Origin of the sequence: Antarctobacter sediminis (assembly GCF_019218285.1) — a bacterium.
Taxonomy (GTDB): domain Bacteria; phylum Pseudomonadota; class Alphaproteobacteria; order Rhodobacterales; family Rhodobacteraceae; genus Antarctobacter; species Antarctobacter sediminis.
The window spans coordinates 1,006,790-1,462,036 of record NZ_JAHUZG010000002.1; the positions used below are offsets into that span (position 1 = coordinate 1,006,790).

Genomic DNA, 455,247 nt, shown 5'->3' on the forward strand with positions numbered 1-455,247 from the left:
TCAAAACGGTCTTAACCCTGACCTGATAGCAGCCCAAGGCAAGGCGCGCATTGGCGCGATGAAAGAGGCACGCATTTGGGCGCATGGCAGGCATATCGGCTGAGGGTACAGCGCAAGCGCTGGCGCATTCGTGCCTTCCGCAAACGGCGTGAATTGCGCCCTGTCGCCAATCGGACGGACCTGATCCGCCCCTCCGACATCCTGCTGTTCTCGACCCAGCGCAACGAAGGTATCCGCCTGCCTTATTTCCTGCGCTACTACCGCGACATGGGTGTCAGCCATTTCTTCTTTGTCGACAACGATTCCACGGATGGATCGGCTGATTACCTTGCCAGTCAACCGGATGTGTCGGTCTGGACCACCCGCGCCAGCTACAAGCGCGCCCGCTTTGGCATGGACTGGATCAACTGGCTTTTGATGAAACACGCCCACGGTCATTGGGCGTTGACCGTCGATCCGGATGAATTCTTTCTCTACCCGTTTTGCGATACGCGCCCTCTGCGCGCATTGACCGACTGGCTGGACGCCTCTTCGATCAAATCTTTCTCGGCCATGCTTTTGGACATGTATCCCAAGGGCCGGATTGACCAGCATCCCTACAGCACAGGTCAGGACCCGATGGAAATCGCCAACTGGTTCGACGCGGGCAATTACTCGATCCAGAAAAACCCGCGCTTTGGCAATCTCTGGATTCAGGGCGGGCCGCGTGCGCGGATGTTCTTTGCCGACAAACCCGCACTGGCGCCTGCGCTGAACAAGATCCCGCTCGTGAAATGGGACCGGCGCTATGCCTATGTCTCGTCCACCCACAACCTGCTGCCCCGCGGGCTGAATCAGGTCTATGACGAATGGGGCGGCGAAAAGGCCAGCGGCATCCTGCTCCACACCAAATTCCTGTCCACCTTCGGCCAGAAGGCCGAAGAAGAGCTGACGCGCGGCCAGCATTACGGCGCCAGCCGCGAATATATCGCCTATGCCGAAGGGGTGAAGGACAACCCCGATCTATGGTGCAAATGGTCCGAGAAATATATCAACTGGCGCCAGCTTGAGATCCTCGGCCTCATGTCGAAAGGCAACTGGGCATGAGCGTCGGCGTCGTCATGCTGGTCCACACCGCCTTTGACCGCGCCGAACAGGTGGCGCGCCACTGGGCGCAGGGCGGTTGTCCCGTGGTGATCCACGTGGATGCCAAGGTGAGCAAGCCCAGCTTCGACAGGTTTCGCAAGGCGCTGACCGATCTGCCAGATGTGCGGTTCTGCCAGCGGCACCGCTGCGAATGGGGGACATGGGGCCTAGTCGCGGCAAGCCAGGACGCTGCGCAGCTGATACTGGACGACTTTCCGCAGGTGCGGCACGTCTATCTTTCGTCCGGTTCCTGCCTGCCCCTGCGGCCCGTCGCCGACCTCCGCGCCTACCTTGCCGACCGCCCGCGCACCGATTTCATCGAAAGCGCGACAACCGCGGATGTGCCCTGGACCGTCGGCGGACTGGACCATGAACGCTTTACCTTGCAGTTCCCGTTTTCGTGGCGCAAGCAAAGGTATCTCTTCGACAAATTTGTCGATCTGCAACGGGCCGCAGGCTATGCTCGCACGATCCCCGAGGGGCTGGTGCCGCACATGGGCAGCCAATGGTGGTGCCTGACCCGCCAGACACTCAGCGCGATCCTGCAAGACCCTCAGCGCCCCCGCTACGATCGCTATTTCCGCCGCGTCTGGATCCCGGACGAAAGCTATTTCCAGACGCTGGCGCGGCTCTATTCCACCCAGATCGAAAGCCGGTCTCTGACGCTGTCGAAGTTCGACTTTCAGGGCAAGCCGCATATCTTCTACGACGATCATCTTCAGCTGTTGCGCCGGTCCGATTGCTTTGTCGCGCGCAAGATCTGGCCCCATGCGGACCGGTTGTATCAGGCTTTCCTGACCCACCCCAACAGCGCCGAACAACGGCAAGAACCCAACCCTGGCAAGATCGACCGGATCTTTGCCCGTGCTGTGGACCGCCGGACGCGCGGCCGGGCGGGGCTATACATGCAAAGCCGCTTTCCCAACCGGGGCTGGGAAAACGGCGTCACGGCAGGGAAGTACTCGGTCTTCCAAGGGTTTACCGAGCTGTTTCAGAACTTCGAGGGCTGGCTGTCCAAGGCCACTGGCGCGCAGGTCCACGGTCATCTCTTTGCCCCTGAACGGGCCGAATTCGCAGGCAAGGACCGGGTGATTGCAGGGGCGCTGTCGGACAACGCCAAACTGCGCGATGCCAACCCAAAGGCCTTTCTGACAAACCTTTTGTGGAACACCCGCGGCGAACGGCAGTGTTTCCAATACGGACCGCGCGACAATGCCAAGGTGCTGTGGCACATGGCGCGCGACCCCAACGCCCAGATCAGTGTCATCGCTGGCGCATGGGCCGTGCCCCTGTTCCAGTCGAACGCAGATTTCGCCGAGATACGGGCCGAGGCCGCGCGCCTGCAAAAGATCGAGTCCAAGATGCTGGACGAACTGCGCGAGCCTGACACCAAGGCCCGCATCCGTACATGGACCATGGCCGATTTCATCGAGGCCCCTATGGAGCCGCTACAGGTTCTGATCGACGAGATCGGGCAAAAGAACAATCGCCGCTTGGCCGAAGCGCCCCGCCTGGTGGATCTGACCGGTTTTGGCCAGTTCCTTCAGAACCTGAAAAATCAGGGAATGCACCCCTACCTGATGGGCGATTTTCCCGTCGATACGACGCCGCGCAACCGTCCGGGCAAAGCCCGCAAACCCTATCTCGTCAGGAAATGACTTTAGATGACCCAGCGCTTTGACTGTTTCGTGATCTTTGCCGAAATGCGCACCGGGTCCAATTTCCTTGAGGCGAACCTGAATGCCTTTGACGGGGTGACCTGCCACGGCGAGGCTTTCAACCCGCATTTCATAGGCTACCCGAACGCCGAGGACATCCTCGACATCACCGCCCCTGAACGGGATCAAAACCCACAGAGTCTGCTTGACCGCATCCGCACCGGATCAGACGGGCTGGGCGGCTTTCGCTATTTCCACGACCACGATCCACGTATCTGCGACACCCTGCTGACCGATCCCAAGGTGGCCAAGATCGTGCTGACCCGCAATCCGGCGGACAGTTACATCAGCAAGAAGATCGCGCAGGCCACCGGCCAGTGGAAGCTGACCAATGTCAAGAAACGCAAGGACGCGCAGGCGCAGTTCGACGCCGATGAATTCGAAGCTCATCTGGCCGAGTTGCAGGCTTTCCAGATCAGGATTCTGAACAGCCTGCAAACCACCGGCCAAACGGCTTTTTACATCGCTTACGAGGATTTGCAGGACGTCGCCGTGATGAACGGATTGGCGCAATGGCTGGGTGTGAACGCCCGGCTGGACAGCCTCAACACCGCGTTGAAACGGCAAAACCCTCAACCCGCCGCCGAGAAGGTCGAAAACTATGCCGAGATGGCCGACAGCCTTGCACGGCTCGACCGGTTCAATCTTGCCCGGACGCCGAATTTCGAACCGCGTCGCGGGCCGGTGGTGCCGACCTATGTCGCCGCGGCGCAGACGCCGCTGCTGTACATGCCGATCCGATCTGGGCCCGAACGGGCGGTCAAGGACTGGCTGGCGGCGCTGGACGGGGTCGGATGGGGCAAACTGGAAGACAAGTTCACTCAGGCCAGCCTGCGCGCATGGAAACGCGAACGCCCCGGCCACCGCAGCTTTACCGTGCTCCGGCATCCGGTGGCGCGGGCGCATGACGCCTTTTGCAACAAGATCCTGACCACGGAGAAAGGCAGCTTTCAGGGAATCCGCAAGGTGCTGCGCCGGGCGCATAACCTGCCCATCCCCGAAGGCGAACCCGGGGCCGACTACGACGTAAACGCCCACCGCGAGGCGTTTACCGCTTGGCTGGAATGGGTGCGCGCCAATCTCAACGGCCAGACGGCCCTGCGCGTGGACGGCCATTGGGCCACGCAGGCCCAGTGCCTGCAAGGCATGGCCGAATTCACGCTGCCCGACATGATCGTGCGCGAGGACGAGATGGCCGCCTACCTGCCCGCCCTCGCCTTGCAGGTGGGACACGCCGATCCCCCCGACCCAAAGCCGGTGCCGACACGCGCGCCCTTTGCGCTGGCCCAGATCTATGACGATCAGATCGAGTCCCTCGGCCGCGAGGCCTATCAACGGGATTACGTGATGTTCGGCTTCGACAATTGGGCCTGAGCGACGGTGCCGCAAGGGACGGTGGGTGGGGCGACGTTCCGGAGGCACTCCGGGACGAGCGTCACCCCCGTCCCTTACCGCTCGACAAATCCGGGGCCGTCAAAGACCCGTGCAGGATCGCCGCGCTGCACCTGATGATGCAACCAATGCGCCTGTCCGTCACGCATGGCCTGCGCCTCGGCCCGGTCCGCGTCCACCAGCGCCTGCAACCGCTCTAGCGCAAGGCGCCGGTTCTGATGCTGAGACCGCTGGTCGCGCACCACCACGGAATACCCCTGCCAATTTGCGCGGATCGCGCCGGATGTCTTGTTCTGATGCTGCCCGCCGGGGCCACCGGCACGGATCGCCTGCATTTCTACCGTTTCCGGGTCGATGAAAACGGCGCGCGGCGCTTCGGGGAGATGAAACACCTCCACAAACCAGTTCTTGCGCTTGTGACGTGGCCGCAATTGGCTGGGACAGCGCCAAAGCAGCACTCCCTGCCAACGGGCCGCCAGCACTTCGGCACCTTGCCCCTGCAAGACGGCCACCGCGGACACCGGCCCGGCCCGGCCGGCGCGTTCCACCACATCAAGTTCGACACCAGCACCCTCGGCCTCGGCGCGCAGTCGGGTCAACACCTGCGCCACCGCCTGTTGGCATTCGCCGGGGCCATTGCCGCTGGAGATCAAAAGAACAACCATCATCCGCGCCCCCCGCTTGTCTTGTAGGTCAACAAGGGGGCCAGCGAGACCAGTTCGCTGGCCAGTCCGAAGCCTGTCAGATCCGCCAGCACTGCGGCGGCATCCTTGTAGGCGCTGCCCGCTTCCTCGATCAGCAGATCGCGATCCTCGCAGATCACACGCCCGCCAAAGCGTGTCTGTCGCATGGCCTCCAGTTCGGATTTGACCCGGCGGATGCGCCCGTGCATGGCCGCGCGGTCATACCGCCGCCCGGCCCCGTGCGAGACAGACCCCAGCGCTCCGGCGGAGCCATCTGGCACCGTCAACAGATAGCTGAGGCTTTCGCGCGACCCTGCCAGCGGGGCCAACCCCGCATCCGGTGCTGCCGCCCCCTTGCGGTGCAGCCAACCATCAGGGCGGATTTCAAGGTGGTTGTGAGGAGCGTCACAAATCATCTGCACGTCACAACGCAGCGCCTCGGCGGCTCGGCGGGCGATCTCTGCCCGGTTGATCCGGGCCCAGTCCTGTGCCGCCCCGTGCAGAGCCAGATACTCTTGTCCTGCGGCGCTACCCGTTGCGAACCCCTGCTTCCAGCTTGCTTCGATTCCGGTGAACACACCGGCACCGTGCCCGCGCGAACCGGTATGCACCAGCAGGCACAAGTCACCCTTGGACAGGCCCAATGACGCGGCCCGCGTTTCATCGGCCACGTCGTGAACCTCCTGCACTTCGCAGAAGTGATTGCCGCCTCCCAGCGTGCCCAGCCCGGACGGGCCAAGCCGTTCGGCTGCCGTGCCTCCCAAAGCCCGCGCAGCCATGTCGCTGCTTTCTTCGAGGATGCCCATCCGGCGGGCGGCCTTGTCGAGCTTCAGTTTGCGGCGCGGCAGGTTCAACCGGAACAGCGCCATGCCACAGCCAATGTCCGGCCCGATCAGTTGCGGATAGATGCGATCGGCGAGGAAGGCGGCCCCAACCGGCCCATAGCGGCCAGGATGCAGGTCCGGAAACCCCGCGACGGCCGACATGCCCGGCCAGCGAGCCACTTCGTTCAGTTGATCGACAGCGCGGCCTTCGATCCATGCGCCGTCAGAATAGAATTCGGAGACACGCAGAAGTGCCCCGGTCTGGGAATTGCCCATTGGTCCGTCTTTCTCAAAAACATGAGAGGCAGCCCGCAAAGGGGCCGCAGAACGGATCGCTCAATTCGAAAGGTGATGCGCCCTGAGGCGCGCAGCCATCAACGGGTCGAACGATCCGGGAAGAAAGCGGTGATGAAACGGTTTGTCATATGCGTCCCTCCTTTGGTTCGGGTTGATGAATGAACAGTGGATACCCCGTCGGCACGGTCGCGCCAACGGGGGTTTTCCAGACCATGCGCCGGGGTGACGAAAAAGCCTCAGGCGGCTTTCTCTGCCTCGGCCTCTGTCAGGATAGTGTAAAGGGTGGCCGGAACCGGGTTGGCCCGCAGCTTGGCACAAAGCGCCGGGTCGCGCAGGCTGCGCGAAACCAGCGCCAAGGCCTTGAGATGTTCGACCCCGGCTTCTTCGGGGGCGAACAGAGCAAATACCACATCCACCGGCTGACGATCGACCGAGTCGAAATCGACCGGCTTTTCCAGCAGGATGAAGGCACCGACCACCTGATCCAGGCCCGGAACCCGCGCATGGGGCAAGGCGACACCGTGGCCGACACCGGTCGGGCCAAGGGCTTCGCGCTCCATCAACGCTTCGAGAATGCGCGGCGCGTCCAGATCATAGGCGCTTTCGGCAAGGTCCGAGAGGTCGTGCATCAGTCGTTTCTTGCTGGAAGTCGCGGACACGACTTTCACAGCATTCGGCGAGATGAGTTCGACAAATTTCATGAGCCTTGCCTGTATTTGGGGCGCAAACGCGGCGCGGGTCCGGGCGGTCGACGTTCAGCGGATCTTATGGATCAATCCAGCCGATGTTGCCGTCTTCCCTGCGATACACGACGTTGACGCCATCCTTCTTTTCGTTGCGAAACACCAGAACCGGCGCTCCCGCCAGTTCCATCTGCATCACGGCCTCCCCTACCGACAGCGACGGGATCTTGGTCTCCATCTCCGCGACGATGATCGGCTGTAGCGTTTCGGGTTCTTCTCCCCCCGATTCCGCCTCGGTTGCGAGGATATACGAGGCTGCCCCGAAATGTTCAACTGGTTCGGTCCGGTCCTTGTGGTGGTCCTTCAGGCGGCGCTTGTACCGGCGCAACTGTTTGTCCATTTTTTCCGAGCAGGCCTCGAACGCGGCGTAGATTTCGGTCGCATGTCCCTTGGCGGCAGCGTTCAACCCGCTCGACAGGTGAACGATGGCTTCGCAGACATATTCATGGGCCGCTTTTGAAAAAATCACCGTCGCGTCAGTCGGACGCTGGCCGTACTTTTCCAGTACGCTGCCCAGCTCGGACGTCACGTGAACCTGGAGCGCGTCGCCGATATCAATGTGTTTTCCGGTGATCTGATAGCGCATGATTTGTCCTTTTCTTATGCACCCGCAACATGGCACGGGGGACGCACCCCCGTCACGACGTCACAAGGTTCAGGGAAGGCGCCGGACCGCAGGATGTGCGCGGGTGGCCTCGGAAGTGAGGAGCCCGCAAACACGCCATGCTGCGATCAATAGCACCATGTCCTCATTTGACGAACAAATCGCGGGCGGTGTCAATGGAAACCGGAAGGGCAAGCCAAGACAGATCGCAACAATGTGTCTCTGATCAGCGTCACCCCGGCGCGCCGGGTTTCAGCCAAAGCGAAAGTTGTCGCCCAGATACACACGCCGCACGTTTTCGTTCTGCACGACTTCCTGCGGTGTGCCGGACATCAGAACCTTGCCATCGTGCAGGATATAGGCGCGGTCCACGATCTCCAGCGTTTCGCGGACATTGTGATCGGTGATCAGCACACCGATGCCGCGCGTCTTGAGATCCGCCACCAGATGGCGAATGTCACCGACGCTGATCGGGTCCACCCCTGCAAAGGGTTCATCCAGCAACAGGTACTTGGGGTTCGCCGCCAGACAGCGAGCGATTTCCACGCGACGGCGCTCTCCCCCGGACAAGGCCAGAGCCGGCGCGCGCCGCAGGTGTTCGATGGAAAACTCGCCCAGCAGCTCTTCGAGCCGTTCGCGCCGGCGCATGGCGCTTTTCTCGGCGATGTCCAGAACCGCGCCGATATTGTCCTCGACGCTCATGCCGCGAAAGATCGACATCTCTTGCGGCAAATACCCGATCCCCAGCCGGGCACGCCGGTACATCGGCAAAAAGGTGGCATCCGTGCCATCGATCAGAACCTGCCCGCCTTCGGGGTTCACCAGGCCGGCAATGGCGTAGAATGACGTGGTCTTGCCCGACCCGTTCGGCCCCAGCAATGCCGCGACCTCTCCCCGGTCGACGCGCAATGAAACGTCCCGGATCACCACGCGCTTGCGATAGCTTTTGCGGAGGTGTTCGACACGCAGCCCGCTGTCGCCCTCTGTCACGCTCAGTTGTGGTTTGGCCATCACGGTTGGTCCTGCGCGTCCGGATCCTGTTGCAGGACGGTGCGCACGCGGCCTGACATCTGTGCCGTGCCGTCGCGCAGGTTGACGACCATGCGTTCAGCCGTCAGCGCACTGGGTCCCTGAGTCAACAGGACATTGCCGGTCATGATGACCTGCCCGGCTTCGATGTTGTAATCCGCGCGCTGCGCTTCGGCGGCTTCGGACCCGCTGACAAGTGTCACCCCGCGCGAGGCCTCCATTCGTTGAATACGTCCGCCCGCGCTGGAGTAGACGACCAGAACGCGCGGCGCCGCAAGCCGCATCTGGCCCTGTACGATCACCACATTCCCGGAATAAAGCGCCGTCCCGTCCGCCTGGTTCACCTGCAAAGAGTCCGCCGTAACCTCGACCGGGGCGCGGGTGTCCTGCTGCAATCCACCAAAGGCCACCTGTGCGCCTTGCGCGGATACCCCCATCGGCAAGAGGACAATCATGACAGCGGCAAGAAGGAAACGGATCATTCGGCAGCACTTTCTTCTTTTGGCGGTTGATATACCAGTTTCACCCCGCCGGAAAACACCATTTGCACCGCATCCCCCTCTCCGCTGCGCGAAATACGCAGGTGACCGGCCTCGAAGCGGCCAACCGGTCCTTCGCCGGTAACAGGCCCAAGGCTTTCGGCGTCGATCACGTCCAACCGCGAGGTCAGCCCTTCTGTCTGCAAGATATAGCCCTGAGAGCTTTCGATGCGAACACCGCCCATCATCCGCGCCTCTCCCGAGAGATCGCGCAACATGGCCTCGCCAGCGTCCAGCTTGATCTCGCTGCCATCCGCCAGCCGCATCCGGGCATCCAGATCGTCGGCAAGCAGTTCGCCGTCCCCTTCGGGACGCACGGTACGCGCGGTCATGGTCAGCACATCACCTTTTGGCGTGGTCCCCGCGAAATACGGTGCACCCACCTCTTCGCGTGCCGTTCCCTTTTGCAGCGCTTCGACAAAAGGCACGTCCTGCAAGGGTTCAGTCGCGCGTGACAGGATAAAGAGCGTGGACAACATGCCCAGCGCCACCAAGGGAAGCAGGATCTTCAGCCAGGCGATGACACGTGAATAAAGTCCGCCCCCGCGACGCATTGCTTACATCCCGTCAGGCATGGGCGAAAATATCGGTTTCCGGCCAACCTTCGAGGTCGAGGATCGACCGGGTCGGCAGGAAATCGAAACAGGACTGGGCAATTACCATGCGGCCTTCTCGCTCCAGCATGGCGTTCAACGCCTCGCGCAGGCGATGCAGGTACAGTACGTCCGAGGCGGCATAGTCCAGCTGCGCGTCGGTCAGATCCTCCGCGCCCCAGTCGCTGGATTGCTGCTGCTTGGAAATATCGACGCTCAGCAACTCCTGCGTCAGCGCCTTGAGCCCGTGGCGATCCGTGTAGGTCCGGACAAGGCGGCTGGCGATCTTGGTACAATAGACCGGCGCGGCAAGGGCACCAAAGGCATGATACATGGCTGCGATGTCAAAGCGGCCAAAGTGAAAAAGCTTGAGCACATCCGGGTCGGTCAGCAGGCGCGCAAGGTTCGGTGCCTGTGTCTGCCCCTTGGCCACCTGAACCAGATGGGCGTTGCCGTCGCCGCCAGACAATTGCACCACGCACAAACGGTCGCGATGAGGGTTCAGCCCCATGGTCTCGCAGTCGATGGCGACAACGGGGCCAAGATCCAGATCGTCGGGCAAATCGCCCTTGTACAGGTGGTTGGTCACGATGCGCCCTTTCGTCTGAACCGGTCTGCGGCAGGACATATCCGCGCCTCCGCCCGCTTTCAACACTGGCCCGGCGCGACGGCTCTCCCGGCGATTGCGGTCATGCGCCATATTTCGCGCATTTAGGGCGAAACCTTGTCGCGTTTCGGACCGAATCCGTCGAATCATGGGGCGAGAATCGGCCCGATTCGGGCAGGATCATGGCGGGCTGCTCGCGTTTTTCGAAGACTTGTAACAATCCGTGAGCGCCCCCGCTCTCTCTTAGATTGTTGCGCCGCAGGCGTCTGCGCAAAGGCGCTCCGCGCCTCTCAATCCGATACAACGGTCTTTCGGTTATAGGGATGGCACATCGCTACTGTTTCCGAAACTCAAGCACAAGTAATCACTCAGTTACCAATTCCCGCCAGAATTTGCGCTCAAGCAAAGACTGGTTTCGCCGTTTTCCAAAAACTGTCCACGAAACGGAAACAAAAATGGACGCGGCGGCCAAGAAACTGTTTCAGCTTTCCGAAATCTGACCATCCTTGCAAAGACAAGGATAAAACGATGGATTTTCCTTGCTTCCGCTGGGCACACACAGGCGCGGAGGTCGGCGATTTGGTTAATTTTCACTTGTTTTCAACTAGATCTAAGTCAAGCATTTTCAACTTTTGGTTGTCTCCTTTCGTACAGATTGACGGAATGATGACAGCCGGTCATAAGAAATCGTCGAATGATTGTGTCAAACTATTGTCACAATTTAGCCAAAACGGCACTTGGGGGTTGGTGCTTCCATTAGGGGAGTATCCTGGTAGGTCTGCTGCGCATTTTGCGCAACGCCATTCGAAAACATAGCGAGGGCTTTCGGGCCCGTCCGTTTCCGGGGGGAACACGCAATTCGCGTGATCTGCGGAGCTATGTCCAAAAAGGCGCTCACGGCGATTTATCAGTTCGGACTCTCGTCAACGCATGACTGGTAGGAGGTCATCTTGACACTGCAACTGCGCCAGCCGCTGCCAACGGCAAGGATTGAAAAGCTGATCGACGAGGCGCTGCGCGCCGAATCCGGTCTGACCCTTTATCGCGATGTCTTCAAACGTACGCTGGACGTGCTCATCGTCCTGATGGCCGCGATACCAACACTGATGATCATCGGCATTTTTGCGCTTCTCGTGGCGCGGGACGGGCATTCGCCCTTCTATTTCCAGAAACGGCTGGGCCGCAACGGCCGCAGTTTCTACATCTGGAAGCTGCGCAGCATGGTGCCCGACGCCGATCAGCGGCTGGAGGATTACCTTGCACAGGATCCCGCCGCCCGTGAGGAATGGGACCGGACGCAAAAACTGCGCCATGACCCACGCATCACCCGTGTCGGCCTTCTGATCCGCAAAAGCTCGATCGACGAGCTGCCGCAACTGTTCAACGTGCTGCGTGGGGACATGTCGCTGGTTGGCCCGCGCCCGATGATGCCCTGTCAGCAGGACATCTATCCCGGCACGGCCTATTATGCGCTGCGCCCGGGCATCACCGGCTACTGGCAGGTCTCGGTTCGCAACGAAAGCTCTTTTGCCCAGCGCGCCGGGTTCGACACGGCCTATCTGGCACAGCTGTCGCTGGTCAACGATCTGCGCGTGCTGGTCAAGACCGTGCGCGTGGTCCTTCGCGGTACAGGCTGCTGAGCCTCTAAAATTCGACGGCGGCCTGCATGCACTGCCGGCCATCGGGGCCGCGCACCCACATGTCCGTTTCCTTCACGCAAAGCGTCGCAGGTTCATCGTGCATCAGCGGCGCCGTAGCGCGAAAACTGAAACTGCGGACCGGCGCCTGCTCTTCGGCAAACAACAGCAGCCCCTGCGCCAGAAGCGGTCCATGCACCACCAACCCGCCATAGCCCTCGACCTCGCGCGCATAGTCGATGTCGTAATGTATGCGATGCCCGTTGAACGTCAGCGCTGAATAGCGAAATAGCAGCGTCGAGGAAAAACCCATCTCGCGCTGTCGCGCCGCGTCGTCTCGCGCCACAGGCGCTTGCGGGCGCGGTGCGGACGGGTCTGGATCCTCACGATACACAAGGTCTTGCCGCTCGGTCACGCAAAGCTGCCCGCCCTGCCAGATTTCATGCGCAAGCGTGACAAAGCCCAACGCCCCGCTACGCCCCTGCTTGATCGTCACATCCGCGACGCGAGATTGCTTCTCGGCCATCTGCCCGGCCCTGAGCGGCGCGTGGAACTGCAAGGCCCCCCCGGCCCACATGCGGCGCGGCAGGTTCAGATCAGGGATCAAGCCGGTGCCCACGCGCGGGTGCCCGTCGCGGCCCAGAACCCCCGGCGGTTGCGCATCCCAGAAATAGATCTGGTGAAAGAAGGGCGGCAACGGTCGCCCCGCATCGATCGTCACCGGCAGATCCAGCGCCGCTTGCAACGCCTTGGCGCGGTCCGGGTCCATCACATCGGTTTGACGGCGCACCGCCTCCGAGCCATTCTGCATCGGCCTGCCTCCTTCATCTGTGCCGAGGTTATTCCAGCCATGCCGCCTGCCGTCCAGTCGCTCGATCACCTTGTGCTGACCGTCGCCGATCTGGACGTGACGCGACGGTTCTACGAGACCGCCCTGGGAATGCAGGCCGAACGGTTTACCCCCGCAGATGGCAGCACCCGCTGGGCGCTGACCTTCGGGCAACAAAAGATCAACCTGCATCAGGCCGGACAGGAATTCGATCCCAAGGCGCTGGTGCCGACGGGCGGCTCTGCCGACTTGTGCTTCCTCAGCGAAACAGCTCTGGACCGCTGGCAAACACATCTTGCCGATCAGGGCATCGACGTCATCGAAGGGCCTGTTCGACGTACCGGCGCAACCGGACCGATCCTCTCGCTGTACCTGCGCGATCCGGACGGAAACCTCATCGAGATCTCGAACCGGATCTGAGATCAGCCGCGCATCCGCGCAACTTCGCGCTGCAATTCCTGCATCTGCTCGGACAAGAGCCGTTCCGTGCGTTCGTTGGTCAGGCGTCCACTGTCATCGAACTGCTGCCGGCTTTGGGCCAGCATGACCTCCGGTCCGGTCAACAAACGCGGCCGGAAAGGCGACAGGCACAAGCGCGCCATGTTCTGCGCACGCTCCCCCCCGGCGCGGCCCGCCGCCGCCGACAGCAAGGCGACCGGCTTGTCCCGCCACGGGCTGCCCTCCGTGCGGGAAATCCAGTCCAGCGCGTTCTTGAGCACACCAGAGATGCCCTTGTTGTATTCCGGCGTCACGACCAGAACGGCATCCGCCTCTGCGATTGCATCGGCTGCGGCCTGTACCTTGGCCGGGATACCGCTTTCGTTCTGAATGTCCTCGTCGAACAAGGGAAAGCGCAAATCCAGTTCGGCAAAGCTGTTGCCGTCGAACAGCCGGGCAGCTTCGAACATCAGCTTGCGGTTGCTGCTGTCCGCGCGCAGCGCGCCGCACAGGCCGACTAGGGTCATATCTGGCATCGGGGTCTCCTGTCTTTGCGACAAGACCTACATGCAAAAAGCGCCGCGACAAGACGCGGCGCTTTGGCTTTTTCCCGTACTGGGGCACAGCCCCTGTGCAGCGCTTAGCCCGTGGGCAGGATCACGATTTCGACCCGGCGGTTCTGAGCCTTGCCTTCGGCTGTCAGGTTCGAAGCAATCGGCTGATCCTCGCCCCGGCCAATAACCGACACCCGCGCCGAGGACACGCCTTCGGACAGCAGGACATTCGCAACCGAGCGGGCGCGACGCTGCGACAGGTCGAGGTTATAGGCGGCGTCGCCATCGCTGTCGGTATGGCCGATCACCTGAGCGGTGGTGTTCGGGTAAGCCAGAAGCGACTGGCCCACGTCACGCAGGTCAGACACCAGCGTCGGGCGCAGGTCCGCGCTGTCCTTTGCGAACAGGATGTCCTGCGGCATGGTCACGATCAGGCGGTCACCGGTGTTGCGGATGGTCGCGCTGTCACCCAGTTGCTGACGCAGTTCGGCTTCTTGCTTGTCCAGCTGGTTGCCAATGGCTGCGCCGACGCCGGCACCGACCAGCGCACCGGCCACGGTGGCGCGGTTGCGCTCGCCCTTGTCGTTGCCACCCAGCAGACGGCCAGCCACGGCACCGCCGATGGCGCCAACCAGCGCGCCTTGCTTGGCTTTCTGGTTCGGGTCGTTTTCGTTGACCAGCGGACCGGTGGTGCAGGCGCTGAGGCCGAGGACGGCCACGGCGGAAATGAGAATCGCGGATTTCGCCCGGATCATGTTGAGCCTCTTTATAAGGTTTGCCCCGTTGGAATGGGGTCTTTCACTGTCGATATGCAATAACATCCGGCAAAACCCCAGCCTTGTCACCGGGAAAATCGGCAAGGCTCCGCCCATGACTTTAGGTCAGAACACGGGCCGATGCAGAAAGCTGTTCAATCTCAGTCGCCTGCCCGTCAGGCCTCCAGCCGGGCGGCCTCCCATGCGAGGATGGCGCGCTTGACCGGAAGGCCCCAGTGATAGCCCCCCAAGCCACCGGATTTCCGCAGCGCCCGGTGACAGGGGATCAGGTAGCTGATCGGGTTGCGGCCCACCGCCGTGCCCACCGCCCGCACCGCCTTGGGGTGGTCGATGCACTCGGCGATTTCGGAATAGGTGGTCACATGGCCCGAGGGGATCTGCAACAGCGCCTCCCAGACCTTGATCTGAAACGGCGCGCCGATCAGGAATAGCGGCACCGGCCCCTCGGCCTTGACGCCATAGGCACTCAGAACCCATGGGCGCAGACGCATCGGATCCTCGACGAAATCCGCCTTGGGCCAGCGCGAAACCATGTCCTCCATCGCGTCGGCCTCGGTTGTTTCCGCAGAAAAGGCAATACCGCAAAGCCCTTTGTCGGTGCCCATGACCAGCGAGGGGCCAAAGGGGCTTTCGAACCAGCCCCAATAAATCGTCAACCCGGCCCCGCCCTTGGCATAGTCGCCGGGGCTCATCGCCTCCCATCGCAGGAACAGGTCATGCAACCGCCCGCCACCCGACAACCCCGTGGCATGAGCGGTCTCCAACGTTGTAAAGCGATTGGCCAACAACGCCTTGGCGTGGCCCAGCGTCAGGTATTGCTGGTACCGCTTGGGCGATACTCCCGCCCACTGACTGAAAAGGCGCTGAAAATGCGCCGCGCTCATACCCATTTCGCGGGCGATCTCTTCCAGCGTTGCCTGCGGGCCCAACCTGTCTACTGCCTGAATGGCACGGCCCATGACCTGATAGTGATAGCTTTGATCGTCGTCCTTGGGCATCGGGCATCTCCTTTGCCGGCACTTTAGCCGGGGAAGATGCCCGCGCGCATTCCGAAAGATGCGCTTTCCCAAGGCTCAGTCGTAGGCCCCTGCCGAATAGGTCAGTTCATAGCTGTGGCTGTACAGTTCAAAGATGATGCCAAAGGGGTCTTCGACATAGACCATCCGATAGGGTTTTTCGCCGGGGAAGTATTCCCGCACAGGCATCCGCTGCTTGCCGCCCGCCGCGACAATGCGCGCCAACAGGCCTTCGACGTCAGGGTCCTGAACGGCAAAGTGAAAGGTGCCGTGACGGCGATAGTCAAAATTGTCCTCCGGGGCGGTGTTGCCCTTGAACTCGAACAACTCGATGCCGGTGCCGTCAGCGGTGGACAGATGCGCAATGCGCAGGCTGTCCCAGCCGGGACCAAAGACATCGGTACACATCTGGCCAATGGCACTGTCGTCTTCGGTCACGTCCGAGGGCTGCATCAGCACGTAAAAACCCATAACCTCAGAGTAAAATTTTACGGCGGCCTCGAGGTCGGGGACCGAAAGGCCGATGTGGGAAAAGCTGCGCGGGGTTGTCATTGCGGGTCTCCTTTATGATCCGATTAGACCCTCAGGTAGACATTGCCCCCCTTGACGTGAAATTATCGTTTTGGATGATTTTGATAACACTTTGGCATGATGCTGAACGCGACCTGGCTGGAAACCTTCACCACCCTGTGTGAGATCGGCCATTTCACACGCGCCGCCGAACGGTTGAACATGACTCAACCGGGCGTATCGCAACAATTGCGCAAGCTGGAGGCGCAGGTCGGCCAGCCCCTTATCGCGCAGGATGGCAAGCGATTCACGCTGACACCGGCGGGCGAGGCGGTCTTTGCTCTGGGGCGCTCGCGCCGCGCAGAAGAACAAAGGCTGCGCGAAAACATTGCCCGGGACGATCCCGATGCCGGTCTTGTTCGCGTTGCCTGTTCCGGCAGTTTTGCCTTGCTGCTGTACCCAAGGGTGCTGGATCGCCTGACCGAGGCGCCCGCGCTTTCGGTGCAGGTTGAGGCCGCGCCACAGCGCAGCGTCGAACAAGGTGTATTGGATGGCAGGTTCGACCTTGGCGTCCTTGGGCGTGATCCGGACCATCCGCGCCTGAACGCCACGAGGATCGGTACCGAGGAATTGTGCCTCGTGCTGCCGCTGGGCGCCAAGGGGACCAATGTCACTTTTGACGACCTCCAATCGCGCGGACTGGTGGCACACCCGGATGTCGATGCCTATGCAAACGACCTTCTTGCCCTGAATTTTCCCGACCAATTCGTCGGGGCGGACCGGCTACGCACCCGGACCCGCATCAATCAGATCGGCCAGATCCCCGAACCGGTGGCGCGCGGCATCGGCTATACGCTTTTGCCGCGCAGCGGGATCGAAGGCTTTGCCCAGAACGACAGCCTCTGGATCGCGCCTTTGCCGGAACGCCGACACCACGCGCTTTGGCTGGTATCCCGGCGCGCGCCGCCAAGCGCCCGGGTGCGCCGGATCGCCAATTTGTGCCGCGAAGTGGCCGAACGGCTCCGCTGAGCCCTGCCGCCCCGGATTACAGGTCCGCGAGAAACCGGCTGACGACCATCTCTTGCTGTTTCAATCCGTCCGGGTCGGCGGCTGTCTTGAAGCGGGTCAATTCCTCGGCCCAGTCCGAAGTGCGCAGCCGCAGCGGCGGCTTCGACGAGGCGATCACACCCATGACAACCTCGGCCACCTGATCAGCGGTCTGATAGGCATCCGCACCCATCCGGCTTTGCGCCCCCGAGATATAGGTTTGCAGGATCGGAAGATATTCGTCGTCCAGCATGCCACCGGTTTCCTCGACCTGCCTGAGCACGGTGGCCGAGAACTCGGACTGGATGCCACCCGGTTCGACCGCGCTGAAATGGATGCCGAAGGCCGGCGTCAGATAGGCGGCCATCGCTTCGGTCAGTCCCTCGACCGCGAATTTCGCCGCACAGTAGATCTCGTTAAAGGGCTGTCCGACCAGACCACCGACCGAAGTGATGTTGACGATATGCCCGGCCCGCGCCTTGCGCATATGCGGGATCACCGCCTTGATGGTGCGCACGACACCCATGTAATTGATGTCCGTCACACGGGCGATGTCCTGCTCCGGGGCCTGCTCGACCGTGCGGACAAACCCCTGACCGGCATTGTTCACCAATACGTCGATCCGGCCATGGACCGCGATGATCTGCGACACTGCCGCGTCGATGCTTGCCGCGTCCTGCACGTCCAGCGGCAGCACGTTCAGTGAAACGCCCGCCTGTTCCGCGGCCTTGTCCAGCAATCCGCGTTTGTCGAGATTGCGCATGGTGGCGTAGACCGTATTCCCGGCTTGCGCCGCCTGCACGGCAATCGAAATGCCCAGCCCGGTAGAGGTGCCGGTCACGAGGATGATCTTGCTCATTTTATGTCCTTTGCGATGTCAGGCCGCGATCGACAGCCAGACCCGCTCAAAGGTCTGTTCGATGCTGTCTCGCGGTATGGGTTGGCCTCGCATCACTGCGCCGCGCGCCATCTGCATGGCAGGCGCGGTCAGCAACAGCGAAAGCAGCTTGGTATCCAGCGGCGCAAGCGTGCCATCCAGCACCCCGCGCCGCAAAAGCCCCGCGATATCCTCGGCATAGGCGTCAGCCTTGGCCTGTTGATCCTCTGTCAGCAGGCGCGCTGCGCTGCCGAGGTCAAGAAACAGGAATTCGCGCGGGTGGTCGGCGATCCAGTCGAACATGTCGAACCACATCGTTCGGATCAGGTCGCGTGTCGGCCCGGTGTCGCGCCCTCGGGTCACGGTCGCGTGGAACTCTTCTTTCAGTTCCATGTAGACCTGTTGCAGCATGTCCGTCTTGTTTTCAAAGTGGACATAGATCGTCCCGGCAGACACCTGCGCGCGTTTCACCACATCCGCGACGGACAAGGCGGCAAAGCCTTTTTCGACAGCCTCGAACACCACGGCATTGCGCAGTTTGCGGCGGGTCTGGTCCTTGGTCAGGCGGGGCATTTGGCGGGTCCTTTCGGTGCGATGACCGCCAAATATGATAATGAACATTCATTATCAATACTGCCCGGCGAAGATTTGCCTCACGCTTCGGTGAGCGTGCGACTTGCGACACCGGGGCGTTGCGGGCATAGGGGAAGGTATGGCCAAGCAGCTTGATTATCACACGATCCGGGACATCTTTACCCGCTTCCAACAGTCCGAACCCGAACCCAAGGGTGAGCTGAACCACGTCAATGCCTATACGCTGGTGGTGGCCGTCGCGCTGTCTGCACAAGCCACCGACGCAGGCGTGAACAAGGCCACCGAAAAACTGTTCCAGATCGCGGACACGCCGGAAAAGATGCTCGCCCTCGGCGAAGAGGGCGTGACCGAACACATCAAGACCATCGGCCTCTATCGCAACAAGGCCAAGAACGTCATCAAGATGGCGCGCATCCTTGTGGACGACTACGGCGGCGAAGTGCCCAACTCCCGCGCCGCGCTGGAAAGCCTGCCGGGCGTTGGCCGCAAGACCGCGAACGTGGTGCTGAACATGTGGTGGCAGTACCCGGCGCAGGCGGTGGACACGCATATCTTCCGCGTTGGCAACCGCACCGGCATCTGCCCGGGCAAGGACGTGGTCGCCGTGGAACGCGCGATCGAGGACAACATTCCCGTCGATTTCCAACAGCATGCGCATCACTGGCTGATCCTGCACGGGCGCTACATCTGTGTCGCGCGCAAGCCCAAGTGCAAGGCCTGCCTCATCAATGACCTCTGCCCCTTCGAGGAAAAGACATCATGAAAAAGTACCAGGTTGTCGGCATCGGCAACGCCATCGTCGACGTTCTGACCCGCGCCGAGGACACCTTCCTTGACCACATGGGCATCCAGAAGGGCATCATGCAGTTGGTCGAGCGTGAGCGCGCCGAAACGCTGTACGGCGCGATGAAGGACCGGATCGAGGCACCGGGCGGCTCGGTCGCCAACACCTTGGCCGGGATCGGCAACCTTGGCCTGCGCACCGCCTTTATCGGGCGCGTGCATGACGATGCGCTTGGCCGCTTTTACGCGGACGCCATGGCCAAGGACGGCACCGATTTCGTCAACCCGCCGGTCGCGGGCGGCGAATTGCCGACCTCGCGCAGCATGATCTTTGTTTCGCCCGACGGCGAGCGGTCGATGAACACCTACCTCGGAATCTCGGCCGAACTTGGCCCCGATGACGTTTCCGAAGACGTGGCCGGAGAGGCGGAGTACCTGTTCCTCGAAGGCTACCTGTTCGACAAGGACAAGGGCAAAGAAGCCTTTCTCAAGGCGGCGCGCGCCTGCAAGGCGGCAGGCGGCAAACCCGGCATCGCCATTTCCGATCCCTTCTGCGTCGAACGGCACCGCGCCGACTTCCTCAAGCTGATCGAGGAAGACATGGATTTCGTCATCGGCAACGAGGCCGAGATCCGCTCGCTCTATCAGAACGACGACCTCGAGGCCGATCTGCGCGCCGTGGGCGCGATCTGCCCGCTGGTGGTCTGCACCCGGTCCGGCGATGGCGTATCCGTCCTGCATGAAGGTGAACGCATCGACGTCGGCGTGGAAAAGATCGTGCCCGTGGATGCCACCGGCGCAGGCGACCAGTTCGCCGCCGGGTTCCTTTATGGCCTTGCAACCGGCGCCGACATGGAAAAAGCCGCCCGCATGGGCAGCGCCGCGGCGCGTGAGGTCATCAGCCACATGGGGCCGCGCCCCGAGGCGAACCTTCAGCACCTGTTCCGCGAACAGGGCCTGATTTAGGACGCCGACCAGCGTCAACCCTATCGTTTCATGGCGTTTTCACGCGGTTTTCACGCAGGCGGCCTTTCCGCCGCCTGCAACAGCCGTCTAGCGTGACACCCGGGACATCCTGTCCGGGGCATTTCGATGACGCGACACATCCTCCTGCGGGACAAGGCGGGCAACTGGCGACGGCCTGAAGTGCCCCTGACCGCCCGCGTCGCGCCACAAGACCCGCAAGGTGGAGCCGCTCCCGACATTTTCGTCGCCGATCTGACCCCCGATGACCTGCGCGACGCGGCCAATGATCCTGCCCTGCTGACCATTCAACCGGCCATGCCGACGCGGCTTTTATCGCCTCAGCCGATGGATGACCTGCGCGCCGCCGATGCGGTGCCCGGATGGGGGCTTCACGCGATCGGGGCGGATTGGACCCCGTTCGATGGCAGCGGCGTCCGGATCGCCCTGCTGGACACCGGCATCGACGCGACACACCCAGCCTTTGCCGGTGTCACCATCACCGCCCGCGACTTTGCCGGAACCGGCGTGGCCGATGCCAATGGCCACGGCACCCATGTGGCGGGCAATTTGTTGGGCCGTGACCTAGGCGGCACCCGGATTGGTGTCGCGCGGGGCGTGACCGATCTTTTGGTGGCCAAGGCGGTGGGCGACGATGGCGCTGGCCGATCCGAAGATCTGCTGCGGGCGATCCTCTGGGCCTTGCAGGAAAAGGCCGATGTCGTGGGCTTTTCGCTGAGTTTCGACACACCCGCGCAGGTCGATGCACTGACCGCCGAAGGGTATCCGCAGGCCTTGGCCACCTCGGCGGCGGTTCACGCCTATCGCGGCAACCTGCGGATCTGCGAAATCCTTGTTCAGATGATCGGATGCGGCGAAGTCCCCCTGATCCTGGGTGCCGTGGGCAATGACAGCCTGCGCACCATCGGACCAGAATTCGAAACCGGTCCTGCCGCCCCCACCTGCGCCGAGGGCATCCTGGCCATCGGCGCTTGCACGCAGGGCGAAACCGGCCTGGCCGCTGCGCCCTTTTCAAACACCGGTGCCGCTCTTGTGGCCCCGGGAACCGGGATCATATCGGCCGGGTTGAGCGGCGGCCTGCGCACATTGAACGGCACTTCGATGGCCATGGCCCATACCGCGGGGATCGCGGCGCTATGGGCGCAGAAACGCCGCGAGGATGGCAAGCAGATCACAGCCCGCTCACTGGCGGCAACGCTGATCCGAACCGCCAGCCGCGCGCCCTTGTCGCAAGAAGCCTCGCCACGCGACTGCGGGGCCGGTCTGGTTCAGGCCCCGCGCGGCGCGTTGGATTGATCCGGCGCTAGTGCGCCTCGGCCCAGTTCGCGCCTTGCCCTGCGTCCACCACCAGCGGCAGATCCAGATGCACCACGGGCGCGGCGGCGCCTTCCATGACCTCTTTGGCCACACCGATCAGGTCATCCACTGCGCCGGTTTCGACCTCGAACAGCAGTTCGTCGTGCACCTGCAACAGCATCTTGGCGGGCAGACCGGCGATGGCCTCGGGCATCCGCACCATGGCGCGCCGGATGATATCCGCCGCCGTCCCCTGAATCGGCGCGTTGATCGCCGCGCGCTTGGCAAAACCGGCGCGCGGCCCCTTGGCGGCGATCTCGGGCGTGTGGATCTGCCGGCCGAACAGGGTTTCGACACGCTTGTGTTCCTTGGCGAACTCCACCGTCGCATCCATGTACTTCCGAATGCCGGGGAAGCGTTCGAAATAGCGGTCGATAAAGCCCTGCGCCTCGGCCCGCGGGATGCGCAGGTTGCGCGCCAGACCAAAGCCGGAAATCCCGTAGATCACGCCAAAGTTGATCGCCTTCGCCTGTCGCCGGATATCCGGCGTCATCTCGTCCAGCGGCACGTTGAACATTTCCGACGCGGTCATGGCGTGGATGTCCTGCCCCTCGCGGAACGCCTGTTTCAGCGCATCGATATCCGCCATCTGGGCAAGGATGCGCAGTTCGATCTGGCTATAGTCAAGGCTGACCAGCACCTTGCCTTCAGGCGCGACAAAGGCGGTGCGGATGCGCCGCCCCTCTTCGCTGCGCACCGGGATGTTTTGCAGGTTGGGATCGTTCGACGCCAACCGCCCCGTGTTCGCCCCGGCAATCGAATAGGACGTGTGCACGCGCCCGGTGTCCGGGTTGATGTGCTCCTGCAAGGCGTCGGTATAGGTCGATTTCAGCTTGGACAGTTGCCGCCAGTCCAGCACGCGCCCCGGCAGGTCGTGTTCGGTGGCCAGATCTTCGAGAATGTCCGCCCCGGTGGCATAGGCACCGGTCTTGCCTTTCTTGCCGCCCTCAAGCCCCATCTTGTCAAAGAGGATTTCGCCCAGTTGCTTGGGGCTGCCGACGTTGAACTTTTCACCGGCCAGCGTGTGAATCTCTTCTTCCAGCTGCGCCATCTTTTGCGCAAAGGCGTTGGACATCTGGGACAGCACGTCGCGATCCACCCTGATGCCGGTCATCTCCATTTCCGCCAAGACGGGCACCATGGGCCGTTCCAACCCCTCGTAAACCCGCGTCACCTTGGCGACATGCAGCTGAGGTTTGAAGATCCGCGCCAGCCGCAGCGTCACATCCGCATCCTCGGCGGCATAGCGCGTGGCCTTGTCGATGGGCACGCGGTCAAAGGTGATCTGGCTTTTTCCGGTGCCGATGATTTCCTTGATCGGGATCGGCGTGTGCGAAAGATAGCGTTCCGCCAGCGCGTCCATGCCGTGGTTATGCAAGCCCGCATTCATCGCGTAGGACATCAGCATCGTGTCGTCGATCGGCGCGATTGCGATGCCGTAACGTGCCATGACCTTGGCGTCGTATTTCATGTTCTGGCCGATCTTCATCACCGCGGGATCTTCCAGCAGCGGCTTCAGCGCATCCAGCGCCTCTTGCATCGGGATCTGCCCCTCGGCCAGTTCGTCCGACCCGAACAGCCCCTCGCCGCCCTCGGCGCGATGGGTCAGCGGGATGTAGCAGGCTTGGCCCGGATCGACGCAAAGCGAGATGCCCACAAGGTCACAGGTCATCTCGTTCAGACCGGTGGTCTCGGTGTCAAAGGCCACGGTGCCGACCTCGTTCGCCCGGTCGATCCATTTTTGCAGCGCCGCCATATCGGCCACCGTTTCATAGCGGTCCGGGTCGATGGCGGGCCAATCCGGGTCCTCGTCTCTGGGATTGGCAGCCTCTGGCGTTGTGTCCGGGATCACCGGCGCCTCGACGCCCAGACCATCGGCGATGCGCTTGGTCAGGGTGCGGAACTCCATCTCCTTGAGGAAGCCCAAAAGCACCTCCGGCTCCGGGTCACGCACTTCGAGATCGTCCAGCGTAAACGGCAGATCCATGCCGCAATCCAGCTGCACCAGCTTTTTCGACAGTTCGATCTGGTCACGCTTTTCGATCAGGGTCTGGCGGCGCTTGGGCTGCTTGATCTCCTCGGCGCGGTCCAGCAGGTCCTCGAGACTGCCGAACTCATTGATCAGCAGGGCCGCCGTCTTGATCCCGATGCCCGGCGCACCGGGCACGTTGTCGACGGAATCGCCCGCCAGCGCCTGCACATCCACCACGCGTTCCGGCCCGACGCCGAATTTTTCCAGCACGCCGTCACGGTCGATGCGCTTGTTCTTCATCGGGTCCAGCATTTCCACGCCATCCCCGACCAGCTGCATCAGGTCCTTGTCCGACGACAGGATCGTGACCCTCCCCCCGGCCTCGCGCGCCTGACAAGCCAGTGTCGCCATGATGTCGTCGGCCTCGAATCCCTCGATCTCTTTGCAGGCGATGTTAAAGGCTTCGGTCGCGGCGCGGGTCAGCGGAATCTGCGGGCGCAGATCCTCGGGCATGGCCTCGCGGTTGGCCTTGTACAAATCATACAGGTCGTTGCGGAACGTGTGGCTGCCCTTGTCAAAGATGACGGCCACATGGGTCGGCGCATCCGACCCGGTGTTCCCCTCCACATAGCGGTGCAGCATATTGCAGAAACCGCTGACCGCCCCGATGGGCAGCCCGTCGGACTTGCGCGTCAGCGGCGGCAGGGCGTGGAAGGCGCGAAAGATATAGGCCGATCCGTCGATCAGGTGCAGGTGGCACCCCTTGCCAAAAGTGCTGGCCATGCCCGGCCTCCCCGTGTTGTCCGCGTTGGCCTCCAGATGTGCCACGAACGGCGGCGGGGTGCCAGACGGGGAATGACAGCGGGTCGCGGGGAATCAGGGCGACGGGATCACGGCATCGGCACCGCAGCGGCAACCATGAAGACCGCGACAAAGAACACGATCGAGGCCGCAACGACGATGCCGTGCCAAATCGTATTGTGGAACCGCAGGCGCGAAGCCATCAGGAAAGGCGTTCCCAGCGAATACAGAACGCCCCCAACCACCATCAGAACGCAGACCGATAGAGGCAGGGCTGCCAGCAAGTCCCAGCCGCCGATCACCACCGCCCAGCCGGTGCACAGGCACATGGCCACCGCCAACCCGGACGGCAGGCGGCGTTTGAACAAGGTCAGCGCCGCCGCACCAAAGGCCGCGCCCCAAACGGCAGTCAACAACCCGCCGCCCGCGCCGGAAAGCAGGGCAAAGGGCGTGTAGGTCCCCGCGATCTTGAGGTGAATGGCCGACATGTCGATCCGCCGGAACAAGGCCGTCAGGTCAGGGTGGCGGACGTGGTTGTACAGCAGCGATGCAGTCAGCATCATCACCAGCGTTCCGCCATAAATCGACACGGCGGCAACTTCGGCCGCGGTGCCGCGCCAGACCGCCGTCAGCGTGATCAGCACCGGAACCGCCGCCAGCGCCATGACCAGCGCGGCAAGATGCACGAACATGTCACTGGCCAGTTCGGCCCGGCTGTACACCCTCGCTGCGCCTTGAGCGGGCGCCGGGCTGGCTTTGCGGATCTGGGTCATGGGATCAGGCTATCTGTCTTGCTCCTTGATTCAAACAGCCTATCGCGAAGGGGTAAGCAAGACGTGACCAGGATGGAAAAGGCGCGCCCCGCGACAGGGGTGCCCTTAAAGCCGGGCTTGATTCGCCCCTGTAATGCCTTGCCCCCAAGCTGTCCACGCGTGGACAGCTTTCAGTGCGCGGGCTTGATGAACGTCCCGTTGCGCAGGTCTTTCATGGCCTGCATCAATTCGGCCTGGGTATTCATCACGATCGGTCCGTGCCATGCCACCGGTTCCTGGATCGGCCGCCCCGCCACCAGAAGAAAGCGGATGCCCTCGGGTCCGGCGGTCACCTTGACCTCATCCCCGTTGCCGAATTTCACCAGCGTCCGGTTGCCCGACATGTCACGGATATTGACCTCTTGCCCGGCGAATTCCTTTTCAACCCGAACGCCCATCGGGTTCGAGGCGTCGGCGAATTTGCCAGCCCCCGCGAAAACATAGGCAAAAGCGTTGGACCGCGTGTCCACGGGCAGCGATTTCGTCACCCCCGGCGGCACCGAAACGTCAAGATACAGCGGATCGGCGGCGATCCCGTCGACCGGTCCGCTTTTGCCCCAGAACGTGCCGGTGATGATCTTTACCCGTGTGCCGTCATCATCGGTGATAACGGGAATATCGCCGCCCTGGATGTCCTGATAGCGTGGCGCCGTCATCTTCAGCGAGGATGGCAGGTTCGCCCACAACTGAAAACCGTGCATCTGCCCCGACGCATTCCCGCGCGGCATTTCCTGATGCAGGATACCGGACCCTGCCGTCATCCACTGGACCGCTCCGGCGCCCAGCGTGCCCTCGTTTCCAAGGCTGTCTCCGTGCGTCACCTCGCCTTCCAGCACATAGGTGATGGTTTCAATCCCGCGGTGCGGGTGCCAGGGAAAGCCGCGCTCGTACTTGGCGGGCTCATCATTGCGGAAATCGTCCATCATCAGGAAGGGATCGGTTTCCGAGGGATCCCCGAAACCAAAGACACGATGCAGGTGAACCCCTGCCCCTTCCATCGTGGGCTGGGCCACGGACTGGCCCTTTACAGGTCGAAACGTCATGGCAAACTCCTGTTCAAGTTTGCCTCAAGATAGCCCTGTCGCCCGACTTGCCAAAGCGCCGCCGGCGCACAGCATCGGTGCGCGCGGCCACAGGGCGGCCCTGCACCGTTGCCCGACAGGCTCAGACCTTGCCTTCGAAATCCTTGTGGACGTATTTCGCGTCGCAGTAGGGGCATTCGACAAAGCCGGTCTCGTGCGGGATCTGCAACCAGACACGCGGATGCCCAAGCGCACCTTCACCGCCATCGCAGGCGATGCGGTAGCTCTCGACAATCTTGGTCTCGGGCGCTTGGGTCGTCATCTGGTTCCCTTTCGAGATGCTCTGGCCTATCTGCCTTATGACCAAAGCCGTGAAAGGGAGCAAGCCATTGGACATCGGTCAGAATGACGCCGCGATCCGGATCGAGGGCCTGAAAAAGACCTATGCCGGGGGCAAACAGGCCCTCAACGGCGTAGACCTGACGGTTCCGGCCGGCTCTGTCTTTGGCCTGCTCGGGCCAAACGGCGCGGGAAAATCGACGATGATCAACATCCTCGCAGGGTTGGTGATCAAGACCGAAGGCAAGGTCAGCATCTGGGGCTGGGATCAGGATCGCAACCCGCGGCAAAGCCGCGCCGCCATCGGCGTGATGCCGCAAGAGCTGAACCTTGACCCCTTCTTTACCCCGCGCGGCGCGCTGGAGGTGCAGGCCGGGCTGTATGGCGTGCCAAAATCGCAGCGCCGCTCGGATGAGATCCTCGAGATGGTGGGGCTGAGCGACAAAGCGGATGCCTATGCCCGCACGCTGTCGGGCGGCATGCGGCGGCGGCTGCTGCTGGCCAAGGCACTGGTCCACTCTCCGCAGGTGCTGGTGCTGGACGAACCCACGGCGGGCGTGGACATCGAGTTGCGCCAGATGCTCTGGACGAATGTCCGCAAGCTGAACCGCGAACGTGGAATGACCATCATCCTGACCACGCATTATCTCGAAGAAGCCGAAGAGATGTGTGACGAGATCGCCATCATCAATCACGGCGAACTGGTGGCGCAGGACAGCACGGTCAATCTGCTGGGCCGTCTTGATGCACGGACCATGGTGATCCACCCCGAAACCGCGCCGCAATTCCTGCCCGAAGCCCCCGGCATTCAAGCCGAATCGCGCAGCGACGGCAGCCTTGCGCTGACCTACCGCTCAAAGGAAACCCGGGCGGAGGATGTGCTGGCCGCAGTGCAATCCGCGGGCATCCGCATCCGCGAACTGCGCACCGAGGAACCCGATCTCGAAGACGTGTTCCTTGCGCTGACCCGTGGATCGGCGGCCTGACGCGCAGGTGCCGGGCGGCCTGTCATGTCACGCCGCCGCAGACCCGAACCCGACGGCCACAGGCCGGCGGGTGAGACACCCTGCGCGCCGTCAGGCGCTCATCCAGATTAGGCTTTTGCCAGCATCCGGCCTAGATCGCGTCCGGCAAGGATATGTACATGCAGGTGCGGCACCTCCTGCACGCCATCGCGCCCCGCATTTGAAATCAGCCGGAAACCGCCCTCTTCCAGCCCCTCCATACGGCACACCTCGCCGATGACCCGGTTGAAATCGACGATCTCCGCATCCGAGGCTTCCTGCGCGAAATGATCGTAGCAGACATAAGGCCCCTTGGGGATCACCAGCACATGCACCGGCGCTTGCGGATAGATGTCGCGAAAGGCCAGTGTGTGCTCGGTTTCAAGAACCGTCTTGTTCGGGATCTCGCCCTTGAGGATCTTCGCAAAGATATTTTCGGGGTTGTAGGTATAGGCCATGCCGCACCTCCTCGGAGTGGAAATTTCCCCCATCCCGACCCGGGGCGGAGTTTGCCCTTGGCATAGCCGCTGCGGCGGCGAACGCCACCGCTTTCTGGGCGCGGATCACACTCAGTCGGAAAAGAGATGGTCCAGCGCCACGATTTCCTGCGCGACAGCGGGCGCCACGGCCAGAAACTCTGCCATGGCCTGCGCATGTGCCTCGCGTGGATCGCTTTCGCGCAGGTGCTGGTGGTTTTCGAACTTGGCGTCGCGGATCCGGTCGCTTTCGTGCAGCAGGTCATTGCGCACCGTGGGCAGCAGTCGCGCCAGTGTTTCCGCCGGCGTGCGCTCTCCGGCCAGACCGGATCGCATGGCATGTCCGACGAGGTAGTCGTCGGAAAACAGGCATTCGACCTCCAGCATACGGGTCTTGGCCCTGTCGCGGGCAAAATCCTCCAGCAGGTCAAGGCTTGCCGGATCCATGCAGATCACCAGCCGATCCGTTTCGAAATAGTCGTACAACATGCGCATCAGGGCACGGCGATGGCGGTGCCGCTTGACCATTGTCGACTGGATGCCGCCAAGATCGGGCAACGGGCAGGCGTCCTCGTTGAACAGGTATTCGATACAGGGAATGTTGGTCATCTGGCGGATACGATCGGTCAGCCGCTTGGCGACGTGCCATTTCTTGCAGATCACGATCAGCAGTTCGCGTTCCCGGCCAAGGCTGCTTTCGGTTTCCCAGAATCGTGGCGCGAAACGCCGCCCCGTCCGCCCCCTTTCCGTCAGGAACTTGAACAGCGACCGCCCCTCGTTCGAGATCCGGAACGTGGCCTTTTCGGCGGCATACAAGACGCCCAGCCTCCGGCGCAATTCGGTCGCCTCGGGGCTGATCTTGCGTGCGAAGAGGTAATCCTGACTGAGCAGCAGGTCATAGTGATCGTTGTGGAAATTTACCGGCATGCCGTAGTCGGTGAACAACAGAAAGGTCAGAGTGCGGCTTTCGATTTCGCGTTCGGGCACAAGATGGCGCACCAGCGTTTGAAAGAATGTCTCGTCCGGGATCCAAGTTGATGCGAAAAACCGCATGACATCGCGCCGCTTCTTCACGAAATCGAGAATCCACTCGATGGTGCGGCGACGCAGGCACCACCATTGGCTGCCGATCATCACTTCGATGTCGTCAGGAATCCTGCGAGTCAGGCCCAGCCGCTTTTGCGCCTCGAACATCGTGTAGAACAGGCGCTTTTGCGTTCGTTCGTTAAAGTAATGGCGGTAGATCAGCCGCTCTTCCTTCCATCCTGTCTTGATCCAGTCGGATTGGAAGTAGTCGAAACTCTCGATGTAGTCGCATTCGCGCCGATCAAGGAAGTCATGGGCGTATTCCGCTGATTTGATCGCCATGCAATCGCCCGAGACCATGTAGAAATGCGTCGCGCGCGGGAAGGCGTCCACCGCCGCCTCGACCGCATTCAGCGTGGCGCGCACAAGGCTCCATTCCCCCCAACCGCATTTGATGCGACGGGCAAAGGTGACATTGGGATTGTCCTTCAGCGCGTGCCTGATCCGGCCAAATGCCTCGACCCCGGCACGGGCATCGAAGTGAATCGAGATGTAATCGCCCACAGCGGTCAGGCTCTGCGCCTGTTTGATGATGGCGTCAGGATCCTTGTGACACAGCAGGATGAAGGCAATTTTCGCCATTCAGAGAACCAATCGCCCCAATTTCGCCCGATTGTTTATGTTGATAGTGATGAATTTCAGTTGAATAAACCTGCTTCGGCGGGAATTTTTCCCCCTGCCGGGCGCGGCGGACGACAAGAGAGAGGCAAGGCAGATGGGGTTTCCGGGCACATGGATGACCGAGAGCGAAAGCGTCGTGTACCGCGTGGTGCCAAAATGCGCCTGCTCGACCATTGGCCAGATCCTCTATTACTCGGACCACGGACAGTTCTTCGACGGCGACATCCACGACTCGAAACAAGGGCTGCACAAATGGGCGCAGGACGCCAGCCAGCCCATCATCAGCGCCAACGTCAAGACGCGTTCATCCTATGCCTTTACCTGTGTGCGCAACCCTTACGGGCGCATCCTGTCCAGCTTCTTTGACAAGATCTGCGGCATCCAGCGCAACGGCAAGCGGTATCGCGGCAATCTTGTTCCGCTTTTGATCCAGAAATACGGGATCGAGGTCGGCGACCCGGAAACCGGCTTTGAGTTCGACCAGATCCGCAGTTTCCGCCGCTTTCTGTTGTTTGCCCGCGACACGATCCGCTGGCGCCGTCCGATGGAGCCCGACATTCACTGGTCGGCCATGTCGGGGCATGTCTCGACCTTCATCGTCAACGGCGGTCGCTATAACCAGATCTTCTGGACCGAGAGGTTCAACGACGGCATGCAACAGGTTCTGGATCATATCCACACCCCGCATCCGATCGACCTGAATGCGATCCCCCGGTTCAATGAATCCGAGGGCCATGGCCCGAAACGCGCCCATCCGGTCGAAGATTATTTCGACGACCTTTCCATGCATCTTGTGAAAGAGATCTACTGGCGCGATTTCGAGCTGTTCAAATACGATTTCGACAATCCGGGCAACAAGATGCCTATTGGCGAAATCGACCTCGACGAAGTCCACGCCAAGCTGGGCGACTGACCGCCCGGCCCGGCGCGGGGGTGTTCAGGCTTCCAGCGCCTTGATCATGTCGATACGCATGCCATGGCGGCCGCCTTCAAACTCGGCCTCGAGGAAGGCATCGACAATCTCCAGCGCCAGTCCCTCGCCCACCACGCGCGCACCGATGGACAGGATCTGCGCGTCGTTGTGCGCACGGATCATGCGGGCCGAAAACGGATCGGAGCACACGCCACAGCGGATGCCGGGCACCTTGTTGGCCGCCATCATGATGCCTTGGCCGGTGCCGCACAGGATGATGCCAAGGCTGCAATCGCCCGAGGCCACCTTGCGCGCCGCCGCAGCGCCATGTTCGGGGTAATGCGTGCTTTCCGGCGTGACCGGCCCGATATCCACTGCTTCCCAGCCTTTGGATTCGATGTGTTTCGCGATGGCTTGCCGCAGGTCGATGGCGGCGTGGTCGCTGGAAAGTACGATGCGCTTGGACTCGGTCATTGTGGCTTGGATCCGTTCAGCAGGGGATATGCGGGGTTCGCGGCGGCCTCTAACATGCCTCCGCGCCGCTGTCCTGCCGAAAGAATCGGCATCCCCCTGCTGTCAGGGCAACTCGTCCGACGGGATGATCGGAAAGAACTGCCCCCCCGACCAAACACCGAACCATCCGCCATGATGCGCACCAAGGTCGACAAGCCGGTAAAAACTCTTGCGGTCGATCAGCGCCTCAAGGTTCGCGCGGACCAGCACATAGGGTGAGGGCTCGCCGCTTTCGGGATCGCGAACGACGCGGATCGGATGATCCGGACCGGCCGGCGCAAAATCGCCCACGTGGGTTTCAAAAGTCAGCACCTGCGACTCACCTTGGCCCTCGACCTCGAAATCCACCGCTACGAAAGGCGCGTCCTCGACGATGATGCCGACTTTTTCCACCGGAGTGACCAGAAAATAATCATCGCCGTCCTTGCGCAGAATCGAGGAAAACAACCGCACCAGCTCGAACCGGCCGATTGGGGTGCCAAGGTAGAACCACGTCCCGTCACGGGCGATGCGCATGTCAAGGTCGCCACAAAAGGGCGGATTCCACTTGTGGACAGGCGGCAGCCCCCTGCCCTTTCCGGCTGCGCGGGCCGAGGCGGCAAGGCCATCGGCCGAGGGGGTCACGAGATTTTGTCCGCTCATAGTTTTTGCCATTCCCTTCTCAGTCGATACATACTTACCCAAAGAGATAGCATGAAGTGGAGATATGACATGTCCGATCACGCAGACGCGGCCGAAGATCTGGTCGCCGAGATCGAGGCGCTGGAAGACAAGCTGGCCGAGGCCAAGAAGTCGATCACCGCGCGCTTCATCGGACAGGAGCGGGTCGTCGACCTGACGTTGTCCTCTCTTCTTTGTGGCGGTCACGCTCTGCTGATCGGTCTGCCCGGTCTGGGCAAGACCCGGCTGGTGGAAACCCTGTCCACCGTCATGGGGCTGAACGGCAACCGGGTGCAGTTCACCCCGGACCTGATGCCCGCCGACATCCTTGGGTCAGAAGTGTTGGAAACCGGCGCCAATGGCGAACGGACCTTCAAATTTATCGAAGGCCCGATCTTCTGTCAGCTTCTGATGGCCGATGAGATCAACCGCGCCTCCCCCCGGACCCAGTCGGCGCTGTTGCAGGCGATGCAGGAAAAGCAGGTGACCGTCGCCGGCCAGACCCGCACGCTTGAGGCGCCGTTCCACGTGCTTGCCACGCAGAACCCGATCGAACAGGAAGGCACCTATCCGCTGCCCGAAGCGCAGTTGGACCGTTTCCTTGTGCAAATCGACGTGGCCTACCCGGATCGCGGCACCGAAAAGGACATCCTGCTGGCCACCACAGGCACCGAAGAAGCGCAGTCGCATCAGGTCTTCACCGGCGAGGAGCTGATCGCCGCGCAGACCCTGCTGCGCCGGATGCCCGTGGGCGACGCAGTGGTCGAGATGATCCTTGATCTGGTGCGTGCCTTCCGCCCGTCGGACCCCTCCTCGCCCGAGCGGGTCAAGGACATCGTCGCATGGGGCCCCGGCCCGCGAGCCGCGCAGGCGCTGATGATGACCGTGCGTGCCCGTGCCCTGCTGCAAGGCCGTCTGGCGCCTTCGCCCGAGGATGTGCTGGACATGGCCAAACCGGTTCTTGTTCACCGCATGGCGCTGACCTTCTCGGCGCGGGCGCGCGGTGAGGACCTTGGCGCGCTCATCGACGAGGTCGCCGAAGGTCTGCGCCGCACCGAGGCCGCGGCGTGACGGCCACAGTCGCCCACCTGCGCACCCGCGCGCAGGAAGAGGCCGGGCGCTTCCCGGCCCTTCTGGCCCGCGCCGAACATCTGGCCGGCACCGTCCTTCTGGGCGAACACGGGCGGCGGCGCTCGGGCCTGGGTGACGATTTCTGGCAGTACCGGCCGCTTCAGGCCGGGGACAGCTACCGCGCCATCGACTGGCGCCGTTCGGCGCGCGGGGACGAACAATTCGTCCGCGAACGCGAGTGGCAGATCGCGCAAAGCGTGCAGATCTGGGTCGATCCCGGCGCGTCCATGCGCTTTGCCAGCCACAAGAACCTGCCGACCAAGGCCGACCGCGCGCGTCTTGTGGCGCTTGCGGCCTCGATCCTGCTGATCCGGGGCGGAGAGCGTGTGGGCCTGACCGGCTGGCGCCTCCCGCCGCGTCGGGGCGACCTGCAAACCCTGCGGCTGGCCGAGATGTTTTCCGAAGACGGCGAGGACGATTACGCCGAACCCGAGGCACGCGGCATGCTGCCCAATGCCAAGGCGCTGTTCGCGTCGGATTTCCTTGGGGACATCGAACCCGTCGAGGCGGCCCTGACCAAAGCCGCCGACAGGGGCGTGCGTGGCGTGCTGTTGCAGGTGCTGGACCCGACCGAAGAGGCCTTTCCCTTTGATGGGCGCACCATCTTTGAAAGCGTGAACCAGACCCTGCGGCATGAAACACTCAAGGCGGGTGACCTGCGCGAAACCTATTTGCAGCGGCTGGCCGAGCGCAAGGCGCGGCTGGACGCAATCTGCCGCCTGACGGGCTGGCAACACCTGACACATCACACGGACCAGACCGCGCAATCCGCCCTCTTGTGGGTTTATCGCGCGCTGGACGGGAGCCACGGATGACCCTTTTCGGCCTGATCGGTTTCACAACGCCCTGGTTGTTTCTGGGCCTTCTGGCCCTGCCCATCCTCTGGATCATCCTGCGGGCGGTGCCACCCGCCCCGATCCGGCGCATGTTTCCGGGCGTGGTGCTGCTGTTGGGTCTCAAAGACGAGGAACAGGTCACAGACCGCACGCCGTGGTGGCTGTTGCTGTTGCGGATGTTGGCGGTGGCCGCCGTAATCGTCGGGCTGGCCGGTCCGGTTCTGAACCCGGAAACCGACGCCGAAGCCAAAGGCGACGGTCCGTTGCTGGTCGTGATGGACGCCAGCTGGGCCTCGGCAGCCGACTGGCGCGGCCGGATGATCGCGCTGGATGGCCTGCTGGCAGAGGCCGGGCGCGACTCGCGCCCCGTGGCCATCATGCGCCTGACCGATCCGCAGCAGGTCCAGTTCCTCAGCGCCGATGTCCTGCGCACACGCCTGTCCGGCGTTCTGCCCGAACCGTGGCAACCGGGGCCCGAGAATATTACGCGCGCGATCGAGCTGCTGCCCGTAGACGGGTTCGATACCTACTGGATGTCGGACGCATTGGCCCGGGAGGGCCGCGACGACCTGCTGACCGCGCTTGAGGCCAAGGGCCGCGTGACAGTGTTCGAAGCGCCGCGAACGTTGTTCGCGCTGGAACCGCCGCAGATCTCCGAAGGCAACCTGCTGATCACCGCCCGCCGCCTGCGCGAAGGCCCCGCAACAGAGGTTACGCTTGCCGGACATGGCAAGGACCCGGCCGGAAATCCCGCCGTGCTGCTCCGTAGCCCGCTGACCTTTGAGGCCGGTGCACTGGCCTCGGTGACGGAAATTGCCTTGCCAGCGGAGTTGCGTGCCCGGATCGAACGGTTCGAGATCGAAGGCGCCCGCAGCGCCGGGGCCGTGACCCTGCCCGACGACAGCCTGCGCCGCCGCGAAGTCGCCCTGATCGCGGGCAGCACCGACCGTGAGGGGCTCGAACTGCTGTCGCCATTGCATTATCTTGAAAAGGCATTGGTCCCCAGTGCGGATCTGCTGGAGGGCGCGCTGCTGGACATTCTGCCGGCCAACCCCGACGTCATCATCCTTGCCGATGTCGCCACCCTGTCCCCCGCGGAAGAAGAGGCCCTGCTGGACTGGCTGGAAAAAGGCGGGATGCTGTTGCGCTTTGCCGGGCCGAAACTGGCCGCGTCAGACATCAGCCGCGACAGCGAAGACCCGTTGATGCCGGTGCGCCTGCGCGCCGGCGGTCGCACCGTCGGCGGCGCCATGAGTTGGGGCCAGCCCAAGGCGCTGGCCCCCTTCCCGGAGGAAAGCCCGTTCTTCGGGCTGGCGATCCCCGGCGATGTCACCGTCAACAGCCAGGTCATGGCGCAACCGGACCCGACGCTGGCGTCGCGTGTGATTGCACAACTGTCCGACGGCACACCGCTGGTCACACGCAAGGGCGTGGGGCAGGGCCAGATCGTCTTGTTCCACGTGACCGCAAATGCGGAATGGTCGACCCTGCCGCTGTCCGGCCTCTTCGTGCAGATGCTGGAACGGCTGGCGGTTTCTTCCGCCGCCGTTCAACCCGAAATCGAGGACATGGAAGGCACTGTCTGGCAACCTGTGCGCGTGCTGGATGCCTTTGGCCGCCCGCGCGAGGCCAGCACACTGCCCGGCGTCGATGGGCCCGCTTTGATCGAGGCACCGCTTGGGCCGGAACTGCGCCCCGGCGTCTATCAAGGCGAAGACCGCAGCCTTGCCCGGAACGTCGTGACCACGGACATGCCGCTGGAGCCGATGGTCTGGCCCGAGCGGATTGAGGTCGAAGGCCTTGTCCAGCCACAGGAAAAACCCCTGGCCGGTTGGCTATTGGCGGCGGCCATCGCGCTGTTACTGGCCGATGTGATCGCCTCGCTCTGGCTGTCGGGCCGGTTGCGCGGGGCAGTGTCGGCCAGCGTTTTCCTGGCCGCGATGTCGCTGTTGCCGCAGGACGCCTACGCGCAAAGCGCCGACGACCGCGCCGCCATCGCCGCCACTTCGGAAGTTGTGCTGGCCTATGTCATCACCGGCGACACCACGGTCGATGACCTGTCACTTGCGGGCCTGCGCGGTCTCGCGGATACGCTGTATTTCCGCACCTCCGTTGAACCCAGCACGCCTGTCGGGGTGGATCTGGAGACCGACGAACTGGCCTTTTACCCGATGCTCTACTGGCCGATCACCACGTCGCAGCCCGTACCGTCCAGCGCGGCCTATGCCAAGCTGAACACCTATCTGCGGACCGGTGGCATGATCGTCTTTGACACCCGCGATGCCGACATTGCGGGTTTCGGCACCGCCACGCCGCAGGGACGCAGGTTGCAACAGCTGGCCGCGCCGCTGGACATTCCCCCACTGGAACCCCTGCCCGAAGATCACGTGCTGACACGCACCTTTTACCTGTTGCAGGATTTCCCCGGACGATATGCGGGCCGCGATGTCTGGGTCGAGGCCGCGCCGCCGGATGCGGAATTGATCGAAGGCATGCCCTTTCGCGACCTCAACGACAATGTCACGCCCGTCGTCATCGGCGGCAATGACTGGGCCGCCGCATGGGCGATGGACGAACGGGGCAATCCTTTGGTGCCCATCGGCGGCGGCTTTACCGGCGAACGCCAGCGCGAGATTGCCTATCGCTTTGGCGTGAACCTCGTGATGCACGTGCTGACCGGCAACTACAAATCCGACCAGGTTCATGTTCCTGCCCTGCTGGACCGCCTGGGCCAATAAGCGAGACCCGATATGAACGGACAAATCGTATTCGACCCGCTGCTGCCCTGGGCCATAATCGCCGTCATGGCGGCGCTTGCCCTGCTGGGCACCGGGCTGGCCCTGTGGCGTGGCCTGTCGGGCTGGGCGCTGCGGTTTCTGGCCGCTGTGGTACTGGTCGGCGCATTGGCTCAACCCTCCTATCAGATCGAGGACCGCGCGCCGCTTTCTGACATCGTGCTGATGCTGGTCGACGAAACCGCCTCGCAAAAGCTGGGCGATCGCGTCGGCGTGACCGACAACGCCGCCGACACCCTGCAAACGCGGCTGGACGCGCGCCCGAACACCGAAGTTCGCCGCATCACCGTGGGCGACGGCGAAGGCGACGCAGGCACATTGCTGATGACCGCTCTGTCCAATGCGCTGGCCGAAGAACCGCGCGGCCGTATAGCCGGCATCCTGCTTTTGTCGGATGGCCGCTTGCACGATCTGGAACGCGCGCCCGATCTGCCCGCTCCGATGCACCTGTTGATGACCGGACGGGAAGAGGACTGGGACCGCCGCCTGATCGTGCGAAACGCACCCGCCTTTGCCATCCTCGGCGAAGAGGTCGAACTGACCCTGCGGATCGAGGACAGCGGCGCGGCGCCCGGCGACGCCCGGACTGACATCCTGATTTCCGTCGACGGCGCAGAGCCTGATCGCTTTTCAGTCCCGATCGGAGAGGACCTGAACCTGCCGATCACCCTGCCACATGGTGGTCTGAACGTGATCGAATTCACCGTACCCGAAGCGGACGGAGAACTCACCGACCGCAACAACACCGCGCTGATCCAGATCAACGGCGTTCGGGACCGCCTGCGCGTGCTTTTGGTTTCGGGTGAGCCGCACGCCGGTGGGCGGACATGGCGGAACCTGCTGAAATCGGATTCCTCTGTGGATCTTGTTCACTTCACTATCCTGCGTCCGCCGGAGAAGCAGGATGGCGTCCCGGTGAACGAACTTTCGCTGATCGCCTTCCCCACGCGTGAGCTTTTTCTGGACAAGATCAACGACTTCGACCTGATCATCTTTGACCGCTACAAACGGCGCGGCATCCTGCCGGCGATTTATCTCGACAACGTGCGCAACTATGTCGAACAGGGCGGCGCGGTTTTGGTGGCAGCGGGGCCGGACTTTGCTTCGGCGGATTCGATCTATCGCTCGCCGCTGGCCGATGTCCTGCCCGCCGAACCCACCGCGCGTGTCGTGGAAGAAGGCTATCGCCCCGAGGTCACCTATCTGGGTCAGCGCCATCCCGTGACCTCGGGCCTGACGGGATCCGAGGAATGGGGCCGCTGGCTGCGCCAGATCGAGGTGGAACCGATCAAGGGTGATGTGGTCATGTCGGGCGTCGACGAACGCCCGCTGCTGGTGCTGGACCGGGTCGGCGAGGGACGCGTGGCGCTGCTGGCCTCGGATCACGCATGGTTGTGGAGCCGCGGCTACGAAGGCGGCGGGCCGCAACTGGAACTGCTGCGGCGGCTTGCGCATTGGATGATGAAGGAACCCGAACTGGAGGAAGAGGCGCTTTGGGCCGAACCGGCGGGCCAGTCCATGCGGATCATTCGGCGGACCCTGAATGAATTTGTCGGCGATGTGATCGTGACCACCCCGGACGGCGAAGACGTGCGGGTGCCGCTGACCGAGGTCAGCCCGGGGCGCTATGAGGCGCTGTATGACGGGCCGGAAATCGGGCTGTACCAGCTGGAGGAAAACGCGCTTTCGGCTGTTGTGGGGCTGGGCCCCGCCGCGCCGCGTGAGTTCATCCAGACCATCGCAAGCGGCGCGGCCCTTGCCCCGGTCATCGCCGAAACACGCGGCGGCATCCTGCGACTGGAAGAGGGCCTGCCCTCGGTTCGGGACGTGCGTCCGGGCCGCCCGGCCTCTGGCCGGGGCTGGGTCGGGCTGACCCCGCGCGAGGCCTATGAAACGCTGGATGTCCGGCAGACGCCGCTGGCCCCGGAATGGCTGGTGCTGCTGCTGGCTGCCGGGTTGATCGTCGGGGCCTGGCTGCGCGAAGGGCGCAGCTGATCCCGCAGTGGGGAGTTAGGGCAAATCAAAGGCGGTCACATCTTCCGACCAACCGTCCACCGAACACTTGGCGCGAATATGTACGCGCGTGACCCCGGACGGGATGCGGATGCCGGATTGTGAGCGGGTAAAGGGCTGTTCGTTCACATGCGGATGCAACAGTTCGCGCGTGCCAAGAACAGTGCCATCCGGCAATTCTACCCGCCAGCCATCGGCATAGTGATCCCAACCGCTATCGGGGTGGCGGAGGGTGACGGAAAACCGCCAACTGTCCCCGGCGGCTTGGGCGGTGACGTTTTCAACAACCGGCGGCTCGGCAACAGCAGGCGCGGCAAGGAACGCAAGAAGGGCAAGGTATCGCATGGCGTAACCCTATCACCTGCGGCAGCGATTGCGAGATCACGAAGGGCGGAGCGAGGACCGGCCTATTTGTCAGACGGATCCAACAGAACCGCGCGGGAATGCGAGGCAAATTCGCGCCGAAGGATCACCGCCATGGTAATTAGCGTCGCCCCCATCAGCGCCCATGCCCCCAATAGCCAAGCCGCCGCGCCGATCCCGAAATAGACAGAGCGCAACCCGCGATTATAGCTGCGCGCCCCGGCGATATTGATTTCTCCCGCCTTGCGCGCGCGCGAATAGGCCGCCGGATCTTCGGGTTCATTCGGAACCGCTGCCATCAGAACCGAGGTATATCCGAACAACCGGTGCGACCAGACGAACTTGAGAAAGGCATTGGCCGCAAAGAACATCATCAGCACCAGCTTGATCTCGAAGATCGCCAAAGGATCGACCGCCGTGCCAAGGTCCAGCGCAACACCGCGCAGCCGGTCGGCATTGCCGATCAGGGCAAAACCGCCACCTATGGCGATCATGCTGGCCGAAGCGAAAAAGGCAGTCCCCTGCCGGAGGCTGCTGACGATCTGGGAATCGAAGATACGCGGGTTACGGGTGACAAAGACCTTCATCCACTCGCGCCGGTATTCCGCCATCAGAACAGAAGTCGAAGGGCGGCTTTTCGGCGGGTTTTCCACCAGTCGCGTCGTGCCGGCCCAGGCCAGCATCAGCAAGACAAGCGCGACGGCGTCCAACGCCGTGAACTCGGCGATGAGCGCCCGCCAATCCATCAGAACGGCTGGGCGACCACGACCCAAAGGATCGCGATGGCACCAAAGACGCTGATCTCGTTGAAGATACGCAGGTAAAGATCGCTTTCGGTAAAGACGCCCCGCTGCGCCCGGCGCACCAGCCGTCCGGTCCAGAGATAATGCCCCGCCAAAAGCGCCACCAGGGCGATCTTGAGATGCGTCCACGCCGGAAAACCCCAATCCCAGGCCAGCCAAAGCCCGGTTGCGATGGCGATGACACCAAGTCCGAAGGAAAACCGGTACAGCCGAAAGGTCAGATCGCCCAGCGGACCGTTTTCACCCAATCTGTCAAACTCACGCTTCCAGTAGATGATGGCGCGCGGCACCGCAAAGATGGAGGTCATCCACCCCATGACGCAAAGAATATGAATGATCTTGACCCATGTCATGCCCGCACCTGACCCGTTCACCGGGGAAATGGCAAGATGCCGCGCCGCCGCGCGGGCATTAACGGTGGCGCATCTGGCGTTTTGGTTATATATTCTTACCAATCTCACCCAAGCAGGGTTTGCCAAGGAGGACCGCCATGCAGATGCCCGAGCCAAATCCAGCCATTCTGGCCCGCAAGGCAATGATCGTTTCGCGGCTGCGTGCGGTCCTGCCCAAGGATGCCGTGATCGAGGATGAGGCCGAAACACGGGCCTATGAATGCGACGCGCTGACGGCCTATCGCTGTCCGCCGCTGGCGGCGGTTCTGCCTGCATCGACCGAAGAGGTCGCAGCAGTGCTGAAGGTCTGCCACGAGGAAGGCGTGCCGGTGGTGCCGCGCGGATCAGGCACTTCGCTGGCGGGCGGCGCGCTGCCCACGGCGGATTCGGTGATCCTTGGCGTGGCGCGGATGAACGAGGTGCTGGACGTCAATTATGACGACAGGTTCATCCGGGTTCAGACCGGCCGCACCAACCTGAGCGTCACCGGCGCGGTGGAAGAAGAGGATTTCTTTTACGCGCCCGACCCGTCGTCGCAGCTGGCCTGCGCCATCGCGGGCAATATCGCCATGAACTCGGGCGGGGCGCACTGCCTGAAATACGGCGTGACCACCAACAACCTGCTGGGCGTGACCATGGTGCAGATGGACGGCACCGTGGTCGAAATCGGCGGCGCGCATCTGGATTCCGGCGGGCTGGACCTGCTGGGACTGATCTGCGGCTCTGAAGGGCAGCTGGGCGTGGTGACAGAGGCAACGCTGCGCATCCTGCGCAAGCCCGAAGGCGCGCGGCCCGTGCTGATGGGGTTCGATTCGAACGAGGTGGCCGGCGCCTGCGTCAGTGACATCATCAAGGCCGGCGTGCTTCCGGTGGCGATCGAGTTCATGGACCGCCCCTGCATCCGCGCCACCGAGGATTTCGCCAAGGCGGGCTATCCGGATTGCGAGGCGCTGCTGATCGTCGAGGTGGAAGGCAGCCCCGCCGAGATCGACGAACAATTGTCCCTGATCCTGAACATCGCGCGGCGGCACAACCCGGTGGAGCTGCGCGAGGCAAAGGACGCCGACGAGGCCGGGCGGATCTGGCTGGGCCGCAAATCCGCTTTTGGCGCCATGGGCAGCATCAACGATTACATGTGCCTCGACGGGACGATCCCGGTCAGCGAATTGCCCTATGTGCTGAAACGCATCGGCGAGATGTCCAAAGAGTTCGGGCTGGAGGTTGCCAATGTGTTTCACGCAGGCGACGGCAACATGCATCCGCTGATCCTGTTCAATGCCAATGAACCAGGCCAGCTGGAGACCTGCGAGGCCTTCGGCGCGGAAATCCTGAAGCTTTGCGTCGAGGTGGGCGGCTGCCTGACCGGCGAACACGGCGTCGGCATCGAGAAACGCGATCTTATGGTGGATCAATATGACCCTGTCGATCTGGAGGTGCAGATGCAGGTCAAGGATGTGTTTGACCCGGTATGGTTGCTGAACCCGGCAAAGGTATTTCCGCTGGCCGCCTCGGAGGGGCGAAGGGCTGTGAAGCTGGCGGCGGAATAGGGGGCTCTGCCCCCACGCGCTGCGCGCGTTCCCCCGGAGTATTTGTACCAAGAAGAAACACAGGACGGTGAAATGAGACCGCAGACAGAGGCAGAATTGGCCGGAATCCTACGGGATGGTTCGGAGGCGTTTCACATCCGGGGCGGTGGCTCGCGCGCGGTGGGTGTGACCGGCGCGGCGCAGGTGTTGGAAACCGGCGGGATGTCGGGCATCTCGCTGTACGAGCCGGGCGCCTTGACCCTTGTTGCGCGGGCGGGGACGCCGTTGACGGAGATCGAGACGGCGCTGGCGGCGGAAGGGCAGCGACTGGCCTTTGAGCCGATGGATCATCGCGGGTTGTTGGGGACCACGGGGGAGCCGACCATTGGTGGCGTCGTGGCGGCCAATGTCAGCGGCCCGCGCCGTGTGCAGGCGGGCGCTTGCCGGGACTTCCTTTTGGGGGTGCGGTTCGTCGACGGGTCGGGGCAGGTGGTCAAGAACGGCGGACGGGTGATGAAGAATGTCACCGGTTATGATCTGGTCAAGCTTATGTGCGGCAGTTGGGGGACCCTGGGTGTGTTGACGGAGGTCAGCCTGAAGGTGCTGCCGATCCCCGAGGCCAGCGCAAGCGTTCTGATTGGCGGATTGAACGAGGCAGAAGCTATTGAGGTCATGAGCCGGGCACTGACCTCGCCCTACGAGGTGTCGGGCGCGGCCCATGCGCCGGAGGGACCGGACGGAGTTCCATCGACGTTGCTGCGGCTGGAAGGTTTCGCCGGGTCGGTCGCCTATCGGGCCGAACGCCTGCAAGAGATGTTCGGGTCGCTGACGCTGCGGGTCGAAACGGAGGCGGACCGGGTTGCGGCGCTATGGCGGTGGGTTCGGGACGTTGAAATGATGCAGGGCACCGGCGGCGATGTCTGGAAATTCTCGGTCCGGCCCGGCACGGCGCCGGCGCTGGTCGCGCAATTGCGTGCCGCCCATCCGGTCCGCCATGTTCTGTACGATTGGGGCGGCGGGTTGATCTGGGTCGAATGTGATCCCGGTACCGACCTGCGCCCGCCGAATTTACAAGGCCACGCCACGTTGATCCGCGGCTCGGAAGCGACGCGCCTGAGCCTGCCGGTGTTTCAACCCGAACCCCCCGCCATTGCCGCCCTGACACAGGGCATCCGCGCGCGGTTCGATCCACGAGGGATGCTGAACCCCGGGATCATGGCCTGATGGACAGTCCCGCGCTGATCGGCTTTGCCCTTGCCTTTGTGGCGGGCCCGCTGCTGGCGGCGGGTCTTTTGCGGCTGCCGCTGGAGGCGCGGGGAATCTGGAGACTGGCGGGATTGATCTTCCTGTGCCTCGGCGCGGCCCTTTTGCTGTGGGCGCAGCATGCGCTTGGCACGCTCTTCGCGCTTTGGCTGGGGTGGATCCTTGCGGTGGTGGCCATGGCGCAGGCGCTGCGTCGCCGCCAGACCAGTGCGACCGCCCGAAGATGGACAACACGCGGCGCGCTGGTGAGCTGCGCCCTCCCCTGGTTCGGCCTTGCCATGGCCCAAATGATGGACTGACATGCAGACGACTTTCACCAAAGACCAGCTTGAAGATCCCGGCACCGCGCGGGCAAACCAGATCCTGCGAACCTGTGTACATTGCGGGTTCTGCACAGCGACATGCCCCACCTACCAGGTGCTGGGCGACGAGTTGGACAGCCCGCGCGGGCGCATCTATCTGATCAAGGACATGCTGGAGAACGAGCGTGTGCCCGACGCGCGCACCGTCAAGCACATCGACCGCTGCCTGTCCTGTCTGGCCTGCATGACGACCTGCCCGTCCGGTGTGCATTATATGCATCTGGTCGACCACGCGCGCGAATACATCGAAAAGCACTATGACCGGCCGTGGCACGACAAGGCGCTGCGTTGGATGTTGGCGCGGATCCTTCCCTATCCCGGGCGGTTCCGGGTTGCGCTTTTGGGCGCAAAAATCGCCAAGCCCTTTGCCGGACTGATTCCCGATGCACGGTTGCGCGCCATGCTGGCCATGGCCCCCAAGAGGATCCCGCCGGTCAGCCGCAACGACGATCCGCAGAGCTTTGCCCCCAAGACCGAGAAACGGATGCGCGTGGCGCTGATGACCGGCTGTGCGCAGAAGGCGCTGAACACTGACATCAACGATGCCACCATCCGCCTGCTGACCCGGCTGGGTTGCGAGGTCGTGGTGGCCAAGGGCGCGGGCTGTTGTGGGGCGCTGACCCATCACATGGGCAAGACCGGCGAAAGCCATGCCACGGCGGCGAAGAACGTGCGCGCCTGGACGGCGGAGATGAAAACCGAAGGGCTGGATGCCATTGTCATCAACACCTCGGGCTGCGGCACGACGGTCAAGGACTACGGTCATATGTTTGCGCAAAGCGATCTGGCCGAGGATGCGGGTCGCGTGGCGGGCATCGCCATGGACATCAGCGAACTTCTGACCAGGCTGGACATCCCTGAAGGCGCGGCCAAGGGGCTGCGTGTGGCTTATCACGCGGCCTGTTCCTTGCAGCACGGGCAGAAGGTCAAGACCGCGCCCAAGGACCTGTTGAAACGCGCCGGTTTCGAGGTGGTCGAACCCGCCGACAGTCACCTGTGCTGCGGCAGCGCGGGCACTTATAACCTGATGCAGCCCGAGATTTCCGGAAAGCTGAAGGCGCGCAAGGTCCGCACACTGGAAGCCAGGAAGCCCGACGTGATCGCCGCCGGAAACATCGGGTGCATGATGCAGATCGGCGGAGGCACCGATTTGCCCGTTGTCCACACCGTCGAGCTGTTGGATTGGGCCACAGGCGGGCCGAAACCCAGATCGTTGACGTGATGGGAACAGACTGTAAATGAGGCGGCTTCGCCTCATTTTTGCCAAACTACCGTGTAAATTTATACTCAAAAGTATAGGACGGTTCGGTGCGGCTTTTTCTGGCTCTCTCTCTCGTGCTTCTGGGCTCCGCCGCCGGTGCTCAGAGCCTTTTCAGGATGGATTCGGCCGAGGATGGCCGAGGATGGGAGGCGGTCGGACGGCTTGAAATCGCCGGAACCGCCTTTTGCACCGGGGCGCTCATCACGCCGCGACTTGTCCTGACGGCGGCCCATTGTCTTTTTGACCCGGAAACAGGGGACCGCGTGCCCGTCGAAGACATGCAGTTCCTTGCCGGGTGGCGCAATGGGCGTGCCGCCGCCTATCGCCTTGTGCGCAAGGCCGTTGCGCATCCCGAATTCGCTTATGGCGCGCTGGCAAGCTCGCAGCGGGTACGCCATGACCTTGCCCTGATCGAGCTTCAGCACCCGATCCGCAACACCACGATCACCCCTTTCGCCGTCGGGCATGGACCGGACACCGGCGACAAGGTCGGCGTGGTGTCCTATGCGCGTGACCGTTCCGAGGCGCCCTCTTTGCAGGAAACCTGCGGGGTGCTGGCGCGGCAAGAGGGGATGCTGGTCCTGTCGTGCAGCGTGGATTTCGGTGCCTCCGGTTCGCCGGTCTTTCGGCTGACGGGCGGCGCGCCGCAGATCGTGTCGGTCGTGTCGTCCAAGGCCGAGGCCAATGGAAAACCCGTGGCGCTTGCCAGCGGGTTGGGCGCGCCACTGGCCGCGCTTCAGGACGCTCTGGATGCCGACCGCGATCCGGGTGCGGGCGTGGACCGGCTGGCCGCCGGAATGCGCCGCGAAACAGGGGCCCGTTTCATCCGCCCTTGAGGGGCTTGAAACCCCGCTGAACCCTACCCAACTATTTCGCATCGGGACGCCTGTGACAGGGTCCCGTGTCCCAAAGGCGCCTGTCCCATGAGGGAAGGCGCGCCACAGACAGGTATCGCTCAACGGAGGATTCCATGCGACATTTCGATTTTGCCCCGCTCTACCGTGCCACCGTCGGTTTTGACCAGATCGCCGACTTGATGGACCGCGTTCTTGCCAATGACACCGCGCAGCCGGGCTATCCGCCGTACAACATCGAAAAAACCGCCGATGATGCCTATCGCATCTCGATCGCAGTTGCCGGCTTTGCCGAAGACGAACTGTCCGTCGAGGTCAAAGAGCAGGCGCTGGTGGTGTCGGCCCGCAAGGCCGAAGCCGGTGAAAACGGCAAGACCTATCTGCATCGCGGAATTGCCACCCGTGCCTTCGAGCGCCGGTTCCATCTTGCAGATCATGTGCGCGTTCAGGGTGCATCGCATGAAAACGGCATGCTGCACATCGACCTGCAACGCGAGATCCCCGAAGCGCTGAAACCGCGCCGGATTGAAATCGCGCGGCCTGCAACCCAGATGGTAGAGAAGGACGTGGTTGACGCGGAAACCGTCAACTGATCCCAAGACCCTCGTGTGACTTTGGCCCCGGATGACACATCCGGGGCCTTTCCGTATCCGGCGCACCGGCCCCGTTGCCATTGACTTTCGCGCAGGTATCGCCAAGCAGGATCACATGGACTGGCGCTCTGTCACATTTGACTGGAACCGCGCGCGGGCCTTCCTTGTCACCGCCGAGGAAGGATCGCTGTCGGCGGCTGCGCGCGCGTTGGGTATGACCCAGCCCACGCTGGGACGGCAGGTGACCGCGCTGGAAGAAGAGCTGGGCGTCGTCCTGTTCGAACGGGTCGGGCGCGGGTTGGTCCTGACACAGGCCGGCACACAGTTGATGAGCCATGTGCGCGCCATGGGCGAGGCCGCAGCAGGCGTTTCACTGGCGGCTTCGGGGCAGGCGCAGGCTGCCTCGGGCCATGTGGCCGTGACCGCCTCGGAGATCTATTCCAGCTGGTTGATGCCCAGCATCGCCAAACGCCTGCGCGAGGTCGCCCCCGGCATCACGCTGGAAGTGGTTGCGTCGAACGAAATTCGTGACCTGCGCCGCCGCGAAGCCGATATCGCCATCCGCAATGCCCGCCCCGAGGAACCGGATCTGATCGCCAAGATGGTCGGCGATGACGAAGGCACCTTCTACGCCACCGACGACTACCTGAAACGGCTGGGCCCCGTCTCTGTGCCCGAAGATCTGGCGCGGGCGGATTTCGTGGGGTTTGGCGAAAACGAAAGCTTTGTCGAGGCGCTGCAACGGCGCGGCATCCCCGTAACGCCGGCGCATTTCCCGGTTCTGGCCTCCTCGCACGCGGTACATTGGGAAATGACACGTGGCGGGTTGGGTGTGGGCACCGTGCCCTGCGGGCTGGGGGACAGCACGCCCGGGATGCGCCGAGTCCTGCCCGAAGTCACCTTTAACTTTCCCGTCTGGCTGGTGGCGCACCGCGAATTGCGGACCAGCCCCCGCGTGCGCATCGTCTGGGAACTGCTGGCGGAAATGCTGCCGACGTTGCTGTCCACCGCAAGGTAGCGCGCCCTTACAACCACCGAAGCCGGCCGTCTTGGAACGGCATGCGCCCCACGGTTTCCCGCGGGGCGCATGGTATTCTTGGATTCGTCGGATCAGGCGATCAGAGCTTGAACATCCAGAAGAAAGTTTCGCCCGAGCTGTCGTCCACGCCGTCATTGTCGGTCGAAACCCAGACGGTGCCGTCTTCGAAGATGGCCAGACCTTCGACCTTGTCGACGACATAGCCGCCAAAGGCTTGCAGGTCGGGGATCAGGTCGCGGACTTCTTCTTTGGACACCACGGGCAGATCACCGCCCAGCGCCGCCGGAACCATCTCTGCCGCGGGGATGCGGTAGATCTTTTTGGTCACCACATTGGCGCCGATCTGGTTGTCACGTTCGATGACATAGACAAAATCGCCATGCGCCACGATCTCGGACAGGCCAACCCAGCCTTTGGCCGGCTCGGCCTTGGGGTAAAGGACCGCGCCCCATTCCTTGGTTTCCAGGTTGTAGGAGACCAGCTTGACGTGGTTCTTGGGGTCGTCTTTCCACTCGCGCTGAACGGCCATCCAAAGGGTGTCGCCGACCTTGGTGATACCTTCAAAGCCAAAGCGCTTTTCGACGGCGGTCAGTTCTGCGGGGATCATGATCTCGGCCGAGTTGGTCTTGATCAGGCCATCGGCGGTGACGTGATAGATCGCGTGCGGGATGCCGCGTTCGGTCCGGCCCTCGGAGGCGACGAAGAAGCCGCCGTTGCCATCCAGCGTGATGCCTTCGAGATCCAGCTTTTGCGCCGGGTCGCCGTTGGCACGGTGGATGACGATCGCATCGACGATGCGCGCCGGGGTCTGCGTGGTGTCGATCTTGAAGATCGTCGGCTGGAAACCGTAGAAGCTGTCGTTCACAGCCCAGACGATGCCATCCTTGTCGGCCACCATGCCCGAGATCGCGCCCCAGCCGATCAGGCGGTCGGCACCTTCGGAGGTCAGCGTCGGATACTGGGCCGGCTGGTCCATGTATTCGAAGATCATGACATGCGCGCGCACGCCGCCGTCTTCGATCAGGTCAACCTCGTTGGCCGAGATCAGCAGGTTGCGTTCGGGGATGGCGACGTAGCCCTCTGGCCCGATGCCCGAGGGCAGGATCTGTTTCAGGACCGGGGCGGCCGGATCGGTGACGTCATAGACACCCACGGCAGAGCCGCGTTCCGAACCGACAAAGACCATCGGCGTGCCGTCGAAGATGGCGGTTTCGATGGATTCAGGCTCGACACCCTTGGCGTCGGACCGCTTGTCCGGGTAGTGGCCGATCTGGATCAGCGCGTGTTCAAAGGAGGCACCGCTTTCGTAGACCACTTCGCCGGTCTTCGAGAAGATGGTCCAGCCGCGCGAACCGCCGTCCATGTCGCCTTCGTTGGCGATGGCGAAATGCGTGTCGTCGATCCATTTGACGGCGTCGGGCTCACGCTTGCGGGCGGGCTGCGATTTGTCGAAATCCAGCGAGCCGCGCTCGTCCAGCGTGTCGATCATGTCCAGATCGACCGCGCCGGCGGAAAAATGGCTGATGATGGAACCATCGGCGCCAACCACCACGAGGTAGTTGTTTTCCTGAAGCGTAACGATGGTCTCGCCCAGCGCGTTGATGTCCACGAACTCGGGCTCGGGGTCTTCGGGCGCGATGTCGGCAAGGCCGGTCAGTTCAACGGTCTTGAGGTCATCACAGGCCAGCGCGCCGTCCTTGATTTCACCGATGACAAGGAAACCGGCAGGCAACTGGCCCACGCGACCGTCGCCAAGGTCTTCGTCACGCTCGTTCTCGATGGCGATCGAGATGCGGGTGCCGTCCTTGGACACGGCCACCGAATCCGGCTGACCGCCGAGGTCGCAGGTGGCGGTGATATTGCCCGACATCACGTCGATGATGGCAAGATGACCCGAGGGATCGGTGTAGCTGGCCGAGGTGTTCACGCCGACAAAGGCGGTGGACCCCACGATGCCGACGGCGGTCGGCTCACCGTCCAACGCCACGTTGCCCAGCGGCTGTGGGCTGTGCGGGTCGGTGATGTCGATGCGGCCGATCACGCCCAGCGGGCTGTCGGTATAAACCAGCGTCATGCCGTCCGCGGTGGCGGCGATGATCTCGGCCGAGGTCTCGCGCGCGCGGTCTTCGCCGTCGGCCATGTTCAGATAGGTGCCGAAAGAGGCGATGCGATTGAAATTCATGTCTGCCGTGGCGGCGGAGGCAGCAAGGGCCAGTGCGCTCGTCAGGCAAAGGGTGCGGAAATGCATGGAGTCCCCCTGTTGATAGGTACTCGGGGGGATAGGGGGCGAGAGGTAACAGAGGCGTGACGGTTCTTTGACAAAGCCATGAAACCGATTTCCCGTGCGAACCCGCCTTTTGTTTGCCGCGAAGTGTTTTCGGGGGTCTTCGACGGAATCGACCGTTTGATACGTTTAAGCCGTCCATGAGGTGGGAACGCGGACGCGTTCACATTTCCGCCGTTTGAGAAGGAAAGACGACAATGAAAACTGCTCTAGTGACCGGCTTCAGCATTGCGATTGCCGCAACGACAGCGGCATGGGCCGAGCCCGTCGAAATCTATCTTGTCGACAAGCTGGACAACAAACAGAACGGCTATTGCCTGGATATCGCCAAGGGCCGCGAACGCGATGCGAATCCCGATGATGGTTTGCAGGGGCACACCTGCTACAGTCCAGGCGGTGCTTTGGGCTATGATCAAACCTTTGAAAGTGATCGGTTCGTGGAGGGCAAACTGTATATGCCCACCTTTGATGTCTGTGTGGTGGCGCCTGCGATGACTGCTGGCAGTGCGCTGGAACTGACCACCTGCGGTGAAGCCGAAGAGCAGAGCTTTGTGTTTTCCGGAGAGGGCACGATCACGCCTCGGTCAGCACCGGAAATGTGTTTCACCGTCGCCGAGGCCACACGCTCGGGTCGCAGCGATGCCAACCAGATCAAGGTTCTGTCGCTGGAACCCTGCGACGAGGCCCTTGCAGCCTATCAGACTTGGGGGATCCGTACCGCCGAATGAGGACCGCAAGGCAGGCCGGTCGAACACGGCCCGCCGACCGGTATGGGCCGGCGGGTTTTGTTCGGTCAACGCAGGCTCAGCGATCCAGGCTATCAGCCAGCCGCATCAAGGTGATCGCCTCCTGCCGATAGCCGAACGGGTCATCGCCGCGTGCGCCTTGCGCCAGCGCGATGGCATCACCGATGCTCCAGTCTCCGATCAGGTCGGACCCCCGCAGGATCTGGCCAAAGCCGGCGATGGCCAGCGCCCAGTTCGCTTCGGGCAGTGGGGCGGCATCGGCCATGATCGGCGTTTCGATCAGGCGGCTGGCATCCTCACCCGGCGTCTTGTAGCGCAACCGCAGGAACCCAAGCTCGCCACTGTCATCAGCGGCGGGGGCCGCGTCATCCGCCGCATAACGCAGCGGATCGGTCATGCGGGCAGGTGATCCGACCGGCGTGATCGCATAGATCGCCGTCACCTGATGACCCGCGCCGATCTCTCCGGCGTCCACCTTGTCATTGTTGAAATCCTCGCGCTTCAGCGCGCGGGTTTCATAGCCGATCAGCCGGTATTCGGCGACCAGAGCGGGGTTCCATTCGACCTGAATCTTGACGTCATTGGCGATGGGCACCAGCGCGCCGGTCAGCTGGTCCACCAGCACCTTCTGCGCCTCGGCCAGCGTGTCGATGTACGAGGCGATGCCGTTCCCGTTCTGCGCCAGCGCCTGCATGGTCGCATCGTCCAGATTGCCACGGCCAAAGCCCAGTACCGACAGGTAAGTGCCGTCGTCCTTCTTCTTCGAAATGAAGTCCTTGAGGTCGTCGGGATCGCTGATGCCGACGTTGAAATCGCCATCAGTGGCAAGGATCACCCGGCTGACCGCGCCCTCGGCCCCGTCCGCCGCCATCTTGGCCGCCGTGGCATAGGCCTGCTGCAAACCCGCCTGCCCGGCCGTGCTGCCGCCCGCGTGAAGCCTGTCCAGGGCCGCAAGAATGGTGTCACGGTCACTGGCCTTGGTCGGTTCCAGTGCGAGACCCGCACTGCCCGCGTAGGTCACGATGGCAATCGTGTCCTCCTCTCCCAACTGGCCCAGCATGAGGCGAAAGCTTTGCTTGAGCAGCGGCAGCTTGGTCGGATTGTTCATCGACCCCGAAGTGTCGATCAGAAAGACGAGGTTCATCGGGGGACGGGTGTCCGGCATCATGCCTTGCAACCCGATATGCACGATCTGGGTGCCTTCGACCCAGGGGCTGTCACTCACCCCGAGATGGGTGGCAAAAGGCGCATCCGCTTCGGGCGCGGGATAGTCATAGGTGAAATAGTTCACCATCTCCTCGATCCGCACCGAATCCTTCGGCGGAAGTTGCCCGCGCGACAATGCATTGCGGATGAAGGACCACGACGCCGTGTCCACGTCGATCGAGAAGGTCGAGACCGGAGTTTCCGCCGTGACCTTGATCGGGTTCTCATCGGCCTCGGGGAAGGCCTCGGTGTTCGGCTCTGGTGCGATGATGGGATCGGGTGCGGGCAACGGGGCCGGACGCGTCGCCGGTGCCTTGCCCGCAAAGTCGAAGATACCGGTTTCAAGGGTGACGCCCGGATCCGCGGCAGGTGCGGACGGCGCGCGCAACATCCGGTCGGCGGGCGCCGAGGGGGCTGCCTGCTTGCGCCGAGTTGCGACAACCGGGGCATCGGGCGTCAGGGCCTCGCCGGGAATGAAGATCTCATCAGCCTCTTCGACAACGGGCGCCGGATCCGCCGCCGGTTCAACATCGGGAGTGGCGACCGTCTGACCGGTCGGGATCAAGGCGACCTCTGGCGGCTTGTTGTCCCGCAAGACCGGGACAAGAGCCACCATGGCAACGGCAGCAAGGGCGGTGGTCGCGGTCAGAACGCCGCGGTTGGACAAATTGGCAAACATATGTCGGACTCCTCTGAAAATGCCCCCCTTCCGGGTGGGTTCAGAGGTCTGACGCGCCAGGTCTTCGGATTCTTGGGCGCGGTCGAAATTTTTCATCGCAAGGGCGATGGCCCGGGCACGCTTGTCAGGGTCGGGGCCGGGCAGGCCCGCGTCGAATGCGCGTTTCAGATCGTCCAGATCGTCGCTCATGCCTCGGCCTCCTGCATCGCTTTCAGTTTCTTCTTGGCCTCCGAGATCCGCCAACTGACGGTGCCTTCGGACACCTCGAGAATTTGCGCCGCTTCGGCATGGGTGACCCCATCCAGAACCAGCGCAAGGGTTTCGCGCAGATCGACACTCAGGCCCGTCATTGCCTGCATCAACCAATCCACGCGCTCTGCCGTCTCGGCCATTTCGGCCTGACGTGCCAGCTCCCAGTCACCCCAGCCATCGGCGGCCCGTGCGTGGGAAGCAGCGCGCCGGAACCTGTCCCGGGCGGCGTTCACCGTGATGCGATACAACCATGTCGTCAGCTTGGCCTCACCGCGAAAACTGCGCAGTTTGGCGGGCAATGCAGCGCACAGGTCCTGCGCAAGGTCTTCGGCCTCGGTCCGGCTGCCGGTGAGTTTCACCGCATAGCCATAGACCCGGTCATAGACCCGCCCGACCAGCAGGGCAAAGGCCTGCCGATCACCATCTGCCGCCGCTTGGGCGAGGGATTCGTCGCTGACTTTCATGCGCATCACATGAGTGAGACGCAGCCCGATCGGCAATCCTTGGATACCTTACCCATTTTTTTCGCCCCGCACCCACGCCGCGAAACAGCAGGCCGGAAACAGGGGTCAATCCGCAAGAAGCCGAGAGATCATCGTGCTGTCCGGGTCCGCCAGACCGTCGATCACGTCGAAATGGTGTTTGCCATCATCCACGACCAGATCGCAGGTCCAGACCTCGGACAGCTTGCGTGCCTGATCCAGAAAGGCCGGGCGTTCGGCGCCACCAACCCAGGCCGTGACCGGACAGCCCGGGGGCGGTGTGAAAATCGGGCTTTCGGCGCGGGCCTCGGCCTCGTCGATACGCAGATCTGCGTTCATCGAGGTCTGCATCAGCGGGCGCAGATCGGACAGAGGAGAGATCGGCATGACATGTGCCAGCCGTCCTACAAGATCCGGCCCCATGACCGCCCCCATCCGGGCGACAAGATGTCCGCCGGCAGAATGGCCGGTCAGCCGGATCGGGCCGGCCACTTCGGCCGCGGCCACAGCGATGGCCTGCGCCACCTGCCGCGTGATGTCCGAAATCCGGACCCGGGGGCACAGATCATAGGATGGCATGGCCACCGCCCAGCCCCGTGCCCGCGCACCCTCGGCCAGATGAGACCAACTGGACCGGTCGAACCGCAGCCAGTACCCGCCGTGAACAAAGACGACCAATCCCTTTGGCGCAGCATCCGGCAGGAACAAGTCCAGAGCCAGCCGCGTTCCATGCCCGTACATCAACCCAAGGCGTGCCCGCCCAGCGACCGATAGCCTTTGACGATAGGCCTCGGCCTCTGCGGTCCAGCGCGGCGGAAAAGAGGCGGCATCGGGAATATGGGCGGCATTGGCGTATGCGTCGTCGAGGTCCATCATTTTCTCCGTTTTGGCCCTATACTTCCCCCGCGTCGGATGCTCTGCCTTGGGCCAGAGTTGAACAGGAGGATATATCGAATGCGCGCTGATGCCACCGATCTCAAGGACCTTTTGAACGATCCCTCCCTGCTGGAGCCGCGTGCCTACGTCAACGGCACATGGATTGCGGGAGATGCCACTTTCGACGTCACCAACCCCGCGCGCGGCGACGTGATCGCTCAGGTCACTGATCTTGACCGCGCTCAGGTGGCCGGAGCCATCGACGCCGCCCATGCCGCGCAGAAGGAATGGGCCAGCCGCACCGGCAAAGAACGTGCGGCGATCCTGCGCAAATGGTTCGACCTGATGATGGAAAACCAGTCCGACCTTGGCACCATCATGACCGCCGAACAGGGCAAGCCGCTGGCCGAGGCAAAAGGCGAAATCGCCTATGGGGCGTCGTTCGTCGAATTCTTTGGCGAAGAAGCCAAGCGCATCTATGGCGAAACCATTCCCGGACATCAGCGCGACAAGCGGATCACCGTTATCAAACAGCCGATTGGCGTGGCCGCCTCGATCACACCGTGGAACTTTCCCAATGCGATGATCACGCGCAAGGCGGCACCCGCGCTGGCCGCAGGCTGTGCCTTTGTCGGACGCCCCGCTGCCGAAACGCCGCTGTCGGCCACCGCGCTGGCGGTTCTGGCCGAACGCGCCGGTATCCCGGCGGGCGTGTTCAACATCGTGACCTCTTCGCGGTCGTCGGACGTGGGCAAGGAGTTCTGCGAGAACCCCAAGGTGCGCAAGCTGACCTTTACCGGCTCGACCGAAGTGGGACGCATCCTGCTGCGCCAAGCCGCTGACCAGGTGCTGAAATGCTCGATGGAACTGGGCGGCAACGCGCCGTTCATCGTTTTTGACGATGCCGATCTGGATGCCGCCGTCGAAGGCGCCATCGCGTGCAAGTTCCGCAACAACGGCCAGACCTGCGTCTGCGCCAACCGGATCTACGTGCAGGAAGGTGTCTACGATGCCTTCGCCGAAAAGCTTTCCGCCGCGGTTGCCAAGCTGAAGGTCGGCGACGGTCTCGAAGAAGGCACCGACCTTGGGCCGCTGATCAATCAGGACGCGGTGGACAAGGTGAAAGAGCATATCGCCGATGTCACCAGCCATGGCGGCACCCTGCTGAGCGGCGGCGAAGTGCAGGACGGAACCTTTATCACGCCCGCAATCCTGACCGGGGTCACGCAGGACATGAAGGTGGCCCAAGAGGAAACCTTTGGCCCCATGGCACCGCTGTTCAAATTCTCGGACGTGGACGAGGTGATCGAGATGGCCAACGATACGATCTTTGGTCTGGCCTCCTATTTCTACGCCAAGGATCTCAGCCGCGTTTACAAGGTGGCCGAGGCGCTGGAATACGGTATCGTAGGCGTGAATACCGGCATCATCTCGACCGAGGTCGCCCCCTTTGGCGGCGTCAAACAGTCGGGTCTGGGCCGGGAAGGCAGCCACCACGGGATCGAGGATTATCTCGAACTCAAGTACATCTGCATGAGCGTATGAGAACAGAAAACCTGATCGCGCCGGGCAGCACTCCCTCAGTCGGGGAGCTTGCGGACTGGCGCGACAAGGCGCACCAGGGCGGCGGTTCGCCCTGGCTGCGGCCTGCGCAGGCCGATGCGCTGGCGCGATACGCGCTGAAATTCGGCGAGGGCGTCCAGATGATGGAGGCCGTGGCACCGCGCTTTCGCGAACCTCCGCGCGACATCTCGTGGGAGATTCTGGGGATCGACGACGAGGGCGAAAACTGGTCCGATCACCGCGACCCGCAAAAGGCCTATGCGCTCTTCCGCAGCAAGCTGTCACTGGCCGAGGCCGACGGCGCGGTACTGCATTACAAGCTGTGGCTCAGCCCCGCGGGCTGAACCGTTTCAGTCCAGCGCCCCGACCCGCCGCAAATGGGCCGTGATGATCGCGGCGCAGGCCTCGGGATGGGTCGATACCAGAAAATGATCGGCCCCTTCGACCACGTCCAGCCGGCTTTCCGGGATCGCATTGACCAGTTCCGCGCTGACATCGACGATGGCCGGGCTGGCGTGCTCTCCGCGACAGATGGTGCAGGGCATAGGCAAGGTTTGGAAATCCGCGAAACACGGTGTGAAATCCCGCGCCGTGCGCCAGTCCAGAAGGTTCGTCCCCGCCCCTTGCGCGCAAAAGGCACGGACCGGATCGGGCATCCCGGCAAAAACGCCAGGTCTGCTCCAGTAGTCGATGATCAGGCCCGGTGCCTCGGGATCGCCCGCTGCCACGGCGGCGGAAAAGCGGTTCACCAATTGGGTCAGGCCATCGCGCCAGGGGAAGTCTTCGCCGTCGCGTCGGCCAAAGACCACGTTGCCTTCGAAACTGACGACGCTCAGGATCGGCAGGTCCCCCGCCAGCGCAGCGGCCAAGGCGATCTGCCCGCCAAAGGAATGCCCCACAAGGTGAAAGGGCTGGCCGATCTCTGCGGCGATCTCACCGACAAAACCTGTCAGTTCTGCCATGCGGCACGCCTCGGGCCTGCGTCGTTCAGCGGTTGATCCATATCCGGGAAGGCTGACCGACAGACATCGCACCCCGGTCAACCTGTCAAAGATCCCGGCCCACACGCGCGAGGTGCTGTAGGATCCCGGCAGGAACAGCACCGGCGGCCCTTCGCCGCGCATTTCGAGTTCGAAGGTCATCAGCGCCTCCCTTTTGCGCATTCAACCACGGCTGGCGCGATTTTTCCACGAATCCGGCAATCGGCTCCTGCACCTTGCCGCTTTCAGGCTTGCGCGGGGGGCGGCGGCTGCGCAATTTGGCGGCGGGCAGGCGATGGCGTCGCCGCTACTTTGCCCCTTAACCCGTCCTGAACGCCGGGACCTTGCTTTGCCAGCGCGGTAGACAAGGTTTCGCCGCGCCGATGGAGGGTCACTTGGAACGTCCACAGCATTACCGTTTTCATCAGGGACAGCGCGTGCTGCCCTTTGCAGCCGAAGAATACGAGGCACGCCTGAAAGGCCTGCGTGACAGCATGGCCCAGTCGGGGGTCGAGGCCTGTGTTTTCACCTCGATGCACAACATCGCCTATTACTCGGGCTTTTTGTACTGCGCCTTCGGGCGGCCATATGGCTTGGTGGTGACGCCAAACGAAAGCGTGACGATCAGTGCCGGGATCGACGCGGGTCAGCCATGGCGCCGCTGTCACGGTGACAACATCACCTATACCGACTGGGAGCGGAACAACTATTGGCGGGCCATTGCTTCGGTGATCGGCACCGGCAAGGCGCTGGGCTACGAAGCCGACCACATGACGCTGTCGCAAAAGACGTTGATGGATGCCTTTCTGACCCCGGCCAGCACCAGTGACATTGCCCCCGCCACCATGCGCCAGCGGATGCACAAATCCTCCGCCGAAATCGACCTGATCCGCCACGGCGCACAGGTGGCTGACGTGGGCGGCTACGCGATCCGCGACGCGGTCCGGCCCGGTGTGCGCGAGATTGACGTGGCCATGGCGGGCCGCGATGCGATGGAACTGGAAATCGCCAAACGCTTTCCCGAGGCCGAGTATCGCGACACATGGGTCTGGTTCCAGTCCGGCATCAACACCGACGGCGCCCACAACCCCGTCACGGGCCGCCAATTGGAACGCGGCGATATCCTGTCACTGAACACCTTTCCAATGATCTCGGGATATTACACGGCCTTGGAACGCACGCTGTTCGTACAAGAGGTTGATGACGCCAGCCGCAAGATCTGGGAGGCCAATGTCGCCGCCCATGAATACGGCATGAGCCTGTTGAAACCCGGCGCGCGCTGTGCCGAGGTCACGCAAAGGATCAATGAGTTCTTCGCCGAGCGCGACCTGCTGCAATACCGGACCTTTGGTTATGGCCACAGCTTTGGCGTCTTGTCGCATTACTACGGGCGCGAGGCCGGCCTGGAACTGCGTGAAGACATCGACACGGTGCTGGAACCCGGCATGGTCATCAGCATGGAACCAATGCTGACCATCCCCGACGGTCAGCCCGGCGCGGGCGGCTATCGCGAACACGACATCCTTGTCATCACCGAGGACGGCAATGAGAACATAACCGGCTATCCCTACGGGCCAGAGTTCAACGTGGTCGGCTAGGCGCGGTCAAATGGCCCCGTCCCGGGCTTGACCCGGGACCTCATCCTTGCAGGGGCGCACAAAAGGCAGGCAGGCGCACAGCCCGCCTGCGCGATCCGGGGATCACAGACCGAACTGAGACATCTCGGTAAAGTCGATCTGCTCCAGCAGGGGGCGGGTCTTGTCCGGCTCGCCCTCGGTCTGGATCAGGATCCGGTTGGCGATCAGCGCCATCATCTGCTTGTCCTGAATGGCGAATTTCTGGCGCTGGATGCGCTCGGTCTTCATACCCATCATCGCCGCGTTGGCGATCATACCCGACATGCTCATCACCATCGGGTTGTCCGCCATCAAGGTGATCTTGATCCGTTCCCCCTCGGGCGAGGTATAGGTGGCTTCGGCACCCACGCCGCCGCCCATCATGGCCAGACCAGCGTTCATTTCCGAGTTCACCTCGCGCGTCCAGCCATCCGGCGCATCGGGAAGAAAACTGCCAAGGCTTGCGGTCTTCATCTCCAACAGTTTGGCGCGCGCCATGTCCAGTTCGTCCAGCGCATATTGGATGTCGCCATCCTCATAGGCTTTCAGCGCCGATTCCATCAGGTCGCTGACATCATCGGCTTGCGCCGGAACAGCCGCCGCGGTCAGCAGCAGCACGGCAAAAATGCGGGTCATTGAAAATCTCCCTGTCAATTTCTGCCGCCACCCTGTCAGACGGGCCCTGTTCGCGGCAAGTGCCGGATTTCCCCACCGTTGAACGGGCCCGCGAGAATCCCCATCATACCACCATGATCGTCGAGCTTTTCCTGCCCGCCATAGGTCTGATGCTGATCACCGCGCTGGTCACGCGCGGGGTCGAACGCCTCATGCCCGAGAGCCTGCCGGGGCTGGCCCTGACGGCTGTTGTCTCGGCGCTCCTTGTCTGGGGGATCGCCTCGGGCGGGTTTGCCCTTTTGTACGTGATGCGAGACGCCCGCGTGTTGGCCTTGATGGAACAGACACCCGCAACCTCGACCAGCCATTTTCTTTCGCTCGGCGCCAGCGCCGCGCTGATCTGGGCACCGGTCCTTTTGTTGACCGTGACCACCGCACCCCGGCGGTGGAAGACGGCGGTCTGGTGACAGTTCGGCGCTTTTCGCCCTGCTCCCGGCGCATTCGCCGTTGATTTTTGGCTCCACCCGTATCACCTCAGTTTCAGGAGGACGGGCATGTTCGCACTGGCACGGTTCCTGATCATGGCGGCGGTTGTGCTTACGGTGGTCTACGGGTCGCTGTGGTTCTACCTGCGTGCCCGGCGGCGTGCTTTGCTGGAAATCGACTGGGCCGCCAGCCCCTCCGAACCCCGTTCGCAAGAGGATTATGTCCGCGACGAACTGGCCGAATTTGACCGGCGCCGCCATCGGACCCTTGTGCTTGCGGTCTATGCCATGCCTCTTTGCCTTGTGACCCTCATCGTGTATCTGACGAATTTCCACTGAAAGGCGCCGTCGGCATGAAATACGTGAAATGGACCCTGATCGTTCTGTTCTGGCTGATCGTGGCGGGTTTTCTGCACTACACGCTGCCGCAGCATGACGTGGCGCGGATTACCGACACCTACGAAAAACCGGTCAACCCCGGCGAGAATCGCTGGTTCTGGGCCCAGCCGGATGCCGGCAGCAATCCGGCCGCCGCAGACAGCCGCTTTGTCTTTTTCATTCAGACGCGCCGCGCGGACAACAGCGTCATGGTCTACCGGAACGAGGACACGGCATGGGGCTGGCCACCCTATTTCAAGTTCGACACCGCCAATCTTCAGGCCGAGGCGGCAGATCTGAAATCCACCTCGGACACACCCAAATGGGTCGTGGTCAAGCATTACGGCTGGCGGAACGAATTCATCTCGATCTTTCCCAACGCGGTTTCCGTTCGCCCCGTGGACGGGCCTGATGTGACCATCATCCCATGGCTCAACATCATCATTCTTGTGACGCTGGCCGCAGCGGTCTGGGCAATCCGGGTGCGGTGGCTGCGGTTCTGGCACAACCGGATCGACCCGCTGCTGGGCACCGCCGGCGACAAGCTGGACGAGGGTGGCGACAGGGTCAAAGGACTGTTCGGACGGTCACGCTAGGTTTGGACGCTCAGCGTTTGCCATAATAGAGGCCGACCACATGTTCGGCCTCGGCAAAGAAAAGCCAGCGTGACACCAGCACACCCGCCACGTGGAACAGCACCGCGAAAAGCGCAAGCCAATGCCCAAAGGGCAGGATCAGCAACAGGACCGGCAGCACCGCCATCAGTCCAAGCGCGATCAACCGCAGTTTCCGGGCATGTTTGCGCCCGACGACAAAGACCATTTCGCGCAGCAGATAGTTGGACCCGGTGTGCGGCGGTTCAAAGGCGCGGGTCTTGCCGATCGCGCCCAGCCCGGTGGCGGTCTCGATCGTCGAGCCAGAGTCCGCTAGGCGGCGGTCGCCGGTCAGCCACCAAACCGCCTGCGCAAGGGCGGCAAACACGATCAGGACCAGCCCGACGCTCACCCGCCCCGAGAGTAAAGCACCTCCGCCCAGCGCATAGAGCAGGAACAGACCCGGCGTAGACCAATGGTGCCAGCGCGGTACGGTCCTGAGCTGGGTATAGATCATCGAGGTGGCAAAGACCGTCAGCAGGCACAATACGGCCCCCAGCCAGCCCAGCACCGCGATTTGCACGCCAAAGAACACCAAAAGCGCCGCGTAGATCCCCATCACGCTTAGCCCCGCCACCGCGGCCCAAGCCTCGCGCGAGAGCCAGCTTGAGCGCCATTGCGTAAAGGCCTTGAGCGCGCGTTCCGGGCGGCCAAGGTGAAAAGTCGACGCCATCAGCCCGCCAACCGCCAGCAGGTAGCCGATCAGGAAAAAGGCAAAGGCGGTCCAGCCGGTGGGCGCGGTCGGATCGATGCCGAGCCAGAACAACAGGCCAAGGCCAAGGCCCGAAAACGTGGTGAATGCGATGATGGACGGCGCGGGATGCATCAGAGTTTCTCCAGCGTCTTGTCGATCCAGGCGAGGAAACCGCGCGGTTCTTCGGCCACGGGCGCAAGGAAGGGGGCAAGCACATCGACCTCTCCCTGCCAGCTGTCCTTGGGCCGGGGCGGCAGGTATTTGTTCACGGGCTGCGTGCCCTGTTCCGGCATCAGGTCCATGCCGCCACGTTCGGCGACCAACTGGCTGACCTCGCTTTCCGGGTCCGAGAGATCGCCGAAATGGCGCGCCCCGGCAGGACAGGTGCGCACACAGGCGGGCACGCGGTCTTCCTCGGGGAGGTTTTCGTTATAGATGCGGTCCACGCAGAGGGTGCATTTCTTCATCACGCCCGCGGCGAGATCCAGTTCCCGCGCGCCATAGGGACAGGCCCATGCGCAGAGGCCGCAACCGATGCAATCGCTTTCGTTGACCAGAACGATGCCGTCCTCGGTGCGTTTGTAGCTGGCCCCGGTGGGACAAACGGTAACGCAGGGAGCATCGGTACAGTGCAGGCAGGATTTCGGAAAATGGATCAGCTGCGCCGGGGCATCCTGAGGCTGGACTTCGTAGCTGTGGACACGGTTGAGGAAGGTGCCCGAAGGGTCGGCGCCATATGGCTCCTGATCCGACAGGGGCGCGCCGTAATTCTCGGTATTCCAGCCCTTGCAGGAGATCACGCAGGCATGACAGCCCACACAGGTGTCGAGGTCGATCACCAGCCCGAGCTTGCGGTCGGTGCGTTCCGGAAGGGTGGTCATCACTTGCCCCCGTGATCCAGCGGCGCCGCTGACGCGGCACAGGTTTCTTGGGCGGGGGCGCTGCCCCCGGTCGCCAGTGGCGACTCCCCCGGGATATTTTCGGACAGAAGAAACATCAGCTTTCGGTCTTCCATGCGAGACTGTCCGGGCCTTGGCCAACGGGCGAGGTGATGGCATCGAAGGATGGTTGGCTTTCGGCGGGTGGCTCCGCCTTTTCGATGCGCACGCGCAGGTCGAACCAGGCCGCCTGTCCGGTGACCGGGTCCGAGTTGGACCAGCGCAGACCGTCGCCCTTGGGTGGCAGCAATTCGTGGATCAGGTGGTTGAGCAGGAAACCCTTGGTCGCCTCGGGCGCATCGGGTTTGAGCGCCCATGCGCCCTTGCGCTTGCCGATGGCGTTCCATGTCCAGATCGTGTGCGGGTTCAGCGCGGCCATTTCCGCCACCGGGACGGTGATTTCGCCATGTGGCGAGGTGATGCGTGCCCAGTCGCCATCGGCCAAGTTGTTTTCACGCATCAGGCGCGTGGGCAGATACATCGGGTTGCGCCCGTGCAACTGCCGCAGCCAAGCGTTCTGGGTGCCCCAGCTGTGGTACATGGCCATCGGCCGCTGCGTCAGCGCATGAACCGGGTAGCTGTCCGGATCACCGGCATCAGGAGCGTACCAGAGCGGCAGTGGATCCAGTTTTTCGCGGAGTTGGGCGCGCAGGTGGTCGGGCGGCTGCTGCGGTCCGTGACCTTCGGCGGCGCGCTGGAACTTGCGCAGCGGTTCGACGTAGAGCTGGAACAGGTAGGGGGCCGGTTTGTCGATCAGACCGGTTTCCACCGCCCAGTCCTGATAGGCGCTGTTCCAGGGTTTGAAATATTGCGCCTCATCCGGGATGTGCAGGGCGCAGAAGCCGCCATTGGCAATGTAGCTGTCGATCTGCGCGGCATTCGGCCCGCCGCGCCCGTGGGTCAGGCCTTTGTCGGACATGCGCCAGCCCGCCAGCGGACCGATGCCCGGCTTGCGCTGGTGATTGATGATATAATCCGCGTAGTCGGCGTATTTGGGCGCGCCGTCCTTGTCCACCATGCCGGGCAGGCCCAGCCGCGCGCCAAGATCCAGCAGCACCGACTGAAAGCCGCGCACATCGCGGTCAGGCTTGACCACAGGCCAGCGGATGGCGTCAGCGGCGGCTTCGGGCTCGGAAATCGGGCGGTCGAGCAGCGAGATGCAGTCGTGCCGCTCAAGATAGGTGGTGTCCGGCAGGATCAGGTCGGCATATGCGACCATTTCCGACGAATAGGCATCGGAATAGATGATGCGCGGGATGGTGTAATCGCCGTTCTCATCGGTATCGGTCAGCATCTCCATGACGCTGCGCGTGTTCATCGAAGAGTTCCACGCCATGTTCGCCATGTAGAGGAACAAGGTGTCGATCTTGTAGGGATCACCCGCATGGGCGTTCGAGATCACCATGTGCATCAGCCCGTGGGCTGACATGGGATTTTCCCAGGTAAAGGCCTTGTCGATCCTCAGCGGGTTGCCCTGATCGTCAAGCGCAAGGTCCTCTGGCCCCATGGGATAGCCAAGGTGCGGGCCGTTCAGCGGTTGCCCGGGGGAGGCCTTGGCGTGGGGACGGGGGTGGATTTCGGCCGGTTTGGGATAGGGCGGTTTGAAACGCATACCGCCGGGGGTTTCCACCGCGCCCAGCAGGATCTGAAGGATGTGCAGCGCGCGGCAGGTCTGAAACCCGTTGGCATGGGCCGAGATGCCACGCATGGCGTGGATGGCCACCGGGCGGCCAATCATCCTGTCGTGACGCTTGCCCCGGAAATCCGTCCAGGGACGGTCGATCTCGATCGCCTCGTCGAAAGCTGTGCGCGCCAGTTCGGCTGCCAGGGCACGGATGCGCCCCGCGGTCAGGCCGCAGCGCTCGGCGACCGCCTCGGGTGCGTATTCGTCGGACATATAGCGTTCGGCCAGCCCGTGCATCACACTGGCATGGGTCGCGCCCGCCTGACGGATATGCCCGGTCAGGTCGGGCAGAATACCGGGGGTGTCGAAGGCCGCGAGCCTGCCCGTCTTGCGATCAATGACCTGCGGCTTGCCATCCGCATCGCGCAGGAACAGGCCGAAATCCGGCGATTTGGGATCGCCGTTCAGCAGCACTGGCGCATTGGTGAACCGCGCGAGGTAGTCAAGATCGATCTTGCCGGCTTTCAACAGGCAATGGATCAGGGACAGGATCAGCAACCCATCGGTGCCGGGTGTGATCCCGACCCAGTCGTCCGCCACCGCGTTATAGCCAGAGCGGATCGGGTTGACGCCGATCACCTTGGCGCCGCGCGCCTTGAGCTTGCCCAGACCGATCTTGATCGGGTTGCTGTCATGGTCCTCGGCCACGCCGAACAGCAGGAACAGCTTGGCGTTGTCCCAATCGGGCGAGCCGAACTCCCAAAAGGCCCCGCCCATGGTGTAGATCCCCGCCGTGGCCATATTGACCGAGCAGAACCCGCCATGAGCGGCGAAATTGGGCGTGCCATATTGCTGCGCCCACCAGCCGGTAAAGCTTTGCGACTGGTCGCGCCCGGTGAAGAAGGCCAGCTTTTCCGGCGCGCTCTCACGCAGGGGTTTCAGCCATCCAACGGCGGTTTCCAGCGCCTCGTCCCAGCTGATTTCCTCGAACTGGCCGGATCCGCGCGGGCCAACCCGGCGCAGCGGCGCACGCAGGCGCGAGGGGGCGTTGTGCTGCATGATGCCCGCGCTGCCCTTGGCGCAAAGCACGCCCTTGTTCACGGGATGATCGCGGTTGCCTTCGATATAGGCAACCTTGCCGCCCTTCATGTGCACGTTGATGCCGCAGCGGCAGGCGCACATGTAGCAGGTGGTCTTGCGGATCTCGTCCGAGACCTTGGGCGATGTTTCAACCCGTGGCTGTGCCATGTCCCCTCCCCATGCTGTCCAGAGCGCCCCGCTCCAGATCATGCATCATTCGTATATCAATTCTGCCGAACCGCAAGTACGGCCTGATCTGTTTCGGAAATTCCGAAAATGGCACGTCAATTTCCTGAATCCCCGCCGAAATCAGAAGGACATCACGCACCCGTTCGAAGGGTTGAAATCCCGCCTGCGGTTCCGGCACTCTGTTCCCCGGATCGGCAGGGAGGGTGCCCGACATGAGCGTCTTGGAGCGCGCCTTTGACAGGGCCCGGGCAACGCGGGCCCGCGTCGTCTTTCCAGAGATGGAAGATCCTCGCGTGGCCGGTGCCTGCGCACGGCTAAAGGCCGAAGGGCTGGCAGAGCCTGTGGGACTGGCACCGCCATCAGACGCCATGGTCTGTGCTTTGGTAGATGGTCGCGGCATGAAAGAAGGTGTCGCCAGGCGGATGCTGGACCGGCCGCTATACCGCGCCGCGGCCATGGTGGCCGCCGGAGAGGCCGAAGCCATGGTGGCCGGGGCCGATGCGCCCACGCGGCGGGTGATCGAGGCGGCCGCTATCGGAATCGGATTGGCGGACGGGGTGGCCCTGCCCTCCTCCTGTTTCGTGATGGTTCTGCCCAATGGCCAAGAGCTGATCTTTGCCGATTGCGCCGTGAACGTGGCACCGGAGGCCGAGGGGCTGGCAGCGATCGCGCGTGCCTCGGCACGTACGGCGCGGGCCCTGCTGGGAGAGTCGCGGGTAGCTTTCCTGTCCTTCTCGACCGGCAGCAGCGGCGCAGGCGACAGCGTCGACCGGGTGCGCAAAGCGGCAGAACTGACCGGGTTTGCCGGACCGCTGCAAGCAGATGCCGCCTTGAACCCGGTCATCGCCGCCAAAAAGGGGCTGGGACAGGGCGATGCAAATGTGCTGATCTTTCCCGATCTCGATAGCGGCAATATCGGGTACAAGCTGGTGCAGGAACTGGCCGGGGCGCAGGCGCTGGGGCCGATCCTGCAAGGCTTTCGCAAACCGGTCTGCGACCTGTCCCGAGGCGCGACCGAAGACGACATCGTTGCGGCGACCGCCGTCACGCTGGCGCTGACCTGAGCCGTCATCCCAGCACCTGCAAGGCGGCTTTGGCAATTACGCGCTCTTCCTGCGCCGGGATCACCCAGACCGAAACCCCGGAACCGTCTTGATGCAGTCGGGGGGCATTGCGGGCATTTCTTTCGGCGTCAAAGGACGCTCCGGCCCAGCGCAACCCGTCCAGGATCGCCGCCCGGACCTGGGCCGCGTTTTCACCGATGCCACCGGTGAATACGATGGCGTCCACCCCTTCCATCGCGGCGAGCAGGCTGCCGGCGTGGCGACGGGCCCAATAGGTAAAATGGGCTATCGCAAACCGGCTGGCCGGATCGTCGCTAGCCTCCAGTCTGCGCATGTCAGAGGTGCCGCCCGACAACCCGGCCAGGCCGGATTGATGGTTCAGCAGGTGGCGCGCCCCGTCGATACCACGCTCTTCGGCAAGACGCAGAACGGCGTTGGGGTCGATCGCGCCGCAACGGGTTCCCATGGTCAGCCCGTCGGTGGGGGAATAGCCCATGGTGGTCGCCACGCTCTGCCCTTTGTGGATCGCACAGGCCGAGGCCCCGTTACCAAGGTGAAAGGCCAGAACCCTTTCGGGCAATTTACCGTTCAACTCGGCCAACCGCGTCACCAGCCCCGCGTAGCTGAGCCCATGAAAGCCATAGCGCCGGATGCCCGCCTCGACGCAATCGGCAGGCAAGGCATAACGATGCGCAACCTCCGGATTCGTGGCGTGGAACCCGGTATCGAAACAGGCAACCTGTGGCAGCTCCGGGGCAAATGTCCCGACCGCCCGCATTGCGGCAAGGTGGTGCGGATTGTGCAGCGGTGCCAAAGGTACACAGCGCGCAATCTCTGCCTCGATCTCGGGGGTGATCCGCGCGGGTGCAGTCAAGCTTGGCCCGCCATGCACCACCCGGTGCCCGACAACGCGCAGCGATGAAACCGCCACACCCTGCACCTTGAGCGCCTGAAACAGGACGGCAAGCCCCGCCCGATGATCCGGCGCGGCGACCTCTTGCCGCGACGGCCCCATGCGCAGTTCAGCCCGCGAACCAAGCCCTTCGACACCCCCGCGCAAAACCTCGCGCAGTGCGGTGTCGAAAAGAACGGATTTGATCGAGGAAGACCCGACGTTCAGGACGAGCACCTCGCCAGCCGTCGGGTCCGCCATGGATTATTCCGCCGCTTTGGCGGGGGTCTGGGGACGCATGTCCGAGGCGTCGATCCCCGCCACGACAACCGGTTTCTTCATCGCATCGCGACGGAAGGGCTCGCCCAGTTCCTGGTTGATCAGCGCCTCGATCAGCGTGGTCACGCCATTTTCCATCTGGTCCTTCACCGCCTGTTTCAGCGCCTCGGTCAGCTCGTCCATGGTGCGTGCGACCACGCCTTTCAGACCGCAGGCATTGGCGATCCCGGCATAGCTCACATCATCGTCCAGTTCTGTCCCGACAAAGTTGTCGTCATACCACAGGGTCGAGTTCCGCTTTTCCGCCCCCCACTGGTAATTGCGAAAGACGATCTGCGTCACCGGCGGCCATTCCTCTCGGCCAATGGCAGTCAGCTCGTTCACCGCGATGCCAAAGGCCCCGTCCCCGGCAAACCCCACCACCGGCACATCCGGGCAGCCGATCTTGGCCCCGATGATCGAGGGCAGACCATAGCCGCAGGGCCCGAACAGACCCGGCGCAAGATATTTGCGGCCCTCGTCAAAGGACGGATAGGCATTGCCGATGGCACAGTTGTTGCCAATGTCCGAGCTGATGATCGCCTCACGCGGCAGGGCGCTCTGGATCGCGCGCCAGGCCATGCGCGGGCTCATCCACTCGGGCTTGGCATCGCGGGCGCGCTGGTTCCAGCTGGTGCCGGGGTCGTCATCCTCGTGGTCCATGCTGGACAACTGCTGTGCCCAGCGGCTCTTGGCTTCGGCGATCTTTGCCTTGCGGTCTGCGCGCCCTTCGTCACCCGCCGTATCCGACAGTTGTGCCAGAATACCCGAGGCCACCTTGGCCGCATCTCCGACGACCCCGACGCTGATCTTCTTGGTCAGCCCGATGCGATCGGGGTTGATGTCCACCTGGATCACCTTGGCCCCGGTCGGCCAGTATTCCATCCCGTAGCCCGGCAGGGTCGAGAAGGGATTCAGGCGCGTGCCCAGCGCCAGCACAACGTCCGCCTCTTTGATCAGCTCCATCGCCGCCTTGGACCCGTTGTAGCCCAAAGGCCCCGCAAACAGCGGATGCCCACCCGGGAAGGCGTCATTGTGCTGGTAGCCCACGCAAACCGGTGCATCCAACCGCTCGGCCAGCGCCATGCTGGCGGCAATCCCGCCCTCGGACAGGACCGTGCCCGCACCGTTCAGGATCACCGGGTTCTTCGCGCCAGACAAAAGCGCCGCCGCCTGAGCAACCGAGCTTTCGCCACCCGAAGACCGTTCAAACTCGATCGGCTCGGGGATCTCGATGTCGATGACCTGGGTCCAGTAATCACGCGGCACGTTGATCTGCGCGGGGGCGCTGGCGCGCTTGGCCTGCGCAATCACGCGGGTCAGCACCTCTGCGATGCGAGACGGGTCGCGGACCTCTTCCTGGTAGGCAACCATGTCCTCGAACAGCTTCATCTGCTCGACTTCCTGGAAACCGCCCTGCCCGATGGTCTTGTTCGCGGCCTGCGGCGTCACCAACAACAGCGGTGTGTGGTTCCAATAGGCCGTCTTTACCGGGGTGACAAAATTGGTGATGCCCGGACCATTCTGGGCGATCATCATGCTCATCTTGCCAGAGGCGCGGGTATACCCGTCCGCCATGAACCCGCCGGACCCTTCGTGCGCGCAATCCCAGAACATGATGCCCGCCTTCGGGAACAGGTCGGAAATCGGCATGAAAGCCGACCCGATGATCCCGAAAGCATGTTCGATCCCATGACGCTGAAGCACTTTCACAAAGGCTTCTTCGGTGGTCATCTTCATTGGCCGCGCTCCCCAAGCAAAGGCGCCGGCAAGGACCGCCGGCGATTGAAGGGCAATCTATCGGCGCGATTTCACAGCGGATAGGGCCAGTTGAAAACGCCGATTAAGACCAGATTCGCCAAGCCCAACGGTCAATACGCCGCCCAAAGCCCGATACCGCCAACAGCCACAAGGCTGCTGGCCCAAAGCACATCCAGATTGAACCATCCGCGGGTCAGGAACTTCAGCCCCACCCAGTGATAGATCGCCAGCGCCAGACCGCCACCCGCAAGGGCCATAGCCGCCGTATGAGCCATGGCCACTCCCAGCGCCGTGCCCGCGTGCTCTGCCATCAAGACACCCACCGCCTGATGCCCCGCCCCCTCGGCATCCAGATCACAAAGCCCAAGGTAGATGGGCACCAACATCAACCCGGCCCCATGCGCCAGCGCCGCAAGGAACGACCACAACGCCAGCCGCGACGGCGGCACCCGGGCCAGCATCCTCGGATGACGCCGGTTGACCAGCAGGTAAATCCCCATGCCAATCACCAAAAGACCCGCCCCCATGCGGATCTCCCGCTCCCAGTCCACCAACACGGCCATCGCGGTAAAAGGCAAAAGGATCGCGGCCATGGCCAGAAAGTGGCCCGCCGACAAGAGACCCAGCGCCCGCCACAAGGCCACGCGGCGCCGCTCCATCAAAGCCGCCGATACCGCAAGCGGCCAGCCCATCCCCGGGTTCACCCCGTGATAGACCCCCGCCAGCAGAACCGCCCCCCAAAGCGCCCAAAGCGACTCGCCGCTCACGCGCGCGCCCCTCTACAGGTCACGACTCCCCCTGTGCTTCTTCTTGGCAAAAATACTCACCCGCCAACGGCGGCCCCGCAAGGCCGCCGCCCGACCGGGTTTCAGACGTTGGGATAACAGAAACTGTCGGTCGAACAGTCGCCCCCTTCCAGCCGGATCTGGTGGCTGCGATAGCCCGCCGGAAAATCAACGCAGAAATCCTTGTCCAAGGTCAGCCCGCCGTTCTCTCCCACAAGTGCCATGACCATGGCCGCGCCCCGGTCCCCCGGATAGAACTGGTCGTCCCATGTGGAATACAGCGAGTTGGTCCAGTAGACCCGTTTGCCGTCCCGGCTGATCTCGACCATCTGCGGACCATAGCCGAAATCCTTTCCCGAAGGATGCGGCGTCTTCTTCACGATGCCGCCGATCTGCACCTTGCCGGCCAGCGTCGGGTTCATCGGGTCGCTGACGTCGTACTGATGCATCTCGCCCTGCCCCCAGCAGGCGACATAAAGGAACCGGTCATCAAGGCTCAGGTCGATGTCCGTCACCAGCGCGGGCACCGCGCCAAAGCCTTTCAACAGGTCCGGCAGATCGTCCGCATCCGCCGGTTGCGGGTCGATGGTGATGGTCTTCTTGGCTTCGAATGTGCCGTCATCCTTCTGCCACCAGGTAAAGATCGCCCCCTGCAGGTTGGTCGTGTCCACAACCACGCCGACAAAGCCATGCTTTTTCGCCGGGTCATGGGCAGGCCGGACTTCCAGCGCCATCTGGTGGTTTTCGCCCAGGTCGATGGTCTGCACGTTGCGGCGTTCGCGCAGGTTCCAGAAATGGATCGAATGGCCATATTTGTTGGACAGCAGATCCTCGGGCACGATGCCGTTTTCGAACTGCGGCGGCAGCGCCCATTCGCTGCTTACCATGTAGTCGCGCGGCAGGTTCCACCAGAAATCGTAATGCTTGTCCTGTTTGCCCCGGTCCATTTCATAGCGGCCGAGGATCTCGAAGCTCTCGCAATCGAGGATGAAAATCCCCGGAGGACCATTGGTGCCATCCGCGCCACCACCGCCAAGGGTCGAGACATAGATGCCTTCGGGTCCGCAATGGATCGTGTGCGGACGCGAATAGCCGGTCTTGGCAAAGACCTCTTCGGGTTCGATGATCTTGTGGATCTTGGCCTTCAGCGGTTCCTTGACGTCGATGACATAGATCCGCGACGACCGGATCCCCGGAATGATGAGATAGCGGCGTTCAAGGAAAGCATGGCCGGTCAGAGGCGACAACGCCGAAGAACAGGCGTTCCAGCCGAAATGGTGAAACTCGTCGCCTTTGTAGGGCATGATGACCGTGTGCAGAATCTGGCCATAGGTGTCGGACGACGGGTTCACATCGACCACTGCCAGCCCGTCAGGCTGCGAAAAATCCGGACTGAGCATAAGGGTAAAGGCAAGCGTTTCGACCGGTGCATCCATCGCCATTCTCGGCGTCGGATAAAATGTCGGATCGGGCCGGAAGGTTTCATTCATGGCGTTTCTCCTCCTGTCAAAATAGAAAGCGCTGCCCTTTGAAGGCGGTCGTTAATTTGGCAAACGAGATAAAAACTTGGGCCAAGTAGGCCTCAGCCCCAACCATGGGTCAATGATTCCCTGCGACGCTGCGTCGCAGCAGGCAAGATCAGCGACTGTCGGTTTCGCAGCGCTTGCGGGCAACGGCCTCGTGCAGCAGGTCCGCGCAACGTCGCCCCCAGGCGTCCCAGTTCAGATGGCTCTCGAACTCTTGCCGGGCCGACAGGCTTAACCGCAGATATGCCTCGGGATCGGCAATATAGCCCCGGATGATCGCCGCGAAATCTCCGGCCCCGGCACCTGCGGGCAACGCGTGGCCCGTAACACCATTGCGCACCGGGACGCCGCCGACCGCGAGGCACAGCGCCGGCAGGCCGTGCGCGGCTGCTTCGCAAAAGGCGAAACCGTAGGATTCGAACGACGGCATGACCAAGAAATGCGCTTGGGACAGGGCGGCATCGAACAACGCCAGCTCCTCGGGCACCGCTTTGTTCAATTGCGGATGCACGGTGACAAACTCATTGAGATGGAACTCTGGCGGGACGCAGCCGATCACCGTCAGTTGCGCATCCACGCCCGCATCGCGCAGCGCCATCATCGTGTCAAAGGCCACCGGCCCGCCCTTGGCAAACCAGTTGCGCCCGATCACCAACAGGCGCAGCGGACCATCGGGGCAAAGCGCGCGCGGAGGCGGCGCTGGCGGCGTCGCAATATTGGCCCCCCAAGGCACCAGATGACTGATGCCCGGATCGATGCCGTACCGGTCCTCTACCGCGTCTTTCAGCCATTGCGACGGCCAGAGCAGCAGGTCCGCCTGTTGCAGCGCGGCGCGTTCCTGCCGCTCCACCCAGCCGTCCAACAAATGGCCCAGCGCAAAAACCCGCTTGTGCGCCTGTCCCACTTCGGAGAGGCGATAAACCGTCTGCGTGGCGTCCGAGGTAAAGGCCGTGACCACCCCCTTTGGCGGACGCACCCCGGCCAATGCATGCAAGGCATAGGCCCCGAACAGAACGTCAAACTCTTGGCGTTTCAGCTCGGCCTCGATCCCGCGCGCGATCACCCGGCGCAGGGCGTAATGCGCCCGCCAGCGCGCACGCAGGTTCACCGCCTCGGGCATGGCATGGATCAACCGCCGCAGCGGTTCGGCCAGCGCCCAGGATTGCGGCAGGATCGTCACCTCTCCGGCGTGCGCCCTCAGGGCGTCGAAGATCCGAGCGTTCCCCCCGGAATAAAGGTTTCTGTCCAAAGGGGACATGTCACAGAGATAGGCGATGCGCAGCGGGGATCGGGCCATGATGTGCCAGTCTTGCCTGTCCGTCCTAGGGGTCCGTCCCCCATGCTATCAGAACCCGGCGATTTTGCGGCACCCCTGCGGATTTCCCGCAACAGCGCGCCGCACCCGGCCGAATTGTGGCCATTTCCACGCTTTTGGCCCAATGCAGCCGCGACTTTGCCCCAGCGCGTTGCTAGTCAGATGCGAACCCGGCGCATCTCCGCGCCCAAACCGCAAAGCGACCATGCCCAACCAGATCGCCTTCCTTGCACTGGCGGCAAGCCCGATCTTCGTGGCCGTGATGATGTCGCGGCTGCCGTTGGATCGTGCGATCATCTGGTCGCTGATGCTGTGCTATCTCTTCCTGCCGGAACCGCCCGCGGTCTTCGATTTCCCGATGATGCCGCCCTTGGACAAGCACAACATCCCCGCACTCATGGCCTTTGCCGTCACGCTCTGGCGAAGCGAGACCAACGGCCCGTTGCTGCCACGATCCGTGATGGCCAGAGTGTTGTTGCTGACCTTTATCTTTTCTCCGGTCATGACCGTGCTGACCAATGGCGAGCCGGTGTTTTTCGGCCTTGTCGGACTGCCCGCGCTGGGGCTCAAGGATGCGGCCGCGCTGGTGCTGGAGCAGTTCCTGATGGTGCTGCCCTTCCTGCTGGCCCGCCAGCATCTGGCCCATGGCGGCGCGCAACGCGAACTGATGCGCGCACTGATGATCGGCGGGCTGATCTATACCCCGCTGATGTTGATGGAAATTCGCCTGTCCCCACAGCTGAACAGCTGGGTCTACGGCTACTTCCAGCACTATTTCGCCCAGACGATCCGGTTTGGCGGCTATCGCCCCATCGTCTTTCTTTACCACGGGATCTGGGTTGCCTTCTTCCTGATGACCTCCGTTGTATCGGCCTGGGCGCTGTGGCGCTGGCACAAGGGATCCGGCCGGCTCAAGATGCTGGCAATCGCAATGTATCTCACGCTGATCCTGATCATGGCGAAATCCCTTGGCGCGCTGATCTTCATGGCAATGCTTGTCCCGCTGGTTGTCCTGCTGACACCCCGGACACAGGTCCGCATTGCGCTGGTGATCGGTGCCATCGCGCTTGCCTACCCGATCCTCAAGGGCGCAGATCTCGTTCCGCAGGAACAGATGCTGGCACAGGCCGAAAAGATCGACCCGGACCGCGCCGGATCTCTCCGTTTTCGGTTCCAGAACGAAGATACCCTGCTGGAGCGCGCCTACATCAAACCCGTCTTTGGCTGGGGCAGCTGGGGCCGCAACCACATCCTCGACCCGTTCAGCGGTGCGATCCTGACGGTGACGGACGGATTTTGGATCGTGTCCATCGGCACCTACGGCTGGGTGGGTTTCCTTGCCCAGTTCGGGCTTCTTCTTTGGCCGCTTGTCCTGATCTGGCGATCCATGACTGGCCATGGGTCCGATGTGATTTCTCCCTTTGTCGGACCGCTTAGCCTGATGTTGGCGATCAACGTGGCCGACATGATCCCCAACGCCACGCTTACCCCACTGTCATGGCTGATGGCGGGCGCGCTGACCGGCTATGCCGAACGGCTGCACAGGGCGGCACCTTCGGTCCGGCACGTGTCGGCCCGCAGCCGCCTGCGACGCCGAACCGTGATGTAGAAAGGGCCTTTCATGACCTCCAGACCCCGCGTCCTGATCGTTGCCGATGAATGCAACCCGGAATGGCCCTCGCTGCCCATCGTCGGCTACAAATACGCACAGGAAATCGGCAAGCTGGCCGATGTGACCGTCGCCACCCATGTGCGCAACCGCGAAAACATCGAAAAGGCGCGGCCCTCAGTCCCTGTCACCTATATCGACAATGAATGGATCGCCTCGCCCTTGTACCGGCTGGCCCGGTTGATCCGCGGCGGCGAAGAGGTCGGCTGGTCGACCTCGATGATGTTCAACTACCTGCCTTATCTGGCCTTCGAACAGGGCGTCTGGCGGCACTTTCGCAAGGATCTGAAGGCGGGGCGCTACGACATCGTGCACCGCATCACGCCTATGTCGCCCACCCTGCCCAGCTGGCTGGCGCACAAGGTGCCACAGCCCTTCGTCATCGGCCCGCTGAACGGCAATCTCGACTGGCCGCGCGCCTTTGCCGCCGAACAGGCGCGCGAAAAGGAAGGCCTGCGCAAGTTGCGCAACCTCTACAAATACCTGCCCTATGCCCGCAGCACCTATGACAAGGCCGCCGCCGTGCTCTGCGCCTTTTCGCACACCCGCGCCGATCTGCCCCGGGTCGAAGACGCCCGCATCGTCTCCTTTCCGGAAATCGGTTTTGACCCGGCCATCTTCCATGCCCAAGGCGCGTTACCGTCAGGCAGCCGTGGCGAAGGACGGCTGAACTTTCTCTACGCAGGCCGCCTTGTGCCCTACAAACTGCCGGAACTGCCGATCCGCGCCTTTGCCGGCTCTGAAGCCCTGCGCCGCCACCACCTGCATGTCGTCGGTGACGGCCCCGAACGCCCCCGGATGGAGGCGCTGATCGCCGAACACGGGTTGCAGGACAACATCACGATGCACGGCCGCAAGACCCAGTGCGAGGTGGCCGGAATGATGCGTGCCTGCGACGCCTTCGTCTTCCCCTCGATCCGCGAACTCGGCGCCGGAGTGGTGATCGAGGCGATGGCCTGCGGCACGATGGTTCTGGTCGCCAACTACGGCGCGCCCGGCGATCTCGCCGCCGAAGGACGCGGCGCGCGGGTCGAAATGGCAGGCTTCGACCGCATGGTCGAAGGTTTCCGGCTGGAAATGGAGGCTTGCGCCGAAGCCCCCCACATCATGGCCGAAACCGCCGAACGCGCCAGAACCTATGCCGAGGACTTCTTTCCCTGGGCGATGAAGGGCGAAAAGACGCTCGAAATCTACCGCGCGCTCCTTGCCGGCAACCCGCTGACGGGGCTGGGCTATTGACCGGCTTCACCACCCGGCGCCTGACGGTTCACCCCTGGAACGCCGCCCTGTCAAACCCCATGGCCCGGTCCGCCCTGCAGGACCGTCTGGCCACCATGCTCACCCCGGCGGTCCTGAAACACCTGCCGCCGGATTTCGCGCCGGACGCAGGCCCGGATGCCATATCCCGCTGGATCGACCAACGTGCCGAACGGGCGCAGGTCTCGCTGATCGAAGCCGATCACCAGCTGATCGGCCTCCTGTTCCTCTTCCGCCCCGATCCTTCCGGGCCAAGACACCTCGGCTACCTGTTCGACCAATCCGCCTGGGGCAAAGGCTATGCCACCGAACTGCTGCACGGCCTGATCGACCACCTCCGTACCCAGCCACCACAAGTGATCGAGGCCGGCGTCGCCATGGAAAACCCCGCCTCTGCCCGTGTGCTGCTCAAGGCCGGCTTCACCGAACAAACGCCTGACAACGACATCCGCCGTTTCCGCCTGGATTTTCCCTAGGGTTTCTTCTTGGCGAAAATACTCCGGGGGTGAGGCCGCAGGCCGAGGGGGCAGCGCCCCCTACCGCTGCGCGATCACCCGTGCGGGGATTCCCGCCACCGTCGCGCCTGCGGGCACATCCCGTGTCACAACCGCATTCGCGCCGATCACCGCGTGATCGCCCACCACCAGCGGCCCGATCAGCTTGGCTCCCGCGCCAATATCCACATGCCCACCCAGCACCACCGGCCCGGCCAGCGTCACCTGGTGAAAGATCATGCAATTCACGCCGATCTGCGCCTCGGGGTGGATGATGATCCCCGTCGGATGGGTCAGCCGCAGCCCGCCCCCGATCCGCGTGGTCAGGTGCAATTCGCTCTGGCACATCAGCGACCAGAACCAGTGGTTGATCACCCAGTAACGCGCCAACATCCCGCCAAGGGCACCGCGTTCCCGCCAATGCTGGTAACGGCGCACCGCGCGGATCATCTTCTTGCCTGGCTCCCAGAACCGCTCGATCCGCTCACGCGTCCAGTCCGGCACCTCGGCCGAGATCTCGCTTTCCGTCATGCGCCCCGCCCATTTCCCGCGATCCGCCATATTCCTGCCCCGAAATGCGGTATCCTAAGGGTTATGGCAACACTCTGGGACCAGAGTGCACAGAACCGGAGAATCCGGAAGGAAAATGATGACGCTCCCGCCCATCGGTCGAGGACAGCCAAAGCCATGACTGCGCCCGCGCATATGCCGCTCCCTTACCGGGGCGATATCGACGGGTTGCGCGCCGTCGCCGTTCTGGCGGTGGTGCTTTATCATTTTGGCCTGCCGCTTTCCGGTGGATTTGTCGGCGTGGACATCTTCTTTGTCATCTCCGGCTTCCTGATCGGCGGTATCCTCTGGCGCGAATACGATGCCACGGGCCGCATCCGCCTAGGCAATTTCTATATCCGCCGCTTTCGCCGCCTCGCGCCCGCCTTCTTCACCATGCTGCTCGTGACCACGGCGCTGGGCTGGGTCATTCTGCTGCCGTTCGAGTTCCGCGAATACGGCAAGGCGGTCATCGCCTCCACGGTCTACCTGTCGAACGTCCTGTTCTTCAGACAGGCCGGCTATTTCGACACCGCCTCCGAGGACAAGCCGCTCCTGCACACATGGTCGCTCGCGGTCGAGGAACAGTTCTACATCTTCCTGCCGCTGGCGCTGATCCTTCTGGCGCGCTGGCGCTGGGGGCTGATCGGGACATTGGTGGCCTGCTGGGCGCTTTCTCTGGCGGCCTGCATCCTGATCACCCCCCTGTCGCATACGGCGGCATTCTACCTTTTCCCTTTCCGCGCGTGGGAGCTTTTGTCCGGCGTTCTACTGGCAATCTGGGGGCACGAAACCCGCAGCCAGTGGCGCGGCCACCCGGCGTTGTCGTCGGTCGGGCTGGTCATGGTGGCGGCCTCGATCTGGTTCATTCCCGCCGGCCCCCTGTTTCCGGGCGTTCTGGCGATTCCGCCCGTGCTGGGCACGGTGCTTCTGTTGTCCTCGGGCACCGGGGCCAATACGGTGAACCGTCTGCTGACCCACCCGTGGATGCGGATGATCGGGTTGATTTCCTATTCGCTTTACCTGTGGCACTGGCCGGTCTTCACGCTCGCCTCCACCTTGAGAGGACAGATGGCGCTGGTGGAATCCATGCTCTGGATGGCGCTCTCTTTCGGTCTGGCCTGGCTCTCGTGGCGCTTTGTCGAACAACCGGTGCGGCACGCCCGCGCGCTCTCCGGGCGCATTGTCCTTGCCGGGATGGCGCTCGCCTCCGGGGCCGCGCTGGCGCTGGGTGCCATCCTGTTTCGCACCGACGGGCTGCCGGCCCGCTTCCCGTCCGAGGCACAGGTCCATATCGCCGCCTCCGGCGACTTCCTTCAGGACTGGAGCAGGTGCCGCATCGCCGACAGCGGCCCTCTGGACGGGCTGGAGATCTGCCCGATCGGTCCCGAGGGGGCGCCGCGCCTGCTGGTCTGGGGCGATAGCCATGTCCGCGCCATGAAAGAGGGGTTGGATGTTGCCGCACACGAGGCCGGCGTTCCCGGCATCATCCTGTGGCGCGCTGGCTGCCCGCCGCTCTTTGGTCTGCGCAAGGTCGAAAGCGCCGCAACCCCGGCGCAGGACACCGCCTGCCGTCAGGCGAACAAGCAAATCCGTCAGGCGCTGCCCGCGCTGGACAGCCTCGACTCGATTCTGCTGATCGGACGCTGGAGCTATTACGCCACGGGCACCGGGCTGGGGGCCAATGCCCATGACAGCATCGCGCTGCATCCCGCTGACGGACCTGTGTCAACTGCCCTCCTGCAACCGCAACTGCTGGCACAGGCGGCGCGCGACACGGTGGCCGAGCTCTCACCGCTGGTGGGGCGGGTCAATGTCCTGCGCCAACCGCCGGAAATCCCTTTGTATGACAGCCGCGCTGCCGCCCGCGAGGCTGCGCATCGCGGGCTGCCGCTGGCCGCGCCGGCCGAAACGCAAAGCACGGTCCCCGCCGAGGCCATCGTCCTGCGCGCCACCCTTTCGGATGCGCCGTGGGTTCCGCTGGCCGAGGGCGGGCGGATCGCCTTTCTGGACACATGGCCATATTTCTGCGCCGACGGAATCTGTTCGGCGGTACAGGACGGGCGCGGCCAGTACTTCGACAACAACCACCTGACCAACAGCGCCGCCATCCGTATCCGCGATGTGCTGCGCCCGGTCTTTGCCCCGCTGAGCGCCGAGGTTTCAATGCAGGGGGCCTCGGACGGATGAGCCTTCTGGCCGACACGCACTGGGATGCCATCGTCATCGGCGCGGGCATGGGCGGTGGCACGCTGGGCCGCGCGCTGGCCGAAGCCGGACAAAAAGTGCTGTTTCTTGAAAAGGGTCCGCAGGGCCTGCGCAGCGAACGCAACGGCCTGACCGAAGCCTTTGTCCCCGAGGCGCGCGCTGCGCGGGGTCTTTGGCCCGATCCCCTGCATGTGTCGCTTGACGGTGTGGAAACGCAATTCTTTGCGCCTTTGGGGACAGGACCGGGCGGCAGTTCGGTCTTTTACGCGGCCACGCTGGAACGGCCTGAACGGCACGATCTGGACGATATGCCTGACCGGCCCCACCCGACAGGCGGGTGGCCCGTCGGTTATGACCAGATGGTCCCTTGGTACGACCGCGCGGCGCAGCAATTCATGGTCCACGGCACGCCCGATCCGCTGTCGGATGCGCCGCCGCTGCCGCTGCGCGCGCCCCCGCCGCTGCATGCTGCGGAACAGGCCCTGACCGACAGCCTGCGCGCCGCCGGATTGCACCCCTACCGCACCCACACCGGCATCGCGCATGTCGATGGGTGTGAGACCTGCCTTGGCCGCAAATGCCCAAAGCCCTGCAAGATGGACGGCCGTTCCGCCGGTGTGGAACCGGCGCTGGCCACGGGGAACGCACACCTTCTGGCCGGGGTAAACGTCACGCGGCTGATCGCCGAGGACCGCCGCATCGTCGCCGTCGAGGCGCGTCTCGACGGCGCGCTGAAACGCCTGACCGCCGACCGATTCATTCTTGCCGCCGGTGCCTTGCATTCGCCGCGCCTGCTGCTGGCCTCCACCTGCGAGGCACATCCGAACGGCTTGGCGAACAGCTCGGGGATGGTCGGCTGCAACCTGATGCTGCACGTGGACGAACGCTTTGCGCTTTGGCCGCGGCGCGGCACGCCGGACAGCGGCGCGACAAAGGCGATTTCCTTCCGTGATTTCTATCACCGCGAGGATATGCGCCTTGGCTCGGTGCAGGCCATGGGCATCCGTGCCTCCTATGGCGAGATGGTGCATTTCCTGAACCGCATGTTCGACCTGCGCGGCCAGCCCCGATTGCGCGCCCTGTCCCGCCCGATGGCGGCGGTGGCGCATTCTCTTTTGGGTCAGGCGCATCTTTTCGTCGGGCTGATGGAGGATTTTCCCTATGCCCAAAACCGTGTGCAGTACGACCCGGCGCAGCCCCAAAGGCTGGCCGTGACCTACACCCTGTCCGACGAGTTGCGGCAAAGACGCCGTGCCTTTCGCAAGGCACTGCGCCGCGGGCTGCGGGGGCATCGCCACCTTTTCCTGTCCATGACGCCGGAATTGAACTGGGGCCACCCCTGCGGCACGCTGCGCTTCGGGCATGACCCCGCGCAGTCCGTCACCGATGCAAGCGGACGGGCGCATGATGTTGACAACCTCTGGATCGCAGATGCCAGTTTCATGCCGACCTCAATGGGGGTGAATCCCAGCCTGACCATTGCCGCCCACGCCCTTCGCGTGGCTGAACAGATCAAGGGGGACCACAGATGACAAAGATCACCCCGGCAGACGGTTTCGCCGTGGTCACGGGGGCGGGATCGGGCCTTGGCCGTGCGCTGGCGGTACAACTCTGCGCCGCTGGATTTTCCGTTGTGGGCACCGGTCGGCGGGCCGAAGCCCTGCAGGAAACCGCCGCGCTTTGTGACGGCCCCTTCGACGCCGTACCGCTGGACGTCGCCGATTTCGAGGCGGTCCGGCAGGGGTTTGCCGCGAGTGTGGCGCGCCACGGGCCGATGGCCTTGCTGATCAACAACGCCGCCGTCTACCCCAAACGGGATCTGTTCGAGGAAACGCCCGAACTGTTCTGGCACAGCATGGCGATCAATCTGGGCGGGGTCTACGCCTGTTCATGGGCGGCCCTGCAGGACATGGCGCCGCGTGGATCGGGGCGCATTCTGAACGTGTCCAGCTATGCGGACATGGCCCCCCTGCCGGCCTCTGCCGCCTACTCGGTATCCAAGGGCGCGCAGCGCGTGCTGACCCGTGCGCTGATTGCCGACCTGTTCGACCGTTTCCCCGGCATCGTGATCTCGGACTGGCTGCCCGGGGCGCTGGCCACCGGCATGGGCATCCCCGATGGCCTGCCGCCCGAAATTGCGGCGCGTTGGGGGGTCAAGCTGGCCCTGATGCGGGATCCGTCGCTGAATGGCACGATATTCGAACGCGATATCGAATTGCTGCCCCCCCGCGGATTGAAGACCAAGCTCAAGGACGCCGTTCTGATGCGCAGGCCGCGCCCCCGCAACCTGTCCTAGCGGTCGGAGAAGCGCAGCAGGATCGCCCGCGCCACCAGCCCCGGCAGCGCCAGCGCGCATTTCGCGTAGCGCCCGGCCAACCGGCGCGGGTTCAGCATCATCCGCCACAGCCATTCCATCGCGATGCTGCGCACCCATTTCGGTGCGCGTTGCTGCGCCCCGGCAAAGAAATCCAGCCCCGCCCCGATCGAGGCAAAGCCAACTTCGGGCGCGACGCGTCGTCCAGTCGCGGCAAAGCTTTCCTGCTTGGGGGCCCCCAAGGCGATAAAGCACAGCCGCGCGCCCGATTCGGCAATCTGGTTCAGCATCTCTTCGGCTTGCGGACCGGCCGGGTCGAACCCCATCGGCGGCGCGATCTTGCAGACGACCTCAAGGTCACGCACCTCGCGTTCAAGGTATTCCGCCGCGGCGTCCAACACTGGTTCGGACGAACCGAACAGCGCCACGGTCACGCCTTGCGCCGCGGCGATCTGTACCAGCGGCAGGATCGCCTCGGACCCCGGGATCAAGGATACCGGACGCCCGGCCAGACGCGACAACCAGACGATCGGATAGCCGTCGGCCACCACGAAATCCTGCGCCAGATAGGTGGTGCGAAACGCGTCAGAGGCCCGCAGCTTGACGATGTGATCAAGGTTGATCGTCGCCAAGGCGAAACCGGCGCGGCGGGCAAACCGTTCGCGCACCCGCGCCTCCAGCACGGCCCAAGTCGGCACATTCACGGTGATCCTGTCGTCACCAATCCGGAATTCCATAGCGGCACCCTGATCCTCCGCGCGCAGCCTTAGCGCGAATTGGGTTAATCTACAGTGCCCTTTCCAACACATATTCCACTTTTTCGGAACCACTGGTGCCGCGCTGCCGCAATTCCCGGGCAGCGGTCGAATTGTGGCCATGTTTTCCTGATGTAAGCTGACCTAAGTTATTCAGGCCCAAGGGTGGCATAGTGAGTTCAGGCAGGACACAGGCGGGCGCCGGAACGGGCGCGGGCGCGGCGGGACAGGTTGTCTTGCTGGGCTGTGGCTTTGTGGCGGATCTGTACATGCAATCCTTGCAGGTCATGCCCGGCATTCAGGTTGCCGGTGTCTGGGACATTGACACGGCGCGCCTGCAAACCTTTTGCGCCCATTGGAATCTGCCCGCACGCGCATCTTTTGACGACCTGCTGACCAGCGCGCCCGATGCCCTTGTCCTGAACCTCACCAATCCCGACGCGCATTTCGAAACCACGCAGGCCTGCCTTCAGGCTGGCCGCCACGTCTATTCCGAAAAGCCGCTGGCCATGACGATGGATCAGGCCCGCGCCCTGCACAGCCTGGCAAAGGACCGGCGCTTGCTCCTCGCCTCGGCCCCCTGTTCGGCATTGGGTGAGGCGGCGCAAACCCTTGGTCAGGCCCTGCGCAACCAGACCGCCGGCACCCCGCGCGCCATCTATGCCGAGCTTGACGACGGTTTTGTCCCGCAGGCGGCCTATCGCAAATGGCAGTCGCAGTCGGGCGCGCCCTGGCCATTCGAGGATGAGTTCCGCGTTGGCTGCACGCTCGAACACGCGGGGTATTACCTCACATGGTTGATGTCGTGGTTCGGATCGGTGCGCACCGTGGTTGCGGCTTCGGCGGAGACGATCCCCGACAAGGAGGGCCGCGGCCCCTTTGCTCCGGACCTGTCGGTGGCGACGCTTTTCTTTGAAAACGGGCCGGTCACGCGGTTGACCTGTTCCATCGCCGCGCCGCACAACCACGGCATCCGCATTGTCGGTGACAAGGGTGTGCTGTCCTGCGATGCCGCGTGGGACAACGCCGCCAAGGTCAAATTCGCCCGCCGCATGACCCTGCGCCGCCGCCTGATGGAACACCCGTTCCCGCGCACCCTGCGCATCCCGCAGCCCACCCACCCCAAGGTGAAACGCTGGGGCGCTGCGGCGATGAACTTCATGCTTGGTCCGGCCGAAGTGCTGGACTCTCTGCGCGAAAACCGCCCCTGCCGCATGTCGAACGATTTTGCCCTGCACCTGACCGAAGTCACGCTGGCGATCCAGAATGCCGGTGAGGACACTGGCGCCCAGCGCATGACCACCACCTGCCAACCGATGGAGCCGATGCCATGGGCGATGTGATCCGCGACGACTCGCGCCCCGCCATCGTCATCACCGGGGCCAACGGCTTTCTTGGCCGCGCCTGCGTGGCCGAGGCCCGCAGAATCGGCCTCGACGTCATCGCGCTCTACCGCAGCAGCGCGCCAGAGGATTGGGCCAGCGACAGCGGCATCACCCCCGTGCAACTGGACCTGACCGCCCCGAACGCGGCGCAACGCCTGATCGACGCGATGCCCGAGGATTGCGCGATCATCCATGCCGCCGCGCATCTGGGTGACGATCCCGCCCGCGTGGCCCGCGACACGCTCAATGCCACGCGCACCATCCATACCGTCTGGAAAGCGACCGAGTCGCGCCTTGTGCTGATCTCGTCCCTTGCGGTCTATGACACCGAAACCCTTGCCCCCGGCGCCTTGCTGGACGAGGCAACGCCGCTGATCCCGCGCCCCGCCCGCCCCGAAGATGCGCGCGACGCCTATGCCGGGTCCAAACGCCTGCAAGAGGCGATGTTCCTCGAAGAGGACGATCTTGAAGACGGCTGGATCCTGCGGCCCGGCGCGCTTTGGGGTCCGGGGCGGACATGGCACGCCTTGCAAGGCTTCTGGGCATCCCGGCTCCTTGTCACCATCGGGTCGCAGGGCGAACTGCCGCTGGCCCATGTGGACCTATGCGCGCACATCGCCATTAGTGCCGCGCTGACCTGGACCCCCGGTGCGGGCATCCTCAATGTGTTTGACGATGATCGGCCAACCCGCGCCCGTTTCCTGCGTGCGCATCGCCGCTGTCACGGCTGGCCACGCCTGAACCTGACCGTGCCCTATGGGTTGTGGCTGGGGCTCGCGGGTCTGCTGAAACCCGTTTCCGGCAAGCTCCCCGGCCTTTTGCGTCCGGAAATCCTGCGCGCAAGGCTGATGCCGCTGCGGTATCCGAACGCCACCATGCGCAGCGCCTTTCCCGGCGAAGACCGCGACACCTTTGAGGGGTTGATGGCCCGCACGGTGGAGGGCAGCCCGTGACCCTGCCCCGGCTTGCCTATCTGACCGGGGAATATCCCCGCGCCTCGGATACCTTCATCCAGCGCGAGGTCGCCGCCCTGCGCGCCTTGGGCCATGTGGTCGAGACCTGTTCGATCCGCACCACCGGGGCGGAACATCTGGTCGGTCCCGAACAGCGCGAGGAACACGCCCGCACCTTCAAAGTCTTGGACGCCTGCAAGTCCCCCGCCCGGTTGATCGCCGCCCATCTGCGCTGGATGCGGCGACCGGGCCGCTACCTGAACACGCTGAAACTGGCGTGGCAAACCGCACCAAAGGGACTCAAGGGCCGGCTCTACAACCTGATCTACTTTCTTGAGGCCGGAGTGCTGGCGGCGCATCTGGCCGACAAACACGTTGAACATCTGCACAACCACATTGCCAAGGCCTCTTGCACGGTGGCCATGCTGGCCTCGGATCTTTCGGGCATCCCCTACAGTTTCACGATCCACGGGCCAGACATCTTTTTCGAACCGCACCACTGGCGGATCGACGAAAAGGCCGCCCGGGCGCGATTCGTCGCCTGTATTTCGGACTTTTGCCGCTCACAGCTAATGTGTTTCGCGGATCAGGGCCATTGGGACCGGTTCCATATCGTGCATTGCGGCGTCGATCCCGCCCGGTATGGCGCGGCGCCACATGGCGACAGCGACAAGCTGCACCTTGTCTTTGTCGGACGGCTGGCCGGGGTCAAAGGCGTTCCCATCCTGCTGGACGCGCTGCGCAACCTTGCGGCGGACATCCCCGGAATGCACGCGACCATCATCGGCGATGGCCCGGACCGCGCCGCGATCGAGGCGCAAGCTCAGGGCTTGCCTGTTGCCTTCACCGGCTATCGCTCGCAATCCGAGGTGGCGGAAACCCTCGCCACCGCCGACCTGTTTGTCCTGCCCAGCTTTGCCGAGGGCGTCCCCGTTGTCCTGATGGAGGCGATGGCCTCGCAGGTTCCGGTCATCACCACGCGCATCGCCGGGGTGCCGGAACTGGTGGAACATGGCGCGTCCGGCCTTCTGGTTGCGCCCGGCGATACCGAAGGGTTGGCAAAGGCCATCCGCGCTTTGGCGGACGATCCGCGACAGCGGGCCGAAATGGGCACCACCGGTCGCCGCAAGGTCGAGGCGGAATTTGCCATCGCGCAAGAGGCCGCCTGGCTCTCGACGCTGTTTCAGGGCTATGGCGCAGGCCAGCCCCCCCGGGGGAAACGCCCATGACCCCGGTGGATGTTGTCCTGATCGGACGGAACGAAGGCGCGCGGCTGGTGGCGGCGCTGGCCTCGGTGCGGGGGCAGGCCCGGCGGATTGTCTATGTCGACTCCGGCTCCACCGACAACAGCATCGCCGAGGCGCAAAAGGCTGGCGCGCAGGTGGTGGAACTGGACATGTCCCTGCCCTTCACCGCCGCCCGCGCCCGAAACGCGGGGTTTGACGCGCTGGACGATCCGCAGATCGTCATGTTCATCGACGGCGATTGCGCCCTTGCCCCCGGTTTTCTGGATGCCGCCCGCGCCCATCTTGAGGCTGCCCCCCAGCTTGGCCTTGTCACCGGCTGGCGGTCGGAAATCCATCCTCAGGCCTCGGTCTATAACGCCATCTGCGACTGGGAATGGCACCGTCCCGCCGGGCCGATCGACGCCTGTGGCGGCGACATGATGGTCCGGGCAAAGGCGTGGCGCGGCATCGGGGGCATGAACCCGCAAGTGATTGCCGCCGAGGACGATGAATTCTGCACGCGGCTGCGCAAGGCCGGTTGGCGGCTGGAGCGTCTGCCGCTGGACATGACACGCCATGACGCCGCCATGCTGACCTTTGGCCAATGGTGGCGCCGCGCCATCCGAACCGGCCATGGATTTGCGCAGGTAGGCCACATCCACCGCGAGTATTTCCGGACCGAACGCCGCCGTGTCCTGATCTTTGCGCTGGCCTTGCCGATGCTGTTCCTTTTGGGGCTGTTCCTCAGCCCTTGGCTTTGCCTGCTCGTTCTCGCGCTATTCGGCGTCAGCCACCTGCGGTCGATTCGCGGCCTGCGCGCCGACGGGCTGTCCGCCCCGCTGGCGCATCGGCTTGCCGCGCTGCTGACGCTGTCGAAATTTCCAAACCTGATCGGCATGGTGCGGTTTCACGCCCGGCGGCTTTCTGGCGCCGACATGCGGATTATTGAATACAAATGAGGTCTTAGCCCATGACCACCCCCATCCGCATCGGATTGATCGGCGCCGGATACATCGCCGACTGGCATGCCGAGGCCCTCCGGGCCACGCCCGGCGTGCAGATCACCGCCGTCTGCGACCTGTCCGAATCCGCCGCCCGCGCCTTGGCCGATCCGCTTGGCGCGAGGGTGTTCACAACTGTCGACGAGCTGATCGATTCGAAGGCCTGCGACGCTGTCCATATCTTGACGCCGCCAAATATACATAAGGATATTGCGACTCAGTGCCTCACAGGCGGACTCCACGTGCTTGTGGAAAAACCTGTGGCTGAATCCGCGGATGAGACCGATTCGATCCACAGGGTGGCGGTGGAAAGCGGGCGACGTTTCCATGCCGGGCACAACTTTTTGGGGCTGCCGTCTTATGAGCGGATGAAGGCAGCGTTGCAGGCCGGTGACTATGGCCGCATCTCCTCGGCCGAAATCACATGGGCCCTGCCGTTGGCCCCGCTGCGCTCTGGTCCGTTCAACCTTTGGCTCTTGCGGCAGCCCAGGAACCTTCTGCTGGAGCTGGGTCCGCATCTCGTGGCCTTTGCCCATGACCTCTTTGGCGAGGTCGAAATCCTGCATGCCCACGCAGGCCATCCCGTCATGCTGCCGGGCGACGACCCGCGCCCGCAAAGCTTTCGCATCCTCGCCCGCGCCGGTCATGTCGATCTCGTGTTCACGATGGCCATGGTCGAAACCGTCGATGACCGCTCGGTGACGCTGCGCGGCTCCTCCGCCCGGGCGCGGCTGGACTTTGCGCAGGACGTGCTGACCGTCGAACGGGAAAACGCGGCCGATCTGGTGACAAACCCGCTGAAGAAACAGCTCGAACTCTCTCGCCAGCACCGGCGCGAGGGGCTGGCCAACGCCTGGACGCAGTTGCGCTCGCTCAACACGCGCAATCCCTATGGGCTGTCCTTCCGGGGCATGAATGCCGCCATCTACGGCGCGCTCGCCTCGAACGCCCCGCAGGACCCGCGCTTTTCCGGCGAAAGCGCGGTCAGGGTCATGCGCACCATCGACGCCATGATCGAGAAACTCCCGTCCCGGACGCTGCAAACCGCCGCCCCCGCCGTGCAGACCCGTCCACCGAAACCCACCGCGATGGTGATCGGCGGCACCGGCTTTATCGGTCGCGCCCTGACCCGCCGCCTTGTCGCCGAAGGGCGCGATGTGCGTGTCCTGTCACGCGGGCGGTCTGGCCCTTTCCCGGACCTGCCCGACACTGTCGAAACGGTTTCGGCCTCGTTGCATGACCTGGACGCGCTGACCGAGGCGATGCAGGGCATCGAGGTGGTCTTTAACCTCGCCAAGTCGCTGGACGGCACATGGGCCGATTGCCTGAAAAACGACGTGGGCGTCGCCCTGCGCGTGGCCATGGCCAGCGAACAGGCGGGCGTCAAACGGCTGGTCTACACCGGCACCATCGCCAGCTACGACATGTCCGACCCCAATGTGCAGATCACCGAAGACACCGGCTTTGCCGAGGACATGACCGACCGCAACCTCTATGCCCGATCCAAGGCCGAATGCGAACGCAAGCTGCTGGAACTGCACCGCGAAAGGGGCCTGCCGCTGGTCATCGCGCGCCCCGGCATCGTCGTCGGCCACGGGGGTCCGCTGCAACATTGGGGCATCGGGCGCTGGCATGGCGCGGGGGCGGTGCGCATCTGGGGCCACGGGCGCAACATCTTGCCCTTCGTCCTGATCGACGACGTGGCCGACGGGCTGGTGCGGATGATCAACGCGCCGGTCGAGGGTCAAAGCTTCAACCTTGTCGGCGAACCGATGTTTTCGGCCCGCGGCTATTTCAACGCGATCCACGAGACTCTGGGGGCCAGGATCCGCGTCGTGCCGGGCAATCTGAACGCCTTTTATGCCTCGGACGCGGTGAAATACCTGCTCAAGAAATACGCCCTGCGGCGTCACGGGGTCATTCGCCCTTCGCTGGCGGACTGGAAAAGCCGCGCACATTTTTCGCCCTTCGTGAACAGCCTCCCGAAGAAGGTGCTGGGCTGGCAACCAGAGGCGGACAAGACGCGTTTTGTTGAAAAGGCGATCACGCGGGCCAATCTATTTGGCTTCTGATGCTGCGGGCACAGGTCAACAATACTTGGGATTCGTCCTTATTCTGGCCAGAATTGGCTGTTTAAACCAAGATCGAGTGACTTCCCCAAGGGAAAGCCACCAGATCAAAGCATAGACCATGCGGCATGGGGCCGATGGGAAAGGGGCAAACCTGTGGGACCGGACAGGCAGGCACTGAACATTCAGTTACTGGCCAATCAGGTCACGGAGCAGGGGGCATGAACATGATGGACAGCCCGAAATTCCGCCGCAAACACCGCACGGCCACCGGGCCGCGCACCGTGTCCGATTCCACGCCCCCGGTCCCCCCGATGGACGATCTCGCACGTGAGGCCGCGCGCCGCCGTGAATTGGCCGCAGAACAAGCCCGTGCCGAAGCACAGGCCGCCGAAGCCGCCACGCGCGAAAAGGCGCGGCGGAAAGCCGAGCTTGAGGAAATGGCGCGGGCCGAGGCGCTGCGCCGGGTCAAGGCTGCCCGCGCCCAACGCGAAGCCGAAGCACGGCAAGCGGAGGATGCCGCCCGCAAAGCCGCAGACGAGGCGCGCCGCGAGGAAGAGCGCCTGCTGGCCGAGGAACGCGCCGCAGAGGCGTTGCGCCGGGAACAAGAAGATCTGGCGCGCGCCGAAGAAGCAGAGCGCCGCCGCGCCGCAGAGGCCGAGGCCGCTCGCCGCGCCGAAGAAGAACGCGTGGCCGAGGATTTGCGCAAAGCCGAAGAAAAACGCGTTGCGGAACGCGAAGCAGCCGAAGCCGCGCGCCGTGAAGAAGAACGTCGCCGCGCCGAACAAGCCGAAGCAGAGCGCCGCGCCGAGGAAGAGCGCGTAGCCGAGGATCGCCGCCGCGCGGAACAGGAGGAGGCCGACCGCCGCCTTGCCGCCCGGCAAGCCGCCGAAGCCCGCGCCGCCGAAGCGCTCAAGGCGGCCACGCCGCCCTTGTCCCTGACCGATATGGTCCCCGTCACCGGGCGGCCGATCCAGCCTGTGCCGGAAACACCGGCGGAGCCGGAACCTGACGCACCCCACATGGCCCGGGTCGAGTCCACATGGGCCGCCCTGCCGGAACTCACGGTCGACAAGACCCACCTGAATCGCAATCGGATCATCACCGCCAGCCGCGAAGACCCGGCCCACGCTGCTTTTGACGTATTGCGGACACGGCTTTTACAGGCCCTGCACGAAAACGGCTGGCGACGGGTGGCGATCACCTCTCCGGGGAAGGAATGCGGCAAGACCTTTACCGCCGCCAACCTTGCGGTCAGCCTGTCACGGCAGGAAAACTGCCGGACGTTGCTGTTGGATCTGGATATGCGCCGGCCAAGCCTGCACCGGGTCTTGGGGATCGAAAAACCAGGGTCGCTGGGCGACATGCTGCGGGGACTGACAGCACCCGAGGCGCATCTGCGCCGCATGGGCCGCAACCCTGTCAACGCGGGGCGCAACATTGCCTTTGGTCTCAACGACCGGCCCGAACCCTATGCATCGGAATTGTTGCAGGACCCACGCACCGAGGAATGTTTTCAGGCCATCGAAGACCGGCTTGCCCCGGACGTGATCCTGATCGACCTGCCGCCGGCACTGTCCTACGACGACGTGATCGCGGCGCGTCCGCTATATGATGGTGTCTTGCTGGTACTGGGCGGCGGTTTGACCACCGAACGCGAAGTGACCGAGGTCGAGCGTCGCCTTGGCGGCGACATGCCCATCCTCGGCATGATCCTGAACAAGGCCGAAGGTACCGAACTGGACCGCTATACCTATTGAACCCTTAGCCGCGGATTGTCCGGGGCAAGAAGCGGCCAAGCAGCTCAGCCATTGCCGGTGACCGGTCCCAAAGAAGCCTCAGCCCCAAACCGAACACGGCAAAGATCGCCAACAGCTTGGCCATGAACCTTAGCCCGCCGCTGCGCCGGTCCTGCCGGGTGCTGACCACCGGGATGGCGACAACCGGCTGCACCCCCAAGACACGCTCCATCTGGGCGGCGCTGCGGATGGCGGGGTTCAGGGTTTCGATGGCAAAGGCAAGGGCCAGCGCCACCATCACGCTGACCATCCCGCCCATCATCGCCAGTTTCTTGCGGCTGCGCGAGATAGAGTATTCGGGCACCAGCGCCGTTTCCAGCGCCTCGAAACGATCAGTTGCCTTGCGATCCTCCAGCAACTGGCCAAGTTCGGCCTCGGCCTTGCGGCGGGTCGTGACCTCGTATTGCTCGCGCAGCTTGGTCATCTCGCGATCCAGCCGGTTGAACTCGCGCTCGACATCAGGCGCGCCTTCGATCAGCACGTTGAGTTGCGCGATACGGGCGGCGATCAGGGCCTTTTGCTCTTGCAGGGCGGCCACCTGGCGGTCGCGCACTTCGACCCGGGTCCGGTCTGTTGCAGTTTGCAGAGTCAGGATCTGCTGATCAAGGTCCAGATCCGTGTCTCGCAGACTTGCCAGTTGCGAACGCAGGTCGGCCACTCCGCTGGGCAATTGTTCCGCATTGGCGCGCTTGAACTCAGCGATCTGCGCCTCCAGCGCTTCGATCTCGGCGCCGACGCGCGCCTCTTCGGCCGCAAAGAATTCCAGCGTATCACGGGCCCGGCGGACGCTGCGCGTGCGCGACTGGTCGATCACCGTCTGCATCAGGTCATTGGCGACATCCGCTGCCTTTTGCGGATCGTCAGATTGCACCGTGATCATGAGACCCGACGGCGCGTTGGCCCCGGCCCCAAAACCCTGGGTCTGCGCAACGAGTTGCTGAATGCGAATAGAATCCCGCATCCTGCCGACCCGTTCATTCATCGTCATCGCCGGAACGTCCGAGAACAGATCATGCTTTTCCATGATCTTCACTAGGTTGTCGCGCGCCATCAGGCGTTGTTCGATCAAACGAACCCGGCGTGCCGCATCGCTGGTGGCCGCCGCCGCCCCGGCCAGTTGGTCCGGGACCTGCGCGTCTTCGATCTGCACAACCGCGGTGGCTTCGTAGATCTTGGTCTGCCCCATCGCATAATACAGCGAGGCAAGGCAGCCCAGAAAGGTCACCACGAGGATCAACAGGGCACGGCGTCTGAGCGCGGCGAAAACCTCGCCGATCGACTGGAACTGGGTCATGTCACAACTCCCGCAAAACCGCCCCCGGTGCGGAGACAGCGCATTACAAAGCACGCCATCTTCCCGCCCAATTTAGCAAATCTGCCTAAATTTCGCCACGACTTGGCTTGGTAAATGCCGGAAACAATGCGTGTCCGATGTGGGAACCAGCGCCATATTTCCGCCGCATTTTCAGAAAGATACATAGGATCACCGTGCAAAAGTGGCAAAATGTAGGCAAAACTCAGGAAGCGGGCGCTGGCACGGCGCAGAGAGACAGGATCAACCCGCCGCCAGTCGCCTGTTGCAGCGGCAATTCGGCCCGCGATTCGGGCGGAAATGCGGCAACCTCAGGGTGAGAGGTAAAACGGGCGCATCCGCGCTCCATGTCCACGCGCAGGCCGTGGAAACCAAAGACGAGGCGCGCGCGCGGGTAATGCGCCTTGTAGGCGGCCTCCTTGGCCGAGAAGATCCGCCCAGCATGGCCGCCCCGTTGGGCCTCCGGCAAACCCGCCAGTTCTTCGGGCAGGCAGATTTCAGAGATCAGGTCCGGGTCCAGCGGTGCGTCGCTTTCAAGGTCGACCCCCAAGGCAGCGAAGGCCGTTGCCCGCGCCACGACCGCAAGACACAGCCCACCGGCGTGACTGATGCTGCCGACAAGCCCAGCGGGCCAGACCGGAGCCCGGTCCGGCGCCATCGGCACAGGCGCAGGCGGCAAGCCAAGCCGCGCCATCGCCTGTCGCGCCGCGCGGCGTCCGGCGGCAAATTCGGCACGGCGGGCAGGCTGCGCGTTGGTCATGGCCGCGGTTTCGTCAGGAAACAACCCATGGTCCCCTGCTTCGGCCATGCCCCAGGCCATAGCCTGCGGCGTCCCGATCCGGTGGATCAGGCTTTCGAGGTCTGCAAGACCCATGCCCTCATGCCCTGCGACGTGCACGCATTTCGCGACGACGCGCCATGGCATCGCTGCGCGACTGCGCCCGCGTTACCGTCGGTTCCGATGCCGCTGGTGCGACTGGCTGCGCAGGGGACGCGACCGGGCCATCGATCAGCCCGGCGACACGCTCCGCCAGATCGCCAAGCACCGGGAAGCGGAAGATATCAGTGATCGACAGCTTTGCCGCGCCCAGTTCCTCGCGAATGGCACGGTGGGCCTGCACCGCCAGCAGGGAATGCCCGCCCAGATCAAAGAAACTGTCCCGTGCGGTGGCCGTCACGCCCAGCGTGCGCTGCCAGATCGCGGCAATTGCCAGTTCGACAGCCTGCGCATCGCCGCCACCCTTCGGAACAGAGATCGCAACCGGCGCGGGGGCCACCGCACGCCCCTGCGCCGCCGGCGCGGGCAGCGCCTTGCGGTCCACCTTTTTGTTCGGCGTCAGGGGAAAGCTGTCCAGACGCATAAATCGCGCCGGAACCATAATCGCGGGCAGATCGCGCGACATGGCGGCCTTGAGCGCGGCCTCTTCCTTGGCGCCGCCGGTGTAATAGCCCACCAGGCGCAGATCCCCCGGCACATCCTCACGCGCCATGACCACGGCCTGTGTCACATCCGGCAGCGCCTCAAGGCAGGCCTCGATCTCGCCAAGTTCGATCCGGTGGCCCCGCAGTTTCACCTGATGATCGACGCGGCCGACAAAATCGATCCGGCCGTCGGCGCGTCTGCGCACAAGGTCTCCGGTGCCATACATCCGGCCCCCGTGGAACGGGTTGGGCACAAAACGCTCTGCCGTCAGGTCCGGCCGGTTCCAGTATCCGCGCGTGACCCCCTCACCGCCGATCCACAATTCACCCTCCTGACCGATACCCACCGGAGCGCGGCTTTCATCCAGCACATAAAGCTGCTGGTTCGCCAGAGGCAGCCCGACATTGACCACCGCCTCGCCGGGTTCAGCCCGGGTGCAGGACGACCAGATCGTTGTCTCTGTCGGGCCATACATGTTGGTCACGCTGGCCTGCGTGATCTCGGCAAATTCCGCGACCAGCGCGCCGGGCAAGGGCTCTCCGCCCAAGTATACATGTTGCACACCCTGCAAGGCAAAGCGGGCCTCGTCGTTCATCGCGATCATCCGCGCCATCGAAGGCGTGCATTGCAGATGGGTCACGCCGTGGCGCACGATCTGCGCGGCGATCGAGAAATCATCCGCCTCCAGTTCAGGCGCGCCACCGGTCTGCGCGACCACCTGCGCCAAGGGTTTCAACCCGTCCAACACGGTCTGACGGTCGATGCCATAGTCGATCAGGCAGGCGATTTCGGTGACGCCGATGGCCTGCACCTCTTCGACCCGCTTCAACGCGTCCTCGACCGTTCCGAACAGGCCGCTGTCGTTGAAATAACGTTCAAAGGCAAAGTCGAGGATCGCGTCCAGCTCCTCTGCCTCCAGCCCGTCCAGTTGCAGATCAAAGGCGTTGGACACACCTTCGGGCCGCTTGAACGCCGGGAAAGCCCAAGCGTATTGCTTGATCAGCGCGGCAGCCGAACGCAGGTAGGCCTTCATCGGTTCACGCGCGATTTCGCGGGCATGGTCGCGCGTGTCGCTGAGAAAGCTGTGCAGCATCAGCGTAACTGTGAAATCCTTGGGATCGTGACCCGCCTCACGCAGCGCGGCGTGGTACAGTTTGATCTTCTCGCCCACTTCCTCGACCGACTGGCCCAGCAGATGGGTCAGAACGTTGCAACCCGCGCGACCGGCCTCTTGCCATGTCTTTGGATTGCCCGCCGTGGTCACCCAAGCCTGCAACTCTTTCGACACCGGGCGTGGTTGCGTCACGACCTCATGGATCGAGCCATCCTTGCGCGGGAAGCCCACCGCCTCTCCGCGCCAGAGCTTCCGCACGATTTCAAGGTCGCGCATCATGGCGGGTTTGTTTTCAGGCGGGGTATTTTCCGGGCGCAGCACGAAATCATCCGGCTGCCATCCGCTGGCAATTGCCATGCCTGCGCGGCCGTTGGTCAGGTTGTCGATCACCGCCCATTCCTCGGCGATGCGGGCCGGGTGATGCAGCGGCGCGACAACCGAACCGGCGCGCACGCCGATGTTCCGGGTCACACCGGCAACCGCGGCCCCGGTCACCGATGGGTTCGGATAGGGGCCGCCAAAGGCATGGAAATGCCGCTCGGGCGTCCAGACGGCCACAAAGCCGTTTTCATCCGCGAATTTCGCACCTTCCAGAAGCAGGCCGTATTTATCGCGCCCCACCCCATCGTCATTGCCCCAGTAGTACAGCGAAAATTCCATCCCGCCGCCGCGCGGCATCGGCCCCTTGGAGATCAGCCCGCGATCTTCGTCCCCCGTCAGCACCACCGTCAGCCCGCGCGCCGTTGTCCAGAACAGCTCTAGCACCGAGATGTCAAAGGACAGCGACGTCACCGCCAGCCATGTGCCACCATCGTGGGGGATATGGGAATCCATCCCTGTATAAAAATTGCATACATTGCGATGCTCGATCATCACGCCCTTGGGTTTGCCGGTCGAACCGCTGGTGTAAATCAGATAGGCAAGGTCCGCGGGCCCGCTGGTTTCGGGCAGGTTGCCTTCGGGCTGCGTGGACAGGCGCGGTTCGGCATCAAGCACAAGAAGTTGCGCATCATGACGGGGCAGCATCGGTTCGACCGACGCCTGCGTGACGATCACCCGCGCGCCGCTGTCTTCGACGAAATGTTGCAGGCGGTCGGCGGGATAGTTCGGGTCCATCGGGAGATAGGCGCCCCCCGCCTTGAGGATCGCCAAGGCCCCGACCATCAGGTCGACAGACCGGCGACAGCACAGGCCCACGACCTGCCCCGCGCCAACGCCCATGCCTTGCAGCATATGCGCGGCACGGTTGGCGCGGGCATTCAGGTCGGCATAGCTAAGGCTTTGGTCCTCGAAGATCAGCGCCACGGCATCCGGTGACCTGGCCACCTGCGCCTCAAAGGCGCGATGCATGGTCAAGGTGCGGTCATGGTCGGTGTCGGTGGCGTTCCAGCGGTTCAGAACCATGTCCCGCTCTGCTTCGGGCAGGCCGGTGCCAGTAAATTCCAACCGCGCGGCCAAAAGCTCGGCCATGGCGGGCGCAATCCGTCCCCTGTCGTAGGACAGGCGCGGCTGGTCCCCAAGGATCACGGTCAAAGCGGTGCCGGGCACATGGCCCGCGCCGTCGACCGCAACGCCGATCTGCGGCATCTCGGGCCAGCTGAGTTCGGGCGCGCGGGCGGGCAGATCCGTGGCCCATGGCCGGGGCCGGTCGGTCGATCCGGCGCGCAGGGGCGACCAGGGGGCGACCAGACCGCTGCCTGCGGCGGCTTCCAAGGCGGCATCCGCCCAGGCCAGATCAACGGGGTCTTGCCCTGTCACCTGTTGCGCCCAACGCGCCACCTGCGCCATGGCTTTGCCCGGCACCAGTGACAGCGCACGGGTTTCCAGCGCGGTTTCACCCTCACCCAAGCCGCTGATCTCGGCCGGGTGCAACGCGGCCAGAACCCCGCGCAACGCGGTGTCCGAACGCGCGACCTGCGCCATGTCCGGGACCGCAGGCATGGACAACACGTCGCCGACCGACGCGATTTCATTGGCCGGAACCGACGCACCGCAAATCCGGGTCAACCCGCCAAGCACCAGCGCATGAGAGCCGCAGGCCACGGTCAACCGGTCCGTGCCAGCCTCCAGCACGGTGCCGGGTGCCGCGTGCGATTCGGTCAGGCGGGCTTCGCCCACCAGCCAGATGGCCCCGCGCGCCGCGATCTTGGGCAGGCACAACGGGTTCCAGTAGGGGCCGAAATCCAGCGCCCGCACCAGCCGCTCAAGCTCGACCGCGGGACGCGTGAAATCCAGCAGGCCGAAACCCTCGGGCCGCTTGGCCCGCGCGTGATAGCTCCGCCCGGACAGGTCCTGCGTCTGGCGGATCAACACACCGCTTTCCAGCTGGTCCAGCAGCGCAGGGAAGGATCCCATCGCCGCCTCATAGGCTTTGGTGTTCAGGGTCAGCGCCGTATCCTGCGCGCCGATGTCGAACCCGGCCTGCACAAGGATGTCACCTTCATCCACGCCGCCCTCGACCAGATGCCATGTCACGCCGTGGCGTGCCTCGCCTTCGATCAAGGCCCAGACCGGCGCGTTCAACCCCGCATGGCGCGGCAGCGGGCCATCATGGAAATTCACCGTTCCCCTGGTCGGCAGGGCCAGCACCGCATCCGGGATGATCGTCAGGTTGGCGATGGACAGGAGCCAGTCGAACCCGCCGGGCAAACAGGTGGCCAGATCGCCGCCCGGCACCTGCACGGACAGGCCGCGCCCTTCGGCCCAGCGGCGCACATCGGTGTTTTTGGTGACGACGCAGGTGATCTTGTTGCCGCGCGCCAAGGCCATCTCGGCACATTGCACCAGAAGGGATTCATTGCCCCAAACCACGCAGGAAAAAGCCATGTCCGTCACTCCGCTTGTGCTTCAGCCGCGACGCGCACCCCGGTCCGCGTCGCATCGCGCTTTCCCGGCAGGGGCCGGAACAACGCCTTGAAATCATGGAAAACCAAATCGCGCAGGAAATGCGGCGGATCGGCAGGTGTCTTGCCCTGCACCAGCACCCGCACCCGCCAAAAAGCCCCGCCCAGCGCGTGCATCACCGTCGCCAGCGCCGCGTATCCGCGCCCGTGGTTCTTGGAAAAAAAATGCCAGCGGCTGTCCAGCCAGAAGCCGGGGATGCGCTGCCATTTCTTCATGCCCGTGGACACCGACCCGATATGCGCCACCTCGCTGTCGCGCACGTAATGGGTTTCATGACCCGCCCGCGCCGCGCGCAGGCAAAGGTCCGTTTCCTCGAAATACAGAAAGAATGTCTCGTCAAAGAGGCCGATCCGATCCAGCACGCTTTGCCGCATCATGATCGACGCCCCGGCCAGCCAGTCGACCGGCCGGGTCTCTTCTGGCAGTCCGATGGGCACGGATTTGCCACGCAACAACCGTGAGACCGGGCCGAACCGCATCGCCCCTTCCAGTTCAGACCAGATCGAGGGGAACCGAAAGGCGGTCACATGCGGTACGCCGTCCTCGCCATGGATATAGCTGCCCGCGAAACCCGCTTCTGGGTGTGTTTCCAGATGGTCGTGGAGGCGCCGGATCGCGTCCGGCGCGGGAAAGGCATCCGAGTTCAGCAAATAGACGTAGTCGGGCGCGCGGCCATCGCTCATCCCGGCGCGAATGCCCACGTTGTTGCCAGCGCCGAATCCACCGTTCACACCGGACTGGATCACCCTGACCGGTGCGGCCCGCGCCCAATCCTCGGTGCGCAATGCCTCGGTGATGCGCCCGAACGATCCGTCGCCGCTGTCATTGTCGACCACGACCAGTTCGGCCTCCAGCCCCTGCATGGCGACAAGGGCCGCGCGGACCGAGCGCAGTGTCATGTCGGCGGTCTTGTAATTCAGCGATACGACGAGAACCCGTGCCATGCCCGTCACTCCGCCGCGTGGCCGGGAAAGGCCACCACTTCGCCGTGGCCCTCTGAATCCGCCTCGGCGCCCTCGATGGCTTCCCGCATCAACGCGGCCAGCACGCGGACGTTGGGCTCCAGCACCATGCTGTCATGATCGCCGGGCACCTCATGGACCTCGACCCCCGGAACCATCAGGCCCCAGTCGTTGTCATGGGTCACATAGGTCCGTTCCGAATTCACCAGTGCCCCTCCCGAAACCGTCCACTTGCCGGTCAGCGGAGGCCGGTACAGCACAACGCGCCCATCCCATGGCCGCACCTTGTAGGCCGCGATGGCGCGGTAAAAGGCGGCTTCGATCTCGGCATTGTGGAAGGCATGGTCGGCCCCGGTTTCCACAGTCTGGCGGCGCTTGGCGAACTCCCACGCGATACGGTTCCTTGCCCACAGCAGCGGGTACAGCGGTCCTTTCTCACGCGCCTTGTGCCACTGGATGATCGCGCGATCACGCCGCGACAGGGGCCGGCGCTGCGGCAAGGGCGTGTCCAGCATCACGACAAGCGAAACCTCCTCACCCATCATTTCCAACTGATGCGCGATCTCATAGGCGGTGATGCCCCCGCCCGAGAAACCGCCCACCATGTAGGGCCCCTGCGGCTGCACCTGCCGCATCTCTGCGATGTAGTCGCGCGCGGCCTCTTCGATGCTGTCGTGCGGCGCTTCGCCCCCGTACAGTCCACGCGCCTGCAACCCGTAGAACGGCCGGTCCGCGCCCAGCAGATGCGCCAGATGCCGCAGGTTCAGCACGTTTCCGAACATGCCCGCAATCAGGAAGAAGGGACGCCGCGCGCCGCCGTCGCCGTCATGCATGGGCACCAGATGGGTAAAACGGCGCACCGGGGCCTTGGGCGCATCCGAGGGGTCCGCGCCCCCTTCGACCGGACCGATCTGCGCCTCGATCAGCGCCGCGCATGTGCGGATCGTCGGCGCTTCGAACAGGACGGAAATCGGGAAATCCACCTTGAAGGCCTTTTTGACCATGGCGAACAGGCGCACCGCGATCAGCGAATGCCCCCCAAGGTCAAAGAAACTGTCTTCGGCACCCACGTTGGACACCCCCAACAGATCCTGCCAGAATCCCGCCAGCCGTTCCTCGACCGGACCTTCGGGCGCGACGTAATCGCTTTGGAGTTGCGGGCGTTCAAAGCTTTGCGTGGCGCTGTTCTCGGCGACCGAGGCCGCAGTCTGCCGCACCAGCGCATCCAGATCCATCGACGAAACAACCACCTGACGCGCGCCAAGGGCCAGCGCCCGGTGAAAGGCCTCGGCCCCTTCGGCGGGCAGGATGCCCTGACTGAGGTTGTGGGCCAGACGTTCCTCGGCCGGGGACAGCGGTTGAGCCGTATCGCCGCCCTCTGTCTCCAGTTCCGCAGCGCGCAACGGCGGGGCCGATTTCAGCACGTCGGCACTGTCCAGACGCCGGATGGTAAAGCCAAAGATCTCGACCAGAACCTGCCCCGCGGGATCACACAGGGTCACGTCAAAGCTGGCCGTTTCGCCATCCGCCCGGTTGCGCGCCGCGTTGCGCACCCAAGACACCACCTGGCCGGACAGAGGCGCATGAACGCGCACCGACGCATAGCGCACCGGCACCCAAAGATGCGTTGGCTGATAGCCTTCGATCAGCTCCATCGCCCAACCTGTGGCAATATCCATCAGCCCCGGATGCAGCGGCATCCCGGGGGCCGATGCATCGGCAGGCAGGGACAGATCGGCGATACCTTCGTCGCGTCCCAGCGCCCGCGAGTCCAGAACCTTCCAGCTGGCACCGAAATCAAGGTGTACTTCCTGCGCGGCCTTCAGCTTGGCCCCGGCGCCCTCGACCCGCGCAGGACAACGGGCACGGATCGCATCCAGATCCAAGGCAGGCGGTTGCGCCAAGGGCATCAGGGACAGCGCGCCCTGCGCGGTCAGCGCAAACCCCTGCCGCCCGTTCAAGGTGGCATCGGCAAGGACATCGAACCCATAGCCTTCGTCTGTGCGCGACAGGCGCAGGCGCAGATCCCGCGCGCCGCCATCAGCCACGCGCAAGGGCCGCAGGAACGACAGATCCCGGATCTCGAACCCGCCGGCTTCGCCATGCGCCGCCAAGGCCTGTGCCGCCAGTGACAGATAGCCGGTGCCCGGCAACAGCGCATCGCCCGCCTTGGTCCGGTGCTGGTCGATGAACCAGTCGGTCGAGGCGTATTGCGCGCGGAACACCCGGTTGCCGTGATCGTCGAAGGTCGCCTCGGTCAGCATCTCTTGCGCCACCGGCGACACCGGAGGTTTGGGCAAATCGCCGGATCGCGCGGCCACGGCCTCGGCCGCCATGCCGACCTGATTCCAGATGCCCCAGTTGATCGCCACGATCCGGGTCTTGCCCGACCGCGCCTTTGCAAAGGCGTTGAGGAACTCATTTGCGGCCACATAGTCCACCTGCCCGGCAGGCGCGGTAACGGTGGAGGAGGACGAAAACAGCGCCATCCAGTCCAGCACCCCGTCCGGAAAGACCTGCCCCAGAACCTCGGTCCCGTGGATCTTGGGGGTAAAGACATCTTCGACGCTGGCGGGCGTCTTGGTCAGCAAAGGCGCATCGTCGATCACGCCCGCGCCATGAATGACCCCGGTGATCGCCCCAAATCGGTCTTCGACAGCGCGCCGCGCCGCGTTCATCTGGCCAAGGTTACAGACATCGGCGGCCACAACCATAACGTCGGCCCCGGCGTCTTCCAGCGCCTGCACCGCATGGATGCGGCGCGCAACAGAATCCTGCGGTGCATGGCGGCGCAGATAATCCTCCCACGCGGCCCGCTCTGGCAACGGTTTGCGCGCCAGCAGCGCCAGCTTTGCACCGCGCGCGGCCAGATCCTGCGCCAGTGTCAGACCGATCCCGCCAAACCCGCCCGTGATCAGCACCACACCGCCGCCGGGCACCTCCGGCACCTCTGGCAGGGCCACGGGCCTCATCGCGCATTCAAAGCGACGTCCGCCGCGCAGCGCGGCAATGCGGTCGCCGGGTTCGGCCTGCAATTCCTCGACAAGCCGCGCGGCCAGCGTCGCCATCTCGGCCTCTTGCGCCGCCTCGGCCTTGCCACGCGCCCACCACGAAGCTTCCACGGCACCGGGCAAGACCACGTCCAGCGTCGAAACCGTCATGCCGGGCAATTCGCGCGGGATCACCCGCGCAGGCCCCGCGATCGTCGCCTTTTCCGGATAAGGCAGCGCCTCGTCTCGCAGCTGCGCGGCCCCGTTGGTGACAACCGTCACATGCAGGGGACGCGGCAGTCCCTCTGCCTCGACGGCCTGCGCAAGGAACATGAGCGCATAGAAACCCTGTTCCTGCACACGGTGGAAAAAGCTGGACCCGGGGCGGTGGCCTTCACCTTCGGTCAACAGCCAGAAATGCCCGATCCGCGTCGGCACGACGCCCCGCGCCGACAGGTCCTGCAACAGCAGATCGTAGCCTTCGCGGCCCCGCTCCGGCGCAAGGACATAGCCCTCGCCCACTCGGGCAAAGGCATCACCGGGGCGCACCTCGATCACCGTGTCACCGGCCGCCCGCAAACGCTCCGCCGCGCGCGCCGCAACGCCCGCCTCGTCCATGAACATCAGCCAGCACTGGCGCGGCGCCTCTTCCAATCCGTCCAGAACATCGTATTCCACCGGGGCCGAACGCGGCCGCCAGACCGGCTGCCAGCCCCAGTCCTCCACCGCGTCGTTGCGCATCAGATAGGCTGGCGCGCTGTCGGATACCGCGGCACCGGGGGCAATGAAATAGGGGCTGCGCTGAAAGGCATAGGTCGGCAGGACCACCCGGCTCCGCCGCGCCTCACCCCAGATCTGGCCCCAGTCGATCGCGACGCCCAGCGCCGCCAGACGCCCCAGAACCTCGAACATGTGCTTGTCGTCGGCAATCGCCTCTTCCGGGTGACGCAGCGATGACAGGACCTGGTTGCCACTGACCAAAGGATGCTGCCGTGCCAGCGAGGTCAGCGCCTTGCCCGGCCCGACCTCCAGCAGAACACGGTTGTCCGCCGCCACGGCCCCCACGCAATCCGCAAACAGCACCGTCCCGCGCAGATGCGCCACCCAATACTCCGGGTCCACGGCCTGTTCCGCCGTCATCAGGGTGCCAGTCCGGTTCGAGGTCAACGGCAACCGGGGCGCGTGCAACGGGATCGACCGAAGATAGTCACCGAATTGCGCAAGGATCGGCTCCAGCATCCGGCTGTGCGCGGCAATGTCGATACCGATCCGGGTACATTGCACCTCGCGCCGTTCCAACTCGGCCTGCAAGGCTTCCAGCGCCGCCTGCGGCCCCGAGGCCACCGACAGATCCGGCCCGTTCACCGCCCCAAGGTCCAACTCTTCACCCAGCAAGGGCAACAGATCCTCGGCGGGCAGACCAACCGACAACATCCCGCCCGCCGGCACCGTATCGAACAGCCGCCCGCGCAGATGCACCAACCCGATGCAGTCCTCAAAGCGCATCACACCCGCCAGGCAAGCCGCGGTATTTTCCCCCATCGAATGCCCGGTCAGCGCGGCCGGCATCACCCCCCAGCTCATCCACAACTGGGCCAGCGCATATTCGGTGATCATGATCAGCGGCAATTGCAGCGACGGCGTCAAAAGCGCCGCGTCCGCCGCGGCCTCCTCCCCGCGCCCGGGCAGCCAAAGCGCGCGCACGCCCTGCTTCTTCTTGGCCGAAATACTCTCAGCCACATCGCCGCCGGAAATCCGGTCAAGGTGATCCAGCCCCCGGTCCATCCATTCGGCAAAGACCGGTTCGGTCTCGTACAGGTCCCGCGCCATGCCGGCATATTGCGCGCCGCCACCGGGAAACATGAACACCACCTCGGGACGGTCCAGCGCCTCGTGATCGAAAACCCGGCGCGCCTCGGCGCCTTCCAGCAGGCGCGCGGCTTCTTCATGGCTGTCCGCCACCACGACGCGGCGCTTCTCGAACGCGCGGCGGCCCTCTTTCAGGGTCCAGGCCACATCGGCCAGATCCTGTTCCGGATGAATCCGCAGATGCGCTGCCAACCGCGCCGCGTTCTGGTCCAGTGCCGCCTTGTTGCGGCCCGAAACGGTCAGGATCTGGAAAGGCCAGTCACTGGCTTCGCTGGCGGCGCGCTCCGGCGCTTCTTCCAGCACCACATGCGCATTGGTCCCGCCAACGCCCAGCGAGTTCACCCCGGCGCGGCGCGGATGGTCCTTGCGCGGCCAATCGGCCAACCGGTCATTCACCCGAAAGGGCGAGCCTGCGAAATCAATCGCCGGATTGGGCGCCTCATAGCCCAGCGAAGGCGGCATCTGACGGTTGTGCAACGCCAGAGAGGCCTTGATCAACGAGGCGACCCCGGCCGCCGTATCAAGGTGTCCGATGTTCGTTTTGACGCTGCCGATGCGGCAATGATCGACCGCGTCGGATGTCTCGCGAAAGGCCTGCGTCAGGGCGGCAACCTCGATCGGGTCGCCAAGGTAGGTGCCCGTACCGTGGCATTCAACGTAATCCACCGTGTCCGAAGTCACGCCCGCAATCGCCTGCGCCTCGGCCACGGCAATGGCCTGCCCTTCGACCGAAGGCGCAAGATAGCCCGCCTTTTGCGCACCGTCGTTGTTGACCGCCGATCCCTTGATGACCGCCCAGATGTGATCCCCGTCAGCCACTGCATCCGCAAGCCGCCGCAGCACAACAACCCCCGCGCCCGAGCCGAACACGGTGCCTTCGGCGCGGTGATCGAACGCATGGCAGGCCCCATCGGGCGACAGGATCTCGTTTTCCTTGTAAAGATAGCCCCGCCCCTGCGGCAGTTCGATGGTCACACCGCCCGCGATGGCCATGTCGCATTCGCCGTTCAGCAGCGCCTGCGCCGCATAATGGGTCGCCACCAGCGACGTTGAACAGGCGGTTTGCAGGTTGATCGACGGCCCTTGCAGATCCAGCACGTGGCTGAGCCGGGTCGTCATGAAATCCTTGTCGTTGCCGGTATGGCGCAGCAGGAACATGCCGGTGCTGTCCACCAGGTCCGGGTTGGAACAGACGTTGAAATAGAAATAGCTGCCCATGCCGCAACCGGCAAAGACACCCACCTGCCCGTCGAAAGTCTCGGGGACATGGCCGGCCGTCTCCAGCGCCTCCCATGCGGTTTCAAGGAACTGGCGGTGCTGCGGATCCATGATCGCCGCTTCCTTTGGGGAAAACCCAAAGAACTCGGCATCGAAATGTTCGAAATCCTCCAGCGGCGCGGCAAAGGGCACATAGTCGCGATGCCGCATCAGACCGGGGTCTTCGCCAGCTTCGCGCAGGTCTTCTTCGGACAAACGGCGGATCGAGGACACGCCATCGCGCAGGTTGCGCCAATAGGCAGCGATATCCTCTGCGCCCGGCAAATGCGCCGCCATACCCACGATGGCAATATCGTTTTCGCCTATGCGGTCCGCGTCATCCGTCATACCTGACCTCAAATGCATGCGCGCCGCCACCCGTGGTCACAATTGACCGGGAAATGCGGCGATTTTTAGGATAACTCGCCCCATTTGCCCCAAATTGGGAGCGGACGAGAGGATAATACGAAAGGAATCCGAACAAAGCGCCTATCCTTTCGGGACTGTTGCCAGGCCGGAAATCATGGCGACCCGCTTGGCCAAAGTTGCAGAATCGAAGACCAGTTCAGCCAAAGCGCGAGCATCGCCAGCGCCAGTCCAACCGCCGCCATCACCACGTCATGCAGCCCGTCCCAGGCCCCCATGCGTCGCGCCAGCCAGACCACCACCGGATAGGCCAGCGTAAAGGCAGCCGCCTGCCCGACCAGCGCGCCGAACAGGCCCGCGTGGTACAGACCGACAGAGATACAGCCCACCATCAGCACGGCCCGCGCCAGCGCCAGATAGAAATAGCGCCGGGAATCCCCGGCCGCCAAAGCCGCCTGATCATAGGTCATCACGATCAGCATGGGGATCTGCGCGCAGGCCAGCACCACGGCCACCGCCCCCGCGTCGGCATAGCGCGGATCATACAGTGTTTCGACCAGCCAGACGCCCAGCAGCGCAAAGGCCCCCACAAACCCGATCAGGAACAACGACACCGCAAAACGCATCTTGCGCAGCTTGAGGAAATTGGCCCGGCTCTGTTTCGGCGGGGTCTCACGGTAGACCGGGATCAGGATCTTGTGGGTGACAAGATTGCCCAGCATCAACGGGAAAGACGCCCAGAAAAACCCGATGTTATAAACGCCGAATGCGTCCAGCGGAATGAATTTGCCGATCAGCATCTTGTCGGCCTGCGTGAAAAAGAACCCGCAGACCGTGGCAAGGAACACCCATTTCCCAAAAGAGATCAGCTCACGCGCGGCAGGTTTTTCCCACCGCAGCCGGTTCGCGGGACCGGGCAGAAACCGCCAGTTCACCGCCACCTCGACCAATGCGCCGATCACGCCTGAAACCACCAGCGCCCAGACGGATCCCCACCACCACGCCAGCGCCACGGCCACCACCACGCCCGCGAGGTGATTGAACATGTCGATCACCGTGACCCGGCCCAGCATCAGGTGCCGGTTGGCCGTTATCATACGCGTTGGCCTGAACCCGGTGATCAGCAATGTCAGCGCCGATACGGGCAAGACCCATGTCAGCATCGGCTGGTCGTAGATCCACGCCATCGGCCAGGCCAGCGCGCAAGCCACCAGCCACAGGCCGAACCCCCGGATCACCTGGATCGTCCAGGCAGTATCAAGAAAATCCTGATCGTCGCCGCGTCTGGATTGAAGGATCGCGGGCGTCACGCCCACGTCCGAAAACTGTCCCAGCCCCATCAGAAAGACCATGACCAGCGCCATCAGGCCAAAGGCTTCGGGGAACAACAGGCGCGTCAGGATCAGGTTCGACCCCAATCGCACCATTTGCGCGAACCCGAAGCTGCCCAGCGTCAAAAGCGACGAGCGCATGGCCCGCGCGGTCACGGAACTGCTGTCGAGGGCGGCACTGGCGGTCATCGTCCGCGGCTCCAGTCCTGCTGGGCACGCGGGGTCAGTTTGACCGCCAGCGCCACGCCGGAATAAATCCCGAACCCAACCGGATCCCGCAGCGCCAGACCCAGTTTTTCCGGCAAGGGAAACCGCGGTTTGTCGTCGTTTTCGGTCAATGCAGGATAACGGGCCGCGATTTCGTCGACCCCCGCGTTCTGTCGCCGCCGTACCTTTACGAGGTTGTGCCAGCCTTCGGCTATGGGCCAGCGATAGGGGGCCGTGACGCCGACCCTTTCACCGGGTCGAAAATGCAAGCGCACGTAGATGTCGTCAGAAATGATCTGCGGAAAGGCCCCCCAGCGGGCACGCCCCGCCGCATTCACCGCGAAAAGCCCACATCCCGGCACCACGTCCCGCATGAAGGGCACGCGCCGCCAGATCCGGGCATAGGCTCGGCTGACCGCGCCATCGGCCGCGATTTCGACCTGCCCGCTGGCATAGCGCGGAGCCGCCACGTCCAGCACCCGCACCAATTGCGCCAGAAGATCCGGCGCCACGGTTACGTCCGCGTCCAGATAAACCCGGATCGCCCCGCTGGCAGCGGCGTCGCCCGCATTCAGGGCCCCGGGTTTACTGCCTTCGGCCCGTTCAATGACCTTCAGCCGCCATCCCTTGTCTGCCATCCTGTCCGCACGAGCGCGGGCGCGGTCTGCCGTCTCATCGCGGCAACCGTTGGCGACGACGATAACCTCGACCGCGTGGTCCACGGCGACCTCGGAGGCAAGCAATGCGTCGAGGCAGTCGCCGATCAGCGCCGCCTCATTGCTTGCCGGAAGGATGACCGAGACTGTCACGCCCCGGCCCTGTGTCGCTCTGTCCATGTCCCGCACTCTCACCCGTACCAATGGGGCCACACCTTGAAAAAATACATCATCCCCCGCGCTGGAAACTCCTGCAGAACTGTGGCCAAAGCATGAAATAGCTTAGGTTTGATCACGACGAACGCCCCCCGCGGCGCTGCTGCCATCCATAGGACCATCAGGTGACGCAAGGCTTGCGTATCGGGTACATCGTCCCGCAATTCCCGGGACAGACGCATATTTTCTTCTGGCGCGAGATCCGCGCGCTGGAGGCGATGGGTCATGAGGTCCACGTCTTCTCCACGCGCAAACCGCCGCGCCGGCTGATCTCGCACGACTGGTCAGAGAAGGCGATCGCCCGCACCACCTACCTTGGCCATGTCGATCCCCTGCCCGCCGCCACCGCCTTGGCGCGGCTGTCGGCGCAGGGCCTGCCCCTGTGGATGATGCGCGAAGGCCCGGGATTTGCCAAGGACGCCCTGATCACGATGGGCGCCGGCGAAAGGCTGCGGCGCGTGGCGGCACAACGCGGTCTGGATCACATCCACGCCCATTCCTGCGGGCGGTCGGCCCTGATCGCCTGTTTTGCCCACCTGCTGGGCGGGCCGACCTATTCGCTGACCCTGCACGGGCCGCTGTCGGATTACGGGCCGGGCCAACGGGTGAAATGGCGGCACGCCAGCTTTGCCACCATCATCACCCACAAGATCCTGTCCGAAATCGAGGACGAGCTGAAAGGCTATCTGCCGGATCGTCGCCTGATCCGGCCCATGGGGGTGGATACGGACAAGCTTCGGCGCAGCACCCCCTACCTGCCGCCGGAACATGGCCGCCCGATCCGCATCTTTGCCTGCGGACGCCTGAACGTCGTCAAAGGACATCAGGACCTGATGGCCGCCACCCGGCAATTGCTGGATCAGGGCGTCGACGTGCGCGTCGAGATCGCCGGAGAGGATGACGACGGCGGCACCGGTTTCCGACTGGAACTGGAAGAGACCCTGAAAAAGCTGCGCCTTCAGGATCACGTCAAGCTTTTGGGCGCCATCGACGCCGGTGCAGTCAAGGACAAGCTGGAAGAGTCGCATCTGTTCGTGCTGGCCTCTTGGCATGAACCGCTGGGCGTCGCCTATATGGAGGCGATGTCGATGGGCGTCCCGACCATCGGGACCGACGCGGGCGGTGTGCCCGAACTGATCACCGACGGATCGACCGGTTATCTTGTCGAACCCAAGAACCCCGGCCAACTGGCCCGGACGATCCGCAGTCTCGTTGGCGATCCCGACGCCCTGCTGCGCCTTTCCGAAGCCGGGCGCGCGCATATCGTCGAAAATTTCCGCGCCGCTTTGGGCGCCGAGGTGCTGGTGGACGAAATCCGGCGCCTCGACGGGTCTGCTGCATCGCCCGACGCCTGACCCTGTCGGGGCCGTGCCGCGTTTGACAGGGATCAACGCAGCCAAACACCGAAAGACCCAGCCTTTGTCGCGCAGTACGATCCCGGGCCGGCAAGGCACAGGACTATTCGGAGTGACAAGATGAAACGACCCGCCCTGTTGATTGCCGCCCTGTCCGTTTTGGGTCTTGCCGGTTGCGAACCCCCGGACAACGGCACCTATCCCGTCAGCCACGAAAGCTGCGCCCCCGACGACCCGGTCAAGGGTCTTGATCCCGTCGATTGTGCACCGCGCTTTTGACGCCGATGCCCGGCCGCGTCCGCGCGGGCCGGGATCTTACAGCTCCCCGGCCGGGATCTCGATGTCGGGCGCGGTGTCGAAGATCACGTATTCCATGCCCGTCATCAGCACGTGACCACCCTGATAGCGCGCCACGATCCGGCCATCCTCCCGCGCAAACTCATAGCCGTCACGATGCCCCGGCAAGATCACGCGATCCTGCCCCGGTCCACCGGACAGCACGTCCGCCCCGCCCAGAGACACCAGCACATCATCGCCCGTGCCGCCGACAAGGTAATCCTCTTCCGGCGTGCCCTCGATCCGGCCATCACCGGCCAGAACCCGCCGCCCGTTGGCAAAGGCCGTGTCGTCCCGTCGTTCCCAACCGTTCGGCCCCGAGGCGTTGTAGGCCATCAACATGTCCCAGCGGGGGTTCTGATCCTCAAGGAACCGCAACGCGCCCCAGCTGCCCCACATGGTCGCCGGGGCAACATCGACGAAGGCGTTGAACAGAACGCCACCCGAATCCACCCAGCCCGCCAGCAGCAATTCATACAAGCGGGCCATTTCGGGTGTATAGCTGAAGGTATTGAAGAAATCGGTCAGCCGTTCGTCGTTGACCCGCGCACCATGTCCCACCAGATGCGTGCCGCCTTCGTACATGATCAAGCGCAGACCATGCCGACGCGCCACCCCCGCATGATAGGGAAAGATTTCATCCACCAGCTGCCGGAGCGAGCCTTTTTCCAAGGCTTCGGCCACTGGCGCGATTGCCCCGTCGAATTGATGCGCCTTGACGAATTCCCGCAGCGCAACCCGTTTCAACCCGGCATCCTCACCCGCCTTTTGCGCCAGTTTCGCCGATGCATCCAGCCATCCATCCATGCGCTGCGCCATCTCGGCACCGCCCATTTCATAGCCGAAATAGCCGGTGACGGCGTAGGCATCGAAACTTTCGACCGGCATGTGGCCCAGCTTTAGATAGGCCAGCGGGGCTGTCAGGATATTCCGTTCCAGTTCGGGCCAACCCGTATGCGTGGCCACAACGCGAACCAGCCGGGCGCTGTCCTCGCCAAAGACATCCGTCCAGATCTTCATGACCTGTGCGGATCGCAGGCCGTAGAACTGCGCCCAACCTTGCTCGGTCTCGCCCCACAACGCCGCGGCCTCGGTCCGGGCCCACGCAGCCTGCGGGAAACCCGGATTCCAGACCTCGTTGGAAAACTCGACATAAGCCTTCAACCGGGGATCCAGATCGCGCTCGACGATTTCGGCAAAGCGGCGGACGTAGGCATCATCGACCAGATGCGGCATGTTGAACCACGGATCCGCGCCCAGCACATTGGCCAGACGAACCATGACCTCGACCGGGACACCCCATTCCGACCAGCTTGCCGTCTGCATCGTCGGGCGTGCGTCCCATCCCGTGACCGGAGAGCCGTTGGTGATCATCCAGTCCATGAACCGGACAACGCGGATGTCTTCTATCCGGGACAGGAAGGTCGGGTTGAACAGCGCGCCCGCCGCAAACAGCGCCTCGTGGTCGCTGCGCAGGATACGGATGTTGCGGATCGGGTTGTCCGGGTCAATCCGGGTGATCGAAAGGGTTACCAACCCTTCGCCCGGTTCATAGGAAAAGGTCACGCGTCCCGGCTCGCGCCGCACCCGCCGCGCCCGACCGACAAACCTGAAATCAGCCTCGCCATCGTATAGCATCACATAATCGCCGCGCAGGGACTCGGCGTCTTTGGGCTGATTGGTGAGGATCACGGTTTCCAGCGCATCGACACCGTCGGGGATCCGCAGGGGCCAGTCATTTTCATCCAGATGACCGCCAGCGCGCAACTCTTCGGTGCGGACGGCGCCCCATTGATCGCCGATATTGCCGACCCAGCCGCGCGAGGATTTCATCAGGTCGATAAAGGGATGTTGCGTCGACCAGTCAGAAATCCCGTTCAACCCCAACGCCAGCGCCGGTGGCCCGTCGGGCCGCACACCGCGCGGCGGCAAGGCGATGGGCTGTCGTTCAGGCAGTTCCGCAGGTTTCGCGGCCTCTGGTTCAGGGTCTGCCACCTCGGTCCGGGCTGGCCCCTTTTGAGGTACGGATTGCCAGATCACCTCGGCCAGCCTGTCATAATTGCTGACCACATCAGGGTGCAGGGTTGCCGGAGGCGCAAAAGACTCTGGCGGCGGGGCGTCATAGATCCAGGCATAGGTCACCATCGCGGCCAGCATGTACAGCGTCGGCGTGCCATGCGGCGAGCTGTCGGTATACAACGCCTCGGCGGGCAGACCTTCCAGCACCCCGCCGGGCCCAAACACCTCGGCCAAGACCGAGGCGACAGGGATCAGGTCCACCTTTGTATCGGGACGGGTGACGGACAGCACGTTCAGCAAGTCGCGATACCATTGGTGATATTCGCCCGCGTTAAACGCGTGATACCGTTCCAGTTGTGCCGCACTGGGCGGAAAGCTGGGGGCGATGGCCCCCATGTCGGCCCAACCCTCGTAGACGAACAGGCGGGCCTCGGGGCTGTTGACCTCGACCCAGTCGAACAGCCGCTGCACCACACCCAGCGGGCTTTCTGCCTCGGGGTTGTCGCCTTCGTAGGGCACGTCAGGCAACTGGTACTGGATGAAATTGGCAGGCGTCACGATCACCGCGTCAAAACGCCCGTCGCGAAACGGCCCCTGACCGGGCGACCACGCCCCCTGCACACCGGAAAAGGACCAGTTGGCCGTCGGCGGCAGACCATCTGCGAAATTCCTCAGGAACCCCCACTGACCGTCAAGCGCAAGGCTGCGCCCGTCGGCCTTGGCCATCTCGTTCAGCCAATGCGGGACATTGGTCAGCCGCGACTCCTCGCTGAGGTGATTCACCAGCGAGTTGCCAAAGACATAGACGCGCGCCGACTGTTGATCGGCCACGACGCCCGTTCCGCCAAATGCCCCCGCCAAAGCCAGCGTGACACCGCCCAGCCATTTGCGCATGGTTTCCTGCCCTGTTTTTCTTGCCTGCACCGATTATGCCCGAAGCCGCGCCAAGGGCAAAGCAGGCGAAGCCGGACAGGCGGGGATTTGACGTCGATTCATGGGTTTTCATTTGGAAATTGCGACGTATAGTGCAGCCCATGACCATGTTCCGCCATAACGCCCTTTCGAACCGCCTTTCGGCGGCTTTCGCGTTTGGCACCGGTCTACTGCTAACTCGCCTCTGAGCGTGGCCCCCTCGGCGCGCGTGCTCAGAGGAGATGTGTGACGCGCCGGACCCATCACGCACCCGAGTTTGGACACCCCGATGACAGCTTTCCATGGTCCATTGATGGCCGCAGTCCCGCCCGCTTTCGCGGCCTGTCGTCCCCTGTCCACGGATCACCCCCATTCCGGAGACGCCGCCGCGTCCCGCCCGCATAGCTGAGGAAAGACCATGAGCACCGAGACAAACGCACCCGCAGAGGCGAACAAAGACAAGGTTGTCATCTTCGACACCACCCTTCGCGACGGCGAGCAATCGCCCGGCGCCACCATGACCCATGATGAAAAGCTGGAAATTGCCGAGCTTTTGGACGACATGGGCGTCGACATCATCGAAGCAGGCTTCCCCATCGCCTCCGAGGGGGATTTCCGCGCCGTGACCGAGATTGCCCAACGGTCCAAGAATTCGGTCATCTGCGGGTTGGCCCGTGCACAGCTTCCCGACATCGACCGCTGTTTCGAGGCCGTGAAACATGCCGCCCAACCGCGCATTCACACCTTTATCGGCACATCTCCGCTGCACCGCGCGATCCCGAACCTGACCCAGGACGAAATGGCCGAGCGTATCGAACAGACGGTCAGTCACGCGCGCAATCTTTGCGACAACGTGCAATGGTCGCCGATGGATGCCACGCGGACCGAATGGGATTACCTTTGCCGCGTCGTGGAAATCGCCATCAAGGCGGGCGCCACCACGATCAACATCCCCGATACCGTGGGCTATACCGCGCCGGTAGAAAGCGCCGACCTTATCCGCCGCCTGATCGAAACCGTGCCGGGCGCGGATGACGTGGTCTTTGCCACGCATTGCCACAACGACCTTGGCATGGCGACGGCCAACGCCCTTGCCGCCGTCGCAGGTGGCGCGCGTCAGATCGAATGCACCATCAACGGTCTTGGCGAACGGGCGGGCAACACCGCTTTGGAAGAGGTGGTCATGGCGCTGAAGGTACGGGGCGATATCATGCCCTATTACACCGGCATCGACACCAAGAAGATCATGCATATCTCGCGCCGTGTCTCGACCGTGTCGGGCTTTCCGGTGCAGTTCAACAAGGCCATCGTCGGCAAGAACGCCTTTGCGCATGAATCCGGCATCCATCAGGACGGCATGTTGAAAAACGCCGAAACCTTCGAGATCATGCGCCCCGAGGACGTGGGCATTGCGGGCACCTCGCTTCCGCTTGGCAAACATTCGGGCCGCGCAGCGCTGCGCGCCAAACTCAAGGATCTTGGGGTCGAGGTCGGGGACAACCAGCTCAAGGACATCTTTGTTCGCTTCAAGGATCTGGCCGACCGCAAGAAAGAGGTCTTTGACGACGATATTCTTGCGCTTGTCTCCGCCACCAGCGGCGAGGCCGATCACCTCCAGCTTGTGAACCTCAAGGTGGTCTGCGGCACCGGCGGCCCTGCCGAGGCGCAGTTGGAAATGGAAATCGACGGCGAAGACCGCAGCGCCACTTGCCAAGGGGACGGTCCGGTCGACGCCAGCTTTAAGGCGGTCCGCGAACTGCACCCGAACAAGGCGCGCTTGCAGTTGTATCAGGTGCATGCCGTGACCGAAGGCACCGATGCGCAGGCCACGGTTTCCGTGCGTCTGGAAGAGGACGGCGTGATTGCCACCGGCCAATCGGCAGACACCGATACCGTGGTGGCCTCGGTGCGGGCCTATATCCAAGCGCTCAACCGGCTGATCGTACGCCGCAGCCGCGTTGGCCCCGGAGCCGACTCGCGCGAGATTTCCTACAAGGAATTCTAAGGAACATGCGCCGCCGGTCCCGTACCGGCGGCGTTTGCAAATCTCAGGCGCGGTGGAAACTTTCCAGCGTGCCGCCACCAACGAGGTGATCCAGCAGCATCCGGCGAGTGACCGCATCCGCCCGCTGCACTGCGCGCAGTTCAGCCGGTGTCAGGTCGCGGCGTACAAACCCGCGGTTTTCCATACAGCGGTCCATGGCGTTGATTTCACCGTTGTAGCGCAGGTTTGGCGCGTTGGACGCCACCACGATCGGACCGACGACCAGACCACCCCAAAGCACGCTGCCGACATAGTGACCGGCCAGCGAAGACTGGCCTGCCTTTTGCGCCTGCAACGAACAGGCGTCAAAGGCCGCGCGCGCGCCTTCCAGGTTGGCACCAGCCTGAAATGGCACCGATGGGCCACGGACATCCGCGGCGCATCCGGTCAGAACGGCAGTGAAGAAAAGCGCGGCGACCGCGCGCATCGAGACAAGACTATTCATGTCTCCAGCGTTTAGGCCTGCGGCCAGATCCGCACAAGCGCCATGTTTCTCAGATGCTTACCCGGTCCGGGTGGCTTTGGGCAAACCACGCCTGCCCATATTGGCGGCGCCCCGAAAAATCCGGAGCGCCTCTCTTCGTTATTCGCCCAGCGCAATGCCTTCGCGGCGTGGGTCAGCCCCGCCCAACAGACCGTCCGGTCCGATGGAAATCGCATGCAGACCCGAGTTCAGGTCCCGCACATTGGTTTCGAACCCAAGATCGCCCAGCATCCCCGCGTAATCCGCCATGGGGGTTCCGGCCTCCAGATCGAAGGTGCCAAACCGGTTCACGCCATGCGGCATTGCCACGGCTTGTTGCACGTCCATACCCCAATCCACATGCGCGATGATCGCCTGCGCCACGTAACCGATGATCCGCGATCCGCCGGGCGACCCGATCACCAGCACCGGTTCGCCATCCTTCAGCACGATGGTCGGCGCCATCGAAGAACGCGGACGCTTGCCCGGCGCAATGGCGTTTGCAATCGGCACGCCATCGGAATGCGACCGGAAGGAGAAGTCCGTCAGTTCGTTGTTCAGCATGAAGCCATTGGTCATCAACCGCGAACCAAAGCCATTCTCGATCGTGGTCGTCATCGACAAGGCATTGCCATACTGGTCAACGATCGAGATATGCGAGGTCGAGGGCAGTTCGAGGCTTTCATCATCTGCCCAGAGCATCGCATGATCCCATGCCGGCATCCCGGGGCTGACCTCTGGCAGGGCATCATCGCCCTCCAGCAATTTGGCCCGCTCGGAAAGGTAGGCCGGATCGACCAGCCCCTTGGTCGGCATCGGCACGAAATCGCTGTCCGCCATGTACCGGCCACGGTCCGCAAACGCGAGACGCGAGGCGTCACCGATCTTGCGCCAGGTCTGCGGGTCATCCATGGCTCCGGGATCGGATGCATCCAGCATGCCAAGGATCTGGCCAACGGTCAGCGCGCCGGAGGACGGCGGCCCCATGCCACAGACGTCGTGGCCCCGGAACGGTGCGCAGACCGCCGGGCGCTCTTTGACCGAATAGGCGGCAAGGTCGGCAAGGCTCAGAACGCCGGGGTTGGCTTCGAACCCTTGCACCGTGTCGACGATGTCCTGTGCGATCTCGCCCTGATAGATCGCCGATGCGCCTTCGGCTGCCATGCGCCGCATGACATTGGCATAGGCCGGATTGCGCAGGACCGAGCCTTCGGCGATCGGTTCGCCGCCGGGGAAGAAATAATCGGTGGTTTCCGCGTGACGTCCCAAACGGTCCGCATCCGAGGCAACCAGCCCCGCAAGCCGCGGCGACACTTCAAAGCCGTCTTCGGCCAATGCGGCGGCCGCGTCAAAAAGGCTGGCCCACTCGGACTTGCCCCAGCGTTCATGCGCGGCCTGCATCAGTGCGGGGGTGCCGGGCACACCGACTGACCGACCGCCGACAACCGCGTCAAAGAATTTCAGCGGTTCGCCGTTGTCGTCCTGAAACAGACGCGGCGTGGCGGCAAAAGGCGCGGTTTCCCGGCCATCCAGCGTTGTGATCTCTCCGGTTTCGCCATCCAGCCAGACAAGGAATGCCCCGCCACCAATACCCGAGCTTTGCGGTTCGACCAGACCAAGCACGGTTTGCACCGCGACCATGGCATCCGCTGCCGTGCCGCCCGCGCGCAGCACCGCGGCCCCGGCGCTGACCGCATGGGGGTTGGCCGCCGCAACCATCCAGTTCTGTGCCGCGACAGGCTGGCCCGCCGCCTTGGCGTCAAGCGCTGCGGCCACCTCGTCCGACAAGGTGGCAAAGCCGCCGGTACCCGCATGGGCCGCTTCGGGCGCCACCGTGTCCGTCGATTGTTGTGCTGATACCGCGCCTGCTGTCATCAACAGCAGCGCGGCCAGATTCGTGATCTTCATGACGATCACCTCCCAGTTGCGTCTCCTGATACGCAGTCAATCAGGAGACTGTGGGAAGCGATAGCCTTGATCTTTAAAAAGGCGAAGTTACGCCTTTTTCACGAACTTGGTCAGGATGACGATTCGCTGACCTTCGACCCGGCCCGAGATATGTTCGGCGTTGTCCGGTTCCAGCGAGATCCGGCGCACGGCAGTGCCCTGTTTGGCCGTGAAACCCGCCCCCTTGACCGGCAGCGCCTTGATCAGCGTGACCGTATCGCCGTCCGACAGGATCGCGCCGTTGCAATCGCGATGAATGACCGCTTCGCTTGGCGCGTCCTCGGCCTTGGCCCAATCCAGCACATCCGGTTCCAGATAGGCCATGTCCAGAACGTCACGTGCCCATGCCGTATTCAACCGGTTCAACAAACGCCACGCGATGACCTGTTCCGCGGGTTCGGTGCTCCAGATCGCTTCGTTCAGGCATTGCCAGTGCGGGCCGTCCTCGGGTGCGGCCTCCAGCCCGGCCCGGCAGGTGGCGCAAAGCGCGACACTCAGATCCTTGGGAGCAACGGTGACGGGCGCGGTGTCTTCGGCCTTGCACAGGGCACAATGGGTCATGGCAGGATCTTTTTCGGTTTCGTTCTACGCCTCTCCTGCGCCTTTGCGGTACGGCTGTCCATGCGGCGCAAGGTATCCCAAAGCAGCAAAAAGGGCGCCACTCCGACGGCGCCCCGCGCAAGAATCGAGATCCGCAGGCCGCGCCGGGCCTGCCCACGCTTATAGCATCGCGGGTACAACCTGATCCGGCGGGCGGTGCCCGTCGTCGAAGGTCTTGATATTGATGATCACCTTTTCGCCCATCTCGACGCGGCCTTCCTCGGTCGCCGATCCCATGTGCGGCAGCATCACGACATTGGGCATGTTCCGCAGATCCGGGTTCCCGGCAAGCCCGTGTTCGTAGACGTCCAGACCCGCGCCCGCCAGTTGCCCCGCTTTCAGCATACGGGTCAGGGCGTTTTCGTCGATCACCTCCCCGCGCGAGGTGTTCACGATCACGGCGCTGGGTTTCATCAGTTGCAACCGCCGCGCGTTGAGCAGGTGGTAGGTGCTGGGCGTGGACGGGCAGTTGACGCTGATCATGTCCATACGCGCAACCATCTGGTCAAGGCTTTCCCAATAGGTTGCCTCCAGCGCCTCTTCGATCTCGGGGCGCAGGCGGTGGCGATTGTGGTAATGCACCTGCATCCCAAAGGCCGCCGCCCGGCGAGCCACGGCCTGACCGATCCGGCCCATGCCAAGGATGCCCAGACGCTTGCCCCCCATCCGGTGGCCCAGAAACGCCGTGGGCGCCCAGCCGTCCCAGTTGCCCTCTTGCATGACCTTCAGGCCTTCCTGAATGCGACGCGTCACACCCAGCATCAGCGCCATGACCATATCGGCGGTATCCTCTGTCACCACGCCGGGCGTGTTCGACACAAGGATCCCCCGCGACCGGGCCGTGGACACGTCGATATGATCGAAACCGGCGCCGAAATTGGCGATCAGTTTCAACCGATCCCCTGCCTGCCCGATCAGACCGGCGTCGATACGATCCGTGACCGTCGGCACCAGCACATCGGCGGATTGCACCGCATCGACCAGTTCGCCACGGGTCATGGGCGTATCATCCGTTCGCAGCTTTGCGTCGAACAGTTCGGTGAGCCGTGTCTCGACCACTTCGGGCAAGCGTCGCGTCACGACAACACTCAGACGTTTTGATGGCATTCAGCCTCTCCCCAAACTTCCCCTGCGGGTCCCTCGGGCGGTAGACTGCGACAGGAAAGGACGGGGCACAAGAACCCCGCCGGAAAAACTGAGCAGGACTTGAAAACCATGTTCAAACAAGCGATCGCCGCGGCGGTGGCGCTGGCCATGCTGGCCGGGTCCGGGTGGGCCGGACAGGATCGGGGGCCGGTCACGAATCTGCCTTTGCCGCGTTTTGTTTCGTTAAAGGCCTCCGAGGGCAACGTGCGGCGCGGGCCGTCGCTGACACATCGGATCGACTGGGTCTACAAGCGGCGCGGCATGCCGCTGGAGATCACGGCGGAACACGGCCACTGGCGCCGTGTCCGCGACCGCGACGGCGCGGGCGGCTGGGTGCATTATTCGCTGCTGTCTGGTGCGCGGACGGTCATCGTGGAACGCGACATGTTAAGCCTTTTCCGCCGTCCCGACCCGGAAAGCGCCGTGGTGGCACGTCTGGAACTGGGCGTTATCGCGCGATTGGGCGATTGCGGCCCCGAATGGTGCCGTCTGACCGCCTCGGGCTATCGCGGCTGGGTCGACAAGCGGGCGCTCTGGGGCGTCGGGCTGGACGAAATCCGCGAGTAACACCGACCGCGCCCGGAAAGGCTGTCCACGTGTGGACAGCTTAGGAATGCGTGAAATCAACGTGTTACAGCGGCGGTTGATCGTTTTCCGGGTGACCAACCGGAAAACAGCACCCACCGCCGCTGCCACGGATCACTGCTGAAAGCACAGCGTTTCCTGATCACGCTGGTCAAAGATGCAGGTGGCCTGCGCGTGCCGTCCTTCGGGGCTGAGCGAGGAGGCCTGCACGCCCTCCCAGTCCATGAGCACATCCCATTTCTGCTGAAAGGCGTCGATCTCTGGCCCGCCGGAAAACCGATAGGCGCCGTCTTCGAGGACCATGCGACAGGGGCTCTCGGACACCAGTTTGGCAAAAAGACCAAACTCGCGGCACAGACCCTCGGCGGAATTCGGGGCAATAGGCCATGCGGGCGACAGACGTGTGCCCGGACCCCGAAGGCTGGCCAGGGGGGTGTCGGCAGGCAGCGCCGCGATCCAGGGCAGCCAGGTCGGCCGGAGATTGCGGCTTTGCAGCCCCTGGACGACGGATTGCGGCCCTTCATGGGTCACACCCGCGACCAAGAAAATCGACTTGTCCCACTGGCCGCGATTGGTGTTGGACCAGTCCCACTGGTGAACGTGACAATTGATCGAATACTCGTTGATCGCAGGCATCCAGTACATTTGCCGGGTTGGATTGTGGGGCACGGTAAAGGCATGGCGTTCGACCCGGAAACCCGGGTCACCGACCGAGGGCGGATGGGTCACGCTGCCGCCCATCGGGCCGACGATCTGCCGGTCCGCCGTCCAGGCATGGAGATTGGCACAGGTGTCGGACAAAGCCTGATCGGTCAGGCGCAGGTCCGGCGCGGGAGCATCCACGCCAATATCCCACATGCCAGCCATTCCGGTGGTGGTGACAAAGAACATGTCGTCCGGCGGCGTGGCAATCATCCGCACAAGCAGGCTGCGGCTCATGCCGAGGTATTGTTCCGCTTCGAGAATGCCAGAGATCGAGGCCAGTGCCACGGCAAAAGCCGCGCCAAGCTGCTGCGCGGGCACCTCGCCGCTGTCGGGAACCGCAAGACTGGGCGCATGAAAGCCAAGCCGCGCCTGCGGGTGGATCGACCGGTCGCGCCCGGTGATCTGGGTGTTGATGTCGGACCCGGCCATGAAGGCCACCGCGCAGGCGCTGAGACAGCTTGCGCCCTCCGCCACATAGGTGCCGATGCCGTTTTCATTCAGCACGCGCGCAATTTTCAGCGCCTCGGCGAAACTGCCACCGGGGCTGTCCAGCGAGAGGACGAGATCGGCGTAGTCATCATTGCTGGCCAGACCGCTGCGCAGGTAAATCTGGCGGATCTTTTCGGCATCGCCCTCGGCGATCGGGCCGGTCAGGTGGATCACCAACTGGGCGTTGGGACCATCAAGCTGGCGTTTCATCTGGGTTTCGATCCCGGCCCCGAAGGCCGGAAACGTCAAGGCAAAGAGACAGACAAAGACCCGCAAGACGGACGACATGGCAAACCCCCGGACACAAGGACGCGGCGCAGCGGGCACCGCCTATGGCAAGGTGTAGCAGGCTACCCGTGGTGCTCAAACAGCTTTGCGACAGGGGGTTTTGGCCCGCGCCAAGTTGAAGCGACGACCGACCTTGCGGGGCTGCCCCCCCGGCTCATGCACCTTTGGTCTCGCCACCTGATTATGGCTCGGCTCAGGCCGCCTCGTGCCGCAGGATAGCCGCCTCTGAGGCCGACAGGTTGCGCCGTGCATAGGCGCCGTATCCCTGCGGGTTGCCCGCAACACCGGGGAGCGTCCGCAACAACCGTGTGCGATCTTCGGCATCCAACGAGGACATGGCGGTATTTGCCGGGTGAAAACTCTCGGTTTCGACGCCATCGGCGAACAACACTTCGTGCCGGGGCAACAAGAGGTGGACATAAGTCACCTCTTTCACGTCCAGATCCTGAACGATGCTTTGGCCATCGATTAGATCACGCGCCGCAACCAGCACCTCGGGCGTGTTGAACAGCGCCCGCGCTGCCGCCCCGCGCACCACCATGCGGTGATCCGGCGAGACAAGCACATCGCGGTTGGGTTGCCCCAATCCCAGCGCCCCGGCCCGCAACCGGATCGGGCGTAGTGCGGGCATGGCGAAAAGCCGGGCGCCCGACATGCGGCGACTGCCGATCCAGCAGATCGGTTGTGCCCCGCTGTCCTTGGTCTGGACAAGATCGCCTTCGCGCAGAAGACCCACCGGCACCGCGCCGCCCGGCGTCAGGATCCGCGTCTGCGGGGTAAAACAGATCACGCCGCCCGGATCTTGCGGCGCTTGCGGTAAATCAGCGCTGTGACGGTGGTGCACCACCCAGAGGTCGACCCCGGAGGGAGGCAATTCATCAAGGAACATCAACAAGGGCGGCACGCCCCGGCCCACGGCGATCAGGGTCACGGTATAGCCCTTGCGGCCATCAGTGACCACAAAACTGGACTCGCGCTGCGTGGATTCGGCCAGGGCCTCTTGCGGTTTGCCGGGCCGCTCTTGCGCCAGTGCCGCCCCCACGAGGCGGCGCACCATGCGCGCCGCGCGCGGCCGAATGTCCAGTGTATCTGCCGTCATCTCGCCCAACGGAAGCACCGACGCAGGTCCATCCACCCGCACCGGATCACCCGACCAGGACCACGCGGCCCCGACCTGCAATGCCGGCAGGGGCGCATCCTGCACCCCGTCGATTTCCGTCTGTGCCCAGGAGATGACGAACGTGCCGCGAAAGCCCGTCCCCATGCCCGTCTGCCTCATCGTTTTTTTGGAATCCTAGCGCAGGGAACGGGTTACGCAAAGTGGCAGATCCCGGGTGACGCGACTGACCGAGATGGAGACAAGGGAAACTGTGGCGCGGGGAGCACAGTGCCTGCCCCCCCCGGATCACGCGCCGCGGGTACGGGCAGTGGGTACGGGCAGTGGGTACGGGCAGTGGGGGCTTTGCCCCCGTCGGCAGAGCCGACTCCCCCAGAGTATTTTTGCCAAGAAGAAGCAGGGCGCCCGCCTTGGTGGGACCGGTTGGGCATAGGCCGTCAGATGTCAGGTGTCAGGTGTCAGGCGGCGCATGAAAAACGCCGCCCCGGGGAGATCCGGGCGGCGTTTCTTGATGTTGGTCCAAGCGGTTCAGGCGCGTTCGGGGAAACCCGCGCGGCCGATGCTTTCGTATCCGGTGAACCCCGCAGCCTTGGCATCGGCGGGTGCATAGATGTTGCGCAGATCCGCCAGTTTCGCCTGCGCCATGGATCCCGCGAGGCGCGACAGGTCAAGCGCGCGGAATTCGTTCCACTCGGTGAGGATGACCAGCAGGTCGGCCCCCTCGGCCGCCGCGTAAGGATCGTCATGCCATGTCACGCCCGGCAGCAGGTGTTCGCCTTCGCGCCGACCCTGGGGATCGACCACGCGGACCTTGGCGCCGCCGCCGACCAGCGCCGGAACGATCGTCAGCGAGGGGGCATCGCGCATGTCGTCGGTATTGGGTTTGAAGGTCACACCCAGCACGGCCACCGTCTTGCCGTTGAAACCGCCGTCGCAAAGATCGCTGAGCTTGTCGAGCATCCGGCGCTTGACGTCCTCGTTGATCTTGATGACCGTTTCGACGATCGAGATCGGGCTGGCGTGTTCCTGCCCGATGCGGGCCAGTGCCTTTGTGTCCTTCGGGAAGCAGGAGCCGCCATATCCCGGGCCCGCGTGCAGGAACTTGTTGCCGATACGTCCGTCCATCCCCATGCCCTTGGACACGGATTTGACATCTGCGCCGACCTTTTCACACAGTGCCGCGATCTCGTTGATGAAGGTGATCTTGGTCGCGAGAAAGGCATTGGCAGCGTATTTGATCATCTCGGCCGATTCGAGATCGGTTGTGACGATGGGAAAATCGCGCAGGTAGAGCGGCCGGTAGATTTCAGCCATAACCTGTGCGGCGCGGTCGTTCTCGACGCCCACAACCACGCGGTCGGGTTTCATGAAATCGTCGATGGCCGCGCCTTCGCGCAAGAATTCCGGGTTGGAGGCCACGTCGAAATCAAGCGCGGGATTGGCGACGGCGACCGCCTCCTTGACCTTGCGGTTGGTACCCACGGGCACCGTCGATTTTGTTACGACAACAACGTAGTCCTTGGCGGCACGGGCGATTTCCTCGGCGGCGGCCATCACGTAGGTCAGATCGGCGTGGCCGTCCCCCCGGCGCGTCGGCGTACCCACCGCGATAAAGACCGCATCGGCCCCGTCGATGGCACTGTTCAGATCAAGCGTAAAGCTCAGCCGTCCTGCTTCGACGTTCTTGTGCATCAGCACGTCGAGGCCGGGTTCGTAAATCGGCACCTGCCCCTGTTCCAGCATCTCGATCTTGCGCGGATCCTTGTCCACGCAAACAACTTCATGTCCAAAATCCGAAAAGCAAACTCCGGATACGAGGCCGACATAGCCCGTTCCGATCATGGCAATCTTCATGGTGGCGATCCCTTGCCTTGTCTCTATGGCGCCGTCATGGAGGGCAGCGGGGGGAAATGTCAACGCAAGGCGTCCCCGGAGCGGCAAACTGTTGCGCGATTGGACAAGACCGGTGATTGCCGCTAATGCACGCGGCAGAATGAGAGCCGAGCATACCCGATGACGCAAAGCCCGACAGAGGTCGCCCGTACCGTCCTTGCCACCGAAAGCGCGGCCCTTGCGCGCCTCGGCGACGAGCTTCCACAGGATTTCGATGCGGTCGTTGCGCGACTGTTGCAAGTGCAGGGGCGCGTGATCGTCTCGGGCATGGGCAAGTCCGGTCATGTGGCAAACAAGATCGCCGCGACTTTTGCCTCGACCGGGACGCCGGCGCAGGCGGTCCATCCGGGCGAGGCCAGCCACGGGGACCTTGGCATGATCACCCCCAATGACGCGGTGATCCTGATTTCAAACTCGGGCGAGACGCGGGAACTGGCCGACATGATCGCCCATTGCGCACGGTTCAACGTGCCGCTGGTGGCCATGACCAAGGGGGCCGAAAGCACATTGGCGCGGGCTGCCGATTTCCTGCTGCTGATGCCGGACGCGCCCGAGGCCTGCGCCATCGGCATGGCGCCCACGACCTCGACCACCATGGCCATGGCACTGGGCGACGCGCTGGCGGTGGCGATGATGCAATCGCGCGGGTTCGACCGGGCAAACTTTGCCGCCTTTCACCCGGGCGGGACGCTGGGCGCGCAGTTGCTGCATGTTTCGGCGGTGATGCACCGGGGCGAGGAACTGCCGCTGGTGCAGAATGACACGCCGATGTCCGAATGCCTGCTGGTCATGAGCCAGAAAGGCTTTGGCGTGGCGGCGCTGGTCGAGGGGGAAACCCTGACCGGGATCATCACCGACGGCGACCTGCGCCGCAACATGGAGGGGCTGATGGACCGCACCGCCGGAGAGGTCGCGACGCGCGGCCCCCTGGTCACCGCCCCCGACACCCTGCTGATCGAGGCTCTGGGCATCATGAACACCACCAAACGCACGGTACTTCTGGTCACTGAAGGCGACCGGCTGGTCGGCCTGCTGCACATCCACGACGCGCTGCGGGCAGGTGTGGCATGAGCGCGGTCATCTTCATCCCCGCCCGCTATGCCTCGACCCGCTACCCGGGCAAGCCTCTGGTCGCGCTCAAGGGGGCAAGTGGCGAGGCAAAGACGCTGATCCAGCGCAGCTGGGAGGCGGCAAAATCGGTCAAAGGCGCCGATGCGGTCTATGTGCTGACCGACGACGACCGGATCGCCAAGGCCGCGCGCGGATTCGGCGCCGATGTGCTGATGACCTCGGAAAAGGCCCGTAACGGCACGGAACGCTGTGCCGAAGGGGTGGCGCAACTGCCCGAGACGCCGGATTGCGTGGTGAACCTGCAAGGCGACGCCCCGCTGACGCCGGCATGGTTCGTCGAGGCGCTGATCGACCGCATGGCGGATCCCAAGGTGCAGATGGCCACGCCGATCCTGCGCTGCGATGCCCAGACACTGGCCAATTTCGTGACCGACCGTCAGAACGGCCGGGTCGGCGGCACCACGGCGGTGGCCCGGGCCGACGGCACCGCACTTTACTTCTCGAAAGAAGTGCTGCCCTTCGTCGGTTCGCTGGAGACCCCGCCCGAGGTCTGGCACCACGTCGGGGTCTATGCCTATCGGCCCGCCGCACTGACGGCCTACATGTCCTGGAACGAAGGCCCGCTGGAAAAGGCCGAGGGGCTGGAACAACTGCGCTTTCTCGAAAACGGCGTGCCGGTCACCTGCGTTCCCGTGGACGGCAAGGGCCGGGTGTTCTGGGAGCTCAACAACCCTGTCGACGTAGCGCGCATCGAAAGTGTGCTGGCAAAGGAAGGCATCGCATGACGGACGTATCCATAGGCAAGCTGACGGTGTCGAACAGCGCGCCCTTTACCCTGATCGCCGGACCCTGCCAGCTGGAATCGCTGGACCATGCGCGAATGCTGGCAGAGCGCATCGCCAAGGCGGCGGATGCGGCTGGCATCAACTGGATCTTCAAGGGCAGCTATGACAAGGCCAACCGGTCGTCGCTGCAAGGCAAACGCGGCATCGGCATGGAGGAGGGCCTGCGCGTCCTGTCGACCATCCGGTCCGAATTCGACGTACCGGTCCTGACCGATGTGCACGGGCCGGATCAATGCGCCACCGTCGCCTCGGCGGTCGATGTGCTGCAAATCCCGGCCTTCCTGTCACGCCAAACCGACCTGCTGCTGGCGGCGGGCGAAACTGGCGCCGCGATCAACGTCAAGAAAGGCCAGTTCCTTGCACCCTGGGACATGGCCAATGTCGCGGACAAGATTGCCTCGACCGGAAATGAGAAAATCATGCTTTGCGAGCGCGGCGCCTCGTTCGGTTACAACATGCTGGTTTCGGACATGCGGTCGCTGCCGATCATGGCGGAAACCGGCTATCCGGTCGTCTTCGATGCGACGCATTCGGTGCAACTGCCCGGAGGCCAAGGCACATCCTCGGGCGGTCAACGCCAGTTCGTCGAACCGTTGGCCCGCGCTGCCGTGGCCGTCGGCTGCGCCGCTGTCTTCATCGAAACCCATGACGACCCGGACAACGCTCCCAGCGACGGGCCGAACATGGTGCCGATCGACGATCTGCCCCGCCTGCTAAAAGGCCTCGCGGCGGTCGATGCGCTGACCAAAACCGCCTGATGCAGGCATCTGCCGTCAGATTTTTTGAGTATTTGGACCAAGAAGAAACCAGGTTTGGGCTTCTTCTTGGTGAAAAATACTCAATCCAAGGCCGCCACGCGCGCGGCGCTCAGTTGGAAAGCGTTTCCCGCAGCTTTCCAAGATATGTTTCGACCAACGCCGTGGCGGTTTCGCGGCTGTTGGCCTCGGCGTAGCAGCGGAATTCGGGTGCATTGCCTGACGGGCGCAGGTGGACCACGTCCCCCGTGCCAAAGGTCACCCGCAGCCCGTCTGTCTCGTCCAGTGCGGTTTCCAACCCGGTTGCCGCAAAGAAATCCGCGCGCGCGGCGGCATCGCCGGAAAGGCGCGCGATGAAGGCCTTGGAGGTCTCCGTTTCGATCCCCTGGATGCGATCGGCAGCGGTAAAGCGGGGCGGCAGCGCGTCGATGAGTTGCGAGAGCGGTTGACCCGCGCTGCGGGCGGCGCCGAGCGGGGCCAGCATGGGCAGCAGGCAATCGCGCGTCATCAGCGGGGCCAGTTGGCTCTTGGATATTTCGGCGTCAAAGCCCAGCAGAAAGCCGCCATTGGCCTCATACCCCACGACGCGCGTCTTCGGGTCGCTGGCCAGCGCCTCTTCCATCGCGGCAATCACGAAGGGGGAACCGATTTTCGTGCGAGCGATGTGGTCGAAGTCAAACGCTTCCTTGGCGTCGATCATCGTGTTCGAGGACACCGGTGTGCAGATGGATTTTGCGCCCAGCGCGCGGGCTGTCACGGCCCCCAGCACGTCGCCGGGGATGACACGTTGTGCGTCGTCCACCAGCATCGGGCGGTCGGCATCGCCGTCGGTGGAGACCAGGACGTCCAGCCCATGTTCCGCGAACCATCCGGCAAAGAGTTCCTTGGTGTCGGGGTCCAGTGCCTCGGTGTCGACGGGGATGAACACATCCGACCGGGCGATGGGGATGGCAGTGCCGCCCAGCGCGTCGACCACCTCGACCATGATGTCACGCGCGACCGAACTGTGCTGGTAGACGCCGACGCGCAGCCCGTCGAGCGCCTTGGGTCCAAAAGCATCGGTGTACCGCGCGACATAGGCGGCCCGGGCGTCGGCCCGGGTCAGGGTGCCTTGTGGCCCGTCTGCCGGGGCCTTGCCCAATGCGCCGTTGATCAATGCCTCGTCGGATTTGGCGATCTCGCCGGTGGGAACGTAGAATTTCAGCCCGTTGCGGTCGGCAGGGATGTGACTGCCCGTCACCATGACAGCCGCGACACCCGCGTTCAGAGAGGACAGCGCCAGAGCCGGGGTCGGCACCACGCCGCAATCCACCGCATCGATACCATTGGCCCGCACAGCGGCGATCACCCATTCGGCGATCTGTGGCGAGGAGGGGCGCAAATCGCGGCCCACATGCACCGCCCCGCCGTGCGGGCAAGCATGCAGAAAGGCGATGACGTAATCGCGCACCAGCGCTTCGGTCAGTTCCACCACAAGGCCGCGCAGGCCGCTTGTACCGAATTTCGGGGCCATGGTCCTGTCCCTATCGTTGAAATGCATTTTCTCACGCCCAAGGGGCATGCGGTCCTTTTCCCGGCTCTGTACGCGGAAGGCAAGAGCGGGTTCCGCGGCGTGGCAAGCCAGCCTATCCTGTGCCCATGAAACACCTGCTGGTTCTGTTTTGCCTCTTTGCCCTGCCTTTGCAGGCCGCGCCTTATGCCGACCATCAGGCGCGTCGGCCCGAGCTTTTCGATCCGGAAACGGGCTATCGCATCGGGCGGCAAAGGGCACCGACGCCCGATGACATTCCGGCCCCTGCGGTGCTGGTTTCGCCTGAGGAAGCACGCGACCTGCTGAACGACGGCGCGGTGGCGCTGGATGTCTTCGCGGCGCAGCAATCGCGGTTCGACGAGTTGGACGGCACCTGGCTGGTTTCGAAACAGCGGTTGAGCCTGCCGGGCGCGGTCTGGTTGCCAGAGGTGGGCCGTGGGCAGCTTGGCGATGTGATGACAGACTATCTGGCCAGCAACCTTGAACGGATGACGCAGGGCGACAAGGCGCGCGCCCTACTGGTCTATTGCGTGGCCGATTGCTGGATGAGCTGGAACGCCGCGCAACGGATCGCGGCGCTGGGATACAGCCGCGTCTACTGGTTCCGGCTGGGAACCGACGGCTGGCTGGACATTGGCGAGGATCTGGTCCCGGTAGAACCTGTCCCGGTGAACGTCGATTGACGGGCCGGGAATGGCCCGTCAGTTTCCGCGCGGCAGCTCCTGCACCTCGATGCCGGGAAAAAGATGCGCGATCGAGCGTTGATATTCCTGCGGTTGCGCGCCCATCGCGGCGAACCTGTCCGGCAACGGCGTTTCGATCAGCTCGATCATGTCCAACCCGGCGCGGGCGCCCTCTCGCAGGGTCTTGTCCAGCCATGTCAGGTAGTCACGGGTCTGGGTGATGGCGGCCCCCGTGGGATCGGCCGGGCCGTGGCCCGGGATCACCAGCGCAGGGCGTTCCGCCTGAAGCGCATCCAGCGCGCCCTGCCAGCGCGGCAGGTCTGCGCTTGGCGTGGTGGGCGCGCGGTTGTGAAACACGAGGTCTCCGGCGATCAGCGTCCCGGTCCGACGGTCCAGCAGCGCCAGATCGGCCACGGTGTGCCCACCCAGCGGCAGGGCAAGGAAATCGCGCCCGTCCAGCCGTACGTCGCCCCCGGGCAGCACGTCGGTCGGCGGCACCACCTCGGTGCCGCGCATCCAGTCACCCAGAAGGCGGTACATGTTGTCGGCAAAACCTTCGCCTTCGGCCAGCGCGGCCTGCCGGGTTTCGCCCAGCGCGTGGATCGGCGTTCCGGCAAAGACCTGATTGCCAAAGAAATGGTCCGGGTGGTGATGCGTGTTCACCACCGCCGAGATGCCGCGGATGTCGAGACTGCGCGCCAGCGTCACCAGCGCCTCGCCATAGCGGCGGGACGATCCGGTGTCGATCAGGATCAACCCGCTGTCCCCCTTGATGAAAACCACGTTCACGATGGCGCCGCCGTTTTCCATCGTGAAGTATTCGGTCGATCCTTCGACCATCCAGATACCGTCCGTGACCGGCTTGGCGGTCAGGTCATAGCTCAGCCGCGCCTGGGCAAAGGCGCGCGGGGCCAGCGGCAGGCTTGCCAGCAGGCCAAGGGCAGTACGTCTGGTCAGCATCAGTTCAGTTCACCTTCGCTCAGCAGGCCGCGGATCTTGTTGCCGTTGTTGTCGCGCCCGACCACCTTGACCGAAGCCGGCAGCGCGCCTTCGGCAAAGTAGAAGGTAAAGGCCGGATCCTCGTTCACCGGTTCGCGCAATTCCAGCCGCGCCAGTGCAGTGCCATCCTCGGCCTGAAGGGCAAGATCCTCGATGATGAAAACGGGAATGCCGTCGGCCAGACCGGTGTCCATCGGGTGATCGACCACCAGCCGCGCGCGGCCCGCCGCCGCCCAAAGCCGTCCGTGCACCTCGCCCAGCTTTTCCTCCCAGTCATCCGAAGCATAGGCATGGGCCGGCGCAGTACAGCCGCCACCGGCGGCGTCGATATAGGCCGAACCGACAAACCATTGACCGGATTTCGTTTCCACGCTGGCCCGGATGGCGGTGGCCTGATCGATCTTGAACCGCAGCGCCAGCTTGGCCTGCGCCTGTTGGGGGTAGTAGGTCAGAATATGCGGGATCGGGCCGTAGTCGGCGCTGACGACGATGCGCTTGACCTCGGGAATGGCGGTCGCGTCCACCAGCAGGGGCACGTTCAAGCTATCCTCGGCAGAGACAGGTCCCCGCACCACGACGCGGTCATCGAACCGGATGTCGGCGGGATCACCCAGAAGTCCCTTCTGGTGATAATCCCACATGCCGGACTCCATCGGATCCTGCAAAGGGGTCTGCGGATCGTCGAGGGCAAGCGCGGCAGTGCCTGCAACGGCAAGAATCGCGGCAAACGCGGTACGGAAAAACATGGCGGACCCTCCCTGTCGTGCCATTCACCCGGCAGGCTAGCACGCGCCCCTCCGTGCATCACCTCGCCTATGGTCGTAGATTCGGGGCGGTTTCGATCACATCCGCGTCAGGCCGCCGCCCTTTGCAAACGCCGCCAACGAGCGGATTGGGCCTCGGATGTCTGGACCACGAGGTATTCGATCAGCAGCATGACGGCGACGAAACTAAGGCTGTAGGCCAGCACCGTGGCCGTATCGAACAGCTGGAAATACAAGTGGATCTGGAACCCGACACCGTTGCCCCGACCAAGGAATTCCACCACCAGCACGATCTTCCAGATCACGGCCAGCCCGTTGCGCACCGCCGTCGACAGGAACGGTGCCAATTGTGGCAACAAGACATGGCGGAACCGCATCCAGCGCGACAGGCCAAAGACCTGCGCCATCTCGCCCACCTGCCGGTCGCGGGCGCGCACGCCTTCGCGCACGGTAACGACGACCATGGCGGTCTTGTTGACGGAAACCGCGACGATGGCGGCTACTTCGTTCAGACCGATCCAGAGATAGGCCAGAACGATGACCACCAGCGCGGGAAGGTTCAGAAAGACCACCACCCATGGATCGACCCACGTGTTCAACCTGGGATACAGCCCCAGCAGCACCCCGAGAACCGAGCCGATTCCCATGGCAAAGACAAAGGCCGCGATCACGCGGCTGAGCGTCATGCCCGTGTGAAGCCACAACTCGCCCGACGCGGCCTCGGCCGCGATCACGGTCCAGACCTGTTGCGGGGTCGGCAGGATGTCGGGGTCGGCCATGGACAGGGCCCCCAGCCACCAGACCGCGACAAGACCGGCCAGTGACACCACGATCACCAGCGGGTTGCGCGCATGTTCCGGTCTGGCGGGAATGCCCATGTCTCCTCCTGCCCACATGGGACCGCGCGGACCCCCTGTTGGCAAATGGGACCAAGGTCGTAGTTGGGAGGATCAAAGAGGCCCCCTACGGTCCTGCCATGCGGTTTTTCCTGTCTCTCCTGCTTGGTTTTCTTTTGCTGGCCGGTCCTCTGCGGGCCGAACCGCTGACGCGAGAGGCGCTGGCCGACCAGATCATTCCGCCCTTCCTGCTGGGTGAGCCGGTCAATGACAAAGGCGTCTGGACGCTGGAAAACGCAGGCGGGATCACGGCGGGCTATGTTTTTGAAACGGAACCGCTTGCGCCGCTTCCCGGGTTTTCCGGCGCGCCGATCAACGCGCTGGTCATGCTGGACCTCGAGGGGCGGTTTCTGGATGTAAAACTGATCGCGCATAACGAGCCGATCTTTGTCTCGGGCCTTGGACAAGCGGCCTTTGAGCAGTTTTTCACCCAGTACAGGGGCCATGCGATTTCCGCGCCGATGGTGGTGGGCACCCCCTATGGCGAAAGCGGGGGCACCAGCGCGCTGGTCTATCTTGACGGCGTGACCAAGGCGACGGCCAGCGTGCGGATCGCGCATGAGTCGATCCTTGCCGCGACCTTGCAGGTGGCCCGCGAAAAGATGCAGGGCGTGTCGACCCAGCCGCCTGCCTACCCCGATCCGAAGGTCGACGAGGCGCTGACATGGGCCGATCTTGTGGCGCAAGGGTTGGCCACCCGGCACCTTGTCACCAATGCCCAGATCGACGCGGCCTTTGCCGGAACCCTGTGGGAAGACGACGACCCGGACGCCAAAGCCGATCCGGAGGGTGCCTTTCTTGACCTGTGGATTGTCGACCTTGGCCCGCCTTCGATCGCGCGGGCGGTGCTGGACGCGGCCTCTTTTGCCGAGTTGCAGGAGTTCCTGACGATCTCGACCTTTGACGAGCCGATCCTGCTGATCGAGGCCGGGCGGCACGGGCTGGTGACAGAGGAGTTTGTCCGCAATACCTCACCCGACCTTATCAGCGCCGAGCAGTTTGGCCTGCCGGTGGCGCTGCGCGACAGTGACCTGCTGTTTTCGCTGAACGATTCGATGCCCGACCGGCTCAAGGACGGGACCGCGATGATCCTGCGTACTGACCGGCGGCTGGGCTTCGATCCGACCGAGGACTGGACCCTGCATATCGAGGCCGTGCGCGAACATGGCTCTTTCATGCCGCAGGTGGGCAGCGTGACGCTGTCTTCGACGCAGGCCACCGATGCCCGGTTCTTTGCCCGCGACGAAGTGCCGAAACCGCTGCCGCCGTGGCGCGGGGCGCTGCGGGAACGCCGGATTGACCTGATCGTGCTGGGCGCGGGGCTGGCGCTGTTGCTGCCGGTCCTGATGTGGCGGCAAAGCCAGTTGGCTGCGCTGCGCTGGTTCACGCCGGTGCGTCTGGGTCTGCTGGCGCTGATGACCGGCTTTGTCGGCTGGTGGGGCCAGGGGCAGCTGTCCATCGTGACCGTGATCGGCGTGGTCCGGGCCGCATGGGAAGGCGGCAGCTATGCTTTCCTGCTGTACGATCCGTTTTCGTTGCTGGTCTGGGCCGCGGCGATTGTCGGATTTGTCGTCTGGGGGCGGGCGCTTTTCTGCGGCTGGCTGTGCCCTTTCGGCGCGATGCAAGAGTTTGCGCATCACATCGGGCGTGCCTTGCGTCTGCCTCAGATCGAGGTTCCGGCCCGGTGGGACGCGCGGCTGAAAGGTGTGAAATACGTGGTGCTGGCCGGGTTGATCGGGCTGATCTTTGTCGCGCCCGGGGTGCTAGACACGGCGGCCGAGGTGGAACCGTTCAAGACGGCCGTGACCACCTTTTTCGTCCGCGAATGGTACTATGTCGCTTATGCTGCGGGGCTGTTGCTGTTGTCGGCGGTGCTGTTCAAGGGCTTTTGCCGCTACATCTGCCCATTGGGCGCGCTGATGGCGTTGGGCGGTGTGCTGCGCGGGCGTGACTGGATCGCGCGGCGGGCGGAATGCGGCAGCCCGTGCCAGCTGTGTTCGGTGCGCTGCAAGTATCAGGCGATCCCCCGAACGGGCAAGATCGACTATGCCGAATGCTTTGGCTGTCTGGACTGCGTGAAGATCCACGACGACCCGGCGCAATGTGTGCCGCTGGTCCTGAAGGCACGCGAGCGGAGGAAGGCGGCATGAAACGGCGCAGATTCCTGACTTTGGCCGCAGCCTTTGCCGGCGCGCCCCTGACCGGGCAGGCCGCAAGCTGGACCGGGCGGGCCTTGGGGGCTGATGCAGCGATTACGCTTTTTGGGCCGGCGGAGCGGACCGAGCGCCTGCTGGCCGCCCTGCCGGGGATGTTGTCCGGCATCGAAGGCCAGTTCAGCCTTTATGATCCGGACTCCACCCTCGCCCGGCTGAACCGCGCCGGTCAGTGGCCTTGCGGCCCGTATTTCCGGACCCTGCTCGAAGCCTGTGACAAGGCCTGGCGGTTGACGGACGGGTTGTTCGATCCGACGGTTCAACCCTTGTGGCAAGCACTTGCCCGCGGCAAAGACCCGGCCCCCGCCCGCCGCCTGATCGGCTGGGAACAGGTGCAGGTCCCGGCTGTGGGGCCGGTGACGCTTGGCCCGGGTCAGCAAATGACCCTGAACGGAATTGCGCAGGGGTTTGCGACCGAGACTATCGCCGCAGCCCTGCAAAAGCGCGGCTTTGAAAAGGCGCTGATCCATATCGGCGAGCATCAGGCATTGGGCGGAGCCTTCGATCTGCGGATGGAGGACCCGGAGTTCGGGATGTTCTCGGCGCTGGAGCTGTCAAACAGGGCCGTGGCCACCTCCAGCCCCGGCGCGCTGCGGCTTGGCGGCACCGGGCACATCCTGTCTCCGGACGGGCGCGCGCCGCTTTGGTCCACGGTCAGCATCGAGGCCGATGGCGCGACCATGGCGGATGCCCTGTCAACGGCGGCGGTGTTCATGGACCTGCCCCGATTGCGGCGATTGAAACAGGAGGCGAGGCTGCACCGGATCACCGTGTTGGACGACCAAGGGAATCTGCGCAGCCTGTGACGGGGGCGCTGCCCCCATCTCCCTGCGGTCGATTCCCCCGGAGTATTTCAACCAAGAAGAAGCCCGGGCGTCGGGACACAAAAAAACCCCCGGGCGCTGTGACCGGGGGTTTTCCTTTGTAGGTGGGCCGCACCTTAGCTGGCGGCGGCAACCGCGCGTTTGGTCATCACGCCGACAAGATGGGCGCGATAGGCGCCGGTGCCGTGCAGATCCGAGATCATGCCATCGGCTGGCACCGAAAGACCGGCCACGGCATCGGGCGAGAAGTTCGCCGAGAGTGCCTCTTCGGCCTCGGTCCAGCGGAACACGCCGTCTTCGGACGCGCCGGTGACGGCAACGCGCACGCCATCGGCCCCCTTGGACACGAAAACAGCCGTCAGCGCAAAGCGCGAGGCGGGCTGTTCGAACTTGGCGTAGCCGGCGACCTCGGGGACCGGGAAGCGGACCGAGGTGATGATCTCACCCTCTTCCAGGGCGGTGGTGAACATGCCCTGGAAATAGTCATCCGCCGCGATTTCGCGGGTGTTGGTGACGATGGTCGCGCCGGAGCCAAGCGCCGCCGCCGGGTAGCAGGCGGACGGGTCGTTGTTGGCGAGGCTGCCGCCGATGGTGCCGCGGTTGCGGACCGCCGGATCGCCGATGCCACCGGCCAGTTTGGCGAGACCCGGATAATGCGCCGCCGCCTCTGCGGCGACGGTTGCATGGGTGGTGCCGCCGCCGATGCTGAGCGAGCCATCGTCATTGACGCAGACGCCCTTGATCTCGTCGATGGCCGAGAGGCTGACCAGCACCGAGGGGCTGGCCAGACGCTGTTTCAGCGTCGGGATCAGGGTTTGACCGCCGCCCAGCGCCTGGGCGTCTTCCTGGCCAAGTGCCGCGGCTGCATCCGCCACGCTGGTCGGCCGAACCATATCGAAAGAATACATTTCTTATCCTCCTGTTGAGATCCCTCGGCCCGCTGTCGCAGGGGCCGGGGGCGGGGATTATCCGTTCATCGCAGCCCAGACGCGCGCGGGCGACACGGGCATGTCGATGTGGTCGACCTTGTGGCCACCGGACTGGAGCGCGTCGATCACCGCGTTGACCACTGTCGGCGGCGAACCGATGGCACCGGCCTCGCCACAGCCTTTGACACCCAGCGGGTTGTGCGTGCAAGGCGTCTGACAGGAATGGTCGACGGTGTAGTTCGCCATATGCGGCAGGTCATCGGCGCGCGGCATCGCGTAATCCATGTAGGACGCGCTGAGCAGCTGGCCGGTTTCCGGGTCATAGGCGCAGTTTTCCAGCAGTGCCTGGCCGATACCCTGGGCGATCCCGCCATGCACCTGGCCTTCGACGATCATCGGGTTGATGACATTGCCGAAGTCGTCGGCCGAGACGAACTTTTCGATGGTGACCTTGCCGGTTTCCGGGTCCACTTCGACCTCGCAGGCATAGGCGCCTGCCGGGTAGGTGAAGTTCGACGGATCGTAGAAGGCCGTTTCCTCAAGACCCGGTTCGATGTCGTCGAGCGGGTAGTTGTGCGGCACATAGGCGGCAAGCGTCACATCCCCCCAGGCCACGGATTTATCCGTGCCCGCGACCGAGAACTGACCGTCCTTCAGCTCGATATCGGCCTCGGAGGCCTCGAGCAGGTGAGAGGCGATCTTCTTGGCCTTGTTGATGATCTTCTCGGTTGCGCGAACCATGGCCGAACCGCAGACCGCGATGGACCGCGAGCCGTAGGTGCCCATGCCGAAGGGGATCTTGGAACTGTCACCATGGACGATGTCGATCATCGATTCGTCGATACCCAGCATCTCGGCCACGACCTGCGGGAACACGGTTTCGTGGCCCTGGCCGTGGCTGTGTGCGCCGACCATGACGCTGATGGAACCGGTGGCATTCACGCGGACCGTGGCGGCATCATACAGACCCGCACGCGCGCCAAGCTGACCCACAAGGTTCGACGGCGCGATGCCGCAGGCCTCGATGAAGCAGTTCACGCCAAATCCGCGCAGCTTGCCATTGGCCTCGGAGGCCGCGCGGCGGGCCGCGAAACCGGGCAGGTCCATCAGCTCTTCCATCTTGGCCATGGTGGCCTCGTAATCCCCGGTGTCATAGGCCACCGCGACGGGGGTCTCGTAGGGGAATTGGGTGATGAAGTTCTGACGGCGCAGCGCGATCGGGTCGACACCCAGTTCGCGGGCGGCCTTGTCGATCACACGCTCCAGCTGGAACGTCGCCTCGGGGCGACCAGCGCCGCGATAGGCATCCACCGGAACCGTGGTGGTGAAGACCGCCTTGACGTTCACTTGCACGGCGGGCGTCTTGTAGTTGCCGGCCATCAGGGTGCCGTGCAGCCATGTGGGCACGGACGAGGCGAAGGTCGACAGGTAGGCGCCCATGTTCGCCATCGTGTCAGTGCGGACGGCGGTAAAGTTGTTGTCCGCATCCAGCGCCAGTTCGATCTTGGTGACGTGGTCACGACCGTGGCAATCCGACATGAAGGCCTCGGACCGGGTCGAGGTCCACTTGACCGGGCGGTTGCAGGCCTTGGCGGCAAAGGTGCAGAAAGCTTCTTCGGCGTAGTGGAAGATCTTGGTGCCGAAACCGCCGCCCACGTCCGGGGCCACCACGCGCAGCTTGTGCTCCGGAATGCCAAGGACAAAGGCGCCCATCAAAAGCCGGATCACATGCGGGTTCTGCGAGGTGGTGTAGAGCGTCGATTCATCGTTGGCGCGGGCATAGTCGCCCACCGCCACGCGCGGCTCCATCGGGTTGGCCACCAATCGCTGGTTGACGAGGTTCAGCGTGGTCACATGCGCCGCTTCGGCAAAGGCCTTGTCGGTGGTTTCCGTGTCGGTGCCGAACTGCCAGTCATAGCAGAGGTTGTCGGACAGATCGTCGTGCACCTTGGTGGCGCCATCGGCGAGAGCTGCGGCCATGTCGACCACGGCGGGAAGTTCCTCGATCTCGACCTCGATGGCCTCGGCGGCGGTGCGCGCCTCTTCGAGGCTGTCGGCAACAACCGCGGCGATCGGATCACCGACGTGGCGAACCTTGCCCTGGGCCAGAACCGGGTGTGCCGGTTCCTTCATCGGGTCACCGTTTTTGTCGGTCACCTGCCAGCCGCAGGGGAGCCCGCCCACGCCTTCGAAATCGGCGCCGGTGAAGATGCGCACGACGCCCGGCATGGCCGCGGCCGCCGAGGTGTCGATGCTGACGATCTTGCCATGCGCCATGTCCGAGCGCAGGAAGTGCACATAGGCCTGACCGTGGATATTGATGTCGTCGGTATAATTCCCGGCACCAGTCAGAAAGCGGACGTCCTCGCGCCGCTTCGGGCTTGCGCCAATGCCATGATCCTTCGGCATGGTCTTTCCTCCCTTTGGGGTCGGTGCGCATGAATGCGCACCCTACACATCTGTCGCCGGATGCGCCGTCATGGCGCATCGCGGTTCACCTCACTCGGCCGCGATGGCCGAAACGTCCTGACCGCTGGCTGCCATGATCGCCTTGACGATGTTGTGGTAGCCCGTGCAGCGGCAGATGTTGCCTTCGAGATGGTCACGCACCTCTGCCTCGGTCGGCTTGGGGTTATCCTTGAGCAGCGCGGCCGCCGCCATCACCATGCCCGGTGTGCAGAACCCGCACTGAAGCCCGTGATGGTCTTGAAACGCCTGCTGGATGGTGTTGAGCGAGCCGTCCGCGTTTGCCTGTGCCTCGATGGTCGACACCTCGGCACCGTCCGCTTCGCCTGCGAACATGGTGCAGGCTTTGACCAGCTTGCCGTTGACGTGGATGTTGCAGGCACCGCACTGCGAGGTATCGCAGCCGACATGCGTGCCGGTGAGCCGCAGCTCCTCACGCAGGAAATCGGTCATGAGGGTATTGCCCTTGACCGACTTGGTGACGGCTTTGCCGTTCACCGTCATGGTCACTTCTGCCATTGTTATCCTCCCTGGATAGAAGTCTGTCTGGGTACGGCGGAAGGCAGAACGCCAACCGCGGAAACGTGGAAAATCAACCTTTGACCAGCCGCTTGAGCCAGCCCTTCTTGGCACCGTCTTCGCCACCCTCGTCTTCGCCCTCTTCGGAGGGGCCTTCGACGGCGGTCTGGAAATTCTCGAAGAACTGGTCGGCCATCTTCTTGGCAAAACCGTCGATGATCCGGCTGCCAAGCTGCGCCAGCTTGCCGCCAACCTTTGCCTCGACTTCGTAGGTCAGCGTGGTGCCGCCCTCGGCGTTTTCGGCCAGATCGACCTTGGCCCCGCCCTTGGCAAAACCGGCCGCCCCGCCCTTGCCCTCACCCGACAGGGTGACTGAATTCGGCGGATCCATTTCGGACAGCGTGACCTGCCCCTTGAAGGTCGCCTTTACCGGGCCGACCTTTTGCACCACGGTCGCCTCGAACCCTTCTTCGGCGGACCCTGACATCTCGGTGCAGCCCGGCACACAGGCCTTCAGCACTTCGGGGTCAAGGATCGCCTGGAAAACGACGTCGCGCGGTGCCGCGATCTCGCGGCTGTCACTCATCTGCATGTCTCAACCCTTTCGGTCCGTTGGGCGCAGGGCGCCCCTGTTCCTAGCCCGGATCACTCAACGCTCAGGAGGCGTGAAACTCAACCCGTAGCTTTCGAAAATCTCCGCGATCCGGCCATCGGCCAGCGCGGCATAGATTGCATCGTCCACCGCGTAGCCCAGCGGACGATAGCGAAAATTCACACCCAACCCGATGGTCCAGTTTCCAACCGAAAACCCGGGCAAAGGCGGCTGATGCACCTCCAGCGCCTCTGTCAGCCCGTATTCAAGCTGTGCCTTCGGTCCCATCGCGGCCTTGACCTCGCCCGCCGCCAGCGCCTCCATCGCCTGCGCCATGGTCGGAAAGCGGCGGATGTTGGCGTTCAATTGCCCACCTGCCAGGGAGGTCAGGTAGAAATCGGCAATCGAGTCATTTTCCACCGCAACGGTGTCGAAGCGGAAGTAGGCCGGCACGGGTTTGTCTTCGGGGTAGGCCTCCTTGTCATAGGCAATGGCGATGCCTTCGGTCTGGTACTGACCGGTAAAGACCACCTGTTCGACCCGGCAGGTAAAGGCACTGTCGTAAGGCACGCGCAACATCACGTTGGACACCGCGCCGCCCACGATTGGGCCTTTCCACAGCGTATTGCGCAGATCCGCGTCAAGGTTCTCGCCGGCGGCCACGAACTTGAACCGCGGCTTGACCCCGATCGACTGGGCGATCAGCTTGCCGATCTCGATATCGACACCGCGCGGCTTGCCAGCCTCTTCGAAGGAATAGGGCGGGTAATCGTCGTAGACGGCAAATTCGATCCAGCCGCGTTCGATGATCGCATCCAGATCATGCCCGACGATGTCGCGGCTGGCATTCTGCGGCTTGGGCTGTGGCACCCAGTCCTCGCAGCGCGCCTCCGCCATTGCCGACAACCCGGCCGCAAGGCCAAGCGCCAACATAAAGGGGCGAAGCAGGCGCGCCGCGATCATGGTCAGTGCGCCGCCGACAGGCCGATGGTCAACGCCTCGGCCGCCCTGCGGTACCCGTCCGCCGAACCGTCGATCAGGGCCGATGCGCGGTAGGCTGCGCTGTCCGCAACCGGCGCGCCGCTGAGCGTTTCGATCCCTGCGGCAATCTCGTCCAGCTTGGCCTTCATGCCATCGGCATCCGCCCCCGCCGGATCCGCCGCCCATGCAGCCAGCTCATCACGCAGGCCTTTCAGCTCCGGCGTCAGTTCGGCCATCTGCTCATCGTCCGGGCGTGCCTCGATATAGGTCCGGATCGCCCAGGCGGCTTTCTGGCCCAGCAACTCGCCAAAGGCGGGCATCTTGGTGATACCGTTCTGGGTATAGCCAGAGATAAACCGCTCCATGTACCATTCGTCGCCGTATTCCTCGGCTTCGAGAAAGCGCAGATCCGGCGCCAACCCGCCCGAGATCACCTCAAGGCCATGACACCGGGCGCAGTTCTGATTGTACCCCGACGCGCCGATTTCCACGGCGGCCTTCCAGACGTCGTCGCCTGCATCGCGATAGGGATTTTCGGTCAGCCATTCATCGCCAACGTCGGGCAGCGCATCGGTGTTCACGGGCTGGGGCGCGACGTCCCCATGCGACAGCGCCGCCGATGCGGCCATCACGAATGCGACGGTCAGTGCAGTGGTCTTGCGGGCCATGTGCGTCCTCCTCCTGGTCCGGTTGACATGTTCTTAGAAAGGCAACCGTCCCCCGGGCTATTGGACCTAAGTCCCAAAGCGCACGGAACCGCGACCAAGGTCTTATTCCGACGCCCGCGTGTCAGGATACTCTGCAGCGATCGGGAGGAATTCGACAGATGTTCTTACGCGCGGCCATGGCCCTTTGCCTGACCGCCTCTGCCGCCATGGCAGAGGTTTCGGTAACGATTCACTACCTCCGGCAAGACGTCGAACGCCCGCCGGTTCTGTCGAACCTCGACCCGATTCCCCGGGACCTCGGGCTGTCCGGCGCGGAACTGGGTCTCAAGGACAATAACACCACGGGGCGCTTTCTCGGCCAAGCCTACGATATGCAGGTGACGGACGTGCCCGTCGGCGGCGATCTTGCCGCCGCCGCACGCGCGGCTCTGGAAACCTCGCAACTGATCGTGCTGAACGCCCCTGCCGAGGCCGCGCTGACCCTCGCCGACCTGCCCGAGGCAAAGGACGCGCTGATCTTCAACACCTCGGCCCCCGACGACCGGCTGCGCGGCACGGACTGCCGCGCCAACCTGCTGCACACGCTGCCCAGCAATGCCATGCGAACCGACGCGCTGGCGCAATTCATGGTCAAGCGCCGCTGGGATGACCTTGCCCTGATCGAAGGCACCCACCCAGATGACATGGCCTTTGCCCAGGCACTGCGCGGCAGCCTGACAAAATTCGGCCTGCGCCTGCGGTCGGAAAAGATCTGGACCTTTGATGCCGACATGCGCCGGACAGCTGCCCAGGAGGTGCCGCTCTTCACGCAGAACCTCAAGGATCACGATCTCTTGCTGATCGCGGACGAGATCCATGATTTCGGCCGCTACATTGCCTATAACACCTGGGATCCCCGCCCCGTCGCCGGGTCCGAGGGGCTGGTCCCGGTCGCCTGGTCGCAGGTTGTCGAACAATGGGGCGCGGCACAACTGCAATCCCGCTTCACCAAGCTTGCCGGCCGCCCGATGCAATCGGGGGACTACGCCGCCTGGGCCGCTGTGCGTGTGATCGGCGAAGCTGTCACCCGCACCGGGTCCGATGACACCGCCACCCTGCGCGCCTTCATCCTCGGACCGGAATTCGAACTGGCCGGTTTCAAGGGCCGCCCGCTGTCCTTCCGTGACTGGAACGGCCAGTTGCGCCAACCCATCCCGCTGGTCACTCCGCGGGCCGTCGTGGCACAGGCCCCGCTCGAAGGCTTCCTGCACAAGACCAGCGAGCTCGACACCCTCGGTGCCGACCGCCCCGAATCCGATTGCAGCGCATTCGGAAACTAAAGGATCAACCTGATGTTTCTTCTTGGAAAAAATACTCAAAAAACCACGCTCGCCGCCTGCGCCGCCCTTGCCTTGGGCGCACCGGTTCAGGCCGAGGAAATCTGGGTCTCCAACGAAAAGGACGACACGATCAGCGTGATCGACCTCGACAAGATGGAGGTCATCCGCACCATACCCACCGGCGAACGCCCGCGCGGGATCACCTTTTCCCACGATCACAGCGTCCTGTATATCTGCGCCTCGGACAGCGACACCGTGCAGGTCATGGACCCGGTGACCGGGGAAATCCTGCACGACCTGCCATCGGGCGAAGATCCCGAACAATTCGTGCTGCACCCGGACAACCGTCATCTCTACATCGCAAATGAGGATGACGCGATCACCACGGTGGTCGATGTTGTCACCCGCACCGTGGTGGCCCAGATTGACGTCGGCATCGAACCCGAAGGCATGGCTGTCTCACCTGATGGCCGCTATGTCATCACCACGTCCGAGACGACGAACATGGCGCATTGGATCGACACCACGACCCATGAACTTGTCGCCAATACGCTGGTGGATTCGCGCCCGCGTCATGCCGAGTTTACCTCGGACGGCGCAACGCTCTGGGTGTCGGCCGAGATCGGCGGCACGGTGTCCGTCTTTGACGTGGAGACCAAGAAGGAGACCGCCAAGATCGGTTTCGAGATCAAAGGCGTACACCCGGACCGCGTGCAGCCCGTGGGCTTTGAATTCAGCGCCGATGAAAAGACCGCCTTCGTGGCGCTCGGCCCCTCGAACCATGTGGCCGTGGTCAATACCCAGACCTTCGAGGTCGAGAAATACATCCTTGTCGGGCGGCGTGTCTGGCACATGGCGTTCAACAGCGACAAGTCGCTTCTCTTCACCACAAACGGCGTTTCCGGCGACGTGACCGTGATCGACGTGGCCAAGCGTGAGGCGATCAAGACCATCAAGGTGGGCCGCTTCCCCTGGGGCGCCGCGCTGCGCCCGTAACGAGTATTCCCCATGCAAAGGAGACCCAACATGAAATTCCTGCGCCTTCTCGCGGCCAGCGCCGCCCTTGCCGCCCTGCCCTTCGCCGTGCTTGCCGATGATGATGACGACGATGGGCCGCAATTCGGCATGGCGGGCATTCTCTCGGCCAAGAACAAGGAAGACCTGCCGCCGATCATCCTCAGCGCCGGCGTGCCGATTTCCGAAGCCCCCTGGGAGCTTAAATCCGGCACCTACTACGAATTCGAGATCGAGGCCGACGGCAGTCAGGAACTGGCGCTGGTAGGGCCAGAGTTCTTCCGAGCCATCTGGATCGACGAGATCGTCATCGAAGGGCTGGAAATCCGGCCTCTGGGGCTCGATTCGGTGGAATTTGACGAGGCCGGCACGATGGAAATCGGCTTTCTCGCCATCAAGCCGGGCAGCTATTACATGAAGATCCCCGGCTCGACGGGCGAAACCCAGCGAATCGAGATTACCATCAAGTGAGCCTTGCCGTCCGGGATCTGCGCTTTGCCTATGGGGCCAAGACGGCCTTGGACGGGGTCACGTTCGACATCCCCAAGGGCGCGTTCTGCGCTCTATTGGGGCCAAACGGGGCGGGCAAGAGCACGCTCTTTGCCCTGCTCACCCGCCTGTTCACCACGCGCGACGGCCAGATCGACATCGCCGGTCACGAATTGCGCAAAGCCCCGCGCAAGGCGCTGGCGCAGATCGGCGTGGTGTTCCAGCAACCTTCGCTGGACCTTGACCTGACCGTGCATCGCAACCTCAAGTATTTCGCCGCCCTGCACGGGATCGCGGGCCGCGCGGCCGAGGCACGAATCGGGGCCGCGCTGTCCCGGCTGGGCATGGCCGAACGCGCAGGCGAAACCGTGCGGGCGCTGAACGGCGGCCACCGCCGCCGGACCGAGATCGCCCGCGCGCTGATCCATCGCCCCTCGGTCCTGTTGCTGGACGAACCCACCGTGGGGCTGGACGCCGCCAGCCGCGCGGCCATCACCGAACATGTGCATCGTCTGGCCGCCGAGGACGGGCTGACCGTTCTGTGGGCCACCCATCTGACCGATGAAATCTGGGCGGAGGATCAACTGGTGATCCTGCACCGGGGCCAGATCCTTGCCAACGGCCCCTGCCATCAGGTGACGGGCGACCGGCCCCTGATCGAAACCTTTCTGGACATGACGGGGGCCAAGGCATGAACCCTTGGCTGACCGCCCTGAACGCTATCGTCGCGCGCGAGGCGCTGCGGTTCATCCAGCAACGCGGGCGGTTCATCGCGGCGCTGGTGCGGCCGCTGGTCTGGCTCTTGGTCTTTGCCGCCGGGTTCCGCGCCGCGCTGGGTCTGTCGATCACGCCGCCTTATCAGACCTACATCCAGTACGAGACTTATATCGTGCCCGGTCTTTGCGGCATGATCATGCTGTTCAACGGGATGCAAAGTTCCCTCTCGCTGGTCTACGATCAGGAAATGGGGTCGATGCGCCTGTTGATGACCGCGCCCCTGCCACGCTGGTGGCTTTTGTTCTGCCGGCTGCTGGCGGCCACGGCGATTTCGATCCTTCAGGTCTATGCTTTCCTTGTCATCGCCGATCTATACGGCGTGCGCTGGCCGCCTCTGGGATATCTGACGGTGCTGCCCGCGCTGGTGATCGCGGGGCTGATGCTGGGCGCGCTGGGGCTGGCCTTGTCCAGCTTTGTCAAACAGTTGGAAAATTTCGCCGGAGTGATGAACTTTGTCATCTTCCCGATGTTCTTCCTGTCCTCGGCGCTGTACCCCTTATGGAAAATGGCCGAAAGCAGCGAGCTGTTGCACGCGATCTGCGCCGCCAATCCCTTTACCCACGCGGTCGAAACCATCCGCTTTGCGCTCTACGCAGAGGTCAGCCTTGTTTCCGCCGGCTGGACCTTGCTGGCGGCGGCCGTTTTTCTTGGCCTTGCTTTCTGGGGCTACGACCCGGCGCGCGGGATGATGAAGCGGCGGCGGTGAAATCCATGGCGCTTCATGATAGACAGCCCCCAAAGGAGATCCGCATGAGACTCATATCAGCCGCCATCCTGACCGTGGTTTCGGCCCCCCTGCTTGCCGAAGAAGAACTGGGCACGCTCAACCCGCCGGAAATGGGCATGGACCGGGTGATCCAGAACATCCAGCGCGGTCAGACCGATATGACCACCTGCGCCGCCGGGTATCATTTCACCAAGAAAGGCGATCACGCCGACGCGCGCGACATCTTTGAGCTATGCGCGACCAAGGGCGGCTATACCGCCGCGATGGCCTGGATGGGCCATATGGAAAACAATGGTCTGGGCGGCGATTACGATCCCGACGCCGCCGCCGAATGGGACCGCCGCGCCGCCGAGGCAGGTGATCCCGTGGGACAGTTCAACTATGGTCTGGCGCTGATCCGGGGGCATGGCGTCGCCAGAAACGAGGCGCTGGGGCGTGCCTATGTCGATCGCGCCGCCAAGGCCGGTCTGGACATCGCGCAACGGATGCAGGGCGCGGATTATGACCCGAACGAGGTCACGCCCGACGCGGATGAATGGAAATACGCGCCGCTGTTCTGACGCCCGTCAGAGATCCTTCAGCACCGCCGGAACACCTTTCAGCGTGACGATCCGCGAGCCAAGCCGCTGTGCTTCGGCCATGACATGCGTCACCAGCACGGTCGCCACGTTGCGATCCCCCCGCAGCCGTTCGAACAGGGCCATCATCTCGTCCACCAAAGCCGGATCGAGCGAGACAAAGGGTTCGTCCATCAACAGCACATCCGGCGCCACCGCAAAGGCGCGGGCCAAGGACAGGCGGCGCTGCTGGCCCAGCGACAACTGGCCGGGAAACCGCGCGCCCAGACCGCCCAGACCGACCTCATCCAGCGCCCAGTCCGCCGCATCGCGCGAGATTCCGGTGGTCAGGCACAGGTTCTGGCGCAGGTCACGCCAAGGCAACAGCGTGGGTTCCTGAAAAACCATCGACCGGCGGCCCGGCACGGTCAGCGTGCCGTCAAAGCCGGTCTCCAGCCCCGCCAGCACGCGCAGCAGGGAAGTTTTGCCAATGCCCGAGGGGCCGGTGATGACCAGTGTTTCGCCCGCATGCAGGTCCAGCGCGACTTCGCCCAGCACCGGCTTGCCGTCAAAGGCCAGTCCATCCAGCCGCAAGGAAAGGACCGGCGCAGAGCCGTGCTCTGCACCGGTCATCCCGGAAGGCCTCCGGTCGGGTCAGCTGCCGGGCTGAACAAACAGACCCTCGGGGAGAGCGGTGGCCTTGCCAAGGAGTTCCTCGCCGCCGAAATCCGCCATCAGGCGCAACATGCGGTCGGCGGCCTCTTCGTCCACGGGACCGGGCGCGGGGATGCCGGCGCGAAACCCGGCCTTGAGCGCCGCGAATTGTGCATCGGTTTTGGCATTCATGCGCGGCCTCAGACGATCCCATTCGGCGTCATCGGCGGCCAGCAGATCCTTCGCCGCGCGCGAAGCCGCGGCCAGTCCGTGGACCAGCTCGGGATTGTCGCGCAGGGTCTCTCCTCGCATGACATAGCCCAAGAGCGGTGTTTCCGGGTCAAGGCCCAGCGCCTGCGCGGCATCGCTGACGTCGATCAGCTTGCGCATGCCTCCGGCCTCCATCTTGGCCATGAAGTGCCAGAAATTGATCGCCCCGTCCAGATCGCCCGACAGGCCGGTCTTGAAGATCAGCGGCGGCGCGCCAAAAACCTGTTCCGTTTCATCCGCAAGGTCGAACCCGTCCTGTTGCAGCGTGTAGGCGCGCAGGATCAGCCAGCTTTTGTCCAGAGGACCACCGGCGATGCCAATCTTGCCGCCTTTCAGGTCCGCAAGGCTTTGCGCGGGACTGTCGCCCGGCACCATGACGCCGCCCACGGCCTTGGAATAGGGGATAAAGACATAGTCCTTGCCCGCCGCGCGCTGACGCGCCACCCAAAGCCAGTCGGATACGATCACATCGGCCTGCCCGCCCTGAAAGGCGACCTGCGCGGCCGATCCGCCCGCGACACCCTGCACCTGTAGATCAAACCCGTTTGCGGTATCGAAGCCATTGTGCTGGATGCTGTCGAGTTCCCAGTTCACCGTGCCGAATTTCAGCACGGCGGCGCGCAGCACGGGCGTGTCCGCCATCGCGCTGACGGCCGTCAGGCCCAGCGCCAGCGCGGCGCCGGTCAGTCTGGTGAAAATGGTCATGAGCTCCTCCCTCAGTGTCCATGATCTTTATCAATTCGCGCCCTCGCCGGAATACGACCAAAGCAGCGGGTGGCTTTTGTCCGCCAAAGGCAGAGGATGCCCGCGGGACCAGGGAATCGCGCGCCTTTCTGGAGACCACAGATGAAGACCGCCTATTTCCTCGCCGCCGCCCTGATTGCCGGACCGGCCTGTGCGGATACGTTCGACGATATCAAGATCACCGCGGGCAAGGCGCTGTTCGACAGCGAATGCCGTCGCTGTCACGCGGTCGATGCCGACCACGCCTCTTACGGGCCGCCACTGGAAAACGTGATCGGCCGCGCGGCGGGCAGCTATGAAGGCTATGACTATTCCATCGCTCTCGAAGCCTCTGGCATCGTCTGGACCCCGGCGGCCCTGCGCGCATGGATGGAAGACAACGACGGTTTCATGCCCGGCACCAAGATGCGCCACGTCGGCATCGAGGACCGCACCGTGCAGGATTTCATCCTCGCCTACCTTGGCAGCATCACAACGCAGGACAACAGCGCGATTTCGGATTGATCCGCCGACCGGCTCCGGCAGGCAAAGGGCGGCCCGCACAGGCCGCCCTTTTTCGCGCAAGGATGCGCCAAGCGGGTTTGGACGATTCCGCGCGCGATTCATGGTTCCGGGTCCTTGTCAACCGCCGCGCAGTCTTACGACCATTGTGTAATACCTTGCTGCCCGGCTTCTCTGAATACTGGTCTCGGCGCCCGGGAGGGGCGCGTGAATCCACGTCGCCTGGGCGATGAAGGGAGGGAACCTCATGAACCGATTCATTCTGGCAGCCGCTGCCAGCATTCTGCTGGCGGGCACCGCCGCCAAAGCAGACGTGACCGAAGCCGACCTGGCCGATGACCAGACCATCACGACGCAGGTCGTGACCAACGGCATGGGCCGTCACTTGCAGCGGTACAGCCCGCTGGAAACCCTGAACAAGGACAACGTGAAATTCCTGCAAGCCGCTTGGGCCTTCAGCTTTGGCGGTGAAAAGCAGCGCGGACAAGAAGCGCAGCCGATCATCTATGACGGCGTGATGTATGTCACCGGCTCGTATTCGCGCCTTTATGCCATCGACGTGCTGACCGGCGAAGAACTGTGGCAGTACGACGCCCGCCTGCCCGAAGGCATCCTGCCCTGCTGTGACGTCATCAACCGTGGCGCCGCGATCTATGGCGACATGATCATCTTTGGCACGCTGGACGCGCGCATCGTGGCGCTGAACAAGGATACCGGCAAGGTGGTCTGGCGTGACAAGATCGCCGACTACAAGGCGGGCTATTCCTATACCGCCGCGCCGCTGATCGTGGACGGCAAGGTGATCACCGGCAACTCGGGCGGTGAATTCGGCATCGTGGGCACCGTTCAGGCGCGCGACGTGATGACCGGCGATCTGGTCTGGGAACGCCCCGTGATCGAAGGCCACATGGGTATGCTGAACGGCGAACCCTCGACCATGACCGGCACGCTGAACGCGACATGGCCGGGCGACATGTGGAAGACCGGCGGCGGCGCCACCTGGCTGGGCGGCTCTTATGACGCGCGCACCGACACGCTGATCTTTGGCGCAGGCAACCCCGCCCCCTGGAACAGCTGGCTGCGTGACGCGGGTCAGGACAACACCGGCAAGGGCGACAACCTCTACGCCGCCAGCCGTATCGGCATCGACCCGGCCACCGGCGAGATCAAGTGGCACTTCCAGACCACCCCGCGCGAAGGCTGGGACTATGACGGCGTGAACGAAGTGGTCGCCTACAACGACCGCGACGGCAACATGCGCCTCGCCACCGCCGACCGGAACGGCTTTTTCTACGTTCTGGACGCCGAGGACGGATCCTTCGTGCGTGGCGTGCCTTTCGTCAAGGACATCACCTGGGCATCGGGTCTGGACGAGAACGGCCGCCCGATCTTCAACGAGGACAACCGCCCCGGCGATCCCACCGCGGCCGCCGACGGCAAGAAGGGTGAAGTGATCTTTGCCTCGCCCTCCTTCCTGGGTGGCAAGAACTGGATGCCGATGGCCTTCAGCCAGAAGACCGGCAATTTCTACGTGCCCTCCAACGAATGGGGCATGGACATCTGGAACGAGCCGATCACCTACAAGAAGGGCGCCGCCTATCTTGGCGCGGGCTTTACCATCAAGCCCAACTACGAAGACCACATCGGCTCGCTCAAGGCGATCGACCCGGACACCGGCGAGCTTGTCTGGGAATACAAGAACGACGCACCGCTTTGGGGCGGCGTCATGACCACCGCAGGCGGCCTTGTCTTTACCGGCACCCCGGAGGGCAAGTTCATCGCGCTGGATGACGAAACCGGCGACGTCCTGTGGTCCTTTCAGACGGGTTCCGGCATCGTGGGCCAGCCCGTCACCTGGGAAATGGATGGCGAGCAGTATGTCTCGATCGTTTCCGGCTGGGGCGGCGCGGTTCCGCTCTGGGGTGGCGAGGTTGCCAAGAAGGTGAACTACCTCAACCAAGGTGGCACCGTCTGGACCTTCAAGCTGCCCAAGGAACTGGCCAGCATGCAGTGATCTTCATCACCTGAAAAGACTCCGAGGGGCGCCCGCCGTGGCGCCCCTTTTTCTTTGCGCCGGGCCACCCGGGGCAAAGAGTGCCGGAACCGGAGGTATTCCCCACTTCACTCTGACCCGGCAATTCGTAACCTGCCCGCACTCACCTCCTCAGCTTTTTTCGCCACTCAGGACGTCCCGGAGTTTTTGTCATGTCATTTCAAAATCAGGTTACAGGCCTTTTGTTCGGGGCCATCGCCGGTCTGATCGGCGGCTACCTCGGCTATCAGGTCGTCGACGGGCCATTCCTGGGGGCCACCGGCTCGGACGCTACGACAAGGACTCCGGTCTCGCCTCTGCATGTGCTGGCGGTTTCGGCGCCTTTCGTTGTCGTCATGATCGTTCTGGGGATCACACGGCTGGGCTATGATCTGATCTGGGCTCTGGCGGTCACACTGCTGACACCGGTGATCTATTTCGGAGCAATCCACCTTGCCGTCGAGATTTACGAGGTGACGTCCAAGATTCAGGAAAGCGATGGCAACAACGGCCTGATCTTTTCCATGAGTGTGACCGGTGCGGTGGCGGCGGGGCTATTGGCGCTGCTTTCCAATCTTGTCGCGGCCCGCTTTGATGACTTGCTGCCCGGTATCGTTTTTCCGGCGCTTCTGTGCGGGGCCTTCAGCGGCCTTGGCATGTTGGGCAACACGGTGCCCGTGCTGTCCGCGATGATCCCCGATTTCAACCTAATGACCGTGGGTTGGCAGGCCTGTTTCGTCTGGATGCTTGCGGCCCATGGCCCGGATCGCCGCCGCGTGACGGCCAAGTCTCTAAGACCTTAGCACAGGTGCCGTGGCTCTGGCGCTTTGCTACGATCAGGCGGTATACCAAGAGACGCGCGTTCATAGGGGAGGAGAACGTTGCCCGATACGGAGACCCAACGGCATTTCACCTCTGCGCTGATCGTCGACGATCATCCGCTGTTCTGTGACGCGCTGGCCATGACGCTCAAGACCGTCGCCGGAATCGAGGAAATCGAGACCGCAAGCCTGCTTGAGGATGCGCTGGACGCGCTGGGCGAAGGTGCCGAACCCGATGTCATCGTTCTGGATCTGAACCTGCCCGACGTGAACGGGCTGGACGGGCTGATCCGCCTGAAAACCGCCGCCGGGGGCATCCCCGTGGTTGTCGTTTCCTCCATGGCGGACAACCGCATGGTCAGTTCGGTGATGCGCGCCGGTGCGCGGGGTTTTGTCCCCAAACACAGCCAGCGCGGCGTCTTTCGACAAGCCTTTGACGCGCTGGCCCGCAACGAGGTCTTCCTGCCCGAAGGCTTTGTCGATGTGGGCGATGCGGAACAACCTACCGATGCGGGCGAAGACGCGGTGGCGCGGCTTTCGACGCTGACGAACCAGCAGGCGCGCATCCTGCAACTGATCTGCGAAGGCAAGCTGAACAAGCAGATCGCCTATGACCTGTCGATCGCCGAAACCACGGTCAAGGCGCATGTCACCGCCATCATGCGCAAATTGGGCGTGCAAAGCCGGACCCAGGCCGTGCTGATCGCCGGAGAGGCCAGTTTTTCCAGCCTCTTGCCAAAACAGGCGGACACTCCGTAATCTGTCGCGAATAACGACAGAACACATGGGGAGGAGACCCGATGGACGGAGGACCCTCTCCGTCCGCGGGGGGCGTCGGATCCGATGCCGTTCTGCGGACTGCCTGCGTCGACAGCGACGCACCCGATCTGGTAGATCAACTTGTTCAGGCGCTGGGTGACGGTCCCTTTGCGCTGGTGCTGATCTTTTGCGGCCCGGCCACGTTGTTTCAGGACCTTGTGACCGGCGTGCAATCCCGGCTTGGTCCGGCTCCGGTCATGGCTTGCACGACTGCCGGCGAAATTGCCCCCGGCGCCGGTTACGTCGAAGACAAGGTGGTGGCCATGGCGCTGCCGCAACGGTGCTTTGAGGCGCAGGTCCTGCTGTTCAAGGATCTTGAGAACCTTCCCAGCAACGAACTGACCCAACAGACCATCCGCGCCCGCGCCGCTTTGTCGGAACGCGCCCCCGAAATGACGCAGGAATTTGCCTTTCTCATGGTGGACGGGCTTTCGATGCAGGAGGATCGTCTGGCTTCGGCCCTGACCGCCGGTTTGGGACCGACGCAACTGTTCGGAGGCTCGGCAGGTGATGGCGTGCGGTTCGAACACACTTTCGTCGCGTTGAACGGTGTCTGCCACGAACAGGCCGCCGTGCTCGCCGTGGTGCGCAGCGCCTGCCGGTTGCGGGTCTTCAGCGTCAATCACTTCAAACCCACGGACCTGCGCATGGTGGTGACGCGGGCCGATCCCTCGCGCCGGCTGGTGCATGAGATCAACGCCGAACCGGCGGCGCGCGAACTGGGCCGCCTGTTGGGCAAGGATCCGCACCAGATCGACACCTTCACCTTTGCCGACAGCCCCATGGTCGTCCGCCTGGGCGGGAGCCACCACGTCCGCGCAATCAAACGGGTGACCGAAGACGGCGGGTTAGAGTTCTTTTCGGCTATCGACGAAGGCCTTGTTCTGACACTGGCCGAGGCGGAACATATCGTCGATCACCTTGACGAACAGCTCAGCGCACTGGCCCGCGACCGCGCCCCCGAGGCGATCCTTGCCTGCGACTGTGTCCTGCGCCGCATCGAGGCCGAGAAACGCCAGCTCAAGCGCCCATTGGACGAGGTTCTGGCCCGTCACAACGTCACCGGATTTTCCACCTACGGCGAACAGGTCAACGGCATGCATGTCAATCAGACCATGACGGGAGTCGCCATCTACGCGCCGGAGTTTCCATGCAGGGAGACATGACCCATTTCCTTGTCGACCCCTCTGATCCGGTCGAACGCCAGAAGGAAAAACTGCTGAAAATCAGCGAGGCGCTGATGCGTCGGGTCGAACAGGCCACGGATCAATCCGGCGCCGCCTATGCGCAATTCGAACGCGCCGCCATGCTGGAAGATCAGGTCAGGCAGCGAACCCGCGATCTGGAATACACGCTGGACCTTCTGAACCAGTCGAACGCAGCGCTGGCCCGCGCCAAGCACGAGGCCGAAGACGCCCGAAAAAACCTCGCCAACGCAATCGAGGCAGTGCAAGAGGGGTTTGCCCTTTTCGACAGCACCGATCGACTGGTGATGTGGAACAGCCGTTTCAGCCTTGCATTGCATGACGTTCAGCCCCGCCTTGCCGAAGGGCTGCCCTTTGCCGATTACGTCAATGCCGTCAGCCAAAGCCGGTTCCTGCAACTGCCCGAAACCGTCAGCCCGGCGCAATGGGCCGAACAACGGCTCAAGCGCCACAAGGACCGGCACGCCATCTTCAACGTCCGGCTGATCTGGGACCGCTGGTTGCAGGTGAGCGAATACCGCACCCCGGACGGTGGCACCGTGGTCCTGCAAACCGACGTGACCGACATCATGCGGCTGGAACGACAGGAACGCGGCAAGCTGCTGGACAGCCAGGCCCGGATGCTGCGCGCGACGCTGGATCACCTGAACCAAGGCGTCTGCATCTTTGACCCCGAGGCGCGGTTGGTCGGCTGGAACGACAAGATCAGCGAACTGCTGCAACTTCCAGTGTCGACGCTGCGACTTGGGGCCAATTTCGACCGGTTGATCGAACAGCTGGAGACCCGGTTCGATGCCGACGTCGTGACCGCCGAAGAATTGCGCAACTGGGCGCATCAGGAACGGGGCCGCGCCCCGATGCGGTTCGAGATCCGCGCCCAATCGGACATCACGCTGGACGTCTTTGCACAGGAAATGCCCGACCGCGGGTTCGTAATCTCATTCACCGATGTTTCGGTCGAACGTCAGGCGGCCCGCGCTTTGGCAGAGGCAAACGAACTTCTGGAACGGCGGGTGATGGAACGCACGCTGGAACTTGAGGATGCGCTGGTCACGGCAGAGCGCGCCAATGCCTCGAAATCGCGCTTCGTGGCGGCGGCAAGTCACGATCTGCTGCAACCTTTGTCCGCGGCCAAACTGTATATTTCCGGCATCGCCGAAAGCGAGGAGGACACGGAAACCGTCCAATCCGCGACCAAGGCGCTTAGTGCGATGGACAGCGTCGAAAAGATCATCGACGCACTGCTGGACATCTCCAAGCTTGATTCCGGCGCGGCCAGCCTAGACATCACCGCCGTGTCGGTCAGCCAGTTGTTGCATCGGTTGCAGGATGAATTCGCCCCGCTTGCCGCGCTGAAGGGTCTGGATCTGCGCGTCGTCCCGGCTTCGGGCAGCGTTGCCAGCGACCCGGGGTTCCTGCGGCGGATCCTGCAAAACCTGATCGCGAACGCCGTCCGCTATACCCGGACCGGCAAGGTCCTTGTGGGGGCAAGGCGACAGGGCAACAGCATCCGGTTCGAGGTCTGGGACACCGGCCCCGGCATTGCCGAATCCGATCAGGAACGGATTTTCCGCGAATTCGAACGTCTGGACAGCAAGAGCAGCGTGAACGAAGGGCTGGGCCTTGGGCTGGCCATCGTGGAACGCGCCTGCGCCCAATTGCGCCATCCCCTTGGGGTCACTTCAGAACTGGGTCGCGGCACGCGGTTCTTCTTTAGCGCGCAGCGGGTCAGCGGTCCGAACGAAATGCCGGTGCCCAAGAAATCGCCCGTTGCACGGCAACGCCTGCGGGACAGTGGCCTGATCGTCCTTCTGGTCGAAAACGACGATGACCTGCGCCGCGCCCTTGGCCTGTTGATCGAACGCTGGGGCGGCAGCGTTCTGGACGCAGGCAGCGGCGAAGAGGCCCGCGCCCTGCTGCATGACATCGGCATCCTGCCTGACGCGCTTTTGTCAGATTACCACTTGGGCGAGGGCATGGACGGGCTGGCCCTGGTGCGGCAGTTGCGGGCCCGCGACGGAACGCTGCCCGCCCGGATCATGTCAGCCGACCGATCGACCGAATTGCGCCAGCTTTGTGACGCGGCGCAGGCGGGCCTGCTGACAAAACCGATCAACACAGAAGAACTGGAGGCCTTTTTGTATTCGGCCACCATGCGCGGGACGCTGACCGCGCCCTAGCACGAGGGTCGAGTTACCGGACCGCGACCGTCAGGCCGTCCAGCATTTCGATCCCGGCTCTGCGAACCATCAACTGGCCGTCCGCGCCGGGAATACGCGCAACGGTCATGCGCGGCCCGGTTTGCAGTATCTCCACCGGGACCTCCCGCAGGGTCATGGTGTCATCGTCGACGACAAAAACGCTGTCTGCGTTGCTCAGGGCACCGGTCGGGATTTCAAAGGTATCCTCTGCGGCGGGCATCATTGCCTCGACCTCGACCGCTTCGTTCAGGAAAAGATCCGGCGCACAACTTTCTTCGACGTCGATGGTCGCCTTGACGAACTGGTTTTCAAGGTCCGCCTCCGTATCAAAGCGGGTAATGGTCCCGCCGCAGGACTGGTTGTTCACCCGCGTGATGCGCACGCCCGATCCTTGGGTGATCCCCGTCGGCCCGCTTTCCGAAAGGCGCCGGATCAGGATGAAGACATCCACAGACTTTTCGCTGGGCGCATAGATCTGCGCGGCACGGCCCCCGGCCTGGACGCAATCACCGACATTGGTTTCGAACCCCACGAGGATACCGTCGATGGGGGCAGTCAAAACCAGTTGTTCATGATTCAGCTGCGCCGTCTGAAGATCCAGCTTGCCGATCTCATGTGCGATCTCGGCCCGGCGCTTGGCCGCGCGGGCAGTTGCGATGGCCTCTTGCGCGCGGTCCGCCGCGAATTGCGCCTCCATAAAGCGGCGCTCGACACCCTCCATCGTGGTTTCGTTGATCAGACCACGGCCCAACATGGTGCTGTTGCGTTCGAATTCCGCAGTGGTCAGGTCCAGTTCCTGCTGGCGGCGCTTGTCGTCGGCGACGGCGGACTGGATGTCCAGTTCTCGCTCTTCGATCTGCGCCGCCAGTTCTGCAACGCGCGACTCGGCTGTGCGCAACGCCAAAAGGGACCGGCGGTCATCAAGACGGACCAGCACCTGCCCGGCGCTGGCAACCCGCGCGCGTTTTGCCTGTTCCGAAACCTCAACGACACATCCGCCCGCCTCGTAGGACAGGCCAACCATGTCACGCGCCTGAACGGTGCCAAAAAAGGTGTCCGTGGTCACGGTCTTGCGGGCCTCCAGCCGCAACGTTTCCACGGCAAGCGGCGCGGCATCCTGTGCGGACACCGCGATTGGCGCCAACATGGCCAAGCAAACAGCCCCTGCAATCCTGCGCCACGCACGCGGACGATGGATGTAATGTGTCATCCGAAACCTCTTTTCCCTGTTGAACACCGCGCGCCTGTTCTTGCTGCGGGCTGCGGCGTGACCTGCATTCACCCTAGCGCACCCGCGGCGATTGTCGCGGTTTCACGGACGAATACCAGCACCTTGTCACGGCATCGTGTCAGTCGAGGCGCAGCGACGGTGCGCAACAGATACTTTACCGGCGGGGCATCCCGGCCCATCCTGATCCAATCGCCCCGCCCGGAAACAGGAGAAGCCCGGCCATGACCCCGCACTACGTGCCCGAAACGGTCTTTCACACTCGCGTCCGCAATGAGGCCCTTGGTGGCGACAACCCGTATGAATGGAAATCCGTCAGCAGCACCGATCTGTTCGGCGCGCAACGGGTTGTTCTGTTCGCCTTGCCGGGCGCCTTTACCCCGGCCTGTTCCGAAACCCATCTGCCTGGATACGAACGCCTGCATGATGAGTTCATCGCAGCCGGAATGGACCGGGTGATCTGCCTGTCAGTGAACGATGCCTTCGTCATGCGCCAATGGGCCAAGTCTCTGGGAATTTCCAAGGTCGAGATGCTGCCGGACGGCAACGGGGCCTTTTCACGGCAGATGGGAATGCTGGTCGATCGCTCTGCCCAGGGAATGGGCCTGCGCAGCTGGCGGTATTCCATGTTGGTCGAAGACCGCGAAATCACCGCGCTGTTTTCCGAACCCGGCAAGCAGGACAACCCGCCGGGTGTGCCCGTCAAACTCTCTGGCGCGGAAACGATGTTGCAACGTGTTCGGCTGAACAAGAGCCACAACATCTAGTCAAAGGGGCAAAAACGTTGCGAAAATGCCCTTCTTTCGTTGCCGTTTGGCTACAGTGACGCCGCCGCGCACCCCTAGAACGTTGCGAAGATTGGCAGAAATCCGACCAAAGGTTAAAAATTCGTTTAGCGTCTTTCAGAGCGGGAAAACCGCCACGGCGCAGGCAGGCAAACCAAGAGCAGAGAACAATCATGCCCCATACGGTCAGGATAACCGATCCGGACGACCTGTATAAATGGTCGTCGCGGACAACCCAATTTGATTCCAACAACAATCGCAGCAAGGTCCATGTCGAATTCGACAACGGGCTTGTCAGCACGAACCGGTACACCAACGGTTCGATCTTTCTTCAGACGCTTGAAGACAGCGGCGATATCAAGCGGTGGGACACGATCACCAAGACCTTCAACAGCGACGGTGACGTGGTCCGGCGCACCATCAACTACGACGATGGCAAAATCGTCGATATCCACATGTCCAACGGTCAGGTCGTATCGAGAACGGTCACAAAACCGGACGGCGCGCAAAAGTGGGCAAAGATCACCCTGTTCCACGACGACACCGGCGAAGCGGTGCAACGGATCGTCGAGTACAAGGAAGGCCACGTCAAGATCGAGACACTTGAGAATGGCAATGTGGTTTCAAAGGTTCTTACGGACCCCGGCAATGCCAAAAACTGGGAAACGATCTCTTTCGAATTTGACGAAGAAGGCAATCCGGTCACGCGGACACAGTTGATGGACGACGGCGAAGAGCGGGTCTTCAACATCGTGGATGGCGACAACGGCGATAACACGCTGATCGGAACCGACGCCAATGACCTGATGCGTGGCCGCGACGGTGATGACATCCTGATTGGCGGCTTGGGCCGTGACCAGATGCGCGGCAATGACGGCAACGACATCTACGTGTTCAACGATGTCAACGACTCTCCGGTGGCGCTTCCGGACCGGATCGTGGATTTCACCCAAGGCGAAGACCTGATCGACCTGTCCGGCATGGTGGCCGGCGATCTGACCTTTGTTGGCACCGATGAATTCACAGATGCCAATCAGGTTCGCGTTGTCGAAAACGCGAACGGTACAACCACGGTTCAGATCAACACCGATGCCGATCTGGCGCCGGACGCGGGGATCGTGCTGAGCGCCACCAGCGGTTTGACGCAGGACGATTTCATCCTCTGAACCCTCTCTGGCCGGTTGCCTGAATGAAATGCCGGACCTGCCCATGCAGGCCCGGCCTTTTGCGTCTGACCTGACGGTCTGGCCTACCGACTGGCCTGCGCGAACAGCGTTTCCAGAAAAGCGGCCGAAGCGGCCTTCTGGCGGTCGCTTCCCCAAATCGCACCCAGCGTGGGGTCCGCGATACTGGCGTAATTGATCGCGCCGATCCATTGGGTGACCGCCGCCATGCGAACATCCAGCCCGCTGTCAGACCAGCCCGGAACCTCTGCCAATAGCGCCACGCTGGCATCAAGGAAATCGCGCAAATACCAGCGATGGCTGTCATCGACGCGGTCGATATTGTCCAGCAGTTCGCGGGCGATCAGCCGGGCGTCCATCGGGTGGCTTCGCATGTGATCGTGAAGCGTGGTCAGGTAGTACCGCAGGCGCGTCTGTCCGTCTCCGTTATGGGAACGGACGTCGGCAACAATGGCATCGAAATGGCCAGCCATCTTGGCAAGGACCGCACCGTAAAGCGCCTCTTTCGTCTTGAAGTGATACAGCACCGATTGCTTGGTCAGGTTCAGATCGCTGGCCACGTCGGCCAGTGACACGCCATGGAACCCCCGTTCGGCGAACAACCGAAAGGCCGCGTCGATGAATTTCTGTTTCGGCGAAGACGTGACGTTCATTGCCCTCATTCTAGGCGCAAGCTTGACGACTTACCAGTCGTCAAGTTACCACTTACCAATCGGTAAGTTTCCAGCGAGGAGGACGCCATGGCGGTACGGATCGAGGAAAACGGAGATGTCTGGACAATCATCCATGACCGCCCCGAGGCACGAAATGCCGTGGACAAGGACCATGCCATCGCTTTGGTCGACGCCTTCCGAAAATTCGAGGATGGCCCCGCCAGTGTCGCGGTCTTTTGGGGCAAGGGAGGCAATTTCTGCGCCGGCTGGGATCTGAAACTGGCGGCCAGTTTGCAGGATCCGGAAAAGCGCGAGGCCTATTTCGACTGGCTTGCCTTTCCCATCGGCCACGCCCGATCCGAGATCGGCCCTTTGGGTCCGTCGCGACTGGAACTGTCGAAACCGGTGATCGGTGCCATTGACGGCGCTGCCGTGGCCGGAGGCATGGAGCTTGCACTGTGGTGCGATATCCGGGTCATGGCGGAATCTGCCTATATGGGCGTCTTTTGCCGCCGCTGGGGGATCACCCTGATGGACGGCGGCTCGGTACGCCTTCCACGCCTTGTCGGGCAGGGCCGCGCGCTGGAAATCGCCATGACCGGACGCAAGGTCGACGCCGCCGAATGCGAACGCATAGGTCTGTGCGAAAAAGTGGTGCCCGAAGGCGAAAGTCGCGCCGCGGCCGAGGCACTGGCCCATGACATCGCGCGGTTCCCGCAAGAGGCCGTGCGCGCCGACCGCCGCTCGATCATCGAAACCCGGGGCATGGCCGTTCGCGACGCGCTCAAGGTCGAATGGGCCAACGGGCTTGAAGCGATCCGCCGCGAAGGAACTGCCGGTGCCGCGCGCTTTCGTGACGGGGCAGGCCGCCACGGCGATTTCGACAACATCTGAGGAGGATCACGCATGGATCGCAGCTTGGAAATCGCTCTGCTGCAAGAGCTTCACGGCCTCAAGGACAGCGGGCAGTTCTTTCTTGACGATGAGGTTCACCCCTCACCCGTGCAACGCTACGCCTGCGCCGACCGTTTCGATGCGGAAAACACGGCCATCTTTCAGAAACTGCCGCAGATCGCTGCGCATTCCAGCGAACTGGCCGAACCGGGCAGCTATCTGACGATGACCTTGGCGGGCAAGCCTGTGCTGCTGACCCGGGACCGCGACGGCGAGGTAAATGCCTTTCTCAACGTCTGCCGTCACCGGGGTGCGCGGCTGGTTGGCGAGGCGTCAGGCTGCAAACATGCCTTTTCCTGCCCCTATCACGCCTGGACATGGTCCAATAAGGGCGAATTGCGGGGAATCCCGCATGAAAAGCCGGGCTTTCCGGGGATCGACCGGGCCTCTTACGGGCTGCGTCGTCTGCCTGCGCATGAGGCGATGGGCTTTGTCTGGGTCGTGGCCGATCCCGAGGCGACGCCGGATTTCGACATGTTTCTTGCCCCGCTGACCAAGGAATTCGATTGGTGCGGAACAGCCGATATGGCCATTGCCCATTCCGATACCATGGTCAGGCAGGCGAATTGGAAACTGCTGATGGAAGGCGGGATCGAGGCCTATCATTTCAAGGTCGCGCACCGGGACACCATAGGCCCGCATTTTCTTGATAACCTGTCCAGCTACCAGATGCTGGGGGATCACATGCGGTCCGTCCTGCCACGCTCGTCGCTGCCCCAGATCGCCGATGTTCCGCAGGAGCAGTGGTCAATCCGGGACCATGCCAACCTGTTGTACACCGTCTTTCCCACGTCGCAGTTCCTGTTGATGCAGGATCACCTTGCTTGGTTGTGTTTTCGTCCGTTGGCCTGTGACCGGACAGAGCTGCGAATGGTCACGCTGGCCCCGAAATCCGAGATCACGCCGGAAAACGCCGCCCATTGGGCGCGCAACCACAAGATCACCGAAGTGACGCTGGACGAGGATTTCGTCATCAACGAAGCGGTGCAATCCGGGCTGAACAGCGGCACCAACGAAGCCCTGACATTTGGGCGTTACGAAGGGGCCTTGCACAAGTTCAACACGGTGGTCGAGGCGCGGCTTTAACGCCGCCCCTCCGGACCGCCCTCGTCAGGCGCCTGTCTCTTGCGAAGCGCGCGGCATCAGGTGCTTGCGCGCCTCGTCGTCCCATTTGCCCTGAGGCTTGCCGAACTCTTTGCCCACATCATAGCCGCGGCGCAGACCGGGGCGGGTTTTCATCAGGTCATACCAGCGGCGGACATTGGCAAACTGCCCAAGGTCAATTTCCTGCTTTTTGTAGGTCACGACCCAAGGCCATGTTGCAAAATCCGCGATGGAACAGTCGCCACAAATATAGTCCCGCCCTTCCAGCCGCCGGTCCAGCACACCATAAAGGCGCAAAACTTCGGTAGTGTAGCGTTCCAGCCCATAGGGGTTTGGCTCGGGCGCGTAGAATTTGAAATGCCCGGCCTGTCCAAACATCGGCCCTACCCCGGCGGCCTGCCATGCCAGCCATTCCAGAACCTCTGTCCGGCCGCGCAGATTGGCGGGCAGGAACTGACCTGTCTTTTCGGCGAGGTAGATCAGGATCGCAGCGCCTTCAAAAACCGAAATCGGTGCGCCCCCGTCGGCGGGCGCGTGATCGACGATCGCAGGCATTCGGTTGTTCGGGCTGATCTTCAGATAATCCGGGCTGAACTGGTCGCCCCGCAGGATGTTGACGGGCACCACGCGATAATCGAGTCCCATTTCTTCGAGCGCGATAGAGATCTTCCACCCGTTGGGTGTGGGCCAGAAATAGGCATCGATCATGGTTGCAACTTCCCTGTTGACTGATTTTGTAGCGAACGCTAACAAATAACCAACATGCTGGCAAGGCAAGAGCGACACCATGGCCCGACCACAAAAACTCAAACCCGACGAGGTGCTGGACCGCGCCAGCGAAATATTCTGGAAACAGGGCGCGGATGCTGTTTCGACCCGCGATCTGGAGGCCGCGCTGGGCTTGCGGGCACCGGCAATCTATCGACGGTTCGAAAACAAGGGCGCGCTGCTGGCCGCCAGCATTGATCACTATGTCGGCAAGGTCGTAGAGCCGCGCGTTGCCCGCCTACTGGACGCGGCAGAGGATCCGCTGGCCGCGCTGCGCCGCTTTTTCGATGCCATGCTGGAACCGCATGGGTCGGAACCGGAACTGCGTGGGTGCTTGTTGACCAATACCGCAGGGCTGAAAGACGCAGAGCCGGCGCGTGAAGCGCTGGACCGGGGTTTTGGCGTCATACAGGCCGGCTTTGCCCGTCAGATCACACGCGCCAAAGACATGGGTCGTCTTGCGCCCGAAACCGATGCCGATGCGCTGGCGCGGGCGCTGTTCATTTCGTTGCAGGGGCTGCTGGTGCTGGCGCGCGGCGGCGCAACTGACCTGCACGCCGGTGTGGATGCGACCTTTGAGTTGTTGCCCATCGTCAAATCCGGCTGAGAAACGCCGAAAAACGCCACGAATACAGCAAGACCATGCCGGGCCAATAAACCGCCGGGCAGAAAGGGAGTGAGACCATCATGTTGCCCGAAACCCTGAAGGACCGGCTGTCGATCCCGGTGATCGCCGCACCGATGTTCCTTGCCTCTGGCCCAGAGCTGGTAATCGAATGCTGCAAAGCCGGTGTCGCAGCCGGATTCCCGGCGTTGAACCAGCGCTCGACCGAGGGGTTCGAGACATGGGTCAAGGAGATCAAGACAGCACTGGACGACTATGCCGCCAAGACCGGCAAACCCGCCGCGCCTTTTGGCGTCAACCTTGTGGTCCACCCATCCAACCCAAGGCTGCAAGCCGACCTTGAGGTCTGCGTCAGGCATCGCGTGCCGCTGGTGATGTCGATCCTCGGCGCAGATCCGCAGCTGGTCGATGCGGTACACGGCTATGGCGGGCTGGTTTTTCACGACGTCGTCAACGCCAAACACGCCAGAAAGGCGGTCGAGGCAGGCGTCGACGGGCTGACCGTTGTTGCGGCAGGTGCCGGGGGCCATGCAGGCACGCTGAACCCTTTTGCGCTGATCAATGAAATCAGGCAGTTCTACGACGGCACCGTGATACTGGGTGGCGGCATCTCGTCCGGGTCGGACGTGGCTGCGGCGCAGATGATGGGTGCCGATCTGGCCTATGTCGGCACCCGGTTCCTTGGCACGCAAGAATGCATGATCTCGGACGGCTACAAACAGATGCTGCTGGAATCCAACGCCACAGACATCGTTTACACGCCGGTGATTTCCGGCGTACCGGCCAGCTTTCTCAAAGGCAGCCTGAAGGCCGCGGGGATCGACCCCAGGACCGCCGAAACCCCCAAGATGGACCTTGGCCTGGAACTGGCCGGAGCACAGGAGGGCGGCGAGAAAAAGCCATGGAAAGACATCTGGTCGGCCGGTCAGGGCGTCGGCAGCATCACTGACCTGCCACAAGCTGCGGACCTGATTGCCCGCATGAAAGACGAATATACCAAGGCCAACGCCGCGCAGACCACCCGCGCCGCACAATGGTCATGACCACAGGAGGGATATCATGAAGCTGTATTTTGCCCCGAACACCCGCGCCGTACGCACCGCGTGGCTGATATACGAACTGGGTTTGGAGTTTGAACTGCACCGGTTCGAAAAACTGGGCGATCCGGCCATGCGTGCGCCCGAGTTTCTTGAAATCAGCCCGAACGGCCGCATCCCCGTGCTGGAAGACGGCGATGTGCGGATCTTTGAATCCCCCGCCATCGCGCAATACCTCGTCGCCCGCCACGGGCAGGGCAAACTGGTGCCCGATGTCGCCTCACCGGACTTCCCGGTTTACCTGCAATGGCTGCACTATGGCGAAGGTATGATCATGGGTCCGATGAACAATTACGTCGTCGAGACCATCCTGCTCAAGCCCGAGCGCCGTTCCGAGGAACACGCCAAACGCGCGCTGAAACTGATGACGCGCATGGTGCAGACGGTGGATGCCCATATGGCCGACCGCGACTATCTTGCCGGTGCGTTCACCGTCGCGGACACGATTACCGGCCATGCCTGCATCATGTGCGAACGCTTTGGGGTCGATTTTTCGGAAATGCCGAACCTCAAGGCCTATGTCGACCGGCTGCAAGAGCGACCGGCGGCAAAAAAGGCCTTCGCCTTGTAACGGCAGCGGGGTGGCGGAAGGAGGATCCGCCCCCCGCCCGGACTGACATTCACATCGGGAGGAGGATGCCATGATCAATGCGCTTGGTCAGGTGCTGCCGCGTGCGGCAAAGCAATACGGAACAAAAACGGCGCTGATCACCGAACGCCGCAGCCTGACGTTCATAGAAATGGAGCATCTGTCCAACCGCATGGCCAACGCCCTGACCGCGTTGGGTGTTGAACGCGGCGACCGGGTGACACTCTACGGGCCGAATGCCTGGGAATGGATTGTCGCCTATTACGCTATCCTCAAGGCCGGCGGCGTGGTGAACCCGGTAAACTCGATGCTGACCGCCGAAGAGCTAACTTATGTCATCAACGATGCCGGCTCGAAGGTGTTGATCGCCTCGGATGACAAGCCCTTCGTGATGGAAATCGACTGCCCCTCGGTCGAACATCGGATCCTCTGGGGCGAAGATGCCCCCTTGGGCGCGCTGTATTTCGACGAACTTCTGGACAGCGGCACGCATGCATTCCGCCCGCTTGATGTGGCGGGCGACGATCTGGGCTGTATCTGTTACACATCAGGCACGACGGGGCGGCCAAAGGGCGCGCTGCAATCCCAGCGCAGCCTGCTGCTGAACCCCGCCTACACCGCGATGTTGCAGGGCAGGAACCGCAATGACGTCTTCGTCAACCCGCTGCCCTGCCCGCACGTCTATGCCTCGGTCCTGTTCAACGCGAATTTCCTCTGCGGCTCGACGCTGGTGCTGCTTGAACGTTTCTCCGAACATGGAATGCTGAATGCGATTCAGGAATATCGCGGTACGGTGATGGATATCGTGCCGACCGGCTACTACTACCTTCTCGCCCACCCCGATCTTGAGAAATACGACCTGTCGTCTCTGAACCGCTGCACCGTCGGTGGCCAGACCCTGCCCGCCGCCAAATCGCTGGAATTCACCGAAAGGACCGGCGTGCCCGTGCTGGAGATGTGGGGCATGACCGAACTGACCGGCGGCGGTGCGGCCAACCCCGCGCTGGGAATCAACAAGCCCGGCACCATCGGCCCGGTCTATCCCGGCATGTCGGCCCGCGTGGTCGACGCCGAAGACCCCGATCGCGACCTGCCCGACGGTGAGGCCGGAGAGCTGATGCTCCGCGGCCCGCTGGTCATGCAGGGCTATTACAACAACCCCGAGGCCACTGCCGAAACCATCCGCCCGGATGGCTGGATGCACACCGGTGACATCGTCACCCGTGACGCCGACGGCTATCTGACAATCGTGGATCGCAAAAAGGATATGATCCTTACCGCAGGGTTCAACATCTACCCCGTCGAACTGGAGCGAACGCTGTGCAAACACCCCGCCGTGGCCATGGCCGCAGTCGGCGGCGTTCCGGACGAAACCAAGGGCGAAATCGCCAAAGCCTACGTAGTGGTGCGGCCCGGAGCCAAGGTCAGCGCCCACGATCTGGCCAATGAGTGCCGCAAACACCTTGCCGCCTACAAGACACCGCGCGCCATCCAGTTCGTCGACGAGGTTCCGATCACGCCCACGGGCAAGGTCATGCGCCGCCTGTTGAAAGACATCGACGACGGCACCCGCAGCCTTGACGGCTGTTCCTGACGGGCCGCCCCCGGGGCCACGCTGCATCAGGACGGGGCGAAAGGGCTTTGGGGACTGGCCTGTCCGGGCCGCCATGGGTATGCCTTTGGCCAAAGGCCGGACCTGCGCCCAGGCCCGGCTAACGCATCGCCCGGGGGTGAAAGATGAAGATCACGCGTATCGTTGCTTTGGCCCTTGGGCTGGTCACACTTGCGCTGGCCTCCTGTACCACCGTCAGCGCGTCCTTTGACCAGACCGACATCGACGCCCTGTCTGCGCGGATCCGCGCGCTGGGCCCCGAGGTTGATCCGGGCGAAGCGCAACGTGCGGCGCGCATCGCCTTTCAATACTCGGTTCAGCTCAAGCAGGAATACGAGGTCACCGACCCGCCACTGATCCACAACGCCAAGGTTCACAACGGCGAACGTCAGCGCGGCCTCTGCAACCACTGGGCCGAGGATCTGCACCGGCGTCTGAGCCAAGAGAACTTTCGCACCCTCAGCATCCAGCGCGCGATTTCTCCGCGGACACCGTTCCGGATCATCCACCATTCTGCCGTGGTCACCAAACGTGGTGACACGATCTATGACGGGGTGATCCTTGACCCTTGGCGCAATGGCGGCAAGCTGCATTGGGAAGGCACCCGCGCCGACGACAAGTACAACTGGCGTCCGCGCCAAGAGGTGCTGAAAGAGATGATCGCGGCGCGCAAGTTGCGCGATGCCCGCGAAAACTAGGCCTCTGGCCCAGAATTGTTACTGCCCCGAACCGCGCTGCAAATTGCTAAGCAGCACCCGCGCCCGCCGGGCGTAGGTCCCGTTCGGATACTGGCCCAGATAGTTGCGCAAACCCTGCTCTCCCCGCGCCATGCGCCATGTGGCGGCTTCTCCGGCGGGCACCGTCGCACGAACAGCGACCGGGCGCGCAGGGGCCGGACGGGCGGGCAGCTTTGCGGCCGCTTCGGACAGTTGCGCCACTTGCGCCGCATCCAGAAAACCTGTCGGTTGAGCCCCGACCTGCTTTTGCCACGCGGCAAGTGCAGCCCGCGTGCCGGGTCCAAAGATCCCGTCGATACCGCGCGTATCGAACCCCAGTGCCACCAGTTGCCGTTGAACGGTTTTACGCGCGCCCAGATTCAGCGCCAGATCGGATTCCGCCGCCTTCAGGGCCGCTACGGCGATGCCCTTGGTCGCCTCAGCCACATGAGCGCCTTCGGGATAGCTATCGAGATAGGCCAGCATCGCCTCTGCCGTTGCCGCCTTCGCCGCCGCCCGCCATGCTGCATTGTCCGCCGTCAGCGCCCGGTCGCGCGCTGCGGCCTGTTCGGCTTGGGTGGGCGGGCGCACCTCGGTGTGATCCAGCACGGTCAGACCTTCGGTCACGTAACCTGCCAGCGACAGGCCATGCGCTGATGCCGTGCGTCGCAACCGCTGACCGGGCTGCGCCATTTCACGCGCGGCAAACCGGGCGATCGATTCTGACGGACCACGGATCACGGTCACACCTTCGGGGATATCGATCCCGTCCAGCGCTGCTGCCCCCTCGTCCGCGCCCAGCACGAGGAACGCGCGACGCGGGCTTTGCGCCAGAACCGCCAGCACATCGCCGAGTGCCAATCCCTCTTGCATCGCAGCAGCGCGCCCTGCGGGCCGCAAGACCGGGCCGCTGCCGCCCACCGCGAACCGGCCCGACAGAACGACAACAAGCGGGGCTTCACCTTCGGCAATCGTATCGGCAAAGCTTGCCAGAGCCTGTTGCATCGGCAGATGCCCGCCATTGGCCAGCGACACCACCTCTTGCCCACGCAAGGACAGCGCCTTGGCGACCTGCCCGACCTCCTCCGGGCCAAAAGCGCCTTGCAACGCGCCATATCGGGCGTTGCCAATCACAAGCGCGTCCCCGGTCACGAAATCAGCCCAAGCCGACATCCCCGACAAACCCGTCAACAGCACCAGTCCCGCCTTGAACATCACCCGTTCCCCTTCGCACCCTGACCGAGTCGCACATGCCGCAACATGCCCTTGGGTCAAAGCCTAGCGAAGCGAAACCGATCCGTCGACGCCAAGTCGGTTTTCGCATCGGTCCAGCGGTCAGCGCGTGAAGAGGGAGAAAGGCGAAGAGTGGTGCCGGTGAAGGGACTCGAACCCCCGACCCCATCATTACGAATGACGTGCTCTACCAGCTGAGCTACACCGGCACTCTTCTTGTCACGACCCGCTGTCCGTCAGGGATACAGCGGATGTGGTGCGCGGCCTATTAGCAAACGGGCCGCGCAAGGGGAAGGGCTATTTTGCGCCTTCCTTCTCGGGGTCTTTGGCGGCCTCTGGTTCGATCACTTCGGCATCTTCCGGTTCGGGCCTCGCGGGTTTGGCCTCGGTCGGGGCGGTCGTCGCAGGGGCCTCGGGATCAAGGTCGACAACATCCGCCGCCTCGCTTGCGGGCTCGTCGGATTTGTCCTCCAGCGCGCCAACAATCAGCGGCAGCATGTCGGCACCGGCGGGCAGGACAACCTCGGATTGCGGCGGAGTGGTCCAGCTAAGGGTGTCAAAGGCCGAGCAGTTGGAACAGATCGGCGTCCATTCCGCGTGGATCGTATTGCACTTTTCACAGACCCACTGCGGCCCGCGCGGCGCGGTCAGCGCCTTGGCAAGATAGCCGCGCACAACCGCGTCCTTCGCGCCTTCGCCCTTTTCGATTGCGGCCATGATCGCCAGAACACGTGCATCCGGGTTCTTGTCCAGCAGGTCACCCAGCGCGCGGCGCGCCTCGGGGAAGTTTTCAGCCGCGAGGTTCAGCTCGGCTTTGAGCAAGCGCGTTTCGCGATGCTCGGGCTGGATGCGCGTCAGCTGGACAAAGCGCTGGATGCGCTGGTCCGGGGTTTCATTCGGCTCGATTTCGGCAAAGGCGGCGGCAAGGTCCGGATGCGGATGCGATTCCCATGCCTTCTTGAGCACTTTGATCGCGTTACGCTTGCGCCCTTGGGCGATATAGGCGCGGGCCGCAAGGGCAGCGGCGGGCACCAGATCGGGCGAGGCGCGATTGGCCTCGATTGCGGTTTCGGCGGCCTTGCCGCTGGCTTCGGCATCGTCGATCTCGGTCGCGGCCGACAGTGCCAACACCGCGTCGCGGCGTTTGTAGACGTCACGCGGCAGGGCGCCGTGCTTGAGCTTGGCTGCCAGTGTCTTGCGCGCACCGGCCCAATCATGCTTTTCCGCCTGAAGTTGCAGCAGCGTATCCTGAACCTCGGCGTGCTTGGGCTTGATCGCAAAGGCGCGTTCGGCCAGTTGCAGCGCCGTGTCGGTGTCACCGGTGGCCAGCTTTTGCTTCATGATCCCGCGGATGCCGACGAAACGGGTCGAGTCATTCTTCAGCAGGCGCTTGTAGACCTCTTCGGCCTTGCGACGGTCGCCCACCATCTCAGCGGCCTGTGCGGTGATCAGGTCGGTCAGCTCGGGCTTGTGCAGGTATTTCTCGGCCTTTGTTGCCTTGGCAATGGCCAGACGGCCCTCACCGGACGACAGCGCCATCAGCCCTTCGGACAGGGCCTGATATCCCTTGCGTTCGCGGTTGCGGTCAAAGTAGCGGCTGAGCGCGGTATCATCGCCGTTGATGAATTTCAGCGTCGCGATCAGCAGGGTGAACAGCTTGAAGAACAGCCAGACACCAAAAACCACGACAATCGCCGCCATGACCGATTGCAGCGGTCCCAGCGTATATTCCATCCCGGCAACGGTGATCTGCACCCCGCCCTGGCTTTCCAGCAGATAGCCTGCGCCAAGGGTCAGCGCCGCGACCAGCGCGACGAACACAACGATCTTGATAAGTGACCAAAGCATGATGCCGACCCTTATTCCTGGTTCAGTTGCTGGGCGAGATCGGCCGCCGCGGCAAGCGCATCGCGCCGCAACGTGGCCAGAGCCACCCAGTCGGACAGTTTGTCCCGTGCCACGTCGGGCAGGGTTTCGATTTCCGCAAGCGTGGTGTTCAGATCCCCGCCACGCAGCGCAGCCTCGGCTCGCGACAGGACGGCATCGGGATCATCCCCCGCGCGCGGAGTGACCGAACGCGCGCCCAGTTGGGTGCGGAAGAAACCGCCGACCCCACCGGCCTCGGTTCCATCTGCCCCGGCGGCGCGAGCCGCGGACAACGCATCGCGTGCAGCATCGGGGAAGGTCGAGATCAGTGTCGACACAGTCGGCAAACCCTCGTCCGCGCCTCCGCTCAGCGCGGCGGGAACGGCCACGCCGTTGGCGTTCAGCACGGCCAGCGGTTCGGCATAGGGGCGGCCATCGCGGGCCCGCACCGTCAGGTCCGCCAACGCGGCACGGCTGGCCGCCAGCTTGGCGCGGGTTTCGGCGCTGACTTCTGCCTCGCGGGCGCGGGCGGCCATCGCCTCGACCTCTTTGCGGGCGGCGGCCATCGTGCCCTGCTGCGCGGCGATCTGCGCCTTCAAAGCGTCAAGCTCACGTTCATAGGCGGCAATCGCCTCGGGCGAGACAGCATCGGCCAGCGGTTGTTTTTCAAGCGCGGTCAGACGGGTGTCCAGCGCGCCCAGCTGCTGGCCAACGCGGGTCAGATTGTCATCGACAGCGGTCATCTTGGTCCGCAGATCCGCCAATCCGGTCTCAAGGGCGGTCACGGAGGTGCCCAGCGGCGCGATGTCGATGCCGCCCAGCGCCTTGTCCGTATCGGCAGCACGCTTGGCAAGATTTTCGATCTGCTCGACCTGCGACCGCAGCGCGGCCCGGGTTTCGGTGACAAAGGGATCTTCTTCGGCGGCACCCGACCCCATGAAGGGCAGATCCGGGTAGGACCCGGCAACAAAGCCGATCCCCGCCGCCACGACACCGCCCAGCAGCATCGGGACAAAGCCACCCTTGCGTTCCACCACGGTTTCGCGAACCGTTTGGGGTTCTGGGGCCGGAGCGGCCATTTCCGCGGCCAGCGTGTCGTCCGCAGGCTCTGTCAGGTCCGGCGCCACCCGGTCATCCGCCGCGCCCGAGGCAAGATCCCCACCGTCATGCGGAACAGAGTCTTCGGCCTTGTCAAAGACCTGATCGGCATCCGGGTCCGTATCCGAAGGATCGCCGGTTTCGGCGGCAGGCTCAACGTCCTCTGCCGCTGCCACCTTGTCCGCCTCTGCCGCGGTGATCGTTTCCTGACCTGCTTCTGCGGCAAGGCTGTCTTCGGCTGCATCGGCACCGGAGGTCAGCGTATCCACCTCGGGCAGGCTGTCATCGGTCCCAACCTTGTCGGCGGGGGTATCCTTCTTTGACTTGGCCACGTGATCTTTTCCCCTCGAAAACACTTCGGCCCGAACACGCGGACCGTATCAATAGTCTCCTGCCAGCGCCCGTTTCAGCAGGTCCGAGACAACCTCCTTCATTGCCTCCGACTCGGGCCGCCGTGCCACTTTCAATTCCTGTTTATGCAGCGGTCCAAGCGCGTTGGCCACAGCTTCACTCATGGCCGCGACAAGAAGAGGCGCTTCTGCGTATTCCTTGGCCAGCAACTCGCCCGTCCGGGGAGAGAAGACCGGGAGCACCACGGGGGTGTCCCCGGCAAGGGCATCGCGCGCTTCATCCGTCAGCACCTGTTCCGGTTGATCGTAGATCACCGCGTTGAAACAGGGGATGCCCGCATCGCCAAGCCGCCCGGCCACCTCGCCCGTCACATGATGCCCGTGCAGGTGCATCAAGGGTCCGGGTGGATTTTCCCGGGCAATGAACGCAACAAGATCATCCGCCGACCCGCCAGCGCTGTGCGCCCGCATCCCTGATGCCTCTGCCGCACGGGCCGTGGCCGCGCCAACCGCATAGGCGGGCAGATCCGATGATCCGCCAAGACTCCGCCATGCCATGACCCCATTGGCCGAAGTAAAGATCAGGCCCCGCATGGCCGAAACATCGGGCAGTGGCCCCGTCGGTTCAACGGCAAATGCTGGCGAAATCACGCAGCGAAATCGCAGCCCTTTCTGGCGCAATTCCTCGGCAAACCTCTCGGAGGCCGGGCGTGGCCGGGTCATCAACAGGACAGGAAGGGCATCAGGCATGGAGCCTCCGGGATTGTGGGGCGCCTCTGTGGGTGGTACCTGCAGACGCCATGATACGCAACGGGAACGCCGGATGACATCTCCCCTGATCCTTGGCTTGGAAAGCAGTTGTGACGACAGCGCCGCCGCGCTGCTGCGCGGGCGCGAAGTGCTGTCCTCTGTCGTGCGCGGACAGGCCGACCTGCACGCGGACTTTGGTGGCGTCGTGCCGGAAATCGCGGCCCGCGCCCATGCCGAACGGCTGGACCTCTGCGTCGAAGACGCCTTGGCCAAGGCAGGCGTGACGCTGGATCAGGTGGATGCAGTGGCCGTCACGGCGGGGCCGGGGCTGATCGGCGGCGTGCTGTCGGGGGTCATGCTGGCCAAGGGGTTGGCCTCGGGGCTGGGCAAGCCGCTGGTCGGTGTGAACCACCTTGTCGGGCATGCGCTGACCCCGCGCCTGACCGACGGGTTGCGCTATCCTTACCTGATGCTGCTGGTGTCGGGCGGGCATTGCCAGTTCCTGATCGCCCGCAGCGCAGAGGATTTCACACGCCTTGGCGGCACCATCGACGACGCACCGGGAGAGGCTTTTGACAAGACCGCGCGACTGTTGGGCTTGCCACAGCCCGGCGGCCCCTCGGTCGAGGCCGAGGCACGCAAGGGCGATGAAAAGCGGTTCCGCTTTCCCCGCCCTCTTCTGGATCGCCCGGGATGCGATCTTAGCTTTTCGGGGCTCAAGACCGCATTGATGCGCCAGCGCGACCAGTTGATCGCCGATCAGGGCGGTTTGCACGCACAGGACGTGGCGGATCTATGCGCCGGATTTCAGGCGGCCGTGCGGGATGTTCTGACGGAAAAGGCACGCCGCGCGATCGCCAAGTACAAGGACGAGGCACCGGAAGAACCGGCGCTGGCGGTGGCGGGCGGGGTCGCGGCCAATCAGGTGTTGCGTGGTGCGCTGGAAAGCCTCTGCACGGACACCGGGCTGCGGTTTACGGCCCCACCGCTGCGCCTGTGCACCGACAATGCCGCGATGATTGCCTATGCCGGTGGCGAGTTGCTGGGCTTGGGCGTGACCCATGACATGGGTCTTTCCGCACGCCCCCGCTGGCCGCTGGACCGCGCGGCGGCACCGCTGATCGGATCCGGCAAGAAAGGGGCCAAGGCATGAGCGTTTCGGTCCTTGGCGCCGGAGCCTTTGGCACCGCGCTTGCGGTGGCGCTGGGGCGCAAGGGACCGGTGACGCTTTGGGCGAGGGATTCCAGCGTGCTGCGCGAAACGGGGCAAAGCCCCCGGCTTCCGGGTGTCGACCTGCCACCGTCCGTGACGATCACCGACGACCTCGAACAGGCCACCCGCGCACGGACGCTGTTGCTGGCCGTACCGATGCAACAACTGTCGCACCTGCTGGACCGCATCGACGACCCCTTGCGAGGCAAGGCGCTGGTTGCCTGTTGCAAGGGCATCGACCTGACAGAAGGGATCGGCCCGTCCGCATTGATTGCCGGACGCAAACCCGGGGCCACGCCCGCCGTGCTGACCGGTCCCAGTTTTGCTGCCGACATTGCCAAGGGCCTGCCCACGGCGCTGACGCTGGCCTGTGGTGATGAAACGCGCGGCCATCGCCTGCAAGAAACGCTGTCTACGCCGGTGCTGCGGTTGTATCGCAGCAATGACATGCCCGGAGCCGAACTGGGCGGCGCGCTGAAGAATGTGATCGCCATCGCCTGCGGGGCCTGTATCGGTGCCGGACTGGGGGACAGCGCCCGCGCTGCGCTGATGACCCGCGGCTTTGCCGAGATGGTGCGACTGGCGGTGGCGCTGGGCGCGCGGGCCGAAACGCTGACCGGTCTTTCGGGGCTGGGCGACCTTACGCTGACCTGCACCTCGGACATGTCGCGCAACTATCGGTTCGGCCTGTCTCTGGGTCGGGGTATGGCCTTTGACCCGGAGGTGACCGTCGAAGGCGCCGCCACGGCCCGTGCCGCCGCGCGGATCGCCCACGACCGGGCCCTGCCCTTGCCGGTCTGCACCGCCGTGGCGGACCTGACACAGGGCCAACTGACCGTTCCGCAGGCCATGGATGCCCTGCTTTCTCGACCACTCAAGGATGAATGACATGTTGATTGCCCTGATTGCCCACGACAAACCCGGCGCGCTCCAGATCCGCAAGGACACACGCCCCGCCCATGTCGACTATCTGAAGTCCACCGGGGTCGTGTCGCAGGCCGGTCCGCTGCTGGACGACGAAGGCCAGATGATCGGATCGCTGGTGATCCTCGACGTCGCCGACAAGGCCGCCGCCGAGGATTGGGCCGCAAACGATCCCTACGCCAAGGCGGGCCTGTTCCAGAGCGTCACCCTGACCGCGTGGAACAAGGTGATCTGATGCGCTATTGGCTTTTCAAGTCCGAGCCGTCGACCTGGTCCTGGGAGGATCAGGTTGCCAAGGGCGACTCGGGCGAGGAATGGGACGGCGTGCGCAACTATCAGGCGCGCAATTTCATGCGCGAGATGGCCAAAGGCGACCGGGGGTTCTTTTATCACTCGCAAAAGGAAAAAGCCGTGGTGGGCACCGTCGAGGTGATCGCCGAGGCCCATCCCGACAGCACAACCGACGACGACCGTTGGGAATGCGTGGACATCAAGGCATTGGAAAAGGCACGCAATCCGGTGACGCTGGACCAGATCAAGGAAGATCCGCGCCTGTCCGAGATGATCCTTGTCAGGAATTCGCGCCTGTCGGTGCAGCCCGTAACCCCGGAGGAATGGCAGGTGATCTGCGGTCTTGCAGGGCTGAATGCCTGAGCTTTGACCCAATGGGGCGGATCAAGTGACTCGGGGATTCTGGCAATCTGGGGTATATCGACCGGGACGGCCAAAGGGCTGTTGCCGACTGACGTTTATCCGCCGGGCCCCGAGCACTGCGGACCAAGCCGGAGAGCTTATTCATGATGGAACTTGTGAATATCGTCCTTGCCGCCGTCCTTGCCTTTGCGGCGGGCGCGGTCTGGTACATGAGCCTGGCCGAACCCTGGAAACAAGCTTCGGGCGTGGCGCTGGATGCCGACGGCAATCCCGAAGGCGGCGGTATGAAGCCGGGCGTCATGGTGTTGACCTTTGTCATGCAAGTCGTCGTCGCGGGCATGATGCGCCATGTCTTTGCTGCCAGCGGGATCGAAACGCTTGGCGGGGGCCTGCTATCCGGCCTTGGGATCGGGTTGTTCCTGATTTCGCCGTGGATCGCGCTGAACAACGCCAATTCGCTGCGTCCGTTCAAGCTCACGCTGATCGACGGTGGCTATGCGACATTGGCCTGCGGCCTGATGGGACTGGTGCTGACGCTGTTCTGATGACCGCCCCGGGGCGCGCGCGTTCATGGCGCACCCCAACTTGCCGGTATTGAAACGGGGGATTCCAGACGTCCGGAACCCCCCGCTCACCCACGTGCTCCCTACGCACCACACGTGTAATGAATTCCTTGGGTCCGGCCTTTCTGGCCAGTCATGAAGACGTTACGCCGCCACGGTCCGCCAAGCAAATCGGGAATAGGCGCAATTTCAGTCAATTGCCGGACGCCCGGCGTCGGAAACGAAAAAGCCCCCGGCGTGGACCGGGGGCTGTACCTGCGATTCCGACGCGATCAGCCGTAGACGGCTTCTTTGCCGAAATGCTTGGTCAGCATGTAGTAGACGACCGCACGGTACTTGTTGCGCTCGGACTTGCCATAGGTCTCGATCACCGAGTTGATGGCCTCCATCAGCTCGGGGCCATCCGACAGACCCAGCTTCTTGACGAGGAAGTTGTCCTTGACCGTTTCCAGCTCACTTTCCTGCGAAGACGCGACCGTCGAGGCGTCGGCATTGTAGATGGCCGGGCCGCAGCCGATGGTGACCTTGGTCAGCAGGTCCATGTCCGGCTCCATGCCGCACTTGGTCTTTAGGTCCTCGGCGTATTTGGCGATCAGTTCGTCGCGCTTTCCCATGTTCACTCCCTCTTTTCGTGTGCGGCGGCGGACCGGCGCAATTTGTGTCGATGTCCGGCCATCTGGCGGCCGTGCGATGCCATCGTGGCCGCAGGACGCCATGATTGGCAAGGGAAATGCGGACACCTTGTTCCCCGTTGCCGGGAATCGACAGCCCTCACGTCGCCAGTGGAAAAGAATCATCCCCTCTGAATGGCGAGCCTGTCGGGTAACCAAAAAGGGAGATGGACATGCTGACGGAAGATCAGAAAGCCGCCTACGCGCGCGACGGGTTTGTCGGCGGACTGACCGCCTTTGACCGGGACGAGGCCGCAGCATGGCGCGCCCGGGTGGAAAGCCTTGAACGAAACAACGCCGACGGGGCGGGTGGCCACGACCTTGCCCAGTTCTTTCGGGTGAATGGTCAGCTGGTCATCCCCATGCTGGCAGAAATCGCCCGCACGCCACGGGTGCTGGACATGGTCAGCGATGTGCTAGGCCCCGACCTGTTGGTCTGGAGTGTCGAACTGTTCATCAAGGAGCCGGGTACCAGTTCGGTCGTCAGCTGGCATCAGGACCTGACCTATTGGGGAATGGGCGAAACCGACGAAGAGGTCACCGCGTGGATTGCCCTGTCCGATGTTTCGATTCAGGCAGGCTGCATGCGTTTTATTCCGGGCAGTCACGCTGGTCATATCGTCGACCATCGTGACACCTTTGGTGAGGACAACCTGTTGTCCCGGGGACAGGAAATCGACGGGGTGGACGAAGACGCGGCGGTTCACTCTCCGTTGGCACCGGGACAGATGTCCTTTCATCACGGGCGTTGCTTTCACGCGTCGGGGCCGAACCGTTCAGCGGACCGGCGCATCGGTGTGGCGATCCGCTATGTGACACCCGAGGTAAAACAATCCGTCGAGGGACGCGATTATGCCATGCTGGTTAGGGGCCGCGATTCCTCGCGCGGATGGATCAATGTGGCCGGGCCAACCCGGCTGTTCGACCCGCAGGACCTTGCGCTATACGACGAAGTGCGCAGTCATCAGGCAAAGACGCTGGCCGCTGGCGCCATGGGCAAGGTCGGCATGTACGCGACACAGGAGGGCACCGCATGAGTGAGACCCGCACCGTCAGCTTCACCGAGATGAAGCACGGCACCAAGGAAGACTATGAACTGCTGGAAAAGCTGGAAAAGCCTTACCTTGCGCTGACCCCTGACCGCGTTCTGGACGAATTGCGCCGTCAGGGCGAAGTCTCGTTGGAAGGATACCGCATCACCCGGCTGACCCACGGCCTGCAATCGGCCACCCGCGCGGAACGCGACGGCGCGGACATCGACTGGATCGTTGGCGCGCTGTTGCATGACGTGGGCGACGGGCTTGCGCCGCAGAACCATGACCGGTTCTCGGCCGAGGTCATACGGCCATTCGTGCGTTGGGACGTGGCGTGGGTTGTGGAACATCACGGCATTTTCCAAAGCTTCTACTATGGGCATCATTATGGCTGGGACCGCAATGCGCGCGACCGGTTCAAGGAACACCCCTGCTATGACAGCTGTGCCCGGTTCTGCGAACGCTGGGACCAGTCGAGCTTTGATCCCGAATATGACAGCCTGCCCCTTGCGCATTTCGAACCGATGGTGCGTGAGGTTTTTGCCCGCAAAGCCTATGATCCCGATGTGCTGCGCGAAGGCTATGTCTCGCCCCTGACATCGGCGGGCTGATGGCGCGTCTTTCTTTGCTCGCACATTATTAACCCGGACGGGGCTAGGGTCACCGCGCAACCTCAACCGGCGCGGTGGCCATGATCCGTACCTTCTTCGCGATCCTCCTGACCGTGCTTGCCCTGGCAACCTGCCTGTGGCAGGGCAACAGGCTTGCGATCAAGACCTCAGAACATGAACTGTTGCTGCGGGCGGAAAACTGGGCGCGGCTTTGGGTGCGGCATGTGGCCAATGACAGCTCGGCGCTGAATGCCCTGCTAGGCCAGCGCGCGCTCAGCGAGTCGGAATGGGCCTTTGTCCGGCGCGAAATGCGGGATGACAATGTCTTTCGGTTCAAGGTCTTCGACCGTCAAGGCACGCTGGTCTTCGACACTGCCACGGCTGAGGACGGGCGCGCGGCGCTGCCATCGTCCCATGCGCCCAACGTCATAGGCGGGCGACTGGCCGAGGTTCTGGCGACGCGCAAACCCGCGACCGAGGTATTCACAGATACCGGCGGCGGCGACCGGCCTGAACATTTTGCCGAAACCTATTATCCGATAATGGACGGCGACACCCTTCTGGGCGTGCTGGAGGTCTATACCGATGTCACGCAGGCTGCTCATGAAATTCAGCCGCTGTTCGGCAATCTGGTGCTATCTGTCGGCCTGATCGTGATTTCGGGCATGTTGGTCCCGGTCGGATTCCTTGTGGTTTTCTGGCTACAACTGCGACAGTCCAACCGCGTTCTTTTAACCGCCCGCCAAAGGGCCGAAGACGCCGAACGCACCAAGGCGGAATTCCTTGCAAACATGAGCCATGAGATCCGGACCCCGATGAACGGGGTCATCGCCATGGCCGAATTGCTGGAACAGGGCAATCTGGATGATGAACAACGCAGTCTGAGTCGGACGATCACGCAATCCTCTGTGGCGCTGTTGTCGATCATCAACGACATCCTCGATTTTTCCAAGGTCGAGGCGGGCAAGATGCGGCTGCACAAAGAAAGCTGTGACCTGATCGCGCTGATTCAGGATGCCGCAGCGCTTTTTGCGCCCTCGGCCACGGCGAAATCGGTCGATGTGATCGTTGAATACACCGTGCCGCCCCCCTTTCACGTGGTCACCGATCCGGCCCGCTTGCGCCAATGCCTGCTCAACGTCATCGGCAACGCGGTCAAGTTCACGATGAAAGGCCATGTTCATATCTGGATCGGCCTGACCGACCATGGCGACCTGTCGATCAAGATCTCGGACACTGGGGTCGGCATTCCTGAAAACATGCTGGACCACATTTTCGAAGAATTTGCCCAGATCGAAGACGGCCGCACGCGGCAGTTCGAGGGGACGGGGCTTGGGCTGGCAATCACGCTGCGCCTGACCCGGTTGCTGAACGGCACGCTGACCGCGCGGTCCCGGCAAGGCATCGGTTCGGTTTTCGAATTCCGCTTCCCGACCGAGGTCTCGGAATCGCCGGAGGAAGATCAGGCGTTCTGGACCGATGTGCGCAGCCGCTTGTCCGGTCGCCGGATCCTTGTGGTCGAAGGGCTGGACGTCAGCCGCAGGGCGTTGCGCGGCACCTTGGAACATCTGGACGCCAAACCGATCTTCGCGCGCGATCTTGACGGTGCCCGCCGGCTTGTCATCGCTCTGCAACAGCAAAGAACGCCGCCCGATATCTGCCTTTTGGGCGATGCGCTGACCGGTCCGACCCTGCAACAGCTGCAACAATCCGCGACGGATCTGCCCCTGATCCTGATGGTCAGCCCCGGTCAGGATATTGCCGGAGAGCGGTTAAAGGCCCTGGGGATCACAAGCACGCTTCGCAAACCTCTGGACCCGCGTGTGCTGGCGACCACGCTCTGTTCCGCGCTGGGCGCGCACCCCGGCAAGCCAACCGTTGAACCCGATGTACCCGCCCAACCGGACGGGCAGCCCCACGCAGGCCGTACGATCCTCGTGGCCGAGGACAATGCCACCAACCGACTGGTGCTGGAAAAGCTGCTGGGGCGGTCGGGACTAAGGCTGGAAATGGCTGGCAACGGGCGAGAAGCCGTCGCGCTTTTTCAGAGTGTGCAGCCCGATCTGGTCCTGATGGATGTGTCGATGCCTGTCATGAACGGTCTCGACGCCACGCAAGAGATCCGCAGGATCGAGGCACAGGCCGGAGCGGTCAGTTGCCCCATCATTGCCCTGACAGCCAATGCGCTGCCCGAAGACGAACAAGCCTGCCTTGCGGCAGGCATGTCCGATTTCCTGTCCAAGCCGGTCCGCCGCGCAGATTTGCTACACATGCTGGACCGCTGGTTGCCAACCGATGACGGCGCGGTGGTGGCCAAGACGGGATGACCCGTCCCGGCCAATCCCCGATCAATAGCGATAGTGCTCGGGCTTGAAGGGGCCTTCGGGTTGCACCCCGATATAGCTGGCTTGCTCGGTCGACAGGTTGCTCAGCTTGACACCGATACGATCAAGGTGCAGGCGCGCGACCTTTTCATCCAGATGCTTGGGCAGGATGTAGACCTTGTTTTCGTAGTTGTCGCCGTTCTTGTACAGTTCGATCTGCGCCAGAACCTGGTTGGTGAAGGACGCCGACATCACAAAGGACGGGTGGCCGGTGGCATTGCCGAGGTTCAGCAGACGCCCTTCGGACAGCAGGATGATACGATTGCCGTTCGGCATTTCGATCATGTCCACCTGTTCCTTGATGTTGGTCCACTTGTGGTTCTTCAGCGCGGCAACCTGGATCTCGTTGTCGAAATGGCCAATGTTGCCGACGATCGCCATGTCCTTCATCTCGCGCATGTGTTCAATGCGGATGACGTCCTTGTTGCCGGTGGTGGTGACAAAGATGTCGGCCATGCCGACCACCTCTTCCAGCGTGGTCACCTGGAAACCATCCATTGCCGCCTGCAACGCGCAGATCGGGTCGATTTCGGTGACGATTACGCGGGCGCCCGCGCCTTTCAGCGACGCGGCCGAGCCTTTGCCCACATCGCCGTAGCCGCAGACCACGGCGACCTTGCCGGCCATCATCGTGTCGGTCGCGCGGCGGATGCCGTCAACCAGCGATTCCTTGCAGCCGTATTTGTTGTCGAACTTCGATTTGGTGACCGAGTCGTTGACGTTGATCGCAGGGAAGGGCAGCTGACCGTCGCGCACCAGCTGATACAGGCGGTTCACACCGGTGGTGGTTTCCTCGGACACGCCCATGATCTGGTCGCGGGTCTTGGTGAACCAGCCCGGGCTTGCTTCCATCCGCTTTTTGATCTGCGCCTTGATGACCTCTTCTTCTTCGGAGGTGGGCACGGCGATGATGTCCTCGCCCGCTTCAGCGCGCGCGCCCAGCAGGACGTACAGCGTTGCGTCGCCGCCATCGTCAAGGATCATGTTGGGGCCATCCTCGAACAGGAACGACTTGTCGAGGTAATCCCAGTGCTCGGCCAGTGTTTGACCCTTGATCGCAAAGACCGGCACGCCAGCCTTGGCGATGGCCGCCGCGGCGTGATCCTGCGTCGAAAAGATGTTGCAGGACGCCCAGCGCACATCGGCACCCAGCGCCACCAGCGTTTCGATCAGGACGGCGGTCTGGATCGTCATGTGCAGCGAACCGACGATGCGTGCGCCTTTCAGCGGCTTTTCCTCGCCATATTCAGCGCGCAGCGCCATCAGGCCCGGCATTTCCGTTTCGGCGATATCCAGTTCCTTGCGGCCAAAATCGGCCAGCGCAATATCCTTGACGATGTAGTCCTGGGTCATTTCGAATCCTTCAAATACGATGATGCGCCCGGCCCAATCCCGGGGTGGTGGATTGACGTGCAAGTACCACCCACAGCCCGTGCGCACAATGCCATTGACCGCCGCAGCAACCGGCCGCCGACAGGGCTTGTCCTGCGATTTACAAGCGCCGCGTTGCGCCGTAGTCAGGCGCCGGCTGGACGGCGCGGGGAACGACATGGCGAAACAACAGGCACGAGCGTGGCAACGGATGTTATCGGGGCGCAGGCTGGACCTGCTGGATCCCACCCCGGTCGACATCGAGATCGAGGACATCGCGCATGGCCTTGCCTTTGTCGCCCGTTGGAACGGCCAGACGCGGGGCGACTATGCCTATTCGGTGGCTGAACATTCGTTGCTGGTCGAGGTGATCTTTGGCCGCCTGTGCCCGAACGCGCGCCCGGCGGAACGGCTGACTGCGCTACTGCATGACGCGCCTGAATACGTGATCGGCGACATGATCTCGCCCGTGAAGGCCGCGGTCGGGCCGGGGTATGAGGAATTGGACAAACGTCTGTCCGCCGCGATCCACATCCGGTTTGGATTGCAGGCCGCCACGCCGCCCCGGTTGAAAAAGCAGATCAAGAAGGCCGACAGCATCAGCGCATGGATGGAGGCGACACAGATCGCCGGGTTCAGCCGGGCCGAGGCCAACAAGTTTTTCGGCACACCGGATCATGACATGATCGCAGATCTTCAGATCCGGTTGCGCCCACCGGTCGAGGTGCGCGCCGAATTCACTGCCCGCTTGGGCGAATTGTTGCAGGAGATGCCGCGATGAAACTCGCCGTCCGCCCGGCTGGCCCGCTGGATGCCCGCCCGATGGCTGAACTGTTGAACGAGATCATCGCCGCGGGCGGAACGACGGCGCTGACTTCGCCCCTTGGCACCGAAGATCTGCGGACCTGGATGACCCAGACCCCGGAGCGGGCCGCATGGCACCTGGCGGAAACCGAGGACGGGACGGTTGTGGGTTTCCAATGGATCGAACCGGCGGATTACCTGCCGGACGAGGCCGCGGAAATTGCCACTTTTGCCCGGCTGGGCAGCGCCGGACTGGGCATTGGCTCTGCTCTTTTCCGGGAAACCGAAAAGGCGGCGCGCAAACTGGGCTATGCTTGGATCAATGCCAATATCCGCGCCGACAACAGCGGCGGGCTGGCCTATTACCAAAGCCGGGGTTTCGAGGATTACGCCACCAAGTCAGGTGTGCCGCTGGGCGACGGCCAGACGGTGGACAAAGTGCTGAAGCGCTACGATCTGAGGTAGCGATCAGTTGCGGACATCCAGGCCCGGCGGATCGGGGTAGTCGATCATCAGTTCGGTGCCGCTGGCCATGATGCAACTGCGCGACCGGGCATCGGTGATCAAAACGGTAAAACGGCCGCTGTCTTCGGCGGCCCAAAGTTCCAGCATCGTCGTACTGGTCGTCAGGCCGATCAGGATCTGGCGTTCGCCAAATCTTTGATCCAGTCGGCCAACCACGGTCGCGCGGTCGGCGCAAAACAGCGGTGATTGCGCCATGGCGACGGGCGGAGCCAATGCGGCGGCCCCCAGAACAAGCGAAGCGGTAAACAGACGTTTGAACATGGTCTCTCCTTTCGCCAGAGAGACCACCACCGGCGCTCTCGCCAGCAATTCACGTTGTGTACACGTAATATGGGGAGAGCGCAGGCACCGGAAAAGCGTACAGATATGCACGTTTCCGTGTTGCTGCCGTCAGCGCGGCGAGCGTTTCGCCAAGATCCGTTGCAACGTGCGGCGATGCATGTTCAGCCGCCGCGCCGTTTCCGACACATTGCGATCGCAAAGCTCGTAGACCCGCTGAATATGTTCCCAACGGACACGATCCGCGCTCATCGGGTTTTCCGGCGGCGGCGGCAGATCATCGCCCTTGGCCAACAGCGCATTGGTGATGTCCGTCGCATCCGCCGGTTTCGAAAGATAGTCCGTGGCACCGATCTTGACCGCCGCGACCGCGGTGGCAATCGCGCCGTACCCGGTCAGCACAACCACACGGCTGTCGGGGCGCTTGTCCCGCAGGACCTCGACCACATCCAGCCCATTGCCATCCTCCAGCCGCAGATCGACGACTGCGTAGGCCGGTGGGCGGGCTGTCGCAATCGCGGTGCCCGCAGCAACGGACCCCGCCATCTCGACCTCGAAGCCGCGCTTTTCCATTGCCTTGGCAAGGCGCCTCAGGAACGGCTCGTCGTCGTCAACAAGAAGCAACGAACGGTCGTCCCCGAGTTCTTCGATGCTGCGTTCTGCCAAGAGCCTTCCTCCCACAGCCGATGCGTGAGCAAGAGTATTAGCGGGCTAACCAGCGGTGGTCAAACGCATCTCGCCACGTCAAGAGGCATCGATAAAGCAGGCGGTTCGGTCGGCCATCTGCTCGGGCGTGACCTCGCGGCGGAAGAAGTCGACAAAGCCGACCTCGGGCAGGACGAGATAGGTAAAGGTCGAGTGATCGACGAGGTAATACTCGGGGTCGCCATCCTTTTGCTTGTTGTAATACGTCCGGTAGGCTTGGCTGGCCGCCTTGACCTGCTCGGGCGTTCCGGTCAGGCCGATCATCTTGTCATGGATCAGCTCGGCGAATTCGCCAACAACCTCCGGCGTGTCACGCTCGGGGTCGACGGAGATAAAGACCGGGTTCACGTCATAGCCGCGCTCAGTCAGCACGTCGATCGCCTCGGCGTTGCGGGCGGTGTCAAAGGGGCAGACATCCGGGCAGAAGGTATAGCCGAAATAGACGAGGCTCGGCTTTGTAATCACATCCTTGTCGGTGACCTCTTCCCCGGACTTGTTCAACAGGGTGAAAGGCCCGCCGATCTGGTCGGCCCCGCCGGCAATCCGGGTTGCGCGACATTGTTCATAGGGATCCCCCGACGCGGATTGCTGGGTATAGATCCAAACCCCAGCACTCAGGGCAACAAGACCACCAAAGGCGGCGATTGCGGCAAGACGCTGCATGACTTTCCTACTCCGGACTGTTTTACCTTAGCTATCCGCTGGGAGGCGGGGTACAAGAGGGACGAAAGGGCGCAGATGGCGCGGGAGGATCTGGGACTGATCGGCGAAGAACAGCGCAGCAACTGGATCCGTCTGCGGACCATGATCCTTTTGCGATGGTTTGCCGTGATCGGACAGCTGGCGGCGATCACGATTGCGCAACGACTCTATAACCTGCAACTGGAACTGGGCCTGTGTTACCTCGCCGTCGGCGTGTCGATTGTCGGCAACCTGATCGCAATTTCCGTCTTTCCGGAAAACAAGCGGTTGAGCGAGACCGAGAACTTCATGATGGTCATGTTCGACCTTCTCCAGCTCTGTTTCCTGCTTTACCTGACGGGCGGTCTGCACAACCCGTTTTCGCTGTTGGTGCTGGCCCCCGTGACCGTATCCGCCGCGGTGCTCAGCCTGAGGTCCACGTTCATCCTTGGGTTCACGGCCTTCGCGCTGGTTTCAGGCATGGTTTATTACCACCTGCCCCTGCGGACCGAAGAGGGCTTCATCCTCCGCATCCCGGATATTTTCGTCTACGGGCAATGGGCGGCAATCTGCATCGCGCTGGTTTTCATCTCGGTCTACTCGCGCCGCATCACGCGTGAGATGAATTCGATGTCCGACGCACTGGCCGCAACGCAGATGGCTTTGGCCCGGGCGCAAAAACTGAACGACCTTGGCGGCGTGGTCGCCGCCGCAGCACATGAGCTTGGGACCCCTCTGGCAACGATCAAGCTGACCTCGTCGGAATTGGCCGAGGAACTGGACGATCACCCGGATCTCAAGGACGACGCGCTGCTGATCCGCGAACAGGCCGACCGCTGCCGCGACATCCTGCGCAGCATGGGCCGCGCCGGGAAAGATGACCTGCACATGCGGCACGCTCCTCTGGTCGAGGTCATCCGCGAGGCTGCCGAGCCGCATCAGGATCGCGGCAAGGAAATCCTGATCGAAGACGGCCCCGGCCCGGGCGGCGAATACACCCAACCCCAGATCCTGCGCCGCCCCGAGGTCATTCACGGTCTGCGCAACCTCGTGCAGAACGCGGTGGATTTCGCCCGCACTCAGGTCTGGATCGAAGCCATGTGGACGGATGATGTCATCTCGATTCGGATCATGGATGACGGGCGCGGCTTTCCCCAACATCTGATCGGACGCATTGGCGATCCCTTCGTACGCCGCCGTCGCAGCGAAACCGAAAAGCGCGAGCGACCGGAATACGAAGGCATGGGCCTGGGCTTGTTCATTGCCAAGACGCTGCTGGAACGCACCGGCGCCGAGTTGAGTTTTGCAAATGGATCAGACCCTTACGCCGCCGGAACCGACCCGGCCGAACGGCGTGGCGCAATTGTCGAAGTGGTCTGGCCACGCGGCAAGATCGTAGCTGACGCCGCAAAACCCGGCACCGCACTGGGCGAAAACCGCCTGATCGAGATTTAGGCACGGCTCCACGCGAAGTTCATTTGGTTAACGCCAAATTAACTAAATGAAATACAACTATAGGGAAAGTACTGGGACAGGCTGCAAAGAGGCTGGGCATTGGAGGATCTGTTAATTCTGGCAATCGGGGCCGGCGCAGCTTCGGCACTGGTGGCGGCTGTCCTGATGTTCTTCACGCTTCGACCGCGCCACCGCGACCGACTTCAATCCGGAACACCCGAAACTGTCCTCTTGTTCCGAAACGGCGAGGTTGTCGATTACACCCCAGATGCAAAAGAGTTGTTCGACCGGACGATCCTGACCGGCATGGGATGGGAAGAGGTCCGGGAATCGCTGATTGCCGGTTTCCCCGATCTGCCCGAAGAGCCGCCCAGCCGCGCCTCAACATGGACGTCTCCCCTCGTCGAAAACGCGCAACTCCTTTTGGAACCCTCGGCCAACCGATTGCATCTGCGCCTGCGCTGTACGCCGGATGGCGCGGCGAGCCTGTTCCGGGCCAAATGCCACAACGACGAATACCGGCGTCTTGCGGAACTGTCCCGCAACGCGCCCGACGCGCTTTGGCAGACAGATAACGACGGCAACCTCCTGTGGTGCAACGAAGCCTACCAGGAGCTCTGTTCGGAAAACGGGCGCAGCAGCGAAGGGCAATGCCTCATCAACATGGACCTGCCAGCCAAGCGGGTGGAACGGACAACCCGGATCAGCGTCAAGTCCGAAGGGCAGGTGCAGCGCTGGTTCGAAGTGGTTTCGCGCCCGGTCGAAGAGGGCTGGGTCCATTACGCCACCAGCATCGACAGTCTCGTCAACGCCGAGATGGCCCAGCGCAACTTTGTGCAGACCCTGACCAAGACCTTTGCCCATCTGCCTATCGGATTGGCCGTCTTTGACCGGGATCGTCAGTTGGTACTGTTCAACCCCGCGCTGGTCGATCTGACCCATTTGCCGGTGGATTTCCTGTCGGCCAAGCCCAACCTCTTGTCCTTCTTCGATCACATGCGCGAAAATCGCATGATGCCCGAACCCAAGAACTATGCCTCTTGGCGGGACAAACTCTATGACGTGGTTAGCGCCGCGCGTGAGGACCGCTACTGCGAAACCTGGAATCTGCCGTCGGGCCTGACCTACAAGATCACCGGCCGCCCGCACCCGGACGGGGCCGTTGCCTTCCTGATCGAAGACATCAGCGCCGAGATCTCGTTGACCCGGCGCTTTCGGTCCGAGCTGGAGCTTACGCAATCCGTGCTGGACGGTTTCGATGACGCGGTTGCTGTCTTCTCGCGTCTTGGCGTCCTGACTTTTTCCAATGCGGCCTACCGGGCACAATGGAAATGCGATCCCGACAGCGCCTTTGCCGAAATCACAATCGTGGACGCCACGAAAGATTGGCAGAATGAATGCAAGCCCAGCCCGATCTGGGCCGATCTGCGCGAATTTGTCCTGACGCTACGAGAGCGACAGCGCTGGCAGGCGGAGCTGACCCGGGACTCTGGTGAGCGTCTGTTGTGCATGGTTCAACCAGTAGCCGCGGGGGCGACGCTTGTCCGCTTTACGCCGATACAGGACGCCAGCCTCCCCGATCTGGCCGAGGAAGAGCCCCCCGCCGTCACCCGCTCACAAGCCATCGGCTGAACGCGCTTGCAGCCCGGCGCGGCGCAAGTATCCTCCGCGCCATGACGACCCGCCACGCCAGCCTTACCCTGCCCTCCCCCGATGCCACCTGCGCCCTTGCCCAACGTATCGGGGCCGCGCTTGGCCCCGGCGACGTGCTCTTGCTGTCAGGCGAAATCGGCGCAGGCAAAACACATTTTGCGCGCTGCCTGATCCAATCCCTGCTGGACACGCCCGAAGATGTGCCTTCGCCAACCTTCACGCTGGTACAGACCTATGACACCACCGCCGGGGAACTGTGGCACGCGGACCTGTACCGCCTGACCGGCCCGGATGAGAGCATCGAACTGGGCCTGACCGAGGCTTTCGACAGCGCAATCTGTCTTGTGGAATGGCCGGACAGGCTCGAGGATCTGACCCCGTCCGACGCGCTGCACCTGCATTTCACCGCCGGGGCGGACGACGACAGCCGCAGTCTGACACTCGACTGGCAGGCCCCGCGTTGGGATGACCTAGCCACCGGATGTGCGGGATGAGCGCCTTTCTGGAACGCGCTGGCTGGGCCAATGCCCGTCACGAACCGTTGGCCGGAGATGCATCGGCCCGGCGGTACAGCCGTCTGACCCAAGCGGGGCAATCGGCCATCCTGATGATGGACCCCGAAGGTGACGTGACCTTGTTCGCCCGGCTGGCCCGCTATCTGGGCAGCATCGGACTCAGCGCGCCGCAGATCCTTGCCGAAGACCCCGATCAGGGCTTGTTGCTGATCGAAGATCTTGGCGATGGGCTGATCGCCCGGTTGGCACAGGATCCGGCGGCGGAACGCGACTTGTATCTTTTGGCGGTCGATGCGCTGGTCGAACTGCATCGCCACGCCCCGCCCGAGCGTCTGCCGGTCGCAACACCGGACCGTCTTGCGCAGATGATCGACCTTGCCTTTGTCCATTACACCCAGGCGCCCAAGGCCCGGGAACAGGCCGTTGCCGCCTTTTTGCCGGTGCTGCGGGAACATGCCTCGGCGACCGAGGTCATGGTGCTGCGGGACTACCATGCGGAAAACGTCCTTTTTCTGCCGGATCGGCTTGGCGCGGCCCGCGCTGGCCTGCTGGATTTTCAGGATGCCCTGCTGGGCCACCGCGCCTATGATCTTGTCTCTCTGATCGAAGACGCCCGTCGTGATGTCTCGCCTCATGTCGCAGAGGCCTGTATCGACCGTTACCTTGGCGCCACCGGCCTGCCCGACCCCGGGTTCCGCGCCGCGCTGGCGGTTCTTGGCGCGCAAAGGAACCTGCGCATTCTGGGTGTCTTTGCCCGGCTGGCCGCAACGCGGGGCAAACCGCATTACATCGACCTGATCCCGCGGGTTTGGGGCCATCTGCAATCCGATCTTGCGCACCCGGCGCTGGCCGAAGTCCGGCCAATTCTTGACGCGGCCTTGCCCGCGCCATCCCCCTCTCATCTAGAAAGGCTGAAAAGCGCATGCCCGACGCCGTAATGCTGTTTGCCGCCGGTTTCGGCACCCGGATGGGAGCATTGACAGCGACCCGGCCCAAACCACTGATCGAGGTCGCCGGAAAGCCCTTGCTGGATCACGCGCTGGACCTGACGGCGGGCCTTCGGACCCGCGTGGTCAATGCGCATTACCTTGCGGACCAGATCGCGCAGCATCTTGCAGGCTCCGACGTTCAGGTTTCGACGGAACAGCCCGATATTCTGGACACGGGCGGCGGGCTGCGGCATGCTCTGCCCTTGCTGGGAACGCATTCTGTGTACACCTTGAATACAGACGCAATTTGGAATGGTCCCAACGGGTTGGATCTGCTTTCCAGGGCATGGGACCCGGACAGGATGGATGCGCTATTGCTGTGTGTCCCGCTGGATCGCGCCATCGGCCGCAAGGGTTCAGGCGATTTCAGCCTTGCACCGGACGGTCAACTGACGCGGAACGGCGATCTGGTCTACACCGGCGCGCAAATCATCAAGACCGAGGGGCTGAACGCGATCCCAGACAAGGTGTTTTCGCTGAACCGCCTGTGGAACGAACAGGCCGCCGCCGGGCGGTTGTTCGGGCTGACCTATCCCGGCCAATGGTGCGATGTTGGCCACCCCGAGGGCATCTCCCTCGCCGAAAGGATGTTGAATGTTTAAGACCCCCGGCCCGCGTATGTTCGGCCTGCCCTGCGGCGCGGATTTTGCAACCGAACTTGTGACCGGGCTGCGCGCGCGCCTTGGCGATGCGCCGCCAGAGGCACTGGCCCGGGTCGAGATCTTTGTCAACTCGGACCGCATGGCCCGCCGCCTGCGCGAGGTCTTTGACGCCGGGCCCGCCAGCCTCTTGCCGCGCATCCGGCTGGTCACCGATCTGGCCGATCCGCTGACCAAGGCCGCGCTGCCCACCCCGGTGCCGCCACTGCGCCGACGGCTGGAATTGACCGGGCTGGTGTCCAAACTGCTGGACAGCGCCCCGGATCTGGCCCCGCGCGCGGCCCTTTTCGACCTTGCCGACAGCCTTGCCACCCTGATGGAAGAGATGCAGGGCGAAGGCGTGCCGCCAGAGGTGATCGAAAACCTTGATGTGTCGGACCAATCCGGCCACTGGCAGCGCGCGCTGACCTTTCTGCGCATCGTGCAGCAATATTTCGAGTCCGACAGCGCCCCCGATCCGCAGGCCTATGCCCGCCGCGCGCTGCAACTGCGGCTGGCCGCGTGGGAGATTGCGCCGCCCAGCCATCCGATCCTCGTGGCTGGGTCGACCGGCTCTCGCGGCACCACCGCTGCTTTCATGGAGGCCGTGGCCCGCCTGCCGCAGGGGGCGGTGATCCTGCCCGGTTTCGACGCCGATACGCCCGATCATGTCTGGCACAGCCTCGACAACGCGCTGACCGGCGAAGACCATCCGCAGTTCCGCTTTGCCCGCATGATGCAGGGGCTGGAACTGTCGCCCGGAGATGTCCGCAACTGGACCGAAACACCGCCGCCCAGCGCCGCGCGCAACCGCGTCCTCTCGCTGGCCCTGCGTCCGGCGCCGGTGACGCACCAATGGCTGTCCGAAGGGCCGTCGTTGCCCATGTTGCCGGATGCCATGTCCGACGTGACCCTTCTGGAAGCGCCCAGCCAGCGGGACGAGGCGCTGGCGATCGCACTGCGCCTGCGGCAGGCCGTCAAGGACGGACAGCGGGCCGCCGTCATCACGCCCGACCGGATGCTGACCCGCCGCGTGACCTCGGCGCTGGACCGCTGGAATATCCTGCCCGACGACAGCGGCGGGACACCCGCGCAACTGACCCCGCCGGGGCGGCTTTTGCGGCATGTGTCCGAGTTGTTCGTCAAACCGCTGTCAGCCGAGATGCTGCTGACCCTGCTCAAGCATCCGCTGTCCCATACCGGTGCGGATCGCGGGCCGCATCTGCTGAACACACGCGAACTGGAACTGTACATCCGCAAGACCGGGATGCCCTATCCCCAACCCGAACCGCTGGCGCAATGGGGGCAGACCCGCGCGCAGGGCGATTGGGCCGCATGGGTCGGCGCCCGGTTCTGCGGACAAGAGATCGCCGTCAAACGCCCGCTGGCCGAGTGGGTCGATCATCTTTTGCACCTGACGGAATCCATCTGCGCCGGGCCGGGGATCGACGGCTCGGGCGACCTGTGGAGAGAGGCCGCGGGCCGTAAATTGCGCGGTGTGATGCAGGGCCTTGCACGCGAGGCCCACCACGGCGCTGAAATGAGCGCCCGCGACTTTGCCGACTTGCTGAGCGCGCTTTTGTCCCGCGAAGAGGTCCGCGACCGCGACGCCCCGCACCCCGATATCCTGATCTGGGGCACGCTGGAGGCCCGCGTCATGGATGCGGACCTTGTGATCCTTGCAGGCCTGAACGAAGGCGCGTGGCCGGAACTGCCCGGCGCCGATCCATGGTTGAACCGCGCCATGCGCGCCAAGGCGGGCCTGTTGCTGCCGGAACGGCGCATCGGCCTGTCGGCGCATGACTTTCAACAGGCCGCCGCCGCGCCCGAGGTGTGGTTCTCGCGGTCGATGAAATCCGACGATGCGGAAACCGTGCCCTCGCGCTGGCTGAACCGGTTGATGAACCTGATGCGCGGGTTGGAGTCCCGTGACGGATCCGAGGCGATCAAACAGATGCAGGCGCGCGGCAATCGCTGGCTGGCGCTGGCCCGCGCTTCGGAAACGCCGATCGAGGCGGACCCCGCGACGCGCCCCTCTCCGGCCCCGCCAGCCGAGTCGCGGCCAAGAAAGCTGTCGGTGACAGAGATCAAGCGGCTGGTCCGCGATCCCTTTGCCATCTACGCCAAGCACGTGCTGAAGTTGCGCGCGCTTGATCCGCTGATGCAGGCGCCGGATGCGCTGATGCGCGGTATTCTCACCCACAAGGTGCTGGAGGATTTCGTCAAGGCGACACAGGCGGAACCGCTGAACCTGACGCCCGAGGTGCTGAAGGCGCAGGCGCGCGCAATCATCGGCGACCCCGAACAGGTGCCCTTTCCCACGGTTCGGGCGCTGTGGCAGGCCCGGATGGATCGCATCGCCCAATGGTTCGTCGAAACCGAGATCGAGCGTCAGGGGCAAGCCACGCCCAGCCAGTATGAAATCAGGGGCGAACGCGGCATTCCGGCCTTGGGTTTCGTGTTGACCGCCACCGCCGACCGGATCGACATCGACGGGCGCGGCGGCGCACATATCTACGACTACAAGACCGGTGCCGCCCCTTCGACCAAGGAGCAGGGCAGTTTCGACAAGCAGCTTTTGCTGGAGGCCGCGATGCTGGACGAAGGCGGCTTTCCCCCATTGGATCCGCCCCATGTGGAACGGGCGGTTTTCATCTCGTTGCAACCTTCGAACCCCAAAGAAGTGCTGGCCCCGCTGGAAGAGACCCCGCCCGAACAGGTCTGGGAAGAATTCACCGCGCTGATCGCCGCCTATCACGCGCCGGAAACCGGCTTTACCGCCCGCAGGGCGCTGCAAAAGGACAATGATGCCGGTGATTTCGACCACCTTGCCCGCTTTGGCGAATGGGACGTGACCGATGCCCCGGTCAAGGAGGTGCTGAAATGAAGCGCGACGAGGCAACAGAGGCACAGGTACGCGCCGCCGAACCGGGCCATTCCACGTGGCTCGCGGCCAATGCCGGATCCGGCAAGACCCGCGTTCTGACGGATCGGGTGGCGCGCCTGCTGCTGGACGGGGTGGACCCGTCGCACATCCTTTGCCTGACATACACCAAGGCCGCCGCATCCGAGATGCAGAACCGTTTGTTCAAACGGCTGGGCAGTTGGGCGATGCTGGATCAGGCCGCCCTACAGGACGAATTGCGGCAACTGGGCGTGGAGCGGGTGCTGGACGGTGAATTCCTGCAAGAGGCCCGCACCCTCTTTGCCCGCGCCATCGAAACACCGGGCGGGTTGCGCATCCAGACGATTCACTCGTTTTGCGCCTCGCTTCTGCGGCGCTTTCCGCTAGAGGCGCGGGTCACGCCGCAATTTCAAGAGATGGAAGACCGCGCCGCCGAATTGCTGCGCGCCGACATCCTCGACCGGATCGCCGACGGCCCGCAGGCGGGCCTGCTGGAGGCCATCGTGCCTTTCATCTCAGGCGAAAACATCGAAGGTCTGGCTGCGCAGCTTTGCCGCCACCGGGATGCCTTTCAGCCGCCGATGACCCCGGGGCAAATTCGCGCCGCCTATGGTCTGGGCGAGGATGATGACGAGGACAGCTTGCTGGCCTCGGTCTTTCTGGGGTCCGAGATCCCGCTCTTCCGGTCGCTTGCAGACATCCTCCCCGGGGGCGGCAAGACCGACCAGAAACTGGCCGACAAGCTGGCCGCGATCCAAGCGCCCGATCGCACGGGACTGGCACAGGTGCAGGACGCGCTGCTGACGCAGGCCGGCACGATCCTCAAGACGCTAGGCACCCAGAAGGTGCGCAAGGATGCGCCCGACCTGTTCGAGGCGCTGGACCAGCTTGCCGCGCGGGTCGAGGATTCGCTGGCCACGCAGCGCGCGCTTGTGGCCGCGACACGGGATGCCGCCCTGCACGCCTTTGCCGAGGTGTTCCTGACCGAATACGAAGGCGAAAAGCTGCGCCGCGGCTGGCTGGACTTTGACGATCTCATCACCCGCGCGCGGGATCTGCTAAGCGATCCGGGCGTGGCGGAATGGGTGCTGTACCGTCTTGACGGCGGCATCGACCACATTCTTGTGGACGAGGCGCAGGACACTTCGCCCGTGCAGTGGCAGGTGATCGAACGGCTGGCGCAGGAGTTCACCGCGGGCGAAGGGGCGCGGACCGATATCCGCCGCACCATCTTTGTCGTCGGGGACAAGAAACAATCGATCTATTCCTTTCAGGGCGCCGACCCGTCCGAGTTCGACCGGATGCGGGATGATTTCGCCCGCCGCCTTGCCAATACCGACGCGCCGCTTGTGCCTGCCGATCTGCTGTACAGCTTTCGTTCTGCCGAGCCGATCCTGCGGCTGGTCGACAATACGTTTCGCGGGGCCGAGGCCTCGGGTTTTGTGGGTGACGGGCACCGCGCCTTCAAAGAGGCGATGCCGGGGCGTGTCGACCTTTGGCCCTTGGTTGAAAAGGTCGGTGACGAAGACGATGGCCCGTGGCACGAACCCGTGGACCGGCCCAGCGCCACGCATCACACCGTCAAACTGGCCCAGCGGATTGCGCGGTTCATCCGCCAGACCATCGACAACCGCACCCCGCTGCCCGAAGAAAACGGTCATTCGGGGACTTATCATGCCCGCCCCGTCCACGCGGGCGATTTCCTGATCCTCGTCCAGAAACGCGGCCGCCTGTTCAAGGAGATCATCCGCGCCTGCAAGCAGGAGGACCTGCCCATCGCGGGTGCGGATGTGTTGAAGGTCATGGCCGAACTGGCGGTCAAGGACATCATCGCGCTGCTCAGCTTTCTGTCGACACCCGAAGACAGCCTGTCGTTGGCGACGGTTCTGCGGTCGCCGCTGTTCGGCCTGTCAGAACAGGCGCTGTTCGACCTTGCGCATCGGCGGGACCGCAAGCACCTGTGGGAGGAACTGCGCGCCCGCCGTCAGGACTTTTCGCAGGTGATGCGCGTTCTGGACGACCTGCGGGGACAGACCGATTTCCTGCGCCCCTATGACCTGATTGACCGCATCCTGACCCGGCATGACGGCCGCCGCCTGTTCATCGGGCGCCTTGGACCCGAGGCAGAGGATGGCATCAACGCGCTGCTGCAACAGGCGCTGGCCTATGAGCAAAGCGCAGTGCCCTCGCTGACCGGTTTCCTTGAATGGGCGCGGTCCGACAATCTTCAGATCAAGCGCGCCCCCGACAGCGCGGGCGAAACCCTGCGTGTGATGACGGTACACGGGTCCAAGGGGCTGGAGGCACCGATTGTCATCCTGCCGGACTGCGCCGAACCGGATACCAAGCTGCGCGACGACCTGTTCCGGGACGAACACGGCCCGCTGTGGAAAACGCCCGCCGCGGCCCAGCCCGCCCGGCAACAAGCGGTGATCGAGGCCGCCAAGGAAAAGGCCGCGCAGGAAAAGGACCGCTTGCTGTATGTCGCCATGACCCGGGCCGAGAAATGGCTGATCGTGGCCGCGGCGGGTGATCTGGGGAAATCGGGCGACGCATGGTACGACAAGGTCGCGCGCGGCATGGAATTGTCCGGGCCGGAAAAGCAGGCTTATGACTTCGGCGATCTGGATGGCGGCGAAGGGCTGCGTCTGGGTCTGGCGGACTGGTCGCATCTGCCCTTCAAGGAGCCAGAGGCCAAACACGCCCCCAAGGTCGAGGTGCCCGCAGAGCTGCTGATGCCCGCCCCCGCCCCGCTGGCCAGCACAAAGGCCCGGTCGCCGTCGGATCTTGGCGGTGCCAAGGCACTGCCCGGGGCGGCTGGCGATACCGAAGAGATGGCCAAGGCCCGGGGGACCGCGCTGCATTCGCTGTTGGAAAACCTTGCTCCGCTGCCGGTCGGAGATCGGCCAGAGGCGGCGCTGTCTCTTTGTGACCAGTTGGAAACCGACCCGGACCTTGAATCCGTGGCCGCGCTTTTGCCCGCGATCCGGGATGAGGCGATGACCGTGCTGTCCGCGCCGGATCTGGCACATGTCTTTGCCCCCGATGCGCTGGCCGAGGTCCCCGTGACCGCCGAGCTGCCCGGGCTTGGCCGCATTCATGGCATCATCGACCGGCTGTTGATTCAGGCGGACCGGATCATCGCCGTCGATTTCAAATCGAACCGCACGGTGCCCGGCTCTGTCGAACAGGTGCCGGACGGGTTGCTGCGCCAGATGGGGGCCTATGCCGCCGCGCTGGCACAGGTCTATCCAGACAAACGTGTCGAAACGGCGCTGGTCTGGACAGCCTCCGCACACTACATGCCGCTGCCGCACGATCTTGTGACACAAGCTCTCGGTCGGGCGGGCGCATCTTGACGCGCGCCCGGCCCCTCCATACCTTCCCACACCTGAACAGGCTGCCCCAAATCCTTAGGAGATTCCCCATGGCCACCGTCGCCGTCACCGATGCCACCTTCGACGCCGAAGTGAAGAATTCCGACATTCCCGTTGTCGTCGACTTCTGGGCCGAATGGTGTGGTCCCTGCAAACAGATCGGCCCCGCTCTGGAAGAGCTGTCCGCCGAGATGGAAGGCCGCGTCAAGATCGCCAAGGTCGACGTGGACCAGAACCCCAACACCGCCGCCGCAATGGGTGTGCGCGGGATCCCCGCGCTGTTCGTCTTCAAGGACGGTCAGGCCGTGTCGAACCTTGCCGGTGCACGCCCCAAGGCCGCACTGCAAAGCTGGATCGAAGAGTCGATCTGAGCCGCCTAACCGGCTGATTTCCAAAGGGCGCCTTCGGGCGCCCTTGTCGTTTTTGCCCTCATGGCCCATATCGGCGGTCAACCGAGAAGGAGCATCCACATGTCCGAAGACTTCCCCGGCTGGCACGGCACAACCATCATCGGCGTCCGCAAAGGCGGGCAGGTGGTCATCGCGGGCGACGGGCAGGTGAGCCTGGGCCAGACCGTCATCAAGGGCACCGCGCGCAAGGTACGCCGCCTGTCGCCCGGCGGGCATGACGTGATCTGCGGCTTTGCCGGCTCGACGGCGGATGCCTTTACCCTGCTGGAGCGACTTGAAAAGAAACTGGAGGCCGCACCGGGCCAGTTGCAGCGCGCTAGCGTCGAACTGGCCAAGGACTGGCGCACCGACAAATACCTGCAAAAGCTGGAGGCGATGCTGATCGTCACTGACGGGCAGGAGCTCTATGTCATCACCGGCGCGGGCGACGTTCTGGAACCGGAACATGATGTGGCCGCCATCGGATCGGGCGGCAACTTTGCCTTGGCCGCCGCACGCGCGATGATGGACAGCGACAAAAGCGCCGAAGAGGTCGCCCGCCGCGCCATGGCGATTGCCGCCGACATCTGCGTCTATACCAACGGCAACCTCACGGTTGAAACGCTGGGCTAAGACCGGACGCGCACCACAGGATAACTTCCGTCCACTTGGATTCAGCCGCCGATTGGATATCTCTGAATCCAGATCGAAAGGACCAGAATGACAGATCTCACACCCCGCGAAATCGTCTCGGAACTCGACCGGTTCATCATCGGCCAGCAAGAGGCCAAGCGCGCCGTCGCCGTGGCCCTGCGCAACCGCTGGCGGCGCAAGCAGTTGTCGGATGACCTGCGGGACGAGGTCTATCCCAAGAACATCCTGATGATCGGACCCACCGGCGTCGGCAAGACAGAAATCAGCCGCCGCCTTGCCAAGCTGGCCAAGGCTCCGTTCATCAAGGTCGAAGCCACCAAGTTCACCGAAGTCGGCTATGTCGGGCGCGACGTGGAACAAATCATCCGGGATCTGGTGGATGCCGCGATCATCGACACGCGCGAACACATGCGTGAAGAGGTCAAGGCGCGCGCACACAAGGCCGCCGAAGACCGCGTGATCGAGGCGATTGCCGGCACCGACGCACGCGAAGGCACGCGCGACATGTTCCGCCGCAAGCTCAAGAACGGGGAACTGGACGACACCATGATCGAACTGGACGTGGCCGAAACCGCTTCGCCTTTCCCGATGATGGAGATCCCGGGCCAGCCCGGCGCGAACATGGGCATGGCGAACCTTGGCGATCTGTTTGGCAAGGCGTTTGGCGGCCGGACCACGCGCAAGCGCATGACCGTTGCCGAAAGCTATGAGGTGTTGATCGGCGAAGAGGCCGACAAGCTGCTGGACGACGAGGCGGTCAAGTCCGCCGCGCTGGAAGCGGTTGAGCAGAACGGCATCGTCTTTCTTGACGAGATCGACAAGGTTGCCGCCCGACAAGAGGCACGTGGCGGCGATGTCAGCCGCGAAGGCGTCCAGCGCGACCTGCTGCCGTTGATCGAAGGCACAACCGTGTCGACCAAGCATGGCGCGGTCAAGACCGACCATATCCTCTTCATCGCTTCGGGGGCTTTCCACATCGCCAAGCCGTCGGACCTGTTGCCCGAGTTGCAGGGCCGCCTGCCGATCCGGGTGAACCTGCGGGCGCTGACGGAGGATGATTTCGTCCGCATCCTGACCGAAACTGACAACGCCCTGACCCGCCAGTATACCGCTCTGATGGCGACCGAAGAGGTCACCGTGACCTTCACCGAGGAAGGCATCGCCGCACTGGCCAAGATCGCCGCCGAAGTGAATACCAGCGTCGAGAATATCGGCGCGCGGCGGCTGTATACGGTGATGGAACGGGTCTTCGAAGAGCTGAGCTTTACCGCGCCGGATCAGGCCGGGGTCGAGGTCACGGTGGACGCAGAGTTCGTCGAGAAACACCTGGGCGAGCTGACCCGATCGACGGACCTGAGCCGCTACGTTCTGTGATGAAATGACAAGCCCGGCTCTTTGCCGGGCTTGTTGCATGTACGTCAGGTCTGATTGAGCGTCATGACGTCGTCCAGCGTAAACAGGGTTCCGACCCCGCGCACCGTCATCACGTGCTGATTGCCGTCCGAGATGATGGCATCTTCCTCACCCGGTTCTCCCGCATAGCTGATGCTCAGGTCGCCTGCCTCGCCGGTCTCGGTCGCGTAGACAAGGATGTCTTCGCCGGGGTTGAAATCCAGAACCGTCACGGGGGCGCCCGGTTCGACATATTCACCGCCGATGAACAGGTCTGACCCTGCGCCACCGATCATCAGGTCACCGCTGCCACCGAAAATGGTATCGTCCCCATCGCCACCGTCCAGCGTATCGGGATCGTCGTCCGTGTCCGTCATCGTGCCGTCGAAAGAACCGGCAATGGCACTGGCAAGGCCGGACACCGTCACCGGTGGGTTGTCGAACATGCCTTGCAACCCGTCGACATCCAGCAAACCCGCACCGAACAACAGATCATCGCCGCCGTCCCCGGTCAGCGTGTCCGAGCCTTCGTCGTCGACAAGAATATCGTTGCCGCTGCCGCCGATAAGCTGGTCGTTCCCCTGATTGCCGAACATCAGGTCCGTTCCACCGCCTCCGAACATCACATCGTCACCATCCGAACCGGAAATCAGCTCTCCGGTCAGGTTCGGGTCGATGTCTGACAGATCGATCCGTTCGACATCATCATCCAACTGTGTGGGTTCAGGCCGGTCATCGTCATCAGAGTCCTCCCCGGTCATGACCATCGTACCAGCCGCAGCCATGCCCATCAGGGCGAGTAACCAAAACATCCAATACTCCATAAGTTTTATGGGTCTGGGAATGATCGCGGAATATGGCGGAGTTTTGGTGCCCGGAAGGCAAAAGAAAACGCCCCACCAAATCGGTGGGGCGTCCTATTATTTCGACAACGGAAAGACTTAGGCCATCCACCAACGCTCGGCCATGCGGGCGTTGTCCATCTGCCAGAGATTGCCCACTTTGTCCGGGTTGGCGACCTTGTTCGACACCGCCTGAACGTAGTTGGCGAACATCGGCAGGACCACGCCGCCGTCGTCCTTCAGGATCATCTGCATCTCGGTGTACATCTCACGCCGCTTGTTCGGGTCCAGTTCGGCCCGCGCGGTGATCAGCAGATCCTGGAAACGCTCGCTGTCTTCGCGACCCCACTGGGTGTCGTTCCACGGCACGCCGTCCTCGTAGGCGGTCGAGAACATCCAGTCCTCGGTGGCGCGGCCCGACCAGTAGCAGGCGCAGAAGGGTTTCTTCAGCCAGACGTTCGACCAGTAGCCATCCGCCGGTTCCTGCACCACGTTGATGTTGATGCCGGCGGACTTGGCCGATGCCTGGTACAACTGCGCGGCGTCAACCGCACCTTCGAAGGCGGCGTTCGAAGCCGAAAGGTCGATGTCCAGCGAAGAGAGGCCGGCCTCTTTCAGGTAGAACTTGGCCTTGTCCGGGTCGTAGCTGGTCTGCTCCATGTCGGCAGCGAAATACTGGTTGGCGGGACCGATGGGGGTATCGTTGCCCACGCGGCCATGACCCAGCAGGATCTTGTCGACCATTTCCTGACGGTTGATGGCGAATTTCAGCGCCCGGCGCACGTTCACATCGCTGAACGGTGCGACATTGGTCAGCATGGGGAAGGTGTACTGCTGGTTGCAGGACACTTCCTGAATGCGCACCATCGGGTTCGCCTTGAGCAGCGCCTCGGTCTTGAGGTCGATACGGTTGATCGCGTCGACCTGACCGGTCAGCAGTGCGTTCATCCGGGCGGTGTTGTCGTTCACCGCGATATATTCGACCTCGTCGAAGAAGCCCGCGCTGTCACCCTTGTAGTGGCTGTCGACCCGCTTGGCGACCATGCGCACGCCGGGTTCGAAGCTGGTGACGCTGTAGAGACCGGTGCCGATCCCCTTGGCGATGGCCTCTTCGATCTGGCCCGCCGGATAGATCAGCAGGTGATAATCCGACAGCAGATAGGGGAAGTCGGCATTGCCGGCCTTCAGCGTGAACTGCACCTGATGGTCGGTGATCTTCTTCATCTCGGTGATGGCTTCGACGATCGGCTTGGCCGCCGATTTCGCGCCTTCGGCCACGTGCAGTTGCAACGAGGCAATCACGTCATCCGCGCCAAAGGCCTTGCCATTGTGGAAGGTCACACCCTGACGCAGGTCAAAGGTCCATGTCTTGGCGTCTGCGGTGGCCTCCCACGAGGTGGCCAGTTCGCCCTTGAGCGAGCCATCGGCGGCAACCTCGGTGAGGCTGTCAAAGACGGTGCCCTGCGCCGAAGCGATCATGAACAGGTCGGAATGGGTACGGCCATCCCAGCTGTCCGAGGTATTGGCCCCCGACAGCGCCGCACGAAGGCGGCCACCGCGTTTGGCCTGTGCCCGCAGCGGCAGGCCCGAGGCGGCAAGCACACCGGCGGCCGCGCCGGTGGTCAGAAGTCCACGTCTGCTAATTCTGGTCATTGTCGTCTCCCCTTGGTCAGTTCCCGGCGCGGATCCATTGCCCGGCCGATATTCATTGTGACATTACCTTTACGACATTTTGTCGACGGCGGCATCGCCGATGTTATCAACTCCGCGTTCCCTAAGCAGGTTGGTCAACCAGTCGGGATCCATTTCCGGCACAGAGGACAACAGCAAATCGGTATAGGCGTGGTGCGGCGGCGTGAACATGTCGGTCTTTTGCCCTTGTTCCACGACAACCCCGTCCTTCATCACCACCACTTCGTCCGAAATCGCCCGCACCGTGGCAAGATCATGGGTGATGAACATATAGCTGAGCTTCAGCTCATCCTGAAGGCGGGCCAGAAGTTTCAGGATACCCTCGGCCACCAGCTGATCCAGCGCGCTCGTCACCTCGTCACAGATAATGAAACGCGGCTCGGCGGCAAGGGCACGGGCAATGCCGACGCGCTGTTTCTGGCCACCGGAAAGCTCGCTTGGCAGGCGGTCGAAATACTGGGACGCGGGCAGTTCGATCTGTTCCAGCAGGTGTTCGACCCGTTTGCGTTTCTCGCGTCCTTTCAGACCCATGTAGAATTCCACCGGTCGACCGATGATTTCGCCGATGGGTTTGCGTGGGTTCAGCGCGGTATCGGCCATCTGGTAGATCATCTGCACCTGCCGCAACTGTTCCTTGTTGCGCCTGCGGTAGTCCAGTGGAAGCGGTTTTCCCTCCAGCTCGATCTGGCCAAGGCGCGGCGGCAGCAGTCCGGTGATGCAACGGGCGGTGGTCGATTTGCCAGAGCCGGATTCGCCCACGACCGCAACGGTGCGGCCTTCGTGGATGTCAAAGCTGACATCGTGCAGCACGTCCACCGTGCCATAGGCCGCCGTCACCCCCTGAACAGAAATCACCGGCGTCGCATCCGTGGCAACAGCCGGTTTCTGAGGCCGTTCAAAGGCGCGCACGGCCCAAAGGCTCTTGGTGTATTCCTGCGTCGGGTTCGACAGCATCGAACGGGTGTCGGCCTCTTCGACCTCGTCCCCCTTGAGCAACACCTTGATACGGTCCGCCATCTGGGCAACGACGGCAAGGTCGTGCGTGATATAAATTGCGGCGGTGTCGAATTCCTCGACGATCTCGCGGATGCTGGCCAGCACCTCGATCTGGGTGGTCACGTCCAGCGCTGTCGTCGGTTCGTCAAAGATGATCAGATCAGGGCGGCAGGCCATCGCCATGGCCGTCATGGCCCGCTGCAACTGTCCGCCAGAGACCTGATGCGGATAACGAAAGCCGATCTCGTCGGGGTTGGGCAGGCGCAGCTTGCGGTACAGTTCCACCCCGTCAGCGGCGCTTTCGGCACGGGATGACACGCCATGCTGTACCGGCGCCTCGGTATGCTGGTCGATCAGTTTGTGCGCGGGGTTAAAGCTGGCCGCGGCGGATTGGGCGACATAGGCGATGCGCTTGCCCAGCAACTGACGCTTTTTCTCGGCACTGGCGGCCAAAAGGTCGATGCCGTCGAAGTGAACGCTACCGCCGGAGATCCGTACACCGTCACGGCAGAACCCCATGGCGGCAAGGCCCAGTGTGGATTTGCCCGCGCCGGATTCTCCGATCAGGCCCAGCACCTCGCCCTTTTTCAGGGTCAGGTCCACGCCTTTGATGATCGGCATCCAGGTTTCGTCCGAACGGCCTTCGATCTGAACATCGCGCATTTCGACAAGAAATTCAGACATGGCTTAGTCCTTCAGGCCCGAGCTGCGGTTCAGCATCCAGTCGACGACAAAGTTCACCGCCACGGTCAGCAGGGCGATGGCACCCGCCGCCAGAAGCGGCACGCTGGCCGCCAAGGGCGCAAAACTGGCGTAGTTGATAAAGGCCGAGAGATCCTTGACCATCGTCCCCCAGTCCGCCAGCGGCGGCTGGATGCCAAGACCAAGGAAGCTGAGCGCCGAGATCGTCAGGAAGACAAAGCAGAAACGCAGACCGAATTCGGCCAACAGCGGTGCGGTGGCATTGGGCAGGATCTCGCGGAAGATGAGATAGCCCAGCCCCTCGCCGCGCAGCTTGGCGGCCTCGATGTAATCCATCACGACGATGTTCATGCCCACGGCCCGCGCAAGACGGAACACCCGGGTCGAATCGATCACCGCGATGATGACGACCATGGCGATCGTCAGCCCGAAACCGGACACCCAGGCCGAGGCGACCGTGATGAGCAGAAGCGAGAAGATCAGCGAGGGAATCGCCATCAACACATCGACCATGCGGCTGAGGATCTGGTCCAGCCAGCCTTGCAGCACCGCCGCCAGAAAGCCGAAGGTCCCGCCAAGGAAAAATGCCAGAAGCGTCGTGGCAAAGGCGATCCCGACGGTGTTTTGCGCGCCGTAGATCAGCCGCGACAGGATATCTCGACCGATCTGGTCGGTGCCCAGCGGGAATTCCGGGTTGCCGCCCAGCGCGGGATTGCCGCCCGGCACGATGTTGGCCTGACCAAAAACCTGTTCCTGTCCGTATGGAGCCAACGCACCGGCGAAGATGGCAAGAAAGGCATAGACAAGTATGACCAGCACGCCGAAGGACGCGGTCAGCGGCATCTGGCGGAACATCTTGCGGCTGCCAGCGGTGCCCACCGTGCGCCCGACAAGGCGAAACACAAAGGCGGCCGCGGCACCGATCAGGACGCCCTGCACGGCCCAGCGAAAGAACTGGACCGCAGCGACCGGCGCACCCGCCTCTGTTACCGTCGGCTGAAAGTAGAACCAGACCCCAAAGACCAGCAAGGCCGCGCCAAGGACATACCCAAAAGCCACAGCCAGGGGCATGTCACGAAAGACCGGCTTGTTTCCGGTCACCTGCTGGCCAACAAAGCGCATCCCCCAGCCAGCCGCCAGAAGGACCGCAAGGGCGGCGGCGATCCACAGAATCGTCGTCATTTCGGATGCCTCAGGCGCGGGTTGGACAGGATCGACAAAACGTCAGCGGTCAGGTTGAGCAGGATATAGGCAGCCGCAAAGATCAGACAGCAGGCCTGCACCACGGGAATGTCCCGGATCTTGACGCTGTCCACGAACAGCTGGCCGATGCCCGGATAGACAAAGACCACCTCGACCACGACAACCCCGGTGATCAGGTAGGCAAGGTTCAGCGCAATCACGTTGATGATCGGGGCCAGCGCATTGGGAAGCGCATGGGTCACGATCACCCGCATCGGCTTGATCCCTTTCAACCGCGCCATCTCGATGTAGGGACTGGCAAGCAGGTTGATGATCGCCGCCCGTGTCATCCGCATCATATGCGCCGTCACTACCAAGGTCAGCGTCAGCGCCGGCAACAAGGTTTTTTGCAGCCGCTCCACAAAGCTCATCCCCTCATAGATGTTCGACAGCGACGGCAGTAGCGGGTTCAGCACCGCAAGGAAGAGGATCAGGATGTAAGCAAGGAAAAACTCGGGCGAGGAAATCGAGGTCAGGGTCGAGATATTCGCCACCTTGTCAAAAACCGAGTTCCGGTAAAGCGCCGCAAGAATGCCCAAAGTCACCGCAAAGGGCACGGCAATGGCCGCCGTCACGCCTGCAAGGAACATTGTATTGGCAAAGCGCGGTGCGATCTGTTGCGCCACGGTGACCCGCACGCCCGAATCGTCGCCCACGAAACTGGCAAAATTGGCCTGGGCAAAGGAATTGCCCAAGTCGCCCTGCAAAGCGCCACCCAACCAGTCGAGGTAGCGCATAACGGGGTGTTGATCGAGCCCGAGGTCACGGCGGATGGCCTCGACCGCTTCGGGAGTTGCGCCCTGCCCAAGGATCGCCTCGGCGAAATCCCCGGGAAGCATGTTCACCGCCGTAAAGATGACGATGGACACGATGAACAGGGTCAGAAGGCCCAGCGCCAGACGCTGGAGGATGATTTTGAGAACCGGGTTCAAGGTCCCTGCCGGTGTTTTGTTTTCATTACACCTAGGTTACCGCCTGAAACTCATGTGTAAACCCCGTCATTTTAACAGGTTGCACGCGAAAACATGCCGCGAGGCGCATGGCGATTGCGGAACCGGCAGTCCACCAGTCCCTTCATGCCTGCCATCCTGCTTCCGGCGGGCTTGTGCGGGCTCAGCCCGTCAGGTCCGCCAGATCATCCATAACCCGGACCAGTTCGGCACTGATACCGGGCTCTGACAATGCATGCCCGGCGTTTCGGATCATCCGCAAATCCGCCCCGGGCCACGCCTTGGCCAGTTCCCATGCGCGGCGCGGAGGGCAGATCATGTCGTACCGCCCCTGCACGATGACCCCGGGAATCCCCGCGATCCGATCCACGTTTTTCAGGATCCAACCGTCTTCCTCAAGGAAACCTGCATGGGTGAAATAGTGGTTTTCCAACCGGGCAAAGGCGCGGGCATATTCGCCGGGCGCCTCTCCGCCGTGGCCATTGGAATAAACCGAGGCCAGCGCATTTTCCCACGCCGACCAAGCCTGCGCATAGCGGGTTTCGGTCCGCAGGTCGCCACTGAACAGCCGCCGGTGATAGGCTCCGATCAGATCGTCCTGCTCGTCCTCGGGAATCATGTCCGAAAACCGCGCCCATGGTTCGGGCCAGAACTGCCCCGCGCCACCGCCATAGAACCAGTCCAGCTCGGCCTGGGTCATCATGAAAACGCCGCGCAGCACCAGTTGCAGAACCGCCTCCGGGTGACTGATGGCATAGATCAGCGCCAGCGTCGCGCCCCAGCTTCCGCCAAAAACCACGGCCCGGTCGATATCCAGCGCGGCGCGGATCCGCTCGATGTCGGCCACAAGATCCCATGTCGTGTTGTTGACGACGCTGGCATGCGGCCGCGACCGGCCACAGCCGCGCTGGTCAAACAGCACCACCCGGTAATGATCCGGGTTGAAATAGCGCCGCATCGCCGGGCTGCATCCGCCCCCCGGACCGCCGTGCAGGACGATGACCGGCACACCTTCGGGATTGCCGCATTGCTCGACATAGATCGAATGGCCGTCGCCGACCTCCAGCATCCGCTGATCGAACGGGTCGACCGCGGGATAGAGATACTGCACTGCGCGCTTTTGGCCCGGGATTTTGTCCATGCCCTACCTATATTGCCCCTCAAGGCCAAAAGACCATGGGGAAAGTCATGACGACCACAGTCGATGCATCCGAGATCGCAAAGTTCGAAGCGATGGCCGCAGAATGGTGGGACCCGAACGGCAAGTTCAAGCCCCTGCACATGCTCAATCCCTGCCGGCTGGACTACATCACCAGCCAGATCGCGGCAGAGTATGACCGCGACCTGACCACCCCGCGCCCCTTCGAAGGGCTGCGGATCATGGACATCGGCTGCGGCGGCGGGTTGCTGTCCGAACCCATGGCCCGGCTGGGCGCCGATGTGGTGGGCGTCGATGCCGCTGAACGCAATATTCCCGTGGCCCGGACCCACGCCACCCAATCCGGGCTGGAGATCGACTATCGCTTTACCACCGCCGAAGCGATGGCCGAAGCCGGAGAGCGATTCGACGTGGTCCTGAACATGGAAGTGGTCGAACATGTGGCCGATCCGCTGGCCTACCTGACCGCCTGCCAGCAATTGCTGAAACCCGGCGGGCTGCACATCTGTTCGACCATCAACCGGAACCCCAAGAGCTTTGCCATGGCCATCGTCGGCGCGGAATACGTCATGCGCTGGCTGCCCAAGGGCACACATGAATGGCACAAGTTCATCACCCCGGACGAACTTTACGACCTGATGCGCCGCGCCGGGCTGGAACCGGTCGACCGCAAGGGCTTTGTCTTCAACCCGGTCAGCTGGACATGGCGCCTGTCAGACCGCGACCTCAGCGTAAACTACGTTACCGCCGCACTGAAACCCGTCTGACATCCACAATTGTAAGGCGGAAGGATACGCCCGGCGTCCCTGCCAACCTGACAGTATCTGCCCCGTTGCAAGCCGCCCAACGGAACAGCGTCCTGATGACAGGCGTCTTCTTCGAAAACGCCGGTAATCGACGCGCCAAAATGACCGGGCTGAACATCCCGCAACGGGCGCTGCGAGGTGTCTGGTATCTCCCGGCGTCTGGCCCGTGCAACAACCGCGCCCAAACCGCCCGCTGAAAGACCCGTGCTGGAAAAAGCCACTCGCCCCGGAACATATCGCCCGGACAAACTGGCAACCGCGGTTTCTTCTTGGCAAAAATACTCCGGGGGTGAATTGCCCGCAGGGCAAGAGGGGGCAGCGCCCCCTACTCTTCCAGCCGCAGGCGCAGCTCGCGCAAGACCGGCAAGGCCGCGCGCACACGGTCCTCGCCAAGATCGCCCATCATCTCGTCGATCAGCGGCATGATCGCCGCCAACGCCGCGTCGCGTGCCGAATGACCCGCAGGTGAGATCGACACAAGCTTGCGCCGGGCATCGTCCCAGTCGGGGCGGATATGCACGTATCCGGCGATTTCCAGTTTGGACAACGTATTGGTCATCGCCCCGCGCGTGACGTGAAAGGCGCGGGCCAGTTGTGCCGGGGTCTTCTCACCGCCCCGGCCAAGGTGATTCAGCACTGAGAAATGCGAGATTTCCATCCGGTTCGGCAGAACGCGCGTCAGCCGGGCCCGCAGCAATTGATCGGCGGTCAAAAGCTCGGAAATCAACGAAATCGCAAGGCTGCTGGCGTCGCTCATGTCGACGGCCCCGAATAGGCGCGATCATGGGTCAGCGCGGGCACCTTGCGCCGCGCCTCGTCCACCTTGCCCAGGTCCAGATCCACGCAAAAGACACCCGGCTCGGTGCCCGCGTCCAGCAGGATCTCTCCCCATGGAGAGACTGCCATCGAGTGCCCATAGGTTTTGCGGCTGCGCCCGGACCGCGCGGCGTGTTGCCCGGTCTGCGCCGGAGCAAGGACGTAACAGCCGGTCTCGATGGCCCGCGCCTGCAACAGTGGTTGCCAATGGGCCGGGCCGGTACCCGGCGAAAAGGCCGCTGGAACCGTCAGGATCCGGGCCCCCGCCTGCGCCAGCGCGCGGTAGAGATAGGCAAAGCGAACATCGTAGCAGACCGTCATCCCGATCGCTGCCAAGGGAGTTTCGGCCAGAACGGCCCTGTCCCCGGGCGCATAGCCCGAAGATTCGCGGTAGGTTTCGGTCTCGGACACCTGCACGTCGAACATGTGCATCTTGTCATAGCGCGCCGTGATGCCGCCATCCGGTCCAATTAGGACCGAGCGATTGACAAACCGCGTCTCGGGCGGCTCTGCCTTCAAGGCCAGCGATCCGGCCAGCACCCAAAGCCCAAGCTCGGCCGCCTGCCTGCGCAATCCGGCAAGCACCGGATCCGCGGATTCCGGGCGCAGGACGTTCGCCTGATGCGCCCGGTCCATGGACACGCAATTGCAGACTTCGGGCGTCAGGGCGATCTGCGCGCCCTCTGCCTGTGCCTGCCGCAACATCCGCGACAGGGTTTCAAGGTTCTCGTCCGGATCGTCGGACGAGGTCATCTGCAACAGCGCGGCCCGCATCACCCGGCCAGAAGGGTGTCCAGCTTGCCCTGCCGTTCAAGGGCCGCCAGATCATCAAAACCGCCCACGTGGGTCTCTCCGATAAAGATCTGCGGCACGGTGTGCCGCCCGTTGGCGCGGTCCATCATCTCGGACCGGCGCTGCGGTTCTTCCAGAACGTTGATGCCGGCATAATCGACACCCTTGCTGTCAAGCAGCCGCTTGGCCGCGTGGCAATAGCCGCAGAGCGGCGAAAAATACATCTCGACCGGTTTCATTCTCGGTCCTCCAGATCGTTCGTGCGTACCTGATGGATTTAGGCGTCTTTGGCGGCGCGCGCCAGCACGCTGACACAAACCTCTGTTGCACCGGCTGCAAGACAGGCCTCGGTGGCACCGGCCAGCGTTGCGCCGCTGGTCATGACATCATCGACCAAAAGAACCGGACGCCCAGCGATCATTCCTGCACGCGATGGGGCCACGGTGATTTTTCCATGCAGGGCAACGAACCGCTCTTCGCGGCTCTTGCCCTCCAGCGAAGGTGTCGCCTTGCGCCGCTCCAGCGCGTCGGGACACCAGTCGCATTCCAACTCGGCGGCCAAAGCCTCGGCCAGCAGGGCGGATTGGTTGAAACGCCGTTTCAGGTGCCGGCGCACATGCAGAGGGATCGGCAGGATCAACATGTCTTCCCGGACAAGATCCCGCGTGACCCGCGCCATCCACTTGGCCGCCGGGCGCGCTATGTCATGCCTGTCGCCATGTTTCAGCGCCAGTACCAAGTGCCGCCCGCGATCCCGATAAACAAGGGCCGCGCGCCCCTGATGCCAGGGGCGGGAAATGCTGAGACAGTCATCGCACAGTTCTGCCTGATGCGACTGCCCCGGCAAAGGCACACCACATAGATCACAGGACAGCCCGGCGACAAAAGGCGTATCCCGCCAACAGGTCCCGCAGAGGCCGAAATCCGATTCCACCAGTCCGCCACAGGCAAGGCAGCGCGGCGGATAGACCATCTGCACCAGGGTTTGCATCCCTGCCGACCAAAGCCTATGAGCCATCATATGCCCAATCCTCCACGCCTCACCGACCGATCTGCCCTGAAACGCCACCGCGCCCGCGCGAAGGCCGACGCGCTGTTCCTGCACGAGGCCGCCCGCGACGACGCGCAGGATCGTCTGGCAATGGTTAACAGGGCGTTTAAACAGGTGGCGATCGTCACCCCATTTCCACAGATCTGGCGGCCCGCCTTTCCCGAGGCCCGGATCATTCCCGATGCCGAAGTGCTGGACCTGACAGAAGCCGCGCATGATCTGGTGATCCATGCACTGAGCCTGCATTGGGCGGACGATCCGATCGGCCAGCTGATTCAGTGCCGCCGGGCCCTGCAACCGGACGGGCTGTGCCTTGTGCTGACGCTGGGCGGGCAGACGCTGCACGAACTGCGCGCCGCGCTTGCGCAGGCCGAAACCGAAGTCACAGGCGGGCTGTCGCCCCGCGTGGCCCCGATGGGCGAGATCCGCGACCTGGGTGCGCTATTGCAACGGGCCGGGCTGGCCTTGCCGGTGGCCGATTCCACCCCTTTGACCGCCAGCTATGCCACCCCGCTGCACCTGATGCAGGAATTGCGCGCGATGGGCGAAAACAACGCGCTGGCCGGGCGGCTGCGGCATCCGACCCGGCGTGCGGTGATGATGCGCGCGGTTGAAATCTATTCGCAGGCCTTTGCCCTGCCCGATGGCCGCGTACCGGCCACATTCGAGCTGATCACCCTGACCGGCTGGGCCCCGGACGCCTCTCAGCCGCAACCCTTGCGGCCCGGTTCTGCGGCACAGCGGCTTGCCGATGCGCTGAACACCTCGGAAACGCCCCTGAAAGATTGACGTATCGCGGAACGGCGATACTTACTGCGAAACTGCACGACCACGGGAAATCCAGCATGCTCGACGCCACCCATTCCGCCAGCCGCCCGGACCATGCACCCGCCGACCACCCGGCCCTGCCGAAAGAGCGCGTGGGCATTTTGCTGGCCAATCTGGGCACGCCGGATGCAACCGACTATTGGTCGATGCGGCGCTATCTGAACGAGTTTCTGTCCGACCAGCGGGTGATCGACTATCCGCGCTGGAAATGGCAGCCACTGCTGCAACTCATCATCCTGTCGAAACGGCCTTTCAGCTCGGGCGCGGCCTATAAGTCGATCTGGAACGAAGAGGCGAATGAAAGCCCCCTGATGACGATCACCAAGGCGCAGACCGCCGCCATCGCGCAAAAGATGACCGAGCGCTACGGCGATCAAGTCATGGTGGATTTCTGCATGCGCTACGGCAATCCCTCGACCAAGTCCAAGGTCCGCGAGATGGTCGAGGCGGGCTGTCGCAAGATCCTGTTCTTCCCGCTGTATCCGCAATACGCGGGCGCCACTTCGGCCACGGCGAACGACCAGTTCTTTCGCGCGCTGATGGAAGAGAAATGGCAGCCGACAGCACGGATCGTCGACCCCTATTTCGGCCATCCGATGTATATCGAAGCACTGGCCCAATCGATCGAACGTGCCTATGCACAGGCGGATTCCCGCCCGGACATCCTGGTCTGTTCGTATCATGGCGTGCCGCAACGCTATCTGATGGAAGGCGATCCCTACCATTGCCAGTGCCAGAAAACGACGCGCCTGCTGCGCGAGCGTCTTGGCTGGGACAAGACCCAGATCACGACCACTTTCCAGAGTCGATTCGGCCCCGAAGAATGGCTGAAACCCTATACGGTGGACGAGGTCGCGCGGCTGGCGAAAGAGGACGGCAAAAAGCACATCGCCGTCTGTGCCCCGGCTTTTTCGGCCGACTGCATCGAGACGCTTGAAGAGATCAACGAAGAGATCAAGGAAAGCTTTGAAGAGGCGGGCGGCGAGAAGTTCACCTATATCCCCTGCCTCAACGACGATCCTGCGCATGTCGACGCGCTGTCACGTGTGATCGAGGAAAACCTTGGCGGCTGGGTCGACTGACCCGATCACGGCCCCGGTCCCCGGACCGGGGATTTCACCCGAAGCGGTTGTCCGGAAATGAAAAAGGCGGTGTCGTCACACCGCCTTTTTGCATGATCTTGAAACCGGTGACGGATTAGTCAGCGGCAACAGCTGCGATGATCGCGATCAGGAGCAGCGGGATCAGGAGACCAGCGGAGGACGATGCCTCTTGGGTTTCTTCCACGACCACGACGGGTTCCATCACCACTTCGTCCTTGGCGTACGACTTGTACGAACCAGCGAATGCGGTGGATGCTGCGCCAGCGAAAACGGCTGCGAGAGCGAGTTTTTTCATGTTACTTCTCCAGATATTCGCCTATCGCGGCCACTATGGAACGCACGACAGGCACCCAAGACTTACCTCGTGTCACTGTCTAAGCAGTATTTCAGAGGCTTTGCAATTGGTTCTTGGACGGCCGATTTTGCGCCCTGTCCGCTTGTCGTCAAATTAGCAACACCTGCGTTCCGACGTAGGCCATCTCGTACAGTTGCTCGATGTGTTCGTTGTACAGACCGATGCATCCGTTGGACGAACGGCGCCCGATCTTGCGGGTGTCGTGGGTGCCGTGAATACGGTAATAGGTCCAGCTGAGATGCAGCGCGCGGGTGCCCAGCGGGTTGTCCGGACCGGGGCCAACATAGTCCGGCCACTCGGGGTTGCGCTTTTTCATGGCGGGCGTCGGGCGCCAGTCGGGTTTGGGGTCCTTCAGCGTCACGCGGGTACGGCCGCGGCGAGTCAGATCCTCGGTCAGAGGCACCGACGACGGGTAAAGGTAATAGGTCCCATCCTCTCGCCAGAAGTGCAGCGCCCGCGACGAGATGTCGACGAGGATCGCGCCCTTGTTGAGGTTGCTGAAATAGTCCTTCCACTCCAACGTGCGAAAGCTCGAGATATTGCGACGTACAACGTTGCTAACGTTACGCTCAATCTCTGTAGTGCCGGTATTGACGTTCTGCGCCAGTGCGGGTGTGCCGATAAGCGCCGCTCCGCCGGCGAGGAACGCGCGGCGGTCAAAGGGTCTTCCTGCCGGTTTCGTCATGCTGCATTGTCCTCGGGGGTATCTATCCTGGTGCACATAATATGGCCCGAATGCCTCAGTCGCAATTCAAACGCGTGTCAATACGCCGACTCACGCCGAAGTGGGTTTGATCGGCAACGCGTCCTTCGATAAGGCAAGGACAAACGAAGAGTACATGAGCAGCCAGATGAACCGTCGCGCCTTTATCGCCCTGTCCTCCGCTGCCGCAATGGCGGCCTGCACCACCACGCCGACCGGCCCGACCGAACCCAAGCTGGGTCCGGACGGCAAGCCGTTGCCGCAGGTGTACCGGGTGAACTCGGCCGGAAGCGGACGCATTCAATACCGGCTGCTGGATTCAGTTAATGCCCTGCGCAATGCCGCAGGCGTGCCGGAACTGGAACTGAACTCCAAGCTGAACGCCGCCGCCGCGACCCATGCACAGGACATGGCGGTTCAGAACCGCCCTTGGCATTTTGGGTCTGATGGGTCCTCGCCGATCGACCGCGTGCGCCGCGTTGGCTATCAGGGCCAACTGGTGGGTGAGACGATCTCGGAAACCTACGAAACCGAGCTGGAAACACTTGCAGCCTGGATGGAACAGGACACGACGCGCAACGTCATCCTTGATCCCACCGCGCGCGACCTTGGATTTTCCTGGCATCAGGAATCGAACGGCAAGATCTGGTGGACAATGGTTCTGGGTGCGCCCGGCGCCACCGGTTCGGTGCCCAGCGCCACGCCGCAAGCGGCCAGCTGATCCGGGCTGTGGCCTGCTCAGGGCGGGGATGCCCCCCGCCCGGTGTTGTCCAAGCTCACGGTGTAATGGTGATCGGCGTTCCGTTCTTCACCATAGAATAGACCTCGCGCATTTCACGGTTGGTCACGGCGATACAGCCCGCGGTCCAGTCCTGCCCGCCTTTGCGATACTTGCGCGGCCGTCCGTGGATAAAAATGTCACCACCCGGACTTTTGCCCAGTTCCTTTGCCTCGGCCCTGTCGTCCTTGTTGGGATAAGACACCCCGATCGACAGATAGAACTGGCTGTTCGGATTGCGACGGTCGATGGTGTAACTGCCTTCAGGCGTCTTGCCATCGCCCTCGATCTTCTTGTCGCCCACCGGCGCAAAACCCAGCCCCACGTCATAGCTTTTCAGCACTTCGTTGTGGTGAATCAGGTGCATCCGGCGTTCGCCCTTGTTCACTAGAACATGGGTCACTTCTGGCCCGCTATAGGTGGGAAACTTGCTGCACGCCGCCGCCGACAGGCCTAGCATCAGCATCAGGAAAACCCTGAGAATCGTCATTTTACTGCCCCGTTTGTTTTGGGGCAGTCTATCTTATTCAGGCTTTCTTGCGTAGCTCACGTTTTCGCCATCACCCGCCTGTTCGGCCAGACGCCGCTCAATCGCGACCAACCGCGCCAGCACCTCGTCGCGATAAGCATCGGTTGCCACGTTTTCCTCTTCGTGATGGGCATCCTGCATCGAGTTCACGATCAGGCCGACCAAAAGGTTCACCACCGCGAAGGTCGTCACCATGATGAAGGGCACAAAAAACAGCCATGCGTAGGGATAGATCTCCATCACCGGGCGGACGATCCCCATCGACCAGCTTTCCAGCGTCATGATCTGGAACAGAGAATAGGCTGACAGGCCAAGATCCCCGAACCATTCAGGAAAGCTGTCGCCAAACAGTTTGGTGGCCATAACGCTGCCAATGTAAAAGATGATCGCCATCAGCAGGAACACGCTGCCCATCCCCGGCAGCGCGGTGACAAAGCCCTCGACCACCCGACGCAACCGCGGCGCAACCGAGATAACGCGCAACACCCGCAGGATCCGCAGCGCCCGCAAGACAGACAGGCCACCCGCCCCCGGCAAAAGCGCAATGCCCACGATCACGAAGTCGAAGACGCTCCAGCCCGAGCGGAAGAAAGCCCAGCCGCGTGCAAAGAGCTTGGCCGCGATCTCGACGATGAAGATGCCCAGACAGATCCTGTCCAGTGCCACGATCACCCCGCCATAACGGGCCATCAAAACCTCGGAGGTCTCCATCCCAAGGACAATGGCATTCAATACAATAACGGCGATGATGGCATTCTGGACGCGGGGCATGTCGACGATCGCCCCGACGCGTGCGCGGAAGTCCATGTGTTCAATTCTCCAACTTCAATGCGGCGACGAGTTCCACATGGGTGGACCAACGGAACTGGTCAACCACCTGAACCCAGTCAAGGCGATAGCCCGCCGCCACCAAGCGCGCCGTGTCCCGCGCAAAGGTCACGGGATTGCACGAAACATGGGCAATCCTTGCCACCCGCGCCCGCGCCAGTTCCGCCACTTGCGCCTCTGCACCGGCGCGCGGCGGATCGATGACAACCCCGTCGAACCGCGCCAACTCATCCGGCAACAGGGGATTGCGGAACAGGTCGCGCGCCGCATGGGTGACATGGCGCAACCCCTGAGCCTGCCGCCAGCCCTGATCCAGGGCCCGCGTCATGGCCTTGTCGCCCTCAACCGCGTGAACCCGCGCCTTTTCCGCCAGCGGCAAGGCAAATGTCCCGCAACCGGCAAAGAAATCACCGATATGGCTGGCCCCGTGCAGCGCCTCCACAACACCGGCCAACAACGCCGCCTGCCCCGCTTCGGTGGCCTGCAAGAACGCCCCCGGCGGCGGCACCACCAGCGCCGAACCGAATTTCTGCTGCGGCGGACGCAGGGTCAGCACCTCGTCGTCCCAGGCCAACCGCGCCAACCCCTCCGTCTGTGCGATATTGGCCAGATCGACGCGCAGGGCATCGTCCACCGGCTTGCCCCCCCGTACCGAAACATCCAGCCCGGACAGGCTTTCCGTAACCAGGACCGAAAGCTCGCCCTTGCGCGAAGCGCCCGCAACGGCCAACCGCTCGACCATTGGCAAGGCAGCCGCCAGCGCCGGTGTCACCAACTGGCAATCCGGCACCGCCACCACGACATCCGATCCCTTCTGGTGGAACCCGGCCAAAGCTCCCTTCTTGGTCCGCCGGGCCGAAAAACTGGCCCGCCTGCGTGACCGCGCAGGAGAGGTGATCGTTTCCCGCAAAGGCGCGCTCAGCCCCTGCGCTTCCAGCGCGCGCCGCACCACGTCCTCTTTCCAGCCTGTGACAAACCCATCCGAGGCATGTTGCAACTGGCACCCGCCGCAGGATTTCGCATGACGGCAAGGCGCCGAAACCCGCTGCGCGGAGGGCGTCACGATCCGTGGCACCGCCATGACAGCATTGTCCACGACGCCTTCGACCTCTTCACCCGGCAGGACGCCGGGCACATAGATCGGCCCCGGCGCGATCCCGTCCCCGTGATGGCCCAATCGCTCGATCACAACCCGCTCTGCGCCCTCGGACATGGGCAATCCCCTGCTGTTTCTTCTTGGTCCAAATACTCAATAGCGACGGTCGCCAAGAGGTGCCAGCGCAGCCGTTTACTCGGCGGCCTCGGCACCAAGAAAACCACCCGACTGCCGCTCCCAGTAACGGGCATACAACCCGCCTTTCGCCAAAAGCGCCTCGTGGCTGCCTTCTTCGACGATCCGGCCCGCGTCCAGAACGACGATGCGATCCATCTGGGCGATCGTGGACAGGCGGTGCGCGATGGCCAGCACGGTCTTGCCCTGCATGACCTGTTCCAGCGCGGTCTGGATCTCGGCCTCCACCTCGCTGTCCAGCGCACTGGTGGCCTCGTCCAGCACCAGCACCGGCGCGTCTTTCAGGATAGCTCGGGCAAGGGCGATCCGCTGGCGTTGTCCGCCCGACAGTTTCACCCCCCGTTCGCCCAGTCGCGCCTCGTAGCCCACGTTGCCTTTGTGATCCCGCAGCGCAAGAATGAACTCATGCGCAGAGGCACGGCGGGCCGCCTCGAACACCTCTTCGTCGCTGGCATCGGGTCGGCCATAGCGGATGTTGTCCATGGCCGAACGGTTGAACATCGCCGTTTCCTGCCGCACCACGGAAATCACCTGACGCAGGCCCGATTGGGTGACGTCTCGAATATCCGTGCCCCCCAGAAGGATCCGCCCGTTTTCCACGTCATACAGCCGCAAAAGCAACGAAACCGCGGTAGATTTCCCGGCCCCCGACGCCCCGACCAAGGCCACCTTTTCGCCCTGCGCTATGGTCAGGTCGAACGCCCGCAGGGCAGCCTGTTCTCCTCCATAGGCAAAACCCACGTGATCGAACCGGATCTGCCCGCCCGCGGCTTTTGCCACGGCCCCTTCGCGGTCGCTGATTTCATGTGCCCCGGTCAGCGTGGCCACGCCGTCCTCGATCTCGCCGATATGGGTGTAGATGGTCATGACAACCCGGCCCAGCCGGTTGGTCAGCATCGACAGGCGCGTCGTCACCATGGCCGTCATGGCAATATCCCCGGCCGAGGCACTGCCCAGCGTCCAAAGGTACAGCGCCCCAAGGATCGACACCATGGGCAACAGCCCGCCCAGCGTCATCAGCACCACGCGGAACAGGGCCGAGATCTCGCCAAACTCCAGCGAACGATCGCGGTAGCGGTCCAGCGCGCCCAATGTCGCGCGGTCCTCCTGTTCGTCGGCTGCAAAAAGCTTGACCGTGGCGATATTGGACAGCGTATCGACGATCTGTCCGCTGACATGGGTCCGCGCCCCGGCCCGCGCCTGCGACCGCGCCTGCACCCTTGGGATAAAGAACCGCAGCGCCGCCACGTAGAACACCGCCCACAGCGCAAAGACCAGCAGCAGTTGCGGATCAATCGCCCCCAGCAGCACGAAGGCCCCCATGAACATGGCCAGCGCATAGACCACCACATCCGTCGACTCGATCACAAGGTCGGTCGCGGATCGCGCGGTCTGAAAGGCTTTCTGGCTGATCCGCCCGGCAAAATCATTGTCGAAAAACCGCAGCGAATGTCCCAGCGTGTGACGGTTCACCCGGCTGAGCACCAAGGGAAACAGGTTCGGCCCCAGAAGGATGCTGCTAACCCCTGCGTCGAAGATAAAGATCACCGGCCGCACCAGCAGGAAAAAGACGACGCCAAACAGGATGATCGGCCAGAAATCGACCCAGAAATTGCCTTGGCCGGCGGCCTCGGCGCTGTCGATCACCCAACCGGTGAAACGTGCCGCCACCAGTTCGGCCAGCCCGGTCAGAAAGGTCACGCAAACCGCCGCAAGGATCGCCTTTTCCGACCCGCGCAACGCCCAGCGCATAAAGGGCCAAAGGTCCTGCGGCGGGGGCCCCTCGGCGGGGGCGAAGGGATCTATCATATCGCCGAGGCGTCGGATCATTCCGCCGCCTCGACCGCATCGGACCCAAGGAATCCGCCGGACTGCCGGTTCCAGTAGCGGGCATAAAGCCCACCAAGTTCCAGCAGTTCATCATGGGTGCCCTGTTCAGCAATGTGGCCCTGATCCAGCACCACGATCCGGTCCATGCTGGAAATCGTCGACAGGCGATGCGCGATGGCCAGCACGGTCTTGCCTTCCATCACGCGGCCCAACGCCTCTTGAATCGCAGCCTCGACTTCGCTGTCCAGGGCGCTTGTCGCCTCGTCCAGAACAAGGATCGGCGCATCCTTGAGGATGGCACGCGCCAGAGCGATCCGCTGGCGTTGCCCGCCGGACAGTTTCACGCCTCGTTCGCCCAGATAGGCGTCATAACCTTTGCGGCCTTTGAAATCGCCCAGTTCAAGGATGAAATCATGCGCTTCGGCCCGTTTCGCGGCGGCGATCACCTCGGCTTCGGTGGCGTCTGGGCGGCCATAGCGGATGTTGTCCATCGCCGAGCGGTTGAACATGGCGGTTTCCTGCGTGACCATGCCGATCTGTCGCCGCAGGCTGGCCTGCGTCACACCGGACACATCGGTCCCGTCGATCCGAACCGCCCCGCTTTCCGTGTCGTAGAGCCGCAAAAGCAGCGAAACCAGCGTCGATTTCCCGGCACCCGAAGCACCGATGATCGCCAGCTTTTCGCCCGGCTTGACCGTCAGCGAAATCCCCGAGACACCGCCAGTCCGACCGCCATAGGCGAAGTGCACATTGTCAAAACGGATCTCGCCCTCGGTCACGTTCAGGTCGTGCGCGCCCGGTTCGTCGGTCAGCGCATGTGGCACGCTGAGCGTGGCCATGCCGTCCTCGACCTCGCCCAGATGGCCGTAGATCACCATCAGCGTAAAGCTGATCCAGCCGGTCATCTGCGCCAGTCGGATCGTCACCGCACCCACGGCCGCAATATCGCCGGGCGACACGCCGCCGCTGCGCAAGGCAATGGCCGCACCGACCATGATGACCGGCAACAGACCGGCAATGAAAATCAGGCCCAAACGAAAGCTGGTGGTCGCCTCACCGAAAAGCAGGGTCTTGCCGCGCAGGGTTTCCATCGCGCCCAGCGCGCGGCTGTCTTCGTGATCATCACCGGCGAAAAGCTTGACCGTCTTGATGTTCGAAATCGTATCGACCACCTGCCCGGTGACCATGGCCTGCGCTTCGGCCCGTGCGGCCGAACGCGCCCGGATCATTGGCAGCATGACCCGCAGGAACAGCAGGTAAACCGCGAACCAGCCCGCCAGCAGCACCAGCATCAGCGGATTGATCGCCCCCAGAAGGAAGGCCGTGCCAATCACCGTCGCCAGTCCAAAGGTGATCGCGTTGACGGATTCGATCACGATCTCGGTCAGGGATCGCGCGGCCTGCACCTTTTTCTGGGCAATCCGGCCCGCGTAATCATCGTCGAAAAAGGTCACCGCCTGCCCGATGGTCCAGCGGTACAGGCGCGCCAGAACCAGCTTGAACACATTGGGACCGATCATGACGGACTGGGTCAGGGCCAGACCACCGAACAACAGCGGCCGCACCACCAGAAGCAAGGCAACGGCAAGCAGGATCAAGCCGCCATGGTCCGCAAGAAAGCCCTGCTGTACCGGTCCAGCGACCGCATCGACGACGCGGCCCAACAGATACATGGACAGAACCTCTGTCACCCCGGCCAGAACCGAAATGGCGACACCCAGCCAGATGATGACCCAGCCGCCTTTCAGCGCCCAACCCATGAAGGGCCACAACCGGTCCGGCGGCATCCCTTCGGCCTGACGTTCCGGGTCAATCAGGTTGCCGGCCCGGTGTATGAAACTCTTGAACATGGAACGCATCACTCCGCCGCCTGTGTGTCCGGATCCAGGAAACCGCCTGACTGGCGGGCCCAGAACCCAGCATATAGGCCGCCCTGCGCCAAAAGCGCGTCATGGCTGCCCTGCTCGACGATGCGGCCCTGATCCATGACGATGATCCGGTCCATCTGGGCGATGGTGGACAACCGGTGCGCGATGGCGATCACCGTCTTCCCTTCCATCATGCCATAAAGCGTGTCCTGAATCGCGGCCTCGACCTCGGAATCCAGCGCGCTTGTCGCCTCGTCCAGCAGCAGGATCGGCGCGTTTTTCAGAACGACGCGGGCAAGGGTCACGCGCTGACGCTGCCCGCCCGAGAGTTTCACGCCACGCTCCCCCACATGGGCGTCATAACCGGTGCGCCCCTGCGGATCCTCAAGGTCAAGAATGAACTCATGCGCCTGCGCCTGTTTGGCAGCGGCGATCATCTCGGCCTCGGTTGCGTCAGGTCGCCCGTACAGGATGTTGTCGCGCACGGACCGATGCAACAGCGCGGAATCCTGCTGCACCATGCCGATGTGCAGGCGCAGGCTGTCTTGCGTGACCTCGCTGATGTCCTGCCCGTCGATCAGGATGCGCCCCTGTTCCACGTCGTAGAACCGTAGCAACAGCTTGACCAAGGTGGATTTACCAGCGCCGGACCGGCCCACAAGCCCCAGCTTTTCACCCGGGGCAATGGTCAGCGAAACCTGATCCAGCCCGCCGGACCCCCGCCCGTAGTGATGCGACAGTTCTTCGACGCGGATCTCTCCCCGGTCCAGTTGCAGCGGTTTGGCCTGTTTCGAATCCAGCAAGGTGATCGGCTGGGCAATGGTTTCCATCCCCTCGGCCACCACGCCAAGCTGGCGAAAAAAGGTCGTCAGTGCCCACATGATCCAGCCGGTCATCGCGTTCAGACGCAGGGTCAGCGCGGTTGCCGCCGCCACCGCCCCCGGCGAGGCCGCGCCCTGCATCCACAAGGCGATCGCCCAACCGACAACACCGACGATCAGAATGCCGTTCAGCATGACAAGGACCACGTCCATGATCGTGTACAAACGCATCTCTGTCTGGAAGGTCTGGCGCGTATCCTCGATCGCCTCCTTGGCATAGTCCAGTTCGCGCGAATGGTGCGCAAACATCTTGACCGAATGAATGTTGGTATAACTGTCCACCACCCGGCCCGTGACCTTGCTGCGTGCATCCGAGGCCGCCTTGGACGCCGGGCCGACGCGGGTCACGACCCAGCGCATCAATACGGCATAAAGCCCGAACCAAAGCACCAGCGGGATCATCAACCGCGGGTCCGCATCGCCCAGCAGGACCATGGCGCCGACCAGATACGCCAGCGAAAAGGTAATCGCGTCAAAGACCTGAAAGACGGCTTCGCCTGCGGCGGGCGGCGTCTGCATGATGCGATTGGCGATCCGTCCGGCGAAATCATTTTCGAACCAGCCGACCGACTGCCGCAGCACATGGGCATGGGCGCGCCAGCGGATCAGCGTGCCAAAATTCGGCATCACCGCATTGTTCAGCAACAGCACGTCCAGTGCCTGAATGACCGGGCGCAAGAGCAGGATGAACAGCGCCAACCCGATCAAGGTGGATCCGTGGGTTTCCCAGACTTGCGCCGGATCACCGGCCAGCACGTCCACAACCCAGCCCATCGCCCAGATCAGCCCGACTTCCACGGCGGCGACCACGACCGACATCAGCGCTGTCCAGACAAATAGACCGCGGAACGGCCGGGCGTAATCCATCAGGAAGGGCAAGAGCCGTTGCGGCGGCGTATCCTTCTTCGGATAGGCAGCATAGGGATCGACGAGATTTTCAAAGAAACGGAACATACCGGGGGCTCCTTGGAGCTTACAGACAATCAAATGGTCAATGCGGGGTGGCCATGGCCGTCCCGCGCGCGCGGATTGGCTCAGGCGAAGCTGATTAGAATCCTGTCACGCACCATCATGTCTCCCGGGTATTCGAACGAGTCGGTTCACTTCTAGGCCAGAAATCCGCGCCTGTCACCCCTCGTCAAGCCAACCGATCAACTCGGCCCGGGTAGGTGCGAAATCCAAAGCGATCCAGCGGTCCTCGGCGCGTCGCAGCGCGTCGCCCAGTTCAGGCCCCTTGTAGGCTGGCATCAAATCCTTGGCGCGCAGGGGAAAATTCGCTTTGGCACCCTTGGCGACACTGCCCGGGACGTCCGATGGCAATGGGCCGCCCAAGCTGGCCGCGCGGATCGCCAGAACCGCAAGCGCCGTCGAAACCCCGTGCCGATAGCCCAGTTCCGCCGGTCCTTCGATGCTGCCGGACAGGCTTTGCAACAACGCCAGTTCGCGTTGCCGGGACTTCGACAGGCGCAACGCGGCCCCGTCGAAAAACCCCATGACCGCCATGCGCGCCATGGCGTCGGGGGCCATGCCCAGCGCGGCCTCGTGATGCAGGTAGGGGCCCAGCGCCGTGACCGACGCACCGGGCATCACGTGGGCAAGAACGCCAAGGCGCTCCATCACCGACACCGCCATCAAAGGATCCGGCGCCTTGAGCAGCTTTACCAGTTCGACGCCAACGCGTTCCGCCGACAGCACGTCCAGCCCGTCGATATTGCCGGCAATCGCCGCCAGCGCGTCGGCGTCCATGCCTTCTTGCGGGTCGCCATACCATGCGCTGAAACGAAAGAACCGCAAGATCCGCAGATAGTCCTCACGGATGCGCGTTTCAGCATCGAGGATGAAGCGAAATCGCCGCGCGCGCAGATCGTCCAGCCCGCCCAGAGGATCGACCAACAGGCCACGCCGATCAGCATACAGCGCATTCATGGTGAAATCGCGCCGAACGGCATCTTCGTGTACGTCATCGGCATAGCGAACCACCGCGCGGCGGCCATCGGTTTCCACGTCGGCGCGAAACGTCGTGACCTCGAACCCTTCGCCTTCGGCAACCACGGTAATGGTCCCGTGTTCGATCCCCGTGGGTACGGATTTCAAACCCGCGGCCCGCGCCAGTTCGATCACCCGCTCTGGCCGCGCATCGGTCGAGATGTCGACATCACTTACCGGCACGCCCAACAGAGCATTGCGCACACAGCCACCCACCGCATAGGCCAGATGTCCGCCCTCTTCGAGCAGCGACATGACCTTTTGCGTGGCGGACGCGTCGAGCCAATCGCCAGTGACATGCGTCATGCCTGAACCCGTTCGGCCAAGGCGCGCAGCATCCGCGCTGTTGCACCCCATATGTAATAAGGCCCGAATGGCACGGTGTAATACATCCGCCTTTGGCCCCGCCAGCGCCGCCCTTGAACGGAAAACCGGTCTGGATCGGTGACATGCGAATAGGGCACGGCAAAAACCTCTTCGACCTCGCCCGGTTCGGGAACAGGCGTGAAATCGCCGTGGATCAACCCGATGACCGGGGTGACAAGAAAGCCGGTAACGGTTTCATGCGGCGGCAGGGTGCCCAGAACCTCGACCATGGCGGGGTCCAGAGCGACCTCTTCTTTGGCCTCACGCAGCGCCGCTGCGACTTCATCGGCATCGCCGGCATCCACCTTGCCACCCGGAAAGGCGATCTGCCCGGGGTGATGTTTTAACCGGCTGGATCGTTTGGTCAGGATCAGTTCCAGCCCCGCAGCCCCAGGCCGAAAGGCGGCCAGCACACCGGCGGGTCGCAGTTTTCTGCCCTCCGGCAGGGCCACCTTGGGGTTCAGGTCAAAATCGGACGAAGGCGCGCCCGGAGTATCCGGGGCGCGGCGCAACGCGGCCTCTTGGTCAGCCCTTGTCATCGGCTTCGAAACCCACGGTGGCGGGGTCAAGCTCGTAATGGGCACCGCAGAACTGGCAGTCCGCCGTCACCAGACCCTCATCCGTGGTCATCTTTTCGATGTCACGGGCCGAATAGATCGACAGGCTTTCACGCACGCGATCCTCTGAACAGGTACACCCGAAGGTTACCGGCTGGCTGTCGAAAACGCGCGGCTGTTCCTCGTGAAACAAGCGCACCAGCAAATCCGTCGGTGGCACACTGGGGCCGATCAGCTCCAACTGCTCAAGCGTGGAAAGGTGGCTGTTCACCCGGTTCCAGTTTTCTTCGGCGTCGCCCTCGACCAGATCCGAAGCCTGCAACAGTCCCTCTTCGCCCGAGCCGCCCTCGCCGCTGGCAAAGGGCGAGGCCTTGGGCATATGTTGCAGCATGATGCCGCCGGCGCGCCAATGTTCCGCGACACCCGGTTCGGTAGAACGGCCATACGACAGCGCAAAAGTGGTGGGGAGCTGTTCGGACTGGGCGAAATAGGCGGCAGCGCAATCAGACAGGCTTTCACCGGCGATTGGCGTGATGCCTTGGTACGGCTGCATCCCCTGCCCCTGATCGATCAGGATAGCGAAATAGCCGGCGCCCAACTGGTCGAACCCCGGCGCATCGGTGATGCGATCACGGTCAAAGCTGGCGTAGGCGCGGATGCGCGCCGGCTTTCCCTCTTCGTCGGGGCCGTAATAATCGGTTGCGATCATCCGCACCGGACCATTGGTCTGAACCTGAAGCGACAGCTTCCAGCGCAGCTTGATGGTCTGACCGATCAGCGCGGTCAGCAGCGCCATTTCGGCCACCAGTGCTTCGACCACGGGCGGGTAATCATGTTGTTTCAGAACGCCGGACAACACGCCATCAAGCCGTGCGACACGGCCGCGCATGTCCGAGCGGTCAAGCTGAAATGGCAGGACGGTGTCGTCCCAGGCGAGTTTGTTGCCGATGCTCATGGGGTTTCCTTGTGTGCCTTTGGCTGGCATATCGCGACCATATAGGGACATTGGACCCAGACGCAAAGGGGGCGGGACATGACGCCAAGAGTCGGAACGCCGCCGGACGCGGCGCGGCGCTATACATTGCGTCCCGGCGCCTATGCCATCCTGCCGCGAAACGGACAGCTTTTGCTGACCCATCAGGCAGAACCCGTTCCCGAGGTGCAACTGCCCGGCGGCGGCATCGATCCCGGCGAACAGCCCCTGTTCGCGCTGCATCGCGAAGTGTTCGAGGAAACCGGCTGGCGAATCGCCTCGCCGCGCAGGTTGGGTGCCTTTCGGCGGTTCACCTACATGCCCGAATACGATCTTTGGGCGGAAAAGCTGTGCATCATCTATGTCGCATATCCGGTCCGCCCCTATGGCCCGCCGACCGAGGATGGCCACATCGCACTGTGGCGCAGCCCAGAGGCCGCCGTTGCCGAACTGGGCAATCCGGGCGACCGGGCCTTTGTCCGGCGTCACGTTCTGGGAATTTAGGATCGCCTAGCGTTTGCCGCGCTTGTCCCTGAGGACATCATATTCCAGCAAGGCAGCGGATACATCGTCACCCAGCTTGGCCGCATTTTCCATCTGCTGCGTCAACCGCCAGAACATGTCTTCCAACAGGTCGGGGCCGGTACTGTGGCGCGCGCTTTCGCGGAAGATCTCGACCAGCCCGTCCTCTCCCAGCATCTCGCCGTTCTTCATCACCGCCTCTGTGAACCCGTCGGAGTAGAGCAGCAGCAGGTCGCCAGTCTCCAACGTGAATTCATGCTGGTCAAAACTGACCTCATCGACCAGCCCGATGGGCAGGCCGCCGTCACCAATGAATTCATGACTGCCGTCGGGCCGCAGCAGCAAGGCAGGCGAATGCCCCGCCTGCACCATGCGCATCCGCCCCGAGGTAAGGTCGGCCGCCACATAGGCCATGGTTAGATATTCCTCGACCCCCGGATCGGCGGCGAGCCTCTGGTTCAGCATTCTCGCGGTTTCCGAAGGCTCGCGCATGGCAAAGAACCGGTCGAACCGGCGTTCAAGGGCAACATTCTGTTCTGGAAAGGTCGACGACAGATAGCCCGCCACGCGCGCCGTCACCATGGCCGAGGTGATCCCGTGGCCGGACACGTCGATGCTGTATAGCCCCAACCGCCCGTAGCCCGGCTTGAACATGCCCACCAGATCCCCGCCAACGTGCCCGCAGGGGCGCAAAAGCAGGCTGACACGAGAGGTCAGGATTTCACCTTGCCGTTCGGGGACAAGCGATTGCTGGATTGTGCGGGCCTGCCGCAGATCATTGTCGATCGCGGTGTGGATTTCGCGCAGTTCCTCCAGCGCATCCGAGACCTGCCGGTTCTTTTCCGACAGTTGCCGCTCCATGAAAACGATACGTTCCCCGGCGGTGATCCGGGCGCGCAATTCGTGTGCGTTCACCGGCTTGGTCAGGAAATCATCCGCACCGGCATCCAGCCCCTTGGCGATATCGCCCTTCTCGCTTTTGGACGTGAGGAGGATGAAATACCCATAGCCTTCTTGTTGCAGACCTCTGAATTCGCGGCAAAATTCAAGCCCGGTCATCCCCGGCATCATCCAGTCCGACAGGATCAGGTCGGGCGGGTGCTGGCGGCAGATGTCCAGCGCCTCGATTCCCGATCCTGCGGTCATCACCTCATATCCCCAGCGGCGAACCATGGTTTCCACCATCTTCAGCTGGGCGCGACTGTCATCGACGACAAGAACGCGTTGGATCGCGCCTGTCATCTCGGACGGGATACTGCTGCTTTGAGTCTGCAAGTCGCTTCTCTTGATACCAGGTGGGCTACACTCAGGACGTTCCCTAACGTCCGATCCTTAATGCGGGCTGAACGTTAAAATTCTGCCTAATTTCGCGTCACCTCGACCGAAACCGAAAGATCGCCTTTACCCGGCTCGCCTAGACAGGCCCCGGGGACACCGCCGCATGTCCCCAACCGTTCGCGGGTTATGTGTCGCAGGAGGTGCCGAATGATTGACTGGTCGCGTGTAGAGGAAATGATCGACGAGATCGGGGCCGAGGATTTCGCCGAGGTTGTGGAACTGTTCCTTGATGAGGTCGAAACCGCCATCGACGCGCTGGATGCAAGCGCCGGGAACCCCGTGGTGACAGAGGAACAGATGCATTTCCTCAAGGGAGCCGCGCTGAACATCGGCTTTGCCACGCTGGCCGAACTGTGCCGCGAGGGTGAGAAAGCCGCCGCAAACGGAACCCCGGACAAGATCACGCCGGCGCAGGTTCGTTCCGCCTTCGAAGACTCGCGGCTGGCCTTTCAGCGCGACCTGCCCGGTCGGCTGGCAGCCTGAGATACCCGCTCAGATCTTGCGGTGCAGATCGGAAAGGTCTTTGGGCACGCCGTCGGCGTAGGCCTCGCGCCGCAGCCGCCGCATCCCGTCGATCCAGCGGTCCATATCCGCGGTCCTGCGCTGCGCAAAGATCGCGGCCTCTGGATGCGGCAGGATCAGAAAGCGGCCTTTGCGTAGCCCGTCCAGCACGACACGGGCGACATCTTCGGGCGTCAACACACCCTCGGGGCGCGCCTCAAAATCGTCAGAATACCCCAGCAGCGGCGTGGCAACATACAGCGGGCAGACGACCGATACGTTGATCCCCGCATCGCCATGCTCGATTGCCAGCGACTGTGCCAGGCTGACAGCCGCATGTTTACTGGCGGAGTAGGGCGCATCGCCGATCTGGCTAAGCAACCCGGCGGCCGAGGCCACATTGACCAGCCAGCCTTCTCCCCGCGCCATCATCTCGGGCAGGACAAGCCGCGCGGCCCGCAAATGCGCCATCACGTGCAAATCCCAGCTGTCCTGCCATTGTTGGTCCGAAACGCTGCACGGGCCTTTCATCGCTCCCCGCGCAAAGCCCGCGTTGGAAATAAGCATGTCAACGCCACCCAAGGCGGTCTGCGCGGCGTGAACCACCCGCGCAACCTCGTCCGATTGCCGCAGATCTGCGCCGCACGCCGCCGCACCCAGATCCTGCGCGGCCTTGTCCAGCAATGGCCCCGGCATGTCGGTCAGAAACAGCCGCGCCCCTTCGCGGCAAAGGGCATCGGCCAGAGCTCGCCCAATCCCCTGCGCCGCACCCGTCACAAGGATCCGTTTTCCGGAAAACATCAGATCACGAACTGCGCAAGGATCTCGTCCTCGGTGATGTCCTGATAGGTGAACCCATGTGCGTCGAGCTTGTCGAAAAGCGTGCGGAAATTTTCCGGTGCGACGGTTTCAATCCCGATCAGGACAGACCCGAAGTTTCGCGCCGATTTCTTGAGGTACTCGAAACGGGCGATATCATCTTCAGGTCCGAGGAAGCCCAGAAAGTCCTTCAGTGCGCCCGGTCGCTGCGGCAAACGCAGGATAAAGTACTTCTTTATGCCGGAATAGCGCTGTGCCCGCTCCTTGACCTCTGGCAAACGTTCAAAATCGAAATTCCCGCCCGAGGTGATGCAAACCACCGTCCGGCCCGAAATCCCCTGCCCCAGATCCTGCAAGGCATCCACCGACAAGGCGCCTGCCGGTTCCAGAACGATCCCTTCGACGTTCAGCATTTCAAGGATCGTCAGGCACAGGCGGTCTTCGTGGATGGTCAGTGTATTGGCCAGACCGACCCCCTTGAGCCGGTCAAAGGTCTTTTCACCGATCCGGGCCACCGCCGCACCGTCGGCGAATGTATTGACAGACGGCAATGCCACGGGGCGTCCCGCCTGCAAGGCCGCGCGCAGACAAGCGCCGCCCAAGGGCTCGACAAAGGTATATTGCACCGAATTGCCGAAATAGCTGAGCACGCCCGACGACAGGCCTCCGCCGCCCACGGGAATCACCAGATGGTCCGGCGCGCGGCCCAGTTGCTGTTCGATCTCGACCGCAACGCTGGCCTGCCCCTCGATCACGTCGTCATCGTCGAACGGCGACAGGAAATGCCCGCCTTCCTGCGCGCAGAACGCCTGTGCCGCCTTGAGGCAATCGTCGAAGTAATCGCCAACCAGACGGATCTCGATGCTGTCCCCGCCGAACATCCGGGTCTTCTGGATCTTTTGCTGGGGTGTGGTGACAGGCATGAAGATTACGCCCTGAACACCGAAATGGCGGCACATATAGGCCACGCCTTGCGCATGGTTACCGGCCGAAGCGCAGACGAAAAGAACCTCGCCCTGTGCCTTGCGCATGGCGTTGAAAGCCCCGCGCAGCTTGTAGCTGCGCACCGGGCTCAGATCTTCGCGCTTGAGATAGACATCGGCGCCAAACCGGTCCGACAGATGCGCATTGCGCAACAAAGGTGTCGGCGGAAAGACATCGCGCATGGCGGTCTCGGCGGCGCGGGCCTGGTCCTGGAAATCAGTCATGGCCCAGAAGTGACCCAAGCCCGTGCCGCGCGCAAGTCAGTCGATGTCACGCCCCTCGACGAATACACCGTAAAGAGTGGTCAGGATCGAAATCCCGATCATGGTCGCGAACCAGCCGACAACGACACTGTAGATCAGGTTGACCAAGGACTGCGGATCCGGGTTCAGCATCGCAGGCAATTGCACCGCGACAACCATGCCAACCACGATCAGGGTCAGGACGAACATCGCGTTGTTGTCCTTGCCGGTCGCCGCCCAAGCCTCGCGGAGGGTCATCTTGCGTTCAATCGCACCTGCCGGCAGCAACACGCCAAAACGGAAGAACAGGTAAACCGCCAGCCCCAACAGGATCAGCAACAATGGCAGGCCGGTGCCCGGCGCCATCGTCATCACCGCCGACATCGGGATCAAGGCCGCCACCAGAGCAACCGCAACCAGCAGGGCAATCATGATCGACCGGCCAAGATAGGCCAGGATCAATCCGCCATGCCATGGCGGCACCGCACTGTCGGGGATTTCACCGGTCAGGACAAACCGGTGCCAGGCGACCGCAATCCAGAGGCTGGCAACGATGGCAAGGATCGAAGTCACCAGAACCATGAAGGCCATGCCCGGGCTGATAACCGTCGCCCCCTCGGCATTTGCGGGCGACGCCAGAAGGACCAGAACCTGGTTCAGGGCCTGGATCGCATAAAGAACCGCCGAAAGACGGAAGGCCGCCTCGAGGTTGTTAATGACCATCCGGAACGAATGTTTGAAAATCTGCCAGCCACGCATGGCGCACCTTTCATATCAATCTGGGGTCAGGGGGTAGCACGCCGAGTGGCCGCGTCAACGCCCCTTCCTTGCAGGCCCACGGAAAACAGGCTAATCCGCCCGGCAAACTGCCCAAAGGACATGATCCATGACCGCGCCCAAGAAAGTTGTGCTGGCCTATTCCGGCGGCCTCGACACCTCGATCATCCTGAAATGGTTGCAGACGGAATACGGCTGCGAGGTTGTCACCTTTACCGCTGACCTTGGTCAGGGTGAAGAGTTGGAACCGGCCCGTGCCAAGGCCGAGATGCTGGGGATCAAACCCGAGAACATCTACATCGAAGACGTCCGCGAAGAATTCGTCCGCGATTTCGTCTTTCCGATGTTCCGCGCCAATGCGGTCTACGAAGGTCTGTACCTGCTGGGCACCTCGATCGCGCGCCCGCTGATCTCCAAGCGTCTGGTCGAGATCGCCGAGGAAACCGGCGCCGATGCCGTGGCCCATGGCGCTACCGGAAAGGGCAATGACCAGGTTCGGTTCGAACTGTCCGCCGCTGCGCTGAACCCCGACATCAAGGTGATCGCCCCTTGGCGGGAATGGGATCTGAACTCGCGGACTGCGCTTCTGGATTTTGCCGAACAGAACCAGATCCCGATTGCCAAAGACAAGCGCGGCGAGGCTCCGTTCAGCGTTGACGCCAACCTGCTGCACACCTCGTCCGAAGGCCGCGTTCTGGAAGACCCCGCCGAAGAGGCGCCCGATTACGTCTATCTGCGCACGGTCGATCCCGAACAGGCGCCCGATACGCCCGAAGTGATCGAGATCACCTTTGAAAAAGGCGACGCCGTGGCCATCAACGGCGAAGCGATGTCGCCCGCCACGATCCTGACGCAGCTCAACGAATACGGCCGCAAGCACGGTATCGGCCGTCTGGATTTCGTCGAGAACCGTTTTGTCGGCATGAAATCCCGCGGCATCTACGAAACTCCCGGCGGCACCATCCTGCTGGAAGCCCACCGCGGCATCGAACAGATCACGCTGGACAGCGGTGCGGGCCACCTCAAGGACTCGCTGATGCCGCGCTATGCCGAGCTGATCTACAACGGGTTCTGGTATTCGCCTGAACGCGAGATGTTGCAGGCGGCAATCGACAAGTCACAAGAACTTGTGTCCGGCACCGTGAAACTGAAGCTGTACAAGGGTTCGGTGCGCTGCATCGGTCGCTGGTCGGACAACTCGCTGTACTCCGAAGCGCATGTGACCTTCGAGGATGACGCAGGTGCCTACGATCAGAAAGACGCCGAAGGCTTCATCACGCTGAACGCCCTGCGACTGCGCCTGTTGGCTGCGCGCAAACGTCGGCTGGGTTGATTATATTGACGTTACGCAGAGTTGCGTAACGTCACCCTATGCCCATCCCCCCGTTCTCGGTCATAGCTTCCGCAGAACGGGGAGGATACCATGACACTCGACGAAATCGCCGCGCTGTTGCGCAAGGGGCTGGCACACAAGCCGCTGGACAATTCGCTGAGCTTTGATTGCGGCGAAGATGGCGCATTGCGTCTTGAGGGGGCCGAGGTGGCCAGCTCGGACGCACCCGCCGATTGCACCATCCGCATCTCGCAGGGCAACCTGTCAAAGCTGGTCCAAGGCCAGTTGAACCCGATGACGGCCTTTGCCATGGGCAAGCTCAAGGTGTCTGGCGACATGTCAGTGGCGATGAAACTGGGCCAGCTGCTGTAATTTCGCCGCAGGTCTTGGCGGGGCAGGCGGTCTTTTCCTATCCTTCACGGGTCAGGGAGGATCATCATGCCCGCCACACACGCGGAATTCCTGCAAGCACAGGATCAAAGCTGGTCTGACGTGCTGCGCGAATTACAGGACGGTCACAAGGTCACGCACTGGATCTGGTGGGTGTTTCCGCAGCTTGCATTGTTGGGGCGGTCGTCACGGGCGCGCCATTTTGGCCTTGCCGGGCCAGAGGACGCGCACGCCTATCTTGCGCATCCGGTGCTGGGGCAACGGCTCGTAGACGTCAGTCAGTTGCTATTGACCCATGTAGACAAGGACCCGGTTGAGATCCTGGGTCCGATCGATGCAATCAAGGTTCGATCTTCGATGACATTGTTCGAAACAGTGCCCGGCGCGCCCACAGTCTTTTCCGACGTGTTAGAGCGCATGTACGGCGGCCAACGCTGTCCGCTGACACAAGACGCCCTGACCTCAAAAGAATGACGGCCGCGCGGATCCGGGGTACGGGAGACCGCGCGACCGTCACCGTGCCGAATACACAGGCACGTCACCACCGAATACTCGTCGGCGGGCGCCGGGCCGGGATGAGACGCCAAGGCCCGGCGAAACCTTTTACTGGGCGGTGATGGTGGTCATCACAAGGTTGCCATCCAGACGGATCGGCCCGTCTTCCTTGGCGCCCAGCGTGTATTCAAAGATACCCGTGGTCATGCCGCCGTCTTCGCCGTGAACCATCAGCATCAGCATGTCACCGGCCTTGACCTCTTCGGTCAGGATCGCGGCCACATCCATGTTTTCGCCCTTTTTCAGGGGCGCGTGACCCACGACCGGGCCGGGTTTCATATCGGCACCAGTGCGGTGAACTACCAGCCAGCCGTTCGCCGGTGCCACGATCTTGGACGCGGAAACGGTGCCTTCGGCAACGCTTTGGTCCGCGGCTTCGACCATGGGGGTCATGCCGTGGCCACCGGCAAAGGCGGTTCCGGCGGAAATCACGAGAGCGGCAGTCAAAATATTGAATTTCATGTCTTTTCTCCCAGTCATTTTGCAATCCGGAAAAGGGTTTCCCGGCATGTGCTGACCTGAGTCACGACAGGTTTCAGCGAAAGTTTCGTCCGGAATGATTTTTTTTCCTTTCACGTGGTTCTCACCTTCGGGTGAAGAAGCCCGCTGGCGGATTGCCAGACCGGGTCGGCGCGGGCAGGCTGACACCAAAGGAGGACCCGTCATGCCCCGTATCGCCCCCATTCGCCCCGCCTTGCTGGGCCTGTTGCTGGCCCTTGGCCTTGTTGCACAGGCAAACCGCGCCGACGCCGCAGACATCATTGTCGCCGGTGGTTGTTTCTGGTGCGTCGAAGCCGATTTCGAGAAAGTGCGCGGCGTGTCCAAGGCCGTGTCGGGCTATACAGGCGGACGACAGGCAAACCCGACCTACAAACAGGTCAGCCGGGGCGGCAGCGGCCATTACGAAGCCGTCAGGATCAGCTTTGACCCGGCCAAGGTCTCTGTCCGGCAGTTGTACGACAGCTTTTTCCGGTCGGTCGATCCCACCGATGCCGGCGGGCAGTTCTGCGACCGAGGCGAAAGCTATCGCACCGCGATCTTTTATCTGGACGCACAGCAAAAAGCCGCTGCCGAAGCGGCAAAGGCCGAGGCGGAAAAAGCGCTTGGCCAAAGGATCGTCACTCCGATCCTGCCAGCCAAGCCGTTCTACCTCGCCGAGGAGTATCATCAGGACTATTACAAGGGCACCAAGCGGGTCGTGACGCGCTTTGGCGTGATCCGGCAAAGCGACGCCTACAAGCGTTACCGCAAAGGCTGTGGCCGGGATCAGCGGGTCAAACAGCTGTGGGGCAGCGCTGCGCCCTTCGTCAACTAGACGGAAAGGGCAGGGGGCCTAGCCGCCAAAGTCCTGAACATCGCGTAGGTCCGGGATCACATCCGCTGTCCCTTGCCGCGTAACCATGATCGCCCCGGCGATCATGGCCTGTCCGATAGCCTGTTCCATCGGTAAACCACGGTCCAGACCGGCAAGAACGTATCCGGTAAACGTGTCGCCAGCGCCCGTCGTATCCACGGGTGTCACAGGCACGGCAGGAAAGGCTTTGGTCTGGCCCGTATCGGTATTGTGCCACTCTGCCCCATCGCCCCCCAGTGTCACGATGACATCCCGAACGGGAAGGGCATCGGGCGACAGGCCCGTAGCGGCCTCGAGTTGCTGGGCTTCGACGGCGTTCAGGAACAGAATGTCCAGTAAGGGAAGAACCTTCTGCACCGCCCCGGCATCGAAGGGCGCGGCGGCATAGGCGACCCGCATACCGCGGCCCGACGCCATCTCGGCACCCTCGCGTTGGGCGTTGGTTTCATTTTGCATCAGGAAAATGTCCGAGGCATTCGCCTCATCCAGCGCGGCCGAGATCTGGTCCAGCGGGATGGCCTGGTTCGCCCCGGGATAGAGGATGATATTGTTCTCACCCGCCTCGTCGATGGCGATCAGGGCATTGCCGGTATCCTGGGATACAAGAGTGATAAACTGTGTATACACTCCATATTCCATCAGTCTCTGTACCGCCCAGCCACCATCAGAACCGACAGCCCCGATATGAACACACCGTGCCGCGGCGCGGGCCGCCGCCACGGACATATTGGCCCCCTTGCCGCCAAGACCGCGTGAAAACGATGTGGCGGCAAGGGTTTCGCCCGGCGCGGGCAGATGCGGCACGTGATAGAACAGGTCCGCGTTGATCGAGCCCAGATTGAAGATCGTCATCGATCGCCCTTTCTAGCAGAACCCGTTATGCCGTGCCCGGCCGGGTCAGCTGATCTTGGCCGCCGCCAGAACGGCCATGTTCAGGATGTCATTGGCGGTCATCGAGGTCGAACAGATCTGAATCGACTTGTCGACACCGGCAAGGATCGGGCCAATCACCGTCGCCCCGGCCATTTCCTGCATCAGCTTGACCGAGATCGAGGCAGAGTGCCGCGCCGGGACGACAAGAATATTGGCCGGACCACTTAGCCGCTGGAACGGATAGTTTTCCTGCGCCTTGACGTTCAGAGCCACGTCGACAGTCATTTCGCCTTCGTATTCGAAACTGACACCACGACGGTCCAGAACCTGCGGCGCAAGATGCATCTTTTCCGCGCGTTCAGACACCGGATAGCCAAAGGTCGAGAAACTGACAAAGGCCACGCGCGGTTCAAGCCCCAGATGGCGGGCCACGCCTGCGGCGCGTTCGGCGATCGTGGCAAGATCTTCCTGATCGGGCCATTCATGCACCAGCGTATCGGCAATCAGAACGATCCGTCCCTTGTGCAGCAGCGCCGTGACACCAGCAGCGCCATGCGCCGCATCCGCGTCAAAGACATGGTTGACCAACTGCATCACATGGGCGGATTTCCGCGTCGCGCCGGTGACCAGACCGTCCCCATGACCATGCGCCAGCATCAGCGCGGCAAAGACGTGACGGTCGCGCGCGGCCAATCGGTGGATGTCCTGCCGGTCCATGCCTTTCCGTTGCAGGCGTTCATACAGGAATTCCTTGTAGCTTTGCAGATGGCGCGTATTGGCGGCGTTAATGACCTCCAATTCGCGCACGGCATCCGGCAGCCCCGCCTGTTCCAGCTTTTCCCGAACATCCGCCTCGCGACCGACCACCAATGCCTTGCCCAGTCCGTTGCGCTGGTACATCACAGCCGCCCGCAGAACACGGGGATCATCCCCCTCGGCAAAGATCATCCGCGCCTGCGCCGCACGGGCACGCGCATTGATCGACCGCAGGATCGAAGCCGTCGGATCCATCCGGGTCTGTAGGTTGTGCTCGTAGGCCTCCATATCGACGATGGGGCGACGGGCCGCGCCGGTTTCCATTCCGGCCCGCGCCACGGCAGGCGGAATCCGGTGGATCAGACGGGGGTCGAAGGGCGTGGGAATGATGTAGTCGCGCCCGAAACTGAGCGAGCGACCATAAGCCAGCGCGACCTCGTCGGGCACGTCCTCTCGCGCCAGTTCGGCAAGGGCCTGCGCGCAGGCGATTTTCATCTCGTCGTTGATGGCACGGGCGTGGATGTCCAATGCGCCACGGAAGAGATAGGGAAAGCCAAGAACGTTATTGACCTGGTTCGGATAGTCGCTGCGCCCGGTTGCGACAATGGCATCTGGGCGCACCTCATGCGCGTCTTCCGGGGTAATTTCCGGATCAGGGTTCGCCATGGCAAAGATCACCGGATTGTCGGCCATGCTGGCCACCATGTCCTGCGTGACGGCACCCTTGGCCGAGACCCCAAGGAAAACATCCGCATCTTTCATCGCGTCTTCGAGCGTGCGCGCATCGGTCACCACCGCATGGGCCGATTTCCACTGGTTCATGCCTTCGGTCCGGCCCTGATAGATCACGCCCTTGGTGTCGCACATGATGCAGTTTTCGTGCCGCGCGCCCATGGATTTCACCAGTTCCAGACAGGCGATCCCGGCCGCACCGGCACCGTTCAGGACAATTTTGCAGTCCTCGATCTTTTTCCCCGACAGATGCAGCGCATTGATCAGGCCCGCGGCACAGATCACCGCCGTGCCGTGCTGGTCGTCATGAAAGACGGGAATGTCCATCTCTTCCTTGAGCCGCTGCTCGATGATGAAACATTCGGGCGCTTTGATGTCTTCGAGGTTGATGCCGCCAAAGGTTGGCCCCATCAGGCGCACCGCCTTGCAGAATTCATCTGGGTCTTCGGTGTCCAGTTCGATGTCGATGCTGTTCACATCGGCAAAGCGTTTGAACAGGACCGATTTGCCTTCCATCACCGGCTTGGACCCCAGCGCACCAAGGTTGCCTAGCCCCAGAACCGCCGTCCCGTTGGATATCACCGCCACAAGGTTGCCCTTGTTGGTGTAGTCATAGGCCAGTTCGGGGTTCTCGGCGATGTCCTCGCAAGGCACGGCCACGCCAGGGGAATAGGCAAGGCTGAGATCGCGCTGGGTCGTCATGGGAACAGTGGCCTGTACCTCCCATTTGCCGGGCGTCGGTTCGAGGTGAAAGGCAAGCGCCTCTTCGCGGGTGAATCTGGCTTTGGACATGTCCCCTCCATCCGGCAGAATTTGCGGTTTTCCCCGCGGTTTGGTCACCTTATTGTCACGCGAAATCGCCGGGGGGAAGGTTCGTGAGCGCTAACAAGGCCGGAAAGGGAACAGCGAAGGATACGGCGGTGACGCCGATGATGGCGCAGTACCTCGAAATCAAGGCACAGTACCCCGATGCGCTGTTGTTTTACCGCATGGGGGACTTCTATGAGTTGTTCTTTGATGACGCGGTGGCCGCCAGCGCCGCGTTGGACATCGCCCTAACCAAAAGAGGCAAACACGCAGGGGACGACATTCCCATGTGCGGCGTGCCTGTGCATGCGGCCGAGGGGTACCTGCTGACATTGATCCGCAAGGGTTTCCGCGTCGCCGTGGGCGAACAGATGGAAAGCCCCGAGGAAGCCAAGAAACGCGGCTATAAATCCGTGGTGCGGCGCGACGTGGTGCGGTTGGTCACCCCCGGCACGCTGACCGAGGATTCGCTGCTGGAGGCCCGCCGGCACAATTTCCTCGCGGCTCTGGGGCAGGTACGGGATGACTGGGCGCTGGCCTGGACCGATATTTCCACCGGCGCATTTCACGTGATGCCATTGTCCCGAGCGCGGATCGGGGCAGAACTTGCACGGCTGGCCCCTTCGGAACTTTTGGCCTCGGACAGCACCGAGGAAATCCTGCGCGACGTTCTGACGGACCTGGGGATCGAACCGACGGTTCTTGGGACCGCCTCGTTCGAGTCCGGGGCTGCGGAAACTCGCCTGGAAAAGCTGTTCAAAGTGCAGTCGTTGGCAGGGTTCGGCGCCTTTGGCCGGGCAGAACTTTCGGCCATGGGTGCCTTGGTCGACTATCTCGACATCACGCAAAAGGGACGGTTGCCGCTGCTGCGGCCACCGCGTCAGGAGCAAGTCACCCGCATCCTGCAAATCGACGCCGCCACAAGGCGCAACCTTGAACTGACCGAAAGCCTGCAAGGCGGGCGCGCCGGGTCCCTGCTTTCGGTGATCGATCTGACGGTAACATCGGCCGGGGCCCGCCTGCTGGAACGGCGTGTATCGTCGCCCTCCCGCGATCTGGAGGTGATTCAGGAACGGCTTGAGGCTGTGCGTTGGGGCGTCGAAGGCCCTATGTCCGACAGTCTGCGCGCCAGCCTGAAATCCGTACCCGACCTTGACCGCGCGCTGTCTCGCCTTGGATTGGACAGGGGAGGTCCGCGTGATCTGGCTGCGGTCCGGATTGCCTTGACACAGGCCGAAGAGATCGCCGCGCGTCTGTCCAACCAAGACGTGCCTGACCTGATTGCACGCTCGGTCGAAGCCCTGACCGGACAGGATGCCCTGACCAATCTTCTGGATGCCGCGCTGGTGGCGGAACCCGGACTGAAAGTCAGCGATGGTGGATTCGTTGCCCCCGGCTATGACTCGGCGCTGGACGAGTCGCGAACCTTGCGGGACGAGGGCAGGGGCGTGATTGCCCGGATGCAGGGCGAATATGCGCAGGAAACCGGCGTTGGATCCCTCAAGATCAAACACAATAACGTCTTGGGCTATTTCATTGAAACGACCGCGGTCCACGCGGACAAGATGTTTGCCCTGTCCGAACGGTTCATCCACCGTCAGACAACCGCCAATCAGGTCCGCTTTACCACGGTCGAACTGTCCGAACTGGAGCGGCGAATCCTGAACGCCGGCAATGAAGCGTTGGAAATCGAACGCCGCATCTACGAGGAACTGCGCAGCGCGGTTCTGGATACCGCCCCGGCGCTGTACGATCTGGCGCTTTCACTTGCCGAAATCGATCTGGCCCTGGCATTGGCCGAACTGGCCCGTCAACGCGACTGGTGCCGCCCCCAAGTGGATGACAGCCGCGCCTTCCAGATCACTGCAGGCCGCCATCCGGTAGTGGAATCCGCTTTGGCCGCCAGCGGAACGCCGTTCATCGCCAATGACTGCACCCTGAACGCCGAAGGGCAGGGGGCTGCCGTCACCTTGCTCACCGGCCCGAACATGGCTGGCAAGTCGACCTTCCTGCGCCAGAACGCCCTGATCGCGCTGTTGGCCCAAATGGGATCCTACGTGCCCGCGCAATCGGCCCACGTGGGCCTTGTCAGTCAGATCTTCAGCCGCGTAGGGGCAAGCGATGACCTCGCGCGCGGCCGCTCGACATTTATGGTGGAAATGGTCGAAACGGCCGCCATCCTGAACCAGGCCGACGAAAGAGCCCTCGTCATCCTCGACGAGATCGGACGCGGCACCGCAACCTATGACGGCCTCTCGATCGCTTGGGCAACCTTGGAGCATCTGCAAGCAGTGAACCGGGTGCGGGGGCTTTTTGCCACGCATTATCACGAACTGACGGCGCTTGCCGGCAAGCTGGACGGCGTATCGAACGCCACCGTGGCCGTCAAGGAGTGGGACGGCGAAGTAATCTTCCTGCACGAGGTACACGAGGGCGCAGCGGATCGATCTTACGGCGTACAGGTCGCGCAACTGGCGGGACTGCCCACGGCGGTGATCACCCGCGCCCGCGACGTTCTGGAAGCGCTGGAAAAAGGCGAACGCGAACGCACCAGCCCAAAGGCGCTGATCGACGACCTGCCGCTCTTCTCTGCCGCAGCGCGCACCCCGGCACCGAATGTTTCCCGTGAAACGTCCGAGGTCGAGGAAAAGCTGCGTGACCTCATGCCCGACGACCTGTCACCGCGCGAAGCCTTGCAGGCACTCTACGACCTGAAAAACCTGCTTCACCCCAAATGAAACGGGCCGAATCGGCGTCCTGTTTCTTCTTGGTAACAATACTCTGGGGGTGAAGGCCAAAGGCCGAGGGGGCAAAGCCCCCCTCACTTTTTCCCCTGGCCCCACGGGACCAAGGGTCATGTTTAACGGTTGATCGAGTTCGATGCCGCCGCCCGTCAGGACGCTGGCATCGAACTGACGCCAACCTGCGCCGGGCGCAGAAGGCGATCATACAATAGGAAACCTTCGGCCGAAACCTGGATGATGTCACCGGCCTTTGTACCCGGCACCGGTGCCTCGAACATCGCTTCATGTTGCTGGGGATCGAACCGGTCACCAACCTCGGGTGTGATCCGGGTCACGCCATGACGTTCAAAAACCTTCAGCAATTCTTTCAGCGTCAGCTCCACACCTTCCACCAGCGCAGTCGAGGCCTGACTACCTTCTTCCTGCGCCGCAGCGAGGGCGCGGTTGAGGTTGTCATATACCGGCAGCAAGTCGCGCGCGATGCGTGTGCCACCATAGGCCTGAGCTTCGCGGCGGTCCTTGTCAGCACGTTTGCGGGCGTTTTCCGCATCCGCCAGGGCGCGCATGAACTTGTCCTTGAAGTCGTCCCGTTCGGCGCGCAGCGTATCGATTTCCATTGCGATGTCGTCGATCTCCCCGGTCAATTCGGCTTGCTCTTCAGCTTCGGCCGTTTCGATGTCGTCAAGGAAATCGTCCTTTTTCGGGTCTGCCATCTTTTCTACCTCTAACTCCGGTCAGCGATCATCCGCCCGACCAGTTGAGCCGTGTAATCCACGATCGGCACAATCCGACCGTAGTTGAGGCGGGTGGGTCCAATGACGCCCACCGCACCAATGATCTTTCGGTCCGCGTTCATATATGGAGAGACCACCAGAGAGGAACCCGAAAGTGAGAAAAGTTTGTTCTCGGAGCCGATAAAAATGCGCACCCCTTCGCCTTCATCGGTGAGTTCCAGAAATTCGGCGATGTCCCGCTTGCGTTCAAGATCGTCAAACAGGCTCCGAATGCGGTCCAGTTCGTCCTGCGCGGAATCTTCGCCCAATAGATTGGCCCGGCCGCGCACGATCAGGCGCTCACCACTGTCTCCGTTGCCGTCCCAGACGGCGATCCCGGCGTCAATCAGATCCGCGGCCAGACCGTCGATTTCCTGACGGCGGCGCTTGATCTCGGCCTGCATCGCTCTGCGCAATTCGCTCAAGGTCCGACCTTCGGCCAGAGCATTGGTGAAATTCGCCGCCTCGCGCATGGCGCTTGGCGTCAGACCGGGCGGGGGTGTGAACACTCGATTCTCGACATGGCCATCGGCAAATACAATCACCACCAAGGCCCGGTCCTGCGCGAGGCTGACAAACTCGATATGTTTGAGCGGCGCTTCATGTTTCGGCGTCAGCACCAGCGAGGCCCCCTGTGTCACCCCCGAAAGGGCCGAACCGACCGCATCCAACAGCCCCGAAACGTCTCCCGCATTCCGGCCCAGGGTCGCGTCCAGCTTTTCCCTGTCCTCGTTATCAAGGTCCCGCACCTCCAGCAGGCCATCGACAAACATCCGAAGGCCCTGTTGTGTCGGAATGCGCCCGGCCGAGACATGCGGGCTGTCCAGCAAGCCCAGATACTCCAGATCCTGCATCACGTTACGGATCGTCGCGGCCGAAACTTTTTCCGACAGGGTACGGGTCAGGGTGCGGGAACCTACGGGTTCGCCGCTTGCCAGATATCCTTCGACCACCCGGCGAAACACCTCGCGCGACCGGTCATTCATCTGGGACAGGAGTTCTCGTGCCTCAGTCATCTTCTTGCCCTCTGTGGAGCCATTAAAGAGCCTGTGTTCCCGGCGTCAATCGGGGTTGCATCTGTAGCCTGCCGCTGTCTATCCCCTGCATGACATTATGGAAGGGCTAGCCATGCGACCGTCGGGACGAAATCTAAGCGAAATGCGCGACGTTTCAATCGAAACGGGTGTGACCAAACATGCCGAAGGCTCGTGCCTGATTCGCATGGGGGACACCCATGTGCTTTGCACAGCCACCCTTGAAGAGCGTGTGCCGCCGTTTATCAAGGGATCCGGTCAGGGCTGGGTGACTGCTGAATATGGCATGCTGCCCCGGTCGACCTCGACCCGGATGCGGCGCGAAGCACAAGCCGGCAAACAGGGTGGCCGAACGGTCGAGATCCAACGACTGATCGGGCGCGCGCTGCGAGCGGGCGTTGACCGAAACGCGCTTGGCGAGCGTCAGATCACCGTGGACTGTGACGTGATCCAGGCGGATGGCGGTACGCGCTGCGCTTCGATCACCGGCGGCTGGGTGGCCCTGCGGCTTGCGGTCAACAAGCTGTTGAAAGCAGGCGATATCGTTACCGATCCGCTGGTGTCAGAAGTCGCCGCAGTCAGCTGCGGCATCTATGCTGGCCAGCCGGTTCTGGACCTTGATTACCCCGAAGACAGCGAAGCCGGGACCGACGGGAATTTCATTCTGCGCGGCGATGGTCGCCTGATCGAAGTCCAGATGAGCGCCGAAGGATCCACCTTTTCCCGCGACGAGATGGGCAAACTGATGGACCTTGCCGAAAAAGGTGTGTCCGAACTGGTTGCCGCTCAGCGCGCCGCGGTGGCGTGATGCGCCGGTTCGACGGAGATCGGCTTCTGGTGGCCACGCACAACAAGGGCAAGCTGGAAGAAATCGCACATCTTCTTGAGCCCTTCGGTGTGACCTGTGTCGGCGCTGCCGAGATGGGCCTGCCCGAGCCGGAAGAAACCGGTACGACCTTTGTCGAAAACGCCCGGATCAAGGCCCATGCCGCCGCAAAGGCGACAGGGCTGCCGGCCCTCGCAGATGACTCCGGGATCGAAATCGACGCATTGGACAAGGCGCCGGGTGTCTACACTGCCGATTGGTCGGAAACGCCGCAGGGTCGCGATTTTGTCATGGCAATGGAGAAGTCGCACCGCCTGTTGGTGGAAAGTGGCGCGGCAGAGCCTTGGACCGCTCGGTTCTGCTGTACACTGGTTTTGGCTTGGCCAGACGGCGAAGATGCTGTTTTTCCCGGTGTCATGGAGGGCCAGGTCGTTTGGCCCATGCGCGGATCTCAGGGCCATGGCTACGATCCGATCTTTCAGCCCCATGGACATGACGTGACCTTTGGCGAGATGGATCGCTGGGAGAAAAACAAGATTTCGCATCGCGCCGATGCGTTTCGGAAATTCGTGGCGGGCTGCTTTGAGAGCTGACACGCCTGAAAACTGGCAGAGCGGCGGGTTCGGGCTTTATGTCCACTGGCCGTTCTGCGAAGCTAAATGCCCCTATTGTGACTTCAACAGCCATGTCACGCGCCAGATAGACCAGAGGCGATGGGCCAACGCTCTGGCAGCCGAAATCCGCAGGGCAGGGCGGGAATCCCCCGACAGAGTTCTGCGGTCGATCTTTTTTGGCGGCGGCACGCCTTCCCTGATGGAGGCCGAGACCGTCAAATCGGTCATAGATGCCGCGCGAGACTTCTGGACCTTTTCCAATGACATAGAGATCACGCTGGAAGCCAATCCACGCTCGGTGGAAGCAGGGCGTTTCGAAGGATATGCCCGCGCCGGGGTCAACCGGGTCTCGTTGGGGGTGCAATCTTTGCGGGAGGTGGATTTGCGCCGTTTGGGGCGGCTGCATGATGCGGGCGAGGCAAAAGCCGCGTTCGATGTCGCACGGTCGGTCTTTGATCGTGTCAGCTTTGACCTGATCTATGCACGACAGGATCAAAGCCTGTCCGACTGGCAGAATGAACTTTCCGAAGCCCTGGATATGGCAGCCGATCACCTGTCGCTGTACCAATTGACGATCGAAGAAGGCACAGCCTTTTGGGATCGCGCCCGGAATGGCGGCTTGCGCGGCCTGCCCGATGAGGACCTTGGGGCCGGTATGTATGAACTGACCCAAGAGCTTTGCCGCTCTGCGGGGTTCGAGGCCTACGAAGTGTCAAACTATGCAAGGGAAGGTGCGCAGTCGCGGCACAATCTGGTCTATTGGCATTATGGTGACTGGGTTGGCGTTGGCCCCGGTGCTCATGGCCGCGTGGGAACCGGTACGGAGCGACAGGCCACGGTAGCCTGGTCTATGCCGGGCAAATGGCTGGAAGAGGCGGAAAGGGGCAATGGCACGGAAAGCCGGGCAATCCTGAGCCTGCAAGATCAAGCCTCGGAATACCTTATGATGGGGCTACGTCTTTCTGAAGGCCTAGATATAGACAGACTACATCAACTCGATCCGCAGATCGCAGCAGGATCAGCACTGGCGGAAATGCGGGATCTGGGTTTCGTACAGACGAAAGGCTCGCGGCTTTGGACCACCGAAAAGGGACGGTTGGTCCTTAATTCGGTGATCGCTGCCTTGATGCCCTGAAGATCAGCGGGACGTGCTAAGCAAACCGCATAGCGCGTCCAACTGTTCAAGCGTGTCGTAGGAGATCGTCAGACGGCCGGCATCCTGTCCGGGCTTATGGTCGATCAGTACTTTCATGCCCAAAGCCGCGCTCAGGTCGCCTTCAAGCGCGCGAGTGTCCGCATCCTTATCCATCTTGAAAGCGCCCTCTGGAGCCTTCTTGCGCGGCTTGCTTTCGGGGCTGTCCTGTTTCACCAATTTCTCGGTGTCCCGGACCGACAGGCCCTTTTCAACCACCGTCTTGGCAAGAACCTCGGGATTGGGCGCTGTGATCAAGGCACGGGCGTGACCGGCGCTGAGCTGGCCTTCGGTCACCAGTTCCTGGACAGTCTCGGGCAGATTGAGAAGACGCATCAGGTTGGCGATGTGGCTGCGGCTTTTCCCGAGCGCCTCGGCCAGCTTTTCCTGAGTGTGACCGAATTTGAACATCAACTGCCGATAGCCGGCTGCCTCTTCGATCGCGTTCAGGTCGGCACGCTGAATATTCTCGATAATTGCGACTTCGAGAACTTCGATATCGTCGAACTCACGGATGAGAACAGGAACTTCATGCTGCTGCGCAAGCTGCGAAGCACGCCAGCGGCGTTCCCCCGCGACGATTTCAAATTTCCCCTCGTCACGAGGGGAGGGACGTACGATCAGCGGCTGAATCACACCTTTGGTGCGAATCGACGCGGCCAGTTCGTTCAACTGGTCCTGCGTAAACGTGCGCCGCGGCTGGTCCGGGTTAGGAACCAGCGATTCGATCGGAAGCATCCGGTCAGGGCGGCGCGGGTTTTCGGTTTGTACCGTTTCTTCGGCCGCATTCACATCCGCCATCAAGGCGGAAAGTCCACGACCAAGCCCCCGTCGAACGTCTTTTCTGGGTTTTTCTGCCATGCCTGTCCTCTTTTGCCGCAGATTAGGCGGCGCGTTTATCGTTTTTCTTCAAGAGCTCTTCGGCGAGCGCCCGGTAAGCCTGTGCGCCCTTCGAGGAACTGTCATAGGACAAGACCGGAAGCGCATAGGAGGGAGCTTCGGACACGCGCACATTGCGTGGAATGACGGTAGAGAAGACCAGATCGCCAAGATTGGCACGCGCATCCGCTTCGACATGTTGCGACAGGTTGTTGCGCGAGTCGTACATCGTCAGAACGATGCCTTCGATGCGCAGAGCAGGGTTTGCGCTTTGCCGGACTTCCCGGATCGTCAGCATGAGCTGCGACAGGCCTTCGAGGGCAAAAAACTCGCTTTGCAACGGAACCAAGACAGAATGCGCAGCAACCATCGCGTTGACCGTCAGAAGGTTCAGGGACGGGGGACAATCGATCAAGATGACATCGAAACCAAAATCGTCCAGAGCTGGTTGGCGAAGTGCGTCATGCAACAGGAAACTGCGCTTTTCGTTCGAGAAAAGCTCGATATCAGCCGAGCTGAGATCAACAGTGGCCGGGATCAGCGACAGATTATCGGTCGATGTGCCAAGGATCACCTGGTCCAATGCAACCTCACCAAGAAGCAGATCATAGGTCGTCAATTCTCGATCTTCGGGTTCTATCCCAAGACCTGTCGACGCATTGCCCTGCGGATCGAGATCGACCACCAGAACCTTATGCCCCTGTTCGCACAGCGCCGCACCAAGGTTGATCGTCGTCGTGGTCTTGCCGACGCCGCCTTTCTGGTTGGCAATGGCGATGATTTTCGGACCCGGTGGGCGCGTCGGATCAGACATGGACGAGGTCTCCGATTTCGAGGACAACTGCGTTGGGGTTGGTCTTACTTGTATGCGGCGTGCAGGAAAATTGCCATTCCGCTTGTGCTTCTTCGACTTCTTTTCCCCAGCTTTCTCCCTTCATTAGCAAGGCCGTACCGCCTTTTGCCAGATGGCGATGCGCGAAACCCAGCAACTTGGGCAAGGGAGCAAGTGCGCGCGCAGACAGGATGTCAGCGAGTTGCGGCGAACAGCTTTCAATCCGGTCTGAGTACACCTTCGCGGATAATCCGGTTTCCCGAATCACATGGCGCAGAAAGGTCGCTTTTCGGGTATCCGACTCGATCAAGTTCAGCGAGGTGTCCGGTGATTTCTCGGCCAGAATGATCCCGACAACTAGGCCCGGAAACCCCCCGCCGCTGCCGATATCAACCCATGATCCCCTGCATGAAATCCTAATCATGGTTAGTTGTGCGGAATCCGCAAAGTGACGGTGAATTGCCTCACCGAGTGTGTTCCGTGCGACAAGGTTTATCCTTGGATTCCACTTGTTAAGTAAGGCCAAATAGAGGTTCAGCCGATCCAGTGTTTCACGTGAAACATCGACGCCAAGAGTATCACTGGTGATCATACAGCATCTTTGCGTTGAAACTGACGAATCTTGGCAAGGATCAGCGTCAGAGCCGCAGGTGTCATTCCGTCAATTCGGCCTGCCTGCGCAATTGTTTCCGGACGTGTCCGGGCCAGTTTTCCTTTTAGCTCGTTGGACAGGCCTTGTAGCGCTTCAAAGTCAAAGTCGCCCGGAATCACAAGTGCCTCATCCTTCTTCAGGATCTCAACGTCGCGTGCTTGGCGGTCGATATAATTTACATAAAGCGCCTCACGCTCTAGCTGGGCGCCTGTTTCGGCATCCAGCGCACCAATGTCTGAATTTAGTGGGATCAAGCTTTCAAGTGTCACATCCTTGAACGACAGCATTTGAAACGCGCTTCGCCGCGTTCCATCTTGGTTCACATTGATCCCGATCGAGCGCAGTTCACCCGGGGTGAAATGAAGCGACTCCAGCGTCTGCCGGCCCGCGGCCAATCGATCCATTTTGTGCGCAAACTGACTTTTCCGTTCCTCTGACACGGTATGAAGATCAATCGCCTTTGGCGTCAAACGTTGATCGGCATTGTCAGCCCGTAATGACAAGCGGAACTCGGCGCGGCTGGTAAACATGCGATAGGGTTCGGTAACGCCTCGTGTTGTGAGATCGTCCAACATCACACCGATGTAGCTATCAGTCCGTGAGAAACGGACCGGATCAAGCTCTCGGGCAAATGCAGCTGCATTCAAACCAGCCACCAACCCTTGCGCGGCCGCTTCTTCATAACCCGTCGTGCCGTTGATCTGACCGGCAAGGTAAAGACCCTGAACATTTCGGACCGACAACGTAGCCGTCAGCGCGCGAGGATCGACATAGTCGTATTCGATCGCATAGCCGGGCTGCATGATCTCGACACGTTCCAAGCCGGGAATACTGCGAACATAGTCCTCTTGAACATCCACGGGCAAAGATGTGGAAATTCCGTTCGGATAAACGGTGGGAACGTCAAGGCCCTCAGGTTCCAAAAAGATCTGATGGGACGTCTTATCGGCAAACCGGACCACCTTGTCTTCAATAGAGGGACAGTATCGCGGTCCAACACCCTCGATGTGACCGCCGTACATGGCGGAACGCGACAGATTTTCCCGGATGATTTCGTGAGTGCGTTCAGTCGTATGTGTGATCCCGCAGGAAATTTGACGCGCCAGTGGGGCAGGGGAGAGGAACGAAAACATCACCGGATCGTCGTCGCCCGGTTGCATGTCCAGCCCGCTCCAATCAATCGTGCGTCCGTCTAATCGAGGCGGTGTCCCGGTTTTCAAACGCCCAATAGGGAGGTTCATATCGCGAACGCGATCAGCAAGTTTGACGGACGGACGGTCACCCATACGTCCACCCGGTTTCTGAACGTCTCCGATATGGATGACACCACGCAGAAAAGTTCCGCTGGTGAGCACAGTTGACGTGGCCCTGATCTCGGATCCATCGGCAAGGATGACACCCAAGACCCTGTCGTTCTCCATTACGAAGTCGACAACTTCGCCTTCTACAACCGTCAGGTTTTGGGTGCCGGCAATCTCCCTCTGCATCGCCTCTGCATAAAGTTTGCGATCAGCTTGTGCCCGAGGCCCTTGGACGGCTGGTCCCTTGCGTCGGTTCAACAAGCGAAACTGTATGCCAGCCGCATCCGCAATCCGGCCCATGATCCCGTCCATCGCATCGATTTCCCGGACAAGGTGGCCTTTTCCAAGCCCACCAATTGCAGGATTGCAGGACATCACCCCAAGATCTTGGTGCCTGAGCGTAACCAATACTGTATCGGCACCCATACGCGCCGATGCTGCGGCTGCCTCGGTTCCGGCGTGGCCGCCGCCAACAACGACAACATCACTTCGACGATGTTTCACGTGAAACACTCCCTACTTGCCGATGCAGAAGCTTGAAAAGATGTGATCCAAGACTTGCTCAACATCAACGTGACCAACAAGCTGCTCCAGCGCCCTCAGCGCGATCCGCACCTCTTCGCTGGTCACATCGTACAGATCCGCGCCATCTTCCAAAAGCAACAATGCCTGTTCCAGATGGGAGTGGCCCTCCGCCAAGGCAACCCTATGCCTTTCCCGCGACGCCAACCCAGCCCCCTGAACTTCGTCCAACAACCGGTTCTCGATCGTTTCCAAAAGCGCCGGTACACCAGCCCCCGTCAGACCGGAAACCCCGCAACCACCTTCATCCGCCTTCGCCTGAACAACAATATCACCGTCTTCCACCGCAAGCATGGGCACGCCACCCTTCAGCACCAGATGAACCCGTAAATCCGCAGAACCTGCACGCTCACGCGCGCGGGCTACACCGATCTGTTCAACGCTGTCCTCAGACTCGCGCAGGCCAGCCGTATCCAAAAGCGTCACTGCCAGTCCGCCGATTTCCATGCGGACCTCGATCACGTCACGTGTTGTCCCGGCCACATCCGATGTGATCGCCGCCTCCCGTCCCGCAAGATAGTTGAGAAGCGTGGACTTCCCCGCATTCGGCGGGCCGACGATTGCCACCTCAAAGCCAAGGCGCAACCTTTCAGCCGACTCTAGCCCCTGAAGCTCACGCTGGATCTCACCGGAGACCGATTCAAGAAATTGCCGAACGTCGTCCGACACATCCACCGGCACTTCCTCGTCGACAAAATCGATCGTGACTTCCAACAGAGAGAGAGCGCTCAACAGTTTTTGACGCCATCCCGCAACCCTGTTTCCCAAAGCCCCGGTCAACAACCGCAACGCCTGACGTCTTTGTTGCTCCGTTTCCGAATCGATCAAGTCCGCCAGCGCTTCGACCTGGCTAAGATCCAATTGCTCGTTCTCCAAGGCCCGGCGCGTGAATTCTCCGGGTTCCGCACCGCGAAACCCCTCCATGGTCCCAAGCTCGCGCAAAAGAGCCTGAACCACGGCAACACTGCCATGCACCTGGAACTCTGCCACACGTTCGCCGGTAAAACTCGCACCTTCCTCAAAGACCAGAACCAGAGCTTCGTCCAGAAAGTCGCCGGCGGGCGTCACCAAACGGCGGACGGAGGCCATGCGCGGCGCGGGGATCGCGCCACCAAGGTTTTTCACGGCATCCCACGCACGGGGGCCAGATGTCCGGACCACAGAGACGCCAGCCTTCCCGGCCGCGCTCGCCAGGGCAAAGATGGTGTCCATGGCAGGGTCAACTGTTCATCGAATCGAAGAATTCGGAGTTCGTCTTGGTCTGTTTGAGCTTCGAAATCAGGAATTCGATGGCATCCGTCGTCCCCATCGGGTTCAGGATACGACGCAAGACAAAGGTCTTTTGCAGATCGATCTTGTCGACCAGCAGGTCCTCTTTCCGCGTCCCAGACTTGAGAATGTCCAAAGCCGGGAAGACGCGTTTGTCAGCAACCTTACGATCCAGAACGATCTCGCTGTTACCGGTGCCTTTGAATTCCTCAAAGATCACTTCGTCCATGCGACTACCCGTATCGATCAAGGCCGTGGCGATGATGGTCAAAGAGCCGCCTTCTTCGATGTTCCGCGCCGCACCAAAGAAACGCTTGGGCCGTTGCAGCGCGTTCGCGTCGACACCACCGGTCAGAACCTTACCGGACGACGGCACCACTGTATTGAAAGCTCTACCAAGTCTGGTGATAGAGTCCAAAAGGATCACAACATCTCGCTTGTGTTCCACTAGACGTTTGGCTTTTTCAATCACCATCTCCGAAACCGCCACGTGACGCGTTGCAGGTTCATCAAAGGTCGAGGAAATGACTTCTCCCTTCACCGAACGCTGCATGTCGGTCACTTCTTCAGGACGTTCGTCGATCAGAAGCACAATCAGATAGCACTCGGGATGGTTTTTCTCGATGCTTGTGGCGATGTTCTGCAACAGAACTGTCTTACCGGTCCGCGGCGGGGCAACGATCAGCGAACGCTGTCCTTTACCGATTGGTGCAACAAGGTCGATGATCCGGGCGGAACGGTCCTTGATGGTCGGATCTTCGATCTCCATCTTGAGCCGTTCATCGGGGTAGAGCGGCGTCAGGTTGTCGAAAGCGATCTTGTGACGGGCCCGCTCAGGCTCTTCAAAGTTGATCTCAGACACCGAGACCAACGCGAAATAGCGCTCTTCTCCATCCGGTGCGCGCATCTCGCCCTGGATCGAATCCCCCGTGCGCAGCGAATACTTACGGATCATGTCAGGCGATACGTAGATATCGTCGGGACCGGGAAGATAGTTCGCCTCGGGTGAGCGCAGAAAGCCAAATCCGTCCTGAAGAACTTCCAGCACGCCGTCGCCATAGATGATCCAGCCTTCGTCCGCGCGTTCGCGCAGGATCTGGAACATCATCTCGCCTTTCCGCATCGTCGAGGCGTTTTCGATCTCGAGGTCCTCGGCCATCGCCAACAGATCCTTGGGACTCTTCGCCTTCAGGTCGGAGAGGTTAAGCTTTTCTTCGCTCATGGCACATAAGGTGGTGCCCGAAGGCCCACGTATCCTTTGTCTAACGGGAAAGTCTCCTCCGGACGGAGGATGCGAGTGAGTATCGCATTCTTGGCTCACTCGTCAATCCGGATCGCGGAGCGTCCTTTCTTTAAAAAATAGATAAAGAAAAAGGTTTTTGATGGTTTAGGGCGCTGGATTTCTGGGGATTACCTGGTTTTCCCCATCCTTCCAAACAGGGAAGCACCCTTTGGATAACTTCGGGGGCGGTTCCCGGAGAGAATTTCACATCTCCGAAATTAGTGATGGAATCCAGATAGATAGAGGGCAGACGTTCGGATTCCGTACCTTGGGATTTCTGTGCCAACAAACATCGTCTGTCCACGTTACCCAAGCCCGTCAACTTGTCCTTTCTCACAGGGTGAGGACTCTTGCTTTGGTGGGGAAGGGTGGTGTCTTTGCCCCCAAGCTTGCATGTGCCGCGCTTTTTCCGCAGAAACATCGACAAGCCTGCGCACCGATCTTTCCCCGGTTTAATCCCCATGTCTTTTGATCTTCTCCTCGCCTCGACCTCCGCGATCCGTGCCGAAATGCTCCGCGCGGCCGGATTGGCGATTGAAACCGAATCGCCGCGCGTGGATGAAGACAGTCTGAAGGCGGCGCTGCTGGCCGAAGAGGCCAGCCCGCGCGACATCGCCGACGCTCTGGCAGAGGCCAAGGCGCGGAAACTGGGCGGGCGCTATCCTGACAAACTGGTTCTTGGCTGTGATCAGGTGCTCGATTTTTCCGGCAGGATTCTCTCGAAACCGCAAAGTCGGATCGAGGCCAGGGAACAGTTGCAGGAGCTTCGGGGGCAAACACACAGGTTGCTGTCCGCGGCGGTCCTCTATCATGAGGCACAGCCTGTATGGCGACATGTGGGGACGGCCCGTTTGACCATGCGGGCTTTCTCCGATGCCTATCTTGAGGCCTATCTGGATCGCAACTGGCCCGATATCGGAACCTCGGTCGGCGGGTACAAGCTCGAAGCCGAAGGAATCCGCCTCTTTGCCCGGGTCGAAGGCAATCATTTCACCATCCTTGGTTTGCCGCTGCTTGAACTGCTGGCATATCTCACGAACAGAGGAACCATCTCCGCATGAGCCTCGCGCGTATCCCCCTTGCCGCCGTCATCGGATCGCCGGTCGCACATTCCCGCTCGCCACGTTTGTTTGCCCATTGGCTGCAAGCGCATGGTCTGCCGGGGCACTACATCCCCATCGAAGTGCCAGAACAGAAACTGGCCGAGACGCTGAGGCTATTGCCAGAACTGGGTTTTGTCGGATTGAACGTGACGGTTCCCTACAAGGAAAAGGTGATGGAAATCGCCGATCTTGTTTCGGACCGGGCGACCCTGATCGGTGCGGCCAACACATTGATTTTCCGTCCGGATGGCCGAATCCACGCGGACAATACCGATGGCTATGGCTTTATGCAGAACCTGCATCAGAACGCGCCTGATTGGGATCCGACCGCAGGTCCGGCCACCGTCTTTGGGGCAGGGGGTGCGGCCCGCGCAGTCATCGCCTCTTTGTTGGATGTTGGTGTGCCGGAAATCCGTCTTACGAACCGGACCCGCCCAAGAGCCGAAAAGCTGCGGGAGGATTTCGGAACCCGGGTCGAAGTGCATGACTGGGTTCAGGCCGGAAATATCGTCGAAGGATGTGCGACGGTTGTGAACACAACCTCGCTTGGGATGTCTGGAAAGCCAGAGCTGCGGGTGCCCTTGGATGCCCTGGCGCCGGGCATGCTGGTCACAGATCTGGTCTACACCCCACTGGAAACGCGCCTTCTGGCCGAAGCCCGCGCTCAGGGCGCGACGGTGGTTGATGGGCTAGGGATGCTCCTTCACCAGGCTGTCCCCGGGTTCGAACGATGGTTCGGTCAACGTCCCGAGGTGGATGAAGCCACGCGGCAGGCGATCCTCGGATGAAATACAAGATCGGCCTAACCGGCTCTATCGGTATGGGAAAATCAACGACGGCAGCGCTGTTTGCCGATGCCGGATGTGTCGTTTGGGACGCGGATGCCGCCGTTCATCGGCTTTATGGCAAGGACGGCGCGGCGGTTGCCGCTTTGGAGGCGCTTTTTCCGCAAGCGATTGCCGACGGAGAGGTCGACCGCGCGGCGCTCCGGCAGGTGATTGCCGATGATCCATCCTCGTTGAAACAGATCGAAGCGATCGTTCACCCGCTCGTGCAGGCAGACCGGGCCGCCTTTATTGTCTCTCATCCCGATCGGATCGGAGTTTTCGACATTCCTCTGCTCTTCGAAACAGGTGGAGATATAGAAATGGACGCTACTGCTTGTGTTTCTGTTCCACGTGAAACACAGATAGAGCGTGTCCTTGCGCGTGGGACCATGACGGCCGACGATCTGGATCGCATCCTGTCGCGGCAGATGCCGAACGACGAAAAATGCGCCCGGTCCACCTATGTTATCCAGACCGACACGTTTGAGCATGCGAAGGCCCAAGTGCGGGACGTGATGAAAGACATCGAGCGGAGGATTGAAAATGCGTGAAATCGTGCTCGATACCGAAACCACCGGGTTCGACCCAAACAGCGGCGACCGTATCGTCGAAATCGGTGCTTTGGAGCTGATGAACCACGTGCCCACCGGGCGCACATATCACCAGTACATCAACCCCGAACGGGACATGCCTGACGAAGCCTTTGGCGTACATGGCATCGGTCCCGATCTTTTGTCCCCCCCACGGCCCGCCAATCCCGGGGAAATCACGCTCAAGGACAAACCGGTTTTTGCCAAGATCGTCGATGAGTTCCGCGATTTCATCGGGGACTCCAAGCTGGTCATTCACAACGCAACCTTCGACGTAAAGTTTCTGAACGCAGAGCTGCAATGGTCGGGACGGCCGCAATTGGCACGGGATTGTGCCGTAGATACCCTGGATATCGCACGTCGCCGCTTTCCGGGGTCGCCAGCCTCGCTGGATGCGCTCTGCCGTCGTTTCGGGATCGACAACTCGTCACGGACCTTGCACGGGGCCTTGCTCGACTCCGAGATCCTGGCCGAAGTCTACCTTGAACTGATCGGTGGCAAACAGCCCGACTTTGGCCTCTCCAATGCTGATACCAGTGATAGCAGCGGTCCGGTATCTTCCGAGCCTCTGTGGCGTCCGCGCCCGCGAACACAGCCATTGCCGTCCCGTTTGACGGAAAAAGAAAAGGCGGCTCACGCCGCCTTTGTCGAAAAGCTCGGGGACGAGGCGCTCTGGCACAAGGCCTGAGCGCGCGCCGCAGGGGTCAGGCCGGGGCCTGACCTTCCTGGGCCGCCTGACGGCGGGCGATTTCGTTGCGGTAAAGCGCAAGAAAGTCGATGGTCTCGAGGTTCAGCGGCGGGAAGCCACCGTCGCGCGACACGTCGGACACGATCCGGCGCACGAAGGGGAACAGCATCCGCGGGCATTCGATCAGCAGGAAGGGATGCATCTGGTCTTCGGGGACGTTCTCGATCGAGAAGACACCGGCATAATCCAGTTCCATCAGGAACAGCACATCGCCCGAACTCTTTGCCTTGGACTCGATCTTGAGCTTCATGACAACTTCGTACTGGTTTTCGACCGTACGTTTCTTTGCGTCCAGGTTGACCTGGACCTGTACGTCCGGCTGAACCTCACCGCTGACGCCTTTTTGCGACAGGATGTTTTCGAAGGACAGGTCGCGAATGAATTGCGCCAGAATGCTCATCTTGGGCGGCTGCGGCGCCTGCCCATTGCCGTTGGTCTCTGCCATGGATCGGGTCTCCCGTGAAAATCTCCGGGCGAGGCATAGCAGCGCCCGAGGGAACCCTCAATGCCTCGTCCAGCCCGAACCGGGGTGATTGGGGGCTTTGTCCTTTGGGACCTCGGTGAATTCACCGTCAATCACATCGCCTTGGCGCGATTGACTGTGCGGATCGGGATAAACCGGACCACGCGGATCTGGTCCCATCTGAAAGCGCGTCACTTGTACACGCTTTCGCGCCCACGCAAAGACAGCGGTTCGAACCGGCGGTGCCAGCAGGGCAAAACCGACCGCATCAGTGAAAAATCCGGGGGTCAATAGCAGCACGCCGGACACGAGGATCATCGCCCCATGGGCCAGTGGCTCGCTAGGGTCGTCCAGCGCGGAAAAGCTATTGCGCAGGTTGTTCATCGCAAGCTGTCCCTGCGCGCGCACCAACCACGTGCCCACAACGGCCGTCAGAATGACCACCGCCAGCGTCGGCCACAGGCCGATCAGACCGCCCACCTGAATGAACAGGGCGATTTCAATCAGCGGCACCATGAGAAAAGCCAGGAAAAGCCACATGCGAAGGTCCTCCATATCCGAGCCGCGCAGGTGGACTCACCCACACGCCTCACCTACATAAGAAACCAACAAGGATCTTTAAACGTTGCCCGCAAAGAGGTGCCGATGAACTCTCCCATCCTCCAGCTTCTGGTTCTCGCCGGAATCGCCATATTCCTCGTTCTGCGCTTGCGGAGCGTGTTGGGCACCCGGGAAGGGTTCGAGAAACCGCCAGCGCCGGCGCCCAGCGATGAACGCCGTCGCGCGCCGCGCGACTTTGAAGTCATCGACGGCGGTCCGGATCACGACATCATTGACCACGTGGCCGAAGACAGCGATGCCGCCAAGGCGCTGGCCGCCATGAAGCGGATCGAACCGCATTTTTCGGTGTCCGAATTCTTGTCGGGTGCACGCGGAGCATATGAGATGATCCTCATGGGATTTGAACGTGGCGCTGTCACCGACCTGCGTCCGTTCCTTGCGGATGATGTCTATCAGACCTTTGCCGAGGTGGTCGAACAGCGTGAACAGCAGGGTCTGTCCATTGAGGCAGAGTTCATTGGTGTCCGTGAACTGACCCTTGCAGACGCAAGTTTCGACGAGGCATCGGGTCTGGCCGAGATCACCGTGCGCTACGTGGGCGAACTGACCTCGGTGGTCAAAAATGCCGAAGGCGAAGTGATCGAAGGGTCGGCAACCGCCGTGAAACGACAGAAAGATGTCTGGACCTATGCCCGCACGATGGGCAGCGATGACCCCAACTGGCAGCTTGTCGCCACGGACGAATGACTCGACTATTCCTTGCAATCTCGCTTGCGATATCCTTCATGACCGGCCCCGCCTCATCCGAGACGGGGCCGCGTTATGAAATCCTCGATTTCGCGGATTTGCAGGGTTGGGCCCATGATGACCACGCCGCGGCGCTGACCGCCTTTCTGGAAACCTGCGGCGATTTGGATGATCCGGATTGGCGTGCGCTTTGTGCTTTGGCGCATGAAACGGATGACGCCCGCAGTTTTTTCGAGCTTCTGTTCCGTCCTGTCTTGATCGAAGACGGGGACGAGATGCTCTTTACCGGATATTTCGAACCAGAGCTTGACGGTGCCCCTTATCGCAACGCGACCTATCGTTTTCCCATCTACCGGATGCCACCAGAGGCGCGGCGCAATCGTCCATGGCTGACCCGACGCCAGATCCTGTCCTCGGGCGTGATGGACGGGCGCGGTTTGGAAATTGCCTGGGTTGATGACCCGGTCGAACTATTTTTCTTGCAAATTCAAGGGTCCGGTCGGGTTCGCTTCCCCGATGGCCGGGTCATTCGCGTGGGCTATGGCGGCGCCAACGGACACCCCTACAGGTCCATCGGGCGTGAACTGGTTCGGCGTGGTATCTACACCGCACACCAGGTTTCGATGCAGGTGATTGGCAACTGGGTCCGCCGCAATCCCGATGCGGGGCGTGAACTGTTGTTCCACAACGCGGCATACGTCTTTTTTCGCGAGGTCAACGAGGTGCCGCCCGAGAAGGGACCGTTGGGGGCAATGAACAGATCGATCACGCCGCTGCGTTCCGTCGCGGTCGACCCCAAGTATACACCTCTGGGCGCGCCGGTCTGGGTCGAAAAGACCGGCGAAGGTCCGATGAACCGGCTGATGATTGCGCAGGATGTGGGATCCGCCATCAAGGGGGCGCAACGGGCTGACATTTTCTTTGGCACCGGCGAAGAGGCTGGCCGCATTGCGGGACGGACCAAAGATGGCGGGCGTATGGTTGTCCTGATGCCCATTCAGCGTGCCTATGCGCTTTTGCCCGAAGCAGGCCTATGACCCGTCGTCGCAAGCTTCGTCCCGAAGAACAGGAACTCTGGCAACAGGTGGCCCGCTCGGCTGATCCTTTGCACAAACGACCTGTTCGCAAACCGGATGCCGGAGAGGGCGCGCCCAAACCTCTGTCCGGTGAAAAGCCAGCGCCTCGCGACCCGCTGTCGCCATTTGCGATGGGCGAGCGCGCCTTGCCGCGCACCCAGACGCATGTCTTTCCCAAGACGACCGCCGACCATCTTCACGAAGCGCCGGTCAGTATGGATGCAAAGGCCTTTACCAAGCTGAAGCGCGGAAAACTGGTCCCCGAAGCGCGTTTGGATCTGCACGGCATGACGGTGGATCATGCGCATGGGGCGTTGATTCAATTCATTCTCGGCGCTCAGATGCGGGGTTTTCGTCTGGTGCTGGTCATCACCGGAAAGGGGCAACGCGAAGATCCCTATGATCCCATGCCGCGCAGACGTGGTGTTCTCAAGACGCAGGTTCCGATGTGGCTCAAGATGGCGCCGGCTGCCTCGGCCGTTCTGCAAGTTTCAGAAGCGCATCGCAAACATGGCGGTGAAGGTGCCTACTACGTCTACCTGCGGCGGCGTCGATGACAGAGCAGGCCTCTGATGCCCTGCGCGCCGCGCGCCGATACAGGTCCATTTCCAGGGCGTTGTACTCTGCGCTGGCAAGCGATCCGTTCTACGCCACCATAGAGGCCCGTTCCGGTACAGGCCACTTAGGGATGCTAGCCTATTTCGACCTTTCCATAGCCGAAGCGGAAAGCTTTGGGCGGGTTGTCTATGCGCCAGATGCGCAAGACGGGGCTTCGCTTTGGTCCGTTCCGCTGGATCACGCGCGGGCCAAGAGCAAGTCAAACGCCAAATCATCCATGATCTTGGCCGCGCTGGGGCCAGAGGCCTTGGCGACCTACAAGGCGATTTGTGAGTTCATGGAGAAGGCTGCGGAACCTTTGATCGATCCTTCGGATTGGTATCTGTCGATCCTTGGCCTTCGGGCTGAATGTCAGGGTAGGGGACTTGGCGCACAGTTGGTGCGGCCCGTTCTTGCGGATGCAGATGCAAGCGGGGCGGCAACTTTCCTCGAAACCTTCACTCCCTGGAACATGGGATTTTATGAACGGCTTGGCTATCGGACAGTCGGGCAGTTTCGCGAACCTGTCACCGATGCCGACTATTGGCTGATGCGGCGCTTGCCGCAGTCTACAACATCCGCCGCGCCCGGGTGACACCAACCCACATCATCACGCTGGCGAAGACGAAATAGACGGCGACGCCAATGTATTGCGTTTCGATTCCGACACCGAAATCAATCAGGTAGCCGGTTACGCCCGGCCCGATTGCTGACCCGAACACCATGACGGCCGCTGCCATGGCCTTGATGGCACCAAGGTTTCGGGTGCCATAGAACTCTGCCCAGAACGCATTGGGCAAGGTTTGTGTCGCGCCAGTTGTCATGGCAACGAACAGCAATCCCACCAGTGTCCAGCCGATAGACCCTCCAAGGGCAAAACACAGGAAACCGGCAACCATCGGAAGCTGGGACCAAGGGATCAATCGGCCCGTGCCAACCCGGTCCAGCATGCCGCCGGCAACGACCATCGCGCCTACGGCGGCGGCTGTATAGACCGGGAACAATGCGGCCAGTTCGAGGTGGGTCCAGCCTTTGATTTCGGCGAAATGCACCTGCTGAAAGAAAAAGGCCGTATTGAACGCCGCCGGACCCAATAGCGCCGGGACCATGAACCAGAAAAGCCAATGTCGCAGAACTTCGGCCCGCGCCCAGTGACGTCCCTCCATCCCGATGGAATGATCGGTTTCCGCGTGGCTTTGCGGTGTGCGTTCCTTGGTCAAAAGCAAGAGCAGGACCGGAACAGACAGCAGGCTGACAGCGGCCACCGCCAACCAGAGCCAGCGCCAATCCATCACCAACATAAGCGAGACAAAGCTGACGGGCAGGATCGCTTCGCCCGCGGCAAACCCCAAGCCTGCGACCGACAACGCCTTGCCGCGGGTGGCCACGAACCAACGCGACATTGACACGACGGCAATGTGGCTGGCCATGCCTTGACCGCAAAACCGCAAGGCGAAGATCACCAGCGGCAACAAAGCGGCCCATAGGTTCAGCGCCATGAACAGGCAGGAGCCTGCAAGCAGTGCAAGAACAACAGAGCCGATCACTCGCGTCCGGTACTTGTCTGTCAAGGCACCGGCCCAGATCATGACCACCGCCGAGGCACTGGTGCCAAGCGTGTAGATGCCGCCCCATTGGCCGTGGCTGAGCCCGAAGGCATCGCGGATTTCACCGGCAAAGATCGAAATGAAGAAGGTTTGGCCGAAACTCGACAGGAAAGTGAGCAGCGCTCCAGCCGCCAGCCAACGCGCATTTTCGGCGAGGAAACGAAAGAGACCCATGCCCCGCCCCTGACTCGCAATACGTAAGAAAACGGGCGCTCAGGGCGCCCGATGGAAACTGTATCAGTTGGCCAACGTGTTGACCTGTGAGGACGCGCCCAAGACCGCGCCCACCAAACCAAAGATCGTTCGGGCCGTTGTTACCGGGCTTTCGGTTGCAAGAACCGTATCCCCGGGGTGGATCTGAAACTTGCGAGCGGCAAAGAGGCCGTCGGCGCTGGTCAGATCAAGGGTAAAGACCACCTGCTGCATCGAAGGGCCGTAGCCGTCCGGCCGAATAGCCGACGCCGGATATTCCCGCAGCACCAGCACGCCCTTGGGATCGGCACGGGTGTCCGAAATCCCGCCCATCAGCGAAATCGCCTCAAGCGCAGAGATATAGTCCTTCGGGAAATAGATCAGGTTCTCGATCCCGCTTGCACCCAACGCGGTAAAGCTGCGTTCGTCCTGTTCGATCACAACCGTGTCGCGGGGCAAAAGAAGCGCGTTCTTGGACCCGTCCGCAAGCAGTTGATCGACCGAAATCTCATAGGTCTTTGACCCGCGAAGCAGGCGGATGCGGGGGTTGCGCAGCTCTGGCTTGACGCCTCCGGCATCTGCCAGAAGGTTCAGCACCTTGTAGTTGCGCGATGGCATCGGATAAGCGCCCGGTTTGCCGACACCGCCGACCACATCGACGGAATGATCGCGACCTTGTTGCAGGCTCAGCTGCACCTGCGCGGACGGCAGAATGGGCGAAAGACGTTCCTGGATCTTGGCGCGTGCGCCGGTTGCAGTCAGACCGCGAATGCCGACCTTGTTGACGTAGGGCAGGAAGATCGAGCCTTGTGCGTCCACTTCGACGGCCTTGATCTCGGTATAACGCTGACCGGGATTGGTCAGAAGCGAGTTTTCCTGGCTGTCCCAGATGATGATATCAACCTTGTCACCGGTGCGGATCACAGAAGAACTGCTGCCGTGACCGGTGTTTGGCCAATGATAATGACCGTGCCAACCGTTTGCCTCCCATGAGGCAAGTCCGGGCACATTGCCCCGCGTGACCTGTATCACCTGAAAGGTTGGTTTTTCCGCATCCTTCTGGTTCAGGACTTCGGATTGGATTGCGGCACCGCGCGGCAGGCTGCACGCCGTCAGGGCGAGGACAGCAGCCAACAGGGTGATAAGTCTCAACTTTGCAGACACTCCAGTCCCCCAACCGGTCTTTGTCACTTTCTAGCCTCTCATTCCGCTGATAGACAGTCTGACGGTCAAAGGAAAGTGATATGAGGGTCCGACCGTGGCAGGAACACAGCACGCGCGCAAGGTTCTGCTGCTGGGCGCCAGCGGAAAACTGGGCCGAATGGTCAGCAAATTGTGGCAATCCGATCTATATACTCTTGTGCCGGTGACACGTGATTTGCCTATTTTCGACAATGGCTTGCAATGGGCACCGGGCGATCCGCCACCTGACATCGAGGGTATCGCCTCAGTTGTCGCCCTTTGGGGGGTGACGCCGGGGCCCGGACGAACACTATCCGACAATACGCGCTTGGCTCTTGCGGCGATGGAACTGGCCGAGTCCCTTGGCGCGGGTTCGGTCCTGCATTGCTCAAGCGCGGCTGTCTATCGTCCGGCGGATGGCCCGATCCCTGAAACGGAACAGCCGGACCCGCAATCGGCCTATGGGCAAGCCAAGTTGGACATGGAACAGGCGATTGCTTCACGTGAACCCAAGGGCAAGTTGCGCAACGTGATCATGCGGATCGGTAACGTTGCCGGGGCGGACAGTCTTTTCGCCAACCTGACCCCCGGCCAAAAGATCACGCTGGACCAGTTTGCGGACGGTCAAGGGCCGCAACGCAGCTATATCGCGCCGCAGGATTTGGTGCGCGTTATCGAGGCGTTGATCCGCGTCGGGGCGGAGGGCACCTTTAACGTTGCAGCGCCTGCTCCGACGCCGATGGCGGATATTGTGCATGCTGCCGGGGGTCAACTGGCGTGGCGCAGGGCACCAAAAGGCGCGGTTCCGTTGGTCTGGCTGTCGACCGCCGCGCTGGATCCGGTCATCAAGTTGACGTGCGATATCCATTCCGCTGACCACCTTGTCAACGCGGCGCGACAAGGAGGGACCTGGCCATGAACTTGCGGCGTAGTCTATTGTATACGCTGGATTTTCTCTATGCGATCGGGATGGTTGTCCTGTTGTCGCCGTTGATCATCTATGTCGCATTTCAAGTCTTGTGGCACGATGGCTGGCCGATCATTTATCGTTCCGAGAGAATGCGCAGCCCGGACAAGGCTTTCATGCTGTGGAAATTCCGCACCATGAGCAACGACCCTGCGGACCAAGGCGTCACAGGCCCGTCCAAGTCCAACCGGATCACGCCGACTGGTGCCTGGCTGCGTCGGACGCGATTGGATGAACTTCCTCAGCTTTGGAATATCCTGCGTGGTGACATGGGGTTTGTCGGACCGCGCGCGCCTTTGCGCCGTTATGTCGAAAAATATCCCGAGATCTACGCCGAAGTGTTGAAGGATCGTCCGGGGATCACCGGTTTGGCGTCCATGGCCTTTCACAAGACCGAAGAGCGCCTGCTGGCCCGCACCAGTTCAGCGGAAGAGACCGAAGAGGTCTATTGCCGACGTTGCATTCCGCGCAAGGCCAAGCTGGACCTGATCTATGCCAGGCGGCGAAATCCTTGCACGGATCAAAGGCTGATGTGGGCGACCGTGTTCCGGCGTGTGTCGATGCATCGGCGCCGCTGATCGTCAGCGGCGCAGTACCTGCGAGTTGATATAGCCGATGTAGGGGCCGGCCCATTGGCGGCCGCTCAGGATATACCCATCGGCACCAACTGCGTAAGTGTTTGTAAAGTCTTGGGAAACACCATCTGCCGCGGTACATTTCGCGGTCACGACCTGTCCGGTTGTTTGAACCAGTCCGGCTGCGACGGGGATGCTGCCACCGGTCGACGTATAGCAGGAATAGCGCCGCACAAGCGTGACATCCTCGGGAGTCAGGAAACGCAGATCATAGGTTACCCGTGCCTCGGACCGCGACTGCACGTGATGCAGCAGCGCGTCTTCTTCGGAAGACATGATGTCCCCGCCAAGGCCGCGAGTCGAAGTGATCATCCCGTCCCGCAAAACAACGACCAGCCGCGATGCGTTGCCATAGGTCTGATAAGGCCCGTTGCGCTGAATATCCTGCATCAGGATCTGCGTTTTTCGCGCTTCAAGCTCGAACAGATAGACCGAGGCGGTTGTCGCCCCAAGTGCCTTGCCAAGTTGTTCGGCGGTCAGCGGTTTCGGCGCCTGCTTTTTCGCAAACAGAGCCTTTGGGATCTGTTTGATCATCGCCGTCGTGTCCTTGTTGGCATTCCCGCAGGAGACCAAGGCCAGCGCTGCCGTAAGGGCCAGACCGATGCGTTTGATGCTGCGACGGGTCATCGCCAGAACCTTCCCCAAGAATTGACAGCGTCCGGTTTGTGGTAATCGCGGACTTGTTCGTAAAGGCGACCGTTGACCTTGAGCCGTGCGCCGCCGTCACGCGACAGAGACTGGATCACGATGTCGTTCCGGCGCCGGGACGGTTGGCCAAAGAAGCTGGCTAGCGGCATGGTGAACCGGATGCCCTTGTCGAACGATCCCTCGCCAAAGTCCTCGAAAGAGGTGTCGGTCACGGTGGCATATGCGCCGATGCGCCAGCCGTTTGCGAATTCGCGGTCCAGAGCAATGGTCGCGCCATAGTCGCCGGCAAGGTAGCGGCCCACATCCAGTTGGCCGTGGAACCCGTTGCCAAAGGCATAATAGGCCGAGACATGGCCATTCACATTCGGGATTTCGCGCTTGACGCCGCTGACCGGGTCGGTCGTCGTCATGGACTGGAGCCCGAAAAGCTGGTCGAAATCACGGCGCTGGACATAGTTCAGTTCCGCACCCAGCGCCAATCTGCTGGTCACCGGTTTCCAAAGCAGTTCTGTCGAGACGCCGGCGTACATGGATTCCAGATAGCCGACCGTTACGCGCGAATAGACGTCTTTGGCCGGACGGCCATAATGCGCCAGTTGCAGGTATTCGATCGCGGGGTCACCCTCGGCCGAATACCGGGCATGGTCGGTGCGCACGCGCGGCAGGTTCGACTTGTCGAGGCGTTTGACCTTGTCGAGGTTGCCGTTGAGCTTTTTCGTGACCGACCCGCTGAGGATCAGGTTCGGAGTGATCTCGAATTCGCCCGAGGCACGCAAACCGGCGTCGAACCGGACAGGGTTGTCCGGGTCAAAGACCGAGAACTGGACGTAAGGCGCGATGGACCAGTTGAACTTCGGGTAGATGCCTTGATCCGGCGCGGGAGCTTTGCCGCGCGCGTCGTTGAACGCGGTGACAGCCAGCATTTCATTTGCCGCGTCATGTTCCAGCCGTTCCAGATCCGAGCGGCGGAAGGTGACCGAGGCCATGGCCATGCCGTTGACGACGGGAACGATCTCGAAAACCTCGACTGAGGCAGGCATGGAACGTGTCATGGCACGGGCGATACGGCCAAAAGCCTGGGACGGCGCACCATAGCGCGGGTTCAGCAGGCGGACCGTTGCCTTGTTGGCTTGCAGGTCGACGGCCTCGACAACCAGCCCTTCCTTGGCGGCCAGTTGCTTCAGCGATGCCTTGGCCGATGCGCCCGGGTTTGCCTCCATCGTCCAGCCAAGATCCGCAGCAGACCCCGGCGCGCGCGGGGCAACCGGCAGGCCGGAGGGTTCGTATCCGCCGGGCACGCCGATGGTTTTGGGGTTGGTCACAAAGGTGAACTGCGCGCCGATCTCGGTGCCAAGCACATGATAGACCGACATGTGGCCACCGTTTTTGAAACGGTAGTCAAAGCCATAGTTCCATGGGCTCTTTTTCTTGACTGATCCGCGCGCGGATTCGCGGGTGTAGTCATCCGACGAATATTCCACCTTGAAGGTGAACCGGTCGTTCGGCGAATAGGCGATCCCGCCAAAGGCGGCGACATCGCCCCGGAAAAAGCGGTCGATTTCGGGCAGGCCACCCTGACCGGTGAAGTCGTCGTTTCGCGTTCCCATCGAGCCGAAGGGCTGGAAAGACCCAAGCCTGCCCCAGCCGACACCGCCTGTCACCGTCAATCCGGGCGTCAGCGTCTTGCTCGCAACGAGGTATTCGCCGCTGTAGATGCCGGTGCCGATGAAATCCTGAATCCCGACAACCACGGAGGGTCGGAAATCCGTTTCGGTCAAGAGCTGGTAGCGGAGGTCAAAGCTGCGGTCGAAAAGCGTTTCGGTACCGCCAGAGCTAAAGTTCTCGATCGCCGAATAGCGAAAGCTGCCGGACAGACGCGGCAGGATCTGGAAATACAGCGTGCTGCGCGACGTGCCGCCCATGTGCGAGAACGTACCCGCCAGCGTTGCATCCGCAGGTACCACGGCGCTGGGCATATCGATCAGGCCCGGCGAACCGTACATGTTGAAGGAATAGCGCTGTGTTGCGTCTTCACCCTGCGCGGAACTGACCAAGGCGGTCAGAAAGGTGCCCGCCAGCGCCATGCGCCGTACGACGCCCGATTTTCCTTTTTGAAAACCCGGCATATCCCCCACCTCGTTGCCAACACTGTTTCCTTGCTCTTGCTAATGCCTTCGGCGGGCTGTGTCTATTCGGTGACGTAGGGGATGGTCGCATTGTGTGAAAATCGGCACGCCTTTGCCAAGTTATCCACAAGATGTGCTCTGAGGATGGCTTTAACGATACATTTTGAAACGTTAATCGCGTGGTAACAGGGCAAGCCCTACACCTGTCTCAGGTGAGAGAAAGGTGGGAATGATGAGTGGCGACAGCAATGTTGCGCCAGTCATCATCAAACGGAAAAAGGTCGTTGCGGGTGACGGGCATCATGGTGGTGCCTGGAAGGTGGCGTATGCCGACTTCGTGACCGCGATGATGGCCTTTTTCATGTTGATGTGGCTGTTGAACGCAACGACGGAAAAGCAACGCAAGGGGATTGCGGATTACTTTAGCCCGACGATCGCGATGGCGCGTGTTTCGGGCGGCGGCAGCGGGGCCTTGGGCGGAGATTCCATCTTTGCCGAGAACACCCTGCCGCGTGTGGGCACCGGTGCGACAAGCCTGAGACCGCAGGCGGAACGCAGCAAGGACGATGCATTTCCGTCCAGGGATCCGCAGGCCGATGGCCCGGAAACCGAAGAGTTCAAACAGGTCGAAGAGCTGCTCATGGGGCGCGGTGGCGAAAGCATGGTCGCCGACGAACTGCTTGAGCATATCGTGACCGAGGTGACCGACGAGGGGCTGGTGATCGAATTCTTCGAAACGCCAAGAGCGCGGCTGTTTGACGATGAGGCCCGCCCGACAGCATTGCTTGAGGATCTGGCGCTGATCCTTGCGCGGGCGTCGGATGTTGTGAAGAACCCCGTGGCGATCGAAGCACATACGACAAGCTATCCTGTTGTTCTGGCCAAGAACCCGGCTTGGGACATTTCGCGCGACCGGGCCGAGGTGTTCCGTGAGCTGGTCATCGCACGCGGGCTGGAATCGCAGCGGGTGCGCCGCGTGACTGCCTATGCCGACCGCGAACCCAAGACGGAGAACCGTCTGGACCCAAGGAACAGCCGTATCGAGGTTGTGTTCCTGCGCGGCGATTGATGCAGTTTTCGTGGCATTTTACATGTTAGGCCCGCGTTAAGCCCGCAGCCTTATCTGTTGTCTGGACATTCAGAGACAGCAGAAAGGCTAGTCCATGACGATCTCCTCTTCCCTCAATGCGGGTGTTGCGGGTCTTGCAGCCAATGCGACGCGGCTGGGCACCATTTCGGACAATATCGCGAACTCTGCCACCAAGGGGTACAAGCGGGTCGAGACGGATTTCTCGTCCATGGTGATTGCCGGGAATGGTTCAGGATATACCGCGGGCGGTGTGCGGACCACCACGACCCGGCTGATCGATGAAAGTGGTGCCCTTGTCGGGACCAGCAATGCCACGGATATCGCGGTGCGCGGGAACGGGTTTATCCCGGTCGCCGAGGCCACGGAATTTGCTGCAACCGGCGATCCGCAGATGTTCCTGACCACAACCGGATCCTTCCGCGTGGATGCAGATGGCTATCTGCGGACGGAATCGGGCCTGCTCTTGATGGGGTGGCCGGCCAATTCCGACGGGACGCTGCCCTCTTATGCGCGTGACACCGCAGACAGTCTGGAACCGGTGCGAATCAACCGCAACCAGGTCACGTCAGAGCCGACCACGGCGATCACGCTGGGGGCGAACCTTGCGGCGTCGGCCACTGACTTCGACGCGGACGGCATCCCCGAGGTTCTGCCGATTGAATACATCGACAATCTTGGCCGCTCGGAAACGCTGACAGTCACTTTTACCCCCACCGTTCCGGCGACCGGATCGTCCAACGAGTGGACCATGACGATCGTCGATTCCGCCAGTGACGCGGCCAGCAACCCGGTTGGCGAATACACAGTGACCTTCAATACCGGTGCGACCGATGGCGGGACTCTTGCCTCGGTGACCACCACCACGGGCGGCACCTATAATGCCACGGATGGCACCATCATCGTGAACACCAACGGCGGTCCGATCGAGATCACGATTGGCGAACCCGGCACCAGCGAAGGGCTGACTCAGGTCGGCGACAGCTTTAAGGCGCTGAACATTTCCAAGGATGGCTCTGCGGCTGGGTCCATGACCACGGTTGAAATCGACGAAAACGGTTTTGTTCACGCGCTATTCGATACCGGCGCCTCGCGGGTGATCTTTCAGGTGCCACTGGTAGACGTGCCAAACCCGAACGGCCTGATCTCGATGGACAAGCAGATCTACATGCCTTCGCCGGAAAGCGGCAGCTTCTTCCTTTGGGATGCCGGTGATGGCCCGGTCGGGGATGTCGTTCCCTTTGCCCTTGAGGAAAGCGCGACCGACGTGGCCAACGAACTGACCGCAATGATCCAGACGCAGCGAGCCTATTCGTCGAACGCCAAGGTCATCCAGACCGTCGACGAGATGCTGCAGGAAACCACCAACATCAAGCGCTGACGGTCGCTCCGCCAGCCAATTCAGGGGGTCGCTAGATGTCTCTTTCCGGCGCGCTTTACAATGCCTTCAGCGGGCTCAAGGCCAATACACTGGCTGCGGGTCTGGTTTCGACAAACGTGGCCAATGCCACGACCGAAGGATATGGTCGGCGGACTCTGGGACTGACTCCCGGGGCCGTTGGTACAACCGGTGGCGTGCGCGTCACCGGTACGATCCGGCATTCCGATCCGGTCCTGACCGGCGACCGGATGATGTCGGACGCCGGTCTGGCCAATGCCACGGTCGGTTTCAACTTTGCCAGCAGGATCGAGGATCTGGTTGGCGAATCCGGGACCCCTGGATCGTTGATGGACCGCATCAACTCTTTCGAGAATGCACTGCTGACAGCAGCTTCCAACCCGGCGTCGACCCAGCGGCTTGAACTTGTCTCGGATACGGCGGATTCGCTGGCCCGGGCATTGAATGTCCTGTCGGACGAAGTTCAGGCGGCCCGACAGAACGCCGACAACAGCATCGCCGCCCAGGTCGATACACTGAACAGTGCAATGGCCCGCCTGGACACGCTGAACGACAATATCATTCGGGCCGGTTCAACCGGCGCGGATCCAACCAGTTTTTATGACGAACGCCAGCGTGTTCTCGACAGCATTGCCGAAATCGTGCCGTTGCGCGTCGTCGAACGCGAAAAAGGTGACATTGCCGTATTCACGACCGGCGGCGCCGTGCTGCTTGATGGCCGGCCATTCGAAGTCGGGTTCGAACAGAACCATGCCATCACGCCGGGCATGACGCTGGCTGCGGGCGATCTGTCCGGGCTGACGCTGAATGGCACGCCGGTCAATGCGGCCCGCATGTTCGCTGGCGGCAGCCTTGCCGCCCAGTTTGAGATCCGAGATGTGTCTGCGGTCGAAAGGCAGGGCCAACTGGACGGCATCGCGCGCGATTTGATCGAACGGTTGGGACCCGGAGGTCCCGACACGACGCTGGCGGCAACCGATCCGGGGCTCTTTACCGATGGCGGATCGGCATTGATCGCCGCCAACGAAACTGGACTGGCCGGACGCATCGAAATCAACACTCTTGTCGCGCCGGGCAGCGGTGGGGCATGGCGGTTGCGCGACGGTCTGGGTGCAGCCACTCAGGGAGAGGTCGGTGACGCCCGGTTGCTGCAAGGCATTTCCACGGCCCTCAGCACCTCCAGCGTGCCGGGGTCCGGCGGGTTGACGGCGATCGCCCGCAGCTTTGCCGATCATATTTCCGAATTCGCCTCGACCGCCGTGGGCGAACGGGTGCGCGCGGAAAACGACCAGACATTCGTATCGATCCAGAACACCGCGTTGAAAGAACTGGAACTGTCAAAAGGCGTCGACACCGATCAGGAACTGCAACGCCTGATGCAGATCGAACAACACTACACCGCCAACGCCAAGGTCATGTCGACAGTCGATGACCTGCTTGAGCGGTTGATGTCCATTTAAGGAGAACCTGACATGGAAGTCATCGGGGATATGGCGCGGGCGCTGGTCCTGCGCGCCAACCAGGTACGCCTGCGAGAGGAAATGGACCAACTGGCGGTCGAGGTCGCCACCGGTTTCGTCAAGGATCCGGGGCAGCATCTGCATGGAGATCTGACCGGGCTTCAGTCCATCGACCGTTCACTGGCGCGCCTGGACACCTATCGCGTGAACACGACAGAGGCGACCTTTCTCTCGGGGTCGATGCAGACTGCTCTCGACGAGATCCAAGGACGAAGCGAGACGCTGTCGCAAACGTTGATCGCCGCGGAGCTGACGCCGAATTCGGCCTTGCTGAACACCATGTCGGACGATGCGGAAAATGCATTGGCACAGGTGTTGAACGGGTTGAACCGGTCAGTGGCTGGCCGGTTCCTTTTTTCCGGCACCGCGACAGACCGAGAAGCCGTGCAGGGCGTCAATGATGTGCTGAACGATGCGCGCGCTGCGCTTGTCGGTCAGACAACAATGTCAGGGATCGAAGCGGTTCTGGATACGTTCTTTGGCGCGGGCGGGACTTATGAGACGACCACCTATCAGGGCTCGAATACCGGGCTCGCGCCGTTGAAGCTCAGCGAAACTGAAACGGCCAACCTTGATATCCGGGCCACCGATCCTGTGTTCCGCGAGGTGCTTAAACCCATGGTTATGGCGGCGCTGGCAACCGATGGCACGCTGGCTTTGTCCCAGGACGTTCAGATCGAAATGCTGACGACGGCGGGTGAGGATCTGCTGGCCGCGCAGCAGGATGTTGTCGAATTGCGCGCCGGTCTGGGCGCGCTTGAGGCGCGGGTCGAAGAGACAACGGCGCGCAACTCGGCCGAATACACGGCGACCAATATCGCCCGGCTCGATCTGGTCGGGACCGACCAGTATTACACCGCGTCCCGCTACGAAAACATCCGGACACAACTTGAGAGCCTTTACACCATTACCGCGCGGTCCCAGCGGTTGTCGCTTGCGGAGTACCTCTGATGATCATGCGAATTCTTGTTGCTTTCAGCCTGATCCTGTCGCTGTCCTTGCCGGCGGGTGCGCAATCCGTCCGGATCAAGGACCTCGTCGAGGTTGATGGAGTGCGATCCAACGACCTTGTCGGCTATGGTCTTGTCGTCGGTCTGAACGGGACGGGCGACGGCTTGCGCAACTCGCCCTTTACCGAAGAGATCATGTCCAACATCCTGGAGCGGTTGGGCGTGAACGTGACAGGTGAACAGTTCCGGCCCCGCAATGTCGCGGCGGTTCTTGTTACCGGCAAGCTGCCTCCGTTTGCCCGGATCGGTAGCCAGATCGACATCACCGTTTCCGCGATCGGCGATGCCAAGAGCCTGCTGGGTGGCACCCTGATCATGACGCCGCTGAATGCTGCCGACGGTCAGATTTACGCCGTAGCCCAAGGGACGATCATCGCCGGAGGGGTCGAAGCGGAAGGCGAAGCCGCCCGCGTTGTTCAAGGCGTACCTACCGCAGGGGTCATCCCGTCGGGTGCCCGGGTCGAACGCGAGGTTCCCTTTGATTTTACCCAGCTTTCAACATTGCGCCTTGCGCTGCGTGAACCGGATTTCACAACCGCCGCGCGGATCGAGGATGCAATCAACCGAACCATCGGGCGCAGCGCGGCCACCATGCTGGATGCGGGTACTGTTCAGGTTGATCTGCAACGCACCGGTGCGCGATCGCCTGCACGGGCGGTTGTGGCGATCGAAAACCTGCCCGTGGAACCACAGCGCCGCGCGCGGGTCGTCGTGGACCAGAGGTCGGGAACCATTGTCATGGGCGCGGATGTCCGCATCTCGCGGGTCGCGGTTTCGCAAGGCAACCTGACGCTTCGCATCGAAGAAGCGCCGCTGGCCATCCAGCCCAACCCGTTCAGTGACGGCGACACGGTCATCGTACCGCGTACCGGCGCCTTGATCGAGGAAGAGCCGGGCATCGGACTGGCCGAGGTCCCGACAGGGACCAACCTGTCCGAAGTGATTGCGGGCCTGAACGCCCTTGGGGTTAGCCCGCGCGACATGATCGACATCCTCAAAAGCATCAAGGCCGCGGGCGCGCTGCATGCGGATTTCGTGGTGATGTAACGCGGCCGATGAGGCTTTGTTAACGGCTGGCTGGCAGGTTGGCGTCAGAACTGGATCAGGAGAGCTAGAATGCTCGGAATCATTGGTATCGTGGTCATTTTTGCCATGGTTTTCGGCGGCTACCTGGCTGCCGGCGGTAAATTGGGGATCATCATCAAGGCGCTGCCGTTTGAATTCATGATGATTGGCGGCGCGGCCACGGGCGCTTTTCTGATCAGCAATGACGGGGCAACGGTCAAACATACCCTCAAGGACATCGCGAAGGTCTTTAAGGGGGCCAAGTGGAAGCCAGACGACTATCGCGACCTGCTGTGCCTGTTGTTCGAACTGATCCGGCTCGCCCGTCAAAACCCGGTGGCCATCGAAGAACATGTGGAATCGCCGGAAGAGTCGAACATCTTCGGCAAGTACCCCAAGATCCTCGCGGATCGGTACGCCATCGAACTGATCTGTGACACGATGCGATCTGTTTCCATGAACTACGATGACCCGCATCAGGTCGAAGAGGTTCTGGACAAACGATTGGAAGCGATGCAGCACCACGCGCTGCATTCCAGCCATGCCTTGCAATCCATGGCAGATGCCTTGCCGGCGCTGGGGATCGTCGCCGCAGTTCTTGGGGTGATCAAGACGATGGCCTCGATCGATCAGCCGCCCGAAGTTCTGGGCAAACTGATTGGTGGGGCGCTGGTCGGGACCTTCCTTGGCGTTTTTCTTGCCTACGGGCTGGTCGGACCCTTCGCGGCAAAGGTAAAGACCGTCGCCGAGGAAGACCTGCATTTCTACCACCTGATCCGCGAAGTCCTGGTGGCCAACCTGCACAATCACGCGACAAATATCTGCATCGAAGTCGGTCGACAGAACACGCCGGACCATTATCGGCCCAGCTTTGAAGACCTCGAAGACGCGTTGAAATCCGTCAAGCAGGAGGCAGCATGATCCGTCTGGCCTTGTTTTTCCTGACAGCGCTTCTGCCGGTAGCGGCCTGGGCCCAGGTTGTTACGGTAAGGAGCGGTGAGCACGGTGATTTCACCCGGTTGGTCCTGTCCGTTCCCGAAGGAACCGGGTGGGTCCTTGACCCGGATCCGGACCGCAATGTGATCGGGCTGAACCTTCAGGGCGGCCCTTTTCAGTTTGATACCGAGTCGGTCTTCAATCGCATTGGCACAGAGAGGATCCTGAGCCTGTCCACGGATGCCGACGGTCGGCGGTTGAATGTTCAATTGGGATGCCAATGCGCCGCCAATGCCTTTGTCTTGCATGGCACCATGCTGGTCGTCGACATTTCCCCCTCGGATGAGCCGCTTCAACGCGTGGCCGGAGCCATGCCGACGTTCAATCCGCAACCGGCGTTTGCGCCGAAACCCTTTGCGCGTGAACTGTCGCAGTTGCGTTTCGATGATCGGCCACGAATCGGCCCCGAAGCGGTTCGATCAATCGATTTACCCTATTTGCCTCAACGTCTTGACCGTGATCCTGCGGGGGCTCCTGGCAAGGAGCTAGCCGAAGTTTCCAAGGATCTTGGGCGTCAGATTGCCGCCGATCTTGCCATCGCCGCAACGCAGGGTTTGTTGGACCCGGCTGTGCGGTCGGTTGATGATCCTGATCCGGTCACCCTGCGCCCGGACCCCGATCACGTGGCAGGAACTGATCCCAAGGCACCGGACACACTCAACCCCGCGATCCGTCTGGCGGCAGGGTTGTCCGGGATCGATCACAAGGATTTGCAGAAGGGGCGGATCTCTGTCGGGGGTGAAGTCTGCATAGATGAGGCCATGCTTGCGATCGAATCCTGGTCAGAAGAAGATGACGATCCCAGCGTCGTTCTGGCAAAGCGCCGTGGGGACGTTTTCCGGGAGTTTGACAGGATTTCGCCCGAGGCGCTGCAATCCTATGGCAAGGCTCTGATATACTACGGGTTCGGGGCCGAGGCGCGTTCGGTTTTGAAACTGCAACCCGACATGGAGTTGCCCGTCTTGATAGCGTTGAGTTTCCTCGTGGACGGCAACGAGGACCCGGCGCAACTCTTTTCCGGAATGTCTCATTGTGACAGTCCGGCCGCACTCTGGTCCGTATTGGCCCGGTCGCCGGATCCAGCAGCCCCCAAAATCGCCGAGGCTGCGATTTTGAGAGGTTTTGAATCCCTCCCGCGGCACCTTCGGTCACATCTGGGGCCTCAACTTGTCGAACATTTGGCTGAGGCCGGTTACCCGCATACGGCGCAAGACGTCTTGCGGCGGCTTCAACGTATGGAAGGCCATGAAACAGATAGCATTGCCTTGGGCAAGGCACAGTTGGCCTTGCGAGGCGGTGATCCTGCCGATGCGGGCAAACGCTTGCACGACCTTTCGGTTTCCGGCGGACCCGAGGCGGCCAAGGCGGTTGCCGCGGCCATCGACCTGGCTGAGGCGACCGATGCCCCGGTGCCTGAGCGGATCGTCGAACTGACGGATGCTTTCGCCACCGAACTGCGCAACAGCGAAGATGGACCCAAACTTTGGCAGGCCCATGTGCGGTCTTTGTTGATCAACGGTCACTTCGATGCAGCCTTTGATGAAATGAAAGCCGAACACGGGATGCCGGCCGATGTACTGAAGGCCACGCAGCAATCGGCACTTCGCACCTTGGTGGACAAGGCGGACGACATTCTGTTCCTGAAACACGCAACGCTTGCCCTTTCCCAAGGCGTCCACCCTGAGCAAAAGCAACTTGGTACGGCGATCGCCGAACGGTTTATCGACCTTGGCCTTGCAGAGGCAGCGATGCTGCAACTTGATACTCTGGCGGGTGCCGGGGAAGATCCCGGAGTGCGGTTGGCCCGGGCGCGGGCGCTGCTGTCGCTTGGCCGCCCCGAAGAGGCAGAGATCATCCTGATCGGTCAGCGCGGGGACGAGGTTGCCAGATTGCGGGCCGAAGCCAGAAAGCAGATGGGGGACCATGTGTTTGCGCGCAACATTTTCGAGGAAGTCGGCGAAAACCGCGAAGCGGTCGAGGCTGCTTGGCTGTCTGGAGAATGGAAAGACCTGTCCGAGGGTGACAGTGCCTTTGCCCCGGCAGCTGCCTTGATGGATGCCGAGCCGGTGGATGTCGATCCGGCCAATGTCAGCCTTGCGGGCGTGGATGCCGTTTTTTCCGCGAGCACACGGTCACGGGAAACGCTGCGTGCCTTGCTGGATGCCACCGCCATCCCGAACGATCCCTAAAATTCGTTACGGTTTGTCAATTCTTCTGCCTTAGCCAGATTGCAGGGATGCAAAGGCGGAGTGACCCCAACATGGCGCTTTCAGGCTGGAAATCGAAACGGGGCAGGGGCGCTGACGCGGTCCGCCCCGAACTCGTATCGGGAGCAGGACACAAGCGGGCGGCGGCGAAATGAAACTGACCGCCTCAAACCTGTTCAAGCCAACCATCCTCATGGCGCTGGCGCTCATGGCGGTGATCGTCATGATGATCCTGCCGATGCCGTCATGGGTTCTGGACGTTGGCCTTGCCGCGTCCTTTGGGCTGGCGATCCTGATCTTCACGGTCACGCTTTTCATCGAGAGACCGTTGGATTTCTCGGCCTTCCCGACAATCCTGCTGACCTCGCTTATGCTGCGCCTGTCGCTCAATGTCAGTTCGACCAAGCTGATTATCGGTCAAGGACATACGGGCACACATGCGGCGGGTGAGGTGATCGAGGGATTCGCCAGCTTCGTCATGGGCGGCAGCGTGTTCCTTGGCCTCGTGGTTTTTGGCGTGCTGATGATCGTGAACTTTGCGGTCATCACCAAAGGGTCGGCCCGAATGGCCGAGGTTTCGGCCCGTTTCGCCTTGGACGGTATGCCGGGCAAACAGCTGGCCATCGATGCGGACATGTCCGCAGGCGCAATCGACCACGCCGAGGCGAAACGGCGGCGCGAGATCGAACAGCAGGAAACGACATTCTTTGGCTCGCTGGACGGGGCGTCCAAATTCGTGAAGGGCGACGCGGTTGCAGGTCTTTTGATCACCCTGCTGAACCTTGTCATGGGCATCATCATGGGCGTCGTCGTCCACGACATGGCCTTGTATAACGCCTTGGAAACCTACGCGATCCTGACAGTTGGCGACGGGCTGGTCTCGCAGATCCCTGCTGTCATCATCTCGATTGCCGCGGGCCTGTTGTTGGCGCGCGGGGGATCGACCGGATCGACCGACGTGGCGATTGCCAAACAGTTGGGCCGCCATCCGTCCGCTTTGGTTGCCGTGGCCGTTCTGATGGTGCTGTTTGCGCTGGTTCCCGGCCTGCCGTTTGTTCCTTTCATTCTTGGTGCCTGCGTTCTGGGCGCGGTGGCCTGGAATATCTCGAAACGGCCACCGGAAAGCGAGGCAGATGACGAACAGACGGAAGAAGAACCCGCCGCGCCCACGCAACATATGGGCGACGTTCTGGATCTCGACGACATTCATGTGGAATTTGCGCCGGACCTTGTGAACATGGTGCTGGATCCGGGCACGGGTCTGGACGTGCGGATCGCCAACATGCGGCGGCACATTGCCTCGCATTTCGGGTTGATCCTGCCGGAAATCCGCCTGACGGATGCGGCGGCTTTGCCGACCGGGACATATGTGGTCCGGATCCATGGCGTGGAAATGGCGCGTGGAGAGCTGAACCCCGATTTCGTTCTTGCCCTTGTTCCGGAAACCAGCGGCGCCTTGCCCAGCGGGCGCGACGTGACGGAACCTGTCTATGGCGCGCCCGCTCGCTGGATCCGTCCTGAGGATCAGGAAAAAGCGGCCATCACCGGTGCAACCATCGTGTCGCCGACCGAAGTTCTGGCGACGCATCTTCTGGAAGTGATCCGCCGCAACTTTGGCCGGCTTCTGACGCTCAAGGCGCTGCGGCGGCTGTTGGACGAAATGGTTACGTTGAGCAATCAGACCCGAGCCGAGGCCAACCGGAAACTGTTGGATGAACTGATCCCTGACAAGGTCCAGATCGACACCCTTCTTCAGGTTCTGCGGCTTTTGCTGGATGAACAGGTGTCGATCCGAAACCTCCCGCTGATCCTCGAAACCATTGCTGAAATGCGTGGTCAACAGACCCAGCCCGAAGTGATCTGCGAACATGTGCGGCAGCGTCTCGGGTTCCAGTTGGTGGCAGGGATGCGGCGCGACGACGGGACCATTCCTCTGGTTCAGCTTGCACCGGAATGGGAAGAGACCTTCCTTTCCTACCAGGTCGAAAGCAGTCAGGGCGCGCTGGACGTCGCCCTGCCACCAGAGAAGTTCGAAGCGCTGACCACCGGGCTTGCGGCCACGATCGGTGACGCGGCCGATCGCGGTGTGACACCGGCGGTTGTGACTTCGGCGCGGCGTCGGCGGTTCCTGCGCACCGTCATGGTGGCCAAGGGGCTTAGCAATCCGGTCATGTCCTACGAGGAAATCGGGCTAGAGGCGCGGCCAGCGCTTGTCGGGGTCGTCGCGGCATGATCGGAGCCCAGCCCCTGATGGATTTGCTGGGTGATACGTTGTGGGTGTCGCTGATCGTTTTCCTCAGGGTCGGTGCGGCCATGGCGGCTTTGCCGGGGTTGGGGGAGCAGGTGATCTCGGCCCGCGTGCGTCTGGTCGTGGCCCTGATGCTGACCGCCGTTGTCACGCCCGCGGTTGCGCCGCGCCTGGACCTTCCCGACCCTGCGCTGGGCAGCTTTCTGTTTGCCTTGGCGACCGAAAGCCTGTCCGGGCTGTTCCTTGGCATCATGCTGCGCCTCTTTGTCATCGCGATCCAGACGGCGGGGGCCATTGCGGCGCAGTCGACCTCATTATCGCAGTTGCTGGGGCAATCGGGGCTGGATCCACTGCCGGCCATGGGCCACATCCTGACGATGGCGGCCCTTGCCCTGTTGATGGCCACCGGTTTTCACGTAAAGGCGGCAGCCTTCCTTGTGCTGTCTTATGACTTGCTGCCCGCGTTGCAATTTCCGAACCCGTCGGACGTGGCCGAGGCCGGGCGTCACCGCGTTGGCCAAAGCTTTGCCTTGGCGTTCAGCCTTGCAGCGCCCTTTGTATTGATGTCGGTGATTTACAATCTGACGCTGGGTGTCATCAACAAGGCCATGCCACAGCTTATGGTTGCCTTTGTCGGCGCTCCGGTCATCACCTTCGGCGCCATAGCGCTGTTGCTGGTTGCTGCGCCGATCATGCTGGCGATCTGGCTGCAAAGCTTCGAAGCTTTCCTCGCGGCTCCTTTCAGGTAGGTCGGCATGTCGGAACAGGACGAATCCTCTGAAAAGAGCCATGAACCATCCCAGCGCAAGCTGGAAGAGGCCCGCAAGAAAGGCGAAATTGCCCGCGCGCCAGACCTGCTGACGGCCATGGCCTACCTTGGCATGCTGCTCTGCATGGCGGCGATTGGCGGCTATAGCCTGCCCCGGTTCGCCGAGTCCTTGCTGCCCATGATCGAACAACCTGATCGGCTTCAGGGACTGTTTTTTGGTGACGGGGCGACTGCTGTGACCGGATCGCTGATCGTAGCTGGGCTGATGCCTGCATTGCCGTTTCTCATAACGCCCGGAATCCTGATCCTTCTGACCCTCTTTGCGACACGCGGACTGGTATTCACCGGGTCAAAACTCAGCCCCAAGATCTCGCGTATCAATCCGCTCGAGAACGCGAAGAACAAGTTCGGTCGGCGCGGCCTGTTCGAGTTTTTCAAGAGTTTCGTAAAACTCAGCGTCTATTCCGTCCTGCTCGCTTTTTTTCTGCGCGGTCAGTTGGACGTGATAGTCGGCGCGGCGATGGGGACCCCCGGCGAGGTGGTGCTACGGATGACGGAACTCATGCAAGAGTTCCTGTTGATCGTCGTTCTGATTGCCGCGGTGATCGGCGGGATCGACTGGTTCTGGCAAAGGGCCGAACACATCCGCAAGAACCGCATGACCCAGAAGGAACTGCGCGATGAAATGAAAGAGGCCGAGGGCGATCCGCATCTGAAACAGCACCGCCGGATGCGGGCGCAGGAATTGGCGCTGAATCAGATGATGGGCGAGGTGCCCAATGCCGACGTGGTCATCGTCAACCCGACTCATTACGCGGTTGCCCTGAGCTGGAGCCGCATGGCGGGGTCCGCGCCGGTCTGTGTGGCCAAGGGTCATGATGAAGTGGCCTTGCGGATCCGCGAGGCGGCGAAAGAGGCGGGGGTGCCCATCCATTCGGATCCGCCCACCGCGCGGGCGCTATATGCCACGACCGAGATTGGCGATGAAATCGCTCCGGATCACTATCGCCCGGTTGCCGCAGCAATCCGTTTTGCCGACCGAATGCGCAAAAAAGCCAAGGAGAGAGGCTGGTGACACGAAAGTTCGAGGATCTGACCACCGCGACCGGAGTCTTGCTGGAGCGTGAGCTGGAAGCCCATCGCTGGAACCTGTCTGAATCCGCGCAGATTGCCGGTGAGCTTGCCCAGATCGACGCCATGCGCCAGGCGGCGCAGGCAGATCAGGGCGCCATCAATGCGCGTCAGATCCTTGGGGCTGACACATTGTGGCAGGGGTGGCTGGTCAGCAAGCGGGCCGAAATCCTGCGCCGCAGCGCCATGGCCCGCGCGCGGGAGGCAGACAGCCTTGCCCGTGCCCGAACGGCGTTTTCCCGCGCCGAAGCGGCGAAATCCCTTGCGCAGGCCGACAAGGATGCCGCCCGCAAACGCAGGCTGCAATCCGAGGCTGAAACCATCGAGATGCTTGGCGTCCTGAGAGAGGGGCGCGCCCGCGGCTATGATTAACGCCCGGTGACATGCAAAGGCCGCCCGAAACGGGCGGCCTTTGCATTTGCAGTTCGGAGCTCAGTTGTCAGGCTGCATCCTGCCGGGCGATTTCTGTGATCAGGACGTCCTTGACGTCAGCGCCAAGCACCGATCGTGCGGCATCCAACAGGGCAGAGCGCAGGATTTCCATACGGTTGCCGGCTGTAAAAGGACCGTCAAAGCCGCCAATGTTGGCGTGATCAAACAGGACTTGCAAAAACACGTCGCGCAGCTTTGGTTCACGTGCGTAGACAACCTGACTTGCGCCGCTGCCCACCTCGACGCTGAGCGAGGCGACCACCAAAGCCTCGACCCGCCGTTCGCCCATGATCGGGATCACGAACTGGTTGTTCAGTTTGACGTATTCATTGCCTTCGGCCTTGTGATCGTCCGCGTGATCGGCATCGGAGTAGGTCTTTTCCGCATGTCCATCGTCATGTTCTTCGACTGCCGCAACCGGGGGCTTGTCCTTGGTGGGCACCATGACAAGCCCTGCGGCAACACCGGCACCGGTGCCGACAAGCGCGAGGATTACGGGAAGCAGTTTCTTCAACATCGGTCCGCCTCAGAACGGCAGGATCACATCCAGCACCTGCTGGCCGACCCTTGGTTGCTGAACATCGCTGATATGGCCACGGCCGCCGTAAGAAATCCGCGCAGAAGCGATCTTGTCATAGGTGATCTCGTTCTGGCGCGAGATGTCTTCGGGGCGGACATAGCCGGTGACAAGCAACTCACGCAGTTCAAAGTTCACCCGCACCTCTTGGCTGCCCTTGATCGCCAAGACACCGTTGGGCAGCACGTCAACCACCGTGGCGGCGACCCTCAGGGTCAGGCTTTCGCTGCGCCGAACCGAGCCGTCCCCGCTGGAATCGCTGGAGGATTTGATCGACACCGCGTCATCCAGACTGGCCCCGTCTGTGATGCCTTGGTTCACACGTTGCGGAATGCCGAACAGATGCGGGATGCCAAGGCTTTCCGAACCAGAACGCGACCGGGAGGTCTTGTTCTTGATCTCGGCGCTTTCGTCGATTTCGATCACGACGGTCATGATGTCACCACGCTTGACGGCACGCCGGTCGCCCAGAAGCGAGGTCTTGCCGCCGCTCCAGAGCGAGGCCTTGTCGACACCGCGTTTCGTTGCCCCGTCCTGGGGCAGGCCAGAGGCGATCATAGCAACCCTTTCGGGGCTGCTGGTATCGGGGGTGAAATCAGGGGCCTTGCCGATGTGATCCACCCGCGCGCAGGCGGTTGCCATGAGGGCGAGCCCGATCAGCCCGAGGTTTCGCAGCATTTTTGTCCTCATTTGTTCACCAGGATAGAGCCATTGGACGTGATCGTGCCGAACAGCACGGTGCGGGAATCCACGTTCATCACGCGGATTCGTTCGCCAGCCGCACCGCGGCCCAAGGCGCGGCCTTCGGCCTTGATGCGCAGCCCGCCGTGGGCATAGACCAGTTCGACCGCCTGGTTTCGGTCGACCAAGGCGGGTGCCCCAACCGCACCGCGCATGACGGCGCGGCCGGGATAGATCGCAGTGCGGGCTTCCTGCCCGATCACCGCATCCAAGAGCGTGTGGGCGCCGGTGACATTGCCTGGGTCCAGACGCACCGCATCTGCGGTGATGATCTGTTGCGGGCGGATCGTCTGCGTGGCGATGACCGCGTCGGCCGTCGCCGCAACCGGCACAAGGGCAAGGAAGACCAACCAGCGCATCAGCGGACCTGCGCCGTGGCGCCCAGCATCTGATCTGCGGCAGAGATGACCTTGGAGTTCAGTTCATAGCCGCGCTGGGCTGCGATCAGCTCGGTGATTTCCCGAACGGCATCCACGGTGCTGCCTTCCAGATAACCCTGACGCACGGTGCCCAACCCGTCCTGACCCGGGGTCGATTGCAGCGCGGGGCCCGACGCCTCGGTTTCCAGAAACAGGTTCGACCCGATCGCTTCCAACCCCTTGGGGTTCGAAAAGCCCGCCATGGTGAACTGGCCCAGCAACTGCCCCTCGGGGTCGTCAAGGAAATAGGCATAGACCTCGCCATCGGCGTTGATCGAAATGCTGCGCGCATCCGCCGGGATCACGATCTCGGGCGAGACGGGATAGCCTTCGGAGGTCACGATCAACCCTTCTCCGCTGCGCTTCAAACCGCCGTCGCGGGTATAGGCCAGCTGACCCGAAGGCAGCGTGATCTCGAAATAGCCGCCGCCTTCGATGGCTAGGTCCAGATCACCACCCGTCGCGGAAAGCGCGCCTTGTTCAAGCTGCATCGAAACGGCGGCGGGGCGGACCCCAAGGCCAAGCTGAATCCCGGTTGGCAGGACGGTGCCATCGGCGGCGCTGACCGTTCCGGCGCGCGCCATCTGTTGATAGTGCAGATCGGCAAATTCGGCCCTGCGGGCGTTGTAGCCGGTGGTGCTCATGTTCGAGAGGTTGTTCGAAATGACTTCGACCCGCATCTGCTGCGCGGTCATGCCTGTTGCGGCAATCTGGAGGGCTCGCATTCTGTCGGCTCCTATTTGATCATGTTCTTCAGAGCGCCGCGGATGCGTTCATCCTCGCGCTCCATAAAGCTCTGGCCCAGTTCATAGGCGCGCTGGACTTCGACCATGCGGGCAACTTGCAGGATCGGATCCACGTTCGATGCCTCGACAAACCCCTGCATGACGCGCGGTTCCTCCACCGGTTCGAAACCGGCATCGCTGCGGAACATCAAACCGCCTTCGCGAACCATTCCTTTGGGGTCCAGTGGTCGCACGATGCCGACGCGACCGATTGGCCGACCTTCGCTGCTGATCGTCCCGTCGCGGGCAACGGCAAGATCAAGTGCTTGAGGCGGAACAAAAATCGGCGCACCGCTTTCGTCCAGAACCGCGTCGCCGTCAGTGGTGACCAACGTGCCTTCGGCGTTGGGGGTAAAGGCACCGGCCCGTGTCAGGCGCTGTCCCTGTGCGGTTTCCACAAGGAAGAAACCATCACCTTCGATGGCGAGATCGTACAACCCGCCTGTCTGTTCCAGAGTGCCTTGCTTGAAGGACGTCGTGCCGATCCGACCGGCACCCATGGCAACCGCGGCCATGCCGTCACCCTTGGCCACGTATTCCGAGAAGATCATGCCTTCCTGCCGGAATCCGGTGGTATTGGCATTGGCGATATTGTTGGCGATGACCTGCATCTCGCGCATCAGGCTGGTCTGGCGCGACAGGGCGGCGTAGCCGGCGGTTTCCATGTCAGCCTCCGGTGATTAGGGGAATGATCTGCCCTTGGAAAAACTCCACGAGCGTTCGGGTCATGAAACTCATCGAGATCCAGAAAACCGCGACAATGGCCAAGAGCTTTGGCACGAAGGTCAGCGTCATCTCCTGAATCGAGGTGAGCGCCTGAAAGAGGCCGACGCTGACACCCGCGATCAAGGCCGCCGAAAGGATCGGAACCGACGTGATCGTGGCGATCCAAAGACCCATCCGCAGGGTGTCGAAAAAGATGACCTCGTTCATCATGGCGTCAGACCGGCATCCGCAGGATTTCCTGGTAGGCCTCGACGACCTTGTCACGTACCGCGACAACGGTTTCCACGGCCAGTTCGGATTGGGCCAAAGCCTCGACCAGCGCATGGGGGTCGGCGTCACCGGTCATCGCGACTTTGGCGGTTTCCTCGGCGTGACGCAGCTGATCGGTGAATTCCTCCGTGACGCGGGCGAATTCCTTTTCAATCGGTGCAGCCGCCGGTTCCGGATCTGGCTGCATGGCGGGGCGAGAGGCCGCGTATTTCTGCGCGGCATACAGCGAACGGACATCCATTCTGGTTTCCTTTCACAAATGAATCAGAGGGTTATCGGCGCAATAGATCCATGAGACTGCTCGACATCTGGCGTGTTTGGTCGAACATCTTCAGGTTCGCCTCGTAAGAGCGTTGGGCTTCGCGGGCATCGGCGATCTCGATCACAAGGTCGACGTTGGAACCAAGGTAGTTGCCGGTCTCATCGGCCAACGGATGCGATGGATCGTGGATCACCTCCAGATCGCTGCGGTCCAGCCGGACATCGCCGGGTTTGACCCCGGTGACATCCGTGCCAGTCGGCGTGACTTCGAAAGGCACGGTCTTGCGCCGGTATCCGGGCGTGTCGACGTTGGCGATATTCTCGGACAGGATGCGCAGGCGCGCCGCCTGAGCCTGCATCCCGGTTGTGGTGACTTTCAGTGCGTTTGAAAAATCGCTCATCTCGTGCTCCGATTATCCGCGGCCAAGGCTGGCGCGCAAAATGCTGAGGTTGCTGCGATAAATGGCCAGGGCCCGGTCGTGTTCGCGCTTGGCGCCCACCGCTTTGACCATCTCCTGTTCCAGCGAGACGGTGTTGCCGTTCGGGTCCAGCACCTCGCGCCGTTCGGAAATATCCGCTGTCCGGCCCATGCTGCCGTTCAGGTGCTTGTCACGGGTCGCACGCTGACCCATCAACGGGTTGCGCAACGTTTCCTTGAAGTCCGGCAAATCGCGGGCCCGGTAACCGGGTGTATCCGCGTTTGCGATATTCTGTGCGCTGAAGGCCTGTTTTGTGCCTGCATGCCGCGCCATGGCCATCGCCGTTCTGAAGACGTCCAGATTCTGGAACATCGGGGCTTCTCCCTCGATTGCTTCAATCAAGGCTTAACCGTGATTCCTTTAGAAACGGTTTGCGGAGAATGAACGGAGCGCACGATGGATGAAGACATCAGCGGCCTGCGGGCCCGGATCGCCCAAATGCAACCGGTGCGCGCCGTGGGGCGCGTACATGCGGTCGACGGCACCATCATCTGGGTGCGCGGCCTTGCCGAAAGCGCCTGTATCGGCGATCGGCTACGCCTGATGCACCCCGGGCACGTTCTGGGCGGAGAGGTCTTGCGCATTCGCGATGACCTTGTCGCCATGTTGCCGGATGAGGCCGCAGATGGTGTGTCGCGCGGGGATCGGGTTGCCGTGCTGGGTCCGCCGACCCTTGCACCCTGTGACAGTTGGATCGGTCGGGTGATCGACGCCTATGGCCGCCCGTTGGATGGCGCGCCGATTGGACCGGGCAGGCATCGGCGGCCTTTCCGTGCCAGCCCGCCGCCCGCGGCCGCCCGGGGTCGGCTTGGAGAACGTCTGGGAACCGGACTTGCCGTTTTTGATACGCTTTTGCCCATCGTCCAAGGGCAACGGATCGGGCTTTTCGCCGGCTCCGGTGTCGGCAAGTCCCGGTTGTTGGCGCAATTGGCACAAGGGATGGACGCAGATGTCGTCGTTCTGGCGCTGGTCGGGGAACGCGGTCGCGAAGTGCTTGATTTCGTGACAAGTGTTCTGGGGCCAGAGGGAATGGCCCGCAGCGTGGTCGTGGCTGCGACCTCTGATCGCTCGCCACTGGAACGGCGGCGGTGCCCCCTGGCGGCGATGACCATCGCTGAACATTTTCGGGATCAGGGCAAACATGTTCTCTATCTTGCCGATTCCATCACCCGTTTTGCCGAGGCGCACCGCGAAGTTGCCATCGCTTCTGGCGAATTGCCGGCGCTGCGTGGACACCCGCCCTCGGTTGCGCATCAGATCATGCGCCTTGCCGAAAGGGCAGGGCCCGGTTTGAACGGGACCGGCGATATCACGGCGGTGTTCAGCGTCTTGGTCGCAGGCTCTGACATGGATGAACCGGTGGCGGATATCTTGCGTGGCGTTCTGGATGGGCACGTCGTTCTTGATCGCCAAATCGCCGAGCGTGGGCGTTTTCCGGCCATCGATCTGCTAAGATCGGTGTCGCGCAGTTTGCCCGAGGCGGCGAAGGACCATGAAAATGATATGATCCAAAGGGTGCGCGGATTGATGGGGGCCTATGCACGGTCGGAAACCATGGTGCGTGCCGGGCTCTATCGAGAGGGAGAGGATCCGCTGTTGGATCAGGCAATGCGGGTCTGGCCAGAGCTGGATGGGTTTCTGGCCGAGAAGTCGCCGGACGGCCCAACCGGAGCTTTTCAAAAGCTCGAATTGATCCTTCGGCGCAGTAACGCGGCCCCGGCCCGCCGTCCGGCGCCCGGCCGCGCTGTCGGACAAGCGAGGTGATCCGCTACGACCGCCCGATATTGATGGAGGACAGCAAGGTCAGCGCGACCTGGTTCGACGCGGTTCCGGCGGTCTGCGAGACCTGAGACTGAAGCAGGTAGCTGTGGATCACCTTGTTCAGGATTTCCGGGTTTTCCAGATCGGAAAACTCGGTGATCCCGAACCGGCTCTCGGCCTTTTCGGTGAGGATTTCCAACTGCTTGTCCAGATCGATCTGGCTAAACGCGGTAGGCAGGCCAAGCGCGGTCTGAAAAACGTCGCGCATCATTGTGTCACCAAGGACATTGTACCATTTGGTCGTGTTGGAGGATGACAATGCGGCGAGGCTGGGCGCGGCGCGCTGAAAGCTGAGCGCCGTTCCGATGGCGGGGTCGACGTTGCTGACCGCCTCTTCGAACAACTGCCATTGATGACTATCAATAATGTCCGAGGAAAAATCGTTTGCCTGAAGCGCGGTCGTCGGCTCGGTATCGAAACCGAATGCGCGGGACAATTCCCCAAGCCCCTTGTCCCCAAGGACATTGGCCAAGGCACCGGGGCCGCGGCCACCGTCCTCCAGAGCCTGTTTCAGCAGCGCCTTGCTGTTGATCCGGCTTTCGGCACCAAAAGCGCCAAGCGCAACCTTCAGAAGGTCGTCATCCGCAAGGAAATCATCGACCGATTCGACGGCGCCGATATTCTCTTCGAAATAGGCCTTGGTCGTTTCCAGAACCGCAAGCGTCTGCTCTTCCAGCGCGGCGGCGGCGGCTGGATCCGCAAGATACTCGGGTTCCGCCAACAAGGCATTCAGATCTGCGCGGACCTTGGTGTCATAGGCTGCGGTTATCCCTTCTGCAAAGCCTTCTTGCTGAAAGGGATAGTTGACCACCTCTGAAAAATCGAAGGCACTGGCCAATGCCACGTACCGTCCGTCATTCAGCGTATTGGCAAGCGCGGTTTCATCCTCCGCGCCTTCGTTCAACACCCGTTTGATCAAGTAAGTGCTGTCTACCTGATCAGAGAGACCAAAGGCAGAAAGCGCGACATTGAGCAGGCGCCGATCATCGACAAGTTCGTCGCCCGAGGTGATGGTTCCGATCTTCTCGGCGAAATACTCTGTGTCGCGCGCGATTTCCGCACTGGCGTTGAAGGCGGTTCTCTGGGTCGACAAGGTCGATTGCAGAACCTGCCAGCCCACAAGCCCAGAGCCGGTGATCATCGGGGTGATGGCCATGGCGCGCTCCTACTGCTGAGGGACCGGCCCGGAGGCCAGCAGGCGATCTTCACGCGGAATCAAGGCACGCAGCGCCTTGAGACATTGATAGAATTGGTCGCCAAGCAAAGCTTCCGTCGCCTGTGTCAGCAGGCGGCGGCTGTCCGCATCCACGAGGATCTGACTCAATTCCTCGATACGGGGCAGCAATTGCCGCCGCGCCTCATCGGCGTCGGCATCCCCGGTCAGAATCAGTTGTGCGTGATAGCAAAGCCGCCGAACCGGTGTCTTGGCCTCTTCGGGATGGATTGCATCCCGCAGGCGAAGGACATTGGCATTTGGCGTCACGATGGACAGGCGGCTGCGGCGGTCACCGTTTTCGATGACCGCACCGTTGATCAGCACGCGTTCGCGCGGGCCGAGTTTCAGGACAAGTCCACTCATTTCTGTGTGCTCCTGCCGCTCAATCCTTTCAGGATCGCGGCGTTGATTTCCAGAAGCGGTCTGATGCGGGCCTTTTTCGACAGAACCTGCGACGTGTGATGTTGCACGAATTCAGCAAGATAGAAGATGCGTGCGCGCAGTTCGGCTGGCAGGCCGTTTTCGCTATCGGCGACGTCGACGGCAAGGGCGGTCCAGAGTCGTTGATTGTCATAAAGCGCTTCGACCAGGCGAGGATAGGCGCGTGGGCCAGCCTCGGCTGCGGCCTTGATACGATGTGTAACCTTGGCGATCAGTTCGTATTCCGTGCCGCGCGGTGTCTGGGTCGAGCGGGCATTCTGGGCATAGGCCCGTTGTGCAAGAGTCTGGGCGTTCACTTCAGAACCTTCTGGTTATGAGGATCAGGGATTGGGATCCGGGGGCCGATTTTTCGGCCCCCGGTTGTGTGCCGGATTACCGGAACAGCGAGAGCAGGGACTGCGGTGCCTGGTTGGCGATCGAAAGCGCCTGGACACCCAGCTGCTGCTGAACTTGCAGGGCCTGCAGTCGGGCCGATGCTTCTTCCATGTCGGCGTCGACAAGGGTGCCGATGCCGGATTTCAGGGCGTCTGTCAGGCTGCTGACAAAATCAGCCTGGGTCTCGATGCGGCCCTGAGCGGAACCGAAAGCTGCGGCCGAGTCGATGGCGGTCTGGATCAGACCTTCGATCTCGGTCAGAGCGGCGTCGACACCCGATTGGGTGGTGACGTCGATGTTGGACAGTTCCTCAAGACGACCGCCGATGGTGGTGTCAGCTGCTGCGAACTCTTCGGTGAAGAGCGTGAAGGTATCAGCAGCTGCACCGGTGGCCGCGGTGATCTCGATCGCGTTGCCGTTGGCGGTAGCCACCGGGTTTGTCGCGTTGTCACCCAGTTGTTCGGTCACGTAGGTGTTGAACTTGTCTGCCAGAGCCGATGCAACATCCGCAGCGGTGTCACCGTCACGTGCCACATAGGTGATGTCGCCATCCGACGTGTCCAACAGGTTGTCCAGCGCACCGCCGTCAGCGGAGATTACCAGCTGAAAGCCCGAGCCGGCTGCCACTGCTTCGGTTGCGGACGAACCGAAGGTGACGGCGTCGGTATCTGCGGTCGGAGCTGCTGCACCGGCATAGGCCGTTGCGGTCTGAGTCGCGGTACCACCCTGAGCGATGATGTCGGTCGCCGCCGTCACCGCGGTTGCGGTGAAATCGATCGACGAGGCATCGGTGCCCAGATCCTGCTTTGCAACCGTGATGTCCGACGCGGTCACGCCGCTTTCGGAACGGTCCAGCGAAGCGAGGACGTTGATGCTGCCGGAACCGGCGGCAGTGTCGGTGTTCGACAGCAGGTTCAGTCCGTTGAACTGAGCGGCGCCAACGACAGCCGAAATCTGGTTGCGCAGGGCGTCAATGTCGGTCTGGATCTTTTCCCGGTCGACGTTTTCCTCCTGTGCGGCGACGATCTTGCCCTTGATCTCGGTCAGCAGTTCAGTCGTGGTTTCCGCGGCCTGGCGGGCAACGGCGACGGTCGACTGGCCGAGGTTGAGGCTGTCGGAGATGCCCTTGAAGCCTTTGACATCGGCTTCCATCACCTTCGAGATCGCCCAGACGGCAGAGTTGTCCTTGGCGTTGGCCACGCTCTTGCCGGTCGAGATTTCCTTTTGCGTATCCGCGAGGCCGCTGTTGATCGACTTCAGGGTCTGAAGCGCCACCATGGCGCCGTTGTTCGTCAGGATGCTAGACATGGTTAGTCCTTGCTTTCAAAAGGCGCTTTGCGCCGGTTGCATTTGCCGTGAACGGCATCTCTGACGCCTTCTGACGTTTGCAGTCCGACCCCTTTGTCGGCCTGCGCCACCCGTCTTGGTGCGCCGCCAACTTGGCCTTTTGAATCCTAACGGAGCCCTAATCGCCCTCCTTCCAATCTGCTGGATTTGTTACAAATACTCAGGCGCGCCGTTCCAGCCGGTTTGCACCAGAGGTTCCAATGGTCTGACGGCGGCCACTGGCATCATAGGTGTCGGTGGCGCGACGCACGCGGTTAAGGTCGCCGATCCGGGCCGCGACATTGCGCAAACCGGCCATGGCTTGATCGAAAAGTTCCTGATTGCGCCGCAGGCCGTCACGAATTGGCGCGACCTCTTCGGCGTCCAGCGAACGATCAGCCAGATCCTCGGCAAGGCTTTGCTTTTCCTCCATCAAGTCTGCCAGGCGGTCGAAATCCCCGGCCAAAAGCGCGGCGCGTTCAGCTTCCAAAAGGATCGTCAGGCGTTTGGTGATTGGTTGTTCAGTCATTCACTCTCTCCTTGAGGGCGTTGAAAAGGGATTCGGCCAGACCGATTCCGCCGCTTTCGGCCATCTGTCGGGCCTGCTCCATCCGCATGAAGGACGCGAATTGATCCTCGCCCGTGCCGCCGCCGAAACCTTCGGGCGTTTCGCCTAGCTTGGCCGCCTTGAGCATTTCGGCAAGAAAGTTGGCCTCAAGTTCTTTTGCGGCTTCGCGCAGGACCTTGTCTTGGGGCGACGGCGTGGTTGCCAATGTCGTAGGAATTTCCATTCGGTTTATCTCCAATTCGACTCGCTGATCGTGATTTGGCCCGATCTCGGTAAAGAAGTGGTAAGGACCGGTGACCTAGGTTGCCCGGGTGGAAGAATTCCCGGAGCACGCATGCTGAGCCAATTGACAAGCCTGTTGGGCCTTGCCCCCGCGACACCAACTACGGAGTCCCGAAAGGACGGCCAAACCGATGTCGATTTTGCCAAGATCTTTGCCGATCTGGACGATGGTAAGCCCACGTTTTCAGAGTCTTCCGACGAACTTGCCGACGTCGACGTCGACGTCAAAGAACCGGATGCGGTTCCAGATGATGTTGATCCGGATGCCGGCCTGACCGAACCTGATTCGGACGTGGGTACTGGCGAAGTCGTTGAAGAACTGTCGGAGGGCTTAACTCAGGACGATCTTTTTCCGGAGGAGGATCTGGATTTTGACTTCCGCCCAATTGGGTTTGGCCGGGAAGACCGTTCGCCCGATGCTGATCGCGAGCTTGTGGTGGAGGAGAAACTGGTTGGAAAGCCCCACAATGCTCCCTCTGAAACTGACCCGGAATATGACGACGGAATCTTTGTGGATAAAGGCGGGTCGAAACGGGACATTCCAGAAGCAAAAATTCCCGAAAATATCGACCTTGGATTTTGGAAAAATAGCGTTTCCCTTATGCACGGGAGAAAAACAGAGAGTTCCGAAATAGTTCCCACCAAGGGCAATCCGCCCGTGACACCGGTTGACCTCAATTTGAAAGGGCCGGGCGTTCCAAATGAACCTAGTTTCGAACAGTTGGAGGCCAAGAGAGCTCTGCTGACTGCGGTCGCGGATCAATCACCGGACAAGGCATTGATCGTGAGCACAAAGCGGGACGCAGATGTTCTGCCAACCTTGGGGGCTTCGACCACAAAAACGCCTTCGGTGGATGAGTCTGCGGAGCTTGCGCAGGTTCTTCCGGGGCAGGGAAAATCGGCCTCGGGAACTCCCGAACGTGAGCGACAGGTTGGAAATATACCGCTGTTCACATCGCAAGCTTCGGATATCGCGCTGGGACGGTCGCAGCTTCGAACAAACAGGGGTTTTTCCGCTGCGTCTGATGCGCAGGTAAGTGTGAAACAAGGCGCGACCGCAGCTCCCGGTACGGACAGGTTGGCCGTTGCCGAAGCCCTTTTGCCGAAACAGGATAATATCCCGGCAACCCCTGCGCCGCAAATTGGATCGCCAAGCGCAGAGTGGCTTAAATCGGAACAAGCACAAAAGATCGTGGAAAATGTGGCCGCAGCCGTTACACCTGATGTCGAAGGGCTGCCCAAGCCTTCCACGGACCGGATTGAGGCGGCGCTCCGCAGTCTGAAGAAAACCGATCAGGTGCAAAAGCCCCCGACAGAACAGCCGGTGAAGGTCGCCGCCACCTTCGCCGAGCCCGAACCGGCAACTCCGGTCGCAAAGGCTGATGCACTTTCGGGGCAGATCTCTCTGGCCAAGGAATTGGCAGATCTTGATGGACGCGTCCAAGCTCGGCGTAGGGTCGCTGCTGACCCAACGGTGCAACTGGCCGCATCAGAACCGGATGCCAAGGTGCAAGCCTTGGCAGGTAAGGAAAAGCTGGACGCCGGGCAAATCCAGCTCAAAGGAGCGATCTTGGAAACCGCCGGTCGTACACCAGAGAGCAAACCGACTCTGGCGATTGGCGGGGATCAACCAAGACCAGCGCTTCAGCCGCTCGACGAAGCACCCATTGTTGATCGCCTGACTGCGGAGCCCCGGGTCGAGCGGGCGACACTTGCAAACACAATCCTCCCGGGAATGCCCCCTCGTGACGCTGTTTTCAATGCGGCCCGGACAACCGCGCCGCCCAAGAACGATGGCTTGGGTCTGTCGCTGGGCCCGGCGCGTGTCACATCGCCCTTCCTTGCGGACTTGGCCGATGAACCGGACATCGTTGAAACTGTAGCTGTGGTGGCAGGTGGGTCGTTGGCATCAACGTCTCAAGCATCGTCTGCGCTGCCGTCGGTCATACGTGCAGATCAGACGGCCATATTGCGCCAGGTGACAGAAGGAATGGCCAAGTTAGGCGAAGGTTCGGTCGAGATTCGACTTTCGCCCGAAGAGCTTGGCCAAGTCCGTATGCAGATGGTGCCCTCCGAAAACGGACTGTCCGTACATGTGAGCGCGGACCGACAGGAAACGCTGGACCTTTTGCGGCGCAACATCGACCAACTGGCAAAGGATCTGGCCGATGCAGGCTATGACGGGGCGACCTTTTCGTTCGGCGAAGAAGGAAGAGGTGAGGAACGTTCCGCGCCGCACGGTTCCCAGCTTGACCCTGTGACCACTGAAGACCAACCAATCGACCAGGTTCGACGCGCCACGGTGGCCGCCGAGGGTCTCGACCTTAGATTCTAGGATCAATCATGACAGAGATTTCTTCTCCCCAGCCTCTCTACAGCAGTCAAGGCAGTTCCGCGGCGGCCAAGGCCACCGATGACCAGGCTGTTCTGAGTTCGGATTTTGATACCTTCCTCAAGATGCTGACCGTGCAAGTACAGAATCAGGATCCGCTGAACCCGGTTGACTCGACGGATTATGCGACGCAGTTGGCGACGTTTTCCTCGGTCGAACAACAAGTTCTGACCAATGACCTGTTGCGGGAGGTCAGCGCCTCTTTGACGGGGAACGCCCTGCAAGAACTGAGCGGGTGGATCGGGATGGAGGCTCTGGTTCGCGCTCCGGTTCTGTTTACCGGAAACCCGGTTGCAGTCAGACCGGATATCGACCCGGACGCAGATGAGGCTCGTCTGATCGTCCGAGATGACAGTGGCGACGTCATCCAGCGGTTCGATCTCGACCTGACTCAGGATGAAGTCTATTGGCCGGGGACCGACGACAACGGCGATCCTCTGCCGCCCGGGATCTACCGGTTCGAAGTCGAAAGCTACAAGGATGAGGCCTTGCTGGACACGATCGTGGCACAGGCCTACAGCCGCGTGGCCGAAGTGCGCAAAGACGGCGAGGATCTTGTTCTTCGCATGGCGGACGGAACCGAGCTTGATCCCAATCAGATCGAGGCGTTGCGCACGCCCCTGTACTAAGCTTTCCCCGGTCGGGACGCACTGTCGACCCGACCGGTTCGGATTTTCGCTGCACCGCCAAAAAAGCGGTGATTCCGCGGGGAAAACGGCGCAACGGGACCTGTTTTGGGGCAATTTTGGCGAATCATTGCCGAAACGGGCAATACATCGGCAGTCCACGCCTGCGCCCGGAAAATGCACCTGCAAGCCATTGAATAATATGGATAGCTTGCCCATGTTGCCCAAGACGGACGTTCAGAATGTCGATCCCCAAGCGATGTGAAACTGCACCAATGTTGCGGAATAGACGCGCATTTGCGCAGGTGCAGCAATGATTTCCGGGGCGCTGGAGAATTGTCATTTGAACGGGAAACGGTTTGTGTGTACGTTTCAAGTGGTCGGGCGCGCTGCGTCCAAGCCTGTACAGATTTGGAGAAAACCATGAAAAAGCTTTCGATCATTGCTGCGGCCGCAGCGATCGCAGCTGCAGCAGCCGCTCCGGTGGCCGCTCAGGAAAACACCCAGGATCCGTTCGTTGCCACTCAGGGCATCGACGCTTTGCCGCTGGTTATCATCGGTGGTGTGGCAGCGATCATCGCGATTGCGGCGGCCTCGGGCACCGACTGAGTTTCAGTCACCAGAGTTTCTGCAAAACGGCGGCCTTCGGGTCGCCGTTTTCGTTTTGGAGCGCCGCCAAGGCCGCTTACAAATTCGGGCTCAACTTAGTGCCGCCGACGCCAATACAAGCGCTACACCCACGGCCGCGCCGATACCGGCCCAGATCACGCGTGTGGACCACGATTTGCCAAGTGGTGCCGGGGCAGGTTGCGACTGCCGGATCAGAGCCGCTTCGACCAACGCAGGCAGCCTTGGGCCAAAACGGGCCATGACAAGCGCGGTCTTCCACAAGTCTTGGGCCGCAGCCCGCGGACCAATGGAATCCTTGATGTAGGCTTCGACCACGGGGTGCGCGACTTTCCAGATGTTCATGCGGGGATCGAGCGACCGCGCCACGCCTTCGACGACGACCATGGTCCTTTGCAGCAGGATCAGTTCGGTGCGCGTTTCCATTCCGAACCGTTCCGTCACCTCAAAGAGATAGGCCAGCAGCTTGCCCATCGAAATCCGGGTCGCGTCCATCCCGAAGATCGGCTCGCCCACCGCGCGGAGCGCGCGGGCAAACTCATCCACGTCGCGGTCCGCCGGGACGTAGCCAGCCTCGAAATGCACCTCGGCCACGCGTTTGTAGTCACGCTGGATGAAACCAAAGAGGATCTCGGCATAGACCCGGCGGGTATATTCGTCGATATGCCCCATGATGCCGAAATCATAGGCAATGATGTTTCCGTCTGCGGCAACCTTGAGGTTGCCTTGATGCATGTCAGCGTGGAAATAGCCGTCGCGCAGAGCATGGTTCAGGAACAGTTGCAGAACTCTTTCCGACAGGGCGACGCGGTTGTGCCCCGCCGCGTCCAGCGCGGCGTTGTCACCCAGCGGAACGCCCTCGACCCATCCCATGGTCATCACACGGCGACCGGACCACGGCCATTTGATCTCGGGCAGGGCAAAGCCCTTGTCGTCCTTGGTGTTTGCGGCAAACTCGCTGGCGGCCGCCGATTCCAGCCGCAGGTCCAGCTCTCCCAGTACGACACCTTCGAAATGGGCAATCACGTCGCGCGGGCGCAGCCGCCGGGATGCGGGGGAAAGCACCTCGATCACGTTGGCCGCGAAATAGAACGCGTCGATGTCCTTGCGAAAGGCGCGTTCAATCCCGGGGCGCAGCACTTTGACGGCCACGATTTCTCCGGTGTCGGAGAGTTGCGCCTTGTGAACCTGGGCGATCGAAGCTGCGGCGACAGGCTCGCTGAAGCTGGAGAAAACCTGATCGACAGGCAAGCCCAGTTCCGCTTCGACCTCGCGTTTCGCGGCGGCAACGGGGAAGGGCGGCAGCTTGTCCTGAAGAACACGCAGTTCCTGCGCCATCTCATCGCCAACCACATCGGGGCGGGTTGACAGGATCTGCCCGAACTTGATGTAGGCTGGGCCAAGCGCGGTCAGCGCGCGCACGACCGGCGGCATCGACAGATCACCTTCGTCCCCAAGCCAGCGGAACGGCCAGCCAAGCACCCTTGCCGCGACCCGCAACGGAGCCGGCGCTTCGAGCGCGTCCAGCACGGCGCGCATCGCGCCGGTGCGTTCAAGAGTGGCTCCGGTGCGGATCAGTCGCCATATATTGTGCGGGCCGCGCATCTCAGATCTTCCAGCCCGAATGCAGGCAGGCCACCCCCATGGTCAGGTTGCGATACTTGGCGTTTTCGAACCCCGCGCCTTTGACCATGTCAAGAAAGGTGTCCTGATCGGGGAAGCGACGGATCGATTCCACAAGGTACTGATAGCTGTCCCGGTCTCCGGCGATGGCCTGCCCCATACGGGGGATGATGTTGAACGAATACAGGTCATAGGCCCATTGCATCAGGTCGTTCGGGATCTGGCTGAATTCCAGAACCATCAGGCGGCCACCGGGGCGCAACACGCGGTAGGCCTCGGCCAGGGCATCCTGCGGGCGGGTCACGTTTCGGATGCCGAAAGAGATTGTGTAGACGTCAAAGGTGTTGTCAGCGAAGGGCAGGGCCATCGCGTCGCCCACTACCCAGTCGAGTTGGTCGCCCATCGCGTCGGCTTCGGCGCGCTTTCGGCCTTCGACCAGCATCGGTTCGGTCAGGTCCAGCACCGTGGCATGTCCGTGCCCGGCTCGCTTGAGAAAGCGAAAAGAGATGTCACCGGTCCCGCCAGCCACGTCCAGCAGCCTTTGACCGGCCCGTGGCGCCAGCCAGTCCATCATCGCGTCTTTCCAGATGCGATGGATGCCAAAGGACATGGCGTCGTTCATCACGTCGTATTTGGAGGCGACCGACCGAAAGACGCCCTGGACCCGTCCGGCCTTTTCGCCTTCGGGAACTTCGGAGAATCCGAAATGCGTGGTTTTCCCGCTGTCTTCGCTCATGGGTCTTGCCGTCCTCGATTGTCTTGCCTTCTTATAGGGCGCCCCCCGGCCGATACAATGTGAAGGACCGCGCCCCATGCCCGAATTGCCCGAAGTCGAGACAGTCCGTCGCGGGCTGGCCCCGGTGATGGAAGGTCAGGTGATCGCCCAGGCCCGGGTCAATCGCCCGGATCTGCGATGGCCCTTCCCTGACGGTATGGCGGCAAGGCTGACGGGGGCGACGGTCGAACACCTGCGCCGTCGTTCGAAATACATCCTCGCCGATCTGTCCACGGGGGAGACCCTGCTGATCCATCTGGGAATGTCTGGCCGTATGCTGGTGTCAGGCGATCCTCTGGGACGGTTCGTGCATGATCATCCCGCGCCGGAAAAACACGATCACGTCATTCTGGACATGGGGCAGGGGGCACGGATCACCTTTAACGACCCGCGTCGTTTCGGGGCCATGGACCTGATGCCGACGGCAACCGCCGAAGCGCATCCGCTTTTGGCGGTTCTGGGGCCGGAGCCTTTGGGGAACGCCTTTGACGAATCCTACTTCGTGGCGGCACTGAAGGGGCGGCGCACGCCGATCAAGTCCGCCTTGCTGGATCAGAAACTGGTCGCCGGGCTGGGAAATATCTACGTCTGCGAGGCGCTTTTCCGGGCAGGAATCCATCCGGCACGCAAGGTCATCCAGATCGCGGACAAACGGCTGGCGGCGCTGGTTCCGGTGATCCGCGAGGTCTTGCAAGAGGCAATTGCGGCGGGCGGGTCCAGCCTCCGGGATTTCCGGCAAGCCGATGGAGAACTTGGATATTTTCAGCATAGCTTCGACGTATACGGGCGCGAGGGAGAGCCGTGCCGAACACCGGATTGCGGTGCTGTGGTGCGTCGGATCGTGCAATCGGGGCGGTCGTCTTTCTACTGTCCAAGCTGTCAAAGATAGCTTGAACCATATGAATGAAATGCTAAGGCTTGGCCTCTGACGGAACCGGATGGAGCCCCTGACCATGGCCTATGAGACGATCATCGTCGAAGTAGAAGACCACGTCGCGACTATCAAACTGAACCGCCCCGATGCGTTGAATGCCTTGAACTCCCAGCTTCTGGGTGAACTGTCCGAGGCGCTTGCCGACGCGGATCAGAACGACAAGGTGCGCTGCATCATCATCACCGGATCGGCCAAGGCCTTTGCCGCCGGTGCCGACATCAAGGAGATGTCGGAAAAGACCTATGTCGAAATGTTCCTGTCCGATTATTTCGGCCAGGAAAGCACCTCGATCAAGGCGACGCGCAAGCCGATCATCGCCGCGGTTGCGGGCTATGCGCTGGGCGGTGGCTGCGAACTTGCGATGATGTGCGATTTCATCATCGCGGCGGATACCGCCAAATTCGGCCAGCCCGAAATCAACCTTGGCGTCATCGCCGGTATCGGCGGCACGCAGCGCCTGACGCGTTTGATCGGCAAGTCCAAATCGATGGACATGAACCTGACCGGCCGCTTCATGGACGCCGAAGAAGCCGAACGTTCGGGTCTGGTCAGCCGGGTTGTCCCGGCCAAGCAACTGATGGAAGAGGCGCGCAACGCCGCCGAGAAGATCGCCGAGAAATCGATGATCTCGACCATCGCCTGCAAGGAAGCGGTCAACCGCGCCTATGAGACCACGCTGTCCGAGGGGCTTCTTTACGAACGCCGCCTTTTCCACGCGCTGTTCTCGACCGAAGACCAGAAAGAAGGCATGGCCGCCTTCGCGGAAAAACGGACGCCGCAATTCCGCGATCGCTAAGTCGGTTGCGGCGGTGCCGGGAAACCGGCGCTGCCGAATCCATAGGATGTCGGGCATTTGGCAGAAAACTCTTGCCCGGCTTTGGGTGCTCTTGTATAGGCGCCCGTCATACATGCGCGTGATGCCCGCTTTGGCAAGAATCGGTTCGGCACGGGATGCCGGCTTTGTCCGTGTCGCGCGCGTTTTTGGAATACGTAGACAGTCGACAGACAGAAAAGCAGGACCGATCACATGGCTAACTCGCCCCAGGCAAAGAAACGCGCCCGTCAGAACGAAAAACGCTTCGCCGTCAACAAGGCGCGCCGTTCGCGTATCCGCACCTATCTCCGCAAGGTCGAAGAGGCCATCGCATCGGGTGATCGCGAAGCCGCAACCGCCGCTCTGCGGGCCGCTGAGCCCGAGCTGATGCGCGGTGTTACCAAGGGTGTTTTCCACAAGAATACCGCCTCGCGGAAGGTTTCGCGCCTTGCCGCACGGGTCAAAGCGCTCGGCTAAGCCCGATCCGCATTTAGTGAGATTTGAAAAGGACGCTACTATATGTAGCGTCCTTTTTGCGTTTATAACTATTTGAACACACGCGGGATTCTTTTTGTCCGAAAGGCGAGTCAAGCAGTAGTTTCGGTTGCTGCCTCTTCCCGAAGATTGCTAATTTCAGCAGGCGAGTCAGACTCGCAGGGGGGACAAGGCTGCCGGTTGATCTGTACCGCGTGTGAGTACAGGAAAACCTGCTTGTCGAGGCGCGGGTGCGTTATTGATGAGTTATCGGGGCAAGACCCCGGCCATGTCCATGGGATAGTAAGTATTGGTCGCGTATCAGCGTGCCGAACGGGACAACCGGGGCGCTGATCGACCTACGATCAGGGGTCACTCCCCCACTCTTGCCTCAGGGCAGGGGGCGATCGTGCTGTTCCTCCTGCTGGTGTGGGTGCCGTCGGCGAAAAGCCGGCGTGGGGATTGAGGAACGAGGAAAAGAACGGCAGATGACCGAAGAGCAATGGGGGGCCTTGCAGGACCAGATCTGCAAGGCAATCGGGCAAAACAATCACAAGACCTGGATCAAACCGCTGCGATTTGCGGGATCGACGCCCGATGGCGTGGTCACGCTACAAGCGCCGACGAATTTCTTCAGCACCTATGTAAGCCAGAACTACGGCGACCAGTTGCTGGGGCATATCATGTCGATGTCCCCCAAGGTCCGTAAGCTGGACATCAAGGTTGCCGCTGCCATGCCCGAGGTCGAGGCGCAGGTTGCCCCGCAACCGGAAGAGCCGCGTGCCCCGCAGGCCCAGCCGCAACCGGCGGCGCGTGGCCAGATTCCCGGTGCGCCGCTCGATTCGCGGTTTACTTTTGATACCTTTGTCGTGGGCAAGCCGAACGAACTGGCCCATGCCGCGGCCAAACGCGTTGCCGAAGGCGGGCCAATCACCTTCAACCCGCTGTTCCTTTATGGTGGCGTCGGTCTGGGCAAGACGCACCTCATGCACGCGATCGCCTGGGAGCTGACCCAGCGGAATCCGCATCTGGCGGTGCTCTATCTTTCGGCGGAACAGTTCATGTATCGCTTTGTGCAGGCCCTGCGCGAACGCAAGATGATGGACTTCAAAGAGATGTTCCGCTCGGTCGACGTGTTGATGGTGGATGACGTTCAGTTCATCGCCGGCAAGGATTCGACGCAGGAAGAATTCTTTCACACGTTCAACGCGCTTGTGGACCAGAACAAGCAGATCATCATTTCCGCCGACCGCGCCCCGGATGAGATCAAGGATCTGGAAAACCGCATCCGCAGCCGCCTGCAATCGGGTCTTGTCGTCGATCTGCACCCCACGGATTACGAACTGCGCCTTGGTATCCTTCAGGCCAAGGTCGAAGGGTATCGCGCCCAGCATCCCGATCTTGTGATCGACGATGGCGTGTTGGAATTCCTTGCCCACCGGATCAGCACGAACGTCCGTGTTCTGGAAGGGGCCCTGACCCGTCTGTTCGCCTTTGCCTCGCTTGTGGGCAAGCCGATCAACATGGATCTGGTACAAGACAGCCTTGCCGATGTTCTGCGCGCGTCCGAACGCAAGATCTCGATCGACGAGATTCAGCGCAAGGTGGCTGAACACTACAACATTCGCCTCAGCGATATGATCGGGCCCAAGCGGGTGCGCAACTTTGCCCGTCCGCGTCAGGTGGCCATGTATCTGTGCAAACAGTTGACCTCGCGGTCTTTGCCAGAGATCGGGCGCCGTTTTGGTGGCCGTGACCACACGACGGTCATGCACGGTGTGCGTCGTATCGAAGAGTTGCGTCAGCAGGACGGGCAAATCGACGAGGATGTCGAAATGCTGCGGCGGGCGCTCGAAGCCTGAGGCGTGTGGAAAAAATGCGGCGCACCCGAACTGGTGCGCCGCAACGCCTTGACGCCTTGGCAAAAGCACAAGACAAATCGGTAAAAACCGGCTTGGAGTGTCAGCCAGCAGGCGCTAGGCTGCGCCTCCCGGCGTTGCGGAGAGGGTAGGTCGATGAAATTCAGCATGGAACGGGCTGCGCTGTTGCGCGCGGTCGCGCAGGCGCAATCGGTGGTGGAGCGGCGCAATACCATCCCGATCCTCGCCAACGTGCTGATCGAGGCAGAGGGTGAGAATGTCACCTTCCGTGCCACCGATCTGGATATCGAGGTTCTGGACCGCGCCGTTGCGCAGGTCGAAAAGGCAGGTGGCACCACGGTGTCCGCCGTCACGCTGCATGAAATCGTCCGCAAGCTGCCCGATGGCGCTTTGGTGACGTTGACCGCTGATTCCGGCGCTGGGCGTCTTTCGGTTTCGGCGGGTCGGTCGCATTTCTCGCTGGCGACCCTGCCCAAGGAAGATTTCCCGGTCATGGCGACCTCGGAATATGAATGCAATTTCAGCGCCAAGGCCGAGGTTCTGCGCCGTCTCTTTGACAAGTCGAAATTCGCAATCTCGACCGAAGAAACGCGCTATTACCTGAATGGCGTCTACATGCATGTGGCAGACGGCGAGGACGGCAAGGTGTTGCGCTGCGTGGCGACCGATGGCCACCGTCTGGCCCGCATCGACGCGGCTCTGCCCGAAGGTGCCAGCGATATGCCGGGCGTGATCGTGCCGCGCAAGACCGTGGGCGAACTGCGCAAGCTGCTGGATCAGGACGACATGGACATCGCGGTGTCCGTTTCGGAAACCAAGGTGCGCTTTGCGACGCCGGACATCACCCTGACATCAAAGGTGATCGACGGGACATTCCCGGATTACACGCGCGTCATTCCGCATGGAAACACCCGCCAGATGGAGGTGGACGCCTCGGAGTTCGCCAAGGCGGTGGACCGTGTGGCCACCGTATCCTCGGAACGTTCGCGCGCGGTCAAGATGCAGTTGGACGAGGATCGCCTTGTCCTGTCGGTCAACGCTCCCGACAGCGGAGCCGCCGAAGAAGAACTTGCCGTGGCCTATGGCGATGAGCGGCTGGAGATCGGTTTCAATGCGAAATACCTACTGGAAATCGCCAGCCAGGTGGATCGGGAAAATGCCGTCTTCCTGTTCAATTCGTCCGGGGATCCGACCCTGATGCGCGAAGGTGGCGATTCCAGCGCGGTCTACGTGGTCATGCCCATGCGGGTCTGAGGCGAGACGGTTTCGCCGAACTCTCCTGACGCATGTCGCTTGCCCTTACCCAGCTGACCCTGTCGCATTTTCGTTCGCACCGGCGGGCATCGGTTCAGGTCGATGCCCGGCCCGTGGCGATTTTCGGGCCGAACGGCGCAGGGAAAACCAACCTGATCGAAGCGGTTTCGCTGTTTTCTCCTGGGCGCGGCCTGCGCCGGGCCTCTGCCGCTGAGATGGCACGCCGACCCGAAAGCCTTGGCTGGAAGGTCACCGGGCATCTAAGCGGCCCCGAGGGCGAAAACGAGATCGCCTTTACCTCGGAAGAGGGCAGCGCGCGCAGCGTCACCATCAATGATAAATCCGCCAGTCAGATCGCGCTTGGGCGCATTTCACGCTGTGTCTGGTTGATCCCGTCGATGGATCGCCTGTGGATCGAGGGCGCCGAGGGGCGGCGGCGGTTCCTTGACCGTTTGACCCTGTCTTTCTTTCCCGATCACGCGCAGGCGGCGCTGGACTACGAAAAGTCGATGCGGGAACGCAACCGCCTGTTGAAAGACGACGTGCGGGATGCGCATTGGTATCTGGCGCTTGAGGTGCAGATGGCGCGCGCCGGCGCTGTTCTGACAGCGAACCGGCAAGAGGCGCTGGCACGGTTGCAGGCCGCACAGGACGCCGCGGAAACCGCCTTTCCCGCCGCCGAACTAGAGTTGCAGCAATCCGAGGGCAGCCTGCCCGCCAGCGAGGCGGACCTGAAAGAGGCCTTTGCCGAAAGCCGGTTTCGCGACCGGGCAGCGGGCCGCACGTTGGTCGGACCGCATCGGACGGACCTATACGGGGTGTTCGCGGCCAAAGGGGTTCCGGCGGCTGACTGTTCCACTGGCGAACAAAAGGCTCTGCTGATCTCGCTGATCCTGTCGAATGCGCGGGCCCTGGCGCAGGATTTCGGCGCGGCGCCGATCCTCTTGCTGGATGAGGTCGCGGCCCATCTGGACGCAAACCGCCGCGCCGCGCTTTATGATGAAATCACGGCTCTGGGCGCGCAGGCCTGGATGACGGGCACGGGGCCTGAGTTGTTCTCTGAACTGGGCGACCGTGCGCAGTACCTCGAAGTCACCGATGATGCTGGCGAAAGCCGCGTTGACCGCCATGATTGACTGTATCGCGGAGCCGGATCTGTCCCTTTTGGATGAGGCACGGATTGCGGATCTGTTGCGCCGGTGTTTTCCAACGGATTTTGGGGGGCGCAGTTTCTATCAACAAAGGCCCCACATGCGGCTTGTCTGGCGCGACCGGCAGATCCTGTCGCATCTTTCGCTGTTCCTGCGGGCCATCCGCCTTGGCGATGAGTTGGTCGACGTGCTGGGGATCGGCGATGTGGCGACGGCGCCGGATGCGCGCGGCTGTGGGCATGCCACGGCGCTGCTGGATCACGCCGTGCACATGCCAGGCCGCGCGCGGTTTGCGATCCTGATCGGAGATCGGACCCTGTACGACAGGGCCGGGTTCGTGGCGCAAAGCAATCCGTTCCGTCACCTCCGGATCGAAGGCGCGCGAACCGTCGAAATCACCGACCAGACCAGCCCGTTCCTGCGCGTCCGTCCGCTTGCCGACGGTGCATGGCCCAAGGCCGAGAGGGTCGATTTTCTGGGTCCGCTTTTCTGACACAAGAACGGGCGGAATCGGCGGGCGTCAGCTTACCAAATATTGTGTCTGTCGCGTGACAATCCCCCGCTAAACCTCTATAACTTGGGCCAAAATAACGAAGGATCAGGCAATGTCCGACCAGCCCGCGGCGCCGAATGAATACGGCGCCGATTCCATTAAGGTTCTCAAAGGCTTGGAGGCGGTGCGCAAGCGCCCCGGCATGTACATCGGTGACACCGACGACGGCTCGGGCCTGCATCACATGGTCTATGAGGTCGTGGACAACGGCATCGATGAGGCGCTGGCCAAACACGCGGACTATGTCCACGTGAAAATTCACGCAGATTCCAGCGTATCGGTGCGCGACAACGGCCGGGGTATTCCCGTCGACATACACGCCGAGGAAGGCGTTTCCGCGGCCGAGGTCATCATGACCCAGTTGCACGCCGGGGGTAAGTTCGACAGCAATTCCTACAAGGTGTCCGGCGGTCTGCACGGCGTGGGCGTTTCGGTCGTGAACGCGCTGTCCGTCTGGCTGGAGCTGCGCATCTGGCGCAACGGGAAAGAGCACTACGCCAAGTTCGAACACGGCGAGACATCGGAGCATCTGCGTGTTGTAGGTGAGGCCGAAGGTGAGACCGGGACCGAAGTGCGTTTCCTTGCCTCGACCGATACGTTCTCTAACCTCGAATACAGTTTCGAAACGCTGGAAAAACGTCTGCGCGAACTGGCGTTCCTGAACTCTGGCGTGCGCATCATCCTCGAAGATGAACGGCCGGCCGAACCGTTAAGGACCGAACTGCACTACGAAGGCGGTGTTCGCGAGTTCGTCAAATATCTGGACCGGCACAAGCAATCCGTGATGACAGAACCGGTCTACATGGAGGGCGAAAAGGACGGCATCGGTGTCGAGGTCGCGATGTGGTGGAACGACAGCTACCACGAAAATGTGCTGCCCTTTACCAACAACATTCCCCAGCGGGACGGCGGGACGCACCTTGCCGGGTTCCGGGGTGCGCTGACGCGGACTTTGCAGAAATACGCGCAGGAAAGCGGCATCGCCAAACGGGAAAAGATCAACTTTACTGGGGACGACGCGCGTGAGGGGCTGACAGCCGTTCTGTCGGTCAAGGTCCCGGATCCGAAATTTTCCAGCCAGACCAAGGACAAGCTGGTTTCCTCCGAGGTGCGTCCAGCCGTCGAAGGTTTGATGAACGAAAAGCTGTCCGAGTGGTTCGAGGAGCACCCGAACGAGGCCAAGCAGATCGTCGGCAAGATCATCGAGGCTGCTCTGGCTCGTGAAGCTGCGCGCAAGGCCCGCGAACTGACCCGCCGCAAGACTGCGATGGATGTCAGTTTTAACGCGGCCAAGCTGAAGGATTGCTCGGAAAAGGATGCGTCCAAGACCGAACTGTTCCTGGTCGAGGGTGACTCGGCAGGCGGATCGGCTCAGACCGGTCGGGACCGGCGCAATCAGGCGATCCTGCCGCTGCGCGGCAAGATCCTGAACGTGGAACGTGCGCGCTTCGACCGGATGCTGTCCAGTCAGGAAATCGGCAACCTCGTGATGGCGCTGGGCACCGGTATTGGTCGGGATGAGTTCAATATCGAGAAACTGCGCTATCACAAGATCATCATCATGACCGATGCTGACGTCGACGGTGCGCACATCCGGACGCTCTTGCTGACGTTCTTCTACCGGCAGATGCCTGCGCTGATCGAAGGCGGCTATCTCTATATTGCGCAGCCGCCGCTGTACAAGGTCGCGCGGGGCAAATCCGAGGTCTATCTCAAGGACCAGACAGCCTTGGACGATTACCTGATCCAGCAAGGGATCGAAGGTGCGCAACTGCGGTTGGGTCATGGAGAGGTCATCGTCGGGCAGGATCTTGTCCGCGTTGTCGACGAGGCGCGCCAGCTCAAGCGCGTGCTGGATGCCTTCCCCACGCATTACCCGCGCCACATCCTGGAACAAGCGGCCATCGCCGGCGCCTTTGTGCCGGGGGCGGTGGATGCAGACCTGCAAGGCGTGGCTGACAAGGTCGCCGCCCGGCTGGACCTGATCGCGCTGGAGTATGAGCGCGGCTGGATGGGCCGGATCACGCAGGACAAGGGCATCCGCCTTGCGCGTATCCTGCGCGGTGTCGAAGAGGTCCGTACGCTGGACGGTCCGATGCTGCGGTCGGGTGAGGCGCGCAAGACAGGATCGTTCACCGAAAGCCTGCAAAATGTCTACAACAGCCCGGCGGTTCTGGAACGCAAGGAGCGTCGGCAGGTGATCCAGGGCCCGCTGGACCTGTTGAAGGCCATCCTTGATGAGGGCGAGAAAGGCCTGAGCCTGCAACGCTACAAGGGACTGGGCGAGATGAACCCGGATCAACTGTGGGAAACCACGCTGGATCCCGACGCGCGCACCCTGCTGAAAGTCACCATCGACGACATGGCAGAGGCGGACGATCTGTTTACCAAGCTCATGGGTGACGTGGTCGAACCGCGCCGCGAGTTCATCCAGCAAAACGCGCTGACGGTCGAGAATCTGGATTTCTGATCGTCTGGAAGATTGCGCATAATCCTGCGCGATCCCCAAGAGTTTGCGCGGCCGCGGTGATCCGCGGTCGCGTTTTCGGTTCGGCCTTGTACTTGCGGGCAGAGGGCTGCTGTGACGCAGCCGTTCACTTGAAGCTAGGTGTCAGGCCTCACCGCTGGTCGCCCCGGTCCGTTGAGCCAGGAAGTTCCTGAGCCAGCGATGCCCGGGGTCTGGATCATGCGCGCCGCTCCAGACCATATACAGCGACAAATTCGGCAAGCCGAGCGGCGCGGGAACATGCGCGAAATCTTGGAACAGGCCATTGGCAAAACGCTGGGGAAGCGTTGCAACAAGCGGCGTGCCACGCATCATCGTGGGCAGATGTTCGAAGCTCGAAACAATGAGACCAATCCGACGGTTTACTCCTCGCGCTTCCAAAGCACGTTGAACATTGGTTCGGGTGTTCCCGTCCCGGGAAACCACCGCGTGTTGCGCGGTGGCGATGGCCTCGATGCTGTTTGGCGGTTCGATCTGCTCTGGGTCAAAAAAGATGGCGTAGGAATCTTCAAACAGCTTTCGTTGCTTCAGGCCCCCGGTCTCGGGCACATAGGGTGAAAACAGCATGTCCCACTGACCATGCAGTTTCTCGACGGCATTGGGATTGTCGATATCATCGACATGCAAAACGATGCGCGGGGCCTCTTGGCGAAGAGCTTGGTGTCGATCGGCCAACAGTCCGAAAATTTCGTAGGCTGTGGCCGCAATCCGAAAGGTTCGCGTGCTTGTTGCTGGATCAAAACGCGCCGGGGTCGCCAAGGCTTCGAATCCGGGCAGCATGTCGGCGCAATAGGCGGCGGCCTCATCTCCGCGGGCCGTTGCCGCCATGCCAGCGCCTTGTCGCACGAAAAGCGGGTCTGAAAAGGCGCGCCGCAGTTTCTCTAACCCATAACTTGCCGAAGACTGGCTGATTTCCAACTGTTCGGCGGCGCGCGAGACCGTACCAAGATCTTTGAGTGCGAGGAGCAGGCGCATGTCCTGAACACTCAATGCCATGAAATCGGATTTTCCCATATAGTCTATCTATAGTTTCAGATTTTTAGATGCAACGAGAGGTGCGATATCGGGTCCGTCCTTAACCCGATGGAGAAGACACATGTTGAAACAGCTGATTGCCGCGGCTTTCGCGACCATGATCGCGATGCCGGCCTTTGCTGATACTGATCGCATTGCCCACAACAAACAGGCCGCAGTCGCACTGCTCAAAGGTTTCTACGGCGGCAAGCCGGAAGTCATAACCGACCTTGTCGATGACGTTTATATTCAGCATTCCGCTGCCGAGGACGGCCGGGACGCGCTTGTCGCTGTCGTGACCAAAGGCCGTGACGAAGGTTGGTTGAACGAAGAGGTCGCTGCGAAATTCAGCCCCAGCCGTGTCATTGCCAACGAAGAGTATGCCGCTGTTCACTATCTCGATGAGGGCGAAAATCGGGTCTACATCGACATTTTCCGCTTTAACGACAACGGAAAGATTGGCGAACACTGGGACCATTCCCAAGAAAACAGCGGACCGAACAAATCCGGGCGCGACATGGTCAGTGGCCCGTCTCCCAAACCCACATCGCCTGAGATCGAAGTGGCAAACATGGCCACAGTCAAGCGGGTCTATGACGACTATTTTGGTAAGGGCGACGTCTCGATCCTGCCGGATATCATCAACGATCTATACATCCAGCACAGCAGCCCGAATGGCGAAGATGGGTTGGACTTCTTTGCCGGGCTGGTCGATCGTTTCGGCGGTCCGTTTGAAAACACCGTTCACAAGATCTTTGCCGAAGGCGACATGGTCGTCATCCAAGGCGAATACCCCGGTTTCAACCTGGCCTCGATGGACGTCTTTCGCCTCAAAGACGGAAAGATCGTGGAACATTGGGATGTTATCGGGCCACTCCCTGAAACGCTTCCGCATGACAACGGTCATTTTTGATTGGCCGAGAGGTAGATGGACATGAAACTGTTTGCCCAGATCGCTGCCATCCTGACCTTCGTTTCCTCGCCATTGCTGGCGGAACGGACGGAAGGAGGCGCGATGCTTATCACCAACACATACGAAGACAGCAGCACAGGCGGCGAACTCTATTGGACGCACAGCACCTTCGCCAGACTGGCGGACGGCGTGGAATTGCCCGGCTACATCGCCCTGTACGACGTAGATGTTTCGCTAGAGCGAATCCGCTTCACATGGGTCGAGACGGATTTTTCCAAAGAAGTCGGGGGCGTGCTGCCAGAAGGGCAGTTTGATCGGAATTACTTTACGATCGAATTGCCGGAGGGACAAAAGATCACCGCGGTCACTTTGGACCCCGGATCAGAACTTCCCGAAGGTTCCGCTTTGCCGACGGCACGGGTCATCTCGAACAACATCGTGTTGACCGAGTTCGGCCCGGGCGTGAACCGGATCGTCGGGTTCAATCCTGAATTCACCGTAACGCTCGGCCCGGTTACAGAGTGACTGTTGATCGCGCCTGCCCTGCCTGTGGGCGGCGCTAATCCCGCGGCCAGAAAGGGCATCGACCGCCCCCGGTTGATCGTCTGAGCGATCTGCTGAGGGCATAGGGCTGGGGCGCCTTCGGAAACACGGCGCCCCGACCTTTCACACGACGGGTCGTCCGCTTGCCGCAGCCGCGGGAACAGCTTCGCGGACATCCCAGTGTTCCGCGAGTTTGCCGTCCGCGATGCGGTAGATATCCACAACTGCGGTGCCGTTGTACTCTGCTGAAACTTTGAAAAGACAATGGGTTACAACCATGTCGCCTTCGGCAATGATGCGGGCAATCGTAAACTGCCCGTCGGGCATGGTTTCGGCGTAAAAGCCGCGCAAGAACCCCTCTAGTGCGCTTCGGCCATCGGGCAGGTTCGGATTGTGCTGCTCGTATCCCTCATCGACAAATTCAGCCAGCCGGTCAAACGCTTTGCGGTTCCAGATCGTGTCCACGAAGGTTTCGACAAGGGCCTTGTTTCTGAGAGAGTTGTCGGGGTTGGTCATCTTTGAGTCCTTTGGCAAGTGTCAGGATTTGATGTCTGCGTCTGTCGCTGGAGCAAAGTCTGCTGCCCCACGGCCAGAGAAGAGGAAGCTCGCCAGCGCCGCCGCCGAGAGCAGAGCCGAGAAGACAGGCAGGCTTTGTGATGAGAAAAGCGTAAGGATGGTCCCGCCAAGGGCGGCACCCGCAGCCATCCCGAGGTAGAGGGCCGAGGCGTTCAGCGCGAGAATGGTGTTCGACGCCGCCGGTGCCAAAGAAACAAGCCGCGCCTGTTGCGGCGCCATCATCAGCGTCCCGAAAGCGGCCCAGACACCCAGGATCGCAAGGGACAGCAAGCCACCGCCGGACAGCAGAAGGAACGCACCGAAACTGCCGATCAAGCCGGCAAGACTGAGCAGGATCAGCTTGTCGTGGCCAAGAACCGAAATCAGCCGCGTGGCGAGCACATTCCCCAGAATACCGCCGGCACCAAAGATCATGAGGGCAGCGGGCAAATATTGCGGCTGTATGTTCTGCGTATTGGTGAGATAGACGCCGATCACCGCGTAGGTCACGAATTGCGCGGCCATTTGCAGGAATGTAACCGCGATGGCCGGTCCTTTTGTCCGGTCAAGAACCAGGTTGGCCAGCGTGCGCATGTCCGGGCGGTTGCCGTATGAGCCTGCTGGCAGGGTTAGCCTCACGGCGACGGCCACAGATGCCGCCAGTGCGCCGATCACGATCAGAACCATGTTCCAACTCAGGAATGTGCCCAGCCATGTGGCCATGGGGACGCCAAGAACCGTGGCAATGGTCATTCCGCCAAAGACGATCCCAAGCGCCGTGCCACGCTGGCCATCTGTCACAAGGGCAGCCCCTGCGGCCGAAGCCATCGGTCCCACAAGCGCCCCGCCCAAGGCCATTGTGACGCGGGACACGGCGAGAACGGCGTAACTGGCCGTCAAGCCGCCGACGATTGATCCAAAGGCTATCAAAGCAAGGCCAATGACCAGAAGGCTGCGACGGTCCCGGTCGCCGACCAGCATCTGCGAGACCGGCGCCGCCACGGCATAGGTCAGCGCGAAGAGAGTGACGAGCTGCGCAACGGCTGCAACCGGCACGTCCAGCGACGTGCTGATCGGCGCTGCCAGACCAACCACAGCCAATGACGACACGCCAAGGATGAAATAGGCGCTTGAGAGCGTGAGCAAGGCTGATCTTGGCAAACAGGTCATTGGGGGCCTCCGAAATCTGTCCCCAAAATACTGCTGCCAAGGCAATCGTTCTAATCGATAGATAGTATTGCTATCATCCAACAGATGGATATTCGCCAACAAGACATCGGCCTTCTGATGGCGCTGGACGTGCTGTTCGCCGAACGGAATGTGACGCGCGCGGCCGCTCGCATGAATCTTAGCCAGCCTGCCATGTCCGCACAGCTCGCGCGGCTCCGGGACTTGTTCGGGGATCCGCTATTGATCCCATCCGGTCGAACGATGATCCTGACAAGCCGCGCCGAAGCCTTGAAGGCTCCGCTTTCGCAGGCGCTGGCGGATCTGTCCGCGGTCTTGCAAGAAGGGCAAGGGTTTTACCCGTTTACCTCGGCCCGCGTCTTTTGCATCGCCGCATCTGATTATGTCCATCGCACCGTGACGCTGCCCGCGCTCAGCTGGCTTGCGAAAACCGCGCCGAAAGTGCGGATCGCCCTTTTGCCCTTGGACACGGCAAGATCGTGGCACGCGCTGGAACAAGGGAAGGTCGACCTGCTGATCACATCGGATCGGTTGACGCCTCAGGATGCCAAGGCGCGCAGGCTGTACACAGAGAGTTTTGTCTTTGCACAGCGCATGGCCCATCCACGCGGGACCTGCCTGCCGTCACTGGATGAATTCTGTAGCCTTGACCACGTCCTTGTGTCCCCGGAGTCGGGTGGGTTCAAAGGAGCGACCGATGAACAGCTTGATGCGTTGGGGCGGTCGCGCAATGTCGCGGTTTCGGTCCCGTCCTTCCTGCTTGCCCTCCCGCTGTTGCAGACATCTGATCTTGTCGCTGTGCTGCCAAAGCGTCTGGCCCAATCGCCGGACGTAGAATTGGCCGCCTTTCCCTTGCCTTTCGAGGCGGTCAAATTCGACATCATGCTGTCGTGGCACCCCCGAAGCGACAAGGACAGCGGCCACAAATGGTTGCGGGACAGCATCTTCGACAAGGATATGCGGGTGTAATTGCCCGGCGCGCAGGCGGCATGGCAATCCGAATACAGACCACCCCAATGCGGGCGCTATGACAAGCAGTCCGCCCCCTGTGAATTTTTTTCACAAATGACGCGAGAATTTGCTCCCTACTGAACAGGCGGGTTTCCAACGACCCTGACTCGCATCGCGGACATGACCGGCAGGAGGAGCCGGGCGCCGCAGATGATGTGGAAAGGGAGGAAATTCATGACAACGCTTGGAACCCTGTTGAAACGGGCGGGCACTGCCGCACTTCTTGCCGGACTCAGCCTGACTTCTGTCAATGCCGAGACCTATTTGCCGAACTGTTATATCCCGGCCGAGGGCAACGAAAAGATCATCCAATACGAGGCCAAGGAAGGGCCCTATCGCATCGCGCTGGTCAACGGGCACACCGGTATTCCGTGGCGCGAACAGATGATCCAGAGCGTTCGGGCATGGGCCAACCGCGCAGAGAACAAGGAAACCATTGGCGAATTGCGCGTGGTATCGACCGGCCCGGATGTGGCCACGCAGATTGCCGCCGTCGATAACTTTATTCAGGCGGGCTATGACGCCATCGTTTTCATCGCGGTGAACCCGACGGCCTTTGATGCGGTTGTGCGACGCGCAAATCGCGCCGGAACGGTTTTGGTTTCTTTCGATAACCCCGTCGACAATGACTCGATCCTGCGGATCACGCCGAACTGGGTCGACTTTGAAACCATCAAGGCCAAGTCGGTTCTGGCGCAGATGCCGGACAAGACGGGCCGCATCCTCGAAATTCGCGGCATTCAGGGCAATTCAACCGACCGCGATCGTCATGTCGGTGTCGAGCAGGTTCTGGCTGACTACCCGAATGTCGACGTGGTCGAAGTGGTCGGCAACTGGGACACTGGCACGGTGCAGCGCGTGACCGCCGATGCCTTTGCGGTTCATGGTCAGTTCGACGGTATCATCTGCCAGCACGGGTGCCGGGGCGTGACCAATGCCATGGCCGCGGCGGACCATCCGGCGGTGCCGGTCGGTGGAGATGCCGAGAATGGCTATGTCAAGGCGATGGCGGGCAATGGCATCCCCGGCATTTCGGTTTCGGTGTCGCCGGGCATGGGGCCACTGGCGGTGCGCGCTGCGGTTGCGCTGTTGCAGGGCGAAGCCTTCCCCTCGATGGCGAACCTGCCGATCCCGAACGTGGAAACCGCCGACATGGTCGCGGGCGTCCACTATTACCCGGACGAGCCGGATACCTTCGAGACCGTCACCGGCTATGCCACCTGCGGCGCCGATATGGTCTTTACCCCGGACGAACTGCGAAAGCAGTCGTACGCCAACGACTGATTGCCATCGCAAGGCTCCGGACCCTGTTTCGGGGCCTTTGCCATTGGGAGGACATAGCGATGGCCAAGACATCCGCATTTCTGAAACTTGACGGAATTAGCAAACATTACGGTGGCGTCTTTGCGCTGGACAACGTGCATTTCGAAGCCTCGAAAGGGTCGATCCATGCCATTCTCGGCGAGAACGGCGCGGGCAAATCAACCCTGATGAAATCGCTCGTCGGGGTGGTGCATCCAGAAGAGGGTCGCATCCTGCTGGACGGGCAGGAATTGCACATGCAGGGCGCCAGCGACGCCGCCCGGCACGGGCTGGTGTGTATCTTTCAAGAGCTGTCAATCGTGCCGGATCTGAACGTGGCGGCCAATATCTGTTTGGCGGATCCACCGCGCACGCGGCTGGGTCTGATCGACCGACGTGAACAGGCACGGCTGGCCCGTGCAACCCTGAAAGAGATGGGCGTCGGACTGGACATCGACGTGCGCAGCAAGGTGGCGGACTTGCCGCTGTCCAAGCGTCAGATCGTCGAGATTGCCAAGGCTGTTATCCGCAAACCCAAGGTTCTGATCCTTGACGAAGCCACATCGGCCCTGACGGCGGCGGACGTGGAACCTGTTATGGCTCTGCTGCGCCGCCTTCGCGACGAAGGCACCCTGATCCTGTTCATCTCGCACCGTATGCACGAGGTCGAGGCGCTGGCTGACACCTGTTCTGTCTTTCGGAACGGTGCACATGTGGAAACCTTTGCCACCGGAAGCCGCAGCGATGACGAGATCGTCCAGATGATGATCGGCAAACCGCTGTCCCAGATCTTTCCCGCAAAGCCGGGCGGGGTGCCCGAGGCCGCCCCTTATCTCGAAACCCGGGGGCTTTGCTGGAATGACCGGCTCAAAGGGGTCGATCTGGCGGTGCGCCCGGGCGAGATCGTCGGCCTTGGCGGGCTGGACGGCCAAGGGCAACAAGAGGTGTTGCAGGCACTGGCCGGTATCCTGCGCGGCGTAACCGGCGAGATCCGCATTGGCGCGCGTCGCGAGGTTCCCGACGGACCGCGCGGTGGCCTGTCCAGCGATTATGGCGTTGCTTTGGTGCCCGAGGATCGCAAGACGGGCGGTCTGTTCCTTCCGCAATCCATTGCCAACAACCTGACGGCCCCGATCCTAGACCGGATCAGCCCGCGCGGCGTTGTCAGTGAGACCCGCGAACAAGCCCTGATCGACGAGATGATACGGACCCTGCGGATCAAGGTCAGCAGTGGCGATCTTGCCGTTTCGACCCTGTCCGGCGGCAACCAGCAAAAGGTGGTCATCGCGAAATGGCTGGCGACACGGCCCAGGCTGTTGCTGTTGATCGACCCGACACGCGGGATCGACGTCGGCACCAAGCAGGAAATCTATCGCCTGCTGCGCGATCTGGCCGAGGATGGCTTGGCGATCCTGCTCTACACCACGGATTATGACGAGCTGATCGGTCTCTGTGACCGTGCGCTTGTCATGTACGACGGCCGGATCAACGCAGAGCTTTCCGGCCACCAACTCACCGAACAGAACATCCTGTCCAGCGCGCTCAACATGGGCGCCGGTGCAGAAGAAAGGGTGGCATGATGGCTCAGGGCTTTTTCAAAACACATGGGCGCGTGCTGTTCGCATGGGGAATCTTTGCGATCCTGATGGGGATTTTCCTGTCGGTTCATCCCCGCGGCGCGACGCTGGGCGTGTTCACCACCTGGTCGAACCAATGCGCGGCGCTGGCTTTGCTGGCCGTGGGTCAGACGATTGTCGTGCTGTCCAAGGGCATCGACCTGTCCATCGGTCCCATCATGGCGCTGACGAATTGCATCGCCTCGCACCTTGTCAACGGCAGCCCCTACGAAGTCGCCTTGGGCGTTCTGGCGGTTGTCGCGGTGGGTGCGCTCTGCGGGCTGGTGAACGGGTTGGTTGTCGTGGTTGGCAAACTGCAAGCCATCATCGCCACGTTGGCGACCGGCGCGATCTTTACCGGGCTGGCGCTCTTGGTGCGCCCGATTCCCGGCGGAGAGGTTTCCATCGCGTTGAGTGATGCCATGACGATGGACGTGTTCGGAATGGTGCCCTCGGCCATCCTTGTGATGCTGGGCGCGGTGGCCTTGTGGTATCCGATCCGACGCCACCCGATTGGCAGGTCCATCATCGCGGTCGGATCGTCCGAGGCCGCCGCCGAAGCCTCGGGGCTGAACGTCGCGCGGGCCAAGATAGCGGCCTATACGCTGGGCGGTGTCTTTGCGGCCTTTGGCGGATTGTTCATCGGGTTCCAAACCCTTTCCGGGGATCCGTCGATCGGCCTGACCTATACGCTGAACTCGATTGCTGCGGTGGTGATCGGCGGCACCATGCTGACCGGAGGCGCGGGCAGCGTCATTGGCTCTATCGCCGGGGCGCTGGTCCTGCGCACCATCGGCAGCCTGATCTTCTTCATCGGGCTGCAACCGCTGGCGCAACCGCTGTTCGAAGGCACCGTTTTGCTGATCGCGGTGGCCTTTGGCGCAACCCGTCTTTTGAAAATCAAGAACCGCATGGAGGTGTTCCAATGAGCAGCGCAGTCAACGACAAGCCGGCGGTCACATGGTCGCTGCCTTTCGACGGGCCGACGCGGTCCGTGTTCATTGCCATCATCGCTCTGATCCTTGTGGGCGGCGCCTTTTTCCCGCAGTTCTTCTCGCCCTACTATCTTGCGCAGCAAATGCAGAACGGGGCCTTTCTGGGCATCGTCGCGGCGGGTGCCATGGTGGTTATCCTGCTGGGGCAGATCGACCTTTCCGTCCCATGGACAATGACGGCGGCGGCAACGATTTCAACGGCAGTGGTCGGAGCAAATCCGCAGGCGGGCATCAGCGAACTGGGCCTGTTGGCGGGTCTGGGCGTCGGGGCACTGGTTGGTTTCGTCAACGGGTTCGGCGTTGCATTCCTTCGGATCCCGTCGATGATCTGGACGCTTGCCACCAACAATATCCTTTTGGGCTTGCTGGTCTATTTCAGCGGCTTCTACGCGCTGGCAAGCCAGCCCTCACCGGTGATGAGCGCGCTTGGCCAAGGAAAGGTATTGGGCTTGCCCGCCGTTGTATTGGTCTGGATCGCGGTTTCCGTGCTGACGATCTTTTTGCTCAAACGCACCGTCTTTGGCCGAAACGTCTATCTGGTGGGCACGTCGGAACCGGCGGCGTATCTCTCGGCGATCAATACGCGGCGCGTGACCATTCTGGCCTTTGTTTTTGCCGGGGTGATGAGCGCGCTGGGCGGCATGATGTTGGCCGGATACGCCGGCCAATCCTATCAGCGTATGGGCGATCCCTATTTGTTGCCCGGCATCGCGGCGGTTGTTCTGGGCGGCACCAGCCTGTTCGGCGGCACCGGCCGATATGCAGGAACCGTGGCCGGTGTGCTGCTGATCACGCTGATGTCCTCGATGCTGTCGATCATGCAGGCACCAGAGGCCGCCAAGCAGATCGCCTATGGTCTGGTCATCATCGTCATGGTTGGCCTGTACAGCCGCCGCGCAGCGAAAACGGGGTAACGGGTCATGCAAGTCAGAGTCACAAATGCCCCGAACGTCACACCTCCGGCCAACTGGCCGGAGGAACTGCAACAAGAGATATTGCGCAATGTCCGGAACGGTTGTGTCGGGCGCTACGTCCTGTCTGAAAACGCGCGCGTGCGGGTTTGGCGGCTGGACCTGGATCCCGGCGAGCGGCTGGGGTTTCATTGTCATGTGCTGGATTATTTCCATGTTGCCCTGACCGCCGGGACGGCACGGTCGCTGGATCATCACGGCAACGAAGACCGGTACAGCTTTGATCCCGGGCAGGTGAAACACGTCCAGTTTCAGGAAAAGGAGTTCCTGCTGCACGACCTGGAGAACGTTGGATCAGATCCGTTTTCCGTGCTGATCTGCGAACATCTGCGCAGCGCGAATGCGCCGCTGCCGATCCCCGATCATGTGCGGGTGAAACCGCGTCACATCGAAGAGGTTCATTGGGCTGCGGCGCTTCACAGCGCGTCGACCACGTAGTCGATAAAGACCCGGATCCGGTTGGCAAGATGCGCATGGTCGACGAACAGCGCCTGCACCGGCTCCGTATCGCCGGGGTTGAACGACTCCAGCAGGGGGATCAGCCGGCCCTGGGCCACGTCCGGTCCGATGTGGAAATCCGATAGCCGCGCAATGCCCACCCCGGCCAGTGCCATCTGGCGCATGGTTTCACCATCGCTGACGCGCAGATTGCCTTTCACCGCCTGATCCAGCCTTTCGGGTTCGCCGTGTTTGCGGCCATCGAAGGGCCAGATGTCGAGGCTGCGCTTGATGTTGAAGTTGAGGCAATTGTGCCGCTCAAGGTCGGTCGGGTGCTTCGGCGTGCCGAAACGGTCAAGATAGCTTTGCGAGGCCACCACCCGGCGTGGCGTTTCCAACAGCTTGCGGGCGCGCAGCGAACTGTCTGACAGATGTCCGGTGCGGATCGCGACGTCGGCACGTTCATAGATCAGATCGACCGGCATGTCGGTCTGGACAAGGTCCAGCGTGATGCCCGGATAGGCTTCGAGAAAGCCGGGAATGATCGGCATCAGGTAATGCTGGGCGAATGGGATGTTGGAATTGACGCGCAGGGTGCCACGCGCTTCTTCCGAGGCAGAGGACACCGCGCGTTCCGACTGTTCGATCTCGCTGACAATCATCTGGGCGCGGTCGAAAAAGATCTCGCCTTCGGGCGTCAGTTGCAGGCCACGGGTCGACCGCACGATCAGCGAGACACCAAGCCGTTCTTCCAACCGGGAGATCAGCTTGGACACGGCCGACGGTGTCAGCCGCAGCGCCCGCGCCGTGGCCGAAAAGCTGCCATGTTCGACCACGCGCACAAAGATTTCCATTTCTCCGCCGCGATTTATCATCCCGGTGCCTCCCCCTGACCACCATGTCCCACGCGCGGATCATACCCCATCCGGCTGTGAAAATAATTCACATTACGTTTGCCGCATCGCTTCTGTGAAGGGGTAATCTTCCGTGACACCTTCGCTGCAAGCCGCAACCCGCGGTTTCGAAAACGGAGGAGATCACATGTACGCCAAGCGCGCGCTAATCGTCGGGGCGACCGGCATTGTCGGCCTGAATGTCGCCGAACATCTTCATGCTCTGGGCGGATGGGAAATCCACGGCGTGTCCCGCAGGGCACCGCAGGGCGCATCCTATATCCACAGCCATCAGGTTGATCTGATGGATCACGACAAGGCGGTTGCGGCGCTGTCGCATCTGTCACCGACCCACATCTATTATTGCTCGTGGACGCTTGGCCAAGACGAGGACGACAACATTCGCCTGAACGGCAACATGCTGCGGACCGTTCTGGATGCTTTCAAGGACAAAGGCTGTGTCGAACATGTCGCGGTTGTGACCGGGACCAAACATTACCTCGGCCCGTTCGAGGATTACGGCAAGGTCACGCCCGTCACGCCGTTCCGCGAAACTGCGCCGCGTTTGGAAAAGAAGAACTTTTACTACGAGCTTGAAGACGTGGTGATGGAATACAGCGACAAGCACGGCTTTGGCTGGTCGGTGCATCGTTCGCATACCATCATTGGCTACGCGGTTGGCAACCTGATGAACATCGGGGCGACACTGGCAACCCATGCGTCGATCTGCAAGGCCACCGGCCAACCCTTCCGGTTTCCGGGATCGCCCACCGCCTATCGTGGTCTGAACGACATCACCGACGCACGTATCCTTGCCAAGCAGATCGTCTGGGCCTCGACCGAGCCGAACGCCCGGAACGAGGCGTTCAACGCGGTCAACGGGGATGTCTTTCGCTGGGAACAGCTGTGGCAGACCATCGCCGAATACTTTGACGTCGAAGTGGCGGAATATCCCGGCGAATACAACTCTCTCGAAGAGCAGATGAAGGACAGCGGCCCGGCCTGGGACAAGCTGGTCGAAGAGCACAATCTTCAGCGCAACCCGCTGAGCAAGCTGGCCTCTGCATGGCACAGCGATCTGGATCTCGGCCGTCCGATGGAATGCGTGCATTCGATGGCCAAATGCCGAGCGCTGGGCTTCGACGCATTTCAGGACACCGCGCAAAGCTTCATCGATGTGTTCGACCGTCTGCGGGCCGAGCGGATCATCCCCTGAACACGACCTGACACCGACAGACACATAGGGAGGAGGCTGTCACCATGACACAGGACCTGAAAGGCAAGGTCGCAATCGTGACCGGGGCCAGTTCCGGCATCGGGCTGGAAACGACAAGACAATACCTCGCGGCGGGCACCAAGGTGGTCGGCGCGGCACGCAATACCGCGCATCTGAATGACCTCGCCGGGCCGGACATGATCCGCGCCGTGGACGCGGACCTGACCCAGCCCGACGCCGCCGGGAAGGTGGTGCAGGCTGCGCTGGACAGTTTCGGGCAGGTCGACATCCTGTTCAACAATGCCGGCGCCGCACCGGGGCGCGACGGCTTTCTGTCCGTGACCGACGAGATGTGGCAGCGGACCTTTGATCTGAACGTCATGGGGTATATCCGCATGGCGCGCGCCGTGATCCCGGTGATGGAACGGCAGGGCAAGGGCGTGCTGGTGCATTGCGGATCAGAGGCGGGGATCAAACCGCATCCGTTGTTGCCGGATTACTCCGTGTCCAAATCCGCGATCAACATGATCTCCAAGATCCTGTCGCGGGATTTCACCCGGCGCGGCATCCGGTCGAATGTCGTGGCTCCGGCCCATATCCGAACCGAACTTTGGGACGAACCCGGCGGCTTTCTCGATTCACTGGCCGATCACTACGGTGTCCCGCGTGAGGATCGCGACGGTGCGGTTGCGGCCTTTCTTGAGGACAGCCAGCTTCCGGCGGGGCGGTTGGGCACGCCCGAGGACGTGGCCAAGGCCGTTCTCTACCTGTCTTCGGACATTTCCGATTTTGTCAGCGGCATTGTCCTTGGCGTCGATGGCGGCGTCGTGCCGTCACTGCAAACCTGAAAGGGGCGAGACATGAGCAAATTGACCAGCAATGACCAGATCGCCCCGGGTGCCGATTGGGATGACACCCGCAAGGCCGAACTGGAAACCAACCGGATGAACGGCCGCGTCGGTCAGGATCTGATTTCCGAAACCGAGGATGTGCGCGTATGGCGTCTGGCCCTGCAACCCGGCGAACGGGCGGGATTTCACCGCCATGTGCTGAACTACTTCTGGGTCGCTATCAACCCGGGCAAATCCCGGTCCCACTATGCAACCGGAGAGGTCCGGGACGCCGATTACAAGGCGGGGGACGTCATGCACTTCGAATTCGGTGAGGGCGAATTCATGCTGCACGATCTGGCCAATATCGGAGACACTGAACTGATCTTCACCACGGTGGAGTTCAAGAATTCCGCGAACGCGCCGCTGCCTGTCTGAGCGCCGTCAAAACTCTCCCCCTGCGCCCGGAGGCACCCCGCCGTCCGGGCCTTTTTCTGAAAGAAACCAATGCTGCGCACCCGTGCCGCCGTCGCCCTTGAGCCCGGCAAACCGCTAGAAATCATGGACGTCAACCTCGAAGGGCCGAAGGCTGGTGAGGTCCTTGTCGAAATCAAGGCCACAGGCCTTTGTCATACGGATGAATTTACCCGCTCAGGCGCGGATCCCGAAGGGCTGTTCCCGTCGATCCTTGGCCATGAGGGCGCGGGCGTTGTGGTCGAGGTGGGCGAGGGCGTCACCACCCTGAAACCCGGCGACCACGTGATCCCGCTTTACACGCCCGAATGCCGTGAATGCCACGCCTGCCTGTCGGGCAAGACCAACCTCTGCACGGCCATTCGCGGCACACAGGGACAAGGCCTGATGCCGGATGGCACTACCCGCTTTTCCATGCTCGATGGCACGCCGATCTATCACTACATGGGCTGTTCGACCTTCGCGAACCATACCGTGATGCCCGAGATCGCGCTGGCCAAGGTGCGCGACGACGCGCCTTTCGACAAGATCTGTTATATCGGCTGTGGCGTGACGACGGGCATTGGCGCGGTCATCAACACGGCCGGAGTCGAAATCGGCGCGACTGCGGCGGTATTCGGTCTTGGGGGGATTGGGCTCAACGTGATCCAGGGGTTGCGCATGGCCGGGGCGGACAGGATCATCGGTGTCGATCTCAATGACGACAAGGCCGGAATGGCCCGCAAGTTCGGCATGACGGATTTTGTGAACCCTTCGAAGTTGCCCGGCGGCCAGTCCGTCACCCAGACCATCATCGACATGACCAAGACGGAAAAAGATCCGTTTGGCGGTGTGGATTATTCGTTCGATGCCACCGGGAATGTGCAGGTGATGCGCGACGCACTGGAATGTTCGCACCGGGGCTGGGGTGTGTCCGTTGTCATCGGCGTTGCGCCTTCGGGGGCTGAAATCTCGACGCGACCGTTTCAACTTGTGACCGGACGGGTCTGGAAAGGGACCGCCTTTGGTGGCGCCAAGGGGCGCACCGACGTGCCGAAACTTGTCGATTGGTACATGGACGGCAAGATCGAGATCGACTCGATGATCACGCACAAGCTGACCCTTGACCAGATCAACGAAGGGTTTGACCTGATGCATCAGGGCAAATCCATCCGCGCCGTGGTCGAGTTCTGAGCGCGGGCGTCAGGATTCGTCGAAAAAGGCGGCAGGCAGGCGATCCCTGATCCCGTGAAAGAAGATGTCGATCTCTAACGCCAGTTCGACCTCAAAATCATTCAGCTCGGTGCCGCTCCACCGGTGCTGTTCAAGACGCGCCAGAAATCCTTGGCGCGTCTGCTCATCCCGTGGGTCCAGCGATACGGTTCCGGCGGCGCGCAGCATGTCGATCCGCTTGTGAACCTCGCGCATGGCGGAAAATGCCTCCATCATCACACGCATCAGGCGGGGTTCCGTGCGCCATGTCTGCCCGGCAAAGACCTCTTGCACGACGCGGTTTCCCGCGCCCAGACAATCATAGGCCACACAGCCCGCCAGCCCCTCTTGTGTCAGCCGGTCATGGATCGCGCAATCGTGGCCGGACAGGTTCCGGCAGGGTTCGCCCGGGTTCTTGTCGAACGCAAAATCCTTGCCCTTGTCAAAGGCCAGAGCCACACAGCACAGCGCGGCGCATTTCGAGCAATCGGTTTTCAGCAGGTCAGTCTGGGGCATTGTGGCTATCGGCTTTCGACGGCCCGCGCTGGGCGGGGCTTTGGGCCGCCGTATCCCGCGGATTGCCCGTGGAATGCAAGATCCGGTGCCGGGCAACGGACCTGTCTGGGCTCAACAGACGGTACAGCCCATGGCCTTGGTCGGTGCAACTACTTGGGCTTTGCCTTCGTGAGCCAGGCGGATCATACCGCCGGCCACGTCGATGATCTCACGGTTCAAATGGTCGGCCAGGGACCGTGCGGCGCTGCTGGACCGATTGCCAGAGCGGCACAACAGCAGGATCTCGTCGGCTCTAGCGATTTCATCGGCCAGAGCGGCAACGAAGTTCTCCGCCGACCGCCAGCTATGCAGGCGCGCGCCGATCAGAACGCCGGTTTGCTGCCATTCCAGCGGTTCGCGGATATCGACCAGCAAGCGGCCCGTGCGCGGTTTCAGATCGTCGGCAAAACGGTCTTGCGACACGGCTTTGGTCGGGGTGGCGCGTCCGAACAGGGCATAGGCGGACGTGGCGGTGGCGGCGGCAACGGTGCCAAACAGGACGCGGCGGCTCATCATGGGGTCCTCGAAGGGGCTTTCATTGGAAAATACATTCCCAATATGGAATGCGATGTGAGAAATGCCAAGGCCCGCGCATCGAAATAGGACCGGGCCAGAAAACCGACCCCGGGATCTCCTGAAATGCACCAACCCTTGCAGCCCTGAGAAAATCCGCCAATGCGACACTGTATACATCGGCATACAGTAGACGCGCGCGCCGCCTTGCCCTATGCAGGGGCCAAATCGCCACGCGTTTTCAGAAAGGCCGGACACATGTCTGATTCCAATCCCGACATCATCTATACCAAGGTCGACGAAGCCCCCGAGCTGGCCTCGGCCTCGCTCTTGCCGATCATCCAGAAATTTGCTGCCGCTGCCGGTGTCACCGTTGGCACCAAGGACATCAGCCTTGCAGGCCGTATCATCGCCACCTTCCCCGAGGCGCTGACCGAAGAACAGCGCCAGTCAGACGATCTTGCCGCGCTTGGCGAGCTGGTCAAGACGCCCGAAGCCAATGTCATCAAGCTGCCGAACATCTCGGCTTCGGTGCCGCAGCTGGTTGCGGCAGTGAAGGAACTGCAATCGCAGGGTTACGCGCTGCCGGATTATCCCGAAGAGCCGAAGACCGATGAGGAAAAGGCCGTCCGCGCCAAGTATGACACCATCAAGGGTTCGGCCGTGAACCCGGTGCTGCGCGAAGGCAACTCGGACCGCCGCGCCGCCGCCGCCGTCAAGAAATTCGCTCAGAACAACCCGCACCGCATGGGTGAGTGGACCGCCGACAGCAAAACGCGCGTCGCCTCGATGCCGGGGAATGACTTCTTTGCCAACGAGGTTTCGGCCACGCTGGACAAGGCGGCCACCGCCAAGATCGTGCTGGAAACCGCCAACGGCGAAACCGTCCTGAAAGAGGGCGTTTCCTACCCGGCGGGCACTGTCGTGGACGCCACCTTTATGTCGGCCAAGGTGCTGGACCAGTTCCTTGCCGAGGAAATCGAGAAGGTGAAGGCCGACGGCACGCTGTTCTCGCTGCACATGAAGGCCACCATGATGAAGGTGTCCGATCCGATCATCTTTGGCCACGCGGTCAAGGCATGGCTGGCCCCGGTCTTCGAACAGTTCGGTGACAAGCTGGCCGCGCTGGGCGTTTCGGGCAACGCCGGTCTTGGCACCCTGCTGGACAAGGTCAAGGACGAGCCGGAAATCATGGCTGCCATCGACGCGGTCACTGCCGAGCGTCCCCCGATGTACATGGTCGACAGCGACCGAGGCATCACCAACCTGCACGTGCCGTCGGATGTCATCATCGACGCATCCATGCCCGCGCTGATCCGTGCCGGTGGCAAGGGTTGGGGCCCGGATGGCAAAGAGCATGACACCACCTGTGTCATCCCCGACAACTGCTATGCGCCCGTTTATGACGAGACCATCAAGTTCTTCAAAGCGAACGGCAAGCTGAACCCGGCCACCGCCGGAACCGTTCAAAACCTTGGCCTGATGGCGCAAAAAGCCGAGGAATACGGCAGCCACCCGACCACCTTCGAGATCCCCGAGGACGGCACCGTCAAGATGATCCTCGACGATGGCACGGTCTTGCATTCGCATGCTGTCGAAGCCGGTGACATCTGGCGTTCGGCCTCGGCCCGCAAGGCGCCGATCGAGGACTGGGTGAACCTTGCCATCGACCGTCAAAAGGCCACCGGCTATCGCGCGATCTTCTGGCTGGACGAAACCCGCGCGCACGACGCGCAGCTGATCGCAATGGTCAAGCCGATCCTGGAAGCAAAGGGCGTGGCCGACAAGTTCGAGATCATGGCCCCGCGCGAAGCGACCCGCGCGTCGCTGGAAACCATCACCAAGGGTGAGAACACCATTGCCATCACCGGCAACGTGCTGCGCGACTACCTGACCGACCTCTTCCCGATCCTGGAACTGGCGACCTCGGCCAAGATGCTGTCTATCGTCAAACTGATGAACGGTGGCGGGTTGTTCGAGACCGGCGCAGGCGGTTCCGCACCCAAGCACGTGCAGCAGTTGCAATCGGAAAACCACCTGCGGTGGGACAGCCTGGGCGAGTTCTGTGCGTTGGGTGAATCGTTCAAGTTCCTGGGTGACGCCAAAGGCAACGCCAAGGCCAAGGTTCTGGGAGACGCGGTGGAAACCGCCACTCAGGGCATTCTGGACAACGACCGCAGCCCCAGCCGCAAAGTGGGTGAGCCGGATAACCGCGACAGCCACTACTGGTTTGCACGTTACTGGGCCGAAGCGCTGGCCGCTCAGTCCGAGGATGCAGAGCTGGCCGCGCATTTCGCCCCGATCGCCAAGGCGCTGGCCGAAGGTGAATCTGCGATTGTCTCCGAACTGGCGGCGGCTCAGGGTTCCGCCGCGGACCTTGGTGGCTACTACCACGGTGACCCGGCCAAGACCGCAGCCGTGATGCGCCCCTCGGCCACGCTGAACGCGATCATCGGCTAAGGCCGGAACCAAGCAAAGGAAAACGCCCGCCGGAGCGATCCGGCGGGCGTTTTTCGTTTCAGGCGTCGGTTTTGACGGCTTCCTGTTCGGGCGGATCGTCATAGATCGACCAGTCGTGCGGTGCGCCGCTGGGCGGAAGGTCGCTGCGGCGCATCTGCATCAGGATATGCGTCTGCGCGATGAACAAGGTCGCAATAGGCGCTGTCAGGAACAGGAACAGGGTGATCATCAACTCGTGGAACGAGAGATGTTCTTTGACCAGCAACATGTACAGCATCGAGGCGATCAGCACGCCGCCAACACCCAGCGTCGTCGCCTTGGTCGGCGCGTGCAGCCGCTGCATCGTGTCGCCCAGTTTCAACAATCCAAGCGATCCGATCAGGCCAAAGATACCGCCGATCACAAGGAAGCCCGAGACGAGAATTTCAACAAACATCCGAACCTCCGTTATTCGATGATGTCGCCGCGCAGCAGGAAGCGGCAGTAAGCGACGGTGGAAACGAAACCGACCATGGCGACCAGCATCGAAGCTTCGAAATAGACGGCGGTGCCTTGCAGGATCCCATAGGTCACAAGCAGCGCGATGACGTTGATGACCATCGTGTCCAGCGCAAGCACACGGTCGGCATGGCCCGGGCCGCGAATGACTCGCCAGAGGTTGAACAAGAGCGCAAGGCCAAAGCAGCTCATGGTGAAATACAGCGCGTAGGTGATCATCCGAAAATCTCCTTCAGCCGGGCTTCGTAGCGTGTCTTGATCTCGTTGCGGATGCTGTCGGGATCATCCGTGTGCAGGCAGTGGACCAAAAGCGCCGTCCCGTCCGAGGACACCAGCGCCGAAACCGTGCCGGGCGTCATGGTGATCGTCCCGGCCAGAACGGTGATCGCCTCGGGCGAGGTCAGGTCCAGCGGCACGACCACCCATTGCGAATGGATCTGCGACCGGGGTTTGAACAGCACGATCTGAGCCACCTGAATCGAGGCGACGATGATGTCCCAAAAGACGATCAAGACATAAGGCACCGACATGAAGGGGCGTTTCAACGCCGGTCGGCCGGGCCAGTAGGGGGAGGTCAGGATAGGCACGACAATGCCAAGGAACCCGCCCAGCAGGACGTTTCCCGGGGTGACCTTGTTGACCAGCATCAGCCAGACAGCGAGCAGCGTCAGGCTGAGCAGGGGATGGGGAAAGAGGCGCTTGAGCATGGCTTAATGTCCCTTTTCCGCGTGCGGATCGGCATCGGCGTGCGGAGCCGCCTCCGCCTTTGCCTTGTCCTCGGGCTTTTCGACCGGGGCCAGCACGGTCTCGATGTAACCCTGAGGTTCGAACAACTGCTTGGCCGCCTCGCGCATGTAGGTCGTGGTCGGGCCGGCAAAGGCCGCAAGCGCCACCAGAAGGCCCAGCAAAACCATGGTCGGGGCGACTTCGTTGAAACGGGCCGGTTCCGGATGCGGTTCGGCCTCGACCGGGCCCATGCCCTCGGGCACCGAAACAGAGGTCGATTTCCAGAAGATCATGCTGCCTGCCCGGGCAAAGCCGACGATGGTGATCAGCGAGCCGACAAGGATCCCGCTCCATGCCCAGCCCATCTGGCCGGGTTCGCGCAGCGCGTCGAGGATCAGCAATTTGCCAAGGAACCCGGACAGCGGGGGCATACCCGCCATGGCAATCGCCCCGGCAAAGAAGAGGGCCGCGAACAGGCCGTTCTGCAAGACCGGGGGCCGCACATCCAATGCATCCGATCCACGCCGCGTCACAACCAGATCGGCAAGCAGGAACAGGGCCGCCGCCGAGAAGGTGGAATGCACAAGATAGTACAGCGCGGTTTCAGTGGCATAGGCATCCACCGGCGCCACGGCCAGCATCAGCGTGCCCATGGACCCGATGACCGAAAAGGACAGCAGCGGCATCAGCTTGCGCGCCGCCAGAACCCCGACCGCCCCCAGCGCCAAGGTCACGAATGCAGCCGGGAACAGCCACGTCGTTACCACGTCGCGGGTGGAATCCGCCTCGGGGTGAAAGGCCAGCGTGTGCAGGCGAATGATCGCATAAGCGCCGACCTTGGTCATGATCGCGAACAACGCGGCAACCGGCGCCGGGGCGTTGGAATAGGTGCCAGGCAGCCAGAACTGCACCGGGAACAGCGCCGCCTTGATCATGAACACGATCAGCAAAAGTACCGCCGCGACCCGCACCATGGCCGCATCTTCGGCCGCGATCTGTGGAACTTTCACCGCCAGATCCGCCATGTTGAGCGTGCCCGTCGTGGCGTACATCGTGCCAAGGGCAAACAGGAACAGGGTCGACCCGGCGAGGTTCATGACCACGTATTGAAGCCCCGCTTGCAGGCGAACCTTGCCCCCGGAATGCACCATCAGCCCGTAGGACGCGATCAGCAGCACTTCGAAGAAAACAAAGAGGTTGAAGGCGTCGCCGGTCAGGAAGGCGCCACAGATGCCCATCAACTGGAACTGGAACAGCGCGTGGAAGTGTCTCCCCTTGGCGTCCCAGCCCGTGGCGATGGCGTGCCATAGCACGATCAGCGCAAGCGAGGCGGTCAGCAGAACCATCATCGCTGACAGGCGATCCAGCACCAGCACGATGCCAAAAGGCGCGGGCCAGTCGCCCAAGCGATAGACGTGAGTGCCGCCTTCGGCCGCCCAGAAGGCCAGCCCAAGCGCAATGGCAAAGAGCGAAACAGTGCCCGCAACCGAGGCGGTCCGCGCCAGCACGATGTCGTGCCGCATGACATAGCCAATCAGCGGCGCCAGCATGGCGGGCAAAACGACAGGGGCGATGATCCAGTGACTCATGCCGCATCGTCCTCTTTGTTGGCGTCTTTCATGTCGATCTTGTCATCCCCGGCCTCGAGGTAAGCCCCCAAAGCGAACATCACCAGAACCGCCGTCATCCCGAAGGAAATCACGATGGCGGTCAGGACCAGCGCCTGTGGCAAAGGATCGGTATAGGGCACATCAGCGTATTTGTTCAGGATCGGCGGCGCGTTGATCGCCAGCCGCCCCGTCGAAAACAGGAAGACGTTGACCGCGTATGACAGCAGCGAAAGCCCCAGCACGACCGGGAAGGCCCGCAGGCGCAGGATCAGGTAGACCCCGCCCGCCGTCAGTGTGCCGATGGCACTTGCGACGAGAAGTTCCATGTCACTCCTCTCCTTTCTTGACCGCCATGCGTGGGCGCGAGGGGTCGTAATCCATCGGTTCGGGGTTCACGGTTTCACCCGCGTGGCGTGCCATCCGGCTGAGGCTGTAGAGCATCAGCATCACCGCACCCAAGACACAGAGGAACACGCCAAGGTCGAACAGGGCCGCAGTGGCCAGTTCGAACTCTTCGATCGGCGGAATGTGGACATAGCCAAAGGCCGAAGTCAGGAACGGCGTGCCCGACAGCCATGCGCCCGCGCCGGTCAGGCCGGCGATCACCACGCCCCAGCCGATCATCGCGTGATACTCAAGCTGTTGGCGCCGCATGGTCCACGCAAACCCCGAGGCCATGTACTGCATCAACAGCGCGATCGAGAACACAAGACCGGCGACGAAACCGCCCCCCGGTTGATTGTGGCCGCGCAGGAAGATGTAGACACCGACCATCAGCGCCATGGGCATCATCACCCGGGTCGAAATGACCATCATCAGCGGATGGCGGTCATGCGACCGGTCGTAATTATAGCCCGAGTTGCGCAGACGGGCCCCGGCGGGACCGCTCAGCAGCGCTTCCATCAGGGCAAAGATCACAAGACCCGCGATGCCCAGAACGATGATTTCGCCGTAGGTGTCATACCCCCGGAAATCCACGAGGATCACGTTCACGACGTTTGTGCCGCCGCCGCCCTTGTAGGAATTGGCGAGGTGATATTCGGAGATGGTCGAGAAGTCGCGTGTCATGAAGGTATAGGCCAGCGCGGCAACCCCCAGACCGGCGGCGATTGCCACGGTGCCGTCCATCATCCGCCGCCCGGTCGAGCTTTCGGCCGGGGTGGTCTTGGGCAGGAAGTGGAGCGCCAGCAACAGCAGCATGATGGTCACGGTCTCTACCGAGATCTGCGTCAGCGCGAGGTCAGGCGCCGAAAGATAGACAAACCCGGCCGAGATCATCAGGCCGATGACCCCGATCACCACCAGCGCGCGGTAGCGCATGTGATGCTGCGTGACCACGACCAGCGTGGCACAGATCAGCAGCACCCAACCCACGGCAAAGACGGGTGAGATCGGCAGCAATTCGCGGGTCGCCGGGGCGATTTCCCCACGCAGGAAAGCGGTATAGGCCGCGGCCACCGTGGCGGCGGTGAAAATCGCAAGGTAACGGCTGATCGAACCGTCATGCAGGGTTTCGCTGATGCCGCGCGACAGGCGCACGCAGCCGTTCATGACGGCGTCAAAGGCTGCCTTGGCATAGAAAGGCCCGGCCTTGATCCAGGCCGCATCCAGCGGGCGGTGCAGCGCCAGCAGCACCGCGCCCCCGGCGATTGCCGCCATGGACATGAACAGGGCCGGGGTCACGCCGTGCCAGATCTTGAGATGTGCGTGGGTGGTGTGCCCGGTCACCGCGGTTGCGGCCATGTTGACGACCGGTTCGGCAAGGAAGGGAGCCACGCCGATCAGCACCACGAAAATGCACAGGAAAGCGGGCGACAACCACATGCCCGCAGGCGGATCATGAGGTTTGTGCGGATAGTCGTCGCGCACCGGACCGCCGAACACGTGAAAGATGAAGCGCAGCGAATAGGCCACCGAGAACAGCGCCCCGACCGTTGCCAGCGCGGGCACGATCCACGGGTTTTGCCACCAATAGGTGTGGCTTGCTTCTTCCAGCATCATTTCCTTGGACAGGAAGCCGTTGAACAGTGGAATCCCCGCCATCGACAGCGCCGCCACCGTGCCGATGACGGCTGTGATCGGCATCAGCTTGGCCAGTCCGCCCAACCGCTTGATGTCGCGGGTGTGTGCCTCATGGTCGATGATGCCGGCGGTCATAAAGAGCGCGGCCTTGAAGGTCAGGTGGTTGAGAATGTGAAAGACGGCGGCGATGGCGGCGGCTTCGGTTCCGAAACCCAGCAGCATGGTCAAAAGGCCAAGGTGCGACACCGTGGAGAAAGCCAGCAGCCCTTTCAGGTCATCCTTGAACAGCGCGATAACGGCGGCAATGACCATGGTCACCAGCCCGGTGGTGGCCACGAGATAGAACCAGAGTTCCGTGCCCGACAGCGCCGGCCACATCCGGGCCATCAGGAAGACGCCCGCCTTCACCATCGTGGCCGAGTGCAGGTAGGCCGACACCGGTGTCGGCGCGGCCATGGCGTGCGGCAACCAGAAATGGAAAGGGAACTGTGCCGACTTGGTGAAAGCGCCCAGCAGGATCAGGATCACGGCGGGCGTATACCAGTCGGATGCCTTGATCGCCTCGCCCGCGGCGAGGATGTCGGTCAGGTTGTAGCTGCCCGCGATATTGCCAAGGATCAACATGCCGCCGATCATGGCAAGCCCCCCGGCGCCGGTCACGGTCAGCGCCATGCGCGCGCCCTGACGGCCTTCGGGCAGGTGCTTCCAATATCCGATCAGCAGAAAGGACGAGAGCGAGGTCAGCTCCCAGAAAATCAGCAAAAGCAGGATGTTGTCAGAAATGACGATGCCCAGCATCGCGCCCTGGAACAACAGCAGATAGGTATAGAACTGGCCCACCGGATCCTCGCCCGACAGGTAGTAGCGCGCATAAAGCGTGATCAGCAGGCCGACGCCAAGGATCATGCAGGCAAACATCAACCCCAGCCCATCGAGGAAAAAGGCGGCCTCCAGCCCCAGCTGCGGCAGCCAGGGAATGGACATGGTGTAGACCGTGCCGTTCATCACGCCGGGGGCCAGTGTGCCCAGCATGACAAGCGCAAGGATTGTCGGAACGGCGGTAAAGGTTGCTGTGGCGGTGCGTCCGGCACGGATCATGATGCCCGGCACCAGAGCGCCCAGGAAGGGCAGCAGAGCGATGATGGGCAGAAGACTGCTCTGTGTGGTCATTCACGTCTCCGCAGGGTCAGAAAATTAACGGTTTTTTCCGAAAAGACCGCGTGGATTGCAATGATCTTTCCGCAAAGGGCGGGTCATTGCCGCAGGTGCATAACGGGATCGGCGCGGCCTATTGGCCGGTGGCAGCGTACCACGGGTCGCGGAGACCGCAGGGGCAGAAACGAAAGAGCCGAGCGACTCCCCAGGACAAGCCCTGGTGTGAAGTGATCTCGTGCTCGGCCACGTTCTGATAGGTCCCCCGTCGCGCGGAATTCTTTGCCGCTCCCTTTATTGTGGGGCGTGCCGCGCCCTGCGCAAGGCCAAAGATGATGTTTCGGGTCATTAATCGGGCCGGGGGTGACGCTTGTCCCGGCCTTTGGCCGGAACGTCGCCCCACCCGCCGTCCCTTTGGGCGGCGCCCGGTGTTTTCAGTGTCAGGACGGATCGGTATCGTTGCGAAGGTAGTAGTCGCGGTACCATGCCACGAATTGCGCAACCCCGTCGCGCACCGAGGTCCGGGGCTGGTAGCCTGTCAGCCTATGCAACAGGGCCGCATCCGCCCACGTGGCCGGCACGTCGCCCGGCTGCATCGGCATCAGGTTGCGCGTCGCGGGAAGGCCTGTGGCCTCTTCGATGGCCTCGATGAAGTCGGTCAGTTGCACCGGTTCGGAATTGCCGATGTTCACCACGCGGAAAGGCGCCACCGGCGAAAGGCTGTCGCCCTCGGGGACAATGCCCTCGGCCGGGCGTTCCGGCACCGCGTCGATCAGCAGCCGGATGCCTTCGACGAGGTCATCGACATAGGTGAAGTCGCGCTTCATGTCGCCGAAGTTGTAGACGTCGATCGGTTTGCCCTGAAGGATCGCCTTGGTGAATTTGAACAGAGCCATGTCCGGCCGGCCCCAAGGGCCGTAGACCGTGAAGAAACGGAACATCGTGGTCGGCAGGTTGAACAGATGGGCATAGCTGTGGGCCATTGCCTCGGTCGACTTCTTGGTCGCCGCGTAGAAAGACATCTGATAGTCGGCCCGGTCGGTTTCCCGGTAGGGCATTTCCGTATTGGCGCCATAGGCCGACGAGGTCGAAGCCAGCAACAGGTGGCGCGGCGGGTGCGCGCGTGCCGCTTCGAGGATCTCAAAGGTGCCAACGATGTTGGATTCAAGGTAAGAGCGCGGATTCTCGATCGAATAGCGGACCCCGGCCTGAGCCGCGAGATGGATGACCACATCGGGCATTTCCCGTTCGAACAGCGCCGCCATGCGGCCGGGATCCTCGACCCGGCCGATTTCCGGGACGAAATCGCCCAGCGGAGCAAGTCGGGCGTGGCGGCTTTGTTTCAGGGATACTTCGTAATAGTCGGTCAGCGCGTCCAGCCCGATCACGCGCCAGCCTTCGCCCAACAGGCGCGCACAGCAATGGTAGCCGATAAATCCGGCCGATCCGGTAACAATGGCAGTGGGCATGATTTGCCCTCCTTTGCGATCCAATACTTGCCTTGCCGTTTGCCTGATCGCTGCACATGCGTCTAGGGTCTGCGCATAGGCAGAGAGGGAAGTGGATGGAACTGAAGAAGAACGGCTTCAAAGCCGGGATCCTGTCGGGCAAACTGCAACGCGGGATCTGGTGCAGCATGACCGACCCGATGGCGGCCGAGATGATGGCCACCTGCGGCTATGACTGGATGCTGTTCGACTGCGAACATTCTCCGATGGACCCGATCCGGGTCCTGCCGATGTTGCAGGCGGTGGCACCGCATCCTGTCTCGGCGCTTGCGCGGCCGTCCTGCCTGAACGCGGCCGAGATGAAACGCCTGCTGGACATCGGTGCGCAAACGCTTGTGGTGCCCTATGTGCAGAACGCCGAAGAGGCGGCCGAGGCGGCAGCGGCCATGGACTATCCGCCCAGAGGCATCCGCGGCGTGGCCGGCATGACCCGGGCCAGCGGTTTCGGCAAGGTGGCGGGCTATCACGCCAAGGCACGCGACGAATTGTGCCTGATCGTGCAGGTTGAAACCGTCGCCGCCATGGCGGAGATCGAGGCCATTGCCGCTGTGCCGGGGGTGGACGGGATCTTTATCGGGCCGGCGGATCTGGCCGCGTCGATGGGCTTGCCCGGGCAGCCGTCGCATCCCGAGGTCCAGCAGGCGGTGATCGACGGGATCGGACGAATCTCGGCGGCCGGAAAACCTGCGGGCCTGCTGACCATGGATGCGGCGTTTGGTCAGAAGGCCATCGAGGCAGGTGTTGCCTTTCTTGCGCAGGATCTGGACCTGATCGCGCTGCGAAAGGGGTTGACGCTGACGTGAGCGGATCTTGGGGGCTCTGCCCCCTTGGCCTGCGGCCAATTCCCCCGGAGTATTTCCGCCAAGAAGAAGCCCGGAGGTGGTTTTTGCTCTGTGGTGTGGTGACAGGGGGCGCGGCGCGTGCCAGAACCTCGGCGATGAAACGGATATTTGCATATCTCTGCCTTGTTTTTGCGCTGGTCCGTCCGGTTCTTGCCGAGGAACCGGTTACGGTATTTGCTGCCGCGAGTCTGAAGACGGCGCTTGACGAGGTGGCACAGGTTTATGACGAGCCACTGGTGATTTCCTATGCCGGTTCTTCGGCATTGGCGCGGCAGGTGCAGCTGGGCGCGCCGGCGGATGTTGTCTTTCTGGCCAATACGGAGTGGATGGATGTGCTTGATCGCGAGGGGTTGATCGCGGCGGGCACGCGGATCGACCTGTTGGGCAACCGTCTGGTTCTGGCCGGTCCTGCCGGGGCGGACCCGGTGGAGATCACGCCCGCGCTGGACCTGACGGGGATGTTGGGTGAGGGGCGGCTGGCGATGGCGCTGGTACAGGCGGTGCCCGCGGGGATCTATGGCAAGGCGGCATTGGAGTCGCTGGGGCTGTGGGAGAGTGTTTCCATGCGGGTGGCGCAGGCGGACAATGTGCGGGCTGCGCTGGCGCTGGTTTCTTTGGGGCAGGTGCCTCTGGGCGTGGTTTATGCGACGGATGCGCAGGCCGACCCGGCGGTGGACGCGCTGGGTGTTTTTCCCGAGAACAGTCATCCGCCGATCCGTTACCCGGTGGCCGCGGTGGCCGGGCGCGGCGCGCGGGCTGCGGCCTTTCTGGATTTCCTGCAATCGCCCGAGGCGGCGGCGATCTTTGCCGCGCAGGGCTTTGCCGTTCTGAGCGAGTGACGGCATGGACTGGCTGAGCCCTGCGGAATGGGACGCCGTACGCCTGTCGTTGCGGGTGTCCTTTTGGGCGACGCTGGTGTCCTTGCCCTTCGGGGTGCTGGTGGCCTATGCACTGGCGCGCTGGCGGTTCCCGGGCAAGCAACTGGTCAACGGGTTGGTGCATTTGCCCCTGATCCTGCCGCCGGTTGTCACGGGTTATCTGTTGTTGGTGACTTTGAGTCCGAGAGCGCCTGTCGGAGCGGCGCTGGATGCGCTGGGCATCCGTTTTGCCTTTGACTGGACGGGGGCGGCCTTGGCGGCGGGGATCATGGGCTTTCCTTTGATGGTGCGGGCGATGCGCCTGTCGATCGAGGCGGTCGATCCCAAGCTGGAGCAGGCCGCCGCCACGCTGGGTGCCTCACGCTTGTGGGTGTTTGTTACCGTGACCTTGCCCATGGTTTTGCCCGGTGTGCTGGCCGGGGCGATTCTGGCCTTTGCCAAGGCGATGGGAGAGTTCGGGGCCACGATCACCTTTGTGTCCAATATCCCTGGCCAGACACAGACCCTGCCTTCGGCGATTTATGCGTTCTTGCAGGTGCCGGGCGGCGAAGGCTCGGCCTTGCGGCTGGTGGCGGTGGCCGTGGCGGTGGCGATGCTGGCGCTGCTTTTGTCCGAATGGGTGTCGCGTCGGGTGGCCGCCCGGGTCGGGGGCGCGTGATGCTGGAGGTTTCGGTTCGCCACCAACTGGGTGGTTTCACACTGGACGCGGCCTTTGAGGCGCCGCCGGGGTTGTGCGTGTTGTTCGGGCGGTCCGGGTCAGGCAAGACCAGCGTCATCAACGCGGTGGCGGGATTGATGCGCCCGGAGCGTGGGCGGGTGAAGGTCGGCGATCACCTGTTGGGAGACACCACTCAAGGTATTTGGTTGCCGCCGCACAAACGCCGGCTTGGCTATATATTCCAGGAAGGCCGGCTGTTCCCGCACCTCTCGGTACGCCAGAATCTGAGGTATGGGCGTTGGTTCGCCGGGTCGTCCCTGCCGGTGGAACCGGTTGTGGATATGCTGGGCCTTGGCCCGTTGCTGGACCGCCGGCCCGGCGCGCTTTCGGGTGGGGAAAAGCAGCGTGTCGCCATTGGGCGGGCCTTGTTGGCCGATCCGGGGCTGATCTTGGCCGATGAACCGCTGGCCGCGCTGGACGAGTCGCGCAAACGCGAGATCCTGCCCTATTTCGAACGGCTGCGGGACGAGGCGCGCTGTCCGATCCTGTATGTCACCCATAGCGCCGCCGAGGTCGCTCGACTGGCGACCACGGTGGTTGTCTTGCAGGACGGGCGGGTGATGCGGCAGGGCACGGCTTCGGATGTGCTGAGTGATCCGGATGTGACGCCTGCGGGGATCCGGGCCGTTGGCGCTGTGCTGGAGGCGCGGGTGGCGGTACATCATGACGACGGGCTGACCGAAGTCACGGCGGGCGGTTTGCCTTTGTTCCTGCCGCGTGTCCCGCAACCGGTGGGTGCGCCCTTGCGGGTGCGGATCGCGGCGCAGGAGGTGATCCTTGCGCGCCACCGGCCCGAGGGTCTGTCGGCGTTGAATATCCTTCCGGGTCGGGTGGACAGCATTCGCGAAGGTGATGGGCCGGGTGCGCTTGTTTCGCTGGATACGGATGCGGGCCGGGTGCTGGCGCGGGTCACGCGCCGGTCGGCCGAGGCGCTTGACCTAACGCCGGGCGCCAGCTGTTTTGCCGTGGTCAAGACCGTGGCTATCGCACGTGAGGACGTGGGCAGCGCTTGATCCCGGGGTGGGCACCGCTAACTGCCCGGGCATGGAAAACGCACTGATTATCGGGGACAGCGGCGGGATCGGCGGGGCCGTTGCGGCGCATTTGCGCGCCGAAGGCGTGGCCGTCACCGGGCTGTCCCGGTCGCGTGACGGGCTGGACGTGACCGACGAAACCGCGGTTGCCCGGATCATGAACCGGCTGAACGGGCCATTCGATCTGGTTTTCGTGGCGACGGGGGCCTTGGAAATCGACCGAGCCGCGCCTGAAAAGACGCTGAAATCGCTGACCGTCAAGGCGCTGGAAGACCAATATCGCCTGAACGCTATCGGTCCGATGATGGTGTTGAAACAGGCGGTGCGCCTTTTGCCGCGTGACCGGCCCGCGGTTTTTGCGGTGTTGTCGGCGCGGGTCGGCTCGATCGGGGATAACCGGTTGGGTGGCTGGTATAGTTACCGTGCTGCCAAGGCGGGCGTGAACCAGTTGATACACGGTGCGGCGATCGAGCTGGCCCGGACCCACCGCCAGCTTGCCTGCGTCAGTTTGCACCCCGGTACGGTCGAAACCGCATTTACCGCGAAATACGCCGACCGTCATCCGACGGTTTCGCCGCAACAGGCGGCGGCGCGTCTGGTGCGGGTCATGCACGGTCTTGGGGCAGGGGACACGGGCAAATTTCTGGACTATGACGGGCAGGAGATCCCCTGGTGACGCGGCTGATCCTTGTTCTGGGCGACCAGTTGACCGAAAGCGTTGCCGCGTTGAAGGCTGCGGACAAGGACCGCGACGTGATCGTCATGGCCGAGGTCGCGGATGAAACCCGCTATGTCCCCCACCATCCCAAAAAGATCGCTCTGGTGCTGGCGGCGATGCGCAAATTCGCCGTCGCCCTGCGCGAAGATGGTTGGGACGTCCGCTATACCGAACTGGACGATACCGGGAACGCCGGATCCATTTGTGGCGAATTGCTGCGGCGCGCGGAAGAAACCGGTGCGCAAGAGGTCATTGCCACCGAACCGGGCGAATGGCGGCTGATCAACGCCCTGCGCCATTGTCCCTTGAAGGTGCGGTTTTTGGAAGACGACCGGTTTATCGCCAGCCATGCCGATTTCGATGGTTGGGCCGAGGGGCGCAAGGCGCTGCGGATGGAATATTTCTACCGCGAGATGCGCCGCAAAACCGGGCTGCTGATGACTGATGATGGTCCGGAGGGCGGCCAGTGGAACTATGATGCAGACAACCGAAAACCCGCTCAGGGCGAGGTCACGCACGAGCCGCTGTGGTTCGAACCGGACAGGACCACGGCCGAGGTTCTGGATCTGGTCGAAGCCGCCTTTCCCGACAATTTCGGCCGTTTGCGCCCCTTTGGCTTTGCCACCGACCGGGCGCAGGCGCTGAAGGCGCTGAGCCATTTCGTCGACAAGGCGCTGCCACGGTTCGGTGACTATCAGGACGCGATGCTGGATCAGGACCGGTTCCTGTATCACTCTTTGCTGTCGGCCTATATCAACATCGGCCTTCTTGATCCGCTGGAGGTTTGCACATCCGTTGCAATGGCCTATGCGGACGGATCTGTGCCAATCAACGCCGCCGAGGGGTTTATCCGGCAGATTATCGGCTGGCGGGAATACGTGCGGGGCATCTATTTCCGCGAAGGCCCGGATTATCCCGACCGCAACGCCTTGGGACATGACCGTGCCTTGCCATGGTTCTACTGGGACGCCGGGACAGAGATGCGCTGTGTCGCGAAGTCCGTGGAACAGACCCGGGACGAGGCCTACGCCCACCATATCCAGCGGTTGATGGTGACGGGGAATTTCGGCCTGCTTGCAGGGATCAACCCCGCGGCGCTGCATGAATGGTATCTTAGCGTTTATATCGACGCATTCGAGTGGGTCGAGGCCCCCAACACCGTGGGCATGAGCCAGTTTGCCGACGGCGGGATCATCGCGTCGAAACCCTATGTGTCCTCGGGAAACTACATCAACAAGATGTCGGACTACTGCAAGTCATGCAGCTATTCCGTGACCAAAAAGACGGGCGAAGGCGCCTGTCCGTTCAACTTGTTGTACTGGCATTTCATGGATCGCCACAGGGACCGTTTCGAAGGCAACCCCCGGATGGCCAACATGTACCGGACCTTTGACCGGATGGATGCCGATCGTCGCGAAACGGTGCTGAAAGAGGCGCAGCGCTTTCTGGACCGGATGGAGGCCGGAGAGCGGGTCTGACACCCGCTGTCCGGCAGGACAGTTTCACGGCTTGATGTAGGTAAAGCCCATCTGCTGAAGCTTGGACAGTTCCGCCACGCCGGAGGGCACGATGTCATCTTCCCAGACATCGTAAAGGTCTTCCGAATAGTCGATCTTGCGTCCGACAAGCGTGTTGTTGCAGACGTGGAATGCCACGTTCTGACCTTTGAGGCTGGACACGGTTGTCTGCATGGTCGGGTCGCCTTTGGCGGCGGACAGCAAGCCCAGACCGTTGCCATGCATCACCACCTTGATTTCCATGTTTTCGGCGCCGACGGCGTTGATGTGGTTCTGGATGTTGCGCATCGCGCCCTTGTAGGCCTTGTTGCCTTCTCCGCCATTGTAATTGATGTGATACACGACCTTCTGCTTGCCATAGCCTTCGGCCATGGCGGTGCCGGTTGTCGCGAACAGCGCCAGGGCAAGGCTCAGCGCGGTCAGCAGTCTGACGATATGGGTCATAGTGGTTCCTCCCTTATCAGCGGGGCGGTGAACCCCGTTGTGCAAGACAGGATGACGCAGACAGGACGTGGACGGATACCCGGCAATTCCCTTTGATTCCTGCCGGTTTCGAACCCGGGAAAACCCTAGGTTTCGGATTCTTGGGGGGAAAGCTGGCGTTGGGCCAGCGCAATCAGCTGGGCCGAGCTGCGGGCATCGTATTTGCGAAGAAGGTTGGCGCGGTGGAACTCGACTGTCTTGGGGCTGATGCCCAGCGCCGCAGCGATTTCCTTGGTTGAATGGCCGGCGCCGATGTGGCCAAGGACCTGACTTTCGCGGCGTGTCAGCGGCACCTCGGAGTCCGCTTGTTCAGTCAAAGGGGGTGCGGCATCGGCGGGGCTTTGGGATCTGCGAAACAGCCAGCCCAGCAGCGCGGCAAGGGCCAGAATGGCTGCGATCATAGCGCCGCCCCAAGCGATCCACGCCGGGCCGCCGCCGGGCGGGGAGGTCGCAGCGCCCTGACGGTTGGCAAAGGCTGCGGCCAGCGCGCGGGCGTCGTGATAGCTGACCGGCGCACCCCAGGTATCGACCAGATCGCTGGACCCGCTTTGCAGCAGGGCCAGCGCCACGGTGTCGCGCAACTCGGCAGAGGTGCCGGCTAGCGCCACAAAGGGCCATTCCGGGTAAAGCCGCGTGCTGACGGCTTCGGGGTAGGTGTAGGTGACATTGGCGTTGAGCACGCTCAGCGCATCCGGGGGCACCACGCCTTCGGCTTGCAACCGTTCCAACAGGCCGCTGCGCACGATGCCGGCCTGAAGGTCGCCGTCCAGAACGGCCCGTGCGATGGCGTCTTGCGGAAATCCAAGAAAGACCATCTGGGTGCTGTCTTCCAACAGGTCAACGCCCTGCGCCTGAGCTTCGAACCATGCCATCTGAAAGCCGCCAAAGGCCTGCGGCGCAACCGCGCCGATGCGTTGATCCCGCAGGTCCGCCAGGGTGGTCAATCCGCTGTCGGCCCGTACCAGAACGGCCGAACCGAACTGCGTGGCATGTGACCCGTCCGACAGGCGTCGTTTGCGGGTGGCAAGAACGCTCATCGGAAAGGTTTCGGCAAGCTGGATGTAATGACCCGGGTTGGTCACGAGGAAATCCAGCCCGCCCGCGTTCACCAGCGGCCCGGCAGAGGTCAGCGTCACAGGAACCAGCCGGGCGACACGGTTGCCAAGATGAGGTTGCAGGTATTCCGCCAGAGGCGTCCAGACGGTCTGTTGGTCGGCCCAGCCGCGATGCGCCAGCACGCCGATGCGGACGACCTCGGGTTCTTGTGCTCGAACCAGACCGGGCAGGAGGCCGCCAAACAGGATGAGCGCGCAAAGAAACCACGCCGGAAACCGGTGTGCCATGGGCATACAGAAGGGACGGCGGGAAATGGGGCGGTCGTTCCAGACTGCCCGCGCGATCAATTGTCCGCCGTATCCGGGGCCGCCGGGGCAGGGGTCGAGCGCAGGGCGCCGCCGATCCATTCGCCCGACGCCTCTTCGCCGCTGGCGTATTTCATCGTGCCCTGACCCTGACGTTTGCCATCCTTGAAGGCGCCTTCGTAGACATCACCATTGGCATAGACTGCGATCCCCTGACCATTGATCTCGCCGCGAAGCCAGTCGCCATCGTAGGAAAAGCCCGAGGCCATGACGATCTTGCCCTTGCCGTGGCGCTGACCTTCGCGGAACTGGCCCTGATACACCGTGCCGTCTGGGTAGGTGGCTTTGCCTTCGCCATGGCGCTGACCGTCTTTCCACTGACCCTCATAGCGGTAACCGTCGGGGTAGGTCATGATGCCAAAGCCATCGTTGCGCGCGTTTTCAAAGCTGCCTTCGTACACCAACCCGTTGGGATAGGCCGCACGGCCCTTGCCCTGAATCACGCCGTCAACCCAGTCGCCGTCATAGGTCGCGCCATCGGGGTAGGTGATCTTGCCCTTGCCATTGGCGAGGTCGCCCTTGAACTGGCCTTCATAGACCGAGCCGTCGGGATAGGTGACCTTGCCCTTGCCTTCGATCTGGCCGGTGACCCAGTTGCCTTCGTAGCGATAGCCGTCCTTGCCGACAAAGGTGCCGATGCCGTGACGCTGGTCGTTGTTGAACTGGCCTTCGTAGATGTCGCCGTTTTCGTAGATGACCTTGCCCTTGCCTTCGCGGCGGCCATCCACAAGCTGGCCCTGATAAACGTCGCCGTTGGGCTGGATCAGCTTGCCCTCTCCGTCGATCTGGCCTTCGCGCCACGTGCCTTCGTAAATCAGCCCGTCGGGCATCGTCAGCTTGCCAAACCCGTCACGTTCGCCGTCGGCGACGCGGCCTTCGTAGATGGATTTGTCGGGATAGGTGATCTTGGCCGTGCCTTCCTTGACGCCGTTCACCCACTGGCCGTCATAGACATACCCGTTGGGTGCGGTCATCACGCCCTTGCCGTGGTGCAAGGCGTTGCGGAAGGACCCTTCGTAACGGACGCCATTGGCATAGATCGCCACGCCGCTGCCGGTGATCTTGCCGTCCAGCCACTGGCCTTCATAGGTGCCACCGTCGGCAAAGACGATCTTGCCCTTGCCTTCGGGCTTGCCCTTGGCGAACTGGCCTTCGTAGACAGACCCGTTTGGAAAGCGTGCGACGCCCTTGCCCTTGATCTCGCCCTCGACCCATTCGCCAGAGTATTCGTAACCGTTGGGCAGACGGTACGTGCCGGTGCCGTGCTGCAACCCGTTCAGGAAGGTGCCTTCGTAGACGCCACCGTCGTCGTATTGCTTGGTGACGGTCTGATCATCCTGGGCCAGCGCCGTGCCGGCGATAGCTACGAAGGCGCCAAGAAGGATGCTGCCTGCGGTTTTCATGCGCGTGCCCGTTTTCGTCTGTCTCTATCCTGTCTTAGCGGAAACTAAAGGAGGCCGGGGCGGACGGCAACGTCTTTCCATGTTGCTGGGCAATGGCCCGCGCCGGGCGTCAGGGGCGATCCCCCAGCGAACCGCCCCCGCTTTCGTCCGGTGCGATGACCCGGACGGGCAAGGCACCGGCCACACCGCCGCGCGAATGACTGCGTTCTTCGGGCAGCACAGGTTCTGGCGGCAGGCCGCTGGGATTGCCATCCAACTGCCCGTTGCGCCAGACACCTTCGGCCACCGTTCCGTCCTTGTACACCAAGCGCCCCTGACCCTCGCGCTTGCCGTTGACGAAATGGCCCGAGTAGACATCGCCATTGGTGTAGGTCGCGATGCCGCGCCCGTTGATCTCGCCATTGAGCCAGGCACCATTGTACTGAAACCCGTCCGCCATCGTGATCCGTCCGTGGCCGTGGCGTTTCCCGGCATGGAAAGAGCCGTCATAGACCGTGCCATCGGGATAGACTGCCTTGCCACGACCCTGTCGCTGACCCTCGGCGAACTGGCCTTCATAGCGGTAACCGTCGGTGTAGGTCATGACGCCGTAGCCGTGATTGCGGGTGTTGACGAAATCGCCCTCGTAGATCAGCCCGCCCGCGTATTCGGCGCGGCCCTTGCCCTGAATCACGCCTTTGACCCAACCGCCGACATAGATGCTGCCATCGGGGTAGGTGATCTTGCCTTCGCCGTGGGGCTGATCGTTTGCAAAGCTGCCGGCATATATCGATCCGTCCGGATAGGTGACCTGCCCGCTGCCGTCGATCTTACCGACCGTCCAGTTGCCCGTGTAGATAAAACCGTCTTTCCCGACGAAGGTGCCCTGTCCGTGGCGTTGATCCTTGTGAAAGGCCCCTTTGTAGCTGTCACCATTGGCATAGCGCACGGTCCCGCGCCCTTCGCGTTTGCCGTTGACCAGCTGGCCTTCGTAGATGTCTCCGTTGGCGTGGACCAGTTTGCCTTCGCCATTGATCTGGCCCGCCGCCCATGCGCCTTCATAGATCAGTCCGTCCGCCATGGTGATCTTGCCAAAACCATGCCGCTGACCGGCCTTGACCAATCCTTCGTAGACGGACCCGTCAGCATAGGTGATGCGCGCCCGGCCTTCCTTGGTGCCGTTGATCCATTGGCCGTCATAAACATAGCCCTCGGGCGAGGTCATGACCCCGCGACCATGGTGCCTGGCTTCGCGGAACTGGCCCTCGTAGAGCACGCCATTGGCATAGCGGGCCTTGCCTTGACCCGAAATCTTGCCGTGTTGCCAGGCCCCTTCGTAATGGCCGCCGTCCGCGAACACGATCCGCCCGGTGCCATGGGGTTTGCCCGAAACAAAATCACCGGTGTAGACCGAGCCGTTGGGGAAACGTGCCTTACCCTTGCCAAGGATCTGTCCGCGTACCCAGTCTCCGCTGTATTCATAGCCATTGGGCAGCCGGTAAGTGCCGGTCCCATGCTGAATGCCGTCGACCATCTGGCCGGTATAGACGCCGCCGTCGCTATAGGTTCGTGTCTGCACCCCCTGCGCCAGAAGTGACGGCGCGGATGCCAGAAAGAGTGCAGCGGAGACAATAGAAAGGCGAGATAAAAACATGCGGCGGACGGCCTCTGGAAATGCAAGACGGATGGGCAAAGCCTATGTGACGCGCCTTGGCGGGGCAACGCCCGCGGTCGAGGCGGCTTTCCCTCAGGCGTGGGTCTGATATGGGTGCGTCAAGATCAGGAAAGGGCGGCGCGATGAGCGATCGGTTTCGCATCACAATGGCACAGCTGAACCCCGTTGTGGGCGATCTTGAGGGTAACGCGGCCAAGGCCCGCGCGGCCTGGGAGGAAGGGCGCGCCCATGGCGCCGATCTTGTGGCGCTGCCCGAGATGTTCATCGCCGGGTACAACGCGCAGGACCTGGTAATGAAACAGGCCTTTCACATCGCTGCGATGCAGGCGGTGGACAAGTTGGCCGCCGATTGCGCGGACGGCCCGGCGCTGGCCATCGGCGGCCCCTACGTCGAGGGCACAGAGCTATTCAACGCCTATTTCATCTGCAACGGCGGCCGTGTCGTGACGCGGGTGCTGAAGCATGAACTGCCAAACGAAACCGTCTTTGACGAGGTGCGGATCTTTGACAGCGGCCCCATCGGCGGACCCTATGCCGTGGGCAACACGCGCATCGGGTCGCCCATCTGCGAGGATGCATGGCACCCGGATGTGGCCGAAACCTTGGCTGAAACCGGGGCCGAGTTCCTGTTGGTGCCGAATGGATCGCCCTATTACCGCGGCAAATACGAGACCCGGCTGAACCACATGGTCGCCCGCGTGGTCGAGACCGGTTTGCCGCTGATCTATCTCAACATGGTCGGCGGACAGGACGATCAGGTTTTTGACGGCGGGTCTTTCGTGCTGAACCCCGGCGGGCAGATCGCCGTGCAACTGCCGGTGTTCGACGAATGCATCGTTCCGGTTGACATGGTGCGCGGGCCCGAGGGGTGGCGCTGTGAGGAAGGGACGTTCCAGAAACACCCCGACGACTGGGAACAGGACTATCGCGTCATGGTCGAAAGCCTGCGCGACTACCTGCGCAAGACCGGGTTTTCCAAAGTTCTTCTGGGTATGTCCGGCGGTGTGGATTCGGCCTTGGTGGCGACGATTGCCACGGATGCGCTGGGCCCGGAGAACGTGCGCTGCGTGATGCTGCCGTCGGAATACACCTCGTCGCATTCTCTGGAAGACGCAGAGGCCTGCGCCAAGGCGCTGGGCTGCCGCTATGACTATGTGCCGATTTCCGGGCCGCGCGCGGCGGTGACAGAGGCGCTGGCACCGTTGTTTGAGGGCACGCAACCCGACATCACCGAGGAAAACATCCAGTCGCGCTTGCGCGGGCTGTTGTTGATGGCGCTGTCGAACAAGTTTGGCGAGATGCTGCTGACCACCGGCAACAAGTCCGAGGTCGCGGTGGGCTATGCCACGATCTACGGCGATATGGCGGGCGGCTATAACCCGATCAAGGATCTGTACAAGACGCGCGTATTCGAGACCTGCCGCTGGCGGAATGCCAACCACCGTGCATGGATGAATGGCCCCGAAGGTGAAGTCATCCCCGACCGGATCATCACCAAGCCGCCGTCGGCGGAACTGCGCGAGGATCAGAAGGACAGCGATTCCCTGCCCGATTACCCGGTGCTGGACGCAATTCTGGAAATCCTCGTGGACCGGGACGGGTCCATCGCGGATTGCGTCGCGGCGGGGTATGACCGGGCCGATGCCAAAAAGGTGGAACACCTGCTCTACATCAGCGAATACAAGCGGTTCCAGTCGGCACCGGGGGCGCGTCTGACCAAAAGCGCATTTTGGCTGGACCGGCGCTATCCGATCGTCAACCGCTGGCGCGATCCCAGCTGAGGGGACGGCGGGACGGACGCTGTTCCGCGCCTTGCGGCGCGAAAGACGCCCCGCCCGCCGTCCCTTGGCCGTCGCGCCCCTAGCCGGCCTGATCGGCGCGGGCGCCCGTCATTTCGACAAAGCGTTCGTAGAGCATGACATATTCCGCAGGCACATCGCGGTAAGACAGGAGACCCACGGGTTTGCCATTGTCCACCACCGGCATGTGGCGGAAGGCCGTGCCCAGATGGGATTTGAGTGTCTGGGCAAGATCCGCGTCAATGTCGACGGTCACCGGGTCGGGGGTCATGACGGTTTGGGCCGGCGTGTCATCCAGTGACAGACCCTTGGCCACCGCGCGAAACACGATGTCGCGCTCCGAGAGCACACCCGCCAAAGCGCCGTCATGCAAGACGACAACCGCACCGACCCCCGCATCGGCCATCCGTTGCGCCACTTCGCGCAGCGGCATGTCGGGGGCAACGGCGTGCAGGGCGCGATTTCCGAGGATCTTGCGAATGGTGGTCGTGGGCATTGGAAATCCTGTCAATGAACGTTTGAAACGAAGATTAGGCAGCGCGTATTGCCGCCGCAAGGGCGACGGCAAGGGCTGGTGTGCGGCGGATCACTCCCACCAGCGGTCGATGGTTGCGATATCCTCATCCGACCAGCCAAAGTGGTGGGCGAATTCATGCACCGTCACATGTGCGATCAGATCATCTAGCTCGATGTCGCCCCGCGCGCGCCATTCGTCGAGGATCGGTTCCCGAAACAGCCAGACCGTGTCAGGAAAGGGTGCCGGGTCGGCGAGGCTTTTCTGGGTCATCGGAACGCCGTCGTATAGTCCGGTCAGGTCGCGTGGGTCATCGATGCTCATCTCGTCCAGAATATCCTCTGGCGGCCAATCGACCACTTGCAGGATCACCTGCGCGGCAGCACGCCGGAACGGGGTCGGAAAACCTTGGATGGTGCGCTGGGCAATTTCGTAGAAACGGGCAATGTCGGTCATTGGGTGGGGGCCAGAGGATAGCGGGCCAGCTCTTCGTGTATGGCGCCGTCCGGGTGTAAATGAGACGCAAAAAGGCTGAAGGCGGCGCAGTCGAAAGGGCCGACCATGGCCGAAGCCAGAACCGCCAGAACCGGACCGGCGTCGGCGTGCCCCCTGAGCCGGGACAAGGTAACATGCGGACGAAACCGCCTGCGTTCGACTGAAATGCCACCGCCGCGCAGGCGGGTCATCACCCGGGCGTGCAGGTCGGTCAGGGCCGCGCCGCCGTCGGCCTCCAGCCCCACGGCTTGCCCGTGCCGTCCGCCAAAAACCGCCGCTCCGGCCAGCGTCAGCAAAGGTGCGGGCGCGCGCAGGCCCAGCAGGCTGTCGTGGATAAGCTCTGTCGAATCCTCGCTTTGGTCGCCAAGAAAGGCCAGCGTCAGGTGAAGGTTCTCATAGGGGACCGGGCGACCGACCGGAAACCGTGCCTGAAGCGCCTCCAGCGAAGCGCAGGCATGATCCGGCAGGGGCAGGGCAACGAACAGCCGCATCAGAGCGCCGTCAGCTCTGTCCTGGGCAGGATGGCGGCGAAATCCTCGGCGCGGCACAGTTGCGTGCCCGGGCTCAGGACCGCGGCGGCGGCGGCCGCTGCTCCTTGGCGCAATGCCTCGGGTGTTTTTAGTCCTTCGGCCAGCGCCTTGACGAAACCGCCGACGAAACTGTCGCCCGCGCCGATGGCGCTGACCACGGTCTGATTTGCGGCGGTGACATGCCAGCGCCCCTCCGCCGTGGCCATGACCGAGCCATCCTTGCCGCGTGCGATGATCACGATCTCTGCGGCACCGCGCGCCCGCAGGGTTTCAGCGAAATCGGCGCTTTCGGTTCGTGCCGTCAGATCCCGGCCCGCCAGGTCGCGCGCCTCGGCGCTATCCATGCGCAGGACATGTGGCGCAGGGGCAGGGGCCGTGGCTTGATGATGCAGATGCGAGCCAGAGGTATCCACCACGACGCGCCGACCGGACAGCCGCGCGCAGGCGCGCGGAATCCAGCCCGGCACGCATCCCGGCGGCATACTGCCCGACAGCACGATATAGGCCCCCTCTTCGGCCTCTTGCGCAAGATGATCCAGAACGGCGTCCAGCTGGGCCTCGTTCCATTCCGGACCGGAGAGGACAAAGCGATACTGTTCGCCGGTCCCTTCATCGGTCACGGAAAAACTGTGCCGCGTGTCGCCGGGGGCCTGATGGCGGATGATGTCCAGCCCGCGCTCTTGCAGCAGGCGGGCCAGCGCCTCGCCGTTTGGGCCGCCCAGCGCCACCATTGCGCGGGCCTGCCCGCCCAGTTGCACGATGGCCCGGGCGACGTTGACCCCGCCCCCGCCGGGCTCTGCCGTTTCCGGCCCGCAACGCAGCTTGGGCCCCGGTGTGACGCCCGCGCAGGCGGTGGCAAGGTCAAGAGCCGGGTTCAGGGTGACGGTGAGGATCTGGGTCATGGCGCGTTTCCTTGGCGGCGGTCCGGCACCGCCTTTCCAGAATGCCTAGCATCGGCCTGCCAGCCGGACCAGAGCCGCGCGCCCGCAGCGGCCGCTGACCTCGCTGGAACTGGACAAATCGTGCGCCTTGTGAAAACACCCCGCCCTGACAGGAGGCCCGACCCATGACCGTCACCCGCTTTGCGCCCTCGCCCACCGGCTATATCCACGTGGGCAACCTGCGCACCGCTTTGTTCAACTACCTGATCGCCCGCAAGACCGGCGGCCAGTTCGTGCTGCGTATCGACGACACCGACCCTGAGCGGTCGAAAGAGGAATATGTCGACGCGATCAAGCAGGACCTGGAATGGCTTGGCCTGACCTGGGACCGGATCGAACGACAGTCCGCGCGGCTGGACCGCTACGAGGCCGCAGCCGACAAACTGCGAGAGATGGGACGGTTCTACGAAGCATGGGAAACGCCCACGGAACTGGACCTCAAGCGCAAAAAGCTGCTGAACATGGGCAAACCGCCGGTCTATGACCGTGCGGCGCTGGCCCTGTCGGACGAGGACAAGGCCAAGATGCGCGCCGAACGAGGCGATGGCGTCTGGCGCTTCAAGCTGGACCACGAGCGCATCGCCTGGGAGGATGGTATCCTTGGTGAGGTGTCGATCGACGCGGCCAGCGTCTCTGACCCGGTGCTGATCCGGGCCGACGGACAGTTCCTGTATACTCTGGCCTCGGTCGTCGATGACATGGAAATGGGCATCACCCACGTGGTGCGCGGCAATGACCACGTCACCAATACCGCGACGCAGATCCAGATGATCCGCGCACTGGGGGGCGAACCGCCGGCTTTTGCGCACCATTCGCTGCTGACCGGCCCGCAAGGGGAATCGCTGTCCAAACGTTTGGGTACGCTGGCCCTGCGCGACCTGCGCGAGGCAGGCGTGGAACCCGAGGCATTGCTGTCCCTGATGGCACGTCTGGGATCAAGCCAGCCGGTCGAACTGCGCCTTTCGCTGGAAGAGATCGCTGACGGGTTCGAGCTGTCGCAGTTCGGCTCTGCGCCGACCAAGTTCGATGTGCAGGACCTGTACCCGCTGACCGCGAAAAAACTGCATGGGCTGGATCTGGACGCGGTTGCGGACGAAATCGCCGCGCTGGGCGTGCCGGGTGAACTGGCTCCGGCATTCTGGAATGTCGTTCGCGAGAACATCACCACCCGCAAGGACATGGCGGATTGGTGGGCGCTGTTCCGTGACGGCGCTGCGCCGCTGGTGGACGACGAAGATCAAGAGTTCGTCGCGCAGGCTTTCGATCTGCTGAGCGAGCCGCCCTACACCGGCGAGACCTGGGGTAACTGGACCTCGGCGGTAAAAGAGGCCACGGGTCGCAAGGGCAAAAAGCTGTTCATGCCGCTGCGCAAAGCTGTCACCGGGCGCGAACGTGGCCCCGAGATGGCCGACGTCATGCCGCTTTTGCAAAAGAAACCGGGTGGCGCGGGCTGACGTCCGGGTCAGGCGGGCGGATCGCCGGATCACACATCAGGGCGCGACACCAAAGTCGGTGGCGCGCCCTTTTTCATGGGCGATCCGGTTTTTGGGCTGGGCAAGCCGGTGACGGTGCGGCATCCAAGATGACAAGACAGCGTGGAGATGCAGCATGGCGGACAAGGCCGTATTCCTCGAAGGCAGCCTGTTCCGGCATGTGACCGTCATGTCGCTGACCGCCTCTCTGGGGCTGATGGCGGTCTTTGCAGTCGATTTCATCGACATGATCTTTATCGCCATGCTGGGCAAATCCGAATTGGCTGCGGCAATCGGCTATGCCGGGGCGATCCTGTTCTTCACCACCTCTTTCAGCATCGGCATGGCCATCGCGGCCGGGGCCCTGGTGGCGCGTGCGCTGGGAGGGGGCGAGGCGCATATGGCCTCGCGCCGGGCCACAACCGCGCTGGTTTATGGGATGGGATTCGGTGCGATCTTTGCGGCGGCGGTCTGGATCTGGACACCGGCGTTTGTGGCGCTTCTGGGCGCGGCAGGACAGACGGCAGACCTTGCAACGGGATACCTGCGCATCATCCTGCCGTCGTTGCCGGTTCTTGTGGCGGGGATGATCGGCGGGGCTATCCTGCGGGCGCATGGCGACGCGCGCCGGTCGATGATGGCAACCATCGCGGGCGGGGTTGTGAACGCGGCACTGGACCCGATCCTGATCTTTGGTCTGGATCTCGAACTGACCGGGGCGGCGCTTGCCAGCGTGGCGGCGCGGTTGACGATCGCATGGTATTCGCTGGCCCCGGTCGTGCGCCTTTACGGCGGGTTCGACCGTCCGACACGGGCCGAAATGAAGGTGGATTTCCCGCCGATCCTTGCCATTGCGCTTCCGGCGATCCTGACGCAACTGGCAACGCCCGTGGGGCAGGCCTTTGTCACCCGGTCAATGGCGCAATTCGGCGAAGAGGCGGTGGCAGGCATGGCGATTGTCGGACGCCTGACGCCGTTGGCTTTCGCTGTGATATTCGCGTTGTCGGGGGCTGTGGGGCCAATTATCGGGCAGAATTTCGGCGCTGGACTGAACGACCGGGTGCGCGGTGCTTTTCAGGCCGGACTGATCTTTGTGGCAATGTATGTGGTGGCCGCCGCTGCGGCGCTGTTTGTGCTGCGCGGCCCGATTGCAGGGCTGTTCGATGCCGACGGGCTGGCGCGGGACCTCGTGTTCCTGTTCTGCGGGCCTCTCGCGCTGGCATGGGCTTTCAACGGGGTGATCTTTGTCTGCAACGCAGCCTTCAACAACCTTGGTCACCCGTTCTATTCGACATGGGTGAACTGGGGCCGTCACACTTTGGGGACGATCCCCTTTGTCATTGCGGGGGCGGCGGTACTGGGGGCGCCCGGTGTGCTGATCGGTCAGGCGGCCGGTGGCGTGTTGTTCGGCGTGATCGCGTGGGCGCTGGCCGAACGGGTCATCCGCAAACCGGAACGGGCCGAACGCGACCCCTTTGGCCGTCAGGGCCGCCAGCACGCGCTGTTCAATCTGCGGCGGTGATGACGCGGCTGCCCACGGCGGCAAGCCCGGCGTCGGTGAGTGTCCGGATCTCATCGGTCAAAGGCCGCGCACGGGCATATCTTGGGGCTGCGCGATCATCGAGGATCGGCGCCTCCCACCCCAGTGTGGTTTCAAAGAACTGCGCCGGACCTCCGGGCCCATATTCCGCAAGATAGCCTGACACCACAACGTCCAGATAGCTGAGCAGGATGGGGTTTCGCGGGCCGGGTGCGCTGTGCCGCGCCGGATCAATGGCATAGACCACCACGGCCCGGGCATCGCTGTCATGGGTCAGGCTTTGTGTCGCATCATGGCGTTCGTAAGCGGCTTCGCGGCGGTCCAGTTCGGCCCAGCTATCGCCCGGAACCGGTGCGATCAGTCCATCGATATGGCTATCGGGATCCCGAACGGCGGTCAGATAACACAGTGACCGTTCCGGGACGGACCGCCAGGCGCGCCGCCATCCGTGCAGCCGGGCGCGATAAGCGGGGTCGTGATCATGGGTGCTGCGATTGACCAGCGACCCGTAGCCGAAAAAATATACATGCTCCATGAAAGAAATATTTGCCCGTATTGACGCATGTCAAACCCCGCATTTGTCTGCCGTGTCAAAAAGAAGCGGACGAACTGCCATGGGGAGAGCGGCATGCGCGTGACAAAGAGAACCAACATCGCGATGCGAGTGCTGATGTATTGCGCCGCGAATCCGGGACGGCTTGTGACCAAGCACGAGATTGCCGAGCGGTGCAACGCGTCGGAAAACCATCTTGCTCAGGTCATCAACCAACTGGCGCAGATGGGTTTTCTGCATACGCAAAGGGGCCGCAACGGCGGGCTGGAGCTGGGCCGCCCCGCTGCCGACATCGTGATCGGCGACATTTTTCGCGCCCTCGAACAGCCGGTCCCGTTGGCTGAATGCTTTGCCGATGTGGACAATACCTGCCCCCTGACCGAGGCCTGCCGCCTGCGCAGCGCCCTGACAGAGGCCGCAAACGCCTTTTACGCCACGCTTGATCCGATCACTCTGGATTCGCTGGTTTGCAACAATGCGGCGCTGATCAATATCATCTCGGCCGAAGGATGCAGCGCAGGGCGGCGCGACGCATCGCTTGCCAACGCCTGAACAATCGACTAGCGTCCGCGCATCTTCGACGGGAGAACCGGTGAGGCCTTGGCCAAACCCGGTGCCGAAGGCGCAACCGCCCCGGAAACGCTCAGGCCCAACGGACCGTGAAGAGGCTAGACTCTGGAGAGAGGCGCCAAGCGCGTCCGCCGAAGGGATAACGATCTCAGGCCAAAGGACAGAGGGGGCAGTAGAGTCGCGGAATTGGTCCGCGGCGTAGCTGCCCGAACGTGTTTTTGCGTCATGGGCAAAGGGGTGCGCATGACGGACGAGCCGACAGAGCTTGCAACAACCGTCCTGAACGAACTGCATCACGCGCTGGGCGCGAAGATGGTCGGGTTCGCAGGATACGAAATGCCCGTTCAGTACAAGCTGGGTGTTCTCAAGGAACATCTGCACTGCCGGGCGCAGGCCGGGCTGTTCGATGTCAGCCACATGGGGCAGGTCATCCTGCGGGGCCCAAACGTGGCCGAGGCGCTGGAACGGCTGGTTCCGGTGGACGTGGCCGGGCTGGCGGAGGGACGGCAGCGCTATGCGTTCTTTACCAATGACACGGGCGGCATCGAGGATGACCTGATGATCGCCAACCGGGGCGATCACCTGTTCCTTGTCGTCAATGCGGCCTGCAAACATGCAGATGTCGACCGCATGCGGACTGCGCTGGAACCCGACGGCATCACCGTCAAGCTGCTGGAAAACCGCGCGCTGGTGGCCCTGCAAGGGCCGGCGTCTGAGGATGTTCTGGCCGAACACTGCCCGGATATCCGCGAGATGAAGTTCATGGACGTGGCCACCCTGCCCATCGCCGGCGCGGAATGCTGGGTGTCGCGGTCAGGCTATACCGGCGAAGACGGGTTCGAAATTTCCGTGCCCAATGCGGCGGCGCTGGATCTTGCGAAATCGCTGCTGGCGGATGAGCGGGTCGAGGCTATCGGTCTTGGCGCGCGTGACAGCCTGCGTCTGGAAGGAGGCCTGTGCCTCTACGGTCAGGACCTCGACAGCGATACCTCTCCGGTGGAGGCTGGGCTGACCTGGGCCATCCAGAAAGTCCGGCGCAAGGATGGAGCACGGGCCGGCGGGTTCCCGGGGGATGCGCGCATCCTGTCGGAGCTTGCCGAAGGACCGTCGCGCCGCCGCGTGGGTCTGCGCCCCGACGGACGCGCGCCATTGCGGGCCGGTGTGACGCTGTTCGATGCCGAGGACGGGGGGGCCGAGATCGGCATCGTGACCTCGGGCGGTTTCGGACCCACGGTCGAGGGACCGGTGTCCATGGGATATGTTGCGTCGGCGCAGGCGGCAGAGGGCACGACCCTCTGGGGCGAATTGCGCGGCAAACGGGTTCCGGTGCGAGTGGCGTCTTTGCCCTTCGTTCCGGCTGGATTCAAACGGTGAGACAGGGAGACTGACATGAAATTCACCGAGGAACACGAATGGCTGATGGTCGAGGGTGATCTGGTGGTTGTGGGCATTACCGCCCACGCTGCCGAACAACTGGGCGACATCGTTTTTGTCGAACTGCCGGACGAAGGCCGCGAAGTCACCAAGGACGAAGAAGTCGTGGTGATCGAATCGGTCAAGGCAGCCTCTGACATCCTTGCCCCGCTGGATGGCGAGATCGTCGAAGTGAACGGCCCGATCGTGGAAGAGCCGGGCAAGGTCAACGAGGATCCCGAGGGCGAGGCCTGGTTCTTCAAGATGAAGATCGAGGATCTTTCGGCGCTGGACGACCTGATGGACGAGAAGGCCTACAAGGACTTCATTTCCTGATCCGGGACGGGCGGGGCGCGGCCCTGCCCAACCCTGTTTTCCGGTCGGCTCGCAAGTGGCGATGCCGCTGGAGTATTTTCACCAAGAAGAAACTCAGGAGCGGCGCATGACCTACGAGCCGATTGACTACCTGCCCTATGATTTTGCCAACCGGCGGCACATCGGCCCGTCGCCCGAGGAAATGGCGGCGATGTTCCGTACCCTTGGCGTATCCGGGTTGGATCAACTGGTGGATGAAACCGTCCCGAAGGCAATCCGCCAGGAAGCGGCGCTGGATTTCGGCAAGCCGCTGTCCGAGCGCGAACTGACCTACCGGATGCGCGAGGTGGCGTCGAAGAACAAGGTGCTGACCTCGTTGATCGGGCAGGGGTATCACGGCACCGTCACGCCCCCCGCGATCCAGCGCAACATTCTTGAGAACCCGGCGTGGTACACGGCCTACACGCCTTACCAGCCCGAGATTTCGCAGGGACGGCTTGAGGCGCTGCTGAACTTCCAGACCATGGTCTGTGACCTGACGGGGCTGGAAATCGCCAATGCTTCGCTTCTGGACGAGGCGACCGCCTGCGCTGAGGCGATGACGATGGCGCAGCGTGTGGCTAAGACAAAGGCCAAGGCGTTTTTCGTCGACGAAAACTGTCACCCGCAGAATATCGCGGTGATGAAAACCCGGGCCGAGCCGCTGGGCATCGAGGTTATCGTTGGCGCGCCGGACGATCTGGACCCCGAACAGGTCTTTGGCGCGATCTTCCAGTATCCGGGCACGCACGGGCATCTGCGCGATTTCACCGCCGAGATGGAGGCTCTGCATGCGGCCAATGCGATTGGCATCGTCAGTGCCGATCCGATGGCGTTGTGCCTGCTGAAGGAACCGGGGGCCATGGGGGCCGATATCGCCGTGGGATCGACCCAACGGTTCGGCGTGCCTGTCGGCTATGGCGGTCCGCATGCTGCCTACATGGCCTGCAAGGATTCGATGAAGCGTTCGATGCCCGGGCGGATCGTCGGCGTGTCAGTCGACAGCCACGGCAACCGCGCCTATCGCCTGTCGCTGCAAACGCGTGAACAGCATATCCGGCGCGAAAAGGCCACGTCGAACGTTTGCACCGCGCAGGCCTTGCTGGCGGTCATGGCGGGTTTCTATGCCGTTTTCCACGGCCCCAAGGGGTTGCGCGCCATTGCACAGCGGATTCACCGCAAGACCGTGCGCCTTGCCAAGGGGTTGGAAGCCGCGGGTTTCAAGGTAGAACCGGACAGCTACTTCGACACGATCACCGTGGACGTGGGACTGTTGCAGCGGGGCGTCTTGCAGGCCGCCGTGCGCGAGGGCCTGAATCTGCGCCGCGTGGGCAAGACGCGCGTGGGCATCACGCTGGACGAACGCACGCGCCCGGCGACGATCGAGGCCGTCTGGCGCGCCTTTGGCCTTGTGAAAAAGGACGATGTTGCGGAGTCCGAGTACCGCCTGCCTGAGCCCTTGGTCCGGACTTCGGAGTATCTTCAGCACGACGTGTTCCACATGAACCGGGCCGAGACCGAGATGATGCGTTATATGCGTCGTCTAGCCGACCGTGATCTTGCGCTGGACAGGGCCATGATCCCGCTGGGCTCCTGCACGATGAAGCTGAACTCGGCCGCCGAGATGATGCCGGTCAGCTGGCGCGAATTTTCGATGATCCATCCCTATGTGCCCAAGGATCAGGCCAAGGGGTACGCGACGATGATCGAGGATCTGAATGCAAAGCTGTGCCAGATCACCGGCTATGACGCCATTTCCATGCAGCCTAATTCGGGCGCGCAGGGGGAATATGCCGGGCTCTTGACGATCCGCCGTTGGCAGATCGACCGTGGGCAGGGGCAGCGGAACGTTTGCCTGATCCCGGTCAACGCACATGGCACCAACCCGGCCTCGGCGCAGATGGTTGGCTGGAAGGTCGTGCCGGTGAAATGCGACGAGCTGGGTTCGATCGACGTGGCGGACTTCCGCGCCAAGGCGGAAAAGCATTCGGATGCGCTGGCGGCCTGCATGATCACCTATCCGTCCACGCATGGTGTCTTTGAAGAGACCGTCAAGGAGGTCTGCCAGATCACCCATGAGCACGGCGGGCAGGTTTACATCGACGGTGCCAACATGAACGCCATGGTGGGACTGTCGCGGCCCGGCGATCTTGGCGGGGATGTGAGTCACCTGAACCTGCACAAGACCTTTTGCATTCCGCATGGCGGCGGCGGCCCCGGCATGGGACCGATCGGCGTCAAGGAACATCTTGTGCCGCATCTTCCGGGAAACCCGTTGGAGAATGACGGCGGCGCGGTCAGCGCGGCCAGCTTCGGGTCACCGTCCTTGCTGCCGATCAGCTGGGCCTATTGCCTGATGATGGGCGGCGGCGGTCTGACTCAGGCGACCCGTGTGGCGATCCTGAACGCCAACTATATCGCCAAGCGGCTGGAGGGTGCTTATGACGTGCTCTATCGCGGCAGCAATGGCTGGGTGGCCCATGAATGTATCCTTGACACACGCCCGTTCGAGAAATCGGCCGGTGTGACCGTCGAGGACATTGCCAAGCGGTTGATGGATGCCGGGTTCCACGCGCCGACCATGAGCTGGCCGGTGGCGGGCACCTTGATGGTCGAGCCGACCGAAAGCGAAACCAAGGCCGAGCTGGACCGTTTCTGCGATGCGATGCTGGCGATCCGCGAGGAAATCCGCGCCATCGAAGAGGGCGAGATGGATCGCGAGGTAAACCCGCTCAAGATGGCCCCGCACACGATGGAGGACCTCGTGCGTGAATGGGACCGGCCCTACAGCCGTGAGCAGGGTTGTTTCCCGCCGGGCGCTTTCCGCGTGGACAAATACTGGCCGCCGGTCAACCGGGTCGACAACGTCTATGGCGACCGGCACCTGATCTGCACCTGCCCGCCGATGAGCGACTACGCTGAGGCCGCCGAGTAGGGTTGCGTCAATATCGGTCCGGGGGCGGGTGCCCCCGGACCAAGCTGATCAGGCGTCGCTGTCGACGGCCATTTCCCCGGGAAAGGCATTCTTTTCCGGGGCCGGGGTCGGTTCCGGCGCGGGATTGTCGACGAGGAAGTCAAAAGCCTCGGCAACAATGTCCCATGTGTGCTTGTCGCTGGCGGCCAGCAGAAAGCCCGTGTTTGTATCGCCGCGATAGTCCGAGCCGTCCATCATTGCGACGTGACCGCCCGCCTGTTGGGTGACGATGACACCGGCGGGCTGATCCCAGGCTGTCAGTTTCGCGAAAAGCACGAAATCGACCTCACCCTGCGCGAGGGTGCGGAATTCATGGCAGGCACAACGCAGCGACCAGACACGCCCGAACCGGGGCAGGGCCGCGGCCGCTTGGTCGCGTTTGTCTTCGGGGATCAGGTAAAGCGGCACAAACCCGTTGAGCTGATCCAGCGTCTTGTTCTGATCGTGGTCGGTGGTGACGAACCGGCGGTCACGCATCGGAAGTTGCAACTGCGCGGAATTTTCGCTGTCGGCCCAGACGATGTCGTTCAGGACCGGGTCATACAACAGGCCAAAAACCGGGATGCCAAAGCGCAGAACCGAGACCATGACCCCGAACAGCGGCAGGCCCTTGGCAAAGTTCCAGGTGCCATCCACCGGGTCGATGGTAAAACACAGTTCGGCCTCGGCGATTTTCTCCAACAGCTTCGGATTTGCCGATGCGGCCTCTTCGCCGATGATCACGGCGGAAGGGAAAAACCGTTGCAGGCCGCGGGTGATCATGGCCTCTGCCGAGGTGTCCGCCTCTGTCACAAGGTCCTGCGGACCGGTCTTTTCGCCGATCTGATAGGTGCCCAGCTTGCGGAACCGCGGCATGATCTCGGCCTTGGCGGCGCGACGAACAAGGTTGAAAAGCTGGGTGCGCTGGGCCGAGGTCAGGGGCGCCGTGACCGGCATTGGCAGGGAATCACTCATGGGTCAAACATCCGGCGATCATTGTCGATGCCCATGGTGGTGCCAGCCCGCGCCGGTCAGTTCAAGGTGACAGCCTGTCCGGGTTGGTCACTCTCTCGCGCGCAGCACGCCTGCCGGGCGCGCAGACAGGGGCCGCCAGGCAAAGCCCAGACCGGCCAGCAGCGTGGCAAGGATACCGCCACCGACGATCCCGATGGCCGAGGGCCAGATCACGTCGAACCGTGTTTCCATCACAAAGGTCATGACCGCCCATGCCCCGGTGATGCCCGCCGCCAAGGCCACCGCCCCGGCTGCCGCGCCCAGAAGCCCGGACCGCAGGGCAAAGCTTTGCAGGATGCGGGCGCGTGTTGCGCCAAGCGTCTTGAGCACCGCCGCTTCGTAGGTGCGTGCGCCTTCCCCGGCGGCGGCCGCCCCGATCAGCACGAGAAAGCCGGTCAGCAAGGTTGCCGCAGCGCCCCATCGGATGGCCGTGCCGATTCCCGCCAGCAGTCCGCTGATCCGGTCGATTGCGTCGCGCACCCGGATGGCCGTGATATTCGGGTACTGCCCGGCCAGATCGCGCAGGATTTGCGCCTCGGCGGTTTCTTCGGCGTAGACGGTGGAAATGAAGGTATGCGGCGCGCCCTGCAGCGCCGCAGGGTTCATCGTCATCACAAAGCCGATCCCGGCGGTCGAAAAATCGACCTCGCGGAACGAGGTGATCGTCGCCGTGATGTCGCGGCCCAGGATATTGACGGTGATTGTATCGCCCAGTTGCAGCCCCATCTCGGCGGCTTCTTCGGCGGCAAAACTGACCTGCGGCGGGCCGCTGTAGCCTTCGGGCCACCATTCGCCCGCTGTCACCGTGGTGCGTGCGCCGGGCGTTTCGGAATAAGTCACACCCCGGTCGCCCCGCAGGACCCAGTGTTCGCCCACAGCCTCGACGGCGGGTTGCCCGTTGATGCGGGTGATGATCCCGCGCAGCATCGGGGCGCTGTCGATGCGGCTGACGGCGGGGTCGTTCTCCAGCCGCTCAAGATAACTGGGCATCTGGTCCTTCTGGATGTCGACAAAGAAATACGACGGCGCAACTTCGGGCAGGTCGCGCTTGATTGCGCTTTGCAGGTTGCCGTCGATTTGGCCGATGGCGGCGAGCACGGTCAGCCCCAGCCCCAGTGACAACACGACCGAACCCGCGTTTTCGCGCGGTCCGCCGATTGCACCCAGGGCCCAGCGCCAAACCGGTAGCCCCCGCGTGGCAGGGGTGGCCAGCCGTGCCAGCCAGCGGATCGTCCATGCCGCCCCCAGCAGAAGGATCAACGCCCCCGCGATGCCCGCCGCAATCCAAAGCGTCAGTTCGGGCCGACCGGCGAACATCACCGCGCTGCCCACCAGAAGGGCGACCAGCACCAATGTGGCCAGCACGTAACGCCCGGCCGGCATCAGCCGCGCACTGTCCAGCGCGTCCCGGAACAGGGTAGCGGCGCGCACCTCTTCGGCGCGCGCCAGCGGCCAGAGCGTGAACAAAAGCGCGGTCAGAACGCCATAAAGCGCGGCCTCGCCGAGCGCTCGGGGATAGAGGGTAAAGACCGCCGGAACCGGCAAGGCACCGGAAATGAGCGGGGCAAAGAGGATTGGTACGCCGGCCCCAAGGATCAGCCCCAGCGCAATTCCCACAAGGCTAAGCGCACCGATCTGAAGGAAATAGGTCTGAAAGATCACGTTGCGCGTGGCCCCCAGCGTTCGCAACGTGGCGATCACACTGGTCTTGCGCGCAAGATAGGCCCGCACGGCGGCGGACACGCCGATCCCGCCAACAGCGAGCCCGGACAGGCCCACCAGAACAAGGAAGCTGCCCAAGCGGTCGACAAATTGCGATATGCCGGGGGCACCGTTGCGCGCGTCCCGCCAGCTAAGCCCCTTTTGCTCGAAAAGGCGGATGGCCTCGTCCCTGACTTCGTCCAGATCGCGCCCTTGGGGCAGCAGCATCCGGTATTCGGTTTCAAACAGCGAGCCTTGGGTCAACAGGCCGGATTGCGCCAGATCCGCGGTTCTGACGATGGTGCGCGGGCCAAGCCCAAACCCATCGCCCGCGTCATCCGGTTCGGTGGTGATGGTGGCGCGCAGGGTGAATTCTTGTGTGCCAAGACGAAAGCTGTCCCCGGGGGAGAGGGCCAGACGGTCGGCCAGCAGGGGGGCCATGACCGCACCGTTGTTGTCCAGCGCCTGCGCCAGCGGGATCGGCGGGTCGAGAACGATCTCTCCCAAAAGCGGATAGGCGGCATCCACGGATTTCACCTGTGTCAGGCCACGTTCGGTTGCGCCATCCCGCGTCACGGTCGCCATCGACCGGAAATCGGTGACTTCCGAAACGGCCGTCGCCGTGTTGTCCATCCATGCGCGCTCATCCTCGGAGGCAAAGCGGTAGGTGAACTCGGCCATGGCGTCGCCACCCAGCAGGATCGCGCCCTGATCCTCCAATCCCGATTGGATGGCCGAGCGGACAGAGCCGACACCGGCAATCGCGGCGACCCCAAGGGCAAGGCAGGCCAGAAAAATGCGAAACCCCCGCAGGCCGCCCCGCAATTCGCGGCGGGCAAAGCGGGCCGAGGTGGCAAGGCTCATTCTGCGGCTCTCAATTCCGTTGCGTCCACACGACCATCGCGCAGATGGACCACGCGGTTGCACCGCGCGGCAAGGTCCGGCGCGTGGGTGACCAGAACCAGTGTTGCGCCATGTTCCCGCGACAAACCGAACAACAGGTCGACGATGGCGGCCCCGTTGGCACCATCGAGGTTCCCGGTGGGTTCGTCCGCCAGAAGGATGTCAGGTTCTGGGGCCAAGGCGCGGGCAAGGGCCACGCGTTGTTGTTCGCCGCCCGACATCTGCGCCGGATAGTGGTCGGCGCGGTGGGACAGACCGACCCTGTCCAGCATCGACCGCGCGCGGTCGAAGGCCTTGCGGTCACCGGCCAGTTCCAACGGGGTCGCAACGTTTTCCAATGCCGTCATGGTGGGGATCAGGTGAAACGATTGAAAGACGACGCCCATGTGATCACGCCGAAATCGGGCCAGCGCGTCCTCGCTCATCGCGGTCAGATCATGGCCCAGCGCCTGCATCTTTCCGGTGCTGGCACGTTCAAGGCCCCCCATGACCATCAACAGCGAAGATTTGCCCGACCCGGACGGCCCGACAAGGCCCAGCGTTTCACCGCGCGTCACGTCCAGAGAGATGCCGTGCAGAATTTCCACCATTCCGGCATTGCCCCTGAGGCTGAGGGTGACATCTTGGAGGGACAGAACGGCATCGGACACGGGGAGCCTCGGAACATGTTGCAATGGGTCACATATGGGCTGCGGAGCCTGCGCAACAAGGCGCTGGCCCCCCTGTTCTTGCTGGCGGCGACCGCCGCGGCGGCGGATCGGGTGCATATCCTCGCGTTGGGGGACAGCCTGACGCAGGGCTATGGGTTGATCGAACAAGAGGGATTCGTGCCGCAACTGCGGGATTGGCTGGCCGAGCGGGGGCATGATGTGCGGATCGTCAATGCGGGTGTGTCCGGGGACACCACGGCAGGCGGTCTGGCGCGGGTGGACTGGTCGCTGACGCCCGAGATCCAGGCGATGATCGTGGCTCTGGGCGGCAACGACCTGCTGCGCGGGATCGATCCGGCGGTGGCCCGCGCCAATATCGAGGGCATTCTGAAGGTGGCAGAGGCGCGCGAACTGGAGGTCTTGCTGATCGGGATGAGCGCGCCCGGAAACTATGGCCCCGATTACAAGGCTGCCTTTGACGCGCTTTATCCTGAACTTGCCGAGGTTTATGGCACGCTATACCTCGACAGTTTCTTTGCCGGTCTGATGCAGGACGGAGAGATGCCAGACGACCCGGGCCAGTTCATGCAGGCGGATGGTATCCACCCGAATGCCAAAGGCGTCGCAAGGATTGTCGAGGTGGTCGGGCCCAAGGTCGAGGCGTTGATCGAACGGGTCGACCCGTAACCGTCAGGCGCCGACCTCGCCAATGTCGAGGGGATTGCCGTGGATCGAAGTCACGATCAGGGCCATTCCGACCAGCAGGCTGACGCTAAGATACAGGCCAAAGGCGGCCAGTAGGGACATACCGAAACCAAGCCATCCGACAAGGGCGCAGGCAAACCCGATCATACAACCCAGGATAAAAGAAAAAATCGCCATTGCACCCTCCATATGTGTGGAGGGTACGTGCCGAGACCCTAACAAAGCCTTAAGACCGTGCCGCGTGGAGGGAGGTATATCGTTAGGATTGTTCATGTTCCGCTGACCGCCCGCCATGCAAAACCGGGTAGACGGGCGGCCATCTGTTGCATCAGGGGGCCATATTCCGTTTCACCGGCCATCAGGCGTAAATACTCGCTGCGCAGGGTCCGGGAACTGCGGAAACTGCGGATGAACGCGGGGCGCAACGCTTCGCGGAACATCAGGTTGCGGAGCAGGCCCGCATGCCGAATCCCCCGATGGATCGGCCGCAAGGACCGGGTGTATGCGGCCAAAGCCGTGTCCGGTGTATTCGATACCAGTGCGTCGCGCGCGGCCTCGGCCGCCAGAGCTCCGCTGTCCAGCGCATGTGCAATGCCTTCGCCGGTAATCGGATCGACAAGCCCGGCGGCATCCCCGGCCAGAAGGATACGCCCCCGCCCCGGCGTCGCGCGGAAATCGCCGAAAGGCAGAAACTGCCCTTTGACGGGCAGCTCTTCGGGGACTTCAAGCTCGGTTAGATAGCGGCGCATGGCAGCTTTCATGTCGGAGTTGCGCGACAGGACGCCGCCGACGCCGATTGTCGTACCGGTCGGCTTGGGAAACTGCCAGCCATAGCCCCAGTCCGCAGCGCCGAAATCGATGCGCAGCGGGCGATCAGGTTCGGCCCCCGGACGCTCGACCTCGAGCGCGAAACCGATCCGCCGTTTGTCAAAAGCATCGCCGAACAAGACCTTGGCCGTAGGGCTGTTCACACCATCGGCAGCGATCAGGATCGGTGCTTCCAGCCGGTGATCGGGCAGGTCGACCGCTGGCGCGTCGGTCTCCAGATTTCCACTTTGACCAGTGAAATCCATGGCGCCGGCGTCCAGCGCCTGTTGCACAAGGGCGGCGTCAAACTGAAAGCGCATGATCAGGTGCAGGGGCGGCGCATCGCGGCTGTCGCCCAGCGATTGACCAAAGGCGTGAAAGGCGAAACTGTCGCGCCGTTCAAACGGGACGGGTGGCAGGGTGCCGCCGAATATCCTGCGGTAGTGCGCGACGGCGCGACCGGTCAGGCCACCGCCGCAAAGTTTATTCCGGGGAAACCGGACCTTATCCACCAGCGCAACACGCAAGCCGTTGCGCGCGGCGGTCATGGCCGCCGCGGCACCGGCAGGTCCGGCACCAAGAACAATAAGGTCGAAACGCAGCGTCTTGCGCGCGGTCTGCCCGGTCACAGAACCGTGACTTTGGCGCCGGATTGCACGCGTTCGTACAAGTCGATCACGTGGTCGTTGATCATGCGCACACAGCCGTTCGACACCGAACGCCCAATCGACCGCGGCGCCGTGGTGCCGTGGATCGCGTTAAACGTATAGCGGCCGTTCCGGTAGAGATAGAGCGCACGAGCCCCCAGCGGATTGCCCGGCCCGCCCGGCTGGACATAGTCGTTGTCGATGAACTTTTCATAGGCGGAGGGGTTCCGCTTGATCATTGCATCCGTCGGACGCCAGGTCGGCCATTTCTTCTTGCCGCCCACGTCATAGGTGCCCGAGATCGCCTGACCGGCAGTGCCAAGGCCGACGCCATAGCGGCGCGCCTGTCCCGGCGCTTCGACCAGATAAAGAAAATGCGCCTTGGACAGGATCAGGATCTGGCCCGGGCTCAGGTCCGGCTTGATCGAAACAGTCTGCGGTTTGAATTTCGGGTCCACCGAAAAGGCGAGCGCGGGCATGGGCAGCGTCGCGGCGGCGGCCGAAGCGGCAAGAAAGGTACGGCGGTTCAACATGACGGCCCCTGCGAAAAATCAGAAGTGCAGCGTGATATGTGACCCAACATGCCTCGAAAAGCAATCCCGAGTCCGGTCGGATTGGAGTCACGTTGCCGTGCGGACGCCAAAAGGCAAACGCCGCGGGCGTCCGGGTCTCAATCCTTGGGAACGTCGGCGTTGCGCCCGGCGAGGATCACACTGACAAGATAGGCGGATTGCGGGCTCATCCCGGCCATGATCGCGGCGGCGGCATCCGGGCGCATGCGGGCAAGGAAGCCTGCCGCGAATTCCGGATCCATTTCCTGAAACAGGGCGGCGGCCTGCTTGGGTTTCATATTGGCGTAGACGGTGGTCAGCTTTTCGATGTCATCCGCCGCGGCGGTCCGGGCAAGGGCCAATGTCTCCTTCAGGCTGGCCTCGGCGACGGCCAGAGCCTGCATCTTGCGTTCGATCTCTTCCTCGGCGACGGCCAGCGCCTGCATCCGTACATCAATGGCCGATTCACGTTTGCGAATACGCTCTTCGCGGGCATCCAGCGCCTTGAGCAGCGGTTCGATGTCGGCTTCGGCGACGATTCGGGGCTGCCGGGCCGGATCTTTTGCAGCGCCGACCGGCGCGGCCGCTTTGGGATCAACGGGGGCCAGGGCGGCGATCTGTTCCGGCTTGGGGTCGGTGCCACCTTCGCGGGCCAGCGCCTCGCTTGCGCCGATTGCCATCCGCAGCAGGCCGGAGGTCACAAGCAATGCGCAAATCGCGGCCAGTGCGCCGCGCGGCTTGCGGCGGCGGCGCTTCTTCGCGGGCATTTCACCGGCGGGGCGTTTCGAGACCTTAGGTTTGGCCATGATCGTTCCTCGTAAACTGGTCCACTGCGAATCGGCGTGATCTTCAGTTGCGCGGGTGGCGGACAAAGACCGTTTCGCGGGCTTCCGGCTGTGCCGCGGGGTTATTGCCCTGTGGCAGATCGTGCATCGACGCCACCAACAGCTCCAGCCGCCGTGCGACATCTTCGGCGCGGTCGGTCAGTTCGCCCAGCGACTTGTTCGAATCGCCAGCGCTTTTCTGGGCGGTGTTCAGCGTCTTGGTCAGATCGTCGACCTGCGCGGACAGAACGGCCACAGCGCCGCCAACCCCGTTTTCAAGATCGGTGAAGCGCGACAGCCGCCGCGCCAAGATGAAACAGTAGAACCCGGCCCCAAGAGCCCCGGCCACCAGCAGGATATCTGCAATCGCTTCCATTCCCGTCTTCCTCAGTTCAGTACAAATTCAAGCACCAGCAGGTCGCGAACCCGGCCTTCACCGGCGACAAGCTTGATGCGGCGCAACATCTGTCCCCGCAGGCGCACCAATGCGCCCTGGGCTTCGATGTCTTGCGCTTCGAGTGCGCGCAGGTAGCTGTTCAGGACGTCCTGAATGCGCGGCAGGATCTTTTCGACCTCTGACTTGTATTGGGCCGGCACCTCGAGGCTGGCGCGAAAGCGCAGGTGATCGGCCTGCGCGTTTGGCCCCAGCGAAATCAGCACCGGCGGCACCTCGACAAAGGCCACGTCTGGCAGGGCCTTCGTTTCGACATGCGGTTCGGCATGATCGGTCGGAGCATGCGCCTCTTCCGATTGTGTGTTCCCCAGCCCGAGCAGGCCGGATTGTACCGCGAAGAATCCGCCTCCGCCGCCGGCCAGAGCCAGCACCAGACCGATGATCAGCGGAAGCTTTGACGGCTTCTTTTCGGCAATCCCATCTTCATCAACGGTGGCGTCAGACATTCTTTACCTCTTCGTCGGCGATGTCCGGGTTTTAGCGAAAATGGGCTAACTGATTGTTAAGGCGAATAGGTGAACCTCTGCACAACCGAACAGAATGTTTGGAGTGGAGGTCGGTCTTGAACCAGATTTTGTCGAGCTGGAATGCCCTTGCCGGGCGCCAAAGGATGATTGTCATCGGGGCCACCGTTGTGGTGATGCTGGCGATTCTCGGGCTGACGCGGCTGGCGTCGGCCCCCAACATGGCCTTGCTGTACGCAGGGTTGGAAAACGATGCGGCCGGGGACGTCGTTAAGGCGCTGGAGGCGCGCGGTGTCCAATATGATGTGCGGGCGGGCGCAATCTTTGTCCCCGAAGGAGAAAGAGACGCCCTGCGCCTGACACTGGCCAGCGAAGGGCTGCCCGCGAACAATGGTCAGGGCTATGAACTGCTGGACGGCCTGTCTGGGTTCGGCACGACGAGCCAGATGTTCGATGCCGCCTATTGGCGCGCCAAGGAAGGCGAACTGGCGCGGACCATCGTTTCGAACCCCCAGATTGCGACCGCGCGGGTTCATATCGCCAATTCCAGCGCGAATCCCTTTCAACGGGACGTGACTCCGACGGCCTCGATCTCTGTCACCACCACCGGCGCGGTCCTGAACGCGGCGCAGGCGCGCGCCTTGAAATTTCTGGTCGCCTCGGCTGTGCCCGGGCTCATTGCCGAAAACGTGGCCGTGATCGACGGCAAGGGCGGCCTGATCGGGGCCGAGGACAAAACCGGCGGCGGTGTAACCGCGGACGATCGGGCGGCCCTGCTGCGCGACCGTGTGCAACGCCTGATGGAGGCGCGGGTCGGCAGCGGAAACGCCGTGGTCGAGGTCAGCGTTGACACCGTTACCGAACTGGAACTGATCCGCCAGCACAGCTTTGATCCCGAAGGCCGCGTGATCGTATCGACCGATACCGAAGAACGGACCGACAAGTCCGAGAATCTTGGCGGCGGCGGTGATGTGACCGTGGCGTCGAACCTGCCCGATGGCGGCGCGGGTGGCGGCCCGGATCAATCCTCGACGGCGAAATCGGAAACACGCGAACGGGTCAACTACGAGATTTCGGAAACCACGCGTGAGATCACGCGCCAACCCGGGGCGATCAAGCGATTGACCGTGGCGGTTCTGGTCAATGGCAGTTTTCAGACCGCGGCCGACGGAACGCAACAGTTCATTCCGCTGCCCGAGGCCGAGCTGGAAGCGCTGCGCGATCTTGTTGCCTCTGCTGTCGGGTTCGACGAATCGCGCGGCGACCAGATCACCCTGCGCTCCCTTCCGTTCGAGCGGCCCGACGGGCTGGGCACCGGCCCGTTGGAGCCGGGGCTGTTCAGCGGCAGCATCGACATGATGCGACTGATCCAGATGGGCGTGCTGGCTGTGGTTGCTCTGATCCTTGGTCTGTTTGTCCTGCGTCCGATCCTTGCCGGCGGCGGCGAAGAAGACGCGGTTGCCAGCAGCGGCGCATTGCCCGCGCCGGCGGTTCCCGGCGGTGAGGCCGAACCCCTGCATGGCGAGATTGAGCCGGAAGGCGGGTTCGACAACCTTCCCGTGCTTGCTGACGCGCCGGATTTTGGCGGCATGGGCATGGTCGACTTTGACGCCGCGCCTGAGGAGGATCCGGTCGACCGCCTGCGCAACCTGATCGAACAGCGCAAGACGGAAACTGTCGAGATCCTGCGCAGCTGGCTTGAAGAAGACAAGGAGGACGTCACATGACGGCGCTTTCGGACATCCTCGAGGATTTTGGCAGCACCCTGGTCACTCCTGGTCCTGTGGTCATGGCAGAACCGGCCGAACCCGGGATCAGTGAAGCGGAACTGGAAGGCTTGAAGCTGGAAGCCTTCGAAAAAGGATACCGCGCCGGGTGGGATGATGCGGTCAAGGCGCAGTCTGATGACCGCTCGCGGATTTCCAGCGCCTTTGGTCAGCACTTGCAGGATCTCAGCTTTACCTATCACGAGGCCTATACCCAGGTGATGAACGCGGTGACGCCGCTGTTGAACGAGATGGTCGCCTCGCTTTTGCCGGAAATCGCACGGCAGACTCTTGGTCAGCATATTGTGGAACAACTGCAATCCATGAGCCGTGACATTGGCATGATGGAGGTGACCATCGCCGTGCATCCGGCGCGTGTCGACGCGATCATGCCTTTGATCGACCGGGATTTCGGCTTTCCGATCCAATTGATCGCGGATGACACCCTTGCCGAAGAGCAGGCGGACATCCGTTTCGGCGAAACCGAACGCCAGATTGATCTGAGCGACCTGACAGCCTCTGTGGCCGAAGCCGTAGAGGGATTTGCCCACGACAACCGAAGGAAGATGAAACATGGATAGCGCGCAGACTGCCGCCCGCGGGGATGCGGGCACGCCCTTCACCTCGGTCCCGATCGAGATCACTGTATCGGTTGGCCGCGCCCGCCCGCTGGTGCGCGAGTTACTGCAACTGAATGAAGGATCGGTTCTGGCGCTGGACAAACAACTGGACGACCCGGTCGAGCTTTACGTCGGTGAAAAGTTGATAGCGATCGGCGTTCTCGAAGTTGTCGACGGCGAGGGGCCGGGGCAGCTGGCCGTGCGGATCACCGAGGTGGTCGACCTGCAATCGCCGGCCTGATCCATGCGCGCCTTTCTGCCGCTACTGGCGCTTGGTCTCCTGCTGCCGGGGGTCGCGGACGCACAATCGCTCGCCATCGACCTTGGCGACGGAGGGTCTGTTTCCGCGACCTCGATCCAGTTGATCGCGCTTATCACGCTGCTGAGCCTTGCGCCCGGCATCGCGATCATGGTGACCTGTTTCCCGTTCATGGTGACGGTCCTTGGCATCCTGCGGCAAGCCGTCGGGTTGCAGCAATCACCGCCCAATATGCTGATCGTCAGCCTAGCGCTGTTCCTGACCTATTTCGTGATGGAACCCGTGTTCAACGAAGCGTGGGAAACGGGCGTACAGCCGCTGCTTGAGGAACAGATCGAAGTTGAAGAGGCGGCGGTGCTGGCCATTGCCCCGTTTCGCGACTTTATGGCGGGGCGCGCTGACCCGGATACCTATCGCGCCATGGCAGACCTTAGGCCGGATGCGGCAGAAACCGTGTTGTCCCCCGAGGCACCGCTATCTGTTCTGATCCCCAGCTTCATGTTGTCCGAGGTGGCGCGCGCCTTTCAGGTTGGTTTCCTGATCTTCCTGCCGTTCCTGATCATCGACCTTGTGGTGGCGGCGGTGTTGATGTCGATGGGGATGATGATGGTGCCACCGGCCATCGTGTCCTTGCCTTTCAAATTGGCCTTTTTCGTGCTGGCCGACGGATGGGCGCTGTTGGCGGGCAGTTTGGTGCGCGGCTACTTTTAGAGGGTATTAAGGTTAATGCAGGCCCGTGTAGCGCGCGACCGCCAACAGGGCCTGCAATGTGACCGGTCGCATGTTTGGTCAGCGCATCACGCCCGCTGCGCCGCGATTTCGATGGTTGTGCGCTGGTGGTACGGCCGATCCGGCGTGGCAAGAACCGACGGAAACCCGGGTGTGTTCAATGCGTTCGGAAAATCCTGCGCCTCAAGACAGAGACCTGCGAACGGACCATGCCGCACTCCGGGCCAGGGCGCGGCATGCGGTCCCAGCGAATTGGAGGTATAGACCTGCAATCCTGGGCGATCCGTCCACAGCCGCAGGCGCATCCCATCGGGCGCGCTCACCTCGGCTGCCGGTCCCTCCCCCGATGTCAGCACAAAATTGAGATCATAGCCTTCACCCTTCGGGTCTGCGGCATCGATCCGGCGCTGGTCGCGGAAATCGAACCGCGTGCCGGCCACGGGCAAAACCTCCCCCGTCGGGATCAGCTCTGCATCGGTGGGCGTATAGCTGGGTGCCCGCAGTTGCAGGGTGTGGTCGCGGATTGTGCCGTGGCCCGCCAAGTTGAAATACAGATGCTGTGCGAGATTGACGGGCGTTTCCCGGTCCGGCACCGCGAGCATTTCCCAGGTCAGCGCGGCCCCGTCCAGCGACATCCGAACCTCAAACACCACGTCGCCCGGATACCCCTGATCCAGATGTGGCGATCGGAGGCGCAAACGCACCGCACGGGGGCCGTCCGGTTCCATCTGCCAGTTCTGTCGACCCAGCCCCATTGGGCCGCCGTGCAGATGATGGCCATCTGCTCCCACGGGAAGCCGCCAGTCCGATCCGTTCAGGGCAAAACGGCCCTGCGCCGTCCGATTCGCGACGCGGCCAACGATGATGCCCATGGATTTGGGGTTGTCCCGATAAGCCTCGGGATCGTCATAACCAAGCACCACGCGTCGCCCGCCCACCTGCCAATCCTGCACGGCGCAGCCGATGGACAAAACGGTGATCTGCGTGTCGCCATCGCGCAGGACGCAGCTGGAAATCGGATCGTTCATGATGGCCCCCTTCGCGGGGCAGGCTATCAGCGCGGGGCCCGCCGTCTAGCCCTCGTCGACAATGTCGGTGTGCAGGTGGCGTTCACCGCGCGCCTTGGCCAGGGCAATTTGTTTCTGGCGTTCGCGAAAGCGGTCCTTGTCCTCGACCGAAGTCTCGTCAATGCAAAGATGGCAAGACACGCCATGTTCGTATTCCGGCCGGGTGCGATCCTCGGGCAGGATCGGGCGGCGGCATGCGTGGCACAATTCGTGCGGGCCTTCGCGCAATCCATGTTCTACCGAGACGCGTCCGTCGAAGACAAAGCACGACCCCTGCCATGCGCTGTCCTCTTCGGGCACTTCTTCGAGATATTTCAGGATGCCGCCCTTGAGGTGGTACACGTCTTCGACCCCCTGGCTGAGCAGGTAGTTCGTCGATTTCTCGCACCGGATGCCCCCGGTACAGAACATGGCAACACGCTTGTTGTGAAAGCGGCCCTTGTTGGCCTCCCACCACGCGGGAAAGTCGCGGAAACTGTCGGTTTGCGGATCGACCGCGCCTTCGAAAGTGCCGATGGCGACTTCGTAGTCGTTGCGGGTATCGATCACGGCCACGTCGGGCGCGCGGATCAGATCGTTCCACTCGGACGGGTCGACATAGTGACCGACGCTGGCGCGCGGATCGACATCCGGCTGCCCCATGGTCACGATCTCTTTCTTCAGGCGTACCTTCATCCGGGCAAAAGGCCGTTCTGCCGCGCTGGACAGTTTCCATTCCAGATCGGCACAGCCGGGCAGGGCACGGATATGCGCCAGAACGCTCTCGATCCCTTCGGCGGGGCCGGCGATGGTGCCATTGATCCCCTCATGGGCCAGCAGCAGCGTGCCGGTGATCCTTTGCGCGCGGCAAAGCTCCAACAGCGGATCGCGCAGCGCGGCGGGATCGGGAAAGCGGGTGAAGTGATAGAGAGCGCAGACTGTAAACATGGGCGTTTCGATACGAAGCGTTAAGGGATGCGTCCAGCGGCTATTCTGCCGCAATGGCCAGCCCGTGCACAACGGCGGTAAAGACCTCGGAGTCCACCGGTCGGGCGTCGGGAAGGGCGCGGGTCATGGCGCTGCGCACGGCACTGAGCAGGCTGGACCCGCCGACATAGACCACCTGATCCACGCTGTCGGGGGTGCATCCCGCTGTTTTCAAGGTGTCGAGAGCACAGGCTGCGATCTCTTCGCCATAGCCGGTCAGCGCTTCGGTGAGGGCGGCGGCGGACAGGTCGACCGACAGGCCGCGTTCGACAACAGACAGCGCGATTTCGCCCGAGTCCGCCCCGTTGGCGGCGATTTTTCCGGCCTCGACCGCATAGGCGATATCGTGGCCAAGGTGGGATTCCAGAACATCGGCCAGTCGTTCGAACAGATGCGGTTCCGGCGACAGACGGATCCAGCGCTGTACCTCGCGCAGCAGGCCAGCGTCATAGACAAAGGGGATCTTTTCCCAACTGGCCAGATCGTTGAACAGGGCACGCGGCGCGGCGTGGGTCTTGGCACCAAGCTCGGCGCCAATCTGCGCACCATGGCCCAGCAGGGGCATTGCGTGCGCGAGGCTGAGCGCCTTGTCGAAATCCGTGCCGCCCAGCCGGATCCCCCCGCTGGCCAGAACCTCGGTTCTGTCACGGTGCCGGTCACAGATGGTGAAATCCGACGTGCCGCCGCCGATGTCGACGATCAGCATCCGCCCCCCGCCATCCACCGCCAGCGCGGCGGCTTCGGGTTCGGGCAGAAATTCGACCGACTGGAAGCCGGCCAGTTGATACGCCTCGGTCAGGTCGGCCAGGGCCTGCGTGTCCTTTTCGGCCGAGGCCGAATGGAAATGCACCGGACGGCCCGAAAGAGCCGCGTCAAAGCGCATGCCGGTGTGCGCTTCGGCGCGGCTGCGGATTTCTGCCAGAAAGCGGGCGATCACCTCGATCAGGGTGAGGCGTTCGTTCAACAGGCGGCGGGGTTCCCGTGCCAGTGGCGTGCCAAGAATGCTTTTCAGCGCGCGCATGAACCGGCCTTCGGCGCCGTCCATCATCGCGTGTGCCGCGGCGCTGCCGTAAACATAGCGGCGGTCTGCGAAATCGACGAAAACCGCTGTCGGCAGAGTCGCCGCGCCGGGTTCCAGCGGGATCGCATAGGGGCGTCCGGCCGCCATGACGGCGACACCTGTGTTGGACGTGCCGAAGTCCACGCCAAGCCGTGCCATGATCGCATCTCCTGTTTGGAAAGGAGCGACGGGTAGCAGAGCGCGCCTGCCATGGCAATTCCGGAATCCGCTCTCTATGGTGCATTCCAACAGGAAAGGGAGAGAGCCGATGCACGCCCTGATCGTGATCGACGTCCAGAATGATTTCTGCCCCGGCGGTGCGCTGGCGGTCGAACGCGGCGATGAGATCGTCCAGCCGATCAATGCCCTGATGGCCGAGTTCGAGACTGTCATCCTGACGCAGGATTGGCACCCGGCGGGCCATTCTTCCTTTGCCTCCTCGCATCAGGGCAAAGCGCCTTTCGACCTGATCGACATGCCCTATGGGCCACAGGTGCTTTGGCCGGATCATTGCATCCAGGGGTCTCCGGGCGCGAATTTCCACATGGAACTGGAAGGGGACCGGGCCGACCTCATCATCCGCAAAGGGTTCAACCCGGCGATCGACAGCTATTCCGCCTTCTTCGAGAACGATCACAGAACTCCCACCGGGCTGGAGGGCTATCTGCGCACGCGCGGCATCGACCGTCTGACCATGGTCGGTCTGGCGACGGATTTCTGCGTGAACTTCTCGGCGGTCGATGCGGCGAAACTGGGCTTTGACGTAACCGTCCGGCAGGACCTGTGCCGGGCAATTGATCTTGACGGGTCGCTGAAAGCGGCGCTGGAGGGGATGGCAAAGGCGGGTGTCACGCTTGCGTGACAGGGCAACATCCGGTTTATCCTGAGCTTTCACGCGGAAGAGGACGGCCATGGTCGACATTGCTACCCGGGTCTGGAACCACAAGTGGAAGATCGACCCAATCGTGCGGTCCCTGATCGACACGGATTTCTACAAACTGCTGATGTGCCAATCGGTGTTTCGCAACAAGCGCGATACACAGGTGACATTCTCGCTGATCAATCGCACAAAGTCGGTGCCCCTTGCGCGGCTGATCGACGAAGGCGAATTGCGTGAGCAACTGGATCATATCCGTTCGCTCAGCCTGACGCGGGGCGAAAGCACCTGGCTGCGGGGCAACACCTTTTACGGCAAGCGCCAGATGTTCCGGTCCGATTTCATGGAATGGTTCGAGGCGCTGCGTCTGCCGCCCTATCATCTGGAACGTGTCGGCGATCAGTACGAATTGACCTTTGAAGGCAACTGGCCCGAGGTCATGCTGTGGGAAATCCCGGCGCTTGCGGTCCTGATGGAACTGCGCGGCCGCGCTGTCTTGCATGATATGGGCCGGTTCGAATTGCAGGTCCTGTACGCCCGCGCGATGACCAAGCTGTGGGAGAAGGTGGAACATCTCCGGCAGGTGCCACAACTGCGGATCGCGGATTTCGGCACCCGGCGGCGGCATTCCTTTCTGTGGCAGGACTGGTGCGTACAGGCGATGCTGGAAGGGCTGGGGCCAAGTTTCGTCGGCACGTCCAACTGCCTGATCGCCAAGAACCGGGATCTGGAGGCGATCGGGACCAATGCACATGAACTGCCCATGGTCTATGCCGCGCTGGCCGAGGACGACGCCGCTCTGGCGCGGGCACCTTACGACGTCCTTGCCGATTGGCATGACGAACACGAAGGCAACCTGCGGATCATCCTGCCTGACACTTATGGCACCGAAGGTTTCCTGAAACGCGCGCCGGACTGGCTGGCCGGGTGGACGGGCATTCGTATCGACAGCGGCGATCCGGCGACCGGGGCAGAGGTGGCAATCGACTGGTGGAAAAGCCGGGGTGAGGATCCGACCAAGAAGCTGGTGATCTTTTCGGACGGGCTGGATGAGTCGAAGATCCTAGAACTGTATCGCCAGTTCGAGGGCCGCGTGCGCGTGTCCTTTGGCTGGGGCACCTTGTTGACCAATGATTTCCGCGGACTGACGCCCGGCGATACGCTGGCGCCCTTTTCTCTGGTCTGCAAGGCGATCAGCGCTGAAGGAAACCCGACGGTCAAACTCTCGGATAACCCTAACAAAGCCATGGGTCCGGCGGAGGAAATCGCGCGGTACAAACGTGTCTTTGGGGTGGGCGAACAAGAGGCGATGGACGTGGTCGTCTGATGGCAAGGGGATGGGAACGGCGCTCGTTCCGGCCTTTGGCCGAAACATCGCCCCGCCCACCATCCCCGGCCGCAAGGCGCGTTACTCGACGGCGTCGATGATTGCCTCCATCACGCGGGCGGCGGGCATGGGCACCACCAGCGCAACTGTTTCGGGCAGGCTGGCGACCTTGATGTCGGCCGGATCGTTTTCGACCCCGATCAAACCGGTGCGGAAGCCGTGGTCGGTCCAGGCGATTTTCTGGATGTCAGGATCCACCAACGCCTCTTCGAGACGGTCGCAGGCCGGGGTCAGCGCGATCAGCGGATGTGAGGCAAAGATCGTGGGTTCCGGATAGATCACCCGGATCTTTTCGCGGATCAGGTCAGCATATTCGGCATTTTCGGTCAGGAACTCGACCAGCTGGTTTTCATAGCCGACGATCATCGGGCGGGCGCCCATGCCCTGTTTCAGAAAGTTTTCGAAAATGTCGCCCGAGGAGCTTTCCATGTGGCCCATGGCGGCGAAATAGCCGGTAACGCGGGGCAAAACCTGCGGCAGGTCGGCCTCTGTCGGGGGGGTGCCGTCGTTGAACACCGTTGCCAGCAGGCCGGACCAGATATTGCCCGAGTTGGATTTTGCCGGGTGGGTCGAGAAAACCTTGAACGGTCCGTAGATGTTCAGGCCGAGGTCTTCCTGCCAGCGCGCGCCGTCCGAAATCAGCTTGCCGATGGCATCGACATTGGCGGTCAGCATGCCGTCTTTTTCGGTCACGGCGCCGCGCGTGGTGAGCGCGTCGGCCACGGCGTCCCATGCATAAAAGACGATGGGAGAGTTGAAGATCGTCTCATCCCCTTTGACCGGCTTTCCCGAGATCTTGGCCAGTTCGACCGCAACCATGGTCGAGGGCCAGAGGCAATCCTTGCCGGTGCTGTCCAGCGTTGTCACCATTTCGACCGAACCGGCCTTGGTGGCATCAAGGTCGATGCGATAGCGGTCGTGGATGATCTTGGCGACCTTTTCATTGGCCAGAAGGGCCGATTTCTCGCCACCGAAATAAATCGATACGTCCACACGTTCGCGCGGTGTGACGTCCCGCGTCAGCGAGGAGAAATCCACCACCGACACGCCAACGGCGACGGCGGCAACGACGCCGAGGATTCCAAGGCCAAGCAGGGAGCGGTTCATCTGATCCTCCGGTTCAATTGCGCGCCCAGCGCGTCCACTTCGGTTTCGAGCGCGGCAAGATCATTCTCGATACAGGCGCGGTCGATGTCCTCGACCACTTTGTTAAAACCTCGGATCTGCGCGCCAAGCTGCGACAGGCGATCGGCCTGCGAACCGCTGGCCCGGCCGGCGAGATCTGCATAGGTTTCGACGGTTTGCACGACATTGGGCAGGTATGTGCTGATAAAGCGACGCGTCAGGCGATAGTCGTCCGGATCGCGCAGGACATTGTCGCGGATCGACCGCACGTGCCGTGCCATTTCGGTCACGGCGGCTGCGTCCAGTTCAGGCAGTCCGGGCACCGTGGCCTCCAGCCGGGCGGCATGGTCCAGCAGCGCCGCCCCGGCATTGGCCATGTCTGCGGCAGAGACGCGGGCACCCAGAATGATTTCATCCGCGCGCTGGCGGCGCGGAATGATCAGCAGCAGCGCGCCATAAGCCACCGCCGCAAGGATCAGCGCCAGCCACCATACCAGCGTCGCGCCAAAGAACAGGCCAAGGAAGATCGCGGCCGCGATCGCCCCGGCGACGATCTGGCGCGGTCCGTCGTAAAGCCCCATCAGTTGTATCCCTTCGCGGACCGCAGGGCCTTGGTCAGGTCTTCGCCCGCGTGGAAAAGGCGCCCGATCGAGATCTTGGAAAGTTCATCCAGCTGTGCCTCGTCGGCGCTGCCAAAAGCGATGGCGTGGATCGGGATGTCCTTGGTGTAGGTGGTCATATCCATATGGGCCAAAAGCGCCGAGCGGTTTTCCGTGTCCGATGCGCCGTCCGTCATGGCGACGATGGCGGGCAGGAACTTGGGCAAAGTGCCGTCTTCGGCATAGGGCCGCATCGCTTCGAATGCCTCGTAGATCGCGTAGTAGACATCGGTGCCGCCATCGGCCTGTAGCGCGTTGACGAAATTCAGCGCGCGTTCAGAGGCGGCGGCGTTGTTGCCCTCGACCACGATGGGTTCGAGAATGTTGTGATTGAACGGAAGGATGATGGTCACGTCGCGCGACGAAGGCTGTAACAGGTTGACCGCCGAGGCATCGGGATCCAGCAGCAGGCGCATGGCGTCCTTGAGTTCTTCGATGGGTTGCCCGCCCATGGAGCCGGAAACATCCAGCACCCAGACCGTCAGCGAAGGCTTGCGCAATTCCGTTTGATAGAGCCGGAGCGCCTCGCCGATCACCTCTGACGAGGGGGTGGGGATGGGAGCAATGGCGCGGCTCAGTTCAATCCCCCATTCGGGGTTCCAGACTGACGTGTCGGCGCCCGAAGCATCCAGCCCGATCAGACCGGCCCGCCGTCCCAGCCCGGTCAGCAGGTCTTGCGCGGTCTTGGAGTTCAGGAATTCTTGCAGGTCGAGGAATTTCGCCTCTTTGGCGTCGTCCCCTTTGGACACATAGCCCAAGGGGCTGTCCGCCACCGACAGCCCGTTTGCCGGGTAGATCGCATAAAGCGGTTCCTTGCCCTCGGCGACCAGTTTCTGGTTCGCCTCGATCACCAGCGCCTCGTAATTGAACATGGCGTCGAACGAATCGTAATTGTCGACCAGCGCGTCGACCAGCCAGCCAGATGACCCCGATGACCGGTCCACCTGCGCCAGCAGGTCTCGCACGTTGTCCAACGTTTCGGGATCTTGCAGATGTGCCATGGTCAGCACGTCAGGATTGCCGGCAAGCGCGTAGAGAAAGCCGAAATAGGCCGATGCACCTGAATTCGACTGCGTGGCCGAGGTCATCGACAGGCGGAAACTGCCATCCTGCGCAGCCTTGTGGATTTCCTGAATGGTGACATCGCTCCGCCCGATCCAGCCCAGTTGGCGGGCCACGGACATGCGCAGGCCCAGTACGACCGGCGACCGCAGCACAGAGGCGTCGTGTTTCACAACTTTCTGGGTGTCGCCCAATTCGATCCAAAGCGAATTGGCGGGCCAGACCGCGTCAAATTCGGTTTCGGTGCCCTTTGTCAGCTCGCGAGAGATGTCGACGGACCCAAGGTAGGTGATCTGGATGTCCGCCTTGTTGTCGGCAGCCCATTCCATGATCAGCGGCTCCAGCGCCCGGTTCTCGGACCCGGAAACGATATGCAGGGCAACACGGGGCGCAAACGCACCGGAGTTGATCACGAGAAGCCCGATGAGGATCGCCACGAGGGCGGCGAAAATGGCAAGCAGCGTTCTCATGAAAGCGACTCCGTCAAAATAACTTGCGGGCATCGTATCTTGGATGGCGCGGATTGGAACCCGTTTGTGCCTTTTCTAACCGGGGGTGCGGCGCTATGCACAGGGTGCTTTTGGAGGTTGAAATGACAGCGATCAAGCCGCAGCCCGGGATCATGGACATTGCGCTTTACGTGGGTGGGAAATCCCATGTCGAAGGTGTGACCAACGTGGTGAAGCTGAGCTCGAACGAAAACCCGTTCGGGCCGAGCCCGGCCGCCCAGGAGGCGGTCAAACGCTCTGTGCATGAACTGCACCGCTATCCCTCCACGGACCATAGGTCGCTGCGCGAAGCCATTGGCGAGGTGCATGGCGTGGATCCGGATCGTGTGATCTGTGGCGTCGGATCGGACGAGATCATCACTTTCCTCTGTCAGGCCTACGCCGGACCGGACACCGAGGTGCTGTATACCGAGCACGGCTTTGCCATGTACCGCATCAGCGCGCTGGCCGCCGGGGCCACCCCGGTCGAGGTGAAGGAACGCGAGCGGGTTACGGATGTGGATGCAATCCTTGCGGGATGTACGGAGCGGACGCGCCTTGTCTTCATCGCCAACCCGAACAATCCCACCGGTACGATGATCGGTTTGGCCGAGATCGAGCGGCTGGCAGAGGGGCTGCCGGAACAGTGTCTGCTGGTGCTGGACGGGGCCTATGCGGAATATGTCGATGGCTATGACGGTGGTGCCAAGCTGGTCGAACATCGCGACAACGTCGTTATGACGCGCACCTTCTCCAAACTGTACGGGCTTGGCGGGTTGCGCGTGGGATGGGGCTATGGCCCGCAAGAGGTGATCGACGTGCTCAACCGTGTGCGCGGGCCATTTAACCTGTCCGGCACGGCTTTGGCGGCTGCCGAGGCAGCGGTGCGCGATACCGCCTATGTTGAAAAATGCCGCAAAGAGAACACGCGCCTGCGCACATGGCTGGCCGAAGCGCTGGCCGAACACGGTGTGCCCAGCGATACGTCGACCGCGAATTTCGTGCTGGCCCGCTTTGCCGATCAGGCCGAGGCCGAGGCTTGTGATCTGTACCTGCAAAGTCAGGGTCTGATCGTGCGGCGCGTGGCGGGGTACAACCTGCCCAATTGTCTGCGGATCACCATTGGCGATGAACCGTCCTGCCGTCAGGTGGCGCATAACATCGGCCTGTTCAAGGCGGGTGCGCGATGACGGTGATCTATCAGAAAGTCGCTCTGATCGGGTTGGGCCTGATCGCGTCGTCGATGTTCTGGGCCATGAAACGTGGCGGCGTGGCCGGTCAGGTGACCGGCTATGCCCGCAGCGCCGAAACCCGAGACACGGCCCGCCGCATTGGCCTTTGCGACCACATTGTCGACAGTGCCGAAGAGGCGGTCAAGGATGCGGATCTGGTGGTGCTGGCAACGCCTGTTGGCGTCATGGGCCGCGTGGCAGAGGCGATTGCGCCCCATCTGAAACCCGGGGCCACGGTGATCGACGTTGGCTCGGTCAAGCGGACGGTGATCGCCGAGGTTGGCCCGCATATCCCCGAAGGTGTGCATTTCGTGCCCTGTCACCCGATGGCGGGCACCGAGCATTCCGGCCCGGAGGCCGGTTTTGAAACGTTGTTCGACAATCGTTGGTGCCTGATCGTTCCGGTCGACGACGCCGAGGCAGAGGCCGTTCAGCGGATCGAGAGCTATTGGCAGGCATTGGGTTCGAACACCGAGATCATGGATCCCGAACATCACGATCTGGTCTGCGCCGTTGTCAGCCATATCCCGCACCTGATCGCCTATACCATGGTTGGCGTTGCAGATGACCTGCGCCGCGTGTCCGATCAGGAAGTGATCAAGTTTTCGGCCGCCGGTTTCCGCGATTTCACCCGGATTGCGGCCAGCGATCCGACCATGTGGCGCGACGTTTTTCTGACCAACAAGGATGCGACCATCGAGATCCTTGGCCGGTTCACCGAAGAACTGATGGCGCTGCAACGAGCCATCCGAACCGGCGACGGTGAGCAGCTTCACGCCTATTTCACCCATACGCGCGCCATCCGCCGTGGCATTCTGGAGGCCGGTCAGGATACCAATGAACCGGACTTTGGGCGTGCAAAGGTGAAACGGTGAAACGACTGGCGCTGGGGATTCTCTGTCTGACATTGCTGGGGGCCTGCGGCGTTCGCGACAGGGTTTCGAACGGTGTCGACGGGGTTCGCAGCGCGCTGGGCAACGGGTTTGCCTCCAGCAAGGGGTCGGTCTGCGGCGATCCAAGCCTGAAAGGCGAGGTTGTTGGAAAGGTTCCGGGACGCCTGCCGGGATGTGGCATCGAGGATGCGGTGCGGCTGTATTCAGTTGGCAACGTGCGCCTGACAGAGGGTGCGCTGATGGATTGCCGGACGGCACGCGCGCTGGAGGTCTGGGTCCGCGAAGGCGCGCGCCCCGCAGTGGGGCGCCGGGGCGGCGGTCTGGACGGGTTGAAGGTGGCGGCGCATTATTCCTGCCGGACCCGAAACAACCAACCGGGCGCGCCGATTTCGGAACATGGCCGGGGCAAGGCAATCGACATCTCTGCGCTGATCCTCAAGGATGGTTCCCGGATCACGATCGAAGATGGCTGGAACAAGCGAAAAGACGGCAAGGCGCTGCGCAAGATGCACGGCAAGGCCTGCGGAGTCTTTGGGACCGTGTTGGGACCGGAGTCCGACCCCTGGCACCGGGATCACTTTCATTTTGATACGCGGCGGCACGGCAACGGGGCCTACTGTCGCTGAGTTTTCCGGGTGATTGCGACGGGGAGGGGGCGCTGCCCCCGCTCCTGCGGAGCTCCCCCGGAGTAGTTTTGCCAAGAAGAAGCAGGAGCGGCGCCCCGATGTGAGGCGCCGCCGTTGCGTCAGGGTCTGGGGGAGGTGTCATCGTCCGCCGCGGAGCGATCCGCCGGGTTTTCGGCTTCGCCCGCGGGTTTTGCGCCCATGAGCCCGTCGATGGTGCCATCCATTGTCATGCCCAGTTCTTCGCCCAGTTTTTTCAACGCTGGCATCTGGACGGCCATGCCCATGATGGAATCGAGCGCCTGATTGACCGGAGCCTTGCCATCGGAGCCGCCGGCCCCCGTTGCGCCGGTGCCGTTCAGCCCCGAGACCTGATGGATGCGGATCGAGTCGATCTTTTCGGCCGGACGTACCGCTTCGGCGAGGATCTTTGGCATCGCTTCGATCCGGGCGAGGTCGATTTTCATGGCGACAAGTGCCTCCGAGAGGGCGTTTTCGGCGTCGGTGATGGCGCGCTTGCCCTCGGCTTCGGCCAGCATGTCCTTCTTTTTGGCTTCGGCGCGGATGGTCAGCGCGTCGGCCTCTGCCTGCGCCTCTTCGCGGCGGGCCATCGCGCGGTCCGAGGCTGCATCCTTTTCGGCGGCGGCGGCGAGGCGGATCTTGGTGGCCTCGCGTTCTGCTTCGCGGGCGGCTTCGATAAGGGCGATCTGCTTGAGACGTTCGGCCTCGGCCACCTGTTTGGCGGTGGTCACGGCTTCCATTGCCTTGGTGGCTTCGGCGCGGGCGAGATCGGCGCTGGCGCGGGCGCGGCTTTCTTCCTCGGACTTCTGCGCGATGATGATCTGGCGATCCTGTTCCGCCACTTCGAGTTCGCGTTCCTTGGTGATCTCGGCCTCGCGGATTTTGCGTTCGCGTTCGATCTCGGCGCTGCGGACGGATTCTTCGCGGGCGATCCGGGAACGTTCGGTTTCGCGCTTGGAATCTTCGGTGCGGGCGGCGATTTCGGCCTCTTGCGCGGCGCGCATGGTTTCCAGCCGCTGCATCTGTTCGATACGGGCCTGTTCCTCGTCCTGTTCGATCGAGAGCTTTTGACGCTGGGCTTCCATCTCGGCGCGGCGCACGGCAACGTCGGCTTCGGCCTCGATATTGGCGCGTTCCTTGCGAGAGGTCGAAATCACCTCGGCCAGGCGGCGCATCCCGACGGCGTTGAAGGCGTTGTTTTCGTCCAGCGCCTCAAACGGCGTCTGGTCAAGCGCGGTAAGCGAGACCGATTCCAGCGAGAGACCGTTCTTGGTCAGGTCCTCGGAGACGGTGTTCTGTACCTCCTGGACGAAATCGGCGCGGTTCTCATGCAACTGGTCCATGGTCATCTGGGCGGCGACGGCGCGCAGCGCGTCGATCAGCTTGCCTTCGATCATCTCGCGCAACTGGTCGACATAGAACGTCCGGTCGCCAAGGGTTTGGGCGGCGCGTGAAATGCCTTCTTCGGTCGGCATGACCGACACGTAAAACTCCACGCCCACATCGACCCGCATCCGGTCCTGGGTGATCAATGCGGCCTCGCCGTTACGCTGCACCTCAAGGCGCAGGGTCTTCATGTTGACGGGGCTGACTTCGTGGAACAGGGGTATGACGATCACGCCGCCATCCATGATGACCTTCTTGCCGCCTGCGCCGGTCTTGACGAGGCTGACCTCACGCGTGGCGCGACGATAGAGACGTGCCAATACAAGCATGATGAGCACGATAAAGGCCAAGGCGGCCACGACGATAATCAGGATGGGCGTAATATTGTCCATTTCTGTCCTCTGGTGGTTGAAAAAACTCAGGAAAGCGCGACAAGCAGATAGCCCTGCTCATAGCGGTGACGCAGCACCATGACCTCGGTGCCTTGGGGGATCTTCACATCGTCGCGCAGCGGTTCTGCGCGCAGGTAATGGGTGTTGCCGTAGCGGTCGGTGACGCGGACCTCGGCGGGGCGGCCGCGGGCGGCGGTGCCTTGGGTCACGACGCCTGAACGGCGGCCGAGATGACGTTCGGACAGCGCTTCGGTTTCCATCTTGGGCAGCAGGCGGGCAAAGAGCGCACCGAAAGACCGGGCGAACCAGATGGCCACGGCTCCGGCCGGGGCGGCTACCATCCAGGACGGCAGGGGTCCGCCGAGGATATTGCTGGCGGTGACTTGAAGGATCAGCCCGCTCAGCCCGAAGGACATAAGAATGGCGGCCAGCCAGATCAGGGCGGGCATCTTGCCGAAACCCAGCCATGCCGCGACGCTGCCAACACCTGCCGGTCCGCCATCGGGCATATCGCCATCCAGATCTGGCGCGTCGAGATCGGGTTCGGCCAATTCCAGATCGCCGATGTCTATCCCGGTGCCGTCCAGGTCCAGGTCAATGTCCAAATCGCCTAGATCCGGCAAATCGACATCCATGTCCGGCCCGTCCATATCCAGACCGTCTGCGCCCGCGCCAAGCAGGGTGCCACCCAGCAAACCAAAGACGACCTCAAGCGCAAGAAGGCCAAAGAGCAGGGCAAGGGACAGGGTGAACGGGAACATCCCGTCCGACAGGAGAAGATCGAACATGCCTATTCCAAGATTTTTGTATGCGGTAGTATACAGTTCATATGGGGGCCTCACGAACCCGTTACAAGGATTTGCACATTAAATCAGCATCCCCTGCAACAGATTGATGACAGGCATCGTCCGAATTGGCACGCACGGAAAGTCCGGAAAGCCCGACCGGTTCACTCCAATCGATCCTTGCCGAGGCAAGGCACGCCCCGATTGCATGGATCCTCTGTGACCGTGATCGGGATTCGGGTTTGAAATCAGGCGTCTTCAGGCCAAATGTGGCGGCATTATCCGGGGAAATGGAAACAGATCCTTGAGCAGGGCCGGGACTGTCGCCGCCGTTTGGCGCATTTTAACGAAACTCGGGCCAAAATATTGCAAACTGCCCTGCTTCTGCCCATTTTGATCTTGTCGGCGGGGGGCCGACGACCCGGAGCTTGAACAACGTGACGCAGACGTTTCTTGTTTTCTTCCTGACGGCCATTGCGGCCCTTGCGATCGCGCATCGCATTGCCGCGCCGCAGCCTGTCAGGGTCGAGGTCAAACGGCCCCCGTCCGGCACGAGGCTGTAAGCCCGCCGAAATTCTCTCTCTCTCTCTCTCCAAAAAGCCCCGTCCGGTTCACCCGGGCGGGGTTTTTCCTATGGAGGCTTAGCCCTCGCCGCCCATCAACGCTTCCAAGACCGCGCGAGCGCTGTCCGAGGACCAGTCTGCATCACCGGTCAATCGGGCCACTTCCTGACCCTCGGGATTCAGGATGACCGTCACCGGCAGGCCCAGAACGCCCATCTGACGCGCCAGCATCGACTTTGGGTCGCGATGCAGCGGCAGGTTCGTCACACCGATTTCGTCGAAAAAGGCTTTCATCTTGGCAGGAGGATTGCGCGAGGTTGCGATGGTCAGCACCTCGAACCCTTCGCCACCCAGTTCTTCCTGCAATTCTGAAAGCATGGGCATTTCCTTGCGGCAGGGGGCGCACCAGGTCGCCCAGAAGTTGACCACAACCCATTTGCCCTTCCAGTCGGACAGGTTCAGCGGCGCTTCGTCGAAGGTCATGAAATCCACATCGCCCGCATCCTTGGGCGCATTGTGAAAGACCATCTTGCGCATGTCGCCGGCGACGACGGCCTTGGCGGCCTCGACATCGGCCACCACCGGATTTGCAAGCATGACTGCGGCGGTATAGAGAGCCGCAAGCGTGAGACGTTTCATATGACCTCCGAAAGGCACTCTATGTCTGACAAGACCTCGAACCAGATGTGGGGCGGCCGCTTTGCCGCCGGGCCCGATGCGATCATGGAGGCAATTAATGCCTCGATCGGTTTCGACAAGCGCATGGCGGCACAGGACATTGCCGGGTCTCGTGCCCATGCGGCCATGTTGGCCGCACAAGGCGTGATCAGTGATAGCGATGCCAAGGCCATTCGGGAAGGATTGCTCACGGTCTTGTCAGAGATCGAAAGCGGAGACTTCGCCTTTTCGACCGCGCTTGAAGACATTCACATGAACGTCGAAGCGCGCCTGAAAGAGGTGATCGGCGAGCCGGCGGGCCGTCTGCACACCGGGCGCAGCCGGAATGACCAGGTGGCGACCGATTTCCGCCTCTGGGTGCGCGATCAGCTGGACGCGGCAGAAACCGGGCTGACCGCCCTGATGCAGGCGCTTTTGACGCAGGCCGAGGCCGGGGCCGATTGGGTCATGCCGGGCTTTACCCACCTGCAAACCGCGCAGCCTGTCACTTGGGGCCATCACATGATGGCCTATGTCGAAATGTTCGGCCGTGACCTGTCGCGCGTGCGCGACGCCCGCGCCCGGATGAACGAATCTCCGCTGGGTGCGGCGGCCCTCGCGGGCACCGGCTTTCCGATCGACCGCCACATGACCGCAGAGGCACTGGGTTTTGACCGGCCCATGGGCAACTCGCTGGATGCCGTGAGCGCCCGCGATTTCGCGCTGGAGTTCCTGTCGGTCGCGTCGATCAGCGCCATGCACCTGTCGCGCTTTGCCGAAGAGCTGGTGATCTGGTCCTCGGCCCAGTTCCGTTTCGTGACCCTGTCAGATCGTTTTTCGACCGGTTCGTCGATCATGCCGCAAAAGAAGAACCCCGACGCCGCCGAGCTGATCCGTGCCAAGATCGGCCGTATCTTTGGCGCCAATGTCGCCTTGATGATGGTGATGAAGGGGCTGCCGCTGGCCTATTCCAAGGACATGCAGGAAGACAAAGAGCAAGTCTTTGACGCCGCGGACAACTGGATGCTGGCGCTGGCCGCGATGGAAGGCATGGTCCGCGACATGACGGCCAATGTCCCCGCACTGGAAGCTGCCGCGGCGCACGGGTTTTCAACCGCGACCGATCTGGCCGACTGGCTGGTGCGCGAAACCGGGCTTCCCTTCCGCGATGCCCATCACGTGACCGGCGCGCTGGTCGCCAAGGCCGAGGCCAAGGGCTGTGACTTGCCCGACCTCTCGCTTGAGGAAATGCAGGACGTGCATGAAAAAATCGACGCATCGATCTATGATGTCCTTGGCGTGCATAATTCGGTCCGGTCGCGCATGAGCTATGGCGGCACCGCGCCGGCCCGCGTACGCGAACAGGTAGCCGCCTGGAAGGAGCGTTTGGCATGAGACTCGTTGCGATCCTCGGACTGCTGGCCCTTGCCGCTTGCGGCGCGGATGGCGAACCCGAAGCCCCCGGCCCCAAATCCTCGGGGCCCGGCATCGGCGTCAGCATCACCGGCAAGGCCGAGGTCGGGATCACCGGCTGATGCTGCGGCGGCTCTGGCTGGCGCTGGCCCTCTGGGGCGCGGTGCATCCGATGTATTACTTCGCCAGCTACCTGGCCAAGAACGACTGGAGCCCACAGGCCCTGATCGACGCGTGGTTCGTCAATGACAGCACGCGCGGCCTGACCTGGGACCTGACCATCGCCGCCATTGTCCTGACGCTGTGGGTGCTGGCCGAGGTCGCGGTGCGGCGAAACTGGGTCGCGCTGCTCGCCATTCCGGCGACCTTCTGCATTGGGGTCAGCTGTGGCCTGCCACTCTATCTCTATTTCCGATCACGACCAATCTGAGAGGCCCCGGATCGGGTCCGGGGCCCGGGCCGCACTTGGCTCAGCGTTTCAGCCAGTCCGCAAATGCTGACCCATAATCCGGATGCCAGCGCGACAGCGGCGGCCGATTCTCGGTGATATCCTGTGCTGCCCAAAGGATCCGCTTTTCATCCGTGGCCCTGTCGACATCATTGTCCGGGCAAAGGATGTAGAAATCATCGCGCGTCAGCGATTGCAGCAGAAACTCGACCACCTGTTCCGGCGTCCAGGCATCGGCGGGTTTTTCACTGCGGCCGCGCGCGGTCAGCGGAGTATAGACGAAACCGGGGATGAACAGGCGCGCCTCGGTACGGCACCCCGCCATCCCCCGCAACTCGTGCTGGAGCGCCTCGGTAAAGGCTTTCACACCGGTCTTCGACACATTGTACGCCGGATCGCCGGGCGGCGTGGTGATCCCCTGCTTGGACCCGGTGTTCACGATCAGTCCGGGTTTGCCAGAGGCGGCCATATCGGGGCCAAAGACCTGCGACGCCCGCACCACCCCCCACAGATTGACCGCAAGGATCCTTTCCCAGTTGCCCTCGGCATCAAAGATGGAACTGCCCGGCTGGATTCCGGCATTGTTCATCAACAGGTTCACCGGCCCAAGCATTTCTTCGACCTTGGACTTGAGCCGCCGCAACTGGCCAACGTCCGAGACATCGGTGGCCATGCCAAGGGCCGCGCCGGTATCGCTGACCGCCGTTTCCAAAGCGTCGCCGCCCATGTCGGCGATGCAGACGCGCATTCCATGCCCGGCCAGCTGCCGCGCCATTTCGCGTCCGATCCCCGACGCCCCTCCCGTGACTACGGCCACATTTCCGGCTGTGATGGTCTCATGCATCTGCGATCCTCCCGGAACCCAGAGTGCGGCTTGGGCACCACCCGGGCAAGAGGGGAAAGACCCCAAAAACCCCGGCTACCGGTCCGCCGATAACCAAAAAGACCCAAGTGGCGCTTCTTCTGTCCTTAAATATCCCGGGGGTGAATTGGCCGTCAGGCCAAGAGGGGGCTGGCCCCCTTTCGCGCTCTCGGCTAAAGCGCGGGCATGGATCATTTTCTGTATCGCGACGGGCAGCTCTATGCCGAAGACGTGCCGGTGGCCGAGATAGCGGCGGCTGTGGGCGCTCCCTTCTACCTGTATTCCTCGGCGACTCTCGTGCGGCATTTCCGGCTGTTCGACGAGGCGCTGAACTGGGGCCCGCATCTGGTCTGTTACGCGATGAAGGCGGCCTCGAACCAGGCGATCCTGAAAACGCTTGCCGCCGAAGGGGCCGGTATGGACGTGGTCTCGGGCGGGGAATATGCGCGGGCCAAGGCCGCGGGCGTCCCGGGCGAACGGATCGTCTTTTCCGGCGTGGGCAAGACGCGCGGCGAAATCCGCGCCGCATTGGAAGGTGGCATCCGTCAATTCAACGTCGAAAGCGAACCCGAGATGCGGGTCATCTCGGAGGTGGCCAGCGCCATGGGGGTCGAGGCCCCGATCACGCTTCGGGTCAACCCGGATGTGGACGCCAAGACCCATGCGAAGATCGCCACCGGCAAAAGCGAAAACAAGTTCGGCATCCCGATTGCCCGCGCGCGCGACGTCTACGCCGAGGCCGCACGCCTGCCGGGGCTCAAGGTGGTGGGCATCGACGTGCACATCGGCAGCCAGCTGACCCAGCTTGAACCTTTCGAGCAAGCCTACAAAAAAGTTGCCGAACTGACCGAGGTCCTGCGGGCGGACGGGCATCAGATCACGCGGCTCGATCTGGGCGGCGGTCTGGGCATTCCCTATGCGCGTTCGAACGAAGCACCGCCTTTACCGATGGATTACGGCGCGCTGATCCAGCGGACGGTGGGCCATCTCGGATGCGAGATCGAGATTGAACCGGGCCGGCTGATCGTCGGCAACGCCGGGTTGCTGGTGAGCGGTGTTATCTACGTCAAACAGGGCGAAGGTCGCGATTTCCTGATTCTCGACGCGGCGATGAATGACCTCATCCGACCGGCCATGTACGAGGCACATCACGAGATCGTGCCTGTAAAAGAGGCAAAGCCGGGCGCTGAGCTTTTGCCCTATGACATCGTCGGACCGGTCTGCGAAACCGGGGACACCTTTGCCAAGGGGCGGCTGATGCCACCGGTTCAGGCCGGTGATCTGGTCGCTTTCCGCTCTGCCGGGGCATATGGTGCGGTGATGGCCAGCGAATACAACAGCCGCCCGCTGGTGCCCGAAGTGCTTGTCAGTGGCGATCAATTCGCGGTTATCCGCCCACGGCCCTCCTTTGACGATATCATAAATCGCGATACCATCCCCGTGTGGCTGTGAGGTATCCTCCTCGCAGGCTGACCCTGCGAGGAGCGATATGGCCCCGAACCGGACCGACATTCCCGAGATCTTTCGCACCCTGCGCCTGCCGCTGGCCCTGACCCGTTTGGGCATGGTGGCCGAGCGGGCGGCCCGCGCGTTCTGGCCGCTTTGGTCCGTCGTCATCTTTGCCCTTGCCCTGCTGATGCTGGGTTTGCAGGACGAGGTCGCGGTGGAATGGGTCTGGGTTGCCGGGGCGGTTCTGGCGTTGGGCGCGTCTTGGGGGCTGTGGTACGGGGCACGGCGGTTCCGCTGGCCTTCACGCGAGGCGGCGATCCTGCGGCTGGACGGAACGCTCAAGGGGAACCCGATTCAGGCTGCGCTGGATACGCAGGCCATTGGCGACGGGGATGCGGCCTCGACCGCCGTGTGGCGCGCGCACCAAAAGCGGATGCGCGCACGTCTGGCACAGGCACGCGCGGTGGAACCTGATCTGAGGGTGTCGCGCAACGATCCGCTGGCGCTGCGCTATGTCGCTCTGCTGGCGCTGTCGGTGGCGATCCTCTTCGGATCGCTGGTCCGGGTTCAATCCGTGACCGGTATGGGGGCGGGTGGACCGGACCTTGCCGCCGGTCCGGCATGGGAGGGCTGGATGCAGCCGCCGGCCTACACCCGCTTGCCATCGGTGTATCTCAACGACATCACCGCGCCGGATCTGGAGGTCCCTGAAGGGGCTGAAATCACCCTGCGCATGTATGGCGAAGTTGGCGCGCTCAGCATTCGGGAAAGCATTTCGGGGCGCGATCTGTCCCCGGAGGAAGCAAGCGAAACCGCACAGGATTTTGCCGTGCTGCGGTCCGGGGAGCTGGCGGTTGACGGGCCCGGTGGCCGGGTCTGGCAAATCGCCATGATCCCCGATGCAGCCCCCAGCGTGACACGCAACGGCGAGATCGAAGTCAGTTACGAGGGTGAGGCGCAGATCCCCTATTCCGCGCTGGACGACCACGGGGTCGTGATGGGCGTGGCGCGGTTCTCGCTTGATCTGGACGCGGTCGATCGCCGCTATGGCCGCGCCATCGCGCCCGAGCCGCGCGATACCATCGAAGTGCCGCTGCCGATGCCCGTGGCGGGCGATCGTTCGGAATTCACGGAATCCCTTGTGGGGAATTTCTCGTTGCACCCTTGGGCAAATCTGCCTGTGAAGCTGTCGCTGGAAGTGCAGGACGGACGCGGCCAGCTTGGCCTGTCCGAGCCGGAGGCGCTGGTCATGCCGGGGCGGCGGTTCTTTGACCCGGTCGCCGCGGCGTTGATCGAACAGCGGCAATCCCTGCTGTGGAACCGCGAGAACGCACCGATGATCGTGATGATCTTCAAGACGATCCTCAACGAACCAGATGATCTGTTCCGCAAGGACATCCAGTTCATGAAACTGCGCGCATTGAACAAGCGGCTGGAGACCCTGGCGAAATACGGCGCCATCACCGACGAAAAGCAAGAGGACCTGGCGCAGGCGATGTGGGACCTGGCGTTGGAGATGGAAGAGGGCGATCTGGAGGATGCCCGTCAGCGGATGGAACGGGCCCGCGAACGCCTTGAAGAGGCGATGAAGAACGGGGCCACGGACCAGGAAATTGCCGAACTGATGCAGGAACTGCGCGAAGCGACGCGTGATTACATGCGCCAGTTGGCCCAGCAGCAGGCGCGGGAGCGCGATCCGAACGCCGAGCCGATGGATCCGCAGAACATGATCCAGATGTCTCAGGACGACATCCAGCGCATGATGGACCGGATTCAGGAACTGATGGAGCAAGGCCGCATGGCCGAGGCCGCAGAAGCGATGCGCCAGCTTCAGGAGATGCTGGACAATATGCAGATGACGCAGGGCCCGGGCGGCGGTGGTCAATCGCCGGGCGAACAGGCGATGGAAGGGCTGGCCGACACCTTGCGCGAACAGCAGGAACTGTCGGACGAAGCGTTCCGTGACCTGAACAATGGCCAGCGCCAGCCCGGACAGCAAGGGCCGCAGGGGCAACCCGGCCAGCAAGGGGGGGGTGACGGACGTGATCCGGGCGATCAGGGACAGGGCGGCGACCTTGCCGATGAACTGGCGGATCGTCAGCGTGCTCTGCGCGACGAGTTGAACCGCCAACGACAGGCCTTGCCCGGTCAGGGGACCGAGGCAGGGGAACGCGCGGCCGAAGCGCTGGAGCGGGCTGATGGCGCAATGGACGGCGCGGAGCGCGCCTTGCGGGACGGCGATCTGGGTCGTGCGATCGACCAGCAATCGCGGGCCCTTGAGGCGCTGCGGGAAGGTATGCGCAATCTTGGCGAAGCGCTGGCGCAACAGCAGCAACAACGGACCGGCGAGCAGGGGTTCGCTCAAGGCGGAGACCCCGGCCAACAACGCGACCCATTGGGCCGCAACACCGGAAATACGGGCCGTGTCGGAACGGACGAAGGTCTGTTGCAGGGGCAGGATGTCTATCGCCGGGCCGAGGAACTGCTGGGAGAATTGCGCAAACGGTCGGGCGAGCTGGATCGTCCCGAGGAGGAGCGCAACTATCTTGACCGTTTGCTGGACCGGTTCTGATCCAGTTGTGCGCTGACGCGCGCAGGATGTCTTGGATCCGGCTTTGGGCCGGATCCTCGGGTGGCCTCCGGCGGGAGTATTTCAGCCAAGAAGAAGACCGGGATCAGTTTTCCGGATCGACCTTGCCGCGCAGGGACTTGACCTCGCCGCGTTGTTTCTTGGCCTGAAGGCGGCGTTTCTTGGATCCGAGGGTGGGCTTGGTCGGGATGCGGCGTTTGGGTTTATGTGTGGCCTTTTCGATCAGTTCGGCCAGCCTTTCGCGGGCCAGATCGCGGTTGCGGGCCTGGCTGCGGGTGTCATCCACCTGAATCACCACCGCGCCATCCTTGGTCCAGCGCCGCCCGGCCAGTTTGCGCAGCCGTGTCTTGACCGGTTGTGGCAGGTTGGGAGAGCGTTCTGCCTCGAACCGCAATTCAACGGCGGTGGAGACCTTGTTCACGTTTTGCCCGCCGGGGCCGGAGGCCCGGATGAACTGTTCGGTCAGTTCCCAGTCTTCGATTGTGATCTGATCGCTGATGCGGAGCATGGGGCCGTCTGTCGGGCAGGAAAAAGTAAAAAGGGCCGCCAGATCAGCGACCCTTCGAGAATACGGAGGCGGGGCCGGTTAGGCTCTGCCAATTCGGGGGCTGAACGCGCCCAGGGGCTGCCCTAGAGCGTCATCCTCCGAACTGTTCCGACACCTCTCTCCAATGCTTCTCTAGACACTGGATCACCTCCTTTCAGCTGTTGAAAACGCAAGATGATGGTGCCACGGGTATGGCAAACCACAAAGTCTTTTTTGCGTCTCAGGCGTGATTTCGATTCGGCAGTGCCTTGGAAACGATCATCCGGAAGGGGATCAGCGCCAGCAGAGCGAGGCTGAGTTTGACCATCCAGTCGGCCACCGCCAGCGAAATCCAGAGCGGCGTGGAGGGGCCCGCGCCAAGGAAGGGCAGCACCTCGTTGGCCCAGGACACGTCGTTGCCCGGTTCAATGAAGCTGAGCTGTGCCGAGAAGGCGATGGTGAAGAACAGTGCCGTATCCAGTGTCGAGCCGATCAGCGTTGAGGCGAGAGGCGCCCGCCACCAGCTGCCTTCGCGCAACCGGTCAAAGATCGAAACGTCGATCAACTGGGCGGTCAGAAAGGCAAGGCCCGACCCGATGGCGATCCTGAGCGTGACGGCGGGATAGGTGAAGCCGTCGCCTTGCAGCATGACCTGCGTTCCGATGATCGAGCAGAAGACACCGACGATGAAACCGGCAAAGACCACCTGCCGGGCGGCGGCGGCGCCGTAGATGCGGTTCATCAGGTCGGTGACCAGAAAGGCCAGCGGATAGGTGAAAGCGCCCCAGGTCAGCCATTGACCAAAGAGGAACTGGACGAGGATATTGGAGGCCAGAACAATGGCCGCCATGGCAAGAATGCCGGGAAGATGTGCGCGTGTCATGTGTGACCCGTTTTTGACAAGGTTGCGGGGACTTGATCCGGATTTTCGGATTGCGCGGGCTTACAGGGTCGGGTGCGGCGGCGTCAAGAGATTCCCCGGGTCACTCGACAAGGCGGTATTCGACAAATTCGCTGCGCAGGAAGCTTTTGAAGTTGTCGTCCGAGATCATCGTCAGGCGAAGAGCGCCGCCTGCGTCGCGCCAGACAGAGAGACCTTCGAGGTTGCCATGGGTGTGGTGCGGGGTTTCCAGCAGGGTTTCTTCTTGGGTGACCCTGTCGTTCGACAAGGTAAAGCGGCGGACGCGGGACCGAAAGGCGAAGCCTGTGAATTCCCGTTCGAGCAGGTAGAGGCGTCCATCGGGTCCGAAATCCGCGCCGACCGGAAGAAAGCCACCGCTGCGCGGGATCGAGAAAGGCTGGCTCCAGTTTGTGCCGTCAAAGCGCCAGACGGGGAAGGGGCGGGTGAGATGCCCCGAGCGTTCGGGCAGCGTGTAGAGATGCCCGTCCTTGTTTACGGCCAGTGCCTCAAGCCCGGAATTGCCTTGCAGCCTGCGAAAGGCGTCCGGGACTGGCAAGGCGGTGCTGCGCGACAGATCTGTGTAGGCCATGACGCGGTGCAGGCCTTCGAAGGAAACGAACAGGGTGCCATCCGGCGCGCGGGCAAGACCTTCGGAATCGGCGCGAAACCCTCGGACCGGGCGGCCTGCGGGATTGCGGAGGGGCGTGATGTCATCAACTGTCAGTCCAGACAGCTTGCCGCCTTTGCGGATCAGCCGACCGGTGACCAGCAGGCCGCGATCGGACAGAGCAGTAAAGGCGTTGCCGTCCTCTGAGAGTTCCAGCCCGGAAAAACCGCCCAAAGCCTCGGGGCCGGGCGGAAAGGCAAGTCTGCTGCTGATCTGCACACCCGAGGCTGTTTCGGCAGCACATGCGCCAAGTGCGGCCAGGCAGGCGCAGGACAGGACCAGCGCCCGCAGGCGAGGGAAAGGAACGGCCATCCGCGGCGGATCAGTTGGCGGCCAGCACATCCGCGCATGCGCGCGGCAGATCGCCCAGCGTCAGTTCGCGTCGTGGCGGCGCGGGTTTGGCGTTTGGATCGGGCGGAGGCGGGTTCAGGATGCGGTCAACCCAGCCTTCGGCCTCTTTACAGCCGTCGCCTGCGGGCGGTTCGGCCTGATCAACGCAGCCATCGGCCCCCTTGGGACAGCTCAGGCGGACATGGAAATGGTAATGGTGCCCCCACCATGGGCGCACTTTGCGCAGCCATGACTTGTCGCCCTTTTCATCCTTGCACATCTGCACCTTGGCACCGGGAAAGATAAATATCCGCGCAACCCGCGGGTCGCTGGCGGCGGCCTTGATGATCTCGTGGTGCTGCTTGGTCCATTTGTCGTTGGTATAGGCCCCGTTGGCGCGGCGCAGCGAAATGGACGAGATGTTTTCACGCGCCTTGACGGACAGGTTCAGGTTGTCAGCCGGGCGCAGCCAGATGTCGGCGTCCAGACCGATCTGGTGGCTGCGGTGTCCTGTCAGCATCGGGCCGCCGCGCGGCTGGCTGAAATCGCCAAGGTAAAGCCCGTTCCACCCCGGTTGTTGCGCGGCCTTGCGGCTGAGGTCCTGTACGTAGTCGATCAGTTCCGGGTGGCCCCAGTTGCGGTTGCGGCTGAGGCGCATGGCCTGCCACGTGGGGCCGGTTTCGGCCAGTTGCACGCCACCGGCAAGACAGCCCTTGGCATAGCCGCCGATCGGGGCCGAGGATTGGCCCGAGGCCTGCGCCTTGGCGCCGAAAAGCTGCTTTGCCTGTTTCGAGGAAAGGACCGGGTCCAGCGGACGGGCCGGAGTGCGGGCGCCGGAAATGTCGCGCCCACCGCCGCCACAGGCGGCCAGCACGAGGACAAGTGAAATGGTCGTCAGAAAACGGATCATGCGGGTGTTTCTCCCTGCGGATGAACCCATGCTAGCAGAATGAGCCCAAGCAGGAAAAGCCCGATGACGGGGAGGAAGCCAAGCTGGTTGGACTGTGTCACATAGGTGAACAGGGTGATCAGCGCAGGTGCCAGAAAGGCGGTCGCCTTGCCCGCCAGTGCAAACAGGCCAAAGCCTTCGGCCGGTCGCTGCGGATCGCAATGGCGCACCATCATGCTGCGCGAGGCAGAGTACAGCGCGCCGCCCGTGCCGCCGATAATCGCGCCGCAGATGTAAAAGACCACGTCCGGCACCAGCGAACCTTCGGCCAGCGGCAGGCCGAAGAGGCTTTCGCGGGACATGCCGACGATGACGCAACCGACAAGGATCAGCACCCAGATGCAAACCCGGATCACCGGTTTCGGGCCGAACCTCTGATCTGCGAGACCGCCGACCCACGACAGGACAGCGGCCGCGATGGCGGCGATGATGCCGAAAACGCCGACCTGAATAACCTGCCATTCCAGCACCAGCGTCGCATATATGCCGCCATAGGCATAAAGCGCGGTCAGCGCGTCGCGGTAGAACAGCGACGACAGCAGGAAGCTGCGCGTGGACTTGCGGCCCGATACCCGGCGGATGGTCTGCCAGAGGTCGCTCAGAACCTTGCGCACGCTGCCGGGGGTCTTGCGCTCCAGCGGGTCGTCGTGGTTCCACATGAAGAAGGGGATCAGGAAGACCGCGAACCAAAACCCGATGAAAGGCCCGACAAACCGCGTGCCTTCGCGTGCCTCGGGATCAAGGCCAAAGGGCGGGGACAGGCCGATCAGCGTTTTGCCGGTTTCGTTTTCGGCAAAGAACAGCAACATGATGAACAGCGACAGCACGCCGCCCCAATAGCCAAAGGCGGTGGCGGTTCCGGAAATGCGCCCGACCTCTTCGGGGGTTCCAAGGCTCGGCAAGATCGCATTGTTCAGGTTGAAGGCGGATTCGCTGGCCACGAACCCGACCCAGAACAGCGCCAGCGCGAGGTAAAGCCCTGATCCGTCCGGTTCCAGCTCCCACAAAAGAAAGGCGCAGAGGATCGCGATCATGGTGAAGAGCCAGAACCATGGCCGTTTGCGCCCGGTGGCATCCGCCCAGGCACCAAGGAGAGGCGCGGAAAAGGCAATGGCCAGTCCGGCCAACGTCTGGGCCGAGGACCAGAGGCTTTGCGCATTGGCCTTGGCCACATCGGCTTCGGCGCCCTGAGTCAGAAAAAACTGTGCAGCGACGGCCGCGAAATAGGGGCTGAAGATAAAGGTCAGGCCAAGCGTCGCATAGGGCTGTTGCGCCCAGTCGAAGAACATCCAGCCCCAGATGCGTTGCCGTTTTGTCGGATGTGCCATGCCTGCCCCCTGCGCAATGGGGGGATAGAACCCATGAGGGGGGGCAGAGGCAAGGGGATTGCTGCCCCTGCGTGATGCGGGCCGTCAGGCAGCGTTCTGGCTGGCGATCACATCGGGGGCGTTTTGGGTGGCCGGGGGCCAGGGGCGGGCGTCCTCGGCCTCGATCCATTTCTGGACCCAGTCCGGCAGGACCGGCGTTTGATCGACACCGCCCAAGGCGCGGATCGACCGATCGGTGGTCACGATGCCGTTGGCATCGGTGAGCGCCGTGCGAAAGACCGCATGGCTGGAGCATTCGCCATCGGATTTCCACATCGACTGATCAATGTAGATAAACCGTTTGTCCCAGCCGAGGACCCGCGAATGCATCTCGACCTTGTCGAACAGCCGGACGCGGCGGCGATAGCGGACAACCGAGCCGGCCACCGTCAGGCCCCAGCCTTCGCGTTTCAACACGTCGATCAACCCGGTCCGATAGGCCAACGGGATCCGCCCCAGATCGTAGATCGTCAGGGTCCGGCCATTGTTCAGTTCGACCCAGAGATCAAGGTCCCAGGGCTGGCAGACATGGGTCGACACATGGGTTTCGAGCAGGCCGAGCCGCGGCGCGCGGCGGGCAAGAAAAGCGTTCCGGGCAAGGCGCAGGAAAGGGTACATGGCAAGGCTCCTTTGCGTCCTTGATGCTGCGCAGGCAAAACCGCGTCAATCGGGACCTCGCGGCACACTTGTCCTTAATGCAATCTGCGCATACCTGTTTGGCAACAGGCAGCACGAGGAAAGGCCCAACAGATGCAGTCGCTCTTTCAGATCCTGAACATGCTTCTCAGCATCGCGGTTTTCATCATCGTCGCGCATGTCATCATGAGTTGGCTCATCAACTTTCAGATCCTGAACCTGCGTCAGCCGCTGGTCGGACAGATCTGGGACGGGCTGAACCGCCTGCTGGAGCCGGTCTATTCGCGCATTCGAAGCATCCTGCCGCCCATGGGTGGGCTGGATCTGGCGCCGCTGATCACGTTGATCGGGGTTTATGCACTGCAGATCATCCTCGCGAACAACGTGGCGCTGTTCTACTGAAGAGGGGGCTCTGCCCCCGTCCCTGCGGGACACCCCCGGGATATTTCAGGACAGAAGAAGCGGCGGGTGCTTGGCTGATATTGTGGCGGTCAGGGGTTGATTCACCGAATCTTAGTATGTGATTGTCTGGATCGAGAGCAGTTCCAGATAATCCGACAGGTTTTCCATGCCGCGCGATGCCGGGGGCGCCGAGGCGCTTTTGCAAGAGATTTTCGGCTTTGACGCATTTCGCCCGGGGCAGGGCGAGATTGTCGAGACCGTCGCGGCAGGGGAAAACGTGCTGGCCATCATGCCAACGGGCGGTGGCAAGTCGCTGTGTTTTCAACTGCCTGCCTTGATGCGCGCCGGGGTGACGGTGGTGATTTCGCCATTGATTGCCTTGATGCGGGATCAGGTGCGTGGATTGCGCGAGGCGGGGGTGGCTGCCGGGGCGCTGACCTCTGGCAATACACAGGATGAAACGGACGCTGTCTGGGACATGCTGCATTCCGGTGAACTGAAGCTTTTGTACCTTGCGCCCGAACGATTGGCGAATACCGGCACGCAGCGGATGCTGGCGCAGGCGGGCGTTTCGCTGATTGCGGTGGACGAGGCGCATTGCGTCAGCCAATGGGGCCATGATTTCCGGCCCGATTATCTGCGTATCGGCGAATTGCGGCGTGCGCTTGACGTGCCTCTGGCGGCCTTTACCGCGACTGCGGATGTGGAAACCCGCGAAGAGATGGTGACGCGGTTGTTCGACGGTGCGGCCCCGCGCACCTTTTTGCGCGGGTTTGACAGGCCGAACATCCATTTGGCTTTTCAACCCAAGGACGGGCCGCGCGCGCAGATTCTGAATTTTGCCGATGCCCGTAGGGGACAATCCGGCATTGTTTATTGCGGCACCCGTGCCAAGACCGAGGGCATCGCCCGCGCGCTGCGGGAACAGGGGCACGCCGCTTGCCATTATCACGGTGGGATGGAGGCGGAAGATCGTCGGCAGGTCGAAGAGCGTTTTGCCACCGAGGACGGGTTGATCGTTGTAGCCACCGTGGCCTTTGGCATGGGAGTCGACAAACCGGACATCCGCTGGGTGGCCCACGCCGATCTGCCCAAGTCGATCGAGGCCTATTACCAGGAAATCGGTCGTGCGGGCCGCGATGGCGCCCCGGCAGAGACCCTCACGCTATACGGCCCCGAGGACATTCGTCTGCGGCGTGCCCAGATCGATGAGGGCATGGCCCCGCCGGAACGGCGCGGGGCCGATCACGGTCGGCTGAACGCGCTGTTGGGGCTGGCCGAGGCGCTGGGCTGTCGGCGGCAGGCGCTGTTGGGCTATTTCGGTGAAGAGGCCGAGGCCTGTGGCAAATGCGATCTTTGCGACAGTCCGCCAGACCTGTTCGATGGGACCGAGGCGGTGCGCAAGGCGCTGTCCGCGGCGCTTCGTACCGACGAAAGCTTTGGCGCGGGGCATTTGATCGACATCCTGATGGGCAAGGAAACCGACAAGATCCTGCAACGTGGCCACGATGGTTTGCCAACCTTCGGTGTGGGCAAGGATCTGAGCCGGGGTCAGTGGCAGGCTGTGTTCCGACAAATGATGGGGCATGACCTGATGCGCCCGGACGCCGAACGCCACGGGGCGCTTGTCATGACAGAGCGCGCGCGCCCGATCCTGCGGGGTGAGGAAACGATCAAGTTGCGCAAGGATGCCGTTGCCCGGGCCACCGAACGGCGCCCGGCGGTCAAGGCGCTGGTGCCTGAGGAAGACGCGCCGCTGTTTTCGGCCCTGAAGGCCAAACGCACGGCGCTTGCGCGGGATGCACAGGTGCCGCCCTATATGATCTTTCCGGACCGTACCCTGATCGAAATGGCCGAACGGCGGCCGACCAACCTTGATGATATGGCGCGGGTCAACGGGATTGGCGCGAAAAAGCTGGAACGCTACGGGGCGGCTTTCCTTGAGGTGCTGAACGCCGAGGCGGGAGAGGTCCACCCCCGGCGTCGAAAACTGGCGGCGCGCGGGGCGGGAGAAACCTATGACGCGCTGATGGCGGCGCAGGCCGAATTGTTGCGCGGCCCCGATGGGACCGACAAGCCGCTGTCCTGTTCCGCGTCGCTGCTTGCCAAGATTGCAGACCGACCGCCGTCCAGCGAAGGCGCCCTGTGTCAGGCATTGGGGGACAAGCGGGCGGAACGGTTCGGCGCGGCCTTCTGGACGGTCTTGCAGGACGGCGCAGGTTAAGCGGCCTGCCACGCTGGACCTTGGCGCGTTGCCGCACTAACTGCGTAGGACACTCAGGCAAGGATGGAGGCTGATGGTGCTCGTCGTGATCTCGCCGGCCAAGCGGCTGGACTGGACAGAACGGACAGAGGCGATGACCGCCCCCGATTTCGAGGCGGATGCGCAGCGCTTGGCCAAGACAGCGCGCAATCTGACCCTGAAGGATCTCAAGGGGTTGATGGATCTGTCGGACGATCTGGCGAAGCTGAACCGTGACCGGTTCCGCGCCTTTTCCGAGACACCGGGGGCCGAGGATCTGCGCCCGGCCGCGCTTGCCTTTGCGGGGGATACATATCTTGGCCTTGAGGCGGGCACGCTGGAGGCCGAGGAGATGGACTGGGCGCAGGAACATCTGCGCATCCTGTCCGGGCTGTACGGCCTGTTGCGTCCACTGGACGGGATTCAGGCCTATCGGCTGGAAATGGGGTCGCGGCTGAAGACACGGCGCGGCGGCAACCTGTATGATTATTGGCGGGATGAAATTGCCAAGGCCCTGCGCGCACAGGCAGAGGCATTGAACACCGATGTTCTGGTGAATTGCGCAAGCCAGGAGTATTTCGGGGCCGTCCCTCTCAAGGCGCTGAACCTGCGCGTGATCACGCCGCAGTTCATGGAAGACAAGCCGGGTGGTCCCAAGATCGTCAGCTTTTTTGCCAAACGCGCCCGGGGGGCCATGGCGCGCTATATCATCCAGAGACGTTTGACCGATGCAACGGGACTGACCGATTTCGACCTTGGCGGCTATCGTTTTCAACCTGATATGTCCGAACCGGATCGCCCGGTCTTTCTGAGGACGGCAGAGGCCGCTGCGGCCTGACCCGCGTTACGACGCCGCCCGGCGCGCCTGTTGCGGCCCATAAAGGTCGATCTTTTCGGCCAACGCTGCCTTGCGCAACGGCTTGGTCAGGTAATCGTTCAGCCCGGCCTCGAGAATGGCCTCGCGATCTCCGGTCATGGCATGGGCGGTGACCGCGATGATCGGCACCTGCGGCCCGCCGCCTTCAAGGGCGCGAATTTCGCGGGTTGCCTGTTTGCCATCCATTTGCGGCATTGAAATATCCATAAAGATCATGTCGGGGCGTTGTTCGCGATAGGCAGCGACCGCCTCGATCCCGTTGTTGGCAAAGCGCAGCGTCACGTTGAAAGACTTTGCCATCTTGCTGAAGACCAGTTGGTTGGTCTTGTTGTCTTCGGCCACAAGTACATCCAGCGGGCCGTCTGTTTGGGGGGTGGACAGCTTGGGCGCTGGGGGCGGCGTTTTCCTTGTGGGTTCGTTCGGGGCGTCCTCGGGGTATTCGGCCACCTCGATCTTTTCCAACGCGGAAAACAAGGCGCGCCGAGGCACCGGTTTTTGCAGAACAGCGGCAAATTCCACGCCGGGACGGGGCGTAACCTGAGCGGGGTTGTCGGCCATGAGAATGATGGGGATGCTGCCGCCGCGGCGGACGATCTGCGCGGCCAGATCCTCTCCGGCCATGTCGGGCAGATCCTGTTCGATCAGCAACAGGTCGGGCCGTGTTGCCATGGCGTCGATCGCCTCGGACCCGGTTTTGCAGAACTCGGCCGTCAACCCGATGATGCCCAGCTGTTTGGACAGGATCTCACGGTTGGCATTGTGGTCATCCACCACCAGCACGCGGGAAAGGTGCCCCGGCAGGCGCACCGTTTCAAAAACGGCAGGTTCCTCTGTTGGGAGAATAACGCGCAGACCGAAACAGCTGCCTTTGCCCAGTTCGGAATCCGCCCAAACCTCCCCCCCCATCAGCTCGACAAGCCGGCGTGTGATGGCCAGCCCCAGCCCGGTGCCCTCGAACTTGCGGTTGCGCTCGTCCTCGACCTGATTGAATTCGCCAAAAACATGGTCGACCTTGTCGGGGGGGATGCCGATGCCCGTGTCCTCCACCGTGATATGGATCGCCGAGTCGCCATCGTTGCCGGGCACGCCGACGACGCGCACCAGCACATGGCCCTGCACCGTGAATTTCACCGCATTGCCCAGCAGGTTGGTCAGGATCTGGCGTATCCGGCCCGCGTCCCCGATGAACCGGGTGGGCAGGAACATGTCGTAATCGACCAGCAGCGCGATTTCCTTGTCGCGCGCGGTGGGCTGCAACAGCATCACGACCTCGTGGATCGCGCGTTCCAGATCGAAAGGTTCGGGGTGCAGTTGAAGCTTTTCGGCCTCGATCTTGGAATAGTCGAGGATGTCGTTGATGATGACCAGCAGCGCCTCGCCCGAACTGCGGATGGTTTCGGCGTAAAGTTCCTGTTCTTCGCCCAGATCGGTGTCCATCAACAGGTCCGCCATGCCGACGACGCCGTTCATCGGGGTCCTGATTTCGTGGCTCATGTTGGCAAGGAAGGACGATTTGGCCCGATTGGCGGCTTCGGCCCGTATCATGGCCTCTTTCAGGCGTTCCTGATCCTGCTTGATCTGGGTGATGTCCACGCGCAGGCCAACGCGCCCGCCGTCGCGTGTGACCCGTTCGTAAACACGCAGCCAGCGGCCATCTTCCAGTTGTTGTTCAAGTTCTGTTTCCGAATTGCGATGCGCGGTCAGGCGCTGGTCCAGCCATTCCTCTTCACGCCCGACGGCCTCGGCGTATTGGCCGCGGTCCAGTCCGTATCTCAGGATTTCCTCGAAAGTCGTGCCGCGCTGCATGGCCGGGGCGCTTTTGGCGTAGATATCCTTGTACTGCTGGTTGCACATCAGCAGGCGATCCTCGTCATCGTACATGACAAAGCCGTCGGGCATTTCCTCGACCGCGGACCACATGCGCATCAGCCCGGTGATGTCCACGCCAAGGCTGACGATGCCGCCGTCCGGCAAGCGCCTGTCCCGCAGCTTGACGAAACGGTTGTTCCACAATCGCAGCGTTTCATTCGGGATCGGATCTGATTCCCACCGGGCGCGGATGCGGCGTATCCAATCCCGAGGTTTTTCGCCTTGGAGGTCGACGATCCCCTCTTCGACCATGATGTCCAGCACGTGGTCGTAGGATGCGCCCGGCGCGATGCTTTCGACGCCTTCGAAGATGTGCAGATAGGCCGGGTTGGCCAGTTCCAGCCGCCTGTTCTGGTCGTACATGGCAAAGCCGTCGCGCATGGTTTCCAGCGCGCTCCACAGCTGTTCGGTAACAACCTCGATCTTTTGCGTGGCTTCGCCCAGCTGGTGCATCACGCGCTTGTTTTCGTCGCGGACAACCTTGACCTCTGTCCGGGTCTCCTGAATTTCGTTGCGGAGTTCCAAGGCATGGCGCCCAAGCCTGCGGTTCGCCTCGAACAGCTCGGCCTGTTTCTGTTCCAATAGCCGTTCCGCGGCCAGCCGTGCGCGCCGTTCCTCGGCCAGGCGATCGGCCATGTTCATGCCATGCCCTCCATGCAGACCCTGCCGACTCTTGCCAAGTCAACGTGAACATCCTCTTAACCCGCGCCGGTCCTCCTTGGCCCGGGGTCAGGAATCCCGGACCCTTAGAATCCTTGTTTTGAACCACCCTGCATGCCACGATGAGAGGCATTATTCTGAAAGGAGCTTTTCGATGCGTCGCTTTGCTCTCGGCCTCGCCGTGGCCATCCTTGGCATGTCTTCCGTTCATGCAGAGGAGCCGGTCCCGGAACGACGGTACGTCGTCACGCGCGACCTCGATTACGTGGGCACCGACCTGCAAAGCCTTTTCGACACATCGCTTGATGCCTGTCAGACGGCCTGTCTTGATACAGAGGGCTGCATCGCTTTCACCTTCAACAGCCGCAACAATTCCTGCTTTCCCAAGTCCGAGGTTTCCGACCGGGCGTCCTTTGAAGGGGCGGTATCCGGGCGCGTCGTCACGACCCCTTCCGAGGTGCTGGACCGGGCGCGCACCCGCGTTTCCGACCTTGGGTTCCTGAGCGAGCGCGACCTTGAGCGTGCTCTGGCAGAGGCAATGGATCTGGCCGTGCGCCATGGCGGCGGGCAATGGACAGTGCGGACGCTGCTGGATGCGGCGACAAAGGCACGCGACAGCGGTGACATGCGCGATGCGATCCACTGGACCGGCGCGGCGCTGGCCCAGAACGACGACCCGGCGCTGTGGCTGCAATACGGGCAATGGTCGACCGAATATCTGACCAAGGTGCAGGGCGCGGACAAGCGCAAGTACACGAACCGCGCCTTTCTGGCCTCGGTCAATGCCTACCTGAGGGCGGGTGAAGATGCGCACCGGATCACCGCGCTTTATGACATGGCGCGCGCGCTGGAGGCGGACAAACGTGGCCGACTGATGATCCCGGCGCTGCGGCTGGGCGAAACCATCGCGCCGCGGGCCGATGTCTCGGCTTTGCTGGACGATGCCATCGGCAAATACGGCTTTCGTGTGGATGACCACATCGTCGAAGCCGACACCGCCGCGCCCCGTATCTGTGCCAGCTTCAACGAACCGCTGGTGCGCGTCGGGCAGGACTACGCACCTTATGTAAAATTGCCGGACCCGCGTTTGGCGGTGGTGCAGGATGACGAACGTATCTGCGTGACCGGCGTGGAACACGGCGCACGCTACACCATCACCTTCCGAGCCGGACTGCCTGCAAAGTCCGGCGAGGAACTGGCCCGTGACGTGCCGATCACGGCCTATGTCAGCGACCGCACCCCGACGCTGGGCTTTCCGGGACGCGCTTATGTTCTGCCGCGCACCGCCGATGCGGGCCTGCCGATCGAAACGGTCAATCTTGACGAGGTCGAGTTGGTTTTGCGCCGCGTGTCGGACCGCAACCTGATCCGCGCCATGCAAGAGAACTATTTTGGCAGCCCGCTGGGCCGCTATGACGAGGAATACCTTGCCCGCGATGTGGCCGAAGAGATCTGGCGCGGCACCGGTGTGGTTGAAAACCGGTTGAACGCCGACATGCTGACCCGCCTGCCGATGGGCGATGTGCTGGGCGATCTGCCCGCCGGCATCTATGCACTGACAGCCGCCGTGCCCGATCCCAAAAACGGTGAGGGCCGCCGGGCCACACAATGGTTCATCCTGTCCGACATCGGACTGACCACCATGCAGGGCACCGACGGGCTGACGGTCTTTGCCCGCAATCTTGGCGATGCCAGCGCCATGGTGGGGCTGGAGGTTACGCTGCTGGCCGAGGCAAACCGCGTGCTGGAAACCGTGACCACCGATGCCGATGGCGTGGCCCGATTTGCGCCCGGCCTGCTGCGCGGCACGGGTGGCACGGCCCCTGCCTTGATCATGGCCAAGCGCGGTGACGAGGATCTGGCCTTTTTGTCGCTGACCGATCCCGCCTTTGACCTGTCCGATCGCGGCGTTGCCGGGCGCGCGCCAGCCGGACCTTTGGACGCCTTCCTTGCCACCGACCGAGGCATCTATCGTGCCGGGGACGTGGTCAATGTCACCGCCTTGCTGCGCGACGCCCATGCCGATGCGGTGTCAGATGTGCCGTTGACCGCCGTGCTGACCCGTCCCGATGGTGTGGAGTATTCCCGCCATATCTCTGACGGCGGCGATGCGGGGGGACATGTCTTTGCCCTGCCGCTGGGGCCGGGCGTGCCGCGCGGCACGTGGCGGCTGGCGGTCTTTGCCGATCCCAAGGGCAAGGCGCTGATATCGGATACCGTCTTGGTCGAGGACTTCGTGCCTGAGCGGATTGATTTCGATCTGTCCCTGCCAGAGGGTCCGATCAACCCGCTGTCACCGCCGTTGCTGGAGGTGGACGCGCGTTATCTTTTTGGCGCACCGGGGGCTGATCTGAACATCGACGGCGAATTGCGCCTGTCGACCAGCACCCGGATGGAGGCCTTTCCCGGCTACCGGTTCGGTCGCCATGACGACAGCGCGCTGACGCGGATCGAAACCTTCGATGCCGATCTGACAACCGATGACACAGGTGCCGCGCAACTGACCCTGCCGATGCCGGACGTGGATCCAAAGGGGCGCCCGATGACGGCCACCGCGACCCTGCGCCTTTCCGAAGCTTCGGGTCGCCCCGTTGAACGCAGGATCACCCGGTCTGTTGCGCCGCCGACTCCGATGATCGGCATCAAGCCCGCCGCCGAGGAATTCGCCGAGGGCGCCGAAGCGCGGTTCGAAGTGATCGCCATCGGCCCCGACCTTCAGCCGCAGGCGATGGACATCGGCTGGCAGGTCAATCGCGTGCGCACCCGCTATCAATGGTATCAGAATTACGGCAACTGGTATTGGGAGCCTGTCACCACACGCGAAACCGTTGCCAAGGGGACGGGAACGTTGGGCGCAGATCCGTTAAAGATCGCGGCCGAGGTCGACTGGGGCGAATACGAGATTGTGGTCACTCGCGCGGACGGGGCCTATCTTGCCGCCTCGATGGGGTTCTCGGCGGGCTGGTATGCTCCGGCGGATGCCTCTGATGCGCCAGACATGTTGGAGCTGTCGTTGGACAAGCCCGCTTATGGACCCGGTGAAACCGCGACCCTGCGCATGGTGCCGCGTTACGCGGGCAAGGCTCTGATTACCGTGCTGGCGGACCGGGTGGTTTCCATGCAGGCCATCGACGTGGTCGAAGGGGAAAACACGCTGGCCCTGCCGGTAACAGAGGATTGGGGCGCCGGGGTATACGTGACCGCGCAGGTGATCCGCCCGATGGATGTGACCGCGGGCCAGAACCCGGCGCGTGCGCTGGGGCTGACCCATGCGGCTGTTGATCCGGGGGACGCCCGGTTGGCGGTTGGTTTTGACGTTCCAGAGGAATCCGCGCCGCGTTCTCCCTTGGTGGCCAAGGTCAGGATCGACAACGTAGCGCCGGGAGAGATGGCTTTTGTGACCGTTGCCGCGGTGGACCTCGGCATTCTCAACGTGACCGGGTTCGATACGCCGGACCCGGCCGGTCACTATTTCGGCCAGCGTCGCCTTGGGGTCGAGATCCGCGACATCTATGGCCGCCTGATCGACGGTATGAACGGAGCCATGGGCTCTGTCCGGTCCGGTGGTGACGCGGATGCCGGTGTGCGGATGCAAAGCCCGCCACCGACCGAAGCGATGGTGGCCTTTTTCTCGGGGCTGCTGCCGGTGGCCCAGGACGGCACGGTCGAGGCACGTTTTGACATCCCCGACTTCAATGGAACGGTGCGGTTGATGGCCGTGGCATGGTCGCCCAAGGGGGTCGGTTCCGCCGAGACGGACGTTCTGATCCGCGATCCCGTGGTGATCTCTGCCTCGTTGCCAAGGTTCCTGTCTCCGGGCGATCAAAGCCGCCTTCTTGTGGAACTGACCCATGCCAAGGGGCCGGTGGGGCAGATGCCTCTGGTGGTCAGCGCCGACGGTCTTGCGCTGGACACTTCGGCCTTGCCTGCCAATGTCACGCTGAGTGAAGGCGCAAAAGCCACCTTCGAGGTGCCATTGACCGCAAAGTCGGTGGGTGATCACAAGATCCGTATCGTCCTGACCACGCCGGACGGTGATCGTTTGACCAAGGATCTGACACTTGGCGTTCGGTCCAATGATCCAGATGTCGGCGCGACCCGCCGGTTCCAACTGGCCGCGGGTGAGACCTTTACCCTGACCGAAGACGTCTTTGCCAATCTTCGGCCGGCCGGGGCCTCGGCGCTGGTGTCGGCCGGCCCGCTGGCGCGCTTTGATGCGCCGGGCTTGCTGGCCTCGCTGGACCGTTATCCCTACGGCTGTACGGAACAGGTGACCTCCAAGGCGCTGCCCCTGCTTTACATGTCCGCGATTGCCGAGCCTTTGGGCCTTGGCAACAAGGACCGGATCGACCTGCGAATCGAACAGTCGGTGGCCAAGGTGCTGACGCGGCAGGCATCGAACGGGGCCTTTGGGCTATGGGGGGCCTATTCGGGGGATTTCTGGCTGGATGCCTATGTGACCGATTTCCTCAGCCGGGCGCGGTCGGCGGGCTATGACGTACCGCAGATCGCGTGGCAGAACGCGATCGACAACCTCAAGAACCGGATCGCCTATGCGCCTGATTTCGACGAGGGGGGAGAGGATATTGCCTACGCTCTGATGGTGTTGGCCCGCGAAGGTGAGGCCGCGATGGGAGATCTGCGTTACTACGCGGACGAAAAGGCTGAATCTTTTGCAACCCCTCTGGCGCAGGCCCAACTGGGTGCCGCGCTCGCCAGCTATGGCGATCAGTTGCGCGCGGATGAAATGTTCGGTCGCGCTGCCGAGCGGTTGTTCGCAACACCTGTGGCGCAAAAGCGTGGTTATCGTCTGGACTATGGCAGCACGGTCCGCGATGCAGCGGGCCTGTTGACCTTGGCGGTCGAGGCGCGCTCGGATCGGTTTGACCGCAATGACATGATCCGGCGGATTTCCTCGGTCGACCGGCCATTGTCGACGCAGGAAAAGGCATGGGCGCTGATGGCCGCGCACGCGATGGTACAGGATCCGACAGTCTCTGGCCTTGCGCTGGACGGCGCGGCGCTGACAGGCCCCTTTGTGCGCCGGATCGAGGCCGAGGGCCTGCAACCTGTCCAGCTGACCAACACCTCGGACAAGCCGACGGACATCACCCTGACCACCTTGGGCAAACCGATAGGTGCGACCGAGGCCACCGGTTTCGGCTATGCCCTGACGCGCGAGTATTTCACGCTGGAGGGCGATCCCGTGGACGAAATCCGCGCCGGTGACCGCATGGTGGTGGTGTTGACCGTCAAACCCGCCGACAAGGAAAACGCACGGTTGATCCTGGACGATGCGCTGCCCGCAGGGTTCGAGATCGACAATCCGAATATCCTGCGGTCGGGCGACATCCGCGCACTGGATTGGCTGGAACTTTCGGACGCCACGCATACGGAATTCCGCAGTGACCGTTTCCTTGCCGCACTGGACCGGGAACAACAGGGCCAGATGCGCCTTGCCTATATCGTTCGCGCGGTTTCTCCGGGGACGTTCCATCACCCTGCGGCGCTGGTCGAAGACATGTACCGCCCGGAATACCGCGCGGTGACCGCCTCTGGCAGCGTGACGGTCCTGCCATGAGCGGAGAAACACTTGCGACGATTCACTGGCGGGCGCTGGATCGCGACGGCGAGGACAAATGCCGGCTGGCGCGGCTGGACCATGGCTGGATGCTGGTGGGGCACGCGCGGTTCCGCGACGCCTCTGGCTGGGCCGCGCTGGATTACCTGATCCGGCTGGGAGAAGATTGGTGCACCACCAGTGCCGACATCACGGGTGAACACGGCGGAGCGCCGGTGGCGATGCGCCTGATGCGCAACGGCGACGGCTGGACCGTGAATGAGGAAAAGCGCCCCGACCTCGCAGAGGCCGAAGACGTGGACCTGTCCTTTACCCCGGCCACCAACCTGATGCCGCTCAACCGTCTGCCAGAAGTTGGCCGCCTTGAGACCACCTCGGCCTGGCTGCGTTTTCCCGGTCCACAGGTCACGCCCCTGTCGCAGAGCTATACCCGCGAACGCGGCGGGCTTGTGCGCTATGAGGCGCGCGAAACCGGGTTCGAAACGCATCTGGCGGTCAATGGCCACGGGTTCATCACCACCTATCCCGGCCTGTGGGAGGCCGAAGTGTGAAACGGCTGGTCGTTCTCGTCGTGCTGCTGTGGTCAGCAGCCTTCGCGCGCGACCGGTTCGATGTGTTCATCGACACCACCACGATCCCGGTTCTTGTTCACGCGACCTCTCCCGAGGTGCGTGACCGCAACGGGCATCTCCTGCGGGCCTATACGATTGAAAACGGACTGTGGCGGATGGATGTGTCGCCGGATCAGGTGGATCCGTTGTTCTTTCGGATGCTGATCGCCTACGAAGACAAGCGGTTTTACCAGCATGGCGGTGTCGATCTGCGGGCCACGGTCCGGGCGGCGGGGCAGGCGCTGCGGCACGGGGAAATCGTGTCCGGTGCTTCGACCCTGACGATGCAGGTCGCGCGCCTGTTGGAGGATGGCACCACAGGCCAGTGGCGCGGCAAGCTGCGCCAGATGCGCCTTGCGCTTGCACTGGAACGGCGTTTGTCCAAGGACGAAATCCTTGCGCTTTACCTTCGGTTGGCCCCCTACGGAGGCAACGTCGAGGGGTTGCGCGCGGCGTCGCTGATCTGGTTGGGAAAAGAGCCGACCCGCCTGACCCCGGCAGAGGCGGCGTTGCTGGTGGCCTTGCCGCAGGCCCCCGAGAGCCGCCGCCCGGACCGCAATCCCGAAGCGGCGCGAATTGCCCGCAACCGCGTCTTGATGCGCATGGCCGGAGCGGGTGTCATTCCCGTCGCGTCTGCCGAGACGGACAAGCGGGACCCGGCGCCGCTGGGCCGTCAGCCGATGCCGCAACTTGCGCCGCATATGGCCGACCGCGCCATCGCCGTGGGGCCGGGCCGCCATCGGTTGACGCTGGACCGGGACCTGCAAATCAGCCTCGAGGATCTGGCGCGGCGCTATATGGCGGGGCGGGACGAAAAGCTGTCGGTGGCGATTGTTCTTGCGGATCACCAAAGTGGTGAAATCCTCGCCTCGGTCGGATCGCGCGACTATACCAACATGGCCGCGCAGGGATTTGTGGATATGACCACGGCCCAGCGTTCGCCGGGATCGACGTTGAAACCGCTGGTCTACGGGCTGGCCTTTGATCGCGGTCTGGCGCATCCGGAAACCCTGATCCTTGATGCGCCAGTGCAGTTCGGAACCTATGCGCCGCGGAACTTCGATGGTGAATATCGGGGGGAGTTGTCGGTGCGTCGGGCGCTGCAATTGTCGCTCAACATTCCCGTGGTGCGTTTGACAGAGGCGCTTGGGCCCGCACATCTGATGGCGGCTTTGTCCCGTGCCGGGGTTGAACCGGGGATTCAGGGCGGCGCACCGGGGCTTGCACTGGCACTGGGCGGGGTTGGCCTGACGCTGGAGGAAATGGTGCAGTTGTATGCTGCCATGGCGCGCGGAGGAGAGACGCTGGCGCTGCGCTGGCTGGCCGACGGCGCACCAGAGGCCAACGTCGGACAGCGCATCCTCAGCCGCACAAGCGCCTGGCAGGTGGGCAATATTCTTGCGGGCCTTCTGCCCCCGGCCTCTGCCGGTCCGCCGGGCCGCGTGGCCTACAAGACCGGTACGTCTTATGGCCATCGGGATACATGGGCACTGGGCTGGACGGGACAACATGTTGCGGGCGTCTGGATCGGACGGCCGGACGGTACACCTGTGCCCGGCGCCTTTGGCGGCGACCTTGCCGCGCCGCTGTTGTTCGAGGCGCTGGGCCGGGTCGAAAGCCGGTTCGAACCCTTGCCGCCGCCGCCGCCCGAGGCGCTGCTGGTCGGGCGCGCTCAGTTGCCCGAGACATTGCAGCGGTTTGGCCCGCGCGACACGGTGGCAGAGCTGAAACTGACCTTTCCGCCCGAAGGCGCCCGTTTGGCCGCCAGCGACATGGGTGTGCCGGTCAAATTGCGCGGTGGCGTGCCGCCCTACACGGTCTTGGCCGACGGTGCGGTTCTGGCGACCGGCCTGCAACGGCCCGAGTTTCTTGCGCCGCTGGATGGTCCGGGCTTCACCACGCTTTCGGTAATCGACGCGCTTGGAGCTTCGGGTCGAGTGTCCTTTGAGCTGAGATGAGGTCCGGCGATTCGGCAAAGCCTTGCCAGCCGATTCGTCCCGGCAATTCCCCGCCCACAAATCGCTGACGTCGTGATAGACTCGGCACAAAGGTCCGAGCAGACGGAGAAAAACATGGCACAGGTGCGCAGGCGGCTGGCGGCGGCCGCGGTCCTTTCCATTTTCGCAGCGATGGCACAGGCGGCCGATATTGCCCTGTCCGAAGACGGGCAGGGCATGGGCTGTCAGGTGCGCATCGACGGCGCGTTGGCGGATGGTGATGCCGACAGGCTGCAAGAGCTTTTGGCCGGACTGCCGATGCCTGATGGCATCAGCCCCGTGGGACAGCGCCTGTGTCTGAACAGTTCCGGCGGTGCCTTGATCGAGGCCGTGCGTATGGCGGATATCGTGGCGCAGCGCTTTATGGGAACCGCGGTTCCCGAGGGTGCGCGCTGTGAAAGCGCCTGTGCGGTGCTGTTTCTTTCGGGGCGCTTCGCACACCCAGAGGCAGACGGGAGCTTTGTCCCGGATCGGGTGCTGCATCCGCGCGGCGCTTTGGGTTTCCACGCGCCGGCGCTTGTGAGCGAAGACCGCGCCTATTCCCGCGACGAGGTGAACCGAGCCTATGCGGCGGCGCTGGGCAGCATGGGAGAGGTGATGCGCGTCACCTCAGAGATCCCGGAATCGCTGTTCCTGACCATCCTCAACACACCCGCCACCGACATGAGCTATGTCGAGACCGTCGAACAGGCCGCGCGTTGGCAGATCGAGGTGGCGCCGGTGTCTCTGACCGCCGAAGACATCGAGTCTTCGCTGCGTTTTGCCTGTCTGAATGCTGACGGGGGCATGATGGATACGCGGGCTTCGGACAGCTATCTGTATGGCTCCGCGAACCTGCCTTTCACCTTCGGCAATCTTGGGGCAGATCGGGCCGAGGTCACATCACGCGGCGGCTTTCGGGCCGAGGATGCGGCCAATTGCGAACTGACCCTGCGGGCGGACGGTGACCCTCTGGACCGGATCGGTTTTCTGACCATGGAGGGTGGCGGTGCCAATGAGGTTACGCGCCGCGAAGTCTATCCTTACATGTTCCATGATCCCCGGCTGCCGTTGTCGGCGTTGCCCGTTGCCCGCACCGCCGCCGAGACCGGCGAACAGATCTTTTTCGCGGCGATCCAGGCGGCGGCCCGGGCCGAACTGTCCGAGGTCGAGATCAAGTCCTGTTGGCTGATCAGCCCAGAGGCGCGGATCGTCAACGTCAACGAATATGTCAACCTGCGCGACGGGCCGGGGTTCGAAGGCACCGTTCTGCGCAAGGTGCCGTTGGGCGAACGGGTGCGGGTGATCGCCACGCAGGATCTGCGCGCGCCGAACGGGGGTGAAGAGGCGCGACGCTGTCTCAGGGCTTGTAACGATCTTGCGCTGGACAACAGCGATGCTGACCTGCGGGCGCGGGTCGATCGCTGTATCGAAGGCAATGTCTTTTGGTACGAGATCCGCGACGGGTCTGGCACGGCAGGATACGTCAGCCGCAAGTTCCTTGCGGATTAAGGGCCGGCCGGGAACGCTTCGCGGACGGAACGGCCCGTGTTAGCCTTGTGCCTGATATTTCCAGCACGAGACCCGATCCCATGCCCGCATTCTTTCGCAGCGTCTTTGCCTTTGTCCTCCTGCTGATGTGCGCGGGGCTGGCCCCGGTGTCGGCAGCAACCATCACGCGGGGCGGCGATGCCGTCATGGGCTGTCGCCTGTCCTTGGAGGGGGCGATCGAACAGGGCGATGCCGACAGGCTGCGGGCGCTGCTGGAAGAGATCGGCTATACTGCGGACTATACTCCCGTTGGCCGCCGGATCTGCCTGAACTCGCCCGGCGGTCTCTTGCGAGAGGCGCTGGCGCTGGCAGACCTGATCGGAGAGCACGCCTATGGGACGGCTGTCCCCGAGGGCGCAAGTTGCGAAAGCGCCTGTGCGGTGATGTTCCTGTCCGGGCGCTATCGCCACCCCGAAGCAGGCGGCGCGCACAGCAACGACCGCCTGATGCACCCGCGCGCCAAGCTGGGGTTCCACGCGCCTTCGCTGTTGCTGGGGGATCGATCCTATAGCCGGGACGAGGTGGATACCGCCTATGCCATTGCTTTGGACAGCATGGCAGGCGTTTTGCGCCACCGCGCCGACATGGGCACGGCGATCCCGGATTCGCTGTTTCTTGCGCTTCTGGGCACGCCCCCGTTCCGGATGACCTATGTGGAAACCGTGGAACAGTCGGCCCGCTGGCAGATTGCGGTGGCCCCCGTGGCGCTGCCGGCCGGTCGGGCGCAGGACATGCTCAGCCATGCCTGTCGCCACGTGGATTCCGGCCTGCTGGACTATGAACTGTGGGACGGTGGAGGTCCGCTGGATTTCACCTTCGAAGAGATCACATCCGACTCGCTGTACGCTCTCAGCAACCGGGATTTCCGCTATGAGGGATCGGCGCGGTGCGAACTGCGACTATACGGCAACAACGGGCCTGTGAACTACATGGGCGGCGCGCGCTATACCGGTGGCGCCACCGATCAGGATGTCAGCGGATCAGTTTTTCCCTACATGCTGTACCCGTCCAAAACCCCGTTGGCCGATCTTCCGATCTGGCGTGAGGGGCAGGACGACCACGTCGCAGGATTCTTTCGCGCGGTGCGTGATCCATCTTTGGCGGGCGGTGGTGTTGGGGGGTTCAATTCCTGCCATTTGGCCAGCACTTCGGCCCGGGTCATCAACGTCAATGAGTTCGTGAACCTGCGGTCCGCTCCGGGTCTGCGCGCGCCCGTTGTCGGGCAACTGCGGCTGGCCGAACGGGTGCAGGTGCCTGACACCGGGCGACTTGTCCCATTGCGCGACAACGCGAGGGCTCAGGATTGCCTTGGCCTTTGCAAGGTCCTTGCGGCAGAGCCGTCGATCTCGGACCTGCGCCGCCGGGCCGAGGCCTGCATCGCGGAAAACATGCTGTGGTATCAGGTCGTCGCGCCCGATGGGAACACGGGCTTTGTCAGCCGCCATTTTCTGGCTGAGTGACGTCTGGTTTCCCGGACTTGCACAGAATCCCGGCGCCTGACCATCTAGGACATGCAGGTGCAAGGAGCAGAGCAATGTGGAAATCCGTAGTGGCCGGACTGTTGGTGGGGCTTGCGGCACCTTCGCTGGCCTTGGCGCAAGAACGCGGCACCGCCGGGCCGATCCCGGATGCGACATGGACCGCCATGCAGGGCGTGAGTTGGCATGCGGACAAACCCTGTCCGGCGCGTGATGACCTGCGCCTGTTGTCGGTGCCCTACGTCGATTTCAAGGGGCGTACGCGTCGGGGTGAACTGATCGTCGCAACGGATGTGGCAGAGGACATGCTGGACATCTTTGCCGACATTCATGCCGCCCGTTACCCGATCCAGAGCATGCGCCTTGTGCACCATTTCCGTGGTGACGACGGGTTTTCCATGGCGGCCAATAATACCAGCGCCTTCAACTGCCGTCTTGTGGCGGGCACCTCGCGGCTGTCGCAGCACGCCCTTGGCCGTGCCATCGACATCAATCCGGTGCAGAACCCCTATGTCGCGCGCGGGCGGACCTCGCCATCGGCCGGAGTGGATTTCGATGACCCGACCGAGCGTCGATCCGGGGCCCGCGGCGTCATCCGTGCGGGGGACGCGGTGGTGGCCGCGTTCAAGAAACGCGGTTGGGGTTGGGGCGGCGATTGGAATTCGTCCAAGGATTACCAGCACTTCTCGGCCAACGGAAACTGACGGGTGGGGCCTGTTTGCCCCGCGGCGATATTTCAAAGGAAGCCCGATATGAAGAACCGATTTTTCAGACGTGCAATCCAAGGCACGCTTGCCGGTGTCATTGCATTCACCATTGCCGGTGCCAGCGAGGCGCAACAATGGGTGTCACGCCACGGCATGACCAGCGCGCAATACCAATCGTGGTTCGACACCTACAAGGGGCAGGGCTATCGCCTGACCGATGTCGATGCCTATAGCGTCAATGGCAAGGGATATTACGCAGCGATCTGGTCCAAGAGCGGCGGCGGCGCATGGGTGGCGCGGCACGGCTTGCAGGCCCCCGCCTATCAACAGACATTCGACAACCTGACGGCCAAGGGCTATGCGCCCATTTTCATCGATGCAATGAGCCGCGGCTCCGGATTGTTTGCGGGCTTTTGGCAAAAGACCGGCGGCGCATGGGTGGCGCGGCACGGCATGTCCGGCCAATCCTATCAGCAAGAGTTCAACGCTTGGGTCGGCAAGGGGTATCGACTGGTGGATGTTTCGGGCTATGCGGTCAGCGGTCAGGCACGCTATGCGGCGATCTGGAAGAAACAGGGCGGCAGCGCGTGGCAGGCCCGCCACGGCATGACCAGCGCCAGCTATCAACAAACATTCGACGCGATGAAGGCGCAGGGCTATCGCCCGGTTCATGTCGACGGATACACCGTCAACGGCACACCCTATTTTGCAGCGATCTGGGACAAAGGACGCGGTTCATGGGTGGCCCGGCACAACATGAGTTCATCGCAATACCAAAGCGAGTTCGACAAATGGGTCGCCCAAGGATACCGGCTGGTGGATGTCTCGGGCTATGAATCCGGCGGCAAGGCGCGCTACGCGGCCATTTGGCACCGTTGAACCTTTTACCGGTCGCCCTCGGTTGGGCCGAACACCATCCGAGAATGTCGGTCGAGGTATATCCTCAGCCAAGGCGTGAAACGTTCCGGCATGTCCCGCACCTCTTTGGTCAGCCGGGCCCGCGTGATCCAGCGGATTTCCATGACCTCGTCCGGGTTGGGGGCCAGGGTCATACCGTCCACGGCCTCGGCGCGAAAGATCTCGACGACTTCGTGTTCGACCATGCCGCCGCCGACTTCGGCGCGATATTCCACCCTGCCGACATGGCGCGGATCGACCCCGGTCAGGCCCAATTCGTCATCCAGCCTGCGCAGCGCGCAGGCCTCGGCGGGCTCGTCCCAATCGGGATGCGTGCAGCAGGTGTTCGCCCAAAGGCCGGGCGTGTGATATTTGCCCAGCGCGCGGCGCTGGATCAGCACCTCGTCTCCGCGCGTGACAAAGACCGACACCGCCTTGTGACGAAGGCCGCGTTCATGTGCTTCGAGTTTTTCCACCGGTTGCAGGGTGCCGTCCACCCACGCGGGAATCATGATCGTCATTGCAGGCCCTGGCCGCAGCTTGGTTCCAAGTTGGGCACATATAGGGTGCGGGCCGCGCCATTTGCACGCCGAAACTGTCGCAGGCCGGGGCGAGCCGGGGCGGTGGAAAACCGGACTGTGGCCGGGTGACGCGGCTTCTTATCCTGCAAAAAAGGATTTTTGCCGCAGATTGTTCCTGCCCCCTGACCCATTGCCGGAGACGTCCCATGGATTTCGATGCCCTGTTCACTGCCCAGATCGACGCTCTTAGAACCGATGGGAACTACCGCGTTTTTGCGGAACTTGATCGTGACGGGATGCCCTTTCCCAAGGCGCGGCAGTGCGGCGGTGACGGGCAGGTCACCGTCTGGTGTTCGAACGATTACCTTGGCATGGGGCAACATCCATTGGTGCGTCAGAGGATGAAAGACGTCATTGACGAATGCGGCACGGGCGCGGGCGGCACGCGCAACATTTCGGGCACCAACAGGCATCACGTGGCTTTGGAAGGCGAGCTGGCCGATCTGCACGGCAAAGAGGCGGCGTTGCTGTTCACCTCTGGCTATGTGTCGAACTGGGCGGCGCTGTCGACGCTGGGCAGCCGTCTGCCGGATGCGGTGATCCTGTCGGACGAAAAGAACCATGCCAGCATGATCGAGGGCATCCGCCATTCGCGGGCGCACAAGGTGATCTGGCGGCATAACGACCCCGAGGATCTTGATCGCAAACTGGCGCAATTGCCCGCCAATGCGCCCAAGATCGTCGCCTTTGAATCGGTCTATTCGATGGATGGCGACATTTGCCCGATGGCAGAGATCGTCGAGGTGGCCGAAAAGCACGGCGCGATGACATATCTGGACGAGGTCCATGCCGTCGGTCTGTACGGACCGCGCGGGGGCGGCATATCCGAAGAACGCGGGCTGGCCGATCGCATCACGCTGATCGAAGGCACATTGGGCAAGGCCTATGGTTGTATGGGGGGCTATATCGCCGGGTCTGCGGCGCTGTGCGATTTCATCCGCAGCTTTGCCTCGGGTTTCATCTTTACCACGGCGCTGCCGCCTGCGGTGGCGGCGGCGGCGCAGACCTCTGTCGCGCATCTGAAACGCTCGGACGCGGAACGTCAGCAGCAGCGTCGGCAGGTCGCGCGCCTGCGGGCCGCGCTGGACCGGCGGGGTATTCCCCATCTGGAAAATGACAGCCACATCATCCCCGTGATGATCAAGGACCCGGTGAAATGCCGGATGCTGGCGGATATCCTGATGCGGGATTGGGGGATCTATGTGCAGCCGATCAACTATCCGACCGTGCCCAAGGGGACGGAACGGCTGCGGTTTACGCCGGGCCCGCTGCATGGGGATGCCGATATCGACCATCTGGTCGAAGCGCTGACCGTGTTGTGGAAGCAATGCGCCTTGGCCCACGCGGTGGCCTGAGGCAGATCGGCCCGCCAACCCGGCGGCGGGCCGATCCAATGTCGTCAGATGCGTTCGATCGCCAGAGCGATGCCCTGACCGCCGCCGATGCACATGGTGATCAGCGCCTTGGATCCGCCGATGCGCTCCAGTTCGTACAGTGCCTTGACGGTGATGATTGCGCCGGTGGCGCCTACCGGGTGGCCCAGTGCGATGGCGCCGCCGTTCGGGTTCACCTTGGCGGGGTCAAGTCCCAGACCCTTGTTCACCGCCAGCGCTTGCGCGGCAAAGGCCTCGTTCGATTCGATCACGTCGAAATCCCCGATGGACAGGCCGGTGCGGGCCAGCAGGTTTTCGACCGCGGGAACCGGACCGATGCCCATGACTTCGGGGCGGACGCCGGCATGGGCGTAGCCCAGCACGCGCGCGCGGGGCTTCAGGCCCGCAGATTCAGCCGCCGAAGCGCGTGCCAGAACGATGGCCGCGGCACCGTCGTTGATGCCCGAGGCGTTGCCCGCAGTGACGGTGCCGTCCTTCTTGAAAACGGTGCGCAGTCCGGCCAGCGCTTCGGCCGTGGTTGCCTTGGGGTGTTCGTCCACGGTGAAATCGACCATGTCGCGTTTCACGCGCACCTGCACCGGGGCGATCTGGTCGGCAAAGCGGCCTTCCTCGATGGCCTTGGCGGCGCGGGTCTGGCTTTCCAGGGCAAAGGCGTCCTGCGCCTCGCGGCTGATATCATGTTCGTCCGAGACATTTTCGGCGGTCACACCCATGTGGCCGGTGCCAAAGGGACAGTTCAACGCGCCCAGCATCATGTCCAGCGTCTTGATATCGCCCATCTTGGCGCCCCAACGCTGATCGGGGATGATGAAAGGCGACCGCGACATGTTCTCGGCCCCGCCGGCCAGCGCGAAATCCGCGTCGCCCAGCATCAGGGACTGCACCGCCGAAACGATGGCCTGCGCGCCGGATCCGCAGAGGCGGTTCACGTTCATCGCCGGAGTGGTGTCGGGAACACCGGCCTGCATCGCCGCCACGCGGCTGAGGTACATGTCGCGCGGTTCGGTGTTGATCACATGGCCAAAGACCACGTGGCCGATCTGGCCGCCTTCGACACCGGCGCGTTCCAGCGCGGCCTTGGCGGCCACGGTGCCCAGTTCGATCGGCGGGGTGCCGGCAAGGCTGCCGCCGAAGGTGCCGATCGCGGTCCGTGCGCCGCTCAGGATGACGATATCGTCGCTCATGGTGCTCCTCCTTTGATTGCGGGGACTATGCACTTGCAGCATTCACCTGTCAGCCCTGCAAAGCGGTTTGCAAATTGAGACGTAACGGCACGCCGTTTGTGGTAAAGCCGTTTCAGGGACAGGAGAGGAGACCCGGATGAGCGTTACAGTGCAGGTGATCTACCCCGCGACCGAGGGCACGCATTTCGACCACGATTACTATGCGGCGACACATATGCCGATGGTGGCCGCGGCATGGGGCGCGCATGTGTCCAGCCAACTGGTGACCAAGGGGCTGGCCGGTGGGCCGGACACGCCGCCGGGTTATCACGCCATTGCCAGTTTTGTCTTTGCCGATCAGGCCGCGATGGGTGCGGCGATGGACAAGGCCGGGCCGCTGTTGGAGGACATCCCGAATTTTACCAATACGCAGCCGCAGGTTCTGATCGGTGAAACCATCGGCTGACGACGCGTTTCTCGATCAGTCGGCACCGCGCAGGGCCGCCTCGGTCGGCGGCTCTGCATCCTTCAGAACGCGCACCTCACGCTGCGGGAAGGGGATGGAAACGCCGTGTTCCTGAAAGGCATCCCAGAGGGCCAGGAACACGTTGCCCCGGATATTGGTCAGCCCGCCCGTCGGGTCGGTGATCCAGAACCGCAGGATGTAGTCCACCGATGAATCGCCAAAGCCGGTGATATGGCAAACCGGCGGCTTGTGCGTCAGCACCCGGTCGACCCGCTTGGCGGCGGCGATGGCGATGCGGCGGACCTCGTGCGGGTCGTCCTGATAGGACGCGCCGAAATGAATATCCAACCGCACGAAATCATTTGAATGGGACCAGTTCACCACTTGCCCGGTGATGAGATCCTCGTTCGGGATCAGGTATTCCTTGCCGTTGCGTGTAACTACGCTGACATAGCGCGCGCCAAGGGATTCGATCCACCCGAAGGTATCGCCAAGGCTGATGACGTCCCCCGGCTTGATCGATTTATCCAGCAGGATGATGATGCCCGATACAAGGTTCGACACCACTTTTTGCAGGCCAAAGCCAAGGCCGACACCGATGGCACCGGACAGCACCGCCAGCCCGGTCAGATCCACGCCCACCGATTTCAACGCGATGAAAAAGGCCGAGCCGAACAGGACCATTTGCAGCACTTTGACCGCAAGCACCTGCATCGAGGGGCTGATGTCCTTGTTGCGCCGGATCGATACCGCCGAGGCCCCGGCCATCAGGCGCGCGAGGGCCAGCAGGACCGCCATCACCACAATGGCCTTGATAATCAGCCACAGCGACAGCCGCGTTTCGCCCATGGTGAGGGCGACGGATTCCAACGTGCTCTGGGTCTCGTCCGTCCAGCCAAGGATCGACAGGGTCGCCCATGTCCACGCGCCATAGCGCACAACCACGCCCAGCGCCGGATTCGCGATCAATCGTGTTGCAAAAGCTATGAACAGCCATGCGGTGGACAGGTTCGCAGCCACCCGCAGCAGGAGGCTGCGATAGGACCATGTCAGTTCCTGCATCACGAAATAGGCGATCCATATGATCGTGACAAAGAGGATCATCCGCAATCGGCGCTGCACGATCAGCCCGATGCGCAAGCGCCATTTGGGCCAGTTCTCGCGGCTGCGGAGCCAATCGGAATAGCGCGGCTTGATCACGGCCCGCAGGCCCCATGCCAGCAGGTAGATGCCAATGATGATGCCGATCTGGTAGGTGGTCCACGGGCGCATCGCCTCGCGCCACAGCATCTGGCCTTCGGAGAGCAGGAATTCCCAGACGCTGATCAGCGCCTCGGGGTCCAGTGGTAGCGTCTCCTGTGGGTCCATGGCACCTTCCGTTGCTTCGGGGCGTCCGTGACAGAGAAGTCTATTGCATTGCCGGTATCGAGCAAGTCTTTGTTATCGCGCCGGTTGACAGCGCGTCTTTCTGACCGCAGCGTCGCGCCATGATCCTGTCATCCGCAATTGATGCCATCGGGGGCACGCCTCTTGTCGATCTCAGCCGGGCCTGCGCGGCGCTGGGGCTTGAGGGGCGCATCCTCGCGAAACTCGACTTCCTGTTGCCGGGCTTTTCCAAGAAGGACCGCGCCGCCAAAGCCATTGTCGAGGCGGCGCAGGCGGATGGAGCGCTGGCGCCGGGGCAGCCTGTGGTCGAATTGACCTCGGGCAACATGGGCACCGGGCTGGCCATTGTCTGTGGCATCCTTGGGCACCCGTTCATCGCGGTGATGAGTCGGGGCAACTCGGTGGAACGGGCGCGCATGATGGCCGCGCTGGGGGCGGAGGTCGTTCTGGTCGATCAGGCACCCGGCGGTACGCCGGGGCAGGTGTCCGGTGCCGACCTTGCGCTGGTCGAAGAGGCGGCACAGCGGATCACCGCAGAGCGGGGCGCGTTTCGCGCGGATCAATTCGGCCATCCCGGCAATCCGTACTCGCATGAAACCGGCACCGGGCCCGAGTTCTGGGACCAATCCGGCGGCGGGATCGAGGCCTTTGCCGATTTTGTCGGTTCGGGTGGGACGCTGGCGGGCACCGCGCGCTTCCTGTCGCCCAAGGGGGTGCGGTGCTATGCGGTGGAACCGCAGGGGGCCGAGGTGCTGTCGGGCGGGGACACCTCTCACCCCGATCATCCGATACAGGGCGGCGGGTATGGCATGGGCGATCTTGTGCATTTGCAGGAGGCGCCCTTGGCCGGAACCGTCACGGTTTCCGGTGCCGAGGCGCGTGACCATGCCCGTTTGCTGGCGCGCACCGAAGGATTGTTTGCCGGCTATTCTGCGGGTGCAAACCTTGCGGCTGCGGCGCACCTTTTGAAGGGGCCGGAAAAGGGTCGGACGGTGGGCATCGTCCTGTGCGACAGCGGATTGAAATACCTGTCAACCGACCTGTGGGCCGGGATCGACGGTGGTTAATGCGCCAGTGTGGTCAGCGGGGCAATGCCGCTGGAATCCACGCGGGCCTGTACGCTGACGGCAGCCACGATCAGAACGATGATCAGGGCCAGGTTGACGATGTTCAATGCGCTACGCATCGGATGCCTCATGATGGTATCGAACGGGTACGGCCCCGTCCGGCTTGCGGATCACTTTTTTCGGAGTTTCGCCGCGGTTCCCCCGCGGAACCCTGCCAGATGGGCGGATTCTGCCTGCGGAAAAAGGGGGGCGCGTCAGTTTGTCCACAGGCTTGGGCGGTTTGACGCCCTGCGCGGCCTCTCTTGCGGGAATCTGCCGCAGCCTGTATCAGCCTCGGTCATGAAACCCCATGTCGACCGGACAGACCGCGCCCGTCTGCGCGAACGTTTCTACGGTGCCACGCATACCGTGCTGGCCCGGCTATGGGCCTGCGCCTGAGTCCCGGCGCCAGTGCGCGCCACTTTTCCGAATAGCCATTCGCCAATCAACGGGAGAGGACCAATGTCCCCCAAGACGCTCTATGACAAGATCTGGGATGCCCATGTCGTCCAGGAAGACGCCGACGGCACCTGCCTTCTTTATATCGACCGCCACCTCGTTCATGAGGTGACCAGCCCGCAGGCCTTCGAAGGTCTGCGCATGGCGGGCCGCAGCGTGCGCGCGCCCGACAAGACCATCGCCGTGCCGGACCACAACGTGCCGACGACGGCGGGCCGCGAAGACCCCAAGAACATGACCGAGGATTCGGCCATTCAGGTGGCCGCGCTCGACAAGAACGCCAAGGATTTCGGCATCCACTATTACCCGGTGTCGGACATCCGTCAGGGTATCGTTCACATCGTCGGCCCCGAACAGGGCTGGACCCTGCCGGGCATGACCGTGGTCTGCGGCGACTCGCATACCGCGACGCATGGTGCCTTTGGCGCACTGGCGCATGGCATCGGTACGTCGGAGGTCGAGCACGTTCTGGCAACCCAGACGCTGATCCAGAAAAAGTCCAAGAACATGAAGGTCGAGATCACCGGCAAGCTGCGCCCCGGTGTGACCGCCAAGGACATCACGCTGGCCGTCATCGGCGCAACCGGCACCGCCGGCGGCACCGGCTATGTCATCGAATATTGCGGTGAAGCGATCCGCGATCTGTCGATGGAAGGCCGGATGACCGTCTGCAACATGGCGATCGAAGGCGGCGCCCGCGCCGGTCTGATCGCGCCGGACGAGAAGACTTTTGAATATGTCAAAGGCCGTCCGCATGCGCCCAAAGGCGCGCAGTTCGAGGCCGCGTTGAGCTGGTGGAAGACGCTCTACACCGACGAAGGTGCGCATTTCGACAAGGTCGTGACGCTGAAAGGCGAAGAGATCGAGCCGGTTGTGACCTGGGGCACCTCGCCCGAGGACGTGCTGCCGATTTCTGCCGTCGTTCCCGCACCCGAGGACTTCAAAGGCGGCAAGGTCGAGGCCGCCAAGCGGTCGATCGAATACATGGGCCTGACCCCCGGCCAGAAACTGACCGACATCGAAATCGACACGGTCTTCATCGGCTCCTGCACCAACGGCCGGATCGAGGATCTGCGCGCTGCCGCCCAGATCGTCGAAGGCAAGAAGATCAAGGTTGGCCGCGCTATGGTGGTGCCCGGTTCGGGTCTGGTGCGGATGCAGGCAGAGGAAGAAGGTCTGGACAAGATCTTTACCGATGCCGGTTTCGAATGGCGCCTTGCGGGTTGTTCCATGTGCCTTGCCATGAACCCCGACCAGTTGTCCGAGGGGGAGCGTTGCGCCTCGACCTCGAACCGCAACTTCGAAGGCCGTCAGGGCTACAAGGGCCGCACGCATCTTGTGTCGCCTGCCATGGCCGCCGCCGCCGCGCTGACCGGTCACCTGACCGACGTGCGCGAGCTGATGACTGAAGACGCATAAGGACGCCCGAGAATGGAAAAGTTCGAAAAACTCACCGGGATCGCGGCGCCCATGCCGTTGGTCAACATCGATACCGACATGATCATCCCGAAGGTCTTTCTGAAGACCATCAAGCGGTCGGGTCTTGGCGTGAACCTCTTTGACGAGATGCGCTATGACCGTCAGGGCAACGAAATCCCCGATTTCGTGCTGAATCAGCCGCAGTATCGCAGCGCCGAAATCCTCGTCGCGGGCGACAACTTTGGTTGCGGCTCTTCGCGTGAACACGCGCCATGGGCATTGAAGGACTTCGGCATCAAGTCGATCATTTCGACCAGCTTTGCCGACATCTTCTACAACAACTGCTTCAAGAACGGCATCCTGCCCATCGTGCTGCCGCAAGAGGCCGTCGATGTGCTGATGAAGGACGCCGAGAAGGGTTCGAATGCGCGGATGATCGTCGATCTGGAAGCGCAGACCGTGACCACCTCGGACGGCGAAAGCTTTTCCTTCGAGGTCGACCCTTTCAAAAAGCACTGCCTGCTCGAAGGGTTGGATGACATTGGTCTGAGCCTTGAAAAGGCATCGGCCATCGACAGCTTCGAAGCGCAGGCCGCACAGGCCCGCCCCTGGGTCTGACAACTGGCCCGTTCGCGGGCCAGATCCGTCAAGGCCCGGCTACAAGGTTAACGCGGCGCCTGTTTTTCAGGCGCCGTTCTTGTATCGGTTTTCTCTTTTTCCCCAAGATATTGCGGACCTTTCTTGATGTGCCGATTTGGCACTTGGGGATTGATGCATTCCCGCACCAGTGCCCCGGCGAAAGCGACGGATTTGCACGCGCCGCCGTGCGTGACGCTTGAGCCCCTCGGGCAAAAGGGGCAAAACTGGGGCAATAATGAGGCAACCCGCCGTAATGTGCGGGATCGGGATGGAACAAGGGCGCGGCATCGCATCGCTCCCGTCCGGAACGAAAGGGCAGAATCGTGATAACACGAATGGTAACCGCCACTGCGCGGGCATTCCTTGTTGGGCTATTGGTGGCAACGCCGGCCTTGCTGCTGCCCGGAACCCGTGTTGAAACGGCCCAGATGATTTCGCTCATCGGGCTTGTGGCCGCCATCCTGACCTTTGTTGAATACCTTGCCGAGTCGCCGTCACTGATCGAGTTCCGCTCCGCGCCGCCCTACAACCGGACCCGGTTTTTTTCGCTGGCGATCACGGTCGTTCTGCTGACGTTGATCTGCCGGGGTGTGCTGTTGCCTTCGCCGCTGACTGACCTTTTGACCGGACTGGGGCAAGCGGTTGGGTCAGCGTTGGATTTCCCCTTTTCGCCGGTTCACCTGATGCTCTTGGCCGTCCCGCCCGAAGCGATGGGTGAACATGTGCCGCCGCTGGCCGGTCTGGCCTACGGTGTCTCTTTGCTGACGCTGATGATTTTCGTGACTTTGGTGCGGCTGCTGGATTGGCCGCTGGGGCGTGGGGCGTTCAATTTCTGGATCAACCTGCCGCTTTACGATCCCACCACTGGGGGCGACATCCTGATGCGCCTGCGTCGGGACAGCCATATTAACGTCGCCTTAGGGTTTCTGCTGCCATTCTTGATCCCGGCGGTGCTCAAGGCCGCTTCGGCCCATGCAACGCCGCTTGCATGGACCGATCCGCAAACCCTGATCTGGACGATGAGCGCATGGGCCTTTCTGCCTGCAAGCCTGGTCATGCGGGGGGTGGCGCTGATGCGTATCGCCAACCTGATCGAGGAAAAGCGCCGCCGCGCCTACGCGCAGGCGGACCTGCAAGTGGCCTGATCCTCTTTCTCAGCTATCTGCTGGTGGCCTGTGCTGCCTGCGCCGAACCGTTGCGCGTGGCGACATGGCATGGCGATTTCAGCCGCAAGGGGCCGGGGCTGCTGTTGGTGGAGCTGGAAAAAAACGCTCCGGACCTGACGCCGATCCTGACGATTAAACCGGATGTCCTGCTGCTGACCGATTTCGACTATGACGCCGGTCTGGTGGCGCTGGGCAAACTGCGGGATCTGTTGCGGGACGATGGCGCGCGCTATCCGCATCTGTTTTCCGCCCGCCCAAATACCGGGATGCCGACGGGGCGCGATCTGGACGGCGATGGTCGGCGGGGCGGACCGCGTGATGCGCAAGGCTTTGGATGGTTCTCGGGGCAGGGGGGGATGGCGATCTTGTCGCGCCATCCTGTAAGGCTGACCGCGGATCATACGGAATTGCCGTGGCGAGATACGACAGACAGTCTGATCGACGCACGGGATCCGGGCTACGACGTGCAACGGCTGTCCAGCGCCGCTCATTGGGCGATCGAGGTGGCCGCGCCGGAGGGTGTGCTGACACTCTTGACGCTGGCGGCCACACCGCCGGTTTTTGACGGACCGGAGGACAGGAATGGTCGCCGCAACCGGGACGAGGTGCTGTTATGGGCGCATGTTCTGGACGGCACCATGGGGAAGATTCCGGACTCTCCCGTTGTGCTCTTGGGCAACCTCAATCTTGATCCGGCGCGCGGTGATGGTTTGCATGACGCGGCCGAGCGCCTGTTGTCCCATCCGCGCCTTCAGGACCCTTTACCAGACAGCCACAGCGTTACCTGGGACAGCACGGGCCCCATGCGGGTCAGCTATGCCTTGCCGGACCGGGCGTTTGGCGTGGCGGATGCGGGCGTCACGCCGCCGTCGCCGGACCTTGGACCGCACGGCCTTGTCTGGGTGGATCTGATCTTTCGTTGAGCACCGGGGCCACCGCAGCCGCAAGCGCGTCTTGCGGATCGGTCGGGGTGAAATCGGGCAACAGGGCGGTAAAGCTTTCCGGGCTCAGATGATGGGGTTTGTCCCAGAGATAGCGCATCTCTAACAGTTTGCGCCCCATCGGCCAGAACGGTGAAGCCAAGCGCAGGGGCCACCAAGCCATCCGCTTGACCCTGATCGCACGGCCCATTCCGCGTCCGATCAATTCCGCCATGTCCCGCCCGCTCAGTGTGAAACCGGGGAAGTTGACTTCGGTGAACCAGTCCAGTGTGTCGCGCCGTTCGGCCAACGCGACGGCCGCCCGGGCCATATCGGGCAGAAAGGCCCATGCATGGGGGATGTCCGGCGTTCCGGGATAGGTCAACACGGCGTTCTTCAGTGTCGGTGCCATTTGCAGATCGAACCAGTTGCCCGAGGCTTCGGTATCAAGGAAATCGCCGGCGCGCAGCAGGATGACCCGGACGCCGGACTCGCGATAGGCCTGCTCCATGCGGATCCGGATCCGGCCCAGCGGATTCGTGGCGCCATGCGTCGCGCCCGGCCCAAAGCTGTCCGGGGCGTCCTTGCCAAAGACGTAGACGTTTCCGGGAACGATCACCGTGGCCCCGGCATGGCGCGCCGCCGCGATGACCTGATCGGTCAGTTGCGGCACCTGTTCTGCCCAATCGGTGTAGGCAGGGTTCCAACCGTTCACGATCACATCGGCCCCTTCGGACGCCTGTTGCAGATCGTCATGCGCCCGGTCGAACAGGCGCACGCGCCACCCGGCATTCCAGAAAGCCTCTGCCGCGTTGCGACCGAACCGTCCGCTGCCGCCCAGAACCAGAACCGTCCCCGTCATCCCTCTATCCTCTGTCAAATTAGCCCGCCCAGTATCTGCCATTCACAGGATTCGAGGAATTGCCAGAAATCGCAGGTCATGTATTCATCTGTGAATGGATGCGGGTTTGGCAAAACTGGATTGGTCGCTGGTGCAGACCTTTCTTGCGGTGGCGGAAAGCGGCTCGCTGTCCGAGGCCGCTCGGCAGTTGGGCATGTCGCAGCCGACTGCCGGACGGCAGATTCGCCAGATCGAGACCACGCTGGCGCTTGAGCTGTTCCAGCGCCAGCCGCGTGGGTTGTCGTTGACGGATGCGGGGGCGGCCTTGTTGCCGCACGCCCGGCGCATGGCCGAGGGGATGCAGGGATTCAACCTTGCCGCCGCTGGCAGGTCCGAGACACTCAGCGGCCCTGTTCGTGTCACCGCCAGCGTCTTCACCGCCCAGCATCACCTGCCGTTGATCCTTGCGCGCCTACGCGCCGAAGAGCCGGAGATCAGCATAGACCTTGTGCCAACCGATCGGTCAGAAAACCTCTTGTACCGCGAGGCGGATATCGCGGTCCGCATGTATCGCAGCGAGCAACTGGATATCGTCACCCGCCATCTGGGCGAGATCGAACTGGGCCTTTACGCTGCGAAATCCTATATCGCGCGGCGCGGCGAGCCCAAGACATTCGAGGCTTTTCTAAGCCATGACCTTGTGGGCTATGACCGGTCGGACCTGATCCTGAAAGGCCTGCGCGATGCCGGGGTCGACGCCCAGCGCGACTGGTTCGCCACGCGCACCGACCATCACGGCGTCTATTGGGAACTGATCCGGGCGGGATGTGGCATCGGCTTTGCCCAGTGTAACGTGGGTGACAGCGATCCGCTTGTCCTGCGTGTGTTGCCGGACATGCCGTTGCCGCGTTTGCCGCTGTGGCTTGCCGCGCATGAGGCGGTGCGCAATACGCCGCGCATTCGCAGGGTCTGGGACGCTCTGGCAGAGGGGTTGATGCCCATCGTCAGGCGGTGTTGAACGGCGCGCGATATTGACCCCAACCGGCGCGCGCGCTAGGGGCCTGACGTCACGATAAGGAGAGCCGCCCATGTCCACCCCTTCGCTTCTCATCCTGCCCGGCGACGGCATTGGCCCCGAGGTCATGGCCGAAGTCCGCAAGGTCATCGACTGGTTCGGCGCCAAGCGCGACCTTGCCTTCGACGTCTCCGAGGATCTGGTGGGTGGTGCGGCCTATGACGCCCATGGCACGCCGCTGCATGATGACACGATGGCCAAGGCGCAAGAGGTGGACGCCGTGTTGCTGGGCGCCGTGGGTGGCCCGAAATACGACGTGCTGGATTTCTCGGTCAAACCGGAACGCGGCCTGCTGCGCCTGCGCAAGGAAATGGACCTGTTCGCCAACCTGCGCCCGGCACAGTGCTTTGACGCGCTGGCGGATTTCTCCTCGCTCAAGCGGGACGTGGTTGCCGGTCTGGACATCATGATCGTCCGCGAACTGACCTCGGGCATCTATTTCGGCGAGCCGCGCGGCATCATCGAAGAGGGCAACGAGCGCGTCGGCATCAACACCCAGCGCTACACCGAGTCAGAGATCGACCGGGTGGCGCGTTCGGCTTTTGAACTGGCGATGCGCCGGAACAAGAAGCTGTGCTCGATGGAAAAGGCCAATGTCATGGAGTCCGGCATTCTGTGGCGCGAAGTTGTCACCGAAGTTGCCAAGGATTATCCCGAGGTCGAGCTGAGCCATATGTACGCCGATGCCGGGGCCATGCAGCTGTGCCGCTGGCCCAAACAGTTCGATGTGATCGTTACCGACAACCTGTTCGGCGACCTGCTGTCCGATGCGGCGGCGATGCTGACCGGCTCGCTGGGTATGCTGCCCTCGGCCAGCCTTGGCGCGCCGATGGCAAACGGTCGCCCCAAGGCGATGTATGAACCGGTGCACGGTTCGGCCCCCGACATCGCGGGTCAGGGCAAGGCGAACCCGATCGCCTGCGTTTTGTCGTTCGCTATGGCGCTGCGCTACAGCTTTGATCAGGGCGACGAGGCAACCCGCCTTGAAAAGGCCGTGGAAAAGGTGCTGGCGGATGGCTATCGCACCGCCGACCTGCTGGGCGAAGAAGGCAAGCAGCCGGTTTCGACCAGCGAGATGGGGGATGCCATCGTCGCGGCGCTGGACGCCTCGGTATAAGAGTTTCCCTACTCGACGGGACGCCTCGGGCCGGACAGGATACCCCTGTCCGGCCCGAAAGGTTTTGAAAACATGTTTCGCCCCCTCCTGATTTCCTTCCTCCTTGCCACCCCGCTTGCTGCCGACGAGGTGCAGATTCTGCCGGGTTATTCGGATTTCCGCGCCCCTCCCGCACAGGTCACGGATCTGCCCATGGCGCTGGTCCAGGATCTTGTCCTGAATTTTCCCGGCGAAGGTGGGGGCCTGCCCCGTCTGGACCTGTCCGCCGCGGTCAAGGATGGCCAACTGATCATCGAGTTCACCGAGGACGGGCTTGCCGATGATTCCACGCGGGCCTTTCAGCGCCGGTTTGAATTCACGCGCACAGAGGATTGGCGCTGGCAGTTGACGGGGTACGGTCACCGCCAAAGATGCTGGCGCGGGACAGTGGATGTTTGGACCGACAAACCCTGCCCGTGATCTGCATCCTGTCTTGAATGAGATAAAACGGGGCACCCCCCTTGCGTTCCGCGGCGGACCGTCATGTCATTTGCACATCACGTGCGTCCGCGCGACTCAATCTCACGGATCTTCCGATGTCCCCCAACGCAAAAGGCGCGTTCCTTGCGCTTGTCGCTTTTGGTACCTATTCGCTTCATGACGTGATCGTGAAGTGGCTTGGCGCAAGCTACAGCCCGGTACAGATCGTCTTTTTCAGCGGCCTGTTTGCCTTTCCCTTGGTAACGCTGATCCTGATCCGTGAATCGCAGCCGGGGACCCTGCGGCCGGTTCACCCGTGGTGGATGTTCGCGCGAACGGCATCGGTGGTCATTACCGGGCTTGCGGCGTTTTACGCCTTTTCAGTGCTGCCGCTGGCGCAGGTGTATGCGATTCTCTTTGCGGCGCCGCTGTTGATCACGCTGCTGGCGATCCCGGTCCTTGGCGAGCAGGTCGGGCTGCGCCGGGGGATGGCGGTTGTGGTTGGCCTGTGCGGCGTTCTGGTGGTGCTGCGCCCCGGTGCAACGCCGCTGGGGCTGGGGCATCTGGCGGCGCTGGTCGCGGCATTTGGAAGTTCGCTGGCCTCGATCATCGTGCGCAAGATCGGTCAGGACGAACGCAACGTCGTGATGCTGCTTTACCCGATCCTGACGAACTTTCTTGTGATGGGGGCCATCCTGCCTTTTGTCTATCAGCCGATGCCGGCTCTGGAGATGGGCGGGCTTGCGTTGATGTCTGTCATGGCCTTCATCGCTTCGGCTCTGGTCATCATGGCCTACAAATCGGGCGAGGCGGTTGTCGTCGCGCCGATGCAATACTCCCAGATCCTGTGGGCGGCTTTTACCGGCGCGGTGTTCTTTGACGAATACCCCGATGCCTGGACGGTGGCCGGGGCGGCGATCATCATCGCCAGCGGCACCTACATCGTCTGGCGCGAGGGCGGAAAATCCACGACCAACCGCCCCGTGTCGCGGTCGCGCACCCGGTTCGAGACCGGAATCCTGCCCCGCGTGCGGTTTTTCCGCAAAGACCCGACCGCCACGGAAAAAGAGCAGGCCAATCCGCAAGATTGAGCCTTGCCAAAGCCCCGGCGCTGGGCTATGCCGCCCGCCACGGTCGGAGTGTAGCTCAGCCTGGTAGAGCACTGTCTTCGGGAGGCAGGGGCCGGAGGTTCGAATCCTCTCACTCCGACCAGATCATCACAAAAGCATGACGCCCCCTTGGGCCGGTCCACTTGATCGGTGACAGTTCGGGTTTGACTATCGTCGGCGCGACACGAGGGCATCCGCCTGATGTGCGGTTCCGTCGCGCGCCACGTGACCGTCGAAGGGGGCTGCGCCCGTGTTCGCCATCTTCTGGCGGACCGCTGGATTTCTGGGCGGCTGCCGTAGCGCTTGGCGCACTGGCTGTACCACCGCAGTATCAACGTCGGGCCGCCTTCGGATTTTCCGCGATGGCTCGACCTGGCGTCATGGGCGGCGTTCGACCGCAAGAAGCGCATGCACATCCTAGCTGGTGCCTCTTGTTACGGCGATAGGGGGCGATGGAAACCTAAGGGTAAGGGGAATTGCATTCTGTTGACAGTTTCCGTGCCGCAGGCGAAACTTGCACCATGATCAAGGCAAGCTCATCCAGTTCCGCGCTCAAGAAAATCAATGAACGCCGGTCGCGTACCATGACGTCGATCGCCGCCGAGGCGATCGAGGATATGATCGTGAACGGTGATCTTGTTGCCGGGGACAGGATCAATGAAAGCTATCTAGCCGATCAGCTTGGCATCAGCCGGGGGCCAATCCGCGAAGCCTGTCGCAGTCTTGAGCAGGCCGGTTTGCTCAGTAACAAAACCAATCGCGGGATGTATGTCCGCGAGATGTCTCTGGACGAGGCTCGCGAGTTGTACGAATTGCGCGGTGCGATTGCTGCGCTTGTGGGTGAGTTGATCGTAAAGCGCGGGAAGGATAAGGAAATCAGCGCATTGGTGGACCTTGTCGACCGAATGCAGCAGGCCGCCAATGCCTCGGATGCGCCAAGTTATTACAAGCTGAACCTGCAATTCCACGATGCTCTGGTGGAGGCATCCGGCAACCGGACGCTGGCCGTGACCTACCACCGAATCGTAAACCAACTGCACCTGCTGCGGCGTCGCGGGCTGGTTCAGGAAGGCAATCTTGAGATTTCCAACCAGGAACACCGTGCCATCACCGATGCGCTTGTGGCCCGCGACTCCGAGGCTGCCGCCGCCGCGATGAAATCGCATGTGACCAACGGTTTGAGCCGTCTTCTCGCCTCTATCTGATTTCGCTTTGCGACGGGGTCCGCAATCCCCGTCTGGCTGCCTGCACCGCAAACTGTTGACAGTTTACAGTTTGCGGTGCTAGCCCAAAAGGCAACCGGATCCCCGGTGACAGACCTGAAGGGAGGAACCATGACCATTCGCAAACACGTTCTGGCGGCCTGTGCTGCGCTTTCGGTGGCGGCCGGTGTTGCCGCAGCCGAGGATTTCCCCAGCCAAGCGATCGAGGTGGTGACACATGCCTCGGCCGGGGGTGGCACCGACACCACAGCGCGCACAATGCTGATCCGCGCCCGCAAGGAACTTGGCACCGATGCCTTCGTTCAGATCAAGAAGGGCGGCGGCGGCACTGTCGCCATGAGCTATGCCTCGAACAAGCCCGCAGACGGCCACACGGTCATGGCGATCACACCGACGCATCTGATCACCATGGCGCGCGGTCGCGCCCCCATCGGCATCGACGATATCAAAGGTGTCGTGCGATCGACCGACGATCCGATCATCATCGTGGTGAACAAGGAAACCGGTTTCTCCAGTCTGGACGATCTTGTCGCCGCCTCTAGTCAATCGCCGATCAAGTGGGGAGGCACACAGGCTGGCGGGATCGACCACATCGCCGCCATGACCTTTGCCAGCAAGTCCGGCGCCAAGGTGGCCTATGTTCCCTTTGACGGCGGCGGTGCCATGATCACCAACCTGATGGGGGGCAACCTTCAGGCGGCCGGTCTGAACTATGGCGAGGCGGTGGACGGCATCGACTCGGGCGATTTCGTGCCGCTGGCAATCATGGCCAAAGAGCGCCTTGCCGTGTTGCCCGACACGCCCACGCTGGGTGAGCTGGGTATCGACGGTGTCAATTTCTCCACCATGCGCGGTGTCGTCGTCATGGCCGATACGCCGCAGGACCGTATCGACTATCTCGAAAAGGGGCTGATGTCCTCGATGCAGCACGGCACTTATCAGGCCTACCTCAGCGGCATCGGTCTGGACGCCACCAGCGTTACCGGTGCCGAGGTCTGGGACGCCCAGATCCGCGAGATGTACGACAACATCTACACCACGCTCGAAGAGCTTGGCTTGCGCAAGTGATCCCCACGCAAGGGGGCGCGCAAACCGCGTCCCTTTCCATTTCAAGGAGGAGGACAAATGCAGCTTTCCAAAGACCTTCTGGCCGGAACGGTCATCCTGATCGTCGTGGCCGTGATGTGGTGGATGACCACCAATTTCGACAGTGATCCACTGGGCATGGCGCAGGGTATGCCCGCCACACACATGCCGCGCCTGATCCTTGGCGTGATCGCCGGGTTGACCATTCTCATGATGGCGCAGGCCGTCCTGTCCGGTGGCGAGGCACTTGGCGATCTTCCGCCATGGCAGGTTGTCGCGACCGTGGCCCTGATGGCGTCGGCGGCCTTCCTGTTTCCGGTGATCGGTGTCCCGCTGACCTTTCTGGGGGTTTGCGCCCTGCTGCCGATCCTCTGGGGGCGGCGCAACTACATGGGCATCGCGGCGTTTTCGGTCGGCGTGCCTGTCGCCATCTACATCGTTTTCAAGCTTCTGCTCGGCCTGCGTCTCCCCATGGGACCGCTGAGCGCAGTCGGTCTTTGAGGAGGGCGACATGGATATTCTCGGCGGACTGCTCGAAGTCCTTCAACCCACGACATTGCTTTTGATCTGCGCGGGCACCATCGTCGGCGTTCTGGTCGGCGCCTTGCCCGGGCTTTCGAGTTCGATGGCTGTTGCCTTGCTGCTGCCGTTCACGATCTATCTGGAACCAATCCCGGCCATTGCCATGCTGGCGGCGCTGTACTGCGCGGGCACTTTTGGCGGTTCGATCACCGCGATCCTGATCAACGCGCCGGGGGCACCCCCGGCGGCGGCGACGGCGTTCGACGGCTATCCGCTGGCCAAGCGGGGCGAGGCCGGTCGCGCCTTGGGTATGGCCGCCGTGGCCAGCGTGGCCGGAGGCGTCTTTTCTCTGGTGGTCATGATCGTCGCCGCGCCGGCGCTGTCGACCATCGCCTATCGTTTTGGACCGCCCGAATATTTCGCGCTGACGGTTTTTGGCCTTTCGATGCTGGCGTCGATCAGCGGGAAATCGGCCACCAAGAACCTGATCGGCGGTGCATTCGGCGTGCTGTTGGCTACGGTCGGCGTGGATCTGACCACCGGGGTCGAGCGGTTCACCTTTGGCATCCCCGAGCTATACGAAGGCATCAGCTTTATCCCTGTGCTGATCGGTCTTTTTGCCATGGCCGAGCTGCTGGATCAGGCCGGACAGAAAGATCGCCCGCTAGAGCGGTTTTCGATGTCGGCACTGAAATTGCCCGGGATCGCCGATTTCAAGCGGGTCTGGCGCACCATCCTGCGGTCATCTGGCATTGGCACCTTTGTCGGCATCCTGCCTGCCGAAGGTTCCACCGTCGCCGCGATGATCGGTTATAACGAGGCCAAGCGCTGGTCCAAGAACAAGGACAACTTTGGTAAAGGGGAACTGGAAGGCGTGGCAGGCCCCGAGGCCGCCAACAATGCCGCCACCGGTGGGGCCATGGTTCCGACGCTGGCGTTGGGCATTCCCGGTTCGGCCACGGCGGCCGTGATCCTTGGCGGCTTGCAGATCCACGGGTTGCGTCCCGGTCCCTATCTCTTCGAAAACCAGCCCAACCTGCTATACGCGATCTTCTTTTCGATGCTGTTGGCGAACCTCGTCTTTCTGGTTTTCGGGCTGGTCGGGGCGCGGTTCTTCAGCCGGATCTCTCTGATCCCGCGTCAGTTTCTCTGGCCTACGGTCTTTTGCCTCTGCGTTGTCGGCGCCTATGGCGTGGGCCAGTCCATGAGCGACGTCTACATTATGCTTATCGCCGGTCTGATCGGCTATTTCCTGAACCGAGGCGGCTTTTCCCCGGCGCCGATCATCATGGGTCTTGTGCTGGGCCATCTGGTCGAAAATTCGCTGGCACAGTCGATGATCCTCTTCGATCAGGACCTGGGTCAGTTCCTGTCCCGCCCGATCGCGCTGTTCTTCTTTGCGCTGGCCGTTCTCAGCATCGCATCGACCCCGCTGGGCCGTCTGATCAAGACACGCCGCCGGAGCGAGGCGGACCATCTGGCACACGGCAACGAGTAACCCGCCATGAAAGCCATCCCCGAAACATACCGCGGTTTCGCGACCGCGCTGGTCCCGGCTGCGCTTGGCGGCGCGGTCTGGGAGATCTCGGGCCTGCCTCTGGGGTGGCTGATGGGCGCGGCGCTTTTGACCGGGGTCTTCGCAATACGTGGTCGGCAGGTGAAACTGCCTGCCGCTCTTTACTGCCCGGGGTTGGCGATCATCGGTGCCAGCGTCGGGTTGGTCATCACCCCGGTCGTTGCCGCGCAGATCGTGGCATGGGTGCCGGTGATGATCGGTTCGGCCGTGCTGGGCATCGGCGCGGCGGCTCTGTTCGCGCCCGTTCTGGCGCGGCGGGGTGGGATTTCGTCCAGCACCGCTTTCTTCTCGCTTTTGCCCGGGGGCGTGATCGAGATGGCGAGCATTGGCGAAACACACGGGGCCGACAGCACTGTAATCGCCGCGCTGCACGCCGTGCGGGTGGCGCTGGTGGTGGGGCTTTTGCCGCTGGCGCTGTTCTTTTTCCTGCCAGCGGGGGAAGGGGCGTTCAGCGGCGTGGCTGTCCTGCCTTTGGGTCAGTTTGTCCTTGTCCTGCTGACAGGCCTTTTCGGGGGCTGGCTTGGCGACAGGGCCGGGCTCCCGGCCTCATGGCTCTTGGGCGCGGTCATTGCCGTCGGCCTGCTGACCAGCACTGGCGCGGTGGCCGGAGCCATGCCGCCACCTTTGCTGGCCTCGGCGCAGGTGCTTGTGGGCATGTCGCTGGGCGCACGTTTCACAAGGCAACGTCTGGCCAATGTCCCCCGCGCGCTGGTCGCAGGTATGCCGGTCCTGCTGGCGATCATGGCCTTGATGGCGCTGGCCGCCGCACTGGCCAGTCTCTTGGTGCCACAGGCGCTGGCGACACTGGTGCTGTGTTTTTCCATCGGCGGCATGGCCGAAATGGTCCTGACCGCCAAAGCGCTGAACCAGAACATCGCCCTGGTCGCGGCGTTTCAGGCGCTGCGCGGCGTCACGGTCAACACTCTTGCGGCGACCGTCTGGCGACGGCTGTCGCATCGTTTTCCCAATTCAGACAACTCGAAAGGATGACTTCCATGTCAGTAGCTCAAAACGCCTTTGCGGAGATGCCGCAGGACACCACCATGACGGCCGATGCCGCCGCCTTTGTCGAAAGCGTCACCTTCGACGACATACCCGAAGAAGCCCTGCGCATCGGTAAGCGCTGCCTGCTGGACGGTCTGGGACTGTACGTGGCCGGCTCCGAAGAACACACACTGGACATTCTCGTCGACGAAGCTTTGGAAATGGGCGGGCGCGAAGACGCGCTGTTGCTGGGTCGGAACATCAAGGTGCCCGCGCCTATGGCTGCACGGGTGCTGGGAACTGCTGGTCACGCGCATGACTGGGACGACAGTCAGGTCAGCATCGACCCTGCCCATATCTACGGTCTTTTGACCCATCCGACGATTCCGCCGCTGACCGCCGCCATCGTCATGTCGCAGCGTTTGGGCAATGTGTCGGGCCGGGATTTCATGTTGGCCTTCCTCACCGGCTTTGAGGTCGAATGCAAGATTTCGGAATGGATGCTGCCGCAGCACTACATGCAGGGGATGCATTCCTCTGGCACCGTGGGCCATTTCGGGGCCTTTGTGGCAGCGGCCAAGCTGATGGGTCTGACCGGTGAGAAACTGCGCCACGGTTTTGGCATCGCCGCCAGCTTTGCCGCCGGAATCCGCTGCAACTTTGGCACCATGACGAAACCGCTGCATGTGGGGCGCGCGGCTGAAAACGGTGTGACTGCCGCGCTGCTGGCCGCGCGCGGTTATACCGCCGATCCGACGGCGCTGGATGGTCCGTGGGGCTTCATGGCTGTTCAGGGCGGTGGCGCCAGCCCCGAAAAGATTGCGCAGGGCTTTGGCAAGACATGGACGATCGTGGATCCCGGCGTGTCGATCAAACCCTACCCCTGTGGCGTGCTGACCCATCCCACCATCGACCTGATGCTGCGGTTGGTGACGGATGCGGACATCCGCGCCGAGGATATCGATACCGTCACCGTTCACGCGGGCACCAATATCCTCAAACCGATCCGCTACCCCATCGCGGCGAACCACCTTCAGGCGAAATTCTCATTGCCGGCGGCGTTGGCGATGATCGCTCTGGCGCGGCAGGCCGGCAAGGTCGAGTTCTCTGACGCTTTCGTCGGCTCGGATGACATGCAGGCGATGCAACGCCGCATCCGCACCGAACTGGACCCCGAGATCGAGGCGCAGGGCTTTGACAAGATGCGCTCGCGGATCACGATCCGGCTCAAGGACGGCTCCGAGGTCGCGGGCTGGGCAGACGAACGCTATCGCGGCGGACCGGAAAATCCGCTGTCCGACGACGAAGTGGTCGCCAAGGTGCGGTCCTGCTGCGACGGAGTGCTGAGCGAGGCGGAACAAGATACACTGATCCGGAACGGCTGGAACATCCTTGATCTGCAAGATGCGGGATCCGTGTTGGCGCAGGGCCTGACGTCCGCGCGCTGACCCCGGCCAAGGTCGCAATAGGACGCGCTCCGCCCCGGCGGGGCGCGTCTGCATTTTCGCGTTACCGTTCCCCGACAGGACGCATGCCCGCCATGCGCGACAAATGACGGCTTGCGGCTCCACTCATTTCGAATATACATGAACTATGGAAAAGAATGGCGCCATAGAAACCCTCTCTGCCCTCGCGCATGACATCCGAATCGATGTGTTCCGTTTGCTGATCCGCGCCGGGGCCGAGGGGGCATCTGCGGGGCAGATTGCCAAAACGCTGGAAATCCGTCCCAATACCCTGTCCAACAATCTTAACATCCTGTCCGCCGCAGGCATGATCCGCTCTATCCGCGAGGGCCGGTCGATCCGCTATTTCGCCAATATGGACGGGATGCGCGACCTGCTGTCCTTCCTGATGGAGGACTGCTGTGGTGGCCGTGCAGACCTGTGCAGACCGCTGCTGGATCAGATCACCTGCGGACCGCTGACTTCTCAATCCCCGGCAAGAGACAAATGACCGATACAACCTCTCACGCGCCCTCGCCGATGGGCACATTCGAACGATATCTGACCCTTTGGGTTGCGCTGGCCATGATCGTCGGCATCGCCATTGGTGTCATGGCCCCCGGAGCGGTCGAAGCCGTTGCCGCCGCCGAGGTGGCCAGCATCAACCTTGTCGTAGCGGTCCTGATCTGGGCCATGGTCTATCCGATGATGGTGGGTGTGGATTTCGGCGCAGTCTCGGGCGTTGCGCGGCAACCACGCGGGCTGATCGTTACGCTTGTCGTCAACTGGATGATCAAGCCTTTTACAATGGCGCTATTGGCGGTGCTGTTCTTCGATCACGTCTTTGCGCCCTGGATCGCCCCCGAGGATGCGGCGCAATACACTGCGGGCCTGATCCTGCTGGGCGCTGCGCCCTGTACGGCCATGGTTTTTGTCTGGTCGCAACTGACGCGCGGCGACGCCACCTACACGCTGGTGCAGGTTTCGGTGAATGATCTGATCATGGTCGTGGCTTTTGCGCCGATCGTTGCCTTCCTGTTGGGCGTGACAGAGATCACCGTGCCTTGGGAAACCTTGGTTCTGGCGACCGTTCTGTACGTCGTGTTGCCGCTGTTGGCCGGACTGTTGACGCGTCGGGCGCTGGGCAGTCAGCAGGCCATCGACTCCTTCACCGCAAGGGTGAAACCCTGGTCAGTGGTCGGTCTGATCGCGACGGTCATGATCCTTTTCGGTTTGCAGGGCGAAGTCATCCTTGCGCGGCCCCTTGTCATCGCGTTGATCGCCGTGCCGATCCTGATCCAAAGCTATGGCATCTTTGCGCTGGCCTATGGCGCGGCCTATGCGTTGAAGGTGCCGCACCGGATCGCTGCGCCCTGTGCGATGATCGGCACCTCGAACTTCTTCGAGCTGGCGGTTGCCGTTGCAATCAGCCTCTTTGGCCTCAACTCGGGCGCGGCGCTTGCCACGGTTGTCGGTGTACTGGTTGAGGTTCCCGTCATGCTGTCGCTGGTGGCCTTTGCCAACCGCACCCGCGCGCGGTTCAACTGAGGGGTTTGCGCATGACCGACACAGCGAACATTCAGGACGAAAGCCTGCACCCGATCACCACGGACAGCCTTTTCCCGCAAGACCATAGCACGCACGCGCCGCGTATCCTGATCCTTTACGGCTCGCTTCGCGAACGCAGCTATTCGCGCCTGAGCGCCGAAGAGGCTGGGCGGATCCTGTCCCGGTTTGGCGCCGAGGTGCGGATCTTTGATCCGCAGGGTCTGCCGCAAGTGGACACGGCCGAACCCGGTCACCCCAAGGTGGCCGAACTGCGCGACCTCGTGACCTGGTCCGAAGGTATGGTCTGGTCCTCGCCAGAGCGGCACGGGGCAATGACCGGCCTGATGAAATCGCAGATTGACTGGATCCCGCTGTCGCTGGGCGGAGTGCGTCCGACCCAAGGCAAGACGCTGGCCGTGATGCAAGTCTGCGGCGGCAGCCAAAGTTTCAACACCGTGAACCAGCTGCGTATTCTTGGCCGCTGGATGCGCCTGTTGACCATTCCGAACCAGTCTTCGGTGGCCCGCGCGTGGGATGAATTCGATGACGAGGGCCGGATGAAGCCCTCGCCCTATTACAATCGGATTGTCGACGTGATGGAGGAGCTGGTCAAGTTCACCCTGCTGACGCGCGACATTCGCGATCACCTTGTCGATCGCTATTCGGAACGGGTGGAAAGCCGGGCCGATCTGTCAAAGCGGGTGAACCAGTCCAAAGCGGTTGGAAGCTGAATACAGCGCTGACCAAAAAGGGCAGGGGGATCACAGCGAGGCGGTGATCCCTCCGTCCACGAACAACGTGTGCCCGTTCACAAAGCTGGACGCATCCGACGACAGGAAGACACAGGCGCCCACCAGTTCCTCGACCTTGCCCCAGCGGCCTGCGGGGGTGCGTTTCTCCAGCCATGCCGAAAACTCCGGGTCATTGACGAGCGCCTCGTTCAGCGGGGTGTCGAAATAGCCGGGCGCGATGGCATTGCATTGCAGCCCGTGCTTGGCCCAGTCTGTCGCCATGCCTTTGGTCAGGTTGCCAACGGCGCCCTTGGTTGTTGTGTAGGGGGCGATCCCAGGACGGGCGAGCGCGGTCTGGACCGAAGCGATGTTGATGATCTTGCCGCGTCCCCTGCCGATCATGTGGCGCGCGCAGGCCTGCCCGACGTGAAAAACGCTGGCGATATTGGTTTGCAGCAGTTTCTCGAACATGTCTGCCGGGAAATCCTCCAATGGAGTGCGATACTGCATCCCGGCGTTGTTCACGAGGATGTCGACGGCACCATGGGTGGATTCGAACCCGTCGATGGCCGCGCGCACGCTGTCATGGTTCGTTGCGTCAAAAGCCAGTTCGTGAACAGTGGCGCCTTCGGCCCGCAGCGTGTCGGCGGCTTGTGCCAGCTTGCCCGTATCGCGGCCGTTCAGGACGATCTCGGCGCCAGCCTCGTAGAGTCCCCGTGCAAGGGCAAAGCCGATGCCCTGTGACGACCCGGTGACAAGCGCGCGGCGTCCGGCCAGCGAGAACAGATTGGACATGGGACCTTCTCCTCCGGTGGTAATATGGTGGGATAGCGCCCACATGCCGTGAGGATGTCAAGCAATGGGCGTGGGGCTGGCATCGGGTGCAACAATGTGGAGTGCGCAATCATGTCGACACCAATGCCGAAATGGCTTGCCGTGGACTGGGGAACGACGCGCCTTCGCGTCTGGTTGATGGGCGCGGATGACATGCCGATCGAGCGGTTGGATTCGGACCGTGGCATGGGGCAGTTGTCGCCGGAAGGTTTTGAACCCGCCTTGCTGGATCTTGTCGGGGAGCGGCTGGCGCCGGGGCAAACGCCAGTGGTGATCTGCGGTATGGCCGGGGCGCGGCAGGGCTGGGCCGAAGCGCCCTATGTCGCCGTGCCATGCGAGCCGCCGGTCGCGGGCATCCGACCGCCGGTGTCCGACCCGCGGCTGGAGGTGTATATCCTGCCGGGGATCAAGCAGGATCGCCCGGCAGATGTGATGCGCGGTGAAGAAACCCAGATTGCCGGGTTTCTCGCGCAAGAGCCCCGTTTTGATGGGGTCCTCTGTCTACCCGGCACGCATACGAAATGGGTGCATGTCAGTGCCCGGGAAATCGTGTCTTTCCGAACCTTCATGACAGGAGAGCTTTTTGCCCTTTTGTCGCGGCAATCCGTCCTGCGTCACAGCCTTGCCGAGGACGGTTGGGAGGATGCGGTCTTTGCCGATGCGGTTGGAGATACGCTGTCGCGCCCTGCCGGTCTGGCCTCCGGGCTGTTTTCCTTGCGGGCGGGATCGCTCCTGAACGGAACCGAGGCCGCAGCTACGCGGGCGCGGCTGTCAGGGTTGTTGATCGGCGCAGAGCTTTCCGCCGCTCGACCCTATTGGCTGGGGCAGGAGGTGGTGATCCTTGGCGAAGACGGCCTTGCACGCGCCTATGCCGCCGCCCTTGGTCCGCAAGGCGTGCAGCCGCGCCTGATGCCGGTGGACGGTGTCACGCGGGCGGGCCTGACCGCAGCGTACCGCCAATTGTCTTCCTCTGCGTGACGCGTTTTCGCGTCATTCCGGGCTTGACGGGCAGGATCGGGATGTTATAACGTATCAACGGCAACGGCTAACAGCAGGCTTCGGTTTCGAAACCTGCTGCTTTTACCGTTTCGTTACAAAAGTGTAAAATATCCGAGACGGAAGCGCCCTATGCGACGGGCAGAAATCCGCCAACTCGGAGGCACTTCCCATGAAAAAGACCCTTGCATCCGTTGCAGCCATCGCTGCCGCGTTCCCGGCGTTCGCGCAGGATCTGCCGCAAGCATCCAGCGAATGGTTCGCTGCTGGTCAGGCCCACATCGACGCGCTGATCGCGCGCCAGCCGAACACCCAGCGCGCCAAGAACGTCATCCTGCTGGTTGCGGATGGCAACGGTGTGGGCACCAACTACGCCACCCGCCTGTTCGCGGGCCAGCAGATGGGTCTGCTGGGCGAAGAGCACGTGCTGCCGTTTGAGACCACCGATTGGTCGGCGGCTCTGGTCAAGACCTACAACATCAACGCCCAGACCCCGGACTCGGCTCCGACCGCTGGCGCGATGAACACAGGCGTCAAGCAGCGCTTCAACCTGATCAACCTCGGCGATGGCGGCATCCACGATGACTGCTCGACCGTTGCAGGCAACGAGTTGACCACCTTTGCCGAGATCGTCACCGGCATGGGTAAATCCGTTGGCGTCGTGTCGACCGCCCGCCTGACCCACGCAACCCCGGCCGCCGTCTATTCCAAGACCGCGAACCGCAACTGGGAAGGCGCTGTGCCCGAGGGCTGCACCGCGCAGAAGGACATCGCCGCTCAGCTGATCGACCAGATGAATGCAGGCGTGATCGACCTTGCCATGGGGGGCGGCCGCCGCTTCTTTGGTCCGGAAGGTGTTGAACTGGGCGAAGGCAAGAAAGGCCGCCGCACCGATGGCGTCAACCTGATCGACAATGCCAAGGACGCCGGTATCCAGTACGCGTGGAACACCGAAACCTTCAGCGCGCTGACCATGGACAGCCCGATCCTTGCGCTGTTCAACGACAGCCATATGGAATACGAAGCCGATCGGGCCGATGAGGACGAGCCCTCGCTGGCCGACATGACCAAAAAGGCCATCGAGTTCCTCCAGCAGAACGACAACGGCTTCTTCCTCGAAATCGAAGCGGGCCGCGTCGATCACGCGAACCACGCCGGCAACGCGGCACGCGTTCTGCGCGACGGCGTCGCTTTCATGGATGCGGTCAAGATCGCGGACGAGCTGACCGATGATGCCGACACGCTGATCATCGTGACCGCCGACCATGAGCACGCGATTGCCTTCAATGGCTATTGTGGCCGCGGGTCCGACATCCTCGGCCTGTGCTACGGCGTTTCCAAGACCGACGTAAAGCATTCGGGCGAGGCGCTGCTTGCCAAGGACGGCAAGCCCTACACCGTTATCGGCTACCTGAACGGCGCGGGCACCGTGCTGGTCGAAGGCGAAGACGGCACGTTTGCCGGCGGTCGCCCCGACGTGACGCAGGAAGACGCAACCGATCTGGACTACCTCCAGCAGGCGCTGATTCCGATGTCGTCGGAAACCCATTCGGGTGAGGACGTCATGGTCTACGCCAAGGGTCCCTGGGCGCATCTCTTTGACAGCACCATCGAGCAGAACGTGATCTTTCACGTGATGCACCATGCTGTGAACGCCGAGTAATCGACGTACTAGGAATTGGGCCCGGGGCAATCTGTCCCGGGCCTTTTTCTTTTGCCGCTGGCAGAGGTCGGCGGCACATTGTCGGAAGACGGTTGCATTCCGATTGCGGAATGTAGCGTGCCGATCCTCGAACCCGGAAGGAGCAAGCCCATGTACCGCCGTGCATTTCTTCGCAGCGCCCTTGCCGCGCCCGCCCTTGTGGCCGCACCGGCCTTGGCGCAGGACAACGCCCTGAAAATCCGCGAACTCTATGAAAAGAATGGCGATATGTCGGCCATCGCGCTTGATGGCGCAGGGCAGCGTCTGACATTCGAAGGGTTCATGGCACCGCCTTTGAAGGCAGAGTCGCAGTTCTTTGTCCTGACCAAGATGCCGATGTCAGTCTGCCCCTTCTGCGAGACCGAGGCCGAATGGCCCGATGACATTCTTGCCGTTTACACCAAGCGTGTGGTTGAAGTGTTACCTTATAACGTTAAGATCACCGCGCGCGGGGTTCTTGAACTGGGAAGCTACAAAGACCCCGAGACTGGATTCGTCAGCCTCGTCCGGCTGACAGATGCCACCTACGGAGAAGACTGAAACAGCATGGCCCTTCCTCTCGAAATTGCCGATCTCACGGTCCGGGTCGGAAGGCGCAAGCTGTTGACTGTTCCGGCGCTGTCCGCCCCGGCCGGGGCGCTGATCGGGATTCGCGGGCCGTCCGGGGCCGGGAAATCGACGTTGCTGCATGCGCTGAGCGGTCTGCTGGAGGCCGAGGGCAGCATCCGATGGGGCGCGGCGGATCTGGCCCGCATGGGGCCAGAGAAGCGCACAGCCTTTCGCGCGGCGAACATGGGGCTGATCTTTCAGGACTTTCTTCTGTTTGACGAACTGTCACCGCTGGCCAATGCCGGGCTTGCCGCCCTGTTTGGTCGCCGCGCCGACCGCGCCAGCCTGCGCGCGCGCGCCGCTGACCGCCTGAGCCATCTTGGTGTCCCCGGTGACACCCGGACGGTGGCCTCTTTTTCCGGTGGCGAACGGCAGCGTGTTGCAATTTCGCGCGCCCTTGCCACCGATCCGGGTATCCTGCTGGCGGATGAACCCACCGCCAGCCTTGATCGCCCCGCCGCTGACCGGCTGATCGACGACCTCATCGCGCTGGCGCGGCACGGGGGCAAGACGCTGATCGCCGTCAGTCATGACCTCCACCTTCTGGATCGGCTGGACCGGGTCCTGACCATCCAGGACGGGCAGCTCACCTCAGACAGCAGGGCCGCACAGGTATGAGAGACCTTTGGGACGAACTGCCTGTCCTTGCGCAGGACATCCTGATCGCGGCTGGCCTGCTGGTGCCGCTGGTGCTGATCGGTGCGGTGCTGCTGCGCGGCTTCCGGCCGCTGCCTCTGGTCGGTGCGCTGATGTGGCGGTTTCGCTGGGCCAACCTGATGTTCGTTTTGCTGATCGCGGTCAGCACCGGCATGGGCATCGGCCTGATTGCGCAAGAGCGCGGCCTGCGCGTTGGCACGGCCCGCGCGGCCGAAAAGTTCGATCTTGTGGTGTCCGCGCCAGGGTCAGAACTGACCATGATGATGGCCTCGGTTTTTCTTCAACCATCGGCCGTGCCCCTGTTGGATGGCGCGGCCTTTGACCGGATCGCCAATCACGAACGGGTGGACATCGCCGCGCCGATTGCCTTTGGCGACAGCTATGATGGTGCCCCTGTCGTGGGCACCATCGCCGATTTTGTGACGCATCTGTCGGATGGGCAGATTGATGGCCGTATCTTTGCCCGTTCCGGTGAGGCGGTGGTCGGCGCGGCCATCGACCTTGAGATCGGCGACCGTTTTACCCCGGCGCATGGGCGAGGCGATGCAGTGGAGCATGGCGCGCATGACGGGTTCGAAATCGAGGTTGTCGGGCGAATGGCCCGCAGCGGTTCACCCTGGGATCGTGCCATCCTGATCCCTGTTGAAACCGTCTGGGAGGTGCATGGTCTGGCCAATGGTCACCCGTTCGAGGACGGCGACAAGATTGGCCCGCCTTATGACCCCGCGTTGTTCCCCGGCACACCGGCGGTTCTGGTCCGTGCGACCGAGCTTTGGGCCAACTACGCCCTTCGCTCCGAGTTTACCGAGGCCGGAGAGACCATGGCCTTTTTCCCGGGTACGGTTCTGGCCAACCTGTACCGGGTCATGGGGGACGTGCGGCAGGCCATGTCGATCATGTCTGTCGTGACACAGGTTCTTGTGGCGGCCTCGGTTCTGTTGGGGTTGTTTATCCTGTCGCGACTGTTCCAGCGGCAACTTGCCATGCTGCGCGCCTTGGGCGCGCCGCGCCGCTTTGTCATGGCCGTGGTCTGGAGCTACGGCGTCTCGCTTTTGGTGGCCGGAACCCTGTTAGGGCTGGCCTTTGGCTTTGCCGCCGCCGCTGTTCTGTCCCGGATCGTGACCGAGCGGACAGATATTCTCGTGACCGCATCGATCACATGGTCCGAAGTCAATCTTGCGCTGGCGTTCCTGTCGGCCACTTCCCTGCTTTCGCTTGTTCCGGCGCTTGTCGTGTTGACGCGCCCCATCGTGGAGAACCTTCGCCAATGAAAAACATCCTTGTTGCGGCCCTGCTGTTCGCCGCTCCCGTCATGGCCGAAGAAAGCCATGACCACGCCGAGCCAGAGCATGTGTTCGAGATTGGCGGGCTGGAAATCCTGCACCCCTGGACCAATGCCACAGATCATGACCACGCCCTGCTGTTCATGGAATTGCACAATGAAGGCGACGCCCCGGTCGAAATCATCGGGGCGCGTCTGGAAAGCGGGTTGGAAGGCCAGCTTGTGGGGTTTCGGATGAAGGAAGGCGTTTCCGGCTTTGACCCGCTGCCGCCGATTCCCGTCGCGCCGGGCAAGCATCTGGATCTGACGCCCGACGGTGTGGCGATCCAATTCGACGGGTTGGCCGAAGAATTGGCAGAGGGCCATCACTGGGAGGTTATCTTGCTGACCTCGGCGGGTGAGTTGGAAATCGACGTTGCCGTCGAACCCGAAGACGCCCGCCAGCACGGTCACGCGGGGCATTCGCACTAAGTCGGCGGGACGGACGCTCGTCCTGTCCTGCGGACAGAACATCGCCCCGCCCGCCGTCCCTTGAGGTGGCGCAGGGCAAAGCAGCCAAAGGTGTTTGGGTCGGCCAGCGGGTCGGCCCATTTTTTTGACCGTCGAAAAATGTATGCGTGATGTATACAAGGATTGACCGAATCTGTGTACTTGACGTAGGGATCTTGTCAGCAACGAGGAGCCGACATGACCGCAAGTCCCAAGATCGCCTGCCGCGACGCGCTGAAAGAACGTATCCTGCGGCTCGACCTGGCCCCCGGGGCCGAACTGGACGAAACCCAGATCGCCAAGGAATACGGTCTGTCCCGCACCCCGCTGCGCGAGATCTTTCAGACCTTGTCGGGTGAGGGCTATCTGCGGCTGGAAACGAACCGGGGTGCGCGCGTGACCTCGATGGATTTCAACGTCATGCGCTGCTTTTTCCAGACGGCGCCCTTGGTCTATGCCACCATGGCGCGGCTCGCAGCGGAAAACCGGCGCAGCGACCAGATGGGGGCGCTGAAGGAAACGCAGCTTCGCTTTCTTGCCGCGACCGAGGCCGAGGACACCGCGACCGCCGCTTTGGAAAACCACCTGTTCCACCAGCAGATCGGCGACATGGCGGCCAATCCCTACATGATGCCGGCGCTGAACCGGATGCTGATCGACCACACCCGGCTTAGCCAGACCTTCTATCGCCCGACATCGAAGAAGGAAAAGAAGCTGGTGAAGAAGGCGGCGCAGCAGCATGACGCAATGATCGCCGCCATCGAGAAACAGGCGCCCGACGTGGCCGTGGACCTGACCCTGCAACATTGGGACCTGTCGCGCGACCAGATGGAACGTTTTGTCCGCCCCGATCCGCTGCCGATGGACGTGGTGAGTTTCGATGCTGCCAAGGAGGCCGGCTGACATGCAATTCGAAGGCATCTACACGCCGCTGGTCACGCCGTACCACGCGGATTTCACCCTGAACGAAGAGGCGCTGGCCGCTACGGTCGAGCTGTTGATCGGTGCCGGGGTGCACGGGCTGATCGTGGCCGGAACCACGGGCGAATATTATGCCCAGAGCGCCGAGGAGCGGCTGGACCTGATCCCGCGGGTCAAGAACCTGATCGCGGGGCGCGTGCCGATGATCGTGGGCACCGGTGCGATCCGCACCGAAGAGGCGATCACCTATGCCAAGGCCGCGAAGGCCGCAGAAGCGGATGCGATCCTGATTGCGACGCCGCCCTATGCCTATCCCACCGCGCGGGAAATCGCCCTGCACGCGCTGGCCATTGACCGGGCCGCGAACCTGCCGGTGATGCTGTACAACTATCCCGGCCGCATGTCCGTGAACATGGACGAGGAAACGCTGGACCGGCTGGGGCGTTCGCCGAATTTCTGCGCCATCAAGGAAAGCTCGGGCGATATCAACCGGCTGCACATGCTGGCGCGGGACTACCCGCATATCGCGCTGAGCTGCGGCATGGATGACCAGGCGCTGGAGTTCTTTGCCTGGGGTGCGCGCAGCTGGGTCTGCGCCGGGTCGAACTTTGCCCCCGAGGCGCATATCGCCATGTATCGCGCCTGTGCCGTCGAGGGCGATTTCACCAAGGGGCGCGCGATCATGTCGGCCATGCTGCCGCTGATGCGCGTGCTGGAGCAGGGCGGCAAGTTCATCCAGTGCATCAAGCACGGACTGACCCTGCGCGGCATCGACGCCGGCCCGCCGCGCCGCCCGCTGCAACCCTTGAACAAGGATGACAAGCGCGAGCTCGAAGAGGTCATCCGGACCATGAACAAGAGCCTTGCCGCCATCGAAGGAGCCCTGTGATGAGCGATCTTCTGACCCGTGCGGACTATGCCGCGCTTGCTGCTGACATGAATTTCCCCGCCGCGCCCTTTATCGACGGCAAGTTCCGGCGCGGCGGTGGCGCGATGATGGCCACGCTGAACCCGGCCACGGGCGAGGAACTGGCCCAGATCTCGACTGCCAATGCCGAGGATGTGGACCTTGCGGTGGAAAAGGCGCGCGAGGCCTTTGACCAGGGGCGCTGGGCGCGGCTGCACCCGTCTGAACGCAAGGACGTTCTGATCCGCCTGTGCAAGCTGATGACCCGCAACCGGCGTGAACTGGCAGTGATGGAAAGCCTCGAGTCCGGCAAGCCGATCCGCGATTGCGAACTGGTGGACGTGCCCGAGGCGATCCACACCATCAAGTGGCACGCCGAGGCCGTCGACAAGCTGTATGACCAGACCGCGCCCACCGGCGACGATGCGATTTCCATGATCGTGCGCGAACCCATCGGCGTGGTAGCGGCGATCCTGCCGTGGAATTTTCCGCTGCTGATGCTGGCATGGAAGATCGGACCGGCGCTGGCGGCGGGCTGTTCGGTGATCGTGAAACCGGCAGAGCAGACCTCGCTGACCGCGTTGCGCATGGCGGAACTGGCGATGGAGGCCGGGCTGCCGCGCGGCGTGCTGCAAGTGCTGCCGGGAGACGGGCCTTCGGTCGGGGAACCGCTGGGCCGCCACATGGACGTGGACATGGTGAGCTTTACCGGCTCTACCGACACCGGGCGGCGGTTCCTGCATTACGCGGCGGATTCGAACCTGAAGAAGGTCGTTCTGGAATGCGGTGGCAAGAACCCGGCGGTTGTGCTGGAGGATGCCGAGAACCTCGATCTTGTGGCCGAACATGTGGCCAATGCGGCCTTCTGGAACATGGGCGAGAATTGCTCGGCCGGGTCGCGGTTGATCGTGCACAAGGCGGTGAAGGCACCGCTGATCGAGCGGCTTCTGGCGCGGTTGCGCGACTGGAAGACCGGGGATCCGCTGGACCCGGCCAACCACCTTGGGGCGCTGATCGACAGCGCACATTGCGCCAAGGTGACCAGCTACCTGTCCGGCGAGGCGCTGGCCGGGGGCGCGGCTGACGGGGCCTTTCTGCCGCCCACCGTCTACGAGGTGACGCGCGACGATCCCCGCGCGCGAGAAGAGATATTCGGCCCGATCCTCAGCGTGATCGAAGTTTCAAGCACGGATGAGGCGCTGGCGCTGGCCAATGACACGGACTACGGGCTGGCGGCGAGCGTCTTTACCGCCAATACGCGCACCGCGCTGCGGGCGGCCCGCGCGATCCGTGCCGGGACGGTGACGGTGAACTGCTACGGCGAAGGGGACATCAGCACACCGTTCGGCGGTTACAAGCAGTCCGGATTTGGCGGCCGCGACAATGGTGTGCATGCCTTTGACCAATACACCGAATTGAAAACCATCTGGGTCGACCTCAGCGATCCGAACGACGCCGACAAGGTGATGTAAGGCGGGCGTCTGCCCGCCATCCCCAAGACCAAAGGAGCCACGTCCATGAACGTACCCGCCCGTCCGGCCCGCCGTGGCCGTGGTGCCCGCAAGGCCGTCCGCGAAACCCGCGATGTCACCATGCTGCCGGCGCTCAAGCGCCGCCTGCCTTTGGTCGAACCGATGGACCAGGAACAGATCGAGCGGATCGACGCCGCCTCGATGCACATCCTTGAAAACGTGGGCGTGGTGTTCCGCGACCCGATCGCGCTGGAGGATTGGCGGCGGGCAGGTGCCAAGGTCGAGGGCGAGACCGTCTACCTTGACCGCCACTTGGTGCGCGAGCTGATCTCGACCATCCCCGAGAGCTTTACCTACCACGCGCGCAACCCGGCCAATGATCTGCCTTTCGGAAAGGATCACTCGATCTTTGTGCCGATGACGGGCGCGCCCTTCCTGCGCGACCTGAACGACGAACGCCGGGTGCCGACGATGGAGGACCTGTCGAATTTTCACAAGCTGTCGCACATGCTGCCCGCGCTGCATTCCAGCGCCCATCACATCGTGGAACCCTGCGACCTGCCGGTGAGCCATCGTCATCTGGCGATCACCTATTCGTCGATGAAACATTCGGACAAGACCTTCATGGGCATGACGACCAGTCCGAAGAACGCCGAAGACGTGATGGAGATGTGCGCGGTCTTGTTCGGCGAGGACTATCTGGAGACCCATGCGGTCACGACCGGCAACTGCAACGGCAACTCGCCGTTGGTCTGGGATGAAACCATGCTGGGCGCGATGCGCGCTTTTTGTCGCCGCAACCAGCCGGTGCTGTGCTCGCCCTTCGTGCTGGGCGGGGCGAATACTCCGGCCTCGGTTGCGCCGACGGTGGCGCAGTTGAACGCCGAGGCGCTGAGCGCGCTGGCCTATACGCAGGTGATCCGCAAAGGCTGTCCCGCGATCTACGGGCACTACCTGTCGACGGTCAGCATGAAGTCCGGGGCGCCCATGGCGGGCACACCCGAGATCAGCCTGATGAACTTCATGATCGGGCAGATGGCGCGGTTTTATCGCGTGCCGTGGCGGACTTCGAACACGCTGGGCGGGGCCAAGACCTTCGATGCGCAGGCGGGATATGAATCCGCCACCACTTTGCAGGCCGTCATCATGGCGGGTGCCAATTACATCTGGCATTCGGCTGGCTGGAACGAGGCGGGAATGCATTGTTCCATGGCGAAATTCGTCGTCGATGCCGAGCAATGCGCCATGGCCTATCGCATGGCCGAGGGTATCCGCTGGGACGATTTCGACGAGGCGCTGGCGGCGGTCTCGGACGTGGGGCCGGGTGGGCACTACCTTGGCCATGCGCATACGCTGGAGAATTTCCAGCGCGCGTTCTTTATGCCCGAGATGTTCGACAACAACTCGATCGAGCAATGGGTGGCCGAGGGCAGCGTCGAGATCAACGAACGCGCGCTGGCGCGAGCACGGATGCTGTTGGGCGAATACCAAGAGCCAAAGCTGGATGCCGGCAAGGACGCGGCGCTGCGCGATTACATGGCGCGCCGGATGCGCGAGATCCCGGCGGTGGATGCACTGAACCAGGACCACTGAGCGCGCGGCGAGGACTGCGGATGAGTATTTGGGCCAAGAAGAAGCGGGAAACCCGATGAAGATCACGCGTTTGCCAGTGGATCCCGGTCCGGCGGGTTGGAATGCCCTGTTGCCCGAGGCGGCGGCTCCGGTGCCGCTGGAGAGCGCGGTCACGGCGGATTGGCTGGTGATCGGCGCGGGTATCGCGGGTTTGGCGGCGGCGCGGCGGCTGGCGCAACTGCATCCGGGCGACCGGATCGTGGTGCTGGAGGCGCGGCGCGTGGCCGAGGGGCCGGCGGGCCGCAACTCGGGCTTTATGATCGATCTGCCGCATGACCTGACATCCGAGGATTACGGCGGCGCGATCGAGCGGGACCGTTTTCAGATCCGCGCCAACCGCCATGCCATCGCATTTGCGCACGGCGCGGTCGAAGAATACGGGCTGACGCCGGAAGCCTTTGACCCTTGCGGCAAGATCAACGCCGCGGCGACAGAGAAGGGGCACAGGCACAACCTTGATTTCGCGCGTCATCTGAAGGCGCTGGGCGAGCCGTGCGAGATGCTGGACGCCGGGCAGATGCAGGAGCTTTGCGGCACTGGCTATTATCACAGCGGGTTGTTCACGCCCGGGGCCGTCATGGTGCAGCCCGCGATGTATGTGCGCGGGGTGGCGCGGGGGCTGGCATCGAACCGGGTGCAGATCCACGAAGGCTCACCGGTGGTGGCGCTGGACCGGTCCGGCGACTGGGTGGCGAAGACACCGAAGGGGCAGGTGGTGGCGCCGCGTGTGATTTTGGCGGTTAATGGGCATGCCGAGGCGTTTGGCCAGTTCACGGGCCGCTTGATGCATGTCTTCACCTATGCCTCGATGACCCGTGCCCTGACGGAGGGGGAGGTCGCGCGGCTGGGCGGGCAGGCGCGTTGGGGTGTCACCCCGTCCGATCCGCTGGGCACGACGGTGCGGCGCATTTCCGGTACGGGGGGCGACCGGATCGTGGTGCGCAACCGCTTTACCTATAACCCGACGCTGGAAAGCTCGGACGCGCAGTTGGCGCGGGTGGTCCGCGATCATGACCGGGCCTTTGCGGCGCGGTTCCCGATGCTGGCAGGGGTCGACATGGAATACCGCTGGGGCGGACGGCTGTGCCTGTCGCGCAACGGGGTGGCGGCCTTTGGTCAGAGCGACGAGGGGTTGTTCAGCGCCTGCTGCCAGAACGGGCTTGGGTTGGCGAAGGGGACGCTGGGTGGTGTGCTTGCCGCAGAACAGGCATCGGGCGTCGGGTCAGAACTGCTGGACGGGATGCTGGCCGAGGCCGAACCCCAGCGCCTGCCATGGGGGCCGGTGGCGCGGATTGGCGCCACCGCGGTGCTGCGCTGGGGCGAGAAGCGGGCCGGGCGCGAGTTGTGACTAATGCCCTTCGGCCAGGTCCTGCAGGATCGGGCAGTCGGGGCGGTCGTCGCCGTGGCAGGCATGGACCAGCGTCGCCAGCGTATCGCGCATGCCCTTGAGCTGGGCGATCTTTTCGTCGATCCGCGCGAGGTGATCCTGCGCGACCTGTTTGACGTCGGCGCTGGCGCGGCTTTCGTCCTCGTACAGGCCCATAAGCGCGCGGCAATCCTCGATCGAGAAACCCAGCGCCCGGGCGCGGGCAAGGAAGGCCAGCTTGTGCACATCGGTTTCCCGGAACGCGCGGTAGCCATTGGCATCGCGCGGCGGCGTCACAAGGCCGATGTCCTCATAGTAGCGGATGGTCTTGGGCGGCAGGCCCGCGCGTTCGGCCACTTGTCCGATGTTCATGCCATGGCCTCCTGCGGGTGCGGCGTGGATGTGGGGGTTTCTGCCAGCGCCTGACCAAGGCGGCGCAGGCGCAGCGCGTTGGTCAGAACAAAGACCGAGGACAGCGCCATGGCCCCGGCCGCTAGCATGGGTGACAGCAAGAGACCGGTCAGCGGGTAGATCACCCCCGCCGCCACCGGGATCAGCGCCACGTTATAGCCGAAAGCCCAAACGAGGTTCTGGCGGATGTTGGACATGGTGGCGCGGCTGATGTGCAGCGCGTTGACCGCCCCGGCGACGGCACCCGAGGACAGCACCACATCGGCGCTTTCGATGGCGACATCGGTGCCTGTGCCGATGGCAAGACCCACGTCGGCCTCGGCCAGCGCGGGGGCATCGTTGATGCCGTCGCCGACGAAGATGACGGTGCCGAAACGTTCGCGCAGGGCGCGGACGGCGTCCAGCTTGCCTTCGGGGAGAACCTCGGCCTCGACATGATCGATGCCAAGATCGCGGGCGATGGCCTCGGCCACGGGACGGGCATCGCCAGAGATCATGGCGACCTGCATGCCGTCCTGTTTCAGCGCCTCGACAGCGGCGCGGGCGCCGGGTTTGATCCGGTCGGCCACGGCAAAGGCGGCGGCGATCTGGCCGTCGACGGCCACCAGAACCGGGGTCTGTGCCGCCTGTTCCATCTGGTGCATGGTGTCCGACAGACCGGTCATGTCGATGCCTTCGCGTGCCATGAGCCGAGCGTTGCCCACCAGAAGGGCGCGGCCTTCGACCCGGGCGCGCAAGCCGTGGCCGGGGATAGCTTCGACCTCGTCGGGCGCGACGGCATTCCCCGCGGCCTGTTCCAGTGCGCGGGCGATCGGGTGCTCCGAGCCCTTTTCGGCGCTGGCTGCAAGGCGCAGCACCTCTTCGGCGTCAAACCCTTGAGCCGCTTCGGCGCGGACCAGCGCGGGGCGACCCTCGGTCAGGGTTCCGGTCTTGTCAAAGGCGATGATCTGGGCGGAGTCCAGCCGTTGCAGCGCCTCTCCCTTGCGGAAAAGCACGCCCATTTCGGCGGCGCGGCCCGTGCCGACCATGATCGACACCGGCGTGGCCAGCCCCATCGCGCAGGGGCAGGCGATGATCAGAACCGAAACACCTGCCACCAACGCATGAGTCAGGCCGGGACCAAAGAGAAGCCATGCACCGACGGTCAGCGCGGCGATCACAAGCACGGCGGGCACAAACCACAGGACGACCCTGTCAGCCAAGGCCTGGATCGGCAGCTTGGCGCCCTGCGCCTGTTCCACCATGGCGACGATGCGGGACAGGACGGTATCGGATCCCACGGCCTCGGCCCGGATGCGCAGGGCGCCCGCACCGTTGACCGTGCCGCCGATAACCTGTGTGCCCTCGGATTTCTCGACCGGGGCGGGTTCGCCGGTGACCATGCTTTCCTCGACGAAAGAGCGCCCTGTCAGAACCACGCCATCGGTGGCAATGCGTTCGCCGGGGCGGACTTGCAGGATGTCGCCTTTTTCAAGCCGGTCAAAAGGGATTTCGACGGTCTGGCCGTCCCGTTCCACGCGAGCCAGATCGGGGCGCAGGTCCAGAAGGTGGCGGATGGCGGCCCCGGTGCGGCCTTTGGCGCGCGCCTCCAGCCAGCGGCCCAGCAGGATCAATGTAACGATCACCGCCGCCGCCTCGAAATACACGGCGCGGGCGGTTTCCGGCAGCAGAGCGGGCGCGAACAGTGCCACGGAGGAATAGCCCCATGCGGCCAACGTGCCCAAGGCGACCAGCGTGTTCATGTCGGGCGCGCCCTTGGCCAGCAGCGGCAGGCCGATGCGATAGAAACGGCGGCCCGGACCGATCAGAACCGCGGTTGTCAGCACGAATTGCACCGCCCACCACGTTGTCTGGCCCAAGGTGCCCATGATCCAGTGATGCAGCGGCGCAATCAGGTGCCCGCCCATGACGCCAAGAAAGACCGGCAGGGTCAGCGCCCCCGCGATCAGCGTCTGGCGTTTCAGGGCCTCTGCCTCTGCCGCCTGACGGTCTGCCGGGTCGGCGGTGGCTGTCTTGTCCATCGGTGTTGCGGGATAGCCCGCTTCCGTTACCGCCTGCGCGAGGGTCTGCGGATCGAGGCTGCCGGCCAGCACGCGCGCCTCGGCGGTCTGTGCGGTCAGGTTCACCCGCGCCTCCAGCACGCCGGGCTGAGCGGCCAGCGCCTTTTCCACCCGGCCCACGCAGGAGGCGCAGCTCATGCCCTCGATGGCAAGCCGGATGCGGGTTTCGGCGGCGGGATACCCCGCCGAGTCCAGCGCAGCGCGCAGGTCTTCGGCTGGGGTGCTGGTGTCTACCGTCGCCATACGGTTGGCAAGGTTGACGCTGGCCACTGTCACGCCATCGACGCCTTGCAGCGCCTTTGCGGCCCGCCCGGCGCATCCGCCGCAGGTCAGACCGGTCACTTCGAATCGCAATTGAGTCATGGCTTTTGCCTCCTGCGACTGGATATGGGGCTTCCAGTCACGGGAAGGTAAAGGCCCCGGCGAAATTTTTTTGGGGGGCTCAGCCCAGGCCGGTTTCCTGCGCGATCTGGGCGCGGGACTTGCGCGCGCGTTCGGTGGCCGATTTCAGCTGGCCACAGGCGGCCATGATGTCCTCGCCCCGCGGGGTGCGGATGGGCGAGGCATAGCCTGCCTTGTAGATGATGTCGGCGAATTTCTCGATCCGCGACCAATCCGACCGCTGGTAGGGCGAGCCGGGCCATTCGTTGAAGGGGATCAGGTTGATCTTGGCCGGGATGCCCTTGATCAGCTTGACCAACCGCCGCGCATCATCATCGGTGTCGTTCACGTCCTTGAGCATCACATATTCAAAGGTGATGCGTTCCGAGTTCGACAGTCGCGGGTATTCGCGCAGCGCGTTCAGCAGCGTTTCGATGTTCCAGCGCTTGTTGATGGGCACCAGCTTGTCGCGCACCTCATCCGTGGTGGCGTGGAAGGACACCGCCAGCTGACAACCGATTTCCTCGGCCGCACGGGCGATTTCAGGCACCACACCCGAGGTCGACAGCGTGATCCGGCGGCGCGACAGGGCGATGCCCTCGCCATCCATGGCGATTTTCATCGCGTCGCGGACGCCTTCGAAGTTGTACAAAGGTTCGCCCATGCCCATCAGCACGATGTTCGACAACAGGCGCGGCCCTGAATCGCCGGTGCCGGTGCCCGGTTCGGGCCATTCGTCCAGATCGTCGCGCGCCAGCATGATCTGGCCGACGATTTCACCCGCCGTCAGGTTGCGCACCAGTTTCTGTGTGCCGGTATGGCAAAAGGAACAGGTCAGCGTGCAGCCCACTTGTGAGGAAATGCAAAGCGTGCCGCGGTCTTCCTCGGGGATATAGACCACCTCGACTTCATGCCCGCCGGCGATGCGGACAAGGTATTTGCGCGTACCATCGGCCGAAACCTGTTTCGACACGACCTCGGGCAGCGAGATCACGAAGTTCTCGGCCAGAAGGGCGCGGTAGGGTTTGGCAAGATTGGTCATGGCGTCGAAGTCGCGCACGCCCCAGTGATACAGCCATTGCCAGACCTGGTTCACCCGCATCTTGACCTGCTTTTCGGGCGTTCCCGCCGCCAAAAGCGCGTCGCGCAGCTGTGGCCGGGTCAGCCCGACGATGTTCATCGGTCCCTCCGGCAGCTTGCGGGGGATCGTCAAAAGGTCTTGGGTAATGGGCGTCGTCGCAGTCATGCGAAAAGGCTCCTGTCTGGCGCGAAGCCTGCCGTATACAGGATTCGCGGGCAAAGCCAAAGGGCCGAATGACATTCGTCACGCGGCCCCTGTCTGTTCGGTCTTTGGATGCTCAGCCCGGTGCCGCGCGCGCCACCGGAAGCGCCGTTACGAACAGCGCTTTTCGGCATCCTCGTAAGCGGCGGTGAAGCCCAGCAGCGAGAAGGTATCCTTGGTCGCCGTCCCGCGCGAGGATACGGCGGAAAGGACCGCATCGGCACCACGTTTCATCGCGGTGATGATCTTGGTGTCATCCTGCGGCGTGGCGGGCCAGGCCCATTCGCCCTCGGTGTACAGCTCGAACTCGCTGTCGCCGATGGTCACGTTCACCGTCGACCCCTTGGCAAAGGGATAGCCGCCGGTAAAGGCGATCTGACCGCTGACACCCGCTTCGGGGCGGAAGAAAACCATCAGCAGGATTTCGCCCCGCGTCACGGCCACCACGCGCCCGTCCTTGGTGTTCACGCTTTCCTTGTAGGTGGTCACCGCCCAGCATTCGCGGGGCGAGGCCTCTTCGAATACCGACCAGTCCGTCATGGCATCCACGCGGGCGGTGCTGCTGTTGTCCTGCGCGCCTGCAACGGATGCGCTAAACACCAACGCCAAGGCGCCCAATCCCCGACCAAGACCTGACATCATTCCTGCAGCCTCCAGCTGTCTCTACCTCTGCTTTCGTGGTGGGTCTGCTTGTCCCGAATGACCCGTACACAAAAGGTTTTTATCTCGACGGCGGGACAATAGCCTGAAAGAAGTCGGGCGGAAAAGCCCCGGTGGCAGATATTCGCTCAACTCCAGGAGGTCATTGCATGACAGCGGTTCCCATGGTCGAAATTCACCGCGGTCCGGTGATCGAAAGCTGGCACGCCGGGCATGCGGTGATCTGCGACACAAGCGGCCAGATCGTCGAGGCCTGGGGCGATCCCGAGGCCGTGATCCTGCCGCGCAGTTCGGCCAAGATGATTCAGGCGCTGCCGCTGGTGGCCTCGGGCGCGGCCCGGGCTGCGGGGCTTGGGGCGGACCGTCTGGCGCTGTCCTGCGCGTCCCACGAAGGCGCACCATTGCACGCGAAACTGGTGGGGGAATGGCTGGCAGAGCGGGGGCTGCGCGAAGACGATCTGCTGTGCGGACCGCAGCCGTCGCGGGACAAGGAGCTGCGGTTCGAGATGATCCGCGAAGGGCGCAAGCCGGGGCGAATCCTCAATAATTGCTCGGGAAAACACAGCGGCTTCCTGACGCTGACGCAGCATCTTAAAGCGGGGCCGGACTATGTCGACCCGGCGCATCCGGTGCAGGTGGCTTGCCGTGAGGCCTTTGAGGAAGTGACCGGGGAGACCAGTCCGGGCTTTGGGATCGACGGCTGTTCGGCACCGAATTTTGCCACCTCCATGACGGGCATGGCGCGGGCCATGGCGTTTTTCGCCGGGGCGGCGGGCCGCGGCGACGCGCAATCGAAGGCGGCCGCCAGCCTTGTCGAGGCGATGATCGCCCATCCCGATCTGGTGGCGGGCGAAGGGCGCGCCTGTACGCTGTTGATGCGCGCGGCATCGGAGCCTGTGGCGATCAAGACCGGGGCCGAGGGTTATTTCATTGCCATCCTGCCGGGGCGTGGTCTGGGCGTGGCGGTCAAGATCGCTGATGGCGCGACGCGGGCGGCGGAATGCGTGATCGCCGCGTTGCTGGTGCGCCTTGGCGTGCTGGAGGCCGGACACCCGGATGTGGCGCGTTTTCTGAACCCGGCGATTCGCAACTGGGACGGGCTGGTGACTGGCGAGATTCGTCCCGTTGCGGGGCTGGCCGGGTAAAAAGGGGGCTCTGCCCCCGCCTTCGGCTCCCCCGGGATATTTCCGGACAGAAGAAACGGGGCGTCAGGCGGTGCAATCGGCCTTGGCGTAGCCTTGCAGGTAGAGCAGTGCCGTGAGGTCGCCGTGGTTCACCCGCAGATCGGATTGCGCCTGAACGCTGGGTTTTGCGTGGAGCGCCACGCCCATGCCGGCGCGGCCCAGCATGCCAAGGTCATTGGCTCCGTCGCCGACGGCGATCACGTCTTCTGGGGTGATGGTCAGGCGGGTGGTGATTTCCTCGAGCGCCTGCACCTTGGCCTCGCGGCCGAGGATCGGGCGGCCGACCTCTCCGGTAAGGTGGCCGTTTTCGACCAGCAGGGTGTTGGCGCGGTTCTCGTCAAAGCCGAGCAGGGCCGAGACGCGGCTGGTGAAGGCGGTGAAGCCGCCGGAGACGAGAACGCAGCGGGCACCGGCGCCATGCATCGTGGCCAACAGCGTCTTGCCGCCGGGCATCAGGGTGATGCGGGTCTCAACGACCTTGTCGATGACCGTTTCCGGCAGGCCCTTGAGCAGGGCGACGCGTTCGATCAGCGCGCCTTCGAAATCCAGTTCGCCGTTCATGGCGCGGGCGGTGATGTCCTTGACATGGGCACCGACGCCTGCTTCTTCGGCCAGTTCGTCGATGCATTCCTGCTGGATCATGGTGCTGTCCATGTCCGCCAGCAGCATCTTTTTGCGGCGGTTCGCGGCGGGCAGCAGGTTGAGATCCGCCATGTCGGCGATCGAGGCGCGGATGTCTTCGAGATTGCCGGGCAGCGTGTCGAGCGGGAATTCCGCCGCCTCGTCCGGCGAGAGCCAGCTGGCCGTGCCGCCGCCCAGCGCGTTGCGCAGGTTTTCGACCAGGGCCGGGTCGAGCTGGCCGGGTTTGGCGATGAGCGAGGCGATGAACATGGGCTGCGGCTCCGTCTGGGTGCTGGCGGGCTTTTGGCACGTGGGCGCGGGCTTGGCCAGCCTGTCGCGGGGGAGGGGCTAGGCGAAGGTGCCCTGACAGAACCAGCCGGACGAGGCCGTGCCGCCGTGGGCGTAGAAAAGCCAGAGCCTTTCGCCCCGGTCGGTGTCCACCCGCCAGTAGTCGCGCGGGCCAGAGCGCCACTCGGGATCGTCCAGCCACCATTCAGGCGCGATGCGTTCCGGCCCCGTCTGGCTGGCGGTCTGCCAGTCGCGTCCACGCCAGCGAAAGCGTTGCGGCGGGCGGGGGGTGTCGGGCGCATGGACGGGTTCGGGACGCCAGAGCAGAAGCGGTCTTTGGGTGCGGGGGGCGGGCCAGTCCCGGACGGGGTCCGACCATGCGGCGGCAAGGGTCTGGGCGGCCTTTTCGGGGATGTGGCTGTCGCCGGGGGCGCGGCGGGTGATCGCCTCCATCCCCAGCCGGGCGCCAAGGCGACCCACCAGATCCTCCAGCGCGGCGCCGCCATGGATGCGGCGGTTGCCCTGTTGCGCGGCCTCAAGATGGCCGGCGCGGGTGCGGGCGTGCAGGGGTTCGTGGGCCACCGCCTCGATCCGCAGCATGTCTATGCCGGGGCCGGCGTCGATGCCCGGCAGCTTGAGCCGGATCAGCGGCATCAGCCGGTGCGGTTGGGCGCTGGCCGTGGCGGCGGTGACGGTCTGCCAGTGCATCTGGTGGTCGCAGCGATGCGCTTCGATCCGCAGCGAGCGGGCACCGCGCCCCTTGCTGTCCAGCCGGGCACAAAGCTGGTCCAGGATCCGTGAGAGCGCCTCGGCCACATCCTCTTCGAGCCCGATAGGATCGGGGAAGGACATGCGCACGGCAAAGCGATCCGGTGGTGTGGCGGGTGAGACCGGTTCCGGTGCGGCACCGGTGGCCTGGTCCAGCCGGTCGACAAGGCCGCGGCCAAAACGGCGGGCCAGTGGCGCGCGGGGCTGGCCCAGAAGGT

General features: G+C 62.6%; 424 protein-coding genes, 2 tRNA genes and 1 riboswitch (2 of these 427 only partly in view). Of the genes, 225 read left to right on the top strand and 201 right to left on the bottom strand.

From position 1 onward, the window contains the following. The 4 genes from KJP30_RS12770 to KJP30_RS12785 all read left to right on the top strand — a co-directional run. Positions 1-26, top strand: partial view of a glycosyltransferase family 4 protein gene (locus KJP30_RS12770; RefSeq protein WP_218449659.1) — the 3' end only. 1,156 nt of this gene lie to the left of the window's left edge; the window shows 26 of its 1,182 coding nt (coding positions 1,157-1,182); its start codon lies beyond the left edge, outside the window; it ends in the stop codon at positions 24-26. A gap of 73 nt (positions 27-99) precedes the next feature. After that, a complete protein-coding gene (locus tag KJP30_RS12775) occupies positions 100-1,086 on the top strand; it encodes a glycosyltransferase family 2 protein (RefSeq protein WP_218450143.1) in 987 nt (328 codons plus the stop codon). Beyond that, positions 1,083-2,783 (top strand): DUF5927 domain-containing protein, encoded by a 1,701-nt coding sequence (locus KJP30_RS12780; RefSeq protein WP_218449660.1) that lies wholly within the window; start codon positions 1,083-1,085, stop codon positions 2,781-2,783. The genes KJP30_RS12775 and KJP30_RS12780 overlap by 4 nt, the downstream gene beginning before the upstream one ends. A 6-nt stretch (positions 2,784-2,789) precedes the next feature. Continuing rightward, positions 2,790-4,217: a sulfotransferase family 2 domain-containing protein gene (locus KJP30_RS12785; RefSeq protein ID WP_218449661.1), complete on the top strand. Its 1,428-nt coding sequence runs from the start codon at positions 2,790-2,792 to the stop codon at positions 4,215-4,217. A gap of 74 nt (positions 4,218-4,291) precedes the next feature. Here the strand turns inward: KJP30_RS12785 and prfH are convergent, their stop codons facing one another. The 8 genes from prfH to KJP30_RS12825 form a co-directional block, all read right to left on the bottom strand. Further along, positions 4,292-4,903 carry a peptide chain release factor H gene (gene prfH / locus KJP30_RS12790; RefSeq protein WP_246594484.1) on the bottom strand — a complete coding sequence of 204 codons (612 nt, stop codon included), beginning with the start codon at positions 4,901-4,903 and terminating at the stop codon, positions 4,292-4,294. Then, entirely contained in the window at positions 4,900-6,018 is a 1,119-nt protein-coding gene (locus KJP30_RS12795) for an RNA ligase RtcB family protein (RefSeq protein WP_218449662.1), read from the bottom strand. Before KJP30_RS12795 ends, prfH begins: the two co-directional genes overlap by 4 nt. A gap of 257 nt (positions 6,019-6,275) precedes the next feature. Next, positions 6,276-6,740, bottom strand: coding sequence for a PTS sugar transporter subunit IIA (locus KJP30_RS12800; RefSeq protein ID WP_218449663.1), 465 nt, complete (start codon positions 6,738-6,740; stop codon positions 6,276-6,278). 64 nt (positions 6,741-6,804) lie between these two features. Continuing rightward, positions 6,805-7,368: a ribosome hibernation-promoting factor, HPF/YfiA family gene (hpf, locus tag KJP30_RS12805; RefSeq protein WP_218449664.1), complete on the bottom strand. Its 564-nt coding sequence runs from the start codon at positions 7,366-7,368 to the stop codon at positions 6,805-6,807. A 270-nt stretch (positions 7,369-7,638) separates the two neighbouring features. After that, positions 7,639-8,397 carry an LPS export ABC transporter ATP-binding protein gene (gene lptB / locus KJP30_RS12810; protein ID WP_218449665.1) on the bottom strand — a complete coding sequence of 253 codons (759 nt, stop codon included), beginning with the start codon at positions 8,395-8,397 and terminating at the stop codon, positions 7,639-7,641. Continuing rightward, positions 8,397-8,897 (bottom strand): LptA/OstA family protein, encoded by a 501-nt coding sequence (locus KJP30_RS12815; protein WP_218449666.1) that lies wholly within the window; start codon positions 8,895-8,897, stop codon positions 8,397-8,399. Before KJP30_RS12815 ends, lptB begins: the two co-directional genes overlap by 1 nt. Further along, the gene (locus KJP30_RS12820; protein ID WP_218449667.1) at positions 8,894-9,508 is read right to left on the bottom strand and encodes a hypothetical protein; all 615 of its coding nucleotides are present in this window, start codon (positions 9,506-9,508) and stop codon (positions 8,894-8,896) included. Before KJP30_RS12820 ends, KJP30_RS12815 begins: the two co-directional genes overlap by 4 nt. A 13-nt stretch (positions 9,509-9,521) precedes the next feature. Beyond that, complete coding sequence (locus KJP30_RS12825; protein WP_218450145.1) at positions 9,522-10,136, bottom strand: ribonuclease D; 615 nt, start codon at positions 10,134-10,136, stop codon at positions 9,522-9,524. A 968-nt stretch (positions 10,137-11,104) separates the two neighbouring features. On the opposite strand from KJP30_RS12825, the gene KJP30_RS12830 reads away from it, so the two are divergent. Continuing rightward, positions 11,105-11,794: a sugar transferase gene (locus KJP30_RS12830; RefSeq protein WP_218449668.1), complete on the top strand. Its 690-nt coding sequence runs from the start codon at positions 11,105-11,107 to the stop codon at positions 11,792-11,794. A gap of 4 nt (positions 11,795-11,798) precedes the next feature. Here the strand turns inward: KJP30_RS12830 and KJP30_RS12835 are convergent, their stop codons facing one another. After that, positions 11,799-12,602: an HTD2 family dehydratase gene (locus tag KJP30_RS12835; RefSeq protein WP_218449669.1), complete on the bottom strand. Its 804-nt coding sequence runs from the start codon at positions 12,600-12,602 to the stop codon at positions 11,799-11,801. A 39-nt stretch (positions 12,603-12,641) separates the two neighbouring features. On the opposite strand from KJP30_RS12835, the gene KJP30_RS12840 reads away from it, so the two are divergent. Beyond that, the gene (locus tag KJP30_RS12840; protein WP_218449670.1) at positions 12,642-13,040 is read left to right on the top strand and encodes a VOC family protein; all 399 of its coding nucleotides are present in this window, start codon (positions 12,642-12,644) and stop codon (positions 13,038-13,040) included. Positions 13,041-13,042: 2 nt separating this feature from the next. On the opposite strand, the gene KJP30_RS12845 is transcribed toward KJP30_RS12840, so the two are convergent. The 4 genes from KJP30_RS12845 to KJP30_RS12860 all read right to left on the bottom strand — a co-directional run bounded on the left by KJP30_RS12845 (position 13,043) and on the right by KJP30_RS12860 (position 15,956). Beyond that, positions 13,043-13,594 (bottom strand): NADPH-dependent FMN reductase, encoded by a 552-nt coding sequence (locus KJP30_RS12845; protein ID WP_218449671.1) that lies wholly within the window; start codon positions 13,592-13,594, stop codon positions 13,043-13,045. 104 nt (positions 13,595-13,698) lie between these two features. After that, entirely contained in the window at positions 13,699-14,367 is a 669-nt protein-coding gene (locus tag KJP30_RS12850) for a YiaD family glycine zipper/OmpA-like lipoprotein (protein WP_218449672.1), read from the bottom strand. A 176-nt stretch (positions 14,368-14,543) separates the two neighbouring features. Beyond that, positions 14,544-15,386, bottom strand: coding sequence for a methylated-DNA--[protein]-cysteine S-methyltransferase (locus KJP30_RS12855; protein ID WP_218449673.1), 843 nt, complete (start codon positions 15,384-15,386; stop codon positions 14,544-14,546). 75 nt (positions 15,387-15,461) lie between these two features. Then, positions 15,462-15,956 (bottom strand): lactoylglutathione lyase family protein, encoded by a 495-nt coding sequence (locus KJP30_RS12860; RefSeq protein ID WP_218449674.1) that lies wholly within the window; start codon positions 15,954-15,956, stop codon positions 15,462-15,464. A 99-nt stretch (positions 15,957-16,055) separates the two neighbouring features. Here KJP30_RS12860 and KJP30_RS12865 point away from each other — a divergent pair, with 99 nt between their 5' ends. Beyond that, positions 16,056-16,943 carry a LysR family transcriptional regulator gene (locus KJP30_RS12865; protein ID WP_218450146.1) on the top strand — a complete coding sequence of 296 codons (888 nt, stop codon included), beginning with the start codon at positions 16,056-16,058 and terminating at the stop codon, positions 16,941-16,943. A 16-nt stretch (positions 16,944-16,959) separates the two neighbouring features. Here the strand turns inward: KJP30_RS12865 and KJP30_RS12870 are convergent, their stop codons facing one another. Then, the gene (locus tag KJP30_RS12870; RefSeq protein WP_218449675.1) at positions 16,960-17,820 is read right to left on the bottom strand and encodes an SDR family oxidoreductase; all 861 of its coding nucleotides are present in this window, start codon (positions 17,818-17,820) and stop codon (positions 16,960-16,962) included. A gap of 18 nt (positions 17,821-17,838) precedes the next feature. Further along, positions 17,839-18,411, bottom strand: a complete 573-nt coding sequence (locus tag KJP30_RS12875; RefSeq protein WP_246594487.1) for a TetR/AcrR family transcriptional regulator — start codon at positions 18,409-18,411, stop codon at positions 17,839-17,841. A 139-nt stretch (positions 18,412-18,550) separates the two neighbouring features. Between KJP30_RS12875 and nth the strand changes: the two genes are divergently transcribed. The 3 genes from nth (at position 18,551) to KJP30_RS12890 (ending at position 21,495) form a co-directional block, all read left to right on the top strand. Further along, entirely contained in the window at positions 18,551-19,195 is a 645-nt protein-coding gene (gene nth / locus KJP30_RS12880; protein ID WP_218449676.1) for an endonuclease III, read from the top strand. Beyond that, a complete protein-coding gene (locus KJP30_RS12885; RefSeq protein WP_218449677.1) occupies positions 19,192-20,181 on the top strand; it encodes an adenosine kinase in 990 nt (329 codons plus the stop codon). Before nth ends, KJP30_RS12885 begins: the two co-directional genes overlap by 4 nt. Before the next feature lie 126 nt (positions 20,182-20,307). Further along, a complete protein-coding gene (locus tag KJP30_RS12890; RefSeq protein ID WP_218449678.1) occupies positions 20,308-21,495 on the top strand; it encodes a S8 family serine peptidase in 1,188 nt (395 codons plus the stop codon). Positions 21,496-21,502: 7 nt separating this feature from the next. Here KJP30_RS12890 and polA read toward each other — a convergent pair whose 3' ends face one another. From polA to KJP30_RS12910, 4 genes are all read right to left on the bottom strand, one after another. Further along, complete coding sequence (gene polA, locus KJP30_RS12895) at positions 21,503-24,310, bottom strand: DNA polymerase I (RefSeq protein ID WP_218449679.1); 2,808 nt, start codon at positions 24,308-24,310, stop codon at positions 21,503-21,505. 107 nt (positions 24,311-24,417) lie between these two features. Then, positions 24,418-25,101, bottom strand: coding sequence for a PAQR family membrane homeostasis protein TrhA (trhA, locus tag KJP30_RS12900; RefSeq protein ID WP_218449680.1), 684 nt, complete (start codon positions 25,099-25,101; stop codon positions 24,418-24,420). Between the two features lie 170 nt (positions 25,102-25,271). Continuing rightward, positions 25,272-26,183, bottom strand: coding sequence for a pirin family protein (locus KJP30_RS12905; protein ID WP_218449681.1), 912 nt, complete (start codon positions 26,181-26,183; stop codon positions 25,272-25,274). 121 nt (positions 26,184-26,304) lie between these two features. Then, entirely contained in the window at positions 26,305-26,484 is a 180-nt protein-coding gene (locus KJP30_RS12910) for a zinc-finger domain-containing protein (protein WP_218449682.1), read from the bottom strand. Between the two features lie 49 nt (positions 26,485-26,533). Between KJP30_RS12910 and KJP30_RS12915 the strand changes: the two genes are divergently transcribed. Next, on the top strand, positions 26,534-27,487 hold the full coding sequence (locus KJP30_RS12915; protein WP_343222769.1) for an ABC transporter ATP-binding protein: 954 nt from the start codon (positions 26,534-26,536) through the stop codon (positions 27,485-27,487). A 107-nt stretch (positions 27,488-27,594) separates the two neighbouring features. Here KJP30_RS12915 and KJP30_RS12920 read toward each other — a convergent pair whose 3' ends face one another. Continuing rightward, positions 27,595-27,963 (bottom strand): histidine triad nucleotide-binding protein, encoded by a 369-nt coding sequence (locus KJP30_RS12920; protein ID WP_218449684.1) that lies wholly within the window; start codon positions 27,961-27,963, stop codon positions 27,595-27,597. A gap of 111 nt (positions 27,964-28,074) precedes the next feature. Next, positions 28,075-29,649, bottom strand: coding sequence for a DUF5928 domain-containing protein (locus KJP30_RS12925; protein WP_218449685.1), 1,575 nt, complete (start codon positions 29,647-29,649; stop codon positions 28,075-28,077). A 133-nt stretch (positions 29,650-29,782) separates the two neighbouring features. On the opposite strand from KJP30_RS12925, the gene KJP30_RS12930 reads away from it, so the two are divergent. After that, positions 29,783-30,601, top strand: coding sequence for a sulfotransferase family protein (locus KJP30_RS12930; RefSeq protein ID WP_218449686.1), 819 nt, complete (start codon positions 29,783-29,785; stop codon positions 30,599-30,601). Positions 30,602-30,625: 24 nt separating this feature from the next. Here KJP30_RS12930 and rpiB read toward each other — a convergent pair whose 3' ends face one another. Next, the gene (rpiB, locus tag KJP30_RS12935; protein WP_218449687.1) at positions 30,626-31,075 is read right to left on the bottom strand and encodes a ribose 5-phosphate isomerase B; all 450 of its coding nucleotides are present in this window, start codon (positions 31,073-31,075) and stop codon (positions 30,626-30,628) included. 102 nt (positions 31,076-31,177) lie between these two features. After that, complete coding sequence (locus KJP30_RS12940; RefSeq protein WP_218449688.1) at positions 31,178-31,756, bottom strand: DUF1285 domain-containing protein; 579 nt, start codon at positions 31,754-31,756, stop codon at positions 31,178-31,180. A 69-nt stretch (positions 31,757-31,825) separates the two neighbouring features. Here KJP30_RS12940 and KJP30_RS12945 point away from each other — a divergent pair, with 69 nt between their 5' ends. Genes KJP30_RS12945 through KJP30_RS12960 form a run of 4 tightly spaced genes read left to right on the top strand, consistent with a single transcriptional unit; the run spans position 31,826 to position 38,531 of the window. Continuing rightward, positions 31,826-32,845: an AAA family ATPase gene (locus KJP30_RS12945; RefSeq protein ID WP_218449689.1), complete on the top strand. Its 1,020-nt coding sequence runs from the start codon at positions 31,826-31,828 to the stop codon at positions 32,843-32,845. Continuing rightward, positions 32,842-33,720, top strand: coding sequence for a DUF58 domain-containing protein (locus KJP30_RS12950; RefSeq protein WP_218449690.1), 879 nt, complete (start codon positions 32,842-32,844; stop codon positions 33,718-33,720). Before KJP30_RS12945 ends, KJP30_RS12950 begins: the two co-directional genes overlap by 4 nt. Continuing rightward, positions 33,717-36,479: a DUF4159 domain-containing protein gene (locus KJP30_RS12955; protein WP_218449691.1), complete on the top strand. Its 2,763-nt coding sequence runs from the start codon at positions 33,717-33,719 to the stop codon at positions 36,477-36,479. The genes KJP30_RS12950 and KJP30_RS12955 overlap by 4 nt, the downstream gene beginning before the upstream one ends. A 12-nt stretch (positions 36,480-36,491) precedes the next feature. Continuing rightward, positions 36,492-38,531 (top strand): glutamine amidotransferase, encoded by a 2,040-nt coding sequence (locus tag KJP30_RS12960; RefSeq protein ID WP_218449692.1) that lies wholly within the window; start codon positions 36,492-36,494, stop codon positions 38,529-38,531. A gap of 15 nt (positions 38,532-38,546) precedes the next feature. Here KJP30_RS12960 and KJP30_RS12965 read toward each other — a convergent pair whose 3' ends face one another. From KJP30_RS12965 to KJP30_RS12975, 3 genes are all read right to left on the bottom strand, one after another. After that, a complete protein-coding gene (locus KJP30_RS12965; protein WP_218449693.1) occupies positions 38,547-38,894 on the bottom strand; it encodes a hypothetical protein in 348 nt (115 codons plus the stop codon). Positions 38,895-38,956: 62 nt separating this feature from the next. Further along, positions 38,957-39,658 (bottom strand): DUF599 domain-containing protein, encoded by a 702-nt coding sequence (locus KJP30_RS12970; protein WP_218449694.1) that lies wholly within the window; start codon positions 39,656-39,658, stop codon positions 38,957-38,959. After that, positions 39,658-40,068 (bottom strand): CopD family protein, encoded by a 411-nt coding sequence (locus tag KJP30_RS12975; RefSeq protein WP_218449695.1) that lies wholly within the window; start codon positions 40,066-40,068, stop codon positions 39,658-39,660. Before KJP30_RS12975 ends, KJP30_RS12970 begins: the two co-directional genes overlap by 1 nt. A 137-nt stretch (positions 40,069-40,205) precedes the next feature. Here KJP30_RS12975 and KJP30_RS12980 point away from each other — a divergent pair, with 137 nt between their 5' ends. The 7 genes from KJP30_RS12980 (at position 40,206) to KJP30_RS13010 (ending at position 46,984) form a co-directional block, all read left to right on the top strand. After that, positions 40,206-41,654 carry an FAD-linked oxidase C-terminal domain-containing protein gene (locus tag KJP30_RS12980; RefSeq protein ID WP_218449696.1) on the top strand — a complete coding sequence of 483 codons (1,449 nt, stop codon included), beginning with the start codon at positions 40,206-40,208 and terminating at the stop codon, positions 41,652-41,654. Between the two features lie 72 nt (positions 41,655-41,726). After that, positions 41,727-42,857: an FAD-binding protein gene (locus KJP30_RS12985; protein WP_218449697.1), complete on the top strand. Its 1,131-nt coding sequence runs from the start codon at positions 41,727-41,729 to the stop codon at positions 42,855-42,857. Then, the gene (locus KJP30_RS12990; protein ID WP_218449698.1) at positions 42,857-43,195 is read left to right on the top strand and encodes a hypothetical protein; all 339 of its coding nucleotides are present in this window, start codon (positions 42,857-42,859) and stop codon (positions 43,193-43,195) included. The genes KJP30_RS12985 and KJP30_RS12990 overlap by 1 nt, the downstream gene beginning before the upstream one ends. Position 43,196: 1 nt before the next feature. After that, positions 43,197-44,480, top strand: a complete 1,284-nt coding sequence (gene glcF / locus KJP30_RS12995; protein ID WP_218449699.1) for a glycolate oxidase subunit GlcF — start codon at positions 43,197-43,199, stop codon at positions 44,478-44,480. A gap of 86 nt (positions 44,481-44,566) precedes the next feature. Continuing rightward, positions 44,567-45,355, top strand: a complete 789-nt coding sequence (locus KJP30_RS13000) for a trypsin-like serine peptidase (RefSeq protein WP_425515709.1) — start codon at positions 44,567-44,569, stop codon at positions 45,353-45,355. 134 nt (positions 45,356-45,489) lie between these two features. Beyond that, entirely contained in the window at positions 45,490-45,966 is a 477-nt protein-coding gene (locus KJP30_RS13005) for an Hsp20 family protein (protein WP_218449700.1), read from the top strand. Positions 45,967-45,997: 31 nt separating this feature from the next. Continuing rightward, on the top strand, positions 45,998-46,984 hold the full coding sequence (locus KJP30_RS13010; protein WP_321210727.1) for a LysR family transcriptional regulator: 987 nt from the start codon (positions 45,998-46,000) through the stop codon (positions 46,982-46,984). A 100-nt stretch (positions 46,985-47,084) separates the two neighbouring features. Here the strand turns inward: KJP30_RS13010 and KJP30_RS13015 are convergent, their stop codons facing one another. Then, a complete protein-coding gene (locus KJP30_RS13015; protein ID WP_218449701.1) occupies positions 47,085-49,253 on the bottom strand; it encodes an esterase-like activity of phytase family protein in 2,169 nt (722 codons plus the stop codon). A gap of 233 nt (positions 49,254-49,486) precedes the next feature. On the opposite strand from KJP30_RS13015, the gene KJP30_RS13020 reads away from it, so the two are divergent. Continuing rightward, positions 49,487-50,017 (top strand): ricin-type beta-trefoil lectin domain protein, encoded by a 531-nt coding sequence (locus tag KJP30_RS13020; RefSeq protein WP_218449702.1) that lies wholly within the window; start codon positions 49,487-49,489, stop codon positions 50,015-50,017. Positions 50,018-50,093: 76 nt separating this feature from the next. Here KJP30_RS13020 and KJP30_RS13025 read toward each other — a convergent pair whose 3' ends face one another. The 3 genes from KJP30_RS13025 to KJP30_RS13035 all read right to left on the bottom strand — a co-directional run bounded on the left by KJP30_RS13025 (position 50,094) and on the right by KJP30_RS13035 (position 53,527). After that, positions 50,094-52,109 (bottom strand): VWA domain-containing protein, encoded by a 2,016-nt coding sequence (locus KJP30_RS13025; protein ID WP_218449703.1) that lies wholly within the window; start codon positions 52,107-52,109, stop codon positions 50,094-50,096. Continuing rightward, positions 52,106-52,636, bottom strand: a complete 531-nt coding sequence (locus KJP30_RS13030) for an RNA polymerase sigma factor (RefSeq protein ID WP_218449704.1) — start codon at positions 52,634-52,636, stop codon at positions 52,106-52,108. Before KJP30_RS13030 ends, KJP30_RS13025 begins: the two co-directional genes overlap by 4 nt. 105 nt (positions 52,637-52,741) lie before the next feature. Beyond that, positions 52,742-53,527, bottom strand: a complete 786-nt coding sequence (locus KJP30_RS13035) for a hormone-sensitive lipase (RefSeq protein WP_218449705.1) — start codon at positions 53,525-53,527, stop codon at positions 52,742-52,744. Positions 53,528-53,608: 81 nt separating this feature from the next. Between KJP30_RS13035 and KJP30_RS13040 the strand changes: the two genes are divergently transcribed. Continuing rightward, a complete protein-coding gene (locus tag KJP30_RS13040; RefSeq protein ID WP_218449706.1) occupies positions 53,609-55,075 on the top strand; it encodes an NAD-dependent succinate-semialdehyde dehydrogenase in 1,467 nt (488 codons plus the stop codon). Continuing rightward, positions 55,072-55,437 (top strand): hypothetical protein, encoded by a 366-nt coding sequence (locus KJP30_RS13045; protein WP_218449707.1) that lies wholly within the window; start codon positions 55,072-55,074, stop codon positions 55,435-55,437. The genes KJP30_RS13040 and KJP30_RS13045 overlap by 4 nt, the downstream gene beginning before the upstream one ends. Positions 55,438-55,443: 6 nt before the next feature. On the opposite strand, the gene KJP30_RS13050 is transcribed toward KJP30_RS13045, so the two are convergent. Then, the gene (locus KJP30_RS13050; protein ID WP_218449708.1) at positions 55,444-56,235 is read right to left on the bottom strand and encodes an alpha/beta fold hydrolase; all 792 of its coding nucleotides are present in this window, start codon (positions 56,233-56,235) and stop codon (positions 55,444-55,446) included. 233 nt (positions 56,236-56,468) lie between these two features. Between KJP30_RS13050 and KJP30_RS13055 the strand changes: the two genes are divergently transcribed. Beyond that, a complete protein-coding gene (locus KJP30_RS13055) occupies positions 56,469-57,671 on the top strand; it encodes a M24 family metallopeptidase (protein WP_218449709.1) in 1,203 nt (400 codons plus the stop codon). Between the two features lie 102 nt (positions 57,672-57,773). Here the strand turns inward: KJP30_RS13055 and KJP30_RS13060 are convergent, their stop codons facing one another. Beyond that, positions 57,774-58,325, bottom strand: coding sequence for a hypothetical protein (locus tag KJP30_RS13060; RefSeq protein WP_218449710.1), 552 nt, complete (start codon positions 58,323-58,325; stop codon positions 57,774-57,776). 113 nt (positions 58,326-58,438) lie between these two features. Between KJP30_RS13060 and KJP30_RS13065 the strand changes: the two genes are divergently transcribed. From KJP30_RS13065 to KJP30_RS13075, 3 genes are all read left to right on the top strand, one after another. After that, a complete protein-coding gene (locus KJP30_RS13065) occupies positions 58,439-58,771 on the top strand; it encodes a hypothetical protein (RefSeq protein ID WP_218449711.1) in 333 nt (110 codons plus the stop codon). A gap of 87 nt (positions 58,772-58,858) precedes the next feature. Beyond that, positions 58,859-59,128, top strand: a complete 270-nt coding sequence (locus tag KJP30_RS13070) for a hypothetical protein (RefSeq protein ID WP_218449712.1) — start codon at positions 58,859-58,861, stop codon at positions 59,126-59,128. Positions 59,129-59,142: 14 nt separating this feature from the next. Beyond that, entirely contained in the window at positions 59,143-59,763 is a 621-nt protein-coding gene (locus KJP30_RS13075) for a DUF1523 family protein (protein ID WP_218449713.1), read from the top strand. 10 nt (positions 59,764-59,773) lie between these two features. On the opposite strand, the gene KJP30_RS13080 is transcribed toward KJP30_RS13075, so the two are convergent. The 3 genes from KJP30_RS13080 to KJP30_RS13090 form a co-directional block, all read right to left on the bottom strand. Continuing rightward, a complete protein-coding gene (locus tag KJP30_RS13080; protein WP_218449714.1) occupies positions 59,774-60,646 on the bottom strand; it encodes a dimethyl sulfoxide reductase anchor subunit family protein in 873 nt (290 codons plus the stop codon). After that, a complete protein-coding gene (locus KJP30_RS13085) occupies positions 60,646-61,395 on the bottom strand; it encodes a 4Fe-4S dicluster domain-containing protein (protein ID WP_218449715.1) in 750 nt (249 codons plus the stop codon). The genes KJP30_RS13080 and KJP30_RS13085 overlap by 1 nt, the downstream gene beginning before the upstream one ends. A gap of 115 nt (positions 61,396-61,510) precedes the next feature. Further along, positions 61,511-64,324, bottom strand: coding sequence for a molybdopterin oxidoreductase family protein (locus KJP30_RS13090; RefSeq protein ID WP_218449716.1), 2,814 nt, complete (start codon positions 64,322-64,324; stop codon positions 61,511-61,513). 233 nt (positions 64,325-64,557) lie between these two features. On the opposite strand from KJP30_RS13090, the gene KJP30_RS13095 reads away from it, so the two are divergent. Next, on the top strand, positions 64,558-65,409 hold the full coding sequence (locus KJP30_RS13095; RefSeq protein ID WP_218449717.1) for a phosphate acyltransferase: 852 nt from the start codon (positions 64,558-64,560) through the stop codon (positions 65,407-65,409). Positions 65,410-65,413: 4 nt separating this feature from the next. Here the strand turns inward: KJP30_RS13095 and KJP30_RS13100 are convergent, their stop codons facing one another. The 5 genes from KJP30_RS13100 to KJP30_RS13120 all read right to left on the bottom strand — a co-directional run bounded on the left by KJP30_RS13100 (position 65,414) and on the right by KJP30_RS13120 (position 71,988). Further along, positions 65,414-66,562 carry an acetate/propionate family kinase gene (locus KJP30_RS13100; protein ID WP_218449718.1) on the bottom strand — a complete coding sequence of 383 codons (1,149 nt, stop codon included), beginning with the start codon at positions 66,560-66,562 and terminating at the stop codon, positions 65,414-65,416. A 3-nt stretch (positions 66,563-66,565) separates the two neighbouring features. Beyond that, positions 66,566-68,359, bottom strand: coding sequence for a sulfoacetaldehyde acetyltransferase (gene xsc, locus KJP30_RS13105; protein ID WP_218449719.1), 1,794 nt, complete (start codon positions 68,357-68,359; stop codon positions 66,566-66,568). Positions 68,360-68,490: 131 nt separating this feature from the next. Beyond that, positions 68,491-69,072 (bottom strand): hypothetical protein, encoded by a 582-nt coding sequence (locus KJP30_RS13110; protein WP_246594556.1) that lies wholly within the window; start codon positions 69,070-69,072, stop codon positions 68,491-68,493. Between the two features lie 176 nt (positions 69,073-69,248). Next, positions 69,249-70,655: a selenium-binding protein SBP56-related protein gene (locus tag KJP30_RS13115; protein ID WP_218449721.1), complete on the bottom strand. Its 1,407-nt coding sequence runs from the start codon at positions 70,653-70,655 to the stop codon at positions 69,249-69,251. 148 nt (positions 70,656-70,803) lie between these two features. Beyond that, the gene (locus KJP30_RS13120) at positions 70,804-71,988 is read right to left on the bottom strand and encodes a glycosyltransferase family 4 protein (protein ID WP_218449722.1); all 1,185 of its coding nucleotides are present in this window, start codon (positions 71,986-71,988) and stop codon (positions 70,804-70,806) included. Positions 71,989-72,211: 223 nt separating this feature from the next. Between KJP30_RS13120 and KJP30_RS13125 the strand changes: the two genes are divergently transcribed. Genes KJP30_RS13125 through KJP30_RS13135 form a run of 3 tightly spaced genes read left to right on the top strand, consistent with a single transcriptional unit; the run spans position 72,212 to position 75,408 of the window. Continuing rightward, on the top strand, positions 72,212-73,615 hold the full coding sequence (locus tag KJP30_RS13125; RefSeq protein ID WP_218449723.1) for an O-antigen ligase family protein: 1,404 nt from the start codon (positions 72,212-72,214) through the stop codon (positions 73,613-73,615). Between the two features lie 12 nt (positions 73,616-73,627). Beyond that, positions 73,628-74,914 (top strand): glycosyltransferase, encoded by a 1,287-nt coding sequence (locus KJP30_RS13130; RefSeq protein WP_218449724.1) that lies wholly within the window; start codon positions 73,628-73,630, stop codon positions 74,912-74,914. Continuing rightward, positions 74,911-75,408, top strand: coding sequence for a GNAT family N-acetyltransferase (locus KJP30_RS13135; RefSeq protein WP_218449725.1), 498 nt, complete (start codon positions 74,911-74,913; stop codon positions 75,406-75,408). The genes KJP30_RS13130 and KJP30_RS13135 overlap by 4 nt, the downstream gene beginning before the upstream one ends. 60 nt (positions 75,409-75,468) lie before the next feature. Here the strand turns inward: KJP30_RS13135 and KJP30_RS13140 are convergent, their stop codons facing one another. Continuing rightward, on the bottom strand, positions 75,469-75,957 hold the full coding sequence (locus KJP30_RS13140) for a serine acetyltransferase (protein WP_218449726.1): 489 nt from the start codon (positions 75,955-75,957) through the stop codon (positions 75,469-75,471). Positions 75,958-76,113: 156 nt separating this feature from the next. Here KJP30_RS13140 and KJP30_RS13145 point away from each other — a divergent pair, with 156 nt between their 5' ends. The 3 genes from KJP30_RS13145 to KJP30_RS13155 are packed head-to-tail and all read left to right on the top strand — an operon-like array spanning position 76,114 to position 80,479. Beyond that, positions 76,114-78,165: an acyltransferase family protein gene (locus KJP30_RS13145; RefSeq protein ID WP_218449727.1), complete on the top strand. Its 2,052-nt coding sequence runs from the start codon at positions 76,114-76,116 to the stop codon at positions 78,163-78,165. Further along, complete coding sequence (locus KJP30_RS13150) at positions 78,162-79,715, top strand: GMC oxidoreductase (RefSeq protein WP_218449728.1); 1,554 nt, start codon at positions 78,162-78,164, stop codon at positions 79,713-79,715. The genes KJP30_RS13145 and KJP30_RS13150 overlap by 4 nt, the downstream gene beginning before the upstream one ends. Then, on the top strand, positions 79,712-80,479 hold the full coding sequence (locus tag KJP30_RS13155) for an SDR family oxidoreductase (protein WP_218449729.1): 768 nt from the start codon (positions 79,712-79,714) through the stop codon (positions 80,477-80,479). The genes KJP30_RS13150 and KJP30_RS13155 overlap by 4 nt, the downstream gene beginning before the upstream one ends. On the opposite strand, the gene KJP30_RS13160 is transcribed toward KJP30_RS13155, so the two are convergent. Continuing rightward, positions 80,476-81,234, bottom strand: a complete 759-nt coding sequence (locus KJP30_RS13160) for a WecB/TagA/CpsF family glycosyltransferase (RefSeq protein ID WP_218449730.1) — start codon at positions 81,232-81,234, stop codon at positions 80,476-80,478. The genes KJP30_RS13155 and KJP30_RS13160 overlap by 4 nt on opposite strands. Positions 81,235-81,425: 191 nt before the next feature. On the opposite strand from KJP30_RS13160, the gene KJP30_RS13165 reads away from it, so the two are divergent. The 6 genes from KJP30_RS13165 to KJP30_RS13190 all read left to right on the top strand — a co-directional run bounded on the left by KJP30_RS13165 (position 81,426) and on the right by KJP30_RS13190 (position 89,646). Then, positions 81,426-82,595, top strand: coding sequence for a Gfo/Idh/MocA family protein (locus KJP30_RS13165; protein WP_224874177.1), 1,170 nt, complete (start codon positions 81,426-81,428; stop codon positions 82,593-82,595). Next, positions 82,583-83,590, top strand: coding sequence for an NAD-dependent epimerase/dehydratase family protein (locus KJP30_RS13170; RefSeq protein WP_218449731.1), 1,008 nt, complete (start codon positions 82,583-82,585; stop codon positions 83,588-83,590). The genes KJP30_RS13165 and KJP30_RS13170 overlap by 13 nt, the downstream gene beginning before the upstream one ends. Continuing rightward, positions 83,587-84,819: a glycosyltransferase family 4 protein gene (locus KJP30_RS13175; protein ID WP_218449732.1), complete on the top strand. Its 1,233-nt coding sequence runs from the start codon at positions 83,587-83,589 to the stop codon at positions 84,817-84,819. The genes KJP30_RS13170 and KJP30_RS13175 overlap by 4 nt, the downstream gene beginning before the upstream one ends. Next, positions 84,816-85,775 (top strand): glycosyltransferase family 2 protein, encoded by a 960-nt coding sequence (locus tag KJP30_RS13180; protein ID WP_218449733.1) that lies wholly within the window; start codon positions 84,816-84,818, stop codon positions 85,773-85,775. The genes KJP30_RS13175 and KJP30_RS13180 overlap by 4 nt, the downstream gene beginning before the upstream one ends. A gap of 11 nt (positions 85,776-85,786) precedes the next feature. Beyond that, positions 85,787-87,889 (top strand): NAD-dependent epimerase/dehydratase family protein, encoded by a 2,103-nt coding sequence (locus KJP30_RS13185; RefSeq protein WP_218449734.1) that lies wholly within the window; start codon positions 85,787-85,789, stop codon positions 87,887-87,889. A gap of 218 nt (positions 87,890-88,107) precedes the next feature. Further along, entirely contained in the window at positions 88,108-89,646 is a 1,539-nt protein-coding gene (locus KJP30_RS13190; protein ID WP_246594488.1) for a CpsD/CapB family tyrosine-protein kinase, read from the top strand. 4 nt (positions 89,647-89,650) lie between these two features. Here the strand turns inward: KJP30_RS13190 and KJP30_RS13195 are convergent, their stop codons facing one another. The 7 genes from KJP30_RS13195 to KJP30_RS13225 form a co-directional block, all read right to left on the bottom strand. Then, positions 89,651-90,979, bottom strand: a complete 1,329-nt coding sequence (locus KJP30_RS13195; protein WP_218449735.1) for a GumC family protein — start codon at positions 90,977-90,979, stop codon at positions 89,651-89,653. Positions 90,980-91,202: 223 nt separating this feature from the next. Further along, positions 91,203-91,871, bottom strand: coding sequence for a 4'-phosphopantetheinyl transferase family protein (locus KJP30_RS13200; RefSeq protein WP_218449736.1), 669 nt, complete (start codon positions 91,869-91,871; stop codon positions 91,203-91,205). Between the two features lie 4 nt (positions 91,872-91,875). After that, positions 91,876-96,360 (bottom strand): MupA/Atu3671 family FMN-dependent luciferase-like monooxygenase, encoded by a 4,485-nt coding sequence (locus tag KJP30_RS13205; protein WP_218449737.1) that lies wholly within the window; start codon positions 96,358-96,360, stop codon positions 91,876-91,878. Between the two features lie 5 nt (positions 96,361-96,365). Continuing rightward, positions 96,366-97,382, bottom strand: coding sequence for a glycosyltransferase family 2 protein (locus KJP30_RS13210; RefSeq protein ID WP_218449738.1), 1,017 nt, complete (start codon positions 97,380-97,382; stop codon positions 96,366-96,368). 5 nt (positions 97,383-97,387) lie between these two features. Continuing rightward, on the bottom strand, positions 97,388-103,864 hold the full coding sequence (locus KJP30_RS13215) for a type I polyketide synthase (RefSeq protein WP_218449739.1): 6,477 nt from the start codon (positions 103,862-103,864) through the stop codon (positions 97,388-97,390). Between the two features lie 173 nt (positions 103,865-104,037). Next, positions 104,038-105,402, bottom strand: a complete 1,365-nt coding sequence (locus KJP30_RS13220) for an oligosaccharide flippase family protein (RefSeq protein WP_218449740.1) — start codon at positions 105,400-105,402, stop codon at positions 104,038-104,040. Beyond that, complete coding sequence (locus tag KJP30_RS13225) at positions 105,399-106,256, bottom strand: glycosyltransferase family 2 protein (RefSeq protein ID WP_218449741.1); 858 nt, start codon at positions 106,254-106,256, stop codon at positions 105,399-105,401. Before KJP30_RS13225 ends, KJP30_RS13220 begins: the two co-directional genes overlap by 4 nt. Positions 106,257-106,417: 161 nt before the next feature. On the opposite strand from KJP30_RS13225, the gene epsE reads away from it, so the two are divergent. Both epsE and KJP30_RS13235 read left to right on the top strand, forming a co-directional pair. Further along, complete coding sequence (epsE, locus tag KJP30_RS13230; RefSeq protein WP_343222772.1) at positions 106,418-107,647, top strand: exopolysaccharide biosynthesis GT4 family glycosyltransferase EpsE; 1,230 nt, start codon at positions 106,418-106,420, stop codon at positions 107,645-107,647. 120 nt (positions 107,648-107,767) lie between these two features. Next, positions 107,768-107,926 carry a hypothetical protein gene (locus tag KJP30_RS13235; protein WP_218449742.1) on the top strand — a complete coding sequence of 53 codons (159 nt, stop codon included), beginning with the start codon at positions 107,768-107,770 and terminating at the stop codon, positions 107,924-107,926. 36 nt (positions 107,927-107,962) lie between these two features. On the opposite strand, the gene KJP30_RS13240 is transcribed toward KJP30_RS13235, so the two are convergent. Next, positions 107,963-110,896: a calcium-binding protein gene (locus tag KJP30_RS13240; RefSeq protein ID WP_218449743.1), complete on the bottom strand. Its 2,934-nt coding sequence runs from the start codon at positions 110,894-110,896 to the stop codon at positions 107,963-107,965. A 436-nt stretch (positions 110,897-111,332) separates the two neighbouring features. On the opposite strand from KJP30_RS13240, the gene KJP30_RS13245 reads away from it, so the two are divergent. Further along, positions 111,333-112,919, top strand: a complete 1,587-nt coding sequence (locus KJP30_RS13245; RefSeq protein WP_218449744.1) for a 2-isopropylmalate synthase — start codon at positions 111,333-111,335, stop codon at positions 112,917-112,919. 43 nt (positions 112,920-112,962) lie between these two features. Here KJP30_RS13245 and KJP30_RS13250 read toward each other — a convergent pair whose 3' ends face one another. The 4 genes from KJP30_RS13250 to KJP30_RS13265 all read right to left on the bottom strand — a co-directional run bounded on the left by KJP30_RS13250 (position 112,963) and on the right by KJP30_RS13265 (position 117,075). Beyond that, entirely contained in the window at positions 112,963-113,403 is a 441-nt protein-coding gene (locus KJP30_RS13250; protein ID WP_218449745.1) for a hypothetical protein, read from the bottom strand. A 138-nt stretch (positions 113,404-113,541) separates the two neighbouring features. Beyond that, the gene (gene ggt, locus KJP30_RS13255) at positions 113,542-115,329 is read right to left on the bottom strand and encodes a gamma-glutamyltransferase (RefSeq protein WP_218449746.1); all 1,788 of its coding nucleotides are present in this window, start codon (positions 115,327-115,329) and stop codon (positions 113,542-113,544) included. 87 nt (positions 115,330-115,416) lie between these two features. After that, positions 115,417-115,929, bottom strand: coding sequence for an alkylphosphonate utilization protein (locus KJP30_RS13260; protein WP_218449747.1), 513 nt, complete (start codon positions 115,927-115,929; stop codon positions 115,417-115,419). 159 nt (positions 115,930-116,088) lie between these two features. Beyond that, on the bottom strand, positions 116,089-117,075 hold the full coding sequence (locus KJP30_RS13265) for a 2-hydroxyacid dehydrogenase (protein ID WP_218449748.1): 987 nt from the start codon (positions 117,073-117,075) through the stop codon (positions 116,089-116,091). Between the two features lie 108 nt (positions 117,076-117,183). Here KJP30_RS13265 and KJP30_RS13270 point away from each other — a divergent pair, with 108 nt between their 5' ends. Beyond that, positions 117,184-117,681, top strand: coding sequence for an SH3 domain-containing protein (locus KJP30_RS13270; RefSeq protein WP_218449749.1), 498 nt, complete (start codon positions 117,184-117,186; stop codon positions 117,679-117,681). Between the two features lie 132 nt (positions 117,682-117,813). On the opposite strand, the gene KJP30_RS13275 is transcribed toward KJP30_RS13270, so the two are convergent. The 3 genes from KJP30_RS13275 to KJP30_RS13285 all read right to left on the bottom strand — a co-directional run bounded on the left by KJP30_RS13275 (position 117,814) and on the right by KJP30_RS13285 (position 122,152). Further along, positions 117,814-119,181, bottom strand: coding sequence for a COG3904 family protein (locus tag KJP30_RS13275; RefSeq protein ID WP_218449750.1), 1,368 nt, complete (start codon positions 119,179-119,181; stop codon positions 117,814-117,816). A gap of 193 nt (positions 119,182-119,374) precedes the next feature. Continuing rightward, positions 119,375-120,445, bottom strand: coding sequence for a Hint domain-containing protein (locus KJP30_RS13280; RefSeq protein ID WP_218450153.1), 1,071 nt, complete (start codon positions 120,443-120,445; stop codon positions 119,375-119,377). 381 nt (positions 120,446-120,826) lie between these two features. After that, positions 120,827-122,152 (bottom strand): UDP-glucose dehydrogenase family protein, encoded by a 1,326-nt coding sequence (locus KJP30_RS13285; RefSeq protein WP_218449751.1) that lies wholly within the window; start codon positions 122,150-122,152, stop codon positions 120,827-120,829. Positions 122,153-122,311: 159 nt separating this feature from the next. Between KJP30_RS13285 and KJP30_RS13290 the strand changes: the two genes are divergently transcribed. From KJP30_RS13290 to kdsA, 3 genes are read left to right on the top strand one after another with little or no spacing between them, the layout of a single operon-like run. Beyond that, on the top strand, positions 122,312-123,262 hold the full coding sequence (locus tag KJP30_RS13290; protein ID WP_218449752.1) for a KpsF/GutQ family sugar-phosphate isomerase: 951 nt from the start codon (positions 122,312-122,314) through the stop codon (positions 123,260-123,262). Continuing rightward, the gene (locus KJP30_RS13295) at positions 123,259-124,047 is read left to right on the top strand and encodes a 3-deoxy-manno-octulosonate cytidylyltransferase (RefSeq protein ID WP_218449753.1); all 789 of its coding nucleotides are present in this window, start codon (positions 123,259-123,261) and stop codon (positions 124,045-124,047) included. The genes KJP30_RS13290 and KJP30_RS13295 overlap by 4 nt, the downstream gene beginning before the upstream one ends. Beyond that, positions 124,044-124,865 (top strand): 3-deoxy-8-phosphooctulonate synthase, encoded by an 822-nt coding sequence (kdsA, locus tag KJP30_RS13300; protein WP_218449754.1) that lies wholly within the window; start codon positions 124,044-124,046, stop codon positions 124,863-124,865. Before KJP30_RS13295 ends, kdsA begins: the two co-directional genes overlap by 4 nt. Before the next feature lie 109 nt (positions 124,866-124,974). Here kdsA and KJP30_RS13305 read toward each other — a convergent pair whose 3' ends face one another. Continuing rightward, on the bottom strand, positions 124,975-126,375 hold the full coding sequence (locus tag KJP30_RS13305; RefSeq protein WP_218449755.1) for a phosphomannomutase: 1,401 nt from the start codon (positions 126,373-126,375) through the stop codon (positions 124,975-124,977). 125 nt (positions 126,376-126,500) lie between these two features. On the opposite strand from KJP30_RS13305, the gene KJP30_RS13310 reads away from it, so the two are divergent. After that, positions 126,501-127,076, top strand: a complete 576-nt coding sequence (locus KJP30_RS13310) for a rhodanese-like domain-containing protein (RefSeq protein WP_218449756.1) — start codon at positions 126,501-126,503, stop codon at positions 127,074-127,076. Between the two features lie 18 nt (positions 127,077-127,094). Here the strand turns inward: KJP30_RS13310 and KJP30_RS13315 are convergent, their stop codons facing one another. The 3 genes from KJP30_RS13315 to KJP30_RS13325 all read right to left on the bottom strand — a co-directional run bounded on the left by KJP30_RS13315 (position 127,095) and on the right by KJP30_RS13325 (position 129,717). Continuing rightward, positions 127,095-128,036: a quinoprotein relay system zinc metallohydrolase 1 gene (locus KJP30_RS13315; protein ID WP_218449757.1), complete on the bottom strand. Its 942-nt coding sequence runs from the start codon at positions 128,034-128,036 to the stop codon at positions 127,095-127,097. Next, positions 128,036-128,821 carry a quinoprotein dehydrogenase-associated SoxYZ-like carrier gene (locus KJP30_RS13320; protein ID WP_218449758.1) on the bottom strand — a complete coding sequence of 262 codons (786 nt, stop codon included), beginning with the start codon at positions 128,819-128,821 and terminating at the stop codon, positions 128,036-128,038. Before KJP30_RS13320 ends, KJP30_RS13315 begins: the two co-directional genes overlap by 1 nt. 107 nt (positions 128,822-128,928) lie before the next feature. Further along, on the bottom strand, positions 128,929-129,717 hold the full coding sequence (locus KJP30_RS13325; RefSeq protein WP_218449759.1) for an ABC transporter permease: 789 nt from the start codon (positions 129,715-129,717) through the stop codon (positions 128,929-128,931). A gap of 98 nt (positions 129,718-129,815) precedes the next feature. On the opposite strand from KJP30_RS13325, the gene KJP30_RS13330 reads away from it, so the two are divergent. Together KJP30_RS13330 and KJP30_RS13335 are read left to right on the top strand one after the other, a co-directional pair. After that, on the top strand, positions 129,816-131,885 hold the full coding sequence (locus KJP30_RS13330; protein WP_218449760.1) for a 4Fe-4S binding protein: 2,070 nt from the start codon (positions 129,816-129,818) through the stop codon (positions 131,883-131,885). Then, the gene (locus KJP30_RS13335; RefSeq protein ID WP_218449761.1) at positions 131,882-132,754 is read left to right on the top strand and encodes an FAD:protein FMN transferase; all 873 of its coding nucleotides are present in this window, start codon (positions 131,882-131,884) and stop codon (positions 132,752-132,754) included. Before KJP30_RS13330 ends, KJP30_RS13335 begins: the two co-directional genes overlap by 4 nt. Before the next feature lie 134 nt (positions 132,755-132,888). On the opposite strand, the gene KJP30_RS13340 is transcribed toward KJP30_RS13335, so the two are convergent. From KJP30_RS13340 to pedF, 6 genes are all read right to left on the bottom strand, one after another. Further along, positions 132,889-133,680 carry an FAD binding domain-containing protein gene (locus KJP30_RS13340; RefSeq protein WP_218449762.1) on the bottom strand — a complete coding sequence of 264 codons (792 nt, stop codon included), beginning with the start codon at positions 133,678-133,680 and terminating at the stop codon, positions 132,889-132,891. A gap of 57 nt (positions 133,681-133,737) precedes the next feature. Next, the gene (locus KJP30_RS13345; RefSeq protein ID WP_218449763.1) at positions 133,738-136,110 is read right to left on the bottom strand and encodes a xanthine dehydrogenase family protein molybdopterin-binding subunit; all 2,373 of its coding nucleotides are present in this window, start codon (positions 136,108-136,110) and stop codon (positions 133,738-133,740) included. Positions 136,111-136,200: 90 nt separating this feature from the next. After that, positions 136,201-136,686 (bottom strand): (2Fe-2S)-binding protein, encoded by a 486-nt coding sequence (locus KJP30_RS13350; RefSeq protein ID WP_218449764.1) that lies wholly within the window; start codon positions 136,684-136,686, stop codon positions 136,201-136,203. Between the two features lie 73 nt (positions 136,687-136,759). Then, positions 136,760-137,278, bottom strand: a complete 519-nt coding sequence (locus tag KJP30_RS13355) for an SRPBCC family protein (protein ID WP_218449765.1) — start codon at positions 137,276-137,278, stop codon at positions 136,760-136,762. A gap of 57 nt (positions 137,279-137,335) precedes the next feature. Further along, positions 137,336-138,241, bottom strand: coding sequence for a substrate-binding periplasmic protein (locus KJP30_RS13360; RefSeq protein WP_425515710.1), 906 nt, complete (start codon positions 138,239-138,241; stop codon positions 137,336-137,338). Positions 138,242-138,243: 2 nt separating this feature from the next. Further along, complete coding sequence (gene pedF, locus KJP30_RS13365) at positions 138,244-138,927, bottom strand: cytochrome c-550 PedF (protein WP_218449766.1); 684 nt, start codon at positions 138,925-138,927, stop codon at positions 138,244-138,246. Positions 138,928-139,085: 158 nt separating this feature from the next. On the opposite strand from pedF, the gene KJP30_RS13370 reads away from it, so the two are divergent. The 6 genes from KJP30_RS13370 to KJP30_RS13395 are packed head-to-tail and all read left to right on the top strand — an operon-like array spanning position 139,086 to position 143,813. After that, a complete protein-coding gene (locus tag KJP30_RS13370; protein ID WP_218449767.1) occupies positions 139,086-140,246 on the top strand; it encodes an ABC transporter substrate-binding protein in 1,161 nt (386 codons plus the stop codon). 12 nt (positions 140,247-140,258) lie between these two features. Further along, positions 140,259-141,242 (top strand): YVTN family beta-propeller repeat protein, encoded by a 984-nt coding sequence (locus KJP30_RS13375; protein ID WP_218449768.1) that lies wholly within the window; start codon positions 140,259-140,261, stop codon positions 141,240-141,242. A 30-nt stretch (positions 141,243-141,272) separates the two neighbouring features. Beyond that, positions 141,273-141,731, top strand: a complete 459-nt coding sequence (locus KJP30_RS13380; RefSeq protein WP_218449769.1) for a hypothetical protein — start codon at positions 141,273-141,275, stop codon at positions 141,729-141,731. After that, positions 141,728-142,444 (top strand): ABC transporter ATP-binding protein, encoded by a 717-nt coding sequence (locus KJP30_RS13385; RefSeq protein WP_218449770.1) that lies wholly within the window; start codon positions 141,728-141,730, stop codon positions 142,442-142,444. The genes KJP30_RS13380 and KJP30_RS13385 overlap by 4 nt, the downstream gene beginning before the upstream one ends. Further along, positions 142,441-143,232 carry an ABC transporter permease gene (locus KJP30_RS13390; protein WP_218449771.1) on the top strand — a complete coding sequence of 264 codons (792 nt, stop codon included), beginning with the start codon at positions 142,441-142,443 and terminating at the stop codon, positions 143,230-143,232. Before KJP30_RS13385 ends, KJP30_RS13390 begins: the two co-directional genes overlap by 4 nt. A gap of 44 nt (positions 143,233-143,276) precedes the next feature. Further along, positions 143,277-143,813, top strand: a complete 537-nt coding sequence (locus tag KJP30_RS13395) for a tetratricopeptide repeat protein (protein WP_218449772.1) — start codon at positions 143,277-143,279, stop codon at positions 143,811-143,813. Positions 143,814-143,819: 6 nt separating this feature from the next. On the opposite strand, the gene KJP30_RS13400 is transcribed toward KJP30_RS13395, so the two are convergent. Continuing rightward, the gene (locus KJP30_RS13400) at positions 143,820-144,443 is read right to left on the bottom strand and encodes an ABC transporter ATP-binding protein (protein ID WP_218449773.1); all 624 of its coding nucleotides are present in this window, start codon (positions 144,441-144,443) and stop codon (positions 143,820-143,822) included. Positions 144,444-144,464: 21 nt separating this feature from the next. Continuing rightward, entirely contained in the window at positions 144,465-145,439 is a 975-nt protein-coding gene (locus KJP30_RS13405) for an ABC transporter substrate-binding protein (protein ID WP_218449774.1), read from the bottom strand. A gap of 141 nt (positions 145,440-145,580) precedes the next feature. On the opposite strand from KJP30_RS13405, the gene KJP30_RS13410 reads away from it, so the two are divergent. From KJP30_RS13410 to KJP30_RS13435, 6 genes are all read left to right on the top strand, one after another. Then, positions 145,581-145,982, top strand: coding sequence for a c-type cytochrome (locus KJP30_RS13410; RefSeq protein WP_218449775.1), 402 nt, complete (start codon positions 145,581-145,583; stop codon positions 145,980-145,982). A 244-nt stretch (positions 145,983-146,226) separates the two neighbouring features. Continuing rightward, positions 146,227-147,993, top strand: coding sequence for a PQQ-dependent methanol/ethanol family dehydrogenase (locus KJP30_RS13415; protein WP_218449776.1), 1,767 nt, complete (start codon positions 146,227-146,229; stop codon positions 147,991-147,993). Between the two features lie 191 nt (positions 147,994-148,184). Next, positions 148,185-148,814: a hypothetical protein gene (locus KJP30_RS13420; RefSeq protein ID WP_218449777.1), complete on the top strand. Its 630-nt coding sequence runs from the start codon at positions 148,185-148,187 to the stop codon at positions 148,812-148,814. Between the two features lie 78 nt (positions 148,815-148,892). After that, positions 148,893-149,591: a response regulator gene (locus tag KJP30_RS13425; RefSeq protein ID WP_224874182.1), complete on the top strand. Its 699-nt coding sequence runs from the start codon at positions 148,893-148,895 to the stop codon at positions 149,589-149,591. A 41-nt stretch (positions 149,592-149,632) separates the two neighbouring features. After that, a complete protein-coding gene (locus tag KJP30_RS13430; protein WP_218449778.1) occupies positions 149,633-150,817 on the top strand; it encodes an FIST N-terminal domain-containing protein in 1,185 nt (394 codons plus the stop codon). After that, the gene (locus KJP30_RS13435; RefSeq protein WP_218450156.1) at positions 150,814-153,036 is read left to right on the top strand and encodes a hybrid sensor histidine kinase/response regulator; all 2,223 of its coding nucleotides are present in this window, start codon (positions 150,814-150,816) and stop codon (positions 153,034-153,036) included. The genes KJP30_RS13430 and KJP30_RS13435 overlap by 4 nt, the downstream gene beginning before the upstream one ends. A gap of 13 nt (positions 153,037-153,049) precedes the next feature. Here the strand turns inward: KJP30_RS13435 and KJP30_RS13440 are convergent, their stop codons facing one another. Continuing rightward, entirely contained in the window at positions 153,050-154,267 is a 1,218-nt protein-coding gene (locus KJP30_RS13440) for an efflux RND transporter periplasmic adaptor subunit (RefSeq protein WP_218449779.1), read from the bottom strand. Between the two features lie 242 nt (positions 154,268-154,509). On the opposite strand from KJP30_RS13440, the gene KJP30_RS13445 reads away from it, so the two are divergent. Next, positions 154,510-155,052 (top strand): peroxiredoxin, encoded by a 543-nt coding sequence (locus tag KJP30_RS13445; RefSeq protein WP_218449780.1) that lies wholly within the window; start codon positions 154,510-154,512, stop codon positions 155,050-155,052. 191 nt (positions 155,053-155,243) lie between these two features. Further along, positions 155,244-156,236 (top strand): M10 family metallopeptidase C-terminal domain-containing protein, encoded by a 993-nt coding sequence (locus KJP30_RS13450; RefSeq protein ID WP_218449781.1) that lies wholly within the window; start codon positions 155,244-155,246, stop codon positions 156,234-156,236. Positions 156,237-156,319: 83 nt separating this feature from the next. Here the strand turns inward: KJP30_RS13450 and KJP30_RS13455 are convergent, their stop codons facing one another. Further along, positions 156,320-156,916, bottom strand: coding sequence for a TetR/AcrR family transcriptional regulator (locus KJP30_RS13455; protein WP_218449782.1), 597 nt, complete (start codon positions 156,914-156,916; stop codon positions 156,320-156,322). Between the two features lie 78 nt (positions 156,917-156,994). Here KJP30_RS13455 and KJP30_RS13460 point away from each other — a divergent pair, with 78 nt between their 5' ends. Together KJP30_RS13460 and KJP30_RS13465 are read left to right on the top strand one after the other, a co-directional pair. Further along, positions 156,995-157,801, top strand: a complete 807-nt coding sequence (locus KJP30_RS13460; protein WP_218449783.1) for a crotonase/enoyl-CoA hydratase family protein — start codon at positions 156,995-156,997, stop codon at positions 157,799-157,801. A gap of 12 nt (positions 157,802-157,813) precedes the next feature. Continuing rightward, positions 157,814-158,947: an aromatic ring-hydroxylating oxygenase subunit alpha gene (locus KJP30_RS13465; protein WP_218449784.1), complete on the top strand. Its 1,134-nt coding sequence runs from the start codon at positions 157,814-157,816 to the stop codon at positions 158,945-158,947. 24 nt (positions 158,948-158,971) lie between these two features. On the opposite strand, the gene KJP30_RS13470 is transcribed toward KJP30_RS13465, so the two are convergent. Then, on the bottom strand, positions 158,972-159,673 hold the full coding sequence (locus tag KJP30_RS13470) for a glutathione S-transferase N-terminal domain-containing protein (protein ID WP_218449785.1): 702 nt from the start codon (positions 159,671-159,673) through the stop codon (positions 158,972-158,974). Between the two features lie 79 nt (positions 159,674-159,752). Here KJP30_RS13470 and KJP30_RS13475 point away from each other — a divergent pair, with 79 nt between their 5' ends. From KJP30_RS13475 to KJP30_RS13495, 5 genes are all read left to right on the top strand, one after another. Then, positions 159,753-160,340, top strand: a complete 588-nt coding sequence (locus tag KJP30_RS13475) for a TetR/AcrR family transcriptional regulator (protein ID WP_218449786.1) — start codon at positions 159,753-159,755, stop codon at positions 160,338-160,340. A 77-nt stretch (positions 160,341-160,417) separates the two neighbouring features. Then, positions 160,418-161,401, top strand: a complete 984-nt coding sequence (locus tag KJP30_RS13480; RefSeq protein ID WP_218450157.1) for an NAD(P)H-dependent flavin oxidoreductase — start codon at positions 160,418-160,420, stop codon at positions 161,399-161,401. A gap of 16 nt (positions 161,402-161,417) precedes the next feature. Continuing rightward, complete coding sequence (locus KJP30_RS13485; RefSeq protein WP_218449787.1) at positions 161,418-162,026, top strand: glutathione S-transferase family protein; 609 nt, start codon at positions 161,418-161,420, stop codon at positions 162,024-162,026. A gap of 70 nt (positions 162,027-162,096) precedes the next feature. Next, positions 162,097-163,638 carry a class I adenylate-forming enzyme family protein gene (locus tag KJP30_RS13490; RefSeq protein ID WP_218449788.1) on the top strand — a complete coding sequence of 514 codons (1,542 nt, stop codon included), beginning with the start codon at positions 162,097-162,099 and terminating at the stop codon, positions 163,636-163,638. 143 nt (positions 163,639-163,781) lie between these two features. Next, on the top strand, positions 163,782-164,354 hold the full coding sequence (locus KJP30_RS13495) for a hypothetical protein (RefSeq protein ID WP_218449789.1): 573 nt from the start codon (positions 163,782-163,784) through the stop codon (positions 164,352-164,354). Between the two features lie 18 nt (positions 164,355-164,372). Here KJP30_RS13495 and KJP30_RS13500 read toward each other — a convergent pair whose 3' ends face one another. The 5 genes from KJP30_RS13500 to KJP30_RS13520 all read right to left on the bottom strand — a co-directional run bounded on the left by KJP30_RS13500 (position 164,373) and on the right by KJP30_RS13520 (position 169,669). Next, positions 164,373-165,587 carry a peptidoglycan-binding protein gene (locus KJP30_RS13500; protein WP_246594490.1) on the bottom strand — a complete coding sequence of 405 codons (1,215 nt, stop codon included), beginning with the start codon at positions 165,585-165,587 and terminating at the stop codon, positions 164,373-164,375. A gap of 151 nt (positions 165,588-165,738) precedes the next feature. Then, positions 165,739-165,814: transfer RNA gene (locus tag KJP30_RS13505), tRNA-Thr, on the bottom strand. Between the two features lie 88 nt (positions 165,815-165,902). After that, positions 165,903-167,453 (bottom strand): heme biosynthesis protein HemY, encoded by a 1,551-nt coding sequence (locus KJP30_RS13510; protein WP_218449790.1) that lies wholly within the window; start codon positions 167,451-167,453, stop codon positions 165,903-165,905. A gap of 11 nt (positions 167,454-167,464) precedes the next feature. Then, complete coding sequence (locus tag KJP30_RS13515) at positions 167,465-168,901, bottom strand: COG4223 family protein (protein ID WP_218449791.1); 1,437 nt, start codon at positions 168,899-168,901, stop codon at positions 167,465-167,467. A 48-nt stretch (positions 168,902-168,949) separates the two neighbouring features. Continuing rightward, complete coding sequence (locus KJP30_RS13520) at positions 168,950-169,669, bottom strand: uroporphyrinogen-III synthase (RefSeq protein ID WP_218449792.1); 720 nt, start codon at positions 169,667-169,669, stop codon at positions 168,950-168,952. Positions 169,670-169,742: 73 nt separating this feature from the next. Here KJP30_RS13520 and tsaD point away from each other — a divergent pair, with 73 nt between their 5' ends. The 5 genes from tsaD to KJP30_RS13545 all read left to right on the top strand — a co-directional run bounded on the left by tsaD (position 169,743) and on the right by KJP30_RS13545 (position 173,004). Then, positions 169,743-170,822, top strand: coding sequence for a tRNA (adenosine(37)-N6)-threonylcarbamoyltransferase complex transferase subunit TsaD (tsaD, locus tag KJP30_RS13525; protein ID WP_218449793.1), 1,080 nt, complete (start codon positions 169,743-169,745; stop codon positions 170,820-170,822). Next, positions 170,819-171,769, top strand: coding sequence for an NAD(P)H-dependent glycerol-3-phosphate dehydrogenase (locus KJP30_RS13530; RefSeq protein ID WP_218449794.1), 951 nt, complete (start codon positions 170,819-170,821; stop codon positions 171,767-171,769). Before tsaD ends, KJP30_RS13530 begins: the two co-directional genes overlap by 4 nt. Position 171,770: 1 nt before the next feature. Further along, positions 171,771-172,040: a YciI family protein gene (locus KJP30_RS13535; protein ID WP_218449795.1), complete on the top strand. Its 270-nt coding sequence runs from the start codon at positions 171,771-171,773 to the stop codon at positions 172,038-172,040. Further along, positions 172,040-172,459: an EVE domain-containing protein gene (locus tag KJP30_RS13540; protein WP_218449796.1), complete on the top strand. Its 420-nt coding sequence runs from the start codon at positions 172,040-172,042 to the stop codon at positions 172,457-172,459. The genes KJP30_RS13535 and KJP30_RS13540 overlap by 1 nt, the downstream gene beginning before the upstream one ends. A 146-nt stretch (positions 172,460-172,605) precedes the next feature. Further along, on the top strand, positions 172,606-173,004 hold the full coding sequence (locus KJP30_RS13545; protein WP_218450159.1) for a DUF1761 domain-containing protein: 399 nt from the start codon (positions 172,606-172,608) through the stop codon (positions 173,002-173,004). Between the two features lie 290 nt (positions 173,005-173,294). Here the strand turns inward: KJP30_RS13545 and KJP30_RS13550 are convergent, their stop codons facing one another. After that, positions 173,295-173,636, bottom strand: a complete 342-nt coding sequence (locus KJP30_RS13550) for a DUF2853 family protein (RefSeq protein ID WP_218449797.1) — start codon at positions 173,634-173,636, stop codon at positions 173,295-173,297. A 230-nt stretch (positions 173,637-173,866) separates the two neighbouring features. On the opposite strand from KJP30_RS13550, the gene KJP30_RS13555 reads away from it, so the two are divergent. From KJP30_RS13555 to KJP30_RS13565, 3 genes are all read left to right on the top strand, one after another. Beyond that, positions 173,867-174,730, top strand: a complete 864-nt coding sequence (locus KJP30_RS13555; RefSeq protein WP_224874188.1) for a phytanoyl-CoA dioxygenase family protein — start codon at positions 173,867-173,869, stop codon at positions 174,728-174,730. After that, positions 174,727-175,338 (top strand): HD domain-containing protein, encoded by a 612-nt coding sequence (locus KJP30_RS13560; RefSeq protein ID WP_224874190.1) that lies wholly within the window; start codon positions 174,727-174,729, stop codon positions 175,336-175,338. The genes KJP30_RS13555 and KJP30_RS13560 overlap by 4 nt, the downstream gene beginning before the upstream one ends. A gap of 80 nt (positions 175,339-175,418) precedes the next feature. Beyond that, entirely contained in the window at positions 175,419-177,665 is a 2,247-nt protein-coding gene (locus tag KJP30_RS13565; RefSeq protein WP_218449799.1) for a response regulator, read from the top strand. A 21-nt stretch (positions 177,666-177,686) separates the two neighbouring features. On the opposite strand, the gene ahcY is transcribed toward KJP30_RS13565, so the two are convergent. Beyond that, complete coding sequence (gene ahcY, locus KJP30_RS13570) at positions 177,687-179,075, bottom strand: adenosylhomocysteinase (RefSeq protein ID WP_218449800.1); 1,389 nt, start codon at positions 179,073-179,075, stop codon at positions 177,687-177,689. A gap of 196 nt (positions 179,076-179,271) precedes the next feature. On the opposite strand from ahcY, the gene KJP30_RS13575 reads away from it, so the two are divergent. Next, positions 179,272-179,874 (top strand): HD domain-containing protein, encoded by a 603-nt coding sequence (locus KJP30_RS13575; protein ID WP_218449801.1) that lies wholly within the window; start codon positions 179,272-179,274, stop codon positions 179,872-179,874. Further along, on the top strand, positions 179,871-180,362 hold the full coding sequence (locus tag KJP30_RS13580) for a GNAT family N-acetyltransferase (RefSeq protein WP_218449802.1): 492 nt from the start codon (positions 179,871-179,873) through the stop codon (positions 180,360-180,362). Before KJP30_RS13575 ends, KJP30_RS13580 begins: the two co-directional genes overlap by 4 nt. 3 nt (positions 180,363-180,365) lie before the next feature. On the opposite strand, the gene KJP30_RS13585 is transcribed toward KJP30_RS13580, so the two are convergent. From KJP30_RS13585 to KJP30_RS13595, 3 genes are all read right to left on the bottom strand, one after another. Beyond that, positions 180,366-180,683 carry a hypothetical protein gene (locus tag KJP30_RS13585; RefSeq protein WP_218449803.1) on the bottom strand — a complete coding sequence of 106 codons (318 nt, stop codon included), beginning with the start codon at positions 180,681-180,683 and terminating at the stop codon, positions 180,366-180,368. A gap of 129 nt (positions 180,684-180,812) precedes the next feature. Next, on the bottom strand, positions 180,813-181,367 hold the full coding sequence (locus KJP30_RS13590; RefSeq protein WP_218449804.1) for an ActR/PrrA/RegA family redox response regulator transcription factor: 555 nt from the start codon (positions 181,365-181,367) through the stop codon (positions 180,813-180,815). Between the two features lie 78 nt (positions 181,368-181,445). Further along, on the bottom strand, positions 181,446-182,069 hold the full coding sequence (locus KJP30_RS13595) for an SCO family protein (protein WP_218449805.1): 624 nt from the start codon (positions 182,067-182,069) through the stop codon (positions 181,446-181,448). Positions 182,070-182,144: 75 nt separating this feature from the next. Between KJP30_RS13595 and regB the strand changes: the two genes are divergently transcribed. The 10 genes from regB (at position 182,145) to hslU (ending at position 196,036) form a co-directional block, all read left to right on the top strand. Beyond that, complete coding sequence (regB, locus tag KJP30_RS13600) at positions 182,145-183,542, top strand: sensor histidine kinase RegB (protein WP_218449806.1); 1,398 nt, start codon at positions 182,145-182,147, stop codon at positions 183,540-183,542. Positions 183,543-183,641: 99 nt separating this feature from the next. Next, positions 183,642-185,174 carry a PAS-domain containing protein gene (locus tag KJP30_RS13605; RefSeq protein WP_246594491.1) on the top strand — a complete coding sequence of 511 codons (1,533 nt, stop codon included), beginning with the start codon at positions 183,642-183,644 and terminating at the stop codon, positions 185,172-185,174. A 41-nt stretch (positions 185,175-185,215) separates the two neighbouring features. Then, the gene (gene tsaE / locus KJP30_RS13610) at positions 185,216-185,689 is read left to right on the top strand and encodes a tRNA (adenosine(37)-N6)-threonylcarbamoyltransferase complex ATPase subunit type 1 TsaE (protein ID WP_218449807.1); all 474 of its coding nucleotides are present in this window, start codon (positions 185,216-185,218) and stop codon (positions 185,687-185,689) included. Next, the gene (locus KJP30_RS13615; RefSeq protein ID WP_218449808.1) at positions 185,686-186,648 is read left to right on the top strand and encodes an aminoglycoside phosphotransferase family protein; all 963 of its coding nucleotides are present in this window, start codon (positions 185,686-185,688) and stop codon (positions 186,646-186,648) included. Before tsaE ends, KJP30_RS13615 begins: the two co-directional genes overlap by 4 nt. Continuing rightward, the gene (locus KJP30_RS13620; protein WP_218449809.1) at positions 186,633-187,301 is read left to right on the top strand and encodes a nucleotidyltransferase family protein; all 669 of its coding nucleotides are present in this window, start codon (positions 186,633-186,635) and stop codon (positions 187,299-187,301) included. The genes KJP30_RS13615 and KJP30_RS13620 overlap by 16 nt, the downstream gene beginning before the upstream one ends. Next, complete coding sequence (gene addB, locus KJP30_RS13625; protein ID WP_218449810.1) at positions 187,294-190,224, top strand: double-strand break repair protein AddB; 2,931 nt, start codon at positions 187,294-187,296, stop codon at positions 190,222-190,224. Before KJP30_RS13620 ends, addB begins: the two co-directional genes overlap by 8 nt. After that, positions 190,221-193,601, top strand: coding sequence for a double-strand break repair helicase AddA (gene addA / locus KJP30_RS13630; RefSeq protein ID WP_218449811.1), 3,381 nt, complete (start codon positions 190,221-190,223; stop codon positions 193,599-193,601). Before addB ends, addA begins: the two co-directional genes overlap by 4 nt. 68 nt (positions 193,602-193,669) lie before the next feature. Further along, complete coding sequence (trxA, locus tag KJP30_RS13635; RefSeq protein WP_218449812.1) at positions 193,670-193,990, top strand: thioredoxin; 321 nt, start codon at positions 193,670-193,672, stop codon at positions 193,988-193,990. A gap of 99 nt (positions 193,991-194,089) precedes the next feature. Next, positions 194,090-194,641 carry an ATP-dependent protease subunit HslV gene (gene hslV / locus KJP30_RS13640; RefSeq protein ID WP_218449813.1) on the top strand — a complete coding sequence of 184 codons (552 nt, stop codon included), beginning with the start codon at positions 194,090-194,092 and terminating at the stop codon, positions 194,639-194,641. 87 nt (positions 194,642-194,728) lie between these two features. Continuing rightward, positions 194,729-196,036 (top strand): ATP-dependent protease ATPase subunit HslU, encoded by a 1,308-nt coding sequence (gene hslU, locus KJP30_RS13645; RefSeq protein WP_218449814.1) that lies wholly within the window; start codon positions 194,729-194,731, stop codon positions 196,034-196,036. 44 nt (positions 196,037-196,080) lie between these two features. Here hslU and KJP30_RS13650 read toward each other — a convergent pair whose 3' ends face one another. From KJP30_RS13650 to pip, 6 genes are all read right to left on the bottom strand, one after another. Further along, complete coding sequence (locus KJP30_RS13650; RefSeq protein ID WP_218449815.1) at positions 196,081-196,866, bottom strand: calcium-binding protein; 786 nt, start codon at positions 196,864-196,866, stop codon at positions 196,081-196,083. Positions 196,867-196,995: 129 nt separating this feature from the next. Continuing rightward, on the bottom strand, positions 196,996-198,549 hold the full coding sequence (locus KJP30_RS13655) for an ABC transporter substrate-binding protein (RefSeq protein ID WP_218449816.1): 1,554 nt from the start codon (positions 198,547-198,549) through the stop codon (positions 196,996-196,998). A 69-nt stretch (positions 198,550-198,618) separates the two neighbouring features. Continuing rightward, on the bottom strand, positions 198,619-200,268 hold the full coding sequence (locus KJP30_RS13660) for an ABC transporter ATP-binding protein (protein WP_218449817.1): 1,650 nt from the start codon (positions 200,266-200,268) through the stop codon (positions 198,619-198,621). 3 nt (positions 200,269-200,271) lie between these two features. Further along, positions 200,272-201,468: an ABC transporter permease gene (locus KJP30_RS13665; RefSeq protein WP_218449818.1), complete on the bottom strand. Its 1,197-nt coding sequence runs from the start codon at positions 201,466-201,468 to the stop codon at positions 200,272-200,274. Next, positions 201,465-202,460 (bottom strand): ABC transporter permease, encoded by a 996-nt coding sequence (locus KJP30_RS13670; protein WP_218449819.1) that lies wholly within the window; start codon positions 202,458-202,460, stop codon positions 201,465-201,467. The genes KJP30_RS13665 and KJP30_RS13670 overlap by 4 nt, the downstream gene beginning before the upstream one ends. A 181-nt stretch (positions 202,461-202,641) precedes the next feature. Beyond that, positions 202,642-203,619, bottom strand: a complete 978-nt coding sequence (gene pip, locus KJP30_RS13675) for a prolyl aminopeptidase (protein ID WP_218449820.1) — start codon at positions 203,617-203,619, stop codon at positions 202,642-202,644. 47 nt (positions 203,620-203,666) lie between these two features. Between pip and ubiG the strand changes: the two genes are divergently transcribed. After that, complete coding sequence (gene ubiG, locus KJP30_RS13680) at positions 203,667-204,404, top strand: bifunctional 2-polyprenyl-6-hydroxyphenol methylase/3-demethylubiquinol 3-O-methyltransferase UbiG (RefSeq protein ID WP_218449821.1); 738 nt, start codon at positions 203,667-203,669, stop codon at positions 204,402-204,404. Positions 204,405-204,768: 364 nt separating this feature from the next. On the opposite strand, the gene KJP30_RS13685 is transcribed toward ubiG, so the two are convergent. The 4 genes from KJP30_RS13685 to KJP30_RS13700 are packed head-to-tail and all read right to left on the bottom strand — an operon-like array spanning position 204,769 to position 207,069. Continuing rightward, a complete protein-coding gene (locus KJP30_RS13685; RefSeq protein ID WP_218449822.1) occupies positions 204,769-205,200 on the bottom strand; it encodes a MarR family winged helix-turn-helix transcriptional regulator in 432 nt (143 codons plus the stop codon). Further along, the gene (locus KJP30_RS13690) at positions 205,197-206,033 is read right to left on the bottom strand and encodes a carbon-nitrogen hydrolase family protein (RefSeq protein ID WP_218449823.1); all 837 of its coding nucleotides are present in this window, start codon (positions 206,031-206,033) and stop codon (positions 205,197-205,199) included. Before KJP30_RS13690 ends, KJP30_RS13685 begins: the two co-directional genes overlap by 4 nt. Continuing rightward, on the bottom strand, positions 206,033-206,290 hold the full coding sequence (grxC, locus tag KJP30_RS13695) for a glutaredoxin 3 (RefSeq protein ID WP_218449824.1): 258 nt from the start codon (positions 206,288-206,290) through the stop codon (positions 206,033-206,035). The genes KJP30_RS13690 and grxC overlap by 1 nt, the downstream gene beginning before the upstream one ends. 38 nt (positions 206,291-206,328) lie before the next feature. Further along, positions 206,329-207,069, bottom strand: a complete 741-nt coding sequence (locus KJP30_RS13700) for a ComF family protein (protein WP_246594492.1) — start codon at positions 207,067-207,069, stop codon at positions 206,329-206,331. 3 nt (positions 207,070-207,072) lie between these two features. Between KJP30_RS13700 and KJP30_RS13705 the strand changes: the two genes are divergently transcribed. Beyond that, entirely contained in the window at positions 207,073-207,891 is an 819-nt protein-coding gene (locus tag KJP30_RS13705) for a methyltransferase domain-containing protein (protein ID WP_218449825.1), read from the top strand. A 56-nt stretch (positions 207,892-207,947) separates the two neighbouring features. Next, the gene (hemH, locus tag KJP30_RS13710; protein WP_218449826.1) at positions 207,948-209,012 is read left to right on the top strand and encodes a ferrochelatase; all 1,065 of its coding nucleotides are present in this window, start codon (positions 207,948-207,950) and stop codon (positions 209,010-209,012) included. 115 nt (positions 209,013-209,127) lie between these two features. Here hemH and KJP30_RS13715 read toward each other — a convergent pair whose 3' ends face one another. After that, a complete protein-coding gene (locus KJP30_RS13715; RefSeq protein WP_218449827.1) occupies positions 209,128-209,328 on the bottom strand; it encodes a ferrochelatase in 201 nt (66 codons plus the stop codon). Positions 209,329-209,476: 148 nt separating this feature from the next. Next, entirely contained in the window at positions 209,477-210,073 is a 597-nt protein-coding gene (locus KJP30_RS13720) for a L,D-transpeptidase (RefSeq protein ID WP_218449828.1), read from the bottom strand. Positions 210,074-210,239: 166 nt separating this feature from the next. Here KJP30_RS13720 and dalA point away from each other — a divergent pair, with 166 nt between their 5' ends. Beyond that, positions 210,240-210,812 (top strand): divisome-associated lipoprotein DalA, encoded by a 573-nt coding sequence (dalA, locus tag KJP30_RS13725; RefSeq protein WP_218450163.1) that lies wholly within the window; start codon positions 210,240-210,242, stop codon positions 210,810-210,812. A gap of 55 nt (positions 210,813-210,867) precedes the next feature. Here dalA and KJP30_RS13730 read toward each other — a convergent pair whose 3' ends face one another. From KJP30_RS13730 to hslO, 9 genes are all read right to left on the bottom strand, one after another. Further along, positions 210,868-211,359 carry a L,D-transpeptidase family protein gene (locus KJP30_RS13730; protein WP_218449829.1) on the bottom strand — a complete coding sequence of 164 codons (492 nt, stop codon included), beginning with the start codon at positions 211,357-211,359 and terminating at the stop codon, positions 210,868-210,870. A 33-nt stretch (positions 211,360-211,392) separates the two neighbouring features. Then, the gene (locus tag KJP30_RS13735; protein ID WP_218449830.1) at positions 211,393-212,205 is read right to left on the bottom strand and encodes an ion transporter; all 813 of its coding nucleotides are present in this window, start codon (positions 212,203-212,205) and stop codon (positions 211,393-211,395) included. Positions 212,206-212,209: 4 nt separating this feature from the next. Then, entirely contained in the window at positions 212,210-213,439 is a 1,230-nt protein-coding gene (locus KJP30_RS13740) for a class I SAM-dependent RNA methyltransferase (RefSeq protein ID WP_218449831.1), read from the bottom strand. A gap of 75 nt (positions 213,440-213,514) precedes the next feature. Next, on the bottom strand, positions 213,515-215,347 hold the full coding sequence (locus KJP30_RS13745) for an ABC transporter ATP-binding protein (protein WP_218449832.1): 1,833 nt from the start codon (positions 215,345-215,347) through the stop codon (positions 213,515-213,517). Beyond that, on the bottom strand, positions 215,344-217,206 hold the full coding sequence (locus KJP30_RS13750) for an ABC transporter ATP-binding protein (RefSeq protein WP_218449833.1): 1,863 nt from the start codon (positions 217,204-217,206) through the stop codon (positions 215,344-215,346). Before KJP30_RS13750 ends, KJP30_RS13745 begins: the two co-directional genes overlap by 4 nt. Beyond that, entirely contained in the window at positions 217,206-219,050 is a 1,845-nt protein-coding gene (locus KJP30_RS13755; RefSeq protein WP_218449834.1) for an ABC transporter ATP-binding protein, read from the bottom strand. The genes KJP30_RS13750 and KJP30_RS13755 overlap by 1 nt, the downstream gene beginning before the upstream one ends. 174 nt (positions 219,051-219,224) lie before the next feature. Continuing rightward, complete coding sequence (locus tag KJP30_RS13760; protein ID WP_218449835.1) at positions 219,225-220,388, bottom strand: CCA tRNA nucleotidyltransferase; 1,164 nt, start codon at positions 220,386-220,388, stop codon at positions 219,225-219,227. Next, positions 220,385-220,987 carry a CoA pyrophosphatase gene (locus tag KJP30_RS13765; protein WP_218449836.1) on the bottom strand — a complete coding sequence of 201 codons (603 nt, stop codon included), beginning with the start codon at positions 220,985-220,987 and terminating at the stop codon, positions 220,385-220,387. Before KJP30_RS13765 ends, KJP30_RS13760 begins: the two co-directional genes overlap by 4 nt. Next, complete coding sequence (gene hslO, locus KJP30_RS13770) at positions 220,974-221,960, bottom strand: Hsp33 family molecular chaperone HslO (RefSeq protein WP_218449837.1); 987 nt, start codon at positions 221,958-221,960, stop codon at positions 220,974-220,976. Before hslO ends, KJP30_RS13765 begins: the two co-directional genes overlap by 14 nt. 78 nt (positions 221,961-222,038) lie before the next feature. Between hslO and KJP30_RS13775 the strand changes: the two genes are divergently transcribed. Then, positions 222,039-222,482 carry an NUDIX domain-containing protein gene (locus KJP30_RS13775; RefSeq protein WP_218449838.1) on the top strand — a complete coding sequence of 148 codons (444 nt, stop codon included), beginning with the start codon at positions 222,039-222,041 and terminating at the stop codon, positions 222,480-222,482. A 6-nt stretch (positions 222,483-222,488) separates the two neighbouring features. Here KJP30_RS13775 and KJP30_RS13780 read toward each other — a convergent pair whose 3' ends face one another. Beyond that, positions 222,489-223,742, bottom strand: a complete 1,254-nt coding sequence (locus tag KJP30_RS13780) for a PP2C family protein-serine/threonine phosphatase (RefSeq protein WP_218449839.1) — start codon at positions 223,740-223,742, stop codon at positions 222,489-222,491. A 243-nt stretch (positions 223,743-223,985) separates the two neighbouring features. Here KJP30_RS13780 and KJP30_RS13785 point away from each other — a divergent pair, with 243 nt between their 5' ends. Next, positions 223,986-224,321, top strand: coding sequence for an Hpt domain-containing protein (locus tag KJP30_RS13785; protein WP_218449840.1), 336 nt, complete (start codon positions 223,986-223,988; stop codon positions 224,319-224,321). A gap of 9 nt (positions 224,322-224,330) precedes the next feature. Here KJP30_RS13785 and KJP30_RS13790 read toward each other — a convergent pair whose 3' ends face one another. From KJP30_RS13790 to KJP30_RS13800, 3 genes are read right to left on the bottom strand one after another with little or no spacing between them, the layout of a single operon-like run. Continuing rightward, positions 224,331-225,140: an SDR family NAD(P)-dependent oxidoreductase gene (locus tag KJP30_RS13790; protein WP_218449841.1), complete on the bottom strand. Its 810-nt coding sequence runs from the start codon at positions 225,138-225,140 to the stop codon at positions 224,331-224,333. Beyond that, the gene (gene ilvA / locus KJP30_RS13795; RefSeq protein WP_218449842.1) at positions 225,140-226,366 is read right to left on the bottom strand and encodes a threonine ammonia-lyase IlvA; all 1,227 of its coding nucleotides are present in this window, start codon (positions 226,364-226,366) and stop codon (positions 225,140-225,142) included. Before ilvA ends, KJP30_RS13790 begins: the two co-directional genes overlap by 1 nt. Before the next feature lie 36 nt (positions 226,367-226,402). Then, positions 226,403-227,107, bottom strand: coding sequence for a hypothetical protein (locus KJP30_RS13800; RefSeq protein WP_246594494.1), 705 nt, complete (start codon positions 227,105-227,107; stop codon positions 226,403-226,405). 163 nt (positions 227,108-227,270) lie between these two features. Here KJP30_RS13800 and KJP30_RS13805 point away from each other — a divergent pair, with 163 nt between their 5' ends. From KJP30_RS13805 to KJP30_RS13815, 3 genes are all read left to right on the top strand, one after another. Then, on the top strand, positions 227,271-228,494 hold the full coding sequence (locus KJP30_RS13805) for an argininosuccinate synthase (protein ID WP_218449844.1): 1,224 nt from the start codon (positions 227,271-227,273) through the stop codon (positions 228,492-228,494). A 90-nt stretch (positions 228,495-228,584) separates the two neighbouring features. Continuing rightward, positions 228,585-228,866 carry an SCP2 sterol-binding domain-containing protein gene (locus KJP30_RS13810; protein ID WP_218449845.1) on the top strand — a complete coding sequence of 94 codons (282 nt, stop codon included), beginning with the start codon at positions 228,585-228,587 and terminating at the stop codon, positions 228,864-228,866. Between the two features lie 66 nt (positions 228,867-228,932). Beyond that, positions 228,933-229,358 carry a DUF1810 domain-containing protein gene (locus KJP30_RS13815; protein WP_218449846.1) on the top strand — a complete coding sequence of 142 codons (426 nt, stop codon included), beginning with the start codon at positions 228,933-228,935 and terminating at the stop codon, positions 229,356-229,358. 129 nt (positions 229,359-229,487) lie between these two features. Here the strand turns inward: KJP30_RS13815 and KJP30_RS13820 are convergent, their stop codons facing one another. Then, positions 229,488-229,901 carry a DUF7282 domain-containing protein gene (locus KJP30_RS13820; RefSeq protein WP_218449847.1) on the bottom strand — a complete coding sequence of 138 codons (414 nt, stop codon included), beginning with the start codon at positions 229,899-229,901 and terminating at the stop codon, positions 229,488-229,490. Between the two features lie 202 nt (positions 229,902-230,103). Between KJP30_RS13820 and msrA the strand changes: the two genes are divergently transcribed. Further along, positions 230,104-230,754: a peptide-methionine (S)-S-oxide reductase MsrA gene (gene msrA / locus KJP30_RS13825; RefSeq protein ID WP_218449848.1), complete on the top strand. Its 651-nt coding sequence runs from the start codon at positions 230,104-230,106 to the stop codon at positions 230,752-230,754. An 18-nt stretch (positions 230,755-230,772) separates the two neighbouring features. Here msrA and KJP30_RS13830 read toward each other — a convergent pair whose 3' ends face one another. Next, the gene (locus KJP30_RS13830; RefSeq protein WP_218449849.1) at positions 230,773-231,645 is read right to left on the bottom strand and encodes a ribokinase; all 873 of its coding nucleotides are present in this window, start codon (positions 231,643-231,645) and stop codon (positions 230,773-230,775) included. Positions 231,646-231,690: 45 nt separating this feature from the next. After that, positions 231,691-233,946 (bottom strand): NADP-dependent malic enzyme, encoded by a 2,256-nt coding sequence (locus KJP30_RS13835; protein WP_218449850.1) that lies wholly within the window; start codon positions 233,944-233,946, stop codon positions 231,691-231,693. Positions 233,947-234,083: 137 nt separating this feature from the next. Here KJP30_RS13835 and mutS point away from each other — a divergent pair, with 137 nt between their 5' ends. Beyond that, a complete protein-coding gene (mutS, locus tag KJP30_RS13840; RefSeq protein WP_218450164.1) occupies positions 234,084-236,699 on the top strand; it encodes a DNA mismatch repair protein MutS in 2,616 nt (871 codons plus the stop codon). A 155-nt stretch (positions 236,700-236,854) separates the two neighbouring features. Here the strand turns inward: mutS and KJP30_RS13845 are convergent, their stop codons facing one another. Together KJP30_RS13845 and hrcA are read right to left on the bottom strand one after the other, a co-directional pair. After that, positions 236,855-237,418, bottom strand: a complete 564-nt coding sequence (locus tag KJP30_RS13845; RefSeq protein ID WP_218449851.1) for a nucleotide exchange factor GrpE — start codon at positions 237,416-237,418, stop codon at positions 236,855-236,857. Between the two features lie 11 nt (positions 237,419-237,429). Further along, positions 237,430-238,494, bottom strand: a complete 1,065-nt coding sequence (gene hrcA / locus KJP30_RS13850) for a heat-inducible transcriptional repressor HrcA (RefSeq protein WP_218449852.1) — start codon at positions 238,492-238,494, stop codon at positions 237,430-237,432. Positions 238,495-238,606: 112 nt separating this feature from the next. On the opposite strand from hrcA, the gene rph reads away from it, so the two are divergent. The 3 genes from rph to hemW are packed head-to-tail and all read left to right on the top strand — an operon-like array spanning position 238,607 to position 241,087. Next, positions 238,607-239,320: a ribonuclease PH gene (rph, locus tag KJP30_RS13855; RefSeq protein WP_218449853.1), complete on the top strand. Its 714-nt coding sequence runs from the start codon at positions 238,607-238,609 to the stop codon at positions 239,318-239,320. Beyond that, positions 239,320-239,931, top strand: a complete 612-nt coding sequence (gene rdgB, locus KJP30_RS13860) for an RdgB/HAM1 family non-canonical purine NTP pyrophosphatase (protein WP_218449854.1) — start codon at positions 239,320-239,322, stop codon at positions 239,929-239,931. Before rph ends, rdgB begins: the two co-directional genes overlap by 1 nt. Next, positions 239,921-241,087: a radical SAM family heme chaperone HemW gene (gene hemW / locus KJP30_RS13865; RefSeq protein WP_246594495.1), complete on the top strand. Its 1,167-nt coding sequence runs from the start codon at positions 239,921-239,923 to the stop codon at positions 241,085-241,087. Before rdgB ends, hemW begins: the two co-directional genes overlap by 11 nt. Positions 241,088-241,090: 3 nt before the next feature. Here hemW and KJP30_RS13870 read toward each other — a convergent pair whose 3' ends face one another. From KJP30_RS13870 to rho, 6 genes are read right to left on the bottom strand one after another with little or no spacing between them, the layout of a single operon-like run. Beyond that, positions 241,091-242,005 (bottom strand): ParB/RepB/Spo0J family partition protein, encoded by a 915-nt coding sequence (locus KJP30_RS13870; RefSeq protein WP_218449856.1) that lies wholly within the window; start codon positions 242,003-242,005, stop codon positions 241,091-241,093. Between the two features lie 22 nt (positions 242,006-242,027). Beyond that, positions 242,028-242,837 (bottom strand): ParA family protein, encoded by an 810-nt coding sequence (locus KJP30_RS13875; protein ID WP_218449857.1) that lies wholly within the window; start codon positions 242,835-242,837, stop codon positions 242,028-242,030. After that, positions 242,830-243,447, bottom strand: coding sequence for a 16S rRNA (guanine(527)-N(7))-methyltransferase RsmG (rsmG, locus tag KJP30_RS13880; RefSeq protein WP_218449858.1), 618 nt, complete (start codon positions 243,445-243,447; stop codon positions 242,830-242,832). The genes KJP30_RS13875 and rsmG overlap by 8 nt, the downstream gene beginning before the upstream one ends. Continuing rightward, entirely contained in the window at positions 243,444-245,321 is a 1,878-nt protein-coding gene (mnmG, locus tag KJP30_RS13885) for a tRNA uridine-5-carboxymethylaminomethyl(34) synthesis enzyme MnmG (protein WP_218449859.1), read from the bottom strand. Before mnmG ends, rsmG begins: the two co-directional genes overlap by 4 nt. A 3-nt stretch (positions 245,322-245,324) precedes the next feature. Beyond that, positions 245,325-246,602 (bottom strand): tRNA uridine-5-carboxymethylaminomethyl(34) synthesis GTPase MnmE, encoded by a 1,278-nt coding sequence (gene mnmE, locus KJP30_RS13890; RefSeq protein WP_218449860.1) that lies wholly within the window; start codon positions 246,600-246,602, stop codon positions 245,325-245,327. A 7-nt stretch (positions 246,603-246,609) separates the two neighbouring features. Further along, positions 246,610-247,881 (bottom strand): transcription termination factor Rho, encoded by a 1,272-nt coding sequence (gene rho, locus KJP30_RS13895; RefSeq protein ID WP_218449861.1) that lies wholly within the window; start codon positions 247,879-247,881, stop codon positions 246,610-246,612. Positions 247,882-248,402: 521 nt separating this feature from the next. On the opposite strand from rho, the gene KJP30_RS13900 reads away from it, so the two are divergent. From KJP30_RS13900 to dnaQ, 4 genes are read left to right on the top strand one after another with little or no spacing between them, the layout of a single operon-like run. Then, on the top strand, positions 248,403-249,002 hold the full coding sequence (locus KJP30_RS13900; RefSeq protein ID WP_218450165.1) for a Maf family protein: 600 nt from the start codon (positions 248,403-248,405) through the stop codon (positions 249,000-249,002). After that, complete coding sequence (locus KJP30_RS13905) at positions 248,999-249,832, top strand: shikimate dehydrogenase (RefSeq protein ID WP_218449862.1); 834 nt, start codon at positions 248,999-249,001, stop codon at positions 249,830-249,832. The genes KJP30_RS13900 and KJP30_RS13905 overlap by 4 nt, the downstream gene beginning before the upstream one ends. Continuing rightward, positions 249,829-250,422: a dephospho-CoA kinase gene (gene coaE / locus KJP30_RS13910; RefSeq protein ID WP_218449863.1), complete on the top strand. Its 594-nt coding sequence runs from the start codon at positions 249,829-249,831 to the stop codon at positions 250,420-250,422. The genes KJP30_RS13905 and coaE overlap by 4 nt, the downstream gene beginning before the upstream one ends. Further along, positions 250,415-251,149, top strand: a complete 735-nt coding sequence (gene dnaQ / locus KJP30_RS13915) for a DNA polymerase III subunit epsilon (protein ID WP_218449864.1) — start codon at positions 250,415-250,417, stop codon at positions 251,147-251,149. Before coaE ends, dnaQ begins: the two co-directional genes overlap by 8 nt. A 16-nt stretch (positions 251,150-251,165) precedes the next feature. On the opposite strand, the gene secB is transcribed toward dnaQ, so the two are convergent. Next, entirely contained in the window at positions 251,166-251,654 is a 489-nt protein-coding gene (gene secB, locus KJP30_RS13920; RefSeq protein ID WP_218449865.1) for a protein-export chaperone SecB, read from the bottom strand. Positions 251,655-251,711: 57 nt separating this feature from the next. After that, the gene (locus tag KJP30_RS13925; protein WP_218449866.1) at positions 251,712-252,212 is read right to left on the bottom strand and encodes an FxsA family protein; all 501 of its coding nucleotides are present in this window, start codon (positions 252,210-252,212) and stop codon (positions 251,712-251,714) included. 105 nt (positions 252,213-252,317) lie between these two features. On the opposite strand from KJP30_RS13925, the gene KJP30_RS13930 reads away from it, so the two are divergent. The 4 genes from KJP30_RS13930 to KJP30_RS13945 all read left to right on the top strand — a co-directional run bounded on the left by KJP30_RS13930 (position 252,318) and on the right by KJP30_RS13945 (position 255,248). Further along, on the top strand, positions 252,318-252,980 hold the full coding sequence (locus KJP30_RS13930; protein ID WP_218449867.1) for a Tim44/TimA family putative adaptor protein: 663 nt from the start codon (positions 252,318-252,320) through the stop codon (positions 252,978-252,980). Continuing rightward, positions 252,977-254,017 (top strand): MltA domain-containing protein, encoded by a 1,041-nt coding sequence (gene mltA / locus KJP30_RS13935; protein ID WP_218449868.1) that lies wholly within the window; start codon positions 252,977-252,979, stop codon positions 254,015-254,017. The genes KJP30_RS13930 and mltA overlap by 4 nt, the downstream gene beginning before the upstream one ends. After that, a complete protein-coding gene (locus tag KJP30_RS13940; protein WP_218449869.1) occupies positions 254,014-254,613 on the top strand; it encodes a Smr/MutS family protein in 600 nt (199 codons plus the stop codon). The genes mltA and KJP30_RS13940 overlap by 4 nt, the downstream gene beginning before the upstream one ends. Positions 254,614-254,744: 131 nt before the next feature. Further along, the gene (locus KJP30_RS13945; protein WP_218449870.1) at positions 254,745-255,248 is read left to right on the top strand and encodes a GNAT family N-acetyltransferase; all 504 of its coding nucleotides are present in this window, start codon (positions 254,745-254,747) and stop codon (positions 255,246-255,248) included. Here KJP30_RS13945 and KJP30_RS13950 read toward each other — a convergent pair. Both KJP30_RS13950 and KJP30_RS13955 read right to left on the bottom strand, forming a co-directional pair. Continuing rightward, positions 255,223-256,434 carry an MFS transporter gene (locus KJP30_RS13950; protein ID WP_218449871.1) on the bottom strand — a complete coding sequence of 404 codons (1,212 nt, stop codon included), beginning with the start codon at positions 256,432-256,434 and terminating at the stop codon, positions 255,223-255,225. The two genes, KJP30_RS13945 and KJP30_RS13950, sit on opposite strands and share 26 nt — an antisense overlap. A gap of 63 nt (positions 256,435-256,497) precedes the next feature. Next, a complete protein-coding gene (locus tag KJP30_RS13955; protein ID WP_246594497.1) occupies positions 256,498-257,604 on the bottom strand; it encodes a polysaccharide biosynthesis/export family protein in 1,107 nt (368 codons plus the stop codon). 106 nt (positions 257,605-257,710) lie between these two features. On the opposite strand from KJP30_RS13955, the gene KJP30_RS13960 reads away from it, so the two are divergent. Further along, positions 257,711-258,553 (top strand): NAD-dependent epimerase/dehydratase family protein, encoded by an 843-nt coding sequence (locus tag KJP30_RS13960; RefSeq protein WP_218449872.1) that lies wholly within the window; start codon positions 257,711-257,713, stop codon positions 258,551-258,553. Next, positions 258,550-259,179 carry a sugar transferase gene (locus tag KJP30_RS13965; protein ID WP_218449873.1) on the top strand — a complete coding sequence of 210 codons (630 nt, stop codon included), beginning with the start codon at positions 258,550-258,552 and terminating at the stop codon, positions 259,177-259,179. The genes KJP30_RS13960 and KJP30_RS13965 overlap by 4 nt, the downstream gene beginning before the upstream one ends. Before the next feature lie 3 nt (positions 259,180-259,182). Here KJP30_RS13965 and KJP30_RS13970 read toward each other — a convergent pair whose 3' ends face one another. Then, positions 259,183-259,863, bottom strand: a complete 681-nt coding sequence (locus tag KJP30_RS13970; RefSeq protein WP_218449874.1) for a YjbF family lipoprotein — start codon at positions 259,861-259,863, stop codon at positions 259,183-259,185. Next, entirely contained in the window at positions 259,860-262,010 is a 2,151-nt protein-coding gene (locus tag KJP30_RS13975) for a YjbH domain-containing protein (protein WP_224874204.1), read from the bottom strand. The genes KJP30_RS13970 and KJP30_RS13975 overlap by 4 nt, the downstream gene beginning before the upstream one ends. A gap of 232 nt (positions 262,011-262,242) precedes the next feature. Here KJP30_RS13975 and KJP30_RS13980 point away from each other — a divergent pair, with 232 nt between their 5' ends. The 11 genes from KJP30_RS13980 (at position 262,243) to KJP30_RS14030 (ending at position 275,814) form a co-directional block, all read left to right on the top strand. Further along, the gene (locus KJP30_RS13980; protein WP_218449875.1) at positions 262,243-263,079 is read left to right on the top strand and encodes a flagellar motor protein MotB; all 837 of its coding nucleotides are present in this window, start codon (positions 262,243-262,245) and stop codon (positions 263,077-263,079) included. Positions 263,080-263,173: 94 nt separating this feature from the next. Then, positions 263,174-264,478: a flagellar hook protein FlgE gene (locus KJP30_RS13985; protein ID WP_218449876.1), complete on the top strand. Its 1,305-nt coding sequence runs from the start codon at positions 263,174-263,176 to the stop codon at positions 264,476-264,478. Between the two features lie 35 nt (positions 264,479-264,513). Further along, positions 264,514-265,956, top strand: a complete 1,443-nt coding sequence (gene flgK / locus KJP30_RS13990) for a flagellar hook-associated protein FlgK (protein WP_218449877.1) — start codon at positions 264,514-264,516, stop codon at positions 265,954-265,956. A gap of 12 nt (positions 265,957-265,968) precedes the next feature. Beyond that, positions 265,969-266,967, top strand: a complete 999-nt coding sequence (locus KJP30_RS13995; protein WP_218449878.1) for a flagellin — start codon at positions 265,969-265,971, stop codon at positions 266,965-266,967. Next, a complete protein-coding gene (locus KJP30_RS14000) occupies positions 266,967-268,073 on the top strand; it encodes a flagellar basal body P-ring protein FlgI (protein WP_218449879.1) in 1,107 nt (368 codons plus the stop codon). Before KJP30_RS13995 ends, KJP30_RS14000 begins: the two co-directional genes overlap by 1 nt. A gap of 69 nt (positions 268,074-268,142) precedes the next feature. Further along, on the top strand, positions 268,143-269,012 hold the full coding sequence (gene motA / locus KJP30_RS14005; RefSeq protein WP_218449880.1) for a flagellar motor stator protein MotA: 870 nt from the start codon (positions 268,143-268,145) through the stop codon (positions 269,010-269,012). Then, positions 269,009-271,276, top strand: coding sequence for a hypothetical protein (locus KJP30_RS14010; protein ID WP_218449881.1), 2,268 nt, complete (start codon positions 269,009-269,011; stop codon positions 271,274-271,276). Before motA ends, KJP30_RS14010 begins: the two co-directional genes overlap by 4 nt. A gap of 169 nt (positions 271,277-271,445) precedes the next feature. Next, positions 271,446-273,527: a flagellar biosynthesis protein FlhA gene (flhA, locus tag KJP30_RS14015; RefSeq protein WP_218449882.1), complete on the top strand. Its 2,082-nt coding sequence runs from the start codon at positions 271,446-271,448 to the stop codon at positions 273,525-273,527. Then, entirely contained in the window at positions 273,524-274,291 is a 768-nt protein-coding gene (locus tag KJP30_RS14020; protein ID WP_218449883.1) for a flagellar biosynthetic protein FliR, read from the top strand. The genes flhA and KJP30_RS14020 overlap by 4 nt, the downstream gene beginning before the upstream one ends. A 6-nt stretch (positions 274,292-274,297) precedes the next feature. Further along, complete coding sequence (locus KJP30_RS14025) at positions 274,298-275,386, top strand: EscU/YscU/HrcU family type III secretion system export apparatus switch protein (RefSeq protein ID WP_218449884.1); 1,089 nt, start codon at positions 274,298-274,300, stop codon at positions 275,384-275,386. Continuing rightward, the gene (locus tag KJP30_RS14030) at positions 275,383-275,814 is read left to right on the top strand and encodes an aldehyde dehydrogenase family protein (RefSeq protein ID WP_218449885.1); all 432 of its coding nucleotides are present in this window, start codon (positions 275,383-275,385) and stop codon (positions 275,812-275,814) included. Before KJP30_RS14025 ends, KJP30_RS14030 begins: the two co-directional genes overlap by 4 nt. Positions 275,815-275,881: 67 nt before the next feature. Here the strand turns inward: KJP30_RS14030 and KJP30_RS14035 are convergent, their stop codons facing one another. Genes KJP30_RS14035 through KJP30_RS14075 form a run of 9 tightly spaced genes read right to left on the bottom strand, consistent with a single transcriptional unit; the run spans position 275,882 to position 280,444 of the window. Then, on the bottom strand, positions 275,882-276,391 hold the full coding sequence (locus KJP30_RS14035) for a flagellar basal body-associated FliL family protein (protein ID WP_218449886.1): 510 nt from the start codon (positions 276,389-276,391) through the stop codon (positions 275,882-275,884). A gap of 9 nt (positions 276,392-276,400) precedes the next feature. Next, a complete protein-coding gene (gene flgH / locus KJP30_RS14040; RefSeq protein ID WP_224874206.1) occupies positions 276,401-277,129 on the bottom strand; it encodes a flagellar basal body L-ring protein FlgH in 729 nt (242 codons plus the stop codon). Positions 277,130-277,137: 8 nt separating this feature from the next. Further along, positions 277,138-277,551 (bottom strand): flagellar basal body P-ring formation chaperone FlgA, encoded by a 414-nt coding sequence (gene flgA / locus KJP30_RS14045; RefSeq protein WP_218449888.1) that lies wholly within the window; start codon positions 277,549-277,551, stop codon positions 277,138-277,140. Next, on the bottom strand, positions 277,551-278,336 hold the full coding sequence (flgG, locus tag KJP30_RS14050) for a flagellar basal-body rod protein FlgG (RefSeq protein ID WP_218449889.1): 786 nt from the start codon (positions 278,334-278,336) through the stop codon (positions 277,551-277,553). The genes flgA and flgG overlap by 1 nt, the downstream gene beginning before the upstream one ends. 11 nt (positions 278,337-278,347) lie before the next feature. Further along, a complete protein-coding gene (locus KJP30_RS14055) occupies positions 278,348-279,061 on the bottom strand; it encodes a flagellar hook-basal body complex protein (RefSeq protein WP_218449890.1) in 714 nt (237 codons plus the stop codon). A gap of 1 nt (position 279,062) precedes the next feature. Then, positions 279,063-279,332, bottom strand: coding sequence for a flagellar biosynthetic protein FliQ (locus KJP30_RS14060; protein ID WP_218449891.1), 270 nt, complete (start codon positions 279,330-279,332; stop codon positions 279,063-279,065). Between the two features lie 4 nt (positions 279,333-279,336). Then, positions 279,337-279,633, bottom strand: coding sequence for a flagellar hook-basal body complex protein FliE (gene fliE / locus KJP30_RS14065; protein WP_218449892.1), 297 nt, complete (start codon positions 279,631-279,633; stop codon positions 279,337-279,339). 31 nt (positions 279,634-279,664) lie between these two features. Continuing rightward, positions 279,665-280,054, bottom strand: a complete 390-nt coding sequence (flgC, locus tag KJP30_RS14070) for a flagellar basal body rod protein FlgC (protein WP_218449893.1) — start codon at positions 280,052-280,054, stop codon at positions 279,665-279,667. A 12-nt stretch (positions 280,055-280,066) separates the two neighbouring features. Continuing rightward, the gene (locus KJP30_RS14075; RefSeq protein WP_218449894.1) at positions 280,067-280,444 is read right to left on the bottom strand and encodes a FlgB family protein; all 378 of its coding nucleotides are present in this window, start codon (positions 280,442-280,444) and stop codon (positions 280,067-280,069) included. Between the two features lie 84 nt (positions 280,445-280,528). Here KJP30_RS14075 and KJP30_RS14080 point away from each other — a divergent pair, with 84 nt between their 5' ends. Beyond that, the gene (locus KJP30_RS14080; RefSeq protein ID WP_218449895.1) at positions 280,529-281,896 is read left to right on the top strand and encodes a FliI/YscN family ATPase; all 1,368 of its coding nucleotides are present in this window, start codon (positions 280,529-280,531) and stop codon (positions 281,894-281,896) included. A gap of 4 nt (positions 281,897-281,900) precedes the next feature. On the opposite strand, the gene KJP30_RS14085 is transcribed toward KJP30_RS14080, so the two are convergent. From KJP30_RS14085 to KJP30_RS14110, 6 genes are all read right to left on the bottom strand, one after another. Next, complete coding sequence (locus tag KJP30_RS14085; RefSeq protein WP_246594498.1) at positions 281,901-283,109, bottom strand: DUF1217 domain-containing protein; 1,209 nt, start codon at positions 283,107-283,109, stop codon at positions 281,901-281,903. A 9-nt stretch (positions 283,110-283,118) separates the two neighbouring features. After that, positions 283,119-283,532 (bottom strand): flagellar biosynthesis repressor FlbT, encoded by a 414-nt coding sequence (flbT, locus tag KJP30_RS14090; protein WP_218449896.1) that lies wholly within the window; start codon positions 283,530-283,532, stop codon positions 283,119-283,121. Further along, positions 283,529-283,906 (bottom strand): flagellar biosynthesis regulator FlaF, encoded by a 378-nt coding sequence (gene flaF, locus KJP30_RS14095; RefSeq protein WP_218449897.1) that lies wholly within the window; start codon positions 283,904-283,906, stop codon positions 283,529-283,531. Before flaF ends, flbT begins: the two co-directional genes overlap by 4 nt. A 76-nt stretch (positions 283,907-283,982) precedes the next feature. Continuing rightward, entirely contained in the window at positions 283,983-285,293 is a 1,311-nt protein-coding gene (locus KJP30_RS14100) for a flagellin N-terminal helical domain-containing protein (protein ID WP_218449898.1), read from the bottom strand. 199 nt (positions 285,294-285,492) lie between these two features. After that, positions 285,493-285,840: a flagellar protein FlgN gene (locus KJP30_RS14105; protein WP_218449899.1), complete on the bottom strand. Its 348-nt coding sequence runs from the start codon at positions 285,838-285,840 to the stop codon at positions 285,493-285,495. Further along, positions 285,833-286,102 (bottom strand): rod-binding protein, encoded by a 270-nt coding sequence (locus tag KJP30_RS14110; protein ID WP_218449900.1) that lies wholly within the window; start codon positions 286,100-286,102, stop codon positions 285,833-285,835. The genes KJP30_RS14105 and KJP30_RS14110 overlap by 8 nt, the downstream gene beginning before the upstream one ends. 111 nt (positions 286,103-286,213) lie before the next feature. Here KJP30_RS14110 and KJP30_RS14115 point away from each other — a divergent pair, with 111 nt between their 5' ends. The 3 genes from KJP30_RS14115 (at position 286,214) to KJP30_RS14125 (ending at position 289,788) form a co-directional block, all read left to right on the top strand. Further along, a complete protein-coding gene (locus tag KJP30_RS14115; protein ID WP_218449901.1) occupies positions 286,214-288,496 on the top strand; it encodes a flagellar hook-length control protein FliK in 2,283 nt (760 codons plus the stop codon). Between the two features lie 8 nt (positions 288,497-288,504). Then, entirely contained in the window at positions 288,505-289,182 is a 678-nt protein-coding gene (locus KJP30_RS14120) for a flagellar hook capping FlgD N-terminal domain-containing protein (RefSeq protein WP_218449902.1), read from the top strand. 420 nt (positions 289,183-289,602) lie between these two features. Continuing rightward, complete coding sequence (locus KJP30_RS14125) at positions 289,603-289,788, top strand: hypothetical protein (protein ID WP_218449903.1); 186 nt, start codon at positions 289,603-289,605, stop codon at positions 289,786-289,788. Between the two features lie 90 nt (positions 289,789-289,878). Here the strand turns inward: KJP30_RS14125 and ubiB are convergent, their stop codons facing one another. Next, positions 289,879-291,411: a 2-polyprenylphenol 6-hydroxylase gene (gene ubiB, locus KJP30_RS14130; protein WP_218449904.1), complete on the bottom strand. Its 1,533-nt coding sequence runs from the start codon at positions 291,409-291,411 to the stop codon at positions 289,879-289,881. Position 291,412: 1 nt separating this feature from the next. Beyond that, a complete protein-coding gene (gene ubiE, locus KJP30_RS14135) occupies positions 291,413-292,165 on the bottom strand; it encodes a bifunctional demethylmenaquinone methyltransferase/2-methoxy-6-polyprenyl-1,4-benzoquinol methylase UbiE (RefSeq protein ID WP_218449905.1) in 753 nt (250 codons plus the stop codon). A gap of 76 nt (positions 292,166-292,241) precedes the next feature. Here ubiE and mutM point away from each other — a divergent pair, with 76 nt between their 5' ends. From mutM to gyrB, 8 genes are all read left to right on the top strand, one after another. Further along, positions 292,242-293,093, top strand: a complete 852-nt coding sequence (gene mutM, locus KJP30_RS14140) for a bifunctional DNA-formamidopyrimidine glycosylase/DNA-(apurinic or apyrimidinic site) lyase (RefSeq protein WP_218449906.1) — start codon at positions 292,242-292,244, stop codon at positions 293,091-293,093. Between the two features lie 64 nt (positions 293,094-293,157). Continuing rightward, positions 293,158-293,934, top strand: a complete 777-nt coding sequence (gene acuK / locus KJP30_RS14145; protein WP_218450169.1) for an acryloyl-CoA hydratase — start codon at positions 293,158-293,160, stop codon at positions 293,932-293,934. Positions 293,935-294,165: 231 nt separating this feature from the next. Beyond that, positions 294,166-294,429 (top strand): 30S ribosomal protein S20, encoded by a 264-nt coding sequence (gene rpsT, locus KJP30_RS14150; RefSeq protein WP_218449907.1) that lies wholly within the window; start codon positions 294,166-294,168, stop codon positions 294,427-294,429. Positions 294,430-294,914: 485 nt separating this feature from the next. Further along, a complete protein-coding gene (gene dnaA, locus KJP30_RS14155; protein ID WP_218449908.1) occupies positions 294,915-296,288 on the top strand; it encodes a chromosomal replication initiator protein DnaA in 1,374 nt (457 codons plus the stop codon). Between the two features lie 153 nt (positions 296,289-296,441). Further along, positions 296,442-297,560, top strand: coding sequence for a DNA polymerase III subunit beta (dnaN, locus tag KJP30_RS14160; protein ID WP_218449909.1), 1,119 nt, complete (start codon positions 296,442-296,444; stop codon positions 297,558-297,560). 32 nt (positions 297,561-297,592) lie between these two features. Beyond that, complete coding sequence (gene recF / locus KJP30_RS14165; protein WP_218449910.1) at positions 297,593-298,696, top strand: DNA replication/repair protein RecF; 1,104 nt, start codon at positions 297,593-297,595, stop codon at positions 298,694-298,696. Next, the gene (locus tag KJP30_RS14170) at positions 298,689-299,204 is read left to right on the top strand and encodes a GNAT family N-acetyltransferase (protein WP_246594563.1); all 516 of its coding nucleotides are present in this window, start codon (positions 298,689-298,691) and stop codon (positions 299,202-299,204) included. The genes recF and KJP30_RS14170 overlap by 8 nt, the downstream gene beginning before the upstream one ends. A gap of 112 nt (positions 299,205-299,316) precedes the next feature. Next, entirely contained in the window at positions 299,317-301,734 is a 2,418-nt protein-coding gene (gene gyrB, locus KJP30_RS14175; protein ID WP_218449912.1) for a DNA topoisomerase (ATP-hydrolyzing) subunit B, read from the top strand. A gap of 141 nt (positions 301,735-301,875) precedes the next feature. Here gyrB and KJP30_RS14180 read toward each other — a convergent pair whose 3' ends face one another. Next, positions 301,876-302,784, bottom strand: coding sequence for a LysR family transcriptional regulator (locus KJP30_RS14180; RefSeq protein ID WP_218449913.1), 909 nt, complete (start codon positions 302,782-302,784; stop codon positions 301,876-301,878). 82 nt (positions 302,785-302,866) lie between these two features. Here KJP30_RS14180 and KJP30_RS14185 point away from each other — a divergent pair, with 82 nt between their 5' ends. Together KJP30_RS14185 and KJP30_RS14190 are read left to right on the top strand one after the other, a co-directional pair. Then, positions 302,867-303,697, top strand: coding sequence for a nuclear transport factor 2 family protein (locus tag KJP30_RS14185; protein WP_218449914.1), 831 nt, complete (start codon positions 302,867-302,869; stop codon positions 303,695-303,697). Positions 303,698-303,712: 15 nt separating this feature from the next. Continuing rightward, positions 303,713-304,222 carry a hypothetical protein gene (locus tag KJP30_RS14190; protein WP_218449915.1) on the top strand — a complete coding sequence of 170 codons (510 nt, stop codon included), beginning with the start codon at positions 303,713-303,715 and terminating at the stop codon, positions 304,220-304,222. A gap of 141 nt (positions 304,223-304,363) precedes the next feature. On the opposite strand, the gene KJP30_RS14195 is transcribed toward KJP30_RS14190, so the two are convergent. Together KJP30_RS14195 and KJP30_RS14200 are read right to left on the bottom strand one after the other, a co-directional pair. After that, on the bottom strand, positions 304,364-304,756 hold the full coding sequence (locus tag KJP30_RS14195) for a nuclear transport factor 2 family protein (RefSeq protein WP_218449916.1): 393 nt from the start codon (positions 304,754-304,756) through the stop codon (positions 304,364-304,366). A 21-nt stretch (positions 304,757-304,777) separates the two neighbouring features. Continuing rightward, positions 304,778-305,941, bottom strand: a complete 1,164-nt coding sequence (locus KJP30_RS14200; protein ID WP_218449917.1) for an MFS transporter — start codon at positions 305,939-305,941, stop codon at positions 304,778-304,780. Positions 305,942-306,049: 108 nt separating this feature from the next. Here KJP30_RS14200 and KJP30_RS14205 point away from each other — a divergent pair, with 108 nt between their 5' ends. From KJP30_RS14205 to KJP30_RS14230, 6 genes are all read left to right on the top strand, one after another. Further along, complete coding sequence (locus KJP30_RS14205) at positions 306,050-306,952, top strand: LysR family transcriptional regulator (RefSeq protein WP_218449918.1); 903 nt, start codon at positions 306,050-306,052, stop codon at positions 306,950-306,952. Positions 306,953-307,168: 216 nt separating this feature from the next. Continuing rightward, positions 307,169-308,278: a sugar ABC transporter substrate-binding protein gene (locus tag KJP30_RS14210; RefSeq protein ID WP_218449919.1), complete on the top strand. Its 1,110-nt coding sequence runs from the start codon at positions 307,169-307,171 to the stop codon at positions 308,276-308,278. A 59-nt stretch (positions 308,279-308,337) separates the two neighbouring features. Then, positions 308,338-309,876 (top strand): sugar ABC transporter ATP-binding protein, encoded by a 1,539-nt coding sequence (locus KJP30_RS14215; protein WP_218449920.1) that lies wholly within the window; start codon positions 308,338-308,340, stop codon positions 309,874-309,876. After that, entirely contained in the window at positions 309,876-310,841 is a 966-nt protein-coding gene (locus KJP30_RS14220) for an ABC transporter permease (RefSeq protein WP_218449921.1), read from the top strand. The genes KJP30_RS14215 and KJP30_RS14220 overlap by 1 nt, the downstream gene beginning before the upstream one ends. Then, positions 310,838-311,821 carry an ABC transporter permease gene (locus KJP30_RS14225; RefSeq protein ID WP_218449922.1) on the top strand — a complete coding sequence of 328 codons (984 nt, stop codon included), beginning with the start codon at positions 310,838-310,840 and terminating at the stop codon, positions 311,819-311,821. Before KJP30_RS14220 ends, KJP30_RS14225 begins: the two co-directional genes overlap by 4 nt. Before the next feature lie 6 nt (positions 311,822-311,827). Continuing rightward, positions 311,828-312,316 carry a cupin domain-containing protein gene (locus KJP30_RS14230; protein ID WP_218449923.1) on the top strand — a complete coding sequence of 163 codons (489 nt, stop codon included), beginning with the start codon at positions 311,828-311,830 and terminating at the stop codon, positions 312,314-312,316. Here the strand turns inward: KJP30_RS14230 and KJP30_RS14235 are convergent. Beyond that, on the bottom strand, positions 312,295-313,170 hold the full coding sequence (locus tag KJP30_RS14235; RefSeq protein ID WP_218449924.1) for a LysR family transcriptional regulator: 876 nt from the start codon (positions 313,168-313,170) through the stop codon (positions 312,295-312,297). The genes KJP30_RS14230 and KJP30_RS14235 overlap by 22 nt on opposite strands. Before the next feature lie 187 nt (positions 313,171-313,357). On the opposite strand from KJP30_RS14235, the gene KJP30_RS14240 reads away from it, so the two are divergent. From KJP30_RS14240 to KJP30_RS14255, 4 genes are all read left to right on the top strand, one after another. Next, the gene (locus KJP30_RS14240; RefSeq protein ID WP_218449925.1) at positions 313,358-314,425 is read left to right on the top strand and encodes an SDR family oxidoreductase; all 1,068 of its coding nucleotides are present in this window, start codon (positions 313,358-313,360) and stop codon (positions 314,423-314,425) included. Between the two features lie 44 nt (positions 314,426-314,469). Further along, positions 314,470-315,273, top strand: a complete 804-nt coding sequence (locus KJP30_RS14245) for an SDR family NAD(P)-dependent oxidoreductase (protein WP_218449926.1) — start codon at positions 314,470-314,472, stop codon at positions 315,271-315,273. 12 nt (positions 315,274-315,285) lie between these two features. Next, positions 315,286-315,693 carry a cupin domain-containing protein gene (locus KJP30_RS14250; protein WP_224874215.1) on the top strand — a complete coding sequence of 136 codons (408 nt, stop codon included), beginning with the start codon at positions 315,286-315,288 and terminating at the stop codon, positions 315,691-315,693. 72 nt (positions 315,694-315,765) lie between these two features. Further along, positions 315,766-316,902 (top strand): S-(hydroxymethyl)glutathione dehydrogenase/class III alcohol dehydrogenase, encoded by a 1,137-nt coding sequence (locus KJP30_RS14255; protein ID WP_218450171.1) that lies wholly within the window; start codon positions 315,766-315,768, stop codon positions 316,900-316,902. A gap of 9 nt (positions 316,903-316,911) precedes the next feature. Here KJP30_RS14255 and KJP30_RS14260 read toward each other — a convergent pair whose 3' ends face one another. Both KJP30_RS14260 and KJP30_RS14265 read right to left on the bottom strand, forming a co-directional pair. Continuing rightward, complete coding sequence (locus KJP30_RS14260) at positions 316,912-317,436, bottom strand: hypothetical protein (RefSeq protein ID WP_218449927.1); 525 nt, start codon at positions 317,434-317,436, stop codon at positions 316,912-316,914. A gap of 111 nt (positions 317,437-317,547) precedes the next feature. After that, the gene (locus KJP30_RS14265) at positions 317,548-317,988 is read right to left on the bottom strand and encodes a rhodanese-like domain-containing protein (RefSeq protein WP_218449928.1); all 441 of its coding nucleotides are present in this window, start codon (positions 317,986-317,988) and stop codon (positions 317,548-317,550) included. Between the two features lie 258 nt (positions 317,989-318,246). On the opposite strand from KJP30_RS14265, the gene KJP30_RS14270 reads away from it, so the two are divergent. After that, on the top strand, positions 318,247-320,448 hold the full coding sequence (locus KJP30_RS14270; RefSeq protein WP_218449929.1) for an NADP-dependent isocitrate dehydrogenase: 2,202 nt from the start codon (positions 318,247-318,249) through the stop codon (positions 320,446-320,448). Positions 320,449-320,506: 58 nt separating this feature from the next. Here KJP30_RS14270 and KJP30_RS14275 read toward each other — a convergent pair whose 3' ends face one another. From KJP30_RS14275 to KJP30_RS14305, 7 genes are all read right to left on the bottom strand, one after another. After that, entirely contained in the window at positions 320,507-320,884 is a 378-nt protein-coding gene (locus KJP30_RS14275) for a Na+/H+ antiporter subunit G (RefSeq protein WP_218449930.1), read from the bottom strand. A gap of 11 nt (positions 320,885-320,895) precedes the next feature. Continuing rightward, positions 320,896-321,165, bottom strand: coding sequence for a K+/H+ antiporter subunit F (locus tag KJP30_RS14280; RefSeq protein ID WP_218449931.1), 270 nt, complete (start codon positions 321,163-321,165; stop codon positions 320,896-320,898). Beyond that, a complete protein-coding gene (locus KJP30_RS14285) occupies positions 321,162-321,653 on the bottom strand; it encodes a Na+/H+ antiporter subunit E (protein ID WP_218449932.1) in 492 nt (163 codons plus the stop codon). Before KJP30_RS14285 ends, KJP30_RS14280 begins: the two co-directional genes overlap by 4 nt. Before the next feature lie 3 nt (positions 321,654-321,656). Continuing rightward, a complete protein-coding gene (locus KJP30_RS14290) occupies positions 321,657-323,261 on the bottom strand; it encodes a monovalent cation/H+ antiporter subunit D (protein ID WP_218449933.1) in 1,605 nt (534 codons plus the stop codon). Further along, the gene (locus KJP30_RS14295) at positions 323,258-323,608 is read right to left on the bottom strand and encodes a Na+/H+ antiporter subunit C (protein ID WP_218449934.1); all 351 of its coding nucleotides are present in this window, start codon (positions 323,606-323,608) and stop codon (positions 323,258-323,260) included. The genes KJP30_RS14290 and KJP30_RS14295 overlap by 4 nt, the downstream gene beginning before the upstream one ends. 1 nt (position 323,609) lies before the next feature. Continuing rightward, positions 323,610-326,474 carry a monovalent cation/H+ antiporter subunit A gene (locus tag KJP30_RS14300; RefSeq protein ID WP_218449935.1) on the bottom strand — a complete coding sequence of 955 codons (2,865 nt, stop codon included), beginning with the start codon at positions 326,472-326,474 and terminating at the stop codon, positions 323,610-323,612. A 422-nt stretch (positions 326,475-326,896) separates the two neighbouring features. Next, a complete protein-coding gene (locus KJP30_RS14305; RefSeq protein WP_218449936.1) occupies positions 326,897-327,925 on the bottom strand; it encodes an NAD-dependent epimerase/dehydratase family protein in 1,029 nt (342 codons plus the stop codon). A 95-nt stretch (positions 327,926-328,020) separates the two neighbouring features. On the opposite strand from KJP30_RS14305, the gene KJP30_RS14310 reads away from it, so the two are divergent. The 6 genes from KJP30_RS14310 to KJP30_RS14335 all read left to right on the top strand — a co-directional run bounded on the left by KJP30_RS14310 (position 328,021) and on the right by KJP30_RS14335 (position 333,632). Further along, a complete protein-coding gene (locus tag KJP30_RS14310) occupies positions 328,021-328,767 on the top strand; it encodes an HpcH/HpaI aldolase family protein (protein WP_218449937.1) in 747 nt (248 codons plus the stop codon). Positions 328,768-328,901: 134 nt separating this feature from the next. After that, a complete protein-coding gene (gene modA / locus KJP30_RS14315; RefSeq protein WP_218449938.1) occupies positions 328,902-329,645 on the top strand; it encodes a molybdate ABC transporter substrate-binding protein in 744 nt (247 codons plus the stop codon). 4 nt (positions 329,646-329,649) lie between these two features. Next, positions 329,650-330,342 carry a molybdate ABC transporter permease subunit gene (gene modB / locus KJP30_RS14320; RefSeq protein ID WP_218449939.1) on the top strand — a complete coding sequence of 231 codons (693 nt, stop codon included), beginning with the start codon at positions 329,650-329,652 and terminating at the stop codon, positions 330,340-330,342. Beyond that, positions 330,342-331,415, top strand: a complete 1,074-nt coding sequence (gene modC / locus KJP30_RS14325) for a molybdenum ABC transporter ATP-binding protein (RefSeq protein ID WP_218449940.1) — start codon at positions 330,342-330,344, stop codon at positions 331,413-331,415. The genes modB and modC overlap by 1 nt, the downstream gene beginning before the upstream one ends. Positions 331,416-331,446: 31 nt before the next feature. Further along, positions 331,447-332,112, top strand: coding sequence for an SDR family NAD(P)-dependent oxidoreductase (locus KJP30_RS14330; RefSeq protein WP_218449941.1), 666 nt, complete (start codon positions 331,447-331,449; stop codon positions 332,110-332,112). After that, positions 332,109-333,632, top strand: coding sequence for a cryptochrome/photolyase family protein (locus KJP30_RS14335; RefSeq protein ID WP_218449942.1), 1,524 nt, complete (start codon positions 332,109-332,111; stop codon positions 333,630-333,632). The genes KJP30_RS14330 and KJP30_RS14335 overlap by 4 nt, the downstream gene beginning before the upstream one ends. Before the next feature lie 24 nt (positions 333,633-333,656). On the opposite strand, the gene KJP30_RS14340 is transcribed toward KJP30_RS14335, so the two are convergent. The 4 genes from KJP30_RS14340 to KJP30_RS14355 form a co-directional block, all read right to left on the bottom strand. After that, positions 333,657-334,115 carry a DsrE family protein gene (locus KJP30_RS14340; protein ID WP_218449943.1) on the bottom strand — a complete coding sequence of 153 codons (459 nt, stop codon included), beginning with the start codon at positions 334,113-334,115 and terminating at the stop codon, positions 333,657-333,659. 125 nt (positions 334,116-334,240) lie between these two features. Beyond that, positions 334,241-335,503 (bottom strand): PhnD/SsuA/transferrin family substrate-binding protein, encoded by a 1,263-nt coding sequence (locus tag KJP30_RS14345; RefSeq protein ID WP_218449944.1) that lies wholly within the window; start codon positions 335,501-335,503, stop codon positions 334,241-334,243. A 50-nt stretch (positions 335,504-335,553) separates the two neighbouring features. Next, complete coding sequence (locus tag KJP30_RS14350; protein WP_218449945.1) at positions 335,554-336,978, bottom strand: MORN repeat-containing protein; 1,425 nt, start codon at positions 336,976-336,978, stop codon at positions 335,554-335,556. A 109-nt stretch (positions 336,979-337,087) separates the two neighbouring features. After that, positions 337,088-338,611 (bottom strand): MORN repeat-containing protein, encoded by a 1,524-nt coding sequence (locus KJP30_RS14355; RefSeq protein ID WP_218449946.1) that lies wholly within the window; start codon positions 338,609-338,611, stop codon positions 337,088-337,090. A gap of 143 nt (positions 338,612-338,754) precedes the next feature. Here KJP30_RS14355 and KJP30_RS14360 point away from each other — a divergent pair, with 143 nt between their 5' ends. Beyond that, the gene (locus KJP30_RS14360; protein ID WP_218449947.1) at positions 338,755-340,413 is read left to right on the top strand and encodes an NAD+ synthase; all 1,659 of its coding nucleotides are present in this window, start codon (positions 338,755-338,757) and stop codon (positions 340,411-340,413) included. A 79-nt stretch (positions 340,414-340,492) separates the two neighbouring features. Here the strand turns inward: KJP30_RS14360 and KJP30_RS14365 are convergent, their stop codons facing one another. The 4 genes from KJP30_RS14365 to KJP30_RS14380 all read right to left on the bottom strand — a co-directional run bounded on the left by KJP30_RS14365 (position 340,493) and on the right by KJP30_RS14380 (position 342,872). Next, positions 340,493-340,927 (bottom strand): CBS domain-containing protein, encoded by a 435-nt coding sequence (locus tag KJP30_RS14365; RefSeq protein WP_218449948.1) that lies wholly within the window; start codon positions 340,925-340,927, stop codon positions 340,493-340,495. A gap of 90 nt (positions 340,928-341,017) precedes the next feature. Next, positions 341,018-341,401 carry a metallopeptidase family protein gene (locus tag KJP30_RS14370; protein ID WP_218449949.1) on the bottom strand — a complete coding sequence of 128 codons (384 nt, stop codon included), beginning with the start codon at positions 341,399-341,401 and terminating at the stop codon, positions 341,018-341,020. After that, on the bottom strand, positions 341,398-341,931 hold the full coding sequence (gene thpR / locus KJP30_RS14375; RefSeq protein ID WP_218449950.1) for an RNA 2',3'-cyclic phosphodiesterase: 534 nt from the start codon (positions 341,929-341,931) through the stop codon (positions 341,398-341,400). Before thpR ends, KJP30_RS14370 begins: the two co-directional genes overlap by 4 nt. Then, positions 341,931-342,872 carry a 1-phosphofructokinase family hexose kinase gene (locus tag KJP30_RS14380; RefSeq protein ID WP_218449951.1) on the bottom strand — a complete coding sequence of 314 codons (942 nt, stop codon included), beginning with the start codon at positions 342,870-342,872 and terminating at the stop codon, positions 341,931-341,933. Before KJP30_RS14380 ends, thpR begins: the two co-directional genes overlap by 1 nt. A 164-nt stretch (positions 342,873-343,036) precedes the next feature. Here KJP30_RS14380 and gltX point away from each other — a divergent pair, with 164 nt between their 5' ends. After that, positions 343,037-344,365 carry a glutamate--tRNA ligase gene (gene gltX / locus KJP30_RS14385; protein ID WP_218449952.1) on the top strand — a complete coding sequence of 443 codons (1,329 nt, stop codon included), beginning with the start codon at positions 343,037-343,039 and terminating at the stop codon, positions 344,363-344,365. Positions 344,366-344,519: 154 nt separating this feature from the next. Beyond that, entirely contained in the window at positions 344,520-345,905 is a 1,386-nt protein-coding gene (locus KJP30_RS14390) for an MATE family efflux transporter (protein WP_218449953.1), read from the top strand. Here KJP30_RS14390 and KJP30_RS14395 read toward each other — a convergent pair. Next, positions 345,889-346,458, bottom strand: a complete 570-nt coding sequence (locus KJP30_RS14395; protein WP_218449954.1) for a gamma-glutamylcyclotransferase family protein — start codon at positions 346,456-346,458, stop codon at positions 345,889-345,891. The two genes, KJP30_RS14390 and KJP30_RS14395, sit on opposite strands and share 17 nt — an antisense overlap. A 93-nt stretch (positions 346,459-346,551) precedes the next feature. On the opposite strand from KJP30_RS14395, the gene KJP30_RS14400 reads away from it, so the two are divergent. The 4 genes from KJP30_RS14400 (at position 346,552) to gcvP (ending at position 351,748) form a co-directional block, all read left to right on the top strand. After that, a complete protein-coding gene (locus KJP30_RS14400; RefSeq protein WP_218449955.1) occupies positions 346,552-347,028 on the top strand; it encodes an RrF2 family transcriptional regulator in 477 nt (158 codons plus the stop codon). A 113-nt stretch (positions 347,029-347,141) separates the two neighbouring features. Beyond that, positions 347,142-347,220, top strand: a riboswitch (glycine riboswitch). Positions 347,221-347,289: 69 nt separating this feature from the next. Further along, positions 347,290-348,420, top strand: a complete 1,131-nt coding sequence (gene gcvT, locus KJP30_RS14405) for a glycine cleavage system aminomethyltransferase GcvT (protein ID WP_246594499.1) — start codon at positions 347,290-347,292, stop codon at positions 348,418-348,420. Between the two features lie 15 nt (positions 348,421-348,435). Beyond that, positions 348,436-348,795 (top strand): glycine cleavage system protein GcvH, encoded by a 360-nt coding sequence (gene gcvH / locus KJP30_RS14410; RefSeq protein ID WP_218449957.1) that lies wholly within the window; start codon positions 348,436-348,438, stop codon positions 348,793-348,795. A gap of 106 nt (positions 348,796-348,901) precedes the next feature. Further along, the gene (gcvP, locus tag KJP30_RS14415) at positions 348,902-351,748 is read left to right on the top strand and encodes an aminomethyl-transferring glycine dehydrogenase (protein WP_218449958.1); all 2,847 of its coding nucleotides are present in this window, start codon (positions 348,902-348,904) and stop codon (positions 351,746-351,748) included. 48 nt (positions 351,749-351,796) lie between these two features. Here the strand turns inward: gcvP and KJP30_RS14420 are convergent, their stop codons facing one another. The 3 genes from KJP30_RS14420 to KJP30_RS14430 form a co-directional block, all read right to left on the bottom strand. Continuing rightward, entirely contained in the window at positions 351,797-352,741 is a 945-nt protein-coding gene (locus tag KJP30_RS14420; protein WP_218449959.1) for an inositol monophosphatase family protein, read from the bottom strand. A gap of 87 nt (positions 352,742-352,828) precedes the next feature. Beyond that, positions 352,829-355,345, bottom strand: coding sequence for an ABC transporter permease (locus KJP30_RS14425; RefSeq protein ID WP_218449960.1), 2,517 nt, complete (start codon positions 355,343-355,345; stop codon positions 352,829-352,831). Next, positions 355,342-356,034: an ABC transporter ATP-binding protein gene (locus tag KJP30_RS14430; protein WP_218449961.1), complete on the bottom strand. Its 693-nt coding sequence runs from the start codon at positions 356,032-356,034 to the stop codon at positions 355,342-355,344. The genes KJP30_RS14425 and KJP30_RS14430 overlap by 4 nt, the downstream gene beginning before the upstream one ends. Positions 356,035-356,049: 15 nt before the next feature. Between KJP30_RS14430 and KJP30_RS14435 the strand changes: the two genes are divergently transcribed. Next, on the top strand, positions 356,050-356,721 hold the full coding sequence (locus tag KJP30_RS14435; protein ID WP_218449962.1) for an arylesterase: 672 nt from the start codon (positions 356,050-356,052) through the stop codon (positions 356,719-356,721). A 3-nt stretch (positions 356,722-356,724) separates the two neighbouring features. On the opposite strand, the gene KJP30_RS14440 is transcribed toward KJP30_RS14435, so the two are convergent. The 6 genes from KJP30_RS14440 to KJP30_RS14465 all read right to left on the bottom strand — a co-directional run bounded on the left by KJP30_RS14440 (position 356,725) and on the right by KJP30_RS14465 (position 360,468). Beyond that, complete coding sequence (locus KJP30_RS14440) at positions 356,725-356,916, bottom strand: hypothetical protein (RefSeq protein ID WP_218449963.1); 192 nt, start codon at positions 356,914-356,916, stop codon at positions 356,725-356,727. A 92-nt stretch (positions 356,917-357,008) separates the two neighbouring features. Then, complete coding sequence (locus KJP30_RS14445; protein ID WP_343222777.1) at positions 357,009-358,175, bottom strand: geranylgeranyl reductase family protein; 1,167 nt, start codon at positions 358,173-358,175, stop codon at positions 357,009-357,011. Further along, positions 358,172-358,726: a L,D-transpeptidase gene (locus KJP30_RS14450; RefSeq protein ID WP_218449964.1), complete on the bottom strand. Its 555-nt coding sequence runs from the start codon at positions 358,724-358,726 to the stop codon at positions 358,172-358,174. Before KJP30_RS14450 ends, KJP30_RS14445 begins: the two co-directional genes overlap by 4 nt. A gap of 137 nt (positions 358,727-358,863) precedes the next feature. After that, the gene (locus KJP30_RS14455; protein ID WP_218449965.1) at positions 358,864-359,550 is read right to left on the bottom strand and encodes a MotE family protein; all 687 of its coding nucleotides are present in this window, start codon (positions 359,548-359,550) and stop codon (positions 358,864-358,866) included. 43 nt (positions 359,551-359,593) lie between these two features. Further along, the gene (locus KJP30_RS14460; RefSeq protein ID WP_218449966.1) at positions 359,594-359,944 is read right to left on the bottom strand and encodes a hypothetical protein; all 351 of its coding nucleotides are present in this window, start codon (positions 359,942-359,944) and stop codon (positions 359,594-359,596) included. A gap of 11 nt (positions 359,945-359,955) precedes the next feature. Continuing rightward, a complete protein-coding gene (locus KJP30_RS14465) occupies positions 359,956-360,468 on the bottom strand; it encodes a flagellar basal body-associated FliL family protein (protein WP_218449967.1) in 513 nt (170 codons plus the stop codon). A 116-nt stretch (positions 360,469-360,584) separates the two neighbouring features. On the opposite strand from KJP30_RS14465, the gene fliF reads away from it, so the two are divergent. From fliF to fliP, 4 genes are read left to right on the top strand one after another with little or no spacing between them, the layout of a single operon-like run. After that, positions 360,585-362,213, top strand: a complete 1,629-nt coding sequence (fliF, locus tag KJP30_RS14470) for a flagellar basal-body MS-ring/collar protein FliF (protein WP_218449968.1) — start codon at positions 360,585-360,587, stop codon at positions 362,211-362,213. Continuing rightward, a complete protein-coding gene (locus tag KJP30_RS14475; RefSeq protein ID WP_218449969.1) occupies positions 362,210-362,833 on the top strand; it encodes a FliH/SctL family protein in 624 nt (207 codons plus the stop codon). The genes fliF and KJP30_RS14475 overlap by 4 nt, the downstream gene beginning before the upstream one ends. Next, on the top strand, positions 362,826-363,113 hold the full coding sequence (locus KJP30_RS14480; protein ID WP_218449970.1) for a FliM/FliN family flagellar motor switch protein: 288 nt from the start codon (positions 362,826-362,828) through the stop codon (positions 363,111-363,113). The genes KJP30_RS14475 and KJP30_RS14480 overlap by 8 nt, the downstream gene beginning before the upstream one ends. A gap of 3 nt (positions 363,114-363,116) precedes the next feature. Continuing rightward, positions 363,117-363,842: a flagellar type III secretion system pore protein FliP gene (gene fliP / locus KJP30_RS14485; protein WP_218449971.1), complete on the top strand. Its 726-nt coding sequence runs from the start codon at positions 363,117-363,119 to the stop codon at positions 363,840-363,842. A gap of 86 nt (positions 363,843-363,928) precedes the next feature. Here fliP and KJP30_RS14490 read toward each other — a convergent pair whose 3' ends face one another. The 3 genes from KJP30_RS14490 to KJP30_RS14500 are packed head-to-tail and all read right to left on the bottom strand — an operon-like array spanning position 363,929 to position 367,112. Beyond that, positions 363,929-364,888 carry an aldose epimerase family protein gene (locus tag KJP30_RS14490; protein ID WP_218449972.1) on the bottom strand — a complete coding sequence of 320 codons (960 nt, stop codon included), beginning with the start codon at positions 364,886-364,888 and terminating at the stop codon, positions 363,929-363,931. Between the two features lie 45 nt (positions 364,889-364,933). Next, the gene (trhO, locus tag KJP30_RS14495; protein WP_218449973.1) at positions 364,934-365,854 is read right to left on the bottom strand and encodes an oxygen-dependent tRNA uridine(34) hydroxylase TrhO; all 921 of its coding nucleotides are present in this window, start codon (positions 365,852-365,854) and stop codon (positions 364,934-364,936) included. 40 nt (positions 365,855-365,894) lie between these two features. Beyond that, positions 365,895-367,112: an Hsp70 family protein gene (locus tag KJP30_RS14500; protein WP_218449974.1), complete on the bottom strand. Its 1,218-nt coding sequence runs from the start codon at positions 367,110-367,112 to the stop codon at positions 365,895-365,897. Positions 367,113-367,221: 109 nt separating this feature from the next. On the opposite strand from KJP30_RS14500, the gene pncA reads away from it, so the two are divergent. Both pncA and pncB read left to right on the top strand, forming a co-directional pair. Further along, positions 367,222-367,815, top strand: coding sequence for a bifunctional nicotinamidase/pyrazinamidase (gene pncA / locus KJP30_RS14505; protein WP_218449975.1), 594 nt, complete (start codon positions 367,222-367,224; stop codon positions 367,813-367,815). 49 nt (positions 367,816-367,864) lie between these two features. Continuing rightward, positions 367,865-369,157: a nicotinate phosphoribosyltransferase gene (gene pncB / locus KJP30_RS14510; RefSeq protein ID WP_218449976.1), complete on the top strand. Its 1,293-nt coding sequence runs from the start codon at positions 367,865-367,867 to the stop codon at positions 369,155-369,157. 81 nt (positions 369,158-369,238) lie between these two features. Here the strand turns inward: pncB and KJP30_RS14515 are convergent, their stop codons facing one another. The 3 genes from KJP30_RS14515 to KJP30_RS14525 are packed head-to-tail and all read right to left on the bottom strand — an operon-like array spanning position 369,239 to position 372,533. Further along, positions 369,239-370,324, bottom strand: coding sequence for a hypothetical protein (locus KJP30_RS14515; protein WP_218449977.1), 1,086 nt, complete (start codon positions 370,322-370,324; stop codon positions 369,239-369,241). Beyond that, positions 370,321-370,923 carry a 5-bromo-4-chloroindolyl phosphate hydrolysis family protein gene (locus KJP30_RS14520; RefSeq protein WP_218449978.1) on the bottom strand — a complete coding sequence of 201 codons (603 nt, stop codon included), beginning with the start codon at positions 370,921-370,923 and terminating at the stop codon, positions 370,321-370,323. The genes KJP30_RS14515 and KJP30_RS14520 overlap by 4 nt, the downstream gene beginning before the upstream one ends. Beyond that, a complete protein-coding gene (locus KJP30_RS14525) occupies positions 370,923-372,533 on the bottom strand; it encodes a substrate-binding domain-containing protein (RefSeq protein WP_218449979.1) in 1,611 nt (536 codons plus the stop codon). Before KJP30_RS14525 ends, KJP30_RS14520 begins: the two co-directional genes overlap by 1 nt. A gap of 122 nt (positions 372,534-372,655) precedes the next feature. On the opposite strand from KJP30_RS14525, the gene hisC reads away from it, so the two are divergent. From hisC to KJP30_RS14540, 3 genes are read left to right on the top strand one after another with little or no spacing between them, the layout of a single operon-like run. Next, the gene (gene hisC, locus KJP30_RS14530; RefSeq protein WP_218449980.1) at positions 372,656-373,741 is read left to right on the top strand and encodes a histidinol-phosphate transaminase; all 1,086 of its coding nucleotides are present in this window, start codon (positions 372,656-372,658) and stop codon (positions 373,739-373,741) included. Beyond that, positions 373,738-374,658: a prephenate/arogenate dehydrogenase family protein gene (locus tag KJP30_RS14535; protein ID WP_218449981.1), complete on the top strand. Its 921-nt coding sequence runs from the start codon at positions 373,738-373,740 to the stop codon at positions 374,656-374,658. The genes hisC and KJP30_RS14535 overlap by 4 nt, the downstream gene beginning before the upstream one ends. Then, positions 374,655-375,302: an extensin-like domain-containing protein gene (locus tag KJP30_RS14540; RefSeq protein ID WP_218449982.1), complete on the top strand. Its 648-nt coding sequence runs from the start codon at positions 374,655-374,657 to the stop codon at positions 375,300-375,302. The genes KJP30_RS14535 and KJP30_RS14540 overlap by 4 nt, the downstream gene beginning before the upstream one ends. 119 nt (positions 375,303-375,421) lie before the next feature. On the opposite strand, the gene KJP30_RS14545 is transcribed toward KJP30_RS14540, so the two are convergent. The 3 genes from KJP30_RS14545 to KJP30_RS14555 form a co-directional block, all read right to left on the bottom strand. Further along, positions 375,422-377,098 carry a flotillin family protein gene (locus KJP30_RS14545; RefSeq protein ID WP_218449983.1) on the bottom strand — a complete coding sequence of 559 codons (1,677 nt, stop codon included), beginning with the start codon at positions 377,096-377,098 and terminating at the stop codon, positions 375,422-375,424. A gap of 26 nt (positions 377,099-377,124) precedes the next feature. Then, a complete protein-coding gene (locus tag KJP30_RS14550) occupies positions 377,125-377,886 on the bottom strand; it encodes an OB-fold-containig protein (protein WP_218449984.1) in 762 nt (253 codons plus the stop codon). A 638-nt stretch (positions 377,887-378,524) separates the two neighbouring features. Next, entirely contained in the window at positions 378,525-379,085 is a 561-nt protein-coding gene (locus KJP30_RS14555) for a TlpA family protein disulfide reductase (protein ID WP_218449985.1), read from the bottom strand. A 21-nt stretch (positions 379,086-379,106) separates the two neighbouring features. On the opposite strand from KJP30_RS14555, the gene argH reads away from it, so the two are divergent. Genes argH through KJP30_RS14570 form a run of 3 tightly spaced genes read left to right on the top strand, consistent with a single transcriptional unit; the run spans position 379,107 to position 380,946 of the window. After that, entirely contained in the window at positions 379,107-380,498 is a 1,392-nt protein-coding gene (gene argH, locus KJP30_RS14560) for an argininosuccinate lyase (RefSeq protein ID WP_218449986.1), read from the top strand. Beyond that, positions 380,495-380,638, top strand: coding sequence for an argininosuccinate lyase (locus KJP30_RS14565; RefSeq protein ID WP_218449987.1), 144 nt, complete (start codon positions 380,495-380,497; stop codon positions 380,636-380,638). Before argH ends, KJP30_RS14565 begins: the two co-directional genes overlap by 4 nt. Then, on the top strand, positions 380,638-380,946 hold the full coding sequence (locus KJP30_RS14570; RefSeq protein ID WP_218449988.1) for a DUF2834 domain-containing protein: 309 nt from the start codon (positions 380,638-380,640) through the stop codon (positions 380,944-380,946). The genes KJP30_RS14565 and KJP30_RS14570 overlap by 1 nt, the downstream gene beginning before the upstream one ends. Before the next feature lie 40 nt (positions 380,947-380,986). Here the strand turns inward: KJP30_RS14570 and KJP30_RS14575 are convergent, their stop codons facing one another. Further along, positions 380,987-381,808, bottom strand: coding sequence for an SDR family NAD(P)-dependent oxidoreductase (locus KJP30_RS14575; RefSeq protein ID WP_218449989.1), 822 nt, complete (start codon positions 381,806-381,808; stop codon positions 380,987-380,989). Positions 381,809-382,012: 204 nt separating this feature from the next. Between KJP30_RS14575 and lysA the strand changes: the two genes are divergently transcribed. Together lysA and KJP30_RS14585 are read left to right on the top strand one after the other, a co-directional pair. Continuing rightward, positions 382,013-383,278 carry a diaminopimelate decarboxylase gene (gene lysA / locus KJP30_RS14580; RefSeq protein ID WP_218449990.1) on the top strand — a complete coding sequence of 422 codons (1,266 nt, stop codon included), beginning with the start codon at positions 382,013-382,015 and terminating at the stop codon, positions 383,276-383,278. 37 nt (positions 383,279-383,315) lie between these two features. Next, positions 383,316-385,847, top strand: coding sequence for a DUF4175 domain-containing protein (locus KJP30_RS14585; RefSeq protein WP_246594500.1), 2,532 nt, complete (start codon positions 383,316-383,318; stop codon positions 385,845-385,847). A 103-nt stretch (positions 385,848-385,950) separates the two neighbouring features. Here KJP30_RS14585 and arfB read toward each other — a convergent pair whose 3' ends face one another. The 6 genes from arfB to KJP30_RS14615 form a co-directional block, all read right to left on the bottom strand. Beyond that, positions 385,951-386,373 (bottom strand): alternative ribosome rescue aminoacyl-tRNA hydrolase ArfB, encoded by a 423-nt coding sequence (gene arfB, locus KJP30_RS14590; protein WP_218449991.1) that lies wholly within the window; start codon positions 386,371-386,373, stop codon positions 385,951-385,953. Positions 386,374-386,632: 259 nt separating this feature from the next. Beyond that, a complete protein-coding gene (locus tag KJP30_RS14595) occupies positions 386,633-387,274 on the bottom strand; it encodes a queuosine precursor transporter (protein WP_218449992.1) in 642 nt (213 codons plus the stop codon). Positions 387,275-387,374: 100 nt separating this feature from the next. Continuing rightward, complete coding sequence (locus KJP30_RS14600) at positions 387,375-388,271, bottom strand: esterase-like activity of phytase family protein (protein ID WP_218449993.1); 897 nt, start codon at positions 388,269-388,271, stop codon at positions 387,375-387,377. A gap of 10 nt (positions 388,272-388,281) precedes the next feature. Then, positions 388,282-389,199: a penicillin-insensitive murein endopeptidase gene (mepA, locus tag KJP30_RS14605; protein WP_218449994.1), complete on the bottom strand. Its 918-nt coding sequence runs from the start codon at positions 389,197-389,199 to the stop codon at positions 388,282-388,284. Continuing rightward, positions 389,196-390,566, bottom strand: coding sequence for an MFS transporter (locus KJP30_RS14610; protein ID WP_218449995.1), 1,371 nt, complete (start codon positions 390,564-390,566; stop codon positions 389,196-389,198). Before KJP30_RS14610 ends, mepA begins: the two co-directional genes overlap by 4 nt. 84 nt (positions 390,567-390,650) lie before the next feature. Then, the gene (locus tag KJP30_RS14615; RefSeq protein WP_218449996.1) at positions 390,651-391,223 is read right to left on the bottom strand and encodes an acyl-CoA thioesterase; all 573 of its coding nucleotides are present in this window, start codon (positions 391,221-391,223) and stop codon (positions 390,651-390,653) included. A gap of 132 nt (positions 391,224-391,355) precedes the next feature. Between KJP30_RS14615 and KJP30_RS14620 the strand changes: the two genes are divergently transcribed. The 3 genes from KJP30_RS14620 to yaaA all read left to right on the top strand — a co-directional run bounded on the left by KJP30_RS14620 (position 391,356) and on the right by yaaA (position 394,723). Next, on the top strand, positions 391,356-391,643 hold the full coding sequence (locus KJP30_RS14620) for a YggT family protein (protein WP_218449997.1): 288 nt from the start codon (positions 391,356-391,358) through the stop codon (positions 391,641-391,643). Positions 391,644-391,809: 166 nt separating this feature from the next. Beyond that, positions 391,810-393,867, top strand: a complete 2,058-nt coding sequence (recQ, locus tag KJP30_RS14625) for a DNA helicase RecQ (RefSeq protein WP_218449998.1) — start codon at positions 391,810-391,812, stop codon at positions 393,865-393,867. 76 nt (positions 393,868-393,943) lie between these two features. Then, a complete protein-coding gene (yaaA, locus tag KJP30_RS14630) occupies positions 393,944-394,723 on the top strand; it encodes a peroxide stress protein YaaA (protein WP_218450174.1) in 780 nt (259 codons plus the stop codon). A 6-nt stretch (positions 394,724-394,729) separates the two neighbouring features. Here the strand turns inward: yaaA and KJP30_RS14635 are convergent, their stop codons facing one another. Then, on the bottom strand, positions 394,730-397,273 hold the full coding sequence (locus tag KJP30_RS14635) for a response regulator (protein WP_218449999.1): 2,544 nt from the start codon (positions 397,271-397,273) through the stop codon (positions 394,730-394,732). A 172-nt stretch (positions 397,274-397,445) separates the two neighbouring features. On the opposite strand from KJP30_RS14635, the gene KJP30_RS14640 reads away from it, so the two are divergent. The 7 genes from KJP30_RS14640 (at position 397,446) to KJP30_RS14670 (ending at position 410,074) form a co-directional block, all read left to right on the top strand. Then, positions 397,446-402,872 carry an alpha-2-macroglobulin family protein gene (locus tag KJP30_RS14640; RefSeq protein WP_218450000.1) on the top strand — a complete coding sequence of 1,809 codons (5,427 nt, stop codon included), beginning with the start codon at positions 397,446-397,448 and terminating at the stop codon, positions 402,870-402,872. Then, a complete protein-coding gene (locus KJP30_RS14645; RefSeq protein ID WP_218450001.1) occupies positions 402,869-403,423 on the top strand; it encodes a putative glycolipid-binding domain-containing protein in 555 nt (184 codons plus the stop codon). Before KJP30_RS14640 ends, KJP30_RS14645 begins: the two co-directional genes overlap by 4 nt. Further along, a complete protein-coding gene (gene pbpC / locus KJP30_RS14650) occupies positions 403,420-405,441 on the top strand; it encodes a penicillin-binding protein 1C (RefSeq protein WP_218450002.1) in 2,022 nt (673 codons plus the stop codon). Before KJP30_RS14645 ends, pbpC begins: the two co-directional genes overlap by 4 nt. A 114-nt stretch (positions 405,442-405,555) precedes the next feature. Then, entirely contained in the window at positions 405,556-406,971 is a 1,416-nt protein-coding gene (locus KJP30_RS14655) for an SH3 domain-containing protein (RefSeq protein WP_218450003.1), read from the top strand. A gap of 80 nt (positions 406,972-407,051) precedes the next feature. After that, on the top strand, positions 407,052-408,470 hold the full coding sequence (locus KJP30_RS14660; protein WP_218450004.1) for an SH3 domain-containing protein: 1,419 nt from the start codon (positions 407,052-407,054) through the stop codon (positions 408,468-408,470). A 74-nt stretch (positions 408,471-408,544) separates the two neighbouring features. Further along, positions 408,545-409,192: a M15 family metallopeptidase gene (locus tag KJP30_RS14665; protein ID WP_218450005.1), complete on the top strand. Its 648-nt coding sequence runs from the start codon at positions 408,545-408,547 to the stop codon at positions 409,190-409,192. A gap of 48 nt (positions 409,193-409,240) precedes the next feature. After that, positions 409,241-410,074 carry a hypothetical protein gene (locus tag KJP30_RS14670; protein ID WP_218450006.1) on the top strand — a complete coding sequence of 278 codons (834 nt, stop codon included), beginning with the start codon at positions 409,241-409,243 and terminating at the stop codon, positions 410,072-410,074. 5 nt (positions 410,075-410,079) lie between these two features. On the opposite strand, the gene idi is transcribed toward KJP30_RS14670, so the two are convergent. Continuing rightward, entirely contained in the window at positions 410,080-410,613 is a 534-nt protein-coding gene (gene idi / locus KJP30_RS14675) for an isopentenyl-diphosphate Delta-isomerase (RefSeq protein WP_218450007.1), read from the bottom strand. 206 nt (positions 410,614-410,819) lie between these two features. Between idi and hemA the strand changes: the two genes are divergently transcribed. Next, a complete protein-coding gene (hemA, locus tag KJP30_RS14680) occupies positions 410,820-412,028 on the top strand; it encodes a 5-aminolevulinate synthase (protein ID WP_218450008.1) in 1,209 nt (402 codons plus the stop codon). 44 nt (positions 412,029-412,072) lie between these two features. Here the strand turns inward: hemA and KJP30_RS14685 are convergent, their stop codons facing one another. Further along, the gene (locus tag KJP30_RS14685; RefSeq protein ID WP_218450009.1) at positions 412,073-413,251 is read right to left on the bottom strand and encodes an acetyl-CoA C-acyltransferase family protein; all 1,179 of its coding nucleotides are present in this window, start codon (positions 413,249-413,251) and stop codon (positions 412,073-412,075) included. Positions 413,252-413,387: 136 nt separating this feature from the next. On the opposite strand from KJP30_RS14685, the gene KJP30_RS14690 reads away from it, so the two are divergent. Further along, on the top strand, positions 413,388-413,696 hold the full coding sequence (locus tag KJP30_RS14690; protein ID WP_218450010.1) for an EthD family reductase: 309 nt from the start codon (positions 413,388-413,390) through the stop codon (positions 413,694-413,696). Between the two features lie 15 nt (positions 413,697-413,711). On the opposite strand, the gene KJP30_RS14695 is transcribed toward KJP30_RS14690, so the two are convergent. Beyond that, positions 413,712-415,064: a mechanosensitive ion channel family protein gene (locus KJP30_RS14695; protein ID WP_218450011.1), complete on the bottom strand. Its 1,353-nt coding sequence runs from the start codon at positions 415,062-415,064 to the stop codon at positions 413,712-413,714. Between the two features lie 119 nt (positions 415,065-415,183). Here KJP30_RS14695 and KJP30_RS14700 point away from each other — a divergent pair, with 119 nt between their 5' ends. Next, a complete protein-coding gene (locus KJP30_RS14700; RefSeq protein WP_218450012.1) occupies positions 415,184-416,149 on the top strand; it encodes a PLP-dependent cysteine synthase family protein in 966 nt (321 codons plus the stop codon). Here KJP30_RS14700 and KJP30_RS25095 read toward each other — a convergent pair. After that, positions 416,146-416,268 carry a hypothetical protein gene (locus tag KJP30_RS25095; protein WP_261331924.1) on the bottom strand — a complete coding sequence of 41 codons (123 nt, stop codon included), beginning with the start codon at positions 416,266-416,268 and terminating at the stop codon, positions 416,146-416,148. The genes KJP30_RS14700 and KJP30_RS25095 overlap by 4 nt on opposite strands. Positions 416,269-416,650: 382 nt before the next feature. Here KJP30_RS25095 and leuC point away from each other — a divergent pair, with 382 nt between their 5' ends. The 4 genes from leuC (at position 416,651) to KJP30_RS14720 (ending at position 420,794) form a co-directional block, all read left to right on the top strand. Further along, a complete protein-coding gene (leuC, locus tag KJP30_RS14705; protein WP_218450013.1) occupies positions 416,651-418,066 on the top strand; it encodes a 3-isopropylmalate dehydratase large subunit in 1,416 nt (471 codons plus the stop codon). Between the two features lie 12 nt (positions 418,067-418,078). Continuing rightward, positions 418,079-418,684, top strand: a complete 606-nt coding sequence (gene leuD, locus KJP30_RS14710; protein ID WP_218450014.1) for a 3-isopropylmalate dehydratase small subunit — start codon at positions 418,079-418,081, stop codon at positions 418,682-418,684. Positions 418,685-419,040: 356 nt separating this feature from the next. Next, complete coding sequence (locus KJP30_RS14715) at positions 419,041-419,850, top strand: hypothetical protein (protein ID WP_218450015.1); 810 nt, start codon at positions 419,041-419,043, stop codon at positions 419,848-419,850. 23 nt (positions 419,851-419,873) lie between these two features. Next, on the top strand, positions 419,874-420,794 hold the full coding sequence (locus tag KJP30_RS14720) for an endonuclease/exonuclease/phosphatase family protein (RefSeq protein WP_343222778.1): 921 nt from the start codon (positions 419,874-419,876) through the stop codon (positions 420,792-420,794). Here the strand turns inward: KJP30_RS14720 and KJP30_RS14725 are convergent. Next, a complete protein-coding gene (locus KJP30_RS14725; protein WP_218450016.1) occupies positions 420,730-421,653 on the bottom strand; it encodes a Rossmann-fold NAD(P)-binding domain-containing protein in 924 nt (307 codons plus the stop codon). The genes KJP30_RS14720 and KJP30_RS14725 overlap by 65 nt on opposite strands. 94 nt (positions 421,654-421,747) lie before the next feature. Between KJP30_RS14725 and KJP30_RS14730 the strand changes: the two genes are divergently transcribed. The 14 genes from KJP30_RS14730 (at position 421,748) to arsH (ending at position 434,507) form a co-directional block, all read left to right on the top strand. Continuing rightward, entirely contained in the window at positions 421,748-422,650 is a 903-nt protein-coding gene (locus tag KJP30_RS14730) for a LysR family transcriptional regulator (protein WP_218450017.1), read from the top strand. A gap of 70 nt (positions 422,651-422,720) precedes the next feature. Then, entirely contained in the window at positions 422,721-423,824 is a 1,104-nt protein-coding gene (gene leuB, locus KJP30_RS14735) for a 3-isopropylmalate dehydrogenase (protein WP_218450018.1), read from the top strand. 72 nt (positions 423,825-423,896) lie between these two features. Continuing rightward, a complete protein-coding gene (locus KJP30_RS14740; protein ID WP_218450019.1) occupies positions 423,897-424,283 on the top strand; it encodes a hypothetical protein in 387 nt (128 codons plus the stop codon). A 116-nt stretch (positions 424,284-424,399) separates the two neighbouring features. Further along, positions 424,400-425,374, top strand: a complete 975-nt coding sequence (locus tag KJP30_RS14745) for a DMT family transporter (protein WP_218450020.1) — start codon at positions 424,400-424,402, stop codon at positions 425,372-425,374. A gap of 44 nt (positions 425,375-425,418) precedes the next feature. Beyond that, positions 425,419-425,495, top strand: a tRNA-Pro gene (locus KJP30_RS14750). 418 nt (positions 425,496-425,913) lie between these two features. Beyond that, positions 425,914-426,597 carry an FCD domain-containing protein gene (locus KJP30_RS14755; protein ID WP_218450021.1) on the top strand — a complete coding sequence of 228 codons (684 nt, stop codon included), beginning with the start codon at positions 425,914-425,916 and terminating at the stop codon, positions 426,595-426,597. Between the two features lie 129 nt (positions 426,598-426,726). Further along, entirely contained in the window at positions 426,727-427,683 is a 957-nt protein-coding gene (locus KJP30_RS14760) for a Bug family tripartite tricarboxylate transporter substrate binding protein (RefSeq protein ID WP_218450022.1), read from the top strand. Between the two features lie 57 nt (positions 427,684-427,740). Beyond that, positions 427,741-428,202 (top strand): tripartite tricarboxylate transporter TctB family protein, encoded by a 462-nt coding sequence (locus tag KJP30_RS14765; protein ID WP_218450023.1) that lies wholly within the window; start codon positions 427,741-427,743, stop codon positions 428,200-428,202. Between the two features lie 10 nt (positions 428,203-428,212). Beyond that, positions 428,213-429,721, top strand: coding sequence for a tripartite tricarboxylate transporter permease (locus KJP30_RS14770; protein ID WP_218450024.1), 1,509 nt, complete (start codon positions 428,213-428,215; stop codon positions 429,719-429,721). 6 nt (positions 429,722-429,727) lie between these two features. Then, positions 429,728-430,789, top strand: a complete 1,062-nt coding sequence (locus tag KJP30_RS14775) for an AbrB family transcriptional regulator (RefSeq protein ID WP_218450025.1) — start codon at positions 429,728-429,730, stop codon at positions 430,787-430,789. A gap of 5 nt (positions 430,790-430,794) precedes the next feature. Further along, positions 430,795-432,231 (top strand): MmgE/PrpD family protein, encoded by a 1,437-nt coding sequence (locus tag KJP30_RS14780; protein WP_218450026.1) that lies wholly within the window; start codon positions 430,795-430,797, stop codon positions 432,229-432,231. 145 nt (positions 432,232-432,376) lie between these two features. After that, positions 432,377-432,739: an ArsR/SmtB family transcription factor gene (locus KJP30_RS14785; protein ID WP_218450027.1), complete on the top strand. Its 363-nt coding sequence runs from the start codon at positions 432,377-432,379 to the stop codon at positions 432,737-432,739. Next, the gene (gene arsB / locus KJP30_RS14790) at positions 432,736-433,776 is read left to right on the top strand and encodes an ACR3 family arsenite efflux transporter (protein ID WP_218450028.1); all 1,041 of its coding nucleotides are present in this window, start codon (positions 432,736-432,738) and stop codon (positions 433,774-433,776) included. Before KJP30_RS14785 ends, arsB begins: the two co-directional genes overlap by 4 nt. 11 nt (positions 433,777-433,787) lie before the next feature. After that, positions 433,788-434,507: an arsenical resistance protein ArsH gene (gene arsH / locus KJP30_RS14795; RefSeq protein WP_218450029.1), complete on the top strand. Its 720-nt coding sequence runs from the start codon at positions 433,788-433,790 to the stop codon at positions 434,505-434,507. A gap of 30 nt (positions 434,508-434,537) precedes the next feature. Here the strand turns inward: arsH and KJP30_RS14800 are convergent, their stop codons facing one another. Beyond that, on the bottom strand, positions 434,538-435,302 hold the full coding sequence (locus tag KJP30_RS14800) for an SDR family oxidoreductase (RefSeq protein ID WP_218450030.1): 765 nt from the start codon (positions 435,300-435,302) through the stop codon (positions 434,538-434,540). Positions 435,303-435,413: 111 nt separating this feature from the next. Between KJP30_RS14800 and KJP30_RS14805 the strand changes: the two genes are divergently transcribed. The 11 genes from KJP30_RS14805 to KJP30_RS14855 all read left to right on the top strand — a co-directional run bounded on the left by KJP30_RS14805 (position 435,414) and on the right by KJP30_RS14855 (position 447,356). Next, positions 435,414-436,319, top strand: coding sequence for a 2-dehydro-3-deoxygalactonokinase (locus KJP30_RS14805; protein ID WP_218450031.1), 906 nt, complete (start codon positions 435,414-435,416; stop codon positions 436,317-436,319). Positions 436,320-436,509: 190 nt separating this feature from the next. After that, on the top strand, positions 436,510-438,000 hold the full coding sequence (locus tag KJP30_RS14810) for an alkaline phosphatase (RefSeq protein WP_218450032.1): 1,491 nt from the start codon (positions 436,510-436,512) through the stop codon (positions 437,998-438,000). Positions 438,001-438,150: 150 nt separating this feature from the next. Further along, the gene (locus KJP30_RS14815; RefSeq protein ID WP_218450033.1) at positions 438,151-438,579 is read left to right on the top strand and encodes a hypothetical protein; all 429 of its coding nucleotides are present in this window, start codon (positions 438,151-438,153) and stop codon (positions 438,577-438,579) included. 6 nt (positions 438,580-438,585) lie between these two features. Then, positions 438,586-439,266, top strand: coding sequence for an ABC transporter ATP-binding protein (locus KJP30_RS14820; protein WP_218450034.1), 681 nt, complete (start codon positions 438,586-438,588; stop codon positions 439,264-439,266). Then, positions 439,263-440,576 carry an FtsX-like permease family protein gene (locus KJP30_RS14825; protein WP_218450035.1) on the top strand — a complete coding sequence of 438 codons (1,314 nt, stop codon included), beginning with the start codon at positions 439,263-439,265 and terminating at the stop codon, positions 440,574-440,576. The genes KJP30_RS14820 and KJP30_RS14825 overlap by 4 nt, the downstream gene beginning before the upstream one ends. After that, entirely contained in the window at positions 440,573-441,058 is a 486-nt protein-coding gene (locus tag KJP30_RS14830) for a copper chaperone PCu(A)C (RefSeq protein ID WP_218450036.1), read from the top strand. Before KJP30_RS14825 ends, KJP30_RS14830 begins: the two co-directional genes overlap by 4 nt. A 216-nt stretch (positions 441,059-441,274) precedes the next feature. Beyond that, a complete protein-coding gene (locus tag KJP30_RS14835) occupies positions 441,275-441,979 on the top strand; it encodes a GntR family transcriptional regulator (protein WP_218450037.1) in 705 nt (234 codons plus the stop codon). 1 nt (position 441,980) lies between these two features. Further along, complete coding sequence (locus tag KJP30_RS14840) at positions 441,981-442,886, top strand: dihydrodipicolinate synthase family protein (protein WP_218450038.1); 906 nt, start codon at positions 441,981-441,983, stop codon at positions 442,884-442,886. Continuing rightward, on the top strand, positions 442,886-444,376 hold the full coding sequence (locus KJP30_RS14845; RefSeq protein ID WP_218450039.1) for an aldehyde dehydrogenase: 1,491 nt from the start codon (positions 442,886-442,888) through the stop codon (positions 444,374-444,376). Before KJP30_RS14840 ends, KJP30_RS14845 begins: the two co-directional genes overlap by 1 nt. A 45-nt stretch (positions 444,377-444,421) precedes the next feature. Then, a complete protein-coding gene (locus KJP30_RS14850) occupies positions 444,422-445,969 on the top strand; it encodes a trimethylamine methyltransferase family protein (RefSeq protein WP_218450040.1) in 1,548 nt (515 codons plus the stop codon). Positions 445,970-446,024: 55 nt separating this feature from the next. Then, a complete protein-coding gene (locus KJP30_RS14855; protein WP_218450041.1) occupies positions 446,025-447,356 on the top strand; it encodes an NAD(P)/FAD-dependent oxidoreductase in 1,332 nt (443 codons plus the stop codon). On the opposite strand, the gene cueR is transcribed toward KJP30_RS14855, so the two are convergent. From cueR to KJP30_RS14875, 4 genes are all read right to left on the bottom strand, one after another. Further along, positions 447,357-447,746, bottom strand: coding sequence for a Cu(I)-responsive transcriptional regulator (gene cueR / locus KJP30_RS14860; RefSeq protein WP_218450042.1), 390 nt, complete (start codon positions 447,744-447,746; stop codon positions 447,357-447,359). Continuing rightward, the gene (locus KJP30_RS14865) at positions 447,743-450,208 is read right to left on the bottom strand and encodes a heavy metal translocating P-type ATPase (protein ID WP_218450043.1); all 2,466 of its coding nucleotides are present in this window, start codon (positions 450,206-450,208) and stop codon (positions 447,743-447,745) included. Before KJP30_RS14865 ends, cueR begins: the two co-directional genes overlap by 4 nt. A 79-nt stretch (positions 450,209-450,287) precedes the next feature. Next, a complete protein-coding gene (gene rlmN, locus KJP30_RS14870; protein WP_218450044.1) occupies positions 450,288-451,472 on the bottom strand; it encodes a dual-specificity RNA methyltransferase RlmN in 1,185 nt (394 codons plus the stop codon). Positions 451,473-451,619: 147 nt separating this feature from the next. Then, entirely contained in the window at positions 451,620-452,150 is a 531-nt protein-coding gene (locus KJP30_RS14875) for an invasion associated locus B family protein (RefSeq protein ID WP_218450045.1), read from the bottom strand. A gap of 167 nt (positions 452,151-452,317) precedes the next feature. Between KJP30_RS14875 and KJP30_RS14880 the strand changes: the two genes are divergently transcribed. Next, positions 452,318-453,313, top strand: coding sequence for an asparaginase (locus KJP30_RS14880; protein WP_246594502.1), 996 nt, complete (start codon positions 452,318-452,320; stop codon positions 453,311-453,313). A gap of 63 nt (positions 453,314-453,376) precedes the next feature. Here KJP30_RS14880 and serB read toward each other — a convergent pair whose 3' ends face one another. Continuing rightward, positions 453,377-454,243: a phosphoserine phosphatase SerB gene (serB, locus tag KJP30_RS14885; RefSeq protein WP_218450046.1), complete on the bottom strand. Its 867-nt coding sequence runs from the start codon at positions 454,241-454,243 to the stop codon at positions 453,377-453,379. A 78-nt stretch (positions 454,244-454,321) separates the two neighbouring features. After that, on the bottom strand, positions 454,322-455,247 hold the 3' portion of the coding sequence (locus KJP30_RS14890) for a Y-family DNA polymerase (RefSeq protein ID WP_218450047.1). The gene runs 733 nt beyond the window's last position; only the last 926 of its 1,659 coding nucleotides appear in the window; the start codon falls outside the window, past its right edge; it ends in the stop codon at positions 454,322-454,324.

Excerpts from the sequence above, each read along its gene's own strand:
- KJP30_RS14490 (WP_218449972.1), bottom strand. The coding sequence starts at position 364,888 with ATGAACGATCCGATTTCCAGCTGCGTCCTGCGCGATGGCGACACGCAG.
- KJP30_RS13335 (WP_218449761.1), top strand. The coding sequence starts at position 131,882 with ATGAAACGGCGCAGATTCCTGACTTTGGCCGCAGCCTTTGCCGGCGCG.
- KJP30_RS14365 (WP_218449948.1), bottom strand. The coding sequence starts at position 340,927 with ATGCCCACGACCACCATTCGCAAGATCCTCGGAAATCGCGCCCTGCAC.
- KJP30_RS14280 (WP_218449931.1), bottom strand. The coding sequence starts at position 321,165 with ATGATCACCTACGCGCTGTATTTCACCATGAGCTGCTTTGGCCTTGCG.
- mepA (WP_218449994.1), bottom strand. The coding sequence starts at position 389,199 with ATGATCCGTTTTCTGACGACCATTTCACTTGTCCTCGTGCTGGCCGCC.
- KJP30_RS14845 (WP_218450039.1), top strand. The coding sequence starts at position 442,886 with ATGAGCGATCTTCTGACCCGTGCGGACTATGCCGCGCTTGCTGCTGAC.
- KJP30_RS13020 (WP_218449702.1), top strand. The coding sequence starts at position 49,487 with ATGAAAACTGCTCTAGTGACCGGCTTCAGCATTGCGATTGCCGCAACG.
- KJP30_RS13060 (WP_218449710.1), bottom strand. The coding sequence starts at position 58,325 with ATGACCCGCATTTTTGCCGTGCTGCTGCTGACCGCGGCGGCTGTTCCG.
- KJP30_RS14020 (WP_218449883.1), top strand. The coding sequence starts at position 273,524 with ATGATCGGAGCCCAGCCCCTGATGGATTTGCTGGGTGATACGTTGTGG.
- KJP30_RS14645 (WP_218450001.1), top strand. The coding sequence starts at position 402,869 with ATGAGCGGAGAAACACTTGCGACGATTCACTGGCGGGCGCTGGATCGC.
- KJP30_RS13075 (WP_218449713.1), top strand. The coding sequence starts at position 59,143 with ATGAAATACGTGAAATGGACCCTGATCGTTCTGTTCTGGCTGATCGTG.
- KJP30_RS14820 (WP_218450034.1), top strand. The coding sequence starts at position 438,586 with ATGGCCCTTCCTCTCGAAATTGCCGATCTCACGGTCCGGGTCGGAAGG.
- hpf (WP_218449664.1), bottom strand. The coding sequence starts at position 7,368 with ATGCGCTATCAGATCACCGGAAAACACATTGATATCGGCGACGCGCTC.
- KJP30_RS14565 (WP_218449987.1), top strand. The coding sequence starts at position 380,495 with ATGAGACTCGTTGCGATCCTCGGACTGCTGGCCCTTGCCGCTTGCGGC.
- KJP30_RS12780 (WP_218449660.1), top strand. The coding sequence starts at position 1,083 with ATGAGCGTCGGCGTCGTCATGCTGGTCCACACCGCCTTTGACCGCGCC.
- modB (WP_218449939.1), top strand. The coding sequence starts at position 329,650 with ATGGACTGGCTGAGCCCTGCGGAATGGGACGCCGTACGCCTGTCGTTG.
- KJP30_RS13705 (WP_218449825.1), top strand. The coding sequence starts at position 207,073 with ATGCCCAATCCTCCACGCCTCACCGACCGATCTGCCCTGAAACGCCAC.
- KJP30_RS14515 (WP_218449977.1), bottom strand. The coding sequence starts at position 370,324 with ATGAACCGCTCCCTGCTTGGCCTTGGAATCCTCGGCGTCGTTGCCGCC.
- KJP30_RS14725 (WP_218450016.1), bottom strand. The coding sequence starts at position 421,653 with ATGACGGGGACGGTTCTGGTTCTGGGCGGCAGCGGACGGTTCGGTCGC.
- KJP30_RS14655 (WP_218450003.1), top strand. The coding sequence starts at position 405,556 with ATGGCACAGGTGCGCAGGCGGCTGGCGGCGGCCGCGGTCCTTTCCATT.
- KJP30_RS13485 (WP_218449787.1), top strand. The coding sequence starts at position 161,418 with ATGAAGCTGTATTTTGCCCCGAACACCCGCGCCGTACGCACCGCGTGG.
- KJP30_RS13585 (WP_218449803.1), bottom strand. The coding sequence starts at position 180,683 with ATGTTCAAACGTCTGTTTACCGCTTCGCTTGTTCTGGGGGCCGCCGCA.
- KJP30_RS13995 (WP_218449878.1), top strand. The coding sequence starts at position 265,969 with ATGGAAGTCATCGGGGATATGGCGCGGGCGCTGGTCCTGCGCGCCAAC.
- KJP30_RS13450 (WP_218449781.1), top strand. The coding sequence starts at position 155,244 with ATGCCCCATACGGTCAGGATAACCGATCCGGACGACCTGTATAAATGG.
- KJP30_RS13005 (WP_218449700.1), top strand. The coding sequence starts at position 45,490 with ATGCGACATTTCGATTTTGCCCCGCTCTACCGTGCCACCGTCGGTTTT.
- leuC (WP_218450013.1), top strand. The coding sequence starts at position 416,651 with ATGTCCCCCAAGACGCTCTATGACAAGATCTGGGATGCCCATGTCGTC.
- KJP30_RS13950 (WP_218449871.1), bottom strand. The coding sequence starts at position 256,434 with ATGGGTCTCTTTCGTTTCCTCGCCGAAAATGCGCGTTGGCTGGCGGCT.
- KJP30_RS14105 (WP_218449899.1), bottom strand. The coding sequence starts at position 285,840 with ATGACTGAACAACCAATCACCAAACGCCTGACGATCCTTTTGGAAGCT.
- KJP30_RS13160 (WP_218449730.1), bottom strand. The coding sequence starts at position 81,234 with ATGGAATTCCGGATTGGTGACGACAGGATCACCGTGAATGTGCCGACT.
- KJP30_RS13120 (WP_218449722.1), bottom strand. The coding sequence starts at position 71,988 with ATGGCCCGATCCCCGCTGCGCATCGCCTATCTCTGTGACATGTCCCCT.
- KJP30_RS13715 (WP_218449827.1), bottom strand. The coding sequence starts at position 209,328 with ATGAAAAAACTCGCTCTCGCAGCCGTTTTCGCTGGCGCAGCATCCACC.
- KJP30_RS13470 (WP_218449785.1), bottom strand. The coding sequence starts at position 159,673 with ATGATCGATGCCTATTTCTGGCCCACACCCAACGGGTGGAAGATCTCT.
- mutM (WP_218449906.1), top strand. The coding sequence starts at position 292,242 with ATGCCCGAATTGCCCGAAGTCGAGACAGTCCGTCGCGGGCTGGCCCCG.
- KJP30_RS13185 (WP_218449734.1), top strand. The coding sequence starts at position 85,787 with ATGACCACCCCCATCCGCATCGGATTGATCGGCGCCGGATACATCGCC.
- lptB (WP_218449665.1), bottom strand. The coding sequence starts at position 8,397 with ATGGCCAAACCACAACTGAGCGTGACAGAGGGCGACAGCGGGCTGCGT.
- hslO (WP_218449837.1), bottom strand. The coding sequence starts at position 221,960 with ATGAGCATCGGCAACAAACTCGCCTGGGACGACACCGTCCTGCCATTT.
- KJP30_RS14250 (WP_224874215.1), top strand. The coding sequence starts at position 315,286 with ATGAGCAAATTGACCAGCAATGACCAGATCGCCCCGGGTGCCGATTGG.
- KJP30_RS13140 (WP_218449726.1), bottom strand. The coding sequence starts at position 75,957 with ATGACGGAAAGCGAGATCTCGGCCGAGGTGCCGGACTGGACGCGTGAG.
- KJP30_RS14235 (WP_218449924.1), bottom strand. The coding sequence starts at position 313,170 with ATGGAAATCTTTGTGCGCGTGGTCGAACATGGCAGCTTTTCGGCCACG.
- KJP30_RS14500 (WP_218449974.1), bottom strand. The coding sequence starts at position 367,112 with ATGGCACGGCTTGGCGTGGACTTCGGCACGTCCAACACAGGTGTCGCC.
- KJP30_RS14400 (WP_218449955.1), top strand. The coding sequence starts at position 346,552 with ATGCGCGTGACAAAGAGAACCAACATCGCGATGCGAGTGCTGATGTAT.
- gcvP (WP_218449958.1), top strand. The coding sequence starts at position 348,902 with ATGACCTACGAGCCGATTGACTACCTGCCCTATGATTTTGCCAACCGG.
- arsH (WP_218450029.1), top strand. The coding sequence starts at position 433,788 with ATGACCGACACAGCGAACATTCAGGACGAAAGCCTGCACCCGATCACC.
- KJP30_RS14585 (WP_246594500.1), top strand. The coding sequence starts at position 383,316 with ATGGCCCCGAACCGGACCGACATTCCCGAGATCTTTCGCACCCTGCGC.
- KJP30_RS13090 (WP_218449716.1), bottom strand. The coding sequence starts at position 64,324 with ATGGCACAGCCACGGGTTGAAACATCGCCCAAGGTCTCGGACGAGATC.
- KJP30_RS13735 (WP_218449830.1), bottom strand. The coding sequence starts at position 212,205 with ATGGACTTCCGCGCACGCGTCGGGGCGATCGTCGACATGCCCCGCGTC.
- rpiB (WP_218449687.1), bottom strand. The coding sequence starts at position 31,075 with ATGACCGAGTCCAAGCGCATCGTACTTTCCAGCGACCACGCCGCCATC.
- KJP30_RS14785 (WP_218450027.1), top strand. The coding sequence starts at position 432,377 with ATGGAAAAGAATGGCGCCATAGAAACCCTCTCTGCCCTCGCGCATGAC.
- KJP30_RS14685 (WP_218450009.1), bottom strand. The coding sequence starts at position 413,251 with ATGAGCGACGATATCGTCATCCTGAGCGGCGCACGGACCGCGATCGGC.
- KJP30_RS12985 (WP_218449697.1), top strand. The coding sequence starts at position 41,727 with ATGAGACCGCAGACAGAGGCAGAATTGGCCGGAATCCTACGGGATGGT.
- KJP30_RS13420 (WP_218449777.1), top strand. The coding sequence starts at position 148,185 with ATGTCATTTCAAAATCAGGTTACAGGCCTTTTGTTCGGGGCCATCGCC.
- KJP30_RS13015 (WP_218449701.1), bottom strand. The coding sequence starts at position 49,253 with ATGCATTTCCGCACCCTTTGCCTGACGAGCGCACTGGCCCTTGCTGCC.
- addA (WP_218449811.1), top strand. The coding sequence starts at position 190,221 with ATGAAGCGCGACGAGGCAACAGAGGCACAGGTACGCGCCGCCGAACCG.
- KJP30_RS13190 (WP_246594488.1), top strand. The coding sequence starts at position 88,108 with ATGAACATGATGGACAGCCCGAAATTCCGCCGCAAACACCGCACGGCC.
- KJP30_RS13375 (WP_218449768.1), top strand. The coding sequence starts at position 140,259 with ATGTTTCTTCTTGGAAAAAATACTCAAAAAACCACGCTCGCCGCCTGC.
- KJP30_RS13200 (WP_218449736.1), bottom strand. The coding sequence starts at position 91,871 with ATGGGTCTTGCAGACCTCGAAAGCCTGATCCACCGGATCGGGACGCCG.
- KJP30_RS13465 (WP_218449784.1), top strand. The coding sequence starts at position 157,814 with ATGGATCGCAGCTTGGAAATCGCTCTGCTGCAAGAGCTTCACGGCCTC.
- recF (WP_218449910.1), top strand. The coding sequence starts at position 297,593 with ATGTCGCTTGCCCTTACCCAGCTGACCCTGTCGCATTTTCGTTCGCAC.
- rph (WP_218449853.1), top strand. The coding sequence starts at position 238,607 with ATGCGACCGTCGGGACGAAATCTAAGCGAAATGCGCGACGTTTCAATC.
- KJP30_RS14055 (WP_218449890.1), bottom strand. The coding sequence starts at position 279,061 with ATGGAAACCGCCGGCTACGCCGCCCTGTCGCGCCAGACCAGCCTGATG.
- KJP30_RS13110 (WP_246594556.1), bottom strand. The coding sequence starts at position 69,072 with ATGGGCTGGCCGCTTGCGGTATCGGCGGCTTTGATGGAGCGGCGCCGC.
- KJP30_RS14780 (WP_218450026.1), top strand. The coding sequence starts at position 430,795 with ATGTCAGTAGCTCAAAACGCCTTTGCGGAGATGCCGCAGGACACCACC.
- KJP30_RS14395 (WP_218449954.1), bottom strand. The coding sequence starts at position 346,458 with ATGGAGCATGTATATTTTTTCGGCTACGGGTCGCTGGTCAATCGCAGC.
- trhA (WP_218449680.1), bottom strand. The coding sequence starts at position 25,101 with ATGACCCAGATCCGCAAAGCCAGCCCGGCGCCCGCTCAAGGCGCAGCG.
- KJP30_RS13330 (WP_218449760.1), top strand. The coding sequence starts at position 129,816 with ATGCGGTTTTTCCTGTCTCTCCTGCTTGGTTTTCTTTTGCTGGCCGGT.
- KJP30_RS13290 (WP_218449752.1), top strand. The coding sequence starts at position 122,312 with ATGACGCAAAGCCCGACAGAGGTCGCCCGTACCGTCCTTGCCACCGAA.
- arfB (WP_218449991.1), bottom strand. The coding sequence starts at position 386,373 with ATGCTCCGCATCAGCGATCAGATCACAATCGAAGACTGGGAACTGACC.
- dnaN (WP_218449909.1), top strand. The coding sequence starts at position 296,442 with ATGAAATTCAGCATGGAACGGGCTGCGCTGTTGCGCGCGGTCGCGCAG.
- KJP30_RS14765 (WP_218450023.1), top strand. The coding sequence starts at position 427,741 with ATGCAGCTTTCCAAAGACCTTCTGGCCGGAACGGTCATCCTGATCGTC.
- KJP30_RS14345 (WP_218449944.1), bottom strand. The coding sequence starts at position 335,503 with ATGCCCATGGCACACCGGTTTCCGGCGTGGTTTCTTTGCGCGCTCATC.
- tsaE (WP_218449807.1), top strand. The coding sequence starts at position 185,216 with ATGACGACCCGCCACGCCAGCCTTACCCTGCCCTCCCCCGATGCCACC.
- KJP30_RS14010 (WP_218449881.1), top strand. The coding sequence starts at position 269,009 with ATGATCCGTCTGGCCTTGTTTTTCCTGACAGCGCTTCTGCCGGTAGCG.
- KJP30_RS14080 (WP_218449895.1), top strand. The coding sequence starts at position 280,529 with ATGGATGAAGACATCAGCGGCCTGCGGGCCCGGATCGCCCAAATGCAA.
- KJP30_RS14840 (WP_218450038.1), top strand. The coding sequence starts at position 441,981 with ATGCAATTCGAAGGCATCTACACGCCGCTGGTCACGCCGTACCACGCG.
- KJP30_RS14390 (WP_218449953.1), top strand. The coding sequence starts at position 344,520 with ATGGCGGACAAGGCCGTATTCCTCGAAGGCAGCCTGTTCCGGCATGTG.
- KJP30_RS13730 (WP_218449829.1), bottom strand. The coding sequence starts at position 211,359 with ATGACGATTCTCAGGGTTTTCCTGATGCTGATGCTAGGCCTGTCGGCG.
- KJP30_RS14100 (WP_218449898.1), bottom strand. The coding sequence starts at position 285,293 with ATGTCTAGCATCCTGACGAACAACGGCGCCATGGTGGCGCTTCAGACC.
- KJP30_RS13650 (WP_218449815.1), bottom strand. The coding sequence starts at position 196,866 with ATGTTTTGGTTACTCGCCCTGATGGGCATGGCTGCGGCTGGTACGATG.
- KJP30_RS13085 (WP_218449715.1), bottom strand. The coding sequence starts at position 61,395 with ATGACCACCCTTCCGGAACGCACCGACCGCAAGCTCGGGCTGGTGATC.
- KJP30_RS13755 (WP_218449834.1), bottom strand. The coding sequence starts at position 219,050 with ATGTTCCGTTTCTTTGAAAATCTCGTCGATCCCTATGCTGCCTATCCG.
- KJP30_RS12875 (WP_246594487.1), bottom strand. The coding sequence starts at position 18,411 with ATGCCCCGCCTGACCAAGGACCAGACCCGCCGCAAACTGCGCAATGCC.
- KJP30_RS12980 (WP_218449696.1), top strand. The coding sequence starts at position 40,206 with ATGCAGATGCCCGAGCCAAATCCAGCCATTCTGGCCCGCAAGGCAATG.
- pip (WP_218449820.1), bottom strand. The coding sequence starts at position 203,619 with ATGGACAAAATCCCGGGCCAAAAGCGCGCAGTGCAGTATCTCTATCCC.
- KJP30_RS13530 (WP_218449794.1), top strand. The coding sequence starts at position 170,819 with ATGAGCGTTTCGGTCCTTGGCGCCGGAGCCTTTGGCACCGCGCTTGCG.
- KJP30_RS14270 (WP_218449929.1), top strand. The coding sequence starts at position 318,247 with ATGTCTGATTCCAATCCCGACATCATCTATACCAAGGTCGACGAAGCC.
- KJP30_RS13475 (WP_218449786.1), top strand. The coding sequence starts at position 159,753 with ATGGCCCGACCACAAAAACTCAAACCCGACGAGGTGCTGGACCGCGCC.
- KJP30_RS13905 (WP_218449862.1), top strand. The coding sequence starts at position 248,999 with ATGAGCCTCGCGCGTATCCCCCTTGCCGCCGTCATCGGATCGCCGGTC.
- KJP30_RS14245 (WP_218449926.1), top strand. The coding sequence starts at position 314,470 with ATGACACAGGACCTGAAAGGCAAGGTCGCAATCGTGACCGGGGCCAGT.
- dnaQ (WP_218449864.1), top strand. The coding sequence starts at position 250,415 with ATGCGTGAAATCGTGCTCGATACCGAAACCACCGGGTTCGACCCAAAC.
- fliE (WP_218449892.1), bottom strand. The coding sequence starts at position 279,633 with ATGGATGTCCGTTCGCTGTATGCCGCGCAGAAATACGCGGCCTCTCGC.
- KJP30_RS14370 (WP_218449949.1), bottom strand. The coding sequence starts at position 341,401 with ATGACCGACATTGCCCGTTTCTACGAAATTGCCCAGCGCACCATCCAA.
- KJP30_RS14285 (WP_218449932.1), bottom strand. The coding sequence starts at position 321,653 with ATGCTCAAGCGCCTCTTTCCCCATCCCCTGCTCAGCCTGACGCTGCTC.
- KJP30_RS14210 (WP_218449919.1), top strand. The coding sequence starts at position 307,169 with ATGACAACGCTTGGAACCCTGTTGAAACGGGCGGGCACTGCCGCACTT.
- prfH (WP_246594484.1), bottom strand. The coding sequence starts at position 4,903 with ATGATGGTTGTTCTTTTGATCTCCAGCGGCAATGGCCCCGGCGAATGC.
- KJP30_RS13410 (WP_218449775.1), top strand. The coding sequence starts at position 145,581 with ATGAAGACCGCCTATTTCCTCGCCGCCGCCCTGATTGCCGGACCGGCC.
- KJP30_RS14640 (WP_218450000.1), top strand. The coding sequence starts at position 397,446 with ATGCGTCGCTTTGCTCTCGGCCTCGCCGTGGCCATCCTTGGCATGTCT.
- KJP30_RS13295 (WP_218449753.1), top strand. The coding sequence starts at position 123,259 with ATGAGCGCGGTCATCTTCATCCCCGCCCGCTATGCCTCGACCCGCTAC.
- KJP30_RS13820 (WP_218449847.1), bottom strand. The coding sequence starts at position 229,901 with ATGAAATTCAATATTTTGACTGCCGCTCTCGTGATTTCCGCCGGAACC.
- dnaA (WP_218449908.1), top strand. The coding sequence starts at position 294,915 with ATGACCGAAGAGCAATGGGGGGCCTTGCAGGACCAGATCTGCAAGGCA.
- KJP30_RS13260 (WP_218449747.1), bottom strand. The coding sequence starts at position 115,929 with ATGACCCATTGTGCCCTGTGCAAGGCCGAAGACACCGCGCCCGTCACC.
- KJP30_RS13130 (WP_218449724.1), top strand. The coding sequence starts at position 73,628 with ATGACCTCCAGACCCCGCGTCCTGATCGTTGCCGATGAATGCAACCCG.
- KJP30_RS13835 (WP_218449850.1), bottom strand. The coding sequence starts at position 233,946 with ATGTCCAAAGCCAGATTCACCCGCGAAGAGGCGCTTGCCTTTCACCTC.
- KJP30_RS13815 (WP_218449846.1), top strand. The coding sequence starts at position 228,933 with ATGCCCGCCACACACGCGGAATTCCTGCAAGCACAGGATCAAAGCTGG.
- KJP30_RS13560 (WP_224874190.1), top strand. The coding sequence starts at position 174,727 with ATGAGTGAGACCCGCACCGTCAGCTTCACCGAGATGAAGCACGGCACC.
- KJP30_RS14690 (WP_218450010.1), top strand. The coding sequence starts at position 413,388 with ATGAGCGTTACAGTGCAGGTGATCTACCCCGCGACCGAGGGCACGCAT.
- KJP30_RS13510 (WP_218449790.1), bottom strand. The coding sequence starts at position 167,453 with ATGCTTTGGTCACTTATCAAGATCGTTGTGTTCGTCGCGCTGGTCGCG.
- flgK (WP_218449877.1), top strand. The coding sequence starts at position 264,514 with ATGTCTCTTTCCGGCGCGCTTTACAATGCCTTCAGCGGGCTCAAGGCC.
- KJP30_RS13900 (WP_218450165.1), top strand. The coding sequence starts at position 248,403 with ATGTCTTTTGATCTTCTCCTCGCCTCGACCTCCGCGATCCGTGCCGAA.
- KJP30_RS13205 (WP_218449737.1), bottom strand. The coding sequence starts at position 96,360 with ATGGCTTTTTCCTGCGTGGTTTGGGGCAATGAATCCCTTCTGGTGCAA.
- KJP30_RS13540 (WP_218449796.1), top strand. The coding sequence starts at position 172,040 with ATGCGCTATTGGCTTTTCAAGTCCGAGCCGTCGACCTGGTCCTGGGAG.
- KJP30_RS14745 (WP_218450020.1), top strand. The coding sequence starts at position 424,400 with ATGTCCCCCAACGCAAAAGGCGCGTTCCTTGCGCTTGTCGCTTTTGGT.
- KJP30_RS13345 (WP_218449763.1), bottom strand. The coding sequence starts at position 136,110 with ATGCCGAAGGATCATGGCATTGGCGCAAGCCCGAAGCGGCGCGAGGAC.
- KJP30_RS14455 (WP_218449965.1), bottom strand. The coding sequence starts at position 359,550 with ATGGCCAAACCTAAGGTCTCGAAACGCCCCGCCGGTGAAATGCCCGCG.
- KJP30_RS14570 (WP_218449988.1), top strand. The coding sequence starts at position 380,638 with ATGCTGCGGCGGCTCTGGCTGGCGCTGGCCCTCTGGGGCGCGGTGCAT.
- KJP30_RS14810 (WP_218450032.1), top strand. The coding sequence starts at position 436,510 with ATGAAAAAGACCCTTGCATCCGTTGCAGCCATCGCTGCCGCGTTCCCG.
- KJP30_RS14360 (WP_218449947.1), top strand. The coding sequence starts at position 338,755 with ATGAGCGATCGGTTTCGCATCACAATGGCACAGCTGAACCCCGTTGTG.
- cueR (WP_218450042.1), bottom strand. The coding sequence starts at position 447,746 with ATGAACATCGGACAAGTGGCCGAACGCGCGGGCCTGCCGCCCAAGACC.
- KJP30_RS13445 (WP_218449780.1), top strand. The coding sequence starts at position 154,510 with ATGACCCCGCACTACGTGCCCGAAACGGTCTTTCACACTCGCGTCCGC.
- KJP30_RS14460 (WP_218449966.1), bottom strand. The coding sequence starts at position 359,944 with ATGGAAGCGATTGCAGATATCCTGCTGGTGGCCGGGGCTCTTGGGGCC.
- ahcY (WP_218449800.1), bottom strand. The coding sequence starts at position 179,075 with ATGACCCAGGACTACATCGTCAAGGATATTGCGCTGGCCGATTTTGGC.
- arsB (WP_218450028.1), top strand. The coding sequence starts at position 432,736 with ATGACCGATACAACCTCTCACGCGCCCTCGCCGATGGGCACATTCGAA.
- KJP30_RS13660 (WP_218449817.1), bottom strand. The coding sequence starts at position 200,268 with ATGTCTGAATTTCTTGTCGAAATGCGCGATGTTCAGATCGAAGGCCGT.
- KJP30_RS13210 (WP_218449738.1), bottom strand. The coding sequence starts at position 97,382 with ATGGCACGGGTTCTCGTCGTATCGCTGAATTACAAGACCGCCGACATG.
- KJP30_RS12930 (WP_218449686.1), top strand. The coding sequence starts at position 29,783 with ATGGGGTTTCCGGGCACATGGATGACCGAGAGCGAAAGCGTCGTGTAC.
- gyrB (WP_218449912.1), top strand. The coding sequence starts at position 299,317 with ATGTCCGACCAGCCCGCGGCGCCGAATGAATACGGCGCCGATTCCATT.
- KJP30_RS13320 (WP_218449758.1), bottom strand. The coding sequence starts at position 128,821 with ATGTTTTTCCGTACCGCGTTTGCCGCGATTCTTGCCGTTGCAGGCACT.
- KJP30_RS13100 (WP_218449718.1), bottom strand. The coding sequence starts at position 66,562 with ATGGCGGACCCGACGGCTGGCGAGGTGCTCGTCCTGAACGTCGGGTCT.
- KJP30_RS13555 (WP_224874188.1), top strand. The coding sequence starts at position 173,867 with ATGCTGACGGAAGATCAGAAAGCCGCCTACGCGCGCGACGGGTTTGTC.
- flgC (WP_218449893.1), bottom strand. The coding sequence starts at position 280,054 with ATGAGCGATTTTTCAAACGCACTGAAAGTCACCACAACCGGGATGCAG.
- KJP30_RS14670 (WP_218450006.1), top strand. The coding sequence starts at position 409,241 with ATGAAGAACCGATTTTTCAGACGTGCAATCCAAGGCACGCTTGCCGGT.
- KJP30_RS13665 (WP_218449818.1), bottom strand. The coding sequence starts at position 201,468 with ATGACGACGATTCTGTGGATCGCCGCCGCCCTTGCGGTCCTTCTGGCG.
- ggt (WP_218449746.1), bottom strand. The coding sequence starts at position 115,329 with ATGAAGATCACGAATCTGGCCGCGCTGCTGTTGATGACAGCAGGCGCG.
- KJP30_RS14125 (WP_218449903.1), top strand. The coding sequence starts at position 289,603 with ATGAAAAAGCTTTCGATCATTGCTGCGGCCGCAGCGATCGCAGCTGCA.
- mutS (WP_218450164.1), top strand. The coding sequence starts at position 234,084 with ATGATGGCGCAGTACCTCGAAATCAAGGCACAGTACCCCGATGCGCTG.
- KJP30_RS14425 (WP_218449960.1), bottom strand. The coding sequence starts at position 355,345 with ATGAGCCTTGCCACCTCGGCCCGCTTTGCCCGCCGCGAATTGCGGGGC.
- rpsT (WP_218449907.1), top strand. The coding sequence starts at position 294,166 with ATGGCTAACTCGCCCCAGGCAAAGAAACGCGCCCGTCAGAACGAAAAA.
- KJP30_RS14230 (WP_218449923.1), top strand. The coding sequence starts at position 311,828 with ATGCAAGTCAGAGTCACAAATGCCCCGAACGTCACACCTCCGGCCAAC.
- KJP30_RS13180 (WP_218449733.1), top strand. The coding sequence starts at position 84,816 with ATGACCCCGGTGGATGTTGTCCTGATCGGACGGAACGAAGGCGCGCGG.
- KJP30_RS13080 (WP_218449714.1), bottom strand. The coding sequence starts at position 60,646 with ATGCATCCCGCGCCGTCCATCATCGCATTCACCACGTTTTCGGGCCTT.
- coaE (WP_218449863.1), top strand. The coding sequence starts at position 249,829 with ATGAAATACAAGATCGGCCTAACCGGCTCTATCGGTATGGGAAAATCA.
- KJP30_RS13355 (WP_218449765.1), bottom strand. The coding sequence starts at position 137,278 with ATGCAGATGAGTGACAGCCGCGAGATCGCGGCACCGCGCGACGTCGTT.
- KJP30_RS13620 (WP_218449809.1), top strand. The coding sequence starts at position 186,633 with ATGCCCGACGCCGTAATGCTGTTTGCCGCCGGTTTCGGCACCCGGATG.
- KJP30_RS14450 (WP_218449964.1), bottom strand. The coding sequence starts at position 358,726 with ATGTTGAACCGCCGTACCTTTCTTGCCGCTTCGGCCGCCGCCGCGACG.
- KJP30_RS14770 (WP_218450024.1), top strand. The coding sequence starts at position 428,213 with ATGGATATTCTCGGCGGACTGCTCGAAGTCCTTCAACCCACGACATTG.
- KJP30_RS13065 (WP_218449711.1), top strand. The coding sequence starts at position 58,439 with ATGATCGTCGAGCTTTTCCTGCCCGCCATAGGTCTGATGCTGATCACC.
- KJP30_RS13150 (WP_218449728.1), top strand. The coding sequence starts at position 78,162 with ATGAGCCTTCTGGCCGACACGCACTGGGATGCCATCGTCATCGGCGCG.
- KJP30_RS14700 (WP_218450012.1), top strand. The coding sequence starts at position 415,184 with ATGATCCTGTCATCCGCAATTGATGCCATCGGGGGCACGCCTCTTGTC.
- KJP30_RS13430 (WP_218449778.1), top strand. The coding sequence starts at position 149,633 with ATGGACGGAGGACCCTCTCCGTCCGCGGGGGGCGTCGGATCCGATGCC.
- tsaD (WP_218449793.1), top strand. The coding sequence starts at position 169,743 with ATGACATCTCCCCTGATCCTTGGCTTGGAAAGCAGTTGTGACGACAGC.
- KJP30_RS12990 (WP_218449698.1), top strand. The coding sequence starts at position 42,857 with ATGGACAGTCCCGCGCTGATCGGCTTTGCCCTTGCCTTTGTGGCGGGC.
- ilvA (WP_218449842.1), bottom strand. The coding sequence starts at position 226,366 with ATGACTGATTTCCAGGACCAGGCCCGCGCCGCCGAGACCGCCATGCGC.
- KJP30_RS14170 (WP_246594563.1), top strand. The coding sequence starts at position 298,689 with ATGATTGACTGTATCGCGGAGCCGGATCTGTCCCTTTTGGATGAGGCA.
- KJP30_RS14185 (WP_218449914.1), top strand. The coding sequence starts at position 302,867 with ATGTTGAAACAGCTGATTGCCGCGGCTTTCGCGACCATGATCGCGATG.
- KJP30_RS12975 (WP_218449695.1), bottom strand. The coding sequence starts at position 40,068 with ATGACATGGGTCAAGATCATTCATATTCTTTGCGTCATGGGGTGGATG.
- KJP30_RS13945 (WP_218449870.1), top strand. The coding sequence starts at position 254,745 with ATGCTAGCCTATTTCGACCTTTCCATAGCCGAAGCGGAAAGCTTTGGG.
- KJP30_RS13340 (WP_218449762.1), bottom strand. The coding sequence starts at position 133,680 with ATGTATTCTTTCGATATGGTTCGGCCGACCAGCGTGGCGGATGCAGCC.
- KJP30_RS14190 (WP_218449915.1), top strand. The coding sequence starts at position 303,713 with ATGGACATGAAACTGTTTGCCCAGATCGCTGCCATCCTGACCTTCGTT.
- KJP30_RS13520 (WP_218449792.1), bottom strand. The coding sequence starts at position 169,669 with ATGCCTGATGCCCTTCCTGTCCTGTTGATGACCCGGCCACGCCCGGCC.
- gcvH (WP_218449957.1), top strand. The coding sequence starts at position 348,436 with ATGAAATTCACCGAGGAACACGAATGGCTGATGGTCGAGGGTGATCTG.
- KJP30_RS13070 (WP_218449712.1), top strand. The coding sequence starts at position 58,859 with ATGTTCGCACTGGCACGGTTCCTGATCATGGCGGCGGTTGTGCTTACG.
- KJP30_RS14830 (WP_218450036.1), top strand. The coding sequence starts at position 440,573 with ATGAAAAACATCCTTGTTGCGGCCCTGCTGTTCGCCGCTCCCGTCATG.
- addB (WP_218449810.1), top strand. The coding sequence starts at position 187,294 with ATGTTTAAGACCCCCGGCCCGCGTATGTTCGGCCTGCCCTGCGGCGCG.
- KJP30_RS13170 (WP_218449731.1), top strand. The coding sequence starts at position 82,583 with ATGGGCGATGTGATCCGCGACGACTCGCGCCCCGCCATCGTCATCACC.
- KJP30_RS13940 (WP_218449869.1), top strand. The coding sequence starts at position 254,014 with ATGACCCGTCGTCGCAAGCTTCGTCCCGAAGAACAGGAACTCTGGCAA.
- KJP30_RS14195 (WP_218449916.1), bottom strand. The coding sequence starts at position 304,756 with ATGACCAACCCCGACAACTCTCTCAGAAACAAGGCCCTTGTCGAAACC.
- nth (WP_218449676.1), top strand. The coding sequence starts at position 18,551 with ATGGCCAAGCAGCTTGATTATCACACGATCCGGGACATCTTTACCCGC.
- KJP30_RS14480 (WP_218449970.1), top strand. The coding sequence starts at position 362,826 with ATGGATAGCGCGCAGACTGCCGCCCGCGGGGATGCGGGCACGCCCTTC.
- pedF (WP_218449766.1), bottom strand. The coding sequence starts at position 138,927 with ATGGCCCGCAAGACCACTGCACTGACCGTCGCATTCGTGATGGCCGCA.
- KJP30_RS14575 (WP_218449989.1), bottom strand. The coding sequence starts at position 381,808 with ATGCATGAGACCATCACAGCCGGAAATGTGGCCGTAGTCACGGGAGGG.
- KJP30_RS13690 (WP_218449823.1), bottom strand. The coding sequence starts at position 206,033 with ATGCGGGCCGCGCTGTTGCAGATGACCTCGTCCGACGATCCGGACGAG.
- KJP30_RS13455 (WP_218449782.1), bottom strand. The coding sequence starts at position 156,916 with ATGAGGGCAATGAACGTCACGTCTTCGCCGAAACAGAAATTCATCGAC.
- KJP30_RS14060 (WP_218449891.1), bottom strand. The coding sequence starts at position 279,332 with ATGATGAACGAGGTCATCTTTTTCGACACCCTGCGGATGGGTCTTTGG.
- rdgB (WP_218449854.1), top strand. The coding sequence starts at position 239,320 with ATGCGCCGGTTCGACGGAGATCGGCTTCTGGTGGCCACGCACAACAAG.
- KJP30_RS12920 (WP_218449684.1), bottom strand. The coding sequence starts at position 27,963 with ATGGCCTATACCTACAACCCCGAAAATATCTTTGCGAAGATCCTCAAG.
- KJP30_RS13405 (WP_218449774.1), bottom strand. The coding sequence starts at position 145,439 with ATGACCATTTTCACCAGACTGACCGGCGCCGCGCTGGCGCTGGGCCTG.
- KJP30_RS14665 (WP_218450005.1), top strand. The coding sequence starts at position 408,545 with ATGTGGAAATCCGTAGTGGCCGGACTGTTGGTGGGGCTTGCGGCACCT.
- KJP30_RS12905 (WP_218449681.1), bottom strand. The coding sequence starts at position 26,183 with ATGACGTTTCGACCTGTAAAGGGCCAGTCCGTGGCCCAGCCCACGATG.
- KJP30_RS12855 (WP_218449673.1), bottom strand. The coding sequence starts at position 15,386 with ATGCCCAAGGACGACGATCAAAGCTATCACTATCAGGTCATGGGCCGT.
- KJP30_RS13270 (WP_218449749.1), top strand. The coding sequence starts at position 117,184 with ATGTTCAAACAAGCGATCGCCGCGGCGGTGGCGCTGGCCATGCTGGCC.
- KJP30_RS13805 (WP_218449844.1), top strand. The coding sequence starts at position 227,271 with ATGACCGCGCCCAAGAAAGTTGTGCTGGCCTATTCCGGCGGCCTCGAC.
- KJP30_RS13490 (WP_218449788.1), top strand. The coding sequence starts at position 162,097 with ATGATCAATGCGCTTGGTCAGGTGCTGCCGCGTGCGGCAAAGCAATAC.
- KJP30_RS14265 (WP_218449928.1), bottom strand. The coding sequence starts at position 317,988 with ATGAGCCGCCGCGTCCTGTTTGGCACCGTTGCCGCCGCCACCGCCACG.
- KJP30_RS14340 (WP_218449943.1), bottom strand. The coding sequence starts at position 334,115 with ATGACCCATATCGTCAGACTGCTGACCGCGCTGAGCCTTGCCCTGGCG.
- KJP30_RS13875 (WP_218449857.1), bottom strand. The coding sequence starts at position 242,837 with ATGTCTGATCCGACGCGCCCACCGGGTCCGAAAATCATCGCCATTGCC.
- KJP30_RS13780 (WP_218449839.1), bottom strand. The coding sequence starts at position 223,742 with ATGACAGGCGCGATCCAACGCGTTCTTGTCGTCGATGACAGTCGCGCC.
- KJP30_RS13155 (WP_218449729.1), top strand. The coding sequence starts at position 79,712 with ATGACAAAGATCACCCCGGCAGACGGTTTCGCCGTGGTCACGGGGGCG.
- KJP30_RS12960 (WP_218449692.1), top strand. The coding sequence starts at position 36,492 with ATGAACGGACAAATCGTATTCGACCCGCTGCTGCCCTGGGCCATAATC.
- KJP30_RS14220 (WP_218449921.1), top strand. The coding sequence starts at position 309,876 with ATGGCTCAGGGCTTTTTCAAAACACATGGGCGCGTGCTGTTCGCATGG.
- KJP30_RS13845 (WP_218449851.1), bottom strand. The coding sequence starts at position 237,418 with ATGGCAGACCCGAAAAAGGACGATTTCCTTGACGACATCGAAACGGCC.
- KJP30_RS14555 (WP_218449985.1), bottom strand. The coding sequence starts at position 379,085 with ATGAAACGTCTCACGCTTGCGGCTCTCTATACCGCCGCAGTCATGCTT.
- KJP30_RS14380 (WP_218449951.1), bottom strand. The coding sequence starts at position 342,872 with ATGACCCAGATCCTCACCGTCACCCTGAACCCGGCTCTTGACCTTGCC.
- KJP30_RS13985 (WP_218449876.1), top strand. The coding sequence starts at position 263,174 with ATGACGATCTCCTCTTCCCTCAATGCGGGTGTTGCGGGTCTTGCAGCC.
- KJP30_RS12860 (WP_218449674.1), bottom strand. The coding sequence starts at position 15,956 with ATGACAACCCCGCGCAGCTTTTCCCACATCGGCCTTTCGGTCCCCGAC.
- hslU (WP_218449814.1), top strand. The coding sequence starts at position 194,729 with ATGACAGATCTCACACCCCGCGAAATCGTCTCGGAACTCGACCGGTTC.
- modC (WP_218449940.1), top strand. The coding sequence starts at position 330,342 with ATGCTGGAGGTTTCGGTTCGCCACCAACTGGGTGGTTTCACACTGGAC.
- KJP30_RS14205 (WP_218449918.1), top strand. The coding sequence starts at position 306,050 with ATGGATATTCGCCAACAAGACATCGGCCTTCTGATGGCGCTGGACGTG.
- KJP30_RS14615 (WP_218449996.1), bottom strand. The coding sequence starts at position 391,223 with ATGTACCCTTTCCTGCGCCTTGCCCGGAACGCTTTTCTTGCCCGCCGC.
- KJP30_RS13565 (WP_218449799.1), top strand. The coding sequence starts at position 175,419 with ATGATCCGTACCTTCTTCGCGATCCTCCTGACCGTGCTTGCCCTGGCA.
- KJP30_RS14290 (WP_218449933.1), bottom strand. The coding sequence starts at position 323,261 with ATGAGTCACTGGATCATCGCCCCTGTCGTTTTGCCCGCCATGCTGGCG.
- flbT (WP_218449896.1), bottom strand. The coding sequence starts at position 283,532 with ATGAGTGGACTTGTCCTGAAACTCGGCCCGCGCGAACGCGTGCTGATC.
- hemA (WP_218450008.1), top strand. The coding sequence starts at position 410,820 with ATGGATTTCGATGCCCTGTTCACTGCCCAGATCGACGCTCTTAGAACC.
- KJP30_RS14855 (WP_218450041.1), top strand. The coding sequence starts at position 446,025 with ATGAAGATCACGCGTTTGCCAGTGGATCCCGGTCCGGCGGGTTGGAAT.
- KJP30_RS13250 (WP_218449745.1), bottom strand. The coding sequence starts at position 113,403 with ATGAATAGTCTTGTCTCGATGCGCGCGGTCGCCGCGCTTTTCTTCACT.
- KJP30_RS13575 (WP_218449801.1), top strand. The coding sequence starts at position 179,272 with ATGGCGAAACAACAGGCACGAGCGTGGCAACGGATGTTATCGGGGCGC.
- KJP30_RS14000 (WP_218449879.1), top strand. The coding sequence starts at position 266,967 with ATGATCATGCGAATTCTTGTTGCTTTCAGCCTGATCCTGTCGCTGTCC.
- KJP30_RS14850 (WP_218450040.1), top strand. The coding sequence starts at position 444,422 with ATGAACGTACCCGCCCGTCCGGCCCGCCGTGGCCGTGGTGCCCGCAAG.
- KJP30_RS13460 (WP_218449783.1), top strand. The coding sequence starts at position 156,995 with ATGGCGGTACGGATCGAGGAAAACGGAGATGTCTGGACAATCATCCAT.
- KJP30_RS14805 (WP_218450031.1), top strand. The coding sequence starts at position 435,414 with ATGTCGACACCAATGCCGAAATGGCTTGCCGTGGACTGGGGAACGACG.
- KJP30_RS14440 (WP_218449963.1), bottom strand. The coding sequence starts at position 356,916 with ATGGCGATTTTTTCTTTTATCCTGGGTTGTATGATCGGGTTTGCCTGC.
- KJP30_RS14600 (WP_218449993.1), bottom strand. The coding sequence starts at position 388,271 with ATGGCCGTTCCTTTCCCTCGCCTGCGGGCGCTGGTCCTGTCCTGCGCC.
- KJP30_RS13750 (WP_218449833.1), bottom strand. The coding sequence starts at position 217,206 with ATGCGTTCCATGTTCAAGAGTTTCATACACCGGGCCGGCAACCTGATT.
- flgA (WP_218449888.1), bottom strand. The coding sequence starts at position 277,551 with ATGCGCTGGTTGGTCTTCCTTGCCCTTGTGCCGGTTGCGGCGACGGCC.
- KJP30_RS14775 (WP_218450025.1), top strand. The coding sequence starts at position 429,728 with ATGAAAGCCATCCCCGAAACATACCGCGGTTTCGCGACCGCGCTGGTC.
- mltA (WP_218449868.1), top strand. The coding sequence starts at position 252,977 with ATGACTCGACTATTCCTTGCAATCTCGCTTGCGATATCCTTCATGACC.
- trxA (WP_218449812.1), top strand. The coding sequence starts at position 193,670 with ATGGCCACCGTCGCCGTCACCGATGCCACCTTCGACGCCGAAGTGAAG.
- KJP30_RS13495 (WP_218449789.1), top strand. The coding sequence starts at position 163,782 with ATGAAGATCACGCGTATCGTTGCTTTGGCCCTTGGGCTGGTCACACTT.
- KJP30_RS13285 (WP_218449751.1), bottom strand. The coding sequence starts at position 122,152 with ATGAAGATTGCCATGATCGGAACGGGCTATGTCGGCCTCGTATCCGGA.
- leuD (WP_218450014.1), top strand. The coding sequence starts at position 418,079 with ATGGAAAAGTTCGAAAAACTCACCGGGATCGCGGCGCCCATGCCGTTG.
- KJP30_RS13400 (WP_218449773.1), bottom strand. The coding sequence starts at position 144,443 with ATGACCGGTGCAGAGCACGGCTCTGCGCCGGTCCTTTCCTTGCGGCTG.
- KJP30_RS13360 (WP_425515710.1), bottom strand. The coding sequence starts at position 138,241 with ATGATCGCGGCGCGCCTGCTTCGCCCCTTTATGTTGGCGCTTGGCCTT.
- KJP30_RS25095 (WP_261331924.1), bottom strand. The coding sequence starts at position 416,268 with ATGCGTAGCGCATTGAACATCGTCAACCTGGCCCTGATCATCGTTCTG.
- KJP30_RS13765 (WP_218449836.1), bottom strand. The coding sequence starts at position 220,987 with ATGACAAGGGCTGACCAAGAGGCCGCGTTGCGCCGCGCCCCGGATACT.
- thpR (WP_218449950.1), bottom strand. The coding sequence starts at position 341,931 with ATGCGGCTGTTCGTTGCCCTGCCCCTGCCGGATCATGCCTGCGCTTCG.
- motA (WP_218449880.1), top strand. The coding sequence starts at position 268,143 with ATGCTCGGAATCATTGGTATCGTGGTCATTTTTGCCATGGTTTTCGGC.
- rlmN (WP_218450044.1), bottom strand. The coding sequence starts at position 451,472 with ATGACTGCGACGACGCCCATTACCCAAGACCTTTTGACGATCCCCCGC.
- lysA (WP_218449990.1), top strand. The coding sequence starts at position 382,013 with ATGGATCATTTTCTGTATCGCGACGGGCAGCTCTATGCCGAAGACGTG.
- KJP30_RS14610 (WP_218449995.1), bottom strand. The coding sequence starts at position 390,566 with ATGGCACATCCGACAAAACGGCAACGCATCTGGGGCTGGATGTTCTTC.
- KJP30_RS13045 (WP_218449707.1), top strand. The coding sequence starts at position 55,072 with ATGAGAACAGAAAACCTGATCGCGCCGGGCAGCACTCCCTCAGTCGGG.
- KJP30_RS14350 (WP_218449945.1), bottom strand. The coding sequence starts at position 336,978 with ATGAAAACCGCAGGCAGCATCCTTCTTGGCGCCTTCGTAGCTATCGCC.
- trhO (WP_218449973.1), bottom strand. The coding sequence starts at position 365,854 with ATGTTTACAGTCTGCGCTCTCTATCACTTCACCCGCTTTCCCGATCCC.
- KJP30_RS12870 (WP_218449675.1), bottom strand. The coding sequence starts at position 17,820 with ATGAGCAAGATCATCCTCGTGACCGGCACCTCTACCGGGCTGGGCATT.
- KJP30_RS14025 (WP_218449884.1), top strand. The coding sequence starts at position 274,298 with ATGTCGGAACAGGACGAATCCTCTGAAAAGAGCCATGAACCATCCCAG.
- KJP30_RS13785 (WP_218449840.1), top strand. The coding sequence starts at position 223,986 with ATGATTGACTGGTCGCGTGTAGAGGAAATGATCGACGAGATCGGGGCC.
- recQ (WP_218449998.1), top strand. The coding sequence starts at position 391,810 with ATGCCGCGCGATGCCGGGGGCGCCGAGGCGCTTTTGCAAGAGATTTTC.
- KJP30_RS14330 (WP_218449941.1), top strand. The coding sequence starts at position 331,447 with ATGGAAAACGCACTGATTATCGGGGACAGCGGCGGGATCGGCGGGGCC.
- flgG (WP_218449889.1), bottom strand. The coding sequence starts at position 278,336 with ATGCGAGCCCTCCAGATTGCCGCAACAGGCATGACCGCGCAGCAGATG.
- KJP30_RS14800 (WP_218450030.1), bottom strand. The coding sequence starts at position 435,302 with ATGTCCAATCTGTTCTCGCTGGCCGGACGCCGCGCGCTTGTCACCGGG.
- KJP30_RS13440 (WP_218449779.1), bottom strand. The coding sequence starts at position 154,267 with ATGACACATTACATCCATCGTCCGCGTGCGTGGCGCAGGATTGCAGGG.
- KJP30_RS13240 (WP_218449743.1), bottom strand. The coding sequence starts at position 110,896 with ATGCGCAAATGGCTGGGCGGTGTCACGCTGGCTTTGGCGGGGGCATTT.
- KJP30_RS13395 (WP_218449772.1), top strand. The coding sequence starts at position 143,277 with ATGAGACTCATATCAGCCGCCATCCTGACCGTGGTTTCGGCCCCCCTG.
- KJP30_RS12945 (WP_218449689.1), top strand. The coding sequence starts at position 31,826 with ATGTCCGATCACGCAGACGCGGCCGAAGATCTGGTCGCCGAGATCGAG.
- KJP30_RS12815 (WP_218449666.1), bottom strand. The coding sequence starts at position 8,897 with ATGATCCGTTTCCTTCTTGCCGCTGTCATGATTGTCCTCTTGCCGATG.
- fliP (WP_218449971.1), top strand. The coding sequence starts at position 363,117 with ATGCGCGCCTTTCTGCCGCTACTGGCGCTTGGTCTCCTGCTGCCGGGG.
- KJP30_RS12865 (WP_218450146.1), top strand. The coding sequence starts at position 16,056 with ATGCTGAACGCGACCTGGCTGGAAACCTTCACCACCCTGTGTGAGATC.
- KJP30_RS13745 (WP_218449832.1), bottom strand. The coding sequence starts at position 215,347 with ATGATCCGACGCCTCGGCGATATGATAGATCCCTTCGCCCCCGCCGAG.
- ubiB (WP_218449904.1), bottom strand. The coding sequence starts at position 291,411 with ATGCGCGGCCCGCACAATATATGGCGACTGATCCGCACCGGAGCCACT.
- serB (WP_218450046.1), bottom strand. The coding sequence starts at position 454,243 with ATGTTCATCGCCTCGCTCATCGCCAAACCCGGCCAGCTCGACCCGGCC.
- KJP30_RS14755 (WP_218450021.1), top strand. The coding sequence starts at position 425,914 with ATGATCAAGGCAAGCTCATCCAGTTCCGCGCTCAAGAAAATCAATGAA.
- gltX (WP_218449952.1), top strand. The coding sequence starts at position 343,037 with ATGACCGTCACCCGCTTTGCGCCCTCGCCCACCGGCTATATCCACGTG.
- KJP30_RS13040 (WP_218449706.1), top strand. The coding sequence starts at position 53,609 with ATGCGCGCTGATGCCACCGATCTCAAGGACCTTTTGAACGATCCCTCC.
- KJP30_RS14435 (WP_218449962.1), top strand. The coding sequence starts at position 356,050 with ATGTTGCAATGGGTCACATATGGGCTGCGGAGCCTGCGCAACAAGGCG.
- KJP30_RS14550 (WP_218449984.1), bottom strand. The coding sequence starts at position 377,886 with ATGTTCGATCTTCTCCTGTCGGACGGGATGTTCCCGTTCACCCTGTCC.
- KJP30_RS12940 (WP_218449688.1), bottom strand. The coding sequence starts at position 31,756 with ATGAGCGGACAAAATCTCGTGACCCCCTCGGCCGATGGCCTTGCCGCC.
- KJP30_RS13980 (WP_218449875.1), top strand. The coding sequence starts at position 262,243 with ATGAGTGGCGACAGCAATGTTGCGCCAGTCATCATCAAACGGAAAAAG.
- leuB (WP_218450018.1), top strand. The coding sequence starts at position 422,721 with ATGTCCACCCCTTCGCTTCTCATCCTGCCCGGCGACGGCATTGGCCCC.
- KJP30_RS12845 (WP_218449671.1), bottom strand. The coding sequence starts at position 13,594 with ATGCCAGATATGACCCTAGTCGGCCTGTGCGGCGCGCTGCGCGCGGAC.
- acuK (WP_218450169.1), top strand. The coding sequence starts at position 293,158 with ATGGCCTATGAGACGATCATCGTCGAAGTAGAAGACCACGTCGCGACT.
- KJP30_RS13025 (WP_218449703.1), bottom strand. The coding sequence starts at position 52,109 with ATGAGCGACGATCTGGACGATCTGAAACGCGCATTCGACGCGGGCCTG.
- pncA (WP_218449975.1), top strand. The coding sequence starts at position 367,222 with ATGCACGCCCTGATCGTGATCGACGTCCAGAATGATTTCTGCCCCGGC.
- KJP30_RS14475 (WP_218449969.1), top strand. The coding sequence starts at position 362,210 with ATGACGGCGCTTTCGGACATCCTCGAGGATTTTGGCAGCACCCTGGTC.
- KJP30_RS14075 (WP_218449894.1), bottom strand. The coding sequence starts at position 280,444 with ATGTTCCAGAATCTGGACGTCTTCAGAACGGCGATGGCCATGGCGCGG.
- KJP30_RS14760 (WP_218450022.1), top strand. The coding sequence starts at position 426,727 with ATGACCATTCGCAAACACGTTCTGGCGGCCTGTGCTGCGCTTTCGGTG.
- KJP30_RS12925 (WP_218449685.1), bottom strand. The coding sequence starts at position 29,649 with ATGGCGAAAATTGCCTTCATCCTGCTGTGTCACAAGGATCCTGACGCC.
- KJP30_RS13095 (WP_218449717.1), top strand. The coding sequence starts at position 64,558 with ATGAGCGTCTTGGAGCGCGCCTTTGACAGGGCCCGGGCAACGCGGGCC.
- KJP30_RS13500 (WP_246594490.1), bottom strand. The coding sequence starts at position 165,587 with ATGTTCAAGGCGGGACTGGTGCTGTTGACGGGTTTGTCGGGGATGTCG.
- KJP30_RS13220 (WP_218449740.1), bottom strand. The coding sequence starts at position 105,402 with ATGACCGCCAGTGCCGCCCTCGACAGCAGTTCCGTGACCGCGCGGGCC.
- KJP30_RS13310 (WP_218449756.1), top strand. The coding sequence starts at position 126,501 with ATGAAACACCTGCTGGTTCTGTTTTGCCTCTTTGCCCTGCCTTTGCAG.
- glcF (WP_218449699.1), top strand. The coding sequence starts at position 43,197 with ATGCAGACGACTTTCACCAAAGACCAGCTTGAAGATCCCGGCACCGCG.
- KJP30_RS13740 (WP_218449831.1), bottom strand. The coding sequence starts at position 213,439 with ATGTCCGAGGGCGCAGAGCGGGTTGTGATCGAGCGATTGGGCCATCAC.
- KJP30_RS13975 (WP_224874204.1), bottom strand. The coding sequence starts at position 262,010 with ATGCCGGGTTTTCAAAAAGGAAAATCGGGCGTCGTACGGCGCATGGCG.
- KJP30_RS13235 (WP_218449742.1), top strand. The coding sequence starts at position 107,768 with ATGAAACGACCCGCCCTGTTGATTGCCGCCCTGTCCGTTTTGGGTCTT.
- KJP30_RS14120 (WP_218449902.1), top strand. The coding sequence starts at position 288,505 with ATGACAGAGATTTCTTCTCCCCAGCCTCTCTACAGCAGTCAAGGCAGT.
- KJP30_RS13535 (WP_218449795.1), top strand. The coding sequence starts at position 171,771 with ATGTTGATTGCCCTGATTGCCCACGACAAACCCGGCGCGCTCCAGATC.
- hrcA (WP_218449852.1), bottom strand. The coding sequence starts at position 238,494 with ATGACTGAGGCACGAGAACTCCTGTCCCAGATGAATGACCGGTCGCGC.
- KJP30_RS13870 (WP_218449856.1), bottom strand. The coding sequence starts at position 242,005 with ATGGCAGAAAAACCCAGAAAAGACGTTCGACGGGGGCTTGGTCGTGGA.
- KJP30_RS14730 (WP_218450017.1), top strand. The coding sequence starts at position 421,748 with ATGGATGCGGGTTTGGCAAAACTGGATTGGTCGCTGGTGCAGACCTTT.
- polA (WP_218449679.1), bottom strand. The coding sequence starts at position 24,310 with ATGGCCAGCACTTTTGGCAAGGGGTGCCACCTGCACCTGATCGACGGA.
- KJP30_RS13275 (WP_218449750.1), bottom strand. The coding sequence starts at position 119,181 with ATGTCGTCCGTCTTGCGGGTCTTTGTCTGTCTCTTTGCCTTGACGTTT.
- KJP30_RS14635 (WP_218449999.1), bottom strand. The coding sequence starts at position 397,273 with ATGAACATGGCCGATCGCCTGGCCGAGGAACGGCGCGCACGGCTGGCC.
- KJP30_RS13925 (WP_218449866.1), bottom strand. The coding sequence starts at position 252,212 with ATGTGGCTTTTCCTGGCTTTTCTCATGGTGCCGCTGATTGAAATCGCC.
- KJP30_RS13215 (WP_218449739.1), bottom strand. The coding sequence starts at position 103,864 with ATGACGGATGACGCGGACCGCATAGGCGAAAACGATATTGCCATCGTG.
- KJP30_RS14695 (WP_218450011.1), bottom strand. The coding sequence starts at position 415,064 with ATGGACCCACAGGAGACGCTACCACTGGACCCCGAGGCGCTGATCAGC.
- KJP30_RS14085 (WP_246594498.1), bottom strand. The coding sequence starts at position 283,109 with ATGGCCATCACCCCGATGATCACCGGCTCTGGGCTTGTGGGCTGGCAG.
- KJP30_RS14465 (WP_218449967.1), bottom strand. The coding sequence starts at position 360,468 with ATGTCTGACGCCACCGTTGATGAAGATGGGATTGCCGAAAAGAAGCCG.
- KJP30_RS13280 (WP_218450153.1), bottom strand. The coding sequence starts at position 120,445 with ATGGGGACGGGCTTTCGCGGCACGTTCGTCATCTCCTGGGCACAGACG.
- KJP30_RS14880 (WP_246594502.1), top strand. The coding sequence starts at position 452,318 with ATGACAGCGGTTCCCATGGTCGAAATTCACCGCGGTCCGGTGATCGAA.
- KJP30_RS13415 (WP_218449776.1), top strand. The coding sequence starts at position 146,227 with ATGAACCGATTCATTCTGGCAGCCGCTGCCAGCATTCTGCTGGCGGGC.
- KJP30_RS14310 (WP_218449937.1), top strand. The coding sequence starts at position 328,021 with ATGGAACTGAAGAAGAACGGCTTCAAAGCCGGGATCCTGTCGGGCAAA.
- KJP30_RS13580 (WP_218449802.1), top strand. The coding sequence starts at position 179,871 with ATGAAACTCGCCGTCCGCCCGGCTGGCCCGCTGGATGCCCGCCCGATG.
- KJP30_RS13350 (WP_218449764.1), bottom strand. The coding sequence starts at position 136,686 with ATGGCAGAAGTGACCATGACGGTGAACGGCAAAGCCGTCACCAAGTCG.
- KJP30_RS13265 (WP_218449748.1), bottom strand. The coding sequence starts at position 117,075 with ATGCCATCAAAACGTCTGAGTGTTGTCGTGACGCGACGCTTGCCCGAA.
- KJP30_RS12955 (WP_218449691.1), top strand. The coding sequence starts at position 33,717 with ATGACCCTTTTCGGCCTGATCGGTTTCACAACGCCCTGGTTGTTTCTG.
- KJP30_RS13595 (WP_218449805.1), bottom strand. The coding sequence starts at position 182,069 with ATGCAGCGTCTTGCCGCAATCGCCGCCTTTGGTGGTCTTGTTGCCCTG.
- KJP30_RS12965 (WP_218449693.1), bottom strand. The coding sequence starts at position 38,894 with ATGCGATACCTTGCCCTTCTTGCGTTCCTTGCCGCGCCTGCTGTTGCC.
- KJP30_RS12910 (WP_218449682.1), bottom strand. The coding sequence starts at position 26,484 with ATGACGACCCAAGCGCCCGAGACCAAGATTGTCGAGAGCTACCGCATC.
- KJP30_RS13195 (WP_218449735.1), bottom strand. The coding sequence starts at position 90,979 with ATGACCCAGTTCCAGTCGATCGGCGAGGTTTTCGCCGCGCTCAGACGC.
- modA (WP_218449938.1), top strand. The coding sequence starts at position 328,902 with ATGAAACGGATATTTGCATATCTCTGCCTTGTTTTTGCGCTGGTCCGT.
- KJP30_RS13315 (WP_218449757.1), bottom strand. The coding sequence starts at position 128,036 with ATGCTGACCAGACGTACTGCCCTTGGCCTGCTGGCAAGCCTGCCGCTG.
- KJP30_RS14035 (WP_218449886.1), bottom strand. The coding sequence starts at position 276,391 with ATGTTGAAGAAACTGCTTCCCGTAATCCTCGCGCTTGTCGGCACCGGT.
- KJP30_RS13390 (WP_218449771.1), top strand. The coding sequence starts at position 142,441 with ATGAACCCTTGGCTGACCGCCCTGAACGCTATCGTCGCGCGCGAGGCG.
- KJP30_RS14215 (WP_218449920.1), top strand. The coding sequence starts at position 308,338 with ATGGCCAAGACATCCGCATTTCTGAAACTTGACGGAATTAGCAAACAT.
- KJP30_RS14595 (WP_218449992.1), bottom strand. The coding sequence starts at position 387,274 with ATGACACGCGCACATCTTCCCGGCATTCTTGCCATGGCGGCCATTGTT.
- KJP30_RS12835 (WP_218449669.1), bottom strand. The coding sequence starts at position 12,602 with ATGCAGAATGGCTCGGAGGCGGTGCGCCGTCAAACCGATGTGATGGAC.
- KJP30_RS13115 (WP_218449721.1), bottom strand. The coding sequence starts at position 70,655 with ATGAATGAAACCTTCCGGCCCGATCCGACATTTTATCCGACGCCGAGA.
- KJP30_RS13970 (WP_218449874.1), bottom strand. The coding sequence starts at position 259,863 with ATGACCCGTCGCAGCATCAAACGCATCGGTCTGGCCCTTACGGCAGCG.
- KJP30_RS13305 (WP_218449755.1), bottom strand. The coding sequence starts at position 126,375 with ATGGCCCCGAAATTCGGTACAAGCGGCCTGCGCGGCCTTGTGGTGGAA.
- KJP30_RS14875 (WP_218450045.1), bottom strand. The coding sequence starts at position 452,150 with ATGATGTCAGGTCTTGGTCGGGGATTGGGCGCCTTGGCGTTGGTGTTT.
- KJP30_RS14305 (WP_218449936.1), bottom strand. The coding sequence starts at position 327,925 with ATGCCCACTGCCATTGTTACCGGATCGGCCGGATTTATCGGCTACCAT.
- KJP30_RS13810 (WP_218449845.1), top strand. The coding sequence starts at position 228,585 with ATGACACTCGACGAAATCGCCGCGCTGTTGCGCAAGGGGCTGGCACAC.
- KJP30_RS13790 (WP_218449841.1), bottom strand. The coding sequence starts at position 225,140 with ATGTTTTCCGGAAAACGGATCCTTGTGACGGGTGCGGCGCAGGGGATT.
- KJP30_RS12820 (WP_218449667.1), bottom strand. The coding sequence starts at position 9,508 with ATGCGTCGCGGGGGCGGACTTTATTCACGTGTCATCGCCTGGCTGAAG.
- KJP30_RS14275 (WP_218449930.1), bottom strand. The coding sequence starts at position 320,884 with ATGTTTGTTGAAATTCTCGTCTCGGGCTTCCTTGTGATCGGCGGTATC.
- KJP30_RS13545 (WP_218450159.1), top strand. The coding sequence starts at position 172,606 with ATGGAACTTGTGAATATCGTCCTTGCCGCCGTCCTTGCCTTTGCGGCG.
- hisC (WP_218449980.1), top strand. The coding sequence starts at position 372,656 with ATGACAGCGATCAAGCCGCAGCCCGGGATCATGGACATTGCGCTTTAC.
- KJP30_RS12970 (WP_218449694.1), bottom strand. The coding sequence starts at position 39,658 with ATGGATTGGCGGGCGCTCATCGCCGAGTTCACGGCGTTGGACGCCGTC.
- KJP30_RS13775 (WP_218449838.1), top strand. The coding sequence starts at position 222,039 with ATGACGCCAAGAGTCGGAACGCCGCCGGACGCGGCGCGGCGCTATACA.
- rsmG (WP_218449858.1), bottom strand. The coding sequence starts at position 243,447 with ATGATCACCAGTGATACTCTTGGCGTCGATGTTTCACGTGAAACACTG.
- KJP30_RS13700 (WP_246594492.1), bottom strand. The coding sequence starts at position 207,069 with ATGGCTCATAGGCTTTGGTCGGCAGGGATGCAAACCCTGGTGCAGATG.
- KJP30_RS13325 (WP_218449759.1), bottom strand. The coding sequence starts at position 129,717 with ATGGGCATTCCCGCCAGACCGGAACATGCGCGCAACCCGCTGGTGATC.
- pncB (WP_218449976.1), top strand. The coding sequence starts at position 367,865 with ATGGTCGACATTGCTACCCGGGTCTGGAACCACAAGTGGAAGATCGAC.
- KJP30_RS14525 (WP_218449979.1), bottom strand. The coding sequence starts at position 372,533 with ATGAGAACGCTGCTTGCCATTTTCGCCGCCCTCGTGGCGATCCTCATC.
- hslV (WP_218449813.1), top strand. The coding sequence starts at position 194,090 with ATGTCCGAAGACTTCCCCGGCTGGCACGGCACAACCATCATCGGCGTC.
- dalA (WP_218450163.1), top strand. The coding sequence starts at position 210,240 with ATGAACCGTCGCGCCTTTATCGCCCTGTCCTCCGCTGCCGCAATGGCG.
- KJP30_RS13655 (WP_218449816.1), bottom strand. The coding sequence starts at position 198,549 with ATGACCAGAATTAGCAGACGTGGACTTCTGACCACCGGCGCGGCCGCC.
- KJP30_RS13720 (WP_218449828.1), bottom strand. The coding sequence starts at position 210,073 with ATGACGAAACCGGCAGGAAGACCCTTTGACCGCCGCGCGTTCCTCGCC.
- ubiE (WP_218449905.1), bottom strand. The coding sequence starts at position 292,165 with ATGAGCGAAGACAGCGGGAAAACCACGCATTTCGGATTCTCCGAAGTT.
- KJP30_RS14825 (WP_218450035.1), top strand. The coding sequence starts at position 439,263 with ATGAGAGACCTTTGGGACGAACTGCCTGTCCTTGCGCAGGACATCCTG.
- KJP30_RS12795 (WP_218449662.1), bottom strand. The coding sequence starts at position 6,018 with ATGGGCAATTCCCAGACCGGGGCACTTCTGCGTGTCTCCGAATTCTAT.
- mnmE (WP_218449860.1), bottom strand. The coding sequence starts at position 246,602 with ATGGACACCATCTTTGCCCTGGCGAGCGCGGCCGGGAAGGCTGGCGTC.
- flhA (WP_218449882.1), top strand. The coding sequence starts at position 271,446 with ATGAAACTGACCGCCTCAAACCTGTTCAAGCCAACCATCCTCATGGCG.
- KJP30_RS13035 (WP_218449705.1), bottom strand. The coding sequence starts at position 53,527 with ATGGACCTCGACGACGCATACGCCAATGCCGCCCATATTCCCGATGCC.
- KJP30_RS14420 (WP_218449959.1), bottom strand. The coding sequence starts at position 352,741 with ATGAGTGATTCCCTGCCAATGCCGGTCACGGCGCCCCTGACCTCGGCC.
- KJP30_RS13050 (WP_218449708.1), bottom strand. The coding sequence starts at position 56,235 with ATGACCTTCGAACTCGAAATGCGCGGCGAAGGGCCGCCGGTGCTGTTC.
- flgH (WP_224874206.1), bottom strand. The coding sequence starts at position 277,129 with ATGCTGCGAAACCTCGGGCTGATCGGGCTCGCCCTCATGGCAACCGCC.
- KJP30_RS14620 (WP_218449997.1), top strand. The coding sequence starts at position 391,356 with ATGCAGTCGCTCTTTCAGATCCTGAACATGCTTCTCAGCATCGCGGTT.
- KJP30_RS13030 (WP_218449704.1), bottom strand. The coding sequence starts at position 52,636 with ATGAAAGTCAGCGACGAATCCCTCGCCCAAGCGGCGGCAGATGGTGAT.
- KJP30_RS14520 (WP_218449978.1), bottom strand. The coding sequence starts at position 370,923 with ATGGGGCTTTACGACGGACCGCGCCAGATCGTCGCCGGGGCGATCGCG.
- KJP30_RS14115 (WP_218449901.1), top strand. The coding sequence starts at position 286,214 with ATGCTGAGCCAATTGACAAGCCTGTTGGGCCTTGCCCCCGCGACACCA.
- KJP30_RS12885 (WP_218449677.1), top strand. The coding sequence starts at position 19,192 with ATGAAAAAGTACCAGGTTGTCGGCATCGGCAACGCCATCGTCGACGTT.
- KJP30_RS13760 (WP_218449835.1), bottom strand. The coding sequence starts at position 220,388 with ATGACGCATGTCACTGGCGATTGGCTCGACGCGTCCGCCACGCAAAAG.
- regB (WP_218449806.1), top strand. The coding sequence starts at position 182,145 with ATGGCGCGGGAGGATCTGGGACTGATCGGCGAAGAACAGCGCAGCAAC.
- KJP30_RS14355 (WP_218449946.1), bottom strand. The coding sequence starts at position 338,611 with ATGTTTTTATCTCGCCTTTCTATTGTCTCCGCTGCACTCTTTCTGGCA.
- KJP30_RS13685 (WP_218449822.1), bottom strand. The coding sequence starts at position 205,200 with ATGAGCGACGCCAGCAGCCTTGCGATTTCGTTGATTTCCGAGCTTTTG.
- KJP30_RS13615 (WP_218449808.1), top strand. The coding sequence starts at position 185,686 with ATGAGCGCCTTTCTGGAACGCGCTGGCTGGGCCAATGCCCGTCACGAA.
- KJP30_RS14300 (WP_218449935.1), bottom strand. The coding sequence starts at position 326,474 with ATGACCACACAGAGCAGTCTTCTGCCCATCATCGCTCTGCTGCCCTTC.
- KJP30_RS14715 (WP_218450015.1), top strand. The coding sequence starts at position 419,041 with ATGGTAACCGCCACTGCGCGGGCATTCCTTGTTGGGCTATTGGTGGCA.
- KJP30_RS14740 (WP_218450019.1), top strand. The coding sequence starts at position 423,897 with ATGTTTCGCCCCCTCCTGATTTCCTTCCTCCTTGCCACCCCGCTTGCT.
- KJP30_RS12890 (WP_218449678.1), top strand. The coding sequence starts at position 20,308 with ATGACGCGACACATCCTCCTGCGGGACAAGGCGGGCAACTGGCGACGG.
- ubiG (WP_218449821.1), top strand. The coding sequence starts at position 203,667 with ATGACGACCACAGTCGATGCATCCGAGATCGCAAAGTTCGAAGCGATG.
- xsc (WP_218449719.1), bottom strand. The coding sequence starts at position 68,359 with ATGAAGATGACCACCGAAGAAGCCTTTGTGAAAGTGCTTCAGCGTCAT.
- KJP30_RS13550 (WP_218449797.1), bottom strand. The coding sequence starts at position 173,636 with ATGGGAAAGCGCGACGAACTGATCGCCAAATACGCCGAGGACCTAAAG.
- KJP30_RS14535 (WP_218449981.1), top strand. The coding sequence starts at position 373,738 with ATGACGGTGATCTATCAGAAAGTCGCTCTGATCGGGTTGGGCCTGATC.
- KJP30_RS13965 (WP_218449873.1), top strand. The coding sequence starts at position 258,550 with ATGAACTTGCGGCGTAGTCTATTGTATACGCTGGATTTTCTCTATGCG.
- KJP30_RS13125 (WP_218449723.1), top strand. The coding sequence starts at position 72,212 with ATGCCCAACCAGATCGCCTTCCTTGCACTGGCGGCAAGCCCGATCTTC.
- KJP30_RS13830 (WP_218449849.1), bottom strand. The coding sequence starts at position 231,645 with ATGACGATCTTCAATCTGGGCTCGATCAACGCGGACCTGTTCTATCAC.
- KJP30_RS13800 (WP_246594494.1), bottom strand. The coding sequence starts at position 227,107 with ATGGTCATTAACAACCTCGAGGCGGCCTTCCGTCTTTCGGCGGTTCTT.
- KJP30_RS14110 (WP_218449900.1), bottom strand. The coding sequence starts at position 286,102 with ATGGAAATTCCTACGACATTGGCAACCACGCCGTCGCCCCAAGACAAG.
- secB (WP_218449865.1), bottom strand. The coding sequence starts at position 251,654 with ATGGCAGAGACCAACGGCAATGGGCAGGCGCCGCAGCCGCCCAAGATG.
- KJP30_RS13380 (WP_218449769.1), top strand. The coding sequence starts at position 141,273 with ATGAAATTCCTGCGCCTTCTCGCGGCCAGCGCCGCCCTTGCCGCCCTG.
- KJP30_RS12850 (WP_218449672.1), bottom strand. The coding sequence starts at position 14,367 with ATGATCCGGGCGAAATCCGCGATTCTCATTTCCGCCGTGGCCGTCCTC.
- gcvT (WP_246594499.1), top strand. The coding sequence starts at position 347,290 with ATGACGGACGAGCCGACAGAGCTTGCAACAACCGTCCTGAACGAACTG.
- KJP30_RS12840 (WP_218449670.1), top strand. The coding sequence starts at position 12,642 with ATGCCGCCTGCCGTCCAGTCGCTCGATCACCTTGTGCTGACCGTCGCC.
- KJP30_RS14295 (WP_218449934.1), bottom strand. The coding sequence starts at position 323,608 with ATGGAACTTCTCGTCGCAAGTGCCATCGGCACACTGACGGCGGGCGGG.
- KJP30_RS12785 (WP_218449661.1), top strand. The coding sequence starts at position 2,790 with ATGACCCAGCGCTTTGACTGTTTCGTGATCTTTGCCGAAATGCGCACC.
- idi (WP_218450007.1), bottom strand. The coding sequence starts at position 410,613 with ATGACGATCATGATTCCCGCGTGGGTGGACGGCACCCTGCAACCGGTG.
- KJP30_RS13010 (WP_321210727.1), top strand. The coding sequence starts at position 45,998 with ATGACACATCCGGGGCCTTTCCGTATCCGGCGCACCGGCCCCGTTGCC.
- hemH (WP_218449826.1), top strand. The coding sequence starts at position 207,948 with ATGCTCGACGCCACCCATTCCGCCAGCCGCCCGGACCATGCACCCGCC.
- KJP30_RS14180 (WP_218449913.1), bottom strand. The coding sequence starts at position 302,784 with ATGGGAAAATCCGATTTCATGGCATTGAGTGTTCAGGACATGCGCCTG.
- KJP30_RS14865 (WP_218450043.1), bottom strand. The coding sequence starts at position 450,208 with ATGACTCAATTGCGATTCGAAGTGACCGGTCTGACCTGCGGCGGATGC.
- KJP30_RS14835 (WP_218450037.1), top strand. The coding sequence starts at position 441,275 with ATGACCGCAAGTCCCAAGATCGCCTGCCGCGACGCGCTGAAAGAACGT.
- KJP30_RS12800 (WP_218449663.1), bottom strand. The coding sequence starts at position 6,740 with ATGAAATTTGTCGAACTCATCTCGCCGAATGCTGTGAAAGTCGTGTCC.
- KJP30_RS13225 (WP_218449741.1), bottom strand. The coding sequence starts at position 106,256 with ATGGACAGAGCGACACAGGGCCGGGGCGTGACAGTCTCGGTCATCCTT.
- KJP30_RS13370 (WP_218449767.1), top strand. The coding sequence starts at position 139,086 with ATGTTCTTACGCGCGGCCATGGCCCTTTGCCTGACCGCCTCTGCCGCC.
- KJP30_RS14225 (WP_218449922.1), top strand. The coding sequence starts at position 310,838 with ATGAGCAGCGCAGTCAACGACAAGCCGGCGGTCACATGGTCGCTGCCT.
- KJP30_RS14660 (WP_218450004.1), top strand. The coding sequence starts at position 407,052 with ATGCCCGCATTCTTTCGCAGCGTCTTTGCCTTTGTCCTCCTGCTGATG.
- KJP30_RS14260 (WP_218449927.1), bottom strand. The coding sequence starts at position 317,436 with ATGCCCCAGACTGACCTGCTGAAAACCGATTGCTCGAAATGCGCCGCG.
- kdsA (WP_218449754.1), top strand. The coding sequence starts at position 124,044 with ATGACGGACGTATCCATAGGCAAGCTGACGGTGTCGAACAGCGCGCCC.
- KJP30_RS13930 (WP_218449867.1), top strand. The coding sequence starts at position 252,318 with ATGAACTCTCCCATCCTCCAGCTTCTGGTTCTCGCCGGAATCGCCATA.
- KJP30_RS14815 (WP_218450033.1), top strand. The coding sequence starts at position 438,151 with ATGTACCGCCGTGCATTTCTTCGCAGCGCCCTTGCCGCGCCCGCCCTT.
- msrA (WP_218449848.1), top strand. The coding sequence starts at position 230,104 with ATGCCCCGTATCGCCCCCATTCGCCCCGCCTTGCTGGGCCTGTTGCTG.
- KJP30_RS14240 (WP_218449925.1), top strand. The coding sequence starts at position 313,358 with ATGTACGCCAAGCGCGCGCTAATCGTCGGGGCGACCGGCATTGTCGGC.
- argH (WP_218449986.1), top strand. The coding sequence starts at position 379,107 with ATGTCTGACAAGACCTCGAACCAGATGTGGGGCGGCCGCTTTGCCGCC.
- KJP30_RS13245 (WP_218449744.1), top strand. The coding sequence starts at position 111,333 with ATGAGCACCGAGACAAACGCACCCGCAGAGGCGAACAAAGACAAGGTT.
- KJP30_RS13145 (WP_218449727.1), top strand. The coding sequence starts at position 76,114 with ATGACTGCGCCCGCGCATATGCCGCTCCCTTACCGGGGCGATATCGAC.
- KJP30_RS13435 (WP_218450156.1), top strand. The coding sequence starts at position 150,814 with ATGACCCATTTCCTTGTCGACCCCTCTGATCCGGTCGAACGCCAGAAG.
- KJP30_RS14545 (WP_218449983.1), bottom strand. The coding sequence starts at position 377,098 with ATGGACAATATTACGCCCATCCTGATTATCGTCGTGGCCGCCTTGGCC.
- rho (WP_218449861.1), bottom strand. The coding sequence starts at position 247,881 with ATGAGCGAAGAAAAGCTTAACCTCTCCGACCTGAAGGCGAAGAGTCCC.
- grxC (WP_218449824.1), bottom strand. The coding sequence starts at position 206,290 with ATGAAACCGGTCGAGATGTATTTTTCGCCGCTCTGCGGCTATTGCCAC.